This window comes from Amycolatopsis balhimycina FH 1894, from assembly GCF_000384295.1.
In the GTDB taxonomy this organism is placed as follows: Bacteria; Actinomycetota; Actinomycetes; order Mycobacteriales; family Pseudonocardiaceae; genus Amycolatopsis; species Amycolatopsis balhimycina.
In genome coordinates this window covers 8,076,537-8,537,909 of record NZ_KB913037.1, presented here as the reverse complement: position 1 = coordinate 8,537,909, position 461,373 = coordinate 8,076,537, and the positions used below count along the sequence as shown (strand labels likewise).

Sequence of the window (461,373 nt, the reverse complement as noted above, 5' to 3'; positions counted from 1 at the left end):
CCTGCAGCTGAAGAACACGCTGAACACGATGGTCGACCAGCTCTCCGCGTTCGCCGGCGAAGTCACCCGCGTGGCGCGCGAGGTCGGCAGCGAGGGCAAGCTCGGCGGGCAGGCCGAGGTGGCCGGCGCGGCCGGGACGTGGCGCAGCCTCACCGACTCGGTCAACGGGATGGCCGACAACCTCACCGACCAGGTCCGCAACATCTCGCACGTGACCACGGCCGTGGCGAAGGGCGACCTGACGCAGAAGATCACCGTCGACGCCCGCGGCGAGATCCTCGAGCTCAAGACGACCATGAACACCATGGTGGACCAGCTGTCCGCGTTCGCCGACGAAGTCACCCGGGTGGCCCGCGAGGTCGGCACCGAGGGTCAGCTGGGCGGGCAGGCGCAGGTCCCCGGCGTCGCCGGCACCTGGCGCGACCTCACCGGCTCGGTGAACTTCATGGCGAACAACCTGACCACCCAGGTGCGCAACATCGCCCAGGTCGCCACGGCCGTCGCACGCGGCGACCTGACGCAGAAGATCGCGGTCGACGCCCGGGGCGAGATCCTGGAACTCAAGAACACGCTGAACACGATGGTGGACCAGCTGTCGGCGTTCGCCGACGAGGTCACCCGCGTCGCCCGCGAAGTCGGTACCGAGGGGAAGCTCGGCGGCCAGGCCACCGTGCCCGGCGTCGCCGGGACCTGGAAGGACCTGACCGACAACGTCAACTCGATGGCGAACAACCTGACCGACCAGGTCCGGAACATCGCCCAGGTGACGGCGGCGGTCGCGCAGGGCGACCTGACGCAGAAGATCACTGTCGATGCCCGCGGCGAGATCCTCGAGCTCAAGACGACGCTGAACACGATGGTCGACCAGCTCTCGGCGTTCGCCGACGAGGTCACCCGCGTCGCCCGCGAAGTCGGCACCGAAGGCATCCTCGGCGGCCAGGCGCGCGTCCGCGGCGTCGCGGGCACGTGGAAGGACCTCACCGACAACGTCAACGTCATGGCCGACAACCTGACCGACCAGGTGCGCAACATCGCCACGGTGGCGAGCGCGGTGGCCAACGGCGACCTGTCGAAGAAGATCCGCATCGAGGCCCAGGGCGAGGTCGCGGCCCTGGCCGAGACGCTGAACGGCATGGTCGAGACGCTGCGCGCGTTCGCCGACGAGGTCACCCGCGTCGCCCGCGAAGTCGGCACCGAAGGCATCCTCGGCGGCCAGGCGCGGGTGCCCGGTGTCGCCGGGACCTGGAAGGACCTGACCGAGAACGTCAACTTCATGGCGCACAACCTGACCAGCCAGGTGCGCAACATCTCGCAGGTGACCACCGCGGTCGCGAAGGGCGATCTGACGAAGAAGATCGACGTCGACGCCCGCGGCGAAATCCTCGAGCTCAAGACGACCATGAACACGATGGTCGACCAGCTCTCGGCGTTCGCCTCCGAGGTCACGCGCGTGGCGCGCGAGGTCGGCACCGAGGGCAAGCTGGGTGGCCAGGCCGAGGTCGACGGCGTGTCCGGCACCTGGCAGCGGCTCACCGAGAGCGTGAACCAGCTGGCCGGGAACCTGACCACGCAGGTCCGCGCGATCGCGCAGGTCGCGACGGCGGTGACGGCGGGCGACCTGACCCGGCACATCACGGTCGACGCGTCCGGCGAGGTGGCCGACCTCAAGGACAACATCAACCAGATGATCGCGAACCTCAAGGAAACGACGAGGACCAACCGCGAACAGGACTGGCTGAAGACGAACCTCGCGCAGCTGTCGGGCCGGATGCAGGGGCACCGCGACCTGGCCTCGGTGGCGGCGCTGATCCTGTCCGAGCTGGCCCCGCTGGTGCGCGCGCAGCAGGGCGCGTTCTTCCTGGCCCGCGACGACGACCGCGACGGCACGGTGCTGGAGTGCATCGCGGCCTACGGGCTCGCGCAGTCGCGCGCGGGGCTCCGGTTCGCGATGGGCGAGTCGCTGATCGGCCAGGCCGCCGTCGACCAGCGCACGATCCTCGTCCACAACGCACCGCCGGAGTACGCGCTGATCTCGTCCGGGCTCGGCTCGGCGGCGCCGGTGAACCTCATCGTGCTGCCGGTGCTGTTCCAGGGCGAGGTGCTCGGCGTGCTGGAGCTGGCGTCGGTCAACGAGTTCAGCACGGTGCACCAAGACCTGCTGGAGCAGCTGCGGCACACGATCGGCGTCAACGTGAACACGATCCTGTCGAACTCGCGGACCGAGGCGCTGCTGACGGAGTCGCAGCGGCTGGCGCAGGAGCTGCGGGCCAGGTCGGAGCAGCTGCAGGCCCAGCAGGGCGAGCTACGGCGGTCCAACACCGAGCTGGCCGAGAAGGCCGCGCTGCTCGCGCAGCAGAACCGCGACATCGAGGTCAAGAACAGCGAGATCGAGCAGGCCCGCCAGGAACTGGAGGAACGCGCCGGGCAGCTGACGGTGGCGTCGCAGTACAAGACCGAGTTCATGGCGAACATGTCGCACGAGCTGCGGACGCCGCTGAACAGCGCGTTGATCCTGGCGAAGCTGCTGTCGGAGAACCCCGAGGGCAACCTCACGGAGAAGCAGATCCAGTTCGCGAAGACGATCTACGCGGCGGGTTCGGACCTGCAGCAGCTGATCAACGACATACTGGACCTGGCGAAGGTCGAGGCGGGCCGGCTGGACATGCAGATGTCCGACATCACGCTGCCGGAGCTGGTGGACTACGTGGAGTCGCTGTGCCGGCCGCTGACCGCGGACAAGGGCCTCGAGTTCGCCGTCCACATCGACCCCCCGGTGCCGGGCAGCGTCCACACCGACGAGCACCGCCTCCAGCAGATCTTGCGGAATCTGCTCTCGAACGCGGCGAAGTTCACCAACGAGGGCGGCGTCCGCCTGCACATCCGGGCGGCGGACCCGGCGGAGGTGGAGCAGGAATCGCTGCGGAACGCGCCCGGCATCATCGCGTTCGCCGTCGAGGACACCGGGATAGGGATCCCGGATGAGAAGCTGGCGGTCATCTTCGAGGCGTTCCGCCAGGCGGACGGCACGACGAGCCGCAAGTACGGCGGCACGGGCCTGGGGCTGAACATCAGCCAGCAGCTGACGGAACTGCTGGGCGGCGAGCTGCGCGTGGTGAGCGAACCGGGCGTGGGCAGCACGTTCACCCTGTACCTGCCGGTGGCGGCGGCCAACCTGGTCGACCCGGTGACGGCGTTGTCGACCCCCCGGCTGCCCCCGGTACCCAGCACGGTCCTGGTGGCGGCCCCGGACATCGCCCCGAAGCGCTTCCACGGCGAGAAGGTCCTCATCGTCGACGACGACCTGCGCAACGTGTTCGCCCTGGCAGCGGTCCTGGAGCAGGCGGGCCTGGACGTGATCTACGCGGAGACGGGCGTCGACGGAATCCGCGCCCTGGAGCGCAACGAGGACACGGCCCTGGTCCTGATGGACGTGATGATGCCGGAGCTGGACGGAAACGCAACGATCGCGGCAATCCGAGCCGAGGCAGCCAACGCCGACCTCCCGGTGATCGCGGTCACAGCCAAGGCAACGGCGGAGGACCGCGCCCGAACCCTGGCCAGCGGCGCGGACGACTACATCACGAAGCCGGTGGACACGGACAAGCTGCTGGACGTGATAGCGACGTCCCTGGAGGCGGACGCCGCTTCGCTGGATGGAGCGGGTGACGGGAATCGAACCCGCGTAGCTAGTTTGGAAGACTAGGGCTCTACCATTGAGCTACACCCGCGTGCCCCCGTCGGTACCCGGGTGCGAAGTCAGCTTAGCGTGACCCGCTAGGCTGATCGCACACCCCCCTGGGGGTGTACCGGGATGTGGCGCAGCTTGGTAGCGCATCCGCTTTGGGAGCGGAGGGTCGCAGGTTCAAATCCTGTCATCCCGACCAGATAGTCTTCTTTCACACCACTCCCGACGAGCAGACGCTCGCCGGGCGTGTTTGTGTATGTACGTTCCGTGGCCGTGAGGTGCTCGTCGAATGTCGCCGCGAGAACGTCAGACGGGCGGACGCGGTCGGCGGTGGGGTGGTCCGGATCGGCGGCGCACGCCTCGCCATGGGCGGTCTGAGACGCTAGATCGGCGGTTGACGGGGCACGGACAACTGGATCATCTGACCTGTCTCCAGCAGTGCAGCGAATGGCTCGGTGAGGTCAGCCCGTTCAACGGTGCCGTCCTGGCCGATGTAGAGCTTCTCGAAGAAACCTTGGTTGATCTGACGACGGATGCTGTTCGGCGCACCGAGGTACGCGGTCTCGCAGTGGCTGGCCGCAGCCAGTGCCCGGTCAAGGGTGGCTTCAACGTCGGCAGTGGCGATCTTGGCGGCCTTGATAGATTGTTTCAGAAGGGCAGCAGGCAGTTCCCGGTCCGACAGTGGAGTTTACCGGCACCCAACACTGCCTGAGGACATCCAAGGGGACGATTGGATGGGTCAATGTTAACGATGTTAAGATCTCCGGAGATGCAGGCTACATAGTACTCAACTACACGCTATTTCATTAGTGCGACGGGTTGTTGACCCCACCTTGCGGGTCTACTGCCGGAAGTTGCGCCCAGCCCGGCCGTATTGCACCGTCTTGAGAACTCCGGCCCGGTGCAACGCCGTCCGCACTGCCGTCTCCCCCGCTCCGAACTCGGTGAACCTCGAAACGGCGAGCCAACTCAGCCACCTTGGCGCCGTCTTCATACCTCGCTACCAGGTCATCCACCTCGCAGGCCTGGAGCTGACGAGCCGTTCGAGAACCTCGGACAGGCTGCCTCGTTTCGAGTTTGGCCAGGCCAGGCCAGGCGACAGCCGAATTCAGCAGACGTTGAATTCTGTGAGATGGGCTTGAAGGGCCTCATCATCCCGACCAGATTCCTTGGGTGAGTCGTGCTCGGGGAACGCCTGAGCCTCTCGCGGAATCCGGGTTGTATCGCGGGGGCACCAGCCCCACGGCGCCTCCGCCGCCGGTTGCGAACGCTGCCGTGGTTCGTTGTTCGCGGTGGCGACGTCGGCCTCGTCGCTCGTGGCCAGCCCGTGCACAACGATGGCCGCTCCCAGTCCTGCGCCGGCAGGTTGTCGAGGAGGTCCGCCTGCCGCGGCCGGGCGCGCTCCACTCCGGCCCACATCCGTGCTTCTTCCCTGCGGAGTCCCGCCTCGGCGGAAACCCGGCCGACACCGAACGTACGAGCGAGCCCGGGCGGCCGGTTGTCCCCGATTGCGGACCTCAGGGCAGCCAGGCAGCCAGCGTCCCCGCGAGCAGCTCCGGCTGGTCCTCCGGCGTGTGGTGGCCCGCCACCACCGGGTGGTGCACCACCTTCAGCGACGCGAACGTGCCGGACATCCACTCGACCATCGGCGGCGTCAGCATCGTGTCCGGGCCCGGGTCGAACGTGACCAGCAGCTTCGGGATCTCCGGGGTGGCGCCGAGCCACTTGCCGAACGCCTCGATCCGGGCCACCACCGACGCCGGCTCGCCGCCCAGGGGCAGTGAACGCGCCCACTGCAGCAGCGGGCGGCGGGACTCCGCCGTCGGGTACGGGCGTGCGTACTCCGGTGGGAGCCCCGACAGGAAGTCCCCGATGAGCGAGTCGCCGGAGGTCTTGATCGCGCGGAACACCTCCGCGCCCGCCGGCGGGAACTCCTCCCACGTCATCGGCTTCAGGACCGCTTCGGTGAACGCCAAGCCCCGGACGCGCGACGGGTGCCGCGACGCCCAGTCCGCCGCCAGCGCGCCGCCCCAGTCGTGGCCGACCAGGACGACGTCCTCCAGCTCCAGCGCGTCGAACCACTCGTCCAGGTATTGCGCGTGGTCCTCGAACGTGTACTCGATGCCGGGCTTGGGTGAGTCACCCATGCCGATCAGGTCCGGCGCGAGCCGCCGTCCCGGCAGGGACGGCATCACGTTGCGCCACAAATAAGACGACGACGGGTTGCCGTGCAGGAACACCACCGGTGCGCCGGTGCCCTCCTCGCGGTAGGCCAGGACGGTCACTTGAACGCTCCCGCGAACCGAGCCGCCCAGTCCGTGAACGGCTTCGGCGGGCGGCCGGTGACCCGTTCGACGTCCGGGCTCACCCGCTGTTCCTCGGGCGTCGGCGTGCCCAGGATGTCCAGCGTCGCGTCCGCCACGTGAGGCGGCATGAAGCCCAGCAGCACCGAATGCGCTTCTTCCCGCGTCTGCGGCACGAACCGCACCGGCTCTCCGACGGCCTCGGCGATGGCCGTCGCCTGGTCGCGCGGGGTCAGCGGGGACGGGCCGGTCAGCACGTACGTCTTGTCGTCGTGCGCCGCGTCGAGCAACGCGGCCGCCGCCACCGAAGCGATGTCCTCCGGGTCGATCACCGGCAACGCGACGTCGGCGAACGGCGCCGCGATCTCCCGGCGGGCGCGCACGCTTTCCGCCCACTGGAAGGCGTTCGACGCGAAGCCGGCCGGGCGCAGCACTGTCCACTTCAGACCGGACGCCCGCACCGCGTCCTCGAACACCGCCGGGTGCCGTCCGGTTCCGACGCCCTGCGTCGACAGCAGCACCACCCGCGTGACGCCGGCGGCGCGCGCCCGCTCCAACACCGGCTCCAGCGTCCCCCGGAAGTCTCCCGGCTCCATCAGGAAGACCGCCGACACACCTTCGAAAGACAGCGTCGAAGGGTCTGCCAGATCTCCTTGGCGGGCAAGGACTCCCGCCGGCACCTCCGCGATCCGGCGGGACACCGCCGTCACTTCTTCTCCCGCCGCGGCCAAGGCTCGCACCAGCGGCTGTCCGACGTTTCCCGTCGCTCCCATCACCATGATCATGGAACCGACGCTACCTTCGCCGGTATAGTAGGTACCTAGAGGAAAGTATTGGCTGGAGGCGCGAAAGTGACCGAGACCACACTCGGGCCGGTCATCCAACCTCGGCCGGGCCGAGGCGGCGCGCGCGGACTACGACACCCGTGAGCCGCGCGGCCGCCGCGGTTGAGCCGGCTAAGGCGAGACGTCCAGGTAGTCGAGGTTCGCCGGGCCGTCGGCCGTTGTCGCGGTCAGCCGGATCGCGTGCGTTCCCGCGGCCAGGCTCACGGACTTCGTGACCGTGCTCCACGTCGTCCAGGCGCCGGTCGCCGGGAACGGCACTCCGGTGGCCACCACCGTGCCGTCGACCGAGATGTCCACCGGGCGGGCCGCCGCCGTGCCGTTCGCGTAGCCGAACGCCAGCGACGACGCCGGCCCGCTCACCTGCCACTCGACGTAGCTGCCGACGGCGTTGGCGCCGTTCGCGAAGCCGGTTCCCGAGTATCCCGCGTGGTTCGTGTCGATCGTGCCGCCGGTCGAAACGGACGCGGATTCGGCTTCGTAGCGGGTCGCGCCGCTGCCGGCACGGGACACGCGGTACAGCACGGTCGCGTGCGAAGGCACCGACGCGCTGATCGTGCCCGTGGTCGTCCGGGTCGCCTTGCTCCAGAGGTCTTTCAGCGTGTACGAGGACGCGCTGCCGATCCCCGTCGCCGAAGCCGAAGTACTGATCGTCGCCGTGGCGCCGGTTTCGTTGGACAGCGCCACCGCGCGGTCGCCGTTGGAGAGGACCTTGCTGTAGACGACCAGGCCGGAGTTCGCGCTCAGCACGGTCGCCTGCTTGCCCAGCGTGTCCTGGTCGAGCGCGATCACGTCGGTGTTCTTGAGGATGTCGAAGTTCTCGGCGGAGACCTTCCGCAGGTCGCTGCCGATCAGCAGCGGCGCCGCCATCATCGCCCACAAGCTGAAGTGCGTGCGGTACTCCGCCGCGGTCATGCCGCCGTTGCCGACCTCGAGCATGTCCGGGTCGTTCCAGTGCCCGGGACCGGCGTACTGCGCGAGGCCGCGGTTGGTCTGCGCCTTGCCGATCATGCTCGACCACTTGTCGGAGATGTCGCCGGTGGTGCGCCACAGGTTGCCGACCGGCGCGGCCCAGGTCCACGGCTTGTTCTGGCCCCACTCGCAGATCGAGTACGCGATGGCGCGGCCGGACTTCGCCAGCGCGTCCCGCATCGCCTTGTACCGCTGCTGCGCGTCGACGCCCTGGTTGTTGCAGTTGTCGTACTTCAGGTAGTCGACGCCCCAGGAGGCGAACAGGTTCGCGTCCTGCTGCTCGTGGTCCAGCGCGCCGGGGAAGCCGGCCTTGTTGCAGGTCTTCGTGCCGGCACTGGTGTAGATGCCGAACTTCAGGCCCTTACCGTGCACGTAGTCGGCGAGCGCCTTGATGCCGTTGGGAAAGCGCGCCGGGTCGGGGACCAGGTTGCCCGCCGAGTTGCGCGACGGCAGCGCCCAGCAGTCGTCGATGTTGACGTAGGTGTAGCCGGCGTCCTTGAGGCCCTTCGAGACGAAGATGTCCGCGATGCCCTTGATCATCGTCTCGTTGAAGTCGGCTTTGCACTGCGTGGAGTTCCAGTTGTTGAAGCCCATGGGTGGCGTGCGCAGCAGCCCGTTTTCGAGGGCGAGCGCCTCGGACTGGCACACGACGAGACCACTTGCCGCGATCGCGAGCGTGGCGGCCGCGCTCGCGATGCGTCGAAATAAGGACATGCGTACTCCCGGAGGTGGAGACATCAGAGGTCTGCACCAGTTAGTAAAGGGTCTTACCTAACCGGGAGTCAAGAGATCATGTATCAGATACGAGATCGGGTTTCCGCTGGCCGGGACGCTATTCGGCCACTTGGCGCGCCGTCGCCATCGCGCGTTCGACCTCCCAGAACGCCCGCATCGACGTGACCAGGCCGTCTTCGCCGACGCGGTAGACGAACACGCCGTCGGTGTCGACGCGGTAGCCGCCCGGCAGGTACGTCGTGATCGTCCCGACGTTCGCCACCTCGTCGCCCGCCGCGTGCGAGTCCCGGATGACGAACTCGAAGCGCTCCACGTTCGCGATCGTCATGTCCCAGAACGCGCTGAGCCCCTCGCGGCCGTGGTGCCCCTTGCCCTCGGCGTCGAACATCGACGGCCCCACGGGGTCCTCCACCACGCCGTCGGGCGCGAACAGCGCCAGCCAGGCCTCTTTGTCCCCAGCCGTCGCCGCGGTCATCGAGGCGAACGCCGCGCGCCGCGCCGGCGGCTGCTCCGCCGTGGTGTCCCAGCAGACCTGCACGCCCATTGCCGTCACTCCTCGAACTTGGCGATGATCTCGGCCCCGAACTTGTGGATCGCTTCGAGCTTCGGCCCGACCGGCGCGTCGAACCCGACGCCGTCGAACACCCACGGCATGGTGATGACGTCCGTCACGCCCGCTTCGGCCTGCTCGCGGTAGCCGTCGAGACCGAACTTGTCGATGCAGACGGCCTGGTACTCGAACGGATCGTCCGCGCGGCCGCCCTCGGCCAGCAGCTCCTTGAGCCGGGCGATCGTGTCGCGCAGCTCGTCGAGCTTCATCATCGCCGACGACCAGCCGTCGGCGACGCGGGCCGCGCGCTTCAGCGCGACTTCGGTGTGGCCGCCGATGTAGAACGGCACCCGCGCCGGCGGCGCCGGGCTCATCTGGATCTTGTCGAAGTCGTAGAACTCGCCGTGATACTCGGCCATGCCGCCGTCGAGGATCAGCCGCAGCACCTCGATCGCCTCGTCGACGCGCTTGCCGCGCCGCTCGAACGGCACGCCGCAGTACTCGAACTCCTGCGGCAGCCAGCCGACGCCGAGCCCGAGGCCGAACCGGCCGCCGGTGAGCACCGCTGCCGAGCCGACCTGGCGCGCCAGCAGCACCGGGTTGCGCGAGCCGAGCTTGAGCACCGACGTGTAGAAGCGGATCCGGCTGGTGACCGCGCCCATCGCCGCGGTCGCGACGAGCGGGTCCACCCAGGGCGTCTCCGCGGTCCAGAACCGGCTGCCGTCGGGCGTGTACGGATAGTCCGTGTCCACCGTCTCGGCGTAGAAGAGCGAGTCGGGCAGGGCGATGGAGGCGAAGCCGGCCTCTTCGGCGGCCCGGGCGAGTTCGCCCAGCTGATCGAGGGGGGTCATCGCGATCGACAGGGTGAACTTCATGGGGACGAACTATAACGTGTTCTAGTTTTTTCGGCCAGCTCTTCCGGTGGGCCTGATCACCCGCCGGGAACCCACCGCGTAGCGTCCGCGTTGTCCGAATCAGAGGTGACTTCCCGTCACCGAGCCGCGAACTTCCTGGGAGTTGTCCATGGGCACCGCGATCTTCCTGATCGTGCTCGTCGTCGTGATCGTCGGTGGCGGCCTCTACTTCTCGCGGCAGCGCGCCGCGGCCCGGCAGCGTGAGCTCGACGACGCCAAGGCCGACGCCCGGCGCCTCGTCGAGCGGCTCGGCGGCCAGGTGCTCAACCTGAACGGCACGGACACCGCGTCGCAGCAGGCGATGGCCGACGCCGCCGAGCGGTACAACGCGGCCGGCTCGCAGATGGAGCAGGCCCGCACGATCGAGCAGGCCCGGCTGGTCAAGGAGACCGCCATCGAGGGCCTCTACTACGTCCGCGCCGCGCGCACCGCGATGGGCCTGGACCCCGGCCCGCAGCTGCCCGAGGAGGCCGAGCGCGAGCGCGCCGGCAAGGTCACCGAGCGCCGCGAAGTGGACGTCGAGGGCCAGCACTACGCCGCGTCCCCCGACGCCGGCCAGGACACGCCGTACTACTACCCCGGCGGCCGCGTCGCCGGCCGCCCGGTCCCGCAGGGCTGGTACAGCGAGCCGTGGTGGAAGCCCGCGCTCGTCGCCGGCGCCTGGGGCCTCGGATCGATGTTCCTGTTCAGCGCGATGTTCTCCGGCATGGGCGGCATCGCCAGCGCCTCGGCCTGGGAGTCCGGCTACGACGCGGGCCAGCAGGACGCGCTCGACTCCGGCGACATGGGCGGCGACGGTGGTGACGGCGGCGGCGACTGGGGCGGCGACGGAGGCGACGGCGGCGGCCAGGACTTCGGCGGCGGCGACTTCGGCGGCTTCGACGGGGGCGGGTTCGACGGCGGGGGCTTCGACGGGGGCGGCTTCGACTTCTGACCCACCCGGAACGTCATGAACGACTCTTTCCTGTCATCGGATGACAGGAAAGAGTCGTTCATGTCACTTCTGGCAGCTGGGGCACCAGTAGAGGTTGCGGCCCACCAGTTCCGAGTGCGCCACCGGCGTCCCGCACACCAGGCAGGGCTCGCCCGCGCGGCGGTAGACGTAGACCTCGCCGCCGTGGCGGTCCACGCGTGCCGCGCGGCCCATCGCTTCGGGCAGGTGTTCCGGGCGGACCGTGTCGATCCGGCCGACGCGGACGCCGTCCCGCATCAGGGTCACCAGGTCGGCCCAGATGGCCTCCCACAGCGCGCGGTCCAGTGCCCGTCCCGGCGTGAGCGGGGCGACGCCGTGGCGGAACAGCACCTCGGCGCGGTAGACGTTGCCGACCCCGGCGAGCACGGCCTGGTCCATCAGCAGGGCCGCGATCGACGTCTTGGATCGCGAGATGCGCGCCCAGGCCCGCTCGGGTTTCGCGTCGCGGCGCAGCGGGTCGGGACCGAGACGGGCCTTGATCGCGTCGGCCTGATCCGGGGACAGCAGCTCGCACCGGGTGGGCCCGCGCAGGTCCGTCCAATGTGTCCGGCCGGCCAGCCGCAGCCGGACCTGGCCCACCGGATCGGGCGCGGGCAGCGGGAATTCGCCGAACGTGCCGTAGAGGCCCAGGTGGATGTGCACGATCCCGTGCGGGCCGTAGTCGTGGAAGAGGTGCTTGCCGTGCGCCTCGGCGCCGACGAACACCTGACCGTCCAAACGGGACGCTTCGGCGGCGAACCGGCCCTGCGGGCTGCTCACCTCGACCGGGGCGCCGGCGAACCGGCGCTTGTGCAGCCGCGCGAGCCGATGGAGCGTGTGCCCCTCGGGCATCAGGCCTCCGGCAGCGCCGGCGGGGTGCCGGTGCGCTCGTAGTCCAGCAGCTGCTGGACCCGGCGCGCGTGCCGCTCCTCCGGCGAGACCTCCGTCGCCAGGAACGCTTCGACGATCTCGACGGCCTCGTCGGCGGTGTGCATCCGGGCGCCGACACCGATCAGCTGGGCGTGGTTGTGCTCCCGGCACAGCTTCGCGGTCTCGACGCTCCAGGCCAGGCCGGCGCGGGCGCCGGGGACCTTGTTCGCGGCGATCTGCTCGCCGTTGCCGGAGCCGCCGACGACGATGCCGCGGCTGCCTTCGTCGGCCACCACGCGCAGCGCCGTCTCGACGCAGAACGCCGGGTAGTCGTCGGCCGCGTCGTAGACGTGCGGACCGATGTCGGTCACCTCGTGGCCCTGCTTCTCCAGGTGAGCCACCAGGTGGTTCTTCAGCTCGAAACCGGCATGGTCGGATCCCAAATAGACACGCACGGCTGGGAGTCTGCCATCACGCCCGGTTTCGGGCATGCTCCGGGTGGGGATCCGGGCGGGTGCCCACCTCCCGGGGGTGACGGACGTCCCTGCACGAGCGAAGGAGTACGGACATGACCGGCCGCTGGATCGAGGTCGCCGACGGCGTGCACGCGCGCCGCTACGAGGAGCTGGACCTGACGGTCGGGCTGGTCGTGGGCACCGAGCGCTGCCTGGTCGTCGACACCCGCGGCGACGTCGAGCAGGGCGCCGAGCTGGCCGTGGCGGTCCGGGAGCGCACGCCGCTGCCGTGGGCCGTGGTGTACACGCACGCGCACTTCGACCACGCCTGGGGCACCGAGGCGTTCCTGCCGTGCGAGGTCTGGGCGCACGAGCGCTGCGCGGCCGAGGTGAGCGCGGATCCCGACGCCCGCCGCGCCACCTGGGTGGCCCACTACCGCAAGGAGGGCAAGCCGGAGGTCGCCGACGCGATTTCCCGCACGGCCATCACGGGCCCGGACCACACGTTCACCGGGCGCGTCGAGCTGGATCTCGGCGGCCGCACGGCGGTCCTGCTGCACCCCGGCCGCGCGCACACCGACCACGACGTGGTGGTGCACGTCCCGGACGCGGCGGTCGTCTTCGCCGGCGACGTCGTCGAGCACGCCGAAGCGGGCTTCAGCGCGTTCTCGTTCAGCAGCGAAACCGACCTGACGGCCTGGCCGGACGCGTTCGACGCGATCCTCGCGCTGGAACCCCGCGTCGTCGTGCCCGGCCACGGCGACCCGGTCGACGCGGAGTTCGTCCGCTACCACCGCGACGGCCTGCACGAGCTGATTTCGCTCAAGGCGGGCGTGGGCCGCGGCGAGACGACCGAGGTGGCCGCCGTGGCGGCCTCCCGCTACCCCAGCGACGTCACCCTGGCCGCCCTCGCGACCCCCTGAAACCGGCTCAGTCGAAGTTGAGCTCACCCGTCCGGGTGCGCTTGAGCTCGAAGAAGTCGGGATAGCTCGCCAGCGCCACCGCGCCGTCGAACACCTTCAGCGCGTCTTCGCCACGCGGGATCGAGGTCAGGACCGGACCGAAGAACGCCACGCCGTCGATGTGGATCGTCGGGGTGCCGACGTCCTGGCCGACCGGGTCCATGCCCTCGTGGTGGCTCTTCTTCAGCGCCTCGTCGTACTCGGTGGAGTCGGCGGCGTCGAACAGCTCGGCCGGCGCGCCGATCGCGGCCAGCGCCTCCTTGATGACGACGTCGCGGTCCTTGTTGCCCTGGTTGTGGAAGCGGGTGCCGAACTCCGTGTAGTAGTCGCGCAGCACCTCTTCGCCCTTGAGCTGCGACAGCGCGACGGCCACGCGCACCGGGCCCCAGCCCTGCGCCAGCAGCTCCTTGTACTGCTCGGGCAGCTCGTCCCGGCCCTCGTTCAGCACCGACAGGCTCATGATCCGGAAGTGCAGGTCCAGGTTGCGGTGCTTCTCCACCTCGAGGATCCAGCGGGAGGTGATCCACGCGAACGGGCAGATCGGGTCGAAGTAGAAATCGACCTTCGTGGGCTGCTCGGCAGCGGTCATCGGGGTACTCCTGAGTCACGTCTCGATGTGGGCGGACCCCCACACAGCGGGGCAACACCTCGGAACACGGGCTTGTTCCCTTATCGCCCGGCACCCCGTCCCCATGATTGGATGCGAGGAGTTGAAAACCGATACCAACGACCAGAGGTGCCTGTGCCCGCCCCCAACCTGACCCGCGACCAAGCCAAGCTGCGCGCGGATCTGCTCGACGTCACCGCTTACGACATCGAGCTCGATCTGACCGACGGCCACGGCGGACCCGGGGAGAAGACCTTCGCGTCGACGACGACCGTCCGGTTCTCCAGCGCCCGGGCCGGCCAATCGACGTGGGTCGACATCGTCGCCGATCGCGTGCACTCGGCCACCCTGAACGGCGCGGACGTCGACGTCACCGCGTACGTCGAGGACAAGGGCATCGCGCTGGCCGGGCTGGCCGAGGCCAACGAGCTCACGGTGACCGCCGACTGCCGGTACATGAACACCGGCGAAGGCCTGCACCGGTTCGTCGACCCGGTCGACGACGGCGTCTACCTGTACACGCAGTTCGAGACGGCGGACGCCAAGCGGATGTTCGCCTGCTTCGACCAGCCCGACCTGAAGTCGGTCTACCGGCTCACCGTCGTCGCGCCGAAGGACTGGAAAGTCGTCTCGAACACGATGGCGGAATCCACCGAGGAGACGCCGGAAGGCGCCGTCCGGACGGTGTTCAAGGAGTCCGAGCGGCTCTCCACCTACCTGGTCGCGCTGATCGCCGGGCCGTTCGCCGAGTGGCGCGACGAGTACGCCGACGACCACAAGACCATCCCGCTCGGCATCTACTGCCGCGCGTCGCTGGCCGAGCACATGGACGCCGACCGGCTGTTCACCGAGACCAAGCAGGGCTTCGGCTTCTACCACGAGACGTTCGGCACGCCCTACCCGTTCTCCAAGTACGACCAGCTGTTCGTGCCGGAGTTCAACGCGGGCGCGATGGAGAACGCCGGCGCGGTGACGTTCCTGGAGGACTACGTCTTCCGCAGCCGCGTCACCCGCTACGCCTACGAGCGGCGCGCCGAGACGCTGCTGCACGAGATGGCGCACATGTGGTTCGGCGACCTGGTCACCATGCGCTGGTGGGACGACCTGTGGCTGAACGAGTCGTTCGCGACCTTCGCGAGCGTGCTGGCCCAGGCCGAGGCCACCGAGTACAAGAACGCGTGGACCAGCTTCGCGAACATCGAGAAGTCGTGGGCCTACCGGCAGGACCAGCTGCCCTCGACGCACCCGATCGCGGCCGACATCGTCGACCTGCACGCGGTCGAGGTCAACTTCGACGGCATCACCTACGCCAAGGGCGCGAGCGTGCTCAAGCAGCTCGTCGCCTACGTCGGGCTGGACCACTTCCTCGACGGCCTGAAGGTGTACTTCGGCAAGCACGCCTGGGGCAACGCCACGCTGGCCGACCTGCTGGGCGCGCTGGAGGAGGCGTCCGGCCGCGACCTGTCGTGGTGGAGCGCGCAGTGGCTGGAGACGACCGGGCTGAACTCGCTGAGCCCGCGCTACGAGGTCGGCGCGGACGGCACGTTCACGTCGTTCGCCGTCGTGCAGTCCGGGGCGAAGCCGGGCGCCGGTGAGCTGCGTACGCACCGCGTCGCGGTCGGCGTCTACGACGAGGACGGCAGCGGCAAGATCGTCCGGAAGCACCGCGTCGAGCTGGACGTCGACGGCGAGCGCACCGCGGTGCCGGACCTGGTCGGGCTGCCCGCGGGCAAGCTCGTGCTGGTCAACGACGACGACCTGACGTACTGCACGATGCGCCTCGACCCGGCGTCGCTGACCACGCTGATCGACCGCGTCGCCGACATCACCGAGTCGCTGCCGCGGACGCTGTGCTGGTCGGCGGCGTGGGAGATGACCCGCGAAGCCGAGCTGAAGGCCCGCGACTTCGTCACGCTGGTGCAACGCGGCATCCACACCGAGAGCGAGGTCGGCGTCGTCCAGCGGCTGCTGCTGCAGGCCCAGACCGCGCTGAACTCCTACGCCGAGCAGGAGTGGGCGGCCGCGACCGGCTGGCCCGCGTTCACCGCGCGGCTGCTGGAGCTGGTCCGGGACGCCGAGCCGGGTTCGGACCACCAGCTGGCGTTCGTGAACTCGCTGGCCGGGTCGGTCCTGGACGCCGCGACCTTGGCGGTCGTCGCCGGCTGGCTGGACGGGTCGGCCCCGCTGCCCGGCCTCACGGTGGACACGGACCTGCGCTGGCGCCTGCTGCACGCGCTGGTGGCACACGGCAAGGCGGGCTCGGCGGAGATCGACGCCGAGCTGGCCCGCGACAACACGGCCACGGGCCGTCGCCAGGCGGAACGCGCCCGCGCGCTGCGCCCGACGCCGGAGGCGAAGGCCGACGCGTGGCAGCGCGCGGTGTACGACGACGAGCTGCCGAACGCGGTCAGCGACTCGCTCATCTCGGGCTTCTCGCACCCGGGCCAGAAGGCCCTGCTGGGCTCGTACGTGGCCAAGTACTTCGAGGTGATCGACGAGGTGTGGCAGCGGCGCTCGAGCGAGCGGGCGCAGCCGATCGCGATCGGGCTGTACCCGTCGTGGGCGGTGGCCCCGGAGACGGTGTCGGCGTCCGACGACTGGCTGGCGGGTGAGCACCGGCAGGCCTTGCGGCGGCTGGTCTCGGAGGGCCGCGCGGGCATCGTGCGCGCGCTGGCGGCCCGGGACTTCGACGCCCAGGCCTGACCACCCGGATGCAGTGAACGACTCTTTCCTGTCGTGGGACGACAGGAAAGAGTCGTTCATGTCGTTCCGGGGGTGAATGGCAAAGGGCCCCGCACCTCGAGCAGGTGCGGGGCCCTTGTCGTCAGCTACGTCAGCGGGGCGCGGGGCCCGCCTGGTCGGACAGCATGCGCAGCGCGTTCGCCAGGCCGTTGACCAGTCCGCGGACCAGGTCGCCCTCCTTGAACGACGCCACCATGCTGGCCACCGCCAGCTTGGCGCCACGGTCGGGGAGGCGCAGGTGCGCCGTCCGGCCCGTGACGATCTCGATCTTCCGCTCGCCGGGGGAAACCGCGATCAGGACCGCGTTCGCCGGGGCGGCCGTCGTCGAGTGCAGCTTCTCCGCCGTCGACCGGCTGTCCTCGCCGAGCTCGCCGAGGTACAGGCTGAAGTCCAGGCCGGTCTCTCGGCTCGCGAACGTCAGCGCCTCATCGAGGCGGGCCAGCTGCCGGGTGTTGAACGGCCCGGCCGGCGTGGCCGGCTCGTACATCTTCGCGGCCGACACGCGGCCGCTGTACGTGATGGCCTCGCCGTAGCCCAGCTCGGACTCGTCGACGCGCTTCGTCAGCTCACCAGTTGCCACGAGCGCCTCCTGCCGCGGTCGGGGCGCCCTCGGGCGCGCTGTTCTGAGCGGCGTTTTCGGCGCCGGCGAGCCGGTGCCCCTCGCCGACCCCATCGGGGTTGGCGCTCCACCACATGGCCGGATAGTCCCAGGCCTGGCCGGACCGGTACCGCGGGGCAGCGCCGGACCTGCGCCGGAGCGTCAGCAGCCCGGCGAGCCCGTAGATGGCCAGCGGGATCACGGCGAAGACCACGATCGTCTCGACAACGTTCACGGCGCTGAGCGTATCGGATGACCTCTGACGACACTGAAGCCACCGCGCGCGCACCGCACTCGACCGTTCGTCGTAAGCCGAGTGCCGTCCGCCGCTTGGCTTGCGGGCACTGGAACGTTGGGGCGAAGACCGTCGGGCCGAAAGGTTGCAACTCAACGTACAGGCGGCCGCACCCGCCGCTGTCGTCTTGTCGCCGCCTTGAAATCCTCGTAGCTTTTTCACCTATACGGGCCTTGCGCCCCGCTCCTCAGCCCCAGCAGGTAACGCATCGGTCCCAGGAGGCCTTGCCATGAACAGCGTCCAGACACCCGCACAGGCGATCACCGAGACCCTTTCGTCACCCAGCGAGATCGAATTCGTGCCCGGAACGCGTGTGACGGCGGGCACAAGGGTTACCCGCGGTACACGCGTCACTCGCGGTACACGCGTCACGGCGGGCACGCGAGTCACGGCGGGCACCCGGGTGACGGCGGGGACGCGGGTCACGCGCGGTACCCGGGTCACCCGGGGCACGCGGGTCACGATGGGCACGCGAGTGACGGCTGGGACGCGAGTCACCTGTGGCACCCGCGTCACGCGAGGCACTCGTGTCACCCGGGGCACACGAGTCACCATGGGCACCCGCGTCACCTGCCAGAGCGACTACTCGCTCGCTGCCTGACCCCGTCCTCCAGGGCCGCGCACACCACCTGGGAACATCGCGCAAGCACCCGGCTCGCCCCGGCCGCCGCAAAGGCAGCCGGGGCGCCGGCTTGTCCGGAGGTTGCCGTCCGGGGCTCCGCCACCCGGACGCCCGAAGGACCTAGGCGGCATTGCCCGGGGCTTCGCCCCGAGCCGGGGGCTCCGCCACCCGGCCCACTGAGGAACTAGGCGGCGGAGCCGAGATACGGCCGCCAGAGCGGATCGGCCTCCTTGGAGTGCGCGAGCAGCCGCCAATGCGGTCCGTGCGGGGCCCGCGGGACGACGCGTAGCCGCCAGCCGATCTCCGAGAGCAGCCGGTCCGCCTTGCGGTGGTTGCACTTGGCGCAGCAGGCGACGCAGTTCGTCCAGCTGTGGGGCCCACCCCGGCTGCGCGGGATGACGTGGTCGATCGTCTCGGCCCGCCCTCCGCAATAGGCGCAGCGGTACCGGTCGCGGTGCATGAGCCCGGCACGCGTGAGCGGCACCTTGGCCCGATAAGGTACCCGCACGTACGTGCTGAGGCGGATCACCGAAGGCACCGGCAGCGAAACCTTCGCCGAATGCAGTTCGATCCCGCCGGGGTCACCGTGCACCACTTCGGCCTTGCCACACATCACGAGCACGACAGCGCGCCGCAGCGGCAGCGCGGTCAGCGGCTCGAAAGTGGCGTTGAGCAGGAGCACGCGGCGCCTGCCCCAGGCCGGGGCGGCCGGATCCCGGCCTCTACTACGCTGTCCGGGCGGGCGGGTCACTCCCCCTGGGCGGGTCCCCGGCCCGGCCGGGACGGTTCCGCCGGATGCGGAACCCCCCGGATAGGCACGCAGAACCACCTCTGGCGCCTCGTCGGCCATGGCTTGGCCGGAGACGCCGCGGGGGCTGGGTTGTCGGTCTGGCACTCGACCACCTCCAGGGGCGTAGGCATAGTCGACCACAGAACAGCCCCCCAGCGCACGTGTGTTACATGACGTGTCACATCAGCGCGACCCAACATCCACTTGCGGTTGGGGTGACAGACCCGATTTGGAAGGACCAGCGAACCCCCGTGCTTCCCCTGCTCACGACCGACAAGACGCCGTGCACCGGCGACTCCAGCACGTTCTGTTACCAGGTGTACAAGGTGACGAACAACGAGTGGCTGGCGGGCTCGGCGAACTGGCTGCTGACCAAGCCGCTGAAGATCCTGATGATCGTCGTGATCGCGTTCGTCGCGCGGCTGCTGCTGAGGCGGCTGATCAACCGGGTCACCACGTTCCCGAAGACCGGCGGCAAGCTGCCGGCCTTGCTGCGCCCGCTGCGTGAGCGCGCCCCCGAGGTGCTCGGCTCGGCCGTCTTCGAACGGCGCCGCCAGCGCGCGCAGACCATCGGCTCGGTCATGAAGTCGGTGGCGACGTTCATGGTCTACGGCCTCGCGTGCATCCTCGTGCTGGGCGAGCTCGGCATCGACCTGGGCCCGATCATCGCGTCGGCGGGCATCATCGGCGTCGCGATCGGGTTCGGCGCGCAGAACCTGGTCAAGGACTTCCTGTCCGGCATCTTCATGATGGTCGAGGACCAGTACGGCGTCGGCGACATCGTCGACGTCGGCGCGGCGACCGGGACCGTCGAGGCCGTCGGCCTGCGGATCACCACGCTACGTGACCTCAAGGGCACGGTCTGGTACGTCCGCAACGGCGAGGTCCTCCGGGTCGGCAACTCGAGCCAGGGCTTCGCGGTCGCGGTGGTCGACGTCCCGCTCGGTTACACGGCCGACGTCGAACGCGCGACGATGGTGCTCGGCAAGGCGGCCTCGGCCGCCACGGAAAGCGAGGCTCTGAAGGATCACATCCTGGAGCCGCCGGAGATGCTGGGTGTGGAAAGTGTCACCCCGGAAGGCCTCGAGCTGCGCCTGACCGTGAAGGTGCGCCCGGGTAAGCAGTGGGCGGTCCAGCGCGCGCTGCGGGCCCAGCTACTGGCGGCGCTGGAGGAGGCGGGCTTCGACCCGCCGCTCGGCCGGCTGTTCCCGCCCTCGGCCCCGGCGGTCGAGAAGTAGCGGTCCACCACGTCGTTACGCTGGGAAACGGGTTCGCGACCGTCCGGCTGCGAGCGGGACCGGGCATCGGGAACCCGCACCCCCAGGGCAAAATGGAAGGCGTGTCTGCAGTGAGCGAACCGGCGAACCTCTACGAAGCGATCGGCGGCGAACCGACATTCCGCCGGATCGTCGGGCGGTTCTACGAAGAGGTCGCGCGTGACGAGATCCTCCGCCCGCTCTACCCCGAGGAAGACCTCGGCCCGGCCGAGGAGCGCTTCCGGCTGTTCCTCATGCAGTACTGGGGCGGCCCGCACACCTACTCCGACCAGCGCGGCCACCCACGGCTGCGGATGCGGCACGCGCCGTTCAAGATCGGGCCGATCGAGCGGGACGCCTGGCTGCGCTGCATCCGGATCGCGGTCGACGAGGAGAACCTCGAAGAGCCCTACCGGCAACAGCTCTGGGCCTACTTGGAGATGGCCGCGCACAGCATGATGAACAGCTTCGTCTGATGGGTGAGCGAGCCTGGTGGCAGGACGCCGTCTTCTACCAGGTCTACGTACGCTCGTTCGCCGATTCGGACGGCGACGGCGTCGGGGACCTGGAAGGCATCCACTCCCGGCTCGGCTACCTGGAGCTGCTGGGCGCCGACGCGCTGTGGCTGACGCCGTTCTACCGCTCCCCCATGGCCGACCACGGCTACGACATCGCCGACCCGCGCGACGTCGACCCGATGTTCGGCACCCTTGGTGACTTCGACGTGCTGCTCACCGAAGCGCACAAGCGCGGCATCAAGGTCACCGTGGACGTGGTGCCCAACCACACCAGCAACCAGCACGCCTGGTTCAAGTCGGCGATGGCGGCCGCGCCGGGCAGCCCGGAGCGCGACCGCTACATCTTCCGCGACGGCGTCGGGCCGAAGGGCGAGGACCCGCCGAACAACTGGGTCAGCGCGTTCGGCGGCCCGGCCTGGACGCGCGTGCCGGACGGCCAGTGGTACCTGCACCTGTTCGCGCCGCAGCAGCCGGACCTCAACTGGGCCAACCCGGAGGTCGCAGCCGACCTCGAACGCACCCTTCGCTTCTGGCTCGAACGCGGGGTCGACGGCTTCCGCATCGACGTCGCGCACGGCATGGCGAAGCCGCCCGGCCTGCCTGACATGGACCCGCGCGCGGACGCGCTGGGGCCGAGCCACTACTACGACCCGCGCTGGGACCACGACAACGTCCACGAGATCCACCAGATGATCCGCAAGGTGCTCGACGAGTTCCCGGACGCGATGGCGGTCGGCGAGATCTGGGTGACCGACGAGGAGCGGCTGTCGCGCTACCTGCGGCCCGACGAGCTGCACCTGGCGTTCAACTTCCGGCTGGTGCTGACCCACTTCGACGCCGACGCGATGCGCACGGCCATCGAGCGGTCCCTGGCGGTGCCGGCCGGCACGGGCGCCCCGGCGACGTGGACGCTGGGCAACCACGACGTCTGGCGGCAGGTCAGCCGCTACGGCGGCGGTTCTTCCGGGGTGCGCCGGGCGCGGGCGATGGCGCTGGTGGAACTGGCCCTGCCCGGTGCGGTGTACCTGTACAACGGCGAGGAACTGGGCTTGGCCAACGTCGAGCTGTCACCGTCGGACATGGCCGACCCGCGCGCGAAGACGAGCGGGGCGGAGTTCGGGCGGGACGTTTCGCGGGTGCCGCTGCCGTGGGAGGGCGACCTGCCGCCGTTCGGGTTCTCCCGGAACCCGCGCACCTGGCTGCCGATGCCGCCGGAGTGGGCCGGGCTGACGGTGGAGAAGCAGATCGAGGACCCGGATTCGACGCTCTCGCTGTACCGGCAGGCCATCGAGCTGCGGAAGACGCATCCGGCGTTCGGCGGCGACGAACTGGAGTGGTACGGGGCACCCGCGGGCTGTTTCGCGTTCCGGCGGCGCGGGGGCGGGCTGGTCTGTGCTTTGAACACGTCGGCTTCGCCCATCGCGCTGCCGCCGGGTGAGGTGCTTTTGTCGAGCAGTCCGCTGGTGGAGGGCAAGCTGCCCGCGGATTCGGCCGCGTGGCTGGTCTGAGGCGCGTTTTCAGCCGGACTGGTCGCCCGGACCGGAACCGTCGTCGAAGGCGCCGCTGGCCAGCCACGCCACCAAGGCCGCGGCCTGGAGGTAGGGCGCCGCCTGGGCGGCCGCCCGGCCCGCCGCACGCGTGCGGCCCCACCTCTCAGGTCTTTCGGCGCGCTCCGGCGCCTGCTCGCCCGCCGGACGGTCGCGCCGCCAGTGCGGCTCCGAAACGCGGACTTCCTCGAGGAAGTCCGCTGTCGGGTCTTCGTCCGGGGTCATGACTCCAGCGTGCCACCGTTCGGGGAAAACGGTGACCGCCGTAAGCACTTCGTCAGAACAGCAGGGGCAGCAGCGCGTGGCGGCGCCGGATGATCGCTCCGTAACGCGCGTCCAGGCGCAGCCACGAGTCCGTCGCCGTCACGCGGACCACGTCGCCGTCGACGTCCGAGTCCACGAAACCCATGCCGGACAGCGCGAACAGGCACCGCATCTGGACCTTGACCTCGACCGAGCCGCCGGTCACCGTCAGCACCGCCTGGTCCATCAGCGACGACGGCGGATTGCCGTGCGGGCCGGCGTTGTCCCTGGCCAGCGTCACGCCGCGGTCCGCCAGCTCGGACACCACCCGTGCCGGGAGCTCGTCGATCAGCGGCCAGCGGCCGGACGGCGGCAGCTCGCCGTGCCACAGCAGGTCGCGGGCCGGGCCCGGGTCCATCCGGGGCCCGCCCGCCACGGTCAGCGCCGCGAGCAGCTCGTTGCCGGACACCGTGACGTCGCCGGGGGTGACGTCACCGGCCACCGCGCGGGTGGCCAGGCACTCGAACGGCGTCGCCGTCCAGGCCTCGACCACGCCGTCGCCGCGCTGCCGCAGCCGGACGGCCGTCTGGCCGTCCAGCCGGACCGCGCGGGCGACGAACGCCCCGAGGGTCTCCCGGTCCGCCGCGTCCGGCACGAACAACTCAGGCATCCGCGAACCCCTGCTTCAGAAACTCCGACTCGGCCGGGCTGAGCCTACGCGGCCGCAGCGCGGCGGTGTCGTACGGCGCCAGCACCGTCTCCGCCGTCACTGCCACCGGGTCGTCCGCGGACGGGCCGCCGCGGACCCGGTAGGTCAGCGTGAAGCTCGCCGCGCGCAGCTCTGTCAGGTCGATGTCGACGCGCAGCTGCTGCCCGGACACCACGATCGGCGCCTTGTACGCCACCTCGAGCCGCACCACGACGATGCCCTTCGGCAACTGTTCCAGCCCCGCCTCGACGGCCGCACCGAACAGCAGCGGGATGCGTGCCTCTTCGAGCAGCGTCACCATCTTCGCGTGGTTGATGTGGCCGTAGACGTCCATGTCCGTCCACCGTGGACGGATCAGCGAAACGTAGGTCACCGCACCGTGCTCCGGATCTGGCGGGCCGCCACCGAAAGCGTCGCCAGGTCGAGCCGGCCGGACTTGGTGATCTCGTCGAGCGCGACGCGTGCCCGCTGCAGCCGGGACGCGTTCGTCTTCTCCCACTGGGCGATCTTGGCGTCACCGGACGAGCCGGGATCGCTGTGCCGCAGGGCGTCCAGCGTGATCGCCCGCAGCGAGCCGTAGACGTCGTCGCGCAGCGAAAGCCGGGCGAGGGCGTGCCAGCGGTTGCCGCGTTCGAGCTTGCTGATCTCGGTGAGCATCTTGTCGATGTCCAGGTGGTCCGAAAGCGCGTAGTACAGCTCCGCCGTCTCCGCTGGGCTGTGTGTGGCGTCCACGCCGATCTGCTGCTCGGCGAGCTCGGCCACCTCGGTGACGTCGAGCAGGCCGAAGGTGTGCAGCAGCAGCGACACGCGCCGGGCGAGCCCCTCGGGCACGTTCGCGGTGATCAGTTCGTCCACGTGCTTCTGCACCGACTCGGCCTCGCGGCCGCGGAGCAGATCGCCGATCTTCGGGACGAGGTCGTTCAGCACCCGGCCGAAGCGCTTGATCTCCGACAGCAGCGCGAGCGGCTGCGGCCGGTTGGTGAGGAACCAGCGCGCGGCCCGGTCGAGCAGCCGCCGCGTCTCCAGCACCATCTCGTCGGCGACGTCGGTGTGCACGACGTTGTCCAGCGCGTCGATCTCCTGCCACAGCGCAGGCAGGTCGAACACCTGCGTCACCACGGCGTACGCGCGCACGGCGTCGGTCGCCGTCGCGTTCATCTCCTCCATCAGCCGGTAGACGAACGAAATGCCGCCGCCGTCGACGACCTCGTTGGCGACCAGCGTGGTGATGATCTGGCGCTTCAGCGGGTGCTCCCCGATCGCCGAAGCGAACCGCTCGCGCAGTGGCTTCGGGAAGTACTCGGGCAGCCGTTCCGCGAACACCTTCGAGTCGGGCAGGTCGCTGGCCAGCAGCTCGTCCTTCAGCTCCAGCTTGACGTGCGCCAGCAGGGTCGCCAGCTCCGGCGAGGTGAGGCCCTTGCCCGCCTTCTCCAGCTCGCGGAACTCCGAGTTGCTCGGCAGTGCTTCGAGCCTGCGGTCGAAGGCGCCCGCCGACACCAGGGCCTGGACCTGCCGCGCGTGCACCGAGACCATCGGCGCGGCGTGCGCCCGGCTGACGCCGAGGACGGCGTTCTGCCGGTAGTTGTCCTTGAGCACGAGCGCGCCGACCTCGTCGGTCATCTCCTCCAGCAGCTCGTTGCGCTGTTCGCGCTCCAGCTTGCCGGTCTGGACGAGGTGGTCGAGCAGGATCTTGATGTTGACCTCGTGGTCGGAGCAGTCGACGCCGGCCGAGTTGTCCAGCGCGTCGGTGTTGATCTTGCCGCCGCCCCGCGCGAACTCGATCCGGCCTAGCTGGGTCAGGCCGAGGTTGCCACCCTCGCCGAACACCTTGACGCGCAGCTGCTTGCCGTCGACGCGGATGGCGTCGTTGGCCTTGTCGCCCGCGGCGCCGTGGCTTTCGGTCTCCGCCTTGACGTAGGTGCCGATGCCGCCGTTCCACAGCAGCTCGACCGGCGCCAGCAGGATGGCCTGGATGAGGTCCATCGGCGCCAGCGCGGTGACGCTCTCGTCGAGGCCGAGCGCTTCGCGGACCTGCGGGCTGATCGGGACCGACTTCGCCGCGCGCGGGTAGATCCCGCCGCCTTCGCTGATCAGCGACCGGTCGTAGTCGTCCCACGAAGAACGCGGCAGGTCGAACAGCCGTCGGCGCTCGGCGTACGTCACTGCGGCATCGGGGTCCGGGTCGAGGAAGACGTGCATGTGGTTGAACGCGGCGACCAGCCGGATGTGTTCGGACAGCAGCATGCCGTTGCCGAAGACGTCACCCATCATGTCGCCGATGCCGACCACGGTGAAGTCCTCGGTCTGGGTGTCCTTGCCCAGCTCGCGGAAGTGCCGCTTGACGCTCTCCCAGGCACCCTTCGCCGTGATGCCCATGGCCTTGTGGTCGTAGCCGACCGAGCCACCGGACGCGAAGGCGTCGCCGAGCCAGAAACCGTACTTCGCCGACATTTCGTTCGCGATGTCGGAGAACTTCGCGGTGCCCTTGTCGGCCGCGACGACCAGGTAGGAGTCGTCGGCGTCGTGCCGGACGACACCGGGCGCGGGGACGGTCTTGCCCTCGATGCGGTTGTCGGTCAGGTCGAGCAGGCCGGAGATGAACATCCGGTAGCAGGCGATGCCCTCGGTGAGCTGGGCGTCGCGGTCGATGCTCGCGTCACCGCTGGGGGCCGGCGGGCGCTTCACGACGAAGCCGCCCTTCGCGCCGACCGGCACGATCACCGCGTTCTTCACCGCCTGCGCCTTGACCAGGCCGAGGATCTCGGTGCGGAAGTCCTCCCGCCGGTCCGACCAGCGCAGGCCACCGCGCGCGACTTCGCCGAACCGCAGGTGCACGCCCTCGACGCGCGGCGAGTAGACGAAGATCTCGAACTTCGGCCGCGGCTCGGGCAGGTCGGGCACGCCGGCCGGGTCGAGCTTGATGGCCAGGTACGGCCGCGGCTTCCCGTCGGCGTCGGTGACGTGGTAGTTCGTCCGCAGGGTAGCCCGGATGACGGCCGTCAGGCGGCGCAGGATGCGGTCCTCGTCGAGGCTGGTGACCTCGTCGATCATCGCGTTCAGCTCGGCGGAGAGGGCCTCGGTCGCGGACTCGCGGTCGGCGCCGGACAGCTGCGGGTCGAACCGGGCTTCGAACAGGCGCAGGAGCTTGGTGGCGATCTGGGTGTGGTGCAGCAGCGTGTTCTGGATGTAGTCCTGGGAGAACGCGCTGCCGGCCTGGCGCAGGTACCGCGAGTACGCCCGCAGCACGGCGGCCTGGCGCCAGGTGAGGCCGGCCCGCAGGACGAGCCCGTTGAGGCCGTCGACCTCGGCGTCGCCCCGCCACGCGGCTTCGAAGGCGTCCTGGAACCGGCCGCGCAGCTCGGCGACGGCCTGGTCGTCCGACTCGTCGAGCAGCTTCTGGTCGACGTGCAGGCCGAAGTCGTAGATCCAGCAGGCGCCGCCGTCCTCGCGGTGCAGCTCGTACGGCCGCTCGTCGACCACCTCGACGCCCATCGCCTGCAGCACGGGGAGCACCTTCGACAGTGTCACGCCCTCGCCACGCAGGTAGAGCTTGAAGCGGCGCTCCGACGGCCCGGCGTCGGCGGGCTCGTAGAACGACAGCGCCAGGTCGCCTTCGTCGACCAGCGAGTCGAGCGAGCGGAGGTCCGCCAGCGCCTCTTCGGCGGTGAAGTCCTCCTTGTAGCCCTCGGGGAACACCATCGCGAAGCGCTGGCCCTGCTCGGTCGCCGACTCCTCGCCGACGATCCCGACCGCGACCCCGCCGTCGGCGCGCTCACGGCGTTCGTCGAGGACCGCTTCGACCATCCGGTCGTCCCAGGTGCGGACGGCGTCGTTCAGCCGGTCCTGGATCTTGAGCGTGTCCGGCTCGAGCCGGCGGGCCGGGTCGGTGTGGACGACGAAGTGCACCTGCGCCAGCACGGTCTCGCCGATCCGCGCGCTGTATTCGAGCTGGGTGCCTTCGAGCTCTTCGAGCAGGACTTCCTGCATCGCCAGCCGCGAACGCGTCGTGTAGCGGTCGCGCGGGAGGTAGACGAGGCAGGAGTAGAAGCGGCCGTACGGGTCGCGGCGCAGGAACAGCCGCAGCCGCCGGCGGTCCGACAGCGTGATCGCGCCGGTCGTCGTCGAGTACAGCGAGTCGGTGTCGGCGGAGAACAGGTCGGCGCGCGGCCAGTTCTGCAGGATCTCGAGCATCCGCTGGCCGGAGAACGACTCGATCGGGAAGCCGGCGCGGTGGATGACCTCGCGGACCCGCTTGCACACCACCGGGATTTCGAGGACGTTCTCGTGCAGCGCGGTCGTGGTGAACATGCCGAGGAAGCGGTGCTCGCCGGTGACGTGGCCTTCGCCGTCGAAGGTCTTGACGCCGACGTAGTACGGGTAGACCGGCCGGTGCACCGTCGAGGGCGCGCTCGCCTGGGTCAGCACCAGCAGCGTCGGCGCGAGCGCGGTGGCGGCGGTGTCCGGGCCCGCGGTCAGGCCGCGGGCGGCCAGGCTGTCCTGACGCAGCACGCCGAGGCCGGAGGCCAGGACCGCGCGCAGGACCGGCTCGTCCGAGTCCGGGTGCGGGTTGTCGATGAGCTCGTAGCGGCGGTAGCCGAGGAACGTGAAGTGGCCGTCGGCCAGCCAGCGCAGCAGGCGGGCGCCCTCGGCCACCTCTTCCTCGGACAGCCGCGGCGGGTCGGTCTCCAGTTCGCTCGCCAGCTGGCAGGCCGTCTGGGCCATCTTCTCGGCGTCCTCGACGACCTCGCGGACGTCGCCCAGCACGCTGGAGAGCCGGTTGTCGAGCTCACGGGCGCGGTTGCGGTCGGTGACGAAGTCGATCTCGATGTACATCCACGACTCGGCGGCCGCGCCGCCGGGCGGCTCGGCCGGGTCCGCTTCGGGGTGGACCTCGAGGAGCTCGCCGGTGAGGTCGCGGCTGACCACCACGATCGGGTGAACAATCCGCTGGACCTGCACACCGTCGCGGGCGAACTCCGCGGCGATCGAGTCGACCAGGTACGGCATGTCGTCGGTGACGACCTGCACGACGGTGGCTTCGCGGGCCCAGCCGTCTTCGGCGACGGTGGGGTTCAGCAGCCGCACGGCCGGGCGGCCGGGCATCCGGTGCTTGGCCAGCTGCAGGTGTGACCGGACGGCGCCGACCAGGTTGACCGCCTCGTCGCCGACGATCTCCTCGGGCGGGATGTGCCGGTAGTAGAGCCGGATGAGCTCACCGATCTCCGGCGCCAGCCCGGCGGCGGAGTCGATCAGGTCGTCCCTGATCTGCTCCGGGCTGGCCGAGGAGCGCGGGGTGCCGAACTCGGGTTCGGCGACGGCTCCGGTTCCGGGTAGGGACGAGACTCCGGTCGAGCTCATTTGAGGCAACTCTCCAGTTTGCGTGAGGTGGCACCGCGCCGGCTCGGCGTTGAACCGGACCACCCCACACTAATGCGCGGCACCGACATTCCACACGAAGCCCCGGAGGTTCCCCGAGGTACGAAAACCCTTTCCGGGCAGCGGATTCGCGTGATCGGTCAAGCTACTGACGGGTTCGGTTTCGCGGCTGCGCGCGGCGCTGACCAGCCGTGCCCGTCGGGCGTTACGCGACGTCGGGCCAACGTGATCGGTTCAGCTGACCGGGCCGCCGGAGGGCGGCGGGCCGTTCGGCGAGCGTTGTCGGCCGGTCGGCGACGTCGGAGTGCGACCGATCCCACTGCCGCGGGGCCGCGGCGAGTCGGCGACGAAACGGGTTGTCTCACCGACCGGACACCGATGGGGGTGAACCCCGCCGGTGCCCGCCCGGCCGGAGAAGGCTCGCCGAGTGGCCGGGCCGATGTCATGAACGACTCGTTCATGACATCGGACGAGGTGAACGACTCGTTCATGACGTCCGTCGGGCCCCGGTCCGGGCGCCGCTTCAGTCGGCCGAACCTCGGCGGCGCGAGTCCGGGACCTCCGCGCCGTGCCCGTTGCGGCCATGGCCGTTGCGGCGGCCCGTGTCCTGCGAGCCCAGCTGCTTGACCAGCGCGGCCGCGCTGGCCGTGCCCGCCTGGTGCTCGGCGAGGGCGCGGGCGAGCAGGTCCGCGAGGCCGGCGTCCGGCGGCGGCTCGTCCTCGGAGATCGCTCGCGCGTAGCTCTCCGGGAACGGTGCCGTCGCCGGCGTCCAGTGGCCGAAGTCCTCCATCGGCTCCAGCGTCGGCGGCATGCGCAGCCGGGGCAGCCAGGGCTCGACTTCGTCGCGGTAGTCCGGCACTGACGGCGGCTGGTCCTCCGGCCGCGGCGGCGGGGCGAGCTCCGGCTCGGGGCGGGCCGGTTCCTCGGCCCGCGGCCGCTCGGTGTCCTCCGCCCGGCGACGGCCCCCGCCCGCTCCGCCCGAAGCGGAGATGCCCAGGCGGTCCAGCACCGATCGGGCGGCCTCCGAGCCGTGCTCGGCGTCGTGCCGGGTCGAGGGCTGCGGCTCGCGGCGACGTCGCTCCTCCGGCGCCCACGGCTCGCGCTCGGCGGCGGGTTCGGGCGCGAGCGGCAGCGCCGGCGTGATGCGCGTGGGCGCCGACTCGCGTTCGGCGGCCGTCTCCCGCAGCCGCGCTTCGGCCAGCGCCGCCCAGGAGAACTTGGTCTTGCCGATCTCGCTGCCCGGCGCGGGCTCCGGCTCGGGACGGCGTTCCGGCGGGCGCACCTCGGCCGCGTCAGGACGGCGTTCGGGCGGCGCGGGCCGCGCGACGGGCTCGGGTGAGAACTCCGGCTCGCGGCTGCGCTTCCCCGTGGGCCGTACCTCGGCGGGCTCCGGCTTCGGCGCCGGCCGCACCTCGGGCTCCGGCTTGGGTGCCGGACGCTCCTCGACGGGCTGCCGGGCCTGAGGCGGCTCCGGACGGCGCCTCGCGACCGCCGGTTCCTGGCGCACCCGGGGCTCCGGGGGCCGGACCCACGGGGGCGCGGGTTCGTCCCGCACCGCCGGCATCAGCGTCGTCTCGGCCGCGTCGGCCGTCACGCGCGGCCGTTCGAACGACCACGCGGGCGCCGGCTGCGATCGCGACGGCGGCTCCTCGCGGCCGAACGACCAGGCGGGCGTCCGCGGCGCGGTTTCGGGTGCCGGCGCGGCGGCCGGCAGTGCGCTGGGCGGCAATGGGGCGGGTGGCAGTGGGGCGGGCGGCGGAGTGGGCGGCGGTGAGGCGGGCGGCGCGACCGGCTCGGCCGCGACGACCGGGACCGGCCGCGACGGCACGCTGCTTTCGGGGGTCCGGGTGGCGGAGCCCCCGGCTCGGGGCGAAGCCCCGGACGGCACCGCCTTCAGCACCTCGTCCAGGTCGACCGAGGCCGGTTCCCCGGTCCCGAACTCGCCGGCCAGCACATTGCACGCCTGCCGCCGGGCCCGCGTGTGCAGCTGCTCGGCCGCGCGCGACCGGTACAGGCACGCGATGGCCTCTTCGGCCTGCCCGAACCGCTCCTGCAGCTGCGCCAGCTCCAGCCACAACCGGGCGGTGATCGCGCACAGCCCGTGCCGGTCGGTGCTCGCCACGGCTTCGCGGACCAGCTCGATCGCCGCTTCACCGGCTCCGGCGGGCAGGTGGATCCGGGTCGCGACGGCCAGCCGCAGCCAGCCCATCGGCGCGACCCCGGCCGCCCGCACGGGCTCGGCCAGCACCGGCTCGGCGATTTCGTACGCCATTGCGGTGTCACCGCGGTCGAGCAGCGTGCTCACCAGCAACAGCACGAGCCGGATCCGGACGAGCCCGCCGTCGTCGGCCGGGTTGTCGAGCTTCTCCAGGAACCCGAGGCCGGTCCGGGCGGCGTCGGCCGCCGCGGTGAGGTCGCCGTGACGCCGCCGGTGCGCGGCCGTGCCGACGCGCAGCAGCGCCCGCACCAGCAGCTGGGTGTCGGCGCCCAGCGAGTCGTCGCCGAGGACGAGCTTGTCCGCCTCGACGAGCACCCGGTCCAGCTCCGCCTTCCGGCCGAGCTGGGCCAGGCAGCCGACCAGGTGGCACAGCGCGGCGGCGCGGTGCACCGGCGAGACGACGGGATCGGTGAGGACCGGCCGCAGCGCGGCCAGCCCGGTCAGCGGCACGCCCAGGCTGCGGGCGCACACGGCGAGGTCGATGCGCAGCCGGGCGGCGATGTCGCCGTAGCCGGCGTGCTCTGCCGCGCGCAACGCCGCGACCGCCCGACCGACCGTGCCCGGCCGGTCGCCCAGCCGGACGCGCGCGGACACGACCAGGCTCTCGGCCCGGATCCACTGCTCGTCCGCGCCGGCCGCTTCCGACAACGCGGCCGCGCGCTCGCCGAGGACCAGCGCGAGCTCGGGCGCCCGCAGGTGCAGGGCGTCCGCCCGCTCGATCAGCCGTCCGACTGCGGAGAGGGTTCCCCCGGCATTGACGGAGCGCCCGCCCTCCACTCGGGAAGGCGGGCCCGTCCGGTGCGCTTTGCTGGCTTCCACGGGGAAACCCGCCCCCTCAGTCGCGGGTCAGCTTGCGATGGGTGACACGGTGCGGGCGGGCAGCCTCGGCGCCCATCCGCTCCACCTTGTTCTTCTCGTACCCTTCGAAGTTGCCCTCGAACCAGAACCACTGAGCGGGGTTCTCGTCGGTGCCTTCCCAGGCCAGGATGTGCGTCGCGACCCGGTCGAGGAACCACCGGTCGTGGGAGATCACGACGGCGCAGCCGGGGAACTGCTCCAGCGCGTTCTCCAGCGAGCCCAGCGTCTCGACGTCCAGGTCGTTGGTCGGCTCGTCGAGCAGGATCAGGTTCCCGCCCTGCTTGAGCGTCAGCGCCAGGTTGAGCCGGTTGCGCTCACCACCGGAGAGCACGCCCGCCGGCTTCTGCTGGTCCGGGCCCTTGAAGCCGAACGCGCTGACGTACGCGCGCGACGGCATTTCGGTCTGGCCGACGTGGATGTAGTCCAGCTCGTCGGACACGACCTGCCACACGGTCTTCTTCGGGTCGATCCCGCCGCGGTTCTGGTCCACATAGGACAGTTTGACGGTCTCGCCGATCTTGACCACGCCGTCGTCCGGCTCCTCGAGCCCGACGATCGTCTTGAACAGCGTGGTCTTGCCGACGCCGTTCGGGCCGATCACGCCGACGATGCCGTTGCGCGGCAGGTCGAACGAGAGACCGTCGATGAGGACGCGCTCGTCGAACCCCTTCTTGAGCTTTTCGACCTCGACCACGACGCTGCCCAGCCGCGGGCCCGGCGGGATCTGGATCTCTTCGAAGTCGAGCTTGCGGTGCTTGTCCGCCTCCGCCGCCATCTCCTCGTAGCGGTCGAGGCGCGACCGGGACTTCGTCTGGCGGGCCTTGGCGTTGGACCGCACCCACTCGAGCTCGGTCTTCAGGCGCTTCGCGAGCTTCTGGTCCTTCTTGCCCTGGACCTCGAGGCGCTCGCGCTTCTTCTCCAGGTACGTCGAGTAGTTGCCCTCGTAGCCGACGACGCGGCCGCGGTCGATCTCCATGATCCACTCGGCCACGTTGTCCAGGAAGTACCGGTCGTGGGTGACGGCGAGGACGGCGCCGGCGTAGCGGGAGAGGAACTGCTCCAGCCACAGGACACTCTCGGCGTCCAGGTGGTTGGTGGGCTCGTCGAGCAGCAGCAGGTCGGGCGCGGACAGCAGGAGCTTGCACAGCGCGACGCGGCGACGCTCACCACCGGAAAGGTGGGAGACGCCTTCGTCCGGCGGCGGGCAGCGCAGCGCGTCCATCGCCTGCTCGACGGTCGAGTCGAGCTCCCAGGCGTCGGCGTGGTCCAGCTCCTCCTGGAGCTGCCCCATCTCCTCCAGCAGCTCTTCGCTGTACTCGGTCTCCATCAGCTTGAGGACCTCGTTGTAGCGGTCGAGCTTGGTCTTGATCTCGCCGAGTCCCTCCTCGACGTTCTCGCGAACCGTCTTGTCCTCGGTGAGCTCCGGCTCCTGCATCAGGATGCCGACGGTCGCACCGGGCTGGAGGAACGCTTCGCCGTTGCTGGCCTGCTCGATCCCCGCCATGATCTTGAGAACGGTGGACTTACCGGCACCGTTCGGCCCCACCACGCCGATCTTGGCGCCGGGGTAGAACGCGGTGCTGACGTCGTCGAGGATGACCTTGTCCCCGACGGTCTTGCGCACCTTCTTCATGGTGTAGATGAACTCGGCCATACCCACGATCGTAGAGCGCGTGTGATCGCGACTTGACGCCGGTCACCGTCGGACTACCGAATGTCAGCCCGAGATCACGGCGACAGTACCGAAACCGCCGTTTTCCGGTGATCCGGGGACCCGGTCTCAGCCTCAACCACAAGTCGAGACTCAGTCGGCTCGCTTGCCCTCGGCCAGGTTCTTCAGCATGGCGTTGTAGGCGTTCAGCTCTTCGTCGCCGGTCGCCGCCTCCCGCCGGTCCTGCCGCTTCGCGTCGCGCTCGTCCTGGCGCGCCCACTGCACCAGCAGCGCGACCAGCACGAGCAGCACCGGGAGCTCGCCGGCGGCCCAGGCGATGCCGCCGCCGAGCCGCTGGTCGGTGAGCAGGTCGGTGACCCACGGCAGGTGCAGCTGGCCGTAGAAGGCCTGGCCGATCACGGTCTGCTTGCTCATCAGGATGACGCCGAAGAACGCGTGGAACGGCATCGCGGCGAACATCATGCCGAGCCTGCCGAGGTACGGGATCCGCCGCGGCGCCGGGTCGACGCCGATCACCGGCCAGTAGAAGACGTACCCGGCGAGCAGGAAGTGCCCGTTCATCACCAGGTGCGCCCAGTGGTAGCTCAGCGCGTTGTCGAACAGGCCGGAGAAGTACAGCGCGTAGAACGAGCCGACGAACAGCAGCAGCGCGACGACCGGGTGCGTCAGGAACCTCGACACCGGCGAGTGCACGAAGGCGACGAGCCACTCGCGCGGCCCGGGCGGGGCGTCCTTGCCCACGGCAGGCAGCGCCCGCAGCGCCAGCGTCACCGGGCCGCCGAGCACGAACAGCACCGGCGCGACCATCGAAAGGAGCATGTGATTGCCCATGTGGACGCTGAACATCGCGGGCGCGTACCGGCCGATGCCCGACGACGTCGCGAGCAGCAGCACCACGCAGCCGACGATCCAGGCGACCGTGCGGCCCACCGGCCAGTCGTCACCGCGGCGCAGCAGCCGCCGGACCCCGGCCAGGTACAGCGCGCCCATGACGAGCGCGAGCGTCCCGTAGACCAGGTCGAAGCGGGTGTCGAAGAGCAGCCGCCACACCGTCGGCGCCCCGTCGAGGTCGTAGCCGATCAGCAGCTCGGTGGTGGAGGGCTGGGTGACCGCGTCGGCCGGTGGTGGCGTCCTCGCCAGCCCGGTGGCGACGCCGATCGTGACGAACATGATCAGGATCTCGACCGCGGCCAGGCGCAGCAGCTGCCCGCCGCCCTTGCCGTCGACGAGGTCGGCGACGCCCTTCCGGCGTTGCTGGTGGCCGAAGACCCCGAGCAGCAGCAACCCGACCGCCTTGGCGACGACGAGCAGGCCGTAGTCGGTGGTGAACAGGTCGTTCAGGCCGATCCGGACCAGCGCGTTGACCGCGCCGGAGAGCGCCATCACGATCCAGCAGACCAGCGCCAGCTTCGAAAACCGCTGCGCGGCCAGGCTGAGGTGGTTCCCGCGCCGGTAGCCGAGCGCCAGCAGCGCGATCAGCCCGCCGACCCACAGCGACGCGGCGACCAGGTGGAACAGCAGGCTGTTGGTGGCGACGTCGTGCGAGCCGCCGCTGGCGGAGTGCCCGGTCACCGCGACCGGCACGAGCCCCACGACGGCGAGGACGAACAGCACCGCCGTCCAGCCCCAGGACAGCGCGAGCCGGCAGCCGAGGGCGACGAGCATCGCGATCAGCGCCGTCCACAGCCAGGCCTTCGGCTGTTCGATGGCGCCGACGAGGTCGAGCAGCGTCTGCGGGTCCAGGACGTCGCCGAACGGCTTCCCGGCGGTGTCGGCGGCGGTGAAGGCGACCGACAGCAGGGCGGCGGCGAACCACACCCAGGCGGCGGTCCCGGCCGCGCGCAGGGCGCCGTAGCCCTCGGGCCCGAGCGTGCCGGACTTCTGCGGCGGCACCAGGAAGCCGGCCAGCAGCAGCGACCCGACGCAGATCACCGACGCGGCCTCGGACAGCACGCGCATGACGGTGATGCCGTACTTCGTGACCAGCCCCGGATCGGGCAGGCCGGCGATGACGTAGCCGGTCCCGCCGGTGAGCGCGATCAGGCCGATCGCGACGACGGCGGCCAGCAGGACCCCGACCGCGAGCAGGGGAAGCACACTGGCCCGGCGCTCGGCCCGGGCGTCGGATTTCGTCGCGGACACGCCACAGAGGGTATGCCCCGCCCCGGTCAGGTCCGCGTGACGGGCAGGATGGGGCCGTGAAGATGATCCTGCTGCGGCACGCCGAGTCGCTCGGCAACGTCGACGAGCTCGCCTACACGCGGATTCCGGACCACGCCCTGCCGCTGACCGGCAAAGGGCGGCAGGAGGCCCTCGCGGCGGCGCCGGAGATCGCGCGGCTGCTCGACGGCGCGCGGCCCGCCGTCTACGTCAGCCCGTATCTGCGCACCCGGGAGACGTTGCGGCTGCTGGACATCGAGGCCTCGTGCGAGCGGGTGGTGCCGGAACCGCGGCTGCGCGAGCAGGACTGGGGCAACCTGCAGGACCCGGCCGACCAGGAGGTGCAGAAGGCGCGGCGCAACGAGTTCGGGCACTTCTTCTACCGGCTGCCGTTCGGCGAGTCGGGCGCGGACGTCGACGACCGCGTCGCGGCGTTCCTCTCGGACCTGCGGCAGCGCGACGAAGGTCACCCCGAGACGGTGCTGGTCGTGTCCCACGGGCTCACGCTGCGGTTGCTCTGCCGCCGGCTCTTCGGCTGGAGCATCGAGCTGTTCGAGTCGCTGTCCAACCCGGCGACGTGCGAATACCGGGTCCTGGAAGAACACGACGGCAAGTGGTCGCTGGACCGCCCGTTCGCCCAGTGGCGGGACTCACCCGACGGGGAAACGCAGCTCTAGCGGCACGCTCAGCACGACGCGGGTGCCCTGTCCGGGCGCCGAGTCGATGCGCGCGGCACCGCCGGCCTCCGCCATGCGCGCGTGGATCGAGTTTTCGATGCCGAACCCCACGTGGCGCGCGCCGGGGTCGAAGCCCGTCCCGTGGTCGCGCACGGACACCGTGATGACGCCTTCGCGCTCTTCGAGGCACATCACGGCCTTCGCGGTCTTCGCGTGCTTCAAAGTGTTTCGGAGTGCTTCGCGGGCAGCGTCGTGCAGCGCGTTGACGACTCCTTCGGGCACGTCGGCAGGCTTCGCGAGCACGACGAAGTCGACCCGCAGGCCGTCGGCCGTCATCTCGACCGCCAGCGCGCCGAGCCGGTGTTCGAGGCCGCCCGGCTCGGCGGGCGCGTCGCCGTCGAGGCTCAGCCGCAGGCGCAGCGCGTGCGCGCGGGCGGTGCGGCGGACCTGGTCGAGGCTGCCCCGCGGGTCGAGCGCGTCCCCGGGGGCCGCCAGCGCGAGGGACTCCATCACTTGCAGCACGGTGTCGTGCACGTCCCGGCGGTGCCGCTCCCGCTCGGCGGCGCGGCCGCGCTGTTCGCCCAGCCCGAGCGCGAACCGCATCGACCCGGCGACCAGCAGCACGATGGCCAGCGCCGTCGCGGCGGCCGCGACCAGGGCCAGCAGGATCCACGTCGCGGGGGCCGAGGTGCCCGACACGGCGGCCATGCCGTACCGCAGGAGCACGGCGCCGAGGACCGCGACCGCGCCGGACGGCGCGCCGCGCAGCAGAGTCCAGACCATGACCGTGCCCATGATGTTGGGCCAGGTCAGGGTCAGCAGGCCGGGCGCGAACGCCGCCGCGGCCAGGCTCGTGACGAGCGTGTACGCGGTGTCGGCGGCCAGAACCGGCCGGATGCCGGTGGCGCGGCGGAAGACCCAGCCCACCTCCAGGAGGTTGGGCACGACGAAGAACACGACGGTGAGCCAAAGCCCGGGCGCGTCGAGCGCCCCGGTGGACCAGACCGCCTGCAGGAACAGCGCCAGCCGGAACGCGACCGGGACCAGCACGAGCCGCGGCACGGCGCTCTGCACGAGCGACAGCCCGCCCCACCGCCCGCTCCCGCCGGCGAGCGCCCCCGCTCCGCCGAACAGCACAACCCTCACGACGTCCTCCCGGACCAAGGCGCCCCCGCCTTGATCAGCCGACCTGAAATTGAAACGTCGCCGTATTCATTTCAGTTTACCGCCCCGATCAGCTTGCCCCGAGCGGTTCGGCGCTGTCAACGGGCTGCGGCGGGAGGTTCCGCCGGTGTCAGCCTGCCACCTGCTGGGTTTCCTCGCGACGGCGCGACCGCCGAGCGGCCAGCGCCGCGGGCAGGATCAGCGCGGCGATCAGCGCGACGAACAGGAACGCCACCCCGTAGCCCGCCGCCTGCGCGATCCCGCCGATCAGCGGCGGGCCGCCGAGGAACCCGGTGTACGCGATCGCCGTCACGAAGCCGATTTCGCGTTCCCCGCCGGTGCCGTCGGCGCGTTTCCCGGCGTCCCCGGCCAGGCTGAGCGCGAGCGGGAACGAGGCGGCGAGTCCCGCGCCGGCCAGCGCGAAGCCCGCGTAGCCGGCGGCGGCGACCGGGATCGTCGCCGTGGCGAGCAACCCCGCGGCGGCCAGTGCCGCACCCCCGACGAGGCAGCGGGTCGGCCCGAACCGCCGTTGCACCCATGGCCCGGCCAGCCGCACCAGCGTCATGACCAGCTGGAACCCGGCGAACGCCAGGGCCGCGGCACCCGGGCCGGCACCGCGTTCGGCCGTCATCAGCAGGGCGGACCAGTCCCCCGCCGCGCCCTCGGCGATGGCCGAGCACAACGCGACCGCGGCGAGCAGCCACAGCACCGGACGGCGGGCCGGCGCCCGGCGGCCGGTGGTCACGACGGGTTCGGTGGTGTGCCGGGGCCGGATCCCCGGGACCACGCGGAGCACCGACACCAGCACCACGACCGTCACGACGGCGGCGACCGTGAGGTGACGCGCCGGGGACCAGCCGTGCCCGGCGGCGAGGCCCGCGGCCAGCGAGCCGGCGAGCGCGCCGAAGCTGAACCCCGCGTGGAACACCGGCATGAGCGGGCGGCCGGACCGGCGTTCGACGGCCACCGCGGCGACGTTCATCGCGACGTCCAGCATCCCGATGCTCACGCCCATCACGAACAGGGCCCCGGCCAGGAACGGAACACCGGGCGCGAACCCGATCAGCACCAGCGAGACGGCGGCCAACCCGGTGCTCACCGCCACCGACGCCCCGGCACCGGACCGTTCGACGATCCGCCCGGACACCGACGCGGCGGCCAGCAAACCGATGCTGGCCCCGAGCAGGGCGAGCCCGAAAACGCCCGGTGAGGCGTGCACCTGCGCGGTCAGCGCGGGCGTCCGCGTCGCCCAGGAGCCCACCGCGAGGCCGTTGAGGGCGAACACGATGAACACCGCGACGCGATCCCGCATGACTCCCCCCTTCCGTCACCCCAGCTTGGCACGGCGCACATAACACCGGAACGCCCTGGCCGCAAGACCGTTCGCGGATCTGTGGACAACCCCGCCCGCTCCGGCGGCTTGTCCACAGAAACGAAATTGCGGGCTGACAACTCCCCGGCCACCCGCCAATCTGAAATCACACGTTCACCGCGGCCCGCGAGGCCGAGAATCCACAAAGGGGAAAACCACCATGTCTTCACGTCGTCTCCGCTTCCGGCTGCCGCACCTGCTGATCCTGGCCACCATCGGGCTTCTGACCAGCGCGGGAGTCGCCCAAGCCGCCCCCGCGCAGCCGGATCCGCCGTGCCGGAAGGGGGAGTTCTGCGTCTGGCCGGCGGACGGCTACGGCGGCGAGGCGCAGCGATTCGACCTGCGCACGGCCAATCCCGAAGAATGCATTCCCCTACCGGACGGATTCGAAGGATCGTCGTTCGCGAATCTGCTGAGCCGGGACGTCACGGTGTACCAGAGCGAGGAATGCTCGACCGAGGGAGATTTCGTCACCTACCCGGGTGGCGGCACGTTCGTGCCGGACGCACCCTTCCTGGTCCGCGGGATCCAGATCTGGGAGTGACGCCATGAGCTGGGCCCGCACCGCCGTCCGCTCCAGGGGGAGCCGGCTCGCGGCGGCGGACGGGCCCGTCCGGGGCCGCTTCCCCGACAGCGGCCCCACCCGTGGGCGCGCCTCCGCGGCAGAGGCGCGCCCACGGGCCCCCGCCCCCGGGCTGTCTCGTCGCCCGCCGTGACGGTGCCGCCACGGAACCCCGGAATTACGTCGAACGAGACCTGAAACGATTCGCCGGTGTCGAACGATCGAGAGGATGGCGACGACTAAGCTGCCGGTGCCGGGCGACCGGCATCGACCGGCAGCAGCCGTCGGCGCGGGCCCTCGTAGCTCAGCTGGATAGAGCAAGAGCCTTCTAATCTCTAGGTCGCAGGTTCGAGTCCTGCCGGGGGCGCCACCAGGGAAGACGTCGTGCGCGGTTGCGCACGACGCGCCCTGGCCACGTGACCGGCCCCACACCGGAACTCTTTTCCGCATCGTCGTGCTCCCACTGTGGACGGTGGCCGCCCACCATTCCCCGCCGGGCGCACAGGTCCAGACGACCCACCATGCGAGCGGCCAGGTGGCCCAACGATTCCGGGCCGAGTTGTTCCCGAGACAACCTTGTTACCCGGACGGCAAACCAGCCGGAGGCACTTCCCTGCAACCAGGTGATCACACCGAGCGATGACACTCGCCGGCGGCGAAACGACACGCCGACCCGATCGAGGGAGACACCCCACCCGTCAAGGAGGCGGAGACACCACCGTGAACCACAACGAAATCAGCGGACGGCACCGGCGCCGTCGCAGCAACAGCTTCACCCGCGCCGCCCTCGACGAAGCCCGGCGCGCGGGGCTCGTCCAGCGGCATCTGACAAAACTGCGACTCCTCACCACCCGGTCGGGCACAGCTCCCTCCACGCCGGCCGGAACGGGAGCGGTCGATGGCACGCAACCGTCCAATTCGGAGGCGGCCTGAACGAAAGTGACGCGATTCCGGCTCCCATTGCGGAAAAGGGCGCCTGGCCGCCGACAATGTGAGCAGACGGCTATGGACATCAGTGGCGTCCCGCGATCGCGACCGAACTCGGTTGCTTTGCCGGAGCCGGAGCCAATGCGGGAGCGTCCGATTCGGACGGCCGATCTCGGCAGGCGACGAGCCCCCACCGGGCGAGCGGGCGCCGGCCGTCATCCGGCCCGAGGAACGACCGGATCGGCACCGGCTACCTCTGTGCCCGGTAGGCGGCGATCCTGATCCGCAGTCCTCGCAGGTGGACCAGGTCGATGGCGAACGTCGAGACGGACCGGTACCCGGGTGCGGGCGCATCCGTGCGGCAGGGACCGGTGAGGTAGACGAACTCGTCGTCCGGGTCGTACCGCGGTGGCGACCAGACGGCCGCGTCCCCGGCCGCACGGTCCTCGCGCCGGGAGCGGGCCAGCCAGTAGACGGGCAGCTTCAACACCTCGCCCAGCGCCTTGTCCAGGGCAGGCAGGTCCGCGTCGGCGATCGCGAGACCCCGGCCGCTCCACACCCGCGGTGCCCAGTAGCCGCCGGCGGAGGCGTGCGTGAAGGTCGCGGCGTCGCCGGACGCGGTGATCGTCCAGTCGGCCACGGTCGTGATGGTCGGCATCAGGCCTCCCTGCGGTCGCGGCCCCCAGGTTCGGTCCACCGTAGTGGATCATTTCCGGACCGGGGCACCACCGGTGGCACGCGGGTGTTGCGCCGACCGGCCGGTGAGCACGGAAGTGCCAGGTCAGCGGGGCCCTGATCGACCCCAGGCCAGACGTTGTTCATCCGATATTCACCCATGAACCACCAAATCCGGGTAGCCGTGCGAGGCTGATCAGTGTGTACCGCGAACAGCCTGAAGAACTCGTTCCCCGGTCGGTGGCCGAGCTCACCGCGGATCCGGCCTGGATGGTCACCCGCACCGGCACGACCGGTCAGTGGCTCACGGCCGAGCGGGTCGTCGAGCGAAACGGGTGCCGCCGGCGCATCGGGCTGACCCCGATCCGGCCCGGCGCCGTCGCCCTCATGCTGTGGGCCGACGGCGAGGTCGTCGAACACCTCCGTGGCACCGAAGCCGAGGTCTGCGCGACCGCGCACCGCTGGGCCGCCGAGCTCCTGTCCGAACGACAGCCGTAGGCCGGCGGCAGGACGGGGCAGCACCGCCACGGTGCCGCCCCGCACCAGGTCCGCGTCAGGTCCGCGTCAGCGGACGAAGACCGCCTGGCTCGCGGCCGGGTGGAACTGGTCCGGCACCCCGGCGTAGACAGCCCGCCAGACACCTGCTCCGGGCAGCTGCGCGGAGGCCGAGAAACCGAAGGCGGTTCCGGTCCACTGCGCCTCGACCGTGGCCGCCGTCGTCCAGCACCGCGCTCCCGCGGTCAGGTATTCGATCCGGACCGGGATGGCCGGCGGGGTGAAACGGGGGAAGCCGAGGGTGCCGCTCGCCGTGATGGTGCCGTCCGCGGCCCGGGTGGCGGTGAACGACGTGAACTCGGCGGGCTGGATCACGACGATGCCGGCGGTGCTCGCGTCGGCCGGTGCGAGGGTCTCGTCGGCGGGCAGGAAGTCGGCCCGGTAGTGCCCCGACCGGACCGGGGTCACCGTGGCCCGGTAACGGCCGTTGGCGTCGGTCACCGGCTGGGCGTCGAACTCTCCGCAGAAGTCGTCGGTGCAGTAGGCGATACCGACGGTCACGCCGGCGACCGGCTTGGCCGCGCTGGTGAGCCGCCCGGTGATGGTGACCGGGGTGCCGGCGTCGACGCGGGTGCTGCTCGCCTGGGCGGTCAGCTTGGTCGCGGCCGGGTCGGTGGACGCGTCGGCGGACGCCGGGAGGGCGGTCAAGGTCAGGACGGCCGCCGCCGCGGCGAGACCGGCCGCGAACCGGGTGATCAAACGACTCATGGTTGTTCCCCAAGGGTTCTCGAGCGCCGGAACCGGCGCTGGCGCCTTGGCTGTCGGAGCGACCGGGACGCGCGTTTCCGCACGGCGCCGGTTTTCCCGCGGCGTTCAGGATCCGGCCGTCGGTGCTTCACGATGCGCCGGATTTTCGTCCCGCCGGAACAAAAGGCCCGCAGCCGTTCGGACCATCCCGTTGGGACGCGGGGTTTGTTCACCGGACGGCCGTCGCGCCTTAAGGCAAAACGGTAACCGCGCGGTGCGGCACCGACGATGAGTCCACTGTGACACGGGGGAAAACGGCGGGACGGCCGCGCACCGGCCCCAGGTTCCAGCTCGTCCTGACCGGACAGCGGACTTTGCGGTGGCGCCTGCTGGGCGGCAACAACGTCTCGCTGGGCGCCGGGGTCGCCGAGTGCCCCGGGACGCCGGAATGCCTGACGGCGATCACGCTGCTCAAAACCCGTTTGGACGTGGTGAGCGCCGATTTCCGGCACGTCAGCGGGGGCCGGTGGCGCTGGTTGCTCCGCTGGGACGGCGATCCGGTCGCGGAAGCCACGCACGCCTACGGGCGGCGGATCGAAGCGCAGCGTGGACTGGACCGGTTCCGCGTCGCCGCCGGCACCGCGGGCGTGGAAGACATCGAGACGGTCGTGGACTGGCGGCAGAAGTACCGCCGGAACGCGGACGGCGATTCCACACCGGACTACCGCCCCTAGGCCGGATGCGCGGTGAGTTTCCCGGACCTTAACCACCATGACGTCGGGCGGGAACGCGGAAACGCCTTGCCGGACAGCCTGTCGCGAGGAGATGAAGGTGCCGCGGGATCCTGCGGCGAAATGGGGACTAGAGAAAGAGTGCCAACACGATGCGTGCTCGTACCACTCGACTTCTCGGTGTGACGGCCATGGCTGCCGGGGCCGGCCTCGTCATGACCGGCACCGCCGCGGCCGTGCCGCCGGCGAACGGGAACCCGGAGGTCGTCGCGGCCGTCGGTTCCGACACGATCTTCGCGGTCACGGGGGCGATCTTCACCGACGCCAACAAGCTCCCGCGCACCTGGAACACCGACCCGGACAACTTCGTGAACGTCCCGCCGGTGCTGGCTTCCGGTGCCTCGTTCACCGTCCCGGCCGACATCTTCAACCCGGCCGTCACCTACACCAACCCGGGCGCCCTGCCGCCCGACGGCTCGGGCGCGGGCAAGGCGGCGCTGAAGGCTTCGGCGGACGCCGGCAACGGCTCGGTGGACATCGCACGCTCGTCCTCCGGCCGGGCCACTTCGGACCCGTCCACCTTCGAGTACTACGCCTTCGCCCGGGACGGCGTGACCTGGTCGTCCTCGGCCACCGGCGCCGGCGCGGGCCTGACGCTGTCGCTGACCCAGCTGCGCGACATCTACAACGGCACCATCACCAACTGGAACCAGGTCGGCGGCGCGAACGCGGCGATCCAGCTCTACCTGCCGCAGCTCGGCTCCGGCACGCTGAGCTTCTTCACCGGCACGGTCCTCGGCTTCGACCCGGCGACCATCCCGGGCCTGACGGTGAAGCGCTTCCAGGAGCACGACGCCACCTCCATCGCGGCGGCCGACCAGGCCACCGCGATCGCGCCGTTCTCGATCGCGCAGTGGGTTGCCCAGGGCAACGGCGTGATCACGAACAAGCGCAACGGCTACACCGTCAACAAGCTGACCGGCGCGGGCTCCGACGGTGCCCCGGTGTCCGGCTCGGCGGGCAGCTACACCCCGGCGTTCGCGGACACCTTCCTGGGTTCGCGGCTGGTCTACCACGTCCTCGACACCCGTAGCCGCTCGTACAGCGCGGCGAAGCGGGGCGTGGGCTTCGACCCGACCGACACCGCCACCACGGCCAGCCCGCTGTGCGGCGGCAAGCTCGCCGCGACGATCGTCAAGTACGGCTTCAAGACGATCACCGGCACCGGCACCCTCACCTGCACCAAGTCCTGACGCGGTAACGAAAAGGGGCCCGGCGCACCGCGCCGGGCCCCTTTTCGCGGTTCAGGCCCAGGCCGGGAACAACCGCCACAGGGCCGGCGCGGCCAGTGCCGCCAAGGTCAGCAGGATCGGCGCCGTGATGACGTACGTCGACACCGGGCGCCAGCGCCGGTACAGCAGCGTCGCCCCGGCCGCCGCCACCACGAAGCCGCCGAACGAGAGCGCCAGCGCCGCCCAGGCGCTCCCGTCGCCGGTGCGGCCGTCCTGGGCGTCCGCCCGGCCGTTCTGCGGGGTCGGGCGGAACGGGCGGCCTTCGAGCTTCGCCGTCACCACCGTGGCCTGCGTGGCCGACAGCGGCCACCACGACGTCGACGTCACCAGCGTCAGCCGGTCCTCCGGCGTCTTGCCGTAGTCACCGGCCTCGTCGAGCGCCCGGTTCGCCACGTCGGAAACCCGGTACACCGACACGCCTTGCGGGGTAGCGACGACGACCTCGTCCCCCGCCGCCAGCCCGGCCAGCGACGCGAACGGGTGGCCGTAGCCGGAGAAGCGGCCGACGACCGCCGAGTTGCCAGGCTGGCCGGGCCCGGACGTCCCCGGCACGTGCCCGGGACCCGACGCGGTCTCCGCACTCGAGACGCCTTCTAGGACCACCTGCCGCAGCTTCAGCTTCGGCACCTCGAGCACCGCGACCGGCGCACCGAACTCGGCGGGGGTCGCCGGCGGCGGCGCGCCGAGCAGGCTCTGGCTCGCCCCCAGCGCCCGGTCCATCTCACCGCGGATGCCGTCGAGCGCCGCGCGCTGGTCACCGGCCTGGACCATCGGTCCCAGCGCGTAGACCACGAGCGCTAGCGCGACGACCGTCGTCACCAGCCAGGCGAACACCGTCGCGGCGACCCACGCCGGGCTGAACTCGAGGAAGCTCGGCTCGTCCGGCGCCCGTTCTTCGGTCAGGGTGCTCATGCGGCACGTCCGAACCGGACGCGCTCGGCCAGGGCGACGACGGCGCGGGTTGTGCGGCCGAGCCACGGCGGCACCGGCCGTCCCGCTGTCGCGTACGCCGTCAAGGACGGCAACGTGACCAGCACCAGCAACGCCAGCAACGGAATCAGCGCCCCGAGCACCCCGGCCCCGGCGAACGGCGGGATCGCGGTCGCGTCGGCGAGGTTCTTGGCGGCCAGCACGCTGGCCGGAGTCGGCGCCGCCGCCGGCGCCGGACCGGTCGCCGCGGCCGGCGAACCGGCAGGCGCCGAAGTGTTCGAGACCGGCGTCGCGGTACCGCTGGTGCCCGTGGCCCCGGCCGCAGGCGGGTTCGTCGCCTCGTCGCGCTGCTTGCACGACTCCGCGGCCGTCCCGGTCCCGACCTTCGCCGCGCGGGCGTCGGCCTCCCCGGCCAGGGCCGGGGTCAGCGGCGCCAGACCGGGTGCCAGCGCACCCTGGCCGCCGTGGCGTGCCATCTTCAGCACCGTCGCGAGCTCGTCCTGCTTGGGCTTCACGGGTACGCAGTTCGCGTCGACGAGCGGGTTGACCGGCGCGGCCAGGTACTCCGCGAAGGTCAGCGGGTAGGCCGCCGGATCGGTGGCGGTACCCGGCGACAGGGTGCCGTCCGGGCCTTCCTTCATGCTGCCGGCCGCGGCCTGCAGGCTCGCCTCCGTCGGCTCGACGAACTTCCCGCTCGCGTTCGGCAGGGCGACGGGCTTCCAGCCGTAGGCGCGGGCCGTGGCGAGGTCGGTGACCACCCAGTTCAGGCACCCGCCGAAACAGGCCGCGCTGGTCCCGGTCATCACGCTGTCGACGGCCTTGCGGACGGCGAGCTGGCCGACCTTGCCGTCGACGTTGTGCTGGGAGTTGCCGGTCGGGTCGAGCGCCCCGAGGTCGGTGATCACGCCGGGCGACTTCCCGGCGGCCGCACCGTAGACGTCCTTGGAGTCCGGGAACTTCCATTCGGCCGTCTCGGCGAGCACGGTGCTCAGCACGACCGGGATCGTGCCCGGACCCGCTTCCCCGGTGGTGCCCCAGAACAACGCCGTCGGATCGGCACCCGCGCGGACGACCGGGTTCAGGAACTCGCTCGGCACCGGCGAAGCCTGCACCTTGGCGAGTGCCGGGTTCCGCGCGACGAACGCGGAGCCGTCGCGGAAGATGCCGCCACGGCCGGTCGTGTCGGGGTTCTGGCCACCCTGGCTCAGCATCAGGGCCAGTTCGCCGGACGTCATCGAGAACGTGTCGGTGAGCCGCGAGATCAACGGTGACCCGTTGTCGTCGGCGTCCGTGGGCGACCAGCCGGTCGTGGCGAGGACCGCCGCGTTCAACCCGACCGGGACGTACTCGCGCGACCGCACGGCCTGTTTCGCGAGCGCGCTGCCGGAGCCGGTGACGGCCAGGTCGGACGCCCCGGTGTCGAAGGCCTTCAGGCCGGCGTCCTCGGTTTCGCCGACGATCGTGGTCGGCTGCGAGCCGCCGGTCGGCGCGCACAGCAGCTGGTTCCACGCCACCGCGGTCCGCCCGAAGCGCTCCGGCATGCTGGCGTTGAGCGTCTCCGCGCCGATCCCGCCGCAGCCCTGCACCGCGAGGCCGGGCGCGGCCGGCCGGATGACGCGGGAGGTGTCGAAAACGTCGAAGGAGTTGCCGGCGGCGTCGGCGCCGACGATCTCCAGTGTCAGCGCGCACGGCGTGTTCTCGTCGCACGAGTAGGACCACGACCGCGTCCGGATCTGCCCGTCGGCGGACACCGCCGGGTTGTCGGCCCAGGGGAAGTTCTTTTCGTCCCAGTCGAAGTTCGTGTACTTCGGGTCGAAGCCGACGAAGCCGGGCTTGGCCTGTCCGCGCGGGACGGTCACGTCGAACACGACGTCGCCGCTGGTGTGGCTGCGGACCCGGGTGACGTTGTGCGCGCCCGCGCGCTGGCCGGTCAGCTCGTCGCTGAACTCCTGGCCGCAGTAGGCACGGACGCGGGACCCGAAGTCGTGGTCGGGCTGCCACTGCACGGTCCCGGTGGAGAAGTCGGGCTTGAGGAGGTTGTCGGGCAGCCGCGTCGGGCAGATCTTCAGCACCGCGACGCTGCCGGCGGGCAGGCCGGAGACGACGACCTGCAGCGGGTCGCCGTCCTGGACCCGGGACAGGTCGGCGGGCACCGTCTTCAGCGTGTACGCGGGTGGCGCGGGCGGGTTTTCCTGGGCGAGGGCCGGCGGGACAGCGCTTCCCAGCACCGCCAGGACACCGCAGGCGACGGCCAGGCCCACCCGCCTCAGCAGGACGATAGACACGGAGAACTCCCGGTTCCAGGGCAGGCGAACGGCACGGCGCGCGCCGTGCCTTCCCCAACCTCCCCGAGCCGCGCGCTGCCGTGCGAGGGGTCCGCGAGGTCCTTCACGAACGCCCCGTCGGGCGTTCCCGTTCCGTACACCTTCGGCCGGCGAAGCCCGCACATACTGGCCGAGGCAGGGGCACTGCCTGCTGCCCGCGAACCTGCCGGCTCACCAGGAAAGGCCACCCGTGACCGTCGCGCTCCCCCGGCCCGAGCCCCCGTCCCCGGTCCGGCGGACCGTCGCCGACCGGCCGTCCGGCGCCGACCTGGTGTTCCGGCGGGTGACCACCGGTGCCGGCCTCGCCATGCTCGCGATCCTCGTCGTGATCGGGTTCTTCCTCGTCTACCGCTCGGGTCCGGCGTTCGACGCGAGCGGCTTCGGCTTCTTCACCACCGTCAAGTTCGACGCCGCCAACGGCGTCCTCGGGGTGCTCGGCCTGCTCTACGGCACGGTCGTGGTGGCGCTGATCGCGATCTGCGTGGCCGTTCCGCTGTCGATCCTCGCCGCGCTCTTCATCACCGAGTACGCGAGCGGCCGGGTGCGCGGCTTCCTGACCGGCCTGGTCGACCTCCTGGCCGCGATCCCCAGCCTGCTCTACGGCCTGTGGGGCTTCAGCTTCCTCGGCCCGCAGGTCGTCCCCGTCTCGGCGTGGCTGACCGAAAACTTCGGCTGGTTCCCGCCGTTCGCGCACAAGGACAACACCCTGTTCCTCAACTCGATGTTCATCGCCGGGCTGATCGTGTCGCTGATGGTGCTGCCGATCACGACGTCGATCATCCGCGAAGTCTTCGCCCAGACCCCACCCGGGGAAAAGGAGGCCGCGCTCGCGCTCGGCAGCACCCGGTGGGGCATGGTCAAGACGGTGGTGCTGCCGTTCGGCCGCGGCGGGATCATCGGCGGGTCGATGCTCGGGATGGGCCGCGCGCTCGGCGAGACCATCGCGGTTTCCCTGCTGCTGCCCCAGGTTCCGGAGATCGCCACGCACGTCCTGCAGTTCGGCGGTGCGACGATCTCCGGGTTCATCGCGAACAACTCCGGCGCGTCCGGCCTGGCGCTGAGCGGGCTGATGGCGGCCGGGCTGGTGCTGTTCGTGTTCACCCTGGCCACCAACTTCACCGCGTCGGTGATCATCTCCCGCAGCCGGTCCGGAGCCGGGGTGGACGCCTGATGACGACCACGCTCCCCCGCCCGGCCGGCACCCGGCCGCGTGCGCTCGTGAAGCGCCGGACGTCGCAGGTCACCCGCCAGGACCAGCTGGCCGCGCTCGGCTGCGCGGTTTCGGCCGTCCTGCTGACGTGGTTCGTCCTGCACCTGCTGCTGACCTCGCCCGGCCGGCTCGCCGACCTCGTCGTCGCCTACGGGCTGTACCTCGCGATGCTCTACGTCGTCACCCGCGATCGGCTCGGCAAGCTCGCCGCCGCCGACCGGCTGGTCTCCACGATCGTCGTCACCGGGGCCGCGGGCCTGCTCGTGCCGCTGCTGTTCCTGCTCGGCTACATCGTCGTGAACGGCGCGCCCTTCCTGCGGTGGACCTTCTTCGACCACGACATGGGCGCGGTCGGGCCGACCGACCCGGTCACCGCCACCGGCGGCCTGCACGCCGTCGTCGGCACGCTGGAGCAGACCGCACTGACGCTGGTCCTGGTCGTCCCGCTCGGGCTGCTCACCGCGATCTTCCTCAACGAGACGCGCTCGCGGTTCCGCCGCCCGGTCCGGATCATGGTCGACGCGATGAGCGGGCTGCCCTCGATCGTCGCGGGCCTGTTCGTCTACGCCGCCCTGATCATCCCCGGCATCCAGGCCGGCGTCGGGTTCTTCAGCTACAGCGGGCTGATGGCGACGCTGGCGCTCACCATGGTGATGCTGCCGACGGTCACGCGCACGATCGACGTCGTGCTCCGGCTCGTCCCCGACGGGCTGCGGGAGGCGTCGCTGGCGCTGGGCGCGAGCCGCGCCCGGACGGTCTGGTCGGTCGTGCTGCCGACCGCGCGGACCGGCGTCACGACCGCGGTGATCCTCGGCGTCGCGCGGGTCGCGGGCGAAACGGCACCGCTGCTGTTCACCTCGTTCGGCGCCGTCTTCCTCAACGCGAACCCGTTGGCCGGGCCGCAGGAGAGCCTGCCGCTGTTCGTCTACCGCTACATCAAGGAACCGCTGGAGAACGTCCAGCAGCGCGGGTACGTCGGCGCGCTGGTCCTGATCCTGCTCATCTTCACCCTGTTCCTCCTCGCCCGCGTCGTCGGGCGGGACCGGTCGAAGCGCCGGGCGCGGCGGACCACGAAACGAACCCAGGAGACCCGGTGACCGACACCACCACCGAACTGTCCCTTCCGGACGGTGACTTCGCCCCGCCGGTCCGGCTGACCGGCGGCCCGCCGCCCGGCGCCGCCGAGCTCGAGTCGCGCGGGGTCGCCGCGTGGTTCGGCGACCGCCTGGTGCTCGAAGACGTCTCCCTGCACATGCCCGCCCGCGAAGTCACCGCGCTGATCGGGCCGTCCGGCTGCGGGAAGTCGACGTTCCTGCGGATCCTCAACCGGATGCACGAGCTCGTGCCGTCGGCGAGCCTGGCCGGCGAGGTGCTGCTGGACGGCACCGACATCTACGCCGACGGCACCCGCGCCCAGCACGTCCGGCTGCGGATCGGGATGGTGTTCCAGAAGCCGAACCCGTTCCCCGCGATGTCCATCCGCGACAACGTGCTCGCCGGGCTCAAGCTGGCCGGCGTCAAGTGCGGCGACAAGAACGCGCTCGTCGAGCAGAGCCTGCAGCGCGCCGGGCTCTGGCGCGAGGTCCGCGACCGGCTGGGCGCGCCGGGCGGCGCGCTGTCGGGCGGGCAGCAGCAGCGGCTCTGCATCGCGCGGTCGCTGGCCGTGCAGCCGAACGTGCTGCTGATGGACGAACCGTGCTCGGCGCTCGACCCGACGTCCACCCGCCGGATCGAGCAGACGATCGCCGAGATCGGCCACGAGGTCACCGTCGTGATCGTCACCCACAACATGCAGCAGGCACAGCGGGTCTCCGACCACTGCGCGTTCTTCCTGGCCGCCGAGAACGAGCCGGGCCGGGTGATCGAACACGGCCCGACGGCGAAGATCTTCGGCTCGCCCGAGGACGAGCGGACCCACGACTACGTCAACGGGCGGTTCGGATGACCGGCCGGCTCGCCGCGCTCGCCCTGACCGTGCTGAGCGTGCTGCTGCTCACCGCGCCGGAAGCGGCCGCGCTCGACAAGATCACCGGGTCCGGGTCGACCTACGTCGGCCCGGCCATGAACGACTGGCAGAACGGCGCGAACTCCCGCGGCATCCCGGTGAACTACGCGACCCGCGGGTCCCCCACCGGCGTCAACCAGTACGGCGACCGGACAGTGGACTTCGCCGGCACCGAAGCCGAGGTCTCGTCCCTCATCGCCGCGGGCGGCGGCGGCCAGTCCGCCCAGCAGCGGGGCTACCAGTACGTCCCGGACGTCGCCGGCGCCGTCGCGGTGATGTACAACGTGAAGGACGCGGGCGGGAAACAGGTGACCTACCTGCACCTGACCCGCGAGGTCATCGGCCGGGTCTTCACCCGCGACATCACCCGCTGGAGCGACCCGGCGATCACCGCCACCAACGGCGGCACGGCCCTGCCGGACCAGCCGATCACCCTGGTCGGGCGCACCGCCCAGTCCGGCACCACCGCGTTGTTCTACGACTTCATCGCGCACGCCGCGCCCGGGCCGTACAAGGCGTTCGTCAAGCGCAACGAGGGCACCGGCATCGGCCCGCTGCCCGACGGCGTCCGCCCGATCCAGCTGCCCTACAGCGGTCCCGACGCCGAGTACTACAAGCTGTTCGGCGACTCCGAGCAGATGGCGACGGCGGTCGGCAGCGGCAACGTGCCGTTTTCGATCGGCTACGACGAATTCAGCTACGCGCTGCGCTACCACGTGCCCACCGCGTGGGTGGAGAACGAGGCGCACCAGTACACCCAGCCGTTCGCGGAGAACATCGCCGCGGCGCTCACCAAGGCGGAACTGCGGCCGGACCTGAGCCAGAAGCTCGACGGCGTGTACACGAACCCGGACCCGAAGACGTACCCGATCTCGGCGTACTCCTACCTCATGATGCCGTGCACGACGGGCCGTGACACCTGCCGCGGCGGTTACGACGCGGCAGGCAAGACCGGCACCATCACCCGGTTCCTCGAGCACGTCGCCTGTGACGGCCAGGTGAACATGGCGCGGATCGGCTACTCACCGCTGCCGCCGAACCTGTCCCAGGAGATGATGAACTCCAGCGCGCGGCTGACCGGTCAGCCGCCGAAGCAGCTGAACGCGGGCAACTGCGCGAACCCGACGTTCCACGGCGGCTTGGGCGCGGGCGCGGGAAGCCCGCCCGACCCGTTCGAGCAGCTCGGCGGCGTCAAGAAGCTGACGGGCAACACGGGCGGCGGTCCCCCGGCGGCAACCTCGGGCCCGTCCTCTTCGGCGGGCACGGCGACCGCGACGGCGACGCCGGAGGAGGACCTGGCCAACGGCGGCTCGAAGAACTGGCGAGACGCCGCCCCGGCGGCCTACGACCACGGCGCCGACGGGGGCTTCGGAGGCTGGGCCGTGCTGGTGCTGGCGGTGGTCATCGTCGCCCCGCTGGTGGCCCGTGGAGTGGTGCGGCGGCTTCGACGCTCGTGATCAGGGGCAGCCGCTTCCGGCCACGGATGTCCGAGCGTGCAGCCGATAGCCTGGTTCTCCCCTGACCCGGACGGAGGCGCGGGCAGATGAGCGAGACCGATCCGGCATCCACGTCGAGCGGAAGGTGCCGGAAGGCGGACCCGCCGTCCGCAACCCACCTGCGCTTCGCCGAGCAGATCGACCGCCTGGACTTCGAAGAAGCCGCCCTGCGGGCCGAAGCCCCGGTTCCGGGGCGGTGAAACACCCGTGACCGGCTCGTTCTGGGGAGACCTGCTCATCGGCGTCGCCGCCGCGTTGCTGCTGGCCTGGCTGGTCCTGGTCGTGGCCCTGCTCGTGATCCGGCCGCGCGGCGGGCTCCTGCGGGAAGCGCTGCGACTCCTGCCCGACGTCCTCCGGCTCATCCGGCGCCTGGCCGCCGACAAGACGCTCCCCCGCGGCGTCCGCCTCCGGCTCGGGTTGCTGCTGGCCTACCTCGCGCTCCCCATCGACCTCGTCCCCGACTTCATCCCCGTCCTCGGCTACGCCGACGACGCCATCATCGTCACCGCCGTCCTGCGCGGTGTCGTCCGCCGCGCCGGAATCGACGCCGTCCGCGCCCGCTGGCCGGGCACCGACGACGGCTTCGCCGCACTGGCCCGCCTGACCGGACTCCACTGACCTTGCGGCGGCGTGGCTTGTCCGGGTGTTGATCTGTGGCAGCGCCGCCGCCACCCGGCTGGATGTGGCGTTGAAAGCCGCACCTTCGAGGAACTGACACCGGCGATCACCGGCCTGCCACCCGGGCTGGTAGCAGGCCATCCCGCGGCCGAGACGACTGGAGCGCTCGGACACCCCGCTGTCGAGCAGAGCGGGCCCCTGCGATCGCTCGTCCACACGTCGGCCGGAACCGGCTGACAGCGGGACCGGCCCCGGCCTTTCCGGATCGGGAAGTGTCAGGCCGTGGCCGGGACGACGACCACCTTGCCGTGCACCGCGCCGTCGGCGGCCCGTGCGTGCAGCGCCGGCAGCTCGGGCATCGGCACCCGTTCGGCGACGTCGACGCGCAGCTCGCCGCTGTCGACCAGGGCTACCAGCTGCGCCAGCTGTCCGGCGTCGCTGCGGACGAACAGGTTGACGCCGCGCACTCCGCGGTCCTCGTCGGCGGGCGCGGGCATCCACACCGTCGTGTTCACCACGACACCGCCCGGCCGGACCAGCGTGGCCAGCGCGCCCAAATCCGCCGGGTCGACCGGTGCGAGGTTGAGCACGACGTCGACCTGCTCGGTCACCGCCGCGGTCACCCCGCTGGTCGTGTGGTCGATGACTTCGTCGGCGCCGGCCGACTTGACCGCTTCGCCGCTGCGCGGGCTCGCCGTGGCGATGACGTGGGCGCCGGCGCCCTTGGCCAGCTGCACGGCGTAGCCGCCGACCGCGCCACCGGCGCCGTTGATCAGCACACGTTGCCCGGCCGTCAGCTTGGCGTGGTCGAACAGCGCCTGGTACGCGGTGAGCCCCACCAGTGGCAGCGCGGCCGCGTCGGACAGCGGGACGCTCTTGGGCGCCGTCGTCAGGACCTCGGCCGGTGCGAGGACGTACTCCGCCGCAGCGCCGGGCTTGTCCATCGGCAGGAAGCCGATGACCTCGTCGCCGACCTCGAGGCCGTCCACGCCTTCGCCCAGCGCGTCGACCGTGCCGGCGACGTCGATGCCGGGCGTGTGCGGCAGCACCACCGGGATCGGGCCCTGCATGAAGCCACCGCGGATGTTGCCGTCGACCGAGTTGAACGACGTCGCGGCGACCCGGATCCGGACCTGCCCGGCTCCGGGGACGGGCTGTTCCACGTCCTCGTAGCGCAGGACGCCGGGGCCGCCGTACTCGTGGAAACGCACTGCCTTCATCGGAGTTCTCACCTTCACTGAGTCCAGCTCGCTTCGAATTCGAAGCAACTGCGGATTACCGTACTGCTGCTTCGAATTCGGAGCAAGTGAGGTCGGTCACCACCGGCAGCGGTGCGGCGCCGCGGCCGCAAGCAGGAGGGCGCGCCGAAGGTTCCCTTGATCCACCTGGACTTCAGGATCGTGGTCGCGGGCCCGGTCAGCCTGGGCCGGTTTGGCCCACCCTGACCACAGCCGGCTGACCGGCGGCGCGGACGACCTCGCCGAGCCGGGCCGCGTCGGCCGAGTCCGGTGCCGCGGTGAGGACCACCGCCATCAGGTCGTCACCGGGAATCTCGAGCAGGGTGCCGTCGAGCGCGATGTCGCCACCGTCCGGATGGCGGAACACAGCACGGTTCTCGTAGGCGGAGACCGTTTTCGGGGTGCGCCACAGGGTGTCGAACGGGCGGCTGCTGCTCCGCAGCTCGTCGACCAGCTCGGCGAGCGACGCATCAGCCGGGTAGCGCAGGAACGTGTCACGCAGCCGGGCGGCGAGCACGGCCCGGAAACCGGCCTGGTGCTCCTCGGTTCGCTCGATTTCCCCGCGGGCGTCGCAGAACGTGCGCCACGCGATGTTCCAGTCACGGGCGGACCCGGTCGCCGCGCCGCCTCCGAGCGCCATCCACGCGCCGTTGACGGCGATGACGTTCCACGCCGCGTCGGCCAGGAAGGCGGGGGTGTCGTCGAACCGGTCCAGCAGCCGTATCGCCGCAGCCCCGGCTTCGCGCGGCACCTGCCCGTCGACCGCCGCATACCCGGCGAGGGCGCAGAGCCGCTCGTAGTCCGCCCGGCCGACCCGCAACGCGCGGGCGATGGCGGTCACCACACCGGCCGACGGGTGACGCCGTCCCTGCTCCAACCGCCGTATGTAGTCCGCGGACACCCCGGCGAGCTCGGCAAGCTCCTCCCGCCGCAGTCCACGGACCCGCCGCCCGGTGTTCCGAAGCCCGCCGGCCGGCAGCCCGGCGGCGGTGGGCTCGGTGTGTTCGCGCAACCAGCGGACCGCCGTGCCGAGATCGGACAAGGACATGGTGCAAGTCTGCACCAGCGAGGTGCCCGCTTTCGGCGACCCCTTCGAATTCAAAGCAGTAGACTCCGGTCATGACTGACGCACCGCCGTCGCTCGACCCCGTGCAGCTCGGCGCCTACTTCGACCTCATCGAGGTGACCAGCCTGCTCCGGCACGCGGTCGAGCGGCAGCTGCGCGAGGCCGGCGATCTCAGCTACGTGCAGTTCCAGCTGCTGGCCCGGCTCGGCGACTCCCCGACCGGCAGCCACCGCATGACCGACCTGGCCGACGGCGTCGTCTACAGCCGCAGCGGCCTGACCTACCAGGCGGGCCTGCTCGAGAACGCGGGTCTGGTGACGCGCGCCCCTTCCCCGGACGACGAGCGGAGCACCACGGTCACCATCACCGACGCCGGGCGCGCGCTCCTCGCGAGGGTGCTGCCCGGACACATCGAGGTGGTCAGCGGCCTGCTGTTCGAGCCACTCTCGCGCGACGACGTCAAGACCCTCGCCGGCCTGCTGGCGCCGGTACGCGACCACATGCGCTCGACGCCACCTCGCTCGGCGGCGCCCCGCCGCCGGGCATGACGAGGAGTGCCGCGGACTTCGACCGCTGGTATGCGGATCGGAGCGAGTCACCGGTCGCCGATGAGCTGGTCCGGCGCGTGCTCGATCTTCCGCCGGACCCGCAGTCCACGAGCCTGCTGAGCGGAGCCGGACTCGACGAGGTGGTGACGGCGCTCGGCCTGCGTGCCGGGCAGGTCGTGCTGGATCTGGCGTGCGGCCGTGGCGGGTACGGGCTGGAGATTGCGCGGCGCAGCGGTTCCCGGGTCGTCGGAGTGGACTTTTCGGCGGTGGCGATCGACCACGCTCAGCGTCGGGCACAGGCGCTCGGGCTGGCGGATCAAGCCGGCTTCCAAGTGGGTGAGCTGACCGCCACGGGACTGAGTACGGCGTCGGTCGACGCGGTGCTCATCGTCGACTCCATACAGTTCGCCGACTCGAAGCCGGACGCTTTGCGCGAATGCCGTCGAGTTCTGCGGCCCGGCGGACGTTTGGTCATCACCTGCTGGGAAGCCCTGGACGCCACCGACGAGCGGCTGTCACCACGGATGCGGCAAGTGGATCTGCTCAGGCAACTGCCGCGCGCCGGATTCGGGGACATCGAGGTCACCGGCAAACCGGAGTGGCATCGGGCCGAGGAAACGCTGTGGCGGGAGGCCCTCACCCTCGACGCCGGCGATGATCTTGCCCTGCAGTCGATGCAGGACGAGGCACGACGAGTCCTGGCGAACTTCGACGGATTGCGACGTGTCCTCGCCACGGCATCCGCGCCCCGCGCTCACCCGCCGTCGCCGTAGCGGCAGCCGGCTCCTCGGGGCCGCCGATCGGTCGCCGGCTTCGGCGGACGCGAGCGCCGCAGTTCGGATTCGACTGGACCAGGCCGCCAAAGAACGTTAAAGTCAATAACATTATGAACCGTAACGATCTGCCGCGAGAGGGTGTCCCGCCCGCCCGGCTGCGCCGATGGACGGGGTTCCTGCTCGCGTGGGTAGCCGCGAGCGGAGCCGAACACTACGGCCGGGCGCTGCTGTCGGTCGACCTCAAGGCCCACCATCTCGGCGTGCTCATCCTGTTGCAGGACGGGCCGATGGTGCAGTCGCGGCTCAGCGAACACCTCGGTGTCTTCAAGCCGGTCATGGTGTCGCTGATCAACGACCTCGAGACGATGGCATTGGCTCGGCGGATGCCGCATCCCACCGACCGTCGCGCGGTCGAGGTGCACCTCCTTCCCGCCGGCCGGAACCGGATCAGGGCCGCCGAGAAGGTCAGCCGAAGCGCCACTGACGAGTTCTTCGCCCCACTCACGTCGGCCGAGCGGCGTGTGTTCCACGAGTTGCTCGCCAAGCTGGTCGACCGGCCGCCCGCGCAGGAGTGACATGAAGACCTCACGGCAGCACCGCCTGACATTGGCGGCCCTGATCGGGATGGCCTACTGGCTGTTCGGCAACCTCTACGAGGCAGTGGTCTTCTCGCCGAACTGGGTCCGTGACAGCCCATCCCAGTTCACCAGGCTGCACGAGTTCTTCTCTGCCACCGGACCCACCCTCTACTTCGTGCCGGTCACCCAGATCGCCATCATGCTGGTCTGGGTGCTGTGGTGGCGCAACCGAGACGGCGAACTGGCGCGCGGCTACCGGCGCGCCGGGCAGTCCGCCGTGGCCCTGGCCGCGCTCACCGGCTACATCGTCGCAGCCGTGCTCCCGCACATGTTCAGCACGGACGCACTCGCGCAGCCGGGCAGTCTGCACTCCGCCGCCTGGCAGTGGAACATCCTCAACGTGTTCCGCATGCTCCTGACCGCGACGACCGTGTGCTATCTGTTCGGCGCCTTCCGGAAACTGGACCGAAGGATCAACCCCAGCTGAACGGGCCCCTACCGGGAACGCTACCGCCCCGGCGGCAGGTCGCCGCGGTAACGCGGCGTCCGTTCGGTACTCCTGTCTGTCACTTCACCCGCGGTGCGTCCACGGTCCTCGAGAGATCGGATCGTTACGCAACTCCGGGCCGGGTCGAACGTCTGATGATCGTGAGAGTGATCCGCATAGCCGGGCTCGGCCTGGTGGCCTTGGTGCTGGCAGCGTGTAGTGGACAGTCCGAGACCGTGGGGGCCGCGCTACCGGTCGGAGTGGCCGAAGCGGCCGGGACGGCGACAACCCCCGGTGTACCGGCCGCGACGGTGGCGTTCCTTCCCGCGGGTGGGGAGCAGCTGAGCCCGAAGGACCCGATCGTCGTCAAAGCGTCGGGTGGCACGTTGCAGGCGGTCGCGGTGACGAACCCGCAGACCGGCAACGGCGTCAAGGGCGATCTCTCGCCGGACAAGACGACCTGGACCAGCAAGGATCGGCTCCGGTACGGGTCCACCTACCAAGTGGTCGCCACCGCGGTGAACCAGGCGGGTGCGGCGAGTGAGCAGCGCGCGGAGGTGCACACGCTCAAGCCGTCCGGGGTCGCCACTCCGGCGCTGTTCCAGCCGGCGTCGAGCGATGTCGGCGTCGGCCTGATCATCGGACTGAAGTTCGATCATGACATCACCGACAAGGCCACCGCGGAGAAGTCCTTCAAGGTGACGTCCTCGCCGGACCAGGGCGGCAGCTGGTACTGGGTGAGCAAGCGCGAAGCGCACTTCCGGCCGAAGGACTACTGGAAGGCCGGCTCGACCGTGAAGCTCGAGACCACGACCTTCGGCATGCCGATCGGGGGCGAGGTCTACGGCGGGCAGGACGTCTCGGCCACCTACAAGGTGCACGACTCCTGGATCGCCAAGGCGGACGGCACTACGCACCAGATCAAGGCGTTCCACAACGGGCAGCTGGTGAAGACCGCGCCGACCAGCATGGGCAAGACCGCCGACACCCCGCCGCGGGGCCCGACGCCGACCTTCAACGGCACGCACACCGTGCTGGGGAAGGAAGAACACAAGATCATGGACTCCTGCACCTACGGCGTGTGCGAAGGCGACCCCGGCTACTACAGCGCGCCGGAGAACTGGAACGTCCGGATCTCCAACGACGGCGAATACCTGCACGAGAACCTGAAGACGGTCGGTGTGCAGGGCAGCGCCAACGTCTCCAACGGCTGCCTCAACATGAACACCGAGAACGCCAAGTGGTTCTTCGACAATTTCAACGTCGGTGACGTGGTCGAGGTCACCAACTCGGGCGGCCCGCAGCTGACCATCAACAACGGCCACGGCGACTGGGCCATCAGCTGGACCGCCTGGCAGGCCGGCAGCGCCCTGCACGGCTGATTCCCCCTTCCCTGTCAAAGAGGCCTCCGGCGCAGCGACTGCGCCGGAGGCCTCCTTCGTGCCGGCGCAGACGGGCGTCACGGGATGGTCCGTCGACGGACTGTCGACGGATTGTCGCCGGGCCCTGCGATGGTGACCCCATGGACGACGCCGGCCGCGTGACCTGCCGGGACACGGTGTGCGGCTCCTCCTTCGGTGATCCCTTTCAGGAACGGGAGTGCGCGTGAACCGGAGTAAACGGCGGGTGTTGCTGGTGACCATGGCGATCGCCACGGTGTCGATCGGGACGGCGGTCGCCGTCCACGCGGCCGGGTCCAAGGCCGGCTCGGGGGCCGGCGGCTGTTTCGATCCCGTGGCCTTCGGTGCCGTGCCGGACGACGGCGGGGACGACCGGGTGCCCGTCCAGGCCGCCATCGACGCGGCGAGCGCCGCGGGCGGCGGCACCGTGTGCCTGGGCAGCGGGCGCTGGCGGGTGACCCGCGCACCCGTGGGTTCCTACGACCGGTTCGCGGCGCTGTCCACGCACGGAGCGCACGTGACGGTCAGCGGCACCGGGCCGGGCACGGTGCTCGAACTGGCCGGAGACCAGCAGGCCGGTGCGGTCTCGGTGATATCGCTCGACCCGGGGGCGAGCGATATCACCGTGGAGCGGCTCAAGATCGACACCTCGGCGGCGACCAACACCGACGAGCAGACCCATGCGATCGCGATCGGCTCCGGCGTGTGCACGACCGCGAACGGAACCTGCTCGATGCCGGTCACGGACGTCACGGTGCGGGACGTCGTCTTCGCTCATCCGCCGACGCCGGGTGCGCGCAAGGGCGACTGTATCCGGCTGCTCGGCAACACGCCGGCCACGGCGGTCAAGCGCGTGACGATCTCGGGCGGCTCGTTCGTCAGCTGCGCGCGCTCCGGGGTCGGCGTGCAGCGCAACGTGTTCTCGCTGGCGGTAGTGGGAAACCACTTCGGCGAGCAGATCGGCGACACCGCCTTCGACGCGGAGGCCACCGGGGGCGACTGGGACGACGGCCTGCGCCTGGAGGGCAACTCCTTCGCCGATTCGACGGTGACGTCCAGTGCCGCGCTGTCGACCTACCGGCACGCGACGATCACCGGGAACACCTTCAGCGGCAAGGGACTCGCTCTCTACCGGACCGAGGATGTCGTCGTCGCCGGCAACACGTTCGACGTCACGGCGGGCACGGGCGGCGGGGTCATCGACTCGCAGAACGTCGCCACCCGCGACAAGATCACCGGCAACGTCATCCGGCGGCACGGCGTGTCCGGTCCGGGCATCCGGATCACGCCGCACAGCGGCGGGATCCCGGCCCAGGTGACGGTGACCGGCAACACGATCGTCGCGGACGGCAACGCGGACGGCATCTACGGCGATTCGGTGCACGAGATCGGCATTCGCGACAACGACATCACGTTCACCGAAGCCGCCCCCGACGGCTCCGGAATCACGCTGCAGGGCATCACCGGGCCGATCGAGGACGCGATGATCACGGGCAACACGGTGACCGGCGCGAGTCCGTACTTCGCGGCGGTCCGGCTCGACTCGCGGCCCGAGGCGTTCGGCGGGGTCACGGTCGCGCTCAACGCGTCGCGCGGCGCCACCCGCTCACTGCAGTGCTCACAACGCGCGCCGGGCGGCTTCCCGCCGTCGATCGTCTCGACCGGCAACCGCTGGAACGTCGCGCCGACCTGCCCGGTCGCCACGCTTCAGCCGGGTCAATAAGTGCCCTGGTGACAGGCGCGGTCAGCGGGCAAGAACCGGGGAAACCGGCCGTTTCCCTGTTGCGCGAACCGGAATTTCGTGTCCTCTGCGGCGACCGGATAGCTTCGGATTCATGGAGTGGAGCTTTCAGACCGCGGAAGAATTGGCGGCCGCCTTGCGCGCCGGTGAAGTGTCCTCAGTGGAGCTGACCGACGAGGCGATCGCCCGCATCGAGCGGGAAGACAAGGTGATCAACGCGATCTGCGTGCCGGACTTCGACCGTGCGCGGGCCGCCGCACGCCGGGCCGACCAGGCACGCGCCCGTGGTGAGGATCGGCCGCTGCTCGGGATTCCGGTGACGGTCAAGGAGTGCTACAACATCGCCGGGCTGCCCACGACCTGGGGCATGCCGCCGCACCGGGACTACGTGCCGGCCGAGGACGCGGTACAGGTGTCGCGGGTCAAGGCCGCGGGCGCGGTGGTGCTCGGCAAGACCAATGTGCCCTTGGGGCTGCAAGACATCCAGAGCTTCAACGAGATCTACGGCACCACCAGCAACCCGTGGGATCACGATCGCACGCCGGGCGGGTCCTCCGGCGGGTCGGCGGCGGCCCTGGCGTCCGGGTTCGGCGCGCTGTCCCTCGGCTCCGACATCGCCGGCTCGCTGCGCACCCCCGCGCACTTCTGCGGCGTCTACGCGCACAAGCCGACGCTCGGGCTGGCGGCCGGCCGCGGCATGGTCCCGCCGTCCGAGCCGGCCTTGCCGGTCGACCTCGACCTCGCCGTCGTCGGCCCGATGGCGCGCACCGCCCGCGACCTCACGCTCCTGCTCGACGTCATGGCCGGACCGGACCCGCTGACGCACGGCGTGGCGTACGACTTGGCCCTGCCGCCCGCTCGCCACGAGAAACTCGCCGACTTCCGGATCCTGGTCCTCGACGAACATCCGCTCATCCCGACCGGGTCCGCCGTGCGGGCGGGCGTGAACCGGGTGGCCGCCGCGCTCGTCGACGGCGGCGCCCGCGTCGAACGGCACAGTCCGCTGCTGCCCGACCTGACCGAAGCCGCGACGCTCTACACGCAGTTGCTGATGTCGGGCACCGTTGCGCGTTTTCCGATCGAATCGGACGAGCAGCTGCGGACCCGCGTCGCCGGAATGAGCGCGGACGACCAGAGCCTCGACGCCGCGCGGCTGCGCGCCATGGTGTTCAGCCACCACGACTGGATGGCGGCGAACAACCGCCGCGAGGTCCACCGCCACGGCTGGCGGCAGCTGTTCGCCGAGTTCGACGCCGTGGTGTCCCCGATCACGCCGACGCCCGCGTTCCGGCACGACCACCACCCCGATCCGCTGGTACGGCGGATCGACATCGACGGGGTCGAGTTCCCCTACTTCGACCAGCTCGTCTGGGCCGGCCTGGCCACCATGCCCGGCCTGCCCGCCACCGCCGTCCCCGCGGGCCGGTCCCCCGAGGGCCTGCCGGTCGGAGTGCAGCTGATCGGCCCGATGTTCGAGGACCGCACCCCGCTGGGCCTGGCCGAACTGCTCGAGCAGCAGATCGGCGGCTTCCAGGCACCGAAGTAGGGCGCACCGCACTGCCGGGGTACCGCAGTTTCCCTACGCCGTGCGCACGTGCCGGTGCCCACTGGCCGGGAAGACCTGCGGGCTTCCCCAGCCGGCCCGGTCCCGGGAGCGCTTTCGGGGCCGGGCCGGATGGCGGCGAACGCGCCGCTATGCCGAGTACGCGCCTGCGGCCAGGTCGTCGATGAGGGTCGGTCCGCTGGGTGTCCAGCCGAGCAGCTCCTGCGTCGCGGTGCTGGTCGCCGCGAGGTCCATCGCGAAGAACGTGCCGATCCACCCGAAGTGGGCCTGGACGTCGCCGGCGGGGATCGACGCGACGGGCAGGTCGAACGCGCGGCCGATCGCCTCCGCGATTTCGCGGGTCGCCACGCCTTCCTCGGCGATGGCGTGCAGACGGGTACCTGCCGGTGCCTTCGCGAGGCCGAGAGTGACCATCCGGGCCGCGTCGGTGCGGTGCACCGCGGCCCAGCGGTTGGTGCCGTCGCCGGGGTAACCGGACACGCCCTTCTCGCGGGCGATCGCGGCGAGGACCGCGATGAACCCGTGGTCGCCGGTGCCGTGCACGCTCGGCGCGAAGCGCAGGCTCACGGTGTGGACCCCCCGGTCGACGAACTCGAGCGCGAGGTTCTCGCTTCCGCCGCGTGGCGAGTCGGGGCCGTGGAAGGCGGACGCGTCGTCCTCGGTGGCGAGCCGGCCCGGGGTGAGGGCGGCGACACCGGAGGCAAGCAGGAACGGCCGTCCGGTGCCCGTGAGCGTGTCGCCGATGGTCTGGACGGCGGCCCGTTCGGCGGCGTTCGAGACGGCCGGGTGGGCGAAGTCGTGCTTGTTCGCCAGGTGGATGACGGCATCGGCGTCCTTGGCGCCGGCGCGGATGCCGGCCAAGTCGTCCAGGTGACCGCGGCGAACGTGGGAGCCCTTCGCCGCCAGCGCGGCGGCGGACGCTTCGGACCTGGCCAGCCCGGTGACCTCGTGGCCCGCGGCGAGCAGGTCGTCGACGACGGCCGAGCCGATCCAGCCGGAGGCTCCGGTGACGAAAACGTGCATGACGTGAACTCCCTCGACGGTTGATGTCTGCGACTGACGTCAGTCACAGACATCAACGTACACTTCAAGTCAGTCGCTGTCATCACTACACTCGACCGCATGGTGCGTTGGGAACCGGGAGCCGCCGAGCGGCTTCAGAAGGCCGCTCTCGAACTGTTCGCCACGCGCGGCTTCGAGCAGACGACCACGATGGAGATCGCCGAGTCCGTCGGCCTGACCGAGCGCACCTTCTTCCGTCACTTCAGCGACAAGCGCGAGGTCCTCTTCCACGGGCAGCAACTGCTCGCGGACGCGTTCCTGGCCGGCGTCGACTCGGCGCCGGCGGAGGCGTCCCCGCTCGAGCTCGTCGCGGCCGCGCTGCAGTCCTCGGCGTCCTTCTTCCCGGACGAGCGCCGGGCCCACTCCCGGACCCGGCAGTCGGTCATCGACCAGAACCCGGCGCTGCGGGAACGCGAGCGGCACAAGCTCGCCAGCATCGCCACCACGCTCGCCGACGCCCTGCGCCGGCGCGGCGTCGACGAAGTGGCCGCCACCCTGGCGGCGGAGTCGGGTGCCACCGTGTTCTCGATCGCGTTCACCCAGTGGATTCGCGAAGACGAGCAGCGTTCTCTCGCCGGCATCGCCGCGGAGGTGCTGCGCGAACTGCTGACCCTGACCGCCACGGCGGCGGAGAGGATTCCGCGGTGATCACCGCGGAATGACGGCGATCCCGACCCGCTCCTCGGCCGGGTCGAGGGCCCGCTGAGCGGGCCGTTCTCCGCGTCCGGCTCAGGCGTTCGGCAGCAGGCCGGCCAACCCCGCGTAGCCGCCCTCTTTCAACCGCTCGCCGGACGTCGTCGCGTAGCCCGCGTCGGCGCTGATCCCCAGGCCGTCGACCATCCGGTTCATGAAGTTGAACAACGCGCACACGAGCACGGCGTCGTGGAGGGCGCGCTCGTCCCAGCCCGCGGCGAACACGGCGTCGGCGTCCGCGTCGGTCATCCGGGAGGGCGTGCGGGTCAGCTTCCCCACGTAGGCGAGCACCGGCTTGAGCCGCTCGTCCACCGGCGCCGAACCCAGGTCTTCGAGTGCCGCGGCGAGCACGCCGCCTGGCACGCCGAACGCCTCCGCGGTGACCGTGTGGATGCCGTGGCAGTAGTCGCAGCTGTTGACGCCGGAGACGTAGGCGGCGATCAGCTCGCGCTCGCCCGGGCTGAACGGCGACTCGCCGCGCAGCAGCTCCTCGTGGAAGGCCAGCAGGTGCCGGGCCGGGCCGGGATAGGCCTGGAACACCTGCAGCAACGTGGTTTCAGCGGGCAGGGACCTCAGGTACGACATCGGCGGGTTCCTTTCCGTACGCCCGCCCGTCGGCGAGCCGGTCGACCTCGGCGCGGCGCAGCGCACAGGCCGTGAGGTAGGCGAGCGTGGCGGTGCCCGCGCCCGGGACGGCCTCGCCGACCCGGTCGAGCCGGGCGGCCCACTCCCGGCGCAGCGATCCCGGGGAGGACGTCGACGGCGCTTCCCCCAGCCCGCCGCGGACCGAACGCCAGTGTTCGGCGCCCGCCGCCACGAGCCCGGCCACGGAGAATCCCGCGACGCCGTGCCGCACCTGGTCGACCACCTGTGTCACCAGGGCCGGATCGTCCGCGAGCCGAGCCAGGCCCAACCCCGCCAGCAGGCGGTCGGCCTCGAGGCCGAGCAGGATCACCCCGGCTTCGGTGGTGGCGGGGTCGTCGACGGCGGGTAGCGCGAAACGCGAGTCGTGCGGCTCAGGCACCGGCGACCGCCTCGAGACCGGCCGCGACCGCCGCGCCGTCCCGCAGCCGCCGGGCGATCGCCGCGGCCGCGCGTGTCGTCGCGACCCGGTGCCCGTCGATGTTGCGCGCGGCCGGGCCGAGCACCATCCCGGCGGCGGCGCCGATGACCGAGACCTCTGGTGCCCGGGTGTAGGCCATCGTCCGCTCGTCCAGCTCCGGCCACCCGTCCCGCGCACCCACGAGCGCCGGCGGCAGCAGGCCGGTGCCGATCGACGGGGTGGTCCCCAGCGCCAGCACGGCGTGGTCGCCCCCGACGCGGCGGCCGTCGGCCAGCCGGACGGCCACGGTCCCGCCGACCCCGGCCGAGACCCGCCGCACCGGGGCGCCCCGGTGGACGACCAGCCTGCCCTCCGCTTCGGCGCGTTCCAGCAGCGGCTGGAACTCGAACATGATGGACGCCCGCCGGAAACGGCCCATCAGCCCGAGCCGCTGTTCCCAGCCGACGCGGTCGAACCGCTTCCGGCCTTCGGGCCGGAAGAAGGCCGAGTTGACGTCGGCACACTGGTAGCGCTCGCCCGGTTCCCGGATCACCCAGTGCACCTCGCGCCCGGCGTCGAGCGCGCCGGTGATCAGGTGGGCCGCGGTCAGGCCCGCGCCGACGACGACCTGGCGGCGGCCGCCGCCGACCGGCCCCGATTCGTCCCAATAGGACACTCCGGGCGGCGGCGCGCCGGCGCCCCACCACGAATCGGGCGCCGCACGGCGTTCTTCGCCCAGTGCCAGCACGACGTGCCGGGCGGTGAGGGAACCCCGCTCGGTCGTCACCGTGGCCGTGCCGCCGCCCGGGAGCACCTCGCGCACGGTCGCGCGCCAGGTCTTCGCGGCGATGTGGTGACTGGCGACCAGGTGGTCGCAGTACGCCTCGAACACGTCGACCGGGACGACCGACCGGTGGCCGGACTGGGCCATCCGGATCTCGCGCCGCTCGGTGCGAGTGAGCCGGCCCCAGTGCAGCCGCGCGAAGTCGAGCAGCTCGCAGTCGCGGAACCCCTCCACACCGGGGTGGTGCTCGTAGGGCGAGCGCAGGACGCGCTGGCCGAGCAGGTCGATCCGGTCGAAGAACCGGCCGCCCGGCCGCCCGTCGCGGTCCAGCAGCACGACGTCGTGGACGCCGTGGTGCCACAGCGCGGCGGCGACGGCGATCCCGGCCGGCCCGGCGCCGACGATGACGACGTCGGCTGTGCGGCCGTGCCCCGCGGGGAGCGCGCCGGCCGGTCCCGTGGCCGGCACGCGCGGCCAGTGCCGCCCGCGGGGGGAGTCGAGCAGGTGTGGCTCGGGCACGAACGTGATCACGGGCTCCCCCTGCGCACCGGCGGGACGATCAGACCACGGTGACCGGGACGATCAGCTCGATCACCGGCCGCTGGCTCAGCCCGTTGGCCACGAGCTCGCCGAGCGTCTGCTGCGACTGCTCGGCACTGTCGGTGGCGATGGGGCTGTACCGGGAGTAGAAGTACGTCGGCTTCCGGCCGGTCGTCTCCATCGAGTAGGTCTTGAGCACGGTTTCGCCGGGCCGGACCTCGCCGTCGTAGAACGTCAGCCGGCGCTGGTCCGGGGTCATGAAGCTCTTCGCGAACTGGGGCGACATCAGCATTTGGTCGTCGACGAAGGTGGAGTCCTCGTCCATGACCGCCTGCATGGCGACCCAGGTCCGGTCGGTCAGGTTGGTCTCGGCCTTGATCACCTGCCACCGGCCCGGCTCCGGGAGGTTGACGCTGACCGAGACGTCGTGGTCGGTGGTGTCGATCGCCCCGGTGATCATCAGGACGCGGCGCGCGAGGTCCGCCGTCCCGGTCATCTGCACGTCGCGGGCACGCACCCGGCTGGAAACGTCGAGTCCTGGCAATTCGGGTGACGACATGGTGCAGCCTCCTTGTATACCCACCCCAGAAATAAGGCCTGACCAGCGAACAATGCCAGGTTTTCACACGGCCGGAGACACTGTCAAGGTGAGGAATGCACGTTCTGGCCGACGTTCTCCGCAACGAACATCGGCGAATGCGGCACGGCGAAAGGCCGTTCGCCCTAAGGTGCCGTCCGTTCGGCTCAGTCGGAACCGGTGGCCTCCTGCTGCGCGGAGTCGTCGACGCTCTCGTCGAGCCCGCCGACGTACCGGATCTCGAACACCGACTCGGCGGGGCGGATCATGATCTTGAGAACAAGATCCGCTTTCACGAGAAGAATGAAATTACCCGGATCGCGCGAATCCCCGAAAACGTCGTAGACGAGGAAGGCCGAGCCGTCGCTCACGGAGAACAACGCTTCGTAAACGGCATTCCGCTCGACTTGCGACGCGGCCTCCGCCCAAGTGTCGAGCAGCTCGACGCCCTCGATGAGCTGGAGGCGCATTGCCATCCGCCGGCCTCCCAACCAACGTCCGCGGGCCGCCGCGGGGCGTGAGGCCCGCGCCTGCCGGAGATCCGGGCGGCGCTCCGGCTCGAACCACCTTCGAGTATCGAGCCGGCGCACCGGCCCCGGCATCTCCGATCTTGCCCAGCGGCTCAGTTGTAGCCCAGCACGATGTGCTCGGGCAGCGGGTCGTGCTCGGCGGGGGCTTCGCCGCCGCGCTGGAGGGGGATCCGGGGTTCCGGTTGGTCGGCGGCCCGCTGGTCCGGCCCGGCGCCGGCTCCGGTCGTGAGGTCCATGGCTGTCTCCGTTCTTCCGGGGATCGCTCCACGATGGGGGTTCGCGGTCGAGGACGGGCTGGGATCCGGTGGTGCCGGGCCGGTGCGCAGGCCACGAGTGGCCCGGGCCGCGGAAGCTGCGGTGCACTGGAGGGACGGTGTTCCCGTCCGAGGTCGTGCCGGAGGTCGTGCGGGAACCGGTTCACTCCGGCACCGATGCGAGGTCCCCATGTCCGACTCCTCACCCCGGAACCGCCGCCCGGGCGTCCCGGACGCGATGGCCGGTGCGGCGGTGCGCCAGCGGACCTGCGCGGTGTGCGGCGCGGAGTTCGCCCCCGGCGCGCGGACCGAGATGGAGGTCCTCCACGACGGGGAGGTCCGGTACGTGGCCGTGCACCCGGGCCACAGCACGTACGCGAGGGCCCGCGAGAACACGGTTGCGGACCGCCTCCGCCGGATCACCCGCCCCGCAGCCTGACGGAAAAAGCGAGCGGCGCGACCTCGCGCGCGGTGCGTCCAGCCCCGCCGCCGGCCCACGGCTCCCGAAGTCCGTGAATGGCACATCGAGGGACTTGAAGTCCCTCGATGTGCCATTCACGGACTTGGGCGAGCGGCGGCCAGAAGAGGGTGCTAAACCGGCAGACCGGACAGGCGCCACGCGCCCGGGCGCGGCCTGGGCCGCGGGATCGCGCCGGGCCGCCACGCCGGGTCCGACCACGCTCTCCCGGCCGGTTCGCCGCCCTCGCGGGCCGGTGCGGCGGCCGTGCACAGGGCCAGCGCCAGCACCAGCGCCGCCAGCTCGGCGGGATCCGGCTCGCCGCGCACCACCTTCACCACCCGGTCGTCGCCCGGCACGGGGTCCTCCTCAGATCGGCTGGTTGCCGTGCTTGCGGGCCGGGGCCGGTTTGCGCTTGTCGCGCAGCATCGCCAGGCCGCGCGCCAGTGCCGCGCGGGTCTCCGCCGGGTCGATGATGTCGTCCACCAGGCCGCGTTCCGCCGCGTACTGGGGGTTCAGGTACTCCTCGGTGTACTCGGCGACGAGCCGGGCCCGCAGGGCGGCCGGGTCGTCCGCCGCCGCCAGCTCGCGGCGGTGGAGCACGTTCACCGCGCCCTCCGCGCCCATCACCGCGATCTGGTTGGTCGGCCACGCCAGCGACAGGTCCGTCCCGATCGACCGGGAGTCCATCACGATGTACGCGCCGCCGTACGCCTTGCGCAGGATGACCTGGATCCGCGGCACCGTGGCCTCGCAGTAGGCGTGCAGCAGCTGGGCGCCCTGCCGGATGATCCCGCTCCGCTCCTGCTCGACGCCGGGCAGGAAGCCCGGCACGTCCACCAGGCTGACGAGCGGGATCCCGAACGCGTCGCAGAACCTGACGAACCGGGCCGCCTTCTGGGAAGCCGGCCCGTCCAGCACGCCGGCGAACACCATCGGCTGGTTGCCCACCAGCCCGGTCACCCGGCCGTCGATCCGGGCCAGCGCGCACAGCACGTTCCGCGCCCAGCCTTCGTGCAGCTCGAAGAACTCGCCGTCGTCGGCGATCTCGGCGAAGACCTCGCGCATGTCGTAGGGCTGGTTGGGCTCGGCCGGGACCAGCCGCGCGAGCTTCGGCCGGTAGTCGTCGACCGCGCCCGTCGGCGCGGTCTCCGGCGGTGGCTCGAGGTAGTTCACCGGCAGCAGCGACACGAGATAGCGGACGTCGGCGAGGCACTCCTCCTCGCTGTCGTGCACCACGGTGGCGACCCCCGAGCTGCTGCCGTGCACGTCCGCGCCGCCGAGTTCCTCGTGCGTCACCCGGTGCCCGCTGACGGCTTCGACGACGTCCGGCCCGGTCAGGTACATCCTCGCGGTGTCCCGGACCATGAAGGTGAAGTCGGCCAGCGCCGGCGAGTACGCGGCCCCGCCCGCGCACGGCCCGAGGATCACGCTGATCTGCGGGATGACGCCGGAGGCCTCGACCTGCCGCCGGAAGATCCCGCCGTAGCCGTCAAGGGCGAGCACGCCCTCCTGGATGCGGGCGCCGCCGCTGTCGTTGAGGCCGATCACCGGTGCGCCGTTGGCCGTGGCCAGGTCGAGCACCTTGTGGATCTTGGTCGCGTGGGCCTCGCCCAGCGAGCCGCCGAAGACGGTGAAGTCCTGTGCGTAGACGAAGACCCGACGGCCTTCGATGGTGCCCGAACCGGCGATCACCCCGTCGGTGTGCGGCCGGTTCCCGGTGAGCCCCGGCCCGCTCGCCTGGTGCCGCCGGTACGGTTCGAGCTCGATGAACGAGTCGTCGTCGAGCAGCAGGGCGAGCCGTTCGCGCGCGGTCAGCTTGCCCAGCGAGTGCTGACGGCGCACCGCGTCGAGCCGTCCTTCGAGGATGTGGCCGCGCAGTTCTTCGCGCCGCTTCCGCAGCAGGTCCATCCCCGGCGCGGGCCCGGCGGGCGCGGCGGCGGCCCGCGACAGCTCGATCACCTTCGCGTCGCGGGGCTCCTCCGACCGGTGCACCCGGCGGTGCCCCGGCCGGACCGCGTCGGGCACCGGCACGACCTCGGCGTCGTCGGAGCGTTCCGCGCCGGACACGTGGTTTCCGCTCACGCGGCATCCCTCATCGCGTCGCTTTCCGTCCGCAGGGCGTGGTCGCGCTCGATCTCCGCCGTGACGAGCGACCAGACGATGCCACGGCCCAGCCGTGGCATCGGGCGGGCCACGAGGGTCTCGGGATCCGGGCCGGGCTGCGGCACCGCGGTGCCGTGGGCGGGGCGGCCGGCTTCGTGCAGCGTCATTTCACGGTCTCCTCGATCCGGGCGGCCCCGGCACCACGGGGTCACTGTCCTCTTTGGACGTTTTGCGGGCCGCGCCCGCCTGGCGGCCGGTGACCAGGCCCGCCTCGTGCAGCCAGGCCACCGCGGCACGGACGGTCTCGGCGGACGGCCGCGCGGCGACACCCCCGCCGGGTGCCCCCGGCACCACCGGCGCGGCCACCGCGCAGACGTGGATCGCGCCGTACTCGGCCGGGATCGGCCACGGCCAGGCTCGCTGGAGCAGGTCCGCCAGCCGGCCGACCGGCGCCATCGCCGCCGCGGGCAGGAACAGCGCCGGGAGCCGGCGGCCGGTCACCGCGCGGACCACGGCCAGGTACTCGCGGGTGCGCAGGAAGTGGCCCGGGCCGAAGACGTCGGAACGGCCGGGCGGGCCGCTGAGCAGGACCGCGTGCTGCTCGGCCGCGTCGCGCACGTCCCCGACCGGCAGGCCGCCCGACGGCCAGAACGGCATCAGGCCCCGCAGCAGGTTCCGCAGCCGCGCGTTCTGGTCGCCCAGGTGCGGGTCGTGCGGGCCGAGCAGGGCGGGCGGATGGGTGACGGTCACCGGGAGCCCGGCGGCCCGGTGCCGCCGGGCGACGCGCTCGGCGGCCGCCTTCGAGGCGAGGTACGCCTCGCCCGTGCCGGTGAGCGGGCTGCCGGGACCGACGTGGCCGTCCGCCGCGGGGAAGAAGGTGCCCACCGTCGAGACGTGCACGACGTGGCCCACCCCGGCCCGGCGGGCCGCCTCGAGCACGACTTCGGTGCCGTGTTCGTTGACCCGGCCCAGTTCGCGGCGCCGCCTGCTGTCGAACGTGTAGACGCCGGCCGCGTGCAGGACCGCCTCGGCTCCCGACACGAGCCGGGTGGCCGCGCCCGCGTCGGTCACGTCACCGGCGACGACGTCCACTGCGGACCAATCCGGGCACAGCGGGCCGAGCGCGGCGGGCACGCGGGCGGGGTCCCTGGCCAGCAGCCGGACCCGGTGCCCGCCCGCCAGCAGCCGGGCGACGGTGTGGGCGCCGAGGAACCCGGTGCCGCCCGTCACGGCGATCAGCATCGTCGTTCACCTTTCACGCGGCGCGGACGCGCCCGTCGACCTCGTGGTAGCCGCCGTCGTAGAAGACGAGCGCGTGCTCGGCGTCGCCCCGGCTGCTGGCGACCACCCGGCCGAGGAAGATCGAGTGGTCACCGCCTTCCAGGACCTCGGCCAGCTCGCACTCCAGCCACGCGAGGGTGCCGGTCAGCAGCGGCGCGCCGGTCCGGGTACCCCGGGTCCAGCCCACCGCGTCGAACTGGGCCATCCCGTCGGGACGGCGCCAGTCGGCGAAGTACTTCGACAGGTCCTGCTGGCCGGCCGCGAGCATGTTCACGGCGAACGAGCCCGCCGTCACGATGGAGGTGTGCATGCGCGCCGCCTTCGACACGCAGCACAGCACCAGCGGCGGTTCCAGGGAAACCGACGAAAACGCGTTGGCCGTCATGCCGTGGGCGTCCTCGCCGCCTGCGGTGAGCACGGTGACGCCGGTCGCGAACCGGGCCATCACCTGCCGCAGGCCGGGCTGGTCCGAGAGCCCGCGGCGGGCGGGCGAGGCCGGCAGCCGCTTGAGCACACCCCGTTCCGGAGGCCTGCCTGGATCGTTGGCCACGTCAGACTCCCCTGCCGTTCACCGCGCCGGCCGCCGCGTACGGAGCCAGTGCCTCGCGCAGCTGCTCCGGGACGCGGGAAGGCACGGTCGCGGTGTTGGGGCCGCGCATGCACGCGATCCGCTGCCGGCCGCGGGCGACCAGCCGGTCACCGTCGGCGTGCAGGTGGACGTAGTCGAACGTGAACTGGATCTGGGTCTGCGTCAGCTCTTCCAGCCGCAGCCGGATGGACAGCTCGTCGAAGGCGGTGATCTCCGCGAAGAACTCGCAGTCGACCTTGAGCGTGAAGAGCTTGAGGTCGGCCCGGACCTCCTCGAGCACGGCCGGCGCCTTCTCCTTGAGGAACATCTCGCGGCAGCGGCCCTGCCAGCGCACGTAGTTGACGTAGTAGACGTTGCCCACCAGGTTGGTCTCTTCGAAGCCGACCGTGTGGCGGATCTCGTAGTAGTCGGACATCATCGGTTCCCCTCTGCCTGGAGTACGGCGAAGACGATCGGCTCCGGCCGGTCGTTCACGGTGGTCGACCAGGTGGCGATCCGCGCGTCGCCGCAGGCCAGCAGGGCCCAGCCGTCGGCGTCGACCTGCCGCACCGTGAGGGCCTGCGTCATCTCCCCGGTCTTGCGGATGCACTCGAGCGCGCTCCACACCCGGGTGTTGGCGACCGAGACCGGCTCCCGGGCGTCGGCGGCCAGCAGGCGGCCGACGGCGAGCAGCTCGTCGCCGAGCAACCCGGCCCAGTCCTCGTCGGTCCGTTCGACCGCCGTTTCGATGTCGCAGGCAACCTGGCCGGTGCCTGCCACCACGAGGGTGAGCTGCGCGGTGTGGGACGCGGTGACCTCGGCGCCGTCGAGTTCCGGCTTGCCGTCCGGCCGGTAGCGGATCTCCACGACCCGGTCGAGGGCGCGGCCGGCGGCCAGCGCGGTCTGCGACCGGCGTTCGGCGATGCCCTCGGCCGGGCGGTCCGCCGGGTCGGGCTCGACCACCACCGAGCGGCTCCCGCCGAGCAGCCGCTCGGTGGCACGCTCCACATAGGACCCGAGCATCGAGGGGACCCACGGGCCAGCGCCGTCCCGCTTGCGGACCGCCCGCAGCTTCAGCCCTTCCCACCGCTCGACCAGCGTCCCGTCGGGGTTGCGCACGTCGAGGTCGTAGACGTAGCTGTCGCCGTCCTGGGACCGTTCCCGCGCGTCGAGCAGGACGTAGTCCTCGTGCTGCGAACCGGGTTCCGCGAGGAAGAGCTTTTCGATGCCCTGCGGCAGCAGGGTCACGTCCGGGACGCAGCACTGGATGGCGTGCATCATCGCGTCACGGGTGCCCGGGTCGGCGAGCAGCTTCTCCTGCGGGAGGAACGGGGCGAACCAGTCCACGTTGGCGGCCGTCGCGATCTCGGCCACGGCGTGCCGGGCACTCGCCCGCCGGTAGCCCAGCACCCGCTGGAACCGCTTGCCCTGGAACAGGACCGACCCGTACAGCTCGCTGACCGGCTCGACCGGCACCACCGGCAGCCCGGCCTCGCGGCGGACCGGCTCGCCGAGCGTCTCCGGGCGCGCGAAGTTCAGCCGCGCCCGGAAGTGGTCGGCGCTGAACCCGGTTTCCTCGCTGCGGATCACGACGTCGACCGTGTCCACGTCCCTGGCCAGGGTGGCCAGCCGGACCGTGGTCGACCCGCCGGGCGAGACGATGATCGGCCGGAGGAACTCCACGTCCTCGAACACCGGCGCCCCGGTGCGGCCGAGGGTGGCCGCGGCGGCCTGCGTCATCGCCTCCATGCCGAGCACGGCCGGGAACAGCAGCTGGCCGTCGAGCAGGTGGTCGGTCAGGTACGGGTCGCTGCCCGCGGACAGGTCGGCCTCGGTGACGAGCTCGACCCCCGGGTAGTGCACGACCGCGCGGTCGACGAACCGGGTCAGCGGCAGCTCGCGCCGCTGGATCGGCAGCGTGGCCAGGCCGGAGGTCCGGCCGCAGACCACCAGGACCGGCGGCGCGGCCGGGTCGGCGAGCACCTGGCGGAGGATGGTGATGCCGTCCTCGGTGGGGATCGGCGTGATGCCGTCGCGCATCAGGGCGCTGACCACGCCGAGCTTTTCGCCCATGCCGGTGCCGGACCAGACCGACCACTCCAGGGCGATCGCCCGGGCCCGCGGGTGCTCCTGGCCGAAGCGCAGGGTGGCTTCGGTCATCCAGTCGTTCGCGGTCGCGTAGTGCGCCTCGCCGCGCAGGCCGGCCCGGCCGATGATGCTGCCGAAGGTGACCAGCAGCTTGATCCGGTCCTGGTCCACCGCGGCGAGGACGGCGTTCAGGCCGCCGATCTTCGGCGCGACCGTCTTGCGGAAGCTGTCCTCGGTGAGGCTGAACAGCGCGGCCGGCTCGTTGCGGCCGGCGCCGTGCAGGATCGCGGTCACCGGGCCCAGCTCCGCTTCGGCCCGCGCGACCGCCTCGGCGACCTGCGGCGCGCTGGTCACGTCCGCGCGTTCGTAGCGGAAGGTGATGCCCACCGCTGCCATCCGCGCGAGGTTTTCGGCCAGTTCGCTGTCGCTCTCCGGGTCGCTGCGCCCGAGGAGGGCGAGCTTCGCTCCGGAGTCCTTGGCCAATGCCAGTGCGCTCTCGGCGGTGATGCCCTTGCCGCCGCCGGTGACCAGCAGGACGTCGGTGCCGTCCAGCGAGTCGCGGATCGGGCCGGCCGGGGGCGCCGGCAACGCGATGAGCCGGGGCACGGTCCGGCCGCCATCGGCGCCGTACCGGGCTTCGGTGAAGTCCGTGGTCGCGGCGACCTCGGCCACCACGGTGGCCACGGCTTCCTCGACCTCGATCGGGACCGCCGGGGCCGGGTCGGCCAGGTCGACGATCGTCGTCTTCGTCGACGGGTCCTCCAGGCGCAGGGTCTTGGCCAGGCCGGAGGCGCCGTAGCCGTGGTGCACCACGACGAACCGGGTGCCGGTGGGCGCGGCCATCACCGCGCGCCCGGCGTCGAGGAACAGCCCGACGTGGTCGGTGCCGCAGTCCGCCGGCAGGCAGAGCAGCACGCCGTCGCCGGTCCCGGACGCCGCGAGCGCGGCCCGCAGCGGCTCGGCCAGCGGGTGCCCCGGAGTCGTGAAGACCTGCCACTGCGTGTGGCCCCCGGCGGCGAGGTCGGCAGCCGGGCGCGGCGCGGGGACGTACTCGACCGAGAACGGCCGGACCCACGGGCCGACGCCCGGCGCCTCGCCCTGGGCGCCGTCGGCCGGGCCCGCGGTCTGTGCCAGCTCGTCGATCATCTCGGCGAGCTCGCCCAGGCACACCGTCGCGAAGTTCGGCATCCCCTCCAGCGGCGGGCGGCCCAGCGCGCGGGTGACGTCGTTGACCAGCTGGCCCACCGTGATGGAGGACAGGTGCAGGTCGTCCAGCGGGTGGGTGTCGGCGGTGACCGTCTCCAGCGGCAGCTCGACGCGCTCGGCGGCGAGCCTGCGCAGCAGGTCCAAAGTGGAGCTGCCGCCGTCGCCGGACGTCGTTTCGGCGTCCGCGTCGGCCCGGCTCTTCTTCTCCACGGCCAGTTCCGCGGCGAGCTCGGCGTCGATCGACGGCGCGGCCTCGCACGGGCTGGCCAGGAAGTTGAACCGGCCGTCCGCCGGCAGCGGGCGCACGATCCGGCCCTCGAACAGCGCGTCCGTGGTGATGGCCGTGCCCAGCGCGTACGCCGCGCCGACGACCCGCAGGAGCGGGGCCAGCGATGTGCTGTCGGTGTCGATGGACAGCACCGGCGTGCGCGGCGCGATCTCCTCGAACAGCCCGGTGAGCACGCGCCCCGGGCCGACCTCGACCACCAGGTCGCTGCGTTCGGCCACCCGCGCCGCGGCTTCCCGGAACCGCACGGGCAGCACCATCTGCTCGCGCAGCAGCTCCGGCAGGTCCTCGGCGGCGTGCAGCACGTCGCCGGTGACCGTCGAGACGACCGGGTGTTCCAGGCGGGCGAAGGAGAACTCGCCCAGCCGCTCGGTCATGGCGCGGGCGGCCGGTTCGACGGCCGGTGAGTGGAACGCGTGCGAAACCTTGATCCGGGTCGCCCCGACGCCCTGGGCCTTGGCCCGCGCCACGATCCGGTCGACCGCCTCGGCCGGGCCGGAGATCACCGTCTGCTCCGGGGCGTTGTAGCCGGCGATCACGACGTCGTCGCCGAGCCCGAGGTCTTCGACGCGGCCGGGCGAGGCGGCGATGCCGGCCATGGCACCGGCGCCGTCACCGGACATCGTCCCCATGACCTTGCCGCGGACGGTGGCGAGCTTGATCAGCTCCCGTTCGCCGAGTGCGCCGCCCCAGTGCAGCGCGGTGAGCTCGCCGAGGCTGTGCCCGGTCGCCGACTCGGCTTCGACGCCGAAGGAGCGCAGCACGCGCAGGCCGGCGAGGGCCCCGGTGACGATCCGCGGCTGGGCGACCTCGGTGGCGACCTGGTCGCCGCCGTCCGGCAGCCCGGCCGCGCGGTGGATCTCGTCCGCCAGGGCGAACCGGCGGCGCAGGGCGCTTTCGCCGCCGCGGCCGGAGCCCTGGCCGGGGAACAGGTACCCGATCTTCGGCGCCGACGTGCGGGTGCCGGCGAAGACGCCGTCGGCCACCGAGAACACCGAGTCCTGCGACTCCAGGTCCTCGAGCAGCTTCGTCAGCTTGCGGTCGGCCTGCTCCGGGTCCGAGGCGACGACGGCGGCGCGGACGGGGCGGTCCGCCAGCTCGCCGGCCAGGTGACCGGCGAGGTCGGTCAGCTCGGCGAAGGACAGCTTCGGCACGTACTCCAGCACGGCGGCGATCCGGCCGCGGAGCGTGGCGACGTCCTCGGCGTCGAACAGCAGCAGCTCGGCGTCCTGGCGGCCGGCGACCAGCGCCAGGGACCGGTCGTCGAGTTCACGGCGCCGGGCGGCGCCGGGCGCTTCGGTGACGGTGACGTGCGAGTTGATCCCGCCGAAGCCCATCGCCGAGACGCCCGCGCGCACCGGCTGCTCCGGCGGCCACAGCAGCGGATCGCGCGGGACGTACATCCGCGCCGACGACCCGGTGAGCGACTCGTGCGGCTCGTAGTGCCCGGTGCCCGGCGGGATCACCTGGTGGTAGACGGCCAGGGTGGCCTTGATCAGGCCGGCGACCCCGGCGGCCGCCTTGGTGTGGCCGATGTTCCCCTTGATCGTCGACAGCGCGGCCGGCTTCGCGAGCGGGTCGGCGTCGCGGCGAGCGGTGGACAGCGCCTCGATCTCGGTGGCGTCGCCCAGCGCGGTGCCGGTCCCGTGGCCCTCGAAGTAGGAGACGGTCTCGACGCCGTACCCGGCGCGGGCGTAGGCCCGCGAGAGGGCGAGCCGGTGCCCGGCCGCCTCGGGCCGGGTGATGCCGCCCTTGCCGTCGGAGGAGACGCCCCAGCCGCCGATGGACGCGTAGATGCGCTTGCCCTGCTCGATCGCGTCGCTTTCGCGCATCAGCACGAGCATGCCCGAGCCCTCGCCGGGCCAGAAGCCGTTCGAGTCCGCGTCGTAGACCTTCATCTCGCGCTTGGCCAGCGCCCCGGTCTTCGCGAAGCCGATCACCTCGAACGGGTCGATGGAGAGGTCCACCCCGCCGGCGATGGCGACGTCGAGGTCGCCCTGGACCAGCGAGTTGGCCGCGCTCACCACGGACAGCAGCGAGGACGAGCAGGCGCCGTCGACGGTGTAGCCGCCACCGGCGAAGTCGAAGTAGTTGCAGACGCGGCCGGCGATCGTGTTCGCGAGGCCGCCCGCGAGGGAGTCCTCGTTGATCTCCGGGAAGGGTTCCTTGTACTGGACCTCGAGTTCGCGGAGGAAGTCCGCGGTCTCCTCGTCGCCCCAGCCGCGCTCGGACAGCGCCGCCGCCACCGTGCGGCGGACGTACGGCCAGCGCAGGCGCATGATGTTGGCGCGGGAGAACTCACCGGTGAGGCTGTTGCCGATGACGACACCGGTCGTCGTCTTCGGGGCACCTTCGCCGTCGTCGAACCCGGCGTCCGCCAACGCCTGCGCGGCCACATCGAGGGCCAGCCAGTGCGTCGTGTCGGTCGCCCGGAACGTGCTGCCGGCGACCTTGTGGGCGACCCGGTCGAACTCGTAGTCCCGCAGCACCGCCGCTTTCTGCGCGTAGAACCGGTCCGGCGCCTTCGGGTCGGGTGAGTAGTAGTCCGCCCGGTTCATCCGCTCGTCGGGCAGCCGGCGGAACGCGCGGCGACCCGCCAGCACGTTCTCCCAGAGCTCGTCCAGCGAACGGGCGTCCGGATACCGTAAGCCGATCCCGACGATCGCTATCCGTTCAACCCTCATTGCCACCGCTCTCCCATTAGCTCTCGAGCCCTTCGGTCGCCCCGCGGCGACCCCTCCGGCGCTGGTCGGCGTCGCCGCGCGCCCGCGTCACGCGGTCCGGTCCAGCATGGACCCGGTTCCCCCGCGAAGTCTTCTTTGTCGCTGCCACCGGCCACGAGTCCGCACGCGGGGACAAGTGCCGCCGCGACGGCGCCGCCCGGCCGGGCGGCGCCGTCCTTCTTCCGTTGTGCCACAAGCGATTCGCCGGCAATGCTGCTCACGGGGCGAACTGGCTCGGCCGTCGTCCTTCGCCGGCCGGCCCGCGGTAGGCCTGGGCGATGTCGAGCCACTGGTCGGCGAGCGTGCCCTTGGCGTGCACGTCGAGGTCGTACCGGTGCCGCCGCCGGGTCACCAGCAGGCAGAAGTCTTCGGCGCTGCCGCTGATCCGCTGCGTCGCGTCCTCCGGCCCGAAGGCCCACAGCCTGCCCGAGGGCGCGGTGAGCTCGAACCGGAACTCTTCCGCGGGCGGGGTCAGGTTGCGGGCTTCGTAACCGAAGTCGCGGACCCGGACGGCGAAGCCGGCCAGGTGCCCGATCCGGTCGGTCCGCACCGGACGCACGCCGAGCGCGTCGGCGACATCCTGGCCGTGCCCGAACAGCTCCATCATCCCGGCGCACGCCAGCACGTACGGCGGCAGCGGGTTGGCCAGCCACGGCACGAGCTGGTCGCCGGGAACCGCCGCCAGCGCCTTGATCCCGGCGTCGCGCTCGGCACGCCACCGCCCCAGCAGGACCTCGGCCGGGTCGTGGACGTAGTCCTCGAGCGCCGCGTTGACGGCGTTCTCGAAACCGCCGGCCAGCGACTTGGTCATTTCGCGGAAGGCCGCCGGCTGCGCGGCCGAAAGCCCCGCGATGCGGAAGATGAAGGCGAGGTGGCCGATCTGGTGCCGGATGCTCCAGCCTGGCGCCGGCGTCGGCCGGTCCCAGTCACGGTCGGCGAGGCCGGCGACGAGCGCGTCGACTTCGGCGGCCTCGGCGGTCAGGTCGGCGATCACTCCGGTGGTGTCAGTCACCCGTCTGTCCTCTCACCGTTTCGGCGGTTCTGTGGCCCGGTGGGGGCGGATCGGCCCGGCCCGGCCCTTCGATCATCACCCGCCACGGGCGGGGCGTCTTCTCTTCACGGGCGGTGCGGCGGAAACCGGCCGCCCAGTTCGGCCGCGGCGGCGAACGCCGCCCACGACGCCGCTTCCACCAGCCCGCGATCGTCAGTCCACAGGGGACGGACGTCGTCGACGACACCGGCGTCGACCTGGTAGGCGGATTTCGCCACCAGCAGGGCGAACCGGGCCACCGGACGCTCCCCGGCCGGCAGCTCGGCCGGCGCGGCCTCCGCCCAGGCCCGGCTCAGCCCGGGCGGTTCGCCGTCCCACGCCTTCAGTTCCCGCCGGACGAGGTCCCGTACCCGGGGCGGCAGCGAGCGTTCCCCGGCTTCTTCGATCACGGCCGCGGCGCGCGCGAAGGCGTCGGAGAGCGGCTGGACCGGTCGCGCCCAGTCCGGCCCTTCGCCGGGTGCCGCGGGCAACAGCCCGAGTGCTTCCCCGGCCGGGGGCGGGGTACCCGGCTTGAGCAGGAAACCCAGCACGGCCTTGGCTTTCGCCCGCGCCGCGGGCGGAACGGCCGGCGGCAGCGGCGACGGGCCGAGGAACACGCTCACCATCCGGTTGAGGTAGTGGAACGCGACGGCGACGCCGGTCAGCTCGGCCGCGGTGGCGCCGGATGTGTCCGCGGGCAGCGGGCCTTCGCCCCGCGCCCACGCCGCCAGCGCCCGCGTGTCCCGGTCCGGGATGACGTCACCGGTCTCGATGGCCGCGGCGGCGTCCGGCTCGCCCAGCGAGCCGAGCGCCATCCCGTGCACCTCGACGCAGTACGGGCACGAGTTCGCCGCCGAAACAGCGGCCGCGACGACCTCCTTGCCCGCCCGGCTCGCCGTCCCGCCCGCGACGAGCGACTCCCGCAGCACCAGCCACGCCGCGGCGAGCACGTCCGGCGCGGGCGAGTGCAGCGCGATCGGCGGAGCGAGCATCCCGAAATCCCGCTCCACCTGCCGGTAGACGTCCCGGACCAGCCCCCGCGCCCGCCGCGGCCGCACCGCCTCGACGTACTTCACCTCCCGCAGCGCCCGCCGCAAGGCAACCCGCACCACACCCGCCGCCATACTTCCTCCAGACCAAGGTGATCAGAACGCCGACACGCGTGATTGAAGGGTCAGCTCACGTGATTGAAGGGACGACACGGCCCGGCGCCCATCAGCTCCGGCGTGTCGTCCCTCCAATCACGCGTGTCGACCCGGCAATCACGCATGTCGACCTTTTAGTACGTCAGCTTCCGGCGACCAGGTCCAGTTTGGACACCGCACGACGGCCCGTGATCGAGCCGTCGGGCGCCGGAGCGCCGTACTTGACGTCGACGCCGCGGGCCTGCAGGGCCCGGACGATGCCCGGGACCGACCGCTCGGCGAGCGCCGCGACGGTCATCGCCGGGTTCACCGTCAGCGCGCCCGGCACCGACGCGCTGTCGGTGACGAAGATGCCCGGGTGGTTGCGCAGCTCGTGGTTCGGGTGCAGCGCGGACGTCGCCGCGTCGTCCCCGATCCGGCAGGACGCCAGCGGGTGCACGGTGTACGCGCCGACGACGTCGTTCGTCCAGGGGGCCACGCGAGCCAGGCCGTCCTTCTCGATGATCGCCTTGCAGTCCGCGTCCGCGAGCGCCCAGCCGTGACGCGTGTTCGGAGTCGGGTCGTAGCGCAGCGAACCACGGCCGAGCATCTGCTGCGAGATGCGGTACGCGTTGCCGGTGGGCGGCGGCGTGCCGAAGACGCCTTCGTTGTCGTCCTCGGTCATCAGGAAGATCGTGAGCCAGTTGGCCCACTGCTTCAGGATTTCCTTCTTCTCCGCCCCGAACCAGCGCGGTTCCTCGCCGCCGGGCACCTGGGCGAGGATGGTGCCCAGGCCCGGCGGGAAGTACAGCTGCTCCAGCGAGTACCGCTCGTACTCCGGCAGCGAGCCGTCGAGCTTGTCCCAGTTGGCGACGGTCGGGCCCTTGCCGATGTGGTTGGCCGAGTACACCGGACCGTCCTCACGGGACAGTCCGAGCACCTCGCGGACGCGGTCCTCGTCGATGATCGCGGTGTTGAGCCGCTCGCCGTTGCCGGAGAAGTACCGGCCGACGCCGTGCGGCATCTCGCCCAGCGCGGCCTCCGACCGCTGGAGGATCACGGGCGTGGCCCCGGCGCCGGCGGCGATGATGACGACCTTCGCCTCGATCACGCCGCCGCCGGTGTGGACCCGGTAGTCCTCCTCGTCGATCACGGCGAAGTGGACGCGGTAGCCGCCGTCTTCGGTCCGTTCCAGGCGCTGGACCTCGTGCAGCGGGCGGATCCGGGCGCCGTGCGCCAGCGCGGCAGGCAGGTAGTTCGTCAGCATCGACCGCTTGGCGTCGAACTTGCAGCCCGCCATCATGAAGTTGCAGTTGACGCAGGTGTCGTTGTCCACGGCGACCGGCGCCGGGTTCGCCGTCCGGCCGGAGTGGTTGCAGGCCGCGGCCCACAGGCCACCGGCGTAGGAGACGTCGGTCCAGTCCTGTGTGGACACCGGGAGCGCCTCGTCGACGCGGTCGTACCACGGCTCCAGCGCGTCGCGGGAAATGACCGAAGGCCACATCCGGCGCCCGATGCTGCCGTGGCGCTCGAAGACGAACCGCGGCGCCCGCGGCATCGCGGCGAAGTACACGACGCTGCCGCCGCCGACGCAGTTGCCACCCAGGATGCTCATCCCGTCGCCGACGACGAAGTCGAACGCCCGGGTGTAGGACGAGCCGAGCAGGTAGTCGTGCTCGAAGTCGTCCGCGGCCAGCCACGGCCCGCGCTCCAGCACGGTCACCTTCGCCCCGCCGGCGGCGAGGTGGTAGGCGGGGATGGACCCGCCGAACCCGCTGCCGACGATGACGACGTCGGTCTGCTCGATGGCGCTCATGCGGGGCTCCCGGAAGGCGTCGTGTCGGGGTGGAGTTCGGCCAGCTTGCGGCCGTAGCCGTACTTCGGGAACCGCCAGAAGCCGTCGGCGTCCGGGGCGGTGTACCCCAGCGCCAGCAGGCCGGGGTGCCCGTCGCGGATGGCGTCGGCGGTGTGCAGGTGGGCGGCGCTGTCGTAGGCCATGTTGCAGAACAGCGCGAGGCTGACCCAGCCGTCCTTCTCCGGGTGACCGGGGGTGGTCAGCCGCCGCACCAGCTCGCGGCGGTGCTCGTACGGCAGGGCGGCGAACGGCGGGACGTCGTGGTCGAGGTCCAGCTCCACCTCGCCCGCGTAGGACTTCGCGTGGTCGTTGAGCGACTGCGCGAGGTAGGGCAGGCCGGCCGTGACGCCGGTCGCGTCGAAGTTCAGCAGGTCGAGCGCGCCCGCCGCCACCGAGCCGGGGCCGGGCGCGGCCCCGGCGATCGCCCGGTCGTCGGCGAACCGCTTCTCCCCCGGCACGATCGTGTCCGCATAGGCCTCGAGGGTCATGTTCTTGAAGCGTTCTTCTTGGGTGGCCTCGGGTTGCACCGGCCTACCTCCTCGTCGAATGTCCACAGTAGAGATTCAGGCGGCGTCGCTCAGCCGCCGCTCCCGGGGGTGCACGGTCATCGGCAGCCCGCCACGCACCCGCAGCGAGAGCATCGCCTCGGGCTCGACGACCTTGCCCGGCACCTTGCGCAGCCGCAGGTCCCGCGCGGCCATCGCGAGCACGAACACCGCCTCCATCACCCCGAGGCTGTTGCCGATGCAGAACCTCGGCCCGGCGCCGAACGGGAGGTAGGCGTACCGCGGCGGCCGCTCGGCCCCGGCGAACCGGCCCGGGTCGAAGCGCTCGGCGTCGGCCCAGAACTCCGGGTGCCGGTGCAGCGTGTAGGGCACGACGACGACGTCGGACCCGGCCGGCACGTGGTACCCGCCGATCTCGTCGTCGGCCTGGGCGATCCGCGGCAGCAGCCACACCGGCGGGTACAGCCGCATGACCTCTTCCACGACCGACACCGTGTAGGTCAGCTTCCGGAGGTCCTCGTGTCCGGGCAGCCGGTCGCCGAGGACCTCGACGGCCTCGGCGTGCAGCCGCTCGCCGACCTCCGGATGCTCGTCGACCAGGTGGAACGCCCAGCCGAGCGTGCTCGCCGTCGTCTCGTGCCCGGCCAGCAGCAGGGTGATCAGCTCGTCCCGCATGCGCTCGCGCGACGAGCTTTCCGCCGACCCCGACGCGATCAACCGCGACAGCACGTCTTCGCCGTCCTCGACCGGGTTCGCCAGCCGCTGCTCGACGAGCTCGTCGGCGATCCGGCGCAGGTCCTCGCGCGCGGTCCGGAACTCCACCTGCTTCTTCAGCGGCACCCACTGCGGCACCATGCTCAGCGTGACCGCTTCGAACATAGCCTGGTCCTGCACGGCCTCGAACGAGTGACCCAGGGTCTCGTACCCGCCGAGCTCGGCGTCGAGCAGCGTCTTGCCGAGCACGCCGAGCGTCAGCCCGGTCATCTCGTGCAGGATCTCGACCGGCCCGTCGTGCGCGGCCAGCCGCTTGATCAGATCGTCCACTTCGGACGCGACGACCGCGGCCTGGCGCGAGATCCGCTTGGGCTGGAACACCGGCTGGATGGTCCGGCGCTGCGTCTTCCAGGTCTCGCCGTCGCTGGTGAGCAGGCCGTCGCCGAGGGCCCGGCGGGCCTCCTGCAGGCCGATGCCCTTGTGGTAGTTGGCCGCGTTGTCCGCGAGCACGTGCTTGGCCAGGTCGGGGTGGTTCACCAGGTACATCGCCTTCGGGCCGATGGCGATGCGGACGACGTCGCCGTAGGCCTCGGCGTTGTCGCCCATGAGCGCGAGCCGGTCGGTGAAGAGCTGCTTCAGCAACCGGAACGTCGCCCGGCGCGGCGGCCCGGGAGGCGCGGTGCGCGCCGCCCGGGCTTCGTCCGAGGAGATGGTCATGCCGCGACAGCCCCGGGCTTCTCGTCGCCCGCCGTCGCTGCCGACGCGAGCTCGAGCTTCGCCTTCAGCGCGGCCTGGTCGGCCTCGAACCTGATCCGCGCCTTGTTCGAGAAGTGCAGGCCCCACAGGAACATCCCGCGGATCAGGCACACGGTCGCGGTGGCCAGGAACAACCCGTAGGCGACGTGCACGGCGGTGTAGAAGCCGTACGCGAGCGCCACCCCGGCCCCGAACGCGAACTGCGAGCCCGGCTTCGACGGCGACGTGCCCGGGTCGGTGACCATGTAGTTGGTGTAGAGCACGAACGCGACGCCGGTGCCCATCGCCAGCGCGCCGGTGATCGACGTGCCGAAGAGCCAGCCGCGAGCGAAGGCCTGGACGACGAAGAAGCTCAGCCAGCCCGCGATGAGGAACATGCGGCCGGTCAGCATCGCGTTGAGCACCGTGCCCGACGCGAGGATGATGCCCACGATCAGCCAGCCGCCCCAGGTGGGGATCTGCTCGGTGAAGTGGTACGGCGGGGCGATGCTGGCCCACGGGAACACGAGCAGGATGATCGTGATGCCGAAGTTCGACGGGTTCATGTAGTGCCGCATCCGGCCGTACACCGGCGCCTGCAGGATCCACTTCGTGCCGACCGCGACGGCGACGCCGAACATCATCACGAGGATCCGGTCGTTGACGTAGGTCAGCATGTTGAGGGCGAGACCGGTGATGTGCGCCGGCAGGAGGAACTCCATCAGCCCCTTGAACCCGTTGCCCCGGAACCGGACGTCGCGGTGGGTCACCCGGGAGTTGATGATCTCGAGGACGATCTCCGTTGTGTACGCGGTCGCCAGCGCGACGAACGGGTACAGCCACGGCTGCTCGAAGCCGAGCACGGTGTAGCCGACGATGTTGAAGATCGTGATCGAGATCGCGAAGCGCCGCAGCGCGGTGATGACCTTGTTGGTCCGCTTCGGTGGCGCACTGTCCACCTTGGTCAGAGTCGGGCTGGTCATGTCACATCGCTTCCTTCGCCGTGGAGCCGAGCTGATACATGTGGCAGCCGGGTTCGAGCTTCAGGTTCTGTGTCCGCAGCTGCCCGGTCCGGTCGCGCCACTGCAGGTGCACGTCGAGCGGGCCGCTGACGTCGTGGCCGAGACCGATCTGGATGTCGAAGCTGCGCCGGCCGGCCTCCCCGCTGCTGCCGTCGACCCGGCCGAGGTACTTCTTGCCGTCCGAGGTGGTCACGGTGACCTGGGCGCCGATCGCGGGCACGCCGGCCGCGGGCAGCGGGCCGGGCGCCACCGGGGCGTCGGTGGTCAGCTTCAGCTGCAGGTACTTGCCGGGGTTCGGGCTGTCATTGTGGTAGAAGATCGGCTCTTCCCACTGCCGGGCCACGGCGAACTCGGGCAGGCCGTCGGAGTCGGTGTCGCCGACGGCGATGCCGCGGGTGGGCACCGGCACGGCCAGGCCCAGCTTCGGCGCGAGGTCGGCGTAGCGGCCGTCCGGGCTCTTCACGAAGAAGTGCAGCGTCTGGTCGCCACCGATGTCGTCACCGGCGCGGGCGTTCGGCCACCACAACGGGTTGGACAGCAGGCCGTCGTGGGCCGTGGCGATCTCCTGCAGGTTCGGCCAGCGGTTGATCTGCCCCTTGACGAACCCGGTCGCCTGGGCGATCTGGTTCTCACCGCTGTTGTTGAAGTCCTGGATCTTGACGTCCCAGCCCCAGCCGGACCACGCCGTGCCGTTCTTGCCGCTGTCGTCGTGGAACGGCGCGACGCCGTCCTTCAGCTGCCGGGTCAGGTCCGCGTTGTCCTTGGCCTCGTTCATGAACTGGAAGTTCGACTCCTCGATGCCCCACGACGTCGTGATGTTGCTGACGAAGAGGTCGTAGAGGCCGTCGTGGTTCAGGTCGCCGAAGTCGACGCCCATCCCCTTGAAGGAGTCGTGGCCCAGCACCTTCGACTTCGGGTCGGCGATCCCGCGGACCCCGGTGACCTCGCCGAAGGACACGTGCCCCGGCGTGGACTTGTTGTACAGGAAGTGGTCGTGCCCGAAGTCGTTGGCGATGTAGAGCTCCGGCAGGTTGTCGCCGTCGACGTCGGTCGCGCTGGAGGCCAGCGTCCAGCCGAGGCGTGCGTCCTCCGGGATGCCCGCCGAGGCGTCGGCGAACTGCGCGGCCGGGTTCGCCCCGGACGTCGCGCCGGTCCAGCGGAAGATGTACTTGGCGCCCGAGTTCACCGCGTGCGACATCGACTGGTTCAGCGTGATGCCGCCGTCGGCGTTCGGGTCGAGGACCTTGCTGTCCGGGAAGTAGTTCCCGACGAAGACGTCGATGTGCCCGTCGCCGTCGAAGTCGCCGATGGTCACGGAGTCGGTGTTCCACAGCGGACCGTTGTACTTGCCGTCCGGGCCGCGGTGGTTGCCCGGCAGCAGCTCGGTCGGCTGGAAGGCCGAGGCGTCGAACTTGGTGGCGGTGGCCTTCTGCAGGAACAGCACCGGGCTCCGGCCCCAGTAATAGGCCAGGACGTCGGTGCGGCCGTCCTCGTTGTAGTCACCGGGGACGCAGCCCATCGGCGCCATGTAGTCCCACGTCGGCAGCGCCGGCGCGGGGTCGAGCGCGAAGGGGGCGTAACGCGGGCCCGAGTCCGGCGCCGGCGTGATGACGACCTGGTCGCTGCGCGGGTCCACCAGGCAGAGGTCGTTCGGCTTGCCGCTGCCGCTGATGTCGTTGATCGCGATCGCGGCGCCCACCGAGGAGATCCAGGCCGCGATCTTCTCGTACTCCTTGTTCACCGTCCGGATCGACTGCGACTTCTTCGCCGCGGGCAGCGCGATCGTCATCGGGGTGAAGTGGAACTTGCCCGCCATCGAGTCCTGCTCGGCGGCGTCGACGCTGGGCAGCCGCGCGACCAGGAACAGGCCGAGGATCAGCACCAGCGCCACGATGCCCGCCAGCTGCTTGCGCAGCCAGCCGAAGGTCGCGGTCATTTCTTCTTCCCTCCGTGGGTCAGCACTTCTTCGGCAATGCGCTGCCGCCAGATTTCGAACGCCGGGACGTCGTCGCCGTCGACGACCACGTCCGGACGGACCTCTTGGGTGATGGCCGCCGCGCGCTCGGCCGGCAGGCCGCAGATCGCCCGGGCCGCCATCTCGGTCTCCGGGATCATCAGGCCCGAGCGCACCCGGCACTCGGCGGCGAAGGCGCTTCCCTGTGCCAGCTGCCCGTGGTGGATGCCGGCCCGCTCGACCAGTTCCGCCAGCTCTCCGGCCGTGACGCCGCACGCGTAGGTCGAGGCCAGCCCGACCCCGGCGTACAGGTCGCCGTGGCGGGACTCGGGGAACTCCTCGATCGTCTTGGTCACCAGGGCGACGTCGGTGCCGCAGATGAACCACAGCGCCCGGCCGATGCCCTGGTCGATGGCCCGCAGCGCGTACCGGTCGTAGCGCCGTTCCGGCCAGGAGAAGCCCTGCTCCTGGTACTGGTTCCGGATGTACTTGTCGGTCTTGAAGTACGCCTGGTGGAAGCCGTAGCCGTCGAGGACCAGCCAGCGCAGCAGCGGGTCGAAGGCCGACGCCTTCGGCCAGGCGAACCGCGGGAGCCGGCACATGGCCCAGCCCACCCCGACATAGATGATGTAGTCGTGCTTCTCGCCGGGGCCGGCCAGGAACTCGGCGATGTTCGTGCTCTTGCCGAACGGCAGCCCGTCGAGGACGCCGTACCCCATTCCCGCGCCTTCGTAGGCGAATCCGCGGTACTGCGGAGGAATGCGCTCGAGCCATTCTTCGGCTTGCTCGGCCGAACGCGCTTCGACCGCGTGCGCGTACCCGAGGAGGAATTTCTCCCCGACCGTCTCGAGTCGTTCTTGAGCGGCTGGGCTCTTTCGGTGGAAGCCACGCTTTTCCAGCGAAGTCTCCGAAACGTTCGGTGTCAGGATACGGCGCCTGAGCGCACGCCAGCCATTGCCCAACGCACTCTCCCCCTCACGGGTCGAATGGGATTTGTTTCTGCTCGTCGGTTCCACGGTCACAGATCCGCCGGCCGGCGGTCTACTCCACGGTTGCGTGCGATCACCGCTCAGCTCGCGCGGCGCGCGGCGGCCGGGCGGAGCTCTTCCCGGATCCGCTCCCGCCACAGTTCGTAGGGCGGCTCCGGCCCGTCGTCGCCGTCGGCCCGTTCGGTGCGGTCCGCCAGGTTCTGCGCCTCCCGCACGGTCAGGTCGACCAGGCCGCCGCACGCGAGGTGGGTGTGCGCCGGCACGTACCCGGAGTAGGTGCGCGCCTTCACCGCGAACACCGCGCCCAGCCCGAGCTCGTCCTGGTACCCGCCGGCCGCCCGGCGCAGCCGCGCCAGCCCGACCTGGTCACTGCCGCCCGCGAACGTCGCGGCGAGCCCGGCTCCGCTCCACAGGTCGGCCCGGCGGTGCTCGGCGAACCGGCCGACCGCGGCGGCGACCCCGTCCGGGTTCCCGCCGTGGATGAACCACAACGCGCGGCCGACCCCCTGGTCGAACGCCCGCGGGAAGTAGCCCGGCCGCTCGGCCCACGGGTACGGCTCCGGGGCAGCCTGCCGCTCCACCCACTTCCCGGTGTCGAAGTAGGCGCGGTCGAAGCCGTAGCCGTCGACGGCGAGCCAGCTCATCACCGGGTGGTAGGCCACCCCGGTCAGCTCGGGCAGGATCTTCTTCCACAGTGGACGCGGCAGCCGCGCCATCGCGAAGCCGATCCCGATGTAGGTCAGGAAGATGTGCGGGCGGCCCGGTCCTTCGAGCAGCTCGCGCGTCCGGTCCGAGCCGCCGCCGGGCATGGCGTCGAGGATCGAGTAGCCCATGGTCGCGCCCTCGTAGGCGAACCCGCGCTGTTCGGGCTCGATCAGCGCGAGGCGCCGTTCGATCTCCCACAGCGACGCGCCTTCGATGGCCCATTCGAACCCGCACACCACCGCTTGCGGCACCGCCTCCAGCCGGGCCGTGGCGTCGGTGTGCACCACCGGGAACCCGCGCTCGGCGAAGCCGACGGACGCGAGAGAGGGGGCGAGCACGCGCTTGCGCAGCACGCCGAGCAGAGTCGACATCCGGATCTTCCTGTCGGTCGGGGGAAAGGGGGCTCAGGCCACGGCGCGCAGGTGCGGCCGTTGCGTGGCGAACTGCTGCCGGCTCGACGGCGTCGGCCGGGACGCCAGGGTGATCGCGATCGGCGGGTCGGTCAGCGCGGGCCGCCGCAGCCGGACGGTGACGTCCGGCGGGTCGAACGGCGTCACGGCGGCCTCCGCGGTGCCGACCGTGAAGGCGGGGCCGCCGGTGAGGTGCCCGCCGTGGTCGGCGACCGCGATCACGGTCCAGTTGCCATCCGGCACGCCGTGGACGGTCAACCGCCCGGACCGGGTGTTCGCCGAACCGCCGAAGGCGACCGGGCCGCGTTGCGGCACGCTGTCGGCGAACACGCCGACGAGCACGGTGGCCGGCGGCGCGTCGTCCGGCAGGACGAGGTCGACGTCCAGGTGGCCGGTGCCCACTGGCTGCGAAGCGCAGTTGCGCCCGGCGTCCCGCAGCGACTGCAGCGACGGCAGCCGCTGGAAGTACGCCGAGTGCGCCACGAGCAGCTCGCCGACTTCCGGCTCGCGGTACTCGGTCGGCGTCATGCCGACGGCGCGGACGAACCGGCTCGTGAAGGTGCCGACACTGCTGTAGCCGACACTGCAGACGATGTCCGACACAGTCAGGGAAGTGGTCAGCAGCAACCGTTTCGCCTCGAACAGGCGCACGGCCGTCAGGAACCGGCCCGGCGTGACCCCGGTCGCCTTCGCGAAGATGCGGGAGAAGTGGAAGGGGCTCACGTACACCTCGGCGGCCAGCGCCGACAGGGTGATGGGCTCGAAGTAGCGTTCGAGCAGCAGTTCGATGGCCCGCAGGATCGCCGGCTGGACGGCGTGTTCACGCCTGAGCCGGTCCGCGTCCTCCGGTGGCTCGTCGACCTCCCGCTTCGCCCCCGTGGACGCAACCGATCGCAAGATCATCAGTCCAACCTCGAATTCCTCCGGCTTGAATTTCCCTCCTCGCCAGGTAAGACGCCGGATGTCGCAGGTCGGTGGACGGACGATCGAGCCTCGCCGGAGGCCGCGGGAAACCCGGTCGGCCGGGAACGCCCGACGTGTGCGGAATGCCCGGCTCCCGCCGTGAGCGGTGCACGGATCGGTGGTGAGAGCTGCCCCGACACGGCGAGTGAGCACGGGCCTTCCGCCGTGCGTCCGGCCCCGCGGCATGATCCGGATCGCGAATCCGGCCGGGTCGGGCGCCGCGGGACACCGCCGGGAAAGGTGCGGATTGCACGGGACCGGGCGGAGAAACACATTTCGACTCTGGTGGGCGGCTCACTGGCCGCACCCCGGCCGCTCTGTCACATTCAAACCTGGACAGCCGGGGGGATCGACGGCACATCGGTCCCGGCACGGCGCTGATCCGACATCACTGCAGCACTTACTGGGGAGCCGGCAACACGGCCGCACACTGGAGGCGTTCGGCAATGTACTCCGAATCAAGGCTACCGGCCGGGGTGACCCCGCGGCCACGGGAACCATCCGAAAGTGCCGTCCGGTTCACGGTTCTCGGTCCGCTCGGCGTCCTGCGCGACGGCGTCGACTACGCGCCGACGACACCGAAAGTCCTGCAACTGCTGGCCTTGCTCGTGGTCCGGCCGGGCCGGCTGGTCCACGCCGACTCGATCATGCGGGAGCTGTGGGCCAACGATCCGATCCGCACAGTGCGGACCACCCTGCACACCTACGTCTACCACCTGCGGCGGTGCATCCAGCAGAACGGGCTCGCCGAGAACGCCGACGACCTGCTCGTCACGAAGAACCCGGGTTACGTCTTCCGCATCGACCCCGCGCAGGTGGACGTCTTCCGCTTCGACCGGCTGCAGCACGAGGGCCAGGCGCTGCAGCGGCGGGGGCAGCACGACGACGCGGCGGGCCGGTTCCGCGAAGCGCTGGACCTCTGGGCGGGCCCGCCGCTCGCGAACGTCTCCTGTGGACCGGTGCTGCAGTCGTACGTCACCCAGCTGGTCGAGCAGCACCGCACCACTTTGCACCTGCTGGTCGAGGCGGAGATCGCCAGCGGACGCCACCGCGAGCTGATCGGCGAGCTGCGGTCGCTGACCGTGGGCAACCCGCTGGACGAGGCGCTGCACGGGCAGCTGATGCGAGTGCTCGGGCGCAGCGGCCGCCGGTCGGACGCGATGGCCGTGTACCGCGACCTGCGCCGCCGGCTGGCCGAAGAGCTCGGCGTCGAACCGTGCGACGACCTGCAGCTGCTGCACCGCGAACTCATCTCCGAGGGCGATCACAACCAGTTCCACCCCACCGCACGAAGTGAGGACCGATGACTGCACAAACCCGTACCTATGGCCAGTTCTGCGGAGTGGCCCGCGCGATGGAGCTCGTCGGTGAACGGTGGGCGCTGCTCATCGTGCGGGACCTCGTGCTCGGCTCGAAGCGGTACACCGAGTTGCAGGCCGGGCTCCCGAAGATCCCGCCCAGCATCCTCTCGGCCCGGCTCAACGAGCTGGAGAAGTCCGGGGTCGTCCGCCGTCGCGTGCGTCCCGACCTGGACGCGGGCGTGGTGTACGAGCTGACCGAGTACGGCAGCGAGCTGGACCACATCCTGCTGGACCTCGGGCTGTGGGGCGCCCGTTCGCTGAACGGCCGCGACCCGGACGACGTGTTCACGCTGGACGCGGCGATCCTTTCGCTCTACACGACCTTCCACAGCGAAGCGGCCGCCGGGGTGCAGGCGACGTTCGAGATCCGCTACCACGACACGATGACGGTGCACGCGATGGTCGACGACGGCGCCCTGAAGGTGGCCGAGGGCCGCCTCCCGGAAGCGGACCTGGTCATCAACGCCGATCGCGGCCGGGCCCTGCTGGACGTGATCGGCGGCCAGACGAGCCCGGCGGAGGCCGTCCGCACGGGCCGCGTCACGATCGAGGGAAGGCTGGCGGACCTGGAGCTGTTCGCCCGCCTCTTCCGGCTCACGGCGGCACCTTCGCCCCAGGAGGGCATCGTCGTCCGCTGAGGACGGCGCCGTGGCGGTCACCGGAGGGGTGGCCGCCACGAGCGCGCGCTGACGCGGCCGCGGGTCGGCCCGGTCCCGGCCGGCGGCAGCCCACGCGCGCGACCTACCCCAGCCGATCAGCCCGTTCCCGCAGATAACGCTGTTCCGGCCGGCTCGCGGTCGCCTCCGCGGCTCGGACGTAGTGGACACGGGCCGCTTCGCGGTCGCCGGCCAGTTCCAGCAGGTGGGCCCGGGTCGCGTCGAGGCGGTGGCTCTGCTTCATCCGGCTGTCGTCGGCCACCGTGGCCAGCAGCTCCAGCCCCTGTTCCGGGCCTTCCGCCATCGCGATCGCGATCGCCTGGTTCAGCGTGACCACCGGGCTCGGGGCGAGCTCCTGGAGCACCGCGTAGAGCTGGACGACCTGCGGCCAGTCCGTGGTTTCCGCGCTGGGCGCCTCGTCGTGCAGCGCGGCGATGGCCGCCTGCACCTGGTAGGGCCCGACCGGGTGGCGGCCCAGCGTGCGGCGGACCAGTCCGGCGCCCTCGGCGATCATCGACCGGTCCCAGCGCCCGCGGTCCTGCTCGGCGAGCGGGACCAGCTCGCCGCCGGGACCCACCCGCGCCGGCCGGCGCGCGTCCGTCAGCAGCATGAGCGCGAGCAGGCCCGCCACCTCGCCGTCGGCCGGGAGCAGCGCGCGCACCCCGCGGGTCAGCCGGATCGCCTCGCGCGCCAGCTCGGGTGCCTGCAGATCCGCCCCGGACGTGGCGGCGTAGCCCTCGTTGAAGATCAGGTACAGCACCTGAAGCACGACCCGGAGCCGCTCCGCCCGGTCGGCCGGGTCCGGTTCGCCGAACGTCGAGCCGGCCGCCGCGATGCTCTCCTTCGCCCGGGTGATGCGCCGGGTCATGGTGGCTTCGGGCACGAGGAAGGCCTTGGCGATCTGCGCCGTGGTCAGCCCGCCGACCGCGCGCAGCGTCAGCGCGACCTGCGACGGCGGGGAGACCGCCGGGTGGCAGCACAGGAAGAGCAGGGTGAGCGAATCGTCCTCGTCGGACGGCCGGTCGTCGTCCGGTCCGGGCGCCGCCGCCTCCTCGCGGAGCGCGACGGACTCCTCCCGCCGCCGCCGTGCGCTTTCGCTGCGCCAGTGGTCGGTGAGCCGGCGAGTCGCGACGGCGACGAGCCAGCCGTACGGATTGTCCGGCACCCCGTCGGCCGGCCACTGCTGCGACGCGGCGAGCAGCGCCTCCTGGACGGCGTCTTCGCACGCGTCGAACTGGCCGTACCGGCGCACGAGCGCCCCGAGCACCTGGGGCACCAGCGGCCGCAGGCGCTCGCCTGCTGCCGCAATACCTGCCGCATCCCCTGCCGCGTTCACCCGCCGGTGAACTCGGATTCGGTTTCGGCGTCGGCGAAGAACACCACCGGCCGGACCTCGATGCCGAGCCCCTTGATCTTCGCGTCCGGGATCATCGCGGCCACCTCGTACGCGCGTTCGAGCGAAGCGCACTCGACCAGGTAGTACCCCGCCAGGAACTCCTTCGATTCGATGAACGGCCCGTCGGTCACCGCCGGCACCCCGTCCGTCACCCGGACGACGGCGCTCCTGGCCGGCGCGTCGAGGGCCTGGGTGCTGATCATCTCCCCCGACTCGCGGATCCGGCGGATGAACTCGCCGTGGCCGCTCATCACGTCGTCCTTGTCCTGCTCGGACAGCCCCTCCCAGACGTCGGGGTTCATGTGCATCGCCAGCAGGTACTTCACGCGTCCTCCCCGGATCCGGCCTTACCGGTCCCGAACATAGCCGATCCGGGACCGCAACCCGCGAGTCGCCCGCGACGGCGGCCCGGGAGCAGCATCGACACCTCAGCGCCGATCACCCCCGGAGGCCGCCGCCATGCCCGACGTGTACGCCGACCTGGAGTCCGAGGCGGACGCCCTCGCGGATCTGGTGCACCGCCACGCGGGGTCGGTGCCGCTGCCGGCCGGCCGCGCGGTCACCGCTCACCTCGCCGAACTGACGGTCGTCGCGCGGCGGGTCATCCTGGCCGTGGAGGGCACCGGGTCGGAGCCCGCGCCGCGGATCACGAGCTCCGGCCTGCTCGGCGACGCAGTGCTCGCCTGGCGTTCGGAGCACCGCAAGGCCACCGAGCTGCTGGCCACCGCGGCCGGGGACGTCCCGTGGCCCGGTGGCCCGCTGCGGCCGTCCCTCCTGGCGGCGGCGCTGCAGACGGTGCTGTTCGCCCGCGGCCAGGACATCGCCGACGTGCTCGGCGCCCGGCTCTCGCGCGACGACGCCATCGGGCACGTCGCCTACTACGGCGTCCGCACGAGCGACGACGTCTACGCCGGGCACGGCGGGCCGCCCGCCGGACGGCTCCGGTTCGAGCTGACCGCGCCGTCGGGCACGCGGTGGGACTTCGGTCCCGCCGAAGCGGCGGACCGGATCACCGGCCGCGCCGAGGACTTCTGCCTGCTGTTCACCGGCCGTCGCCCGGCCGCCGGGCTCGCCGTCGAAGCCACCGGGCCGCACGCCCTCCGGTGGCTGGAACTGGTGCAGTGGCATCAAAATCCACTGTGGACGTCCGAACCGGACTGATCAGGCGAAGCGGTCAGGGTCGCCCGCACCGCGGCGGACGATCTCGGCCTCCCCCGAGGAGAAGTCGACGACCGTGGTCGGCTCGACCCCGCAGTCACCGGAGTCCACGACCGCGTCGAGCACGTGGTCGAGCTCGTCCTTGATCTCCCAGCCCTGCGTCAGCGGGTCCGGCACGTCCGGCAGCAGCAGCGTGCTGGACACCAGCGGTTCGCCCAGTTCGGCCAGCAGCGCCTGGGTGACGACGTGCGCGGGGATGCGGACGCCGACGGTCTTCTTCTTGTCGTGCATCAGCCGCCGCGGCACCTCCTTGGTGGCGGGCAGGATGAACGTGTAACTGCCCGGCGTCGCCGACTTGATCGCCCGGAACACGGCGTTGTCCACGTGCACGAACTGGCCCAGCTGACCGAAGTCCTGGCAGACCAGTGTGAAGTGGTGCCGCCGGTCGAGCTTGCGGATCGCGCGGATGCGGTCGAGGCCCTCCGGGTTGTCGAGCCGGCACCCGAGCGCGTAGCAGGAGTCGGTCGGGTAGGCGATCAGCCCGTCGCTCCGCACCAGGTCCGCGATCTGGCCGATGGCGCGCCGCTGGGGGTTGTCCGGGTGCACGTCGAAGTACTTCGCCATGGGCGCGAGCCTAGGGCCCGGCCCGCGCCCGCGCCCGGCGGCCCGGGCGCCGCGTCTCCCACCTTGCTCTGCTGCCTCGCGAACCGGTGACCGGATCCGGCGTCCGGGCGCACAATGCGCGGTGTGCACCGGCACACCGCACCCAGGAGGCGATCATGACCGAACTGGCCCTGCCCGGCCCGACCCGGCCGGCCCTGTCCAGGCCACGTCCGGTGCCTGCCGGGGCGTACCGGTTCGTCGGGCCCGCGGGCCCGGTCACCCTGGCCGGGCTGTTCGAGGGACGTCAACGGCTCGTGGTGCACCACACCGTCCCCGATCGCAGCCGGCCGTCCGCCGTCGCGTCGGCCGAAGAGCTTTCGGCCGCGCTGCACACACGGGACACCCGCCTGGTAATCGTTTCCCACGCCCCGTACGCGAAGATCGAGCAGTACCGCAAGCACTTCGGGTGGGACCTGCCGGTGTATTCGGCGCTGGACACCGGGTTCGCCGCGGACTTCCCGGCGACGCGCCGCCTCGAGGGCGCCGGCCTCGGCGAGCACGACGACGGTCCCGGCCTGAGTTTCCTCCGCCAGGACGGGCGATCCGTGCTGCACACCGGCTCGATCGCCGTGCCTTACCTGGATTTCCTCGCCCTGGCGGACGTCGCGCGGGCCCCGCGCCGCGGCTGAACTGACCGGAACGGACGGTCCGGCCGGAGCCGGATGCACTGCCGCGCGGCCACTCTTCGCCGACTGTGCCGATCGTCACCGATCCGACCACAGTCACGGCTCCGACCACAGTCACGGCCGAATGGCTCAGTAGCAACGGTTACGTGCCGCACGGGGTCGGCCTGCTTTTGGCCGGATCGGTCCTACCGAGCCGACGGGATGAGATAGGATTGGCCGGAAGCATGCAGACCGAGCTCAGCCCGGGTCACCGAACCCACTCCGTGCGACGCCACGACACCGGAGGATCGTTGCGCATGTCTCCGGTCGTCGGCTCGAACCGCACGGGCGCCCTTTCGGTGCCCCGGGGCACGAGCGCGGTCGACCGGCGGCCCAAGCTGGCGACCTACCTCGCCGGCTCGATCATCACCGTGGTCGTCGCCGGCTTCGGGGTCGCGCTGCTCGCCAGCCTCCTCCCCCTGTCGGTGAGCCCGATCGGAGCCGGTTACGCCATCCTCGCGGTCGCGCTGCTCCTCGCCATCCAGCTGCTCTACTTCAGCAGGCCGTCGGTCCGCCTCGACACGCGGGTCAGCCGGGTCCTGCTGGTCGTGCTGGCCCTGCTGGGATACGTGCCGGTCTTCACCTTCGACGCCATGTGGACGGCGATGCCGGCCTTCTTCGGCGGCGCGGTGCTGCTGGTGCTGCCCGCCCGGTTCGCGTGGCCCCTCTTCGGCCTCAACCTGGCCGCGGTGCTGTGGATCGAGCTGCGCTACGACGCCCCGCTGCTGTCGATCTGGACCGTCCTCGGCGTCGCCGTCTACAGCCTGGTCTTCGCCCAGCTCGCGTTGCTCGCCCGGATGATCCGCGAGCTGCACCTGGCCCGGACCGAGCTCGCCCGCCGCGCGGTCGCCGAGCAGCGCCTGGCCTTCGCCAGGGACCTGCACGACCTGCTCGGCCTGAGCCTCTCGGCCATCGCCCTCAAGGGTGAGCTGGTGCACCGCCTGATGCGCAAGTCGCGCGAGCAGGCGCAGGCCGAGCTCGCCGAGATCACCGCCACCGCGCAGCGCACGCTCTCCGACGTCCGCGCGGTGTCCCACGGCTACCGCGAGCTGTCGCTCGAGAAGGAGTTCCGCACCGCCCAGTCGCTGCTGACCGCCTCCGACATCGCCGTGCGGATCCACCTGGACCAGGGCGACCTGCCGGTCCAGGCGCGCACCCTGCTCGCCAAGGTGCTGCAGGAGGGCGTCACCGACGTCCTGCGCCACAGCGACGTCGAACACTGCGAGATCGCGGTCCACCAGCGGCACGGCCGGGTGTCCCTGGAGATCGTCAACGACGGCGTGGGCCCCGACGACCTGCCCGCGGAGTCCGAGTTGCTCGCCCGGCTGCCGGACGAGGTGGCCACGCTGGGCGGCACCGTGCGCAGCGGCATCGGCGAGGACGGCCGGTTCCGGCTGCTCGTCGAGCTGCCGCTGCCGGACCGGGTCGAGCCGCCGCCGGCCGACGACGGTTCCCAGCTGGCCCACGCGGAGTCGAGGCGGGTCCGGGTGCTCATGCCGGTCACCTTCACCCTGTTCGGCCTCGGGGCCTTCGTGCACGAGCTCCTGCTGACCACGGACGGCTGGCACATCGCGCTCGTCGCCGGGTCGCTGGTGGCGCTGCTGACCCTGCAGTTCGCCTACTTCAACCGCCCGTCCACCCGGCTGCGCTCGGGCCAGAGCGTCGCGATGCTGTTCGTCCAGGCCTGCCTGATCTACCTTCCGATGCTGCCGCTGCAGGGGGACTGGGTGAGCATGCCGTCGCTGCTCATGGGCTGCGCGCTGCTGGTCCTGCCCCCGGTCGCCGGCTGGCTGGTCTTCGCCGCGAACGCCGGCTTCTACCTCTGGCTCCAGTACGTCGCCGGGAAGGCAGGCGAAGACACCCTCTACGCGGTGCTGTTCTCCATCGGCACGGTGCTCGCCGGGCTCATCGTGTTCGGCATGCTGTGGCTGGTCCGGCTGGTCGCCGAGCTCAACCACAGCCGGCGGCGGCTGGCCGAGACCGCGGTCGCCGAGGAGCGCCTGCGCTTCGCCCGCGACCTGCACGACCTGCTCGGCATGAGCCTCTCGGCGATCGCGCTCAAGAGCGAGCTGACGGCGCGGGTGCTGCCGCTGGACCGTGACCGGGCGACCGAGGAGCTGGTCGAGATCCTGGGCCTGACCAGGCAGGCCCTCTCCGACGTGCGCTCGGTGGCCAGCGGCTACCGGGAACTGTCCCTCGACAGCGAGTCCCGCTCGGCCCGCTCGGTGCTCGCCTCCGCCGACGTCCGGGTCCGGATGGAGATGCTCCAGGACGAGCTGCCCGCGCCGGTCCGCACGGTGCTGGCGGTGGTGCTGCGGGAGGGCGTCACGAACGTGCTCCGGCACAGCCGGGTGAAGACCTGTGAGATCGCCCTGCACCGCATCGACGGCGGCGTCAGCCTCGAGATCGTCAACGACGGCGTCGAGCGGCCCGGCGCGCGCCCGGCCACCCCCGCCGCCCCGGCGGCCGACGGGTCCGCCCGGTCCGGCACCGCGTCGGGCAGCGGCATCGGCAACCTGTCCCACCGGGTGGCGGACCTCGGCGGAGAGCTGACCGCCGGCGTGGTGGACGACGGCCGGTTCCGGCTGCGCGCGGTGGTGCCCGTCTGAGGGCCGCCCTCAGATCCAGCCGGACTCCCTGGCCAGCCGGATCGCGTCCACCCGGTTGCGCGCCCCCAGCTTCGACACCACCGTCGTCAGGTAGTTCCGCACCGTGCCCGCCGACAGGTAGAGCCGGGCCGCCACTTCGACCGTCCCGTAGCCCTGTGAAGTCAGCCGCAGCACGTCGAGCTCACGGCCGGTCAGCGGGCAGTCGTCGCTGTCCCAGGCCGCCAGGGCCAGGTCGCCGTCCACCATCCGCCGTCCGGCCGCGACGCCGCGCACGGCGTTGGCGAGCTGATCCGGCGGCGCGTCCTTCAGCAGGAACCCGCGCACCTTGGCGTCCAGCGCGCGCCTGAGCGTGCCCGGGCGGCCCAGGCTGGTGAGGATGAGAGTGCGGCAACGCGGCAGCTGCTCGTGCAGCTCGCAGGCCGCGGTGAGGCCGTCCTTGCCCGGCAGGTCGATGTCGATGATCGCGACGTCTGCTTCGGTGGCCCGGGCAGCGGGGAGGATCTCGGTCCCGGACGCGACCTCGGCCACCACGTCGATGTCGGGCTCCAGGCGCAACAGCGCGACGAGCGCGCCGCGGACAATGTGCATGTCTTCGGCGACGAGAACTTTGATCACGAGGCGCCTCCGCCCTCACGAATCCCCAGGGCCTCAGTTAAACATTTCGACCGGACTCCCGGTTGGGCCGAGAGGGTTCACATCGGGAAATGCACGTGCGTCTCGAAGTAATTCGATACTTTCACAGCAGAACGCGCTCGACCGGCTACCGGAAGGTAGTAAAAGCAAATAGGCGAGTGGTGGGAAATTTTCCCATTGACTGTCGCCAGTGGACCGCCGGCACAAGAGAGGAGCCGGCCTCCGGGGCGAACGCACCCCCGGATGACCGGCTCCCTCAGGCCCGGACCAGTGCGGACGGCAGCCGGCACGGGCTCACGCGGCGAGTTCCACGTCGCGCAGCGCGTCGACGTTCGTCGGGCAGGTGGTGGCGCGCACCCCCGAACCGGTGCGGCCACCCCATTGTTCGAAACAGTCGATCACGAGACCGGTCTCGGCCGCATCGGTGTTTTCGACCTCGATCCCCAGATCGGCGAAAAGCGCGCGGACGTCAGCGGAAATGTGTGCGGACATTGAGGTCTCCCAGTGGCGAAGTTGAAATCTTCACGTGCCACAAATAGTCCGCCGACGGGCGATCGGGAGCCAGTGCCCACATCACCGGGCAAGTGTGTTTTATGTCTGCTCCGCGCAGTGTTGTACCTGCCCCCGAATGGAGTATCGAGGGCAGGCACGGCGACCGCGTAACGTCGTTTCGCTCACTTTTCGTGTTCATCCTGCCGCAAAACGCGACAGACCGGCTGGTCGCTCACCGGAGTGCATACCCGTCCGGGGACCGCCTGAAACCGCGGTACCGGGCCCATGTGCAAAACGCATGTCCGGCCCCTGCGAAACCCATCCGGAACGGTGCACTGAGCACTTAAGAAGTAGACAGCGTCCGACCTACAGTTCTTGCCGAGAAGCATTCCGCCGGCAGCGCCGCGTTTCACAGGGGAACGCGGCTCCGGCGGCAGGTGACGGGAGGAGGGCCACCATGGACGAGGTCGTACGACAGGCCATGGCGCGCGCCATCACGACCATGCGGGACCACCTGGGCGACCGGCTCACTGTCGACGACCTCGCCCGGGCCGCCATGTTCAGCAAGTTCCACTTCACCCGCGTATTCCTGCGGGCGACCGGGCTTTCCCCGGGACGGTTCCTGTCCGCGCTGCGGCTGGCCGAAGCGAAACGGCTGCTCGCGACGACGACCATCTCGGTCGCCGACATCAGCCACCAGGTGGGCTACAACAGCGTCGGCACCTTCAGCGCCCGCTTCAGCGGCAGCGTGGGGGTCTCGCCGAGCGGCTACCGGCAGAGCCGGGGCCTGCCGCCGCGGCTCCCCGAACACGCTGACCAGGCGCCTTCGGGCAGCACGGTGCGCGGGCACGTGCACTGTCCGCACGGGACGTCCGCCGGCACCGTCTTCGTCGGCCTGTTCCCGGCGAAGATCACCGAAGGCCGTCCCGTGCGGTACGCGATCCTGGCCGGGCCGGGACCGTACCGGCTGGCCGACGTGCCGCCCGGCTCCTGGTACGTCATCGCCCACACCTTCGGCACCGGCCACGACGACGAACGCGGGCCACGCCCCTACACCGGGCTCGCCGGCCCGGTGCCGGTGCACCGCGGGGTCACGGCCGTGCTGACCGACGTGCGGGTGCGGCCGCGGCACAGCTTCGACCCGCCGGTTTTGCTGGCCCTGCCGGATCTGCGGCCGGCGGCCGTCCGGCGGCCGGTGGCGGTCTGAACACGCCGGAGCAGGCACGGGAATGCGGTGCCGCCGGGCTTCCGGCCGTCGATCGGGCGTCGTGGGGACGGCGCCCGATCGACGGCCTTCCGGGTGGCGGGAATTGCCTTCCGGCGGGGCCCGGGAGCGCTCCCGCCCGGGCACCGAATGCGCTGTGCGCCGGATCCGGTGGCGTATCATTCTCACGGGGAGACGTCCGGCTGGGGGAAGTGAGGCCACACCGTGATCAGAGTTTTGCTGGCCGAGGACATGGATATGGTCCGCGGCGCACTCGTCGCGTTGCTCAACCTCGAATCCGACATCGAAGTGGTCGCGGAAGTCGATTCCGGTGACGAGATCCTGCCCGCGGCGAAGGCGGCCCATCCGGACGTCGCCGTCATCGACATCGACCTGCCCGGCAAGGACGGTCTGACGGCGGCGGCCGAAATCCACGAAAACCTGCCGCAATGCCACACCCTCATCCTCACCAGCCTCGGCCGTCCGGGCACCGTCCGCCGCGCGCTGGACGCCAAGGTCAACGGATTCCTGCTGAAGGACGCGCCTTCGGACAAGCTGGCGAACGCGGTCCGCTCGGTGGCCGTCGGCCGCCGGGTCATCGACAGCGAACTCGCCCTGTCCGCCTGGGAAGCCGACGACTGCCCGCTCACCCCCCGCGAGCTGGAGATCCTCTCGCTGGCCGCCCGCGGCCGCAACGTGGCCGACATCGCCGCGGACCTGTTCCTCTCCCCGGGAACGGTCCGCAACTACCTGGCCGCGTCGGTGACGAAGCTCAACGCGCGCAACCGGGTCCACGCGATCCGGATCGCCACCGAAGCCGAATGGCTGTGACCGCTCCGGGCAAGGTTCACCAGGCCGGCGCCTCCAGCGGGACGACCGCGCACAGCCGGTGCGTCCCGTCCGGCCGCACCCCCACCGCCGGCTCGCCGCCGAGGGCCTCCACGCGGTAGGCGAGGTTCCGCGGCCCCGCCGTATCCGCAGGCGGCCGGGCGCTCGCGCCACAGGCTCACCCAGGCAAGTTCAGCACGCATTCGCCGACGCTGACCTCGGCGGGCCACTCCAGCTTCAACGCCCGGTCGACGCGGTCGCCGGCGTCGACGGGCACGGCGTGCGCGGTCAGCCCCATGGCCTTCGCGGCCAGGGAGAACACCTGCTGGAGCGCTCCGACGTGGACCAGCGTCGTGGCGTACGCCGCCCCGCCGAGCGCCCAGGCGATCCGCGACATGCGGGCCGTCATCGTCAGCAGCGCCGACGGCCGGGCGTGCCCGCCCGCGGCGACCATCGCCATGTCCAGCAGGCTGTCGAGGACCGGGAGGTCGTCGCTGATCAGGGTGAGCGTGTGCCACATCGGATCGTAGTGGTAGATCCCGCGGGTCAGGTCGTCGCAGCGGTTGATGCCGACGTAGATCTCGAGTTCGTACAGGCAGGCGACGCTGAAGTACGGCCGCTGCGACGCTTCGTGCGCCGGGGCGCCGGGCAGGTGCGCCGGCCCCACCGAGCGGACGCGGGCCGCCCGGAACAGGAACTCGCCGAGCTGCCGCGCCGGCAGGACGCGCTCGCTGAACTCCGGGCAGGTGTGGTCGCGCTCGAGCAGGCTGGTCAGCGACGGGTCCCGCGCCGCCAGCACGGCCGGATCCGGCCGGTACAACGGGAACGTCGGCCCGGCGGTGACCTGCTTGACCACGGGCGGCTTGCGCACCCCGGGGGCCGCCTCCGGATCCGGCGCCGCCCCCTTCTGCCAGGTCCGGCTGCGGGTGTGGAACAGCAGGTCGTCCGGCGACCAGACGGTGACCTGGGAACCGCCGGACTCGGCGAACCCGCCGTCCGGCCGCGCGAGCAGCACCACCCCCGCGGCAACCAGGAAGGACACGACGTCGGCCACGACGGCCTGCGGCACGCCGGCCGTCGTGGCCAGCTCGTCGACGGTTTTCGGCGCGGCCAGCGACGACGCGATCACCACGGCCGGCGAGCTGGTCAAGGCGACCTTGTACCGCGCTCCCGGCGACTCGGCCAGCAGCGTGCCACCGTCGGCGCGCAGCGACGTGAACCGCGAGAGCCGGACGCGCCGCGCCGCCGGCAGCGGGCCGACCGGGAACGCGGGGTTCTGCGTCACCGGGATCGCCGAGAGCAGCGGCCCCTGGCCGTCGTTGAGCGCGAGGGAGTGCACCACCGAGCCGGAGAGCCGGTTGAGCACCTTCCGCAGCGACACCCGCGACTCGTCCCGGCCCGTCACGGCCAGGTTGGCCATGGTCACCGGGCCGAGCGCCATCCGGTCGAGGGACGCGCGGACGTCCTCGGGCGTGCCGGGGAACTCGTACTCCCCCCACCACGTGATGGCGACGAGCGACCCGTCGTCCCCGGCTTCGAGCAGGGTGTCCTCGGTCAGGGACAGCAACCGGATCGTTTCGGCGCGTCCGTCCGGGCTGTCGGCGGTCAACACGGGCTCCTACACAGGGGGTGAAGTGCTCTTCCGGTCACTCCAGGGTGCTAGAGGAAGATGGGGAACGGGTTGAGGCGCTCGTAGCGCGTCGGCTCGGCGAGCCTGCCGAGCCGCACCGGGACGTCGAACAGGCGCCCGGGCGCGTAGCGGGCCCAGAACGGCCGCAGGCCCGGCGCGAGCACCTTGACCACCGGGATCCCCACGTCGGGCCGGGTCTGGTCGAGCACGAGCAGCTCCGTGCCCGCTGCCGCCAGCGTGCGGCCCAGCGCCAGCACGTCGTCGCGCACGTCCGGGCGGTGGACGAACCGGAAGTCCGCCGGGACGCGCATCCGCACGCCCGCGGCGGGCCGGAGGTAGGGCTGGCCGGCCACCGTCGCGTACTCGAGCCAGCGGGCCCCGTCCGGGTCGTCGAGCTCGTGTCCGAAGTGGAGCACGTCCGGGATCATCTGGTTCAGCTCGGTGACCGCGCGGCGGAGCGCGATCCGCGGGTCGAGGTGGGCCCCGAAGCCGAAGATGATGTGCTCGTACGGCCCGTCGGTGCGCCGCGAGAGCGCCACGACCACCGGGACGCCGAGGTCCGACGTCACGTCGAGGGCCCACAGCTCGCGGCCGATTCCCGCGTAGCCGCCGATCATCTCCTCCAGCCACGGGTCGCCGAAGGAGGCGAGGTCCATCCCCGGCACGGGCGTCCGGTTGTACCACCACAACGCGACGGCGTCCCGTTCGACGAGCTCGAGAGCGCCTTGCAGGATCGCGTCCTCGAGGCTGCTGCCGGCCGCCGCGCCGTTGGAGTCCGGGCGCAGGCCCCGGATCCCGCAGCCGGTGGGCGCGCCGTAGTACAGGAACCCGGTCGGCAGGAGCCGTCGACGGCCCGCCAGCGTCCACACCGGGGTCCAGTCGATCACGGCCGAGGTGTCGAAGGGCTCCCCGACGTGCTGGAACAGTCCGTGTGCCGAGTTCCAGGCCGCGCGCTCCCGGTACTGCCGCCCGGCGAACAGCATGCAGTCGTTGGGGTGGACCGCCTCCGCGCCGAGCTCGTCGAACGACGCCCGGATCCGCAGTTCGTCACCCTGGAAGTTGCCGGAGAAGCGCTCCGCCGCCTCGCAGAGCGCACCGACCTCGGCGTCGAGGGGGCTGACGCCCTTGCCGCCGTTCTCGCCGCGCAGCCCGGCCTGCAGCCCGAGGACCCCGGTGACGGCACGGGCGATGTTCGTCCCCGACCGGTAGGCGTTGACGAACGGCGGCGCCGCCGGGTCGGGCCGGACCGCCTTCACGATCCCGGTGACCGGGCTGACGAGGTGCCGGTACCGCTCGAGCATCTGCGCCGGCGTCGCGGTGCGGTGTCCCCCGCCGGCCGAGGTGGCCTTGCGGGCCTCCCGCAGCTCGATCGGCCGGGCGGACCGCGTGGTCACGAGCGTGGCGTCCCCGCAGCCGGGGCACTGCGGGCGGCGGCGCAGCTCGTGCAGCTCGCCCTGCAGGTTCAGGGTGTCGAGCACCCAGACGCTGTCCTGGCCGCGATGCCGGTAGCCGGCCAGCCACTTGCTGGCCTCCAGCGCCACCAGGTGGGCCGCCGCCGCGGTGAGCGGCGGCAGCGCGGCGGCGGGGTGACGCGCGGGGCCGGCGTGGCCGAGGACCTCCTGGGCGCACGCCTCGGCGTGCCGGTGGGCCCACAGCCGGTTGGTCAGGCACTGCCAGCACGCCGACTCGGCCGGCCGCAGCACCGGCCCGATCCAGACCTGGGCACCGAACGGGCGCGCCAGCAGCCACGGCCGTCCGGTGCGGCGGTGCTCGGCGTCGACTTCGCCCAGCCGCGGGTCGAGGTAGTCGGTGCACAGCACCACGCTCAGGTCGGACCCGCCGGTCCCACCGACGACGTCGAGTGCCGCGCCCGTGAGCGCCTGCTCGACCGGCCGGGTGTCGACGTCCTCGCCGACCGCGACCAGCCGGACGGTGCCGCGGGTGTCGCCGGTCGCGACCCCGCCGGCGTCGATGCCGCACGCGTCCCAGTAGGCGAGCTCCCGCTCGTCGGCCTCGGGCCCGGCCGCGTCCCGCACGGCCACCAAGCCCGCCTCGACGAGCTGGGCCACCAGCGCCGCGACCTCCTCGGGCGCCATCCCGTCCGGCCGCGCGCCGAGCACGTCGGCCAGTTCCCACGTCCCGTCCAGCAGCGGCGCGAGCGATTCGATGCGGGCGCCCCGCATGGCGATGACCCCGCGTTCGGAGAACAGGTAGGCACCGTTCCCGTGACTGACTTCGGCGCGCAGGTGCCGCTTGAAGGCGAGCACCCGGCCCCGCGTGGCCGACGTCGAGGCCGGCGGGTGGAAGGCGGGCTGCACGGCCGATCCGCTCATGTCAACTCCTGCCGTCGGTGCGCGCGATCCGAGAAATCGGATTCTTCTCCGGCGGCGGGACCTGCGGCCAGTGCGCGGCACACCTGCCCGGGTATGCGAAACACACGGAATTTCCGGTGAAATCCACAGCGAAGGCATGCACACCGCACTGGCCCGGTGGCCGAGCGGGTCGTCAACCTGGAACCCGAGCGCGGCACCCCACGGGCGTGCGCGCCCGTCCGATGGCGACCCACAGTGAGGACCGAGTATGACGACCACACGCACCTACGGACAGTTCTGCGGCCTGGCGCGTGCTCTCGAGATCATCGGCGAGCGCTGGTCCATGCTCGTCATCCGGGACCTGATGCTCGGCCCGAAGCGGTTCACGGACCTCCAGCGCGGCTTGCCCCGCATCCCGGCGAGCATCCTGTCCTCCCGGCTCAACGAGCTGGAGCAGACCGGCGTCATCCGCCGCCGCGTGCTGCCGCAGCTCGACGCCGGCCTGGTCTACGAGCTCACCGAGTACGGCAGCGAGCTCGACCACATCATGCTGGACCTCGGGCTGTGGGGCGCGCGTTCGCTCGGCTACCCGAAGGACGACGACGTCTTCACCACCGACGCCGCCATCCTCTCGCTCTACACGACGTTCCAGGAGGAGGCGGCGCGCGGCGTGCACGTGACGTACGTGCTGCGCCACAGCGACTCGCTGATCATCCACGCCATGATCGACGACGGGACGCTGAAGGTGAGCAGCGGGGACCACCCGGCCGCCGACATCGTCATCGAGCCGCAGGGGCCGGAGCTGATCGACCTGGTCAACGGCAACCTGACCGCGGCCGAGGCGATGGCGTCGGGCCGGGTGCGGATCGAAGGCGCGTTCGCGCACCTGGAGCTGTTCACCAAGCTGTTCCGGATCCCGCCGAAGCCGGAGCTCTTCGACGGCCTCACCCTGCACTGAACCCGCCTCGGGCACCGGGCCGGCCGCGCCTGAAGGGCCGGCCGGCCCGGCGGTCGGCCCCGCTGAAATGGGCAATCCGGAGTAACGGATCACCTCGCCGGGGCCTTTATCGTCGAAAAGCCGAGATTCGGTCCTTCGAGAAGGGGCACTGCATGTCGACCTCCGAGTTCGTTCGGCCGGCCGGCTTCCTGGGGACGCTCAACGGGAAGTACCACAACCGGGCCCTCGCCGTGTTCATGGTGATCGTGCTCGCGCACTGGGCCGAGCACATCGTCCAGGCCATCCAGATCTACGGGCTCGGGTGGCCCACCTCCCGGGCGCGCGGAGTGCTCGGGGTGCCGTTCCCGTGGCTCATTTCGCAGGAGTGGCTGCACTACGGCTACGCGCTCGTGATGCTGGTGTTCCTGTGGATCCTGCGGCACGGCTTCGCCGGCCGGTCGCGGCAGTGGTGGAACCTGGCGCTGGCCATCCAGTTCTGGCACCACATCGAGCACCTGCTGCTGTTCATCCAGGCGCAGTCCGGCTGGCGGCTGGCCGGGCAGAAGGTGCCGACCAGCATCATCCAGCTGCTCGTGCCGCGGGTGGAGCTGCACCTGTTCTACAACACGATCGTCACCATCCCGATGATCGTCGCGGTGGTCCTGCACCGGCGCGCCTCGGTCGCCGAGCACGAGCTGACCGGCTGCGTCTGCGGGCTGCCGAAGGCCGCCCTCGCCGCGTCGTGAGGCGGGTGCCGGCCCTGCTGGCCTTCATCCTGGGCTGGCTGGTGCTCGGCGCCGTTCCGGCTTCGGCCCACGTCGAGATCGTCTCGTCGACCCCGGGGGACGGCGCCCGCCTGAGTGCGGCGCCGCCCCTGGTATCGGTCACCCTGTCGGAGAACATCGGTATCCAGCCCGGGTCGATCAAGGTCGTCGACCTCGCCGGCACGCAGGTCGACACCGGGCCGGTGTTCCAGCCCGGCGACGCCGCCGAGCAGCTCGCGGTGCGGCTGAAGCCGGACCTGCCGGCCGGCAGCTACCTGGTCGAATACGCCTTCGTCTCGGCCGACTCCCACCCGGTACGGGGCACCTTCGCGTTCGTGGTGGGCACCGGACCGCTGGTGACATCGGCGGGCGCGGTGTCAGCGGCGACCGGCACCGACGCGGCCGTCAACGCCGTGTCGACGGGGGTGCGCTGGCTGGCCTATCTCGGCGTCGTGCTGCTCGGCGGGCTGGCGTTCGTGGTGCTGTGCCGCCCGGCGGCGCGCACCGACCCCCGCGCCCGGCGGCTGCTGCGCTGGGGCGCCGGCCTCGTCGCGGCGACCGCCGTGGCGGCGTTCGTGCTGCAAGGCCCGTACGCGGCCGGGCGGAACCTCGAAGCGGTGTTCGACACCGGGCTGGTGGCGGACACGCTGCGCGTCGCCTACGGGAAACTGCTGCTGCTCCGGCTGGCCGCGGTGGCGGTACTGGCGCTGCTGGTGCCCCGGCTGCTGCGGCCGGAGCTGCCGGACCGGCTGCGTTCCCGCTACGAAAACCTGGCCATGGTCACCGGCTTCCTGGTGCTGCTGACGTTCTCGGCCACCGGCCACCCGGTCACCGACCCGATCATGTTCGTTTCGGTCTCGGCGGACCTGGTGCACTTCGGCGCGATCGCCGTCTGGGCGGGCGGCCTGGCCCAGCTGGCCCTCTGCCTGTACCGCCCGACGCCCGGCGAGGACCTGGCCCCGGTGGCGACGCGCTTTTCCCGCGTCGCGGCCGGAGCGGTGACGGCGATCGCGCTCAGCGGCGTCGTGCTGGCGCTGCGCATCATGCCGTCGCTGCCGACGCTCTGGACGACCCGGTTCGGCCTGCTGGTGCTGCTGAAGATCGCGGGCTTCGCAGTGCTGCTGGCGGTGGCGAGCCGCTCCCGCCGGGCGGTGCGCCGCAGCCTGACCGCGGCACCGGCGGAAGGGGCGACGAAGACGATGACGGCGGACCTGCGCCGCCTGCGCCAGGCCGTGGCGGTGGAGGTGCTGCTCAGCGTCGTGGTGCTCGCCCTGGCGGCGCTCCTCACGGTGACCCCGCCGGGCGGCTGAGCCCCGGCACGGGAAGTCCGTGAATGGCACATCGAGGGACTTGAAGTCCGTGAATGTGCCATTCACGGACTTGAAGCCCCGGTCACACGCCCGGCTGGGAGGGCGGTGTGAACGGCCCCCAGCTGAACGCGGGCAGCCACGGCTCGGGCGCCGCGCTCCAGTCCAGGGCCGCGAGCTGGGCCGGAGACCGGCGTCCGGCCAGTGCGCGGTACAGGTCGTGGGCGGGCGCCGTCACGGTTGCCGCCGGACGGCCATCGCCCGCCGCCCACTCCTCACCCGCCGTCGTGCGCAGCCGCAAGGCCGGCAGACCGTGGGCCGCGATCGACCCCGACAACCCGCGGACCAGCACTGCGAAGCTCGGCGCCCGGGCCGCGTGTGCCTCCGGCGGTGCGACGCCGAGAGCGGCGCACAGGTCCAGCTCGTGGGTGTAGGCGTCCATCACCATCACCGCGCCACTGCGCCCGCCCGCGACCTCGAGCCGCCGGTCGAGCTCCTCGCCGACGTCGTCCCAGTGATCGAGCAGCTCCGGCACCCCCGCGGTCCCGGCCGGCGCCGCCGGGTGACCGCCGTGGCGCTCCAGCACCCGCCCGGCGATCACCGTGAGGTGGCCGAGCAGGTCCGTGACGGTCCATTCCGGACACGCCGGAACCCGGCCGGCCCCCGCGCCGGGCCGTCCCCCGAGCAAGGCGCGGACGCCACGGCGCACGGCGCGGTAGGCCACGAAGTCCGGAACCGGCCCGCTCGCTGTCACGTGTCTCCCTCGCCTGGCACGATCGGTGCGTCCGGCCCAGTATGCCCAGGTGACGGCCCCGGCGGTTCTTCCCGCTTGCCCGCCGGGCTGCGCACGCACAGCCGAGCACGTCTCGCTCGACCCGTCGCGGATCGCCGCCCAGATCGTCTCCGGGATCGGCTTCATCGGCGGGCGGGCTGATCTTCGTGCGCCGGGAGCTGAGCTACCTCGACGGCCACGGCGTGCTGCGCGCGGCGCTGGCCGTGTGCACCGGCCGCAGGTGGGCGGTGCACCACGTGGAGGTCGACCGCGAGTCCCTTTCCGAGGAGGGACAACGAATCGCGGTCGTGACGCTGCGCCTCGACGGCCGCGGTGATCTTTACGACCTGGCCGCCGAACTCGCCGAGCTGACCGGCGTCCGGAGCACGTCCACCGGTCTCGGGGAACCGCTCGACGAATGATCGCCCGCCCGGGCAGCGCGCGGAGGCGGGTTTGCGGCACACTGGGGTGCACACGGAAATCCCCGGTGTCGCAAGGAAAACGCGCGGCCGAGGAGAAACCATCCAATTCGGAGGTGAGGCATGGCCCCCGGCGGTGGCGAGGACGTGGCGCTCGCGTTGCCCGGATTCGACCTGGCGTGGCGCGGTTTTCACCGCGCACAGGTCGCGGACTACGTCGCGTGGGCCGAGGCCGAGATCCGCAGACTCACCGACGAGCGGGACTCCGCCCGGCGGCGCGAGACCGCGCTCGCCGAGGAGAACCACGAGCTGCGCGCGAAGATCGACCGCATCAGCATGACCCCGATCCCGGCGGACGCGCTGCAGGAACGCTCGCGCCGGATGATCGAGCTCACCCGCGAGGAAGCGACCGAAATCACCACGCGGGCAACGGAAACCGCGGAGCGGATCCGCCGGGATGCCGAGGCGGAGGCCGTCCGGCTCACGGAGAAGGAACGCCGGCTCGTCGCCGAGGTGGAGGCCGAACGCGAGCGACAGCGCGCCGAGCACGAAGAATTCCTGCGTGCGGCCGAGCAGCGCCGCCGGCAGCTCGACGAGGCCGCGGCACACCGCCGTGCCCAGCTGGAAGAGGACCACACCCGCGCCATGACGGTGCGCCGCGCCGACGCGATGCGCGAACTGGCCGAGCAGGCAGCGGCCGCCCAGGCGAAGGCCGACCAGCTGGTCGCCGAGGCGAGGCAACGCGGCGAAACCCTGGTCACGACCGCGGAAACCGAGCTGGCCTCGGCCCGGGAGAAGGCCGGGCAGCTGGTCACCGACGCCACCCGGCACGGCGAATCCCTGGTCGAGGCGGCGCAACGCGAGGTCACGGCCCTCACGGAGGTCCGCGACAAGCTCCACGCGAGCCTGACCGGTTGCCGGGCCTTGCTGGCCGAGGCGGCCGTCGTCCTCGACGACCGCCCGGCACCCTTCGACCCGGAAGCCACCCTGCCGATGTCGAAAAGAGTGCCGATCCAGCGACGCTCACCCGCGGACGATCTCACCGACGCGGTAGGTTGACCCTGCCCAGCGCCACGGCATCGGCGCAGGTCACGATGTCGTGAACGACTCGTTCACCTCGTCCGGAGGCAGGAAAGAGTCGTTCATGACGTTCGGCGGCCCACGTGGTGACTGCGCCGGGGCCACGCGTTGACCGAGGCCGCGCTGTTCCCGCCGCGGCGGGTGTTCGCGCTGGTCGCCGCGGTCGTGACGCTCGCCGCGTCGACCACGCTGGCCAACCGCGTGTTGCCCGGCTGGGCGTACCCGGTGTGCGGGCTGGTGGCGGCACTCGTGCTGGTCATGCTGGGCCGGGCGGCCGGGTGCTCGTGGCCGGACCTGGGGCTGAGCCAGCTCCGGCGCCCCGCACTCGCCGGCTTGGCCGGCGCCGCTTCGGTGGCGGTCGTGTTCGGGATCGCGCTGGCCGTGCCGTCGCTGCGCACGGTCTACCAGGACGGCCGCGTCGGCGACCCGGACTTCGGGCAGCTGCTGTGGCTGACCTGCGGCCGGATCCTGTTCGGGACGGTGCTGATCGAGGAGGTCGCGTTCCGCGGGGTGCTGCCCGGCCTGTTCGGCGCGGACGACGAGCGGTGGCGCTGGCCGCCGATCCTGTGCTCGGCCGCCCTGTTCGGGCTCTGGCACGCGCTGCCGGCGCTCGCCATCGGCCGCAACGCCGCCGTGCACGCCGTGTTCGGCTCGACGCCGGCGGTGGTGCTGCAGGTGCTGGCGATGGCCGCGGCGGGCGTCGCCGGGATTTTCCTGCACTGGTGGCGCCACCTCGGCCGGGGTGTGCTCGCGTCGGTGATCGTGCACTTCACGACGAACGCGGGCGGCCTCACCCTGGCCGTGCTGGTCCGCTAGGAACGCACCAGCCGCGCGATCGCGTCCGAGGCTTCCCGGACCTTCAGGTCGGCTTCCTCGCCGCCCGCGGCGGCCGCCTGGACGACGCAGGTGGCCAGGTGCTCGTCGAGCAGTTCCAGCGAGAACGACTGCAGCGCCTTCGTCGCCGCGGAGACCTGGGTCAGGATGTCGATGCAGTACTTGTCCTGCTCGACCATGCGCTGCAGCCCGCGGATCTGGCCCTCGATCCGGCGCAGGCGCTTCAGATAGGCCTCCCGCTCACCGCCGTAACCCGTCATCGCCCACCTGTCCCCGTCATCGGCATCCTTGCGGCCGAGTATACCCACCCCACGTATCGGGAGGGCCGTCAGCGGAACCGGCGCAGCCGCAGGCTGTTGCTCACCACGAAGGCCGACGAGCACGCCATCGCCGCGCCCGCGATCATCGGGTCGAGCAGGCCGAGCGCCGCGAGTGGCAGCGCCGCCACGTTGTAGGCGAACGCCCAGAACAGGTTCCCCTTGATCGTGGCGAGGGTGCGGCGGGCCAGCCGGATCGCGTCGGCCGCGGCCCGCAGGTCGCCCCGCACCAGCGTCAGGTCGCCGGCTTCGATGGCCGCGTCGGCGCCCGTGCCCATCGCCAGGCCCAGGTCGGCCTGGGCGAGCGCGGCCGCGTCGTTGACGCCGTCGCCGACCATCGCCACCACGCGGCCCTGCGCCTGCAGCCGCTTGACGACGTCGACCTTGTCCTCGGGCAGCACCTCGGCGACGACCTCGTCGATCCCGGCTTCGGCGGCGATCGCCCGCGCCACGCCCGCGCTGTCGCCGGTCAGCAGGATCGGCTCCAGGCCGAGTTGCCGCAATTCGGCGACGGCCCGCGCGGACGTCGGCTTGATCGCGTCGGCGACGGCCAGCGTCCCGCGCAGCTCGCCGTCCCAGGTCACCCCGACCGTGGTCACGTCGGTGCCGGCGGCGTCCGCCCGGCCCACGCTCACGGTGCGGCCCTCGACCACCCCGGTGACTCCGCGCCCCGGAGTGCTGCGGAAGCCGGTGACGGCGGGCAACGCGCCGAAGCGCTCCCGGGCCGCGTCGGCGATCGCGCGGCCGATCGGGTGCTCGGAAGCGGCCTCGACGGCGCCCGCGAGCCGGAGCACCTCACCGTCGCCCTCGACGAGCGCCATCCGGCCGGTGGTGACGGTGCCCGTCTTGTCGAGCACGACGGTGTCGACGCGCCGGGTGGACTCGAGCACCTCGGGGCCCTTGATGAGGATGCCCAGCTGCGCGCCGCGGCCGGTGCCGACCAGCAGCGCCGTCGGCGTCGCGAGGCCGAGCGCGCACGGGCAGGCGATGATCAGCACGGCGACGGCCGCGGTGAACGCCGCGTCCGCCGTGCCACCGGTCGCCAGCCAGCCGGCGAGCGTCGCCAGCGCGGCGAAGACGACCGCCGGGACGAACACCGCCGAGACCCGGTCGGCGAGCCGCTGGACCTCGGCCTTGCCGTTCTGGGCGGCTTCGACGAGCCGCGCCATCTGCGCCAGCCGCGTGTCCGCGCCGACCCGCGTGGCGCGCACGAGCAGCCGCCCGCCGACGTTGACGGTGGCGCCGGTTACGGCGTCACCGGGTCCGACCTCGACCGGGACCGACTCGCCGGTGAGCAGGCTGGTGTCGACCGCGGAACCGCCGTCGGTGACCACGCCGTCGGTGGCGATCTTCTCGCCGGGCCGGGCCACGAAGACGGCGCCGACCTGCAGATCCTTGATCGGGACGAGGTGCTCTTCGCCGTCGCGGAGCACTGTGACGTCCTTCGCGCCGAGGTCCATGAGCGCGCGGAGGGCGGCGCCGGCCCGGCGCTTCGACCGCGTCTCGAAGTAGCGGCCGGCCAGGATGAACGTGGTGACCGCGGCGGCCACTTCGAAGTACAGGTCGTGGTGGCCGGCCATCCCGAAGAGGAGCGCGTACAGCGACCAGGCCACGGAAGCGACGACGCCGAGCGAGATCAGCGTGTCCATCGTGGCGGTGGCGTGGCGCAGGTTGACCGCGGCGGCGCGGTGGAACGGCCACGCGCCCCAGGTCACGACGGGGGCGGCGAGGGCGAGCGACACCCACGGCCAGGCCGCGAACTGCCAGGCCGGGACCATCGCGACGACGACGAGCGGCACCGTGAGGGCCGCGGAGACGAGCAAACGTTTGCGCAGCTCGCGCGTGTCATCCGGCGCTTCGGGCTCGGGCAGCCGTGCCGAGTAACCGGCGGCTTCGACGACGGCCTTGAGGTCGTCGACCGACAGCCCGCCCGGGTAGCTGACCTGCGCTTTTTCGGTGGCGTAGTTGACCGTCGCGGTCACGCCGTCGACCTTGTTGAGCTTCCGCTCGACACGGGCCGCGCAGGACGCGCACGTCATCCCGCCGATGGCGAGCTCGACGCGGGCCGCGGTGGCCACCTCGGCGGAGCTCACGCGACCAGGCGGTAGCCGGCCTCGGTGACGGCGGCGGCGACCGCGTCGGCAGTCAGCGGGGCGTCGCTGGTCACGGTCACGCGGCCGCTCTCGACGTCGACGTCCACCTGCCGGACACCGTCCAGTTCGGAGACCTCCTCGCGGACCGAGGTGGCGCAGTGCCCGCAGGTCATGCCCTCGACGGTGTAGGTCGCTTCGGCCATCTCCCGCTCCTTTCGCTCTCCCTCCTTTATACCCATCGGGGGTAGGGGTTCACGCATCGCCCCCGGCACACTCGCGGCATGCGGAAGATCTACGCGATCGGGATCGGTGCCGGCGACCCCGAGCACCTGACGGTGCAGGCCATCGACCGGCTCAACCACGTCGACGTGTTCTTCGTGCTCGACAAGGGGGCGGAGAAGAGCGACCTGGTCCGGTTGCGCCAGGAGATCCTCGACCGGTTCGTGACGCGCCCGGGGTACCGGGTGGTGCTGGCGGAGGACCCGCCCCGCGACCGGACCCCGGCGGACTACCGGGCCGCGGTCGCCGACTGGCACGCGGCACGCGCCGCCGTGTACGAGGAGCTGATCCGCTCGGAGCTGGGGTCTTCCGAAGCCGGCGCCTTCCTGGTGTGGGGCGACCCGTCGCTGTACGACAGCACGATCGCGCTGATCGAGGCGGTGCTGGCCCGGGGGAAAGTGGAGTTCGAGTACGAGGTCGTCCCGGGCATCAGCAGCATCTCGGCGCTGGTGGCCCGGCACCGGACGACGATGAACCAGATCGGCCGCGCGGTCCAGCTGACCACCGGCCGCCGGCTGGCGACGGGCTGGCCCGACGGTGTCGACGACGTGTTCGTGCTGCTCGACGCCCACACGACGTTCGACCGGTTCACGACGGACGGCCTGCACATCTTCTGGGGCGCCTACGTCGGCACGCCCGACGAGATCCTGCTTTCCGGCCCGCTCACCCCGGCGTTGGCGGCGCAGATCCGCGAGGTGCGGGCGGAGGCGCGGGAGCGGCACGGCTGGATCATGGACACGTACCTGCTCCGGCGGCCGGCCCGGGAATAGCGAAAGGCCCCGGGAGAACCGTGAGGTTCTCGACCGGGGCCTTTCGTAAAATAAGTTCGGCGGTGTCCTACTCTCCCACAACCCTTCGGTTGCAGTACCATCGGCGCTGTCAGGCTTAGCTTCCGGGTTCGGAATGGGACCGGGCGTTTCCCTGACGCTAAAACCACCGAAACACTCCGAAACAACACACCCTCTGGGGTGGTGTTTCAGAACCGTAGAGTGGATGCGCAACATCTTCGTAGGCAAGTCCTCGGCCTATTAGTACCAGTCAACTCGACAACACATTACTGTGCTTCCATTTCTGGCCTATCAACCCAATGGTCTGTTGGGGGCCTTAACCCACAAAGGGGTGGGATACCTCATCTTGGAACAGGCTTCCCGCTTAGATGCCTTCAGCGGTTATCCCTTCCGAACGTGGCCAACCAGCCATGCCCTTGGCAGAACAACTGGCACACCAGAGGTTCGTCCGTCCCGGTCCTCTCGTACTAGGGACAGCCTTCCTCAAGTATCCTACGCGCGCGGCGGATAGGGACCGAACTGTCTCACGACGTTCTAAACCCAGCTCGCGTGCCGCTTTAATGGGCGAACAGCCCAACCCTTGGGACCTACTCCGGCCCCAGGATGCGACGAGCCGACATCGAGGTGCCAAACCATGCCGTCGATATGGACTCTTGGGCAAGATCAGCCTGTTATCCCCGGGGTACCTTTTATCCGTTGAGCGACACCCCTTCCACCAGGAGGTGCCGGATCACTAGTCCCGACTTTCGTCCCTGCTCGACATGTCTGTCTCACAGTCAAGCTCCCTTGTGCACTTGCACTCAACACCTGATTGCCAACCAGGCTGAGGGAACCTTTGGGCGCCTCCGTTACTCTTTAGGAGGCAACCGCCCCAGTTAAACTACCCATCAGGCACTGTCCCTGAACCAGATCATGGCCCGAGGTTCAGATTCCCAATTCGACCAGAGTGGTATTTCAACAACGACTCCACAACAACTAGCGTTGCCGCTTCACAGTCTCCCACCTATCCTACACAAGCCGAACCGAAAACCAATACCAAACTATAGTAAAGGTCCCGGGGTCTTTCCGTCCTGCCGCGCGTAACGAGCATCTTTACTCGTAGTGCAATTTCGCCGGGCCTGTGGTTGAGACAGCCGGAAAGTCGTTACGCCATTCGTGCAGGTCGGAACTTACCCGACAAGGAATTTCGCTACCTTAGGATGGTTATAGTTACCACCGCCGTTTACTGGCGCTTAAATTCTCAGCTTCACCCCCGAAGGGATTAACCGGTCCTCTTAACGTTCCAGCACCGGGCAGGCGTCAGTCCATATACATCGTCTTGCGACTTCGCATGGACCTGTGTTTTTAGTAAACAGTCGCTTTCCGCTGGTCTCTGCGGCCACCCACCCCTAGCCCGTAAAGGACTTCAGGATGTTTGGCCCCCCTTCTCCCGAAGTTACGGGGGCATTTTGCCGAGTTCCTTAACCACAGTTCACCCGATCGCCTTGGTATTCTCTACCTGACCACCTGTGTTGGTTTGGGGTACGGGCCGTGCATGCACTCACTAGAGGCTTTTCTCGGCAGCATAGGATCACTCTACTTCACCTCAAACGGCTACGCATCACGTCTCAGCCTCATGAAACACGGATTTGCCTATGTTCCGGCCTACACGCTTACACCAGGACAACCATCGCCTGGCGGAGCTACCTTCCTGCGTCACCCCATCGCTTGACTACTACGAAATCAGATCCCACGCTCCACACACAAACCTCCATCCGAAGACTTCAGCTCATGGCTTTGGGTGGTTAGTATCAAACGCCTCGTCATGGGCGCACATGCTCGGGTACGGGAATATCAACCCGTTGTCCATCGACTACGCCTGTCGGCCTCGCCTTAGGTCCCGACTTACCCTGGGCGGATTAGCCTGGCCCAGGAACCCTTGGTCATCCGGCGGCAGAGTTTCTCACTCTGCATTCGCTACTCATGCCTGCATTCTCACTCCCACACCCTCCACGACTGGCTTCCGCCGCCGCTTCCCCGGATGCAGGACGCTCCCCTACCCATCCACACCACTAGACAAGGACTTCAAGAGTCCAAGCCGATGTATTGCATGAATGACACAGCTTCGGCGGTGTGCTTAAGCCCCGCTACATTGTCGGCGCAGGACCACTTGACCAGTGAGCTATTACGCACTCTTTCAAGGGTGGCTGCTTCTAAGCCAACCTCCTGGTTGTCTGGGCAATCCCACATCCTTTCCCACTGAGCACACACTTAGGGGCCTTAGCTGGTGTTCTGGGCTGTTTCCCTCTCGACGACGAAGCTTATCCCCCGCCGTCTCACTGCCGTACTCTAACACCACGGTATTCGGAGTTTGGTTGATTTCGGTAACCCGGTAAGGCCCCTAGACCATCCAGTAGCTCTACCCCCGTGGAGAAACATACGACGCTGCACCTAAATGCATTTCGGGGAGAACCAGCTATCACGGAGTTTGATTGGCCTTTCACCCCTACCCACAGCTCATCCCCTCAGTTTTCAACCTAAGTGGGTTCGGGCCTCCACGACGTCTTACCGTCGCTTCACCCTGGCCATGGGTAGATCACTCCGCTTCGGGTCTAGACCACGCGACTACAGACGCCCTATTCAGACTCGCTTTCGCTACGGCTACCCCACACGGGTTAACCTCGCCACGCAGCACTAACTCGCAGGCTCATTCTTCAAAAGGCACGCCATCACCCAACAAAGCAGGCTCTGACGGCTTGTAGGCACACGGTTTCAGGTACTCTTTCACTCCCCTCCCGGGGTACTTTTCATCTTTCCCTCACGGTACTAGTCCGCTATCGGTCTTCAGGAAGTATTTAGGCTTACCGGGTGGTCCCGGCAGATTCACAGCAAATTCCACGAGCTCGCTGCTACTCGGGAACACCACCAAGGTCCTTGAAACTGGTTTTCGCGTACGGGGCTCTCACCCACTCCGGCCCGCCATCCCAAGCGGTTCCACTAACCAGCACAACAACCCGAAGAGATGTCAGTCTCCTCAAGGCGGGTCCCACAACACCGACCACACAACCCCTGACAGGTATCACATGCAATCGGTTTAGCCTCTTCCGCTTTCGCTCGCCACTACTCACGGAATCACGGTTGTTTTCTCTTCCTGCGGGTACTGAGATGTTTCACTTCCCCGCGTTCCCTCCACACACCCTATATATTCAGGTGCGGGTAACACCACATCACTGGTGCTGGGTTTCCCCATTCGGAAATCCTCGGATCACAGCTCGGTTGACAGCTCCCCGAGGCTTATCGCAGCCTCCTACGTCCTTCATCGGCTCCTGAAGCCAAGACATCCACCATGTGCCCTTAACAACTTGACCACAAAGATGCTCGCATCCACTCTACAGTTCTCAAACACCACACCAGAAACAAACTACGTTTCAGGGCTGTGTAAGCCCTGAGGCGTGTTGCCTCAGGACCCAACAGTGTGCACAGCGAACAACCCACCACCCAGCTCCACGACCGGGGTTCCACGCGAAGCAAGCTCCGCAGTACTAGCCGGCGGTATCACAACCGCGGTGAGCCATAACCAGTAGTTCCACGATTCCTTGAGCAACCGGAACAAGCACACATTCGGCACTTGAGTCCCAGCCACCCCACCAGGTTGATCCGGGTATCCCGGCCTGATGGATGTGTTGTGCTCCTTAGAAAGGAGGTGATCCAGCCGCACCTTCCGGTACGGCTACCTTGTTACGACTTCGTCCCAATCGCCAGTCCCACCTTCGACCACTCCCTCCCCTTACGAGGTTGGGCCATGGGCTTCGGGTGTTACCGACTTTCATGACGTGACGGGCGGTGTGTACAAGGCCCGGGAACGTATTCACCGCAGCGTTGCTGATCTGCGATTACTAGCGACTCCGACTTCACGCAGTCGAGTTGCAGACTGCGATCCGAACTGAGACCGGCTTTAAGGGATTCGCTCCACCTCGCGGTATCGCAGCCCTCTGTACCAGCCATTGTAGCATGTGTGAAGCCCTGGACATAAGGGGCATGATGACTTGACGTCATCCCCACCTTCCTCCGAGTTGACCCCGGCAGTCTCCCACGAGTCCCCGCCATAACGCGCTGGCAACGTAGGATAAGGGTTGCGCTCGTTGCGGGACTTAACCCAACATCTCACGACACGAGCTGACGACAGCCATGCACCACCTGTACACCAACCACAAGGGAAGCCCCATCTCTGAGGATGTCTGGCGCATGTCAAGCCCAGGTAAGGTTCTTCGCGTTGCATCGAATTAATCCACATGCTCCGCCGCTTGTGCGGGCCCCCGTCAATTCCTTTGAGTTTTAGCCTTGCGGCCGTACTCCCCAGGCGGGGTGCTTAATGCGTTAGCTACGGCACGGACAACGTGGATGTCGCCCACACCTAGCACCCACCGTTTACAGCGTGGACTACCAGGGTATCTAATCCTGTTCGCTCCCCACGCTTTCGCTCCTCAGCGTCAGTATCGGCCCAGAGACCCGCCTTCGCCACCGGTGTTCCTCCTGATATCTGCGCATTTCACCGCTACACCAGGAATTCCAGTCTCCCCTACCGAACTCAAGTCTGCCCGTATCGACCGCACGCTCCACGTTAAGCGTGGAGATTTCACGGCCGACGCGACAAACCGCCTACGAGCTCTTTACGCCCAATAAATCCGGACAACGCTCGCACCCTACGTATTACCGCGGCTGCTGGCACGTAGTTAGCCGGTGCTTCTTATCCAGGTACCGTCACTTGCGCTTCGTCCCTGGCGAAAGAGGTTTACAACCCGAAGGCCGTCATCCCTCACGCGGCGTCGCTGCATCAGGCTTTCGCCCATTGTGCAATATTCCCCACTGCTGCCTCCCGTAGGAGTCTGGGTCGTGTCTCAGTCCCAGTGTGGCCGGTCACCCTCTCAGGCCGGCTACCCGTCGTCGCCTTGGTAGGCCACTACCCCACCAACAAGCTGATAGGCCGCGGGTTCATCCTGCACCGCCAGAACTTTCAACAACCCCCCATGCGAGAAGTTGTGATATCCGGTATTAGACCCCGTTTCCAAGGCTTATCCCAGAGTGCAGGGCAGATTACCCACGTGTTACTCACCCGTTCGCCACTCATCACCACCCGAAAGCGGATCAGCGTTCGACTTGCATGTGTTAAGCACGCCGCCAGCGTTCGTCCTGAGCCAGGATCAAACTCTCCAACAATGAACAGTTTAATCGAGGCAAATTAATGCTCTCAAAGGAACCTCATACGAGGTTTCAAAACATAAGCTCTACTGGCTTAGTTCACTAGCACACTGTTGAGTTCTCAAGCAACACACCACGACCAACCCCAGACCCAAGGCCCAGCGTCACCCGAAGCGGGTTATTCCTAGCAGTTTTTGGTGGGACACCCACTCAATCGCTGTCCGCGAGAGCTTGGTTCGTGTCCCGGCGGCCACCCGGTTTCCCTGGCGACTTGGAGAACTTTACACCCCTCGGAAGGGCCCGAAACAGGGGGGTACCTTAACCGCGTTCCCGCAGGTCAAGGCCCTGTTTCGGGCCTCGGGGCCGGTCAGCCGCCGAGCGCGACGCCGGCGACGTTCCGCTTGCCCTTGCGGACCACGAGCCACTTGCCGTGCAGGGCGTCGCCCGCCGACGGCGTCCACTCCTCGTCCGCGACCTTCACGTTGTTGACGTACGCGCCGCCCTCCTTGACCGCGCGGCGGGCGGCGGCCTTGCTGTCCACCAGCCCCCCGGCGAGCAGCAGGTCGACGATCGTCGGCGCGCCCGACGGGTCGACCTTGCCGTTCGGCACCTCGGCCATCGCCGCGTCGAGAGTGCGTTCGTCCAGGTCGCGGAGCTCTCCGCCACCGAACAGGGCCCGGCTGGCCGCGATCACCTGCCGGGTCTGCTCCTCCCCGTGCACGAGGGTGGTGAACTCCTCCGCCAGCCGGCGCTGGGCCGCACGCAGGTGGGGGCGCTGTTCGGTGTCGTCGGCCAGCGCGGCGATCTCCTCCTGGCCGAGGAACGTGAACATCCGCAGGTACCGGACGACGTCGGCGTCACCCACATTGACGAAGTACTGGTACCAGGCGTACGGCGACGTCATCTCCGGGTCGAGCCAGACGCTCCCGCCGCCCGTCGACTTGCCGAACTTGCGCCCCTCGGAGTCGGTCACCAGCGGCGCGGTCACCGCGTGCACGCTCGCGCCCTCGGTCCGGCGGATCAGGTCCACCCCGCCGACGAGGTTGACCCACTGGTCGGACCCGCCGACCTGCAGCGTGCAGCCGTACTCGCGGTACAGCCGCCGGTAGTCCTGCGACTGCAGGAGCAGGTAGCTGAACTCGGCGTAGGACATGCCGTCGCCCTCGAGCCGGCGCCGGACCGTGTCGCGGTTGAGCATGACGTTGACCGAGAAGTGCTTCCCGACGTCGCGCAGGAACTCCAGGACGTTCTGCTCGCCGGTCCAGTTGAGGTTGTTCTCGACGATCGCCCCGGTGGGCGAGCCGTCGAAGTCGACGAACTTCTCGAGCTGGCCGCGGATGCGTACCGCCCACTCGTCGATGACGTCGGCCTTGTTCAGCGAGCGCTCACCGGTGTCGCGCGGGTCGCCGATCATCGCGGTCGCGCTGCCGGCCAGCACGATCGGCCGGTGCCCGGCCCGCTGGAAGCGCTTGAGCATGAGCAGCGGGACCAGGTTGCCGGCGTGCAGGCTGGGGGCGGTCGGGTCGAAACCGCAATAGAGCGTGACGGGCCCCTGGTCGAGCTCGCGCCGGAGGGCGTCGATGTCGGTGGACTGCGCGATCAGGCCGCGCCAGGACAGCTCGTCGAGGATGTGTTCGCTCACGCCTGTAGATCCTCCCGCACCAGGTCAACCGACTAGATGGCGGGTCGGACCCGGCGCTTCCCGCCGCGGCGGTAGGTGGACACGGCCGGCGAGCCGTCGACCCAGAACCGCCACGGCGTGTCCATCGCCATCGCGACGCCGACGCGCGGGCCCGTCCGGATGTGCTCCGCCGGCACGCGTTCGCCCACGTGCAAGCGGACCGGGGAAGCCGGGTCGGTCAGGTCGGCGCCGTTCTGCTCGCGGTCGATGCGCAGCACCGAGGTGAGGATGGCCGGGCCCTTGGCGAGTTCGCCGGTCCCCCGCGCGTTCGGCCGCCGCCTGCGGACGACGTCGAGACCGGTGACGACCTCGCCCGCCCGCAGCAGCACCGCGCCGGCCACGCCGTCGTGGGAGCCGACGATGTTCGCGCAGAAGTGCATCCCGTAGACGAAGTACACGTACAGGTGCCCCGCCGGGCCCCACATGACGGCGTTGCGTGGGGTCCGGCCGCGGTAGCAGTGCGACGCCGGATCGTCCTCGCCGCGATAGGCCTCGACCTCGACCAGCCGGACGCCGACGGTGCCGTCGGGACCGTCGGCCTCCAGGACCGAGCCGAGCAGCAGGTGGGCCAGGTCGACCGGGTCCAGCGCCAGTTCGTCACGGGTGAACAACCGGCCTGCGTCGCCGCTCAAACGGGGTTCCTCTCCTCGGTTGCCTGGCGCGACCACCTTAGCCCTTGAGCGATCGCTCAAACTTCCCTACAGTCTGTTTGAGCAGTCGCTCAAACTCTGAGGGGAGCCGAGAGATGCGACCGAAAGCGCTCTACGTCGAGACCGTGATCCGCACGGACCTGGACACCCTGTGGCAGCACACGCAGGACCCCGCCCTGCACCGGCGCTGGGATCTCCGCTTCACCGAAATCAGCCCGCTCGAAGAGCCCGAGGGCCACTTCCGCTACGCCTCGCGGTTCCTCGGGATCACCGTCGCCGGCGTCGGGGTGAGCGCGGCCACCCGGGACTGGCCGGACGGTTCGCGCACCTCGGTGCTGCGGTTCGCTTCCGCCGACCCGCTTTCGCTGATCAGCACGGGAGCCGGGTTCTGGCGCTACACGCCGGTCCCGGGCGGCGTCCGCTTCGTCACGGGGTTCGACTACGGCACCCGCTGGGGACGCTTCGGGCGCTGGGCCGACCGGGTGTTCCGGCCGGTGTTCGGCTGGATGACGGCCTGGTCGTTCGACCGGCTCCGGCTCTGGCTGGAGACCGGGGTCTCGCCGGAGGACCAGCCCCTGACCTCGCCGTCGGCCGGCCGCTGTGGCCGGACGCGGCCCCGCGACCAGGTCACCGCCGGAGCGTCGTCGTGACCGGCGTCTTCGAACGCACGCTCGGTCCGGATTTCGCGAGACTGCACCCCCGGGTGCGGGAACGGCTCGCTCTGTCGGACGGGCGCGGGATGATCGGCCACGGCGCGATGGACCGGATCTGGCGCGGCCCCGGCTTCACCCTGCCGTTCCTGTGGCTCGGGTCGGCGCGGCACATCCTGTTCCCCGAGCGCGGGCGGAACGTGCCGTTCACCATCGAGAACTATCCGTACGTGGACGGGCACGGCCGCGAAACGGTGTCCTTCGTGCGGACCTTCGAGTTCCCGCGACGGCGCCGGCGCTTCGACGCCCAGATGGTGTTCAGCGCCGGGCGCGGGCTCGTCGACTACCTGGGGACGCACCAGCACCTGGCGGTGGACCTCGCGGTGTCGGTCCGGCCGGACGGCGGGTTCCGGATCCGCTCCGGCGAGTTCCGGTTCCGGGAGGGCCCGCTGCGAACGCGCCTGCCGCGGGGCGTCACCGGAACCGCCACCGTCGACGAATGGTTCGACGACGACAGCGGGCAGTTCCGGATCGAGGTCGCGGTGGTCCATCCCCGCTTCGGGCCGGTGTTCGGTTACGAGGGCAGCTTCAGCGCCCGATACGTCGACGTCGGCGGCGGGGTGAGCGGGGCGGTCAAGCCGCTTCGTGAGAAGGTCATGGACTGATGGGCACCGGCCGGAACTCCAGTTCGCAGGACACGAAGCAGCGGCTCGTGGACGGCGTGCTGGAAGTCGTCCGGCAGCAGGGCATCACCGCCGTCTCGGCACGGTCGGTCGCCACTGCCGCGGGCGCGAACCAGGCGCTGGTCTTCTACCACTTCGGCAGCGTCGAAGAGCTCGTCGCCCAGGCGTGCATCCTCGCGACGGAAGCCCGTGTCGCCCTCTACCGCGACCGCTTCGCCGCCGTGGCCACGGTCGGCGATCTGCTGGCGCTCGGCCGGGAAATCCGGACCGCGGAACGCGCGGAAGGCAACCTGGCCCTCCTGGCCCAGACGCTGGCCGGGGCGCAGGGCAGCGCACGGCTCGCCGAAGCGACCCGCGAGGGCCTGGACAAGTGGATCACCGAAGTCCGGACGGCCCTCGAGCGCGTGCTCGAGGGCTCGCCGCTGGCCGAGCTCGCGGACCCCGACGGACTGGCCCACGCCGTGTCCACCGGGTTCCTCGGGCTGACGCTGTTCGACACGGTCGATCCGGAGGGCGCCGAGCAGGCCGTCGCCGCGCTGGAGCAGCTGGCCGTGCTGGTCGACGTCCTCGACGGGCTCGGCCCGGTGGCCACGCGGGCCGTCCGGGCCAAGCTCCGCAAATCTCGCCTCAGTTGAGCCACTGACGGGCCGCGGTGACCCGCTCTTCCAGCCGCGCGCGCTGTTCGGCCACGCGTTCCGGTGCCGTGCCACCCCGGGCGTTGCGCGACTTCACCGAGCCTTCGACGGTGAGAACACCGCGGACGGCCGGGGTGAGCGCCGGGTTGATCTTCTCGAACTCCTCGTCGGTCAGCTCGTCCAGGCCGACGCCACGGGACTCGGCGACGCGGACGCTCTCCCCCGCCGCCTCGTGCGCGACGCGGAACGGGACGCCTTGGCGCACCAGCCACTCGGCGATGTCCGTGGCCAGGGTGAAGCCGGCCGGGGCCAGCTCGGCGAGCCGGTCGGTGTGGAAGGTGAGCGTTTCGAGCATCCCCGCGATCGCCGGGAACAGGAGCTCGAGCTGCTCGACCGAGTCGAACACCGGCTCCTTGTCCTCCTGCAGGTCGCGGTTGTAGGCCAGCGGCTGCGCCTTCAGGGTGGCCAGCAGGCCGGTGAGGTTGCCGATCAGCCGGCCCGCCTTGCCGCGGGTCAGCTCCGCGACGTCCGGGTTCTTCTTCTGCGGCATGATCGAGCTGCCGGTGGCCCAGGCGTCGTCCAGCGTCACGTAGCCGAACTCGGCGGTGTTCCAGATGATCACCTCTTCGGCAATCCGGGACAGGTTCACCGCGAGCATCGCGACGGCGAACGCGAACTCGGCGACGAAGTCGCGCGAAGCGGTGCCATCGATGGAGTTCTCGACGCTGGTCGCAAAGCCCAGTTCCTCCGCGACGGCCTCGGGGTCGAGCCCCAGGGACGAGCCGGCGAGGGCGCCGGAACCGTACGGCGACTCCGCCGTACGGGCGTCCCAGTCCTGCAGCCGCGAGACGTCGCGCAGCAGGGCCTGGCCGTGTGCCATCAGGTGGTGCGCGAGCAGCACCGGCTGGGCGTGCTGCAGGTGCGTGCGGCCGGGGAGGATCGCCTCCGGGTGCCGCTTCGCCTGCGACACCAGCGCGTCGATGACCTCGAGCGTGCCGGCGACGACCCGGCGGGACGCGTCGCGCAGCCACATCCGGAAGAGCGTGGCCACCTGGTCGTTGCGCGACCGGCCGGCCCGCAGCTTGCCGCCGAGGTCAGTACCCGCACGCTCGAGCAGGCCGCGTTCGAGGGCCGTGTGCACGTCCTCGTCGGCGATCGTGGGGGTGAACTCCCCCGAAGCGACGTCCTGGGCGAGCGTGTCCAGCGCGGCCAGCATGCCGGTCAGCTCGTCTTCGGTGAGCAGGCCTGCCTTGCACAGCACTCGCGCGTGCGCGCGGGACCCGGCGATGTCGTAGGGCGCCAAACGCCAGTCGAAGTGCGTCGACGCGCTCAACGCGGCCATGGCCTCCGCCGGACCGCTGGCGAACCGGCCGCCCCACAGCTGCACCGGCTGCTCGTTCCCGCTCACTGTTCTCGCTTCTCCTCGATGCGTTCGTTGGGTCTGTGTTCGTCGGTTCGGGCGAAGGTACCCGGTCAAGCCGTTCCTTCGTCTCCTGGTTCGTTCGCCGAACGGTCGGCGAGCGCGGCGAACCGCTCGGCCAGGCCCTTGCCGGTCAGGGGCTCCCGCGCGATCACGGCGACCGTGTCGTCGCCCGCGATCGAGCCGACGACCTCTTCGAGGGCGGCCCGGTCGATCGCGCTGGCCAGGAACTGCGCCGCGCCGGGCGGGGTCCGCAGCACCATCAGGTTGCCCGACGAGTCCGCCGAGACCATCAGCTCCGCCAGCAGCCGCGAGAGCCGTGACGTGCCGCCCTGCACCCCGCGGACCGGGCTGCCGTCCTCGGGGATGACGTAGACCGGCGCCCCCGAGTCCGGCCCCCGCAGCTTGACCGCGCCCAGCTCGTCGAGGTCGCGCGACAACGTCGCCTGCGTGACCTCGATGCCCTCGGCGGCCAGCAGCTTGGCCAGCTCGGTCTGGCTGCGGATCGTCATGGTGGACACCAGCTCGGTGATCCGCGCCTGCCGCCCCACCCGGCTGCTGGTCATCGCCGGCTCTCTTCGAACAGCCAGACCAGCAACGCCTTCTGGGCGTGCAGCCGGTTCTCGGCCTCGTCCCACACCGCGCTGGCCGGCCCGTCGATGACCTCGTCGGTGATCTCCCAGCCGCGGTGCGCCGGCAGGCAGTGCAGCACGATCGCCTCGTCCGCGGCCTTCTTCAGCAGCTCGGTGTTGACCTGGAGCGCGCGGAACGGGCCGACCCGGTCGAGCCCGTCGTTCTCCTGCCCCATCGACGTCCACGTGTCGGTGACCAGCACGTCCGCGCCGTCGACGGCCGCGTACGGGTCGGTGAAGACGGTGGCGGTGCCGCCGGTCTCGTTCGCCCGCTTCTTCGCGTCCAGCATCACGCCCTGGTCGGGCTGGAAGCCGACCGGCGAGACGACCCGGATGTGCATGCCGGCCGTGACCCCGCCGAGCAGGAGCGAGTGCGCCATGTTGTTGGCGCCGTCACCGAGGTAGACGAGGGTGAGTCCCTCGAGCTTCCCCTTGCGCTCGCGGATCGTCATCAGGTCGGTGAGCACCTGGCACGGGTGGAACTCGTCGGTGAGCGCGTTGACCACCGGGATCGACGCGGCCGAGGCCATCGCTTCGATGCGCTTCTGCGCGAAGGTGCGCCACACGATCCCGTCGACGTAACGCGACAGGACCCGCGAAGTGTCTTCGATGGTCTCTTCGCGGCCGAGCTGCATGGACCGGCCGTCGACGATCACCGGGTGCCCGCCGAGCTGGCTGATGCCGACCTCGAACGAGAACCGGGTGCGGGTCGAGTTCTTCTCGAAGATCGCCGTGATCGACTTGCCGGCCAGGGTCCTGGTGCCCAGCGGGTCGGCCTTGAGCGCGTCGGCGATGTCGAGGATGGCCTTCTGTTCGGCGGGACTGACGTCGTCGTCGCGGAGGAAGTGGCGGAGCATCAGTCGGAGTCCTTCGTGGTGGAGTCGAGCGCGTTCGGGAGGGCGGCGAGGAAGCCTTCGGCCTGCCCGCCGTCGAGCACGAGCGGCGGCGCGAGCCGGATCGTGTCCGGGGCGATCGGGTTGACGAGGTAGCCGGCGTCCTGGGCGGCCTTGGCGACCGCGGCCGAGACGGGCTGCTTGAGGGCGATGCCGAGCAGCAGCCCCGCGCCGCGCACCCCGGCGACGAGCGGGTGCCCCAGCGACTCGACCCCCGCCGCGATGTCCTTGCCCAGTGCGGAGACGTGGTCCAGGAGGTTGTCCGCGGCGATGGTCTTCAGCACGGCCAGCCCGGCCGCGCAGCACACCGGGTTGCCGCCGAAGGTGGTCCCGTGGTGGCCGGGCTCGAGCAGGTCGCCCGCCGCGCCGACGCCGATCACCGCACCCAGCGGCAGCCCGCCGCCGAGGCCCTTGGCCAGGGTGATCACGTCCGGCACGATGCCGGCCTGCTGGTAGCCGAACCAGGTGCCGAGCCTCCCGATGCCGGTCTGCACCTCGTCGAGCACCAGCAGCGTGCCGGTGGCCTTGGTGATCTCGCGAGCGGCCTGCAGGTAGCCGTCCGGCGCCGGGATCACGCCGGCCTCCCCGAGCACCGGCTCCAGGAACACGGCCGCGGTGTCGGTGTCGACAGCGGCCTTGAGCGCTTCGACGTCCCCGAACGGCACGTGCTCCACCCCGGGCACCAGCGGTTTGAAGGGGTCGCGCTTGCCGGGCTGGCCGGTGAGCGTCAGCGCGCCCATGGTCCGGCCGTGGAACGCCCCTTCGGCGGCGACCACCTTGGTGCGCCCGGTCAGGCGGCTGATCTTCAGCGCGGCTTCGTTGGCCTCGGCGCCGGAGTTGACGAACAGCACCTTGCCGTGGCCGGTGAGGCCGGCGACGTCGAGCAGCGCTTCGGCGAGCTCGACGGTCACCGGGTTGATGTACAGGTTCGAGGTGTGGCCGAGCTGCTTGATCTGCGCGGTGACGGCTTCGACGACCGCCGGGTGGGCGTGGCCGAGCGCGTTGACGGCGATACCGCCGACCAGGTCGACGTACCCCTGGCCGTCGGCGTCCCACACCTTCGCGCCCTCGCCGCGGACGAGCGTCAGCTTGGGCGTGCCGTAGTTGTCCATCAGGGCGGACTGCCAGTGCGCCTGGCCGTCCACATTGGACTTGAGGTCGGTCACGGGAGCTCCGTTTCGGGGAAGACCATGGTGCCGATGCCGCGGGAGGTGAAGACCTCCAGCAGCACGGAATGGGCGAGGCGGCCGTCGATCACGTGTGCCCGGCGCACGCCGCCGCGGATGGCGCGCACGCACGCCTCCATCTTCGGGATCATGCCGCTGGCCAGGGTGGGCAGCATGGTTTCGAGCCGGTCGACGCGGACGCGGTCGATCAGCGACGACCGGTCGGGCCAGTTCGCGTAGAGGCCTTCGACGTCGGTGAGCACGACGAGCTTTTCGGCCCCGAGGGCGGCCGCGAGCGCACCCGCGGCCGTGTCGGCGTTGACGTTGTGCACGACGCCGTCGACGTCCGGGGCGACCGTGGACACGACCGGGATGCGCCCGGCGTTGACGATGTCGAGCACCGCGTCCGGGTTGACCTCGGCGACCTCGCCGACGAGGCCGATGTCCACCTGCTCACCGTCCACAGTGGCCTGTTTGCGCTCGGCGGTGAACAGCCGGGCGTCCTCGCCGGAGATGCCGACCGCGTACGGCCCGTGGGCGTTGATCAGCCCGACGAGCTCGCGGCTGACCTGGCCGGTGAGCACCATCCGGACGATGTCCATCGTCTCCGGCGTGGTGACCCGCAGGCCGCCCTTGAACTCGCCCTCGACGCCGAGGCGCTTGAGCATCGCGGTGATCTGCGGACCACCCCCGTGCACGACCACCGGCCGCAGGCCGGCCAGCCGCAGGAACACCATGTCCTCGGCGAAGGCCGCCTTCAGCTGGTCGTCGATCATGGCGTTGCCGCCGTACTTCACCACCACGGTGGCACCGTGGAACCGCTGCAGCCAGGGCAGCGCTTCGATGAGCACACCGGCCTTCTCGGCCGCCGTCGCGAGTCTTTCGTCCGCGGAAATCAGAGCCTCCTGGTTCATGAGGAGTACGCGCTGTTCTCTTCCACGTAACCATGCGAAAGGTCGGTGGTGTAGACGGTCGCCGCGCTCGCGCCGACGCCGAGGTCGACGACGATCTCGATGGCCCGGCCGGTGAGGTCCGCCTCGGACCGGTCGGCGGCTGGCATCCCCTGCGCGAACAGGGTGACGCCGTTGATCGCGATCGACACGGTCTCCGGGTCGATGCGGGCCGGGACCCGGCCGAGCGCCATGGCGATCCGGCCCCAGTTCGGGTCCGACCCGAACAACGCCGTCTTGACCAGGTTGTCCTCGGCGATCGTGCGGGCCACGGCGATGGCGTCGGCTTCGGATTCCGCCCCCTGCACCGTGACGTCGACGTCCTTGGTGGCGCCCTCGGAGTCCGCGCGCAGCTGGAGCACCAGGTCGTGGCTCACCGCGGTGAGGAGCCCGGTGAGCTCCGCCTCGGTGGGCTCGACGCCGCTCGCGCCGGACGCCAGGACCAGGACGGTGTCGTTGGTGGAGGTGCCGCCGTCGACGTCGAGCCGGTCGAAGGTGACGTGGGTCGCCGCGCGCAGGGCACGGTCGAGGGTGGCCTTGTCCACGACGGCGTCGGTGGTCAGCACCGACAGCATGGTGGCGAGGTTCGGCGCGAGCATGCCCGCGCCCTTGGCGAAGCCGCCGACGCTCCAGCCGCTGTCGTGCTTCGCGAAGGCCTGCTTCGGCTTGCTGTCGGTGGTCATCACGCCCTTGGCGGCGTTCAAGCTCGCTTCGGCACTCGTGTCGAGGGCCTTGACCGCGGTGTCCACGCCGGCCAGCACGGCTTCCATCGGCAGCCGCTCGCCGATCAGTCCGGTGGAGCAGACGGCGACCTCGATCGCACCCGCTTCCAGGACTTCGGCGACCTTTTCGGCCGTGGCGTGGGTGTCCTGGAAGCCGCCGGGGCCGGTGGCCGCGTTGGCACCGCCCGAGTTGAGGACGACGGCCTTCAGCCGCTGCTGCTTGAGCACCTCCTGCGACCACAGCACCGGCGCGGCCTTGATCACGTTGCGGGTGAAGACGCCCGCCGCGACGTCGAGCGGGCCGTCGTTGACGACCAGGGTGAGGTCCAGCGCGCCGGAGGCCTTGATCCCGGCGGCGACGCCGGCGGCGCGGAAGCCCTGGGGGCCGGTGACGGTCACGGTGCGACTCCTACGGTGGAAAGGCCGGTCGTCTCGGGGAAGCCGAGGGCCAGGTTCATCGACTGGACGGCACCGCCGGCGGTGCCCTTGGTGAGGTTGTCGATCGCGGCGACGACGACCAGGCGCCGCGCGTCGGTGTCGACCGCGACCTGCAGCTGGACGTTGTTCGAGCCGAGCGTCGACGCGGTGGCCGGCCAGGCGCCCGCGGGCAGCAGCTGGACGAACGGCTCGGCGTCGTAGGCCTTTTCGTAGGCGGCGCGGGCGGACGCCTCGTCGACGCCGGCCTTGAGCGGGGCGCTCGCCGTGGTGAGGATGCCACGGGGCATCGGCGCGAGCACCGGGGTGAAGGACACGGTGACCTTCTCCCCCGCGACGGCCGAGAGGTTCTGGGCGAACTCCGGGGTGTGGCGGTGCGCGCCGCCGACGCCGTACGCGCTGGCCGAGCCCATCACCTCGGAGCCGAGCAGGTTCGGCTTGAGGCTCTTGCCGGCACCGGAGGTGCCGGTGACCGCCACGACCGTCACGTCGGGCTCGACGAGCCCGGCGGCCAACGCGGGCGCCAGCGCCAGCGACCCGCCGGTCGGGAAGCAGCCGGGCACGGCGACGCGCTTGGTGCCGGCGAGCTTCTCGCGGGCGCCGGGCAGTTCCGGCAGGCCGTACGGCCACTGGCCGGCGTGGTCACCGCCGTACCAGCGCTGCCAGTCACCCGCGTCGGCCAGGCGGTGGTCGGCGCCGAGGTCGACGACCAGGACGTCCGGGCCGAGCTGCGCCGCGATCCCGGCGGAGTGCCCGTGCGGCAGCGCCAGGAACACGACGTCGTGGCCGGCCAGCGTCTCCGGGGTCGTCTCGGCGAGGACACGGTCGGCGAGGGGGACCAGGTGGGGCTGGTGGACGCCCAGCTTCGTGCCCGCGCTGCTGGCGGCCGTGAGCGCACCGATCTCGACCTCGGGATGCGTCAGGAGCAGGCGCAGCAGCTCACCACCCGCGTACCCGCTGGCTCCGGCCACCGCGATGTTCACCGTCATACGCATGATTATGCACGCCCTTGCAAGGCTAAACAAACAGGTTTACCGGGAAGTGGTCCCGGCCACCTTGGGATGCTGGGTGGATGACGGACACCCCGGCGCGGCTGCTCGGCCTGCTTTCGCTGCTCCAGACGCCCCGGGAGTGGCCGGGCAGCGAGCTGGCCGACCGGCTCGGGGTCAGCCCGCGCACGATCCGCCGCGACGTCGAGCGGCTGCGCGACCTGGGCTACCCCGTCGAGGCCAGCCGCGGCGTCACGGGCGGATACCGGCTGGTCGCCGGCACCGCGATGCCACCGCTCGTGCTCGACGACGAAGAAGCCGTCGCGATCGCGGTGGGCCTGCGGACCGCGGCGGGGCAGACCGTCGACGGCATCGAGGAGGCGTCCGTGCGGGCGCTGGCGAAGCTCGAGCAGGTCCTGCCCGCCCGCCTGCGCCGCCGGGTGGCCACGATCGGCACGGCGACCGTCGCCGCGCCGGCCGGCGGACCCGTCGTCGACCCGGCGCAGCTGACGGTGTTCGCCGGCGCGATCACCAACCACGAGACGGCCCGGTTCCACTACCGCGCGAACGACGGGACCGAGACCCGGCGCCGGGCCGAGCCGCTCCGGCTGGTGGCCGCCGGCCGCCGCTGGTACCTGGTCGCCTACGACCTCGACCGGGCGGACTGGCGGATCTTCCGGGCCGACCGGGTCCGCGACGCCCAGGCGACCGGCGGCCGCGTCGCCCCACGGCAGCCGCCTGCCACCGATCTGGCGGCCTACGTCGTCGACCGGCTCCACGACCTCGCGCCGACGTTCCGGGCGGTGGCCGTGCTGGCGGAACCGGCGGCGCAGATCGCGCCCCGCCTCGGCGTGACCGCCGGCGAGCTGACCGACCTGGACGACGGCCGCTGCCGGTGGCGCAGTCACCCGGACACGCTGGACTGGCTCGCGTTCCGGCTGCTGGGGCTCGGCTGCGCGTTCACGGCCGAGGAACCGCGGGAACTGGTCGAACACCTGAAGGCGCTCGCGGCCCGCGCCGCAGCAGCAGCGGGTTCCGGCGCGCGGGACTGACCGGCGGTGTGTGAGCACGCCCTCGCCAACGACGGCCGGATCACAGCACCATGGACTGTTTGCGTGCTGCTCCATGGGCAGGGAGGACAAGGTGGATAGCGCGCGGTCAGCTCACGGTGGAACGCAACAGCCCGCGGATCCGCCGCGACCGCATCTGGTGCGCGGGTCACAAGTTGCTCGTACGTGCGGTCGGCTTCTTCCACGGTCGCGACCGTGGACGCATGCCACACGACGAGATCGAAGCTCATCGGAACAACTCCGTTCAGGAAGGAGAAAAGGGACGACGGCCGGTGGTGGGCCGGTCCACTGTGGACCGGCCCACCGCCGGCTCAGCTCGGCTCGCCCTCGTCCAGGTCCGTGCGCCTGCTCGGCGGGACGGGGAGGTAGCAGCCCGGGTTCTCCGGGTCGCAGCCCACGCGGGGCAGCCGGGCACGGATGCCGCCGGGGGTGCGCTCGAAGTGCGCCGCGATCTCCGCGACGCTCTCCCCCGCGATCCACCGGCTCTCCAGCTCCGCGTCCATCTCCTCGTTCCACGGGCGGCCCTGCTGGGCGGGACGCCCCGCGGATCTTCGCCGCGGCGCCCGGCCCGTGCCGGTCGCGGACAGCAATCCGTCCGCCACGAGGTCGGCCACCGCGTCCGCCAACTCGGCGTCCAGGTCCAGGCTGCCCTCGGCGACCGGTTCGCCGCCGGGTCCACCGGCTTCCAGGGTGATCATCACCCTGGGGGTGGGTTCGGCGCGGTCGACGTCCGTCCTGGTCGCGACCACGATCTGGTAGGTGATTCCGTTTGCCCGGATCTCGGTCCGGCGCTCTTCGGTGATCGACATGCCGTGAAGCTAGCGCGCACCCCCGACAATTTCCGGCCACGCCCTGCTCACGGGCGACTTCGCTCCGAAATTGTCGGACCCCTCCCCTAACGTCCCGGATGACCACGAACCGTCACGAGGAGGCGACGATGAGAGACCGGCGGACAAGACGGTGCCCCGGTCCGGGCGAACCGGACCGGGGCACCGTGGGGAGCTACTTCCGCTTCTTCCGCTCAGAAGTGCAGCAGCCGGTCCAGCTGCCTCTCCTGGGCAGCCTTCGCGGTGTTGTCCGACTTCTGTGCCGCCGCGCCGTCGGGCACCGGCGGCGGCACCGGGCTGCACTGGACGTCCGAGTGGTTACCCGGCCGGCGCTTCGGCAGCGTGCCGGTGGCCAGGTAGTCGGCGATCCTGTCGTCCACACAGGACACCCCGGACAGCGAACCCGCGTGGGTCGTGCCGCCCGGCGCGCTGATCAGGCTCGAGTTCGGGAACCGCTTCCGGACCTCGAGGCTGCCGGTGTACGGCGTGGCGGCGTCGAGCTCCTCGCTGATCAGCAGCGCACCGGCCACCTTGCTGCCGTCGATGTCGACCGGCTTGCCCGCCTTCGCCGGCCAGTACACGCACGGCGCGTTGAACCAGGCGTTGCCCCAGGTCTCGAACGGGGCCTTGAAGTAGGTCAGCCAGTTGTCGATCCGCCACCGGTTCCAGTCGGTCGGCCACTGCACGTCGGTGCACTGCACACCCAGGTAGACGGCGAACCCGTTGTCGTTGCCGGGCGGGTTCGAGTCGTCGTAGAGCGCCTTCAGCGTCTGCCAGTCACCCTGGTGCACGTAGCCGTCGAAGGCCTTCGCCATGTCGACCCAGCCGAAGACGTAGTAGCCGGCCTGGAGGAAGATGTCGGTCCACTCGTCGCCGCCGATGACCCCGCCCGCCGGGTTCTTGGCGAGCTTGCGCTGGGTGGCGTACCAGAGCTTCTCGACGGCGTCACCGGTCTTGCCCAGGTGGTAGACGTCGTCGTACTTGGCCAGCCAGTCGAAGTAGATCTTGATGTTCTTGTCGAACGCGACGTCCTGGTCGAGGTTGGCCTGGTACCAGACCTTCCGCGGGTCGACGTTGCCGTCGAGCACCATCCGGCGGACGTTCTTCGGGTACAGCGTGCTGTACACCTGGCCGAGGTAGGTGCCGTAGGAGAAGCCGTAGTAGTTGATCTGCTTCTCGCCCAGCGCCTTGCGCAGGCTGTCCATGTCCTGGGCGACATCGGTCGTCTTGACGTGGTCGAGGATCGCGCCGTTCTTGCGGCACGCGTCGGCGTAGCCCTTCGAGCGGGCGAGCCACGTCTTCTCCAGCCGCGGCGTGGTCGGCACGTACGCGGGCCGGTTGTAGCTGAAGTAGTTCCCGTCGCAGCTGATCGCGGGCTTGCTGGACCCGACGCCCCGCGGGTCGAAGCCGATCCAGTCGTAGTTGTCCCCGGCGTGGTTCGGCACGTACTTGCCGAGCACCGACAGGCCGAGGCCCGAGCCGCCGGGGCCGCCCGGGTTGACCAGCATGATCCCCTGGGACCGCGGGGTCTTGTGCTTGATCCGAGAGACCGCGACGGAGACCTTCGCCCCGCCCGGGTGCGCGTAGTCCATCGGCACTTCGAGGAAACCGCACTCGGCGCCGGCGGCCTTGAGGCTCGCCGACGTGCACGGACCCCAGGCGATCGGCGCCGGGGTGAACTGCGCCCCGGGATCCGCCGAGGCGGCGGGCGCGGCCATCAGCCCGGCCGCGAGCCCCGCGGCGGCGACGGCGGCAACGATTCTTTTCACAGTCATCCTTTTCGTCCGCGTTCGACAGAGTTCGCCGGATTCCGGCGAAACTACCGGCAACCCTGGACAATCTCGCTGACCGACGCGACTTCCGCCATCCGCCTTTCGTCGGTACCTGAGCCGCCCATCACGCAGCGGAACTGTCGGTGGCCGGCAGTACGCTGCGGCCCTCGGGAGCAGGTGGGGAGGACGGATGAACGCGGACGAAGAGCTGGTCAAGGCGGTTCGCGCCGGGTTGGCCGAGGCGGCCGACCCGGGGAAGGCACCGGCGATGCGGGCGTACATGAAGTCGGCCATGCCCTTCCGCGGCGTGGCGAAACCCCAGCGCAGCGCGCTCCTCAAGCGGGTGCTGGCCGAGCACATATTGCCCGATCGAGTGACGTATTCGGCGACCGTCCTCCAGTTGTGGCGGACCGCCGAATTCCGCGAGGAGCGCTACGCGGCCATCGATCTTTCCGGATATCGGGCATACCGGCAGTGGCAGGCCCCCGGGGCGATCCCGATGTACGAAGAGATGATCGTCAGCGGGGCGTGGTGGGACTACGTGGACGAGCTGGCCATCCGCAGGATCGGGCCGATCCTGCGATCCGCCCGTGCCCAGGTCACTCCGGTCATGCTGGACTGGGCGGCCGGCCGGAGCCTCTGGCGGCGGCGTACGGCGATCATCTGCCAGGTCGGCGCGAAAGAGGCCACCGACACCGACCTGCTCACCCGGGCGATCGAGCCCGCGATCGCCGAGCCGGAGTTCTTCCTGCGCAAGGGAATCGGCTGGGCCCTGCGGGAGTACGCGAAGACGGCACCGGACTGGGTGCGGTCATTCGTGGACGAGCACCCGGGCCTGTCCGGGCTGTCCCGCCGGGAGGCGCTCAAGCACATCGGGTGAAGTGCGGCTGCGGGCGGAGGTGTCCGGAGGGTCGGCTCGCGCGCTCGGCTGCTTCGCGGCATGGTCCTGAGACGCGAAGAGGGGCCGGTGCGCCGGCCCCTCTTCTTGTACGTCGTGTTCTTGTGCGTCGTGCGCGGTGGCTACGCGCGGAGAGTCGCGTCGTACCGCTCGCCCGCCGCGGCGACCGCCGCGTCGCGGGCCTTCGTCGCCTCGTCGATCGTCAGGGTGCGGTCCGCGGCGCGGAACCGCAGCTTGTAGGCCAGCGACCGGTTGCCCTCGCCGACCTGCTCACCGGCGTAGACGTCGAACAGCGTGATTTCCTCCAGCAGCTCGCCCGCTCCGGCGCGCAGCACCGCGGCGAGGTCCGCCGACGGCACGTCCGCCGCCGCCACCAGGGCGACGTCCAGCAGCACCGGCGGGTAGCCGGACACGCTGGGCGCCGGGCGCGAATCCGGCAGCGGGATCGCCTCCAGGTCCAGCTCCATCGCGACCGTCCGCGGCGGCAGGCCGAGGGCCTCCACCACCTTGGGGTGCAGCTCGCCGGCGTGGCCGACCGGCCAGTCGCCGACCCGCAGCTGGGCGCAGCGGCCCGGGTGCCACGGGGGCAGGTCGGTGGCCTGCACGGTCAGCTCGACCCCGGCGGCCTCGGCGACCGTCCGGGCGGCCTGCACCGCGTCGGCCCAGCTCGCCTGCTCGCCTTGGCCCCACCAGCCGGGGCGGTGCCGGTGACCGGCGAGCACCACGGCGACGTGCAGCGGCTGCTGCGGCACGGCCGCTTCGAGCAGTGCCAGCTCCTCGTCCGTCGGCCGCCGGTCGACGCCGAGGTCCGGCATCTTCAGCGGGTTCGGCGCGGGCAGAACCACCTGGCCGATGTGGAACAGCGAGACGTCCTTCATTCCGCGCGAAACGTTGCGCTGCAGCGTGTCGAGCAGGCCGGGCAGCAGCGTGGTGGCCATCCGGTTGCGGTCGGCCTCCAGCGGGTTGCGTACCACGACGGTGTTGCGGCGGACGTCGTCGGCAGGCAGGCCGAAGGCGTCCCACACCGCGTCGCCGACGAACGGGAACGGCCGCACCTCGACGTACCCGGCCTCGGCCAGGGCGCGGGCGACGTTGCGGCTGCGCCGCTGGGCGTCGGTCAGACCGCGGCCGGCCGGGGCGGCGGGCAACGTCGAGGGAATGCTGTCGTAGCCCTCCAGCCGCAGCACCTCTTCGACGAGGTCGGCCGGCTGGCGCAGGTCGCCTCGCCAGCTCGGCGGGATGGCGGTGACCAGGCCGGTGCCGTCGTCGCCGGTGCCGACCGAGACCTTGCAGCCGATCTGGGTGAGCCGGCGGACGGTCACCCCGCGCTGGTAGTCCACGCCCGCGACCTTGTCGGGCAGGTTGATCGGCATCACGACCGCCGGGTCCGGCTCGACCACGCCCTCGTCGGTGCGGCCGGGCTGGATGGCGGCGTCGCCGTACTGGCGCAGCAGCCGCGCGGCCAGCTCGACGGCGGCCGCGCACAGCTGCGGGTCGGTGAACCGCTCGAACCGCTTGGCGGCCTCGGAGAACAGCTTGTGCCGACGCGCCGTGCGGCTGATCGCGGCCGGGTTCCAGTGCGCCGCCTCGAGCAGGACGTCGGTGCTCTCCGTCGTGATCTCGGTGCTCGCGCCACCCATCGTGCCCGCCAGCGAGATGACCCCGCTGTCGTCGGCGATCACGATGTCGTCCGGGTCGAGCGCGCGCTCGACATCGTCCAAAGTGGTCAGTTTCTCGCCCGGCGCCGCCCGGCGCACCACCAGGTCGCCCTGGATGGCCTTGGTGGCGAACGCGTGCAGCGGGTGCCCGAGCTCGAGCATCACGTAGTTCGTGACGTCGACGGCCAGCGAAATCGACCGGATGCCGGCCAGCATCAGCCGCCGCCGCATCCACCACGGGGTCGGCGCGGTCGCGTCCAGGCCGGTGACCCGGCGCAGCACGAACCGCGGGCAGCCTTCCGGGTCCTCGACGCGGACCGGCCAGGCCTCGCCCTCGGCCGCCGGGACCTCCAGCAGGGCCGGGTCGCCGAAGGGCACGTCCAGCGCGTTCGACAGCTCGCGCGCCAGGCCGCGGATCGACAGCGCGTAGCCGCGGTCCGGGGTCGGGACGAGCTCGATCACCGAGTCGTTCAGGCCGAGCAGTTCCTGGGCGTCGTCGCCCGGGCTCGCGGTGCCCGAGGGCAGCACGAGGATGCCGGTGTGGTCGTCGCCGAGGCCGAGCTCCCGCGCCGAGCAGATCATGCCGTCGCTGATCCGGCCGTAGGTCTTGCGGGAGGCGATGGCGAAGTCGCCGGGCAGGACGGCGCCGGGCAGCGCGACGACGACCAGGTCGCCCTCGGCGAAGTTGCGCGCGCCGCAGATGATGCCGCGGGTCTTGATGCCGTGCGGGCCCTCGTCGAACTCGCCGGCTTCGTCGTCCTCGTCGTCGAGCTCTTCGTCCTCGTCGTCCAGGACCTCGGATTCGTCGGTGGGCTCGCCGACGTCGACGCGGCAGAACCGGACCGGCTTCTTGAACTCGGTGAGCTCCTCGACCTCGGCCACCCGGCCGACGACCAGCGGGCCGGTCACGGGCCCGAGCTCGCTGAGGTCGTCTACCTCGATCCCGATCCGCACGAACGCGTCGGCCAGGTCCTGCGGCGTGACCTCCTCAGCGAGATCGAGGTGTTCGGTCAGCCAGCTGACTGGGACTCGCACTACGCCTCCGTTCCGAAGGGAAGGGTGAAGCGGACGTCGCCTTCCACCATGTCGCGCATGTCCGGGATCCCGTTGCGGAACTGCAGGGTGCGCTCGATGCCCATGCCGAAAGCGAAGCCCGAGTACACCTCGGGGTCGACGCCGCAGGCGCGCAGCACGTTCGGGTTGACCATGCCGCAGCCGCCCCACTCGACCCAGCCGGGGCCGCCCTTCTTCTCCTCGAACCAGACGTCCACCTCGGCGGACGGCTCGGTGAAGGGGAAGAAGTGCGGGCGCAGCCGCGTCTTCGAGTTCTCTCCGAACATTGCGCGGGCGAAGGCGTCGAGCGTGCCCTTGAGGTGCGCCATGGTGATGCCCTTGTCCACCGCGAGGCCTTCGACCTGCGTGAACACCGGGGTGTGCGTCGAGTCCAGCTCGTCGGTGCGGTACGTCCGGCCCGGGCAGACGACGTACACCGGCAGGTCGCGGTGCAGCAGCGTGCGGGCCTGCACCGGCGAGGTGTGCGTGCGCAGCACCAGGCCGGAGTCCTCCTCGCCGACGTAGAAGGTGTCCTGCAGCTGGCGGGCCGGGTGGTCCTTGCCGAAGTTCAGCGCGTCGAAGTTGAACCACTCGGCTTCGAGCTCCGGGCCCTCGGCGACCTCGTAGCCCATCGCGACGAAGGCGTCCGCGACGCGTTCGGAGACGGTGCTGATCGGGTGCCGGGCACCCCGCGGGACGCGGTCCCACGGCAGGGTGACGTCGACGGCCTCTTCGCGCAGCACGCGCTCGTCGCGCTCCACCTGGAGCTCGGCGCGGCGCTTGTCGAAGGCCGACTGGACGGCCTGCCGGGCCTCGTTGACGCGCTTGCCCGCCTCGGCCTTCTCCTGCTTGGGCAGGGCGCCGATCTCGCGGCGGGCCAGCAGCAGCGGCGAGTGGTCGCCGAGGTGAGCCGGCTTGACCTCGGCCAGCGCTTCGAGCCCGGTCGCGGCGGCGAACGCCGCTTCGGCGGTCTTGACCGCCTCCTGCAGCGTTTCGGGGGCGAGCACCGCGCCCTGGGCTTCCTTCTCCGTGGCTCCGGACATAACTCCTCGGCGTCCGCTGGGACTGGTCGTTCGCGAGCCGTCGGACACGTGGCACGCGAGAGGTCAAAGGTGGGAAAAGTCTATGGGATCGGGTCGGCGCGGCCCCGGTCGCCCTCGGAGCCAGGCGGCGGCCCGGTCGGCGAGCCCGGAACGCTTCGGCGGAGCGAGCAGGCACGGCCGCACGACTGCCGCACGACACTGCCGGGCACGGAGGTGCCAGAACAAGAATCTCCGCTGGTCAGCGGCGTGCCGCCATCGCGCTCGTGTAGACGCAGACGGCCGCCGCCGTGGCGAGGTTCAGGCTCTCGGCCCGGCCGTACAGGGGGATCCGGACGGCGAGGTCGGTCCGGTCGAGGACGTCGGGCGGCAGGCCGTGGGCCTCGTTGCCGAACACCCACGCCGTCGACACGGCGAGGTCCACCCGATCGAGTTCGGCTTCGGCGTAGCCGTGGGCGGCGAACGTCCGCAGGCCGGCGGCCGAGCAGGCCGCCAGTGCCGCGGCGACGTCGCGGACGCGGGCGATCGGCAGGTGGAACAGGCTGCCGGCGGCCGCGCGAACGCACTTGCCGTTGTGGGGGTCGACCGTATCGCCCGCGAGGACCACGGCGTCGGCGCCCGCCGCGTCGGCGACGCGGATCACCGTGCCCGCGTTGCCGGGGTCGGCGACGTCCACCAGCATCACCACGAGCTTGGCGGCCGGCGTCACGGCTTCTTCGAGCGGGCGGTCCAGCAGCGCGCAGACGGCCACGATGCCTTGGGGCGTCACGGTTTCCGAAAGGCCGTCCGCGGCGCGGTCGGTGATCGGCGAGACGGCGACGCCGGCCTCACGGGCCGCGTCGAGCAGGCCGGCGTGCTGCGCCGCCGCGCGCTCGGTGACGAACAGCTCGTGCACGGTGCCGCCGGCCAGTGCGGCCTCGACGGCGTTGGCGCCCTCGGCCAGGAACCGGCCGGTCTTGTCGCGTTCCGCGCGCCGCGTCAGCTTGCGCGCAGCAACGACCCGGGGGGTCCGCTCGGTGAACGGATCCGCCCCGGGTCGGGAAAAGCCGCCGGTCAGGCCGACTTCGCTTCGCCGGTGTTGACGTTGGCCTTGGCGAGCTCGGCCAGCGCCGTGAAGGCGGCGGCGTCGTTGACGGCCAGGTCCGCGAGGATCTTGCGGTCGACCTCGACACCCGCGGCCTTGATGCCCTGGATGAACCGGTTGTAGGTCACCCCGTTGGCGCGGGCGGCCGCGTTGATGCGGGTGACCCACAGGCGGCGGAAGTCACCCTTGCGGGCACGGCGGTCCCGGTAGGCGTAGTTCAGCGAGTGAAGCGTCTGCTCCTTGGCCTTGCGGTACAGCCGCGAACGCTGGCCGCGGTAGCCGCTGGCCAGTTCGAGAGTTGCGCGACGCTTCTTCTGGGCGTTTACCGCCCGCTTGACGCGTGCCACGGGTCCATCCTGTCGATCTAGGGGGGCGAAGGGGGACGCCCCGGGTGGTCAGAGCAAGTTCTGCGGGATCAGATGCCGAGCAGGCGCTTGAGACGGCCGGCCTCGGTCTTCGACACCTCGGTGGTGCCCTCGAGACGGCGGGTCACGCGGCTGGACTTCTTCTCCATGCGGTGGCGCCGGCCGGTCATCTGGCGGCGCAGCTTGCCCGTACCCGTCTTGCGGATGCGCTTGGACGTCCCGCTGTGGGTCTTCATCTTCGGCATTTCGGTCCTCTTTCGTGCGGCGGCTCACCGGAGAACCGGTGAGCCGCTGACTCGTGCTGGTCGGCGCCTACGCGTCGGGGGTCGGCTCGGGAGCCGCCTCGGCCTTCGCCTTCGGCTTCACGTTCTTGTGCGGGGCCAGCACCATGATCATGTTGCGGCCGTCCTGCTTGGCCGACGATTCGACGAAGCCGAGCTCCGTGACGTCTTCGGCGAGCTTCTGCAGCAGCCGGTAGCCGAGCTCCGGCCGGGACTGCTCGCGACCGCGGAACATGATCGTGACCTTGACCTTGTTGCCCGCCGCCAGGAAGCGCGACACGTGACCCTTCTTGGTCTCGTAGTCGTGCTGGTCGATCTTGGGGCGCAGCTTCTGTTCCTTGATGACGGTCAGCTGCTGGTTGCGCCGCGACTCGCGGGCCTTCTGCGCGCTCTCGTACTTGAACTTGCCGAAGTCCATGAGCTTGCACACCGGCGGGCGGGCCTGCGGCGCGACCTCGACGAGGTCGAGGTCGTTCTCCTGCGCCAGGCGCAGCGCATCCTCGATCCGGACGATGCCGACCTGCTCGCCGGCGGGTCCGACGAGACGGACCTCCGGCACCCGGATTCGGTCGTTGATGCGTGTCTCGGAGCTGATGGGGCCTCCTTGGTCCGAGGAATGTTTCCTGTTCATCGACCTGGTGCCCACATAGCGAAGGCCCCGACACCATTCGGTGTGCGGGGCCCACTCTGTTTCCGATCGCACCCGGCTGCGAAGCCGGGCACTTCACCCTGGACTTCACGCCCGGGCGAGACCGGACCCGGACACCTGTACGGTGACGCGGGTGGGAGCGGGGCTCCACTTGCCGCCCCCGATCGCTCGGGGGCTGGTCGCTCGTGGAAGGGTACCAGACGTGCCGGAACAACCTTCGCAACAGCCCCCGTATTCCCCGGAAGCCCGCCACCTGGAGGACATCCCCAGCGTGGAGGTGATCAGCCGCGCCGCGGTCATGCTGCTGTCCGCGGGCGCCGAACGGCTCGGCCTCGCCGACGCCGACCCGGACACCTCCCCGCACCGCGACCTCGACGAAGCGCGCCGCCTGATCACCGCGCTGGCCGGGCTCGTGACGGCCTCCGCCGAGTACCTGGGCCTGCACGCCGGGCCGTTGCGGGACGGTCTGCAGTCGCTGCAGAAGGCGTTCCGGGAAGCTTCGGCCGTGCCGGACGAGCCCGGGCAGGGGCCCGGGGAAAAGTACACCGGCCCGGTCTACTGACCGCGGCCGCACCCCGCCCCGAACATCCCCCGCCCTCTCCGGGGGGCGTCCCCAGGTCCAGTGTATCGGGGGCGCCGGACGGAAAGCCGGAGAAGGCGGGGGCCGCGGGGCGGTTGTCCACATCACGGGCTGCCTGTGGACAACCGCGAGCCGACCCGCGAAGACCGCTGGATATGACCGGCCAGGCCAGGCCGCCTCATGTGACCGATCAGACCTGGCGAAGCACGGCTGCCGACATCTAACATGTTAGATGTGAGTCTCTCGAAGGTCACTCGCCCGTTGCTGCGCGACGAGGCGTACGACCGCATCCGCCAGGCCATCGTCGACGGGACGCTGCCGTCCGGTGCTTCGCTGCGCGACGGCGATCTCGCCGATCAACTCGGGCTCTCGAAAGCCCCCGTGAGGGAAGCTCTGCGCCGCCTGGCCGAAGAGGGGCTCGTCGACTCGAAGCCGCAGAGCTACACCCGGGTCTCCGATGTCATGTCGCGGGATGTGCTCGATGCCCGGGAGATCGTGCGGGTACTGCACGAGTTCGCCGTCCGGCAGGCCGTGCCGAAATGCCGTCCGGACGACCTCGCCGCCATGCGGGCGGCCAATGACCGCTTCGCCGCCGCGATCGAGGCCGGTGACGCCGCGGCCGCCGTGAAAGCGGACGACGACCTGCACGACATCCCCGTGCGCCTCGCCGGCAACGCCGCCGTCGCCGCGACCCTCGACCGCTACACGCCGCTGCTTCGCCGGCTTGAGCACGCCCGGTTCAGCTCCGCGCTCGCCTGGAACTCCGTCGAGCGCCACACACGGCTCATCGACGCGCTCGAGAAGCGCGACACCGACGAAGCCGTCTCCGTGATTTCCACGATCTGGACCGACCTCCTGGAGGACCGATGACCCTGGCCGACTTCCCGCGCTATCCCCTGCTCTTCGGCCCGTCGCCGGTGCACCCCCTCGAACGCCTCACCGAACACCTCGGCGGCGCCGAGATCTGGGCCAAGCGCGAAGACGTGAACTCCGGCCTCGCGTTCGGTGGGAACAAGACCCGCAAGCTGGAGTACCTCGTCGCCGACGCGCTCGCCCAGGGTGCCGACACCCTCGTTTCGATCGGCGGCGTCCAGTCCAACCACACCCGGCAGGTCGCGGCCGCCGCGGCGCGCGCCGGACTGAAAGCCGTGCTCGTGCAGGAAAGCTGGGTCGACTGGCACGACCCGCTCTACGACAAGGTCGGCAACATCCAGCTCTCGCGCATCCTCGGCGCCGACGTCCGGCTCGTCCAGGCCGGCTTCGGCATCGGGTTCAAGGAGGCGTGGGAGAACGCGGTCGCCGAGATCGAAGAGCAAGGCGGCAAGCCGTACGCCATCCCCGCCGGCGCCTCGGACCACCGGCTCGGCGGCCTCGGCTTCGCGAACTGGATCGTCGAGCTCGAAAAGCAGGAGGAAGAACTCGGTGTCTTCTTCGACACCGTGATCGTCTGCTCGGTCACCGGCAGCACCCAGGGCGGGATGATCGCCGGGACCACCCTCGGCAAGAAGCGACGCATCCTCGGCATCGACGCTTCCGCCAAACCGGACGAGACCCGCGAGCAGGTCACGCGCATCGCGCGCAACACCGCCGAACTGATCGGTTCCGGGGAGATCCCCGACGTCGAGCTCGACGACCGCTACCACGCCGGAATCTACGGCGTCCCCGACAAGTCCACTGTGGACGCGATCGAGACGTGCGCCCGGCTGGAAGGCATGATCACCGACCCCGTCTACGAGGGCAAGTCGATGGCCGGGCTCATCGACCTCGTCAAGAACGGCGAGATCTCGCGCGACGCGAACGTCCTCTACGCCCACCTCGGCGGGCAGCCAGCCCTGAACGGCTACACGAGCGTTCTGGGCTGACCGCCCGGCACCGGGTCAGTCCAGCACGCAGAGCACGTCGATCTCGACGAGCAGCTCACCCGGGAGGCCGACGTACACCGTCGTGCGCGCGGCGTGCGGGGCGTCGCCGATCAGTTCGTTGTAGACCTCGTTGAACGGCGCGAAGTGCGCCGTGTCGGTCAGGTACACCCGCACCATGATCGCGTCGGCGAGGCTCGAGCCCGCCTCGGCCAGCACGGCTTCGATGTTCCTGAACGTCTGCCGGGTCTGGCCCGCGACGTCGTCGCCGACGATCGCGCCGGTCGCCGGGTCGAACCCGACCTGGCCGGCGACCTGCAGCAGGTTCCCCTTGCGGACGGCCTGTGAGAACATCGCCGGCGGCTTCGGCGCGTTCTCGGTGGAAACTGCCGTCTTGCTCATCAGTGCCCCTTTCCGTTCCCCGTCCATCCACTGTGGACGGAAGCTTCGTGCGTCGCCGCCCGCAGGTCCGGGACCAGGGCGAGCAGGCCTTCGTAGTCGAGCAGCACCTTCGGCACCGACATCGACGCGGCGGCGAGGACTTCGCCACCCGTCCCTCGCACCGGCGCCGCGATGCAGTGGATGAAGTCCTCGTGCTCGGCGTTGTCGACGGCGTACCCGAGCTGGGCCACGCGTTCCAGCTCGGCGAGGTAGGCCTCGGGCGTGGTGATCGTGTTCGGCGTCCGCACCGGGTACTCGATCGACCGCGCGATCTCCTCGCGGCGGCCCGCGGGCATGGCCGCGACCAGCACCTTCCCCACCGCGGTGCAGTGCAGCGGCGCACGCTTGCCGATGCGCGAGTACATCCGCACCGAGTGCCTGCCTTCGAACTTGTCGATGTAGACGACTTCGCCGTCCTCGTAGCTGGCCAGGTGCACGGTGTGCCCGGTGCGCGCGTTGAGGGCGGCGAGCGCGGGCTGGGCGCTGCGCCGGACGTCGAAGGAATCGAGGGCCTGGTTGGCGAGGTCGAACATGGCGCTGCCCAGCCGGTAGTACCGGGCGCCCTCCCGCCGGACGAAGTGGTGCTGTTCGAGGGTGCGCAGCAGCCGCAGCACCGTCGACTTGTGCACGCCGATCTCGTCGGCGAGGTCGTCGAGGGTGCGCGCGTCCTTCGCGATCGACCCCAGCAACGTCAGCGCCCGGTCCAGGCTTTGACTCACGTCAGCACCACGCCCTCTCCGGTCAGCCGCGCCGAACGCCACTCGTCCGGGTCCGCGTGCAGCAGGGTAGCCACGACCGGGGGCGGCAGCGGCACGCCGACATCGTCGTGGGTGAGCAGGGTGACGGCGGCCTGGAGATGCCCCTGCCGCAGCCGTTCCAGGGGCGTGGCGCCGCGCAGCGTCGCGGCCAGGAACCCGGCGGCGAACGCGTCGCCCGCCCCGACCGGCTCGACGACGTCGACCTTCAGCGCGGGCGCGAACAACGGCTCGCCTTCGACCAGGGTGGCGCCGCGTTCGCCGTGCTTGACGACGAGCGTGCGCGGCCCCGGCAGCAGGGCCCGCAGCTTCGCCGGGTCGCCGGTCCCCCACACCTGCCGGGCTTCGTCGTCGCCGGTCAGGACGATGTCCGCCTGACCGGCCAGCTCGGCGAGCAGCCCCGGGTCACGGCCGGTCCAGAGCGCCGGGCGCAGGTTGACGTCGAATGAGATCAGCCGGTCGCCGCGGGGCATGTCCAAGAGCGCGCGCACCAGCGCGAGGCAGCTGTCCGACAGCGCGGGCGTGATCCCCGACAGGTGCAGCACGCGGACGCCGTCGAGGTCGAGCCGATCAAGCAGCGCCGGGCCCATCCCGGACGCGGCCGAGCCGGTCCGGTAGTAGCGCACGGGACTACCGCCGGCGCCGCTTTCCTTGACGTAGAGCCCGGTCGGGCGCAGCGGGTCGACGGAACACGCGCTGACGTCGACGCCGTGGGCAGCGACCTCCCGCAGCATCGCCCGGCCGAACGGGTCGTCACCGACCGCGCTCACCCAGCCGCTGCGGACCCCCAGCGTCGGCAGGTTGCAGGCCACGTTCGATTCGGCGCCACCGATCGTGCGCGTCCACTGCTTCACCTCGTCCGGCGGGCCGGGTTCGGCGGGCACGAACAGCGCCATCGACTCGCCCACACACAGCACCTCGGGCCCGCTCGTCACTGTCCGTCTCCCTGCCCTTCACCCCGTTGACCTGTGGCGACCCGGATGCTACACCTATGGCGCGCAGCATGCGCAACAGTCGTTGCAACATACGCAACAGAGGTCGCCGCCGATGAATCCTTGCCTGATCGACCCCGCCGCGCTCGACGCCCTCCGCCAGGAGCGGATCGACTGGCGTTTTCGCTCGGCCGCGCCCGCGCTGGGCGGCCTCACCCTGGACGAAGCCGCGGACCGCCGGCTCAACCTGTTCACCGACGGGTTCTTCGCCCCCTTCGTCGTCCTCGACGACGAAGCGCTCGAGCACAACCTGCGGACGATGGCCGAGTGGTGCCTCGCCCGCGGTGTGGTCCTCGCCCCGCACGGCAAGACGACCATGGCACCGCAGCTGTTCGCGCGCCAGATCGAGCACGGCGCGTGGGGTGTGACCTGCGCGAACGCCGGCCACCTCCGGATCTACCGCGCCTTCGGCGTCTCGCGGATCCTGCTGGCCAACCAGTTCCTCGACCCGTCGGGCCTGCGGTGGCTGGCCGCCGAGCTGGCGGCGGACCCGGCGTTCGAGTTCCTCTGCTGGGTCGACTCGGTCCGCGGCGTCGAGCTGATGACCGAAGCCCTGCGAGGAGCCGGACGCCCGGTCGACGTCCTGGTCGAGCTGGGCGCCGAGGGCGGCCGCACCGGCGTCCGCGACACCGCCACCGCGCTGGCGATCGCCGAAGCGGTGGACGCGAGCCCGGTGCTGCGCCTGCGCGGCACCGGCGGCTACGAGGGCGCGCTCTCGCACGACACCGACGAAGCCGCGCTCGCGAAGATCAGCTCCTATGTGGACGGCCTGCGTGAGCTCGCGATCTCGTTCGCGGACAAGGGACTCCTCGACGGGCAGATCATCGTCACCGCCGGTGGCAGCGCGTACTTCGACCAGGTCGCGAACGAACTCACGAAACCGTGGCCGGCGGGTCTCGACGTGCTGCCCGTGCTGCGCAGCGGCGCGTACCTCACCCACGACGACGGCTTCTACCGCGAGATCTCCCCGCTCGGCGACCACCCGCGCATCGACGGCGTCGACTCCTTCCGGCCCGCGCTCCGGGCGTGGGCGCAGGTGACGTCGAAGCCGTCGGACACCCTCGCCCTGCTGACCCTCGGCAAACGCGACGCGTCCTTCGACGAGGGCATGCCCGAGCCGCAGCTGCGCCGGACGCCGGCCGGGCCCGCGGAGCCGCTCGAAGGGCACGTCGTCGCGAAGATGAACGACCAGCACGCCTTCCTCACCCTTCCCCCGGGCTCCCCGGTCGAGGTCGGCGACTGGATCGGCCTCGGCCTGTCCCACCCCTGCACGGTGTTCGACAAGTGGCCGCTGCTGCCGGTGACCGCGGCCGACGGCGAAACCGTCGTCGGCTACGTCCGGACGTGGTTCTGATGGACGTCGTCTTCCGGGGCGCGCTGGTCGCCGACGGCACCGGCGACGCGCTCACCCGGCACGACGTCGGCGTCACCGGCGAGAAGATCGCGAGCGTCGCCGAAGCCGGTTCGCTCGCCGGGCGCCGGACGATCGACGCCGACGGGCTCGTGCTCGCGCCCGGGTTCATCGACATGCATTCGCACTCCGACCTGCAGCTGCTGGTCAACCCGGACCACCCGGCCAAGATCACCCAGGGCGTGACGACCGAGGTACTCGGCCAGGACGGGCTTTCGTACGCACCCGTCGACGACGTCGTGCTCGAAGCACTCCGGCAGCAGCTCGCGGGCTGGAACGACGACCCGCCGGGCTTCGACTGGAACTGGCGCTCGGTCGGCGAGTACCTCGACCGCCTCGACCAGGGCGTCGCCGTCAACGCGGCGTACCTGGTGCCACAGGGCACGGTCCGGATGCTCGCCGTCGGCTGGGACGACCGCCCCGCCACGGACGCCGAGCTGAACCGGATGAAGGAACTCGTCGCCACCGGGCTGGCCGAGGGCGCGATGGGGATGTCGTCCGGCCTCACCTACACGCCCGGGATGTACGCGGAGACGAGCGAGCTGGTCGAGCTGTGCCGGGTGGTCGGCGAGCGGGGCGGGTTCTACAGCCCGCACCACCGCAGCTACGGCAAGGGCGCGCTGGCGGCGTTCGCCGAAATGATCGACGTTTCGCGCCGGTCCGGCTGTCCCCTGCACCTGGCGCACGCGACGATGAACTTCTCGGTCAACAAGGGCAAGGCGCCCGACCTGCTGAAGCTCCTCGACGACGCCCTCGACGACGGCTGCGACATCTCCCTGGACACCTACCCGTACCTGCCGGGCGCGACCTACCTCTCGGCGCTGCTGCCGAGCTGGGCCGCCGAAGGCGGCCTCGACGCCACCCTGACCCGGCTGTCCGATGTGGACGAACGCGAGCGGATCCGCGCGGCGATCGAGGAGTCCGGTTCGGACGGTGCGCACGGCGTCCCGATCGACTGGGACGCCATCGAAATCAACGGCGTCCGCAACGAACGCAACGCCCACCTCGTCGGGCACAGCGTCGCCGCGTCCGCGCGAACGGCCGGAACCACCCCGGCGAACCTGTACTTCGACACGCTGCTCGACGAACGGCTCGGGACGTCGTGCCTGATGCACGTCGGGCACGAGGAGAACGTCCAGGCCATCATGCGGCACTCCACGCACACCGGCGGCAGCGACGGGCTGCTCGTCGGCGCGCGGCCGCACCCGCGAGCGTGGGGCACCTTCCCCCGCTACCTCGCCCGGTACGTCCGCGAACTGGGCGTGCTGGACCTCGCCGAGTGCGTCGCCCACCTGACCGGGCGGGCCGCGCGGCGGCTGCGGCTGGCCGACCGCGGGCTGGTCCGCGCCGGGTACGCCGCCGACCTCGTGCTGTTCGACCCCGAAACGATCACCGACACCGCCACCTTCGACGATCCCCGGCAGGCTGCCGCCGGGATCACCTCCGTCTTCGTCAACGGCGTCGCCGCCCTCGACGACGGCCGTCCCACCGGCGCCCTCGCCGGCCGTTCCCTGCGCAACCCCGGGAGAGCCCGATGATCCACTGGCTGCAACACACCACCGGCGGCCTGCTCACGCTCGCCGCCGTCTCGATCGCCGTCCTGCTGGCGCTGATCATCAAGCTGCGGCTCGAACCCTTCATCGCCCTCATCGTCGTCGGCCTGCTCACCGCGCTGGCCGCGGGCCTGCCCGTCGGGACGATCGTCGGGTCGGCCCAGAAGGCGTCGGACTCCCTGCTGGAAAAGGGGTTCGGCAGCATCCTCGGGCACATCACGGCGATCATCGGCCTCGGCACGATCCTCGGGTCGATCCTGGAACGCTCGGGCGGCGCGAAGGTGCTCACCGGCGCGCTGCTGCGGTCGTTCGGCGAGAAACGGGCACCGCTGGCGATGGGCGTGGCCGGGTTCGTCTTCGGCATCCCGGTGTTCTTCGACATCGGCATCTTCGTGCTCGCCCCGCTCGTCTACGTCGCCGCGAAGCAGGGTGGCAAGTCGCTGGTGCTGTACGCGATGCCGCTGCTGGCCGGCCTGTCGATCACGCACGCCTTCTTGCCGCCGCACCCGGGTCCGGTGGCCGCGGCCGGGCTGCTGCACGTCGAGCTCGGCTGGATCATCCTGATGGGCCTGGCCTGCGGGATCCCCGCGTTCCTCATCGGCGGCGTGCTGTACTCGACGTGGATCGGCAAGCGGATCGTCGTCGACGTGCCGGAGGACATGGTCTTCGCCGAAGAAGAGGGCGAGCAGGAAGAGAACCCGCCGTCGCTGGGCCTGGTCGCCGCGATCATCGCGGTGCCGCTGGTGCTGATCCTGGCCGGCACGTTCGGCAGCATCTGGCTGCCGAAGGGCTCGGCGCTCGCCGGGGTCGCCGCGTTCATCGGGACCCCGGCGGTCGCGCTGACCGTCGCCGTCCTGCTCGCGTCCTGGCTGCTCGGCCTGCGGCGCGGGTTCACCGGCAAGGACCTCAACGAGCTGGCCGCGAAGTCGCTGCGGCCGGTGGCGATGATCCTGCTGGTCGTCGGCGCGGGCGCGTTCTTCGGCGCGGTGCTCTCGGCGACCGGGATCGGCAAGGCCGTGGCCGACTCGCTGCACGACGCCGGGCTGCCCGTGCTGCTCGCGGCGTACGTCATCAGCTGCGGCATGCGCATCGCGCAGGGCTCGGCGACCGTCGCCATCGTGACCACGAGCGGGATCATCGCGCCGAGCGTGGCCCAGCTCGGCTACTCGCAGATCCAGCTGGCCCTGCTCGTGATGGCGATCTCGGCCGGGTCGATCATCGCCTCGCACGTCAACGACGGCGGGTTCTGGATCGTCTCGCGGTACTTCAACCTCACCGTGCCGCAGACCCTCAAGTCCTGGACTGCGCTGGAAACCGTGCTTTCCGTTTCGGGATTCGGGGTTTCGGCATTGCTCATGGCCGTGGTCTAAACCATACTGGGGCCTGTCGCCGCCGAAATCCGTTGGGAGACAATGACGATGACCGGACTTTCCCGTCGCACGTTCCTCGGCGCCGCCGGAGCCGCGGGTGCGGCAACCGTTCTCGGCACGCAGTTCGCCGACGCGGCCACCACGGAGAAGGGCTGCTTCGCCGGAACGACCGTGTACATCGGCAGCTACACCACCGGGGCGACCGGGCACGGCCTCGACGTCGCCACCCGTTCGGGCGCGGCGCTGTCCCTGCTCCGGACGATCCCGGGGATCACCGACACGTCGTGGTTCGACCGCGGCGCCGACGGCAAGACGCTGTACGTCACCAACGAAGGCGACCCGTCCGGTTACGTCTCGGCACTGAACATCGCCGACGTCACGAAACCGAAGCTGCTCAACAAGGTTTCGTCGAAGGGCGGCGCGCCGACGCACCTTTCGGTGCATTCGAGCGGGAAGTACGTGCTGGCCGCGAACTACAGCTCGGGCAGCGTCGTCGTGCTGCCGATCCTGGCCGGCGGCAAGCTCGGACCGGCCACGGACCTCGTCACCCACCACGGTGCCGAGCGGGACGCGCACGCCCACCAGGTCGTCAACGACCCGAGCGGCCGCTGGGTGCTGGCGGTCGACCTGGGTGCGGACTCGGTGTACGTCTACGGCTTCGCCGCCGGGAAGCTTTCGCTGCACCAGCAGCTGAAGCTGCCGTCGGGCGCCGGGCCGCGGCACCTCGCGTTCGACCGCACCGGGAAGTTCGCCTACATCCTGGGCGAACTGCGGGCGGAGGTGACGGTGGCGAGCTGGGACGCGGCGGCCGGGAAGCTGAAAGCGCTCTCCGTCGTCCCGGCCGTGCCCGCCGGGAGCACCGGCGACCGGTTCCCTGGCGAGATCCTCGTGTCGAACGACGGGAAGTTCGTCTACGCGACCGTCCGTGGTCCGAACACCCTGGCCACGTTCACGGCCTCCGGCGCCACGCTGAAGCTGGTGTCGAACGTGCCCACCGGCGGCAACTGGCCGCGGCACGTGGCCCTCGACCCGTCCGAAAGCCGGTTCTACGTCTCGAACCAGCGTTCCGGCACCGTCACCTGGCTGCCGCGTGACCCGGCCACCGGCTTGCCCGGCGCGGTCGCCGGCCAACTGGCCGTCGGCAGCGTCAACTCCGTCTACTTCGCCTGACCTCAGGTCCCCGCTGGAGGCATCCCATGACACTGCGCCGAACCCTGCCCGTTTTCGCTGCGGCGGCGTTGCTGGCCGGCTGCGCGCCCACCCAGTCCGCGCCCGCGGGCGCCGGCGGGGACGACAAGACCGGCACCGTCCGCGTCTGGCTGTTCGACGAAGCCAACCGCGCGCCGAAGGAGGCGGCGGTCAAGGACGCCATCACCGAATTCAAGGCCGCCCACCAGGGCGTCGAGGTCGACGTCCAGTGGGTGCCCGTCGAAGGCCGCGCGGACAAGTTCTCCGGCGCCTTCAACGACCCGGCCAACGCGCCGGACGTCGCCGAGTTCGGCAACACCGACGTCTCGAACTACGCCGCCACCGGCGCGCTGGCCGACCTGACCGGCGACCTCGCGTCGTGGAGCGAGGGCAAGGACCTCATCCCGACCGTGCTGGAGACGGCGAAGTCCGGCGGCAAGACCTACGGCCTGCCCTGGTACACCGGCATCCGCGCGCTGTACTACCGCACCGACGTCTTCACGGAGCTGGGGCTCAAGCCGCCCGCGACGCTCGCCGAGCTGACCGACACCGCCCGCCGGATCCGGGCCGCCAAGCCGGACCTCTACGGCATCGCCGTCGGCGGCAAGTACACCTACGCGATGCTGCCCTTCCTCTGGGCCAACGGCGGTGAGCTGGCGCGGCAGGACGGGGACAAGTGGAAGTCGGCGGTGACCGGTGACCAGGCCAAGGCCGGCGTGACGCAGTACGCGAGCCTGCTCAAGGACGACATCTGCCCGCCCGCGCAGTGCGCGAACCTGACCGGCACACAGAGCGTCACGGCGTTCGCGGGCGGCAAGGCCGGGATGACGATCGGCGGCGACTTCAACCGCAAGGCCGTCGAGCAGGGCGCGGTGAAGGGCAAGTACGCCGTCGTGCCGCTGCCGGGCACCACGGCGGGCAGCATCGCCCCGGCGTTCGCCGGCGGCAACCTGCTGGGCGTGTTCAAAGCGAGCAAGCACCGCGGCCTGGCGCTGGAGTTCACCGAACTGCTCGGCGGCGCGAAGCACCAGGAGAAGATGTACACCGCGATGGGCAACCTGCCGACGCTGAGCGGTGTGCAGCAGAAACTCGCGGCGAACGACCCGTTCCTGAAGCCGTTCGTCGACACGCTCAAGGCGGGCACGAAGTTCGTCCCGGCGACGCCGGCGTGGTCGAAGATCGACAGCCAGAACGTACTGCCGACGGCCGTCCAGCAGATCGCGACCGGCGGGAAGGACCCGGCGGCAGCCCTGGCCGACGCGGCCGCCGCGATGGACAAGGCCTTCGGGTAGTGGTCGCCCAGCAGATCCGGCCCGTCGCCGTGCCACGAAAGACACGGCGGCGGGGAGACGGCCGGGCCGCCGCGCTCTACCTCGCCCCGGCGAGTGTCCTGCTCGCCGCGCTGCTGGCCTACCCGATCTACCAGCTGGTCCTGATCTCGTTCTACGACTACGGCCAGCCGCAGGCCGCGGGCAACGCGCCGCTGGTGTTCCTCGGTTTCGCGAACTACACGGACCTGCTGTCCCAGGCGCAGTTCTGGACCGTGCTCGGCAAGACGATCGGGTTCGCCGCGGCCTGCGTCGCCGGTTCGCTCGCCGTCGGCACCGGGCTCGCCGTCCTGGCGAGCCGGGTGCGCTCGCTCCCCCGGATGCTGCTGTTCCTGGCCGCGCTGGGCGCGTGGTCGACCCCGGCGATCGCGGGTTCCTACGTCTGGCTGTTCCTCTTCGACACCGACTTCGGCCTGGTCAACGAGGTGCTGTCGGGCGTGGGCCTGCCGTTCGCGCACCACTCGTGGACCTTCGGCACGCTCGGCGCGTTCGGGTTGGTCGCGGCCGAGGTGATCTGGTGCTCGTTCCCGTTCGTGCTGGTCACGATGTACGCCGGGATCAAGGGCATCCCGGACGAGGTGCTCGAAGCGGCATCGCTCGACGGCGCGTCGACGTGGCGCACGACGTGGACGATCGTGCTGCCGATGGTGCGGCCGCTGCTCATGATCGCAGGAGTCCAGTCGATCATCTGGGACTTCAAGGTCTTCACCCAGATCTACGTGATGACCAACGGCGGCGGCGTCGCCGGGCGCAACCTCGTGCTCAACGTCTACGCCTACCAGCAGGCCTTCGCCGGGCAGGAGTACGGCCTCGGCTCGGCGATCGGAGTCGTCATGACACTGTTGCTGCTGTCGGTCACCGGGCTGTACGTCCGGACCCAGCGCCGGAGCGCGGCATGGCTGTGAACCGTCCTGGCCGGCTGGTCGCCGAGGTCGTCACGGTCGTGGTCGCCGGGATCGTCGCCTTCCCGCTGTACTGGATGCTGCTGTCGGCGGTGAAGCCGGCGGGCGAGATCCAGTCGGCGGACCCGAAGCCGTGGACGTTCCACCCGTCGTTCGACAGCTTCTCGCGTGTCCTCACGGTCTCGGGCTTCGGGCGGTTCTTCGTCAACAGCCTGGCGGTGGCGCTGGTCGTCGTCGTGTTGTCGCTGCTGCTGTCGTTCCTCTCCGCGGTGGCTTTGACGCGGTTTTCCTTCAAGGGCCGGACTGTGCTGCTGGTGATGACGCTGGTCGCCCAGATGGTGCCGGTGGAGGCGCTGACCATCCCGCTGTTCTTCCTGATGCGGTCCCTCGGCGGCGTGGTACCGGCGCTGGGCCTCAACGAGCTGGGTTCGCTGGTGCTGGTGCACCTGGCGTTCAGCCTGCCGTTCGCGATCTGGATGCTGCGCGGGTTCGTCGCCGCCGTGCCGGTGGAACTCGAAGAGGCAGCGAAGCTCGACGGCGCGTCACGGATGCGGTTCACCTGGCAGATCCTGTTCCCCTTGGTGGCACCCGGGTTGGTCGCGGTGAGCGTGCTCGCGTTCATCCACGCCTGGAACGACTTCCTCTTCGCGAAGACGTTCATCATCTCCAAGACCGAGAACCAGACGCTGCCGCAGGCGATCCTGGTGTTCTTCAAGCCGGAGGACACGGACTGGGGTGCGGTGATGGCCGCTTCGACGCTCATGACGATCCCGGTGCTGGTGTTCTTCGTCCTGGTCCAACGACGGCTGGTGTCGGGCATGGCCGGCGCCGTGAAGGGCTGACATGACTTTCGACACGCTCCTCCCCCGGCCGGTTTCGGTGACGCCCGCGGCAGGCACGTGCCCGTGGCCGTCCACTGTGGACGTACGGTCCGCTTCCCTGCCGCCGGAGGGCTACCGGCTCTCGATCTCCCCGTCCGGCGTGGTTTTGGAGGTGGCCGATTCCGCCGGGGAGGTCCACGGGCGGGAGACGTTGCGGCAGCTGGCGGGGCCGTCCGCGTTCCGGGTAGCCGGGTTCGCACCGGCGTCGCTGCCGTGCGGGGTCGTCGAGGACCACCCGCGGCTCGGCTGGCGCGGATGCCTCCTCGACGTCGCCCGGCACTTCCGGACGAAGGCGGAAGTCCTCCGGTTCGTCGACCTGCTGGCCGCGCACAAGCTGAACGTGCTCAACCTGCACCTCACCGACGACCAGGGCTGGCGCTTCGAGGTCCCTTCTTATCCCGAGCTGACCTCGGTGGGTGGGTGGCGGCCGTCGTCGATGGTGGGCAGCGGGGGCGAGCAGGACGGCCGTCCGCACGGCGGCTTCTACACGGGCGACGACCTGCGGGAGATCGTCGCCTACGCGGCCGCGCGGGCCATCACGGTGGTGCCGGAGATCGACGTCCCCGGCCACGCGCGGGCGGCCCTGGCCGCTTACCCTTCGCTGGGGACTTCGCCATCCTACGAAGTCTGGACTTCCTGGGGCATCAGCACTTCGCTGCTTTCGCCGGTCGCGTCCACTTTGGACTTCTTCCGGACGGTGTTCGACCACGTGCTGGAGATCTTCCCGTCCCCGGTGATCGCGCTGGGCGGCGACGAGACGCCGGGCGCGACCGGCGAGCACCGCGCGTTCGTCCGGCAGCTGGCCGAGTACCTGGTGGCGCGCGGCCGGACGCCGATGGGCTGGGACGAGGTCCTCGACATCGACGGCCTCCCCCCGATGGTGATCGCCGCGTGGCGCAACGAGGACGCGGGTCTCCGCGCGGCTTCGGTGGGGCACGACGTGGTGATGTGCCCGGAGCAGCACGTGTACCTGGACCACCGGCAGTCCACGCACCCCGACGAGCCGATCCCGGTCGGAGAGGTGCACACGCTGGAGGACGTCTACGCCTACGAGCCGGCGTTGAGCGGCCCGCGGCTGCGGGGTGTGCAGGCGCAGGTGTGGACCGAGCACCTGGACAGCGTCCGGCGGGTGGACTACATGGCCTTCCCGCGGCTGTCGGCGTTCGCCGAGGTGGCGTGGAGTACCGGGCCGCGGGACTACGCGGAGTTCCTGCCGCGCCTGCGTGACCACCACCTGCCACGGCTCGACGCGCTCGGCGTGGAGTACCGGCCGCTGGACGGGCCGCACCCCTGGCAGACGCGGCCGGGTGTGCCGGGCCGGCCGCGCTGATCACGGCAGCAGCGTCACCGTGACCGACTTCGTCGGACCCACGTTCCCGGCCGCGTCGATGGACCGGTACTCGATCCGGTGCTTGCCGTAGCCCGGTTTCCGCTCCGAGAACGGCGACACCGTCAGCCCGTCCGGGCCGAGGTTGCCGTACGCCAGCCCGTCGATCTCCGTGCCACGCGGGGTGAACAGGTACGGCGCGTCCGGGTCCGTCGGCCAGCCGTAGAACTTGTGCCAGCCGTCGCCGTCGACGCGGAACTCCGGCATTCCGTCCGAAGACTTCAGGCGCAGGGTGAAGGAGCCGTGATAGACGTTGCCTGGTGGCAGCTCCGCCGTGGTCTCCGGGGCCGTTGCGTCCACCGTCCAGCTCAAGGTCGTGCCGCCGGTCGTCGCGGTGAGCGTGTGCGAGCCGCGGGACGCGTCCAGGGCGAAGTCGGAGCCGGTTCCGGCGAACCGCCCGTCGAGCATCCAAAGAACCTCGGGGATCGAGCCGGTCGGCTCGCCGGGTTCGACGTAGACCACGTCGTGGGCGCCGACGGGCTGCGAGGTCGGCGTCGACGCCACCACCGCCGGACCGCCCGCGGGCGGCGTGACCATCGCCGTGTCGACCGTCCAGGTGCGGGTCGCGGATGGCCGGACCGCCGGGTCGCGGACGAACGGCGTCGGGTCGGTCACCGTCGCCGTCAGGGTGTGGTGACCGGGCCGCAAGTGCACGCGGCGCAGATCGACCGCGTCGCGGCCGGGCAGCCGGGTGCCGTCGAGCGTCCACGTAACGTCCAGGCGGTGGCTCATCGGGTGCAGCGTCCGCAGCCACACGACGCGGTCCGCGCCGATCGTCCCGGCCGGGGTACCGCCGCTGATCAGCGGGACCTTCGCCGCGATCCGCTGCGTCATCCGTTCGCGGCCGACCTGGTCGAACGCATAGCCGAGCGTCTTCATCATCGAGTGCTTGCTCGGCCGCCACACTCCCGTCTGGGTGTACAGCCCGCCTTCGAAACGGCCGATCGTGCCACCGGACTCGCTGGGCTCGCCCAGCCAGCGCCACCACTTCGCGTGCTGGGCACGCAGCTGCGGCTCGGTCAGCAGGGTGTGGTGGATCGAGTCCGGCTCGCCGCCTTCGTACGCGCCGCCCGGAACTCCGCGCGCGTAGTAGTCGTACTCGTCGTCGAGGCCACCGAGTGAGTGGCCCAGTTCGTGCGGCGAGATCAGCGCGGACAGGGCGTTCCCGCCGGACGCCGTCGCGTACGTGCCGCCCGCGCCGCCGTAGGTGGAGCTGTTGCCCAGCGCCAGGATCTGCCGGTTCGCCGGGGTCGTGCCGGGCACGAGATCGGCGTACCGCTGGGCGGCCGCGTCGTCGACGGTCAGCAGCCGTTGCACGCTCTGCGCGTTGCAGCCGCCCCAGAAACCCATGTCCAGCGGGGTGTTCCGCTTCGGCGCGGCCAGGCCGGGGTCACAGTCCACACCGGACTCCGGCGAGGCGATCGACACCGCGTAGACGTTGAAGTAGCTGCGGTAGGACTTGAACGGCTCGAGCGACCACAGGGTGCTGACGTGCCGCTCGACGTCGGCGAAGAACTTCGGCTGCTCGGCGGCGGTGTAGCCGTCCCCGAGGACGACGAGGTTGAACCGCTGCGCGACCGGCCCGGTGACCTGGACTTCGGTGACGGTGGCCACGGGCTCCGCGGCGTGCGCCGGTGCGACGACCCCGAGCGACAACAGCAAGGCGACGACTCCGGCCCACTTCCGCATGGCGGCACTCCCCTGGTCGGCGTTCCTTCCGGTCTACCGCACCGGCCGAAGCACCGGAACCCGCCGGAAGTCGGGGGAAGCCGGCGGTGGCTCAGGCCCGCGTCAGCCGGTACCAGACCTCGGGCCGCCCGACCTGGCCGTAGTGCGGCTCGCGGTGGGCCATTCCGTTGTCCGCCAAGTACTCCAGGTACCGCCGGGCCGTCACGCGGGACGCGCCGATCGCGCTCGCCGCCGCGCCCGCGGAGAGTCCTTCCGTCGCGCCGGAAAGCGCGTCCGTGATCGCTTCCAGCGTCTGGATGCTCATCCCCTTCGGCAGGGGCGGCTGCTCGGTCGTGCGCAGCGCGCCGAGGGCCCGGTCGATCTCCGCCTGGCCGGTGACCTCGCCGGACGCGTCGCGGAACTCGGCGTAGCGCTCGAGCTTCTCCCGCAACGTGGCGAAGGTGAACGGCTTGAGCAGGTACTGCACCACGCCGACCGAGACCGCGGCCTTGACCAGGCCGAGGTCACGCGCCGACGTCACGGCGATGACGTCGATCGGCAGCCCGGCCGCGCGCAGCGAACGGCACACCGCCAGCCCGTGCGTGTCGGGCAGGTAGAAGTCGAGCAGCACCAGGTCGACCGGCTCGCGTTCGCAGAACCGCAGGGCCTCGCCGCCCGAATGGACGACGCCCGCCACCGAGAAACCCGGGAGCCGTTCGACGTAGACGCGGTGCGCCTCGGCGGCCACCGGCTCGTCCTCCACCACCAGCACCCGGATCACCCGTCCGCCTCCTGCCGCGGCAGCCGGACGGTGAACACCGCGCCGCCGTCCCGTCCGACGTCGACCGTACCGCCGTAGCGGCGCACCGCCTGGCCGACGAGCGCGAGCCCGAGGCCGTGGCCGTCACCGGCCTTCGTCGACCAGCCGCGGCGGAAGACGTCGGCGTCCTCGGGGACACCGGGTCCGCTGTCGGTGACGCGCAACAGCAGCCCGCCCTCGTCGGAGCGGGCGGTGACGACGACCTTGGGGTGACCGGTGCCGCGCACGGCCGCGTCGAGGCCGTTGTCGATCAGGTTGCCGAGAATGGTCACCAGGTCGCGGGCGGCGATGCCGAGGGTCGCGTCGTCGATCACCGTGTCCGGCGTGACCGTCAGCTCGACGCCGCGTTCGCTCGCCTCGGCGGCCTTGCCCAGCAGCAGCGCGGCGAGCACCGGCTCGGCGACCGCGCCGACGACGCGGTCGGTCAGTTCCTGGGCCAGCGCGAGCTCGGCGGTCGCGAACTCGACGGCCTGCTCGGGTTTGCCGATCTCGACCAGCGAAACGACCGTGTGCAGCCGGTTCGCCGCCTCGTGCGCCTGCGATCGCAGCGCCTCGGCGAGGCCGCGGGCGGTGGTCAGCTCCCCGGTCAGCGTCTGCAGTTCGGTGTGGTCGCGCAGGACTACGACGGTGCCCTGCGAGCGGCCACCCGAGCGGACCGCGCTCGTGCTGACCAGCAGCACGCGCGAGTCCGTCAGGTGCAGCTCCTCGGCCCGGTTCTCGGCGGAGGTGAACGCCTCGGCCAGCCCGTCGGGCAGGCCCAACGTCGCCAAGTCGCGGCCGACCGGATCGCCGTCGAGCCCGAGGAGCGTCCGCGCGCCGTCGTTGCAGAGCCCGATCCGCCCGTCGCGGCCGACGAGCAGCACGCCTTCGCGGACCGAGTGCAGGACGGCCTCGTGGTACTCGAAGAGGTTGCTCAGCTCGTCCGGCGCGACACCCCGGGTCTGGCGCCGCAGCCGGGCGCTGATCAGCCAGCCACCGAGTGCGCCGACCACGAGCACCGCGCCGGCCACGCCGAACAACGGCCACAGCCGTTGGCGCAGCTCGGCCGAGATCGCCTCGACGGTGATGCCGACCGCGACCAGCGCGATCACCCGGTGCCCGGCGTCGAACACCGGCACGACCGTGCGCACCGACGGGCCGAGCGAGCCGGTGTAGGTCTCGGTGATCTCGCCGCCGCGCTGCGCCTTGTCGATGGTTCCGATGTAGTGCTGGCCGATCAGCGCCGGGGTCGGGTGCGTGTAGCGGATCCCGGCCGGGCTCATGATCGTGATGAAGGTGACGTGGGTGTCGAGCTGCACGCGGTCCGCGAACGGCTGCAGCGTCGCGCTCGGATTCGGCGAGGTCACCGCGGCGACGACGCTCGGCGCGTCGGCCACCGTCGCGGCGACCGCATGGACCTGGTCGACGGCGTTCTCGCGCACCGCCCGCTGCGCGTCGAGGTAGGCGAACGTGATCCCGGCGCCGGCCAGCACGCAGAGCATCGCGAGCTGCAGCACGAGCAGCTGACGCGCCAGGCTCCAGTGGGACCGCAACGTCGGGGGCACCTCCTCATACCAGCACACGCGCACGCCGGTGTCCGAACGGGACGGTCGATCATCACACGAACTCAATGAACACAAGTGAGCCGGATCACCGAACTGCGCCTACAGTGTGCCGCAACCTGGACATCCCCGAGCTGGAGGCAACGGTGCCTACACCGACCCCCGACGCGCCGCCGCGCCGCGACAAGACCCGCTACCTCTACCTGGCCGTGATCGTCGCGGTCGCCCTGGGCATCGCGGTCGGCTTTCTCTTCCCCGGCTTCGCCAAGGGCCTGAAGCCGCTGGGCGACGGCTTCGTCAACCTGATCAAGATGATGATCTCGCCGATCATCTTCTGCACCATCGTGATCGGCGTCGGCTCGGTCGCGAAGGCGGCGAAGGTCGGCAAGATCGGCCTGATGGCGCTCGTCTACTTCATCGCGATGTCGACGTTCGCGCTGGCGATCGGCCTGATCGTGGGCAACCTGCTGCACCCGGGCACCGGGCTGCACCTCAACCCGGGCGACGTGAAGAAGGCGCACGACTCGGCCACCGGCTCCGCGGGTCCGGTGGAGTTCGCGCTGGGCATCATCCCGAAGACGTTCGTCTCGGCGTTCACCGAAGGCCAGGTGCTGCAGACGCTGCTGGTCGCGCTGCTCGTCGGCTTCGCGCTGCAGAAGCTCGGCCCGAAGGGCGCGCCGATCCTGCGCGGCATCGAGCACATCCAGCGGCTGGTGTTCCGGATCCTGGCGATGATCATGTGGGCCGCCCCGGTCGGCGCGTTCGGCGCCATCGCCGCGGTGGTCGGCGCGACCGGGCTCAACGCGTTGAAGAGCCTCGCGGTGATCATGATCGGGTTCTACCTGACCTGCCTGGTGTTCGTCTTCGGCATCCTCGGCCTCGTGCTCTGGGCCGGCGCGCGGGTGAACATCCTGAAGCTGCTCAACTACCTGCGCCGCGAATTCCTGCTGATCCTGTCGACGTCGTCGTCGGAGTCGGCGCTGCCGCGGCTGATCGCGAAGATGGAGCACCTCGGCGTCGGCAAGTCGGTCGTCGGCATCACCGTGCCCACCGGGTACTCGTTCAACCTCGACGGCACCGCGATCTACCTGACCATGGCGACGCTGTTCATCGCCTCGGCCCAGGACCAGCCGCTGTCGATCGGCTCGCAGATCGTCCTGCTGCTGTTCATGATCATCGCGTCGAAGGGCGCCGCCGGCGTCAGCGGCTCCGGCATCGCGGTGCTCGCCAGCGGCCTGCAGTCGCACCGGCCCGAGCTGGTCAACGGCGTCGGCTTCATCCTCGGCATCGACCGGTTCATGTCGGAGGCCCGCGCGCTGACGAACTTCGCCGGCAACGCCGTCGCGACCGTCCTCATCGGAAACTGGACGAAGGAGTTCGACCGCGACCAGGCGGAGCGCGTCTTCGCCGGCGAGGAACCGTTCGACGAAGCGACCATGCTCGACGAGCACGAGCCGGTGAAATCCGAGCCGGAGGGCGAAAAGGTCCCGGCTTGACCCTCTGACGTTCGTGCTCACTGCCCCCGCTGAGCACGAACCACCGCGGGCCGCGGTGCGAGTCTCCCCGACCTCGCACCGCGGCCCGTTCCACGTTTTGGGCAAGCAGAGTTTGGACAAGCAGAGTTCAGCTTGCCTGGGCGTCGTAGACGACGCGTGCGACGGCGATGTCGTCGCGATGCCGTTCCGCCCAGCCGAGCAGGCCGTTCAGCGACTGGTACAGCTCCTTGGCCATCGGGGTCGCTTCGTATTCCACTCGCGGGGGGACCGTGGGGTAGATCGTGCGCTTCAGCAGGCCGTCACGCTCGAGGTTGCGCAGGGTCAGCGTCAGCATCCGGCGGCTGATGCCGGCGACCGAGCGCTCCAGCTCGGTGAACCGCACCGGGCCCCGCGTGGCCTCCAGGAGGATGCCGATCGCCCACTTGCCGCTGATCCGGTTGATGACCTCCAGCACCGTGCAGACGTCGAGTTTTTCCGGATCCACCTCGACTGCCTGGACAGGTACATCGATGTTCCCCTGGGACATGAAAGTGCCTCCTTCCCGGCGCAGCCATGGTCACACATGATGGGCACTGTTACAAGAAGTGCCCTGGCAACGACCAGGTGAATCTCGACTGGAGGGGCCTGACATGGCCGAGAACCACCCCACCCGCTCCCGCGGCCTCGCGCTGGCGGTGCTGTGCGCCGCTTCGCTGATGGTCGTGCTGGACAGCAGCATCGTCGCGGTGGCGCTGCCCGCCATCCAGGCCGGCCTCGGGTTCACGCCCGCGGGGCTTTCCTGGGTCTTCACCGCCTACCTGGTCGCGTTCGGCGGCCTGCTCCTGATCTCCGGCCGCCTGGGCGACCTGGCCGGCCGCCGCCGCGTCTTCCTCGGCGGGCTGGGCCTGTTCACCCTGGCCTCCCTGTTCGCGGGTCTGGCCTCGGACGCGGGTGTCCTGGTCGCGGCGCGGTTCGTCCAGGGCGTCGGCGGCGCGCTCGCGTCGGCGGTGGTGCTGGGCATGATCGTCACGATGTTCCCCGAGCCGCGAGCCCGGGCGAAGGCGATCGGCGTCTACAGCTTCACGCAGGCGGCGGGCGCGTCGATCGGGCTCATCGCGGGCGGCGCGCTCACCCAGGCGCTGAACTGGCACTGGACGTTCTACGTCAATCTGCCGATCGGCGTGGTCGCGCTGCTGCTGGCGGTCCGGGTGGTCGACGCGGACCGCGGCACCGGCCTGCGGGCGGGCCTGGACGTCCTGGGCGCGCTGCTGGTCACCGCGGCCGTGATGCTGGGCGTGTACGCGATTTCGTCCGCTGTATGGGGTGTGCTGGTCGCGGCGGTCGTCCTGCTGGCCGCGTTCGTGGTGCGGCAGGCGAAGGCGCGGACGCCGTTGCTGCCGCTGCGGCTGTTCCGGATCCGCGCGGTGGCGGGCGCGAACCTGGTGATGGTGCTGATGGTCGCCGGGCTGCTCGGCTTCCAGTTCGTCACGGCGTTGTACCTGCAGCAGGTGCTGGGCCTCGACGCGCTGCGCACGGGTGTCGCGTTCCTGCCGGTGCCGCTGGTGATCGCGGTGGCGTCGCTCGGTTTGGCGGGCAAGGTCACCGCGCGGTTCGGGCCGCGGGCGGTGCTGCTGACGGGTCTGGGGCTGGTGATCGCCGGCCTGCTGCTGCTCACCCGGGTGTCGGACTCCTACTTCACCGGCATCCTGCCGCCGCTGCTGCTGATGGGCCTCGGCGCCGGCGTGGCGATCCCGGCCCTGATGGGGCTGGCGATGGCGGACGTCCCGGCCGCGGACGCCGGTGTCGCGTCCGGCCTGATCAACACGACCCAGCAGGTCGGCGCGGCCGTCGGCACGGCGGTGCTGGCGGCGGTGGCCGCGTCCCGCACGGCGAGCCTCGGTCCGGTGGACCACCGCGAGGCACTGGCGGCCGGGTTCCGGCTGGCGTACGGCGTCAGCGCGGGCTTCCTGATCGCGGCGGTCACGCTGGGCGCCGTGGTCCTGGCCCGCCGCCCCCGCAAGATCTCCGCCACTGCTCCCGAGCCGGAGGTCTGTGTCGCCGGTCAGGCGTGACGGAGGGGCCGACACGCGTGATTGAAGGGACGACACTCGTGATTGAAGGGACGACACGGCCAGCCCGGCGTGTCGTCCCTTCAATCACGAGTGTCGGCTTCCTGATCACGTGAGGTAGGCCGAAAGCCCACGGTGGCCCCGCCGCATCATCAGCGCGTGGTTCGCGCGGAACAGCGGCCGGGCCACCGTGTCGAGGCGCTGCAGCAACTTCTTCCGGACCTGGACGTCCTGCGTGATCTCCAGCAGCGTGCCCGCGCCCGCCGCGCGGACCGCTCCCGCCAGGGTCCCGTCGAGGTCACCGCTGAGCCTGACCCGCATCAGGCCCGTGCGCTCGTCCTGGTGGTCCCGGTGCATCCGGACGACGAGCCGGAACGGCAGCCGGGACCGGCAGACCAGTTCGGCGGTGTCGTCGTCCACCCGGCGCACCGCGCGGACGTCCGACCACCACCTCGGGTAGCCGGCGAGGTCGGTGACCACGCCGAACACCCGCTCGGGCACGGTTCCGGGAAGCAGCCACGTGCTGCGGAACCGGTAGCTCGCGCCCGTCACGCCGGTCACACCTGGGCCGAGACCAGCTTCCGGCCGTCCACCGTGACGATGTCGACCGACTTCACGTCGTCGGGCGCGACCAGCGCGGACCCGTCGAGCTGGAAGCCCTGGTTCTCCCACTTCTCGGACACCTGCCAGCTGCCGGCCGTGACGGCCTGACCGCCCTTGGTCGTGACCTGGAGCAGGCACTTCTCCCCGGCTTGAACGCCCTTCACGGCCACGTTCACCCGGACCCAGCCCTGGAACGGGCTGACCGAGGCAGCCAGCTGCACGCCGGTCGTCGGATCCCGCCCTTCGACGTTCTTCGTGCCGGGCACGTCCGACGCAGGCGCCGCGACGCCCCCGCCGCCGTCCGGGGCCGTCTGGCGGCCCACGAGAACTCCGCCACCGAGCGCCGCCACGACCAGCACCGCCGCCGCGACCAGGGCCAGGCCCCGGCGTGGCGCACGGGCCGGTGCCACGTGCTCTTCCTCGTCGCGCACCCGGCGCAGGGTCTTCTGCAGCAGCAGATCCCCGCCTTCGGGCGGCCCGTCGAGGAACGCCTCGGGCGGTACCTCGTCGAGCGATTCGCGCAGGGCCACCAGCTCGTTCAGGTCGAACCGGCACTGCGCGCAGGTCTGCAGGTGCCGCCGCTCGAAGTCGGCCGCCTCCCCGGGATCGAGCGCGCCGAGGGCGTACGCGCCGAGCTGCGTGTGACTCTCGTCGACCGAGTTCATCGCGCCACCTCCGTTCCGCTCGAAATCATCGCTGCTCTGAGTGCTCGTAGTGCGTAGTAAGACCTTGATTTCACGGTACCCGGTGCGACGCCCAGTGTTCTCGCCGCTTCGGCCACCGTCCGTCCCCGGTAGTAGATCTCCACCAGGACCTCTCGGTGTTCGTTCGAAAGGCCGTCCATCGCGCCGAGCACCGTCATCGAGTCGACCACGCCCTGGGCGTGATCTCGCTCGACAGCCGGCGTCGGCACGCCTTCGGCCGGTTCGGCCACCTCCTGTGGCCTCGCCGCCCGGGCACGTGCCCGGTCGGTGACCAGGTTGCGCGCGACGGTCAGCAACCAGCCGCGCACCGAGCCTTTCCCGTCGTTCTGCAAGTCGTCCGCGTGTTTCCACGCTCGGACGAGCGTCTCCTGGACCACGTCCTCGGCTGCCGCCCGATCACCGGTCAGCCTCGTCGCGTAGGCCAGCAGGCTTCGCCCGTGTTCGGCGTACAGCTGCCGAATCAGATCTTCGCCCTTGGCCTTCTTAGGCCGCCTGCCTCCTATGGCCACCCTCGTCCTCCCGACGGTGTTCTGAGTCGTCGAGGACAGTAGTGCAACCCTCAGGTCCACCTGCGGTGCGTGCGTCGAGCGCAGCGCGACCATGGTGTTCATCGGCTGCCCGTCCTTCCTCGTTTGCCCGGAAAACCGTCGGTGATCAGTACCCGGAGCCGCCGGCCGCGGGGCCGCCCTGCTTACCCGCGGTGATCTTGCTGCCGTCGGGCGCCACGGCGAACCAGGTGCCGTTGGCGCCCTGGCCGTTCATGTCGCCGGCCGCCTGGTCGCCGGAGAACTCGTACAGCGGCCAGCCGTTGAGCGTGATCTGCTTGGTGCCGTCCTTGCGCGTCACCGTGCCGACCTGGGTGTCCTGGATGCCCTTGAGCATCGGCGTCGCCACCCCGGCGACCATCGGCGGCCACTTCGTCGCACACTCTCCGTCGCAGTTGGAGGCCGGCGGCTGGGAGAGGTCCTTGTCGAACCGGTAGAGCGTCTTGCCGTCGGCGTCGGTGACCACCGCGCCGACGCCGTTGACCGTGCCGACCTGGAGCATCTTGTGCCCCGGCTGGCCGTGTTGCGGCCCCTGGGCGCCGTCGGCCATGTCACTGCAGGCCGACAACGTGGCGACGGCGACCAGCGCGACGGCGCTGGCGACGACCGGCCCAATACGGTTCATGACGTTCTCTCCTCGGTGAGGGCGGCACCGCCGTCCGGCGGACCTCGACACCTCAGAACACGGCTGCCCGCGCGAAACGGTTCAGCCCGGTTTCGCGCGGTTCGGTGCCGCTTCGCCATCGGATTGGTGTGTCCCGGTGATCGGCACGATCTTGTCGCCGTGCGGGCGCGTTCCTAAGCTGATCACGTTCGCCCCGCCGCCTCCGCCCGTCCGGGAGGCCGTCGTGTCCGCGAAACCCCTCGTGCTCGTCGCGCTGCTGGTCGCGGGCTGTGCCACGGCACCCCAGCCGTCCTTCACCGCAACCCTTACATCGCCCACGGACGTGGTGCTCAGCTGGCCGGACGACTGGCCGGACAAGGAGGCCGGCCACCGCGTCGACTACGCCAACGACCCGGCCGGCCCCTGGACGACGCTGCGGTTCCTGCCCCCGCACACGACGAGCTACCACCACCCGGACCTGATCCCGGAGACGCCGTTCTACTACCGGGTGCAGCCGTACACCGGTCCGGTCTCGACGGAGCTGCGCGCGGTGGCCTCCGGCGACACCGTGACGTTCACGTGGGCCGACCGCTCGCCGGACGAAGCCGGGTTCCTCCTGGAGATCCGCCGCCCGGGCGCGCCGGACTTCGACCCGGTGGAGGTGACCGATCCGAACGTGACGACCTGCGCGCTCCCACTGCTCCCCGGCGAGGAGAAATCGGCCTTCCGGCTCCGGACGCTGTACTACGGCCCGCTCTCCCCGGTGGTCCACCAGACCACCGGCCCGGCTTCAAAGCCGTGAAGGCCACCTTGAGGAACTTGAAGTTCCTCAAGGTGGCCTTCACGGACTTGCTACTCGGCCGTGAGGACGTGGCGCAGGAACTCGCCCGTGTAGCTGTCCTCCATGGCCGCCACGTGCTCGGGCGTGCCCTCGGCGACGATCGTGCCGCCGCCCGAGCCGCCTTCGGGGCCCATGTCGATGATCCAGTCGGAGGTCTTGATCACGTCGAGGTTGTGCTCGATCACGATCACCGAGTTGCCCTTGTCGACCAGCCCGTTGATCACGCCGATCAGCTTGTTGATGTCCTCGAAGTGCAGGCCGGTGGTCGGCTCGTCGAGGATGTACACCGTCTTGCCGGTCGAGCGCTTCTGCAGTTCGCTGGCCAGCTTGACGCGCTGCGCCTCACCGCCGGACAGCGTCGGCGCCGGCTGGCCGAGCCGGACGTAGCCGAGGCCGACGTCCACCAGCGTCTGCAGGTGGCGGTGGATGGCCTTGATCGGCTCGAAGAACCCGGCCGCTTCTTCGATGGGCATGTCGAGCACGTCCGAGACGGTCTTGCCCTTGTAGTGCACCTCGAGGGTCTCCCGGTTGTACCGGGCGCCCTTGCAGACCTCGCACGGGACGTAGACGTCCGGCAGGAAGTTCATCTCGATCTTGATCGTGCCGTCGCCGGCGCACGCCTCGCAGCGGCCGCCCTTGACGTTGAACGAGAACCGGCCCTGCTGGTAGCCGCGGACCTTCGCCTCGGTCGTCGCCGCGAACAGCTTGCGCACGTGATCCCAGACACCCGTGTAGGTGGCCGGGTTGGACCGCGGGGTCCGCCCGATCGGCGACTGGTCGACGCGCACCAGCTTGTCGACGTTGTTCAGGCCGTTCACGCGGGTGTGGCGGCCCGGCACCTGGCGGGCGCCGTTGAGCTTGTTCGCCAGCACCGTCGCGAGGATGTCGTTCACCAGCGTCGACTTGCCCGAACCGGAGACGCCGGTCACCGAGACCAGGCAGCCCAGCGGGAACGAGACGTCCAGGCCGCGCAGGTTGTGCTCCCGCGCGCCGACGACGGTCAGCTGCCGCTTCTTGTCGATCGGCCGCCGGATCGCCGGCACCTCGATCTTCCGGCGGCCGGACAGGTACTGCCCGGTCAGCGACTCCTTGCTCTTCAGCAGCTTCTTGTACGGTCCACTGTGGACGATGTGACCGCCGTGCTCGCCCGCGCCCGGGCCGATGTCGACCACCCAGTCGCTGGAGCGGATGGTGTCCTCGTCGTGCTCGACGACGATCAGTGTGTTGCCCAGGTTCCGCAGCCGGGTCAGCGTCTCGATCAGCCGGTGGTTGTCGCGCTGGTGCAGGCCGATCGACGGCTCGTCGAGCACGTACAGCACGCCCACCAGGCCCGACCCGATCTGGGTCGCCAGCCGGATCCGCTGCGCCTCCCCGCCGGACAGCGTGGCCGACGCGCGGTCGAGCGAGAGGTACGTCAGGCCGACGTCGAGCAGGAAGCGCAGCCGGGCCTGGATCTCCTTGAGGACGGCGCCGGCGATCATCGTCTCGCGCTGCCCCAGCTCCAGCTCGTCGAGGAACTGCGACGCCTCCGCGATGGACAGCGCGCAGACCTCGGCGATCGACATGTCGCCGCGGGTCTGGTGCGCCAGCGTCACCGCGAGGATCTCCGGCTTGAGCCGGGTGCCCTGGCAGGCCGGGCACGGCACCTCGCGCATGTAGCCCTCGTACCGCTCGCGCATGTACTCGGACTCGGTCTGCTCCTGGCGCCGCTCGAGGAACGGGATGACGCCCTCGAACGCCGCGTAGTACGACCGCTGGCGGCCGTAGCGGTTCTTGTAGCGGACGTGCACCTGCTCGTCGACACCGTGCAGCACGGCCTTCTGAGCGCGCGCCGGCAGCCGCCGCCACGGCGTGTCCATCCGGAAGCCGATGGTCTCCGACAGCGACTCGAGCAGCCGGATGAAGTAGTCCGCGCTCTGCCCGCCCGACCACGGCGCGATCGCGCCTTCGGCCAGCGACAGCTCGTCGTCCGGCACCACCAGCTCCGGGTCGACCTCCTTGCGGATGCCGATGCCGGTGCACACGGGGCAGGCGCCGTAGGGCGAGTTGAAGGAGAACGAGCGGGGCTCGAGGTCCTCGATCGCGAGGGGGTGGCCGTTGGGGCAGGCCAGGTTCTCGGAAAAGCCGCGGATCCGGTGCGGGTCGTTGTCCGGCAGGTCGACGAACTCGAGCTCGATCAGCCCGTCGGCCAGCCGCAGCGCCGTCTCGACCGAGTCGGTGAGCCGCTGCCGCGAGCTCGACTTGACGCTCAGCCGGTCGATGACCACGGCGATCTGGTGCTTTTCCTGCTTCTTCAGCTTCGGCGGGTCGGTGAGCGCGTGGACCGTTCCGTCGACGACCACGCGCGCGTAGCCCTGCTGCTGCAGGTTCTCGAACAGGTCGATGTACTCGCCCTTGCGCCCGCGCACCACCGGCGCGAGCACCTGGAAGCGGACGCCTTCGTCCATCTCCAGCACCTGGTCGACGATCTGCTGCGGGGTCTGCTTGCTGATCGCCTCGCCGCACGTGGGGCAGTGCGCCTTGCCGGCGCGGGCGTAGAGCAGGCGCAGGTAGTCGTAGACCTCCGTGATCGTGCCCACGGTCGAACGCGGGTTGCGCGAGGTCGACTTCTGGTCGATCGACACCGCGGGCGAGAGGCCCTCGATGAAGTCGACGTCCGGCTTGTCCATCTGCCCCAGGAACTGGCGGGCGTACGCCGACAGCGACTCGACGTAGCGCCGCTGCCCTTCGGCGAAGATGGTGTCGAAGGCGAGGCTCGACTTCCCGGACCCGGACAGACCGGTGAACACGATCAGGCTGTCGCGGGGCAGGTCGAGATCCACGCCGCGGAGGTTGTGCTCGCGGGCACCGCGAACAACGAGGCGATCAGCCACGCCAGGGTCCTCTCAGGTCATTCTCAAGTCATTCCGCTGCGGTCGCCGACCCGGTCTGTGCTGTCTCAAGCCGGCTGCACGGGTGGCCGCGTCCATGCTACGAGCCACCACCGACAGAAACTGATTCCGCGTCTCTGACCTGCGGTTTTTCCGGCTTCCGTCGGGTGGTGAGCCACCGGTGGGCCGGGCGTTCGACCCCCGCGGTGACCGCCCAGCCGGCCAGCACCGCGGCGCCGATGACCACGGGGAGCCGCAGCCAGCCGGGGAGGCCGAGGTCGAGCAGCGCGCGGGCCAGGATGTAACCCAGTTCCTGGTGCACCAGATAAAGACCATACGAGATGCCCGCGAGCCAGGTGACGGCCGGGGCGATCCTGGCCGGCCCGGGGAACCGCCAGTCCGGGCCGCGGGCGGCCAGGCAGACCAGCAGGAGCAGCACGGCGAACCCGATCGTCGACGGCCAGCGCGCGGCGTCCTGCGGCAGTGCCCGGTGCAGCGGGAACACCTGCAGGTCCTGGGCGGCGACCCCGGCGACGACGAAGAGCGCGGCGTGCCAGTGCGCGAGCCGCCGCCGCGACCACAGCCAGACGGCGGCGCCGATGGCGAAGACGTGCAGCCGGTGCAGGCCCAGGCCGTAGTAGAACGTCTCGACGACCGGGCTCGCCGTCCCCGGCGCGAAGACGAGGAACCGGAGCACGAGCGGAACCAGGATCAGCGCCCACAGCAGGGCGACGGTCAGCCGGTGGGTGCGCCACGACCGCGGCCACAGCAGGGCCGCGCCGGTGAACGCCATCAGCTGCACCGGCAGCGTCCAGTAGGAGCCGTCGAGGTAGTAGAACGCGTCCGAGCGGATGCCCCACTCCTGCACCATGCCGAGGTTGGTGACCAGGTCCAGCCCGCTCGGGATGTACCACGGCGAGGGGTTCGCCGGCGGGCCAGCCGGCACGCCGAAGAGGAAGCCGGTGACGCCGGGCGGGTAGGGCAGGCCGCTGAAGGAGATGGCCGCCCACCGCGTCACGACGTAGGTCACGAGGACGGCGACGAGGTAGGCGGGCACGAGCCGCGCGACGCGGTTCCACAGCCACCGGCGCGGGTGCCCCTTGCGGAGGCTCGCGCACACGAAGAACGCGGAGATGACGAGCAGGATCGCCGCGCCGAACTGCGCTGTCACCCTTACGGGGTACCCCGTGAGTTCCGGGTGCAGCAGGGCGCCCTGGTGCGTGACGTGCCCGAGAATCACCGCGAAGACGGCGACGACGCGGAGGAGGTCCCAGCTGATCCGGCGCGGCGTCGGCGAGGTGGGCACGGTCGTCCTGGGGTCGGCTGGCGGGGTCGCCCGGAAGCCTACGTGGCGAGCCGGCCGGGCGCCTGTGCGGGTGGAACCGCTTGGGACGAAACGACTACCGTGTGCACGGTGAACATCGTGGAGACCTACACCGGGCACGTCGACCCGGGCGGCGACGCCACCCGGCGGACGCTGGAAGCGCTGACCATCACCAAGCTGTCCGTCGGCCCGATGGACAACAACACGTACCTGCTGGTGTGCCGGGAGTCGAACGAGGCCCTGCTCGTCGACGCGGCGAACGACCCGGACCGCATCTCCGACCTGATCGGCCACGGCCCGGACCGGCCTTCGTTGAAGACGGTCGTCACGACGCACCAGCACCAGGACCACTGGCAGGCACTGGGCGCGGTGGCCGGCGCGAACGGCGCGAACACCGCGGCCCACCCGCTGGACGCTTCACCGCTGCCGGTGCCGCCGGACTTCCTGGTGGAGCAAGGGGGCACGCTTTCGGTGGGCCGGGTCACCCTTTCCGTCATTCACCTGCGGGGGCACACGCCGGGATCGATCGCGCTGCTGTACCGCGATCCGGCCGGGATCCCGCACCTGTTCACCGGGGATTCGCTGTTCCCGGGCGGGGTGGGGAAGACCGCTTCGCCGGAGAACTTCACGTCGTTGCTCGACGACGTCGAATCGCGGATCTTCGCCGAGCTGCCGGACGAGACGTGGTTCTACCCGGGCCACGGCGACGATTCGACGCTGGGCGCCCAACGGCCGAACCTGAAGGAGTGGCGCGAGCGCGGCTGGTGAGCTGACGACGTACCCGAACGGGGCCGCCGAGACCCGCGGGCCCGGGTCGAGGCGGGCGCGCGAACCCCGTCCGGAGCAGCCGGGTAACGCTTGAGGTGTCAAAGCCCCACCTCAGGGCAACGCACCGGACGAACCGGACGTCCCCCGCATACCCAGCGCTGGGACTTCCACCGGTTCGCTCCGCCAGGAGGCCCACCATGTCCAAGACCCTCGGACGCGCGCTCGTCGCCGTCCTGCTGCTGCTCGCCGGGACGCTGGTCGCCGCGGCGCCGGCGCAGGCCGTCGCCACCACGCCCGCCCTGACGAACATCCGGACCGGGCTCAACCCCGGGTTCGACCGGATCGTGCTCGACCTGTCCGCCGGGACCGTGCCCGGGACCCTCAGCTACCAGCTCGTCGACGAGCTCACCGCCGACCCGAGCGGCGAGATCGTGTGGCTCACCGGGGAGTACTTCATCAACGTCTCCGCGTTCGCCCTCGTCGCGCACGACGCGAACGGGAACCCCACCTACACCGGGCCGCAGAAGTTCCGGACCCGGAACCTCGCCAACGTCATGGCCGTCGCCCTCACCGGGGACTTCGAGGCGCACACCTCGATCGGGATCGGGGTGCGGACGCGGACCGCGGTGAACGTCTTCACGCTCACCGCGCCCAACCGGGTCGTCATCGACGTCGCCCACTGAGGAAGCCGCCACTGAAGGACCGGCGCGGGTGGCCCGGCGGGTCACCCGCGCTCGTACGGCGTCTTCTCCCCCGCTTCGACCGCGAACGGCAGGTGGTTGCCCGCCGGCGGCAGCGGGCACGTCGCGAAGCCGGTGAACGCGCAGGGCAAGTTGGTGGCACGGTTGAAGTCCAAGGTCACCGACCCGTCCGGCGCGGGCGCGCCCACCGGCAGCGACCGGTTGGCCGCGTACGTCGTGTCCCCGCTCGTCTCGTCCGTGAACAGGATGCTGAGCCCGCCGTCCCGGCCGTTGAACGCGGTCAGCGAATGCGTCACTCCGTCGTGGGAGAAGTGGACGACGCCCGGTGCCGTGTAGACGTGGCTGAGACCCTCCACCACCGCACCCACCGTCGTGGGCCGCGGCGAAGCGAAGGGCTCGAACCGTCCACTCAGCACCCAGGACGGCGAGGGTTCGTACGCCGGGACGCCGTGGAAAGCCCGCAGCACCTCGGCCTTCGGGTCGTGGACTCGGATCAGGTACCCCGAGCGGCGGGCCACCTCGATCTCGACGTCGCCGGCCAGTACCCGGGTGCCCGCGCCGCTGTTGACCAGCTCGAACCGCCGGACCTCCGTGATCGCCTGTCCCTCGTGCGCCAGCGAGGCGCCGGCCGGGTCGACGTACGCCGCGTCCGCGTCCTGCCACCAGCGGCCGGGAATGCCGGGGTACTCGCGGGGCGAGTCGGTCAGCCAGTCCAGCGACACCAGCGCCAGCCAGCCGTGCGGCTCGGCCAGATCGGCCTCTCGCCGGGTCTTCCAGTCCTGCCACTCCTGCGTGAACGTGCTCATCGCGGGCCCCTTTCCGTCGGCTAAGGTGCCAACCCGCCGTCCGCGCCGGTATTCCGCGTCCCAGTATCCGGGCTTACCGCCAGCCAGGCGATTTCGCGCTCGCCGCCGGCCAGGACGACGACCCGCCGGAAGGCCGCGGGGTCCAGGTCGCCGGCCACGGCGGCGTGGAACCGGTCGGAGACGATCAGCAGCTGGTCCGCCTCCGGCGACGCCGTCAACGCCGCCTTCAGCGCTTCGGAATCGCACAACCACACCGACAGGGCCACCGCGGCGCCGCCGAAGTACGGCGGCCGCAGCACGACGTCGCCGTGGTCGGCCGCCAGCCTCAGCCGCAGCCTGCCGAACTCGTTGAGGTGGCGGTTGCGGCGGCCCAGCGCGTCGTCCAGCAGTGCGACGAGCGCCGTCGCGACCCATCGCCGCGGCACCGTCGGCGGGATGACCAGCGTCGTGTTGTCACCCTCGGGCCTGCGGTACCACGTCGGGGTGCGGTAGGGCACCGGGACGTGCTCGAACACCTCGTCCAGCACCGCGTCCAGGGTGACCCCGAGGTGCACCGCGCGGGCGGTGCGGCCGCGGCTCGGCGCGACGATCCCGATCCGGACGACGGTCGCGGCCACCGGGACGGTGCGCACGGCGCCTCACTCCTCCCGGGAGTCGAACGACCACTGGAGGCCGTAGCTCAGTCCCTGGTGCAGGTCGTGGAACTCGAGCCCCACCTCGCCGACCCGGTTGACGGTCAGCGCGTCGCCCGAGTCGACGCCGTCGTCGATCACCCGTCCGGGGACGCCGTTGAGCCGCCACACCCGCGACGGCGGGCCGGCGCGATCGAACCGGACCCGGACCGAGAACTCCTCGCAGCGGCGCAACGGCGTCATGACGTAGTACGGCCGCAGTGCCGTGCGCCGCGGCGCGAACCGGATGCCGTACTCGTGGCGCTGGCCGAGCCGCAACGGGTTCGGCAGCCGCATGACGAACTGCGCGTGGCTCGCCGAGACCTGGCGCGCTTCGACGATTTCGCCCCCGAAGAGGACGTCCGCGGTGATGTCCGGCACCGGGTCGCTGCCCGGCTCGGCCGGCACGCTGAAGGACAGGACGAGCTCGTCGAGTTCGTCGACCTCCGCGACGATCCGGCGTTCCTCCTGCAGTTCCGGCGGCTCGCGGTCGAGCCGGAGCATGGCCTTCATCGACTCGACGTACCAGCCGGCCAGCGGGTGCTTGTCCCGGCTGGGCGCGGGCGCCCCGAGCAGCTCGTCGAGCCGCCGGAACGCCAGGTCGATCCGGCGGCGCGCGGTGCGCGGGTCGCGGTCCAGGGCGCTCGCCAGCCACGAGATCCGCCGGTCGAGGAACTCGCCCGCGGCCTCTTCGTGCAGGCCGAGCGCGGCCAGCGCGGCCAGCCGCAGGTCGGCGGGCAGCCGTCCGCACAGCTCGGCGAGCCGCAGCACGAGCTTCTGCCGGGCGGCGGTGGGCTGGTCGGTGTCTTCGATTCCGCACGCCGCCTGCAGGCAGGGACCGATCCGCTGGTGCAGGTCGGCCGCGTCGAGACCGCGGCCGCGGCGCAGTTCGTTCAGTTCGCGCACGAACGGGAACGAGTTCTCCCGCGTCATCCCACCCCCTCCCGATCGTGTCGGCGGAAAGAGGTGCTCACATTACCAGTGGCAGTTCCGGCCGGGGATGACAGATGCGGGACACCCGTATTCGCGGAATGCCCGGCCGGCCGGCCCCCCACGAGCCGGTCGGCCGGGTCTCACCACGGTCAGTTGGCCCCGAAGATCAGGGCCCAGATCGAGTGGCTCTCCATCCCACGCACCTCCTCATCGCTGCACCCGGGGGCAGTGCGGGGCCGTGAACGCCGGCACGGCAGGTTTCGCCCGCGTTTCCGGTGACCGCGAAGAAACCCGCCGGCGGCACCGGTCACGAACGGGGCGAAGACCGAATTCACCGGGGTGGAAATGGCGCAATGACGTCCACGGCAAGCACTTCCCGTCCTCGCTTCGAAAATGAAATCCGGCCGGTGGCATCTGAGTGAATTCCGGCCGGGCTCCAGAATCGCCGGGTGGCGGCGTCCGTCAGATGCCTGTTGTCACGGGCCTTGTGTGCCGTTTGGCTCAGAACGGGCGAAGGCCCGAAGGACGCGCAGCTGGCGGATGAGGATCCGGCGACGACCGGTCTCGACGATCCCCCGCTGCCGCAGCACGGCCAGGGCCCGCGCGACGGTACGCCGGGCGGCGCCGATCTGCGCGGCGATGTCGGCCTGCGAGAGCGCGGCCTCGATGACCACGCCCTCCGGGACGCGCCGCCCGTGTTCCTCGGCCAGCCGCAGGAGGACCACCGCGACCCGCCGGCTGACGTCGAAGGCGGCCGAGTCGACCCGGGCGGACTCGGCGGCGCGGAGCCGGGCGGCGACGGTCTTGAGCGTCGCGATGGCAATTTCCGGCCGCGTCCGCAGGACGGCGAGGAACTGGGCGCCGGTCAGCTGAACGGTGGTGCACGGCTCGATCGCGCGGCACGACGCCGTCCGCGCCCAGCCGTTGATCGCCGCGAGGTCGCCCAGCACCTCGCCGGGACCGCGCAGCCCGAAGAGCACCTCGCGGCCGTCTTCGACGATCGTGGAGACCCGCACCCAGCCGGAGACCAGCACGTGGACGTGGTCGGACGGGTCGCCCTCCATGAGCACGAAGGCGTTCGCGCGGAACCGGCGACGGGTGCCCATGGCGAGCAGGTAGTCTCGATCGTCTTCGGAGAGATGGGCCAGGAGCGCCCCCTCCGCCGCCTCGTCGTGCCCGTTCATGGACCCCCCTCCGGATCACCACCGTAACCCGGCGTGGCGGCCGGGAGCGAGGATCGCGACCGGTAGGGTCTGCGCGTGGACGTGGAGATCTACACCGACGGCGCGTGCAGCGGGAACCCCGGACCGGGCGGCTGGGGCGCGGTGCTGCGCTACGGACGGCACGAGCGCGAGCTGTACGGCGGCGAAGCCACCCCGACGACGAACAACCGGATGGAGCTGACCGCGCCGATCCGGGCCCTGGAGAGCCTGACCCGGCCGTCGCAGGTCCGCGTCTACACGGACAGCACATACGTCCGCAACGGAATCACGCAGTGGCTGCCCCGCTGGAAGAACAACGGCTGGCAGACGGCGGCGCGTGAGCCGGTCAAGAACGCGGACCTGTGGCAGCGCCTCGACGCGGCGACCGGCGAGCACCAGGTCGAATGGCTGTGGGTCAAGGGCCACGCGGGCCACCCGGAGAACGAGCGCGCCGACCGGCTCGCGGTGCGCGGGGCGCAAGAGGCGCGGGAGACCGGGAAGCCGGTCAACGCCGGTTAGTCCGGAATGGACGGACACCACGCCTTGTCGGCCGCGCCGGGGTTTCGTGGCACAATTCCCCGATGCCTCCCGCCCCGTGCCCGTGCGGCCTCACCGAGTCCTACGCCGCCTGCTGTGGCCGGTTCCACGACGGCGGGCTCACCGCTCCCACCGCCGAGCTGCTGATGCGCTCGCGGTTCAGCGCCTTCGCCGTCGGCGACACCGAGTACCTGCTGCGCACCTGGCACCCGGACACCCGGCCGCGGCGGCTGACGCTCGACCCCGGCCAGGAGTGGACGCGGCTGGAGATCCTCGGCCGCACCGCGGGCGGGCTGCTGCACGCCGAGGGCACCGTCGAGTTCCGGGCGCACTACCGCCACCGCGGCCGGGACGGCTTCCTCGAGGAGAACAGCCGCTTCCGCCGCGAGGACGGCCACTGGGTCTACCTCGACGCCGAAGCGTGAACCCACCCCTGTCCCGCTGAGCGAGACACTTCCGCTACGCCCGTGGCAAGCGGCCCGGGTCTGACCGAAACGCCCCTGTTCTCCGGGTGACCGGGCCGCTACGATCGTCGCAATTGTTAGGAAAGTTCCCTAACGATTGGCCTGATGTCCCCTCGCCGCCGTGGTGCCTAGGAGGCGCGCTAGTGAGCTATCGGCAGAGAAGAATCCGGACCCTCCTGGCGGCGGTGGTGCTCGCCGCCGGCGTGAGCGGGACGACCGTCCCGGCCGCGACCGGGCAGGAACCGGCGAGAGCGGTGGTCGCCGCCGCGAGCCCGGCGACCGCGGTCCCCGGCTTCCTGATCCAGACGTCGGCGCAGGTCAGCGACGACTCCGCGGTCTCCAAACCCGGCTACAACACCGCCGGCTGGTACCCGGTCGGCCCGCGGTCGACCGTCTACGCCGGGCTGCTGGCCAACGGCAAGTACGCCGACCCGTTCTACTCGACGAACATGAAGAACGTGCCGGCCGCCGACTTCCAGGTCCCGTGGTGGTACCGCACCGACCTCACCGTCGCCGACCCCACCCAGCGCACGTACCTCGACTTCAGCGGCGTGCTGTCCAAGGCCGACGTCTGGGTCAACGGGACGCGGATCGCCGACAAGACGCAGGTCAACGGCGCCTACACCCGCCACGACCTCGACATCACCGCGCAGGTGAAGGCGGGGACGAACAGCATCGCGTTCAAGGTCTACCCGAACGACCCGAACAAGGACCTGTCGATGGGCTGGATCGACTGGGCGCAGACCCCGCCGGACCAGAACATGGGCATCGTGCGGGACGTCCTCGTCCGGCGCAGCGGCCCGGTGGCGCTGCGCGGCGGCCACGTCGTCACGAAGCTGACCGGGCTGACCCACGCCGACCTGACAGTGAAGGCCGACGTCCGCAACGACTCCGCGGCCGCCGTCTCCACGACGGTCTCCGGCACGGTCGCCGGCAAACCGATCAGCCAGACCGTGAGCCTGGCGGCGAAGGAGAAGAAGACCGTCACCTTCCCGGTGACCGGGATCGACAACCCGCAGATCTGGTGGCCGGCCGGGATGGGCGGGCAGCCGCTCTACGACCTCGACCTGACCGCGAGCGCCGGCGGCACGGCGTCGGATTCCTCGCACTCGAGCTTCGGTGTCCGCCAGGTGACGGCGACCAAGAACTCGAGCGGCGGCCGGGCGTACACGATCAACGGGCGCCCGCTGCTGATCAAGGGCGGCGGCTACTCGCCGGACCTGTTCCTGCGCTGGAACGAGCAGTACGCGGCCGACAAGCTCGCCTACGTCAAGGACCTCGGGCTCAACACCGTGCGCCTGGAGGGGCACATCGAGCCGGACGAGTTCTTCGACCTCGCCGACCGGATGGGCGTGCTGACCCTGCCCGGCTGGGAGTGCTGCGACAAGTGGGAGGGCCAGGTCAACGGCAGCGAGAAGGGTGACCCGTGGACCGCCGCGGACTACCCGGTCGCGAAGGCGTCGATGACCGCGGAGGCCGAGCGGCTGCGCGACCACCCGAGCGTCATCTCGTTCCTCATCGGCAGCGACTTCGCCCCCGACGCGACGATCGAGAAGAACTACCTCGACGCGCTGAACGCCGCGGACTGGCAGACGCCGGTCGTGCCGGCCGCGTCGGCGAAGTCGTCGCCGCAGCTGGGGTCGTCCGGGATGAAGATGAACGGGCCGTACGACTACGTCCCGCCGAACTACTGGTACGACAAGGCGCACAGCGACCTCGGCGGTGCGTGGGGCTTCAACTCCGAAACCAGCGCCGGGCCGGACATCCCGACCATGGACACGCTCAAGCGGATGATGTCGTCCGGTGAGCTGGACACGCTGTGGAAGAACCCGTCGGCCGCGCAGTACCACCGGTCCTCGTCGTCGACGTTCGCGAACCTGAAGCTGTTCGGCAACGCGCTGACCGGCCGCTACGGCAAGCCGGCGAGCCTCGACGACTTCGTCCGGAAGGCGCAGCTGGCGCAGTACGAGAACGTCCGCGCCGAGTTCGAGTCGCACTCGCGGAACTTCAGCGACAGCTCGAACCCGGCCACCGGGATCATCTACTGGATGCTCAACAGCGGCTGGACGTCGCTGCACTGGCAGCTGTTCGACACCTACCTCGACCAGAACGGCTCCTACTTCGGGGCCAAGAAGGCGAACGAACCACTGCACATCCAGTACTCGTACGACACCAAGTCGGTCGTGGTGGTCAACCACAACCACGACGCGGCGTCCGGCCTGACCGCGCGCATGCAGCTGTTCAACCTGGACGGCACGTCGAAGTTCGACCAGTCCAAGGCCGTTTCGGTGGGCGGTGACGGTGCGAAGACCACCGCGCTGACCATCGGCTCGGTGAGCGGGCTGTCGACGACGTACCTGGCGAAGCTGGTCCTGACCGATGCGTCGGGCAAGGAGGTCAGCCGGAACGTGTACTGGCTGTCCACCAAGGCCGACACGCTGGATTGGGGCAACAGCGACTGGTACTACACGCCGACGACGTCGTACGCCGACCTGTCCGGGCTGAACGGCCTGGCCCAGGTCGGGGTGGACACGACCGCGTCCTCGACGACGAACGGCGATGGCACCACGACGACCAAGGTGACGCTGAAGAACGGCTCCTCCGGCAAGGTGCCGGCGTTCTTCGTCGACGCGCACATGGTCGGCGCGGCGGGCGCGCCGGTGCTGCCGGTGCGCTGGACCGACAACCAGGTCAGCCTCTGGCCCGGCGAGTCGACGACGCTGACGGCGACCTACCGGACCGCGGACCTCAAGGGCGCCAAGCCGTCCGTGCGGGTCGCGGGCTGGAACACCGGGACGAAGACCGTGCCCGCCGACGGCACCGTCGACCCCGGCCCGGGTACCCCGGCCGACTACCAGGCCGAGGACGCGACGATCACCAACGGCGTCGTGGAGTCGAACCACACCGGCTTCACCGGCAGCGGGTTCGTCAACTACGACAACGCGACCGGCAGCGCGGTGGAGTTCTCCGTGACCGCGGCCGCGGCGGGCCCCGCGAACGTCGTCCTGCGGTTCGCCAACGGCACCACGGCGAACCGGCCGATGGACATCACGGTCAACGGCACGACCGTGGCGTCCGGGGTGGCGTTCGGCGGCACCGGGAACTGGGACACCTGGCAGACGGTCACGATCCCGGTCACCCTCACGGCCGGACCGAACAAGATCAAGGCGACCGCGACGACCGCCACCGGCGGCCCGAACGTCGACAAGATCACCGTCTAGCCCAAGTCCGTGAATGGCACATTGAGGGACTCTACGTCCCTCAATGTGCCATTCACGGCTTTCAGAGGGAGTCCCAGAGGAGGCGCTGGTCGCGGTCGGGGTCGGCGACCGTGGTGGAGACGTCGTCGAAGAGGCGCGTGACGCGGTCCGCCGGGGTGTAGCGCGGCCAGCCCGGGTCGCCGGTGGCGATGAACCGGACCCAGGCGCCGAACATCTCCGTCGCCACCGCCTGCATCCGCTCGGCCGGGAACGCGCGCCCGGCGAAGAGGAACCGCCAGTTCTTGTTGCGGATGTCGTCGAACATCAGCGGCAGGTCGAGCCCGTGTACCGCGCCCAGACCGCGGCCGCGGGGGGCGATCCGCCAGTCCAGGCGGTACATCCAGGCGTCCGGCTGTGCCTCGGCGAAGCGGATCGCCGGGATCCACCAGTCCCCCGCCGTCAGCGCGCGGTTGCGGACCTGGTCTTCCGGCCAATCGAGCAGCTCGGTGTAGGCCGCGACGGCCTTTTCGACCGCGGGGGCGTCCAGCATCGTCGAACCGACGCCGAGGAGCTTCGCGCCGCCCGACTGCAGCCAGCTGAACAGGTCTTCCTCGTCGGCTGTCGTCCCGATGAGCAGCGGGACGTCGCGGACGGCGTAGAGCGGCCGAGACGGCAGCAGCTCGTCGCCGACGACCACGCGGTAAGTCACCTTGGTGCCCGAGACCGCCGAAACCCGTTGCTGCGCCTCGAGAATCCGCGTCACCGGCAGTGTCGCCAGGTCCTCCGGCGAGGCGTCCAGTTCCGTCAACACCGCCGAAGCGACCGCCGCGCCTTCGGCCGGGGTGTGGACGACCGAGCCGACGCCGGTGCCGCTCTGCACGATCGCCTGGTGCACGAGCCCGCGCGTGGCCGGCACGGCCAGCAACGTCCCGACCGTGCGGCCGCCGTTGGACTGCCCGGCCAGCGTGACGCGGCCCGGATCGCCCCCGAACGCCCCGATGTCGTCCCGCACCCACTCGAGGGCAGCCACCTGGTCGCGCAGCGAGAGGTTCGAGTCGGCGACGCCGGGCAGGTGCAGCATCCCGAGCACGCCGAGCCGGTAGGCGACCGTCACGACGACCACGCCCCGCCGCGCGTACGCGGACGCGTCGAACTGGTGCGGCGCGCCGATCACGCCGCCTCCGCCGTGGATCCACACCAGCACCGGGTACGAGCCAGGCGAAGCCGGCGCGTAGACGTTCAGGTACAGGCAGTCCTCGTCGCCCGTGAACCCGCGCCCGGTCAGCTCGGGCTGCGGCGCGCGGGGCGCCCACTTCGTCGCGTCGCGCTCGCCGGACCACGGCGGCACCGGCCGGGGCGCTCGGAACCGCAGCTCCCCCACCGGCGGCTCGGCGTACGGCACCCCGAGGAACGTCCTGACCCCGTCCCGTCCGGACCCGCGCAGGGCACCGGCCGCGATCTCCACCGTCGTCACGAGTTCAGCCTAGGGACTTGCCCTGGAGCGCGCTCCAGCATGTTGACTGGGCGTACACACTGGGAGGGAATCTTGACCGCAGCAGAGAACAAGCAGCTCCTGAAGACCGCCTTCGACGCTTGGGCGACCGGCGACATCCGGCCGCTGATCGCCGCGATGGCCGACGACGTCACGTGGACGGTCGGCGGGCACAACAGCTGGGCGGGCCGCTTCGAAGGCAAGGACTCGGTCCGCCGCGACCTGCTCGGGCCGCTCGGCGAGCAGTTCGACGGCACCTACACGAGCACGGCGAGCCGCTTCGTCGCCGAGGACGACGTCGTCGTGGTCGAAACGCAGGGCAGCGTCGCCACCAAGTCCGGGGCGCGCTACGACAACAAGTACTGCTTCGTCTTCCGCGTCGAAGACGGCCGGATCCGCGAGATCACCGAGTACATGGACACCCAGCTGGTCGCCGAAGTGCTCCCCGAGCTGGCCAGGTGACACCCGCCACCGGCGGCGGGTAATGATTACCCCGTGCACATCGCGGCAGAGATAGTGGCGCTGGTCGTGGCGGTCCTCGTCGTCAGCGCGGTGGCGCGGCGGCTGGACTGGTCCGCCCCGCTGTGCCTGATCGTCGTCGGCGTCGCCGCCTCGTACGTCCCCGGCGTGCCGGAGGTCCACCTCGACCCCGAGGTCGTGCTGCTGGGCCTGCTGCCGCCGCTGCTGTACTCGGCGGCCATCCAGACGTCGCTGATCGACTTCCGGAAGAACCGCGGGGCGATCGGGCTGATGTCGGTGGGGCTCGTGGTGTTCACCGCCCTCGGCGTCGGCGTGGTCGCCTGGGCGGTGATCCCCGGGCTGCCGCTGGCCGGCGGCATCGCGCTCGGCGCGGTGGTGGCACCGCCGGACGCGGTCGCCGCGAGCGTCGTCGCCCGCCGGGTCGGCATGCCCCGCAAGCTGATCCGGCTCCTGGAAGGCGAGAGCCTCTTCAACGACGCCGCCGCGCTGGTCGCCCTCCGCACGGCCATCGCCGCGCTGGCCGGGTCGGTCAGCCTGTGGCAGGTCGGCGCCGACTTCTTCCGCGCGGCCATCGGCGGGGCCGTGGTCGGCCTGGTCATCGGCTTCGGGGCCGCGTTCATCCGCGCCCGGATGGACGAGCCCGTCCTCGACACCGCGCTGTCGTTCGCCGTGCCGTTCATCGCCTACATCCCGGCCGAGGCGATCCACGGCTCCGGCGTGCTCGCGGTGGTGATCGCCGGGCTCATCCTCGGGCACAAGGCCCCGCAGATCCTGTCCGGCTCGACCCGGCTGGCCAGCAGGCTGAACTGGCAGACCATCCAGTTCCTGCTGGAGAACATGGTCTTCCTGCTGATCGGCCTGCAGCTGCGGCGGATCCTCGCCGAGGTCGGCGAGAGCGGGGTTTCGCTGGCGATGCTCGTCTGGATCTGCGTCGCGGTGCTCGGCGCGACCATCCTCACCCGGGTGCTGTGGATGGCCGGGATCGGCACCGTGAAGCGCGTGAAACGGCGTCTCCTGCCCGGGAAGGTCAGGGCGAAGATCTGGCCGTGGCGCTACTCGGCCGTCATCGCGTGGGCGGGCATGCGCGGGGTGGTGACGCTCGCGGCCGCGTTCGTGCTGCCCGCGGACACCCCGCAGCGGGCCGTGCTGGTGCTCGCGGCGTTCGTCGTCGTGGCCGGCACCCTGGCCGTGCAGGGCATGACGCTGCCACCGCTGATCCGGAAGCTGCGCCTGCCGCGGCCGGACCCCGCGGAGGACGCGCTGCAGGAGGCGGCCGTCCTGCACGACATGACCCGCGCCGCGCTGACCCGGCTCGAGGAGATCCGGACGGACGACGACCCGCCGGAGATCATCCAGCGCCTGCGCGACCGGCTGCAGCACCGCGCCGACTCGGCGTGGGAGCAGCTCGGCCGGCAGAGCGCGCTGGCCGAGACACCGAGCGACGCCTACCGCCGGCTGCGGCTGGAGCTCCTCGACGTCGAACGCCGCCAGTTCCTGAAGGCCCGCGACAGCGGCAGCGCCGACGACGACGTCCTGCGCAAGCTCCTGGAGCGGCTCGACATCGAGGAATCCATGCTCGACCGCGACGAGGCGGAGCCCGCCGTGGAGGGCCGCGAACTGCGCACGCCGGCCGCGACGGCCGGTTCGTGCAAGCACCTGGCCCACGAGTGGGTGGAGAAGGACCCCAGCTCGGCCGACAGCTGCGCCGCGTGCGTCGCCGAGGGCACGACGTGGGTGCACCTGCGGATGTGCCTGAAGTGCGGCAACGTCGCCTGCTGCGACTCCTCGCCGCGCCGCCACGCCACCCGGCACTTCCACGAATCCCGCCACCCGGTGATGCGCAGCTACGAACCGGGCGAGACGTGGCGATGGTGTTTCGTGGACAAGCAGCTGGGTTAGCTCCGCCTTCCTCCCCACCACCGCCCTCAATGGAGGCGCTTCGCGCCGCTGTACCGTCGAAGCATGAGCACGCCCGAGCAGGAGATCGAATACCGCCAGCACCGGTTCAGCCCACCCCCGGGTTCGACCGAGATCTTCCTGGTCCGGCACGGCGAATCGGCTCCGGCCCGCGGCGACGCCCCGTTCGACCTGGTCGACGGCCAGGCCGACCCGGACCTCGCGCCGGAGGGCCGTGACCACGCCCAGCGCGTCGGCGTCCGGCTCGCCGGGGAGCGGATCGACGCGATTTACGTGACGACGCTGCGCCGCACGGTGCAGACCGCCGCGCCGCTGGCGGAGAAGCTGGGGCTGACCCCGGTCGTCGAGCCGGACCTGCGGGAGATCCACCTCGGCGACTGGGAGAACGGGCTGTTCCGGAAGTACACCACCGACGGCCACCCGATCGTCGACCGGCTGTGGACCGAGCAGCGCTGGGACGTCATCCCGGGCGCGGAGTCCGACGAGCGGTTCGGGGCCCGGCTGCGCGGCGCGCTCACCCGCATCGCGGCCGCGCACCCCGATCAGCGCGTCGCGGTGTTCACCCACGGCGGCGTGATCGGCGAGGTGTTCGCCCAGGCCAGCCGCTCGGTCGAGCGGTTCGCGTTCCTCGGCGCCGACAACGGCTCGATTTCGCACCTGGTGCTGCATGGCGACACCTGGATCGTGCGGCGCTTCAACGACACCGCGCACCTGGCTACTCCGCTCGGCTGAGCTTCCCGGCCGCGACGAACTGCACGGCCACCAGGATCGAGACGGCTTCCGCGGCCAGCAGCCCGATCAGCACGAGCACCTGCGTCATGCCGGCCTGCACCGGGCCGGCGCCGCCGAGCAGCACGCCGACGTAGGCGCCCGGGAGCGTCACCAGGCCGACCGTGCGGGTCTGGTCCAGCACCGGGATCAGCGCTTGCCCGGCCGACGGGCGGCAGATCTCGAGCGCGGCGGGGCGCGGCAGGAACCCCAGCGCCAGCGCGGCTTCGTACTCGCCGTGGCGGGACTTGAGCTCGTCGAGGGCGCGGCGGGCGGCCTGCGACGTCGCGGTCATGGCGCCGCCGATCACGATGCCCGCGATCGGGACGACGGCGATCGGCTTCAGCGGGACGACACCGGCGCCGAGGACCAGTGCGAGCACCGGCACCACGCCGGCGGCGATGGCCAGCGCCGTCCACGGCAGGTTCGCCCAGGTGCCGACGCGGCGCGCCGACGTCACCGCGGCGATGCCGAACATCATCAGCACGAACAGGCCGGTCAGCGGCGCCGAGCGCAGGACGGCGATGATCACCAGCGACACGACGGCCAGCTGGGCGGCGGCGCGGACGGCGGCGATCAGCACGGCTCGTCCCGGCCCGAGCCCGCCCAGCTGGACGACGGCGGCACCGGAGACGGCGAGCAGGACCAGTACCGCCACCAAGGCGGGCCCGAAGGTGATCGCGGCGTCGTTCACGCCGCCGATCCTGCCGCAGGGCCCTGCCGAGAGACTCAGCCGGCGCAGCTCACGAAGGCCTGCTCCGGGTCTTCCACGGCCTTCTCGGCGACGACGGCCCCGTCGACGACGATCCGGCAGCGCAGCTCGCCGGGGCCGGGGTTCCGGGCGGCGATGCTGCGGAACGGCGTGCGGCCGGCCGGGACGGACTCGGTGAACGACACCGACCAGGGCGTCGTCACCTCGGCGCGCTGGGTCAGAGCCGAGCCGGCGGCGGTGTAGGTGACGTTGCGGGCGCCGTGCTCGCCCAGCAGTTCGTAGACGACGGTGTGGCTGACCGCGAGGGCCGCGGCCGGGACGACCGGCGCGGCCACCGGCTGTTCCTTGGCCGGTCCGCGCGCGGACCTGGGCACGACGGACGACGTCACCGCGAAAGCCGCGGCGAGCACCCCCAGGACCACGACGACGCTTCCGGCCGACCGGGCCCGGGCAGCACAGTCGCGCTGGTCCTTCGAAGCGGACCTGATCACGGTGGGAACACCCATGGAGAGGTCTTCTCTCGTCGCGCGCACTTCCGCCGAGTGCGTCGACCTATATCTCGCCGTGACCTAACTCCGCGTTAGCCGCTCTTCGCAAGAAGTCGCACATTCACCCAAACGGGGGTCCGGGCCGGTTTCGCCGGACCCCCGGGGCATGATCGGGGTGTGTACGAGGAGGCGGCGCCACCAGGGCCGGTGCGGGACGTGGCGCGGTGCGTGTGGCGATCGGTTTCGGCGGTCCCGAAGCGGATCGTCCCCGACGGCTGCGTGGACCTGGTCGCCGGGGACGGCGAGGTGTTCGTGGCGGGCCCGGACACGTCGGCGTGGTTATCGGTGACCAGCCCCGGGGCGGTGCTGACCGGAGTGCGGTTCATCCCGGGCCGCGCGGCGGCGGTCCTCGGCGTGCCGGCCGACGAGCTGCGCGACCGCCGGGTGCCGTTGGGCGAGTTGTGGGGTCGCGAAGGGGAACTGGCCGCCGAGCGGCTGCTGGCGGGCGAGCTGTCGCCGGCGCAAGCGGTCGCGGCGCGGCTGCCGGAGGTGCCGCCGCCCGACCCGGCGGTGGCGGCGTTGATCGGCCGGTTGGCCGCGGGTGCGACGCGGGTCGCCGAGGCGGCCGCGGGGTTGGCTCGGGCCGGAACCGATGGGCTTGCCGCCGATCGAACCGATGCCGCCGCCATGCTTGCCCGGCGCGTCTCGAACCCGGCAGAGGTTGCGGCCGCGCGGATCGAGGACGCCGCCGCGTCCCTCGCGGTCGGCGAACGGCGGCTGCGGCGGCGGTTCGTCCAGGCGGTCGGCTACGGCCCGGCCACCTACCTCCGGGTCAGCCGGTTCCAGCGCGCCGTCACGCTGGCTCCGCGCGTCGCCGGCCTGGCCGCGCTGGCCGCCGCCGCGGGGTATGCCGACCAGGCTCACCTCAGCCGGGACTGCCGGGCCCTGACCGGCCTGACGCCCCGCGCGTACTTCCGCGGATCCTCCACTGTGGACGCAACCGGGCGTGACCGGCTCCGTTCGGCGTAACCCGCACGGACAACCGGAAGTGGGTGCTCGCCCAAAAAGGTAAGCGGACGGTAAACGACTACCAAGAGCGCTATTCTCCCCTCGACGAGTGATCAGGGAGGGCGTGTGGCCACCATCAGCGACGTCGCGGCGAGAGCCGGCGTCTCCACGGCGACCGTGTCGCGCGCGCTCAACGGAAAGTCCACTGTGGACCCCACGTTGGCCGCGCGGGTCCAGGAGGCGGCCGCCGAGCTCGGGTATCACCCGAACGGACTCGCCCGGAACCTGCGCCGGCAGGAGACGGCGGTGCTCGCGCTCATCATCTCCGACGTCGAGAACCCCTTCTTCACCGCCATCGCGCGCGGCGTCGAAGACCTCGCGCAACGGTCCGGGTACTCGGTGGTGCTCTGCAACTCCGACGAGAACGAGGACAAGGAGCGGCGCTACATCGAAGTCGCGCTGCAGGAACGGGTGGCCGGGGTGGTGCTGTCGCCCACCGGCCGGTCGACCAACGTCGAAGGCCTGCGCCGCCAGGGCACTCCCCTGGTCGCGGTGGACCGGCCGCTGCCCGCCGCGGCGGGCGACCAGGTGCTGGTCGACACGCGGCACGCGGCCGCGGTGGCCACGCGGCACCTGCTCGACGGCGGCTACCGGCGCGTCGGCTGCCTGACCGGGCCCGCGGGCGTCCGTACCGCCGACGACCGCCTGGCCGGTTACGCCGACGTCGTCGGCGAAGCGAACGCCGTGTCGCGACGAGCGGAGTACCGCGCCGAAGGGGCCCGGCTGGCCGCGCTGGAACTGCTCGACGAGCCGTCGCCACCGGACGCCCTGCTGGTCGCGAACAGCACGATGGCGATCGGGGTGCTGGAGGCACTGTCGGCGCGTGGCCTGCGTCCCGGACGGGACGTCGGCATCGTCTCGTTCGACGACGCGCCGTGGACGACGCTGATCGACCCGCCGCTCACGGTGGTCGCGCAGCCGGCGTACGAGGTCGGGCGCGTGGCGGCGCAGCTCCTGCTGGCCCGCATCACCGACAGCAGCCGCGACGCGACCACGACGACACTCGAAGCCCGGCTGATCGAACGGAAGAGCTCCCGCCGCTGACGGCCGGGAGCGACGTGCCCGGGGGGCCGGCTCGTGCCAGGCCCCCCAGGCACGCCCCACCCCCTGTGTCCCCCATGACCGGCACGCGGGCCGGATCCTGTGAGCACGGAGCGGAAATCGTTTTCTCCCCGGAACGTAGGTGCGCCGGGCCGCGGTGTCAAGCCGCGGAGGGTCTGGACAACTGCGGCCGATCCAGGGAAACTGACCGGAAGTTGCTTACTCAACGTGTTGATTGATGTGCCCAAAGTGTCGATCTCTGGTGAATTCACGCACAGACAGGGCAAGAAACCGCACGAACCCGCACAGGCGCGCTGTTTCGGGTTAACCTGAGCCACATGTCTGTAGCGCTGGAGAACATCCTCGCCAAGGCGGGCCTGAAAGTCGACGCGCACGAGTTCCTCACGCTCGTCGAAGACGCGGCGCGCAGACTGTCTCCACCGAATCCGGATCCCTCGCACTACTTCTCCGCCGACCAGCGGGCCGCGCTCGCCGACGTCGGCCTGGACCTGTCGCCGCGCCGCGAGGACGAACCCGACTTCAGGGCCCGCACCGTGGCCGCCCACGCGGTGCTCGCCGAAGGCGCGCTCAGCGTCAACGAGGCGGCCAAGACCCTCGGCGTCGACGACAGCCGGATCCGGCACCGCCTCAAGGAAGGCAGGCTGACCGGCTGGAAGGACGGCGGCTGGCGGCTCCCGGCGTGGCAGTTCGCCGGCTCGGGCGTGCTCCCCGGCCTCGAGGTCGTGCTCAAGGCGTTGCCCGACGACCAGCCCGCGCTCGTCGTCGCCGCCTTCATGAGCACCCCGCAGGCCGACCTGGTGATCAACGACCAGCCCGCGACCCCGCGCCAATGGCTCCTCTCCGGTGGTGACCCGGACCACGTCGCCCGCCTCATCGCCACGCTCGGCACGCCGCTCTAGGCTGGACCTTCCCGAGCAAGATCACCGACAAGGACGGACCACCCCCGACCCATGGCCCGGCTCCCGCTGCCGCCCGCCCGATCCGTCCTGGTCCGGCAGCTGAACCGTGCCAGTGACGTGGTGACGGTCCAGTCCACGACCAGGCTGGTGCGGATCTTCACCGCGCACGGCAACCACCCCCAGCAGTGGAACTCGTTCCGCTACACCGGCCCGCTCCCCCACGGCCGGTTCGACCAGCAGTCGCCCGGGCGCGGCGGCGTGCCGGTCACCGACCCCGCGAACGGGGTGCTCTACTTCGGCCTCACGGTGCGCACGTCGGTCGCCGAGGTCTTCCAGACCAGCTCGACGGTCGACCGCCGCACGCGCGGTCCCCGGCTGGTCGTCGTCCGCCCGGTGCGCACGCTGCGCCTGCTCGACCTGACCGGCCTGTGGCCGACGCGGGTGGGGGCGTCGCAGGAGATTTCGAGCGGGCCGAAGAAGCTCACGCAGGCGTGGGCCCGCGCGATCCGCGGCGCGTTCAGCGACCTCGACGGCCTCTGGTACCGCTCGTCGATGGACTCCGGTGACCCCGCGATCTGCCTGTGGGACCCGCCGGCGGGCGCCGCGCTGCCGATCGCGCCGGACGTGCTGCTGCCGCTGGACCACCCGGGCCTGGACGTCCCGCTGGGCCGCGTCTGCGAAGAGCTGAACTACACGCTGCTCAACTGAGGTGCCGCGCCCACCAGTCCAGGACCGCTTCGAAGCGCTGGACGCGGTGCCGCGGGCGCCCCGAGCGGGTCAGCTCGTGGCCTTCGCCCGGGAAGAGCAGGAACTCCGCGTCCGCTCCCGCGCGGCGCAGGGCCACGAACATCCGCTGCGCCTGCTCCAGCGGGCAGCGCCAGTCCTGCTCCGAATGCACTACGGCGAACGGGATGCGGATCTGCGCGGCGTACGTGAGCGGGCTGCGCTCGCGCAGCACCTCGGGGTCGGTGCCGATGTAGGCGTCGACGAACATGTAGCCGATGTCGGAGCTGCCGAGCATCGAGTCCCACGCGTTGACCGCGCGCTCGCTCCACGCCGCCTTGAAGCGCTCGCCGTGGTGGGCCGCCAGCCAGCTCGTCATGAAGCCGCCGTACGAGCCGCCCATGATGCCGACGCGGGAGGCGTCCAGGTCCGGGCGTTCGAGGGCCTTGTCCAGCAGCGCCAGGACGTCGTCGACATCGACCGTGCCGAAGCCGTGCGTGATCGCGTGGCCGTGCTCGCGCCCGTAACCCGCCGCGCCGCGCGGGTTGCCGAGCACCACCGCGTACCCGGCGGAGGCGTACACCTGCGCCTCGTCGAACACCGCCCACTCCTGCTGGGTGAACGGGCCGCCGTGCACCACGCGCAGCACCGGGTGCGGGCCTTCACCCTCGGGCAGCACCAGCCAGCCGTGCACCGGGTAGCCGTCCGGGGCGGTGGTCTCCAGCTCGAGCATCGGCCGGATGCCCTTGTCCCGCAACGGCTTCGAGTAGTCGGTGAGCACCCGCGCGTCGCCGTCGCCGAGCAGCACGACCTCACCGGAAGTCGACGGCGTTGCGACCACCGCGGCGATCACCGCGCCGTCGAGCGCGAAGGACCGCACCGCGGTGTGGTCGGCATACACGGCGGGCAGGTCGGCCAGCGTGGCGTTCGCGGCGTCGACGGGGACCGCGCGCAGCTCGACCGCGCCGCGGTTGCGGACGGCCACGAGCACGTCGCCTTCGCGCGGGGCCGGCGGCCCCGCCGCCGCCTCGCAGTCGACCGTCTCGGCGTCGGTGAGCCGCCGGGGCTTCACCGGGCCGGCGCCGAACTCGGGCGCCGCCGCGTACAGCCCGGTGGGCGCGGCTTCGTGGTGGTCCTCAAAGGACTGTCCGAAGTAGAACAACGTGCCGCCGGCGCCGAACGCCGGCCGCTCCGCGTAGCCCTCGCACCGCACGACGACTTCCGGGTCACCGCCGTCGGCGGAGACCGCGCAGATGTCGCGGTAGTCGCTTTCGGCCGCGTCCCAGTCCGGCGGCGCGGTGAAGACCACGCGGGTGCCGTCCGGCGTCCACACCGGGTGGGCCGCGTCGAACGCGTCCCCGGTCAGCGGTTCGGGCTCGGGCGGCTCGTCTTCGAGCGCGTCGAGGACGAACAGCCGCTGCATCCGGTCCCGCAGGAACCCGACGTCGTCGATCCGGTAGTCCATCCGCGTGATCCGGCGCGGGGCCTCGGCGGCCGGCTCCGAGGTCTCGCCGCCGGCGTCCTCGGTGCCGTACCGGCCGGCCTCGGGCACGCGGGCGGTGAAGGCGATCCGCCGCGAGTCCGGCGCCCATACCGGTTCCCCGGCCCCGAGGTGCAGGGACGTCAGCCGGCGCGCTTCGCCGCCGCCGGACGGCATGACGTGCAGCTGCGGGCTGCCGTCCGCGCCCTTGCCCTCCCCTGCGCGGAGGAACGCCACCCAGCGCCCGTCCGGGGAGATCGACGGCGAGGAGTCGCGGGGACCGTGCGTCCACGCGGTCTCGCCGCCGTCGAGTGACACGCGCCGCAGCGCGCTGTGCGCGGCGTTGGTCTTCAGCTCGGGCCGCTTCAGCGCGGTGAGCAGCAGGTTCCCGCGCAGGGCGGGACGGCCGGGGACGACGAGGTCTTCGATGTCGGCAGGACGCACATCCCCGACCGTACCGGAATTCCTTAGCGCTGCGAACGACTTACGCGGGGACTTGCTTCCGCTCGTCGCGCCGGGCCTTGGCCAGGCTGGCCACCGTCGTCACGGCGAGCACGACGACGATCACGCCGAGAGAGATCCAGTTGTTGATGTCCAGCCAGTCCGGCACGACGTGGTACTCGTGCAGCGCGTGCAGGAACAGCTTCGCCCCGATGAAGGCGAGGATCACCGCGAGGCCGTAGGTGAGGTAGACCAGCTTGGTCACCAGCCCGCCGAGCAGGAAGTACAGCTGCCGCAGGCCCATCAGCGCGAACGCGTTGGCGGTGAAGACGAGGAACGCCTCCTGCGTGATGCCGAAGATCGCCGGGATCGAGTCGACGGCGAAGAGCAGGTCCGCCGAGCCGATCGCCACGATGACCAGCAGCATCGGCGTGATCATCCGCTTGCCGTCGACCTTCACCGTGTACTGGTGGCCGTGGTAGTCGCCGGTCACCGGGGCGATCTTGCGGACCTGCCGGGTGACGGCGTTCTCGTGGTACTCCTCATCCGCGCCCTTGCTGCGCAGCATGCTGACCGCCGTCCAGACGAGCACCGCGCCGAACAGGAAGAAGACCCAGACGAACTGCTCGATCAGCGCCGCGCCGATCGCGATGAAGACGCTGCGCATGCCCAGCGCGAGCAGGATGCCGACCAGCAGCACGCGGTGCTGGTGGATGGCGGGCACCTTGAACGACGTCATGATGATCATGAAGATGAACAGGTTGTCGACGCTCAGCGAGTACTCGGTGATGTACCCGGTGAAGAACTCGACGCCCGGGTCGTGCCCGGCGAAGATCCACACGCCGATGCCGAAGAGGATCGCGCAGGAGACGTAGAAGATCACCCAGCGGGCGGCTTCCCCCGTGGTCACTTCGTGCGGCTTGCGATCGACGATGACCAGGTCCAGCGCGATCAGCGCGAGCAGGCCACCGATCGTGGCGATCCACAGCCACAGGGGGACAGTCATGGAACTCGAACCTCCGGATAGTGCGCATGAGCAACTAACCGGAGGTCTCTTCCGCCGGTGCGAACACCGGCCGACGGTGCCGGGGGGCGCAGGGCCACCGTGCTGACGACACCGCCGCGAAGGAATACTCCCCTCACAGCGCGTCCAGTGTGCCGGTTGCCGCCACCTGAGCGCCAGCCAGGATCGCGCACGTCACCGGGTTGGTCCTGTAATTCTGGTCACTTTGGTCCACCAGGTGGTCCCCGGCGAGTGATCGGCGTGTGATCACCGTGAGCCGGTGAGGACACTCTCAGGAAAGTTCACATACGGTCACGTCGTGCCCCGACTCCCGCTCCCGCGCACCCGCGGAGCCCGCCTCACCGCGCTCGCCGCCGTCGTCGTGGTCCTGGCCGCCGGCGCGGTCTTCTGGATCACGCGCCCGGCGGCGGCCCCGCCGGTGCCCGCGCAGGACGCGTTGATCGACCTGCCCGCCGCGCCCGGCTCGGCCACGCAGGTCAAGATCGACACGACGACCTACCTCCCGGCGACCGTGCCCGCGCCCGCGGTGCTGCTCGCGCACGGCTTCGGCGGGGACAAGAACAGCGTCGCCGACGACGCCCGTGAGCTCGCGCGGAAGGGCTTCGTCGTGATGACGTGGTCCGCGCGCGGGTTCGGCAAGAGCACCGGCAAGATCGGGCTCAACGACCCGGACGGCGAGGTCGCCGACGCGAGCCGCCTGATCGACCGGCTCGTCGCGCGGCACCAGGTGACGCTCGACGCCAAGGGGGACCCCGAGGTCGCCGTCACCGGCGCCTCCTACGGTGGCGCGCTCGCGCTGCTGCTGGCCGGCACGGACAAGCGCGTCGACGCGGTCGCCCCGGTGATCACCTACAACGACCTCGCGCAGGGCCTCATCCCGAACGCGGCGGCCCCCGCGCAGGCGGCCCCGGGCACCCCCGCCGCCGGCGCGTTCGCGCCCGGCGGCGTGTTCAAGAAGAGCTGGGCCGGCATCTTCTTCTCGGCCGGTTCCGGGGCCGCGGCGAGCGGCTCGCCGTCCGCCGAAGCGCCGGAGGCCGGACAGGAGACCGACACCGGTTCCACCGGCGCCGCCGGGGCCGGCGCGGCGGCCGCCGTCCCGGCGGTGCCGCCCGGCGGGGGCGGCCCGGCTGGGCGGCAGGGTGGTCCGGCCGACCCGTGCGGCCGGTTCACCGCCGCGGTCTGCCGCGCCTACACCGAGCTGGGCACCACCGGCCAGGCGAGCCCGGCGAGCATCGACCTGCTGCGCCGCGTCTCCCCGGCGTCCGTGACGGGCAAGATCACCGTGCCGGCCCTGCTGGTGCAGGGCGAGAGCGACACGCTGTTCGGTCTCGACCAGTCCGACGCGACCGCCCGCCAGATCACCGCGGCGGGCGGCAAGGTGCGGACGATCTGGTACACCGGCGGCCACGACGGCGGGAAGCCGGGACCGCAGCTGCGCGCGAAGATCGCCGACTTCCTGTGGACGGCCGTCGCCGGCGGCGATCCCGGCACCGGCTTCAGCTACGACGTCCAGGGCACCTTGCGCGCCAACGGAACCCCGTCGGTCCGGACCGTCAACGCCCCGGCCTATCCCGGGCTGACCGGCCCGGCCACCGAACGGCGGCTGCTGGCGCTGACCGGTCCCGCGCAGCCCGTCGTGCGCCCGGCCGGGGCGAACCCCTCCGCGGTGAGCGGCATCCCGGGCCTCAACGGCGTCGCGAGCAGCACGTCACGGCTGGGCGCGCTGTTCAGCAACGACCCGCCCGGCCAGGCCGCGCAGTTCACCACGGCGCCGGTGGACAGCCAGATCGTCGTCAGCGGCTCGTCGACCGTGCGGCTGCAGGTCGCCGCGGACCCGGCGCATCCGCAGCCGGACGCGGTGCTGTTCGCGAAGCTCTACGACGTCGGACAGGACGGCTCGCGGGTGCTGCCGGCCAACGCGATCGCCCCGTTCCGGGTGAGCGGGCTGCCCGCCGACGGCACGCCGGTCGACGTCACGGTGACGCTGCCCGGCATCGTCCGGCCGATCGAGGGCGGGCACTCGCTGCGACTGGTCGTCGGCACCACCGACCAGGCGTTCGCCGCCCCGGCCGCGCCCGCGGTGTTCCGGATCGGGTTGGCCGGCGGCGCCGCGCTGGCCGTGCCGATCGTGCCCGGCGCGTCCGTCGGCTCCCCGGCCCCGGCCGGGCAGCTCGCCGGCATCGGCGTGACGCTGGCGATCGGCGTGGCCGTGGTGCTCTTCGCGGCACTGCGCCGCCGCCGCGCCACCGACGTCGACCCGGAGCTCGCCACCACGCCGCTGGTCATCGAAGGGCTGCGCAAGCAGTACGCGGGCGGGTTCGTCGCGGTGAAGGACCTTTCCTTCCGCGTCGAGCCGGGCCAGGTGCTCGGCCTGCTCGGGCCGAACGGCGCGGGCAAGACGACCACGCTGCGGATGCTGATGGGCCTGATCACGCCGACCGAGGGCGGCATCCGCGTGTTCGGGCACAAGATCACCCCGGGCGCCCCGGTGCTGTCGCGGATCGGCTCGTTCGTCGAAGGGTCCGGCTTCCTGCCGCACCTGTCCGGCCGGGCGAACCTCGAGCTGTACTGGGCTTCGACCGGGCGGCCGGCCGAGAAGGCGCACTTCGCGGAGGCGCTGGAGATCGCCGGGCTCGGCACGGCCGTCGACCGGCGCGTCCGGACCTACAGCCAGGGCATGCGGCAGCGGCTGGCGATCGCCCAGGCGATGCTCGGCCTGCCGGAGCTGATGGTGCTCGACGAACCGACCAACGGGCTCGACCCGCCCCAGATCCACCAGATGCGCGAGGTGCTGAAGCGGTACGCCGCGACCGGCCGCACCGTGGTGGTGTCCAGCCACCTGCTGGCCGAGGTCGAGCAGACCTGCACGCACGTCGTGGTCATGCACCGCGGCTCGCTGGTCGCCTCGGGCGAGGTCGGCGAGCTGGCCGCGGCCGGCGGCGAGGCGACGTTCCGGGTCGGCGACCCGGCCGCGGCCGCGGCGGCGCTGAAGGCGGTCGGCGGGGTCACCAAGGTCGACGTCGACGGCGACCTCGTGCACGCCGACCTCGACGGGCTGCCACGCGCCGAAGCGGTGGCGGCGCTGGTCCGCGCCGGGGTCGCGGTGGAGCAGGCCGGCCCCCGGCGCCGGCTGGAAGACGCGTTCCTGCAACTGGTCGGAGAAGAGTCGTGAGTGAGGGTGTGCACACCGATCCGCACGCGCTGGACGAGCTGAGCGACGTCGCGTCGCACGAGCACGCGGGCGTCGGGCCGGACGGCGCGGTCGAGGGCTACTCGGCGCGGCGGACGCTGCGGCTCGGCGTCGAACTGCGGCGCCAGCTGCGGCGGCGGCGCACGCAGTTCCTGCTCGGGTTCGTCGCCGTCCTGCCGTTCATCCTGGTGATCGCGTTCCAGCTCGGGCAGTCGAGCCCGAACCGGCGCAGCGGCGGGTTCGTCGACCTGGCCACGGCGTCCGCGCCGAACTTCGTCGTGCTGGCGCTGTTCGTGTCCGGGACGTTCCTGCTGCCGATGATCGTCGCGCTGTTCTTCGGCGACACGATCGCGAGCGAGGCGTCGTGGTCGAGCCTGAAGTACCTGCTGGCCGTGCCGGTGCCGCGGCAGCGGGTGCTGCGGCAGAAGGCGATCGTGTCCGGGCTGCTGTCGGCGGCGGCGCTGGTGCTGCTGCCGCTGGTCTCGCTCGGGGTCGGCGTGCTCTGGTACGGCGCCGGCGCCGCGATCAGCCCGACCGGCGACGCGGTGTCCTTCGGCGACAGCCTGCTCGCCATCGGGCTGTCCACTGTGTACATCATCCTGCAGCTGGCCTGGGTGGCCGGGCTCGCGCTGGCGCTGAGCGTCTCGACCGACGCCCCGCTCGGCGCGGTCGGCGGCGCGGTGCTGGTGGCGATCCTGTCACAGATCCTCGACCAGATCACCGCGCTGGAGGGCCTGCGCAACTACCTGCCGACGCACTACGCGTTCTCGTGGATGGATCTCATCTCCACCGACGTCGACTGGACCAACCTGGCGAGCGGCATGCTGTCGGCGGTGATCTACGGGACGGTGTTCTTCCTGTACGCCGGGCGGCGGTTCGCCCGAAAAGACATCACCAGCTGAGGCCCGCGGCGGGCGTACGCCGCGGGAATGACCACCGTGGTGGAATGGCACCGGCTGGGCATGCGGCGGGCCGGGTCGTCGGTTCCCGGCCGGCCGGGAACCGACCCCGGCGGAGGTCACCGAGCCGGCGCACCGTGAGCACTTCGGCGTCGTCCGGTTGAGCGGTAAGACCTGACCGGCCCGCGGCACCGCGGTACGGTCGGCCCGTGCCGATCATCCTGGAGAGCCACCACGACGTCGCCGTGCTGCGGATCGACCACGGCAAGGGCAACACCCTCGACACGGATTCCTGCCGCGAGCTGGTGCTCCGGCTGGAAGACGCCGAGCGGGCCCGCGCGGTGGTGCTCACCGGCACCGGCGGCATCTTCTCCGCGGGCGTCGACCTCAAGCGGCTCGACGAGGGCGGCGCGCCGTACGTCTCGGAGTTCCTGCCGCTGCTGTCGGACGCGCTGCTGGCCGTGTTCGGCTGCCCGCGTCCGGTGGTCGCCGCGCTGAACGGGCACGCCGTGGCCGGGGGCGCGGTGCTCGCCGCGGCCTGCGACCACCGGGTGCTCGGCGCGGGCGCCATCGGAGTCACCGAGCTGCTCGTCGGCGTGCCGTTCCCGCTGGCCGCGATGGAGATCCTGCGCTGCGCGTACGGGACGGCGCCGCTGCCTTCGCTCACCTTCTCCGGCGAGGTCTTCGGCGGTGCGGACGCGCTCGCCCGCGGGCTGGCCGACGAGCTGGCGGCCCCGGAGGAAGTCCTCGAGCGCGCCCTCGGCGTCGCGACCCGGCTCGGCGAGCTGCCCGCCGAGCCGTTCGCCCACACCAAGGCCCAGATCCGGCAGCCGTTCCACGAGCGGATCGCCGAGTACCGGCACTCCGACGACCCGGAGGTCGAGCGGCTGTGGCGGTCGCCGGCGACGCTCGCCGCGGTCAAGTCCTATGTGGACAAGGTACTTCGCTAGGCGCGCACGCCGCTTTCGGCGAGCGCCTTGATGCCTTCGACCGTCTTCTGCATGTTGGCCTGCAGCTCGCCGAGCCGCATCGCGACGATCTCGTCCTCGTGCTCGGGCATCGAGCCGATGATCGTGGTCAGGTTGGACGGGCCGGGACCGATCTGGGCCCACTGGCGCAGGATCGTGCCGTCGCCGTCCGGGACGAGCTCGAACTTCCACGACGCCGCCGGGTTGGCCACGTCCATCACGGCCCACGCGAACAGGCGCCCGGGCTCGTACCCGGTCACGGTCGAGACCGTCTCCCACTCCCCGGCGACCGGGTGGGAGTTGCGGCCGCGGAACCGCGCGCCGAGGCCGGGCTCGGCGCCCTCGACCCAGCCGCCGCCCTGGAACTCGGTGGAGAACCGGGCCGGCAGGTCGACGTCCAGCAGCCAGGACCAGACCTCGGCCGGCCGCGCGTCGACGCGGACCTCGACCTCCGTCGTGGGACAGTCGGAAACCTTCATGGCGGACCCCCTCGCTCGATGCCGGTGCCTCCGGATTCGGACGGTAGCCCGGCGCCGATCACGCGGACAACTCGCAGATTGCGCGCGGCTGCGCACCCCTGAGGACGCCGCCTCGGGCGCCGCGCCACCCGCCGAAAGTCGGTCCCTGACCGATTCTGTGCCCGGACAGCCGATTGCCGACCGCCGCCGGTTCTGTGAGGGTCCCACGGAGGGTTCATGAGCCGGGTTCATGAACCGGGGAGGGTGTGCTCGATGCGCAGACTGTTCACCGCAGGCGCGGTCCTGCTCGCGATGGCCGGCCTGGCCCCGGCGGCCGCGGCGGCCCCCGACATCAAGGCCGAGCTGCGGAAGATCCCCGGGCTGACGATCGTGTCGGAGGACGCGGCGCCGTCCGGGTACCGGTTCTTCAAGCTGACCTACACCCAGCCCGCCGACCACCGGCACCCCGGCGCGGGCACGTTCCAGCAGCGGTTCACCCTGCTGCACCGCGACTTCGCCGCCCCGACGGTCGCGTTCACGAGCGGCTACAACGTCAGCGGCTCGCCGAACCGGTCCGAGCCGACGCAGATCGTCGACGGCAACCAGCTGTCGATGGAGTACCGCTACTTCACGCCTTCGCGGCCGGAGCCGGAGAACTGGGCGAAGCAGCTGACGATCTGGCAGGCCGCCGCCGACGAGCACCGCGCGGTGCAGGCGTTCAAGGCGATCTACCCGGGCAAATGGCTGGCGACGGGTGGCAGCAAGGGCGGGATGACCGCGACGTACTTCCGGCGCTTCTTCCCCGGCGACGTCGACGCGACCATCCCGTACGTCGCGCCGAACGACGTCATCGACCCGGTCGACGTCTACAACCGGTTCCTGTCCCGGGCCGGCGACGACCCGGCGTGCCGTGCCGCGCTGAAGGCCATCCAGCGCGACGCGCTGAAGCGGCGTGACGAGCTGGGCGCGATCGCCGCGGCGGACGCGGCGCAGCGCGGGCTGACGTTCTCGATCGTCGGCTCGGCCGACAAGTCCCTCGAGATCTCGGTGATCGACTCGTACTTCGCCTTCTGGCAGTACCAGAAGCAGGCGGACTGCGCGACGGTGCCGGCGCCGGGAGCACCGGCGGCGGACGTCTACGCCTGGTACGAGAAGGTGGAAAGCCTCAACACCTACTCCGACCAGGACCTGGCGCCCTACATCCCGTACTACTACCAGGCCGCGGCCCAGCTCGGCTCCCCCGAGGCGTACGACGGCTACCTCCGCGACCTGCTGCGCTACCCCGGCGCCGACCAGCCGAAGACGTTCGTGCCGAGCTCGATCCGGATCCCGCGCTTCGACTACCCGGCGATGCCCGACATCGACTTCTGGGTGAAGTCCCGCGGCACGCGGCTGCTGTTCGTGTACGGCTCGAACGACCCGTGGGGCGCCGAGCCGTTCGAACTCGGTTTCGGCAGCCGCGACTCGTACCGCTACTACGTGCCGGGCGGCAACCACGGATCGAAGATCGCGCAGCTGCCACCGGCCGACGCGGCCGCGGCCACGGCGACGGTCCGGCGCTGGGCCGGCCTGCCGCCGGCGTCATCACAGGCCTCGTCCCCGCTTGCCCTGCGCAGCGCCCCGGCCGGGTTCCCGGACTTCGACGCCGACCTCGCCCTTTCGGCGCGACCGCCACTTTGACAGGTTTGTGACCTCCCGGAGCCGGGCTGTCAGGCGTAGTCTCGCCACACCTGACGGCCCGGCCCGAGGAGGCCTGTATGCCTCGACCCGTCCACTTCGAGATCCACGCGGGTGACCCCGAACGCGCGGCTGCGTTCTACACGAAGGTGTTCGGCTGGAAGTTCGAACGCTGGGGCGATGTCCCCTATTGGGTGATCACGACCGGCGAAGGGGACGGCATCGACGGCGGGCTCGTCCCCCGCCAGGGCCCCGCCCCGGAGGCGTCCGCCCCGGTCCACGGTTTCGTCAACACGATCGACGTCGCCGACCTCGACCACACCCTCGGCGAGGTCAACCGCGCCGGCGGGACGCTGGCCCTGCCGAAGAGCCCGGTGCCGGGCGTCGGGTGGCTGGCGTACTGCAAGGACACCGAAGGCAACATCTTCGGCATGCTGCAGGCCGACGAGAACGCGCCCGCCCCCGGGTGAGCCGGCTTCACGACTCGAGCTTCACCAGCTCGAGATCGGTCTGCGAGAAGTCGTTCCCGATGCACAGCAACGGTTCACGCGCCAGCTTGGCCGTGGCGTAGCTGTAGCAGTCGCCCATGTTGAGCTTCGCCGGGTGATGGCCCTTCCCGTATTGGCTGAACGCGTCGATCGCCATCTCGGCGTGTTCCTCGGTGAAGGGAACCGTCTGGATATGGTTGTCCTGCAGAAACCGGGCCAGTACCAACCGGCCGCGTCCACCCAGCCGCGCGGTGAGAACAACGCCGACCTCGACAAGGGTGGGCGCCCCGATCCTGACTTCGTCCGCTTCCGCGAGACGTTCCTCGAGTAGTACGTGGTCCGGCTCCTGGCGGATGATCGCCACGACGGCCGAGCTGTCGATGATCACACGCCCTCCGGCCCGAACCCGAGGATGTCTTCCCACTCTTCCTTCGGGATCGGTTTCCCGAGCTCCTCCGGCGGTATCAACGGCCAGATCTCTTCTTCCAGGACCCGTCTCATCCGCTTCAGCCGCTGCTCGGCGTTCTCCTGCTTCTTGAGCTGGTCACGCCGGAGACGGAGCGCCTCACGGACGGCACCAGTCTTGGTGTCACCCGTCAACTCCGCGACCTCGGCCGCAAGGCGCTCCGTCTCCGGGTCCTTGATGTTCATCGCCATGGTGTAATCATACACTGAATGGTGTAATACTCGATCAGGTGAACGGCGTCACTTGATGCCGGCCGCGTCCATCCCCCTCAGCTCCTTCTTCAGGTCCGAGATCTCGTCACGCAGCCGGGCCGCCAGCTCGAACTGCAGGTCGCGCGCCGCCTGCATCATCTGGTCCGTCATCTGCTGGATCAGGTCCGCCAGCTGGGCGCGGGGCATCCCCGAGACGTCCTTGTCGACCAGCATCCCCGAGCTGCGCACCCGGTCGCCCTGCTCGGGCTTCTTGCCGCGCGAGGAGTTGCGGCCCGAGCCACCCACCGAGACCTGCTCGGTGTCTTCGGCCTCGCTGTAGACCCGGTCGAGGATGTCGGCGATCTTCTTCCGCAGCGGCTGCGGGTCGACCCCGCGTTCCTCGTTGTAGGCGACCTGCTTCTCGCGGCGCCGGTCCGTCTCCTCGATCGCGTGCCGCATCGAATCGGTGATCTTGTCCGCGTACATGTGCACTTCGCCGGAGACGTTTCGCGCCGCGCGGCCGATCGTCTGGATCAGCGATGTCCCGCTCCGGAGGAAGCCTTCCTTGTCCGCGTCGAGGATCGCCACCAGCGACACCTCCGGCAGGTCGAGACCCTCGCGCAGCAGGTTGATACCGACCAGCACGTCGAAGTCGCCCGACCGCAGCTGCCGCAGCAGCTCGACCCGCCGCAGCGTGTCGACCTCCGAGTGCAGGTAGCGCACCCGGATGCCCAGCTCCAGCAGGTAGTCGGTCAGGTCCTCGGACATCTTCTTCGTCAGCGTCGTGACCAGGACGCGCTCGTCCTTGTCCGCCCGCTCCCGGATTTCGTGCACCAGGTCGTCGATCTGGCCCTCGGTCGGCTTGACGACCACCTTCGGGTCGACCAGGCCGGTCGGCCGGATGACCTGCTCGACGAACTCGCCGCCGGCCTGGCCCATCTCGTACGGCCCCGGCGTCGCCGACAGGTACACCGTCTGGCCGATCCGGTCGGAGAACTCCTCCCAGGTCAGCGGCCGGTTGTCCACCGCGCTCGGCAGCCGGAAGCCGAACTCGACCAGGTTCCGCTTCCGCGACATGTCGCCTTCGTACATACCGCCGATCTGCGGGACCGTCTGGTGCGACTCGTCGATCACCAGCAGGAAGTCGTCCGGGAAGTAGTCGATCAGCGTCGCCGGCGCCGTGCCGGCCCCGCGGCCGTCGATGTGGCGCGAGTAGTTCTCGATACCGGAGCAGAACCCGACCTGGCGCATCATCTCGATGTCGTAGGCCGTGCGCATCCGCAGCCGCTGCGCCTCCAGGAGCTTGCCCTGCCGCTCGAGCTCGGCGAGCCGCTCCTCGAGCTCCTTCTCGATTCCCTGGATCGCCTTTTCCATCCGCTCCGGGCCGGCGACGTAGTGCGTTGCCGGGAAGATCCGGACCTCGTCGACCTCCTTGACGATGTCCCCGGTCAGCGGGTGCAGGTAGTACAGCTTCTCGACCTCGTCGCCGAAGAACTCGACCCGGATGGCCAGCTCCTCGTAGGCCGGGATGATCTCGACTGTGTCGCCCCGCGCGCGGAACGTCCCCCGCGCGAAGGCGATGTCGTTGCGCGTGTACTGGACGTCGACCAGTGCACGCAGGAACACGTCCCGGTCGAGCTGCATGCCGACCTTGAGCATCGACGACCGGTCGAGGTACGACTGCGGGGTGCCCAGGCCGTAGATGCACGAGACACTGGCGACCACGATGACGTCCCGCCGCGAGAGCAGGTTCATCGTCGCGGAGTGCCGCAGCCGCTCGACGTCGTCGTTGATCGACGAGTCCTTCTCGATGTACGTGTCCGTCTGCGCGATGTACGCCTCGGGCTGGTAGTAGTCGTAGTAGCTGACGAAGTATTCGACCGCGTTGTGCGGGAACAGCTCGCGCAGCTCGTTGGCCAGCTGCGCGGCCAGTGTCTTGTTCGGCGCCATCACCAGCGTCGGCCGCTGGACGCGCTCGATCAGCCACGCCGTCGTCGCCGACTTGCCGGTACCGGTGGCGCCCAGCAGCACGACGTCCTTCTCGCCCGCCCTGACCCGGCGTTCGAGCTCGTCGATGGCCGCCGGCTGGTCACCGGCGGGCTGGTAGTCACTGACCACCTGGAACCGGCCGCCGGTCCGGGGGATCTCCGAGACGGGCCGGAAGTCGGACTGGGCGAGCACGGGGTGTTCGGTTGCGAAAGCCACGGGGACCAGAGTAGGCCGACCCACCGACAATTTCTCGGGGGTTCGGGTGGCGGAGCCCCCGACCTGGGGCGAAGCCCCAGATGTCACCGACAATTTCCGTCGGCCCTGGTCAGCGGGGTCGGAACACCGTGACGGAAGCGACTTCGCCGCCATCGACCGAGCAGTGCAGGATAGCCCCGGGCGCGGGGTCGGCACCGAAGCACGAGACCAGCACCCGGTCGGGTCCGATCGCCTGCACCTCGGTGCGCGGGAACTCCGCGAGGACTTCGGCCACCTCGTCGGCGGGCGCGGCGAGGTGGGCCAGGACGACCTCGCGCGGGGACGGCGGCGGCGGGATCGGCAGGCCGTGGCCTTCGAAGAGGCGGTTCAGCTGGTCAGCCGCCGAAACCGCGCGCGGGAAGCCGGCGAACGCCGCCGTCTGGACGACCACTTCGCAGACCTCCGCCGGCGACAGCCCCGCGGCCAGCCCGGTCCGGAGGTGAACGCTCAGCGGCGGGCCGACCATCCCCGCCGCGACGATCGCCGCGAGCGTGGCGGCCTCCCGGGTCCGGGCGTCCAGCGCCGGACGTTCGTGCAGGTGGCCGTACACGGTGCCGACCGCCAGCTCGCCCAGCGCCGGGACGGTGGCGAACAGCGCGTCGAGCCGCTTCGCGCCGTCCTCGACCAGGTCGGCGAAGTTCTCGCGGCCACGTCGGTGCAGCTCCGCTATCGGGTCTGTCATTCCCGCTCCCCCTACTCAGCAGTTGCAGTCGCAGCAGGAGCAGCAGTCGCAACAACCGTCACAGCCGCCGCAATCGCATCCGCCGTCGCTGCAGGTACCGACCGGTTTCCCGCTCCACGGCCCAGGATAGGGATCGCGGCAGCAGAACTGGCAGGTGCAGCACATGTAGGGGGTGAGGGCGCAGCCGAGGAAGAGGTTGCGCTTCTTCGGCGGGACGGCGAATTTCGGGTACCAGAGGCCGCCGCCCTTGCCGTCGAGCGGCTCGGGGCCGGGGTCATCGGGGCCGCCCGGGTCTCCGGGACCACCCGGACCTCCCGGGCCTCCCGGGCCGCGGCCGCCGGGGCCTGGAGCGCCGGGCGGTGGAACCGGACCCGGCGGTGGAGATCCGTGGGGCTGGGGTGACCCGGCCCAGTCCGGCGGCACCTGGTGCGGGTGCTGCTGCGGTGCGGGCCCCGGGCCGATCCACCCGGGTGGCGGCTGCTGCGCGGCCGGCGCGCCGTGCCCGGGTGCCGAGCCGTGGCCGAACGCGCGGTGCACCGCCTGCCTCAGCTCGTGGACCAGCAGGGCGTGCACCAGGGCCGGGTTGACGAACTCGGCTTCGCGCAACGCCAGCTCGACGCCCAGCACGGCGTCGTCGCACAGGCGCCGTGCCTCCGCCCGTCCCGTCCCGGTGGCCAGGAGCGGGTTCCAGGCGCCGGTGGCGGCGTCGGCGGCGTGATCCTCGACCGCGTCCAGCAGGTGTGCCACCCGCCCGAACAAGCGACCCGCCTCGGCGAGCGGCGCGGCGTTGCCCGGTCGTCCGGCCAGTTCGGCCGTCCGTGCGAAGGCGGCCGCGGTGGCCAGTTCGGCGGGCTCGGTCGCGAGTAGGGCCGAGTCCCCGGGCCGGATCGCGCGTTCCAGTTCGCCCTGCCGGTCGACGGCCTCGGTGAGCACCGCCGTGTCGAACCCGACCCGGGAACCGGTGCGGCTGCCCTGCGCGGCCCACCGCGCCGCGACCCGGCGCGCGGCCGCGGCCACCGGACGTCGGCCGAAGGCACCGTCGCGGTCCTCGACGTGGTCACCGACCTTCGCGGCGGCCAGCACCAGCGACACCGCGGCGGCCAGCTGAGCGCCCTCGCCGCGCGCGACCGACGCCGTCCGCATGCCCCGCAGCGGGCACGGACCCGCGTCCCGCCGCCGGTCGGCACGCGTCGTCTGCGCGTCGACCAGCACGGAGATGATCAGGCCGTCGTAGTTGGTGACGACGCGGGCCAGCTGGCCGTGTTCGTCGCGCAGCGTGAGGCAGAGCCCGCACAGGTGCGCCAGCCAGTCGGCATGCAGGCCGGCGGACAGCCGGTGCCGGCACGGCCTGATGATCCCGAACATCCCCAGTTCCCCTCGGCTCCCGGACGGACGGCGCACCTTAGCCCGAACGTGTGGCGCGCGCGGCCGGTGTGTGCGATTCGTGACCGGTTCCGCCGCCGGTCCCGGCAGGATGGGCGGCATGGCCGCACTGCACCCGCCGAAGGTCGAGATCTTCGACCCCGCCGCGCGCGCGAACATCGATCCGAAGGGCATCCTGCGGGAGGTCGAGGAGTACCGCGAGGAGCCGTTCGGCCTGTACGTCGCCCGCCCGACACCGGGCCGCGCGCAGTTCCACTACCTCGAGTCATGGCTGGTGCCCGAGCTGGGTCTCCGCTTCACCGACTTCTGGTTCTCCCCCGGCCACGAGCGCGACCAGGACTTCTACCTCGACGTGGTCCGGGTCCGCCGCGACGGGCCGCGCTGGGTCGCCACCGACCTGTATGTCGACCTGGTGCTCAGGGACAAGCTGTCCCTGCGGGTGATCGACACCGACGAGCTGCTGGAAGCTCTCGCCGCGGGTCTTCTCACCGCCGAAGACGCGGAGTACGCGTTGAAGACGACGTACGCCGCGGTCGAAGGCCTCGCTGCGCACGGCTACGACCTTGCGGCGTGGTTGTCCACCCGGGACATCACGCTCACCTGGCGACGACATCCCTAGCCAGCTGCCTGAGGTTCGCCGGCAAAGGCAGCCACGCACCCACCGAAACCGGCGGGTGCGCAGCCGTCCGGCCGGGCCAAGAATCGGCCGGAACCCTGGACGCGGCAACGAAACCGCGTGATCAGGCCGGTGTGACGTCGAGGGGAAGGTGCCGGACGCTGACGATCACCTGCGGGTTCTGGAACTCGACCTGGTCGTCGGTGGCCACCGCCATGTCCCGGTAACGGTCGAAGAGGACCTCGAACGCGATCCGGCCCTCCAGCCTCGCCAGCGGAGCGCCGAAACAGAAGTGGATTCCGTGCCCGAACGTCAAGTGCGGGTTGGGGTTCCGTGCGACGTCGAACTCGTTCGGGCGGTCGAAGAACGCCGGGTCGCGGTTGGCCGCGGCCAGGTCGGCCATCACGATCGAGTTCTCCGGGATCGTGTGGCCGCCCAGCTCGACCGGCTTCGTCGTCCGGCGGCCCAGCTCGGGGAACGGCGGCAGCATCCGGAGCACCTCCTCCAGCGCGGCGGGCAAGCCGGCCGGGGAGGACCGCAAAGCGGCCGCCGCGAGTGGGTTCCGGTCGAACGTGACGACGGCGTTGCCGAGCAACGCCGTCGTCGTGATGTGGCCGGCTATCAGCAGCAGCGCCACGAACCCGACGATCTCCTGGTCCTCGAGCCGCTCGCCGTTGAACTCCGCCTCCACCAGCCTGCTGGTCAGCCCGGGCCCGGGGTGGGCGCGGTGGTGCCGGATGTGGTCGAGGATGTAGGCGTTCATCTCGCGGATGGTCGGCGCGATGGCGTCCAGCGCGCGCTGGATGTCCGCCATGTCGGCCGACTCCCCCAGCTGGTCGCCGCTGAAGAGCACCTGCGCCCAGCGGGTGAACAGCGGGCGATCCGCGACCGGGACGCCGAGCAGCTCGGCGATCACGATGATCGGCAGCGGGTAGGCCAGCGCGTCGACGATGTCGACGCGGGAAGCGCCGCCGGCCTCGTCGAGCAGTTCGCCGGCGATGGCCCGGATGCGGGGTTCGAGCCCGGCGACCACGCGCGGGGTGAACGCCTGGCTGACCAGGGTGCGCAGCTTGCGGTGGTCGGGCGGGTCCATTCCGACGAAGTTGCCCTTGCGGAACGTTTCGAAGTCCTCCTGGACCGGGGTGAGCCCGCTGAAGTCCGACGAGAACGTGGCCGGGTCGGACAGCACCCGCGAGACGGCCGGGTGGTCGAGCACCCGCCACGTCCCCGCCTCTTCGTCGTGGTGCACCGGCCCGCCGCGCTCGCGCAGCTCGGCGGACCGGGCCAGCAGGTCTTCGAAGGCGAACGCGACGGCGGGTTCCTGCGTGGTCATGGCTGGGTCTCCTCGGTCTTCGTCGGGACGGGCTCGGCGGTGGTGATGCGGGGGAACCGGCGCAGGGTGGGGCTGAAGGTGACGACGAGGGTGATCAGCGCGATACCCGCGGCGCACAGCAGGACGGCGTCCGTGCCGGGGAAGGCCTGCACCACCAGGCCACCGAAGGCGGGCCCGGTCGCCGCGGACACCCCGCCGATCACGGCCATCACGCTGGTCAGCCGTCCGCGCAGCCGGTCGGGGGTGAGCAGCAGCTGGTAGGTCCCGATCGTCGTGTTGGCGGTCGGCGGGAGCAGGGCCATGGCGACGAACAGCGCCCCCAGCAGGTAGCCGTCGTGGATGACGGCGGCGACCGGGGTCAGCAGCGTGAGCACCCAGAACACGCTCATGATCGACACGTACGGGCTGAGCCGCCGCTGCAGGTACGGCGCGATGAGCGAGCCCACCACCCCGCCGACGCCGAGCATCGCGGCCATCACGCCGATCTCGCCCGAGGTGACGCCCCGGTCCTTGGCCAGGACGATGATGACGATGTAGTACGCGCTGAAGAAGAAGTTCAGGCTCACCGCGCACGCCACGGTGACGCGCACGTGCCGTTCGCTCCACACCCAGCGCAGTCCCTCGGCCATCTCCCGGCCGAGGTGCCCGCCGTCAGTGGCCGCGGCCTCGCGCCGCGGCGCCCGGACGAAACACAGGGCCACCAGCGAAACCAGGTGGGCGAGCACGTCGAACGCGAACGGGACGGCCCGCCCGAGGCCGTAGAGGAACCCGCCGACCGCGGTGCCCGAGAGCTGGCCGAGCGCGCCGCGCGCGGAGTTCATCGCCACGGCGGTGGGCAGCTGGGCCGCCGGCACGACCCCCGCCAGCATCGCGCCTTCGGCCGGCCCGAACAGCGACCGGCAGCAGCCCATGACCGCGGCGACCGCGATCAGGTGCGGGATGCTCACGACGTCCCACCAGATCGCCGCCACCAGGCTCGCCGCCGCCAGCGCGTATACCGCTTCGCAGACGAGCAGGATCTTCTTGCGGTCCCAGCGGTCCGCCAGCGCGCCGGCGGGCAGCCCGGCGACCAGCTGGGCCATCGCGTCGACGCCCAGCACCAGCCCGGACAGCGCCGGCGAGCCGGTCACCGCCAGCACCAGCAGCGGCAACGCGATCATCGACGCGCTGAACCCGGCTTCCGACAGGGCCTGGCTGCCCCAGAGCAGCCGGTAGTTCCGGTTCCGGGAAAGCCGCGTGGTCACCGCCGCTCCCTCCGACTGTCGGCGGCGATCCGCCTCAGCGCGGCGGCGAAGTCACCCGCCACGGCTTCGACGGTCGCCCGGTCGTGCCGATCGGGTTGGTGGATCAGGGAAAACACCAGCTCGCCGTCCTGGACCGCGCCGACCAGGTCGAGCAGGTACGGGCGGTGCTCGGCCGGGTCGTGGTCGAGACCGAGCGATCCGTGGGCCGCCGCGTAGAGGCTTTCGGACGTCGCCGCCGCCCCGGGATCGTCCCACTGGCCGAGGTAGTTGAACGAGATCTGCGGCTGCGGCCCGGTTTCGGCGAGCTTCGCCCGGACGTCCGGGCTGCCGAGGTGGCGGAGCGCGCCGTAGCCGAACCCGTTGCCCGGCACGGCCCGCAGCTGCTTGCGGACCGACTTGACCAGCGTCCGCCAGTCCGGGTCAGCCGTGCCGCCTGCGTCGTCGATCGAGAGCGCCACCGGGTAGAGGGTGGTGAACCAGCCGACGGTCCGGTTGAGGTCGACGCCGTCGAGGACGTCTTCCCGGCCGTGCCCTTCCAGCGCGATCGACACGTCCGGGCGCCCGGTCCACCGGGCCAGCGCCCACGCCAGGGCGGCGAGCAGGACGTCGTTGACACGCGTGCGGTACGCCGACGGCGCCGAGCGCAGCAGGGCGTTGGTGTCCTCGGCGTCGAGCACCACGGTGACCTCCGCCGTGCCGGTGCCCGTGCCGTCGTGATCCACCGGCAGCTCGCCCGAGGCGGGCAGGCCGGTCCAGTACGCCACTTCGTCGTCGAACCCGCCGGCGCGGACGTGGTCGCGGAGCTGGTTTGCCCAGTCCCGGAACGACGTCGTGCGCGGGCCGAGGTCGATCGGGGTCTGCCGCGCGGCCTGCCGGTACGCGATATCGAGGTCGTCGAGCAGGATGCGCCAGGAGACGGCGTCGACCACGACGTGGTGCGCGGCCAGGAACAGCCGTGGCCGCCACTGTGATTCGGCGGTGACGAGGACGGCGGCCAGCAGCGGGCCCCGGGTGAGGTCGAACCCGGCGTGGACGTCGTCGGCGATCCGCTGCAGCGCCGCTGCCCGGTCTGCCTCGGGCACCGCGGTCAGGTCTTCGTGGCGCAGCCCGGGCACCGGCTCGACGTCGGCGTTGTGCTGTTGCCAGCCCTCGCCGGTGCGGGTGAACCGCATGCGCAGGGCGTCGTGGTGGGTCCAGACCGCGGCCAGTGCCCGCCTGAGCGCGCCGGCGTCGAAGCCGTCGGCGAGCTCGAGGAGCATCGACTGGTTGAAGTGGTGCGGGTTCACGGTGTGGATCCCGAAGAACCAGTCCTGGATCGGGGTCAGCGGCACGGGCCCGACGACCGGCCCGTCCGCCTCGGCCGCTTCGGAGACCGCGCCGGTCCGGGGCGCGAGGACGGCGATGGTCTGGTGCAGGAACATGTCCTTTGTGGACAGTTGCAGCCCGGCCTGCCGGGCCCGGGACACGACCTGCATGCTGAGGATGGAATCGCCGCCCAGCTCGAAGAAGTTGTCCTCGGTGCCGACCCGGTCCAGGCCGAGGACCTGGGCCCAGATGTCGCAGAGCACCCGTTCGGCCGGGGTGACCGGCTCGACGTGGCGGGTGGCGGGCTCGGCCGCGGCGGCGACCGCGGGCAGGGCGCGGCGGTCGACCTTGCCGCTCGGGCCGAGCGGCAGCGCGGGCAGTTCCAGGAACGCCGAGGGCACCAGGTGCCCAGGCAGCGACCGGCCCAGGAACTCGCGCAGGTCCGCGGCGCCGACCGGGCCGGCCCCCGGTTCGGTGACGAAACAGGCGACCAGGCGTTTGTGGCCGGAATCGTCCTGCTGGACGGCGGCGACGGCGGCGGTCACCCGGGGGTGCCGGGTCAGCGCCGCCTCCACCTCTCCGAGCTCGATCCGGAAGCCGCGCACCTTGACCTGGTCGTCGGCCCGGCCGGTGAACTCCAGGTGCCCGGACGCGGTCCAGCGGACGACGTCGCCGGTGCGGTACATCCGCTCGCCGGGCGCGCCGAAGGGGTTGGCGGTGAACCGGTCGGCGGTCAGGCCCGGGCGGTCGAGGTAGCCGCGGGCGAGGCTCGGCCCGGCGACGTAGAGCTCGCCCGCCACGCCGACGGGCACCGGCGCGAGCGCGGCGTCGAGCACGTAGACGCGGGTGTTCGGGATCGGACGGCCGATGGGCGGCGGCGTCCCGGGAACGAGCGGCTCGCTCCAGGTCGCGACGACCGTCGATTCGGTGGGGCCGTAGGCGTTGATCATCCGGCGGCCCGGTGCCCAGCGGTCCACCAGCTCCGGCGAGCAGGCGTCACCGCCGACGACGAGGGTGCGCAGGTCGGGCAGGTCGGTCGCCGGGACGGTGGTCAGCGCGGCCGGCGGGATCAGGGTGTGGGTGATCCGGTGGGCGGCGAGGAACTCGGCGAGGGGTTCGCCCAGCAGCGGTTCGGGCGGGACGACGACGAGTGCGGCGCCGAAGGGCAGTGCCAGGCACAGTTCCAGTACCGCGGCGTCGAAGCTCGGCGAGGAGTAGGCCAGGACGCGGTCGCCTTCGGTGACGCGGAAGTGTTCGGCTTCTGCCGCGGCGAAGCCGGCCAGGCCGGCGTGCGTGACGACCACGCCCTTCGGGCGGCCGGTCGAGCCGGACGTGTAGATGACGTAGGCGGGGTGCTCCGGGCGGACCGGGACCGCCTCGGCAGGCTCGGTGTCGAACAATCCCGGATCGTCCAGCGAGACCACCGGCACTCCCTCGGGTACCGGCGGTGCCAGGCCTTCCATCGTCAGGACCAGCGCCGGACGGGCATCGGCGAGCATGAACGTGATGCGCTCGATCGGGTAAGTCGGGTCGACCGGCAGGAACGCTCCGCCCGCCTTCCACACCGCCAGCTGCGCGACGATGATCTCCACCGATCGTGGCAGCGCGAGCGCCACGATCCGTTCCGGGCCGATGCCGTGCCCGGCCAGCACTCTGGCCAGCCGGGCCGCGCGGGCGTCCAGCTCGGCGTACGTGAGTGACTCATCCGAGACAAGAGCAACAGCGTCCGGCGTCCGCCGGGCCCGGGCCGCGATCAGCTCGGGCAACGTACGCGGGTCCACCGGGCGGGCCGTGTCGTTCCACGCACCCAGGACCAGGTCGCGTTCGGCCGCCCCGATCAGGGGGAGCCGGGCCAGTGGCCGGTCCGGGTCCTCGGCGACGCCCGCCAGCAGGACACCCAAATGCGCGGCCAGCCGGTCGATCGTGGCGGCGTCGAACAGGTCCGTGTTGTACGTCAGTGCCGCGCGCAGCACTTCGCCGTCCGGCTGGAATTCGAGCGTCAGGTCGAAGTTCGCCGCGGTCGCGGGCTGCGCGATCTCCTCGGTCTCGACGCCCGGCAGCCGGGTCGCTTCCCGCGGGCTGTTCTGCAGCACCACCATCACCTGGAACAGCGGGGTGCGGCTGGGGTCACGGCCCGGCTGCACCGCGTCGACGACCCGGTCGAACGGCAGGTCCTGGTGGTCGAACGCCTCGCGGACCCCCGCGGCGACGTCGTCGAGGAACGCCGTGAACGCCAGGTCCGGGCGGACCCGCGAACGCAGCACCAGGGTGTTGACGAAGAACCCGACGAGCCCCTCCAGCTCGGGCCGTTCGCGGCCGGAGGTGACCGTGCCGACCGCGACGTCGTCCTGGCCGGCCCAGCGGCCGAACAGCACCTGGCAAGCGGCGACGAGGGTGGTGAACAACGTCGTCTCGCGCTGCCGGCTCACCTGCTCGAGCCGGGCCGTCACCGCCGCCGGGACGACGATCTCGCACGTCGCGCCGCGCGTCGTGCGCACCGGCGGGCGCGGCCGGTCGGTGGGCAGCTGCAGCGGGGTCAGGTCGCGCAGGCGCTCGGTCCAGTAGGCGACCTGCCCGGACAGGACCCGCTCGGCGAGCCGGCCGCGTTGCCAGGCCGCGAAGTCCGCGTACTGCACCGGCAGCGGCGGCAGGTCCGCCGGTTCGCCGTGCAGCGCGGCCGCGTAGAACGCGCCGACCTCTTCGGCGATGAGCCCGTTCGACCAGCCGTCGGTGACGATGTGGTGCACGGCGACGGTGAGCACGTGTTCCCGCGGCGCGAGCCGGATCAGCTTCGCCCGCAGCAACGGCCCTTCGCTCAGGTCGAAGGGCTGTTCGCCGTCGGCGCGCAGGATCTCCGCGAGCTCCTCCTCCCGGGCGTCGACGACCGGCAGCGGCACCGGAGACGGCGGGTGCACGATCTGGACGCCGTGGCCGTCGGCCGAGCCGAACGTCGTGCGCAGCGGCTCGTGCCGGGCGACCAGCGCGGTGAACGCCCCGGCCAGCGCGTCGACGTCCAGTTCGCCGCGCAGGCGCACGGCCGAGCTGGTGACGTACTCGGTGCCGCCCGGCTCGAACTCGTCGAGGAACCACAGGCGCTGCTGGGCGAAGGACTGCGGCAGCTCGCCGTCGCGGGACACGACGGGAATCGGGTCCTTGGCGGTGGCCCCCACGGTTTCGATCGCGGCGGCGAGCCGCGACACCGTCGGGTGCGCGAACACCGCGCGCGGCGACAGCGACACACCGCATTCGGCCAGCAGCCGGGAAACCAGCCGGATGCTGAGGATCGAATCGCCGCCGAGTTCGAAGAAGTTGTCCTTCGCGCCGACCCGCTCGATCCCGAGCAGCCGCTGCCAGATCCCGGCGACGGCGCGCTGGGTCGCCGTGGCCGGCTCGACGTAGGGCCGCCCGGACGTCAGCGGGCCGTCCGGGACGGGCAGGGCGCGGCGGTCGACCTTTCCGTTGCGGTTCAACGGCAAGGCAGCCAGCACCATGACCACGGCGGGGACCATGTACTCGGGCAGCGCCGCGGCGGCGTGCGCGCGCAGCTCGTCGGGATCCGAGGCACGCTCGAGGACGACGTGGGCGATCAGCCGCCGTGTGCCGGCGGAGTCCGCGTGGACGGTCGCGACCGCCTGCGCGACCGCCGGGTGGGTGGCCAGCACGGCTTCGACCTCGGCCGGCTCGATGCGGAAGCCGCGCAGCTTGACCTGGTCGTCGGACCGGCCGAGGAACACGAGTTCGCCGTCGGGTCCGCGCCGGACGACGTCGCCGGTGCGGTACATCCGCTCCCCCGGCGCGCCGAACGGGTCGGGGACGAACCGCTCGGCCGTCAGGCCGGGACGGCCGAGGTAGCCGCGCGCCAGGCCGGCTCCGGCCAGGCACAGTTCACCGGGTGCGCCGGCAGGCAGCGGCCGCGATTCGGCGTCCAGCACGTACGCGCGCATGCCGTCGAGCGGACGGCCGATCGGCACCGGCTCGGGCACACCCGCCTCGCCGGTCATCCGGAAGGAGGTGGCGAAGGTGGTGGTTTCCGTCGGGCCGTAACCGTCGACGACGACCAGGCCGGGGCACGCGGCCTGGACCGCCCGCACCACGGCGGGCGGGACGACGTCGCCGCCGGTCCACACCTCGCGCAGGCCACGGAGGCAGTCCGGGGCGTCCTGGGCGAGCAGCCGGAAGAGCCCGGCGGTCAGCCACGCCGACGTCACGTCGTGCTCGGAAACCGCGCGCCGCAACGACTCGACGGTCAGGTCGGGCCCGTCGGGCAGGACCGTCGCGCCGCCGGTGAGCAGCGGGACCCACAGCTCGTAGGTGGACGCGTCGAAGGCCAGCGGCGAGTGCGCGAGCACCCGGGTGTGGGCGCCGCCGGTGAACCGGCCGTCCTGGGCCAGCGCCGTGATGTCGCGGTGGCGCACCGCGACGCCCTTGGGCACTCCGGTGGAACCGGAGGTGTACATCACGTACGCGAGATTTTCCGGACTCACCGAACATTCCGGTGCGGCAGGCGATCGATGTTCGCCGACGGTCAGCGACGGTCCATTGTGGACGGCTTCGGCGGTGGTCACCCAGGTGTCGCCGGCCACCACGACCGGCACCCCGGCCTCCGCGAGCACGGCACGCAGCCGCTCGTGCGGCGCCCGGGTGTCCAGCGGCACGTAGGCCGCCCCGGCCTTGAGCACGGCGAGCTCGGCGACGACGTGCTCAACCGACGGTTCGAGCAGCAGCCCGACCCGGTCTTCGGCGGCGATGCCGAGCCCGGCCAGCCGCCCGGCCAGGTGGTTCGCCCGCTCGTCCAGCTCGAGATAGGTCAGGGTCCGGTCGCCGGCGAGCACGGCGGGGTCATCCGGACGGCGCCGCACCTGGTCGGCGAACAGTGCCGGCACCGTGGACGGTGTTCCGGCGGCACCCGGGCCGTGGGCGTCGGCGAGCACCTGGGCGCGTTCGGCGGCGGCGACCCACGGGACCCGCGCCAGCGGCCGTTCGGCGTCCGCGGTGACGCCGTCGAGCAGCGTAACCAGGCGGTCGGTCAGCGCGGTGATGGTACCGGGGTCGAACAGCGCCGGGTCGTAGGCGAGGTCGAGCGCGAGGCCGTCGTCCAGGGACGCCCGCAGGCACAGCGGGAAGTTCGTGGCGTCGGCCGAGGCGACTTCGGCGACCCGGGGCGCGCCCGCGGTGGCGGGTTCGCTGATCGGGTAGTTCTCGAAGACCACCATGCTGTCGAACAGGTTCTGGCCGGCGGGGACGTCGCTGAGCGGGCGCAGCCGGGCCAGTGACACGAAGTCGTGGTCTCGGGCCTCGCTCTGGGCCGCCTGCAGCTGCCCGAGCCACCGCGCCACCGGCTGGGTGCCGTCGACGCGGACGCGGGTGGGGATGGTGTTGATGAACAGGCCGATCATCGATTCGACGCCGGCCAGGTCGCCCGGGCGCCCGGAGACGGTGGTGCCGAAGACGACGTCACGGTCGCCGGAGACCAGCGCCAGTGCCAGCGCCCAGACGCCTTGCACGACGGTGTTGACGGTCAGGCCGTGGGTCCTCGCGAACTCCCGCAGCCGCAGCGTCGCGGCCGGGGGCAGCTCGGTCCGGACCGAATCGGTGGAGCGGGACTGGTGGGCCTCGGCCGGCGGGCGGTCGTAGGGCAACGTGGTCGGGGCGTCGAAGCCGGCCAGGGTGGTCCGCCAGAACCCGTCGGCCGCGGCCTGGTCGCGATCGGCGAGCCAGCCGAGGTAGTCCCGGTACGGGCGGCGGGCGACGAGGGCGGGCCGGACGCCGGCGGTCGCGGCCGCGTAGTGCTCGCAGGCCTCGGCGAAGATCTGCGCGGCACTCCAGCCGTCGAACAGGACGTGGTGGGAGGTCCACACCAGGTCGACTTCGTCGCCGGGCAGGGCGGCGATCGTCAGCCGGGTCAGCGGGGCCCGGGTCAGGTCGAACGGAACCGCGCGGTCGGCTTCCAAGACCTCCCGCAGGGCGGTTTCGCGGTCCGCCGGGCCGAGATCGCGCCAGTCGTGGTGGGCGACCGGCAGGGTCGCGGTGCGGTCCACCACCTGCACGGGCTCTTCGACACCGGTCCAGACGAGCCGGGTGCGCAGCACCGGGGTCCGGTCGACGACCCGCTGCCAGGCGGCGGCGAGCCCCGCGGGGTCGGCGACCCCGGCGAGCCGGATGCGGACCTGCTCGAAGTAGGCCGGGGAACCGTCGTCGACCAGGGTGTGGAACACCATCCCGGCCTGCAGCGGAGTCAGCGGGTAGACGTCCTCGACCGCGCGGCCGTCGCCGGCCACGGTGTCCAGCTCGGCCGGGCTCAGCCGGACCAGGGGGAAGTCCGACGGCGTGCGGCCGCCGGCGCCGGGGGTGGCGCAGTGCTCGGCGATTTCCCGCAGCGCCGTGACGACCTGCTCGGCGAGCCCGCGCACGGTGTCCTCGCGGTGCACGTCGGGCGCGTAGGTCCAGGCCAGTTCGAGCCGGCCGCCGTCGACGATGCCGACGACGTCGAGCAGCGCGGTGCGCGGCCGCTCGGGGTCGATGTCGTCGCCGAGGTCGCCGCCCCAGCCGCGGTACAGCCCGGCGTCGTCGCCGCCGGCGGTCCATTGCCCGTGGTAGTTCAGGGAGATCTGCGGCACCGGACCGTCGCGCAGGGGCGAGTCCGGGGTCAGCCGGCGCAGCGCGCCGTAGCCGAGGCCCTTGCCGGGCACGGCCCGCAGCTGTTCCTTGACCGCTTTCAGCGTCGGTCCCCAGCCGCCGTCGGCCGGGAGGGTGAGCGCGACCGGGAACTCGGCGGTGAACCAGCCGGCCGTGCGGGAGAGGTCGAGGTCGTCGAAGATCTCTTCGCGTCCGTGTCCTTCCAGGGAGACCAGGACGCGCTCGCGGCCGGTCCAGCGGGCCAGCACCCGGCCGAGCGCGCTGAGCAGGACGTCGTTGATCTGCGTGCGGTAGACCTCGGGGACCTGGTGCAGCAGGGCGTCGGTCGTTTCGGCGTCCAGGCGGACGGTGACCGTGCGGGCGCGGCCGGCGGTGTTCTCCCCCGCCGCGTCCACGGGCAGATCCGGGACGACGCCGTCGAGCGCTTCCGTCCAGTACGGCAGTTCGGCGTCGAACGCGTGCCCGGCAAGGCGGTCCGCCCAGCGGAGGTAGCTGACCGGCGCCGGGCCGAGGTCGACCGGCCGGCCGGAAACCACCTGGCGGTAGGCGGTTTCCAGGTCGTCGAACAGGATCCGCCACGACACGCCGTCGACCACCAGGTGGTGGACGACCAGCAGCAGCCGCGGCGGCCGCCCGGGAGCCGTGATCAGCACGGCCGCGGCGAGCGGGCCGCCCTCGACCCGCAAGGTGGCACGGGCTTCGGCCGCGACCACGCTGGTGTCCACATCGGACACCTGCCGGAGCGCCGGGATTTCCGCGTCGGGCCGGAACTCCTGGCGCCACCCGTCGCCGGTGCGGGTGAACCGGGTGCGCAGGGCGTCGTGGCGGGCCAGTACCGCGTTCAGTGCGGTTTCGAGCGCGGAAATCGAGACGTCCGGGTCGAGTTCGGCGAGCGTGGACATCGTGAAGTGGTCGTGGTGGCCGGTTTCGAAGAACCACCGCTGGATCGGCGTGAGCGGCGCCGAGCCGGTGAACCCGGCTACGGGCTCGGCGGCTGCCTCGGCACCGGCGACCAAGGCCAGTTCGGCGATGCTCTGGTGGCGGAAGACGTCACGGGAGGTCAGGCGCAGGCCGTGCCGCCGGGCCCGGGAGACGACCTGGATGCTGAGGATCGAATCCCCGCCGAGGGCGAAGAAGTTGTCGTCCACCCCCGGGTCCGGGACGCCGAGGACTTCGGCCCAGATCTCCGCGAGCAGCCGTTCGGTGTCCGTGCGCGGCGCGGTCCGCCCCTCGGCCGGGGCGGGTCGGACGGCGGGCGCGGGCAGTGCGCGGCGGTCGACCTTTCCGCTGGTCGCCAGCGGCAGCCGCTCGAGCGGGACGAACACCGACGGCACGAGGTGGTCGGGCAGAGTCGCCTTCAGGGCGGTCCGCAGCTGCGCCGCGTCCGCCGGAGACCCGGCAACGGGGACGACGTAGGCGACCAGCCGGGCGTGGCCGTCGTCGTGGCGCGCGACGACCACCGCGTCGGCGACCTCGGGCAGCGCACGCAGCGCCGCCTCGACCTCGCCGGGCTCGATCCGGAAGCCGCGGATCTTGACCTGGTCGTCGACGCGGCCGAGGTACTCCAGGTGGCCCTCGGCGGTCCAGCGGACGCGGTCGCCGGTGGCGTACATCCGGCTGCCGGGCGGCCCGAAGGGGTTGGCGCGGAAGCGATCCGCCGTCAGCCCGGGCCGGTTGAGGTAGCCGCGGGCAAGCTGGACGCCGGCCAGGTGCAGTTCCCCGGGCACGCCGATCGGCGCCGGGCGCAGCCGGTCGTCGAGGACGTAGGTGCGCACGTTCCCGATCGGGCGGCCGATCACCTCGCGCGCGGTTTCGCCGATCCGGCAGAGGGTCGCGTCGACTGTGCACTCGGTCGGGCCGTAGAGGTTGAACGCGGTGACGCCGTCGACGTCGCTCAGGTCGCGCCACAGCGCTTCGCCGACGGCTTCTCCGCCGACCAGCAGCACCGAGGGCCGGTGTTCCCCGAACCCCGCGTCCAGCAGGTGCCGGACGAACGACGGCGTCGAGTTGACCAGATCGATCCGGTGCTCGGCGACATACCCGGCGAGCAGGGCTGGGTCGAGCCGCGTGTCGCCGTCGATCATGTGCAGTTCGTGCCCGGCCGTGAGCATCAGCAGCACGGCTTCCCAGGACGCGTCGAAGGAGAACGCGGCGGTCAGCGCCACCCGCAGCCGGTCCTTCCCGGCCGCGGCGGTGAACTGGCCAGCGTGGTCGACGGCGAAATTGGCCAGGGCGCGGTGGCCGACGAGTACGCCCTTCGGCGTTCCGGTGGAGCCGGAGGTGTAGATCGCGTAGGCGGCGTGGTCCGGGGTGAGCGGCGCCAGCCGGTCTGCGTCGGTGAGGTTCGTGTCCGTTTCCTCCGCGGCGACCGGCTCGGTGAGGACCAGTACAGGCCGCGCGTCCGCCAGCAGCGCCTCCCGGCGCCGGGCGGGCAGCTCGGGATCCAGCGGCAGGTGGACCGCACCGGCCTTGAGGACGGCGAGGATCGTGACCACGAGTTCCGCGGACCGGGGCAGCGCGACGGCGACGAGCCGTTCGGGCCCGGCACCTCCGGCGACGAGGACGCGCGCGATCCGGTTGGCCCGCGTGTTCAGCTCGGCGAAGGTCACCGTCGTGGCGCCGCAGACCAGCGCGGTCGCGTGCGGGGTCCGGGCGGCCTGGGCCTCGAACAGCTCGACGACGGTGGTGTCCGGCACCGGCCGGTCGGTCGCGTTCCACGTCTCGACGACGAGGTCGTGTTCGGTCGCGGGCAGCAGCGGCAGCGCGTCGACGGGCCGGTCGGGTTCGGCGACGACGGCGGTGAGCAGGACCGTGAGGTGCTCGGCGAACCGCCGCATCGTCGCCGCGTCGAACAGGTCGGTGTCGTAGTTGAGCAACCCCCGCAGCCCGTCCGGGCGCTCCTCGAACTCGACACTCAGGTCGAACCCGGCGGTGGTCATCGGCAGGGCCAGCTCGCTCGCCGTGAGCCCGGCGAGGGCGGGCAGGCGGTTCCCGGCGTTCTGCAGGGTCACCAGGACCTCGAACAGCGGGGTGCGGCTGGGGTCGCGGTCAGGGCTCAGCTCGTCGACGATGCGCTCGAACGGCACCTCCTGGTGGGCGAAGGCGTCGAGGACCGTCCGGCGGACGGCGCCGAGCAGCTCGCCGAAGCCCTGCCGTCCGTCCACAGGGGACCGGAGCACGACGGTGTTGACGAAGAGGCCGACGAGGTCCTGGACACCCGCGTGGTCCCGGCCGGACGTGATCGTCCCGACGGCGACGTCGTCCTGGCCGGCCCAGCGCCGCAGCACCAGCTGGCAGGCCGCGACGAGCGCCGTGAACAAGGTCGTGTCGCGGTCGCGGCTCAGCCGGCGCAGCCCGGCGAGGGCGTCGGCGCCGAGAGCGAACTCGTGTTCGGCGCCGTTCGACGTCCGGGTGGCCGGCCGCGGGCGGTCGGTCGGCAGGTCGAGCGGGCGCAGGCCCGCCAGCTCTTGCCGCCAGAAGCCGAGCTGCTCGGCCAGGAAGTCGCCGGTGAGACGGGTGCGCTGCCACGCGGCGAAGTCCACGTACTGGATCGGCAGCGCGGGCAGTTCGGCTCGCTCGTCACCGTAGAGGGTGGCCAGTTCGCCGGCGAGGACGCCCATCGACCAGCCATCGGTGATGATGTGGTGCAGGGACAGCACGAGCGCGTGGTCGTCGGCGGCCAGCCGGACGAGCCGGGCCCGCAGCAGCGGGCCGCGCGCCAGGTCGAACGGCCGGGCGAGGTCCTCGGCCAGCAGCCGCTGGAGGTCGGTCGCTTCCGTGACCGGCAGCGCGAGCTGCCACGGCTCCCCCACGACCTGGCGGGGCCGTCCGTCGACGGACGGGAACGTGGTGCGCAGCGACTCGTGCCGGGCGATCAGCGTGGTGAGCGCCCGGGAGAGGGCGTCGAGCCGCAGGTCTCCGCGCAGCCGCACGCCGAAGACCGTGACGTGGTCGGTGCTGCCGGGGGCGAATTCGTCGAGGAACCACAGACGCTGCTGGGCGAAGGACAGCGGCAGCTCGCCGTCTCGGTCCACCGGGGTGATCGCCGCGGTCAGCGGGGTCGCGGACGCGGTGGGCAGCGCGGCCGCCAGGCCGGCCACCGTCGGGTGGTCGAACACCGTCCGCGGCGACACTTCGACGCCGAAGGCCTCGCGCAGCGCGGAGGTGAACCGGATGCTGAGGATGGAATCCCCGCCCAGCTCGAAGAAGTGGCCCTCGGCCCCGACCCGCTCCAGGCCGAGCGTGGTGGCCAGGACCGCCGCGACCGTGCGTTCGGTTTCCGTGCGGGGTTCGACGAACGCGGTGTCCGCCGGGGCGGCCGCGTCAGGCGCGGGCAACGCACGCTGGTCGAGCTTTCCGTTGCGTGTCAACGGCAGTTCGTCGAGGGTGACGAACGCCGAGGGCACCATGTAGTCCGGCAGCGACCGGCCCAGGTGCTCGCGCAGCCGGGCCGCGCTCGGCGGCGCGTCCGGGGTCGCGGCGACGACGTAGGCGACGAGCCGCTTGCGGCCGGGTTCGTCCTCACGGGCCAGCACCGCCGCCGAACGGACCTCCGGCAGGGCGAGCAGGGTGGCTTCGATCTCGCCCGGTTCGATGCGGAAGCCGCGGATCTTGACTTGGTGGTCGGCGCGGCCGTGGTAGCGCAGGGCGCCGTCGCGGGTGCGGGACACCCGGTCGCCGGAGCGGTACATGCGGGAGCCGGGCGTGCCGAACGGGTCGGCGACGAACCGGGCGGCGGTCAGTCCCGGCCGGCCGAGGTAGCCGCGGGCCAGGCCGTCACCGGCCACGTAAAGCTCACCCGGCACCCCGGGCGGGACGGGGTTCAGGTCGGCGTCGAGGACGTGACCGCGCAGGTCGGGCAGGACGGTGCCGACGAGCCCTGGAGTGTCCACTGTGTCCCTGTCGGACACGAGGTCGTGGTGGGTGACGTGCACGGTGGTTTCGGTGATGCCGTACATGTTGACCAGCCGCGGGGCCTGGTCGCCGCGACGCCGGAACCAGCCGGCCAGCCGGCGCGTGTCGAGTGCCTCGCCGCCGAAGACCACGTACCGCAGGGCAAGCCGGGTGCCGGGATTGTCTTCGTCGGCCCGGACGAGCTGGTAGAACGCCGACGGCGTCTGGTTGAGCACGGTGACGCCTTCGCCGGCGAGCAGGCGCAGGAACTCCCGCGGCGAGCGGGACACGGCGTGCGGCACGACGACGAGCCGGCCGCCGTGCAGCAGCGGGCCCCAGATCTCCCAGACGGAAAAGTCGAACGCGTAGGAGTGGAACAGCGTCCAGACGTCGTCGCGGCCGAAGCCGAACCGAGCGGTCGCGGCGAACAGGCGGGTGACGTTGCGGTGCGGGATCACCACGCCCTTGGGCAGCCCGGTCGAGCCGGAGGTGTAGATGACGTAGGCGGGGTGGTCCGGGGTGCAGCGCGGCGGCGGGTCGGTTTCGGGACCCGATTCCCCGGCGACGTCTTCGGGCGTGAGGACGGCGACGGGATCGGTGTCGGCGAACATCCGGTCGACGCGTTCGGCCGGCGTGGCCGGGTCGATCGGCAGGTAGGCGGCCCCGGCCTTGAGCACGGCCAGGATCGCGACGACCTGCTCCGGCGAGCGCGGCAGGCGCAGCGCGACGAACCGTTCGGGGCCGGCGCCGAGCGCGATCAGCCGGTGCGCGAGCCGGTTGGCCCGCGCATTGAGCTCGGCGTAGGTCAGGGAGGTGCCGTCGGCGGTGAGCGCGACCGCGTCCGGGTGCGCCGTGACCTGGGCGGCGAACAGTTCGGTGATGGTCGGCGCGGGCAGCGGCACGGGCTGGTCCGCGACCAGCTGTGCGCGGTCGTCGGCCGACAGCCAGGGCAGCTTGGCGATCGGGCGGTCCGGGTTCTCGGCGATCCCGAGCAGCAGCGTCTCCAGCCGGGCGGCCAGCGCGGTGGCGGTGCTGTCGTCGAACAGGTCCGGGTCGGTGCCCAGCTCGAAGCCGAGGCGCCGGTCGACGTAGGCGCGCAAGGTGACCGGGAACGTCGTGGCGTCGAGGGCGGTGACTTCCCGCAGGGAGACACCCGCCCGGGCGGCGGCGTTCTCGTCGAAGGGGTAGTTCTCGAACGCGACCATGCTGTCGAACAGGTTCTCCCCCGACGGGACGTCGCTGAGGGCACGCAGCCGCCCGAGGGCGAGGAAGTCGTACCGCCGCGCCTGGTTCTGTTCGTCCTGCAGCCGCCGCAGCCACGCCAGCACCGGCTCGCCGCTGTCGATCCGCGTCCGCGTCGGGACGGTGTTGATGAACATCCCGATCATGTTCTCCACGCCCGGCAGGTCGTCGGGACGGCCGGAGACGGTGGTGCCGAACACGACGTCGGGCTCGCCGCTGGAGTGGGCCAGCAGCAGCGCCCACGCGCCTTGGACGAGCGTGTTGACGGTCAGGCTGTGGCGCCGGGCCACCGCCCGCAACCGGTCCGTGTCCTCGGTGGACAGTGCGACCCGGACGGACCGCGACGAGCGCGTCCGGTGCGCCTGGGCCGGGGGCCGGTCCCACGGCAGCGGGGTCGGGGCGGCGAACCCGGACAGCACCGCGCGCCAATGGTCTTCGGCCGCTGCGCTGTCCTGCGCGGCCAGCCAGCCGAGGTAGTCGCGGAACGGCCGGTGGGCCGGCACCCGCGGCACCCGGTGCTCGGTGATCGCGGCGTACTGCTCGCACACCTCGGTGAAGATCTGGGCCAGGCTCCAGCCGTCGAGCACGATGTGGTGGGACGTCCACATCAGCAGCACGCGGTCGTGGGTCAGCGCGATGACGGCGAGCCGCATCAGCGGCGCGGTGGTGAGATCAAGCCCGGCGGCGGCGTCCTCGGCCGAGAGCCGCTCCAGCTGGGCGGTCTGCTCGGCCTCGGACAAGCCGCGCCAGTCGTGGCGGGTGATGGGCACGACCGCGCGGTGCCGCACCACCTGCAGGGGTTCTTCGACGCCGTCCCAGACGAGCTGGGTGCGCAGGACCGGTGTCCGGTCGGCGACCTGCTGCCAGGCGAGCGCGAACGCGTCGGGGTCCCGAACCCCGTCCAGGAGCATCCGGGCCTGGTCGACGTAGGCGTCGGCCGTGGGGTCCAGGAGGCTGTGGAACAGCATGCCCGCCTGCAGCGGGGTCAGCGGGTAGACGTCGTCGACGTCGCGGCCGTCGCCAATGATCCTGTCCACAGTGGACTGTCCGAGGCGGGCCAACGGGAAGTCGGACGGCGTGCGGCCGCCGCTGCCGGGAAGCGCGCAGTGCGCGACGATCTCCCGCAGTCCTGTCACCATCGCCTCGGCCAGGTCCCGGACCGTCCCGTCGTCGTAGACCTGGTCCGAATAGGACCACGTCACCGCGAGCTCGCCGGACTCGACGACGCCGGTGACGTCCAGCTGGTAGGTGCTCGCCTCGCCGGGGGCGATGTCCGGGCCCGCGCTGTCGTGCCGGCCGCGGAACAGGCCGCCGGCACCGGCCTGGGCGTCCCAGCGGCCGTGGTAGTTGAAGCAGATCTGCGGCAGCGGGAACGCCTGCAGGGCGTGGCCCGGAGCGCCGGGCTCGCCGAGGTACCGCAGGGCCTCGTAGCTCAGGCCCCGGCGCGGGACGGCCCGCAGCTGTTCCTTGACCGCCTTGAGGGTCGCGCCCCACTCCCCCGACGGCGGCAGGTCGAGCGCCACCGGGAACTGCGTGGTGAACCAGCCGGCCGTGCGGGAGAGGTCGACGCCGTCGAAGACGTCCTCCCGGCCGTGCCCCTCCAGCGCGATCAGGACGCCGTCCTGCCGCGTGCGGTTCGCCAGTGCCCGCCCGAGCGCGCTCAGCAGCACGTCGTTGACCTGGGTCCGGTAGGTCGCGGGCACCTTGTGCAGCAACGCGTCGGTGTCCTCGGCGCCGAGGGACACGGTCAGCGTCCGGGTGGAGCCGGTGGTGCCCGCGCCGGCGTGGTCGGCCGCCAGCGCCGGCGGGACCCGGCGGGCCACGCGCGTCCAGTGCTCGATGTCGTCGTCGAACCCGCCGGCACGGACGTGCTCCTCCAGCAGGTGCGCCCACTGGGTGAACGGTGTGCCCGTGGCCGCGAGCCGGACCGGGGTCCCGGCGACGACCTGCTGGTAGGCGGTTTCGAGGTCGCCGAGCAGCAGCCGCAGCGAAACGCCGTCGGCCACGAGGTGGTGCACGGCCAGGAACAGCAGCGGCGGCCGGGTGCCGCGCAGGAGCAGCGCCGCGCCGGCGAGTTCGCCGGTGGTGACTTCCAGCCCGGCGCGCACCTGCGCGGCGGCGGCCTCGATGCCGGCGCGCTGCCCGGCGTCACCGAACGAGGACAGGTCCCGGATCCGCAGGATCCCGGTCGGCGCGGCCGGCGTGACTTCCTGCCGCCACCGGCCGTCGACGGTGAAGAACCGGGTCCGCAGTGCCTCGTGGTGGGCGACGACGGCGTCGAGGGCGGTCCGCAGTGCCTGCTGGTCGACGTCGGCGGGCAGTTCCAGCAGCTGCGACATCGTGAAGTGAGCCAGCGGCCCGTGGGTGGCGAAGAACCAGTGCTGGATCGGGGTGAGGGGCGCCGGGCCGGTGACCGGTCCCGCCGCCGGGGCGTGGACGGCGGCGGTCTGCACCGCGGTCGCGAGCCCGGCGATGGTCTGGTGCAGGAAGATGTCGCGTGAGGTGAGCCGCAGGCCTGCCTGGCGGGCCTGGGCGACCACCTGGATGCTGAGGATCGAGTCGCCGCCGAGGCCGAAGAAGTTGTCCTCGACGCCGATGCGGTCGTTGCCGAGCACCTCGGACCAGATCGCCACCAGCTGGTGCTCGACGGCGGTCCGCGCGGGCACGTAGGCCTGGCCGTCCGCCGGCGCGTCGGGTGCCGGGAGCGCCCGGCGGTCGACTTTTCCTTGCGGCGTCAGCGGGACGGCGTCGATCGGGACGAAGGCCGACGGCACCAGGTAGTCGGGCAGCGTGGCCCGCAGGGCGGCGCGCAGCTCGTCGGCCGTGGGTGGCACCGGGTCGGCGCCGACGACGTAGGCGACCAGCCGGGCGTGCCCGCCGTCCGGACGGTTGGCGACCACGACGGCCGCGGTGACCTCGGGCAGGCGGACCAGTGCGGCCTCGACCTCGCCCGGCTCGACGCGGAAGCCGCGGATCTTCACCTGGTCGTCGAGCCGGCCCAGGTACTCCAGCTGCCCGTCGGCCGTCCAGCGCACCCGGTCGCCGGTGCGGTACATCCGCTCGCCCGGCTCGCCGAACGGGTTCGCGACGAAGCTGCCGGCGGTCCGGCCCGGCCGGCCGAGGTAGCCGCGCGCGAGCTGCGCTCCGGCCAGGCAGAGCTCACCGGGCACGCCGGCGGGCACCGGCCGCAGGTCCTGGTCGACGACGTAGGCGCGGGTGTTGGCGAGTGGACGGCCCAGCACCGGACGGGCCGTTTCGCCGACCCGGCCCGAAACAGCGTCCACTGTGTACTCGGTGGGGCCGTAGAAGTTGTGCGCCACGGTGACTTCGGCGCCGGCGAGTTCGTGCCAGAGCGTGTCGTCCAGTGCTTCGCCGCCGAGCATGAGGATCTTCGGGCGGTGCCGCGGATCGGTCAGCAGCCCGGCGGGGATCAGCCGGCGCAGGTAGGTCGGGGTGAGGTCGAGGAAGTCGATCCGGTGCTCGGCGATGTGGTCGACGAGGGCGTGGGCGTCGAGCCGGACGTCGTCGCCGATCAGGTGCAGCTCGTGGCCGTCGGCCATCAGCAGCGGGCCTTCGAGGGACGTGTCGAACGACAGTGTCGCGGTCAGCGCGACCCGCAACCGCCGCCCCGGCGCGGCGAAGTCGTTGCGGTGGTTGAACAACAGATTCGTCAGATTGCGGTACGGGACGGCCACACCTTTCGGACGCCCCGTCGACCCGGAGGTGTAAATGACATAGGCCGTATTGTCCGGCCGAAGTGGCGCAACGCGGTCCGCGTCGGTGAGATCCGCGGCCGAGTATTCCCCCAGCGCGGCAACGATTTCCGGGGTGTCGAGGAGCACACTGGCCCCGGCGTCCCGTAACAGCAGATCCTTCCGGTCGGCGGGCAGCGCGGGATCGATCGGCAGGTACACCGCACCGGCCTTCAGCACGGCCAGGAAGGCGATGATCGCCTCCGCCGTACGCGGGAGCGCGAGCGCCACGACCCGTTCCGGACCGGCGCCCAGCGAGACGAGGTGCCGGGCCAGCCGGTTGGCGAGCGCGTTCAGCTCGGCGAAGCTCAGCGCGATGTCCCCGGCGACGAGCGCGGTCTCGTCCGGGCTGCGCTGGGCCTGCGACTCGAACAGCTCGGTGAGGGTGGTCGCGGGCACGTCCAGCTCGGGACCGTGCCCTTCGGTGAGCAGCCGGTGCCGCTCGGCCCCGGTCAGCAGCGGCAGCTCGCCGATCGGGCGGTGCGCGCCGTCGGCGATCGCGGTGAGCAGCACGGTGAGGTGCTCGCCCAGTGCGACGGCGGTCCGCTCGTCGAACAGGTCGGTGTTGTATTCGAGCGATCCTTCGAGCGCGTCGGTGGACGGCTGGAACTCGACGGTCAGGTCGAAGTTGGCCGCGCGGCGGGCCACCTCGACCGGCTCGGCCGTGAGCCCGGCGAAGTCCGGCTGCCCGCCCGGGCTCCCGTGCAGCAGCACCATCGTGTCGAACAACGGGGTGCGGCTGGGATCACGGTCGAGGCGCAGTGCTTCGACGAGCTTCTCGAACGGCGCTTCGGCGTGCTCGAAGGATTCGAGCACCGTCGTGCGGACGGCGTCGAGGAACGTCCCGAACGGCGTGGTACGGTCCACAGTGGACCGGATGACCACGGTGTCGACGAAGAAGCCGACCGTGCGCTGCAGTTCCGGCCGGTTCCGGCCGGAAACCACGGTACCCACCGCGATGTCGGTGCGGCCGGTGTAGCGGGCGAGCAGCACCTGGCAGGCGGCGACCAGCACGGTGTAGAGCGTGGTGTCGTGAAGGCGGGCCAGCTCGGCGAGCCCCGACGCGACCTCGGCCGGGACGCTGAAGCGGTGCACCGCACCGGCCGTCGTGCGCACGGCGGGCCGCGGCCGGTCGGACGGCAGGTCCAGGGGTTCGACGCCGGCCAGCTGGGTGGTCCAGTAGGCGAGGTGCCGGTCGAGAGCGGGCCCGGCGAGCCGGTTCCGCTGCCACACGGCGAAATCGGCGTACTGGACCGCCGGTTCGGGCAGCTCCGCGGGCTCGCCGCGGACGGCGGCCGCGTACAGCGTGCCGAGCTCGCCGACCAGGATGCCCATGGACTCGCCGTCGGTGACGACGTGGTGGGCGGTGATCAGCAGGACGTGGTGCTCCTCGGCGACCCGCACCAGCAGCAGCCGCACCAGCGGACCGCGGCGCAGGTCGAACGACCGGCCGTACTCGGTCTCCAGCACCTCGTCCAGATCGGCGGGCCGCAGTGCCGGGTCGGTGGTCAGGTCGACCGTCCGCACCGGGATCTCCGGAGCCGCGTGGACGACCTGGACGGGCGTGCCACCGGTGTCGTCGATCGTCGTGCGCAGGGATTCGTGCCGGGCCACCAATCGGGCCAGCGCGCCGGTCAGCGCGCCGGTGTCGAGCGGCCCGGTCAGCCGCAGCGCCACGGCGCTGTTGTACTCCGCGTCCCCCGGCCGGAACTCGTCGAGGAACCACAGGCGCCGCTGGGCGAACGACAGCGGCAGGGCGTGCTCGCGCGGCGCCTTGCCGATGACGTCGGTCCGCTCCGCCCGCCCGGCCAGCCGGCGCTTGAGCGTCTCCCGCAGCTCCGCGGGCAGCGCGTCGATGCGGCTCTTCCTCGAGGTGGTCATCGCTTCCGTTTCCTCACAACACGAGTCGGGGTGGTCCGGGGCAGGCGGAGATCAGGACGCCCGGCGGCGTCGCCGGGCGACGCGGCCCCCGGCCTGCATGGCGCTGACGGCCCCGGTGGCCGGGTCGGTCAGGAAGCGGCCGCCGATGATCCGGCGGCCGGTGCCGGGTTCGCGCACCGAGAACGACCCGTCGCGCAGCATCGCCAGCTCGGGGTAGACCTCGCCGTCGACCACGAGCACGGCGCCGCCGTCCGCGCGCACGTCGACCTGGTACTCCAGGTCGCCGTTGGTGTAGCGGCCCGACAGGTCGGCGGCCGGGCCGGCGGCCCGGCCGAGGCCGCTGGGCAGCTCGTAGTCGCCGACCGGCAGGCCGTCGGCGCGCAGGGCGGCGACCAGGTCCGTCCACAGCGCCGAGCCGGTGTTCGCGTTGGTGGTGAGCGCGACGACCCGGCCGTGGTCCGGGTCCACCCGCAGGTGGCACGAGGTGCCGTCGGCGGTGCCGTCGTGACCGGCCCAGTCGGCGTCGGCGCCCCGGTAGACCGCCAGGCCGAGACCCCAGCCGTCGGCCAGGCCGAACGGTTCCGCTCCCGGCACCGGACGGCGCATCAGCCCGAGCAGGTCCGCCGGCAGCGGGCCGTCCCCGCCGCAGAACATGAGCCCGAAGGCAGCGAGGTCTTCGGCGCTCAGCGCGAGCGCGCCGGCCGCGGCCTCGGCGGGGGTCAGGGTCTGCGCGACGGGCCGGGCTCGGCCGGTGGCGGCGTGCACGGCGTGCCCGCTGAGGTGGGCGCCGGCCCGGCGTCGCGTGCCCGGCTCGACGACGAACGCTGCGGCGATCCCGAGTTCGTCGAGCAGCAGCGTGTCCATCGCCTCCCACCAGCTCATCCCCGTGATGGCTTCGACCACGTACCCGGCGAGCACGTAGCCGGCGTTGGAATAGGAGAAGCCCTGTCCGGGCGGCTGGATGAGCCCGGCGTCGCGGCACGCCCGCAGGTACCGGCGGCCCGACCCGGCCCCGTCGGCAGCGGCCCCGAGCGCGGCGGGCAACCCGCCGGTGTGGCTCAGGACCTGCTCGACGGTGGGTCTGCCGACCTGCGGCCCGAGGCCGTCCAGGTGCTCGGAAAGGGGGTCGTCCGGGCTCAGGTCGCCGTCGGCGACGAGCAGCATCGCCAGCGCCGCGGTGAACGCCTTCGTGATGGAGCCGGCCGGGAACTTCGCTGTGACGCCGGCCCCGACGGCCACCGCGCTCGTCCGGTCGCCGTCGTGGACGACGAGCTGGGCGGCGGGCACGCCGTGCTTGTGACACAGGCCGGTGAGCAGCCGCTGCAGCCGCCCGTCGGCCGCGGACCGCGGGTCCCCGGCCGGAACCCGGAGAGTCTGGGAAAACGTCGAAGGAGAGGGCATGAAGGGGGACCTTCCGCGTCGATTCGGTGCGGGCCGGTTCGGTGGGAGCGGGACGTGCGGACGGCTCAGCCGTCGGCCGCCATCTGCCGCTGGAGACTGAGCGGCCGCATGTCGGTCCAGACCTCGTCGACGTGGTCCATGCACTCCTGGCGGCCGCCGCGGAACCCGTCGGCGCGCCAGCCCGCGGGGATCTCGTTCGCCACCGGCCACAGCGAGTACTGGCCTTCGTCGTTGACCAGTACCTGGAATTCGGCGTCTTCCGGCATGTGCTTCACCTTTCCTGTAAGGGGTTTGCTCAGTGGTCCTGTCCGGCGGCGAGCCGCTCGAGGTCCTGCAGGACCCGTTCTTCGACGAGCTCCGCCAGCGCCAGCACGGTGCCGGTGGTGAGCACGTCCCTGGGAGTGATTTCGACGTCGAAGGCGGACTTCGTCATCGACGTGATCTGCAGGCTGCGCAGCGAATCGCCGCCGAGGGCGTAGAAGTTGTCCTCGACACCGACCCGGTCGAGCCCGAGTGCTTCGGCCCAGATGGCGGCGAGGACCTCTTCGGTCTCGGTTTCCGGTGCCGCGTACGCGGCGCTCTCTTCCGGCGCGGCCGGCGCGGGCAGCGCCCGCCGGTCCAGCTTTCCGCTGGCGGTAAGGGGAAGCGCGGCCAGCCGGACGAACACGGCGGGCACGAAGTGGGCCGGCAGGGCCGCGGCGACGTGCTCCCGCAGCCCGGTGCCCGCGTCGCCCACGACGTAGGCGATCAGCCGCTGGTCGATCGCGACGACGGCGGCGTCGCGGACGTCCGGGTGCCCGCGCAGGACCGCCTCGATCTCGCCGGGCTCGATCCGGAAGCCGCGGATCTTGACCTGGTCGTCGGCGCGGCCGAGGAACTCGCACGTGCCGTCGTCCCGCCAGCGCACCAGGTCGCCGGTGCGGTACATCCGCGTCCCCGGCGCCCCGAAGGGATCGGCGAGGAACCGCGACGCGGTGAGCCCCGGCCGGTCGAGGTACCCGCGGGCAAGACCGGCGCCGGCGACGTACAGCTCCCCCGGGACACCGATCGGCACCGGGCGCAGGGCGGCGTCGAGGACGCGGACGCGGGTGTTGCGGATCGGGCGGCCGATCGGCGGGGTGGCCCCGGGTTCGAGGGGGTCGCTCCAGGTCGCCACCACGGTGGTTTCGGTGGGCCCGTAAGCGTTGATCATCCGGCGGCCCGGTGCCCAGCGGGCCACCAGGTCGGCCGGGCAGGCTTCGCCGCCGACCACCAGGGTGCGGAATCCGGGCAGGGCGACGTCCGGCACGCTCGCCATGGCCACCGGCGGGATCAGCGCGTGGGTGACGCCTTCGTCGCGCAGCACGGCGGCCAGGTGGTCGCCGAGCAGCGGTCCGGGCGGCGGCACGACCAGCGCGGCTCCCGCCGGGAGCGCCATGCACAGTTCCAGCACCGAAGCGTCGAAACTCGGCGAGGAGAACTGCAGTACACGGTCGCCCGGCCGGACGTCGAAGTGCGCGATCTCGGCGCCGGAGAAGCTCGCCAGGCCGGCGTGGGTGACGACGACGCCCTTCGGGGTGCCGGTCGAGCCGGAGGTGTAGATGACGTACGCGGGCGCGGTCGGTGCCACGGACCGGGCCAGTGGGGTGGCCGGGCCGTGGGCCTCCGAGCCGTCGAGGACGAGCACGTCTTCCACCGGCAACGGCGTTCCCGGCTTGGTCACCACGACGACCGGGTTCGCGTCGGCGAGCATGAACGCGATCCGCTCGGCGGGGTAGTCCGGGTCGACCGGCAGGTAGGCGGCGCCGGTCTTCAGCACGGCCAGCTGCGCGACGACGATCTCCACCGAGCGCGGCAGGGCGAGCGCGACGATCCGCTCCGGACCGGCGCCGCGCGCGGCGAGCAGCCTCGCGAGCCGGTCGGCCCGGGTATCGAGTTCGGCGAAGGTGAGCCGTTCGTCGCGCGAAACCACCGCGACGGCGTCGGGTGTGCCGGCCACCTGGGCCTCGATCAGGTCGGTCAGGGTGACCTGCGGGACCTCGTGGCCGGTGTCGTTGAATGCGACGAGGACCTGGTCGCGTTCCGCGGCAGTCAGGACGTCGAGCTCCCGCAGCGGCCGGGCCGGGTCTTCGGCCAGCGTTTCGAGGACGTGTCCGAGCTGCCCGGCGAGCCGCTGAGCGGTCGCCTCGTCGAACAGCGCCGGGTCGTAGCCGACGCCGAGCGACAGGCGCGGGCCCGGCGCGGCGACGACGCTGAGCGGGTAGTTGGTCGTCTCCATCGCCTGCAGTTCCCGCAGCCGCACGCCGTGCGCGGCGACGTCGTCGGCGGTGACCGGGTAGTTCTCGAAGACCACGAGGCTGTCGAACAGGTTCCGGCCGCCCTCGACGCCGCTCCAGCCCTGCACGGCGGTCAGCGGGACGTGCTCGAACCGGCGCGACTCGGCCTGGGTGGCCTGGAGGGTGCGCAGCCACTCGGCGACCGGGGCCGCCGGGTCGGCGGTCACCCGCACCGGCAGGGTGTTGATGAAGATGCCGGTGATGTCGTCGACCCCGGCCAGCCCGGCCGGGCGACCGGACACGGTGGCCCCGAAGCAGACGTCGTCCTCGCCGCTGAGCCGGGACAGCAGGAGCGCCCAAGCGCCCTGCACGACGGCGTTGACGGTGAGCCGCTCACGCCGGGCGAACGCCGCCAGCCGACTGGTCGCTTCCTCGTCGAGGTCACGGCCGACCCACGTCGACGAGCTCGATTCGTGCGCGGCCGCCGGAACCCGGTCGTAGGGCAACGGCGTCGGCTCGGTGACGTCGCCGAGTTCGCGGCGCCAGTACTCCTCGGCGCCTTCGGCGTTCTGGCCACTCAGCCACGTCACGTAGTCCGCGAACGGACGGCGGTGCGGCAGGGCCGGCGGAGTTCCGTCGCGCAGGGCCGCATACGCGGTGCAGACGTCGGAGAGCACCTGGAAGACGCTCCAGCCGTCCAGCAGGACGTGGTGGAAGGTCCAGACGAGCTGGACGGCGTCGTCCGGCAGCCGGGCCAGGGTGACCCACAGCAGCGGCGCCGTCGCCAGGTCGAACGGCTTGGCCCGGTCATGGGCGAGCAGCTCGCGCAAGGCCTCTTCGCGATCGCGGTGCCGCCAGTCGAGTTCGGTGACCGGGACCCGTGCTTCGCGGTGGACCACGAGCAGCGGGTCGGGGACGTCCTCCCAGACGACGCTGCCGCGCAGCACCGGCGTCCGGTCGACGACGTGCTGCCAGGCTTCGGCCAGCGCCCGCGGCTCGGTGACGCCGTCGAGGACGGCGGTGACCTGCTCGAAGTAGACGCCCTGGGATTCCTGGGAAAGCCCGTGGAAGACCATGCCGGCCTGCATCGGCGTCAGCGGGTGGAGGTCGGCCACGCCGCGGCCGTCGCCGGCGATCCGGTCGACCTGCCGCTGGTCGAGCTTGGCCAGCGGGAAGTCCGACGGCGTGCGGCCGCCCGTCCCGGGCTCGGCGCAGTGCGCGACGATTTCGCCCAGCGCGGCCACCAGTTCGGCGGCCAGCTTCTCCACCGTGGCGGGAGTGTGCGTGTCCCGCCAGTAGGACCAGGTCAGCTCCAGCGTCTCCCGGTCCACCCGGCCGACGACGTCGAGCAGGTGCCCCCGGCCCGTGCCCTCGCCGGTAGAGGAGTCCAGGCTGCCGGCCGAGCCGTCGAGGCGGCCCAGGTAGTTGAAGCTGATTTCGGGTTCGAGTTCCGGCGCGGTTCCGGTCAGGTACCGCAGCGCGCCGAAGCCCACGCCACGGCGGGGCACGGCTCGCAGCTGTTCCTTGACGGACTTGAGCAGGGCGGCCCAGTCGTCCTCGATCCGCAGCGCGACCGGGTACAGCGAGGTGAACCAGCCGACCGTGCGGGACAGGTCGACGTCGTCGAACAGGTCCTCGCGGCCGTGGCCCTCCAGGTCGATCAGCACGCGGTCGCGCCCGGTCCAGCGGGCCAGGACGCGGCCCAGCGCGGCCAGCAGCACGTCGTTGACCTGCGTCCGGTAGACGCCCGGGACGTCCTGCAGGAGTGCCCGCGTCAGCTCGGCGTCCAGCCGCGTGGTGACCGTGGCGGTGCCCTCGGCCGCCGCGTCACCGTCGACGGGCAGAGGCGCCTCGACGGCGAGAGTGTCGCGCCAGTACGGCAGTTCGTCGTCGAAGCCGCCGGCCTCGGCGTGGGTGGCGAGCCGGTTGGCCCAGTCGCGGAACGACGTCGTCTTCGGCGGCAGCGGGCCGCCGCGGTAGGCGGTTTCCAGGTCCTCCAGGAGGATCCGCCACGAGACGCCGTCGACGACGAGGTGGTCGACCGTCAGCCGCAGGGTCGCCGGGTCGGGCAGTTCGGCGGTGAGCAGCGGCCCGTGCGCCACGTCGATCTCGGCGCCGAGGATCTCCGCCGGTTCGGCCGGGGCGTTTTCCTGGCCGCCGATGGTGAACCGCATCCGCAGCGCGTCGTGGTGTTCGACCAGGGCGGCCAGGGCCGCGCGCAGGGCGTCGACGTCGAACGGCTCGGCCCGCTCGATCCGAACCGACTGGGTGAACTCGCCGGGGTCGCCGAAGTGCCCGGCGAAGAACCAGAGCTGGATCGGGGTCAGCGCGGCGCGGCCGGCGACCGGTCCCTGCTCGGCCACGGTCACCGCGGCCGAGCCCGCCGCGACGGCCAGCGCGGCGACCGTCTGGTGGGCGAACAGGTCCCGCGGGGTCAGCGCGAGGCCGTGCCGGCGGGCGCGGGAGACGACCTGGATGCTGAGGATCGAGTCGCCGCCGAGTTCGAAGAAGTTGTCCTCGACGCCGACGCCGGGCACGCCGAGCACGCCGGCCCAGACTTCGGCGAGCACGCGCTCGGTGTCCGTGCGCGGCGGCAGGTATCCGGTCGCCGGCTCTCCGGCCGGGGCGGGCAGGGCGTTCCGGTCGACCTTTCCGTTGGTGCTCAAGGGAAGCGCGTCGAGCGTCACGAAGGCCGACGGCACCATGTAGTCGGGCAGGTCCCGCTGCAGCCACGCCCGCAGGTCCGGCTTTCCGGCCGTGACGACATAGGCGACCAGCCGCCGGTCGCGGGTGACGACGACGGCCTCGGTGACGTCCGGGTGGGCCCCCAGCGCCGTCTCGATCTCGCCCAGCTCGATGCGGAAGCCGCGGATCTTCACCTGGTCGTCGGCGCGGCCGACGAACTCCAGGACGCCGTCCGCGGACCAGCGGACCACGTCGCCGGTGCGGTACATGCGCTCGCCCGCTGCCCCGAACGGGTTGGCGACAAAGCGTTCCGCGGTCAGCCCGGGCCGGCCGAGGTAGCCGCGGGACACGCCGGTCCCGGCGACGAACAGTTCGCCCGTCACGCCCGGCGGTACCGGGCGCAGCCCCTCGTCGAGGACGTAGGCGGCCATGTTGTCCAGCGGCCGTCCGATCGGCATCGCGTCCGGCACGACATCTTCGGGCGCCAAGAAGAACCGGCTGGCGAAGGTCGTCGTCTCGGTGGGGCCGTAGCCGTCGACGACGGTCAGGCCCGGGCACGCGTCCCGCACCTGGCGGACCGCGGCGGCGGGCACGACGTCACCGCCGGTCCACACCTCGCCGACGCCCCGCAGGCAGGCGGGATCTTCCTGCGCCAGGAGCCGGAACAGCCCGGCGGTCAGCCAGAGCGCACGCACTCCCTGCCGGGTGACGACATCACGCAACACCTCGGCATCCACGTCCCCCGGCGGCGCGACGACGACCCGCCCGCCGTTCAGCAACGGAACCCACACCTCATACGTCGAGGCGTCGAACGCCTGCGGCGAGTGCAGCAGCACGGTCCGGTGCGCCTCGCTCGTGAACGACCGGTCGGAAGCCAGGCCCACGATGTCGCGGTGGGTCACCGCCACGCCCTTCGGCGTCCCGGTCGACCCCGACGTGTACATCACGTACGCCAGGTTTCCCGGCCTTACCACCACATCCGACATGTCCGCCGAACCGGTCTCATCCACCCGAGCGACGAGTCCACTGTGGACGTCCGAACAAGACCGGTCGGCGATGACCACGGACACGGCCGCTTCGGCCAGGACCAGGCGCATCCGGCTCGCCGGGGCGCGCAGGTCGACCGGCACGTACGCGGCACCGGCCTTGAGCACCGCCAGTTCGGCGACGACGACGTCGGCGGAACGCTCGAGCAGCAGCCCGATCCGATCCTCGATCCCGACGCCCAGCTCGATCAGCCGGTGTGCGAGCCCGTCGGCGCGGGCGTCCAGCTCGGCGTAGGTCAGGTCGTCAACCGCCAGGGCGTCCGGGGTCCGGCGAACCTGGTCGGCGAACCGGCTCACCACCGTGGCCTCGGCCACCGGGTGCGCCGTGGTGTTGAACCTCCGCAGCACCTGCTCGCGGTCGCCGTCGGTCAGGAGGTCCAGCTCACCCACCCGCTGTTCCGGGTTGGCGGTGATGCGCTCCAGGACCAGGAGCAGCTGCGCGGCCAGCCGGTCGATCGTGGCCCGGTCGAACAGGTCCGGGTCGTGGTCGAACGACACCGACAGCCGCTCGCCCGGCGTGACGACCACGCTGAGCGGGTAGTTGGTCGGCTGCAGCTCGCCTTCCTCGTGCAGGCCGATCCCGTGCTCGGCCACGGCCTCGGCGTCGAACGGGTAGTTCTCGAAGACCAGGATGCTGTCGAACAGCGTGGTGCCCGCCCAGCTCTGCAGCTGGGCCAGGGACACGTAGTCGTACCGGCGCGACCGGGCCTGGGCCGCCTGCAGGTCCCGCAGCCAACCGGCCACGGCGAGTCCATCGTGGACGGACACCGGGGCGGGAAGCGTGTTGATGAACAGCCCGACCATCGACTCGACGCCCGGCAGGTCGGCGGGCCGCCCGGACACGGTGGTGCCGAAGACGACGCCGGATTCCCCGCTGTAGCGGGAAAGCACCAGCCCCCACGCGCCCTGGAGGATCGTGTTGAGCGTCAGGCCGGCGCGCCGGGCCAGCTCCCGCAGCCCCTCGGCCGGCGCCGACACCCGGACCGACGCGGCGGACCGCGTGCGGTGGGCCTCCACCGGACGGCGGTCGTAAGGCAGCGGTGTCGGCGTCCGCAGCCCGGAAAGCTGCTCGTGCCAATGCTGTTCGGCGGCCGCGGTGTCCTGTTCGCCGAGCCAGCGCAGGTACTCGCGGAACGGCGGGCGGCGGCCCGGCCCGGCGGCGCCCGCGTACCGGGCGCAGACCTCGCCGAACGCCTGCGCGGCGCTCCAGCCGTCGAGCAGCACGTGGTGGAACGTCCACACCAGCAGCACGTCACCGCCGGGCAGCCGGGCGAACGCCAGGCGCAGCAGCGGTGCGGCGGTCAGGTCGAACCCCTGCGCTCGGTCGGCGTCGAGGAACCGCTCCTGCTCGCGGGCGCGCTCCTGCTCGTCCAGGGCCGTCCAGTCGAGGTGGACGACCGGGACCGTGACGGACCGCTCGACGACCTGCACGGGCTCGTCGAGGCCGTCCCAGACGACGCGGCTGCGCAGCACCGGCGTGTCCGCCACGACCCGCTGCCACGCCCGGGCGAGACGCTCGGGGTCGGTGACGCCGGACAGCCGCAGCCGCACCTGGTTGAGGTAGGTCCCGGCCGCGCCGTCGACGAGGCTGTGGAAGACCATGCCCGACTGCATCGGGGTGAGCGGGTAGATGTCCTCGACCGTCCGGCCGGTGCCGGCGAGGCGGTCCACCGCGGCCTGGTCGAGGCGGGCCAGGGGGAAGTCGGACGGCGTGCGGCCGCCCGCGTCCGGCCGGGCGCAGTGGCCGACGATCCCGGTGAGGGCTTCCAGGAGGGCGTCGGCCAGCCCGCCCACGGTCGCCTCGGTGTGGACGCCCGTGGAGTAGTGCCAGGTCAGTTCGAGTTCGTCGCCGACGACCGCGCCGACGACGTCGAGCTGGTGCACGCGGGTCTGCTCGGGGTGCGCGGCGCCGCCCAGGCCACCGCCGTGGTCGAAGCGACCCAGGTAGTTGAAGCTGATCCGCGGTTCCAGGCGCGGGGCGGTGCCGGCGAGGTATCGCAGGGCGCCGTAGCCGATCCCCCGGCGGGGAATCGCGCGGAGCCGCTCCTTGGTCGTCTTCAGGGCTTCGCCCCAGTCCTCGCCGGACGAGGTCAGCTCGACCGGGAAGATCGAGGTGAACCAGCCGACGGTCCGGGACAGGTCGATCCCGGGGAACAGGTCCTCGCGCCCGTGGCCTTCGAGGTCGACGAGGACGCGGTCGCGGCCCGTCCAGTCCCGCAGGACACGGCCAAGGGCGGTCAGCAGGACGTCGTTGACCTGCGTCCGGTACGCCCCCGGCACGTCGTGCAGCACCGCCCGGGTCGGTCCGGCGGGCAGCCGCACGACCACCGAGCGGGCCGAGCCGTAGGTGTTTTCGCCCGACGCGTCGACCGGGAGGGCCGGGTCGGCGTCGATCGCCGCCCAGTGGGCGAGTTCCTCGTCGAAGAAGCCTTCGGCCGTGTGGCGGGTCAGGGTGCGCGACCAGTCGCGGAAGGACGTCGTCCTCGCCGGAAGCTCGCCGCCGTCGAGGAGAGTTTCCAGGTCCTCCAGCAGGATCCGCCACGAAACGCCGTCGACGACCAGGTGGTGTGCGGCGAGCGTCAGCGTCGAGCCGGACAGCTCGGCGCGCAGCAGCGGCCCCTTTTCGAGGTCGATGGCGGCGTCGAGGACGTCCGTCGCGTCGGGCGCGTGGTGCTGGCCCTCGGGGGTGAACCGCAGTCGCAGCGCGTCGTGGTGCAGCTGGAGATCGCGCAGGGCGCGGCGCAGCACTGCCCGGTCCGGCACGGCGGGCAGCTCGACCGAGACGGACTGGACGAACTGCCCGGCGTGCACCGGCCGCGGGTCGAGGTACCAGTGCTGCACCGGCGTCAGCGGCATCTCGCCGGTCACCGGCTCCGCGTCGGCGACAGCCGCGGCGGGAGTGGCCGGGGTCGCGGCGAGGGCGAGCGCGGCGACGGTCGGGTGGTCGAACACCTGGCCCGGCATCAGGTCGAGACCCGCGCGGCGGGCCCGGGAAACCACCTGAATGCTGAGGATCGAGTCGCCGCCGAGCTCGAAGAAGTTGTCGTCGGCGCCGACGCGGTCCACCCGCAGCACCTCGGCCCAGATGCCGGCGAGCAGCCGTTCGGCGTCCGTCGCCGGTGCGCGGTACCCGGGCCCGGAGACGAAGTCCGGCTCCGGCAGCGCCCGCCGGTCCACCTTGCCGTTTTCGTTGAGCGGCAGGGCTTCGAGCGGGACGAACACTGCCGGCACGAGGTAGTCCGGCAGGGAGCGCAAGAGAAATTCGCGCAGGTCCGGCGTCCCGGTCGCGACGACGTAGGCGACGAGCCGCTTGCTCCCGCCGGACTCCCTCGCGACGACGACGGCCTCGGTGACGTCCGGGTGGGCGGTCAGCGCGGTCTCGATCTCCCCCAGTTCGACGCGGAAGCCGCGGATCTTCACCTGGTCGTCGGCGCGGCCGACGAACTCCAGCACACCGGCGTGACTACCGGGGCTTCGCCCCGGGCCGGGGGCTTCGCCACCCGGACCCCCTGAAAGCCGGCCGTGAGTCCACCGGACGAGGTCGCCGGTGCGGTACATCCGCGCGCCCGGCGCGCCGAAGGGGTCGGCCAGGAACCGTTCCGCAGTCAGTCCCGGCTGCCCGAGGTAGCCGCGGGCCAGCCCGGTGCCGGCCAGGTACAGCTCGCCGACGGCACCCGGCGCGGCCGGGCGCAGCCCGTGGTCGAGGACGTAGGCCGCCGTGTCGTCCAGCGGCCGCCCGATCGGCAGCACGTCCGGCACCGGCTCGCCCGGCGGCAGGGGGAACCGGGTGGCGAACGTCGTCGCCTCGGTGGGCCCGTAGACGTCCACCACGGTGAGGCCCGGGCACGCGTCCGACACCTGGTGCACCGCGGCGGGGCGGACCACCTCGCCACCGGTCCACACCTCGCGGACGCCGCGCAGGCAGCCGGGATCCTCCTGCGCCAGCACGCGGAACAGCCCCGCGGTGATGAACAGCCCGGTCACCCCGTGCGTGGTGATCACGCGGCGCAGCACGTCGGCGTCGATGTCCCCCGGCGGCGCGACGACCACGCGGCCGCCGCTGAGCAACGGCACCCACAGCTCGTACGTCGACGCGTCGAACGCCAGCGCGGAGTGCATGAGCACCGTTTGGTGGGCAGGGACGGCGAAGGAGCGCTCCCGGGCCAGTGCGACGATGGCCCGGTGGCTGACGGCCACGCCCTTGGGCGTCCCCGTCGACCCCGAGGTGTACATGACGTACGCCAGGTTTTCGGGCCGGAGCAGGACATCCGGCGCCTCGGACGGCTCGTCGCCCGGTTCGTCGATCGACACCACCGGTCCACTGTGGACGTCGTGGGCGAGCGCCCGGCCGGCGTCGTCGGTCACCAGCACGCGGACGCCGTCGAGCAGCGCCGTCAGCCGGCTCCGCGGCGCGCGGGCGTCGAGCGGCAGGTACGCGCCGCCGGCCTTGAGCACCGCCAGTTCGGCGACGACGACGTCGGCCGAGCGGCCGAGCAGCAGCCCGACCAGGGCGTCCCGCCGGGCGCCGAGGCCGAGCAGCCGGTGGGCCAGCCGGTTCGCGCGGGCGTCCAGTTCGGCGTAGGTCAGGGTTTCCTCGCCGGTGACGGCGACCGCGCCGGGGGTGCGCCGCACCTGCTCGGCGAACAGTTCCGGCACGGTCGTGTCCGGGAGGTCCTGCGAGGCGCCGTTCCCCTGGGCCAGGACGTCGTGCTGGTCGGCGTCGGTGAGCATGCGCAGCCGGGCGAGCGGCTCGTGCGGCCGGGTGGCGAGCTCGGAAAGCAGGGTCTCCAGGTGCCCGGCGAACCCGGCGATCGTCTCCGGCTCGAAGAGTGCCGGGTCGTAGCCGAAGAGCAGTTCCAGGCGTTCCTCGCCGGGGTAGGCGACGACGCTGAGCGGGTAGTTGGTGGTCTCCACGCCGCGCAGTTCGCGCAGCCCCAGCTCCGCGGTGACCGGGTAGTTCTCGAAGACGAGGAGGGTGTCGAACTCCCCGCCCCAGCTCTGCAGGCGCGCCAGGGAAAGGTGGTCGAAGCGCCGTGCTTCGGCTTGGGCTTCCTGAAGACCGCGCAACCAGTCGACGGCGCCGGCCCGCTCGTCGACGTCGGCGACGACCGGCAGCGTGGTGATGAACATGCCGGTGATCTCGTCGGCGCCGGGCAGGTCGGCGGGCCGCCCGGCGACCGTGGTGCCGAAGCAGACCTCCGGCCGTCCGGTGTGGCGGGCCAGCAGCACCGCCCAGGCGCCCTGGACGAGCGTGTTGAGGGTCAGTCCGTGACGTTGCGCGGCCGTGCGCAGCGGAGCCGCGGGCAGCTCGATCCGCAGCGCGGCCGTCGACTCGACCGGGTGGCCGTCGGGCGCGTGGTCGGTGCGCAGCCGGACCGGCTCGGGCCGTCCGGAAAGCTGCTCGCGCCAGAACCGTTCCGCCGCCGGCTGGTCCTGTTCGGCCAGCCACCGGACGTGGTCGCGGAACGGGCGGCGGGTGGGCAGGGGCCGCCCGGCGTGCGCGGCCGAGACGTCGGAGAGGACCTGGAAGAGGCTCCAGCCGTCGAGCAGGAGGTGGTGGAACGTCCAGACCACGCGGACTTCGGTCGCCGAGACGCGGGCGAGCAGCAGCCGCATCAGCGGAACGGCGCCCAGGTCCAGGCCCGCGTCGCGGTCGGCCGCCAGGACGGCGTCCAGGTCTTCGGGTTCGGTCGTCCAGTCCCGGTGGTCGACGGGCAGGGTGACCTGCCGGTGGACCACCTGCACGGGCGAGTCGAGCCCGTCCCAGACCACCTGCGTGCGCAGGACCGGCGTCCGGTCCACGACCCGCTGCCAGGCGCCGGCCAGCGCGGCCGGGTCGGGGACGTCGCCCAGCACGAACGTCACCTGCTGGAGGTAGGCCTGACGGCCGCCGCCGGTGAGCCGGTGGAACAGCATGCCGGCCTGGGCCGGGGTGAGCGGGTAGATGTCCTCGACGTCGCGGCCGTCGCCGGCCAACCGGTCCACTCCTGCCTGGTCGAGGCCGGCCAGCGGGAAGTCCGACGGCGTGCGGCCGCCGGCGCCGGGTTCGGTGCAGTGCGCGACGATCGCGGCCAGCCCGCGGACGAGGTCGTCGGCGACCGTGCGGATCGTGGCTTCCTCGTGGAGCTGTCCGGAGTAGAACCAGGTGATCTCCAGGCGGCCTTCGGTGACCCGCGCGACGACGTCGACAGCGTGCCCGCGGACGTCCGCGGGGTTCTGGGAGAGTTCGAGTTCCCGCTCGAGGCCCCGGTAGAGCTCGCCCTCGACCTCGAACCGGCCGAGGTAGTTGAAGCTGAGCCGGGGTGCCACGGCGGGCGCGGTCCCGGCGAGGTGGCGCAGCACGCCGTAGGACAGGCCGCGGGCCGGGATCGCGCGCAGCTGCTCCTTGACGGACTTGAGCAGGGAAGCGAGGCCGTCGCCGCGCACGTCGAGCGCGACGGGGAACATCGACGTGAACCAGCCGACCGTGCGGGACAGGTCGACGTCGTCGAACAGGTCTTCCCGCCCGTGGCCTTCCATGTCGACCAGCACGCGCTCGGCGCCGGTCCACTGGCGCAGGGCTTCGCCGAGCGCGGCCAGCAGCACGTCGTTGACCTGGGTGCGGTAGACGCCCGGGACGTCCTGCAGCAGCGCCCGGGTCAGCTCGGCGTCCAGCCGGGTGGTGACCGTGCGGGTGCTCGCCACGGTGTTGACGCCGTCGGTGTCCAGGGGGATCTGGGCGCCTTCGACCGCCTGCCAGTGGGCGAGGTCGTCGGCGAAGGAATGCGCGGCGAGCCGGGCGGCCCAGTCCTGGAACGACGTCGTCCGGGCGCCGAGGGCCCGCCCGTGGTAGGCGTGATCGAGGTCCTCCAGGAGGATCCGCCACGAGACGCCGTCCACGACGAGGTGGTGCACGGCCAGGCGCAGTGTCGTGCCGGTGAGTTCCGCGCTCACCAGCGGGCCGTGCTCGATGTCGATCTTCGCGCCGAAGACGTCCACCTCGGCGGGCTCGGCGTGCTCCTGCGTCCAGCCGCCGGCGGTGCGGCGGAACCGCAGCCGGAACGCGTCGTGGTGGGCGACGACGGCGTTCACCGCGGTCCGCAGCCGGTCTTCGTCGACGTCGCCGGCGAGCCGGACGCTCAGCTGCTGGGCGAAGTGGTCCGGGTCGGCGGGGTCGGTGTCGAGGAACCAGTGCTGGATCGGGGTGACGACGGCCGCTCCGGTCGCGGGCGGCCGCTCGGCCACGGGCGCGGCCACCCTGGCCGCCCCGGCCGCCGCGGCGAGCGCGGCGATCGTCTGGTGCCGGAAGATGTCCTTGGTGGTGATCCGCAGGCCCGCCTTCGCGGCCTCGGACACCAGCCGGATGCCGAGGATGGAGTCGCCGCCGAGTTCGAAGAAGTTGTCCTCGACGCCGACCTCGGGCAGCCCGAGGGCGTCGGCCCAGATGTCCGCGAGCAGCCGTTCGGTTTCGGTGCGCGGCGCGACGCGGGTGGTACCGCCGGCCCAGTCCGGGGCCGGCAGGGCGCGCCGGTCGAGTTTGCCGCTGGGGTTGAGCGGCAGCCGCTCGAGCGGTACGAACGCCGAGGGCACGAGGTGGGCGGGCAGCGACGCGCCGAGGAACTCCCGCAGGTCCGCGGGCGCGTCCGGGACGACGTAGGCGACCAGCCGCTGGTGCCCGGCGTCGGTGCGGGCGACGACCACCGCCTCGGTCACGTCCGGGTGCTGCCGCAGCGCGGCCTCGATCTCGCCGGGCTCGATCCGGAAGCCGCGGATCTTGACCTGGTCGTCGGCGCGGCCCAGGTACTCCAGCTCGCCGCGGGTGGTCCAGCGCACGACGTCGCCGGTGCGGTACATCCGGGCGCCCGGCTCGCCGAAGGGGTCGGCCACGAACCGGCCGGCGGTCAGGCCCGGCCGGCCGAGGTAACCCCGGGCCACGCCGGCGCCGCCGAGGTGCAGTTCGCCGGGTACGCCGACGGGCACGGGCCGCATGCCGCGGTCGAGCACGTACGCGCGGATCCCGGCGATCGGACGGCCGATCGGCGGGGTGCGGTCGGTGTCGTGGTACCACGCCGTGGCGTACACAGTGGACTCGGTGGGCCCGTAGATGTTGGCGATCCGGCTGTCCGGCAAGGCTTTCCGGATGTCGTGCAGCGCGTGCAGCGTCAGTGCCTCGCCCGCCAGGACCACAGTGGACGGCCGCACCGACACCGCGCCCTGTGCCAGCAGCTGGGCGAACGCCGACGGCACGCCGCTGACCAGGCCGACCGGCCGGCCGTCGTGCTCGCCTTCGCCGAGGGCCAGCACGTCACGGACGATTTCGACGGTGGCACCGGTCATCAGCGGCCCGAAGATCTCGAACACCGAGACGTCGAAGTTCAGCGACGTCGAAGCGACCACTGTGGACCCGGGCCGGAAGACGTCCCGGAAGTCGGTTCCGGCCCAGGCCATCAGGTTCGCGGCGCTGCGGTGGGCGACCACGACGCCCTTGGGGCGGCCGGTCGAGCCGGACGTGTGGATCACGTAGGCCGGGTGGTCCGGGTTCGTGGCGCGGACGAGCGGCGCGGCGGACCGGCCGGCGAGCAGGCCGGGGCCGTCGAACGCGAGGGCGGGAACGGATCCGGGGCCCCGGCCGTCGGGCGTGAGCAGCAGAGCCGGGGCGGCGTCGTCGAGGATCAGTTCCTTCCGGTCGGCCGGGTAGGCCGGATCGACCGGGAGGTAAGCGGCACCTGACTTCAGCACGCCGAGCAGCGCCACCAGAATCCGTTCGGTGCGTGGCAGGGAGACGGCGACGAACCGCTCGGGTCCGGCGCCCCGTTCGACGAGGATCCGGGCCAGCCGGTTGGCCTGCTCGTCGAGCTCGGAGTAGGTGAGCGAGCGGTCCTCGCAGACGACGGCGACCGCGTCCGGCGTGCGGGCCGCCTGGGCCTCGAACAGCTGCGGCAGCGTGGTTTCCGGCGCTTCGAGCACCGGCCCGCGGGCGAGGTCGTCCAGGTGGGCCAGCTCGGCGCCGGCCATGAGCGGCAGCTCGGCCACCGGACGGCGCGGATCGGCGACCACCGCCTCCGCGAGCACCCGCAGGTGCCCGGCGAAACGGTCGATCGTCTCGGCGTCGAAGAGCGCGGTGTCGTACTCGATCGCGACGCTGCGGCCCTGCGGCTGGAACTCCAGCACGAGGTCGAACCGGGCCCGGGGGCGGGGCAGGTCGTGCTCGCCCAGGCGGAGGGCGCCCGCCTCCCGGGGCCGGACGAGGTCCTGCTGCAGCACCAGCAGGACCTGCACCAGCGGGGTCCGGCTCGGGTCACGGGCCGGCCGCAGGTCGTCGACGACCTGGTCGAAGGGCACTTCGGCGGCGGCGAAGGCCGCCAGCGTCGTTTCCCTGACCCGGTCGAGGAACTCGTCGAACGGCTGCGCGGGGTCGAGGGCGGACCGCAGGACGAGGGTGTTGACGAAGAACCCGGCGAGCCGTTCGAGCTGGTCGTGGTCGCGGCCGGACACCGCGGTGCCGACGGCGACGTCGTCCTGCCCGGTGTAGCGGGCCAGCAGCACCTGGACGAGCGCGGTCAGCGTCGTGAACAGCGTCGTGCCGGTGTCGTGACTCAATTCGGTGAGGCCGGCGGGCAGTTCGTACCGGCGGATCGCGCCTTCGGTGGCGCGGACCGGCGGACGCGGCCGGTCGGTCGGCAGGTCCAGGGGTTCGAGGCCGGCGAGCTGCTCGCGCCAGTACGCCAGCTGCCGCTCGCGCAGCGGCCCGGCCAGCCGGTCGCGGTGCCAGCGGGAGTAGTCGCGGTAGCCGATCTCCAGCGGGGCGAGCTTCTCCCCCGCGTAGAGCGCGGCCAGCTCGTCGACCAGCAGGCCGACCGACCAGCCGTCGGTGACGATGTGGTGCTGGCACAGCAGAAGCAGGTGTTCGTCCGGGCCGCGCCGGATCAGCGTGGCCCGGGTGAGCGGGCCGGTGGTCAGGTCGAAGGGGCGGTCCAGTTCGGCCGCGAGCTGCGCGTCCAGGCCGGCCTCGGCGACGGCTTCCCGCAGCGGGATCGTCCCCGTCCCGGCGACGACCTGGACGCCTTCGCCGTCGACGGTCCGGAACGTCGTCCGCAGCGACTCGTGCCGCGCGGCCAGCGCGTCCAGTGCGGTGCGCAGGGCCTCGCGGTCCAGCGGGCCGGACAGGGTGAGGCCGACGCCGGCGTTGTATTCGGTGTTGCCGGGGTTCTGCCGGTCGAGCACCCACAGGCGACGCTGGACCGGCGACAGCGGCACCACGGCGTCGTGCGCCACCGGCTCGATCCGGCCGGCCGGGGCGCCGTCGTCGGGCAGCAGCTCGGCGAGTTTCGCGATGGTGCGGGCGTCGAACACCACCCGCGGGGACAGGTCGGACCCGAACCGGGCGCGGATCCGGGCGAGCGCCCGCGCCCCGAGGATCGAGTCCCCGCCGAGTTCGAAGAAGTCCGCATCCACGCCGATGTCCACGCCGACCTCGGGCACGCCGAGCACGTCGGCCCAGATCTCGGCCAGGGCCTGCTCGACCGGGGTCCGGGGCGCGGTGTGGGTGGCGCGGACCTGGGCCCGCCAGTCGGGTTCGGGCAGCGCGTCGCGGTCGAGCTTGCCGTGGTGCGTCAGCGGCATCGCCTTGAGCGGGACGAACGCGGCCGGGACCATGTACGGCGGCAGCCGGTCGGCCGCGGCCGACCGCAGGGCCGCCGGATCGGCGTCCCCGGCGAAGTAGGCGACCAGGCGTTTGACGCCGGGCTGGTCCTCGCGGGCGACGACGACCGCCTCCCGGACGTCCTGGCGGCTCAGCAGCAGCGCTTCGATCTCGCCGGGTTCGATCCGGAAGCCGCGGATCTTGACCTGGTGGTCGGTCCGCCCGACGAACTCCAGCTCGCCGGCGGCGGTCCGGCGGACGACGTCGCCGGTCCGGTACATCCGGGCACCGGGCCCGCCGAACGGATCGGCCACGAACCGGCTCGCGGTCAGCCCCGGCCGGTCGAGGTACCCGCGGGCCAGCTTCGGGCCGGCGAGGTAGAGCTCCCCGGTGGTCGCCGGGCGCAGTGCCTCGTCGAGCACGTACGCGGTCGCGTCCGGCAGCGCCCGGCCGATCGGGGGCGTGCCGCCGGGCACGAGCGGGTCGCTCCAGGTCGCCACGACGGTGAACTCGGTGGGGCCGTAGGAGTTGATCATCCGGCGCCCGGGTGCCCAGGTCCGGACGAGTTCGGGCGGGCAGGCGTCCCCGCCGACGATCACCGTGCGGAAGTCCGGCAGCGCGGCGGCGTGCGCCTGCGACAGCGTGGCCAGCGCGACCGGCGGGATCAGCGCGTGGGTCACCTCGTGCTCGGCCAGGACCCCGGCGAGCCGGTCGCCCAGCAGCGGGCCGGCCGGGGGCACGACCAGCGCCGCACCCGTCGGCAACGCCATGCAGAGTTCCAGGATCGACGCGTCGAAGCTGGGTGAAGCGAATTCCAGGACGCGGTCGCCGGGCCGCACGTCGTAGCGCTCCCGCATCGCGGCGGCGAAGCCGGCGAGGCCGCGGTGGGTGACGAGCACGCCCTTGGGGACGCCGGTCGAGCCGGACGTGTAGATGAGGTAGGCCGGGTTGTCGACGTGCAGCGGGCGCGTCTGGCCGGGGTCGTCGCCGGGCAGGCCGTCGAGCAGCCCGGGGTCGTCGAGGTCGAGGGTGGTGTCCGCCGGGCCGGCGCCGGCCCGGTTCGCGGACGAGCGGGTCACGACGAGCACCGGCCGTGCGTCGGCGAGCATGAAGGCGATCCGCTCGGCGGGCTGGTCGGGGTCGACGGGCAGGAACGCGGCGCCGGCCTTGGCCACCGCCAGCTGCGCGACGATCAGGTCGGCCGACCTGGGCAGGACCAGCGCGACGACGCGTTCCGGCCCGGCACCGCGGCGCACCAGCAAGCGCGACAACCGGTTCGCCCGCGCGTTCAACGCCGCGTAGGTCATCGTGCCGTCGGCACCGGTCAACGCAAGCGCTTCCGGGGTCCGGGCGGTTTGGTCGCCGATCAGTTCGGAGAGGGTCGAACTGTCGTCGTCTCCCGGCACAACGGCGGCAGGAACCGAGACGTCGTATCGCGGCATTGCGGGAACCTTTCGAGCATGAGGGGGCGTCAGCGGGGGGTCGACGGCACTTCTTGCCACTCGTTCAACAAATCGTCCCGGCACTCGGAACGCCAGGTGAACACGGTGGAACAAGTGCGCGACACAATGATCCTTTCCGCCGTGAAGCCGCGCAGCGAAGCTCGGAAACAGTTCCGTTTTCGACGCCCGTCACCGCGGCGCCGATTTGGCGCCAGCGGCAGTCGAACGCTCGCGACAACCGGTGTTCTAGTGCGACAGGTCAGTCATCCGGCGGTCTAGAGGCCCCCCAAGACCAGCCGGATTGGCCTCACGCTACCCAGTGGACGCCATGCTCGTACCGCCGAACGGAGGATTAAGCGAAAGCCCGAAAAAACGCGGATGACCGCCCGGACGGGGAGTAGTACACCAGGTGTTTTTGTTCACTCTTCTGCCGGAAAATGTTACCTCGATTGGGAGGTTTGACTTTTTGACAACGTGCCCACCTGCGAAGACTCGCCGTCACCGGACGCCCTGAGTCGCCACCGGAGAACGGACGGGATACCAGCCAGTATGCAAGGATCGAAAGTCGCGGCCCACCGGGCGTCACCCGAATGGCCCGTAACAAGTGCGGCGAGGACACTTCGAGGGGTCCCGTCAATCGGGATCAATCCGGGAAGTGAAGCCGTCGAATGACGCGCTCACCGCGACGGCGTCGCGATCATGGCCGATACGCGAGCGGGCAGGACGATTCCCAAGATCGGCTCACCCCGTGCGCCCGGCCGTCATTCCGGTGGTTTCGGGCGGACGGCGTCGACAACAAGATCGAGCTGCCGCCCGATCCGCTCCGCGTCCCGATCCGCGGCGGCGAGGAAAATCCCGAGAAGCATCAGGACGACGTCCTCGGCGTCGACGTCGGCCCGCAACGTGCCCGCGCGCGCCCCGCGCTCCAGAATCGACCCGACCGCGGCCGTGAGGCGACGGCGCGTCGCCGGGGTCGCGATGCGCCCCGAAGCCACGCTCGCGCGGAAGAGGTCGCCCATTCCCCGCTTCGTCTCGACGAACGCCGCGTAGCGATCCATCCACGCGCGCAACGCGACCTCGGGCGGGAATTCGGCCAGCAGCGCCGGCGCGCCGGCCGTGACGTCGTCGAGTTCGGCCGCGTACACCGCCTCGACCAGCGCCTCGCGCGTCGGGAAGTGGCGGTAGAGCGTGCCGATCCCGACCCCCGCGTCGCGGGCGATCGCTTCGAGGGCGACGGTGCCGTCGGCGGCCGCGAAGGCGCGCCGCGCGACCGCGATGAGCTTCTCGCGGTTGCGGCGCGCGTCGGAGCGGGCCGGGCGGTCCGGGGATTCGGGCGAAGACAAAGCGGAGGCACCTCCGGTTGTGCTACCTTCGGGTTAGCGGAGGCTCCTCCGCTTCGCCATCATCGCACGAAAGCGGGACAACCATGCCTTCTCCCCTGGCCGGCCGCACCGTCTCCCGTGTCGGGTACGGCGCCATGCGGCTCGAGAGCCTGCACAGCGACCCCGGCGCGGCCGTCGCGCTCCTGCGCCGCGCGTTCGAGCTCGGCGTCGACCACGTCGACACCGCCCAGTTCTACGGCAACGGCTTCGTCAACGAGGTCATCCGCCAGGCGATCCGGCCGGGGGACGACGTCCTCGTCGCGAGCAAGGTCGGCGCGGACCCCGACCCCGGCGGCCCGATCCCGCTCCGCCTCGCGCAACGGCCCGAAGAGCTCCGCGCGAGCGTCGAGGACAACCTCCGGGCACTCGGCCTCGACCGGATCCCGCTGGTGAACCTGCGCCGCGCCGACCGGCGGCCCGGCGTGCTCGCCGAGGGCGACCAGCTCGTCGGCCTCGACGACCAGCTCGCGGTGATGACGGCCCTGCGCGACGAGGGCAAGATCGGCGCGATCGGGCTCAGCAGCGTCACCCTCGACGTCCTGCGCCGGGCCCTCCCGGCCGGCATCGCCTGCGTGCAGAACGCCTACAACCTCATCGGGCGCGACGACGAGGACATGCTGGAGCTCTGCGTCGCGGAGGACATCGCCTGGGTCCCGTTCTTCCCACTGGGCGGCGCCTTCCGCGGTCTGCCGGTGGTGACCGACGAGCCGGCGGTCCGGCACGCCGCGCGGGCCCTCGGCCGCACGCCGGCCCAGATCGGCCTCGCCTGGCTGCTGCACCACGCCCCGAACACCCACCTCATCCCGGGCACCGCGAGCGCGGAGCATCTCGAGGAGAACATCGCGGCCGGCGACATCGTGCTCGACGCGGCCACGCTCGCCGCGCTCGACGCCGTCCCGTCCCGTTCGATGGACGTCGCGCTCCGCTGAGCCGATGGTCCCCTCAGGCACGACCGGCTGCGCTCCCCGAGTCCGCCAGTTAGTAATAGATACTTGACTACATAGTTTCCACTTACGTGCCCCCGCAACACTGGACGATCGAGGTAATACTAAGTACATTACTAATCATGGATGATGATCTCGCCACGGCCCGGGCGGTGCGCTCCGGCGTCCTGCGGCTGGCGCGGCGGCTGCGCGGTGCCCGCTCGGCGCACGCACTGAGCCCGGCCAAGGTCGGCGTGCTGGGGTACCTGTTCCGGCACGGCACCGGCAGTCCCGGCGAAATCGCCGCCGCCGACGGGCAACGGCCTCAGGCACTGACCAAAGTGTTCGCCGAACTCGAGGCCGAAGAGCTGATCACCCGGGCTCCCAACGAGAACGACGGGCGCGGCGCCGTGCTCGCCCTCACCGGCCGGGGCAGGACGGCACTGCTGGCCGACATGCGTGAGCGCGACGAATGGCTGGCCACGGCGCTCGACGAGCTCACCGAAACCGAGGCCGGGCTCCTGCGGCTGGCCGCTCCCCTGCTCGAACGCCTCGCCGACCAGACGGCCCCGCGCCCGTCGGAGCGCGAACATGCCGAGGAGGACGCATGACCGAGCCGTTCCCGTTCCCCCGTGACTGCCCGTACGACCCGCCGCCGCGGCTCGCACAGGTGCAGCGCGACGCGCCGATCAGCCGGGTCCGGATCTGGGACGGCAGCACCCCGTGGCTGCTCACCCGCTACGACGACGTCCGCGCCGTGCTCGCCGACCGGCGCTTCTCCGTCGACCCCACGCGGACCGGCTACCCCGCGCGCGGCCCGGCCGGCCGCGCGCGGCGGCGGGGGGCCGGCTCGTTCATCAGCATGGACGCCCCGGAGCACACCCGCCTGCGCCGCATGCTGATCACCGAGTTCACCCCGCGCCGCATCGCCGCGCTCCGGCCCGCCGTCGAGCGCACCGCGACCGGGCTGCTCGACCGGCTCACCGCCGGGCGCGGACCCGCCGACCTGGTCCAGGCCTACGCCCTGCCGCTGGCGTCGACGGTCATCGCCGATCTGCTCGGCGTGCCCTACGGCGACCACGAGTTCTTCGAAGAACGCGCCCGCGTGATGGTCGACGATTCCGCGTCCGGCGAAGCCAATCGCGCCGCGACGGCCGACCTCGCCCGCTACCTCGGCGGCCTCCTCCAGCGCCGGCGCGCCCATCCCGCCGACGACCTGCTCGGCAGGCTGAGCGCACAGCAGGTCGAACCCGGCCGGCTCGACCGGGCCGGGGCGGTGTCGATGGCCGTCCTGCTGCTCGTCGCCGGGCACGAGACCACCGCCAACCAGATCGCGCTGTCGGTGGCCTTCCTGCTCCGGAACCCGCGGCACGCCGAGGCGTTCCGGCACCCGGACGGGCCGCCCGCCACCGCCGTCGACGAGCTCCTGCGACTGCTGACGATCACCCACACCGGACGGCGCCGGGTCGCGACGGCCGACGTGCCGATCGGCGGGGTGACCATCCGCGCCGGCGAGGGTGTCATCGCCGCGGCGGACATCGCCAACCGCGACCCCGGCCGGTTCCCGGCTCCCGACGACCCCGACCTCGGCCGCACTCCCAACCACCACCTGGCCTTCGGCCACGGCGAGCACCTCTGCCTCGGCCACCACCTGGCCCGCCTCGAACTCGAGGTCGCGCTCACGACGGTGCTGCGGCGGCTACCGGCGCTCAGGCTCGCCGTGGCGGAGGAGGACTTGCCGTTCCGCCACGCCCATCCGATCTACGGCATCGACCGCCTGCCGGTGGCGTGGAACTGACCGGCCGGGCGCGGATCACCGCGGCGGCGAACCGGCGCTGCCCCGGCCCCAAGGTCTTGAATGACTCATTCAAGACCTCCGAGGTCCTGAATGAGTCATTCAGGACGTTCGCCCGCGCCGCCGGCCGCCGGCGCGGACACAGGTCACCACGGCGGGCCGGTACTGCCCCGCACGACCAATGTCACCGGCACCGGATCGACGGCCGCGGCCCGGATTCCCGTCGCCGTCTCGTCGAGCAGCGTCCGCACCACCCGGCGCCCCAGCTCGGAGAACGACTGCCGGACCGTCGTCAGTGGCGGCCAGAAGCTCGCCGCTTCGGGCATGTCGTCGAAACCGGCCACGCTGACCTCGCCCGGGACCGAACGGCCGGCTTCGTGGAGTGCGCGCAGCAGGCCCAGCGCCATCTGGTCGTTCGCCGCGAACACCGCCGTAACCGCGGGGTCGTGGCACAGCATCCGCCCCACGGTGTACCCGGATTCGGTCGACCAGTCCCCCACCACCGGCAGCGGGACCGGGCGGTCGAACCGGTTCAGCGTCGCGCGCCAGGCCTGTTCCCGGCCTTCGGCCGCGAACGAATCCGTAGGCCCAGCGATGTGCCAGACGGTTTCGTGGCCCAAGCGCAAGAGGTGCTCGGTCGCCAGCGTGGCACCCTGCGCCTGGTCGGTGTCGACGGCCGGGTAGCCGGCGCGGGGATTCGAACCGACCACCACCACCGGCACGTCCGCCGGGAACTCGATGCCGGGCCAGTCCAGGTCGTATTCCTCGACGAGGACGACCAAGCCTTCGACGGCCTGCGTCTCGAGCTGCCGGAACGCCCGCGTCACCGCGGACCGGGTCGGCTTGCCGAGCGACATCAGCTTGACCGTGTGCCCCTCGGCGGCGGCCGCCTGCGCGATCGCGTCGAGCGTCCGGCTGTTGCCGAGCGTGGCCAGCGTCGAGGTGAGCACGCCGATCGCGCGCGCCGGGTCCGGCAGCACGGCGGCGCGGCCACCCGGCAGGGCCTCCCCTGTCGTCCACTCTCGCATTCGCCCCACCCCTCACCGGCCACAACGGCTTCCAGTCGACGTCGAGGTGAACACACGGGTGCTGATTGTTCATCTCGATGTCGACAACACCACTACGGTGTAACGAACGGCGAAGAGTCGAAATGATTACGAGAGATCGGCGCTGACCTGCGGCGGAACGAGGGCGCCCCGGTTCGCCGGTGAACAACGTCACTGGTCGCCCGCGCGGCGGGCGGTGGCGCGCGGAACGCCACCGCCCGGTCATCGCTAGCGCTGGGTGTAGACGAACCCGGCCTTGTCGAGCTCGTCGCCGGAGCGGCCGTGGAAGCCCGCGATCTGCCAGCCGGCCGGGGCCGTGCGCGTCACGCAGTCCGACGTCGCCGAGCCACCCGCGAGCACCCGCCCGAGGTTGGTGGTGAAACGGGCCGAGAAGATCCGCGTGGTGCCGCTGTACTTGCCCTGGCACAAGGTCGCCGTCGTGACGTACTCGCCGCTGCCCATCGTCAGCGACGAGGCCGTCCCGCCGGATCCGCCGTGCGCGAGGGTCGTGCCGTTCTCCAGCGTCACGCCGACCTGGTCGATCCGGTTACCGGCGCGCAGCGACCACGTCCGGACGCGCGCACCGGCCGGCACGGCGTCGACGTCGGTGTAGTAGTCACCGTGCGGGCCGCCGTACTGGTCCGACAGCCGCAGCGCCGGGTTGCGCGTCCAGTCGAACCGGACCGTGATCGGGTCGTGGTCCGACAGCATCCGGCCGGCGTCGTCGAGGAACTTCGCGTGTTCGTTGTTGTACGCCGTCGCATTGAGCGAAACGAGCTTGCTGCCGCGGTAAAGGACCTTGTCGACGATCTCGCAGTCGTTCGTGACCTGCGTGTCGCAGAGCAGCGGGGGGCTGCCGGGCGCGGGCGCCACCCCGCCGCGCACGAGCTTCACCCAGGCGTCGGTGAGGCCGTTGTCCCCGGCGAACTGGGCGATCGTGTCGGCCGCGCGGGTGTAGCGCGTGTTGGTGTCGCCCATGACGATGACCGCGTTCCCGGCCGAGTGCGTCCGGATGAAGTCCGTCAGCTGCGCCAGGTTCGACGCCCGGGACGCCTCGTCGCCGTCGTTGGTCCCGGCGTTGGTGTGCAGGTTGTAGACGTCGGTGTAGACGCCTTCGGCGAGCCGGAGCCGCATGAACGTGAAGCCCTTGGGGGTCAGGCAGTCCCCCGAGTCGAGCTGGCAGGACTTCCAGTGCGCGCGCTCGAAGTCGTCGGTGTCGTAGGGCAGCGAAGAAAGCGTGTTCAGCCCGCTGCCGATCCCCGCGCCCCCGCTGGTCGGCGTGCGGTACGGGTGGTTGTCGGCGGCGTAGAGCGCGGCGTGGTAGTTGAAGTCCTCCTCGACGTGCACCAGGTCGTACGCGCCGATCCGCTGCCCGATCGCCGTCGTGGCCGGCTCCCGCGGCTTCGGCGCACTGTTGATGGCCTCCGGCAGGCCGGCGACGTTGTAGCTCAGCACGGAGAAGCTGCCGCCGTCGGTGGCGTCGGCGTGCGCGACGGCCGGGGCCAGCGCGCACGCCGCGACCACGGCGGCCAGGACGGCAAGGCTTTTCTTCACGAGAACTCCCGCAGGATTCGGAGGGACAGGCCGGTCGGGGTGTAACGGGGAACCACCCGGAAGCCCGGGCGGTCGGCCTTGACGACGGCGAAGCGCCCCTGGATTCGGCGGGCGCTCAGCACCGGGATCTCCCAGACGGGGCACGAGCCGTCCAGGTGGATCTCCAGTGTGCTGCCCGGGTCCAGGGTGACCGTGCCGGAAACCGCCAGCGCCGGGCCCGCGCCCGGTCGCACGGACAGCGTGCCGCCCGCTTGGCGGTAGCCGCCCACGCGCAGGCCGGACACCCGCAGGACCCCGCCCGTCACCTCGACGGCCCCGGTGCCGAGCGCGCACGGCGACGCCGCGACCAGCGTGCCCGCCGTCAGCCGCGTGCCGCCGCGGTAGCTGTTGTTGCCGTGCAGCGTCAGCGTCCCGCTGCCCGCCTTGACGAGCCCGCCGTCGCCGCCGATGTCGTTGCGCCAGCTGTCGTTGGCGTGGAACCCGCCACGGGCCGCGTCCAGCTCGGCGCGGACGCCGGCGTCGAAGGCCCCGTAGCCGTCGGCGGCGGCGAACAGGTTCAGCCGTCCCCACTGCTCCGGGCCGTCGAGCAGCGGGTTGCCCGCGGGGAACGCGGTCGTCCGCAGCACCTCGCGCCGCTGCCCGGCGGTCAGGTACGGGAGCCGGGTCTCCAGCAGCACTTCCGCGCCCTTCGGCACGGTCATCGGGAGGTTCCGGCCACGGCGCGGGAGCCCGTACGTCGCCCGCCGGGCGACCATCTCGGCGTTGGCGCAGCGGTCGGTGTACTCGTCCGGGCCGGCGTGCGCGCGGGCGAACAGCGTGTCGGCCGTGGTCCCGGTCTTCGCGGTGAAGTACGCCAGGGCCTGTTCGCGCGCGCTCGCCTTGAGCGTCGCGTTCTCCGGGTCCGCGAGCGTCGCGGCGGTCAGCGCCGTGGCCAGGATCCGCCCGCCGATGACGTCGACCGGGGAGTGCATCCCGGCGACGATCCGGGTGTCGGCCAGGTCGTAGGCCCGCGCCACCAGCTCCTGGAACCGCTCGGGCACGGCGTAGGCGAGCGCGAGGCACGCCAGGTGGAAGGCGTTGGTGTGGCCGCTCGGGTACCCGGCGTCGTCGACCGGGCTCGTGTTGCGCTGCCGCAGCAGCTGCGGGGCGACGATCACGTCGGACCGGTAGACCGGGAAGCCCAGGGAGTCGACCCGGCCGGTGTCGGCGACCCGGCTGTCCGCGGTCAGCCGCCACGGGCGGGGGTACTGGTAGGCGTACTTGCTGGGGTTGCCCGACGCGAAGGTGCCACGCACCGTGTCGACCAGCTTGGCCACCAGGCCGAGTTCGGAGTCGTAGGAGCCGGCACCGAGCGCCGAGCCCGCGGGGGCGTCCGCCGGGACGGCGTCGTCGATCTTGGCCGCGGGGGTGCCGTCGGGCGCGCTGGTGATGCTCGTGACGGCCTTGGCGCCGGTGCGGTAGAGGTCGGACAGGGGCCCGAGGCCGCCGATGGCGGCGTAGGACTGGTGCTGCCGGTCGTAGACGAAGGCCCGCTTCGCCTCGGCGGCGCTCCGCGTCCGGGTGACGGCGACGACGTGGCGGACGTTCGCCCGCAGCACCTCGGCGTCGAGCACGGTCCCGGTGTCCCACGACGGCCCGGTGCGCCAGAGCCGCTGCATCCCGCTCAGCGCCCGGACCGCGGCGTTGGTCTCCGGCGTCCGGTTGGCCGGGACGTTGGTGCGGTAGGTGTCGACGAACGCCGTCGCCTCCTCCGCCCAGGCGGGGACGCCCAGCAACGCGGGCGCGGCGATGACGGCGGGGACCAGCGCGCTCCGGCGCAGGAAGCTCCGTCTGTCCAATGTGTCCGGTGTCAACTCGTTCTCCTGGGGACGCCTGTACGGCGGATCGTCGAGGGGCGGCTCGCCCACCCTCGCGTCGGAACGCCGGGCGGGCGGGCATGCGAAAGCCAGGTCGGCCGTCGGGAATGATCAGCGCCTTGATCACCGGCGTCAAGGGCCGTCAGCAGGAATTCGGCCAGGGGTAACCGGCTGTCCGCGCGAGCGTTTCGTGAAATCGTCGAATTCGACCCTTTCGGCAGGTCCGGCCGGGCCGGTCGGCGTAACCACGGCTGGGCCGATCGCGCTCAGTCCACTGTGGACTGTCAGGCTCTCGCCCGCCGGACCGGGCCGGCGGGGGACGACGTCGCCGGGTCTGCACAGGCTCGACCGGACGGCGAAGCCGGCCGGATGTCGTGAACGACTCGTTCATGGCGTCCGACGACAGGAAAGAGTCATTCACGACGTCGCGGATCCGCCCGGAGGCGAACTTTGCCGGACGCCGCCCCGCCCGCTACTCCGAACAGACCACAAACCGGCCACCCGGGTGCAACTTGCAGATCCGCGTTGCCCGCTGTCGCCATTTCCGGGCTTGCGGTGACTTCCCCTCCCGCAGATCCTCCCGCAGATCAAGGATTCGTCAAGGCACCCTGTCGCGAGTGCGCATTTGATACGGGCAACACGGCGGGAGGAAATTTCCCTGAAGGAGGAGATGTGTATAGACTCCACAGTGGAGCAGTGAATTCTCACCCTCGGTCACAATAGCGTCACACTGGATGTGCCCCGCGTTCTTCAAGGAGCAGGAATGGCCCAGAAAGTCCTCGTCGAGACGCTCGACGACATCGACGGCACGCCCGCCGCCCGCACCATCCCGTTCGCCCTCGACGGCGTCACCTACGAAATCGACCTGTCCGAGGTAAACGCCGCCGCGCTGCGCGACGAACTGGCCCGGTACATCAGCGCCGGCCGCCGCACCGGCGGCCGCAAGGTCCGCGTCGCGACCGGCCAGCCGGCCACGACCGCGTCCGACCGCGAACGCAACCAGCAGATCCGGGCGTGGGCCAACGCGAACGGCTACGAAGTTTCCGAGCGGGGACGCCTGGCCTCCGAGGTCATCGCCGCCTTCGAGCAGGCGGAGATCGCCGAAGCGGAGGAGCCGGTCAAGGCCGCGCGCAAGCGGGCTCCGCGCAAGAAGGTCGCCGTCGCGAAGAAGTGACCACGCCATCGTCGTAGTCACACTCCTTCGCGGCGTCGCCGCACCGGGCGCCGCGCCGGCCCGGGCCTGAGGTCCGCCGGCGCGGACCCGCCGCATCCCGGATGTCTTGCGTCGCAACGGGGAATCGCCGGGCAGGCCGGTCCGGACAGGTGCACCGGCCGCCGGAAAGGGCTGCCACAGCTTCGGTCGCGCTCGCTCCCTGTGATCACGCCGCGCCAAACTCCGACCATCGGGCGAACTTCCCCCGCTCCCGTATACACCATGTGAAGTCCGGAACGGACCCATCGAACCCACTCCGGTGATCATGTAACGGTTTCCCCCCGTGTCGTCTCGGTACTTCCCAAGAAGCTCCGAGACCGTGTTTGGGGGAAGCTCCATGTTCGTAGACGGCACATCGGCCCGTTCCTTCCCGCCCGCCGTGGGAATCCGCCCACCGGCGTCGCGGCGTCCATTCAGTACTCCCGTCGCACCCGCTCCCGACGCCGGTTCCCGGGAGCCGGCCGGCGAACTGACCGTCCTCGGTGGTTTCCGGCTCGTGCTGGACGGCGAACCGGTCGACGTGAGCGTGACCGGGCAGCGCCTGGTGGCCGCCCTCGTCTGCCACTCCGGTTCGGTGGCCCGCCGCCGGATCGCGCACCTGCTCTGGCCCGACACCACCAGCGCGCGAGCGCACGGAAACCTGCGTACGGTGATCTACCGGCTGGAGCGCACCTGCCCCGGCCTTGTCGAAACGTCCGGTTCGTCCCTGCGGCTCGCCGGCGGGCTGCGCGTCGACCTGGAGTCGAGCACCGCGCTGGCCAACCGGATCCTCACCAACGCGGGCCCGCTCCCGGCCGCGCTGCGCACCGACGCGCTCGAAGCCGACTTCTACCACGACCTGCTGCCCGAGCTCGACGACGAGTGGCTGTTCGAGTACCAGGACCGCTACCACCAGCTCCGGCTGACCACCTTGGAAACGCTGTCGAGCCGCCTGGCGGGCACCGGTCTGCACGGTGCGGCCGTCAACACGGCACTGGCGGTCGTGCACGCGGACTCCCTCCGCGACAGTGCTCACCAGACACTCATCCGCGCGTGCCTCGTCCAGGGAAACCGGCAGGAAGCGCTCTCTTACTTCGCCGACTACCAGCGGATCTTCCGCGACGAGCTGGGCGTCGAGCCCGCCACGACGATGGGTCAGCTCCTTCGTGGACCGTCGCGTGATGTCGAGGCCGGGGTCGAGGTGTGACGCTTCGGCGACGGTGCCGCGACCACTCTTCCGAGTGAACGTTTCCGGAGCGACCAGGACAGGGAACCGGTGAGTGAAAGTGACTGACACGACCGATACCGCCCTCCCCCGGGAGGTGCCCGCGACCAAGGCCGTCCCGCCGCTGCTCGACGCGAGTGACGTCTGGAGCGACCAGATGGTCGCCACGACGGGCATCCCGGTGTACGACGTCCCGTTCGTCAGCGTCGGCGGGGGCATGGGTTCGTTCGTCACGGTCGACTACCTCCGCGTCGCCGGCAACGTCCCGGCCGAAGACATCCGCGTGCTGTCGAACCTGGACCACCCGTGGCAGACCTACGAGTACCTGACCCGGGTTTCCCAGCTGCCGCGCAGCCGCCGGATCCGCTCGGACTCGGCGTCCCGCCCGGACAACCTCTGGGGGTTCCCCTCCTACGCGCTGCAGGAAGCGTGGCGCACCCGGAGTCTCAAGCCGCTGACGCAGGTGTTCCTGGAGCCCGACTTCGCGGACTTCTACACCCCGCTGCTCGGCACGGTGCTCGACGGCATCGCGCGGGAGGCCGACCGCATCCGGTACCGCGAAATGCTGGTGCGGGGCGAAGTCCAGGTCGTCCGGCGGCGCGACGGCGGCGGCTACTTCACCCTGCTCTCGCCCGCCGGCGAGGCGACGGCCGGGCACGTCGCGTTCCGCTCCCGGGACGTGCACCTCGCGGTCGGCTATCCGGGCCTGCGGTTCCTGCCCGACATGCAGGCGTTCCGCGAGCGGATGAACGACTTCCACCACGTGGTCAACGGCTACGAAGACCACGAGCACGTCTACCAGGCGCTGCTCCACCGGCCCGGCACCGTCCTCGTGCGCGGCGGCGGCGTGGTCGCCTCCGCCGTCCTGCACCGGCTGATCACCGACCGGCTGGAGCACGGCGCGGAGACCAGGATCGTGCACCTGTTCCGGACCTACTTCGCCGGCAGCCACGGGCCGCACCCGTGGGCCCGCCGCCGGGGCCGCGACGGCTGGGCGTTCCAGGGGTTCAACTACCCGAAATCGGCGTGGGGCGGCCAGCTGCGGGCCCGGATGCGGCGGCTCGAGGGGGCCGAGCGGGTCCGGATGTACGAGCAGATCGGCGGGACCACGACCCCGTCGCGGCGGCACTGGCGCGCCGCGCTGCGGGTCGCCCGGGAAGCCGGCTGGTACCAGCAGCTCACCGGCAAGATCGCCGACCTGCGCCTCGACGCGGCCGGCATGACGGCCACCATCGGGCGCGCCGACGGCCTGACGAACGCCCGCGTCGACTACGTCATCGACTGCACCGGCCTCAACGGGGACATCACCGAGCACCGCGTCCTGGGCGACCTGCTGCGGCACAGCGGCGCCGGGCGCAACGTGCTCGGCCGGCTCGACGTCGGCCGCGCCTTCGACGTGCGGGGCACCGAAAGCGGCGCCGGCCGGCTCTACGCCACCGGGGCGGCCGCGTTCGGCGGCTACTTCCCGGGGGTGGACACGTTCCTCGGGCTCCAGCTGGCCGCGCAGGACGTCATCGACGACATCGCCCGCCGCGGCCACTGCGACCACATGGGACCGGCGAGCTCGGTCGGCCGGTGGCTCAAGTGGGCCACCGGACGGCAGATCTGACCACACGCACGAAAGAGGTCGAACATGGTGCCGACGCTGCTCGGCCGGCTCGAAACCCGGCTGTTCCTGCTCGTCTTCGTCGGCGGGGTGGTCACCGCCCTGCTCACCCCGGTCCTGCCGGTGGACGGCCCGCTCGCCGACCGGTACCAGGCCACCTTCGTGGTGCTGGGCACGGTCACGGTGTTCGGGATCGGCTGGGAACTGCTCTACCACCTGGTCATGCAATGGCGCTGGGAGAAGGACTGGCCCACGCTCTTCGGCCTCCTCACCGCCGTGCCGGAAGGAATCCTCGTGTGGGTCTTCGCCGGGCGGGGGGCACTGCCCTGGCTGCCCGGTCCGGTGCCCTGGGAAGCCTTCCTGATCCATTTCGGGATCGTCTGGCTGGCGGTCTGGTTGTTCGCGAACGGGCCGATGAGGGTGCTGTTCGTCCGATGGCGGTTCTACGGCGGGAGAATAGTATGAGCACGGTTCTGGAAAACGGGCCGCAGCCGGCCGCGACGGTCCCCGACGGGGTGCACCCGTTGCGCGGGAACGCCGTCCTGGCCCGCTACGGGGACCTGACCCTGGTGTGCGAAGCGGTACCCGGCCGGCAGCACCGCATCGGCGCGCTGCTCGACGCCGTCGCGGAGGTCGCGGCGGGCGAGGCCGGTGGCAGGCGGCTCAGCCACCAGGTCGCCGGGCTGGTCAGCTCGGCCGGCCCGGACGAGGACTTCCCGGCGCTGTGCGCGTTCGGGCCGACCCGGGACGGCATGGCCGTCGTCGTGCACGGCGGCGCCGAGCTGATCGTCACGGTCAACGGCGAGCAGGTGCACCTCGACGGCCGGGACGCGGTGACCGTGCTCGACCGGGTGATCACCGACCCGGTGGAGGCCGTCCAGGCCGTCGTCGGCGGCACGGACCTGGGCCCGGTGGAGGAAGCGCCATCGGTGCCGCGGGAGGCACCCGGCGAAGCCACGCCGGAGCCGGCGGACGGTGCGATCCCCACCGGCGAGACCACCGCGGAGGAGACGGCCACGCGGGTGCCGGGCGTGCAGTGCGCCCGCAACCACTTCAACGACCCGGCCGTTTCGTACTGCTCGGTGTGCGGCATCTCGATGGCCCAGTCCCGCCGCGCGCCGGACTGGGGGCCGCGGCCGCAGCTGGGCGTGCTGGTCCTCGACGACGGGACGACGGTGCCGCTGCTGCGGGACCTCGTGATCGGCCGGATGCCCGAGGCCGACGACGCGGTGGCCGCGGGCGAAGCGGAGCCGGTCACGCTGGCCGACCCGCTCGTTTCCCGGCGGCACGCCCGGATCGCCCTGCGCGAGTGGCAGGTCGTCGTCACCGACCTGGGGTCCGCGAACGGCACGTTCGTGCTGGCCCGCGACTCGGCGACGTGGACCCGGCTGGAACCTGGCGCGGAGACCGTGCTCGAGCCCGGCTCCACGGTGGCGGCCGGCATGCGGCAGTTCCACTACTACTCCCACCGCCACCGCTGATCCACCCGGGCACGACCGAGCGGCACTGAAGCAAAAGGAGCCAGCCATGCCGTCGACGTCCTTCCTCAGCCGGTTCTCGGCGTGGGCGGGCCGGACCCCGTCCGCCCCCGCGCTGTCCTGCGCCGACCGGACCGTCTCCTACGCGGAACTGACGGCCATGGCGGCGAAGTTCGCCCCGGCGGTGAGCCACGCCGGGGGCACGGTGTGCGTGCCGCCCCGGAAGACCCCCGAAACCGTCGCCCTGGTCCTGGCCTGCCTCTCCGGGGGCAAGCGGATCCTGCTGCCGCCGGCCGAGCTCGGTTCGGACGCGCTGGTCGAGCTGTGCGCCCAGGCGGGCTGCTCGCACCTGCTCGGCCCCGACGGCGACGTCGTCCGGCTGGCCGGTGCGGACGCGCGCCCGGTGGACGAGCCGGGCCTGCTGCTGACGACGTCCGGGACGACCGGGCCGGCCAAGACCGTGGTGCTCGACGCCGCCGGGGTGGACCGGTTCCTCGGCTGGGCCGCGGACCGGTTCGGCATCGGCCCCGGCACCACGACGCTGAGCTGCGTGCCGCTCAACTTCGATCTGTCCCTGTTGGACGTCTGGGCCGCGCTGGCCGCCGGGGCGTGCGCCGGGCTCGCCGGGCCCGAAGCCGCCGCCGACGGCAGCCACCTCACCGGCGCCTGCCGGCACGCCGGCGTCGTCCAGGCGTCGCCGATGCACTTGCGGATGCTGACCGAGTCGGCGAAGCGGCCGCTGCCCGCCGTCCGGCACGTGATCTCCACCGGTGACACCTTGCCGGCCGGCCTCGTCGCCGGGCTGGCGGAGCTGTTCCCCGGCGCCCGGCTCTGGAACCTCTACGGCAGCACGGAAACCAACGACAGCTTCCTGCACGAGGTGGACCCCGGCGAAGCCCGCGCCCGGGGCGCGGTGCCGCTGGGCAAGCCGATTCCCGGTGTCGACGCCGTCATCGTCGACGAGCGGGGCGGGCGCGTCACCGGCGCGGGCCGGGGCGAGCTGCTGGTGTCCACGCCGTTCCAGGCCAGGGGGTACCTCGACCGGGGCCGGGGCGGGCTCACCCCGATCGGCCGGCCCTTCCGCACCGGCGACCTCGTCGAGCGGACCGCGGACGGGCTGCTGTTCGCCCGCGGACGACGGGACGACCTGGTGAAGGTGCGGGGCGCGCGCACGAACCTGCACGAAGTCCAGGAGGTCATCCTCCGGCACAGCGAGGTGCTCGACGCGCGGGTCACCGCCACCGCCGATCCCGCCGCCGGTCACCGGATCCGCGCGTCGGTCCGGCTGCGGCCGCGGGCCCGGCTCACCGGCCTGCAGCTGCGCGTGTACTGCCGCGCCAAGCTGCCCGCCACCGCCGTGCCGAGCACCGTCGAGATCGTCGGCCACGGCATCACCCGGACCCCGAACGGGAAGAACCCGAAGGAAGGAATCCTGTCATGATCGTGCGTTCCAAGTCCGAAGTGGACTGCGTCGACTGGGGAAACGGGCTGAGCTACCGGTTTCTCACCCAGCGCGACAACATGGGCTTCACCGTGGCCCACACGCTGGTCAAGGCCGGCTCGAAGTCGCCGCTGCAGTACCGCAGGCACCTCGAGGCGTGCTACTGCATCGCCGGCCGGGGCCAGGTCGTCACCACCGACGGCACCACCTTCAACCTCTCCCCCGGCGTCATCTACGCCCTCGACGACCACGACGAGCACTTCCTCATCGCCTGCAGCGAAGGCGACATGGAGCTCATCAGCGTGTTCAACCCGCCGCTGCGCGGAGACGAGCGGCATTCGTTCGACCAGACCGAGTTCTCGCACTACTGAGCCGCGAGACAGGCCGGCGGCGGGCCCTGATCCGCCGTTCCAGCAAAGGAGTACCGATGACCAACCCCACCCACGGCCCGCGGACACAGGGCTTCCCCACCCAGGCACCGGCGGGCCAGGCGCCACCGCCGCCGGGCTTCGCCCAGCGACAGGACCTCAGCTTCGCCCCGCCCGCCCGGCCGCCGCGCCGGCGCCGGGGCCCCCTCGTGATACTTTCCGTGCTCGCCGCGGTGATCGTGCTCGCGCTCGGCTTCGTCGTCGGGTACCTGATCTACCGGCCGGCCGACGGGCCGGCCGCGTCACCGCTGGCCGCCCAGGACGGAACGGCCGCCGGGGACGCCGGGAACTCCTTCTCGGCGGCCGGCAACCCCGCCGCGGGCGCCGGCGGGGTGTTCGACCTCCGCCGCGGCGCGGTGTTCGTCCAGACGAACGACCCGACCACCAACGAGGTCATCGCGTTCGCCCGCAGCGACGACGGGCGGCTGCACGAGGTCGGCCGGTACAAGACCGGCGGGGTCGGCAGCGGCAGCTTCGAGGATTCCGCACACGGCATCGTGCTCGGGACCACGGCGGGCGAGTCGTCACCGCAGCACAACATCGACAGCGCGCAGCTGCTGTACGTCGCCAATGCCGGCAGTGACACCATCAGCGTCTTCCGCGTCGCGGCCGACGGCCTGCAGCTGGTCTCGAACGTCCCGTCCGGCGGCACCAAGCCGGTGAGCCTGACGGTGAACCACGGCCTGCTCTACGCGCTCAACAGCGGCGAGCTCGACGACCGGTTCGTGCTGAAGTTCCCCGACGAGTTCCTGGACAACTGCACGCACGGCGACCAGCCGTCGGTGTCGGGCTTCCGGATCGACGTCGAGGGCAGGCTGGCCCCGATCCCCGCCTCCACCCGCCCGCTGAGCGGCGGCGGCCGGTCCGGCTGCTCGCAGGTGTCGTTCACGCCGGACGGCACGCAGCTGGTGGTGTCCGAGCGACTCGCCACGCTGCCCCAGCAGCCGCCGGAGAACGGCGCCATCGACACCTTCACCGTCAACCCCGACGGCACGCTGGGCGCCAAGGCCGTGCAGAACACCTCCGGCGCGGGGCCGTTCGGCTTCTCCTTCACCAAGGACGGCACGGCCCTGTTCAGCGAGCAGAACCACGCCGACAAGGGCAAGGGCACCGCGAGCAGCTACACCATGCTGGGCAACGGAACCCTGAAGGCGATCAGCAAGGGCGTGCCCAACAGCGGCACCGACTCGTGCTGGATCGTCCCGACGAACGACGGGAAGCTGGCGTTCACCTCGAACGCGCTGGGCGGGGGCTCGATCTCGACCTACCGCATCGAAGACACCGGGGCGCTGACGCTGCTGCACCCGCAGGCCGCTGACGGCCACACCCGCGACGGCACCTTCGACGTCGCGCTCAGCCACGACAGCCGGTGGCTCTACCAGCTCAACTCGCACTTCGGGCTGCTGCAGGTGTTCCAGGTGAACTCCGACGGCACGCTGAAGTTCATCGAAGAGCACAAGGCTTTCGACATCACGCTTCCGGAGAACGGCGGGCAGCTGCCGCCGTTCGGGATCGCCGCGTTCTGACCGTCCACAGTGGCCGGTCCAGTGGCGCTGTGACGCCGTGGTGACGGCGTCCCGCGCACACTTCCTCCCAACTCCCCCTCAGGCGCACGAGCAACGAAAGTGGGCACCGTGAACAGGGAAACCGCTCTCACCCGGTCCCAGCTTCGCATGTGGTTCATGCAGGCGATGAACCCCCGGCGCACGGACCTGACGATCGCCTGCGCCGCCCGGCTCACCGCACCGATCGGGGTCGAGGAGCTGCAGCGGCGGCTCCTGCCCGTCGTCGAGGCGAACCCGCTGCTGTCGGCGACCGTCGACGCGGCGGGCGAGCCGGTGTGGCGGTCACTCCCGCCCCACGACGCCGTGCGCGACGCGGTGCGGCCCGGCCTGCGGGCCGCGAACGACGGGCAGCTGCGCTCGCTGTATGCGGAGTTCACCGGCCAGGCCTGGGATCTCGGCCGCGAGCTGCCGTGGTCGGTCTGCCTGGTGACCACCCCCGAAGCGACGTACCTGTGCTGCCGGTTCCACCACCTGGTGTGCGACGGCGACCGGTCGCTGGAACTGTTCCTCGCCGGCCTCGACGACGGCGGTCAACCCGCCGCCGCGCCGGAACTCGGCGAGCTGCTGGCCGAGCCGCCGTTGCCGCCGGACGCCGCCGCGGAGGTCACGCGCCTGACGTCGGCCATCACCAAGGCGGGCAACCTGCGGCGGCGGGTCGTCGAGCCGGAGTCGGGCGGCCACCGCTGGAGCGGCACGCTCGAGCCGGACCCGCACGGCGAGCCGGACGCGGTCACGCTGCTCAAGCGGCTGCGGACGGCCACCGCGCCCCTGGTGCCGGACGAGCAGCTGCTCGTCGCGATCCCGTTCGACGGCTGCACGCCCGGGCAGGACCGGCGGATCGGCTACTTCGGCAACCCGGGGATCGCCGTGCTCGGATCGGACGACGGACCGGACGACGAATCAGGCGACGGACCGGACGGCGGGACGGCGCGGCCGTGGGCGGACGGCGAGTACGAACGGGCGCAGGCGCTGTCGGGGGTGCCCTTCCAGCTGGTCATGGCCGACGAGGGGTTCCGGAAGGTGGCCGACCCGGACCACCCGTTCGACGTGCTGCTCGTGCCGAGGACGCTGTTCACCCTCCGCGGCGACCTCGTCGGCGCGGTGTCGGAGCCGGCCGTCAGCCGCACGCCGTACGCCCTGGTGGTCAACCACTGGCGGGACCGCGACGGCAGGCTGCGCGTCGCCCTGGAGTCCACTGTGGTCGGTCCCGAGGTGCTCGCCCACCTCGGCGCGCAACTGCTCGGCACGCCGGGAGAACCCGCCGCCGAGGCGCCCGCCGCCCGGCCGGACGACACCGACGTCCTCGCCCGGTTCGCCGCCGTCGCCGGGGCCCGGCCCGACGCCGTGGCGATCGACGTGCCCGGCACCGGCACGGTGTCCTACGGGCAGTTGTGGTCGCACGCCTCGGCGCTCGCCCACTTCCTCGGCCGCCGGCTGCCGCCCGGGCACCGGGTGGTCGCGGTGACCGGCGCCAAGCACCCCGCCGAGATCGCCTGCGTGCTGGGGGTGCACCTGGCCGGCGCCACCGTGCTGCGGCTGGACCGCGGCCGGGCCGCCGCCCGGCGCGCACTGTCCGGTGTGGACGGTGTCGGGGCGGTCATCCGCCTGCCGGGCGAGGCGTTGCAGAGCGTCCGGCGGCGCGAGGACGAGGAGCTGATCGAGGGACCGTTCGGGGCGTACCGGGTCGTCGTCGGCGCCCACGGGACGGCGCCGGAGCCCGAGCCGGAGGCCCCGCTGTACATCACGCTGACCTCCGGCACCACCGGGCAGCCGAAGCCGATCCCCTTCCCCCGCGCGGAGTTCAACGCGCTGATCGCGTGGCACCTGCGGACGTTCCCCGCGCCCCGGCGGATGCTGCAGTTCTCGAAGCTCTCCTTCGACATCGCCTACCACGTCATCTACGCGACGCTGTGCGGCGGCGGCACCCTCGTGGCGGGCGACGAGGGAGCCCGCGAAGACCCGCGGCGGCTGCTCGAACTGCTCGGCTCGGCCGCGGTCGAGAAGGTGTACCTGCCGACCGTGCTCCTGCGTCCCGTGGCGGAATCGGCGCTGGCCGCCGGCCTCCCGACGCCCGAGCTCAAGGAAGTCTTCGTCGCCGGGGGCGCCCTGCAGATCACGCCCGAGATCCGCGCGTGGTTCGGCCGGACCCGGGCCCGGCTGGTCAACCTCTACGGCATGTCCGAGACCCAGGACGTCACCAGCCACCAGCTGACCGGGCCGCCGGAGGACTGGCCGGACCGGCCGCCGGTCGGCCTGCCCGTCGACGGCGTCCGGGTCCGGGTGGTCGGCGGGCACGACACGGACCTGCCCGCGACGCTCAGCGGCGCGGTGGTGGTCCGGCTCGGCTCGCGCGAAATCGTCACCGGCGACGTCGGCTACACCGACCGGGACGGCCGGCTGCACATCCTCGGCCGCGACAGCCGGGTGATCAAGCAGCGTGGCTTTCGCGTGAACCTCGAGGCACTCGAAGCGGAGACGTCCGCCGCCGCCGGAGTGGCCGACGCCGTCGCCGTGCACTACCCGCTGGCCGCCGGCTCGGCGAAGATCGCCGTCCTCGCCACGAAACAGGACCCCAGCGCCGAACTCGACCCCGGCCCGATCCGGGACCGGGTCGCCGGAACCCTCGGCGACGGCTACGAGTTCGAGCTGTTCTTCGTGCCCTCGCTCCCCCGGCTGGCGAACTTCAAGCCCGACCTGCGCGAGATCACGAAGCTGGCCAAGCGGCTCGGCGCGGCCCCGGCGGACGGTACGCCCGCCGGCGGCGGAGACACGACCGGTTCGGCCGTGCTGGCCGCCGTGCGCGAGCTGACCGGAAACCCCGACGTGACCGCGGAATCGCGGTTCCTCGACGCCGGGCTGGACTCGATCAGCCTGATGTCGCTGGCGGCCCGCCTCGGCCGGGACCACCCCGGCCTGTCGGTCGCCGACTTCTTCCGCCACCCGGTCATCGGGGACCTGCAGCGGGCGCTGGACGGGCCGACCCGCAGCGGTAACACCGTCGTCCGGCGCGCACCGGACAGCGAAGACGACGTCGCCGTCGTCGGGCTGGCGGCCCGGTTCCCCGGAGCGCCGGACGCCGCCACCTTCTGGCGGAACCTGCTCGACGGGACGTCCGCGGTGGCGGCGCCGGAGCCGGACGGAACGTTCGTCCGGGCGCAAGGGCACCTGGCCGACGTGGACCGGTTCGACCGCCGGTTCTTCGGGATCAGCCCGGCCGAGGCCCGCCGGATGGACCCGCAGCTGCGGGTGTTCCTCGAGCTCTGCTGGACCGCGCTGGAGGACGCGGGCGAAGTGGAGGGGCTCGAAGGCAAGCACGTCGGCGTCTTCGCGGGCGCCGGGCTGAGCACCTACCTGCTCAACGAGGTCGAGCCGAGGCGGCTGGCCGGCGACGAAACCCCGTTCCTGGAGCACAACACGCTGCCGGAGCGGCTCGGCACCGACCGCAACTACCTCACCTCGACCGTGTCCTACCGGCTCGGCCTGACCGGGCCCAGCGTCGTCGTGCAGGCCGCCTGCGCGACGTCGCTCACTGCCGTGCACGTCGCCCGCCGGGCGCTGCTGGCCGGGGAGTGTGACCTCGCGCTGGCGGGCGGCGTGTCGATCATCTATCCGCAGCCGGAGGGGTACGAGTACGTCGACGGCTCGGTCCGCAGCCGCCACGGCGTGTGCCGCCCCTTCGACAAGGACGCGGACGGGACCGTCTTCGGCAACGGCGCGGGGGTCGTCGTCCTCAAACGCGCCACCGACGCCCGTACCGGCGAGAACACGGTGTACGCCGAGATCGCCGGCAGTGCCACCAACCACGACGGCTCGGTCAAGGGCAGTTTCAGCGCACCCAACCCCGAGTCGCAGACCCGGCTCATCGACACCGCGCTCGGCACCTCGGACCCGGCCGTCGACTTCGTCGAGGCGCACGGGACGGGCACCGCGATCGGGGACGTCATCGAGTGGAACGGCCTCCTGGCGTCGCGGCTCAGCGGTCCCGGCGAGGCGCCGTGCCTGGTCGGGTCGGTCAAGGGCCACGTCGGCCACCTCGACGAGGCGGCGGGCGTCGCCGGGTTCATCAAGGCGTGCCTGGCCGTGCGGTACCGGCTCTTCCCCGGCACCTACGGCTTTTCCGGGCTGCACCCGGACCTGGCGGGCTCCGGCCGGTTCACGGTGACGGGCGAAAGCCACAAGCTGCCCGACGACCGGCCCGTCCGCGGTGGCGTCAGCTCGTTCGGCATGGGTGGCGCGAACTGCCACGTCGTCGTCCGCTCCCCCGCGCCGGTCCGGGACACCGCGGCGGCGGAGACCCTCGATGACCGGACCGGACCGCTGTACCTGCCGGTCAGCGGCCGGAGCCGGGATTCCTTCGACGAACTGGCGCGGCGGCTGGGTGAGCGGCTCGGCCACGAAGCCGGGCAGCTGCCCGCCGCGGGCGTCGTCCGCACGCTCACCGAGGGACGCCGGCACTTCGCCGAGCACCGGGGCGTGCTCGTCCACGGCGACGGGACGCCGCGGGTGTGCGAAGTCCCGGCCGCGAGCGTGGCGGGCGAGACCGTGTGGGCGTTCCCGGGACAGGGCAGCGGATTCTCCTGGGACGTCGTCGCCGAGCTCGGCGGCTGGCCGGTGTTCGCGACGCGGTTCCCGGCCCTGCTCGACGCGTTCGCCGAGCGGCTCGGGCCGGACGTGTTCGACCGGCACGTCGGCAGGCGCGCCGGCGACCCGGCGCGGCCGGTGGATCCCGCCGGCGGCGCCTGCGGCGACCCCTGCACGATCCGGGAACAGGTCCTGCAGTTCTCCTTCCAGCTGGCCCTGGCCGGCCTGCTGCGGTCGTTCGGCTGCGCCCCCGACGTCGTCACCGGGCACAGCCTCGGCGAGATCACCGCCGCCGTGTGCGCGGACCTGCTGACCGAGCCGGACGCGGTCGCGCTGGTCGCGGCCCGCTGCGTGCTGATGGACTCCGCGTCCGGCGGGTTCATGGCCCAGGCCCGCTGCACCCCGGACCGCGCCCGGGAGCTGGCGGCGGAGCTGGATCTCGACGTCGCGGCGGTCAACGGGCCGGCGCAGGTCGTCCTGGCCGGCGACGAGTCGCAGCTGGCCGCCCTGCGCCGGGCCGCGGCGGCGGCGGACATCCACCTGACGCCGCTGCCCGTCGGCAAGCCGTTCCACAGCCGCCTGATGGCCGAGGCCGCCGACCGGCTCGGCCGCGCCGTGCCCCCGCTCGAAGCCCGCTCACCCGCGGTGGCGTTCGTCGGCTCGAACGCGGCGTACGCCACCGCACCCCAGCCGCCCGACCTGCGGTACTGGACGACCCAGCTGACCTCCCCGGTCGACTTCCACGCCGCCGCCGGGACCATCCTCCGCCGCTCGGAGCACCCGCCGCTCGTCGTCGAGATCGGGTTCTCCTCGACGCTCTCGCGGCTGGTGCGCGCCGCGGCAGCCGCCGGGACGGCGCCGGAGCAGGTGGCCGAGCTGAAGAAGTCCGTCCCCGGCTACCTCGGGAAGCTCGCCGCGGCCCGGTACCGGGCCGGCCGCCCGCTCGACTGGGGCGCGCTCGACCGTGTGCCGGCCGGCGGACTGATCCCGTTGCCGTCCTACCCCTTCGACCGTGAGGAAATCCGGCCGCAGGGCCCCGTCGCGCGTCGCGGACCGCTCGCGGAGACGTTGTCCGCCGACGTGCCGTTCACCCTTTCACCGTCCGAAGAGGACTGGATCCGCGGACACCGGGTCGGCGCCCGCTGGGTCGTTCCGGCCGCGGGCATCCTGCGCCTCTTCGCGAAGATCGGCCGGAGTGTCCGTCCGGAAGCGACGGACGTCCTGCTGGCGGACGTCTCGTTCGAGCGGCCCGTCACCTTCGAGACGGAGACCGAGGTCGTCGAGGCCCGGGTTTCGGTGGACTCGCGCTCGCCCGCCGAGTGCGTCCTCTGGACGCGACGCCCCGGCCAGGACTGGACGCGCAACGCCGCCGCCCTGCTCACCGACGAGACCCGCACGGTCGAGACGCCGGACGAGCCCGGCGAACCGGCGGACCCCGAAGGGTTCTACCGGCGGTTCGAGCGGCAAGGCCTCTCCTACGGCCCCGCCTACCACGGCCTCGCGGAGATCACCGTCGGCGAAACGGCGGCGTCGGCGGCCTGGCGGCCGGCCGGGCCGGGCGGCCCGCACACCCGGCTCGGGATCGGCGCCGGCGAGGTGGCCGCCGTCGACGGCGTGCTCCAGCTCGCGGACGTGCTCGACGGCGGCGGGGACGCCGACATCCGGATGCCCGCCCACGTCGCCTGGGCCCGGCTGCGCGCGGTCCCGGACCCGGCGACCCGCGTGACTGTCGCGAAAGGACGGACGACGGCGGCCGGCACGTTGACGGGCGAAACCGGGGACGTGCTCGCCGAGCTCGACGGCGTCCGCTTCCAGACCGTGCGGCCGGACGGCGAAGTGGCTTACCGGCTCGGCTGGCGCGCCCACGTGCCCGTCGGCGGCGAACTGCCGGACGCGGTCGCCGCGGCACTCGACGAGACCCGCACGGCGCTGTCCGCGCCGGACGAGGAAGTCGTGCGGTACCAGGAACGGATCCGGGAGCTGGAAAACCACGCCGTGCGCGTGCTCGACACGGCGGGCGGGCGGGACTACCTGACCCGCGCGGGCGGGGACACCACGGTCGCGGCCCGGCGGCTGAAGGCGTTCGAGCGGCTGCTCGACCGGCCGGCGGCGGAAGTCGAGAAGACCGGCGCGACCGAAGCCGTGGACGCCGAATGGTCCATCGTGCGCAACTGCGCCGGCCTGCTGCCCCGGTTCTTCGACGGCTCGCTCGACGGCGAAAACATCCTGTTCGGCGGATCCGGCCCGGACCTGCTGCGGACGTACTACCAGCGGTCGTTCCTGCTGAACCGGCTCAACACCGCGCTGGCGGGCGTGCTCGCCTCCCTGGCGTCCGCCCAGTCACCCCGGCCGCTGAAGGTCCTCGAGGTGGGTGGCGGGACCGGTGCCTCCACCGAAGGCGTCCTCGCCGCGCTGGACGAGCTCGGCGCGTCAGCCGACTACACCTTCACCGACCTCAGCGAAGGGCTGACCCGGCTCGCCGGCGAGCGGTTCGGGCACCGGCCCGGGTTCCGCACGGCGACCGCCGACCTCGACTCGGACGAGTCGGTCGCCGCGCTGGGCGACGGCTACGACGTCGTGGTGGCGGTGGACGTCATCCACGCCACCCGGGACGTCGGACGCACCCTGGACCGGCTCGCCGGGCGGCTCGCGCCGCACGGGACGCTCCTGCTCGTCGAAGACCTCAAGGCGCTGGCCTGGGTCGACCTGACCTTCGGGCTGCTCGACAGCTGGTGGTCGTTCGACGACGACATCCGGACGGACCACCCGCTGCTCACCGGGGAACGCTGGGACGCCGTGCTGCGCGACCGGTTCGCGCGGGTCGACCTGCTGCGCGCCTGCGGCGGACTGTCCATGGAGGACGTCGCGGCGGACGAAGGGCTGTTCGTCTGCGCCAATCCCCTGGCCGCCGGACAGTCCGAGCCGGCCGTCGTGGACGTGGCGCCCGGGGTGGACGTCGCCGACCGGCTGTCCCACGCGGACGACGCGGCGACGGTCGTGCTGCGGTTCGGGCTCGGCGACCTGGACGCCGACACGGCCGAGTGGTACGCCGCCGCGCTGCTCCAGGCGGTCCGGCGGGCCGAAGAGGTCCCCGGCCTGGCCACCCTCGTGCTCGCCACGCCGGACGGGGCCGGCGACCTGACACCCGCGGGCTCGATGGCCGCGGCACTGGCCCGGATCGCGGCGTCGGAGGACCGCCGCGTCCGGACGGTGTCCCTGGCCGTGGACGGCCCTGTGCCCGCCGAGGAGACGGCCCGGCAGGTGCGGACGCTGCTGACGCACCGCGCGTCCCACGTCAACGCCAGGATCTCCGGAGGCAGGCTGCTGCTGCCCGCGGTCGAAGCCGTCCCGCCTGCTGCGGCGGACGAGCCGCCGGACCACGACGCTCTGGTGGTGTTCGGGGCCCGGAGCGACCTCGCCCACGCCGTCACGGACTGGTTCGTCACCCGGCACGGTGTCCGGCGGGTGTGGCTGGTGAGCCGGTCCGCGCCCGACGAGGCGACCGGCCGGTTCGCCGCCCGGCTCGCGGACTCCGGCGCCGACGTGGCTTGCCTGACCGCCGACGTCGGCGACTTCGACGACGTCCGCGCGGTGGCCGAGCGGGTGCGGACCGGCTCGGCGAAGCCCCTGGTCCTCAACCTCGCGGCGGTCCTGCGCGACGGCACGATCGACGGCGTCGGCGACGACGACCTCGCGGCCGTGCTGCGCCCGAAGGTCCGCGGCAGCCACCACATCCGCGAGGCCTTCGCCGGCACCGGTGCCCGGCTCGTGCTGTTCAGCTCGACCAGTGTGCTGCTCGGCAACGCCGGCCAGGCCGCGCACGGCATGGCGTGCGCCTACCTGGACGGCCTGGCCGCCGGCCCGGGTGTCTCGTCGGTGCAGTGGGGCCCGTGGGACGGCGTGGGCATCACCGCGCGGCTCGGGCTGAACGACGACCTGCGCCGGGCGGGCGAGCGGCCGGCGCCCCCGGCGGTGCTCCTGCCCGAGCTGGACCGGGCCTGCCGGACCGGCGGGGTCGCCATCGCCGCCGACCTGGGCGCGCCGGCGCTGCGCCGGCACCCGTTCCGCACCGCGATGCTCCCGGCCCGGCCCGACGACGTGCCGGCACCGGACGCCGCGCCGCGGCCGGCCGAGGCCATCGCGCCCGGCCGGCCCGGCCCCGGCGACGACGTCGTGCGCTGGGCGGTGGCCTCCGTGCTCGGGGTGGCGGCCGGCGAGCTGGCAGCGGACCGGTCGCTGGCCGACAACGGCGTCGACTCCCTCGACCTCATCGAGGTCCGCGCGGCCATCGAGCGCGAGAGCGGCCTGCGGGTGCCGCTGAACGACCTGTCCGACGCACCGACGCTGGCCGAAGCCGCCGAAGCGCTCGGTCCGCGCGCCACCCCGGCGGCCACGGGCACCGGCACGGTGTTCTACGTCGCCGGCATCTTCGGGCGGCTCGACGGCGCACCCGACCTGGAAAGCGCGCTGCCGGGCGGGCTCGTCACACTCGCGTCGCCGACCCGCGCGGCGGGCGAAGCGGGCCGGACCGACGTGGTCGAAGTGGCCCTCGACCTCGCCGGCCAGGTCGAGCGGGCCCAGCCGGAAGGCGATCTGACCCTCGTCGGGCACTCGTTCGGCGCCATGGTCGCCTATTCGCTCGCCGTCGAGCTCCGGCGCCGCGGGCGCACCCTGCGGCGGCTCGTGCTCGTCGACGGCGAGCCCGTCGGCGGCCCCGCCGCCGACACCTCGGGCGAAGCCGAGTTCACGACCCTGCTGGACCTGGGCGGCGGCGCCGGGCGCCTGTCCGGGGAAAGCCGCGCGAGCGCGTACGAGACCTACCTCGCCAACTGCGAGATCGCCCGCTCGCCCCAGGTCGTCGAGGACCTCGGCTGCCCCGTCGTCATCGCCGTGCCGGAGACCGCCACCGGCGTCGGTCTTCCGGCCGCCCGGGCGGCCGAACTCGCCGCCGAGGCCCGGGAAAAGTTGGGAGGTACCTCCGTTGACCTAGTCCGGATTCCCGGTGACCACTTCTCGATGCTGCGGTCACCGCACGCGACCCGGCTCGCCGAACTCATCCAGTGAGAAGAACCGAAGGAGACAGAAGATGACATCCATCGCCACTCCGGCGGTCACCACCGACCGGTTGCTCACCGCCGAGGAGGCCGCGCAGTTCCACGAGGACGGCTACGTCGTGAAGCGCGGGCTCTTCTCCCCCGAAGAGCTGCGCCCCCTGCAGAACGAACTCGACAGTCACCCGGACATCCGCGGCTCGCAGTCCAGCATCCCCGACCTCGACGGGAAACTGTGGAAGGTCACCATCTGGTGCGAGCAGAACGACACCTACGCCGGCAAGCTGCCGCGGCTGGCCCGGATGGTCGACAACACTTCACTCCTGCTGGGCGAAGAGAGCTACTTCTGGCACATCAAGCTCGTCCGCAAGAGCAACGACATCCCCGGGGCGGTCGACTGGCACCAGGGCTACGCCTACTGGTACGACGACTGCGTCTACCCCGACACGGTGACCTGCTCGATCGCGCTCGACGCCAACACCCTCGAGAACGGCTGCCTGAAGGTGGTCAAGGGCTCGCACAAGCTCGGCCGGATCGACATGGTCGACGTCGGCGGCGCGCACGTGGCCGACCCGGTGCGGACGGCGGAGATCCTGGACCGGCTGGAGGTCGTCCCGTGCGAGATGCAGGCGGGCGACGCGGTTTTCTTCCACGCCAACATGCTCCACGGGTCGCTGCCCAACACCACCGATCAGCCGCGCACACTGATGCATTGTGTCTACAACGCCCGGTCGAACGAGCCGGTGGACCCGGCGAAGGCCCCGCACCGCGCGTACCGCCCGACCGAAAAGCTGCCCGACGACACGCTCGCGCGCGGCGACTTCGACACCGTGTTCGAGAAGCACACCTTCTTCGCGCCGGAGCAGCTCAACAGCGTGGGCGGGACCCAGGTCTTCTGACCACGCGGCCGTCCCGGCCGCAAGTCCACAATGGACGGTTCAGGCGGCCGGGACGGCCGGGGACGGCGTAGGTTGGTCCGGTGGACGACGAGAGGTCAGACGTGGAACCGGTGGTGCGGGACAAGACGGACGCCGCGCACGCGCGGCGGGAACGGGTGGTCGGGACCCTGCTGATGCTGGGCTCGGCGACGTCGTTCAGCACGATCGGGCTGTTCACCCGGGCGACCACGCAGCCGCTGGGCGACGTGCTGTTCCTGCGCGGGGTGTTCGGCGCGCTGGCGATCTGGGTGGTGGCCAGGGTGTTCACCAAGCAGCGGATGACCGACCGGGCCAACTTCCGCTGGCCGGCGCTGACCGTGGCGGGGCTGTTCACCATCGGGATGACCAGCCTCGTCGGCGCCTACCGGCTCGGCGGCGTGGTCAACGTGTCGGTCATCTACGCCACCATCCCGATCGTCGTCGGCCTGGCCCAGCTGCTCTTCTTCCGGCGGCGGCCGTCGCCGGTGTTCTGGGTCTCCGGCGCCGGGGTGGTCGTCGGCGTGGCGGTGATGGCCGGCGGCGGGCTGACCGGCGGCGACCTCATCGGCATGGCGCTGGCGTTCGTGATGACGGTGTGCGTGGCCGGGGTCATCCTGATCTCCCGGCAGCACCGCGACACGCCCATGCTCGCCGCGTCCGCGCTGGCCTGCCTGCTCTCCAGCCTGCTCGCGGCCCCGTTCCTGACCAGCGACCTGTTCGACCCGAAGGGGTTCGCCATCGCCGCCCTGTTCGGGATCGTCACCCTCGGTCTGGGCCGCGTCTTCCTGGTCGTCGGCTCCGGCCGGGTGCCCTCCAGGGACGCGGCGCTGATCGACGTCCTCGACGCGCCCATGACTCCGGTGTGGACCTGGCTCGTCCTGGGCGAAGTCCCCGCCGTCAACGGCATCGCCGGTGGCTGCGTCGTGATCCTCGCCGTCCTGCTCGGCGTCCGGTACGACCGGGAGTGATGTCCCGGCCGCAGTGACGCCGAAGACGGCTTCCCCCGAAGGTGGTCGTATTCCGTGACTCCACACTTCCAAGCCGGCGCGCACACCGGCGGTGAAGCGGTCGCCGGCATCGTCCTGGCCGATCTCGGGCTGCTGCTCGTCACCGCTTTCGCCTTCGCCGTGCTCGCGAAACGACTGCGGCAGCCCGCCGTGCTCGGCGAGATCGTCGCCGGGATCGCGCTCGGTCCCAGCCTGCTCGGGCTGCTGCCCGGCCACCTGACCGAGGTGCTGTTCCCGATGGCCGCCCGGCCGTACCTGCAGGTGCTTTCGCAGCTGGGCCTGGTGCTGTTCATGTTCGGCGTCGGCTACGAACTGCGCCTGTCCCGGCTGCGCGGCGTCGGCAGGCAGGTGACGGCGGTGTCGCTCGCGTCGGTCGCGCTGCCGTTCGCGCTCGGCGCCGGCCTGGCCCTGCTGCTGTACCCGTGGCTCGACCGGCACGAGCTCAAGATGGGCGGCCCGCTCGGGCCCGCGCTGTTCCTCGGCGCGGCGATGTCGATCACCGCGTTCCCCGTGCTGGCCCGGATCGTCGCCGAACGCGGCATCCAGCACAGCCGGCTCGGCACGATCGCCCTCGCCAGCGCCGCCGTGCAGGACTTCCTGGCGTGGTGCGTGCTGGCCGTGGTGGTCGCCGTGGTCACGGTGGGCGGCCCGTGGCCGCTCGGCCGGATCGTCATCGGGTCCGCGGTGTTCGTCCTCGTGCTGGTGTACCTCGTGCGGCCGGCGCTGAAGTGGCTGCTGGCGCCGGAGCGCCGCTGGGCGGGCAGCAAGCTCGTGGTGCACACCGTGCTGCTGAGCGGGCTGCTGGCCTGCGCGTGGACGACCGACCTGATCGGCCTGCACGTGGTGTTCGGCGCATTCCTCTTCGGCGCCGTCGTGCCCCGGCGGCCGGTCGCGGCGAGCACCCCGGAGGCACCCGACCGGATCCAGCAGATGAGCCTGCTGCTGCTGCCGGTGTTCTTCACCGTCACCGGGCTTTCGGTCGATCTCGGGACGCTCGGGATGCGCGGCGTCGTGATCGTCCTCGCGGTGGTCGCCGTGGCCTGCCTGAGCAAGTTCGCCGGTGCCGCGGGCGCGGCGCGCCTGACCGGCGTGAGCGGGCGCCGGTCGGTCGCGCTCGGCATCCTGCTCAACACCCGTGGCCTGACCGAGCTGGTGATCCTGAACGTCGGGCTGAGCCTCGGCGTGCTCGACACGCGGCTGTTCACCGCGATGGTGATCATGGCCGTGCTGACCACGATGATGACCGGGCCGCTGCTGACACTGGCCCGGCGGCGGGCAGCCGCCGGGACGGCGACCCCGGAGGCGGAGGAAGCGGTCCGCACCGGATGATCGCCCGATGAGCGAGACCAGCCGGCTCCGGCGCCTCCGCGCGACGGCGGTGCACGCGACCCTCGGCGCCGCGGGCCCGCTCGCGGACGTCGTCGCGGCCCTCGAGTTCGTGCAGTACGACCCGATCCGCAGCCCGGCCCGGGCCCAGGACCTGATCCTGCGCCAGCGGGTCCGCGGCTACCGCGAAGGCGACCTCGACCGGGCCTACCCGGAGTTCGGCCTGGAGGAGGGGTACCTGCACGTCTACGGCGCGATGACGCGGCGGCTGGCCGCGCTGGCCGACCCCCGCGCCCACCCGGGCTTCCCGTACCGGCCGTCGGGCGTGGCGGCCGAGGTCCTCGCGCTCGTCGGCGAACACGGCGTCGTCCATCCGCGGGAGGTCGCCACGCGCCTGGGCGACGCGCGGGTGGAGAACCTCTGGGGCGGCACGTCCACCGCGAGCACGCAGGCGCTCGACGAGCTGCACCGGCACTGGCTCGTCCGGGTCGCCGGGCGCCGCAACGGCGTGAAGCTCTACGGCCCGGCGGAACCGCCGACCGTCCCGGCCGGCCGGGACGAGTGCGCACACCGGCTGGTGCTGCACCTGGCCCGGCTGCTGATGCCGGTTCCCTTGTCCAGCTTGCGAAGCGTGCTCGTTCAGCTTCGCCGCCGAGGCGGCATCGACGCGTCGAAGGCGGTCGACGCCCTGCTGGAGTCAGGCGAGCTCGTCCGCGAACCGGCGGCCGGCCTGGACTGGCTCCGCCCCGCCGGCGCCGACGTCCCCGACGGCGCGGCGACGGGCCGCGTCCGGTTCCTCGCCCCGTTCGACCCGGTCGTCTGGGACCGCCGCCGGTTCGAGGCCCTGTGGGGCTGGCCGTACCGGTTCGAGGCGTACACCCCGGCCGCGAAACGGGTGTTCGGGTACTACGCCCTGCCGTTGCTGGCCGGGCACCAGGTCGTGGGCTGGGTGTGCAGCACCGCTTCGGACGACGGCCTGGTCCTGGAGGGCCGGTTCGCCGGCCGCCCGCTGACGGGCAAGGCGTTCCGCGCGGGCTTCGACCGCGAAGCGGAACAGCTGGCGGCCACCCTCGGCCGCCGCCTGCGTTCCGCCACACTCACCCCCTGACACTCCAGGCCCGCCGGAGGTCTTGAATGACTCATTCAGGACCTCCGAAGACCTGAATGAGTCATTCAAGACACCGCCCCGCCACTCCTCGACGTCACCCGCGCGGGTCGGGCAGCTTCCGGCCGGTGAACACGATCGCCAGTGCGACCAGGACCTGGACGGCCATGACACCCACGAAGGCGTCGAGGACGCCGAGCACCCCGGGTTCGGCCAGCCACAGGTACGCGCTGCCGAGCGTGGCCACGCCCGCGGCCACCGACACCTGCTGCACGGTCACCAGGACGCCGCTCGCCGAGCCCGCCTGGGCCGCCGGGACCTTCGAGAGCACGACGCGGAACATCGTGGTCATCGTCAGTCCCTGCCCGAAGCCCGCCACGGCCATGCCCGGGATCAGCGCCGGGAGCGGCACCTGCGGCCACTCGAGCAGGACCGTGCCGATGAGCACGGCGATCCCCACCGCCTGCAGCGCCGCGCCCGCGGTCACCACCCGCTGTCCGAAGTGGACGGTCAACCGGCTGCTCAGCAGGGACGCGACGAGGAACCCGGCGGCCATCGGGGTGATCGCGAGCCCGGCGGCCGCGGCGTCGAGGCGCAGCCCGTCCTGCAGGGTCAGCGCGTAGACGAACAGGAAGGCGCCGAAGCCGAGGAAGAACGGCACGCTCAGCAGCAGGCCGCGCCGCATGCTGGGCAAGGCCAGCAGGGACGGCGGCAGCAACGGGGTCCGGCCCTCGTGTTCCCCGCGCTTCTGCGAGAAGGCGAACAGCACGGCGAGGATCGGGGCCACCGCCAGCGACAGCCAGGTCCACCACGGCCAGCCCAGCACCCGGCCGGCCATCAGGGGCAGCAGCACGGCCAGGACCAGCGCCCCGAACAGGGGTGTCCCGGCGCGGTCGAGGCCCAGCGGGCGCTCCGCGCGGTTTTCGGGCACCGTCCGGCGGACGGCGAGCAGGCAGACGATGCCGATCGGCACGTTCACCAGGAAGATCGGCCGCCACGCCAGGCCACCGAGGTCGGCGGTCACCAGCACGCCACCGACCAGCTGGCCGATGATCATCGCCAGCCCCGAGGTGGCGCCCCACCAGCCGAGAGCCTTCGACCGCCGCTCGCCGGTGGTCGTGGCCTGGATGATCGAGAGCACCTGCGGCACCATCAGCGCCGCCGCGGCGCCCTGCGCCGCCCGGGCCGCCACCAGCAGGCCCGCGGTCGGCGCGAGACCGCACGCGAGCGAGGTGAGCGTGAACAGCCCGAGGCCGGTGGTGAACAGCCGACGGCGGCCGAAGTGGTCGCCGAGCCGGCCGCCGAGCACCAGCAGCGTGGCGTAGGCGATGCCGTAGGCCGCCACGACGAGCTGGAGGACGACCGGGGAGGCGTGCAGGGTGCGGTCGATGGTGGGCAGGGCCACGTTCACGATGAAGAAGTCGACGATCGACAGGCCTGCGCCCACGAGCACGGTCAGCAGACCCGCAGCGCCGAGACCGGCCGGCCCGGCGGGAGTCCGGGCCTCGGTCGACGAATGCGTTCCGGTTGCTGTTTTCATGCCATCACTGTCCGCAGCGAGCCGTCACACGGGCGTCACTCCCCGTCCCGAGCAGTGCCTCGAGCGCGCGTTCTTCGAGCCGGTCGGCGTGCCCGGCGTCGAGGCCGACGACCATCCAGCCGATTTCGCCGTGACACACCGTGGCATCGGCCGTGACGGCCACGCCGGTGCGGGACGGGTGGTCGTAGGCCACCTCGGCGGCTTCGAGGACGGCGACGGCCGCGGCGAAGTCGCGGACCCCGATCCCGGTGCGGGTCAGCACCACGCGGTCACGGGCGTACCCCGGCCCCGCCAGCGCCCGGGCGAGGTGGTCGACCGGGACGCCGGGAGCGGTGCCTTCGCGCACTTCGCGGACGAGCAACGCGCCGCCGCCGGTCGTTCCCGACTCGACGTGCAGGATGCCGGAGAACCCCCGGCGGCCCGCCTCGGCGGCGATGTTCACGCTGTGCGCGGTCAGCCCGGCGAGCACCGGCGCGGCGAGGTGCCCGCCGGGGAGCCGCAGGCCCGCGACGCCGGGGCGCCGTTCCGCGACGGAGAGCAGGCGCGGCGGGCCTTCGGCGCCGGGCACCCAGAATTCCGCGACGTACGAGCACAGGACGCGCTGGTGCACCTCGACCAGCACCGGTGCGCCGCTGTGCCCGCTCAGCAGCGGCCACAGCTCGGCGGCGAGGAAGTCGACGTCGCAGTCGTCGGCAGGCACCCGCACCACCGCGCTGCGCTCGTCCCGGATCTCGTCGTGCACGGTCACCACCAGCGCCTCGCCGCGGGCCGAGTCCTGCCGGACGAGCACACGGCCCACGACCGGCAGCAGCGTCCGCACCGCCGTGGCCAGTGCGTGTTCGGTGCCGGCGAGCCGGCCCGGGGCCAGCGGGGCACCCACCGTGCTCGCCAGCAGGCGCGTCCCGATCCGCCCGCGGAACGCCTCGGCGCCCCCGAAGCGGAGGAACTCGCGGGCCGCGGCGCCGGCGGTTCCGTCCATGCCGGACAGCGGCACGCCGAGGTCCTCGGCCAGGGCGAGCACGGCCCGCCCCGGCCGATACGCCGTCACGCACCAGTCCGCCAGGTCGCCGGCGCGAGCGCGGATTTCGGCCGCGGCCCGGCCGTCGTCGGCCGCGCGGCCGACGACGACGTTGGCCCCGCTCAGCCGGCGCCCGAGCAGGCCGCCCAGATAGCCCAGGAAGGCGTCCCCGACACCGTGCGGCACCAGGACCAGGTCCTCGTCCCGGGCCGTGGCGAGCAGCGCACACCCGCACAGCACGCCGTCCGGGCCACCCGGGGGCCCGGCTTCCGGTTCGGCGACTACGACCTTGGGCATCGTGGCTTCCTCGTTCGGCGGGAACACACGGTCGGCGAGACCCTGCGCCCGCCGCCGTGTCCGCACAGTCACATCGGCGTCACGCCGCGACTCGGCGTGACACAGCGGCCGAGTTCCGGCCGTTCCGGTGGCCGTGGCGACAGTTTTCGAATACGCTCTGTTCGTTGATCAGGAGCCATCCGTTATTATCTGCGACCTCTCATGGCTTGAGCTACCCTCGGCCCGTGGGAGGAATTACTGGAGGACGAGCAACACCGCTCCCGTCGGACACCGAACTCCTCGAGCGACTGCGGAGCGGTGATGAAAGCGCGTACGCACTGCTCCTGGACGCATGGTCCGGAAAACTGATGCGCGTGGCGAGGTACTTCGTCACCACCAACGATTCGGCACGCGAGCTGGTGCAGGAGACCTGGCTGGCCGTGCTGCGCGGAATAACCGGCTTCGAGGGCCGCTCGTCGCTGAAGACCTGGGTCTTCCGGATCCTGGTGAACGCCGCCAAACGGCGTAGCGCGCAAGAAAGCCGCACCATTCCCTGGAGCAGCGTCGTCCAGGCCGAGGACGCCGGTCCCACCATCGACCCGAGCCGTTTCCGCGGCCCCGGTGATCCGTACCCCGGAGATTGGTGGGCCTATCCGGCCGCGTGGCCGACCCCGGAACAGGAGGCAATGGCCGCGGAAATCAGGAATCAGGTCGCCTCGGCCCTCACGGAATTGCCCGAACGACAGCAGATCGTGCTCACGCTGCGCGATGTCGAAGGCCACACCTCCGAAGAGGTCTGCGCGATCTTGGAGATCTCCGCCGCGAATCAACGCGTATTGCTGCATCGCGCGCGAGCAGCCGTCCGAAAGCGGCTCGAAGACTATTTCGCGGCCGCATCCCCCGCCGAAGACCCGGACGCGGTCGCGCCGTGAGCCGGACACCCGGCCGGCGGTCGGGCGCGCCGGTGTAACGCTGCGCGACTTCCCGACACTGTATGGGCGTGAACATCTGTCCGCCTGGGCGGTGCCGGGAAGGTACAACGAGTAGTCTAAACGGGTGGTCGACATGCGGAACATGACGTGTCAGGAGCTGGTGGAACTCGTCTCGGCATTCATCGACGGGGAGCTCGACCCGGTCACCGAACGGCGGCTGGTCGACCACGTCGCCATCTGTGACGGCTGCGGCAACTACGTCGACCAGTTCAAGCAGACCATCGGCGCGCTCGGGGCACTCCCCGACGACACCGACGGCACGCTCTCGGCCGGACAACGCGACACGCTCATGGCGGAGTTCCACAAGCGCTACCCGCCGCTGGACCGCGGCACGACCGGCGACGAAACTCGCCCCTGACGGCCGGCTTTCCCAGCCAGGCAAGGACTTTTTCGTTGAGCAGCATCCCGGACCCAGGTCCCCGGCCCGAGCGCGTCACCGTCCACACCGGACAGGTGCGCCGCCTCATCGGCGACCAGTTCCCGCAGTGGGCCGGTCTCCCGGTCCGGCCCGTGACCCAGGGCGGGTGGGACAACTTCACCTTCCACCTCGGCGACACGATGGTGACGCGGCTGCCCAGCGCGGCCGAGTACGCCCTTGCGGTCGGCAAGGAACAGCGGTGGCTTCCCATACTCGCTCCCCAGTTGCCGCTCCCCGTCCCCGTGCCACTGGCCGAAGGGCGTCCAGGCCTGGATTACCCGTTCCCGTGGTCGGTCAACCCTTGGCTTCCCGGTGAACCCGCGAGCACCGAGCGGACGGCCGGCAGGCCGCCGGGCAGCCAGCCGTCGGCCTGGGCCGCCGAGACGTCCGAGACGTCCGAGACGTCCGAGACGTCCGAGACGGAACTCGCCGTGCCACTGTGCGCCAGCACCAGGTTCGCTTCCGGCGGCCCGCCGCCACACCCGTTCTGGTCGTGCCAGTGCTGGGCTACCGCGTACTCGATGGCCGTGGGCATCCCGGGTACCTCCTCGTGCCGAGCCAACGCTCCAGAACCCCGCACCAGTGTGACGTGGACGGGCCTTCGAGGGCGAGTGTTCAGCGGCGGGTGGCCACCCGGACCAGTTCGGCGAGTGCCCGGGAGCGGCTGTGCGGCGGCCAGGCGATGACCGTCGTCACCGGCGGTGCGTCCAGGACCGGCACGGCGGCCAGGCCTTCGAGCAGGTTGGCGCGGCTGGATTCGGGCATGACCACCGTGGTGCGGCCGAGCGCGATCAGCTGGAAGAGCTGCGTCTGGTTGCGCATTTCCGCGCCGGGCCCATCGGGGTAGCGGCCGCCGGGGCCGGGCCAGCGGGCCAACGGGAGGTCCGGCAGGGAGCTGACCTCCGCGAGCCGGACGCCGGACCGGACAACGAGCGGGTGCCAGCTGGGCAGGATCGCGATCTGCCCCTCGGTGTGCAGGACTTCGGTGTCGAGCCCGGCCGTCGCGTCGAAGGGCAGGTGCAGCAGCGCCACGTCGGCCCGGCCGTCGTGCAGTGTCTGCTGGGGCTGGGATTCGCAGAGCAGCAGGTCGACGGCGACCGCACCCGGCTCGGCGGCGTACGCGTCGAGCAGCTTCGTCAGCAGTTCACGGGAGGCACCGGCCTTCGTGGCCAGAACGAGCGAGGGCCGGTTCGTGGCGGCCCGCTGGGTGCGCCGCTCGGCGGTGGCCAGCGCACCGAGGATCGCCCGGCCCTCGGCCAGCAGCACCGCCCCGGCTTCGGTGAGCGAGACCTTGCGGCTGGTGCGTTCCAGCAAGGCGACGCCGAGCCGTCGCTCGAGCCGGGCGATCGTCCGCGACAGCGGCGGCTGGGCGATACCCAGCCGTTCGGCGGCCCGGCCGAAGTGCAGCTCCTCGGCGACCGAGACGAAGTACCGCAGCTCCCGTGTCTCCACCCGGTCAGGGTACCGCCCGATCCATGTCGACCGGGTATCGATGGGTGGCTCGGGTGGTGTTGGTTCCCGGCCGGTGCCCGGCCACGATCGACGGCATGAACGAACAGACGATCGCGCTGGTCACCGGCGCGAACAAGGGAATCGGGTACGAGATCGCGGCCGGGCTCGGCGCGCGGGGCTGGAGCGTCGGAATCGGCGCCCGGGACGAACAGCGCCGCGAGGAGGCCGTGGCCAAGCTGCGCGCGGCCGGCGTCGACGCGTTCGGGGTGCCGCTGGACGTGACCGACGACGCGAGCGTCGCGGCGGCCGCCGCCCTGATCGGGGAACGCGCCGGACGGCTCGACGTACTGGTCAACAACGCCGGTATCGCCGGAGCCTGGCCCGAAGAGCCTTCGACGGTCACGCCGGAGAGCATGCGGGCCGTGGTGGAGACCAATGTGATCGGCGTCGTCCGGGTCATCAACGCCATGCTGCCGCTGCTGCGCCGCTCCGAGCACCCGCGCATCGTCAACCAGTCCAGCCACGTCGCGTCCCTGACCTTGCAGACCACGCCGGACGTCGACCTCGGCGGGGTCAGCGGGTCGTACTCGCCGTCGAAGACGTTCCTCAACGCGGTCACCATCCAGTACGCCAAGGAGCTGAGCGGCACCGCCATCAAGATCAACACCGCCTGCCCCGGCTACGTCGCGACCGACCTCAACGGCTTCCACGGAACCAGCACGCCCGCGGAAGGCGCCGAGATCGCCATCCGGCTCGCCACCCTGCCGGACGACGGCCCGACCGGCGGGCTGTTCGACACCGCCGGGACCGTGCCCTGGTAAGACGACGGCGAGGTCTCCCGGCGCGGGCAATCTCCCCGGATATGCCGGCTTAGCGGGCGCTTACCTGCGGTTTCGGGGTGGTTGAAAGAACGCTACTGACCGGACCCGCTCGGATCACCCCGACCGTGCGCTATACCACGTCACCCTCTGGTCGGCACCGTCGACTGCCGCAGAGACAGCGCTCTCTGTGCCCCAAAAAAAGAATTTGATTCGGATACCAACATCTGTGCCCTGTCGGCTACGTCGGTCACCCGATGCTGTAGATTTCCCGGCGAGCCTGACCCGACCTCCGAGCGCACGGTGGTCAGGTCAGGCTTTCACCTGGACGAACTGCGCTGTCGTCCTCCCCTTGAAACACGAAGGAGATTCCTGGTGTCGAAATTTGCTACCGGCGGCGATGGCGATGGCGGCTCAACAGGCAATAACTGACTAGGCCACCGACTCGCCTAGTCCGGATGGGAGTCAGCTGATTCGCCTCGCTTGGCTCCCATCCGACGAATCATAGCACACCATGACCGCGCGCAATTCATCACGCCGACGGCCACCGAAAGGCGATTCCGTAGTTCTCGCGCGGCTGGCAGAGCGCCCGGAAAGTGTGCTGCACGAATCCGTCCCCGACGGCCAGCAAGTGCCGGTCGCCCGCCGGAGGCCGGCGCAACCGCTCGTGGTCGGTTTGCTCCGCGTACCACCAGCAGGACTCGGGCCGGTCGTCGAAGTTGACGCGGATGGTCAGTCCCACCGCCGGGTCGCCATCGACGTCGAGGGCCCCGGGAGCGATACCGTGGTGATCGACGTCGACATTGACCCAACGGTGTTCTTTGTCCACGCGTTCCTCGATCGCCTCCGAACCGAAGGTCAGTCGCTGCCCGCGCGCCAGCGGCTTGCCGAACCGCAGTTTCGCCAGCACCGGATCGCCCGGATGTTCCCCCGGCAGCGCCTCGACCCGGCAGTTCCACAACGCCTTGACCGGAACCGTGGCGAGCCGGTCGGTCCAGCCGTTCAGCGCGCGAACGACGTAGCCGTCCACACCGTCCTCGCACGCGGTCACTTTGCGCTCGGTGATCCGACAGAAGATCGCCCGCCGATGCATTTCCACCGTGACGAGCATGCGTTCCAGGAAAACCGGTTGCGCACCTTTCGACGGGGCCTTGAACCCCGGAGTGCGAACGTGCGAGAGAGTGCCATCCACCGCCCGGCCGATTTCGACATAAGGTCGCCACGACTCACCCCGCGAACAGAGCGACTCGAAGCGCCGCATCAGGCATGGGACGAGTTTTTCGCCAAGAGCACGTTTCCAGGCTTTGTGCATGGGTGTCGTCGTAGTGGGTGACGGATGACGAAACGCGCCACAGCCCTTCAGCTGCTCGAAGCGGTCATCGAGCGTCGCCCGCCACGGCCCTTCGACACCAGGCCCCGGCGACAGCCGGAAGGCAGCGGTCAAAGTCGTCCGGCGCCGCGAGTCACCGGCTGAGCCGACCTTGCGGACTTCGTCGGCGATCAGGCCCCAGAGGGCGAGCGCTCGCGTTTCCGGCGTCGCCGCGGGCACGGAAGCCGTCGGCTCGAGCAGACCACCGAGCACGATGGCCGACTCACTCGAAGGATCCTCCAGCGCGTAGCGCAAGAACCTCAGCGGGCCGCCGTCTCGCCGGGTCGCGAGCCAGCGCAACGCCGCTTCGACCACGGCGGAGGACGGCCCGCCCACCTCTTGCCGGCACATTTCGACGCTCACAGACCTACCTCCCACCTCGGCAACCACCGACGATGACCGGCACTCCGCGACAAGATCGAACAACATCCGGTTTCCCGGACCCGGTCTTCGACGACGGGAAACTCTTCCCGACCGCGGAAGACGAGCTCTGGCCACGAGTTGCCTGGTCACGTCACCCTATTGTGTACTAGTACACCAACGAGGAGGCGTAATTCAATGGACGACAGGATCCTCACCGAACTGCCCGCCTATCGCGCCGTCCTGGCCGTGGACACCCAGGGCTTCGGGAACAACTCCGATCTCGGCCAGGCTCTGTTGTCCGGCGACATCCTCGAAGTCCTCGCGGTCGCCTTCACGCGAGCCGGGCTCGCCCACGTGTGGCGAAACGCCCTCTTCCCGCACACCACCGGCGACGGCGTCTGCATCGGTTTCGAGCCTCGCCACCTACCGGCTGTCGTCACGCGGTTTTTCGACACGCTCCAAGATGTCCTGGCCGACCGGGAACTCCGGCGGCGGACCCCAGGCCGGCACGCGCGGTTGCGGATGCGCGCAGGTCTTCACGTCGGCCCGGTCCTGGCGGCGGATCCGCAACGCGGTTCGGCCGCGGCGATCGGAAGCGCCGTCGTCGCGACCCACCGGATCCTCGACGCCCCGGCGGTGCGCACCCTTCTCGACCGCTCGGACCCCGAGCAGACCTTTCTTTCCGTCGCGTTTTCGGAGCGGGTGTTCGACGACGTCGTCGCCACCGGATACGCCCGACTGCCGTCGTCGAGCCTCGTTCCGAGCCGCGTCCGGATCAAGGAGTACGCCGCCTCGGTATACCTCTACGTTCCGCGCCCGAGCGGCGACCTGCTCCGCCACGGATTCGGCGCCGTGCACGAGGCGGGACACCGGAAGTAGCGCAGTCGCAGCCCGCCTCGCCGTCGACCGGCGCGTCTTCGCCGATGCGTCACCCGCGGGTTCGGCTCGCCGCGGCATCCGTTCCGCGTCACGCTCACGGCGCCGATCGTGCTTGACAGGTTAGCGGGCGCTTACACTGGACACGATCGGCCCGGCCCGCGGGCGGTGCGATCTGGGAGGATCACCGGATGACGATGTCGCTGTCGGCCGAACTGTGGCCGGACGTGCAGCCGGAAACCGCGCGCCGGCTGATGCTGGCCGGGGTGGAGGCTTTCGCCCAGCGCGGCTACCACGCCACCACCACGCGGGACATCGCCGGCGCCGCGGGGATGTCCCCGGCCGCGCTCTACGTGCACTTCCCCTCCAAAGCCGCGCTGCTGTTCGCGATCAGCCGGTACGGCCACGAGCAGACCCTCGCGCTGGTCGAGAACGTCGTCGCGAAGGAAGCCGATCCCGTCGAGCGGATCCGGCTGATCGTCGAGGACTTCGTGGCCTGGCACGCGCGGCGCCACACCGTGGCGCGCGTCGTCCAGTACGAGCTGCAGGCGCTGCCCGAAGAGGAGTTCGAGGTGGTCGCGCAGCTGCGACGCCGGATCGAGCGGATCGTGCGCGAAGTGATCGCCGAGGGGGCAGCGAGCGGCGTGTTCGCGGTGTCCGACCCGCACATCTCGGCCCGGGCCGTGCTCTCGCTCGGCGTCGACGTCGCCCGCTGGTACAGCGACCGCGCGCGGCAGACGCCGACGGCGCTGGGCAAGGAGTACGGCGGGCTGGTGCTGCGCATGCTCGGCGTCACGCCTGAGACACCCGTCACAGACTAAGCAGTCGTTCAAAACCGCCTGCAATAGCGGACACTTACTGTCCGCTACTCCTGGCACGCTGGTCCGCATGCGGAACGACTCCGAACGGCGGAAGCCGGCGTGACCGTCCTGAGCACGCGGGCGCTGAACCGCGCGACGCTCGCCCGGCAGCTCCTGCTCGACCGCGCCGATCTGGACGTGCACGACGCCGTCGCCCACCTGTGCGGTCTGCAGGCGCAGGAACCGCAGGAACCCTTCACCGGACTGTGGTCGCGGTTGCGCGGGTTCGACCCGGCGGCGTTGTCGGACCTGCTGACCGGGCGGCGCGTGGTGCGGACCCACCTCATGCGCCGGACCGTCCACCTGCTCACCGCGGACGACGTCCTGGCGTGGCGGGCGCGCTTCGACACCATGCTGCGCCAGCGGGTCCTCGGCACCTACCGCCGTGAGCTCGACGGAGTGGATCTCGACGCGCTCGCGGCGGCGGGCCGGGCGGTGCTGACCGACGGCGAGCCGCGCTCGATGGGCGAAGTCGCGCGGGCGGTCGCCGGGCGCTGGCCCGAGCCGGGACCGCGGGCGCTCGGCGAGATGCTGATCGCCGCGCTGATCCCGTCGGTCCAGCTCCCGCCGCGCGGGCTGTGGCGCACCAAGGCGGGGGTGCGCAACCTCCCCCTCGCCGCGTGGCTGGGCCGCGACGCCGGCCCGCTCGACCCGGACGACCGGCCGCTCGTGCGGCGCTACCTGGCCGCGTTCGGTCCGGCGGCCTCGGCCGACCTCCGGGCGTGGTGCGGGCTGACCGGGCTGCCGGCGGCGGTGAAGGCACTGCGCGATGAGCTGGCAGTCTTCCGCGACGAGCGCGGCCGCGAGCTCCTCGATCTGCCGGACGCGCCGCGGCCCGATCCGGACACCTCGGTGCCGGTGCGGTTCCTGCCGGCGTTCGACAACGCGATCCTCGGCTACGACGACCGCAGCCGCATCATCGACGACACCCACCGCGGGCTCTCGGTGGCGGGCGAACGGGTCGTGCTGGTGGACGGCCGCGTCTCCGCCACCTGGACGGTGGACGCCGGAACCGTGGCCGTCACACCGTTGCGACGCCTGTCGCGGACCGAACGGGCCGGTGTCGCCGAGGAGGGACAGGCGCTGGCGTCGTTCCTCTCCGACGGCGAAAGCGATCAGCTGCGAATCGACGGCTAACCGACGGCCCGGGCGAACCGGTCGGCGACCTCCCGCAGCCGCTCGACCAGCCCGGGCGGCGCTTCCTCGATGACGAAGTCGAAACCCCACTGGGCCAGGTAGTACGGCACGGTGTCGAGGGTGTTCGCCCCGGTCCGCACCCGGCAGCTGTGCTCGTCGACGGCCTCGACCACCCCGGCGGTGGGCGGGACGCGCCGCGCCACCGCTTCCGCCGGGGCGGCCACCCGCAGCACGAACCGGTGCGGGTAGGGCGCCGTCGAAATCTGGCGCGAGACGTACGCCGCGAGGTCTTCGGCCGGGGGCTCGCGCGGGGTGAACCGGAAGCTCGTCACCGGCACGTCCGCGATCCGGTCGACGCGGAAGGTGCGCCAGTCGGCGCGATCGAGGTCGAAGGCGACCAGGTACCAGCGCCGCCCGGTGTGGACCAGCCGCAACGGCTCGACCGACCGCTGCGTCCGCGTGCCGTCGCGGTCGCCGTAGCCGAACCGCAGCCGCTCGTGGTCACGGCAGGCCGACGCGATCGTGGTGAGCACCTCCGCGTCGACCGTCGGGCCGGCGCCGGGCAGTGAGAGCGTCGCCGCGTGCAGCGCGCCGACCCGCGGCCGCAGCCGGGCGGGCAGCACCTGCTCCAGCTTCGCCAGCGCGCGCACCGACGTCTCCTCGATGCCGCTGACCGTGCCGCTCGCCGCTGTGCGCAGGCCGACCGCGACCGCTACGGCCTCGTCGTCGTCGAGCAGCAGCGGCGGCAGCGCGGCGCCCGCGCCGAGCCGGTAGCCGCCCGCCACGCCCGGGGTCGCGTGCACCGGGTAGCCGAGGGAGCGCAGCCGCTCGACGTCCCGGCGGATCGTGCGGACGTCGACCTCGAGCCGCGACGCGAGGTCGGCGCCGGGCCAGTCGCGCCGCGCCTGCAGCAGGGAGAGCAGCCTGAGCAGGCGTTCCGAAGTCCCGTACATGCCACGCAGTGTGGCAGACATCGCGGACAGATCCGGTCCGCGATCCGCCGGATGGTATGCCGCGGGTGTCAAACACTTGCCAGGCACCGCCCCGGGCGAAAGAGTGACGCATGCCGTTCGATCCGCACACCCTGCTCGCCGTCGCCCGTGAAGAAGCCGAGCTGGGCAAGGCCGAGGGCGGCGTGCCGATCGGGGCCGCGCTGTTCGACTCCGCGGGTACCCTGCTCGGCCGCGGGCACAACCGGCGCGTGCAGGACGGCGACCCGTCTACGCACGCCGAGACCGCGGCGTTCCGCAACGCGGGCCGCCGCCCGCACTACCGCGATACGATCATGGTCACCACGCTCTCGCCATGCTGGTACTGCTCCGGGCTCGTCCGTCAGTTCGGGATCGGGCACGTCGTCATCGGCGAGGCGGAGACGTTCCACGGCGGGCACGACTGGCTCGCCGGGCTCGGCGTGGAGATCACCCTGCTCGACGATCCCGCCTGCACCGCGCTGATGACGGAGTTCATCGCCGCGCGCCCGGACCTGTGGTTCGAGGACATCGGGGTCGAGAAGTCCGAATAGGACACCTGCTTTTCGGGGAGGAGCCGGGATGCCGTCATCAGTTCCGCTCGTGGACCTTTCGCCGTGGTTCGCGGGCACGTCCGAGGGCCGCGCCGAGGTGGCGGCTCGCATCGACGTCGCGCTGCAGGAGTCCGGCTTCCTGCTGGTCACCGGGCACGGCGTCCCGGACGACCTGCGCAGCCGGACGCGTGAGCTGGCACGGGAGTTCTTCGCGCTGCCCGAGGACGTCAAGCAGCGTTACGCCGTCACCGTCGGCGGCCGCGGCTGGCTGCCGCCGGGCGTGGAGGCCAACGGCTACGCCGAGGGCACCGAGACCCCGCCGGACCTGAAGGAGTCCTACTCGGCGGGGGCGGACACCCACACCGGCGTCGCCGACATCGACGGGTTCTGGTTCCAGCCCAACGTCTGGCCGGACGAGGTACCCGGCTTGGGCGAGACGGTGACGGAGTACATGCGCCGCATGCGGGCGCTGTCGGACCACGTGCTGGAGATCTTCGCCGCGGCGCTGGGTCTCGCGGAAAGCCACTTCACGCGGCACACCGCGCACCCGACGTACACGTTCAACATCAACTGGTACCCGCCGATGAGCCGGGTCGGCACCCCGGAGCCGGACCAGTTCCGGATCGGCCCGCACACCGACTTCGGCACGGTGACGGTCCTCGACCGCCAGGCAGGCGTCGGCGGCCTGCAGGTCTGCACGGCCGAGGGCGAGTGGCAGGACGCACCGTTCCACCCGGAGGCGTTCACGGTGAACATCGGCGACCTGATGGCCCGCTGGACGGGCGACCGCTGGCGCTCGACCCGCCACCGCGTCCTCCCGCCGTCCGAGACGGCCCCGGACGAGGACCTGGTGTCCCTGATCTTCTTCTACGAGACGGACCACGACGCGCGGATCACGTCACTGGCGCCACCACTGGGCAACCGGGTCTACCCCGAGGTGATCGCGGCGGACTACCTGCGGGAAAAGCTCGACGCCATCACGATGAGCTGACGCCCGGCACCGACTTCGCGCCCTCCCACCCCGAAAGGCCGTGAATGGCACATTGAGGGACTTGAAGTCCCTCAATGTGCCATTCACGGCCTTGAGCTGACATCGCACGCGGCCCTCACGACTCCGGTTCCGCGCACACCGTCCGGTTGCGCCCCGCCGCTTTCGCGCGCAGCAACGCCGCCTCCGCGGCCACCAGCGCGTCCGCGAGCAGCCCATCAGTGCAGCCCGCGACGCCGATCGACACCGTCACACCGACGAACTGGGGCCCGTCGCCCGAGGCCTTCAACGCCACCAGCGTCGACGCGATCCGCAGCCGGATCCGCTCGGCGATCGCCATCGCGTCGAACGGGCCGGTGCCGGGCAGCAGCACCGCGAACTCTTCGCCGCCGGAGCGGCCCACGAGATCCGCGGCGCGGACCTCGTCGCGCAGGGTGCCGGCGACCGCGCGCAGGACGGCGTCGCCGACGCGGGCGCCGTAGCGGTCGTTGAGCTGGTGGAAGTGGTCGAGGTCGAGCAGCAGCACGGCCGGGCCGGTACCGTGCCTGCCGAGCCGGTCCAGCTGGGCCTCGGCGGCGCCGCGCCACGACGCGGCGGTCAGCACGCCGGTGCCGGGGTCGAGGGTGACGTGGTCGCGGCGCCCGGCACCCAGGCCGCCGCGGTGCAGCACGACGGTGGCGCCGGCCAGCAGCGGCACGAGCAGCGGCGCGGCTCCGGCGGCCCAGGCGAGCGGCAGGCCGAGCGCGGTCATGGCGGCGTCGAAGGCGTATCCCGCCGCGGCTTCGCGCGGACGGCGGGGGCCGTCGGCGGCGGTCACCAGCGCGGCGTTCACCGCGAGGAACACCACCCCGGCGGCGGCGAGCAGGGCGACGGTGCGGGCGTCGAGGACTTCGCCGAGCGGCCGGACGCCGGTCGCGGTGAGGAAGGCGCCGGCGACGAGACCGGCCAGCGCCGTGGCCGCGGCTCCGAACACCTGCCGGTACACGGGTTTTCTGCGGACCCGGAACCACTGGTGCAGCGCGGAGAGCACGACCAGCGTGACGGCGAGCCCCGGCCGGAGCACGAGCACCCCCGCGAAGATCCACGGGGTGTCGACGCCGGGGCCGAGGAGGGTGTCCTCGCGGTGGCGCTCCACCGGCCGCGCGAGCTCGGCCGACAGCAGCATCCCGCCCAGGAGCAGCGCGAACGGCACCAGCATCGCGGTGAGCGGCGGGTACCGGAGGGCGGCGAGCACGACGGCGGAGACGGCGAGGACGTCGACCAGGACGAGGTAGCAGACCTGGCCGCGGCGCGGCAGCCGCCACAGCGCCCAGCGCGACAGGACGACGGCGGGCAGGAACCGGCCCGGGCGGCGTTCCCCGCCGGCGGCGACCGTGGAATCCCCCACCATTTCGGCAAAGTAGCCGGTATACGGGTTCCTGTCACTCCGCCTTCAGGGGAATTTCACATCGGGCCGCCGTGGGTCATTTTCCGACCGAAGAAGGGTTGACACACAATATTGGTCTAGTCCATTGTGTGGTGGCACACAGCACTCCTCCCGGGTTGATCCCGCCGCCTCAAACCGGAGGTGCTCCACCCTGCGCGTTTGGAGGACCCCCCATGAAATCTGTGCGCCGTCTGCTCACCCTCGCGGTCGCGGCTTCGGCCGCGATGGCGACGGCGATCGGTCTCGCTCCGCAGGCCATGGCCGCGACGGACCCGGTGCTCGCGTCCCCGTACCTGTACCAGTGGGGCGGGCAGACCAGCCCGACCGCGGCGATGTCCGCGACCGGCGTGAAAGCGTTTACGCTCGCGTTCGTGCTGTCGGACGGCGGCTGCAACCCGAAGTGGGACGGCAGCCGCTCGCTGACCGGCTCGGACAAGACGATGATCCAGAACATCCGCAACGCGGGCGGGGACGTGATCCCCTCCTTCGGCGGCTGGTCCGGCACGAAGCTGGGCTCGAAGTGCACGTCGGCTTCGGCGCTGGCCGGTGCCTACCAGAAGGTGATCGACGCCTACGGCCTCAAGGCGATCGACCTCGACATCGAGAACACCGACGAGTTCGAGAACGCGACAGTCCAGGACCGGATCCTCAACGCCGTCAAGCTCACCAAGCAGAAGAACCCGAACCTGCGCGTGGTGATCACCATCGGCACCGAGACCACCGGCCCGAACACCTACGGCAAGCGGCTGATCAACCAGGCCAAGGCGATCGGCGCGAACGTCGACGTCTGGTCGGTCATGCCGTTCGACTTCTCCAGCGGCGGCGACATGGCCGCGCACACGAAGTCCGCGGTCGACGGGCTGAAGAACCAGCTCAAGACCACGTTCGGCTGGAGCGACGACACCGCCTACCGGCACAGCGGCCTCTCCTCGATGAACGGCAAGACCGACAACGCGGGCGAGACGGTCACCGTCGCGAACTTCACCTCCATCCGCAGCTACGCGACGAGCCACCACCTGGCCCGGTTCACCTTCTGGGCCACGAACCGCGACTGCAGCGGCGGCGGCGAATGCAGCGGCATCAGCCAGGCCAAGTACGCGTTCACCAAGATCGTCGCCGGCTACACCGGCTGACACAGACCCGTAGTGGGGCTGTCGGAGGCCCTCTCACCGGCATCGGGGCCGGTGAGGGGGCCTTCGCGGGTCCGCTCGCCGGGAAGCCGTTCCATTGACCGGGAACGTCAGCGCACCGGCTGCCCGTTGGCGTACCCGGGGCAGCCGTACGGATAGCACCCGTAGCCGGGATAGCCCGGATAGGGCGGATAAGACGGGTAGCGCGGCGGCGTGCTCTTCGGCGTCGTGCTCGGCGGGGGTGGCAGCTCCACCGTCACCGTGGGCGTCGGGGTCGGCGTCTTGCGCGCGTGCATCACCACCGGGGACGGCGTCGTCGTCTCCGTGGGCGCGGCGACCGCGGTCGACGACACGACGGCCGTGGCCGGCTGCAACTGCGGGAACTGCGTCGGCCCGGGCACCGGATCCGGCCGCGTCGCCAGGACGAGCACCAGCCCGCCCAGCACCACGACCACCGCCGACGCCAAGACGAACCGGACCGCCGACCCGCGCGGCTCCGGCTCGGGCCCCCGGCGGGCCGCCCCCTCCGCCGAGCGTGAGCCGGGTTTGCGCGGCCGCGCCCCCGCCTCCCGCAGCAGTTCGTCGACCGTGACCCGGTCCCGCCGGCTACGCGCTTTGCGCGCCATGAACGACCTCCACCACCCCAGTACTGATTCGGGTGGATATTAGGAACCGGAGCCGGAATTGTAAACGCGCTGATCGCAGCGGTCTTGTTATCGTTCCGAGACAACCGGATCGCGTTCTCGGCCGTAGAGGTCAACGAGCCGCGAATCGCCTTCGCAGGCCGGCCACCCGGCGGGTCACCGGCGTGAACTCCGGGAGCTTCAGCAGCGCCAGCAACCCGAACGGCACGGCCATCCCGAGCAGCCCCTGGACCGGCAGTTTCACCCAGGCTGCGGGGATCGCGCCGAGCGACGCGGGCACGGCGTAGCCGGCGAGCACGGCGGCCGCCACGCCGAGCGCGCTCACCGACAGGGTGATCAGGCCGACCCGCAGGGACCGCTTGCTGCGCAGGTGCCCGAGCCGCACCCACAGCCAGACCTGGCCGAGCACGGCGCCGACCACGAACCCGGCGCCGTTCACGAGCATCACGCCGTAGACGACGTGCTCGCCGTCGAGCAGCCCGCGGCAGAGCAGCAGCAGCGGGATCTTCACCGCGGTCATCACGACCATGATCAGCGTGGGCGTGCGGGCGTCCTTCATCGCGTAGAACACCCGCAGCTGCAGCATGACCAGCGCGAAGGGCAGCAGCCCGACGGCGGAGACGGCCAGGGTCTGGCCGAGCCGCTCGGCGTCGTCCAGGGTGCCGCGGCCCCAGGTGAAGATCGCGATGCCGATCGGCGTGCCGACCACGGCCAGCACCGCCGAGATGGGTACGAAGAGCACCGTCGACATGCGGGAGGCGAGCGAGAGGTCGCCGACGAGCGACACCGTGTCGCCGTCCGCGGCGGCGCGGCTCATCCGCGGCATCAGCGCGGTCAGCAGCGAGACGCCGAGGATGCCGTACGGCAGCTGGAAGAGCAGGGACGCGTAGCTGTAGGCCGTGACGCCGCCGCTGGTGCCGCCGGTCAGCACGCGGGTGGTGATGACGAACCCGACGTGGCTGACCACGACGTAGCCGAGGATCCACGCGGCGAGCCCGCCGAACTCCTTGATCCGCGGGTCGAAGCCCCAGCGCCAGCGGAACCGGAACCCCGTGCGCAGCAACGCCGGGATCAGCACGAGCGCCTGCGCGACGATGCCGAGCGTGGTGCCGAGGCCGAGCACGAGCAGTTTCGGGTCGCTCATCCGGGCCGGGTCGAGGGTCAGCTCGCCCGGCACGACCGCGAACACGACCAGCGTGCCGGTGACGACGACGTTGTTGAGCACCGGCGCCCAGGCCGGCGGGCCGAAGACGTTCTGGGCGTTGAGGATGGCCGAAAGCAGCGCGAACAGGCCGTAGAACAGGATCTGCGGCAGCAGCAGGTAGGCCAGCGCCGTGGTCAGCCCGGGGTTGGCCGTCGGAGACGATTTGTCGACGTAGAGCGCGGTGAACACCGGGGCGATCGCCACCGCGACGGCCGTGCCGACCACGAGCAGCACGAGCCCCATCGTGATGAGCCGCTGCGTGTAGGCGCGGCCGCCGTCCGGGTCGTCCTGGGAGCGGACCAGCAGCGGCACCACCACGCTGGCGAGGACGCCGCCGAAGAGCAGTTCGAACACGATGTTGGGCAGCGTGTTCGCGACGGTGAAGGAGTCGTTGACGACCTTGGTCCCGACCACCGCGGCCAGCAGCAGCTTCGCCACGAAGCCGGTGACCCGGCTGACGGCCGAGGCGACCGCCATCCGGCCGCTGGAGCGGGCCAGCGACGAACCGGCGCCCTCACCGCGGCCGGCGCTGACCGGCGAGGCGGGCGGCCGCGCGACGATCTGGGTGGCGATCTCGTCGTACGGCCGCCGGGAGACGTCGAGGTCGCGAGTCGGCCAATGCGGGCCGCGCAGCTCGCTGAGGAAGACCGTCGCCTCGTCGTCAACCGGTGGTGGGTGCTCCGCCATGGGGACAAGACTGCCAGCTCAGGGGCTCGCGCGGGACTACTTTCGCGCTCGAACGAGCGAGCGAGGGCCGCGGCACCGGATGACGCTGGGTAACGCGCCTCAGGCGGCGGCGCTGACGGCGAGGGCGGCCCGGCCGGCCTCGGTCAGTTCGGCGGTGACGCGCCCGGTGGCGTTTTCGGCGGCGGGCCGCAGGTAGCCGCCCCGGGCGAGGTCGTGCGCGGTCATCTGATCGCAGCAGGCGAATCCGTCGATGAAGAGGTCGGGCTCGCAGCTGCACGACATCTGCGCACGACCCGCGGCCACCGCCCTCAGCATCGCCATCGCGCGGTGGGTGAGCTCGACTCCTGAACCGGACACCGGACTGCCTTCCTCTGCAAAATCACTACTGATAGTCATTCGCCCGTTGGGCCGATTGTGTTACTTACGGCACTATGACGTTTCGGACCCGGTGGAGGTTCCGTCGCGGAAGGCAGCGTTCTGCGGCGCGGCGGGGTCTCCGGCGCCGCTACTGTGGGGTCCGCGGGTGTGTCGTGGTCGATGCCCTGCCGATGCGGTCCGGACCAAGGTCTTGAATGACTCATTCAGGACCTCCGAAGACCTGAATGAGTCATTCAGGACGTTCGACCTCGCCGCTGCACTGTCAACGAACCTCGGACGCGCGACGCTAGCCGGCCAGCCGCAGCTCCAGCGTCCGCGCCCACTCCCGCACGATCTGCCGCCGCCTCCGGGTGTCGTCCGTCAGGAGGTTCGCCAGGCCCAGGCCGCGGCCCAGGTCGAGAGTCGCCTGGACCAGCTCGCGCACCCCCGGCCGGGACTCGTCGACGCCGAGCAGCTCCACCGTCACCCGGTGGGCCTCCCGCCCGACCCGGGCTTCCAGGGGCACCAGCACGTCCCGCAGCGCGTCGTCGGTCGCCGCGAACGCCCACAGCTGCAGGGCCGCCCGGAACAGCGGTCCCGTGTAGAGGTTCAGCACCATCTCCACGACGCGCTCGATGCGGGACGCTCCGCTCGGCAGGTCGGCGGCCTGGGCCCGCAGCTCCTCGATCTGGGCCTCCCCGAGCAGGTCGACCGCCGCGACCACGAGGTCCTCCCGGGCCGGGAAGTGGTGCTGCGCCGCGCCGCGCGAGACGCCCGCTCGCTCGGCGATCCCGGCCACCGTGACGCCGTGCCAGCCGCGCTCGCCGAAACTGTCGAGCGCGGCTTCGATCAGCCGCCGCCGCGTCGTGCGGCTGCGTTCCTGCTGGGGTTCGCGGACGCCGGTCAAGCCAGCTCCAAAGTGGACACAGCGAGCATCCTAATAGGACTTGGGCAGGCCGAGACTGTGCTGGCCGACGAAGTTGAGCACCATCTCGCGGCTGACCGGGGCGATCCGGCCGAGCCGCACCGCCGTCACCAAGGTCCCGAGGCCGTACTCCGTGGCCAGGCCGTTGCCGCCGTGGGTCTGCACAGCCTGGTCGGTCGCGCGGATCGCGACCTCCGCGGCCGCGTACTTGGCCATGTTGGCCGACTCCCCCGCGGCGAAGTCGTCGCCGGCGTCGTAGAGCGACGCCGCCTTCTGCGTCATCAGCTTCGCCAGCTCCAGCTCGATCTTGATCTCGGCGAGCGGGTGGGCGAGACCCTGGTGCGTGCCGATCGGGACACCCCAGACCTGCCGCTCGTTGGCGTAGCCGACGGCCTTGGCCAGCGCGTACCGGGCGATGCCGAGCGAGAACGACGCGCCCATGACGCGTTCCGGGTTGAGGCCGGCGAACAGCTGCGCGATCGCCGCGTCCTCCTCGCCCACCAGCGCTTCGGCGGGCAGGTGGACGTCGTCGAGGAACAGCGAGAACTGGTTCTCCGGCGCGACGACGTCCATCGGGATCTTGGTGTACTCGAAGCCGGGGGTGCCCGTCGGCAGGATGAACAGCGCGGGCTTGAGCTTGCCGGTCTTCGCGTCCTCGGTACGACCGACGACGAGCACGGCGTCAGCCTCGTCGACGCCCGATATGTACACCTTGCGTCCATTGAGGACCCAGCCGCCGGCGTCCCGGCGCGCGGTCGTCGTGATCCGGTGCGAGTTCGACCCGGCGTCCGGCTCGGTGATCGCGAAGACCATCCGCCTGCTGCCGTCGGCGATGCCGGGCAGCCACTGCTTCTTCTGCTCCTCCGTGCCGAACCGCGAGATCACCGTGCCACAGATCGCCGGCGAGACGACCATCAGCAGCAGCGGCGTGCCCGCGGCGGCCAGCTCTTCGAGCACCGCCGCCAGGTCGGCGATGCCCGCGCCCCCGCCGCCGTACTCCTCGGGGATGTTGACGCCGAGGTAGCCCAGCCGGCCGGCCTCGTCCCAGAGTTCGTGGGTCTTCTCGTCCGCACGGGCCTTGCGGGCGTAGTACTCGTGGCCGTACTTCGCGCCCAGTTCGGCGACGGCCTTCCGGAGCGCGATCCGCTCCTCCGGCTCGATGAAGTTCATCGCGTTCATGCTTCGTCTCCCACCACAGTGTCCGATTGCGCGTCTCCGACGACGGCGAGAATTGTGCCCACTTCGACCTGCTGCCCCACCGTCACCGGCAGTTCCGCCACCACGCCGTCGGCGGGGGCGACGATCCGGTGCTCCATCTTCATCGCCTCGAGCCACAGCAGCGGGTCGCCCGCTTTGACGGGGTCCCCGGCCTGGACGGCGAGCCGCACGACCGTGCCCGGCATCGGCGCGACCAGCGACCCGGCGGCCAGCGCGGCGTCCGGGTCGGCGAACCGCGGCTCGGCCTTCAGTGCCACCGACCCCAGCGCGGAGTCCACGTAGGACACCTCGTCGTGGCGGGCGACTTCGAACTTGCGCCGCACCCCGTTCACATCGAGCACAACCCGCCCCGGCTCCACGCTGACCAGCTCGGCGTCGAACCCTTCCGCTTTCAGGCCGTCGCGCGTGAGCGAGTAAACGATCTCGTACTCACGGTCGGCAACTGTGAAGACCTTGCGCTGCCCGGCCGAGCGGACGTTGCGCCAGCCGCTGGGCAGCCTGCTCTGAGTGGTCGCCGACGCCCGGTTGCCCGCCGCGTCCGCCAAGGCCGCCACGAGCGCGGAGAGGCGTTCGGTGTCCACAGTGGCCAGTGGCGCGGCCAGGGTGTCCAGGCCGTGCCGGTCGAAGAACGCGGTGTCCGTCTCCCCGGCCAGGAAAGCTTCGTGGCGAAGGACGTTCACCAGCAGATCACGGTTCGTGACGATGCCGTGGATCTTCGCGCCGGCCAGCGCTTTGGCGAGCCGCCGCGCGGCTTCGGCACGGGTCGGGGCCCAGGTGATCACCTTGGCGAGCATCGGGTCGTAGTGGACGCCCACCACGGACCCCGTCTCGAAACCGGAGTCGAGCCGCAGGCCAGGGCCGTGCGTGAACGAACGGTCCACATCGGGCACTTCGAACGTGTGCAGCGTGCCGCTCTGCGGCTGCCACCCGGCCGCCGGGTCTTCGGCGTAGAGCCGGACCTCGATGGAGTGGCCCGCCGTGGGCGGCGGGTCGGCGGGGAGGCGCGCGCCCTCGGCGATGCGCAGCTGCAGGGCGACCAGGTCGAGCCCGGTGACGTTCTCGGTGACCGGGTGCTCGACCTGCAGCCGGGTGTTCATCTCCAGGAAGTAGAACCGGCCGTCGGGCCCGGCGAGGAACTCGACCGTGCCCGCGCCGACGTAGTCGATCGCCTTGGCGGCCTTGCGCGCGGCTTCGAACAGCTCCTCGCGCATGGCCGCCTCGACGAACGGCGACGGCGCTTCTTCGACGACCTTCTGGTGGCGGCGCTGGATCGAGCACTCCCGCTCCCCCACCGCCCACACCGTGCCGTGCCGATCGGCGAGCACCTGGACCTCGATGTGACGTCCGGTCTCCAGGTAGCGCTCGCAGAAGACGGTCGGGTCGCCGAACGCGGACCCGGCCTCGGCACTGGCGCCTTCCACCGCCTCCGCCAGCTCGTCGAGCGAGCGGACCACGCGCATCCCGCGCCCGCCACCGCCGGCGGACGCCTTGACCAGCAACGGCAAGTCTTCCGAGGTCACCGAAGCCGGGTCCAGTTCGGACAGCACGGGCACCCCGGCCGCGGCCATCAGCCGCTTGGACTCCACTTTGGAGCCCATCGTCTCGATGGCCGCCGGCGGCGGCCCGACCCAGGTGAGCCCGGCGTGGAGGACGGCCCGCGCGAACGCGGCGTTCTCGGACAGGAAGCCGTAGCCGGGGTGGACGGCGTCCGCGCCGGTTTCGGCCGCGGCCTTGACCAGCAGTTCGGCCCGCAGGTACGTCTCGGACGGTGCATTGCCCGGCAGGCGGACGGCCGCGTCGGCTTCGAGCACGTGCGGGGCGGCGGCATCGGCGTCGGAGAACACCGCGACCGTGCCGATCCCGGCATCGCGGCAGGTCCGGAAGACGCGGCGGGCGATCTCGCCGCGGTTGGCGACCAGCAGGTTCTGGATCACAGCGCCCTCACATCCGGAAGACGCCGAAGCCATCGGCGCCCTTCACTGGTCCATTGTGGATCGCGGACAGGCTCAGCCCGAGCACGGTTCGCGTGTCGCGCGGGTCGATGATGCCGTCGTCGTAAAGCATGCCGGAGAGGAACATCGGCATCGACTCGGCCTCGATCTGGCCCTCCACCATGGCCCGCATGGCCTTGTCGTGCTCCTCGTTGTACTCCTGGCCACGGCTCTCGGCCGCCGCGCGGGCCACGATGGACAGCACGCCGGCCAGCTGCGCCGGGCCCATCACCGCGGACTTCGCGCTGGGCCAGGCGAACAGGAACCGCGGATCGAAGGCGCGGCCGCACATCCCGTAGTGCCCGGCGCCGTAGGACGCTCCCATCAGGACGGACAGGTGCGGCACCTTCGAGTTCGAGACGGCGTTGATCATCATCGCGCCGTGCTTGATGATGCCGCTCTGCTCGTACTCCTTGCCGACCATGTAGCCGGTCGTGTTGTGCAGGAAGACGAGCGGCGTGTGGATCTGGTTGGCCAGCTGGATGAACTGCGCGGCCTTCTGCGACTCCTCGCCGAACAGCACGCCCTGGGCGTTGGCCAGCACGCCGACCGGGTAGCCGTGGATGCTCGCCCAGCCGGTGACCAGCGACGAGCCGTAGAGCGGCTTGAACTCGTCGAAGTCGGAGCCGTCGACGACGCGGGCGATGACCTCACGCGGGTCGAAGGGCACCTTCAGATCGGTCGGGACGATGCCGAGCAGGTCCTCGGCGTCGTACCGCGGTTCGTCGTAGTCCGGCTTCGGTGACGGCCCCTGTTTGGTCCAGTTCAGCCGCTTGACGATGGTGCGGCCCAGCCGGATCGCGTCCTGCTCGTCGGCGGCCAGGTAGTCGGCCAGGCCCGAGGTGCGCGCGTGCATCTCGGCGCCGCCGAGCGACTCGTCGTCCGACTCCTCGCCGGTGGCCATCTTGACCAGCGGCGGCCCGCCGAGGAACACCTTCGCGCGTTCCTTCACCATCACGACGTAGTCCGACATGCCCGGCAGGTACGCGCCACCGGCGGTCGAGTTGCCGAAGACCAGGGCGATCGTCGGGCAGCCCGCGGCAGACGCCCGCGTGATGTCGCGGAAGATCCGGCCGCCCGGGATGAAGATCTCCTTCTGCGTCGGCAGGTCCGCGCCGCCGGATTCGACGAGGTTGATTGACGGCAGCCGGTTCTGCGCGGCGATGTCCGCAGCCCGGAAGCTCTTCTTGGTCGTCCACGGGTTGCTCGCGCCGCCCTTGACGGTCGGGTCGCTGGCCGAGATCAGGCACTCGACGCCTTCGACGACACCGATCCCGGTCACCAGGCTCGCCCCGACGCGGTAGTCGGTGCCCCAGGCCGCCAACGGCGACAGCTCCAGGAACGGCGAGTCCTCGTCGAGCAGCAGCTCGATCCGTTCCCGTGCGAGGAGCTTGCCGCGCTTGCGGTGCCGCTCGACGTACTTCTCACCACCGCCGGCGACGGCCTTGGCGTGCTCGGCGTCGATCTCGGCGAGCTTCTCCAGCATCGCTTCGCGGTTCGCGCCGAATTCGGCGGCCCGCGTGTCCACTGTGGACCTCAGAGCAGTCACGAGGTGTATCCCAATCGCTTCGCGGCCAGGCCGGTGAGGATCTCGGTGGTGCCGCCGCCGATGCCGAGGATCCGGACGTCGCGGTAGTGGCGTTCCACTTCGGACTCGCGCATGTAGCCGAGCCCGCCGTGCAGCTGGACGGCCTCGTTGACCACCCACTCGGCGGCCTCGACGGCGGTGTTCTTGGCGAAACAGGCTTCGGCGATGACCTCTTCGCCGGACACGTGCCGGATCGCGGCGTGCCGGGTGTAGGTGCGGGCCACGTCCACGCGCCGCGCCATCTCCGTCAGCTTGTGCTGGACGACCTGGCGCGAGATGAGCGGGCGGCCGAACGTCTCGCGCAGCCGGCACCAGTCCAGCGTCAGGTCCAGGGCCCGCTGCGCGTGCGCGTAGGCCTGCACGGCCAGCGAAAGCCGTTCGGTGACGAACTGGGTGGCCACCTGCGCGAAGCCGCTGTTCTCGGCGCCCACGAGGTGTTCCACCGGCACCCGGACGTCCACGTAGGACAGTTCGGCCGTGTCGGAGCAGAGCCAGCCCATCTTCTCCAGCTTGCGGGACACGGTGAAGCCCGGCGTCCCGCGCTCGACGACGAGCAACGACAGCCCGTGCGCGCCGTCGCCGCCGGTGCGCACCACCGTCGTGACGAAGTCCGCGCGGCAGCCCGAGGTGATGAACGTCTTGGCGCCGTTGACGACGTACTCGTCGCCCTCGCGGACCGCGGTGGTCCGGATCCCGGCGACGTCCGAGCCGCCGTCCGGCTCGGTCACGGCCAGAGAGCCGATCTTGTCACCGGCCAGCGTCGGCCGCACCCAGCGCTCGATCTGCACCGGGTCACCCGCTTCGGCGATGTGCGGGACGGCGATGCCGCAGGTGAACAGCGACGCGAAGAGCCCGCCGGAGCCGCCCGCGTAGTGCATCTCCTCGGCGACGACCAAAGCATCCAGGTAGTTGCCGTCTCCGCCGCCGATCTCCTCGGGGAAGGCGACGCCGAGCAGGCCCAGTTCCCCGGCCTTGCGGTGCAGGTCCCGGGGCAGCTCTCCGGCGCGCTCCCAGTCGTCGAGGTGCGGCAGGACCTCCCGCTCGACGAACTTCCGCACGGTCTCGCGCAGCTCGGTTCGCTCGGACGTGCGGAAGGGGTCGGTCACAGGAGAACCTCCGGGACGTCGATCTCCCGCGACCGCAGCCATTCGCCCAGGGCCTTGGCCTGCGGGTCGAACCGCGCCTGCGACGCGACGCCCTCGCCGAGGATGCCTTCGACGACGAAGTTCATCGCCCACAGGTTCGGCAGCAGGTACCGGGTCACCGGCAGGTCCGCGGTTTCGGGCAGTAGCAGCTTGAACTCGGCGACGGTCAGCCGGTGCACGAGCCACCGCCAGGCCTCTTCGGAGCGAACCCAGACGCCGAGGTTGGCGTTACCGCCCTTGTCGCCGCTGCGGGCCCCGGCGACCGTGCCGAGGGGTACCCGCCGCACCGGACCGTGGTCGAGCGGCTCGAGCAACGCGGGCTCGTCCACTTCGGACAACTCCCGAGTGGACAACGAGGGCGCTATGTCGACACGCATGCCGTCGGGCAGCACGGCGACGTGCGGGACCTGTCCGGCATCCACATAGGCCGCGGTGTAGACACCGTATGGCGAGGCGTCCGACGGCGGCGCGGTGACGTGGAAGCCGGGGTAGCTCGCCAGCGCGAGTTCGACGGCCGCGCCGGTGAACGCGCGGCCCGCGACTTTGGGGTCGGCGTCTTTGACGGCGACGTGCAGCAGTGCACTCGCGGTCTGCTCGGTTCCGGCGTCCGGGTGGTCGGTGCGGGCGAGGGTCCAGCGGACGTCGGCGGGCGTCCGGTCCTTCATGGACGCCTCGAGTTGTTGGCGCACCAGCGCGGCTTTCGCCTCGATGTCGAGTCCGGTGAGGACGAACGTCGTCTCGTTGCGAAACCCGCCGAGGGTGTTCAGGGCGACCTTCAGCGTCGGCGGCGGGGCTTCGCCGCGCACGCCGGAGATGCGGACGCGGTCCGGACCGTCTTCGGAGAGCGACAGCGTGTCGAACCGGGTCGTCACATCCGGCCCGGCGTACCGCGCGCCGGTGATCTCGTACAGCAGCTGGGCGGTGACCGTGCCGACGGTGACCACGCCGCCGGTGCCCGGGTGCTTGGTGATGACGCTGGAGCCGTCGGCCTCGATCTCGGCGATCGGGAAGCCCGGAACGCCGAGGGTGTGCTCGATGAAGAAGGCGTAGTTGCCGCCGGTGGCCTGGGCACCGCACTCGATGACGTGCCCCGCGGCGACCGCGCCGGCCAGGGCGTCGAAGTCGTCACGAGCCCAGCCGTAGTGCGCGGCGGCCGGGCCGACGATCACCGAGGCGTCGGTGACCCGCCCGGTGACGACGACGTCCGCACCGGCGTTCAGGCATTCGGCGATGCCCCACGCACCGAGATAAGCGTTGGCGGTCAACGGGCTGTGTCCCTGCGGGACACCCGCACCCGGGCGAAGCTTCAGCTCCCCGGCGCGCGCCACCAGGTCGTCGCCCTCGACGTGCGCGATCTTGACGTCGAGGCCGAGCTTGGCCGCCAGCTCCCGCAAGGCATCGGCGAGCCCGGCCGGGTTGAGGCCGCCCGCGTTGGCGACGATCTTGACGCCCTTTTCCCGAGCCAGCCCGAGGTTCTCCTCCATCTGCCGGAGGAACGTCTTGGCGTAGCCGCGGGCAGGGTCCTTCATCCGGTCGCGGCCGAGGATGAGCATGGTCAGCTCGGCCAGGTAGTCGCCGGTCAGGACGTCGAGGGGCCCGCCGGTGAGCATCTCGCGCACCGCGGAGAACCGGTCGCCGTAGAACCCGGACGCGTTGCCGACGCGATAGGTCATGCGAACTGCCCCGGCTTCCGGCCGCTCCCGGGCGGCCCGGCGAAGGCCTGCGCGATGCCGAGCCACTCCTCGACGTCGGCGCCGTGGGCAACCAGATCGGTGTCGGCCGGGTGCCGCCGCTGGGTGACGACGAGGCAGAAGTCCAGCGCGCTGCCGGTGAGCTTCTGCTCGGCGTCCTCGGAGCCGAACGCCCAGGTGGAGCCGTCCGGCGCGGTCAGCTCGACGCGGAACTCCTCGACCGGCGGCGCGAGCGAGTGGACCTTGTAGGCGAAGTCGCGAGTGCGGACGCCGAAGCGGGCGATGTGCCACAGGCGCGCGGTGGGCTCGCGGGTCAGGCCGAGGGTGTCGACGATGTCCTGGCCGTGGGCCCAGGTCTCCATCATCCGCGCGGTCGCCATCGAAGCGGCGCTCATCGGCGGGCCGTACCAGGGCAGTTTCCGCCCGTCAGGCACCGCGGCGAGTGCTTCGGCCAGCGCCGCACGCCCGGAACGCCAGTCTTCGAGGATCTCCCGCGGCGGCCGCCGGGCTCCGGCCGCGGCGCCGTCGTCGACGTGGGTCTCCCCCGCCTTGAGCAGCTCCTCGATCTCGGCCTGCCAGTCTTCCGGGTGCGCCGCGGCGATCAGGGCCTTGCGGTCGGTCCAGGCCAGGTGCGCGATCTGGTGCGCGATGGTCCACCCCGCGGCCGGTGTTTCCCGCGCCCAGCCGGACGCGGGCAGGTCCGCCACCACGTCGTCGATCGTCCGTGTCTCCGCGTCGAGATCCCCGAGGATCACGCCGAGGTCCGCCATGCGCCGCCTCCTTGCGTCCGGCTTCCCAGCGTCGCACCGGGCGGGAGAAAAATCAAGCACGCCTGATTGTTTTGTCCCGGACGCTGCGGACACACTATTGACATCTTGCCAGTAGCACCGGCCTGCAATAGTTTCGTCGCATGGCCGACTACGCCGAGATCACCTACGCCGTCGCGGACCGGGTTGCCACCGTGACGCTCAACCGCCCGGAGGCGCGCAACGGCTACACGATCCGGATGGCCGACGAGCTCGGCGCCGCGATGGACCGCGCCGACCGCGACGAGGACGTCCGCGTCGTCGTGCTGACCGGCGCCGGCAAGGACTTCTGCGTCGGCGCGGACCTTTCGCAAGGCGGCTTCGACTTCGATCCCGCGACCGGGCCGGACGCGGCGTGGCAGGAACCCGCCGGCCGGTGCTCGAAGCGGATCTTCACGATGAACAAGCCGGTGATCGCGGCCCTGCACGGCGCGGCCGTCGGTGGCGGCGTCACCATCACGCTGTCGTGCGACTACCGGCTCGCCTCGGCGGACTCCCGGTTCGGGTTCGTCTTCACCCGCCGCGGTATCTACCCCGAAGGCGCCTCCGCGTGGTTCCTCCCCCGGCTCGTCGGGATGGGCACCGCGCTCGACTGGATGATCAGCGGACGGGTCTTCGGGGCGCTCGAAGCACTCGAAAAAGGCTTGGTGCACCAGATTGTCGGCACTGGGACCGTCCTCGACGCGGCGTACGAGCTCGCGCGGGAGATCGTCGAGACGACCGCGCCGGTGTCCGTCGCGGTCACCCGGCAGCTGCTCTACCGGATGGCGAGCGCCGAGTCGCCGTTCCCGGTCCACGAACTCGACTCGAAGCTGATCGGCGGCCTCGGCACGAGCCCCGACGCCGTCGAAGGGGTCATGTCGTTCCTGCAGAAACGGCCGCCCGCCTTCGGCATGCGCGTCGAAAAGGACCTGCCCGGCTACCTCCCGTGGCTGGAGAAATGACGTCGTACCCGCCGCCGCCCTGGCACCTGACCGCCGACGCCTGCCTCTCGCTCTGGCGCGTCCCCACGCGTGACGTGCACCCGGCCGCCCTGTCCGTCGCCGGGCACACCACCGTGTTCACCGCCTGGATCGCCTACCGCGAGCCCGGGCAGCTCAGCTACCACGAGCTGCTCGCCGCCGTCCCGGTCCGCGGGAAGCGCACCACGTGCACGATCACGCAGATCTGGGTCGACTCCGAAGTCTCCCTCGCCGGCGGCCGCGAGCTGTGGGCGATCCCGAAGGATCTCGCCGACCTCCGGTTCACCGGCCGGACCTTCACCGCGGCGACCGGCGACGACTGGATAGCCACCGCGGCCTTCACCCCGAGACCGGGCCCGCGGCTCACGCTCCCCACCCGGTTCGACGTGCTCCAGGACCGCGACGGCGCGCCCGTGCGCACCCCGGTCGGTGCGAAGATCCGCCCCCGGCTCGCCGCGGCGGACTGGACGATCAACGCCGGCGGTCCGCTCGGTTACCTGTCAAGCCGACGCCCGTTCGTGAGCCTCACGCTGCCCGGCGCGGAGCTGGAATTCGGCGTTTGAGCAGCACCTCTGGGTGATCACGCAACCCCGCCAGAGTGAACTCGCGACACGCCATCTGGGGTCCCGCGCGCATCTCGACCCCAACATGTAGTCTCTGAGAACCGGCAGCCCCCAGCGACGGGGAGACCGCTGCAGAGGGCGGCCGGGCAGCTTTGAAGAACCTGCAGCGCACGGCCTTGGGTGGCCGCGCGGCGATCCAACGCGCCCGAAAACTTGGAGACACGCATGTCAGTCGAAACCGGTCAGCGGCCCTCCGCTGCCGACACCCCCACCGCGATCCGGGTCATCCGGCGGGACGGCAGCGTGTCGCCGTTCGACGCCGGCAAGATCTCGGTCGCGCTGACGAAAGCGTTCCTCGCGGTCGAGGGCGGCGACGCCGCCGCGTCCTCCCGCGTGCACCACGTCGTCGCCGAGCTGACCCAGCAGGTGGAGACCACCCTGCTGCGCCACGCCGGCCCCGAGACCGCCCTGCACATCGAGCAGATCCAGGACATCGTCGAGCTCGCCCTCATGCGCGGCGAGCACCACAAGGTCGCCCGCGCCTACGTCCTCTACCGCGAGGAGCGCGCGAAGGCCCGCGAGGCCGCCAAGCCGGCCGCGGCCGAGGTCTCGCTGAACGTCAAGGGCACCGACGGCGTCCTGCGCCCGCTCGACTGGGCCCGCGTGTCCCACGTCGTGGGCGAGGCCGTCGCCGGCCTCGACGACGTCACGGCCGAGCCGGTGCTGGCCGAGACCAAGCGCAACCTCTACGACGGCATCAGCGCCGACGAGCTGGCCCTGGCCCAGATCATGGCCGCCCGCGTGCTCGTCGAGCAGGAGCCGAACTACTCCTACGTCTCCGCGCGGCTGCTGCTGGACAAGCTCCGCGGTGAGGCCCTGAGCTACCTCGCCGGCACCCCGCGCCTGGCCAGCCAGGACGAGATGGCCGCCGAGTACCCCGCGTACTTCCGCGCCTACCTGCGCCGCGCGATCGAGCTGGAGCTGGTCGACGCCGAGCTTCAGCGCTTCGACCTGGACAAGGTCACCGCCGCGATCCGCCCCGAGCGCGACCTCGACTTCGGCTTCCTCGGCCTCCAGACGCTCTACGACCGGTACTTCCAGCACCACGACGGCACCCGCTTCGAGCTGCCGCAGGCGTTCTTCATGCGCGTCGCCATGGGTCTGGCCATCCGCGAAGACGACCGCGAAGCCCGCGCGATCGAGTTCTACGAGCTGCTGTCCAGCTTCCACTTCATGGCCTCGACCCCGACGCTGTTCAACTCGGGCACCACGCGCCCGCAGCTGTCGTCCTGCTTCCTGACCACGGTGGACGACGACCTGGACTCGATCTTCCAGGCGTACAAGAACAACGCGCTGCTGGCGAAGTACTCCGGCGGCCTCGGCAACGACTGGACCCCGGTCCGCGGCCTCGGCGCGCACATCAAGGGCACCAACGGCCAGTCGCAGGGCGTCGTGCCGTTCCTCAAGATCGCCAACGACACCGCCGTCGCGGTCAACCAGGGCGGCAAGCGCAAGGGCGCGGCCTGCGCGTACCTCGAGACGTGGCACGTGGACATCGAGGAGTTCCTCGACCTGCGCAAGAACACCGGTGACGACCGGCGCCGCACCCACGACATGAACACCGCGAACTGGGTGCCGGACGAGTTCCTCCGCCGCGTCGAGGCCGACGCGCAGTGGACGTTGTTCTCGCCGAACGAGACGCCGGACCTGCACGACCTCTACGGCAACGAGTTCTCCGCCCGCTACCGCGAGTACGAGGCGATGGCCGAGCGCGGCGAGATCAAGGTGTTCCGGCGCGTCCGCGCGGTCGACCTGTGGCGCCGCATGCTGACCATGCTGTTCGAGACCGGCCACCCGTGGATCACGTTCAAGGACCCGTGCAACCTGCGCTCGCCGCAGCAGCACGTCGGCGTCGTGCACTCGTCCAACCTGTGCACCGAGATCACGCTGAACACCAACAGCGAAGAGGTCGCGGTCTGCAACCTCGGCTCGGTGAACCTGCTCAAGCACGTCACACCGTCCGGTTTGGACACCAAGCGCCTCGAGAAGACCGTCCGCACCGCCGTCCGCATGCTGGACAACGTGATCGACATCAACTTCTACACGATCCCGGAGGCGCGCCGCTCCAACCTGCGTCACCGCCCGGTCGGCCTGGGCATCATGGGCTTCCAGGACGCGCTGTTCGAGATCGGCGTCCCGTTCGCCTCCGAAGAGGCCGTGAAGTTCGCCGACGTCTCCATGGAGCACCTTTCCTACTACGCGATCTCGGCGTCGACCGATCTGGCCGAGGAGCGCGGGCAGTACCAGTCGTTCGAGGGTTCGCTGTGGAGCAAGGGCATCCTGCCGATCGACTCGCTGCAGCTGCTCATCGACGCCCGCCAGGGTGACGGCCTCGACGTCGACACCTCGTCCACTTTGGACTGGGCGCCGCTGCGCGAGCGCGTCAAGACCGTCGGGATGCGCAACTCCAACGTGATGGCGATCGCGCCGACCGCGACGATCTCCAACATTTCCGGCGTCGGGCAGTCGATCGAGCCGCTGTTCCAGAACCTGTTCGTCAAGTCGAACATGTCCGGCGACTTCACCGTCGTCAACCCGCACCTGGTCAAGAGCCTCAAGGCCCGCGGCCTGTGGGACGAGGTCATGGTCAGCGACCTCAAGTACTTCGACGGCAGCCTCGGCCAGATCGACCGCGTCCCGGACGACCTGAAGGCGCTGTACGCGACGGCGTTCGAGATCGAGTCGAAGTGGATCGTCGACGCCGGTTCGGTGCGCCAGAAGTGGATCGACCAGGCGCAGTCGCTGAACCTGTACATCGCCGCGCCGAGCGGCCGCAAGCTCGACCAGCTCTACCGCTACGCGTGGCACAAGGGCCTCAAGACCACGTACTACCTGCGGGCGCAGTCCGCGACGCACGTGGAGAAGAGCACCCTGCGCGGCACGGACGGCAAGCTGAACGCCGTCTCGGCCACCCCCGCCCCGGCGGCTCCCGCCGCGGCCACCCCGGCCCCTGCGCCGACGCCGACGCCTGCGCCCGCTCCCTCGCCCAAGCCGGAGCCCGACGTCGACTTCGTCGCCACCGAAGGCGCCGCCTGCCGCATCGACGACCCCGACTGCGAAGCCTGCCAGTAAAGGAACCCCGCACAGATGACCAACGTGGAGACGACGGACGCGACCGGCCTCGGGGAGATCGAGGTCGGCGCCGCCCGGATCGACGTCGACGACAAGCGCATGATCAACGCGCGCGCCGACGTCAACCAGCTGCTGCCCATGAAGTACAAGTGGGCGTGGGAGAAGTACCTGGCCGGCTGCAACAACCACTGGATGCCGACCGAGGTCGCCATGCAGGCCGACATCGCGCTGTGGAAGTCGCCGGACGGCCTCACCGAGGACGAGCGGCAGATGCTCAAGCGCAACCTCGGCTTCTTCGCGACCGCGGAGTCGTTGGTGGCCAACAACATCGTGCTCGCGGTGTACCGGCAGATCACCAACCCCGAGTGCCGCCAGTACCTGCTGCGCCAGGCGTTCGAGGAGGCCGTGCACACGCACACCTTCCAGTACATCTGCGAGAGCCTCGGCCTGGTCGAGGGCGAGCTGTTCAACATGTACCGCGAGGTCCCGTCGATCTCGGCGAAGGACGCGTGGGCGCTGAAGTACACGCAGAACCTGGAGAACCCGGAGTTCGAGACCGGCACGCCGGAGGCCGACCAGGCGTTCCTGCGTGACCTCGTCGCGTTCTACGTGATCTTCGAGGGCATGTGGTTCTACACCGGCTTCGCGCAGATCCTGTCGCTGGGCCGCCGGAACAAGATGGTCGGCATCGCCGAGCAGTACCAGTACATCCTGCGCGACGAGTCGATCCACCTGAACTTCGGCATCGACTGCATCAACCAGATCAAGATCGAGAACCCGCACCTGTGGACCGAGGAGTTCCAGGCCGAGGTCCGCGGGATGCTGAAGGAGGCGTGCGAGCTCGAGGTCAAGTACGCGCGTGACACCATGCCGCGCGGCATGCTCGGCCTGTCGGCGCAGCTGTGCGAGCAGTACATGCACTTCATCACCGACCGGCGCGCGCAGCAGATCGGCCTCCAGCCGATCTTCGGCGAGACCGAGAACCCGTTCCCGTGGATGTCCGAGGCGATGGACCTGAAGAAGGAGAAGAACTTCTTCGAGACCCGCGTCATCGAATACCAGTCGGGCGGCGCCCTCGACTGGGACTGACCCGCTGTTCGTGAAGGCCACCTTGCGGAACTTGAAGTTCCGCAAGGTGGCCTTCACGTCAGTAGGCGTAGCGGCGCACGGTCTCCGGGTGGATCACCAGGCGCACCTGGTCCGTCGCCAAAATCGCTTTCAGGTCGGCAGCGCGGGCCGGGTCGTCGAGGTCCCAGTACCGAGCGGCGAGGCGCGCGGCCAAGTCGTGGGCGCCGTCGGGTTCCAGCGAAACCCGGCCGGACACCGAGACCCAGCGCTCGCGCTCCCCCACCGGCGCCGCGACCACGATCGACGCCCGCGGGTCGCGGCGGGCGCGGCGGACTTTGAGCGCGTCCGGTTCGGTGAACAGCTGGATCGTGCCGTCGGCGGCCGCCTCGAACCAGACCGGGCGGGGCTCACCGGTGGACACGGTCAAGAAGCCGTGCAGGGGACGTCGAAGGAACTCGAGGTCATCGGGATTCATGAGGTCCAGTGAACCCGAGGCAATCGGACGATCCCATGGGTGAAACCCCGGAATCCCTGTCCATTCGTCTAACCTCGGGACCGTGGATGACCTCTTCCGCGGCGTGCGGGCCCACGGCTCGCTGTTCGGCAGTTCGGCCCTGTCGCCGCCGTTTTCCCTGCACTTCGTCGACGGCGCACCGCTGACCCTGTGCACCGTGCTCTCCGGCGGCGGCTGGATCGTCCCCGAACACGGCGAGCCCGAGCCGCTGCGCGCCTACGAGACGATCGTCGTGCGCGGGCCGGGGACGTTCACCTTCGTCGACGAGCTCGGCACCGGCGCCGAACCCGTCGCGTGCGGCGAGTACTGCGCCGCTCCCGAACTGGGCGGGACGCGGCACCGGCGCGGCTGGCGCGACGACGGCGAGGGTCCGACGACGCTGATCGTCGGCGCCTACCCGGCCGCCGGCGAGGTCAGCCGTCCGCTGCTGGACGCTCTGCCCGTCGTGCTGCGCGTCGGCGGCGGGGGTACCGGCGACGCCGTCCTGGACCACCTCGCCGCCGAGGTCGCCGCCGACACGCCCGGACAGCAGGTCGTGCTCGACCGGCTGCTGGACTGGATGCTCGTCTGCACGCTGCGCGAGTGGTTCGACCGGCCCGGTGGCGAGCCTCCGGCGTGGTGGACGGCCCAGCGCGACCCGGTGGCCGGCCCCGCGCTGCGCCTGTTGCACGACGAACCCGCGGCGCCCTGGACCGTCGCGGCGCTGGCCGCCCGCGTCGGCGTGTCGCGGTCCACGCTGGCCAAGCGATTCGCCGAACTGGTCGGCGAACCGCCGCTGACCTACCTCACCCGCCGCCGCATGGCGCTCGCCGCGGACCTCCTGGTCGAACGGCCGGGCGCGACCGTCGCGGAGGTGGCCCGTGCCGTGGGGTACGCCGACCCGTTCGGCTTCAGCGCGGCGTTCAAACGGGTCCGCGGCGCCACCCCGAGCGAGTTCCGGCGCAGACCACCCGAAAGGACGGCCGCCGAGGTGTTGTCAGAGCGTCAACAAGGGTGCATCGTGGAGGGGTAGCCGATCTCGACGGGGAGATGGTCCCTTTGCCGCGCACCATGAGCCGGGCCGCCGAAGCACTGCGCGAACGCGTGCCGCCGCTGACCGCGCTCCCCCTGCCGCACAAAGTCGACGAGCGCTGGCTGCGGTCGCGCTGGCCCGTCAAGGAGCTCGCGACGCCGCCCGCGGGCAGCGGCCTCAAGCCCGTGCTCGGCGACGAAGGACCGCCGCTGGTCGGGCACATGCTGGAGATGATGCGGTTCGGCCCGGCGTTCGGCCTCCGCCGCCACGAGCTCTACGGCCCGGTGTCGTGGACCGGCGGGTTCGGCCGCCGGATCGTCGCGCTGTCCGGGCCCGAAGCCACGCAGATCGCGCTCGTCAACAAGGACAAGGCGTTCTCGCAGGAGGGCTGGAAGTTCTTCATCGAGAAGTTCTTCGAACGCGGCCTGATGCTGATGGACTTCGGCGAGCACCACCTGCACCGCCGGATCATGCAGGAGGCCTTCACGCGGCCAAGGCTGGCCGGCTACGTCGGCGAGATGGGCCCCGCGCTGCGCGAAGGCGTCGCCGCTTGGCGCGGCAGCGAGCGGCCCCGGCTGTACTGGGCGCTCAAGCAGCTGACCCTCGACGTCGCGACCCGCGTGTTCATGGGCATGCCCAGCGGCGGCGAGGCGGCCCGGATCAACCGCGCGTTCGTCAGCTCCGTGCGGGCCGGCACCGCCTTCGTGCGCTTCCCGGTGCCGGGTGGGCGCTGGTCGGCCGGGCTGCACGGCCGGAAGGTCCTCGAGCGCTACTTCGGCGAATCCCTGCCCGCGAAACGGCGTTCGAGCGGGGATGACCTGTTCGCCGCGCTGTGCCAGGCCACCACCGAGGAGGGCGACCGGTTCTCCGACGCCGACATCGTCAACCACATGATCTTCCTGATGATGGCCGCGCACGACACGACGACCATCACCAGCAGCGCCATGGCGTACTACTTCGCCAAGTACCCGGAGTGGCAGGAGCGCGCCCGCGAGGAGTCCCTGGCCCTCGGCGACGACGTCCTCGACATCGACGCCGTCGAAAAGCTCGAAACGCTCGACCTCGTGATGAAGGAGGCGCTGCGGCTGGTGGCGCCGGTGCCGTCGCTGACCCGCCAGACCGTCAAGGACACCGAAGTGCTCGGCCACTACATCCCGGCGGGCACCCTGGTCGGCGTCTCGCCCACCGTCAACCACTTCACGCCGGAGTGCTGGACGAACCCCTTCTCGTTCGACCCGGAGCGGTTCGCCGAGCCGCGCCGCGAGGACAAGTCGCACCGGATGGCGTGGATGCCCTTCGGCGGCGGCGCGCACAAGTGCATCGGGCTGCACTTCGGGAGTCTCGAGGTGAAGTTGCTTTTGCACGAAATGCTGCGGGCCTACCGCTGGTCGGTTCCGGAGAGTTACACCGCGCGCTGGGACTACGTCTCGCTGCCGGTGCCGGCGGACGGTCTTCCGGTCCGCCTGACCCCGCGCTGACCCCGGCGCTGTCCACCCCGGCATACAACCGGTGACGAAAAGTTACCGCATGTGGAGATTCGTTCACTCGTTCAGCCGGTAGACACCCCGTTACGCGCATGATGGCGTGGCATCGGTCATGGGGGAGGGGTGCTTAGTGTGGCTTCATGATCCCCGACACCGTGTCCGACCTGGCCTGACCTGTGCATGAAGAGGTGGAGTGTGCCTGAGCCCGGTGCCGCGTCAGGACTGCTGGACGTGGCGCGCCGGTGGGCGGCGACGTTGGCCGACACCAAAGGAGTAACGCTTCCCCCGGAGGAGCTCGAACCGCTCCTGCTGGAGGTCGCGCACGATGCGGTCGGCCAAGCCGGCTCGAGGCACGACGGCGCGCTGCTGCGGTTCACCGCGCTGTACGCCGCGTCGCCGATGGGGATCGCGCTGGCCGACCCGGACGGCGGCATCGTCGAGGCCAACCTGGCACTGGGGCAGCTGCTCGGCTGTTCACCGGAGCGGTTGCGGGGCAAGCACATCACCGACCTCGGCTCGACCGACCACGACATCTCGCGGCTCAAGGCGGGCCTGGAGCAGGTGCGTTCGGGGCGCGAGCGCTACCAGGAGCGGATGCTGCTCGACCACACCGAGGACGGGCAGCTCTGGACCGACGTCACCCTCGCCCGGCTGCCCGGCGACCGGCCGGGCTCGGTCTACCCCGTGCTGATGGTCTCCGACGCGAACGAGCTGCACCTGCTGCAGGAACGGCTGCTGCACCAGAACGTGCACGACCCGCTGACCGGGCTGCCGAACGCGTCGTCGTTCACCACCAAGCTCGAAGCCGCGCTCGGCGCCGGTGCCCGCGACGACATCGCGCTGATCTACCTCGACGTCGACGGCTTCAAGGTGATCAACGACGGCCTCGGCGCCGGCGTCGGCGACCAGGTGCTGCGCGGGGTCGCGAACAAGCTGTCGGCGGTGTTCACCGGCCACCACGACGGGTTCGTCGCCCGGCTGTCCGGTGACGGCTTCGCGGTGCTGCTGCGGGGCGAGCTGGCGGCCACCGAGGTCGTCGGGCTGGTCGAACGCGCGCTGGAGGACCTCAACGAGCCGATCTACCTCGGCGGGCACGGCATCGGCGTCAGCGCGAGCGCGGGCATCGTGGTGCGCGCGGCCGTCGAGGGCGGCGCCGCGGAACTGCTGCGGGCGGCGGAGATCGCGCTGCACCGGGCCAAGGAGGCCGGCAAGGCGCAGTGGATGCTGTTCGACCCGGAGCTGGACGCCCGCGACCGGGGCCGCTACCAGCTGGGCGCGGTGATCGCCGGCGCGCTGGAGAACGGCGAGTTCTCGCTCGTCTACCAGCCGACGGTGAAGCTGGCCAACCCCGACGAGCTCGCCGCGGTCAACGCCGGGCTGCGGTGGAACCACCCGGAGAAGGGCGAGCTCGGCGCCGACGAGTTCTACCCGCTGGCCCAGACCACGGGGATGACGGTGCCGCTGGGCCGCTGGCTCCTCGCCGAGTCGCTGGCGGCGACCGCCCGCTGGCGATCGCAGCTGGGCGACGCCGCCCCGGACGTCTGCGTCCGGCTGCCGGCGCGGCTGGCCATCGACCCGGACCTGGTGCTGCTGGTGAAGGAGCAGCTGGACAAGCACCAGCTGCCGGCGAGGGCGCTGCGGCTGTGCGCCGACCGCGACACCCTGCTGGACCCGCGCGGCGAGGTCCTGGACTCCCTCGCCGTACTGGCCGACCTCGGGGCGCAGCTGGTGCTGACGATCTCCGGCTCGGCGGACCTGGAGCTGATCCCGCAGCACCGCCTCCCGGTGCGCCACGTGATCTTGTCGGGCCCGGTGGTCGACGCGCTCGACACGGACGCCCCGACCGAAGCGGCGATCCGCCACCTGACGCAGCTGATCACCCGAGCCCGCGAGCTGCACCTCCGCGTGGGGGCGGAAGGCGTCCGCACGCACGACCAGGCGGCCCGCCTGCGCCAGCTGGGCGTGGTGGCGGCCCGCGGCCCGTTCGTGAACGACTCGGCCACCGGCGACGAGGTCGACGAGCTGATCAACCGCCACCCGCGCGGCTGATGACCAAGCCGGTGCGACGGCGGCTCCGAAGACCCGGCAAGATGGGTTCTGCCGCCGACGAGAAGGGACGTCCATGGACGCCGGAGACCTCGCCCCCGACTTCACCCTGCCCGACGACCAGGGGGTCGACCGCAAGCTGTCGGACTTCCTGGCCACCGGTCCGGTCGTGCTGTTCTTCTACCCCGCCGCGATGACCGGCGGCTGCACCGCGGAGAGCTGCCACTTCCGCGACCTGGCGGCGGAGTTCGCCGAGGTCGGCGCGCACCGCGTCGGCATCAGCCCGGACGCGATCACGAAACAGCGCGCCTTCTCCGAAGCGAACGGCTTCGACTACCCGCTGCTGTCCGATGTGGAGGGTGAGGTCGCGAAGCAGTTCGGGGTGTGGCGGAAACTCGTGCCCCTGCACGCCAAGCGCGTCACGTTCGTGATCGGCGAGGACCGGAAGGTCCTCGAAAAGATCAAGAGCGAGCTGAACTTCACGGTCCACGCCGATCAGGCGCTCAAGGTGCTGCGGGAGCGGAACAAGGTGGCGTGAGCCGCCAGACGTGGTAGGTGCCGGCGCACGACGGCGCCCATGGCGGCTCCATCGGCGCCTCGGCCACTTTCGTGAACCCGAGCCGCGCCGGCACCGCTCCACTTCGGACGTTCCGCTCGTCGTTCTTGATCTCGACGTACCCGGCGCCGAGGCGGAACGCCTCCGCCGTCAGCAGTTCGACGGCCCGGGTGATCAGGCCCCGGCCGGTGAAACCGTCGGCGAGCCAGTAGCCGATCTCGACGCCGCCGTCGCGGGCCAGCACGCCGATGCCGCCCGCGATCGAGCCGGCGACGCGGATCGCGTACTCCCACGCTTCCCCGCTCTCCCAGCGCTTTCCGGTGAGCCGGAAGAACTCCGCGGCGTCCGCGGCCGAGTAGCCGCCGGTTGCCCAGATCAGCCAGGTACCGATGTGCTCGAGGGACCCGGTGACCGTCGCGACGAGCTCCGGCGCGTCGGCGGGCCGCCAGCGGGCCAGCTCGAACTCGTCGCGGGCGAAGGTCTCGGCCGGAATCTCCATGCGTCCCATGGTGCTCCGGCCGAGACCCCGGCGCGCGCGAATTAGTTCACGATGACGCTGTCCGGCACCGGGGAGTCGTTCCTCAGCGCGTCGAACAGCTGCTTCGACTTGTTCTTGTCCCAGTTCTCCGCCGACGCGCTCGTGACCGGAACCGTCGTCGTCACCACGCCGCCCGAAGAAATCCCGCGCATCGCGATCGCCAGCCCGGCGAGGTTGTGGACGTGGTCGCCGGAATCCATGGTCAGCGCGTCCGGTCCCGAGGACAGCAGCGGGAAGAAGTGGAACGGGTTGAGGAGCGTGCCGGGGCTCGCGATCTGGCTGACCAGCGCGCCGATGAACTTGCGCTGGTTGACGACGCGGTCGAGGTCCGAGCGCGGGGTCGCGTCGCTGTGCCGCATCCGGACGAAGCCCAGCGCCGACCGGCCGTCGAGCGACTGGCAGCCCGCCTTGATGGAGATGTTCGTGTAGGTGTCGCTCATGTCCTTGTCGACGCACATGTCGACCCCGCCGATCGCGTCGACGATCTTGGCGAAGCCGCCGAAGCCGATCTCCGCGTAGTGGTCGATGTGCAGCCCGGTGGCGCCTTCGACGGTCTGCGTGAGCAGGGCCGGCCCGCCGAGCGAGAACGCCGCGTTGATCTTGTTGGTGCCGTGGCCGGGGATCTTGACCTGCGAGTCGCGCGGCAGGGACAGCAGGGTCGGCTTGGTGCTGTTGTCCGGGAGGTGCGCGACCATGATCGTGTCGGTGCGCTGCCCGCCGCCCGCCGCGGCGACGTCGCCGGTGGCGAGCCGTTCCTCGTCCTCCGCCGTCAGGCCCTCACGGCTGTCCGAGCCGACGATCAGCCAGTTGGTGCCGGACGCGGCGACCGGGCGGCCGGAGTAGTCGGCGAGCGCCTCGACGCGCTTGATCGAGAACTCCAGGTAGACCCAGATCCCGGCGAGGAACACGACGAAGGCCAGCGCCAGGACACCCAGCACGCGGCCGGCGCGCCACCGGCGGCGTGGGGGCCGGGACGGCGGGTAGTCGTCCTCGGCCGGACGGCGGGGCGGGTCCTGCCGCGGCGGCGGGGGCGGGGCGTGCTGCGGTTCGGGCTCGCCCATCGGGCGGGTGCGCTCGTCGTACGGGCTGCGCCCGCGCCCCGGCAGCGGCATCATCTGCGCGCGCTGGTGGTCGCGGGGGCGCGCGGGAGGCCGGGGCGGCATGCGGCGCCCGCCGTCGTCGCCACGGTACGTCATCTCCATCACCCAATCCCGATCCGGACAAAAGTGTCGCCGTCAGTCAACCGCACGTCCTCGACAGAGGGACGTCCGGCATCGGGGTCGGGTTGCGGTTACCGGCTGGTTGCCTCGTAGCCGAACTGGTGGACCTTGAGGTACCCGGACCGGAACCCGGCCTCGGAGTAGGCCAGGTAGAACTCCCACATCCGGCGGAAGACGTCGTCGAACCCGAACCCGGCGATGTCGGCCCAGCGGTGCAGGAACCGTTCGCGCCACCACCGTAGCGTGCGCGCGTAGTCCTGGCCGAACTCGCGCATGCCGGCCAGCTTCAGCCGGGTGTTCGCCTTGACGCCTTCCTCGATCGAGCGCACCGACGGGATGATGCCGCCCGGGAAGATGTACTTGTGGATCCACGTGTAGGCGCGCGACGCCGCCAGCATCCGGTCGTGGTCCATGGTGATGGCCTGCAGGCCGAACCGGCCGCCCGGGCGCAGCCGCTGCCCGATCGTGGCGTAGAACGCCGGCCAGTAGGACGCGCCGACGGCCTCGATCATCTCGACGCTGACCACGGCGTCGTACTGGCCGCTCGACTCACGGTAGTCGCACAGCTTCACCTCGACGCGGTCGGAGAACCCGGCCTCGGCGATCCGTTCGGTGGCCAGCGCGCGCTGCTCCTCCGAAATGGTCAGTGACGTCACGCGGGCGCCGCGGGCGGCGGCGCGGATGGCGAGCTCACCCCATCCGGTGCCGATTTCCAGGACTTCGCTGCCTTCGCGGACCCCGGCGTAGTCGAGGACGCTGTCGATCTTGCGGTGCTGGGCTTCGGTGAGGTCGTCGCCGGGGCCGAACAGCGCCGAGGAGTACATCATCGACTCGTCGAGGAAGGCACCGAACAGGTCGTTGGACAGGTCGTAGTGCCGGTGGATGTTGGCCCGCGCGCCCTGGAGGGTGTTCTCCTCCGACGGCGGCTGGGTGCGTTCGGCGATCCGCCGGAACTTCTGCAGCACCGGAGGCACCAGCGTGGCCATCCGCCCGGCGAACGGCGTGAGCACCTCGGCCAGGTCGGACGCCGTCCAGTCGCCGGCCATGTAGGACTCGCCGAAGCCGATCTTGGCGTCGACGCCGAGGCGGTGGAAGAACGCCTCGGGACGCAGAACGCGCATTTCGGGCGATCCGGGACCGCCGGCGCCGAGCACGGTGCCGTCGGGGAACGTCACCCGCAGCTCCAGCGGGCGGACCGCGCGGCGGAACAGCGCGGCGGCGATCCGCGCGCGCAGGGGGGAGTGCGGCGGGGCGGCCAGGCCCGGCCAGCGGGACTCGTCCGGGACGCCGCCGGCCGGCGCCTGGTCAACGCTCGAAGTGGTCACGGTTCTCCCTCCGGCCGGCCACGTACTCCGGTGGTCGATCCTAGGCGCCGCACCCCCGGGGCGCGTTTCCGCGAATGCCCTGTTCGGGGCGGTTTCACACGGGTATCCGCAGCCGCTCGGGCCCGGCCGCGGCCCACGCCCCGCGGAGGGCGCCGCCGTCGTTCCCGGCGAGCAGATCCAGTGTGAAAGCAATCGTCAGCCGGGTCCAGACGGACGACCGGCGCAGCATCGCGTGCCCTTCGCCGGCGATCTCGAACCGGGCGACGCGGGCGGCGACGCCCTCGGCCCGCTGCGCGAAGGCGTGCGACTCCGCCGGGCTGGTCATCCGGTCGCGGGTGCCGTGCACGATGAGCACCGACCGCCCGGCGACGGCCTCGACCGGCTCGCCCCGAGGCGTCCACGGCGCCAGCGCGCAGACCCCGCGCACGGCCGGGTCGTCGGCCACGCGCAGGGCGACCCGGGCCCCCATGGAGTGACCGACCAGCACCACCGGCAGGCCGGGGTGGTCGGCGTGGATGCGCTCGAGCGCCCAGCGGGCGTCGTCGATCGGGTCTTCGGCCGGCCCGTTCCAGCCGTAGCGACGGTTGCGCAGCAGCCGCACCTCGACGCCGTCCTTCCGGCCGGCCCGGTGCAAGGCGCGCGCGATCGGGACCATCCTGAGGTAGGCCAGCTTCCAGGGCGGCACGCTGCCGATGCCGTGCTCCGCACCGCCGTGCAGCACGAGCCCGACCGCTTCGGTCCGCCCGCGCGCCGGCCACACCGACACCGCCGGTTCTGCCTCGCTCACCCGTGTCCTCCTGTCCCGCCTCCGGGTCAACCCTGCCCGGCCTCCCGGCTATTCCACCGCGCCCGGTGGTCCGCACGGTAGATTCGGCGCCCTATTCCCGAAGGAAGGGTGGGTGTGGTGGGCGCCACGGACATCGCGGGCAGCGTCGCCAAGCAGCTGGCGGACGTCGAGCAGGCCAACGCCGAGGCAGTACGCGCGGCGGCGGAGCTGGTGCTGGGGGTGATCCGGGCGGACGCGCTGGTCTACACCGCGGGCGCCGGGCACTCGCTGGCGGCGGTCGCCGAGACGTTCTACCGGGCGGGTGGCCTGGCCTGCGTCTACCCGCTCTACCACCCGGAGCTGCTGCCGCTGCACGGCGCGGTGCACAGCACGAAGACCGAGCGCCGCAGCGGCCTGGCCGCGGAAGTGCTGGCCGAACGCGCCCCGGGGCCGGACGACGTGCTGGTGGTGTTCTCGACGTCCGGGGTGAACCCGTACCCGGTCGAGCTGTGCATCGCCGCGCGCGAGCGGAGCTCGGCGGTGATCGCGGTGACGTCGCGGGCGTCCGTGGCGGCGGCGCCGCGGCGGTCGTCGAGCACGCTGGTCGAGCAGGGCACGGTGGTGCTGGACTCGCTGGTCGTCCCCGGCGACGCGAGCTACCCGCCGGACGCCCCGCGCACCGCGCCACTGTCCACTGTAGTCAATGCCTTCCTGTGGAACCTGGTGCTCGCGGAGGTTTACGACCGCGGCACCGCGGAAGGCCTCGAGCTACCGCTGTGGCGCAGCTCCAACGTGGCAGGCGGCGACGAGGCCAACGCGGCCCTGCTGGCCAAGTACGGCGAAATCGTCCCGCAGCTGCGGTAGTTTCGCCGGTAGTTCGTCAAAAAGCACCGGCCGGGCACGCCTTGACGGACGTGCCCGAGCCGCTTTAGCGTCAACATACCGACTGGTCGGTGTGGACCGGTCGCTCCCGGAGGAGGTCCCATGGACAGTGCCACGGCGACGGTGCACGGCGAGTGCGCGCCGGGGTTCGAGCCGGTTCGCGAAGCGTTCGAGGAGAACTTCCGCAGCCGCGGTGAGCTGGGCGCGGCGTTCACCGCCACCCGGCACGGCGAAGTCGTGGCAGACCTGTGGGGCGGCTGGTCCGGTCCGGACCGCGCCCGGCCGTGGCAGGCCGGCACCCTGGCCAACGTCTGGTCGACGACCAAGGGCATGACCGCGATCTGCGCGCACAAGCTCGCCGACGCGGGCGAACTCGACGTCGACGCGCCGGTCGCGAAGTACTGGCCGGAGTTCGCCGCGGCCGGGAAGTCCGCAATCCCGGTGCGCTGGCTGCTTTCGCACCGCGCCGGCCTGCCCGGGATCGGCCTGGACCGGCCGGTGCAGGTCGAGGAGCTCTACGACTGGGACTTGATGACGTCGTTGCTCGCGGCGCAGGAACCGTTGTACGAACCGGGATCCGCGGGTGGCTACCACGCGCTGACCTACGGCTGGCTCGTCGGCGAAGTCGTGCGGCGGGTCGCCGGGCAGGGCATCCGCGAGTTCTTCGCCGAGCAGGTCGCCGGGCCGCTCGGCGCGGATTTCTCGATCGGGCTTGCCTCCGACGCCGACCTCGACCGCTGCGCGACCCTGGTCGACCCGGTCATGACGGAGGAGATGGCGAACGCGCTGGCCACGGCGTTCGCGGCCGCCGGTCCGGTCGCCCAGGCCGCGCTGATGAACCCGCGCGTCCAGGGCCACGACGCCAACGAACCGGCGTGGCGCCGCGCGGTCATGCCGGCGTTGAACGGCCACGGCACGGCCCGCGCGATCGCGACGATCTACACCGCGCTCGCCGACGGCTCACTCCTGTCTCCCCTGGCACTGGCCCGCGCACGGGAGAGCCAGGGCAAGGAGACCGACGTGATCCTCGGCCTGCCGAACGAGTGGGGCCTGGGCTTCTACCTCGGCAGCGACGCCCGCGGCTTCGGCCCGAACCCCGCGGCCTTCGGCCACGACGGCCTCGGCGGCTCCACCGGCGGCGCGGACCCGGAAAACGGCATCGCCTTCGGCTACACGCTCAACCAGCTCGGCCCCCTGATCCGCGACGACCCCCGCAAAATGGCCCTGGTCACCGCCCTCTACACGTGCTTGGAAGGTCGACACGCGTGATTCAGAGGTCGCCACGCGTGATTGGAGGGTCGACACGGCGCTGACACCGTGTCGACCCTTCAATCACGAGAGTCGACTCTCCAATCACGGGTGATGACCCTTCAATCACGCCACGGCGGGTTCTTCGTCGGCGAACTGGGTGGCGTGGAGGGTTGCGTAGCGGCCGTTCCGGGCCAGGAGTTCGTCGTGTGTGCCGCGTTCGACGATCTCGCCGTGTTCCAGGACCAGGATCTGGTCGGCCGCGCGTACCGTCGACAACCGGTGCGCGATGACCAGGGCCGTACGGCCCGCGAGAGCGTGGGTCAAGGCTTCGCCGACCGCGGCCTCGGACTCGGAGTCCAGGTGCGCGGTCGCCTCGTCGAGGATGACGACCTTGGGCTGGGCCAGCAGCAGCCGCGCGATGGTCAGCCGCTGGCGTTCGCCGCCGGACAGGCGGTAGCCGCGCTCCCCGACCGTCGTGTCGAGGCCGTCCGGCAGCGTCCTTACCAGGTCGCCGAGCCGCGCGCGGTCCAGCGCTTCCCAGATCTCGTCGTCGGTGACGTCCGGGCGGGCGTACGCCAGGTTGGCGCGGATCGTCTCGTGGAAGAGGTGCCCGTCCTGGGTCACGACGCCGACGGTTTCCCGCAGGGAAGCGAAAGTCAGGTCCCGGACGTCCACATCGGACAGCCGGACCGAGCCGGAGTCGACGTCGTAGAGCCGCGGCAGCAGCGACGCGATCGTCGACTTCCCCGCCCCTGACGACCCGACCAGCGCCACCATCTGTCCCGGTTCGGCGCGGAACGAGATCCCGTGCAGCACCTCTTCGCCCCCGCGGTGATCGAGCGTGACGACGTCCTCGAGCGAAGCAAGCGAGTACTTGTCCGCCGCCGGGTACCCGAACCGGACGTCGGAGAACTCGACCGAAACGCCACCCGAGGACACCAAAGAACGAGCGGCCGGCTTCTCCTCGATCATCGGCTTGAGGTCCAGCACCTCGAAGACCCGCTCGAACGACACCAAAGCCGTCATGACGTCGACGCGGACGTTGGCCAGCGCGGTCAGCGGCGCGTAGAGCCGGGTCAGCAGCAGCGCCAGCGCGACGACGGTGCCCGGCGCGAGCTTGCCGGTCAGCGCGAGGTAGCCGCCGAGGCCGTAGACGAGTGCCTGCGCCAGCGCCGAAACCAGGGTCAGGCTCGTCATGAACCAGCGGGTCAGCATCGCGGTCCGGACGCCGATGTCGCGCACGCGCCCCGCGCGCACCCCGAAGTCGTCGGCCTCCTGCACCGGACGGCCGAAGAGCTTCACCAGCGTCGCGCCCGGCGCGGAGAACCGCTCGGTCATCTGCGTGGTCATCCCGGCGTTGAGGTTCGCGGCTTCCCGCTGCAGCCCGGCCATCCGGCGGCCGAGCCGGCGCGCGGGGATGACGAAGATCGGCAGCAGCACCAGCGCGAGCAGCGTGACCTGCCAGGACAGCGTGAGCATGACGGCCAGCGACAGCGCCAGCTGGATGACGTTGGTGACGAGCCCGGACAGCGTCGCGGTGAACGTCCGCTGCGCGCCGATGACGTCGTTGTTGAGCCGCGAGACCAGCGCGCCGGTGCGGGTGCGCGTGAAGAACGCGATCGGCATGCGTTGCACGTGCTCGAACACCGCGCGCCGCAGGTCGTAGATGATGCCCTCGCCGATGCGCGCGGACTGCCACCGCTCGATCAGCCCGAACCCGGCGTCGGCGATCGCCAGCGCGGCGATCACCACGGCGAGCCAGACGACCAGCGGAAGATCACGGCCGCCGACGATCGCGTCGACCACCTTGCCCGCCAGCACGGGCGTCGACACGGCGAGGACGGCCGAGACGACGGTCAGGACGAGGAAAGCCAGCAGGCGCCGCCAATGCGGCCGGGCGAAGCGCGCGACGCGGTTGAGCGTGCCTCGGGTGAGTGCCTTGGGTGTGTCGCCGGCGCGCATCGCCGAGCTCCACAGCCCCCACATGTTGTCCACGGGAAACCCCCAGTGTCAGAAACCTCTACCATGACTGAGGTTTTCGCCGGATATGACCTGGACAACGCCCTCGTTGCCCGTTTGCTTCCCGATGCCGTTCACTCGGCGCGAACGACCTGGTGCAGGGCCGCGCGCAGCCGCTCGGCGTCCTCGGCCGAGAGCGGTTCCAGCAGGAGCGCCTCGGCTTTCCGCGTGACTTCCGCTCCCGCCTCGCGGAGGCGCTCCCCCTCGGGAGTCAGCATCACGAGCCGCTTGCGCCGGTCCCCCGGCGCGACCTCGCGCCGGACCAGGCCCTTGGCCTCCAGCTCGTCGACGAGGGCGACCATCGTCGTCCGGTCGACGCCGAGGCGCGCCGCGCCGTCCTGCTGCGACTGCGCCGGCCCCTCGCCGAAGAGCGTGAGCAGTGCGAGCTGCCGCCCGGTGACGCCAAGGGGCGCGTACAGCGGTTCGGCCAGCTCGGCGAGCCGCAGCTGGGCGTGCTTGAGCAGGTAGCCGAGCCGCTGGGTGACGGCGAGGGGCGCGCTGGACATGCGCAGACCCTACACCTACGCTGATCGTCAGCTTGACTGATGATTCCTATAACTGACGATCAGGAGATCCCCGTGACCACCGTCGGACTCAAACCACCCCAGCAGCACATCGGCATCGGCGCGCTCCGCGAGATCTGGACGATCGCCGACGACGCCGGCTTCGACGGCTGCTGGGTGTTCGACCACCTCGCCCCGATGGGACCCGACCGCACCGGTGACGTCTTCGACGGCTGGAGCCTGCTGGCCGCGATGGCCGAAGCGACGCGGCGGGTGCGGATCGGCTGCCTGGTCTCCGGCAACACGAACCGGCACCCGGGCACGTTCGCGAAGATCGCCGCGACCGTCGACCACCTCTCCGGCGGCCGGCTCGACGTCGGGCTCGGTGCGGGCGGCGACCCGCTGACGGACGCGATGATGGGCACGCCGGCGCCGTCCGCGGCGGAACGCGTGGAACGGCTCGCCGAGACCTGCGAAATCCTCCGTCTCCTGTGGACCCGGCCGGTCACCGGCCACCACGGCCGCCACTACACCCTGACCGGCGCGATCAGCGACCCGAAGCCGGTGCAACAGCCGAAACCCCCGCTGTGGCTGGGCAGCAGCGGCGAAAAGCGCGGTCTGCGCGTCGTCGCCGAACATGCCGACGTCTGGCTCAACGCGGCCCTGCCGGGGACGGAAATCCCCGAGCTGCAACGGCTTTCGCGCGTCCTCGACGCGCATTGCGCGGCAGCGGGCCGCGATCCGGCGACCCTCCGCCGGGCCGTGCAGTTCCGGCTGCCGTCCGATGCGGACCGCGCCCTGCGGCTCGCGCAGAACTACGTCGAAGCCGGGTTCACCGAGCTGGTACTGATGCCTGCCGGCCGCGATGACGTCGTCGCGGCCTCCGAAGCGGCCGCGAAGCTGCTTCCCCGCCTGCGAGACGTCGGCTGAACCGGGCGGCGGCCGCCTCGGTAGCCTGGCGACGTGGGAACGGAGGTGGGCCAGGCGCCCGCATGGCGGCGCGCGGCCCGGCTCTTCACCGCTCCGGCGCACACCGGAGAGGCCGCCCCCCTGCGCTGGGATCTGGGCTTCTACCTGGCCTGCTTGGCTTTCGCGCTGCCGACGGCGCTCGTCTCCGAGTTCTACGGCTACCGCGTCTGGGGCAACTTCGCGACGGTGGCGTACGGCCTCGGCGCGGCGCACAGCGGGTATCTGCTGCTCTCCGCCCGCAAGGGACGGACTCCGCGTGGCGTGCCCGGCTCACGGTGGTGCGGAATCGCCGCGGTCGCCCTGTTGGCCATGATCCTTCCACTGGCGCTTCTCGTGATTCGCCGGCTTACCGGAGTGGACTGGCTGATCACGCCGTTCTCGTGGGCCGCGCAGCCCGAGGTCTGGGTGATCGAACGGTCCGCCGGCCTGCTGCTGCACCACGGAACCCCGTACGTCGACGTCACCGCGCTGAGCCGGGCGCCCGTGGTGAACGATTACACCCCTTACGGCCCGGTGATGGCGGTCTTCGGCCTGCCGCGGGCGCTGTTCGGCGGCACCCCGCTGACCGACGCGCTCACCGACGCCCGCTGGATGTTCGCCCTGGCCGCCTGCGCGTGCGTGCTGGGTTCGCTCAAGCTGCTGAAGTGGCCGAAGGTGCCGGTCGGCGCCGCGCAGCTCGCGCTGGCCTGCCCGCTCACCGCGCTCACCTGGGCCGTGGCCGGCCCTGACCTGGCGATCGTCGGCCTGCTGGTGCTGGCGTGCGCGCTCGCGGCCACCGGGCGGGTCGCCTGGTCGGGCCTGGTGCTGGCGCTGGTGATCAGCGCGAAGCTCATCGTCGCGCCCGCGGCCGCCGTCCTGGCGGTGCTCGTGCTGGTACGCCGGGGCTCGGTTGGCCACGAGAAAGGTCTCGACTGGACGGCACTGACCCGGTTCGCGACGGCGCTGGTGGCGACGACGGCCGCCGTGCACCTGCCGGTGTACCTGGTGGATCCGGCGGCGTTCGTCGAGCACGTCTTCCGGTTCCCGCTCGGGATGGGCGTCGTGCGGTCGCCCGCGGCCAGCCCGCTGCCGGGCCACCTGATCGCCGAGACCGGCGCGTTCGGCCGGGTGGCGGCGTTCGCGCTGGTCGGCGCCGCGGCCGTGGCCATGGTGGTCTGGCTGGTGCGCCGGCCCCCCGCGAACGGCTCCGGCGCACTGCTGCGCATCGCCGTCGGACTCGGCGCGTTGATCCTGCTGACCCCGGCCACCCGGTACGGCTACCTGGTGTACCCGCTGATCCTGCTCGGGGCCCACCTGGCGTTCCGCGTGGCCGAAGATCCCACTGCGCCCCCCGCGCAGCAGTCCGCGACTTCTCCTGCCTGACTACTTCTTCTTGACCCTGGTGGCCCCGCCGCGCCCCCGCAGCTGGACGCCGGACTCCGAGAGCACCCGGTGGACGAAGCCGTAGGACCGCCCCGTGGACTCCGCGAGGGCCCGGATGCTCGAGCCCTTCTCGTATTTCTTCTTCAGGTCAGCGGCCAGCTTGTCGCGCGTGTTGCCGGTGATCCGCGCGCCTTTCTTGAGATCAGCCACGTCGATCGCCTTCCCGCCGAGAGTGTTCTGGGCCACATAACGGCCCCTGCCGGGGCAATGATCGAACACTGAGCGCCGGAATGCCAGACGACAGACGTGAAACAGCCGAAATTGCGATCACATTGGGCCATTCCAGTGCCTCGCGGTGAGCGATCTTGCACCCGAATGGACGCACGGGTCACGCAAGCTGGACAAGTTCCAGATAGTCGGCCGACCAATGGTCCTCGGTGCCGTCGGGCAGCAGGATCACCCGCTCCGGCTCCAGCGCCTCGACGGCACCCGGGTCGTGGGTGACCAGGACGACGGCGCCGGCGAAGCTGCGCAGGGCGTCCAGGACCTGCGCACGGCTGGCCGGGTCGAGGTTGTTGGTCGGTTCGTCGAGCAGCAACACGTTGGCAGCGCTGGAGACCAGGCCGGCCAGCGCGAGCCGGGTCTTCTCGCCGCCGGAAAGCGTGCCGGCCGGCTGGTCGAGTTGTTCGCCGGTGAAGAGGAACGAGCCGAGCAGGTTCCGCAACTCCTGCGCGCCGGTGTCCGGAGCGAGGTGTCGGATGTTTTCCCACACCGACGCTTCATGATCAAGAGTTTCGTGTTCCTGTGCGTAATAGCCCAAACGCAATCCGTGACCCGGAACGACGGAACCGGTGTCCATGGTTTCCATTCCCCCGAGGAGCCGGAGCAATGTCGTCTTTCCCGCGCCGTTCAAGCCGAGTACGACGACCTTCGAACCGCGGTCGATCGCGAGGTCGACGCCGGTGAAGATTTCCAGCGAGCCGTAGGACTTGGAGAGTCCCTCGGCGGTGAGCGGGGTCCGGCCGCAGGGCGCGGGCTCGGGGAACTTGATCCGGGCGACCTTGTCGGCGTGCCGGGTGTCCTCGAGGGACGACAGCATCTGCTCGGCGCGGCGGGCCATGTTCTTGGCCGCCACGGCCTTCGTCGCCTTCGCACCGAGCTTCGCGGCCTGCTGCTGCAGCGCCGACGCCTTCTTCTCGGCGTTGGCGCGCTCGCGGCGGCGGCGCTTCTCGTCGGTGGCGCGCGCGTCGAGGTAGCGCTGCCAGCCCATGTTGTACAGGTCGAGCTCGCCGCGGGTGGCGTCGAGGAACCACACCTTGTTGACCACGTCGGCCAGCAGCTCGACGTCGTGGCTGATCACGACCAGGCCGCCGTCGTGCTGCTTGAGGAAGCCGCGCAGCCAGTTGATGGAGTCGGCGTCGAGGTGGTTGGTCGGCTCGTCGAGCAGCAGGATCGTCTCGGACTTGCCGCCGGCACCGGCTTCGGCCGCGGCGAACAGGATCCGCGCCAGCTCGACGCGGCGGCGCTGGCCACCGGACAGCGTCCCCAGCGTCTGGGCGAGGACGCGGTCGGCCAGGCCGAGGTTGGAGCAGATCCGCGCCGCTTCGCTCTCCGCGGCGTACCCGCCCAGGGAGGCGAAGCGCTCTTCGAGCCGGGCGTAGCGGTCGATGGCCTTGTCGCGCGCGGCGTCGTCGACGAGCTCGGCCATGGAGGCCTGCGCCTTTTCCATGTCGCGCATCAGCTTGTCCAGACCACGCGCGGAGAGCACGCGGTCCTTCGCCGTGACCGACAGGTCGCCTTCGCGCGGGTCCTGCGGCAGGTAGCCGAGCGCGCCGGTGCGACGCACGTCACCCGCGTGCGGCTCGCCTTCGCCGGCGAGGACCTTCAGCGAGGTGGTCTTGCCCGCGCCGTTGCGGCCGACGAGGCCGATGCGGTCGCCGGGCTGGATGCGGAGGGTGGCGCCGTCGAGCAGGATGCGCGAACCCGCGCGCAGCTCAAGGCCGGTGGCCGTGATCAAGGGAAACTCCCGTGGACGGGGGTGAACGGAGGACTGTGTCTGCCAAAAGACAGCGTCAGGCGCGAGCCGCGGCGTCACTCCAGCTGGATATCCACGAGACCAGTGTACGGGTCGGTGTCGAAGGGTTTTCCCGGACGTGGGCGGTCTCACCCGTCGCGCAGGGTGATCTCGACGTTTCGCGCGCGCCCGGCCGCCTCTTCGAGGACGGCCCGGCTCGGCTCGCCGATCTCCAGGACACGCGGTTCCGCCCGGGCGAACAGCGCGGCCAGCCGGCGGTCTTCGCGCAGCTCGTCGAGGGCACGCCGGTCACCGCCGAGCACCACAGCGTCCACTTCGGACAGCCGGGGCGCGAGCACCTCGAAGGCGTCCCGCGCAGCGGCTTGGAGCGCGTGCCGCGCTTGTCCGGCGCGACGCCGGGCGAAGCGCTGCTGCGACCAGCCACCGGCCGCGGACCGGCCGTGCACGAGGTGCCGGTCGGTCCGGGAGATCTCGACCTTGCCGTCGCGGGCGACGCCGACGCTGTGCCCGCCGAGCCGCACCAGCAGCAACGCGACCCGGCGCGGCCGCAGGACGTGCGCGACGAGAGCCTCGACGGACGGCTCTTCGAGGGCACCGAACGGGACGGCGGCGGTCGCGGTGGTGCCGTCGACGGCGGTCACCCGGACCACGTCCGGAGTTCCCGAGGTCGTCGCGATCCCGCCGTGCCGCTCGGCGAACCGGGCGAAGAAGCCCTCGAGCCGGTCGGGCGGTACCTCGACCGCGCGGCCGCCACCCGCGACCTCCCGTGGCTTCATTCCGGGAAGGGTACGGGGCCGGAAACGGTACGGGGCCGCCGCGAAATCGCGACGGCCCCGTACTGGTGATGGTTCGTTACAGCGGGTGCACCGGCCCGTTGTTCGTGTAACCCCGCACGTTCGACGGCGCGCCGGCCGCCGGGGGCTGCGCGAACCCGTTGATGTGCAGGGCGACCGAGCGGATCGAGCCGACGTCGCCGCCGGCCGCGTCCACCACGCCGAACGTCCACGTGCCGTCGACAGCCGCGCCGGTCAGGTTGCCGGTCAGGGCCTGCGTCGGCCGCCAGGTGCCGGTGAACGGCGCGTTGGCCGAGGTCACCGTGCTGAACGCGGTCGCCGCGTTGTCGGCGAAGACGACCTGGCACAGGTTCTTGCCCGAGCCGCCGTTGCGCTGGAACACCGTGGCCTTCGCCCCGGACGGCGCGGTCAGCGTGCCGACCAGGTCACCGACGTAGGTGTGGTCCAGACCCACGGTGGTCGAGGCGGGGTCGGTGCTGCAGGTGGTGCCGTCCACGGAGAACGACACCTTGGACGCGCGGCCGACCCCGCTGACCGGGATGGTCACCGACGCCCCGACCGGGCTGTTGTCCGGGATCGCCACCGGCGCGCCGGTGTAGGCGAAGTTCTGCGTGACCGGCGACGGGGTGCCGACCGGGAGCAAGAACGACGTCGTCGTCGGCGAATGCGCCCCCGCGAAGGTGACGCGGGCGTTCAGCACCACCGGCACACCCAGCTGCTGGGTCGCCGGGACGGTGATGGTGAAGTCGTTGACACCGGTCTGTCCCGGGCTGATGGTGCCGTAGGACTTGGCCCGCGGCGCCACGGTGACTCCCGGGGTCGAGCTGGTGAGCACGACGCTGGTGGACACCGCGGTGCCGTCGCCGTCGTTGGTCACCGGCAGCGTCACCTTGGCGGTGTCGCCCGGGTCGAGCGCCGAACCGCCGTCGGCCGGGGTGACCGTCGGCTGCTTGGCGACCGCCAGCGGCTGCGGGCTGGCGCCGGTGTAGGCGAGCACCTTGTCCGCGAGGATGACGCCGGCGCCGGTGAAGTTGTCCGGACCCGGCTTTTCGATGTCGACCGCGGTGTTGATCAGCGCTTCGCGCACCTCCGCGGGCGGCAGGCCGGGGTTGCCGGACAGCACGAGCGCGGCGATCGCGGCCGCGTGCGGGGCGGCGGCCGAGGTGCCGAAGAACGGGTTGAACCCGCTCACGCTGGTCTGCACGCCGTCGGCGGCGGTGATCTCCGGCTTGTTCCGGACCTCGCCGCCGGTCGACGACACGTTGCCCGGGGTGATCGGCGTGCCGTTGGCCTCGTAGAACACGCGGCGCGGGCCGTCCGAAGTGAACCGCTCGGCCTTGGTGGCACCGCTGAACGAGCCCGGGTACGGGCCCGCCGGGTTGGCCGGGTCACCCGGCTCGAGCGGCCGGCCGAACGCCTTGGCCGCCGGGGCGGCCGCGACGCTGAAGGCGTCGCGGGCGGCCGAGTGGCCGACCGTCACGCCCGGCGTGTTGTACGCCTTGAGGCCGTCCACCGAGTCGGAGAACCGGCCGCGCAGTGCGGACAGCGACAGGTAGCGGTTCTGGCCGGAGAACTTCACGACGGCCAGGCGCAGCCCGGTGCCGCCGAAGCCCGGCGTCTGCAGGATCTCGAACGGGTCCTGCGTGCCGTCCTGGACGTTCTGGCTGAAGCTGACCACGGCACCCGCGGAGTTGAGCAGGTAGAGGTCGTAGTCGTTCGCGGACGCGCCGGTCGGGTCCGACCAGTGCAGCGTCACCGGGACGCCGGCCGAGGACGCGTCCGAGATCGGCTCGTAGATCTGGGTGCCCGCCGTGCCGGCGAAGTTGTGCGCGGTGCCGGCGAACTTGCCGACCGACTTGCCGGAGTCGACGAAGTCGCCTTCCCAGTGCCCGGCGGTGCCGCTGGCGACGTTGCCCTCGTTGCCCGCCGACGAGAAGTACAGCGCGCCGTCCGCGGTCACGTCGTTCACGGCCTGGGCGATGATCCAGTCCTGGAACGGCGATTCCTTGAAGTAGATGACATCGTCGACGATGACGTCGCAGTGCGACTCGAAGCGCAGCTTGCGGATGTTGTCCGCGAAGCTGGCGTCCGAGTTGAACGCCGACGCGAAGCCGAGCGCGGCGCGGGGCGCGAGGTCGTGGATGATCTCGAGCATCGCGGTGCCCTCGTCGCCGTCACCCTCCTGGCCGGGGATGACGTCGACGGTCGGCGGGAGCTCGCCCTTGGCCTGCGAGGCCGCCAGGGAGTCGACGCCGTCGGACAGCGCGCACGCCTTGACCCCGACACCGGTGACGCCGAACTGCTGGCGCGCGATGTCGGCGTTGTGCGCGCGGTCGCCTTCGCTGACCAGCGGCGCGGCCGCGACGGCACTGCGCTGCGCCTTGGCACTGACGGCCTTCTGCAGCTCGCCGGCGATGCGGTCGGCCTTCTGCTGCTTGGTTTCGGTCTTGGCCGGCGCCGTCGCCGGAGTGGCCAGCTCGTGGGCTGTCATCGCCTGGTCGGCCTGCTCGACGCGTTTGACGTCGCCGCGCGCGGCGATCTCGCCGACCTTGGCCACCGGGATCTCGGCCCGGACGCTGGCGTAGCGGTCGGACACCGCGCGGATGCCCGCCCCGGCCTTGGTGAGCCCGGCGATGAGGTCCGGCGAGACCTTGCTCACGCGGATGTCGACCACGACGGTGCCGGTGGCGCTCACCCCGGACTGGAGCGCGTTCAGCTGCTTCCCCACGCCCTTTTCGGCGACCAGCAGCTTACTGTCTATTTTGGACTCGGTGGCGGTGCGGCCCGCCTTGACCGCCTGCAGGGCGGCGATCTGCTGTTGCGCGGTTTCGGTGAAGGCGTCCGGTCCGGACGCGGTGGCGGCCCCCGCGGCGGGCGGGGACACCAGGCCGAGGGCGGCGAGCAGCGCCGCGGCCCCGGCTGTGAGCACAGTGGATCTCGATCTCGTGGAACGGGTACGACGCACGTGCGCCCTCCGATTCTCCAGGCGCGTGCCCCGACTCACGCTGACCTACACCGGTGATCACCGGTTGGAACCAGCTAAGTACCGTTAGTTCTCCGTAAACATCAGCCGTTCGAGTGACAAAGGACGGATAATTTCCCGAATAGGCCGGAAGACGTAGGCCGTTCAGCGCAGCAGAGAACCGGTCACCGGACACCGACCGGACAACGGGACCGCGCGTGCAACGGGCGTCCCACACAGTGAAACCCGTTACCGTCGAAGCGCCTCAGAGCACAGCCTCATAGCACAAAGGAGTCCGACCAGGGCTGGGCCGCGCGGCCCGACAGCGCGTCCAAAAGGGTCACTGCCTGCTTGTCGGTCAGCGAAGCCACGAAGTCCACCACCGCCCGCCCGCGGGCGAGGCCGCGCACCGCGTCCGCTCCCGTCACGGGCTCGCCCGTCGCCCCGACGAGCAGCTCCGGCGCCGACCGCGCGAGCTCGGTGTACTCGGCGCGGGCCAGCTCGACGAGGTCGTGCAGCCGGCGCGGCAGGCGGGACACCTCGTCGCGGTCGAGCAGCCACGCGTCGAGCGCGTCGACCAAGCTTGTGACGAGCCCGGCCTGGCCGCGCTGGTGCAGCGCGAGGTCCGGGCGCAGCAGCACGAACCGCCGGTGCACGAACTTGAGCACCTGGACCTCGTGCCACTGGGCGGGACGCAGCGAGACGTGACCGCTGCGGGTGGACGGCGAAGCGAGCACGAACACGCCGTCGACCAGCCGGGCGGTCCAGTTCGCGGAGAACGCGGCCGTCGCCTGCTCGGCCTCGATCGAGCCGTCGAACTCCCCGGCGAGCAGGCCGTCGACCAGCTCCGCGTGCACCCGCGCGACGGCGGCGGCGAACGCGTCGTCGTCGACGATCCACGCGTCCTTGGCGTTCAGGCGACGGCGGAGGCGCTCCAGCGAACGGCCGGGGCGGCGCAGGCCCGCGTACAGCGTTTCGTCGTCCAGCGCGGCCAATTCGCGCGCGTGCTCCAGCCACTCCCCCAGCTCCGCCGCGACCGGCGCGTGCTGCAGCACGCCGATGCGGTGGAAGTCCTGCAGGTCGTGGATGGCGTACGCGATGTCGTCGGCAGTGTCCATCACGGACGCTTCGACCGTCTGCTGCCAGCCTTCGACGCGGCCGGCGAACGCCGCGCGGGCCTGCTCGAAGTCGTCGAGTTCGGTGGCGTAGGCGGAGAACTTGGCCGCGCCGGTGCCGGGCACCTCCCCCGGTTCGGCGGCGCCACGCGGCGGCACGGCCATCGCCGACGGGTGCGGCGCGGGGTGGTGCAGCCGCAGCCACGGGTACTTGAGGACCGCGGCCCGCACGGCGGCGGTGAGGTCGAGCCCGATCGCCGACGGCCCGCGCACGTCGGTCGTGGTCAGGATGCGGAACGTCTGCGCGTTGCCCTCGAAGCCGTCGGCGAGGCCGAAGCGGTGCCGGGCGATCCGGTCGAGCGTCTGCTCCCCGAGGTGCCCGAACGGCGGGTGCCCGAGGTCGTGGGCGAGCGCGGCGGCTTCGGCGACGTCCGGGTCGCAGCCGCCCAGCTTGGCGACGATGTCGGCGTCGTCCCCGCCGGCGACCCGCTCGGCGATGGCGCGCGCGACCTGCGCGACCTTCAGGCTGTGCGTGAGCCGGTTGTGCAGCAGGCCCGCACCGCCGGCGCTGACCACCTGCGTCACCCCGCCGAGCCGCGCGAAGAAGGGCGACGCGGCGATCCGGTCGCGGTCGATCCGGAACGGGCTGGTCGCCAGGTCGGTGAACCCGCCGACGTTCGCCACGGGGTCGCGCCGGGCCGCCCGCGGGTCGGTGTGCTCGCTGCCCTGATCCATGCGCCCGACCTTATCCGGCCGGGTTTGTTTCACCCGATCGATGGGCAACATGCCGGGTCCGCGGATCGATTGAAGGGGTGTCCACCGACGGAGGAGCCACCATGAACCGCCCGATCCGCCTCGCCGCCGCCCTCGTGCTCGGCATCGGGCTCGCCGCTTGCGGCGCCGGACCGGGCGGCGGCCCCGCGGCGACCGGCACCCCGACCACACCCCGCGCCGAAACCACGGCCACGCCGCCGGCCACGACCTCCGCCGCGCTGATCAAGGTCCCGGACGTCTCCGGGATGAACCACCAGGATGCCCAGGACACGATGCAGCGGGCCGGGCTCTACAACCTGCGCGAGGTCGACGGCACCGGCCAAGGCCGGATGCTGGTCCTCGACCGCAACTGGGTCCAAACGGGCCAGGACCCGGCTCCCGGCACCGAAGTCACGCCCGACACGGTGATCACCCTGACGGCGGTCAAGTACACCGACCGCTGAGCCGTGTCGTCCCCTCAATCACGCGAGTCGACCTCCCAATCACGCGAGCCGACCCTTCAATCACGTCCGCCGAGGGCCACATCCGTGGTCCGGGAAGCAGCTCGCGTGATTGAAGGGGCATCACGCGTGATTGGAGGGTCGACTCGCGTGATTGGAGGGTCGACACGCGGGTCAGGACTCGGGCGGGGTCGTGTACGCCCGCAAGGTGTTGTCGGCTGCCGCGCGGGCCTTGGCCGGGTCCGCGCCGGCGGCGACGTCGGCTTCGTACCAAGCCTCGTTCGAAGCCGTCATGAACCGGATGCCCTCCGGTGACATCATCCAGGCCATCGCCGCCTCCGGGTCGACGGTCGTGCCCGGCGTGGCCAGGTGCAGGACCAGGCCGACCAGTGCGCCGTCCCAGCCGATGCCGACCGCGCCCGGGCCGAACTGGTCCCAGTGGTCGTCGACGTGCGCGACGTGCTCCAGCTCGAACCGCGTGCCGTCGCCCTCCGGCGTCAGCCGGACCTCGATCCAGCTGACGCCGCCGTGCATCTCCCACGTCGCCGCGAAGCTCTTCGGCGGGTCGCAGCGCTCGACCGTGCCTCCGGCGTTGCCCTCCAGCTGGTACTTCCCGCCGAGCTTCAGTTCGCCGCTGACCGGCAGGAACCAGCGCGGGATCCGCTCGGGGTTCGTGCAGGCGTCCCACAGGTCGTCGACGTCGGTGTCGTAGACCTGGCTGATGGTCAGGACGCGGGCCTCCTTCTCCTCGATCACCCGGTCGCCGAGCGTCCGGCGGACGGCGCTGATCTGGTGGCTGACGTCGATCACTTGCCTTCTCCTTCGCTGAGTCGCCGGGCACGCTTGCCGCGGGCGATTTCGGTGGCCAGCGCGTCCAGCGGCGGGGTCCAGTACCGGCGGAACCGGTCGAGCCAGACGTCGACGTCCCGCAGCGGGGCGTGCCCGACCGCGTACAGCCGCCGCGTCCCGTCCTGGCGGACGACGGCGAAGCCGCTCTCCCGCAGCACCTTCAGGTGCTGGGACACCGCGGGCTGCGAGATGCCGAACTCGGCCCGGATCACCTCGGTCACCGCGCCGGCGGCCCGTTCGCCATCGGCCAGCAGCTCGAGGATCCGGCGGCGGACGGGGTCGCCGAGGACGTCGAACGCGTGCACCCGGCCAAGCTACAAGCAGCCACTTATATAAGTCAAGGCTGAACAAGTGGCAGATGCCACTGTGTGTTGGTCCGATGTGGGGAACGGCGGTGAACATCAGTCGACATCCGTTTCGTTTCGCCACCCGACCCGCGACGATCGGCTCGTGAAGTCGCCACGCGCGGTCCGCTTCGCCTTCCAGCCGCTGTACAGCCTCCACACGGGAGGCGTCGTGGCCCACGAAGCGCTGGCCAGGCCCGAGCAGGGCACGGTCCCGGAACTCCTCGCGCACGCACGCCGCGAAGGCAGGCTCGCCGCGGTCGACCTCGGGCTCGCGGCCGCCGCCGTCCGGCAGGACGCCGAAGACCCGACGGCGCTCCCCCTGCACCTCAACCTCTCCGCGCGCACCCTCGCGGCGCCGCCGTCGATGTTCGACGGCCTCCTGGAAGAGCTCGGTGCCGCCGGCCGCCGCACCCGCGACGTCGTCCTCGAAATCGGCCCGCCCTTCGCGGCGCTACCCGGCGAGCGCGCGATCGCCGGGATGCGGGCGCTCACCGAACTCGGCTTCCGGCTCGCGCTCGACGGCCTCGGCCGCGGCGACCTGCCGCTGGGCCTGCTCGTCGAGGCGCCGGTCGATCTGGTGAAGCTCGACCGCACGGTGTTGCGCGGGCTGCCGGACGGCCAGGCCTCGGCCGCCGTCGTCGAGGCGCTGCTGCACTACACGAACCGCACCGGCACCCGGCTCGTCGCGACCGGCGTGGAGACCGACACCCAGCTCGACGCCGTCCGCGGCCTCGGCGTCCGGATCGCGCAGGGGAACCTCCTCGCCCCGCCCACCGCCGCCGGTCCCGCGCCTGCCCTGCTCGCGCGGCCCCGCACCGCTGTCGCACCGGGCGCGGCGAAGTGCGTCGGCGACTTCCTCCGCCCGGCCACGACGCTGCCGGAAACCGCGACGTGCGATGAAGTCCGCGAAGTGCTCGCGGCGGCCGACGCGCCTTCGGGCGTCATCGGGGTGGACGAGCTGAACCGGCCGCGCTGGTCGGTCGACCGGACCCGGTTCCTGGTCGCCGTCACCGGCCCGTACGGGCACGCGCTGCACGCCAAGCGCCCCGCGGCGCGGCTCGCCGACACCCCGCACACGATCGAGTCCCGCGCCGGGGCGATGGAGTTCCTCGAGCTGGTCACCGACGCCGACTGGGGCCGGACCGGCGACGACGTCGTCGTGGTCGACGAGGTCGGCCGCTGCCTCGGCGTGGTGCTGGTGACCGAGGTGGTGCGCGGCGTGGCCGAGGCGAAGGTCGAGGCCGCGGCGGCGCTGAACCCGCTCACGCGGCTGCCGGGCAGCGACACGGTCGCCCGCGACGTCGCCCGCCGGATCACCATCGGCGAGCCGTTCGTGGCGGCGTGGCTGGACATCGACGCGTTCAAGGCGGTCAACGACACGGCCGGCTTCGCCGCGGGCGACAACCTGATCCGCGAGCTGGGCTCGGCCCTCACCGACCTGGCCGGCGGACTGCGCCGGATGCGGGTCAGCCACGTCGGTGGCGACGACTTCCTGGTCGTCTGCGACGTCGACGAGATCGGCACGGTGGCGGGCGCCCTGCTGGACCGCCGCTGGTCGGCCGACGGCATGCCGGTGACGGTGTCACTGGCGACGCTGGTCTGCGCGAGCGGCGCGATCGGGTCGTACCAGGAGGTTTCGCGGCTGCTGGCGCCGCTGAAGAAGCGCGCGAAGGCGGTGCCCGGGTCGAGCTGGGTGCTCGGCCGCCCGGGCTCGGACCGGGTGGAAGTGTTGCGCGGCATCGGAACCCGAGGCCTACAGGCCGCAGCGGGCTAGCTTGTCGTGAGTGTTTAGGCGGGTTCTAACCCGCCTAAACACTCACGACCCCCAGTCGAGGGTGAGCTGGGCATTGATCGCCGCGGCGGCCCAGGTCACGTACTCCTCGTGTCCCCAGCCGCACACACCCGTCAGATGGTCGTAAGCCTCGTGCGAGGCGATCAGGCCGATCGCGTCCGCAAGCCGGTCGGACGCAGCCATTCCCGCCGCCTCGAGCCGCTCGACGATCTCCGCGCGGCGGGCCAGCGCCAGCTCCGCGCGGACCGCCGCCACCGCCGGGTCGGCCGCCGCCGCGGTCGTGAACGCGCGCCAGATCGGCAACGACCCGCGCACCCCCGATGCCACCCGCGACACCACCGCCGGCAGGTCCGCGGGTCCGGCCGGGCCTGCCAGCGCATCCAGGTTCACCGCGTCCGGGTCGCCCGCGAAGCCGTCCCGGAACGCGGCGAGCAGCAGCTCCGGCTTGCGGCCCGTCTGCGTCACCGTCTCCAGGCTCACCCCGGCCGCCGCGGCGATCTGCCGCATGCTCGTGCCCGCGTAGCCGCGCTCGGCGAACAGCCGCCCCGCCGTCGCGATCACCTGCGCCCGGGTGCGCCGGGCACGGGCTTCCCGCACCGGTGAGTCGTAGCGCCGCCGTTCCGGTATCGTCATCAATTGGATGGTACAGCGTATCGGTCAATCAAGGGGGAACCATGGCCTCGGTACTCGTCTGCGTGCACCCCGCTCGCGGCCACGTCGGGCCGACCAAGCCGATCGTCGAAGCCCTGCTCACCGCCGGGCACGAGGTCGCGGTCGTCACGGGCGCGCGCTACCGGGAGACGTTCGAGAAGCTGGGCGCCGAGGTCAAGGCGCTCCCGAAGGAGGCCGACTTCGACGAGACCGACCTGGACGGCTCGATCCCGGGCCGGGCCGGCAAACGCGGCCTGAAGCTCGCGCGCTTCGAGCTGACCCACTTCGTCCGCGCGATGCCCCACCAGCTGAGCGTCATCGACGAGCGGCAAGCCGACGTAGTGCTGTGCGATCCGCTGATGATGGCCGGGCTGGCGCTGGTCCGGCGGGAGCGACGGCCGCGCGTGCTCACCCTCGGGTTCCTGCCGTTCATGCCGCCCGTCCCGACCGGCCCGCCCGGCCGTCTGCGCGGGGTGCCCCTGAAAGCGCTCGCGCCGTGGGTGCTCGGGCCAGCGCAGAGGCTGGCGAAAGACCTGCTGGGCGAGGACCCCGGCATGCTGTTCACGGACTGGCCGTTGCACAGCGACGGCGTGCTGCAGATGACCTGCCCGGGCTTCGAATATCCGCGCGCCGGAGCTCCGCTGCACTTCATCGGGCCGACGACGGTCAGCGCGGCGAGCGAGCACCCGCTGCCGCCGTGGTGGGACGACCTGGACCGCTCGCGGCCGGTGGTGCACGTGACCCAGGGGACGGTGGCGAACGACGACCTGGGCCGGCTCGTCGAACCCGCGATCGCCGGGCTGGCCGGCGAAGACGTGCTGGTGGTCGTGACGACGTGCGGCACTCCGCTGCGGCCCGGCCCGCTGCCCGCCAACGTCCGGGTGGCCGATTTCCTGCCCTACGACGAACTGCTCCCCCGCTGCGCCGCGATGGTCACCAACGGCGGGTACGGCGGGGTCAACCACGCCCTCCGGTACGGGGTACCGCTGGTCGTCGTCGGGGCCAGCGAGGACAAGCGCGAGGTGGCCGCCCGGGTCACCTGGTCCGGCGCCGGGATCGGCCGCGCCCGCGCCACGGCCTCGCCGCGGCTGCTGCGCCGCGCGGTCCGCGCCGTCCTGGACGACCCGCGCTACCGGAACCGCGCGCGGGCGCTGGCCGCCGAGATGGCGGCCGGGCCGTCGATGGACGACGTCGTCAAACTGGTCACCGCGAGCTGAGCGGCGGCGGGTAAGCCGCCAGGTAGGCCGCGAAGCGCTCGTCGACCTCCTCGGCTGTCAGGCCGAAGTCCGCCAGGCTGTAGCGGTGGACCGGTTTCCGCTCCCCGGTCCGGCTCGCCTCGTGGACCGCCGTCATCGCCGCGCGCGCCTCGCCGGTGAAGGTCAGTCCGAAGTGGTCGTACACAGTGGACACCGTGCCGATCGGGTCCGCCACGAAGTCCTCGTACCGCACGTCGTGGAACTGCGCCGGATTGTGCCGCGCGCGGGCCCAGCTGAATTCGTCGGCCCCCCGGGCCCACAGGTCGAGCTGCGACCGGCCGATCACGTCGCCGCGGAACTTCGACGACCAGCCGTCCGCCGCCTTCTCGGCCAGGCTGCACATCGAAGCCATGATCGTGCGCGGCGCCCGGTGCGTCTGGATCACCAGCGCGTCCGGGTAGTTCGCCATCAGCGCGTCGAGGGCGAAGAGGTGGCTCGGGTTCTTGAGCACCCAGCGCTTGCCGGCGTCCGGCAGCCCGATCAGCTGCAGGTTGCGCTTGTGCCGGGCGTAGGCGTCCGTCCAGTCCTGCTTCGCCAGCCAGCGCGAGTAGCGCGGCAGGTGCGCCAGGCACTCGAACGACACCGACCGCATCGACTGGCGCAGCAGCTGCCAGCACTCCTCGACCTGGTCCGCGGACATGTGGTGCACGCCCATGAACTCCGGGTGCTCGACGTGGTGGCGTTCGTAGCCGGCCTGAATCCCTTGGAAGATCGGATTGCCGGCCCACGTCTCACGCGGCGGCCGCGGCTGCGGGACCTCGGCGAGCCACACCTCGAGCCCCTGGTGCGCGGGGTCCTCGACGAGCAGCCGGTGCAGCGCGGTCGTGCCGGTGCGAGGCAGGCCGGTGACGAAGATCGGCCGCTTGACGCGGACGTCCGCATAGGCCGGGTTCTGCTTCCACGACGCTTGGCTGAGCAGCCGCGCCACCAGCGCGCCGCGCAGGAACGCCCGGTGCACCTTGTTGCCGAACGGCGTGAGGTCCTCGTCGGCCTCGTACGACTCCAGCAGCACGCGCAGGCCTTCGACGTGCTCGTCGTCGCCGAAGTCGCCGAGCCCGGTGAGCTTCGACGCCGAAGCGTGCAGGTCCTCGACGGTACCGACGTCTTCCCGGCCGGGGAGCATGGATCCTCCTAGTGGTGGTACTCGCCGCCGTTGACGTCGAGGCACTGCCCGGTGATCGCGCGCGCCATCGGCGAGGCGAGGAACACCACGGCGTCGGCGATCTCGTCGGGTTCCGGCAGCTTGCGCAGGTCTATTGTGGACGCTGTCTCCGCGTAGACCTCTTCCGGCGTGATGCCGCGTTCCTTGGCCAGGTAGGCGAAGTACCATTTGAGGTTGGGTGCCCAGATGTAGCCCGGCGCCACGGTGTTGACGCGCACGCCGTCCGGCCCCAGCTCGCTCGCGAGGCTCTGGGCGAGCGACAGCAGCGCGGACTTCGCGATCTTGTACGCGCCGAACGTGCGCCGGGAGTGCCGCAGCACCGCGGAGTTGATCATCACCAGCGAGCCCTTGCTCTCCTTGAGCGCGGGCAGGAACAGCCGCGTCAGCCGGAGCACGGAGATCGCCGCGGTCTCGAAGCCGGCGCGGACGGCGTCGAAGTCCACAGTGGCCAGATCGGTCAGTGGCGGGACGGCGAAGGCGTTGTGCACCACCGCGTCCACCCGGCCGAAGGCTTCGACCGCCTCGCTCACCAGGTTCGCCGCCGAGTCCGCGTCGTCGATGTCGGTGCGGATCGCGACCGCCCGGCGGCCGAGGTCGGTGACCTCCTTCGCGACCTCGGTGAGCCGCGACTCGGTGCGCGCGGCGAGCACGACGTCCGCGCCGGCCAGCGCGCTGCGCACGGCGATCGACCGGCCGAGCCCCGGGCCGATGCCCGAGACCACGACCACCTTGTCCCGCAACAGATCCGACACACTCACCCCAGCATCCGGGCGGCGACGGCGTCCTGCCGGGCCGCGATCCTCGCCGCCCACTGCTCCGGCGTCACCCGCGCTTCGGCGTGGTAAGGCAGCCGGTCGGGCAGTTCGTCCACCTTGACCACCTCGACGACCGGGCCGTCGTCCGGGCCGAGGTCGCGGGCGAGCCGCTGCCAGCGGATCTGCACGTACCCGCGGTCGTGGCCGGTGCGTTCCAGCCAGTTCGCGACGCCGGGGTCGCGCTCGCTGATCACGAACCGGATCTTCCCATCCGCGTCGACGCGGGCCTGGTCGGCGGTGAGGCTCGTCTGGTGGTTGATGTAGTCGAGCGAGACGTACCAGAGGCTGCCGAGCTGGATGCCCTGGTACGGCGCGTCCGCGCAGCGCGGCACGGTGACGACCATCGCCTCTTCGTCGCCGAGCTCGTAGTGCCCGGCCGAGGAGAACTGCGTGGTCAGCCCGCCCGGCGTCGACCGCGGCTCGGTCATCGTGTTCACCGGCAGGTCGTCGTAGAACCACTTCGGGAAGGCCAGGAACGTCTTGAGTCTGCTCAGCAGGATCTTGCCGGTGACGCCGTAGCGCTTGGTCAGCGCCGCGCGGTCCGGCACCGGCGGCGCCTGGCCCGCGGTGTCGACGCACTGGATGCGGATCTCGCCGCGCTTCTCCGTCGCCCAGTCGCTGTGGACCTCGCGGACGACGAGCATCGACGAGCCCTCGCCGAGGACGAAGTAATTCGGCCCCTGGTTCTCGCGTGCCGGGCCGAACCGCAGCTCGAAGCGGCCGTCCTCGCCGATTTCGATGGCCCGGTCGTCGAACGCGGCGAGGCTGTCGGGCACCACGACCGGCGAGTAGTCGCCGTTGAGGATCTGGAAGCTCAGGTCGGCGGTGGTCCCACGGACGCCGGTGACCAGGTATTCGCGGTCGTCGCGGATGTTCGCGTTGAAGTACAGCGTGTCCGGGTTGTCCAGGCCCATCTTCGTGTACGGCCCGGTCGACGCGGTGAAGTACGGGAAGTCGCGCTGGTAGGCCCAGGCCATCTGCAGCGACGCCCGGATGCTCCCGGCGAGGTAGTCGTACCCCTCCAGGAGGTCCTGCTCGGTCTTCACGTGCGGCGCCCCGGCGAGCAGCTTCTCGGCCTCGACGATGGCGTCGGCGAACGGCCGGGTCAACGAGAACTCGTTCTCGATCATGCCGGGACGGCCCAGCGGTTGGCGATGATCTTGAAGCCCGGCATGCTGTCGAACGACGTCATCGTTTCGTAGGTCCGGACGTACCCGATGTGCGATATCCGCCAGACGCCGTCGCTCTCGCGGCGGTAGGTGTCTTCGTAGAACGCGGCACCTTCGATGATCACCTTGTGCTCGGGCACGATCACCCGGTCGGTGAACGACCACCGCCCGGTCGCGGTGTCGCCGTCGACGTCGATCTCCGGCTGAGCTGCGTGATGCACGGTGATGATGCCGTTGCCGAGGCTCTGGGTGAGGAATTCGAGGATGGCGTCGCGGCCTTCGAACTGCTTCCCGTCCCCGCCCACGGCGTGCGTCCCGTAGTCGACCGTGGCGTCGGCGGTGAAGGTGTCGGCCACCTCGTCCCACAGCTTCAGGTCCACCCCGCGCAGGTACCGGTACTTCAGCCGCTTGATCTCTTCGAGTACGACCAGGTCCATGCCCCTAGCGTCCCGCACCGCTTGACCAAAGACAAGAACATGTTCTACTTTTTTCGGGTGTCCGTGACCTCGTACGAACTTTCGCACCTGGCCGCGCTCGAGGCGGAGGCCGTGCACGTCTTCCGCGAGGTCGCGGCGACCTTCGAGCGCCCGGTCCTGCTCTTCTCCGGCGGCAAGGACTCGGTGGTGATGCTGCACGCCGCGGCGAAGGCGTTCTGGCCGGCGCCGCTGCCGTTCCCCGTGCTGCACGTCGACACCGGCCACAACTTCGACGAGGTGCTGCGGTTCCGCGACGAGGCCGTTGCCGCGCTCGGCCTCCGCCTCGAGGTCGCGAGCGTGCAGGACGACATCGACGCCGGCCGCGTCGTCGAGGAGACCGGACCGGGGACCAGCCGCAACCGGCTGCAGACGGTGACGCTGCTGCGGGCGATCCGCGATGGCGGCTTCGACGCCGTGTTCGGCGGGGCCCGCCGCGACGAGGAGAAGGCCCGCGCGAAGGAGCGCGTGTTCAGCTTCCGCGACGAGCACGGCCAGTGGGACCCTCGGGCGCAGCGGCCCGAACTGTGGAACCTGTACAACGGGCGGCACCGGCGCGGCGAGCACATCCGCGTCTTCCCGCTGTCGAACTGGACCGAGCTGGACATCTGGCAGTACATCCGCGACGAGCGGATCGCGCTGCCGCCGCTGTACTACGCGCACCGGCGTCCGGTGGTCCAGCGCGACGGCATGTTGCTGGCGGCGACCCGCTTCTTGTCCCTTGTGGACGGAGAGCAGCCGTACGAGGCGACCGTGCGCTTCCGGACGGTCGGCGACGCCACGTGCACCGGTTGCGTCGAGTCTTCGGCGTCGACACCGTCCGAAGTGGTCGACGAGGTGGCCGCGACGCGTGTCACCGAACGCGGCGCGACCCGGGCCGACGACCGGATTTCCGAGGCAGGCATGGAAGACCGCAAGCGAGAGGGCTACTTCTGATGCAGCTGCTGAGGATCGCCACGGCGGGAAGCGTGGACGACGGCAAGTCCACTTTGATCGGCCGGCTGCTGTTCGACTCGAAGGCGATCTTCACCGACCAGCTCGCCGCCGTCGAACGCGCCAGCCGCGACCGCGGCGAGGACTACCCGGACCTCGCGCTGCTCACCGACGGCCTGCGCGCCGAACGCGAGCAGGGCATCACCATCGACGTCGCCCACCGCTACTTCGCCACGCCCAGGCGCAAGTTCATCATCGCGGACACGCCGGGGCACCTGCAGTACACGCGGAACATGGTGACCGGCGCGTCGACGGCCGACCTGGCGCTGGTCCTCGTCGACGCGCGCAAGGGCGTGCTGGAGCAGTCGCGGCGGCACGCGTTCCTCGCGTCGCTGCTCGGGATCGGGCACCTCGTGGTGTGCGTGAACAAGATGGACCTCGTCGGCTGGTCGCAGGAGCGCTTCGACGAGATCCGCGAGGACTTCCGCCGGTTCGCGATGAAACTCGACGTCGCCGACCTGACGTTCGTGCCGGTTTCGGCGCTGCACGGCGACAACGTCGTCCACCGCAGCGCGAGCATGCCCTGGTACGAAGGCACTTCGCTGCTGCACCAGCTGGAAGAGGTGCACGTCGCCTCCGACCGCAACCTGATCGACGCGCGGTTCCCGGTGCAGTACGTGATCCGCCGGTCCGACTTCCGCGGCTACGCGGGCACCGTCGCGGGCGGGGTGTTCAAGCCGGGCGACGAGGTCGTGGCCCTGCCGTCGGGGTTCACGTCGAAGGTGCGCGCGGTGTGGGGCCCGGGCGGGCAACCCCTGGCGGAGGCGTTCACCGGCCAGGCGGTCGCGGTGGAGCTGGCCGACGACCTCGACCTGGGCCGCGGGGCCATGCTGTGCCGCCCGGGCAACCGCGCGGAGTCGGCCCGCGAGGTCGACGCGCTCGTGTGCTGGTTCTCCGAACGCGCCGCCCTGACACCGGGCGCGACCTACGCGGTACGGCACACGACCACCGAGACGCGGGGCACGGTCGACCGCCTCGAATACCGCCTCGACGTCACCACCCTGCACCGCGACGAGACAGCGGAGTCGTTGCAGCTCAACGACATCGGCCGGATCCGGCTGCGCACGCGGGCGCCACTGCTGTTCGACCCGTACCGCCGCAACCGCGCCACCGGCGGGCTCCTGCTGGTCGACGAGCACACGGGCGACACGGTCGCGGCCGGCATGATCACCGGCGCGGTCGCTTCCCCGGTCGTCTGGCACACCGCGGCGGTGCGTCGCGAAGACCGCCCGACCCGGGGCGCGACGGTGTGGCTCACCGGGCTTTCGGCGTCGGGGAAGTCGTCGGTGGCGGTCGAGCTGGAACGGCGGCTGGTCGCGGCCGGGCGTCCGGCCTACCTCCTCGACGGCGACAACCTGCGCCACGGGCTCAACAAGGGCCTCGGCTTCAGCCCGGAGGACCGGGCGGAGAACGTCCGGCGGGTGGCGGAGGTGGCCCGCCTGTTCGCGGACGCGGGCGTGGTGGCGATCGCGTCGCTGATCAGCCCGTACGAGGCCGACCGGGCCCAGGCGCGTTCTCTTCACAACGGGCTGCCGTTCGTCGAGGTCTTCGTCGACACGCCGCTGGAGGTGTGCGAGGCCCGCGACCCGAAGGGGATGTACGCGAAGGCACGCGCCGGGGAGATCACCGGCTTCACCGGCATCGACGCGCCCTACGAGCGGCCTTCGTCGCCCGATCTGGTGCTGCGCCCGGGCGACGGCGACCCGGCGGCGATGGCGGCCGCGATCCAGGCTGTCCTCGACGATCTCGGCTGAAATTCTCTTGCTCGCACCCCTAAGGTAGGCCTCATGACGTCGGTCAGGCAGGTCCAGGTCACCTTCGACTGCGCGGAACCCGAACGCGTCGCCCGGTTCTGGTGCGAGGTGCTCGGGTACGTCGTCCCGCCACCGCCGGAGGGGTTCGCCACCTGGGCCGACTACGGCAGCTCGCTGCCGCCCGAGCGTCAGGGAGCCGGATTCGTCTGCCACGACCCCGAGGGGGTGGGCCCGCGGCTGTACTTCCAGCGCGTGCCCGAAGGCAAGGTCGTCAAGAACCGGGTGCACCTCGACGTGCGGGTCGGCACCGGGCTCGTCGGTGAAGAGCGGCTCGCCGCCCTCGAGGCCGAGTGCGCACGGCTGGAGACGCTCGGGGCGAAACGCCTGTGGCTCCAGAAGGCGGACGAGTACAACGAGTCGTGCCTGACGATGCAGGACATCGAGGGCAACGAGTTCTGCCTGGACTGAGCCCTGGCCGGCGTCCAGGATCCGCCGTCCGGCCACGTCGACGGCGAGCGCCAGGGCGCCCGAACTATCCCGCGGGCGTCACGAAGCCCGAGTCGTACGCGCGGACCACCGCCTGGGTCCGGTCGCGTGCCCCGAGTTTCGCCAGCACGTTGCCGACGTGCGTCTTCACCGTCTGGACGCCCAGGTACAGCTCGCCCGCGATCTCCACATTGGACAGTCCGCCGGCCATCAGCCGCAGCACTTCGCGCTCGCGCTCGGTGAGCCCGGCGCCGGCCAGGCCGTCGCCGGGGGACGCCGGCGCGTGCCGGGCGGCCAGCCTGCGGATCGCCGCCGGGAACAGCAGCGACTCCCCCGCCACCACGGTCCGGATCGCCGCCACGATCTCCTCCGGCCGGGTCCGCTTGAGCAGGAACCCGCTGGCTCCCGCGACGAGCGCGTCGTAGACGTAGTCGTCGTTCTCGAACGTGGTCACCACGATGACCTTGGGCGGGTTGTCCACAGTGGACATCAGGTGCGTGGTGGCCCGGATCCCGTCCACCGCGGGCATCCGCACGTCCATCAGCACGACGTCCGGGCGCAGCCGGGCCACCAGCCCGGGCACCTCGGCGCCGTCGACGGCCTCCCCGACCACCGAAAGGCCGTCTTCGCTGTCGACGATCGCCCGCAGCCCGGCGCGGATCAGCGGCTCGTCGTCGGCCAGCAGCACGCGCACGCTCATCGCCCGCTCCCCCACGGCACCCGCACCACGACCTCCCACCGGTCGTCCACCCGGCCCGCCGTGAGCTCGCCGCCGAGCACCGCCACCCGCTCGGTCATCCCGCGCAGGCCACGGCCACCGCCGGCCCGGCCCGCACCGCTCCCCAGCGGGTTGGCGACTCGCGCGAGGAGCTCATCCGCCGACACGTCGACGACCACCGTCACCGGGACCCTGCCGGCGTGGCGGACCACGTTCGTCAGGCATTCCTGCAGGATCCGGTACACCTCGCGCGACACGACCGGCGGCACGGCGGCCAGGTCGCCGCGGATCTCGGCCGTGACGTCGGTGCCGGTCGTTTTCAGCAAGGTCTCCAGGTCGGCCAGCGCCGGCTGCGGCGCCCGGCCCGCCGCCTCCTCCCGCAGCAGCCCGAGCACGTGGTCGAGGTCGTCGAGCGCGGTGCGGGCCGACTCCTCGATAGCGCCCAGCGCCCGTTCGGTGAAGTCGGGATCGGTGCGCAACGTCCGCCGCGCGGCGCCCGCCTGGAGGGTGACGACGCTCAGCGCGTGCCCGACCGAATCGTGCAGCTCCCTGGCCAGCCGGTTGCGTTCGGCGAGCTGTTCGGTCCGCCGTTCCAGCCGGGCGATCCGGTCGGCGGCGGTCGTCCCGAGCAGCCCGGCCGCCGCCCGGCGCAGCAGCCCGCCGACCGCCCAGACGGCGTAGATCAGCAGCACCACACCGAACGCGAAGACCACCGGGAGCCACGCCGAAGCCCAGCCCTTCGGCACGGTGATGTCTTGCCCCTCGGTGGTCCGCATGAGGTACCCGGTGAACACGGCGCTGATCGACACCCCGATCGCGACGGGCGCGGCGAGGCTGAAGAAGCTGACGCTGAGCCCGGCGACGACGTGCAGCAGGAACATCGTCGCGGCGTGCAGCCGTCCCTGGCGGGTGTGCGGCTTCGCGGGCGCGTCCGGCACCGGGTCGTCCAGCAGCTCGCGGATCGCGGTGGACTCCAGCACGTGCACGGCGGGCAGGAACGCGGTCCCGGCCAGCACGGCGAGGGTGAGGAGGCCGCCGGCGACCATGGCCTGTTCCAGCGTGGTGACGAACGGCAGCACCGACGGCACGGCGACCACGGCGAACAGCAGGTAGGGCACGCTGATCGCGCCGCCGAGGACGAGGTAGACCCAGCGGCGGTAGGTGGCCTTGCTCGTCAGGGGCCGCAGTACGCGCACCGGCCGATCTTCGCAGCCCGGCCCGCCGGGCGCCTCCCTCTCGCGGTGGAGGCAGCCCGCCCGCCCCGACGGCGTTTCCGCAAGGCCGCACCCGGTTCGCCGGAGGTCCTGAATGACTCATTCAGGACCTCCGAAGACCTGAATGAGTCATTCAAGACGCCGCGGCCGCGCGCGCCGGCGAGCCGCCGTCAGGCCTGCGCGTTTGGGCCGGGCTAGAAGGCGACCTTGCGCGCGGTGGTCTCCGCCGCGAAACCGTTCACCCACAAGGATTGCACCTTCGCCGCCTCCGCCGCGGACGGCTTCGCGTTCTTGCAGGCCGTGCCGGGGCCGTGGCCGGACATCAGCTCGGTGCACGGACCAGTGTAGTGGTCGGGCAGGCCGAGGTTGTGGCCCAGCTCGTGCGCGGCGATCCGGGTCGGGTCGAAGCCTTCGGCGACCTGGCTCGTGTCCAGGTAGATCTGGCCGCGCCCGTGCCCGTTCGTGTTCGTGTAGGAGCCGCCGCTGTGCACTTCGTGGAACACGATCGTGGCGCCCGTGCTCCGCTTGACCAGCTTCACGTCGGTGACCGCGGCGTTCCAGTTGGCCGCGCCCTGGTCGATCTGGGCGAGGTAGTCCGGCGCGCCCGAGGAGCTGTAGTAGAGCGTCGTGACAGCCGCCGCCGAGGCAGCCGGGGCGATGGCGAGCCCCAGGCCCAGCGGGGCGGCGACAGCCGTGGCCAGCGCCACGATCCGGCCGATCACGCGTCCGTTCATCGTGTCTCCTTCGTCCGATTCAGAGAGCACTTCACCGTGGTTCGAGCGATCAGGTTAGAAGGCAACCGCAGTCGCAGCCACGGCCGAAAGTAGTTCCCCTCGCGCTGCGCCGCCACCCCCGCCGCGTCGACCGGATCGGCGCCGCCAGGCGGAGCTCACCCTGCACCACGTCTTCGGCTACAACCTGCTCGTGATCAGCGCGCTGATGGGACTGCGCTGCTCTTCGTCGTCTTCCGCCGTTCCGGGCGGTGCTCAGTCCGTTGACCCGGACTCGGTCCCGGACCCGACCAGGAACAGGTAGTTACGCTCCGTCTTGTACCCACCGGTGCCGTACCGGTGCGAAACCGTCAGGAAGTAGAACCCGGATTCCTTCGGGGTCCAGCTCAGCGTCGCCGTGCCGTCCGGACCGGCCGCGACGGTGCCGCTCTCGTCCTCCGACGGGCCCGAGAAGGTGTAGTCGTAGCTCGTCACCGAGTCCGACTCCGTGGCGAAGCGGAACGTCCCGGCGACGCCGGGCGCCCCGCTCATCTCGCCCTCCGGGTACTCGGCCGAAGTGACGATCGGCTGGCTGAACACGGAGAACGAGTACGTCTCCGACCCCGAGAGCTCGCCGGCGGCGTTCCGCGTCCGGACGGTGAGCTGGTAGCTGTCGAAGCCCGGCGGATTCCACGAGAAGGAAGCGCGGCCGTCCGGGCCGACCGGAAGGCTCTTCTCCTCCCCGGCCAGCTGGTAGACGAACTCGACCGCGCCCGGCTGGTGCGCCACGAGGTCGAACCGGCCGGGATGCCCGGGGACGGACCCGAACTCCGGGAAGTCCGGCGAAGTGATGTCGGGCTGGTCGTGGACGTAGACGGCCCCCGAGCCCTGGCCGGAGGTGATCCCCGTGGCGGTCGACGCCTCGACCCAGACCGACTGCCAGCCGGCTTCCTTCGGCGTCCAGGAGACGACCGCGGTGCCGTCGGCGCGGGCGGGCACGGTGTACGGCCCCTCGTTGCCGGAGAACCAGTAGCGGTACTGCACCACCCCCGGGAGCCGGGTGCTGAACGTGGCTTCGGCCGCGTCGCCGAGGTATGCGCCCCCGGTGACGGTCACCTTCGGCGCCGCGTCGTCGATGGACAGGTGCACGGTCCGCTCGAGGGTCGGCGCGGCCGTACCGCTGTGGCTGCGGATCCGCATCTGGAAGTAGTCCCTGCGGTCCGGCGTCCAGGTGATGGCGGCCGTGCCGTCCGGCCCGGCCTGCAGCGGCTTGAACTGGCCCGCCGAGCCCGCGTTGATGTCGAACGCGTAGTCGTACGAAGTGACGCCCGCGGCACGCGGCACGAGGGTCATGGTCCGCGGCGCGCCGAGCAGGATCAAGCCGTCCGCGCCGGTGACCGTCGGCATGTCGTCGACCTGGAACTGGTACACCCGCTCCGCCCCGACGTACCCCGAAGCGGTCTTGCTGCGCACGTACAGCTTGTGGAACCCGCCGCTCTGCGGCGTGACGGTCGCGGCGCCCTTGCCTTCGGAGTCCGCGGGCACGTTCAGCGTCGGCCCGTCGTCGAGCCGGTACCGGTACTCGACGACGTCGGGCAGCGTCATCGGCGAGAAGGTGAAGACGCCCGGGACGCCGACGCCGCCGTCGAGATTGGTCCAGCCCTGCGGGTACAGCACCGACCAGACGTCGGGCCGCGACTCGCGGACAGAGAAGCCCGCCGACAGGTACGGCGAACGGTTGCCCGCGCGGTCGATCGCGACGGCGTAGAGGTAGGTCCACCCCGACTGCTCGGGCGCCCAGGTGACCGTCACCGGGCCGCCCGGGTGCTCCGGCGCCACGGTCTTCGTCCCCACCGAACCGAACGGCGAGATCGAGTACTCGTAGGCGACGACGTCGCCGGATCCGTTGGCACTGAAGGTGAACTGCCCGGGGACGCCCACGTCACCCTGCTCGCCGGGCACGTCGGTCCGGTAGACGTCGGAGGTCACGGCAGGCGCGTTCGGCACGGCACGGTCGACCGTGAAGTAGCACTTCTGGCTCCACGGCGAGACGTCGGTGCCGTCGTTCCCCCTGGCGTGCCAGGCGTAGGTCGTGCCTTCGGTGAGGTCCTCGCTCTTCACCAGCGCTTCGGAGGAACCACCCGAGTAGACGGGGACGTCGAGCACGCGGCGCGCCGAGGGGTCCTGGACCGGCCACAGCTCGTAGCGGGCGGTCAGCTCGTCACCGGCGTCCGGGTCGGTGAAGTTCCCGGCCATGACGACCGACGGGGTGAAGTCGACGCGGTTCGGGTTGAGGTACCGCCCCGGCGACCGGGGGTCGCAGTCGAACTTGTTGTTCTTGAGGGCGGTGGGCGCGGCCGGCGCGGAGTTGTAGGAGACCAGCAGGCCGACGTCGTTGGCGAAGTCCCGGGCGTAGCGCGGGTCGAACTCGCGCCCGGCCGGGACCCGCAGCTCCAGCGTCAGCCGGGCGTCGCCGCGCGTGGCCGCCGCGGCCAGTGCGGCGGTGACGTCGAACCGGGTGTCCTCGACGAGGCAGCCGGACGCCGGCTTCCCGGCGGTGGCGAGGCGCTCCAGCTCCGCGGGCGGCTTCAGCCACGACGATCCGGACGTGAACGGCGCGGTGCGCCACAGCTCGAGCGACCGGTACCCGCAGTCACCGGCGCGCGTCTCCTTCGCCGTCACGGCCGCCGAAACGACGTGCGTGCCCTTGAACCGGGCGACGTCGAAGGTGAAGAACGACCGGGCGCCCTTCGCACCACGCAGGGTCGTGCCGACCGGCGCGTCGCCGGCGCCGCCGGCGTGCGCGGTGGTCGGCGTCGCCGCCTCGACGTACCCCCAGGACGCCCTGGCTACGGTGGTGGACGGCACGAACCCGTCGGCGGCCGAGGCCGCCGGTGCCGTGAGGACGGAAATCGATCCGGCGATCAGCACAGCCGGAAGCAGGATGACTTTGCGCATACATTCCCCCAAGATGCTCGCACCGGTCTATCGGCGCGGCCCGGGAGACGTTACGGCCGTCAGGAACGGGGCGCGTACATGATCACCGCGACCCCGGCCAGGCAGAGGAGCGCGCCGATGACGTCGTAGCGGTCGGGACGGTAACCGTCCGCGATCACGCCCCACGCCAGCGAACCCGCCACGAACACGCCGCCGTACGCGGCGAGGATGCGGCCGAAGTGGGCGTCCGGCTGGAGCGTCGCGACGAAGCCGTACAGGCCGAGCGCGATCACTCCCCCACCGATCCACAGGAGACCACGGTTTTCGCGCACCCCTTGCCAGACCAGCCAGGCCCCGCCGATCTCGAGGACGGCCGCGGCCAGGAACAGCAGGATCGAGCGCAGAACCACTCCGCGATACTAGGCCGGTGCCGTTCACACTGAGTCATCCGGCCGCCGTGCTCCCGCTGGCGAGACACCCCCTGGTTCCGTCGGCGCTCGTCGCCGGTTCCGTCGCGCCGGACCTCTTCTGGTTCGCGCCCGCGCCGGAGGGACTGAACCTCTCGCAGACCCACGAGTTCACGGCGGTCCTCTGGCTCGACCCGCTGATCGCGCTGGCCCTGCTCGCCGTGTTCCACCTGCTGCTGAAGCGGCCGCTCCTGGCGCTGGCGCCGAAGCGGCTGGCCGAGCGGCTTCCCCGCGGCTTCTCGTGGCGGCGGCCGGGATGGATCGCGCTGTCGCTGGTCGTCGGCGCGGCCACGCACGTCGGCTGGGACGCCTTCACGCACGAAAGCGGCGGGCCGGCGTTCCTGCGGACTCCGATCGTCACGGGTGTCGACGTCGGACGGCTGATCCAGCTGGTCAGCACCCTCGCCGGGGCCGCGGTGCTCGTCTGGTGGCTGTGGCGCTGGTACCGCGCCGCGCCGGTGGCGCCGGCGCCGCCGGGCGTCCGCCACCGGAAGTCCGTGGTCGCTTTTCTGGCCGCCGGGACACTCACCGGCGTCCTGGCTTCCGTGGTGCCCTTTCTGGCCCAGCACGACCCGATGACCCGCGCGGGCGTGGTCGGCAACGCGACGTACCTCCTGGCGACCGGCGCCTGCAGCGGCTTCGCCGTCGCACTCGGCCTGTACGCACTGGCCTGGCACACGCGGTATAGGTCGTTATACGCCGGCCAAAAGCCGTGAATGGCACATTGAGGGACTTAGAGTCCCTCAATGTGCCATTCACGGCTTTGCAATGGTCAGACGGTGAAGCCGAGGGCGCGCAGCTGCTCGCGGCCGTCCTCGGTGATCTTCTCCGGGCCCCACGGCGGCATCCAGACCCAGTTGATCCGGAAGTCCTTGACCAGGCCGCCTGACGTCAGCGCGGCCGACGTCTGGTCCTCGATGACGTCGGTCAGCGGGCACGCCGCAGACGTCAGCGTCATGTCGATGGTCGCCGTGTTGTCCGGCTCGACGCGGATGTCGTACACCAGGCCGAGGTCGACGACGTTGATGCCGAGCTCCGGGTCGACGACGTCGCGCATGGCTTCCTCGACGTCCTCGAGCTTGGCGAGGTCGAGGTCCTGCGTCGCCGTGGTCTCGGCGTCGAGGTCGGCGGCGGTGCGGCCTTCACGGGCGGCCGTGGCGGTTTCTTCGGTCATGCTTTCTCAGCTCCACTGGTGGTCCGGGCGACGGCGTCCTTGAAAGCCATCCAGCCGAGGAGGGCGCACTTGACGCGGGCGGGGTACTTGGCGACGCCCGCGAAGGCGATCCCGTCCTCCAGCACGTCCTCGTCCGGCTCGACCTTTCCCTTGCCCTGCATCAGTTCCACGAAGGCGTCCATGGTGGTGAACGCTTCTTCGAGCGTGTGGCCGACGACGAGATCCGTCATGACCGACGTCGAGGCCTGGCTGATCGAGCAGCCCTGGCCGTCGTAGGAGACGTCGGCGACCTTCCCGTCGTCGAGCTTCACCCGCAGCGTCACCTCGTCGCCGCAGGTCGGGTTGACCTGGAACGACTCGGCGTCGAAGGGGTCGCGCAGGCCGCGCCCGTGCGGGTGCTTGTAGTGGTCCAGGATGATCTCCTGGTACATGCTCTCGAGGTTCACTGCGCCACCCCGAAGAACTTCTGCGCCTCGCGGACGCCCGCGACGAGAGCGTCCACTTCGGACAGATCGTTGTAGAGGTAGAACGACGCCCGCACGGTCGCCTGCGCGTTGCAAGCCCGGTGCAGCGGCCACGCGCAGTGGTGGCCGACGCGGACCGCGATGCCGAGGCTGTCGAGCACCTGTCCGGCGTCGTGCGGGTGCACGCCGTCGATCACGAACGACACCGTCGCGCCGCGGTCCTTCAGGTCGGTCGGCCCGATGATCCGGACGCCGGGGATGGCGCCGATGCCCTCGATGGCCGCCGCGGCGAGCTCGTGCTCGTGCGCCGCGATGCGGTCCATGCCGATGGCCGAGAGGTAGTCGACGGCCGCGCCGAGGCCGATGGCCTGCGACGTCATCGGCACGCCGGCCTCGAACCGCTGCGGCGGCGGCGCGAAGGTCGAACCCTCCATGCGGACCATCTCGATCATCGAGCCGCCGGTGAGGAACGGTGGCATGGCCGACAGCAGCTCGGTGCGCCCGTAGAGGACGCCGATGCCGGACGGGCCGAGCATCTTGTGGCCGGAGAAGGCGGCGAAGTCGACGCCGAGTTCGTGGAAGTTCACCGCGAAGTGCGGCACCGACTGGCAGGCGTCGAGCACGGTGAACGCGCCGACGGCCTTGGCCTTCTCGACCAGCAGCGAGACCGGGTTGACCGTGCCGAGCACGTTGGACTGGTGCGCGAACGCGACCACCTTGGTGCGCGGCGTGATCAGATCGTCCACATCGGACAGATCAAGGCGGCCGTCGGGAGTCACCTTGAACCATTTCAGCGTCGCCCCGGTGCGCTGGCACAGCTGCTGCCACGGCACGAGGTTCGCGTGGTGCTCCATCTCGGTGACGACGATCTCGTCACCGGGCCCGACCACGAACCGCGCGGCTTCCGGCCCGGCCGTGGCCGCGTTGCCGAACGAGTAGGCGACCAGGTTGATGCCCTCGGTGGCGTTCTTGGTGAACACCAGCTCCTCGGCGTCGGCGCCGACGAACTCGGCGATCTTCGCCCGCGCGGACTCGTAGGCGTCAGTCGCCTCTTCCGACAGCTGGTGCGCGCCGCGGTGGACGGCGGAGTTCGACGTGAACACGTAGTCGCGTTCGGCGTCGAACACCGCGGTCGGGCGTTGCGACGTCGCCCCGGAGTCCAGGTACACCAAGGGTTTCCCGTCGCGAACCGTGCGCGACAGGATGGGGAAGTCGGCCTTCAGGGCCGCCACGTCGAGTGGCAGAGAGCTGGCCGAGGTGGTGGTCATCGGGCCGACTCCTCTCATTCTCGGTGTGTACTGGCGAAAGTCAGAGCGCAGCGGGCTCGGGCTTGCCCACGTACTTGACGTAGCCGTTCTCCTCGAGCTCGTCAGCCAGCTCGCGACCGCCCGACTCGACGATCTTGCCGCCGGCGAAGACGTGCACGAAGTCCGGCGTGATGTGCCGCAGGATCCGGGTGTAGTGCGTGATCAGCATGACGCCGACCTCGCTGTTCGCCTTGTACTGGTTGACGCCCTCGGACACGACGCGCAGGGCGTCGACGTCCAGACCGGAGTCGGTCTCGTCGAGGATGGCGAATTTCGGCTTGAGCAGCGCCAGCTGCAGGATCTCGTGGCGCTTCTTCTCGCCGCCGGAGAAGCCCTCGTTGACCGAGCGCTCGGCGAACTCCTGCGAGATCTCGAGCTTGCCCATCTCCTCCTTGACCTCCTTGACCCAGTGGCGCAGCTTGGGAGCCTCGCCACGGACCGCGGTGGCCGCGGTGCGGAGGAAGTTGGACATGGACACGCCCGGCACCTCGACGGGGTACTGCATGGCCAAGAACAGACCGGCCCGCGCGCGCTCGTCGACGCTCATCTCGAGGACGTTCTCGCCGTCGAGCAGCACCTCGCCGGAGGTCACCTGGTACTTCGGGTGACCGGCGATCGCGTAGGACAGGGTGGACTTGCCGGAGCCGTTGGGGCCCATGATCGCGTGCGTCTCGCCCGACTTGATCGTCAGGTTGACGCCCTTGAGGATCTCCTTGGCGCCTTCGTCGGTGTTGACCGAGGCGTGCAGGTCCTTGATTTCCAGGGTAGCCATTTCTTCGTTTCCTAAGTCAGAGAGCGGTCAGGCGCCAACGGCTTCGAGCTCGGCCTCGATCGCGGCTTCGAGGCGCTCGCGCACCTCGGGGACGTCGATCTTCACCAGGATCTCGTGGAAGAACCCGCGCACGACCAAGCGTCGAGCGGCTTCTTCGGCGATCCCGCGCGACTGGAGGTAGAACAACTGCTCGTCGTCGAACCTTCCCGTCGCGCTCGCGTGGCCGGCGCCTTCGATCTCGCCGGTCTCGATCTCCAGGTTCGGCACGGAGTCCGCGCGGGCGCCGGGCGTGAGCACCAGGTTGCGGTTGAACTCGTAGGTGTCGGTGGCCTCGGCCGCGGCCCGGATCAGCACGTCGCCGATCCACACCGTGTGCGCGCCTTCGCCCTGCAGCGCGCCCTTGTACCCGACGCGCGACTTGCAGTGCGGCACCGCGTGGTCGACGAAGAGGCGGTGCTCCTGGTGCTGGCCGCCGTCGGCGAAGTAGACGCCGAGCATGTCGACGTCGCCGCCCTTGTCGGTGAAGGTCGCCGTCGGCGAGACGCGGACCAGGTCACCGCCGAGGGTGATCACGGTGTGCCGCAGCGCGGCGTCGCGGCCCAGCTTCAGGTGCTGCTCGGAGACGTGCACCGCGTCGTCGGCCCAGTCCTGGACGCTGACCACGGTGACCTTGGCGCCGTCGCCGATGACGAACTCGACGTTGTCGGCGTAGGTACCGGAGCCGACGTGGTCGAGCACGACGACGGCCTCGGCGAACGCCTCGGCGCGGACCTGCAGGTGCCCGTAGGCGACCTGGTCCACACCCGGGCCGTGGATGCGCAGCACGGACGGCTTGGACGCCTTCGTCTCCTTGGGCACCGTCACGACGGTGGCCTGGGTGAACGAGGAGTACGCCTGCGCGGCGATCCGGTCGCTCGGGACGCCGGCCTGGCCCAGCCGCGAGTCGTCGCGGCCGACGGTCTCGATGGTGAGTTCGGGGGCGGCGTCGGCTTCGAGGGTGATCTCTCCGGTGGCGGGCGCGCTGCCGTCGTGCAGGCCGCGCAGCCGCTTCATCGGCGTGAAGCGCCAGTTCTCCTCACGGCCGCCCGGGACCTCGAAGGCCTCGACGTCGTAGGAGGTGAAGCGCTCCGCGCGAGACGCCGCCGGCACTGTCGTGCCTCCAGAGCCGGCGGGCTCGCGTGCGCCTTCGCGGAGAGCCTCGGAAACGTTGTTCTCGGTAACCGACATGACTAGCCGACGGACCCTTCCATCTGGAGCTCGATCAGGCGGTTCAGCTCGAGCGCGTACTCCATCGGCAGCTCACGGGCGATCGGCTCGACAAAGCCGCGCACGATCATCGCCATCGCCTCGGCCTCGTCGAGACCGCGCGACATCAGGTAGAACAGCTGCTCTTCGCTGACCTTCGACACCGTGGCCTCGTGGCCCATGGACACCTCGTCGTTGCGGATGTCCACGTACGGGTACGTGTCCGAGCGCGAGATCGTGTCCACCAGCAGCGCGTCGCAGACGACGCTGGAGCGCGAGTGGTGCGCGCGCTTCGCGACGCGGACCAAGCCGCGGTAGGAGGTGCGGCCGCCGCCGCGCGCCACCGACTTCGACACGATGGTCGAGGAGGTGTACGGCGCGAGGTGCTCCATCTTGGCGCCCGCGTCCTGGTGCTGGCCCTCGCCCGCGAACGCGACCGAGAGGACCTCACCCTTGGCGTGCTCGCCCATGAGGAAGACCGACGGGTACTTCATCGTCACCTTGGAACCGATGTTGCCGTCGATCCATTCCATGGTCGCGCCCGCTTCGCACTTGGCGCGCTTGGTGACCAGGTTGTAGACGTTGTTCGACCAGTTCTGGATGGTCGTGTAGCGGCAGCGGGCGCCCTTCTTGACGATGATCTCCACGACCGCCGAGTGCAGCGAGTCGGACTGGTAGATCGGCGCCGTGCAACCCTCGACGTAGTGCACGTAGGCGTCTTCGTCGACGATGATCAGGGTGCGCTCGAACTGGCCCATGTTCTCGGTGTTGATCCGGAAGTAGGCCTGCAGCGGGATGTCCACCTTGACGCCCTTGGGCACGTAGATGAACGAGCCGCCGGACCAGACCGCCGTGTTCAGCGCGGAGAACTTGTTGTCGCCGGCCGGGATGACCGAGCCGAAGTACTCCTCGAACAGCTCCGGGTGCGTCTTGAGCGCGGTGTCGGTGTCCAGGAAGAGGACGCCCTGCTTCTCGAGGTCCTCGCGGATCGAGTGGTAGACGACCTCGGACTCGTACTGCGCCGCGACACCGGCGACGAGGCGCTGCTTCTCCGCCTCGGGGATGCCCAGCCGGTCGTAGGTGTTCTTGATGTCCTCGGGAAGGTCTTCCCAGCTCGCAGCCTGCTTCTCGCTGGAGCGGACGAAGTACTTGATGTTGTCGAAGTCGATCCCGGAGAGGTCGGCCCCCCAGTTGGGCATGGGCTTCTTCTCGAAGAGCTTGAGCGCCTTCAGTCGCGCTTCGCGCATCCACTCCGGCTCGGACTTCTTCCCGGAGATGTCGGTGACGACATCTTCGTTCAGCCCGCGACGGGCGCTGGCGCCCGCCTCGTCGGAGTCGGCCCAGCCGAACGCGTACTTGCCAAGGGACTCGATGGTCTCTTCCTGGCTCAGTGGCGCGGTGGTGGGAGTGCGCTGCTCGGCAGCGGCAGTCATGCGGGTTTCCCTCCATTCGGGATCCGTGCTTCGCGCCCGGTGAGCTGCCCTTGGGCCGCCCTCGGACGCTTTGTGCTTCCCGGCTCGGGATGGGCCGGGTGACCCGCCGAAGCGGGTACGTGGGTGGTGCACGCGGAATCACCGCGTGCGATGGTCGCCAGCCGCTGGACGTGGGTGCCCAGCAGCTGCGCGAACGCCTCGGTCTCGGCCTCGCACAGCTGCGGGAACTCCGCGGCCACGTGGGCGACCGGACAGTGGTGCTGGCAGAGCTGCGCGCCGACATTTTGGCCAGGGGCCGGGACGTTCTGACCAGGAGCCGGGGCGCCGATCTGGCGGGTCGACGCAGCGTAGCCTTCCCTGCTCAGCGCGGTCGCGAGGGCCTCCGCGCGCGCCGCCGGATCACCCGGCTCGGTGATCGCGGAGCGGTGCGGACCGACCAGCTTCTCGATGCGTTGCTCGGCGAAGGCGCGGACAGCGCCTTCGCCGGCGTGCTCAGCGAGGAAGCGGATCGCGGAGACGGCCAGGTCGTCGTAGGCGTGGCCGAAGCGGGCGCGGCCGGGCTCGGTCAGCAGGAAGAGCTTCGCCGGGCGGCCCCGGCCCCGGGGCCCGCGGCGCGGCGCGTCCCGCGTCTCGGCTTCGCCATCCGCGAGAAGCGCGTCCAGGTGCCGGCGGACCGCGGTAGGGCTGATCCCGAGCTGCTCGGCGACCACGACGGCGGTCATGGGACCCTGTTCCAGCAGCAGCCGGGCGACCTCCTGGCGGGTCTTGCCCTCGGCGCTGACCTGCGACGGGACGTGCGGATGCAGGGCACGCGGCATGTCGCCGCCCGCCGGATCCCCTGCCTCCGTCTTTTTCACAACACAAGTGTGTCTTATTTCCCCGCGGTCGGCAAAGGCGGGGTGTCCGGCAGTGACCCGACTCACGCCGGGGCGGCACCGATACCCTGCAGACGTGGCCGTGGGTGAACAGGAACAGCAAGTGGCACAGCTCACCACCGAGCGTGCCCACGCGGTGACGCTGTCTCCCATCCGCCCCCGCGACCCGCTCCCCCTGGAGGCCGACGAGCAGCGTGGGTTGAACGTCGTCCGCCGCTTCGGCACGGTCGGGTCGCTCTTCCTCGCGGTCGGCTCGCTCGGCGCCGGCGCCGCCCCGGTGATCAACCCGGTGCAGGAGATCCCGGTGCTGCGGCTGTTCGCCCGGATCCCGACGGTGTCGCTGGCCATCGCCATCTCCGGGATGGGCATCCTGGTGCTGAGCTGGCTGATGCTCGGCCGGTTCGCCCAGCCGAGCCGCACCCGGCTCGCGTCCCAGGGGCAGCTCGCCCGCACGATCGCCCTGTGGGTGCTGCCGCTGCTGGTGATCCCGCCCCTGTTCTCCCGCGACGTCTACAGCTACCTGGCGCAGAGCGAGATCGTGCACCGCGGGATGGACCCCTACACCCTCGGGCCCGCGCAGGCCCTCGGCGTCGCGGACAAGTTCACCGCCGGCGTGTCGAACATGTGGCGCGAGACGCCGGCCCCGTACGGGCCCGTGGTGCTGCGCCTCGGCGGCTGGCTCGCGCCGCTGTCGGGCAACAGCATCGCCATGGGCGTGCTGCTGCAGCGCGCGCTCGCCCTGGTCGGCGTGGTCCTGATCGTCTGGGCGCTGCCCCGGCTGGCGCGCCGCTTCGGCGTCCAGCCCGCGACGGCGCTGTGGCTCGGCGCCGCCAACCCGCTGCTGATCTTCCACTTCGTCGCCGGCGCCCACAACGACGCGCTCGCGATCGGCCTGATGCTCGCCGGGCTGGAGGCCGGCCTCTCCCGGATGCCGATCCGGGTGAAGGGCGACACGCCCCCGCCACTGGCCCGCGGCGAGCTGCTGTACATCGGGATCGGCGTCGCGATCATCACCCTCGGCGTCGCGGTGAAGATGCCCGCGGTGTTCGCGCTGCCGTTCTTCGCCGTGATGGTGGCGCGGCGGTGGCACGGCAGGCTCAAGGACCTCTTCCTGACCGGCGCGCCGATGGCACTGTGGTTCGGCGTGGTCCTGGTCGCCGTCTGCTTCGGCACCGGGCTGGGCTTCGGCTGGTTCGGGGCGACGTTCAACACCCCCGGCCTGGTCCGCTCCTGGATCTCCCCCACCGCCGAGCTGGCCAACCTCTCCGGCGTCCTCGGCATCGCGCTCGGGCTCGGCAACCACACCAACGGCCTGGTGCCGATCCTCGGCGCGCTCGGCTACCTGGTCGCGGTCGCGATCACGGTCAAGTTCCTGTGGGACAGCTTCAAGTGGCGCTACCGGCCGATCATCGGCCTCGGCGTCTCCCTGGGCGCGGTGATGATCCTGCAGATCAACCTGCAGCCCTGGTACGTGCTGTGGGCGGTGATCCCGCTCGCCGCCGCGGCGGGGACGTCCCGGTTCCGCGTGGCGGCGGCGGTGCTGTCGGCCGCTCTGCCGTTCCTGCTCCCGCCGACGGGCAGCACCTTCGACGGCCGCCCGTACGTGCTGCCGTTCGCCTACGGCGCGGCGATCGTCGTCTGCGGCGCGGGGATGCTGGTCGTGCGACGGCTGGCTCCCGTGTTGCTCACCCGGGCGTCCCCGCCGGTGAGCGTGCGTGCCGACGCCGTATCGTGACCCGATGTGAGTGTCCCTGCCGTCGAGATCAGCGGGCTGGTCAAAAGCTACGGCTCCACCCGCGCGGTCGACGGTCTCGACCTGCGGATGGAGCGCGGCAGCCTGCTGGCCCTGCTCGGCCCGAACGGGGCCGGCAAGACCACGACCGTCGAGGTCTGCGAAGGCTTCCTGAGGCCTGACGCCGGCACGGTGCGCGTGCTCGGCCTCGACCCGGTGCGCGAGTCCGCGGCGCTGCGCCCCCGCATCGGGATCATGCCCCAGGGCGGCGGCGCCTACCCGGGCGTGCGGGCGGACGAGATGCTGCGGCTGGTGGCGTCGTGCGCGGCGTCGCCGCTGGACCAGGACTGGCTGCTGGACGTCCTCGGGCTGGCTCCGGTGCGCCGGACGCCGTTCAAGCGCCTCTCCGGCGGCCAGCAGCAGCGGCTTTCGCTGGCCTGCGCCCTGATCGGGCGGCCGGAGCTGGTGTTCCTCGACGAGCCGACCGCGGGCATGGACCCCCAGGCCCGCCGCCTGGTGTGGGACCTGCTGGGGGCGTTGCGCCGCGACGGCGTCTCGGTGCTGCTGACCACGCACCTGATGGAGGAGGCCGAGGCGCTGGCCGACACGGTGGTGATCGTGGACCACGGCAAGGTGGTCGTCTCGGGCGCGCCCCAGTCGTTGACAGTGGACGAAAGCGGCAACGCCGGACTGCGGTTCAAGGCCCGCACCCGGCTCGACACGGCGCTGCTGACGGCGGCGCTTCCGGAGGGCTACGCGGTGCACGAGTCGGCGCCCGGCACCTACGTGGTGGCCGGCTCGGTGGACCCGCAGGTGGTGTCGACGGTCACGGCGTGGTGCGCGCAGCAGGGCGTCCTGGCGGAGGAGCTGCAGGTCGGCAAGCGGACGCTCGAAGAGGTCTTCCTCGAGCTGACCGGACGGGAGCTGCGGGCATGAGCGTTTTCGAGCCGGGGGTCTTCACCCCGGCGCCCGGGCGCGGATCGCTGGGCCGGATGCTGCGCACACACGCGCGGGTCGAGGCGAGCCTGACCCTGCGCCACGGCGAGCAGGTGCTGCTGACGCTGCTGATCCCGCTGGCGCTGCTGATCGGATTGTCCCTTTTGGACATCCTGCCGGCGTCTTCGCTGGGCTCGTCCTCCAAAGTGGACTGGATCACGCCGAGGATCCTGGCGCTGGCGGTGATGTCGTCGGCGTTCACGGGCCAGGCGATCGCCCTGGGCTTCGACCGGCGTTATGGCGTGCTGAAGCGTCTCTCGGCGACGGCGTTGCCGCGGTGGCTGCTGGTGGCCGGACGCCTGTCGGCGGCGCTGCTGGTCGTCGCGCTCCAGTCGGTGATCATCGGCGTGGTGGCGGCGTTCCTCGGCTGGTCGCCGTCGGTTTCCGGGCTTTTCTCGGCCGTTCTTCTGCTCGTGCTGGGAACTTTGGCGTTCGGGGCTCTGGGGGTCCTGCTGGGCGGGGCGCTGCGGGCCGAAGCGGTGCTGGCCTTGGCGAACATCGTCTGGTTCGTCCTGCTCTTGGCCGGCGGGATCCTGCTGGCGCCGTCTTCGCTGCCTTCGGGCCTCGCGAGGGTCGTCGAGCTGCTGCCCTCGGGCGCGCTGGCGGAGGGAATGCGGACGGCTTTGGTGGACGGTGCGTTCGCTCCCGGCCCTCTCGCGGTGCTCGCGGTTTGGGCGGTTTTGGCGGGTGCGGTGGCTTCGCGGACGACCAAGCTCACCTGAGCGTCCTGTTTGGACGGTAAAACTGACCTCACGGCCGCCCGGCACTCCTGAGAAGCTCCTCCGGTTCGGTTCCGCACCCGAGGGGGCAGTCACATGGTTTCGAAAACACGCGTGGTCTTGATCATGCTTCTCCTGCTGGCCGTGGCGATCGGGGTGATCGTCGTCCTCGCGAAAGCCGGCGCGGGCGCCTTCTGGGTCCAGACCGCAGCCATCGCCGTGCTGCTGATCGGCGGCCTCGGCGCGCAGTCGATGGGGCTCTTCCAGAAGAAGGCCAAGAAAAAAACGGAGTGACCTTGGTCCCTTGCGCCGGCTGAGCCGTTCTGGGCGCCGGGACCTGCCGAAAGGCGGATTCCGGCGCGCTCTACCATCGAAGCCGTGCCGTTCACCAGCCTCGTCGCCCGTCTGCCGTTTCCCTCCGCCGCTGTGCAGCGGGCCGTCGGGATCGCCGCCGTCCTCGCGCAGGCGCTGATCGGCGTCACCGGCTCGATCGTGCGCGTCACCGGGTCCGGGCTCGGCTGCCCGACCTGGCCGGAGTGCGTCGCCGGGAGCCTGGTGCCGGTGAACCACCCCGGCATCCACGCGCTCAACCAGTGGATCGAATTCGGCAACCGGATGCTGACCGGTGCGGTCATCCTCGTGGCCGCCGTCGCCGTCGTCACCGCGTGGCGCGTGCAGATCGACCACCCGTCCCGCACGCGCCTGGTCAAGCTGGCCTGGACGATGCCCGGCGGCGTCGTGCTGCAAGCCGTCGTCGGCGGCCTCACCGTGCTCGCGAAGCTGGAGTGGTGGACGGTCGCGATCCACTTCCTCGCGACGACCCCGCTCGTCTGGCTCGCCGTCCTGCTGCTGCGCGCGTTCCGCGAAGGCGACGAGCCCGCCCGCCCGCTGGTCCCGGCGGCCGGCCGCGGCATCCTGGTCGCGCTCGCCGTCGTGATGTGGCTCGTCCTCGCGGCCGGCACCACGGTGACCGGCGCCGGCCCGCACAGCGGCGACCTCAACACCCACCGCCTCGCCGTCCCGGTCGAGGCGCTCGCCCAGGTCCACGGCGGACTCCTCGTGCTCTACCTGCTGCTGCTCGCGGTGTTCGGCCTCCACCTGATGCGCATCGGCGCGCCGAAGAGCCTGTGGCGGCACTACACCGTGGTCTGGGTGGTCGCGCTGGCGCAGGGCGCTCTCGGTTCTCTGCAGTACGCGCTGGGCGTGCCGGAGGCGATGGTGTCGTTCCACGTCCTCGGCGCGATGACGGTCATCGTCGCGACGGCGTCACTGTGGACGGCCGGCCGCGACCGCGGCCCGGTGACATCGCTGACGGCCGCGCCCCGGGAACTCACCGCCGCCTGACGGCAACGCGGGCTTAACTCCGCGTCGGCGTGCACGTCCGGCACGTGGGTTACTGTTCGCCCCATGACGTCGCGCACCGCGCCCAAGCCGCTCATCTCCCACCGCCGGGGGACCGGCGAGATGATCGTGCTCAAGACCTTCCTGCTGGTGCCGTTCGCGGCACTCCTCGTCGCCGTCCCACTGGTCTGGGGCTGGGGCATGACCTGGGTGGATCTGATCCTCGCGGCGGTGTTCTACGTCTTCGCGACGCTCGGGGTGACGGTCGGCTACCACCGCTACTTCACCCACGGCGCGTTCAAGGCGTCGCGTCCCCTGCGGGTGGTGCTGGCCATCGCGGGCAGCATGGCGGTGCAGGGTTCGGTGATCTTCTGGGTGGCCAGCCACCGCCGCCACCACGCGTTCGCCGACCGCGAGGGCGACCCGCACTCGCCGTGGCTGTTCGGCACGTCGCCGTCGGCGCTGCTGCGGGGGTTCTGGCACGCGCACATGGGCTGGATGTTCGGCCGCGAGGTGACCAACGCGGACCGGTTCGCCCCGGACCTGGTGGCCGACCCGGACCTGCGCTGGGTGAGCCGCTACTTCTGGCTGTGGATCACGTTGAGCCTGGCCCTCCCGGCGGCGCTGGGCGGCCTGCTGACCTGGTCGTGGTGGGGCGTGGTGACGGCGTTCTTCTGGGCGGGACTGGTGCGGATCGCGTTCCTGCACCACGTGTCGTGGTCGGTCAACTCGGTGTGCCACCTGATCGGCGAGCGCCCGTTCGCGAGCCGCGACAAGGCGGCGAACTTCTGGCCGCTGGCGGTGCTTTCGATGGGCGAGTCCTGGCACAACTCCCACCACGCCGACCCGACGTGCGCGCGGCACGGGGTGCTGCGCGGCCAGGTGGACATCTCGGCGCGGCTCATCTGGGCGTTCGAGAGGCTGGGCTGGGCGACGGACGTGCGGTGGCCGAGAGCTGACCGGCTGGCCGCAAAGCGAGCCTGACTACAACCTGACAGTCTAGACTACTGCTCCAATTGGCCTAACAACCAGTGGGCTGATCGATCCTACATATGCGCGGTAATCTTCTCTCGCAGACATTGGTCTGAAGCTGAATTACATAGAGGGAGAGAGCGTGGAGCACCACAACCACGCTGGCGGCGGCGAAGGCGGCGGGAACACCGGCAACTGATCAAGCCCGACACCAGCTCTCTCCAGGGAAGAGCCCCCGGGAAGGGACCGAGCACCATTGGCGCTTGGCTCCTCGATCCCTTTCCGGTCAAGGCCATCTGATCGCGATCCCGTACTCCTCCCGCGGGTGGCAGCACCCCTCGAAGGTGTGCTCCACGAACCCGTCTCTCACGTCGAGCAGGCGCGGATCGCCCGGCCGCGGCCGGCGCAACCTCTCGACTTCGAGCTGCTCGGCGTACCACCAGCAGGCTTCAGGCAGGCATTCCGCGTCGAAGCTCACGCGTACCGTGAGTCCGCCCGGTGCCACACCGTGGTGATCGACTTTGACATTGATCCACCTGCGTTCCTCGTCGAGGTTCCCGTCGACCGCCTCGGAGACGAAGGTGTACGTCTCGTTCATCCGCAGCTTCCGCCGGAACCGCAGCCTGGCCAGAACGGGGTCGCCCGAGTACTCGCCGCGCACCGCGGCGACGCGGCAGTTCCACAGGGCTTTGACGGGGATTTCGGCGAGGTTCCCGGTCCAGCCGGTCCCCGCGTAAACGTCATAACCGTCGACACCGTCCTCGCGGGCTACGACGTCCCGCTCGGTGATGCGACGCAACGCCATCCGCCGGTGCATGACGACGGTGACGTTCATCCGCTCCACCAACACCGGCTGCGCGCCTTCGGACGGGGCTCGGCACCCTTCCGGACATCCGTCGCCGGGAACCGTGCCCGCCGTAGCCGATCGTCCGATGTCCACGTAGGGCAACCAGCCTTCACCCTCGAGGTGTTCGAGCTTCCGCGCCACGGCGGTACTGAGCATCTCCAGCGCGCCGGCCCAGGCCTTGTTCATCGGCGTGTTCGACAGCGGTTTCCGCTCTCCGAAAAGACCACGGACTTCGGCCAATTGGCCGAATCGGTCGCCGAGGTTCGACGCCCAGCCGGCACTGCCGTCCGGTACCGGCGGGAGCCGGAACGCGGCCAGCAGGACGTAGTGCTCACGCGGCTCCACGACCGAACCCAGTTTGCCGATCTCGTCGACGACGAGGCCCCAGATCGCCGACGCACGCAATTCCGGTGTTGCCGCCGGCAGTGAAGCAGTCGGATCGACGAGACAGCCGAGTATGGTGCCGGAACCGCTCAACGACGATTCCACCGCGCGCCGAAGAGCACCGAGCGGGTCTCCGTCCCGGCGTCTGGCCAGTGCGGCCAGCGCGGCCTTCTCGGGCGACTCTCCGAGGCGTTCGCTGTCCAGTTGCGCCGTCACGACTCCCCCTCTGCCCGGAAACAGTTCCGGAAAAAGATCGACAATTCGCGAAACAGTCCGACAAGCAGAAACACCTTCGCACCACCAAAGATCATTTCCGGTCCTGGCCCTCGCGAGACATCCTGAAAGTCAGCGCGTACTAGTACACCATAGTGAGGGGTAGTACAGTGGGCAACGAAAATCGCCACCGGCCTTCGCCGAGGCAGGACGATTCCCGGGGCATGGGGAAATTGATCAAAGCGGGCTTGACCGGAATCGGCGGGCTCTACCTGATCACCGGTTCGCTGGCCGTCACCACGATCGGCGCGATCGTCGCCCTGGTGCTCGCCGCCGTGCAGGAGGCCGTCCGGTGACTACGCCAGCTGCTGCCGCACCGCCGAGGCGAACCGGGTCGCCGCGGCCGGATCCGCCTGGCGGAAGCCCAGTGATGGCTCCGTCAGCTCCAGCTCCAGCAGCAACGGCTTGCCGTCCGCGCCCGGGACCAGGTCCACCCTGGCGTACAGCAGCTCGGCCCGTAGGATTCCCAGCAACGCCGAAGCCGTGTCCAGGACGTCCTCGGCCAGCGCCAGGGCCTCCGCGGAGGGCTCCGCCGGAGCCAGCTTCTCCGTCAGGTACAGCCCCGATTCGTCCATTGTGGACCCGAGCATCGCACCCTTCGTGAAGGTGTGGGAGTAGATCCCGCCCAGGTACACCAGGGCCAGCTCGCCCTCGCTGTCCACACCGGACTGGTACGGCTGGATCATCGCCGTGTGGCCTTCGGCGTGGAGCGCGGCCACGTGGGCGGACGCGTCGGCACCGGCCGCGAAGCGGGCCGCTCCACGGGAACCCGCGCCCACCGAGGGCTTGACCACGTACTCCGACGACGGGAACCGGGCCGGGGAGCCGGGCTCGACGAGCGCGGTCGGGACCACCGGCAGGCCCGCGTCGAGCAGCTCGACCAGGTACGCCTTGTTCGTGTTCCAGCGGACCACCTCCGCCGAGTTGAGCAGCGACGGCACCGCCTCGCACCACGCGAGAAACTCGGGACGCCGGGCCGGGTAATCCCAGGTCGCGCGCAGGATCACGGCGTCGGCCGAGGCGAAGTCGGCAGCCGAGTCCCACGCCGCCCATGACACCGAGAACCCCAGCGACGCCAGGGCGGGCACCACGGCGTCGTCGTCGCCGTCGCCTTCCGGCAGGTGCGCGCAGCTGACCAGGATCGCGGTGCGGTTCACCGGCCCGCCATCTTGCGGCGGTGCTCCGCGCCGATCTTCGCCTGGTTGACCGTCTCCGCGTCCCACGTTGCCGGCGAGAGGTCCTCGACCGCCTCGACCAGCGCTTCGCCGGTCGCCACCGAGGACACCACGACGTCGCCCAGTGCGCCGTCCGCGCCCACGAGCACGACCCGGGCGCCCGCCCGGCCGATGTTCTCCACCACCGCGCGGGACGGCTTGCCGTGCGCCTTCACGAACTTGCGCGCCGCACCCAGCTGCGCACTGGTCGGCGAAACAGTCTCTTCCACGTTCCGGAGCCTAACCAAAGAGCGGCTGGAACGCGGAACAGCGTGGCGTCGGCCATAGTTGCACCGGGAGAACCCGATCCGAGGAGGACCCATGCCCACCGCAGTACAGGTGACGAAGACCGGCGGCCCGGAAGTGCTCGAGCCGGCCGAAGTGGACGTCCGCGCCCCGCAGGCCGGCGAACTCCTGGTCGACGTCGCCGCGGCCGGGGTCAACTACATCGACACCTACCAGCGCCAGGGCGTCTACCCGATGGAGCTGCCGGTCGTGCTCGGCCTCGAGGGCGCCGGCACGGTCGTGGAGGCGGGCGCCGGCACGGGCTTCGAGCCCGGCGACCGCGTCGCCTGGCAGGGGTCGATCGGCAGCTACGCGGCCCGCAAGCTCGTGCCGGCGTCGGTCGCGGTGAAGGTCCCTGAAGGCATCTCCCTCGAGACCGCCGCCGCGACGATGCTGCAGGGCATCACCGCCCACTACCTGGTCGCCTCGACCTTCGAGGTCAAGCCGGGTCACGATGTGCTGGTGCACGCGGCCGCCGGTGGCGTCGGCCTGCTCCTGGTGCAGCTGGCGAAGGCACGCGGCGCGCGCGTGATCGGCACGGTGTCGACCGAGGAGAAGGAGAAGCTCGCCCGCGAAGCCGGCGCCGACGAGGTGATCCGCTACGACCGCGAGGACTTCGCGAAGATCACCCGCGAACTGACCGGCGGCGAAGGCGTCGACGTCGTCTACGACGGCGTCGGCAAGGACACCGTCGACGGCAGTCTGGCCAGCCTGAAGGTGCGCGGCCTGCTGGCGCTGTTCGGCGCGTCCAGCGGCCCCGTGCCGCCGCTCGACCCGCAGCGCCTCAACGCCGGCGGCTCGCTCTACCTGACGCGCCCGACGTCCGTGCACTACACGCGCACGCGCGAGGAGATCGACTGGCGTTCGAAGGAGCTGTTCGACGCCATCCTGGCGGGCAAGCTGAACATCCGCATCGGCGGCAAGTACCCGCTCGCCGACGCCCGCAAGGCCCACGAAGACCTCCAGGCCCGCCGCACCACCGGCAAGCTCCTGCTCATCCCGTGAAAGCCGTGAATGGCACATTGAGAGACTTCAAGTCCTTCAATGTGCCATTCACGGACTTGGGAGTCAGGCGGCGGCGACCGACACGGCGTCGGTGACGAACACCAGGGTCTCGTTCGGCTTCATGCGCCCGCCGCCGTCGCCGTAGGCGAGGTCCGGCGGGATGATCAGCAGGCGGCGGCCGCCCTGCTTGATGCCCGCCAGGCCCTGGTCCCAGCCCGGGATGACGTCACCGGCGCCGAGGTTGAGGTCGAACGTCTTGCCGCGGTCGAAGGAGCTGTCCAGCTTCTGCTTGTCCGACCACGTCACCAGCAGGTAGTTCATCTGGAGCTTCTGCCCGGCCTTGGCGGGGTCACCGGTGCCCTCGGACAGGTCCTTGGTGATCAGCTTCTTCGGCGGGTCGCAGTCGTCCGGGATGGTGATTTCGGGCTGTTCGCCGAACTTCCCCGTCGTCTTGATGTCGTCCGCCGTGCACTCGCGGCCCTTGCTCTGGGGCGCCTGCGCGGCACTCGACGACGAGACGGCCGACCCCGGCGGAGCGGCCGCCGTCCCGGTCTTGGCGGCCTGGCCGCACGCGGCCAGCGACAGCGCCGCCGCGGCGACGACCACGATCTTCCCGATCTTCTGCATGCGGGGCACCCTAGCCAAGCACGGAGAGTGCCGGAACATCGTCACCGGTCCGGACCACGCCGAGCCGCCGGGTCGCCCGCGTCAGGGCCACGTACAGGTCGTTGAGCCCGCGCGGCGACCCCGCGACGACCTCGTCCGGCGCGACCAGCACCACCGAGTCGAACTCCAGGCCCTTCGAACGCTCCACCGTCAGCACGCTCAGCCGCTCGTCGTACGAGCCGAGCAGCGCCGAGACCGCGTCGAGCCGGCCCGGCGGCACCAGGACCGCCACCGTGCCACCGTCCACTTCGGACAGTTCGGCCGCCACCAGCCCGGGCAGCTCCTCGGTGAGCGAAGCCGGCCGCACCGACCACGGCGGGACGCCGGTCTCCCGCACCGAGGACGGCGCCGACAGCGACGCGTCGACCTCGGAAAGCACCCGCGCCGCGACGGCCATGATCTCCGCCGGCGTGCGGTAGTTCACGGTCAGCTCTTGCAGCCGCCACCGGTCCTCGACGTACGGCGAGAGCACTTCGCCCCACGACCGCGCGCCGCCCGCCGCGCCGGTCTGGGCGACGTCGCCGACCAGCGTCATCGAGCGGTTCGGCGTGCGCCGCATGAGCAGCCGCCAGTCCATCGCCGACAGTTCCTGTGCCTCGTCGACGATCACGTGCCCGAACGTCCAGGTCCGGTCCTGCGCGGCCCGCTGGGCGGCGGTCAGCTCGCTGCGCTCCTGCTGGCGCTCGGCGAACAGCTCGGCGTCGAGGACGTCCGAGACGCGCAGCAGCTCCTCGTCGACGATCTCTTCGTCCTGCTCGAGGATGTCGAGCACGCCCTCGGCGTACGCGCGGTTCTCGCGCTCACGGCGTTTGCGCTCGACGCGGGCCTCGGTGTCGTCGACGCCGATCAGCTCGGCCAGCTCGTCGAGCAGCGGCACGTCGGCCGGGGTCCAGCGAGCGTCGCGGCCGCTCTCCAGGAGGGCCTGGTCCGAAGCGGGCAGCAGCTTCCCGGCCGCCCGTGAGAGGCGTTCGCGGTCGGCGAACAGGTCGTCGAGCACGCCTTCCGGCGTCAACACCGGCCACAGCTCGTTCAGCGCGGCGGCGATGTTTTCGTCCGCGGCCAGCTCGGCCCGGATGTCGGCGAGGTCCTGCCCGTCGAGAAGGTCCTCCCCGAGTTTCCGCGCGGCCTGGCGGGTCAGCGCGTCGAGGACGTCGGAGACGAACAGGCGCCGCGCCGGGTTGTGCGGGCGCCTCGACCGGCGGGCGCGGGTCCGGGCGTCGGTGCAGGTCTTGCGATCCAGCCGCAGCACGTCGTGCTCGTACTCGATCTCCATGACCGGCTCGGGCACGCGCTGGCGGTCGCGGACGGCGTTGGCGAGCACGTCGGCCATCACCAGCCGCCCCTTGACCTCGGTGGTCTCCCGCGGCTCGACGCCGTCGGCGGTGAGGCCGGGGTAGAGCTGCCCGACGGTGGCGAGCAGGACACCGGTCTCGCCGAGGGACGGCAGGACCTGGCCGATGTAGCGCAGGAACGTGCTGTTCGGCCCGACGACGAGCACGCCGCGGGTGGTGAGCTGCTGGCGGTGCGTGTAGAGCAGGTAGGCCGCGCGGTGCAGCGCGACGGCGGTCTTGCCGGTGCCCGGCCCGCCCTGGACGACCATGACGCCGCCCAGCGGGGCCCGGATGATGCGGTCCTGCTCGGCCTGGATGGTCGCGACGATGTCGCTCATCTCGCCCGTGCGCCGCTGCTCCAGCGCGGCCAGCAGCGCGGCTTCGCCGGCCAGCCCGAGGTCCTGGCCCTGGTCGGCGGCGGTGAGGTCGAGGATCTCGTCGTCGAAGCCGGTGACCTTGCGGGTCAGCGACCGCAGGTGACGGCGCCGGCGCACCCCGTCAGGCGACGCGGCGGTGGCGAGGTAGAACGGCCGCGCGACCGGCGCCCGCCAGTCGACGAGCAGCGGCTTGTAGTCGTCGTCCTCGTCGAAGAGCCCGAGCCGGCCGACGTAGGTCGTCTCTTCGGCGCTTTCGGGGACGAAGTCGAGCCGCCCGAAGGCCAGGCCCTGCTCGACCGAGCCGAGCTGGGCGAGCCGGTCGGTGTAGAGGGTCGTGGCGACGTCGCGCTCGGTGCGGGCCTGCGGGGTGCCGCCGGTCTGGCGCAGGGTCTCGTCGAGGCGGCGCTGGGCTTCGAGGCGCTCGGCGTCGAGCTTCGTGTAGAGGGTGGTGACGTACGCCTGCTCGCGGGCGAGCTCGGCGGAGAAGTCGTCCGAGGAGACGGACAAGAGCATCCTGCTTTCGCCTCAAGGGAAAAGAGCCGAACCAGTCTAACGACGCCGGTGGCGCGATCATTCCGGCCGCAGGTCGCAGTACGGGTGGACCTCGCTGCCGGGAGCGACGGCGGCCGGCAGTTCCTTCTCCCCCACCGCGCACGACACGCTCGCCGGGGGCAGCTGTTCACCGCCGGTTATCCGCCCGGAAGCGTCGCGGTGGAGCACCGCGGCACCGCGGCTGGTCAGCGCCCGGCAGTTGCCGGAGCGGTAGCGGACGCCGCCCGGCACGACGGTGGCGGTCACGGGGGTGAACCCGCCCAAAGCCTCGGGCGCGAGCCAGCTCACCGGGCCGACCGCGGGCCGGTCGAGCACGACGCCGATCCGCTGTCCCGGCATGAGCACCGGCACCTCCACGGTCCGGGTGCCGGACGTCACGGGAATCCGGTAGGCGGCCAGGGTGCTCGTGTTTTCCAGCACCGCGGCGCCCGTCCCCTGTTCGGCGACCCGCACGCCACCACCGTCAGGAGCCGGTCCGGGAACCGCGGTGATCCGTTTCGGGATGGCGCAGCCGCCGGTGAGCAGGCTCTCGTCCAGGGCCGGGAGCTTCCCGTGGCCGAGGAGGACCAGCAGGCCGAGGACGACGACGGCGGTGACCGCGGTCCCGATCCGTCGCAGAGCCGGATTCAGAACGGCAGGCCGAGGGTCGGCAGCCCGATCGCCGAGTCGACGGCCAGGGCCACGAACACGATCATCAGGTACGTGTTCGAGCGGTGGAACAACGCCATCGGCTTGGTCTCTTCACCGCGCCGCACCGCGGCCTGCAGGCTGTGCGCGTAGAAGAGGAACCAGCCGCCGGCGAGGATCGCGAACGTGCCGTACAGCCAGGACGTCACCGGGAGCAGCAGCAGCGTCCACGCCACCATCACCCACGAGTAGATGACGATCTGGCGGGCGACGTGCTGGGCGGTGGCGACCACCGGCAGCATCGGGACGCCGGCGCGCTCGTAGTCGTCGCGGTACTTCATGCCCAGCGCCCAGGTGTGCGGCGGCGTCCAGAAGAAGATCACGCCGAACATCACGAACGCCGGCCACTGGACGGTGCCGGTGACGGCCGCCCAGCCGATCACGACCGGCATGCAGCCCGCGGCGCCGCCCCAGACCACGTTCTGTGACGTACGCCGCTTCAGGCCCAGCGTGTAGACGAAGATGTAGAAGAGGATCGTCGCGATCGCGAGGATCGCCGAGAGCAGGTTCACCGTGAGGTAGAGCACGATGGCCGAGGCGACGCCCATGACGAGGCCGAAGATCAGCGCGCCGCGCCGCGGCACCGAGTCCTTCACCAGCGGACGGCGCTTCGTGCGGTTCATCACCTTGTCGATGTCCGCGTCGATCACGCAGTTGAGCGCGTTCGCGCTGCCCGCGGCCATCGTCCCGCCGGCCAGCGTGGCCAGGACCAGCCACGGCGAGGGGATCTGACGACCGGCGAGGAACATCGCCGGAATGGTGGTCACCAGGAGGAGCTCGATCACCCGCGGCTTCGCCAGCGCGGCGTAGGCGCCGACGACCTGGCGGAGGCTTCGCCGGTCACCGTGCGGTCGCTCACCGGTCGGGTGCACGGCGCTGGTGTCGTCACTGCGTCCGTGCGCAGCGTTCACCGGCGACATTTCACTCCCTGCGTCAAGTTCGGGCGGGTCCTGCCGGAAGGCCGTGGTGGAGCGCCGGTCTGAACCCTCGAACGATGTTAGACGTGGTGAATCCCGTGGGTGATCGCGGGTCCTCGACCGGTCCAAGCACTAGGCTGGCCGCGACGGGCCGCGATTGCCCCTGCGCAGGGTCCCGAGCAGGAATATCGTCCCTTCGGGATCGATTGAGATAGATGACCCCGCGCACGGGTAACCGGAACGAGGAAGACCAGCCGCAACCATCATGACCGGGAGTTGGAGTTCAGTGTCCGATACTGCCCCTACCAGCGAGAACAACCCACTCCTCCGGCGTAACGTCCCCGCCGACTGGACCGACACCGACACCCGCGCCGTGGACACCGTCCGGGTGCTCGCCGCGGACGCGGTCGAGAACTGTGGCAGCGGCCACCCCGGCACCGCGATGAGCCTGGCGCCGCTGGCCTACACGCTGTTCCAGCGCACCATGCGGCACGATCCGAACGACCAGCACTGGCCGGCCCGTGACCGGTTCATCCTGTCGGCCGGCCACTCCAGCCTGACCCTCTACATCCAGCTGTTCCTCGCCGGCTACGGCCTCGAGCTCGAGGACCTCAAGCAGCTGCGCAAGTGGGGCTCGAAGACCCCCGGCCACCCCGAGTACCGCCACACCGACGGTGTCGAGACCACCACCGGCCCGCTCGGCCAGGGCCTGGCGAACGGCGTGGGCATGGCGATGGCCGCCCGCCGCGAGCGCGGGCTGCTCGACCCGGACGCGGCGCCCGGCGAGAGCATCTTCGACCACCACATCTACGTGATCGCCTCCGACGGCGACATCGAAGAGGGCGTCACCTCCGAGGCCTCGTCCATCGCGGGCCGCCAGGAGCTCGGCAACCTGATCGTCTTCTACGACGACAACAAGATCTCGATCGAGGACGACACCAACATCGCGCTGTCCGAGGACACCGTCGCGCGCTACGAGGCCTACGGGTGGCACACCCAGGTCGTCGAGGGCGGCGAGGACGTCGTCGCGATCGAGGAGGCCATCAAGAACGCCAAGGCCGAGACGCAGCGGCCGTCGTTCATCGCGGTGCGGACCGTGATCGGCTACCCGGCCCCCAAGAAGATGGGCACCGGCAAGGCCCACGGCGCCGCGCTGGGCGGCGAAGAGGTCGCCGCGGTCAAGGAGATCCTCGGCTTCGACCCGGAGCAGTCGTTCCAGGTCGACGACGACGTGCTCAAGCACACCCGCCAGGCGCTCGAGCGCGGCAGGACCGCGCACGCCGAGTGGCAGGAGAAGTACGAGTCGTGGGCTCAGGCCAACCCGGAGCGCAAGAAGCTCGGCGACCGGCTGGCCACCCGTACGCTGCCGGAGGGCTTCGCCGACAACCTGCCGAAGTGGGAGCCGGACGCCAAGGGCGTCGCGACCCGCAAGGCCTCCGGTGAGGTGCTCAACGCCCTCGCCGGGCCGCTGCCGGAGCTGTGGGGCGGCTCGGCCGACCTGGCCGAGAGCAACAACACGACGATGAAGGGCGCCGACTCGTTCGGTCCCGAGAAGGCCGCCACCGACATGTGGCAGGCCACCCCGTACGGCCGGACGCTGCACTTCGGCGTCCGCGAGCACGCCATGGGCTCGATCCTCAACGGGATCGCGCTGCACGGCGGCACCCGCCCGTACGGCGCGACGTTCCTCATCTTCTCCGACTACATGCGCCCGCCGGTCCGGCTGGCCGCGCTGATGAAGGCGCCGGTCACCTACGTGTGGACGCACGACTCGATCGGCCTCGGCGAGGACGGCCCGACGCACCAGCCGATCGAGCAGCTCTCCGCGCTGCGCGCGATCCCGGGCCTCAACGTCGTCCGCCCGGCGGACGCCAACGAGACCGCGTACGCCTGGAAGGCCGTGCTGGAGGACACCGAGCACCCGTCCGGCCTGGCGCTGACCCGCCAGAACGTGCCGGTGCTCGAGGGCACCAGCGCCGAGGGCGTCAAGAAGGGCGGGTACGTCCTGGCCGACAGCGACGGCACTCCGGACGTCGTGCTGATCGGCACCGGCTCCGAGGTCCAGCTCGCCGTCGAGGCGAAGAAGACCCTCGAGGCCGACGGCGTCAAGGCGCGCGTCGTCTCGATGCCGTGCGTCGAGTGGTTCGACGCGCAGGACGCGGCCTACCGCGAATCCGTCATCCCGGCCGGTGTGAAGGCCCGCGTGTCCGTCGAGGCGGGCATCGCCCAGTCGTGGCACCGCTTCACCGGTGACGCCGGGGTGAACGTTTCGATCGAGCACTTCGGCGCCTCCGCCGATGCCGCCACACTGTTCCGTGAGTTCGGGTTCACCGCGGAAGCAGTCGTCGAGGCGGCCCGCCGCTCGATCCAGAACACCAAGAATTCCTGAAGGGGATGACAGTAATGAGCAACGACAAGCTCGCGGCACTGTCCGAGGCCGGTGTATCCATCTGGCTCGACGACCTTTCGCGTGAACGCCTCGACACCGGCAACCTGGCCGGCCTGATCCGCGACAGGCACGTCGTGGGTGTGACGACCAACCCGACGATCTTCGCCAACGCGATGTCCAAGGGCGACGCCTACGACGAGCGGACGCGGGAGCTGGCCGCCCAGGGCGCCGACGTCGAGGCGACCATCCGCGACCTGACGACGACCGACGTGCGCAACGCCGCGGACCTGTTCCGCGACGTCTACAACGCCACGAACGGCGTCGACGGCCGCGTCTCGATCGAGGTCGACCCGCGCCTGGCCAAGGACTCCGACCGGACGGTGGCCGAGGCGCAGGACCTGTGGAAGACCGTCGACCGGCCGAACGTGCTGATCAAGATCCCGGCCACCGAAGAGGGCCTGCCTGCCATCACCAAGACCCTGGCCGAGGGCATCAGCGTCAACGTCACGCTGATCTTCTCCGTCGAGCGCTACAAGGCGGTCATCGAGGCCTTCTTCGCGGGCCTGGAGCAGGCGAAGGCCAACGGTCACGACCTGCGCGGCATCCACTCGGTGGCGTCGTTCTTCGTGTCCCGTGTGGACACCGAGATCGACAAGCGCCTGGACGCGATCGGCACCGACGAGGCCAAGGCCCTGCGCGGCAAGGCCGCCGTCGCCAACGCGCGCCTCGCCTACGCGGCCTTCGAGGAGCTGTCCGCCACCGACCGCTGGAAGGCCCTCGCGGCCGACGGCGCCAACGCGCAGCGCCCGCTGTGGGCGTCGACCGGCGTGAAGAACCCGGACTACTCCCCCACGCTCTACGTCGACGACCTGGTCGTGAAGGACACGGTCAACACGATGCCGGAGAAGACCCTCGACGCGGTCGCCGAAGGCTCCGAGCTCAAGGGCGACCAGGTGACCGGGCGCGGCGCCGAGGCGCAGGAGGTCTTCGACAAGCTCGAGGCCGTGGGCATCGACATCACGGACGTCTTCCTCACGCTGGAGAACGAAGGCGTCGAGAAGTTCGAGAAGTCGTGGACCGAGCTTCTGGAGACCGTGAACGGCCAGCTCGAGAAGGCGAAGGGCTGAAGCAAGACATGACGACAGGGGAAAAGACCGGCGTCGAGATCGTGGACGTCGCACTGGCGGAGCGCGCCGCGCCGCTGGCCGAGGAGCTGGTCGCCGGCCAGGCCGCGTCGAAGCTGGCGGCGCAGGACGCGACGCTCTGGGGGCCGGATGCCGAAGCCGAGGCGTCGATCCGGCTGTCGTGGACGTCGCTGCACAAGTCGTCCCGGCCGCTGATCGGCGAGATCGAGGCCCTGCGGACCGAGCTGCGGTCCGAGGGCGTCGACCGCGTCGTGCTGGCCGGCATGGGCGGCTCGTCGCTGGCGCCGGAGGTGATCACCGCGACCGATGGCGTCGCGCTGACCGTGCTCGACACCACCGACCCCGGCCAGGTCGCCGACGCGCTCGCCGGCGACCTCGACCGCACGGTGATCGTGGTGTCGTCGAAGTCCGGCGGCACCGTCGAGACCGACAGCCACCGGCGGATCTTCGCGAAGGCTTTCGCCGACGCGGGGATCGACGCGGCGCGGCGGATCGTGGTCGTCACCGACCCGGGTTCGCCGTTCCAGGAACTGTCCGAAAAGGAGGGATACCGCAAGGTCTTCCTCGCCGACCCGCACGTCGGCGGCCGTTACTCGGCGCTGACCGCGTTCGGGCTCGTCCCGGCCGGCCTGGCCGGGGCGGACGTCGCCCGGCTGCTCGACCAGGCCGCTTCGGTGGCCGAGGAGCTCGCCGCGGACTCCGCGGACAACCCGGCGGTCAAGCTGGCCGCCGCGTGGGCCGCCGCGCACGAGACGGGCGCGGAGAAGGTCGTCCTCGCGGACACCGGCTCCGGCATCAAGGGCTTCCCGGACTGGGCGGAGCAGCTGATCGCCGAGTCCACCGGCAAGCAGGGCACCGGCCTGCTGCCGGTCGCGGTCGAGGGTGCGGAGGCGGCCGGCTTCGCCGACGCCAAGTCCGACGCCACGCCCACCGCTGTCGGCAGCCCGCAGGGGGCGGCGAAGATCGCTGTCACCGGCTCGCTCGGCGCGCAGTTCCTGCTGTGGGAGTTCGCCACGGCGCTGGCCGGCCGGCTGCTCGGGATCAACCCGTTCGACCAGCCCGACGTCGAGACCGCGAAGAAGGCGGCGCGGGCCCTGCTGGACGACCCGGGGAAGCTGAAGGGCGGTGAAGAGCCGTCCAATGTGGACGGACCGGTCGAGATCTTCGGCTCCGAAGGCGTTTCCACCGAGGGAAGCCTGACCGACGTGCTGCGCGCGTTCTTCGCTTCGGCGCCGGACGCGGGCTACATCGCGGTGCAGGCCTACCTCGACCGGCTCGACGACGCGTCGACGGTGGTGCTGCGCGGCGAGATCGCCAAGCGCACCGGCAAGCAGACGACGTTCGGCTGGGGCCCGCGGTTCCTGCACTCCACCGGCCAGTACCACAAGGGCGGGCACCAGAACGGCGTCTTCCTGCAGCTGACCGGCGCTGTCGAGCGGGATCTCGACGTGCCGGACCGGCCGTACACCCTCGGGCAGCTGCAGCATGCCCAGGCCCTCGGCGACGGGCAGGTGCTCGCCGAGCACGGCCGCCCGGTGCTGCGCCTGCACCTGACCGACCGGGCCGCGGGTCTCGCGGCCGTCGTCCGCGCGGTACAGGAGGTCACCGCATGACGTGGAGCAACCCGCTGCGCGATCCGCGGGACAAGCGGCTCCCGCGGATCGCCGGGCCGTCCAGCCTGGTGATCTTCGGCGTGACCGGCGACCTGGCCCGCAAGAAGCTGATGCCCGCCATCTACGACCTGGCCAACCGCGGGCTGCTGCCCGCGGGCTTCTCGCTCGTCGGGTTCGCCCGCCGCGACTGGGAGCACCAGGACTTCGGCGAGCTCGTGCACGACTCGGTCAAGGAGCACGCGCGGACGCCGTTCAAGGAGTCGGTGTGGAACCGGCTCGCCGAAGGCATCCGGTTCGTCCAAGGCACCTTCGACGACGACGACGCCTTCGACCGGCTCGCGCAGACGGTCAAGGACCTCGACGAGGAACGCGGCACCGGCGGCAACACGGCGTTCTACCTGTCGATCCCGCCGGGCGCGTTCCCGGTGGTGACCAAGCAGCTGGCCCGCTCCGGGCTGGCGAACGCCGACGAGAAGACCTGGCGGCGGGTCGTCATCGAGAAGCCCTTCGGGCACGACCTGAAGAGCGCCGAAGAGCTGAACGCGATCGTCAACGACGTCTTCCCCGAGGAGTCGGTGTTCCGCATCGACCACTACCTCGGCAAGGAGACGGTGCAGAACATCCTGGCGCTGCGCTTCGCGAACCAGCTGTTCGAGCCGATCTGGAACGCCAACTACGTCGACCACGTGCAGATCACCATGGCCGAGGACATCGGCCTCGGCGGCCGCGCGGGGTACTACGACGGCATCGGCGCGGCCCGCGACGTCATCCAGAACCACCTGCTGCAGCTGCTCGCCTTCACCGCGATGGAGGAGCCGCTGTCGTTCGATCCGCGGGCCCTGCGCGCGGAGAAGATCAAGGTGCTCTCGGGCACCAAGCCCCTCGGGCCGGTGAGCAAGACCACCGCGCGCGGCCAGTACGCGGGCGGCTGGCAGGGCGGCACGAAGGTGCCCGGCCTGCTGCAGGAAGAGGGCTTCGCGAAGGACTCGAAGACCGAGACCTACGCCGCGGTGACCCTGGAGGTGCAGAGCCGCCGCTGGGCCGGGGTGCCGTTCTACCTGCGCACCGGCAAGCGGCTCGGCCGCCGCGTCACCGAGATCGCCGTCGTGTTCAAGCGGGCGCCGCACCTGCCGTTCGACTCGACGTCGACCGAGGAGCTGGGGCAGAACGCCCTGGTCATCCGGGTCCAGCCGGACGAGGGCATCACGCTGCGGTTCGGCTCGAAGGTGCCGGGGACCACGATGGAGGTCCGCGACGTCACGATGGACTTCGGGTACGGGCACGCGTTCACCGAGTCCTCCCCCGAGGCCTACGAGCGCCTGATCCTCGACGTCCTGCTGGGCGAGCCGTCGCTGTTCCCGGTGAACGAAGAGGTCGAGCTCTCCTGGAAGATCCTCGACCCGATCCTCGAGCACTGGGCGAAGGAAGGCGCGCCCGAGCAGTACGCGCCGGGCACGTGGGGTCCGCCGTCCGCCGACGAAATGCTGGAGCGCACCGGCCGGAAATGGAGGCGCCCGTGATCATCGACCTGCCGTCCACCACGACGTCGGCACTCAACAAGAAGCTGGTGGAGATCCGCGAACAGGGCGGGCAAGTCGCGCTCGGACGGGTCCTGACGCTGGTGATCGTGGCCGACGACGACGCCCATCTCGAAGAGGCGATCGAAGCGGCCAACGGCGCGAGCCGCGAACACCCGTCGCGGGTGATCGTGGTGGCCAAGGGCGCGCGCACGGCGGCTCCGCGCATCGACGGCCAGATCCGGGTCGGCGGCGACGCCGGCGCGAGCGAGGTCATCGTGCTGCGGCTCTACGGCCAGCTGGCCGCGCAGGGCCAGAGCGCGGTGGTGCCGCTGCTGCTGCCGGACGCGCCGATCGTGTGCTGGTGGCCCGGCGCCGGTCCGAAGGACCCGGACAAGGACCCGCTCGGCGAGCTGGCCCAGCGCCGGATCACCGACTCGGCCGCGGAGAAGAACCCGGTCAAGGCGCTGACCACGCGGGCGAAGGCGTACGCCGAGGGCGACACGGACCTGGCCTGGACCCGGCTCACGCACTGGCGGGCCCAGCTCGTCTCGGCGCTGGACCTGCCGCCGTACGAGAAGATCACCGGCGCGACGGTGACCGGCGAGGCCGACTCGCCGTCGACCGAGCTGCTGGCGGCCTGGCTGGCCGAGTACCTGAAGGTGCCGGTCAAGCGGGTCAAGAGCTCGGGCGCGGCCGGGATCATCTCGGTGACGCTCGACCGCCGGTCGGGCCCGGTGGAGCTGCACCGCCCGGACGGCCGCGTGGGCACGCTGACCCAGCCGGGCCAGCCGACCCGCCGGATCGCGTTGCAGCGGCGCAGCACGCAGGACTGCCTGATCGAGGAGCTGCGCCGGCTCGACCCGGACGAGGTCTACGAGGCTTCGCTGCACGGGCTGGGCAAGATCACGTCGGGCACGAACGGCAAGACCGGCGCCCCGGCGAAGGCCGACGTGACGTCTCCCGCCGCGGCGGCCGCGGCCGCCGCGGCACCGAAGAAGAGCGCTTCATGAGCAAGACCGAAGTCGTCGTCTACGCGAACCAGGACCTGCTGGCGGCCGCGGCGGCCGCCCGGCTGGTCACGCGGCTGGTGGACGTCCAGGCGGCCAAGGGGTCGGCGTCGCTGGTGCTCACCGGCGGCGGCACCGGCATCGCGGTGCTGGCGGAGCTGCAGGCGTCGTCGGCCCGGGACGCGATCGACTGGTCGCGCCTGGACATCTACTGGGGCGACGAGCGGTTCGTCCCGGCCGATTCGGACGAGCGGAACGAGAAGCAGGCCCACGAGGCCCTGCTGGACCACGTCCCGCTCGACCCGAAGCGCATCCACGCGATGGCACCGTCGGACGGCGAGTTCGGCAACGACGTCGACGCGGCGGCAGCGGCGTACGCCGACGTTTTGGCGGCCAACGCGGGCCCGGAGGACCACGGCGACGTGCCGTCGTTCGACATCATGCTGCTCGGCCTGGGCGGCGAGGGCCACACGGCGTCGGTGTTCCCGGAGTCGCCGGCGGTGTACGAAACGGAGCGTTCGGTGGTGGCGGTCCGCAACTGCCCCAAGCCGCCACCGACCCGCATTTCGCTGACGCTGCCGGCGATCCGCCGGGCCCGCGACATCTGGCTGATGACGGCGGGCGAGGCGAAGGCGGACGCGGTGGCACTGGCCCTGGCGGGAGCGGGCGAGGTCCAGCTCCCGGTGTCAGGCGCCCGCGGCCACCGGCGGACGCTGTGGCTCCTGGACCGCTCGGCGGCGGGCAAGCTGACCAAGGTGTACCAACCGCCGACGGCTTAGGTTTCGGTGGTTCGTGAAGGCCACCTTGAGGAACTTCAAGTTCCTCAAGGTGGCCTTCACGGCTTTGGGGCCGCCGGACCTGCCGGAACTGTCGGTGCTCGCCGGTAGCGTGAAAAACGGGGGCTGCTCAGGTCAGGCCGGGAGCCAGCCACGCTCCAAGCGGCCGAAGATCTCCTCCGCCGCGCGTCGCGGATGCTCGTGGCCCACGATCAGCTCCCGCGAAGCCAGCGCGAACCTCGCCAAGGCCGCGCAGGCGACGTCATCGCTCGGCGCGCCGGATTCCTCGGCGATCGCCCGCGCCAGTGCCGTCTCGTGGCGCATCCACATCCGCCGGCCGTAGTCGCGCAGCGCCGGCGTGCTCTCGACCAGCCGCAGGAACTCTTCGCCCGGGCCGGCGTCGGAGACGTCACGCAGCATGTGCTCGCGCAGCGCGTCCACGACCGTGTGCCCCGGTGGCCGCTCGCGCACCGCGCCGGCCAGCGCCGCCTCGATGTCCTCCTCCAGGTCGAACACCAGGGCTTCCTTGCTGGGGAAGTGCTTGAACAACGTCGTCACCGAGACGTCGGCGGCCTCCGCGATCTCCTTCACGCCGACCTCGTCGTAGCCCCGTTCGAGGAACAGCGCGAGGGCGGCGTCGGCCAGCGCCTTCCGGGTCTGTGCCTTCTTGCGCTCGCGGCGTCCGATCACTTCGGTCATGGCCTCAGCATACGCAACGGTGAATTCACTACAAAAGTGTAGTGGTTGCACTTAGTGAGTCACTGTGCTTTTCTGGGGACATGACTTCCTCACGCATAGCCATCGCCGGCGCCGGCCTCGGCGGGCTTGCCTGCGCCCGCGTCCTGCAACTCCACGGCCTCGACGTCACCGTCTTCGAACAGGAACCCTCCGCCGGTGCGCGGCCCCAGGGCGGCACGCTCGACATGCACGCCGACACCGGCCAGGTCGCCCTCCGCACGGCCGGGCTGCACGAGCGGTTCCGCGAACTCGCCCGCCCCGAAGGCCAGCAGATGCGTGCCCTCGATGCCCGCACCGCCGCCGTCGTCCGCGACGAGCTCCCCGCCGAGGACGACGAATTCCGCCCGGAGATCGACCGCGGCCAGCTCCGCGGGATCCTCCTGGACTCGCTCTCCCCCGGCACCGTCCGCTGGGGACGGCCGGTCGAGGAGGTCACCACGACCGGCGACGGCGCACGGCTGTCCTTCGCCGAGGGCGTCACCGCGGACTACGACCTGGTCGTCGGCGCGGACGGCGCGTGGTCACGCGTCCGCCGCGCGCTCACCGGCGTCTTGCCCGAGTACAGCGGGGTCACGTTCGTCGAGTTCGGGCTCGACGACGCCGACCGCCGCCACCCGGCGCTGGCGACGTTGACCGGCCAAGGAACGGCGATGGCGAAGATCGGCGGCCAGGCGCTCTTCGCGCAGCGAAACAGCAACGGGCACATCCGCTGCTACGCGATCTTCTACGCCCCTGAGGAGTGGCACGCCGACCTCGGCTTCGCCGACACCGACGCAGTGCGCGCGAACCTGCTGGAGCGCTACGCCGGGTGGCACCCGGACCTGCTGCGCTTCCTGACCGACCACGACGGCGGGTTCACGCACCGGCCGTTGTACGTCCTGCCGGTCCCCCACGCGTGGACGCACACGCCGGGCCTGACCCTCCTCGGCGACGCGGCGCACCTGATGCCGCCGCTCGGGGTCGGCGCGAACCTCGCCCTGCTGGACGGCACGGAACTCGGCACCGCCCTCGCCACGGCTCGCAGCCTCGGCGAAGCGGTCCGGAAGTACGAGACGAGCATGCTGCCACGCTCGATCGAGACCGCGAAGGCGTGCGCCGAAGGCCTCGGCCACCTCCTCGGCGACGACGTCCACCCTGTCGCCGCGTGACAAAACTTCCGCCGGGCGACCACACGTGGGTAACATGATTCCCACGATGTGGTCGTCTACGCGTACGTTGGGAAACGGCACGCCCACTGCTGGTAGCAGCCCTCCCCGACGATCCCCCGGACAGACCAGCCGCTTGCGGAATTCGGACGCCACGGCGTGGAGAGCGGGTGAAACTTACCGTCTTCGTACGCCACCTCGTTAGCATCCGCACATTTGTCTGCGGCTGCGCGTCCCGATCGGGCCCTGAGCACCTCTCACCACCAAGTCCACAAGACGAATGGGGTCGCCAGCGATGAGTACAGAGGGACTCTCGATTCCAGGCATCTCGGTCACCGGTACGGGACCATCGGCCGCCGAGCGTGTCCGAAAGCGTGGCCTGAGCTTGTTCGGCTCGGTGCCCCGCCCCGCCGTGGTCACGTTCGCCATCGACGCGGCCGCGGTCATCCTGGCCGTGCTCGACGTCTGGTTGGTGATCCCCGAGAAGGCCCAGCCGTACTCGATCTACCTGTCCGGCGCCGCGTGTCTCGCCGTGGTGTTCCGCCGGAAGTTCCCGTTCCTCGCCGTGCTCGTCGCGGTCCCCGGCTTCCTGGCCGGCTGGGCCCAGCTCGCGTCGATGATCACGCTCGGCATGCTCGCCACCCGCCGCCAGCTGCACTGGCAGACCTGGGTCGGCGCCGCGCTGGTGTGGATGTGCCGGTTCGTGCAGTGGCCGCTGGAGGACTTCGCCCAGCTCAGCTGGCGCGAACACATCCTCGACGGAATCTACGGCGTCCTCGTCGCGGGCATGCCGATCGCGATCGGCCTGCTCATCGGCGCGCGGACCGAGGTCGCGAACAAGCTCGCCGAGCTGGCCACGAGCCGCGACCGCGAGCGCCGCTTCCACGCCGACGCCGTCCGCGCCGAGGAACGCGCGCGGCTGGCCCGCGAAATGCACGACGTCGTCTCGCACCAGATCACCCTGATCGCCATGCAGGCCGGCGCGCTGCAGGTCCAGACCACCGACGACCGGGCGCTGGAGACCGCGCAGGTCATCCGCACGCTGTCGAAGCGGACCCTGGAGGAGCTGCGTTCGCTGGTCAGCGTGCTGCGGGCGGGTTCGGACGACGACGGCCCGCGCCCCGGCATCAACGAGCTCGACCGGCTGATCCGCACCTCCGACGTGCCGGTGCACCTGACGGTGGAGCACCTGCCGGAGGTGCTGCCGAACCAGGTCTCCGCGGCGGCCTACCGGACGGTGCAGGAGTGCCTGACCAACGTCCACAAGCACGCCCCGGGCGCGACGGCGACCATCCGCATCCAGGGTGAGCACGGAGCGCTCAAGATCGAGGTCCGCAACGAGCGGGCCAGCCGCATCGGCGAGTCTCTGCCGTCGGGTGGCCACGGTCTCACGGGCCTGGCCGAGCGGGCCCGCTTGCTGGGCGGCAGCTTCGAGACGTCCGGCACCGAGGACGGCGGTTTCCGCGTCCGGGCCCGGTATCCGCTGGACCGCTGACCTCCGGCCCCCGGTATCCAGCCTGGCGGCGAGGACTGACCGTCCCAGCTGACCCGCTCGCCCCGTGACCAAAGAGCCGACACGCGTGATTGAGGAGTCGACTCACGTGATTGAAGGGTCGACACGATGCCCGGCGCCGTGTCGACCCTTCAATCACACGTGTCGACCGCCTGATCACGCGTGTCGACCGTTCGCGCACGCCCGGTTGAGCGCGCGAAAAACCACCCCGAGGTGTCCCGGGGTGGTTGCCGCTGCGAAAAGCTAGAGGATTTCCCGGCGCTTGCGCAGGCGGTCGAGCGCCTCCGCCAGGATGGCCTCGCCGTCGGCGTCGCTGCGCCGCTCCTTCACGTAGGCCAGGTGCGTCTTGTACGGCTCGGTCCGCGGCGCGGCCGGCGGGTTCTTCTCGTCCTGCCCGCCCGGGAGCCCGCAGCGGGGGCAGTCCCACTCGTCGGGGATCTCCGCCTCGAGCGCGAACGACGGCCGAGCCTCGTGCCCGTTGGCGCACCAGTACCCGACCCGCCGCCGTGGCGCCGATTCACCTCGTTCCGATTCGCCCGTAGGACCGGCACCCACCCGGGTGCCCCGAATCGCGTTACCGCCAACCATGAACCCTCACACCTAGGAATCGGCGGCGCGCCCCCCAATAGGCACGCCGAATCGCTGCGCCCCGCCGTCCGGACCCGGTCTCGGCCGACGGACGGAACGCCGGACGCCTCACACCTTGAGCAGCAGACCCAGGCCCACGATGCTGATCAGCCAGACCGCGCCCAGCCCCAGGGTGATCCGGTCGAGGTTCTTCTCGGCCACGCTCGACCCGGCCAGGCTCGACTGCATCCCGCCGCCGAACAGCGACGACAGGCCACCGCCCCGGCCCCGGTGCAGCAGCACCGCGACCACCAGGAAGACACTGGTGACGATCAACAGGATTTGCAGGAACAGCTTCATGTCATCCTCTGGGCTCTAGGAGAATGCAGGGGTACGGCATGGTCGTTTCCGACCTCCACCGTACCCCTGGACTCGTCCACTGCTGTGTGACGGACCGGATACACAGGCTACCCGGTCGTGGCCTCGATCAGGGCAGCGGCCCGCCCGCGGCGAGTGCGCAGAGTTTCGTGAACTCCTCGCCATCGAGGCTCGCTCCGCCGACCAGGGCACCGTCGATGTTCTCGCAGCCCACCAGTTCGCTGATGTTGCCCGACTTCACCGATCCCCCGTAGAGCACCCGGACGGACGAAGCGACCTCGTCGCCGTACTTCTCCTGGAGGGTGGCGCGGATGGCCTTGCAGACCTCTTCGGCGTCGGACGACGACGCGACCTTGCCGGTGCCGATCGCCCAGACCGGCTCGTACGCGACCACCACGTCCTTGACCTGTTCGGCCTTGAGGCCCTTCAGGCCGTCGATCAGCTGCGTCGTGGTGTGGTGGATGTGCTCGCCGGCCTCGCGGACCTCGAGCTTCTCCCCGATGCAGAGGATCGGCGTGATGCCGTGCTTGAGCGCGGCCTTGACCTTCTTGTTGACCAGCTCGTCGGTCTCGGCGTGGTACTCGCGCCGCTCCGAGTGCCCGACGGCAACGAACTTGCAGCCCAGCTTCGCCAGCATCAGGCCCGAGATGTCGCCGGTGTAGGCCCCGGAGTCCTGCGGCGCGATGTCCTGCGCGCCGTAGGTGAGCGACAGCTTGTCGCCGTCGACCAGGGTCTGCACGCTGCGGATGTCGGTGAACGGCGGCAGCACCGCCACGTCGACCTTCGCGTAGTACTTCTCCGGCAGCGCGAAGGCGATCTTCTGCACCAGCGCGATCGCCTCGAGGTGGTTCTGGTTCATCTTCCAGTTGCCGGCGATGAACGGCTTGCGTGCCACTAGTTCTTCTCCTCCAAAGCGGTCACGCCCGGCAGTTCCTTGCCTTCGAGGTACTCCAGCGAGGCACCGCCGCCGGTGGAGATGTGCGAGAAGCCGTCCTCGGGCAGGCCCAGCTGCCGCACCGCGGCCGCCGAGTCGCCGCCGCCGACCACAGTGAACGCGTCGCTCTTCACGAGCGCCTCGGCCACGGCACGCGTGCCGCCGGAGAACGCCTCGAACTCGAACACGCCCATCGGGCCGTTCCAGAACACGGTCTTGGCGTCGGCCAGCTTGCCCGCGAACAGCTCACGGGTCGCCGGGCCGATGTCGAGGCCTTCGCGGTCGGCCGGGATCGCGGTGGCGGCGACGACCTCGTGCTCGGCGTCGGCCGCGAACCCCGTCGCGGCCAGGACGTCCACCGGCAGCACCAGTTCGACGCCGCGCTTCTCGGCCTCGGCGAGGAAGCCCTTCACCTGGTCGAGCTGGTCGGCCTGGAGCAGCGAGTTGCCGACCTCGTGGCCCTGGGCCTTGAGGAAGGTGTACGCCATGCCGCCGCCGATGAGCAGCCGGTCGACCTTGGTCAGCAGGTTCGCGATGACGCCGAGCTTGTCGGACACCTTCGCGCCGCCGAGCACGACCACGTAGGGCCCTTGGAGGTCGTCGGTCAGCTTCTTCAGCACGTCCAGCTCGGCCAGCACCAGGCCGCCCGCGTACGCCGGGAGCACCGACGCGACCTCGTAGACCGAGGCCTGCTTGCGGTGCACGACGCCGAAGCCGTCGGAGACGAACGCGCCGCCCGGGACGAGCGCGCCCAGCTCGGCGGCCAGCTCGGACCGGTCCACGGCGTCCTTGCTGGTCTCGCGCGCGTCGAAGCGCACGTTCTCCAGCAGGACGACGCCGCCGTCGGCCAGGCCGCCGGTGAGCGCCTTCGCGGACTCGCCGACCAGGTCACCGGCCAGCGCGACCTCGGCGCCGAGCAGCTCCGAGAGCCGCTTCGCGACGGGCGCGAGGGTGTACTTGGGGTCCGGCTCGCCCTTCGGGCGGCCGAGGTGCGCGGTGACGACGACCTTCGCGCCCGCGTCGGCGAGCTTCTTGATCGTCGGCAGCGCGGCGCGGACCCGGCCGTCGTCGGTGATGCGATCCCCGTCGAGCGGGACGTTCAGGTCGCTCCGCACGAGTACGTAGCGGCCCTGGACACCAACACCGTCCTCGCTGAGCAGGTCGTCGAGGTTCTTGACGCTCATGGGGTTCAGGACAGCTTCGAACCGACGAGCTTGACCAGGTCGGCGAGGCGGTTGGAGTAGCCCCACTCGTTGTCGTACCAGCCGACGACCTTGACCTGGTTGCCGATGACCTTGGTCAGCGGCGCGTCGTAGATGCAGGACGCCGGGTCGGTGACGATGTCCGAGGAGACGATCGGGTCCTCGTTGTAGCGCAGGTAGCCCGAGAGCGGGCCCTCGGCGGCGGCCTTGTACGCGGCGTTGACCTCTTCGAGGGTCGCGGCCTTGGTCAGGGTGACCGTGAGGTCGGTGGCCGAGCCTGTCGGCACCGGGACGCGCAGCGCGTAGCCGTCCAGCTTGCCCTGCAGCTCCGGCAGGACCAGGCCGATCGCCTTGGCGGCGCCGGTCGAGGTCGGCACGATGTTCAGCGCGGCGGCGCGGGCGCGGCGCATGTCCTTGTGCGGCGCGTCCTGCAGGTTCTGGTCCTGCGTGTACGCGTGGATCGTGGTCATCAGGCCCTGCTCGATGCCGAAGGCGTCCTGCAGGACCTTGGCCAGCGGGCCGAGGCAGTTGGTGGTGCAGGAGGCGTTCGAGATGATGTTCTGCGAGCCGTCGTACTTGTCGTCGTTGACGCCGAGCACGATGGTGAGGTCCTCGCCCTTGGCGGGCGCGGAGATGATGACCTTCTTGGCACCGCCGGCGATGTGCGCCTTGGCGGCGTCGGCGTTGGTGAAGAAGCCGGTCGACTCGACGACGACGTCCACGCCCAGGTCGCCCCAGGGCAGGTTGGCCGGGTCGCGCTCGGCGAGGGCCTTGATGGTCTTGCCGTCGACGACGATGCCCTCGTCGCTGACGCTGACCTCACCCGGGAACCGGCCCAGGATGGAGTCGTACTTCAGCAGGTGGGCCATGGTGGCGACGTCGCCGAGGTCGTTGAAGGCGACGACCTCGATGTCGTGGCCGCTGGCCTGCACGGCGCGGAAGAAGTTGCGGCCGATGCGGCCGAAGCCGTTGACACCTACGCGAACGGTCACTGCTGCCACTCCTCTGAGGATCGGCCGGAGTCCCGGCCGTGACTTGCGGGCTCGCGGCCACCCTAGCGTGCGGGCATGCGCGTCCCTGACTGCCCTGACGAGACTTCCACCACTTGGCGAACGGGTCAAGAATCGATTAAGAAAGCGAACCGCCACGGCGGGTTCCCGGGGCGGGCCGGACGGGTGGCGAGACTCGGGCGCCGGGACCGGTTCCGGCTGGGAGCGCCGGGTGTGACGAGCGGGCCGGCGGCGGTCCGCGGAGCATCTCGAACGATTCAGCCCGCAGCGGGCTCCGGCCGGTTGGGAAGGCGCTGCGGAAGGAGGCTCCACAGCGGGACGTGAGGTCGATGACTCGACCGATCCAGCGACCCCCGGCGCAGCCCTCCGCGGCCGGCCTGCGGCCTCCTCGGGCCGGAACCGCATCAGCGGCTCCCGAGCGCGCGAGCGGCCACGGCCCCCGCTCTCCTCCGCGCGTCGTCATCCGGACAGCTCGCGTTCCAGCGGGGTGCGGAAGCGGGGCACCGCCCGGACCTCGCCGAACCAGCCGGCGCACTTCTCCGCCTCCGTCTCCACCATCGCGCGGGTCTCCGCGCCCACGTCCTCCAGCAGGCGGTACGCGATCTCGCCCGACGGGCGCTGGGCCCAGCCGCCCACGACCCGCCCGGACGCCCAGATCGTCGGGCCGACGTTGCCGCTGCGGTCGAACAGGGCCGCGCGGTGGGGGCCGAGGAACCAGTCGCGCTCCTGCCAGCCCATCGGTGTCGGGTCCAGGGCCGGCAGGAACGCCACCCACGGCGCCGGCGAGGGCACCGGGCCGAGGTCGTCCACCAGGGCCAGGCCGGGCCCGTCGTCCAGGTCGACCTCCACCGGCGCCACCGCGGCCAGCGCCTTCTTCGTCTGGCCCGCCGTCCAGCCCGTCCACCAGCGCAGGTCCGTCACCGGGGCCGGGCCGTACGACCGCAGCCACCTCCGCGCCAGCTCGGCCCGGGCCTCGTCCGGCTCCCACTCGGGCAGCCCGCCCGGCACCCACTCGTCGAGCGGGTGCCAGACGTACTGGGTGCTGAGCCAGCTTCCGCGCGGACGGCCGCGGGCGATCCGGCCGCCCGCCGCCAGCAGGAACAGCACCCGGCTCGTCACGTTGCCGATCGCCTCGTACGGCTTGCCCGCGGCCATCAGCAGCTGCTGGCGCAGGCGGGGCTCGTCTTCACTCAGCTGCTGCGCGGTCGCCGAGCCACGGGCCCGCAGCGCGGCCTCGGCCGACGCCTCGACGTCGGCCAGCCACTTCCCCGGCTCCGGCACGTTCTCCGGGTGCCCCTGCTGCCCGAGGTGCTGTTCCAGCAGCTTCCGCTGCTTGACGACGATGTCCGCGGCGCAGCCGGCCTGCACCAGCGCCGCGGTGTCCAGGCTCGTCACGAACACCGTGCGGCGCATTCCCAGCAGCCGCAGCAAAGTCCGGTCTTCGTACAGCGCCTGCTCCACCGAAGCCACCGCCGGGCCGGCGAGCCGGGCGCACGCGGACAGGTGGACGGTCGCCGGGTCGGTGGCGTGCAGCGCGACGACCCCGGCCACGGCGTCCGCCACCGTGGCCGCGGGCGCGGCCAGGGAGTGACGGACGGCGAGGCGGGCCCGGCGCTGGTCGGTACTGATCTTCGGAGGCACCCGTTTTTCCTACCACCCGGCACCGACAAAAACGCCTGGTCGTCCGGTGCGGCCAGGCGATAGCCTCGCGAAATGGTCTCCGGTACGCACCTCGCGGCCTTCGCCGCGCTGACGTTCCTCCTGGTCGTGGTCCCCGGGCCGAGCGTGCTGTTCACGATCAGCCGCGCGCTCACGGCCGGGCGGCGCGACGCGCTGCTCACCGTCGTGGGCAACGCCGCCGGGGTGTACACGCAGGTCGTCGCGGTCGCGTTCGGCCTCGGCACGCTCGTGACGACATCGGCGGCGGTGTTCACCGCGATCAAGGTCGCCGGCGCGGTCTACCTGGTGTACCTGGGGATCCAAGCCGTGCGGCACCGCCGGAAGCTGACCGAAGCGATGGCGGCGACGGTGCGCGCCACGCGCGGCCGGGTGCCGGCCGTGCTGCGCGACGGCTTCGTCGTCGGCTTCGCGAACCCGAAGTCGATCGTGTTCCTGGCGGCGCTGCTGCCGCAGTTCGCCGACCCGGCCGCCGGGTCCGTGCCCGCCCAGATGCTGGTCCTCGGGCTCTGCCTGCCCGCGATCGCCCTGGCCACCGACAGCGCGTGGGCCCTGGTCGCGGGCACCGCGCGCACCTGGTTCGCCCGCTCGCCGCGACGCCTGGAGCTGGTCGGCGGCACCGGCGGCCTGGTCATGATCGGCCTCGGCACCAGCCTCGCCTTCACCGGCCGGGGCGACTGACCGAAGTCCGTGAATGGCACATTGAGGGACTTCAAGTCTCTCAATGTGCCATTCACGGACTTGAGCCCGGTTCGCGCAGCACCAGGTCGAGGAGGCCCGGGAAGGCGGCGTCGAATTCGGGACGGCGCAAGCGGTTCAGGCGCCGGGGGCCTTCGTCGCGCTGCTCGATCAGGCCCGCCGCGCGCAGCACGGCGAAGTGGTGGCTGCGGGTCGCCTTCGCCACCGGCAGGTCGAACGTGCCGCACGCCTTCGTCCACTCCGGCACGGCGGCCAGCTCACGCAGGATGCTGCGGCGTACCGGGTCGGCGACCGCGGAGAGGGCGTCCTGCAGGGCGACCTCGCCCGGTGGCACGTGGCTCAGCCCGCGCGCTCGCGCAGTGTTCGATGACTGTCGTACACTCATCTGGTCGACCTCCATCGAACACTCTAGAAGGAGCAGACATGCCCCGGCACCTCGACGCCGCCTTCGGTCCCGGCGCGCGCAACCGGCTCGACGACGCCGCCCGACCCGGCCGCGAGGGTGCGCTGGCCGCTCTCGAATCCTTCTACTACGCCTTCAACCAGCGCGATCTCGACGTGTTCCGCCGCATCTGGACGAGCGATCCGCTGGCCCAGCTGAACAACCCGCTCGGCGGCATCCTCCGCGGCGGCGAAGCGATCACCGAGCTGTACGAACGCGTCTTCCACGGTCCGGCCCGCGTCACCGTCACCTTCGATGACATCGTCGAGTACTCCGGCGAAGGCCACGCGGTGTTCGCCGGCCGCGAGACCGGCGAGTACCGCGTGACCGAAACCGTCCCCCTGAGCATCCGCACGACGCGGTTCTTCGCCTACGAAGACGGTCGCTGGGTGCAGGTCCACCACCACGGCAGCATCGACGACGCCGACGCGCTCGCCGCGTACCAGACGGCGATCCGCGGCTAGGCCAGCGCCTTCACCAGGTCCGGCCACCACTCGCGCGGCAGGCCGTCGAGCGGGACGACGACCTGGTCGGCGCCCGCGGCCCGGTACTCCCGCAGCCGCGCCACGACGCCGTCGAAGTCACCCCACACGGTGAGGCCGTCGACCAGCCGGTCGGACAGGTCCGCGATGTCCGCGTCGGTGAAGCCCATCCGCCGGAAGCTGGCCGCGTAGCCGGGTATCCCGGCCAGGAACTTCAGCGAGCCACCTCGCACGACCTCGCGCACCTTGGCCTGATCGGTCTCCGCGACGATGTTCAGCAGCACCGCGAGCTGCGGCCCGGCGCCGAGGATCTCCCGCGCCGAGGCGACGTAGTCCGTCGTCACCAGGTACGGGTACGCGCCCGAGGCGCGGTCGCGTGCCAGCTCGAGCATCCGCGGTCCGAGCGCCGAGAGGATCCGCGCGGACGGCGGGACGGCCTCCTCGATCTCGTCGAGGTAGTCGTTCAGCGCCGCCAGCGGACGCGCCCCGTGCGCCCCGCCGAGGCCGACGACGAACCGCCCGGCGGGCAGGTCCGCGTAGGCCGAAGCAACGGAAGCCGACGGCACCCGGTCGACCGACAGGATCCCGCTCGCCACCTGGATCCGCGATGTCCCGCGGACGACCTCGGCGATCCGCGGCAGGTTGTTCCCCTGGCCGCCGGCCAGCCAGAGCGTGCCGTACCCCTGCTCTTCCAGCTCCGCCGCGGTCGCCACGGCGGCATCGGTGTCCAACGAGCTGTGCGTGGCCCCCAGCGGCCCGAGTTTCGTCATGCGCCCGGCAACCCCGGACCACGCCGCGTTGTTCCCGTCACGCCGTTTGTTCGTCCTCAGCGGAATCGGCGGGATCTTCGGCGGTCCGCGTGAACATCCGGGTCGCCGACAGCCGCGCGACACCGTCCGGCTCGCCCAGGTCCTCGAGGGAGTTCCGGATCGTCGAATCGACCGAGAGGTACTTCCGGCCCGCGCGCAGGTCGGCGTCGTTGCGCAGCCGCACGATGAGCGGGAACTCCGACAACGCGCCCGCGTCGAACAGGCCCGTCGTGTAGATCAGCTGCACGCCCAGCGCCTCGGCCACCGCCCGCTGCAGTTCCAGCAGGTACCCGGCCGACGCGCGGCCGATCGGGTTGTCCAGGAACAGCACGCCCGAGTGCCGGTTGCGGACCTTGCCGCGGTTGTTGGCCCGCAGCGCCGCCAGGGTGCAGTAGAGGATGATCGCGGCGGTCAGCTGCTGGCCGCCGGAGAAGACGTCGCGGATCTCCGAGACGCGCTGGCGTTCGGTCCGCAGCACCGAGTCCGGCTTGAGCATGTCGACGCGGAACCCCTTGGGCGCCGCGGCCCGGACCCCGCGCAGGACCAGGGAAAGCCCGTCGCGCTTGACGTCGCGGCCGTCCGCCGTCTTGCCCACGGCGGCTTCGTCGACGACCTCGCCGAGCTTCTCGGTGAGCGCGTTGTCCTCCAGCTCGGTGAAGCGGATGCGGAGGAACTCCTGCCCGGACCAGTCGCCGAGGCCGTCCGGCAGCCGCGAGACGCGCTGGGCCGAACGCAGCGTCCGGAGTGCGCCGTCGACCATGCCCTGCAGGCGCGTGATGATGCCGCCGCGGTGCCGGTCGATCTGGGCGAGGTCGTCGGTCAGCGATCGCAGCCGCGGCCGCAGCGCCTCGGCCCACTCGGCGGCGTGCGCCGGGAGCTGGTCGCGCTTGACCGAGATGACCTGCTGCCGCACCGGCGTGCTGAGCTTCTCGAACCGCTTCTCCGTCGCGTACTGCGCGAGCTGGTCGGCGGCCGCGCGCACCCGCCGGTCACCCGCGTCGGCGGCTTCCTGGGCCGTGGTGAAGGTGGCGTTCAACCGGGCGTGCTGGGCGCGCGCGGTGTCGACGTCGCCGTCGTAGGCTGCGGCGTCCGTGTCGGTCACCAGGTGGCCCATCGACTCGGCGAGCAGCGCGAACCCCGAGGCCGAAGTACGCGCCGACTCCAGCGTCGCTTCCGCCGCCGCCCGGCGTTCCTGCAGCTCTTCCCACTTCCGCGCGGCCGCGGACGCCTCCAGACCGGCCGCGTCGATCAGCTCCAGGCCGTGCTCGATGTCGCGCGGCTTCTCGCCGTTGACGCCGTTCTGCAGCGGCAGCGCGTCCAGTTCCGCGCGCCGCGTCGAAACGAGCCCGATCGCTTCGGTGCGCTCGTCCTCGAGGCCGTCGACGACACGGCGGGCGCGCGCCAACGCGGCCGCCCGGGCCGAGGCGTCGGAGCCATCGGGGGTCTCCAGCAGTTCGGCCGCGCGGGCGCGAACGGCCTCGTCCAGGGACTCGACGGCCGAGCCCGCGGCCGCTTCGGCCGACTCGGCCTGTTCCAGCTCGCTCCGCAGGTCGCTGCCGACCTCGACCTTCGCGTACGACTCGGACGCCGACAGGTAGGTCCGGCGCAGGGCGTCGACCGGTTCGCTGGGCGCCGGGCCCTCCGCGGCGTCGGCCGCCCCGGGCACCTCGGCCAGTTCGGCGCCCGCGGTGGTCGCGGTTCGGCGGTGGCCGTCCGCCGTGCGCTGCTCCTCCCCCGCCTGCTCGCGCAGCCGCGCGGCCTTGCCCGCCGCGTCGGACGCCTGGAGGTCGGCGCGTTCGGCGATCTCGGTCGCCCGCTCGGCTTCTTCGGTCCACTCCGCGATCCGGGCACTGCGGACGCCCAGCTCACCGAGCCGCCGGGCCCTCTCCTCGGCCTCGGCGGCGGCCGCCCGCAGTTCCGGGACGCGCTCCCGCAGCGACCCGGCTTTTTCGCTCAACCGCGAGAACTCCGCCTCGGCCTGCGCCAGCGCGGTGCGGGCGGTCTCCCGCGCGGTCCGGGCGGCCTGGGCCTGCTCGGCGAGGGTCGCGATGGCGCCGGGCGGGTAGTCCTCGCGCCACGTCGTGAGCTTCCACGTCAAGGCACCGTCCGCGGACAGCTTGGCCGACAAAGCTTCGAGGCGCCGCTGCCGCTCGGTGTGCCGCCGCGCCACGGCTTCCCGCTCGGCGTCGGCGGCTTCTTCGTCGTACATCGCGGGGTTCGGCGGCACGAGGAACTCGACGCCGGGCGCGGACGGCACCTCGGCCAGCAACGCTTCGGTCGTGCCGACGGCGATGATCGCGCTCGGCAGCAGCCGTCGCGTCGTCAGCACCTCACGGGCGCGATCGGCGTGCGCGGCCTCGTTGAGCAGGACCCCGGACACCAGCTGCGGCAGGCTTTCCAGCACTTCGGCACGCCGGGAAGCGTCCAGTTTGGACAGATAACGCCAGCCGGACCACGCGGTGATCCCGGCCTCTTCGAGAGCGTCCAGCGCCGCCTGGACGTCTTCCGGCGGCGGCAGCAGCCCGCCGGACCCCAGCGCGGCCAGGGCCCGCTCGTCGGCGGACTCCTCCATCCGCAGCGCGGTCTGCTCCTTCTCGACGGCCGCGCTCGCCTCGCGCAGCCGTTCCAGCAGCACCGGGAGGTCGCTTTCCAGCGCGACGTCGTCCGCGCCGAGCAGCTCGACCAGGCGGCCTTCGGCGGCGAGCGCGTCGGTACGGCGGTGGGCGCGGTCGAGGTCTTCCGTGGCGCGCTCGAAGCGGTCCTGGGTGGTGCCCGCGAGCTGGTGCGCCTCGTTCACGGCCCGTTGTGCCGCTTGGAGATCCGTGGCGACGCGGTCGAGTTCCTGTTCGCGCCGGGTCAGCTCGGCGGCCGCCGACTCGGCGGCCGAACGCGCGGCCCGCGAGGCGTCGGCGACGTCGGCGCCCGAAGGCAGCAACCCCGCGCGGACGGCGGCCTGGACCTCTTCGCGCAGCTCGGTGATCCGCGTGGTCAGCCCGCGTGCTTCGGCCCGCCGGGCGGCCGCGAGGTTCGCGGCTTCGTCGCGTTCGGTCTGCGCCTTCTCGGCTTCGGCGCGCAACGCGCCCGCGTGCGCTTCGGCCTTGTCGGCCTGCCGCTGGGCGTCCTGCGCCAGCGCGTGCAACCCACGTGCGAGCGCCGAAGCGGCGTCGTTGCGTGCCTGCAGCGCCGGACGTGCCTTCTCCTCACGGCTGCCGACGAGTTCCCGCAGGTCCTTCGCCTTGCGACCCGCATTCAAAGAGTTGAGGACGGTCGCCGTCTCGCGCCAGGCCTCCGCCTCGGTCTTCGCCTCAGCGAGCTCCGCGTCGACGCGCTTGCGGACCTCCTGGGCCTCGTCCAGGCGCAGCACCGCGACGAGACGGCGTAGCTCGGTGACGGCCGCGGCGAGCCGCCGGTGGTCGCCCTCGGCGAGCTTCTCCGCGGACTTGACCTCGGTGACGTGGTCCTCGAGCCCGGACAGCCGGGCGTTCTCCAGCTCGTTGCGCGCGGCGACGCGGCCGGCCAGCTCGGCCATGTCGGCCTTCGCGGACTCCGCGATCTTCCGCGACTCCGCGGCGACGCCTTCTTCGGCGGCCAGCGGACCCAGCAGCTCCAGGGCACCGGCGACGAAGTCGCGTTCCGACAGGAGATCGCCGCGCTGGGCGAGGTTGTGCGCGTAGGTCGCGACGACCTCGGCGAGGTCTTTCGGCTCGTCCTCGGAGATGACCGCGCGCAGCAGGAACTCGACGAACGCGTCGTCGGTGCCGAACGCGAACGCGTCCGCCGCTTCGCCTTCGCCGGCGTTCATCGCGCGCTGGTAGCGGAACAGCTCGGTGTCGAGGCCAAGGCTGTCGAGGCGGCCGGTCCACTCGTGGTGACGGCGGGTCCAGGACAGTTCCAGCTCGGGTTCGGCCAGCTGGGCCGCGGTGAGCTTGTCGTGGAAGCCGGACATGGTGAGCAGCCGGCCGTCCTGGGTCATCGGCAAGGAATCGAGCCCCAGCGCGGACGTCGGGCGGAAGCAGTACCAGGAGTCGACGAGGTTCTCGGAGTCGGCGGACACGACGTGCCCGCGCCATTCCGACACCTTGCCGGTGATGATCCGGTGCCCGCTTTCGACGTGCAGCCACTCCAGCACGACGTGCGAGACGTCCTTGGCGGCGACGAACTTCTCGAGCACCTTCGTGCTGGTGGTGCCTACGACCTGGCGGCGGCCGGGCAGCATCACCGAGAAGATGAGCTTGATGAGCACGGACTTGCCGCCGCCGTTCTCGAGGAACAGCACGCTCGCCGGGGACGGGCGGCGCAGCTCGGCCGGGCCGGTCGCGTGGATGCCCGCGCTGAACAGCGCGTCCTGCTTCGGCGCGGTGATCTTGGCGCCGACGCCGCTGAAGTCGAGCACGACGTCCTGGTAGCGGGCACCCGCCGGACCCACCGAATGCAGGCGGACCCGCGAAAGCTCGTACATCGATTCCCCTCTACAGCGTGTCGGAGGCGGCCGCGCGCAGCGTGCCCCCGGCGGTCGCGACGGCCACGACGTCGAGCGCGAGCAAGTCGTCGAAGGCGGCGTCGGCGGCGAGTTCGCGGACCTGGATCTGGTAGCGCGGCGTGGTCCGGTAGGTGCCGCCCTGCTCGTCGCTCACCGGGACCAGGAAGCCCTGGTCGGCGAGGAACCGCAGGGCGCGGCTGACCATGCCGCGGGTGGTGTCGGCGGCGAGGCGGCCGTCCTTGGTGGCGGCCGCGGCGGGACGGCGGGCGTAGGCGCGCCAGGCCTGTTCCAGCTCGGGGGCGTCGGCCAGCGGGTCGTTGTTGGCCTCGGCCGCCGCGGCGCGTTCGTCGAGCATCCGGGCGGCTTCGCGGACCATCGCGTCGACCTGCTCGACGCTGACGCGGCCGATGTAGGTGTCGTTGGCGAGGTCGTCGGGGCGCGGGTAGCCGAGGGCGGCGGTGGCGAGGTGGATCAGGCCGTGCAGCACCTTCTCGGTCTCGCGGCGCTCGCGGATCTTGGCCTGGCGGGCGTAGGAGTCCATCTTGATCTCGAAGACGGACTCGTCGGTGGCCGCGAGGACCGCGCCGGCCTGCTGGTTGACCTCGAGGACCATGAGCCCGAGCCCGGCGGCGACGGCGTGGGTGAGGGCCTTGAACGCGTTGTCCTCGCCGTAGCGGCGGACGAGGTCGCCGTAGACGACGTCACGCGCCGGCAGCTGCTTCGGCCGCATGCCGAAGGCGACCAGCCGGGCCGCGGCCTCGGCGTCCACGCTGCTGTGGGACAGCGCCATCAGGCGACCTCCTCGTTCTCTTCTTCGTCGGCGCGCTCGACGGCGGCCGTGGACAGCAGCAGGTCGGCGCCGCCGAAGTCCGGGTCGTCCAGGAGCGTGCCGTCGTCGACGGCGAGCAGCACGTGCCGGTCGCCTTGGCGCCGGGCCGCGCCGACCCCGGGACTGTAGGCGTGGACGGCACGCAGCGCGACCAGGGCGGCGAGGCCGGGCTGGCGGCTGCGGCGCGCTTCTTCGAGCAGGCCGGACAGCCGTCGCGGCACCTCGGCGAGGTCGAGGAGTTCGTCGGCGGCGCGCCAGACGTCGTCGCCGAACTTGTCCGTGACCTCCGCGGGCATCAGCTCCGGCTCGGGGATCTCCCCGACCAGCTGGTCGCGTTCCGGCGCGGGGCGCAGCAGCAGCGAGACGAGCGCCGACAGCGACGGCACGACCGGGGCGGAGATGCCCGCGACGGCGTGGAAGAAGTGCTCGGCCGGGGCGACGGCGTCGGCCAGCGGCAGGCCCAAGGTGGGCACGAGGAGCTGGCCGAACAGGTCGATCGTGGCGCGCTGGGGCGGGCCGGAGAACTGCTGGCGGTCCTGTTCGGCGCGGAAGACCGCGCCCGCGTCGGCCAGCCGGGACTGCAGGCGCGTGTGCCGGCGGATGCAGTCGCCGACGATGTCGACGAGCTCGGCGGCGCGGCGCTTGCGGTCGAGGTCCTCGGTGTCGTCGCGGGCGATGGTGATGTTCTTGAGGATGGCGTTCTCGGCTCGGAAGCGGGCCTCGATGTGGCTGAGCGCGCTGTCGAGCAGTTCCGGGACCTCGCGTTCCCAGTCGACCGAACGGACGTCGCGGCGGGTCGCGTCGAGCTTCGCGCGCAGCGTCTCGCCGTACTGGACGGTCCGGTAGCGGGCCTGCTCGGCGGCGAGCTTGGCGTCGGCGAGGCGACCGCGGTTGATCAGGTTCTCGAGCTTGACCTCGGCGGCGATCTGCGCGGATTCGACGTCGGTGTCGAGGGCGCCGACGAGGACGTTGATCGCCTCGTCGGTGGCACGCAGGTAGACCTCGCCGTCCGGCGCGGCCAGCTCGACGAGCAGCTTGAAGTCGAACTGACGCCGCTGGTAGCCGCCCGGCCCGATCGAGCCGTAGACGCGCCGGAAGCCGCGGTCGGTGGTGCCGACGTTGATCAGGTTGTCCAGGACCCACTTGGCCACCCGGACGTGCTCGTCGGGCATCCGCGAGGGCGCCTGCTGGGCGATGAACGGCAGCAGCCGGTCGATGACCTCGTCGTGGCCGGCGCCGGTGTCGAAGTCCATCGCGATGGTGACCTGGTCGATCGTGTGCAGCGCGATCTCGGCCATCTGGTAGATCGTGGCGTCGGCCCAGTCGAGCTTCGCCTTCCGCGCGTCCAGGTCGTGCAGCGGCGCGGTGCAGGCCAGCGCCTTGAGGCGGCGGGTCAGCCCCTCGTCGGCCAAGCCCATCGCGGCCCTGTCGTCGTCTCGCACAGCAGGCCAGGCTAGTCGGCCACCCTCTGCGCACGCGCGGGTGACGGGCTAACGTCCCTCCTATGCGTGAGATGAGCCGCGAAGAGTGGTGGAAGTTCGCTTCGGAGGGCACCCGGACGGGCATGCTCGGCCTGGTCAGGGCCAACGGCGCCCCGATCGTGACGCCGGTGTGGTTCCTGCTGAACGAAGGCCCGGACGGTGACGAGCTGATCTTCACCACGGGCACCGAGACGCTCAAGGGCAAGGCCATCGCCCGCGACGGCCGGATCTCCCTGGCCGTCGACGACCAGAAGCCGCCGTTCTCCTACGTCCAGTTCACCGCCGAGGCCCGGCTGACCTACGACTACGACGACATGCTCGAGTGGGCGACGAAGCTGGGCGGCCGGTACATGGGTGCCGAGCAGGCCGAGGAGTACGGCAAGCGCAACGCCGTCCCCGAAGAATCCCTCGTCCGGGCGAAGATCACGAAGGTGATCGCGCGAGCGGACATCGCCGGCTGACCCCGGTTCGCTGGTAATCTGCCTCCGGGGGTGGGGGCATGCCTTCAGGGGACAGACGCGACGCCGTCAGGGCGATCGTCAGCGCGGGCCAGCGGGAGCTGGTGGCCGAGCTGGAACGCCTCGACGGCGGCGGCCGCTTCGGCCGGTCCGGCCGCACGCGGCTGCTGGAGAACGGTGACGTCTTCGAACGCGCCGTCGTCAGCGCGGCCTTCTCGGACGAGTTCTTCGCGGCCGGGCTTTCGGTCGTGCTCCACCCGCGCAACCCGTACGTCCCGGCGTTCCAGGCGCACTTCCGCTACCGCGAAGCCGCGGACGCGTGGTGGTTCGGCGGCAGCGTCGACCTCCTCCCGTGCTACGGCTTCGCCTCGGACGCGACGCACTTCCACCGCGTCCTGAAGAGCCATTGCGACACGCTCGACCCGGCGTTCCACGCGCAGGCGAAACGGGCGTGCGACGACCGCTTCCGGCTCCCGCACCGCGACGAGGCCCGCGGCATCGGCGGCATCCTCTTCGACCACCTGAGCCTGCCCGGCCCGGACGGCTGGCGGCGATCGGCGGCGTTCACGGCGGCGGGCATCGCCGCAATTGCGCCGGCGTACTTCCCGATCGTGCGGCGACGGAAAGACTTGCCGCACGGCGAGCGCGAGCGGCAGTGGCAGCTCTACCGCCGCGGCCGGTACGTGGAGTTCACGCTCGTCCACGACGCGGCGACGGCGGTGCAGGCCGACGCCGAAGCGATCCTCTCGGCGCTGCCGCCGCTGGCGCGCTGGGAGTCCGAGTTCACGCCCGAGCCGGGGAGCGCGGAGGCCGACCTGGCATCGTTCCTCGTCCCGCGCGACTGGGCGGCCGAAACGCCGGTGACAGCGGGCTGACCCGACGTCATGAACGAGTCGTTCACCGCGTCGGACGACAGGAACGAGTCGTTCATGGCGTGGCCGCGCTGGGCCGTCCGGGCGCATGCGCCCCGCTGAGCGGGAAACCGTTGGCAAGCAGGGTGAGGCGTCATGTCGAGTATTGACAGGGCCCGCTCGAAGGGTGTGTGATCTGTCCCATAGATAGGAAAGTTTCCTAACTATTGTCGCCGGTGGTCCGCCGACCAGATCCGCCCCGGTCACCCCCTGTCCCCCGACCCACGCAGGAGGCTCCCAGTGGCACCCCGTCCACCGTGGCGCGCGGTACTGGCCGGTACCGCCGTCGCGGCGCTCGGCCTCACCGCGCTCAGCCCGGTAAGCGCTTTCGCTGTGTCTTCTGGGGCCGAGCCCCAGACCCCAGCCGGGGAGCAAGCCCCCCTGGACCCCCCAAAGACGGCAGCGGATCCCGACTACGAAGCCGAGAACGCCACCATCTCCCAGGGCGCCGTCGAGTCGAACCACGCCGGGTACTCCGGCACCGGGTTCGTCAACTTCGACAACGTCGTCGGCAGCTATGTCGAATACTCCGTGAACGCCGCCCAGGCGGGCACGCACACGCTGACCTTCCGCTACGCCAACGGCACTGCCGACAACCGCCCGGTGAAGCTCACCGTGGACGGCGGTGACAAGGGCACCGTCGACTTCCCCGCCACCGGCGCGTGGACGACGTGGAAGACCGTCACCGCGACCGTGCAGCTGACCGCCGGCGTCAACAAGGTCCGCACCACCTCGACCACCGCCAACGGCGGCCCGAACGCCGACAAGCTCACCGACACCTTCACCGCGCCGGTCGACCCCGAACCGCCGACGCCGCCGACGAACCTCAAGGCGAGCAACATCCTGCCCACCGCGGCGACCTTCACCTGGACCGCCGCGACGGACAACGTCGGCGTCGTCCGCTACGAGATCAACCGCGGCGGCAACACCCTCAAGACCGTCGACGGGAACACGACGAGCGCGACCGTCGACAACCTGACCCCGAACACCGCCTACGACATCTCGGTCGGCGCGTTCGACGCCGCGGGCAACCCGTCGCAGCAGAGCAACGTGGTCACCTTCACCACGCCGCCGAGCGACGACACCACCCCGCCGAGCGTGCCGGGCAACCTGCGCACCACCGGCGTCACCGCGAACAGCGTCTCCCTGGCGTGGAACGCCTCCACCGACAACGGCGGCACCATCACCGGTTACGACGTCTACCAGGGCGCCACGAAGGTCGCGACCACGACGTCACTCGCCACGACGGTCACCGACCTCAGCCCGAACACCTCCTACACGTTCACCGTGAAGGCCCGCGACCCCAACGGCAACAGCTCCGCGGCGAGCAACGCGGTCACCGCGAAGACCGGCGCCCCCGGCGGCGCGGGCGGCATTCCGGAGTACGACCGGGACATCGCGAAGGTCGACCTCGGCTGGGCGGTGGACTTCCTGCCGAACGGCAACGCGCTGGTGACCGAGCGGGACCGGTTCGAGGTCCTGCTGGTGACGCCCTCGGGCCAGAAGACCACGCTGGGCAAGGTGCCGGGCGCGGTCGGCACCAACGGCGAAGGCGGCCTGCTCGGCCTCGCGATCTCGCCGAACTGGGCGAGCGACCACGCGATCTACCTCTACCACACCGCTTCCGGCGACAACCGGATCGTGAAGATGACCTACGACGGCACCACGCTGTCGTCGACGTCGACACCGGTGCTGACCGGGATCGCGAAGAACCGCTACCACAACGGCGGCCGCCTCCGGTTCGGCCCGGACGGCAAGCTGTACGCCACCGTGGGCGACGCGAAGAACAGCGACAACGCGCAGAACAAGAGCTCGCTCAACGGGAAGATCCTGCGGCTCGACCCGGACGGCTCCGCGCCGAGCGACAACCCCTTCTACGCCACCGGCGGCAATGCCCGGTACGTCTGGAGCTACGGTCACCGCAACCCGCAGGGCCTGGCCTGGGACTCCCGCGGCCAGCTGTGGGCGGCGGAGTTCGGCGAGAGCAGCCAGGACGAGCTCAACCTGATCCAGAAGGGCGGCAACTACGGCTGGCCGAGCTGCGAAGGCACGCAGGGCAGCTGCAGCGGCTTCATCGCCCCGAAGAAGACCTGGCCGACCTCGCAGGCGGGCCCGTCCGGGATCGAGATCGTCAACGACTGGATCTACATCGCCGGCGTCACCGGTGAGCAGATGTTCGCCACCCAGATCAACTCCGCCGGCACCGGCGTCGGCACGGTGTCGACCCTGTTCTCCGGACGGTGGGGCCGGCTGCGCTCGGTCACGAAGACCCCGGACGGCGGACTCTGGCTGACGTCGACCAACAACGACAAGAACGGCGGCACGCCTTCGGCGCTGGACAACGTGATCGTGCGCCTGAAGTTCCCCGGCGGCACGCCGGGCGGCTTCAAGCTGACCAGCTCCGCTTTCGCCGACAACGCCACCATCCCGGACAAGTACACCTGCGCCGGCGACGGCACGGCGGGCCAGGACCCGTCGCCGCCGCTCACGTGGGGCGCGTCCGAAGGCGCGAAGGGCTACGCCGTCGTGTTCGCCGACATCGCCAACGACGGCAACAAGCTGCACTGGGCGATCTGGGACGTCCCGGCCGCCACGAAGTCGCTGCCGGAAGGCCTCGGCGCGGGGTACACGGTGCCGAACCAGGGCGGCGCCAAGCAGAAGGCCATGGGCAGCGGGGCGAACGCGCAGAAGTTCTTCGGCCCCTGCCCGGGCGGCTCCAGCCACCCGTACACGTTCACGCTCTACGCCCTGAACACCGCCACGGTCCCCGGCCTGACGTCGTCTTCGACGATGGCCCAGATCGAAACGGCGATCAAGGGCGCCTCGACGGCCAACGTCAAGCTGCGCGGCAAGTCCAGCGCGTCGGCCGGCTAGCTAGTGCGGCAAGAGCCGCGGCAGGGGTGACCGGAGCGGCGCCGGTCACCCCTGCCGCCCTTTACCCGTCAGCTCGGTTCGGCGATGCGGCGCAGGTGCGCGTCGACGTCGAAGCCGTGTTCCTCCAGCCGCCGCCGGGCCAGCAGGAGCTCGTCGGGGGTGAACAGCTCCGCGTACTCCTCGCGGAGCATCGTCGCCTCGGAGCTGCGGCCCAGCTGGTTCTTCTCCCAGAGGACCGTGAACCCGCCCGCCGTGCCCGCCCCGCGGAGCAGCAGGCGGGCCGCCTCGACGCCGCCGTGCTCGAGCACCATCCGTTCGAACTGGGCGGGCCGGTAGCCGTAATCCTTGGCCAGGACCCGGCAGCCGTCGAGCAGATCCTCGGTGAACCGCGCGGCGAGCCGGGGATCGGCCGGGACGGATGCGGCTGGTTCGGGCATGGGACACCTCTCGACGGGACGGCTTCCCAGATTAATCGCGATCCGGCCCCGTTTTGCTACGCCATTCGTGCAACGAATCGGCGAAGAGCACTCTCCGTGGCGCGAATATCGGGCAAAACCGGCGAATCGCACCGTTGTCCGCGCCCACGACTACGCGGACTGTGGCGTACAGCGACGCCCGTGTCCACTATGGACAGACGGCTCACCAGCCGAACAGGCCGCCCATGATCCGGGCGCAGCGGGCCGTCATCGCCCCGGCGTCCTCGTCCGGGCGGTCGATCCACCAGCTGATCAGCGAGTCGACCACGCCCGTCCAGACCTGCGCGACGGCGTCGATGTCCACCGGGTCCCCCAGGCCACGCGACGTCAGCAGCTGCGTCGCGCCGAGCACGGCGAAGGCGTCCAGGCGGCGCCGGTAGTCCGCGGCCGCGGCGGCGATCTCGCCGGTGGACGGCACCGTCGGGTCGCGCAGCAGGCGCCACGCGTAGCGGTCGTGGTCGAACGTCGTGAAGATCGCGGCCAGCACCTTGAGCGGCATCTGGTCGGGCTCGCCGCCGGCCGCCATGGTCGTCGCGACGCCTTCGGTGAGCCGGTCGCCCGCCCGGTGCAGGCAGGCCAGGTAGAGCCCCTCCTTCGAGCCGAAGTACTGGTACAGCAGCGGCTTCGTGACGCCGACCCGGCGCGCGATCTCGACCATGGACGCGCCCGAGTACCCCGCCCGGCCGAACTCCTCGGTGCCGGCCACGACGAGCTGGGCCACGCGCTCTTCGCGGGGCATGCCCTTGGTCCCGACCGCCCTTGACTCCGTCACGCGCGAGAGCCTACCGTGCGTAAAGTGACCCTAGGGTAAGTTACCTTCGGGTCAGATTGAGGAGGCGACGTGGCCGAGTTCCTGGCGCACCTGCGCGACCCCGTGCTGTTCGCGATCCCGGTGTTCGTGCTGTTCGTGGCGATCGAAATCGTCGCCGTGCACGCGCTCGGCCACGACGACAACGTGGTGGGCTACAGCGTCGCCGACACGCGCACGAGCATGCTGATGGGCACGGTCGCGGTCGGGGTCAACGCGCTGTTCCGGCTGGTGATGCTGGTCGTGTTCGCGGCGCTGTTCGAGCTGGCGCCGGTGAAGTTCGACCCGCGCGACTGGTGGACGTGGGTGCTCATGCTGCTCGGCCAGGAACTGGTGTTCTACGCCTACCACCGCGCCAGCCACCGCGTGCGGCTGCTGTGGGCCGGGCACCAGGTGCACCACTCCAGCGAGCACTACAACTTCTCGACCGCGCTGCGCCAGAAGTGGACCCCGTACTTCCAGCTGCCGTTCTGGTCGGTGCTCGCGCTGTGCGGGATCCCGCCGTGGATGATCCTGACCGGCCTGTCGATCGACCTGGTCTACCAGTTCTTCGTGCACACCGAGAAGGTCGGCAAGCTGCCGCGCTGGTTCGAGTACGTCTTCAACACCCCGTCGCACCACCGCGTCCACCACGGCAGCGACGCCGAATACCTGGACGCCAACTACGGCGGCATCCTCATCGTCTGGGATCGCCTGTTCGGCAGCTTCGTGCCCGAAGGCAAGCGGCCGACCTACGGGCTGACGAAGAACATCGGGACGTACAACCTGCTCAAGGTCGGCTTCCACGAGTACGGCTCGATCCTGCGCGACCTCCGCGCGGCCCGGACGTGGCGCGAGCGCGCGGGGTACGTGTTCGGGCCGCCGGGGTGGCAGCCCGAACACGTACCCGCCTGACTACGCCGTTTCCTGGAGCGCGTTCTCCGGCCTGATCGCCGCGGGCAGGCTGTCCAGGGGCGGCCGCTGCGGGGACGACAGGTCGGTCAGGACCAGTTCGCGTTCGACGCCGTCCGCCGAGGCGCCGCGCTGGAACTGTGCCAGCATCGTGGCCGGGGGGATCGCCGTGACCAGGCGGTCGTAGCGTTGCAGGCGGTCGAAGAGCGTCTGCATGATCTGGCCGGACATCCGGCCCAGCGCCTGCGTGCTCTGGTGCCGGTGCACGCGGTGGCCGAGGTCGACCTGGGCGAGCGCGTCGAGGCCGCGCAGTTCCAGCAGGTCGATGAGGTGCCCGATCTCGACGCCGTAGTTGACGACGAACGGGATGCTTTCCAGCACTTCGCGGCGCCCGGCGTACTCGCCGGCCAGTGGCTGGACGAAGCCGGACAGCTCCGGCCAGAACATGTTGAGCAGCGGCCGCGCGACGAGTTCGGTGACCCGGCCGCCGCCTTCCGGCTCGCTGCCCGCCGCGCCGTTCAGCGGGCGGTGGTAGAAGCCCTTCACGTAGGCCACCGACGGGTCGGTGAGCAGCGGGCCGAGCAGCCCGGTGACGTAGTCGGTGGTGAAGTCGTACAGGTCGCCGTCGACGAAGACGACGAGGTCGCCGGTGGTCGCGGCGACACCCTTCCAGAGCGCTTCGCCCTTGCCCGCCAAGCTTTCGAGGGCGGGGAAGACGGCGTCCTGCGCGACGACGGCCGCCCCCGCCGCCGCGGCCACCTCCGCGGTGGCGTCGGTCGAGTGGCTGTCGACGACGAGGATCTCGTCGACCAGCAGACCGTGCAGCTCTTCGCGGATGGCCGTGACGATCGCGCCGACGGTCGCTTCCTCGTTCCGGGCCGGGATGACGACGGAGACCGTGGTGCCGCGCTTGGCCGCGACCAGGTCTTCCAGCGTCCAGTCCCCCGCTTTGCTGCTGCGCCGGGCGAGCCAGGTGCCGACCTCCGGCGACACCTGCAGCCGCGCGCCGTTCCTGCTCGTGCGCATGCGTACCCCTTCCCTCGTTCGGCCTATCCCTCACCGAGGTTCGATGTGCCGCGTTTCCGCCACGACTTCGCAGTGCTACCGGGGTGTTACGAAGTGGCGGTTCCCGTTAACGCGGCGGGCGGAAAACCGGCTGACCGGCGCGGGCCGCGCCCCTAGGCTCACCGCCGATGAGCCAGTACTTCAGCATCGACGGCCAGGACGTCTGGAACCCTTCGAACGGGCCCGGGCGGCTGTTCGCGCGCTTGGCGGAGGCGCTGGTGCCGTGGGCCGGGCGGCCGTCCGGGATCGGCGTGACCCCCGGCGACCCGGACGACCACCCGATCGACGGCGCCGTCTTCGCGGAGTTCGCCGACGCGCTGGTCGCCGAGTACCGCGCGACTTCGCACCCGATCAAGCGCGGGTTGCTCGAAGGGTTCGTGGTGACGGCGGCCGTCCTGGCCCGTCGCGGCGGCTGCGCGCTGCCCGCGCTCGACGGCCCGGCCGAGACCTCCTCGCACGACGTCTCGGGCGCCCCCGCCGGACCGGACCGACTGGCGGAGCTGACGGCCGAGTACGCACGGGCGATGCCGGAATGATCGAACCGAACCGGCCGTTCCGCTGGGACCTGGTGCGCCCGGACGCTATCTCGCCAACGACCAGCCGAAGCTCGCCCCGTCGTTCCGCCGTGACCGGTGGGCCGCCGAAGACATCCGCTCCCCGGCCCACGACGACCGCACGCGCCGGGCGCTGGCCGAAGCCGTGGCCGTCGTCGAAGCCGGCCGCTCTCCCGCGGTGCGGAAGAGGCTCGTCCGCGGGCTGACGCGCGAGCCGGCGATCGCCGAACCGTGGCTGCGCGACCTCGTCAGGCGTCTTCCTCTTCGAGCATCTCTGGGGTGACCGCGGACTCGGTGTCCGGGATGTTCAGGTCCTTGGCCCGCTTGTCCGCCATCGCCAGCAGGCGGCGGATCCGGCCGGCCACCGCGTCCTTCGTCATCTGCGGGTCCGACAGCTGGCCCAGTTCCTCCAGCGACGCCTGCCGGTTCGACAGCCGCAGCTTGCCCGCCGCCAGGAGGTGGTCCGGGGCCGTGTCGCCGAGGATCTCCAGTGCCCGCTCCACCCGGGCCGCCGCCGCCACCGCCGCGCGGGCCGAACGGCGCAGGTTCGCGTCGTCGAAGTTGGCCAGGCGGTTCGCCGTCGCGCGGACTTCGCGGCGCATGCGGCGTTCCTCCCACTGCAGCACACTCGCGTGCGCGCCCAGGCGCGTCAGCAGGGCGCCGATCGCGTCGCCGTCGCGGACCACCACGCGGTCGGCTCCGCGGACCTCGCGGGACTTCGCCTGGATGCCCATCCGGCGCGCCGCGCCCACCAAGGCCAGCGCCGCTTCCGGGCCCGGGCACGTCACCTCGAGTGACGACGAGCGGCCCGGTTCGGTCAGCGACCCGTGCGCGAGGAACGCGCCCCGCCACGCCGCTTCCGCGTCGGCCACTCCCCCGGACACCACGGCTGCCGGCAGCCCGCGCACCGGGCGGCCGCGCTGGTCGATCAGGCCGGTCTGCCGGGCCAGGCCCTCACCGTCCTTCACCACGCGCACGACGTAGCGGGTGCCCTTGCGCAGCCCGCCGCTGGCCGTGATGACGTGGACGTCCGAATGGTGGCCGTACAGCTCGTGGATCTCCTTGCGCAGCCGCCGCGCGACGGAGCCCGTGTCCAGCTCCGCCTCCACGACCACCCGGCCGGCCACGATGTGCAGGCCGCCGGCGAAGCGAAGCAGCGACGCGACCTCCGCCCGGCGCGGCCCGATCTTCGTGATCTCCAGCCGGCTCAGTTCGTCCTTCACCGAAGCGGTCATCGCCATTACTGCCCCTCCCTGCCTTTCGCTCCTCCCCCGTGCTCCCCGCCCTTGCCGAGACCGAGAGCCTCCCGCATGGTCCGCGCGAGCGCATCAGGATCATGCCGTCCCGCCACTTCCGGGTCGGCCACCGCCCCCAGGTGCGCCCGGCCGCCCAGCCGTTCCGCCGCGCGCCGGAGATTCGCCGGGTCGGGCACGGAATCGCGGTCCGCGATCACGGCGTCGACCCGCAGATCGGGCGCGTGCTCGAAGAGTACGTCGAGATGCCGCTCCGGAGAGAATCCCGCGGTTTCCCCCGGCTGGGGGACAAGGTTGAGCACGATCACCTTCGTCGCGGCCGTCCGCACGAGCGCGTCGTGCAACCCCGGCACGAGCAGGTGCGGGAGAACACTGGTGAACCACGAGCCCGGACCGAGGAACACGACGTCGGCGTTCAGCACCGCTTCCACCGCTTCGTCGCACGCCAGCGGCGGCCGCCCGGACCGGCCCGGCGAGCGCAGGCTGACCCGCCGCACCTGCCCCGGTGTCGTCGCCACCGCGACCTGGCCGCGGATCGTGCGCAGCGCCGACGGGTCCTCGCTGTCGAGGCCGCTGACCTCCCCTTCGATGTCCAGGGGCTCCGGCGACATCGGCAGCACCCGGCCCGAGACGCCCATCAGCCGGCAGGCCTCGTCGAGCGCGGCGACCGGGTCGCCGAGCACCTCGAACAGCCCGGCCAGCAGCAGGTTCCCCACCGCGTGGCCGGCCAGCGCGCCGTCGCCGCCGAAGCGGTGCTGGAAGACTTCGGCCCACAGCGTGCCGCCGTCCTCCGCCGCGAAGGCGGCGAACGCCTGCCGCAGGTCGCCCGGCGGCAGCAGCCCGAGTTCGCGCCGCAGCCTGCCGGACGATCCGCCGTCGTCGGCCACGGTCACGATCGCGGTGACGTCGGGGGTCACCCGCCGCACCGCGGACAACGTGGCGTGCAGCCCGTGGCCGCCCCCGAGGGCGACCGCGCGCACGTTATTCACGACCAAGGTCGCGGTGCACCACCTTCACGGCCATTCCGTCCTCTTTGGACAGACGCTGGGCGAGCTCGACGGACAGCGCCACGCTGCGGTGCTTGCCGCCGGTGCAGCCGACGGCCAGCGTCAGGTACCGCTTGCCCTCGCGCTTGTAGCCGGCGCCGATCAGCCGCAGCAGCTGGTGGTAGCGGTCGAGGAACTCCTCGGCGCCCTCCTGCGAGAGGACGTAGTTGCGGACCTCGCCGTCGAGGCCCGTGTGCTCGCGCAGCTCCGGGATCCAGAACGGGTTCGGCAGGAACCGGACGTCCATCACCAGGTCGGCGTCCATCGGCAGGCCGTACTTGTAGCCGAACGACAGCACGGTGACCCGGGTCTGGGTGCTTGCCTCCGAGCCGAACGCGTCCTCGATCTTGGCCCGCAGGTCGTGCACCGACAGCGACGACGTGTCGAGCACCAGGTCGGCCTCTTCGCGCAGCGGCTCCAGCAGCGTCCGCTCCGCGGTGATGCCGTCGGCGAGCCGGCCGTCGCCCTGCATCGGGTGGCCCCGGCGGACGGCCTCGAAGCGCCGCACCAGCACGGCGTCGGTCGCCTCCAGGAACAGCACCCGCGGCTTGTAGCCGCGGGCGTCGAGGTCCTTGATCACCGAAGCCAGGTCGTCGGTGAACGCGCGCGAACGCACGTCCATCACCACCGCCACCTTCGTGATCGCGCCGCGCGCCTGCGCGCCCAGCTCCACCATGGTGGCGATCAGCTCCGGCGGCAGGTTGTCGACGACGAACCAGCCCAGGTCCTCCAGGCACTTGGCCGCCGTGCTGCGGCCCGCGCCCGACAACCCGGACACGACCGCGACCTCCATGCCGGAGCCGCGGATCTCCTCTTGCGCACTCACTGTGTTTCCCTACTCCCCTGCTCCTGTGCCGTTGCTCGCGCCGGACTCCCCGGCCAGCGCGGCGACCACGGCCTCCGCGGTGCGCCTGCCGAAGCCGGGCACCGCCTCGATCTCTTCGACCCTGGCCTGCTTGAGCTTCTTCACCGAGCCGAAATGCTTGATCAGCGCGGTGCGGCGAGCCTGCCCCAGCCCGGGCACACTGTCCAATTCGGACGTCTGCAGCCGCTTGGAGCGCTTTTCGCGGTGGTAGGCGATGGCGAAGCGGTGGGCCTCGTCACGGAGCCGTTGCAGCAGGTACAGCCCCTCCGACGTCCGCGGCAGGATCACCGGATCGGGGTCGGCGGGCAGCCAGACCTCTTCGAGCCGCTTGGCCAGCCCGATCACGGCGATGTCGGTGATGCCGAGCTCGGCCAGCACGTCCGCGGCCGCGGTGGCCTGCGGGCCCGCGCCGTCGACGACCAGCAGGTTCGGCGGGTAGGCGAACTTCTTCGGCCGGCCGGTCTCCGGGTCGAGACCGGGCTTGCTCGACTCCTCGGCGGTTTCCTTGAGATAGCGGTAGAACCGGCGCCGCACGACCTCGGCGATCGACGCGACGTCACCCTCCGTGGCCGCCTCCCGCAGCGCGAAGCGGCGGTACTCGGACTTGCGCGCGAGCCCGTCCTCGAACACCACGAGCGACGCGACGACGTCGCTGCCCTGGATGTGGCTGATGTCGATGCACTCGATGCGCAGCGGCGCGGTGTCGAGGGCCAGGAACTCCTGCAGTTCGGTGAGCGCCGCCGAGCGGGCCGTGAGGTCACCGGCGCGGCGCAGCTTGTGCTGGGTGAACGCCTCGCCCGCGTTCCGCTGCACGGTCTCGGCGAGGGCCTTCTTGTCGCCGCGCTGCGGCACCCGCAGCTGCACCCGCGAGCCGCGCAGCCCGGTCAGCCACTCCGCGACCGCGTCGGCGTCCGCCGGCAGCTCCGGCACGAGGACCTCGCGCGGCACGACCGGGCCGGCGTCGACGTCGTCGCGGGCGTCGAGGTCGGCCTCGTCGCCGTAGAACTGGGTGAGGAAGTGGTCGACCAGCGCCGGGACGTCCATCTCCTCGGCCTTGTCGATCACCCAGCCGCGCTGGCCGCGGACCCGGCCGCCCCGCACGTGGAAGACCTGGACCGCGGCTTCGAGGTCGTCGTGCGCGAACGCGACGACGTCGGCGTCCGTGCCGTCGCCGAGCACTACGGCCTGCTTCTCCATGGCACGGCGCAGCGCGCCGAGGTCGTCGCGCAGCCGGGCGGCGCGCTCGAACTCGAGGTCTCCGGACGCGGCCGCCATCTCGTTTTCCAGCCGCTTGATCATCGCGTCGGTCTTGCCGGCGAGGAAGTCACAGAAGTCCTCGACGATGGCGCGGTGCTCGTCGGCCGAGACGCGGCCCACGCACGGTGCCGAGCACTTGTCGATGTAGCCGAGCAGGCAGGGCCGGCCGATCTGGCCGTGCCGCCGGAACACCCCGGCCGAGCAGGTGCGCGCCGGGAAGACGCGCAGCAGCAGGTCGAGCGTCTCGCGGATGGCCCACGCGTGCGCGTACGGGCCGAAGTACCGGACGCCCTTCTTGCGCGCGCCGCGGTAGACGTGCAGGCGCGGGAACTCCTCGGTCAGCGTCACCGCGAGCATCGGGTAGCTCTTGTCGTCGCGGTAGCGGACGTTGAACCGGGGGTCGAACTCCTTGATCCAGTTGTACTCGAGCTGGAGCGCCTCGACCTCGGTGGCGACGACGGTCCACTCGACGCTCGCGGCCGTCGTCACCATCTGGCGGGTGCGCGGGTGCAGGCCGGAGAGGTCGGCGAAGTAGGAGTTCAGCCTGCTGCGCAGGCTTTTCGCCTTGCCGACGTAGATGACCCGCCTGGTCGCGTCACGGAACTTGTACACGCCAGGGGCCTCCGGGATGCTTCCCGGAGCGGGTCGGTAGGTGGTCGGGTCAGCCACACCCCAAGACTATGGGGCGGCACCGACAGTTTCCGCGCGCCCCCGGCGGGCCGGCCGGAAGTAGGGTGTTCGTCCGATTCCGACCTTCGTCGGTGTCCGCACCTGTGACGCGGTGGTTACTTTCCGACCGGCCGCTCCGGTCCCCGTCCGAAAGGATCACCGCCGTGACCTCTCTTCGTCTCCTCGGTGCCGCTTCCGCGGCTGCCGTCGCGCTGACCCTGGCCGGCGGCGCGGTCGCCGCCGCGGGCGTCCAGCCGAACATCGTCGGCGGCACCACCGCCCCGACGGTTTCCTGGGGTGCTCAGGTGTACGTCAACACCGCTGGCCGTGACTACCAGGGCTTCAACTGCTCGGGCACGGTCATCGCGTCGCGCTGGGTGCTGACCGCGGTGCACTGCCTCGACCAGGACGGCTCGGGGATGTACGTCCGGGTCGGCAGCAACACGCTGCTCTCGGGCACGAAGATCGCCGTCGACGGCGAGTACGAGTCCCCGAACGGCGACATCGCGCTGCTGCACCTGGCCTCGGCGACGAGCGCCTCGCCGATCTCGCTGGGCAGCTCGGACCCGGCGACCGGCAGCACCAACCAGATCTACGGCTGGGGCCGCACGACCCCGACCGGCCCGCCGGCGACGTCGCTGAAGACGGCGAACGTCCAGGTGACCGGCCGGTCCACGGACGCCTACGGCGGCCGCGCGATCCAGAGCGTCGGCATCAACGGCTCGGCGTGGAAGGGCGACTCGGGCGGCCCCGAGGTCTCCGGTGGCGTGCAGGTCGGTGTCGCGTCGACGGTCCAGAACCAGAGCGGCAGCACCACGCGCGGCACGAACAACTACGCGAGCGTGGCGGCGAGCCGGTCCTGGATCCGGACGACCGCCGGCGTCTGAGTTCCGTTGAGTTCCGTTGTTCGTGAAGGCCACCTTGAGGAACTTGTAGTTCCTGAAGGTGGCCTTCACGGCTTTTTCCGTCGGTGGGGTGTGGGATGCTCGCGGGCATGCGGATCGCCACCTGGAACGTGAACTCCATCGTCCCCCGCCTGCCGCGTGTGCTGGGTTTCCTGGAGGAGACGGCGCCGGACGTGCTGTGCCTGCAGGAGCTGAAGACCACGACGGAGAAGTTCCCGTTGACCGAGGTCGAGGCACTCGGGTACGAGGTGGCGGCGTACGGGCTGGGGCGCTGGAACGGCGTGGGGATCGTGTCGCGCGTGGGCCTGGCCGACGTGGTCCGCGGGCTGCCGGGCGAGCCGCAGTTCGACGGGGCCGCGGAGGCCCGCGCGATCGGCGCCACGTGTGGTGGGGTGCGGGTCTGGTCGGTGTACGTGCCCAACGGGCGTGAGCCGGACAACCCGCACTACGCGTACAAGCTGGAGTGGCTGGAAGCTTTGCGGTCGCTGGTGGCTTCGGAGCTTTCGGACGGGCCTTTCGCGGTCCTGGGCGACTTCAACGTGGCCCCGACGGACGCGGACGTCTGGGACATCGCGCTGTTCGCGGAGTCGACGCACGTGACGAAGCCGGAGCGGGACGCGTTGGCGCGGCTGCGGGACCTGGGGTTGTCGGACGTGTTCCCGCGGCCGCTGAAGTACGACCACCCGTTCACGTACTGGGACTACCGGGCCGGGAACTTCCCGAACAACAAGGGCATGCGGATCGACCTGGTGTACGGCAACGCGGCGTTCTCCGGCGCGGTCAAGGATTCCTATGTGGACCGTGAAGCCCGGAAGGGCAAGGGCCCGTCGGACCACGCGCCGATCGTGGTCGACCTGGACCTCTGACGCCCGGCCCCCGACCTTGCGTCAGCCGCCGGTGGCGGCGCGGTGCAGTTTGCGCAGCGCCCGGACCGCTTCCACCGCGCGGTCCCGGTCCACCGCCTGGATCGCCATCACCGCGTGGTACTCGTCGTCCGGCAGCTCCAGCCGCGCCCACGAAGCCCCGTCGGGAAAACTCACCGACAGCACCTCGCTCCAGGCGAACCGCCGGGTGATCAGCACGTTCCGGACCTCGATGCCCTCGGCGTCGGCCCGCACGCGCGCGATCGAGAACAGCATCACGCCCGCCGACAGCAGGATTCCGATGCCGACCATCGCCGCCTGGTCGGAACGCTGGAAGCGGACTCCCGTGTCGCCGTTGCGCAGCAGCACCGCCACGACCACGAACGCCGCCAGCAGCGCCACCGCCAGCACGCTGCACATGATCATCGCCCGCCGGGGGCGGACGATCAGAACCGTCTTCACGCTCACACGAAACCCCGCTCGGTCCACGGCTGGCGCAGGCTCCGCAGCACGTGCGCGGAGTCCAGGGCCGCCACCGTCGCCTCGTAGCCCTTGTCCTCCTTCGAGCCCGGACGGCCTGACCGGTCGACCGCCTGCTCGTGCGTGTCGCACGTCAGGACGCCGTTGCCGACCGGGGTGCTCTCGTCGAGCGCCACCCGGGTGAGGCCCGCCGTCACCGCGTCGCACACGTACTCGAAGTGCGGGGTGCCACCGCGGATGACCACCCCCAGCGCGACCACCGCGTCGTGGTTGCGGGCCAGCGCCTGCGCCACCACCGGGAGCTCGACCGCGCCCGCGACGTGGACGACCGTCGGGTCTTCCTCCAGCTCGGCTTCACGAGCCGCGACCAAGGCCCGCTCCAGCAGGACGTCGGTGATGTCCGCGTTCCAGCGGGTGGCGACGATGCCGAGCTTCAGCGACTTGCAGCCGGAGAGGTCCAGCTCGACATCCGGACGGCCTTCGCCGCTCACAGCGCTCCTCCGTCGGGGTGCTCGGTGCCCGCGCCGACCTGGTCGTAGTGCTCCAGCTGGGCCAGGTCGTGGCCCATCCGGTCCCGCTTGGTCCGCAGGTAGCGCAGGTTTTCCGGGTTCGGCGAGATCGGCAGCGGGACACGGCCGGTGACGCGCAGGCCGTAGCCCTCGAGGCCGATCCGCTTGGCCGGGTTGTTCGACAGCAGCCGCATGGTGCGGACGCCGAGGTCGCACAGGATCTGCGCGCCGGTGCCGTAGTCGCGGGCGTCGGCCGGGACGCCGAGGGCGAGGTTCGCGTCCACCGTGTCGGCGCCGTCGTCCTGCAGCTGGTAGGCCTGCAGCTTGTGCAGCAGGCCGATGCCGCGGCCCTCGTGGCCGCGGATGTAGAGCACGACGCCGCGGCCCTCGGTGGCCACCGCTTCCAGCGCCGCCTCCAGCTGCGGGCCGCAGTCGCAGCGCAGCGAGCCGAAGACGTCGCCGGTCAGGCACTCGGAGTGCACCCGCACGAGGATGTCCTGGCCGTCGCCGATTTCGCCGTAGACGAACGCGACGTGCTCGATGCCGTCCAGCAGCGAGTCGTAGCCGACCGCGCGGAACGTGCCCGCGGCCAGCGGGATGCGTGCCTCGGCGACGCGCTCGACCTGCTTCTCGGTCCGGCGGCGGTAGGCGATGAGGTCGGCGATGGTGATGATCGCGAGGTCGTGGTCGGCGGCGAACACCTCGAGCTCGTCGCGGCGCGCCATGTCGCCTTCGTCCTTTTGCGACACGATTTCGCAGAGCACACCCGCGGGCGCGAGCCCGGCCATCCGCGCCAGGTCGACCGAGGCCTCGGTGTGCCCGGGGCGCCGCAGCACGCCACCCTCTTTGGCGCGCAACGGGACGACGTGCCCGGGACGGCGAAAGTCCTTCGCCGTGGACTTCGGGTGCGCGAGCAGCCGGATCGTGTGCGCGCGGTCGGCGGCGGAGATGCCGGTGCTGATGCCCTCGGCGGCGTCGACCGTGACGCTGTACGCGGTGCCCCGGGCGTCCTGGTTCGTGTGGTACATCGGCGGCAGGTCCAGCCGGTCGGCCTCGGCCTCGGTCAGCGCCACGCAGACGTACCCCGAGGTGTAGCGGACCATGAAGGCCAGCAGCTCCGGCGTCGCCTTCTCGGCGGCGAAGATGAGGTCACCCTCGTTCTCGCGGTCCTCGTCGTCGACCACGACGACCGGACGGCCCGCCGCGATGTCCGCGATCGCCCGCTCGATGGCGTCGGCGTCGAAGACCGCCCCGGCGCCGCACGGGGTCCAGCCCGCTTCGGGCTCTGCCGCACTAGTTTCGCTCATGACCGCTCCTCCGTGCCGCCGTCCCGATTGTGCACCTGGTCGCGGATATGTGCCTCGGCCAGCTTTTCCACGTACTTCGCGACCACGTCGACCTCGAGGTTGACCAGGTCGCCCACTTCCCGGCCGCCGAGCGTGGTCGCTTCGAGAGTGGTCGGGATCAGCGCCACCTTGAACCGGTCGGCGGTCACCGCGGCCACCGTCAGGGAGATCCCGTCGACCGCGATCGAGCCCTTCTCGACCACGTACCGCGCCAGGTGCGCGGGCAGCGCGAACGTCGTGACGCCGTTCTCGTCGCGGCCGAGGAACACGCCGGTCCCGTCCACGTGCCCCTGCATGATGTGCCCGCCGAGCCGGCCGCCGGCCGGGGTGGCGCGTTCGAGGTTGACCCGGTCACCGACCGCGACCTTGGCCAGGCTGGACCGCTGCAGCGTCTCGTCGACGACGTCGACGGTGAACTCACCGCCCGCCACCTCGACGACCGTGAGGCAGACGCCGCTGACCGCGATCGAGTCGCCGTGCCCGGCGTCGCCGGTGACCAGCGGGCCGCGCACGCGCAGCCGGGCCGCGTTGGTCAGCTGCTCGACGGCGGTGACTTCGCCGATCTCCTCGACTATGCCGGTGAACACGTGCGCTGCCTCCTTGTGAGCCGGTCTGTGAACCGGTCCTTCCATCCAACACCCGCCGCGGCCCGGTGGCTTCTCCGGTGCCGCCGCACGTGTCAGCCGGCCCGGCCGCGGGCCGCCTGCTCGCGCAGCGCGGCGATCGCCTTGCCCGGGTCCGCGGCGCCGTAGACGGCGGATCCGGCGACGAAGCAGTCGACACCGGCCTCGGCGGCCTGTTCGATGGTCTCGTTGTTGATCCCGCCGTCGATCTCGACGACCAGCTTCAGGTGCCCGGTGTCGACCAGCCGCCGCGCGGTGCGGACCTTCTCCAGGACGTCCGCGATGAACGACTGCCCGCCGAAGCCCGGCTCGACCGACATCACCAGCAGCGTGTCGTAGTGCTTGAGCGCGTCGAGCCACGGTTCGAGCGCGGTGCCCGGCTTGAGGGACAGGCCGGCCTTCGCCCCCGCGGCGCGCAGGTTCTTCGCCAGCGCGACCGGGTCCTTCGCGGCCTCGGCGTGCACGGTGACGTTGTAGGCGCCGGCCTCGGCGTAGCCGATCGCCCAGCGGTCCGGGTCGTCGATCATCAGGTGGCAGTCGATCGGCACGTCGGTGCTCTTGAGCAGCGCCTGGACGACGGGCAGGCCGAGGGTCAGGTTGGGCACGAAGTGCGCGTCCATGACGTCGACGTGGACCCAGTCGGCGCGGGTCTCCGAACCGGCGGCCACGGCGGCGATCTCCTCGCCGAGCCGGGCGAAGTCCGCCGCGAGGATGCTGGGTGCGATCAAAGGTCGGTCTGCCACGTCCCGAGTGTAGGAGGACGGCGCTAACGCTCGCTAACCGGTTGTGACCAGGATCTGGCTCCGGAGAGGGAGGTCACGGGCACGGGTGCCGCCTTACGCTCGGCGGCATGCCCGGTTTCCTCCAGTCCTTGCCGCGGATCGGCAGCTACCGCAGCCTTCCGTACGCCGTCGCGAGCCTCGCGATGGCCGCGCCGATGTCCCTCTTCGCCTTCGCCGTCGCGGTGTCGTTCGAAGCCGACTCCCGGGTCCGCGCCGTCATCGCCGTGGTCGCGCTCGCGGTGCTGATGGGGCTGCTGGGCCTGCTGGGACCGGTCCGGCGCCTGGGCATCGGCCTCGCCAACGGCCTGCTCGGCATCGGCCTGCCCACTCCGGCCCGGCGCCCGGACGCCGGCTCGCGGCTGCGGTCGGGCCTGTGGTTCGCGCTGCACACGGCGGTGAGCGGGGTCCTGGTCACCGTTCTGGGGTTCCTCGCGATCACGATGTTCGTGCCGCTGGCGTGGCTGACCGGCGGCCAGGACCGGATCAGCTTCTTCTGGAACGACGTCCCGCTCGGCGCCTGGACGATCCCGTTCGGCCTCGCGATGCTCTTCGTGGCGCTCGTCGTCGCCGCGGCCGCCACCACCGGTTTCCGGGTCGGCGCCACGACGCTGCTGGGCCCGTCCGCGGCCGAGCTCGCGGCGGCCGCCGAGCAGCGCGCGGCCGTCCTCGCCCAGCGCAACCGCCTGGCGCGCGAGCTGCACGACTCCATCGGGCACACGCTCACGACGTCGACCATCCAGGCGGCGGCCGCGGCCGAGCTGGTCGAGGCCGACCCGGCCCAGGTCCGGAGGGCGCTCGGCACGATCGAAGAAGCCTCCCGCAGCGCACTCGAAGATCTCGACCACGTCCTGGGCCTGCTTCGCGAGGAGCCGGCCGCGAAAGAGCCGACGCGCACACTGGCCGAAGTGGACGTCCTCGCCGTGCGGGCCCGCGAAGCCGGGCTCGACGTCCGCCTGACCGTCACCGGGCCGGTCGCCGCGCTGCCCGCCGCGGTGTCGCGCGAGGGCTACCGGATCGTCCAGGAGGGCCTGACCAACGCGCTGCGCCACGCCGGCCCCGGCGAGGTGGACGTGCGGGTCGAGGCCGGGCCGGACCGGCTGGCCATCGCCGTCGTCAACGCGCTGCCCGGCGAGCGGCCGCGGACCGGGCGGCACGGGCTGGCCGGGCTCGCCGAGCGCGTCGAGGCCCTGCGCGGCGAGCTCGACGCCGGCCCGGACGACGGCCGCTGGCGGCTGAGCGCGACCATCCCGCTGCGGGCGGGCGCGTGACCCCCACCGTGCTGCTCGCCGACGACGAACCGCTGGTCCGCACCGGGCTGCGGGCCCTGCTGGAGCAGCAGGGCCTCCCGGTGGCCGGCGAGGCGGCCGACGGCGGCGAGGTGCTGCCCGAAGTGCGGCGGACCCGGCCGGACGTCGTGCTGATGGACGTCCGGATGCCCGGCACCGACGGCATCGAGGCCACCCGGCAGGTGCTCGCGGCGCTCGCGGAACCGCCGAAGATCCTGGTCGTCACGACGTTCGACAACGACGACTACGTGCACGAGGCGCTGCTGGCCGGGGCGAGCGGGTTCCTGCTGAAGCGGGCGCGCAAGGAGGAGATCGCCCACGCCGTGCGGACCGTCGCCGCCGGCGAGTCGCTGCTGTTCCCGGAGGCGATCCGGCGCCTGGTCAGCGGGCGCCGCCCGGACGGGAAGCACACGCGCGCGGCGAAGACGCTCACCCGCCGCGAAGCCGAGGTGCTCCGGCTGATCGCCACCGGGCTGTCCAATCAGGACATCGCGGCGGCGCTGGTGATCAGCCTCGAGACGGTGAAGACCCACGTGGGCAACATCTTCGCGAAGCTCGGCGCCGGAAACCGCAGCCAGGCGGTGGTCATCGCGTACGAAGCCGGGGTGGTCCGGCCGGGGCACGCCGCCGATCGCTGACCGGCGTGGTGGGGTATACCCCAGGAAGATCCGGCGGTCTGCCCCATCCCGCCGCCTGTCCCGGCCCCCTAGCGTGGAGAGATCGACACAGCAGGGGGTTCATCCATGCGAAAGTCCTTACGTGGCAGGCGGATCGTCGCCGTCGGCACGCTCGTCGCGCTGCTCGCCGCCACCACGGCGGCACCCGCGCTCGCCGCCACGGCGGATCCGGTGCGGCACGGCCTCGACGTCCTCACGACGCAGGACGGCGTGCCCGGCGCCGAAGCCGTCATCCAGGACGGCCACCGGACGCGGGTCGTGCGCAGCGGCACCGGCGACGTCACCACCGGGAAGCCGTTCCCGCGCAACGGTTCCTTCCGCGCGGGCAGCGTCACGAAGTCGTTCGTCGCCACCGTCGTGCTGCAGCTCGTCGCGGAAGGCCGGGTGAAACTGGACGCGCCGGTCGAGCGGTACCTGCCGGGCCTGCTCCCGGACCGGCGGATCACCGTGCGGCAGCTGCTCCAGCACACCAGCGGGCTGTACAACTACACCGACGACCTGGCACTGAACGATCCGGAGACACTGCGCCACCGCGGCGCGGACCCGGCCGAGCTGGTGGCGATGGCGCTGAAGCACCCGGCGCTGTTCCCGCCCGGCACGAAGTGGTCGTACTCCAACACCGGCTACATCGTCGCGGGGATGATCGTCTCGCGCGTGACCGGGCACGATCCGGACGTCGAGATCGCCCGCCGGATCACCCGGCCGCTGGGGCTGCGTGACACCTACCTGCCCCGCCGCGGCGACGAGAAGCTGCCCGCGCCGCACGCCGTCGGCTACGCGCCGATCGGCGGCAAGCTGGTCGACTTCAGCGACTACGACGCGACGATCGCGGGCGCGGCGGGCGGGCTGGTCTCGACGCCGTCCGACCTCGACCGGTTCTACGGCGCGCTCCTGGGCGGGCGGCTGCTGCGCCCGGCCGAGCTGGCGGAGATGCAGCGCACGGTCCCGGCCGACGAGCTGGGCATCCCGGGCGCTCGCTACGGCCTCGGGCTGGGCAGCATCCCCGTGTCCTGCGGCCTCTTCTGGGGCCACGAAGGCGGGATCCCCGGCTTCACGAACCTCGCCGGGGCCGGCCCGGACGGCCGCCGCGTGTCGGTGGTGCTGAACCAGCAGCCGGTGCCGCCCGCGGCGAACCAGCACCTGCTCGCCGCCACCGACACCGCGGTCTGTCCTGGCCAGTAGGCCCGGAACTGTCGGTGCCTGCCGGTAGCGTGGAAAACGGGGGGGGGCACCCCCGCGGGCTTGCTCAGGGCAGCAGGTCGAGGACCTCGGTCCACGGGCGCCGGACGTCGAGCCGGTGCAGCGTCACCCCGGCGCCCGCGAGGGTGTCGAGGTGGCGCTGCCACGCCGGGTGGTGCACCCGGGTGTCGTGGATCTGGTAGGCCACGACGATCGTGATCCCGGGCGCGCCGAGCACGTCGCCGAGAACGGTCAGGGCCTGGTTGTCGGCGATGCCGAGGGCGAGCTTGGCGACCGAGTTCGCCGACGCCGGGGCGAAGAGGAACACGTCCGGGTCCGGGTGCGGCCGCGGTTCCCCCGGCAGCCGGGAGACGCTGCGGACCGGCAGGTCGGTGCCCGCGGCGACGGCGTCGAGCCCGCCGGCCGCCTCGAGCCAGCGGTACGCGGCCGGCGTCAGCGTGACCGCCGGCCGCCAGCCGCGCGCCGCGGCGGGTGCCACCAGCTCGGCGGCGAACCGGACGTCCAGCCCGCCGCACGAGCTGCCGACCAGCCCGAGGTCCCTCACGGTTTGCGCAGGACCGCGCAGAACATCGCGTCCGTGCCGTGGCGGTGCGGCCACAGCTGCACGTACGGACCGTCGCCGAGCTCCGGCACGCCCGGGAAGAGTTCGCGGGAGTCCAGGATCTCGGCCTTGAGCCGCCGGGCCGTCTCCGCGAAGACGCCTTCGGTCTCGGCCAGGTGCGGCGAGCAGACGACGTAGGTGAGCGCGCCGCCGGGCCGCAGCAGGTCGTAGGCCGCGGTGAGCAGCTCGCCCTGCAGCTTCGTGAGGTCCGCGACGTCGGACGGCTGACGGCGCCAGCGCGCCTCCGGCCGCCGCCGCAGCGCGCCGAGCCCGCTGCACGGCGCGTCGACCAGAATGCGGTCGTACCCCGGCTCCAGGCCACTTTCGCGGCCGTCGGCGACGTGGACAGTGACGGGCAGGCCGCTCGTGGCCTTCTCGACGAGCTTCGCGCGGTGCGGCGCCTTCTCGACGGCGTCCACGGTGGCCCCGCTCATCGCGGCCAGCGCGCCGAGCAGCGCGGCCTTGCCGCCGGGACCGGCGCACAGGTCGAGCCAGCGCTCGTCGGAGCCTTCGAGGGGCACCTTCGTCGCGGCGATCGCGCAGAGCTGGCTGCCCTCGTCCTGCACCGCGGCGAGCCGTTCGCGGACCGGTTCGACGTCGGCCGGGTCGCCGGCCCCGGCGGGCAGGCGCACGCCGTAGGGCGAATAGGGCGCCGGGTCGCCGCCGGTGATCGCGGCGAGCTCGTCGGCGCTGATCTCACCCGGGCGGCCGACGAGGTGCACCTCGGGACGCGCGTCGTCGGCTTCCAGGGCGGCCTTGAGGCCGGCACCCTTGTCGCCCAGCGCTTCGGCGAACGACCGCGCGATCCAGCGCGGGTGCGCGGTCCGCAGCGCGTAGGCCCCGATCGGGTCGGCGACTTCGTCCGGCGCCACCTCGTCCAGCCAGGTCGATTCGTCCTTTTCGGACACCTTACGCAGGATGGCGTTCGCGAAACCCGTGGCCCACGAACCGGCTTCCGCGCGCACGAGGTCCACAGTGGACGTCACGGCGGCGTGCTCGGGGATGCGTGTGCGCAGCAGCTGGTAGACGCCGAGGCGCAGCGCGTCGAGCACCGCGGGATCGGTCTTGGCCAGCGGGCGCTCGGCGCACGACTCGATGATCGCGTCGAGCAGGCCCTGCGCCCGCGCCGTGCCGTACGTCAGCTCGGTGGCCAGCGCCGCGTCCCGGCCGGTGATCCGCCGCTCGCGCAGCAGGTCCGGCAGGACCAGGTTGGCGTAGGCGTCCTTCGTCCGGACAGCCGCGAGGACGTCGTAGGCGGCCTGCCGGGCGGGGTCCACCTCCGGCGGGCGGCGCGGCCCCTCCTTGCGCGGTGCCGGGCGGCCCCGCTGCGGCCGTGACGGGCGTCGTTCCCTGTTGTCGTTCACCGGAGGCGCTCTCCTTGGTCGATCCTCGTACCGCGCGCCCAGTCGGTGGCCGCCATCCGTTTCTTGCCGGGTGCCTGGACTTCGCCGAGCCGCAGCGGCTTCGTCGCCGTCCCGACCAGCACCCGTTTGCGTTCGACCACGATCTCGCCCGGCGGCGGGCCGGGTTCGTCGAGCACCGTGACCGGGCCGAGCTTGAACCGTTCCCCGCGGAACTCGGCCCACGCGCCCGGCTCCGGGGTGACCGACCGGATCTGCCGGTCGACCGCCGACGCCGGGTCGGCGAAGGACACCCGCGCGTCCTCGACCGTCACCTTCGGCGCGTAGCTGACCCCTTCGGCGGGCTGTTCCCGCGCGACCAGGCTGCCGTCGGCCAGACCGTCCATCGTGGACAGCAGCAGCTTGGCCCCGGACTCGGCGAGCCGCCCGAGCAGCACACCCGCCGTGTCGGTGCCCCCGATGGTCTCGGTGACGACACCGTAGACCGGGCCCGCGTCCAGCTCCTTGACGATCCGGAAGGTCGACGCGCCGGTGATCTCGTCCCCGGCCCGGATGGCGGCCTGCACCGGGGCGGCGCCCCGCCACGCCGGCAGCAGCGAGAAGTGCAGGTTGACCCAGCCCAGCCGCGGAATGTCGAGCGCGGCCTGCGGCAGCAGCGCCCCGTAGGCGACGACCGGGCAGGCGTCCGGCGCGAGCTCGGTGAGCCGGGCGAGGAAGGCGGGGTCACCGGCCCGAGCGGGAGTGAGGACTTCGATGCCGTGGTCATCGGCGAGCGCCCCGACGGGCGACCGGACGACCCGCCGGCCGCGCCCGGCCTGCGCATCGGGCCGGGTGACAACGGCAACGACCTCGTGCCGGCCGGAGTCGAGCAGGGCGCGCAGGGCGGGAACCGCCGGTTCGGGGGTGCCGGCGAAGACGAGCTTCATCGGCCCACCCCCGGCGGGAGCAGGGTTTCAGGTGGCTGGAACATCGAGGCTGAGTCTAGAAGGCCCCGGTGCGCCGGGCGCGCCAGTGCCCCGATGCGCCGGTCCGCAGGTCAGGCCGGGTGCCCACGCCCGGGCCGGGACGTGGACTCGGCACGCTCATCGCGGGTTGTCCACAGCCCGGCCGTGATGTGGACAACCCGCCCCCGGCGGCGGCCGTTCCCGGCTTTCGTCGGGGGCCGACGATAGACTGGACAAGGGCACGCCCCCCAGGGCGGGTGGGGGCCGCGTTGGGCCTCCGCTACCAGTTCGCCGGGTACACCACCTGGGCCGCCCCTTGACCACGCCGGACCGGTTCCGCCGCCGCCAGCCAGCGGCCGTCGCGCAGGCGCTCCACTCCCGTTGCCGCGCCGATCTCCGCGGGCGCTGTCGAGAAGCCCTGGCCGCGGGCCTTCAGCACCGCCGTCTCGGGCTGGTCGAGGAACGCCTGCTCCACCTGGGCCGCCGCCGAGTTGCGCTGCGACGCGCGTGGTGCCGCGATGGCGTCCTCCAGCGACAGGCCGCGGTCGATCCGGCCGAGCAGCACCTGCAGCGTGGTCGTGATGATCGACGCGCCGCCCGGCGAGCCGGTGGCGAAGAACGGCCGTCCGTCCTTGAGCACGATCGTCGGCGCCATCGACGAGCGCGGCCGCTTGCCCGGGCCGGGCAGGTTCGGGTCGGGCACGCCCGGCGTCACCGGCGTGAACGAGAAGTCGGTCAGCTCGTTGTTGAGCAGGAACCCGCGGCCCGGCACGACGATGCCGCTGCCGCCCTCCTGCTCGATCGTCAGCGTGTAGGCGACGACGTTGCCCCACTTGTCGGCGACCGTGAGGTGCGTGGTGTTCTCACCCTCGTACGGCGTCGGCGCGGCGGTCGCGCCCGCAGCGCACGGAGCCGGCCGCCGGGGGTCGGCCGGGGCGACCGGGCTGGTCGCGGCCTTGTCCTTCGAGATCAGGCACGCCCGCGTGTCGGCGAAGCGCTGGCTCAGGAGCTCCCTGGCGGGCACGTCGATGAAGGCCGGGTCGCCGATCCAGCGGTTGCGGTCGGCGAAGGCGAACCGCGTCGACTCCAGGAAGTACTGCAGGTAGTCGGCCTTGCTCGCGTTCTTGAGGTCGAAGTTCTCGAGGATGTTGAGCGCCTCGCCGACGGTGAGCCCGCCCGAGGACGGCGCCGGCATGCCGTAGACGTCGAGCCCCTGGTAGGTCGCGTGGGTCGGGCGGCGCTCGATCACGTCGTAGGCGGCGAGGTCGGCGGTGGTGAGCTTGCCGGGCCGCACGTTCAGCGGCGAGGCCGGGTCCTTCGGCGGCTGCTGGACCGTCTTCGCGATGTCCGCGCCGATCGGGCCGTCGTAGAGCGCGCCGACGCCGCGGCGTTCGAGCTGCGCGTACGTCGCGGCCAGGTCGGGGTTCTTGAAGACGGTCCCGGGCGCCGGGGGCGCGCCGTCCGGCAGGTACAGCGACCGCGTCGACGGGAACGCCGAGAACCGCGCGGCGTTGTTCGCGATCTGCGTCTGGAACGTCTTGTCGACGACGAACCCGGTGCGGGCCAGGTTCTCCGCGGGCTTCAGCGTCTTCGCCAGCGACCGCGTCCCCCACTTGCGCAGGGCTTCGGCCCACGTCGCGGGCGTGCCGGGCACGCCGACGCTGAGGCCGCTGGTGACCGCGTCGCTGAACGGCAGCGGCTGGCCGTTCTCGACGAACAGGTTCGCGTCGGCGGTCTTCGGCGCGGTCTCGCGGCCGTCCAGGGTGTGCACCTGGTGGGTCTTCGCGTCGTAGTAGACGAAGAACCCGCCGCCGCCGACGCCGGCGGAGAACGGATCGGTGACCCCGAGCGTGGCGGCGACCGCGACGGCCGCGTCGACGGCGTTCCCGCCGTCGCGCAGGACCTGGGTGCCGATCGCGGTGGCGTCGGCGTCGATGCTGGCCACGGCACCGCCGAAACCGGCGGCGACCGGCGACTTCGGCGTGGGGGTGGCGGCTGAAGCGGGTCCGGCCGCGACGGTCGTGACGAGCGCGGCCGTGGCGGCGATGACGAGGGTGCGACTCCGGTGCGCGGACATGCGGGCGAGTCTGCCCTTTGCCCCAAGCGGCTTCAAGTCGCCAACCGACTAATGCCCCTACGCGGATCGCGGGCGAACCGGAAGACTCGGCGCCGGAGGTCGTCCACGACGTGGAGGGAAACCCGTGCGCTTTTCCGCCCTGCTCCCGCTGCTCGCCGCCGTGCCGGTGTTCGCGTTCCCCGGGGTCGCCGCGGCCACGCCACCGCGGGCCTGCTTCGACACAGCCGTTCCGCTGACCGTGGAGGAACAGCGGCTGACCGCGACGATGCCGGCCGGCGGACCCGCCGTCGGCCCCGAACTCGTCCGGCTCGCCGGGCTCGCCCCGTTCGTCGCCGAGGTGAAGCACGATCTCTGCGCGGCGCGCACCCCGAGGCGGGCCGAACGCGTCGTCACGCAGGCCGGTGACCGCCTGTGGCGGACGGCCGTCGACCGCGCCCAGGGCCGCCGTCCCGACCTCGGCACGCTCGACCGCTTCGACGACCGGCCGCTGTACTGGGCGAGGCTGCAGCTCAGCAGCGCGGTGCGGCAGTGGGCGCCGTCCTTCTCGTTGCCAGACCGCCATTCAATGCTGTCGGCGTTCGACCGCGGCTCGCGCGGCCTCGACGACGTCCGCTTCCCGGCCGGCAAGACGCGGCGGGTCATGGTGAGCGGGTTCGACCCCTTCCAGCTCGACGGCACCGGCGTCCGGATCTCGAACCCGGCCGGGGCGTCGGCGCTGCAGCTCGACGGGCGGGTCCTCGACACGCCGTCCGGCCCGGCCGTGGTGCAGGCGGTGAGCTTTCCGGTCGTGTGGGGGTATTTCGACGAGGGCATCGTGGAAGCGGCGTACGGCTCGGCACTGCGCGACCGCGCGCGGCGCCCGGACGTACTGATGACGATCAGCCAGGGCCGTCCCGGCCGGTTCGACGTCGAACGCTGGGCCGGCGCCTGGCGCGGCGGCTTCCCGGACAACAACAACGTCTCGGTGACCGGTGGCGTGCCGCCGGCCGCGGGCTGGCCGCAGCCGGACGTCCAGTTCATCGAGACGACGCTGCCGTACTCGCGGATGCTCGGAGTGACCGGCGCTTACCCGGTGAACTTCAACCAGGCGTTCTGCGTGTGGCCGGATCCGGCGCACCCGGGCCAGGGAACGACGGTGTGCCGCTCGGACGCCCCGGCTCCGGGCGAGATCGCGGCCTCCGGCGGCGGTGGGAACTACCTGTCGAACGAGTCCATGTTCCGCAGCAACCGCGTCCGCCTCGGCCTGGGGCTGACGTCGGTGGCGGGCGGGCACCTGCACACCCCGGTGCTGGGCCAGCCCACGGACCCGGCGGCGCTGACGGACGCGGACTTCGAGGCCCGCCGCCAGGCGATCACCGCCCAGGTGATCACCCTGGCAACAGCCGCGGCCGCCGGCCCGGACTCCGGAACTCCACGCCAGGCAACGGAATCCCCGCGGGCGGCGGTGGAGTCCCTGCCGGGCACGGTCCTGCCCCGCTGACGCCGTGTCGTCCCTTCAATCACGAGTGATGCCCCTCCAATCACGCCAGTTCCGTCTTCCGTCACGCGAATTCGGGGTTCCCGCACACGAGATCCGGGTGCGGGAACGGGAATCACCCGTGATCGAGCGGGCATCACGTGTGATTGAAGGGGGATCACTCGTGATTCGGGGGTCGACACGCGTGATTGAAGGGACGACACGACTCCGTTAGATGAGGTCGAGGGGGTCGAGCTGGATGCGGATCGGTTCCGTGGCCTTCTTCGCGTCGCGGCGGGCCGCCGCCGCGTGGATCGAGGCCGCCAGGGCCTTGCCTTCCGCCCGGGAGACGCGGACCAGCGCTCGCTCGCGCTCCGCGTTGCCCTCCTCGTCCGGCTCGCCCAGCGGGACCGGGCCCAGGACCTCGCCGGAGTCCGGGAGCGGCAGGTCGTCGAGGAAGCCCGCCACCGCGGCCGGGCTGCCCTCCACGCTCGCCATGCGCATCGCCGGCGGGAAGCCCAGCTCGCGGCGCTCCGCCAGCTCCTGGCCCGCGTGCCACGCCGGGTCCCAGCGGACCAGGGCCTGCACCACCGCCATCCCCGCCTCGGCGCCGACGATCACGCGTCCGCCGGAGGATGCCGGGCGGACCAGGGCCGCCGCCGCCATCCAGCGGCGCAGGGTCTCTTCGCCCGCCCGCAGGTCCTGACGTCCCAGCAGGGCCCAGCCGTCGAGCAGCAGCGCCGCACCGTAGCCGCCCTCCGCCACCGGTTCCGCGCCCGGGGTGCACACCACCAGCGCCGGTTTGCCCGGGACCGATTCCAGGACCTCCGCCGCCCCGGACGTGCGGACCGGGATGCCCGGGAACGCGCGGCCCAGCTCTTCCGCCGTCCGCTTCGCGCCGACGATCACCGCGCGCAGCCGGACCGAACCGCACGCCGTGCAGCGGAACGCTGTTTCCGGGACGCCGCACCAGTGGCACGCCGGAGGTTTCGGCTGCCCGTCGATCGTGCCGCCCGGCAGGGAGAGGGGCCCCGCGCACCGACGGCAGTGCGCCGGGGTGCGGCAGTTCCCGCAGGCCAGACCGGGCACGTACCCGCGCCGCGGCACCTGGACCAGTGTCGGGAAGCCGGCCGAGAACGCCTGCCGCGCGGCCTCGAACGCCACCGCCGGCAGGCGCGCCACCCGGGCGGCCTCGTCGCGGGCGACGTCGAAGTCCTCGCCGACCGGCGTGACGCGGGGAGCCGAAGACCGCAGCGTCGCGCGGTCCGCGAGCACCGGTGCGGCCCAGCCCGACTCGACCAGCAGCTGGGCTTCGGCCGTCCGGGCGAACCCGCCGGCCAGCAGTGACGCCTTCGCCGCGTGTGCGCGGTCCATCAGCACGTCCCGGACGTGCGGGTACGGCGCGTGCTGGTCGAGGTGCAGGTCGTCGCCGTCGTCCCAGACGGCGAACAGGCCCGGGTCGTGGACCGGCGCGAACATCGCCGCCCGCGTCCCGACGACCACCCGCACCGAACCACGCAGCACGGCCAGCCAGCGCCGGTACCGCTCGGCGGGCCCGAGCCCGGCGATGAGCGCCACCACGCCGTCTTCGCCCACCAAAGCCGCGCACGCGTCGTACACCCGGGTCAGGTCACGGTGGTCCGGCACCACCAGCACGGCCCCGCGGCCCGAAGCGGCCACGGTCGCCGCCGCTTCGGCCAGCCGGCGCGGCCAGTCCTCGCCCGGCAGGGCCTGCCAGACGGCGTTGGCGGGCTTGCCCTCGGCGAGGGCCTCCAGGAACGCCGGGCCACGCTGGTACCGCGCCCACGCCGTCGTGTCCGGTGCGGAAGGGGCCGCCGCGGGGGCGAGCGGCGGTTCGCCCTCGGCCTTGGCGTGCCGGGGCGGGATCGCCAGGCGCAGGACGTCCGACAGCGTGCCGCCGTAGCGGTCGGCGACCGCCCGGCAGACCGCGTGCAGCGACGGCGGCAGCACCGGCTCGGGCGAGGTCACGCGGTCGAGGAACGCCAGCTTGCTGCCGTAGTCGCTGGTCTCGCCGCGTTCGATCAGGTAGCCGTCGACCAGCTGCCCGGCGAACCGGACGCGCACCCGGCAGCCGGGCACGGCCGTCTCGTGCAGTTTCTCCGGCACCAGGTAGTCGAAGGTGCGGTCGAGGTGGGCCAGCGGGATGTCGACGACGATCCGCGCGACCGGCCGCTCGGGCGCGGGCTGCTGGGCGCCCTTCGCCTTCTCCCCCGGCTTCGGCGCCTTCTTCCGGGCACGCGAGGGGGCCGCCTTCGGCGAAGACGGCTTCTCCGGGAGGTCCCAGAGGGCAGCGGGCTCGGAGCTACTCACCCCGTGATCTCTACCAGACCCCTCCGACAACCCCGACGCCAGAACGCCGTGAAGGCCACCTTGAGGAACTTGGAGTTCCTCAAGGTGGCCTTCACGAACTTGCGGATCAGGCTCCCGCGGCCGCCTTCAGGGCCTCGGCGCGGGCCGTGCTCTCCCAGGGGAGGTCCAGCTCGGGACGGCCGAAGTGGCCGTAGGCGGCGGTGGGGGCGTAGATCGGGCGCAGCAGGTCGAGGTCGCGGATGATCGCGGCCGGCCGCAGGTCGAAGACCTCGTTGATGGCCTGCTGGATCTTCGACGGGTCGACGTTCTCGGTGCCGAAGGTCTCGACGAACAGGCCGACCGGAGCCGCCTTGCCGATGGCGTACGCGACCTGCACCTCGACGCGGCCGGCGAGCCCCGCGGCGACGACGTTCTTCGCCACCCAGCGCATCGCGTACGCCGCGGAACGGTCGACCTTGGACGGGTCCTTGCCGGAGAACGCGCCACCACCGTGGCGGGCCATGCCGCCGTAGGTGTCGACGATGATCTTGCGGCCGGTCAGCCCGGCGTCGCCCATCGGGCCGCCGATGACGAACCGGCCGGTCGGGTTGACCAGCAGGCGCGCCTTCGCGGTGTCGATGCCCAGGCTCTCGATCTCCGGGCCGACGACGTGCTCCTTGACGTCGACGCTGAGCATCTTCTCCAGGTCGATGCCGTCGGCGTGCTGGGAGGACACCACGACGGTGTCGAGGCGCACCGGCTGGTCGCCGGCGTACTCGATGGTCACCTGGGTCTTGCCGTCCGGGCGCAGGTACGGCAGCACGCCGTCCTTGCGGACCGCGGTCAGCCGCTTCGAGAGCCGGTGGGCCAGCGCGATCGGCAGCGGCATCAGCTCGGGCGTGTCCGAGCAGGCGTAGCCGAACATCAGGCCCTGGTCGCCGGCGCCCTGGCGGTTGATCTCGTCTTCGTCCGATTCGACGCGCGATTCGTACGCGGTGTCGACACCCTGCGCGATGTCGGGCGACTGCGAGCCGATCGCGACGTTGACGCCGCAGGAGTTGCCGTCGAAACCCTTGGCCGAGGAGTCGTAGCCGATCTTGAGGATGACGTCGCGGACGATCGTCGGGATGTCGGCGTACGCCTCGGTGGTCACCTCGCCCGCCACGTGTACCTGGCCGGTGGTGATCAGGGTTTCGACAGCGACGCGGCTGCGCGGGTCCTTCGACAGCAGGCCGTCGAGGATCGAGTCGCTGATGGCGTCGCAGATCTTGTCGGGGTGCCCTTCGGTCACCGACTCCGAGGTGAACAATCTGCTGGTAGACGCGGTCACGGTGGCCGTCACTTCCTCACCTAGTCGTCGGATGCCCTGCAAGTTAGGGACCCCTTACCTGTGCAAGCGTACTGACTATCGCTCGGGAGGCGGTCAACGCTTCATGAACCTCACAACAGCGTCCCACAATGTGGACGCCAGTTCGGCCTTCGCGCCGAGCGGGATGGCGATTTCGGTCCCGTCGGAGCCGAGCAGCCAGCCCGAGTTGTCCTCCGTGCCGAACGCCTTGCCGTCACCGACCGCGTTGACCACCAGCAGGTCGGCACCCTTGCGCTTGAGCTTGACGCGGGCGTGGTCGAGGACGCTGCCGTGCTCGTCCCCGGTCTCCGCGGCGAAGCCGACGACGACCTGGCCCGGCCGCCGGTTCCGCACCAGCTCGGCGAGGATGTCGGCGTTGCGGTCCAGGGTGATCACGGGGTCCGGCTGGTCGTCGGACTTCTTGATCTTGTGCTCGGCCCGGTTCGCCGGCCGGAAGTCGGCGACGGCGGCGGCCATCACGACGACGTCGGCGGCTTCGGACGCGGCGTGCACCGCCTGGCGCAGCTCCTCGGCGGTCGAAACGTGCTCGACGGCCGCGCCCGCCGGGTCCGGCAGCGCGACCGTGTGCGCGGTGACCAGGGTGACCTCGGCGCCGCGCTGGGCGGCGACGCGGGCCAGCGCGTAGCCCTGCTTGCCGGACGAGCGGTTGCCCAGGTAGCGGACGGGGTCCAGCGGCTCGCGCGTGCCGCCCGCGGACACGACCACGCGGACACCCTCGAGGTCGCGCGGCAGGGCTTCCGGGCGGGCCAGCAGCAGCCGGGCGAGGTCGACGATTTCGGCCGGGTTCGCGAGACGCCCCTTGCCGGTGTCGGCGCCGGTCAACCGGCCCGAATCGGGCTCGGTGACGATCAGGCCGCGCGAGCGCAGCAGGGCCACGTTGTCGCGGGTCGCCGGGTGCTCCCACATCTCCGTGTGCATCGCCGGGAAGAAGGCGACCGGGCACCGGGCAGTGAGCAGGGTGGTGGTCAGCAGGTCGTCGGCGAGGCCGTGGGCGGCCTTCGCGAGGAGGTTCGCCGTGGCCGGGACGACCAGGACGAGGTCCGCCTCCTTGCCGACGCGGACGTGCTGCACCTCGGGTACCTCGGTGAACACGCCCGTGTGCACGGGATGCCCGGAAAGGGCTTCGAAGGTCGCCGCGCCGACGAAGTTCAACGCGGCTTCGGTGGGGACCACGCGGACGTCGTGACCGGACTCGGTCAGCCCGCGCAGCACCTCACAGGCCTTGTAGGCGGCGATGCCGCCGCCCACGCCCAGGACAACGCGGGGTTTACTCACCCTCGGTGTGCTCGAGCAGGCCGCCGTGGATCTCGCGCAGCGCGATCGAGAGCGGCTTCTCGCGCGGGCCCGGCTCGACGAGCGGGCCGACGTACTCGAGCAGGCCCTCGCCCAGCTGGGCGTAGTAGTCGTTGATCTGGCGGGCACGCTTGGCCGAGTAGATCACCAGCGCGTACTTCGAGCTGACCTTCTCGAGCAGGTCGTCGATCGGCGGGTTGGTGATGCCCTCGAGCTCTTCGTGCAGGGTCGCCTGAGTCGTCACTCGTGGTGCTCCGAATCATTGGGATTACCGGCGGCAAGCTGCGCACCGGTAATCAAGTTTAGCAAGTGCTCGGCGGCCTCCCGCACGTCGGCGTTGACGAGGCGGTGGTCGAACTCGCCCGCCGCGGCCAGCTCACGCTCCGCTTCGGCCAGCCGGGCCTTCACCGCGGCCTCGTTTTCGGTGCCGCGCCCGGTGAGCCTGCCCACCAGTTCGTCCCAGGACGGCGGCATCAGCATCACCAGCCGGGCCTCGGGCATCGCCACGCGGACCTGGCGGGCGCCCTGCAGTTCGATCTCCAGGACGGCCGGGCGGCCCTCGGCGAGGGCCTTCTCGACCGGCTCGCGCGGGGTGCCGTAGCGGTTGCCGGCGAACTCGGCCCATTCCAGCAGCCGGCCGTCGGCGACCATCGCGTCGAACTCCGCGCGGTCGACGAAGTGGTAGTGCGCCCCGTCGACTTCGCCGGGGCGCGGCTTACGCGTGGTGACCGAGACGCTGAAGTAGATCTCCGGCTCCAGCTTCCGCAGTACGCCCACCACGCTCGACTTCCCGACCCCCGAAGGCCCCGAGACGACGGTGAGCCGGTGCCGGGAGAGATCCCCCGCCACCGGCTCACTGCCGCGGTCGGCGCCCCGGCTTGCCGGGTAGTCCTGACCGACGCCGCTCACTCGCCGCTGAACTCGGCCAGCAGCGCCTTGCGCTGCCGGTCGCCGAGGCCGCGCAGCCGTCGGCTGGGGGCGATCTCCAGTCGTTCCATGGTCTGCTGGGCGCGGACCTTGCCGACGCCCGGAAGCGCCTCGAGCAGAGCCGAGACCTTCATCTTGCCGAGGACTTCGTTCTCCTCGGCCTGCTTCAGCACGTCGACCAGAGTGGTACCGCCCCGCTTCAGCCGCTCCTTCAGCTCAGCACGGATGCGGCGGGCGGCGGCGGCCTTCTCCAGCGCCGCAGCGCGCTGTTCCTCTGTCAGCTGGGGAAGTGCCACGTTTTCCTCCGGTAGTTCTCAAAACTGGGTGGGTGACGCGACGGTACCCACCCGTGAGCACCGGCCACAATGCGGGGGTGCCTGGTGGGGGCCCGTTCCGGCCCCTGCTATTGGCCGTTTTCCTGCGGGTCGGCCAGCACTTCGGCGACTCGTTCGACCGCTTGGCGCAAAGCCGGTTGCTCCGGACCGTGCTTCAGGATGTCCCGGGACGAGGCGGGCAGCACGCCCGGCAAGGACGCGCCGAACAGGGCCCGCAAATCGGCAGCAGTGGCTCCCTGGGCCCCGAACCCGGGCGCCAGCACCGGACCGTTCAACCGCGAGAGATCGAGCTCTCCCGGCGGCATGGTGGCCCCGACGACGACACCCACATCGCCGAGCGGTTCCGCGCCTGCGTTGAGTGCCGCCGCGGAGTCGACGATCGCCTGCGCCACGGTGCGCCCGTCGGGCAGCTTCGCGTTCTGCACCTCGCCCGCTTCGGGGTTCGAAGTCCGGGCGAGCACGAAGATGCCGCGTCCCGCCGAGCCGGCCGTGGCGGCGCACTGCTCCAGTGAGCCGAACCCGAGGTACGGCGAGACGGTGATGGCGTCGGCCGCGATCGCCGCGCCGCCGGCGACGTACGCGGCGGTGTAGGCCGCCATCGTGGAGCCGATGTCGCCGCGCTTGACGTCCAGCAGCACCAGCGCGCCCGCCTCGCGGGCGGTCTCGACCACCCGCTCCAGCACCCGGATCCCGGCCGCTCCGAAACTCTCGAAGAACGCCGACTGCGGCTTCACGATCGCCGTGTGCGCCGCCAGGACCTCCGTGGCGGACAGCGCGAACCGTTCCAGGCCCGAGACGTCCACCGGGAGCCCCCATGCCTCGATGAGGCCCGGGTGGGGGTCGATCCCGGCGCACAGCGGGCCCCGGGCCGCGACGGCTTTCGCCAGCCGCGCCCCGAACCGCTCCGGCGCCGAAGACACCGAAGACGCCGTCACGACTTCGCCTTCAGCGCCGCCTGGAGCTCCTGCAGCGACTTGACGCCGATGTCGCCCCGGATGAGCGCTTCGATGCCGTGCACGGCCGCCGCGGCGCCCTGGACGGTCGTCACGCACGGGATGTCGCGCGACACCGCGGCGGTGCGGATTTCGTAGCCGTCGATGCGCGGACCGCTGTTCCCGTAGGGCGTGTTGATCACCATGTCGACATCGCCGTTCAGGATGACGTCCACGATGTTCGGTTCGGCTTCGGTCGAGCCCTCGTAGTGCTTGCGCACCACGGTGCACGCGATCCCGTTGCGCCGCAGCACTTCCGCGGTGCCGGACGTGGCGAGGATCTCGAACCCGAGGTCCGCCAGCCGCTTCACCGGGAACACCAGCGAGCGCTTGTCGCGGTTGGCCACCGAGACGAACACCCGCCCGGACGTCGGCAGCGAGCCGTACGCGCCGCTCTGGGACTTCGCGAACGCCTTGCCGAAGGAGACGTCGACACCCATCACCTCGCCGGTGGACTTCATCTCCGGGCCCAGCAGCGAATCCACGCCATGGCCTTCGGGGGTGCGGAAGCGGTGGAAGGGCAGCACGGCCTCCTTGACCGCCACCGGCGAGTCGGCCGGCATCTGACCGCCGTCGCCGTCGGCCGGGAGGACGCCGCTCTCGCGCAGGTCCTTGATCGTCGAGCCGGTCATGATCAGCGCGGCGGCCTTGGCCAGCGGCACCGCCGTCGCCTTCGACACGAACGGCACCGTGCGCGACGCGCGCGGGTTGGCCTCCAGGACGTACAGGACGTCGTCCTTGAGCGCGTACTGGACGTTCAGCAGCCCGCGCACGCCGACGCCGCGGGCGATCGCCTCGGTGGAGCGGCGGACGGCCTGCAGGTCGGTGTGGCCGAGCGTGATCGGCGGCAGCGCGCACGAGGAGTCACCGGAGTGGATGCCGGCCTCCTCGATGTGCTCCATGACGCCGCCGAGGTAGAGCTCGTCACCGTCGAACAGCGCGTCGACGTCGATCTCGATGGCGTCGTCGAGGAACCGGTCGACCAGCACCGGGTGCTCCGGCGTGACCTCGGTGGCGCGGCGGATGTAGCCGGCCAGGGACTCCTCGTCGTAGACGATCTCCATGCCGCGCCCGCCGAGCACGTACGACGGCCGGACCAGCACCGGGTAGCCGATCTCGTCGGCGATCCGCTTCGCGCCCTCGAACGACGTCGCCGTGCCGTAGCGCGGCGCGGGCAGCCCGGCGTGGGCGAGCACCTCGCCGAACGCGCCGCGGTCCTCGGCCAGGTGGATCGCCTCCGGCGGCGTCCCGACCACCGGGACACCGGCGTCGGCGAGCTTCTTCGCCAGGCCCAGCGGGGTCTGGCCGCCGAGCTGGACGATCACGCCGGCGACCGTGCCGGACGTCTGCTCGGCGTGCACCACCTCGAGGACGTCCTCGAAGGACAGCGGCTCGAAGTACAGCCGGTCGGAGGTGTCGTAGTCGGTGGACACGGTTTCCGGGTTGCAGTTGACCATGACGGCCTCGAACCCGGCCTCCCGCAACGCGATCGCCGCGTGCACGCAGGAGTAGTCGAACTCGATGCCCTGGCCGATCCGGTTCGGGCCGGAACCGAGGATGAGCACCTTCGGCTTCTCCGCCTGCACGGCCACTTCGGACTGTGCCTCGGGGTCGGACTCGTAGGCCGAGTAGTGGTACGGCGTCTTGGCCGCGAACTCGGCCGCGCAGGTGTCGACGGTCTTGAACACCGGCCGCACGCCGAGGCGGTGGCGCAGCGCGCGCACGCCGTCCTCGCCGGCCAGTTCCGGCCGCAGCGCGGCGATCTGGCGGTCGGACAGCCCGGTGCGCTTGGCGCGCCGCAGCAGGTCGCCGTCCAGGACCGGTGCGTCGCGGACTTCGGCGCCGACCTCGCCGATCAGGGCGATCTGGTCGATGAACCACGGGTCGATGCCGGAGGCCTCGTGCACCTGCCCGACGGTGGCGCCCAGGCGCAGCGCGCGTTCCACTTCGTACAGCCGGCCCTCGTGCGGCGTGCGCAGCGCGTCCAAAGTGGACTCGAGCGTCACGCCATCGGGGTCGGGCAGCGTCCAGAACCCGGTCGCCTTGGTCTCGATCGACCGCATCGCCTTGCCGAGGGCCTCGGGGAAGCTGCGGCCGAACGACATCGCCTCGCCGACGCTCTTCATCGTCGTGGTCAGCGTCGGGTCCGCGCCCGGGAACTTCTCGAAGGCGAACCGCGGCATCTTCACGACGACGTAGTCCAAAGTGGGCTCGAACGCCGCCGGCGTCTCGCCGGTGATGTCGTTCTGGATCTCGTCGAGGGTGTAGCCGATGGCGAGCTTCGCGGCGATCTTGGCGATCGGGAAGCCGGTGGCCTTGCTCGCCAGGGCACTGCTTCGCGAAACGCGCGGGTTCATCTCGATGACGACCATCCGGCCGTCGGCCGGGTTGATCGCGAACTGGATGTTGCAGCCGCCGGTGTCGACGCCGACCTCGCGCAGCACGGCGATGCCGACGTCGCGCATCACCTGGTATTCGCGGTCGGTCAGGGTCATCGTCGGCGCGACGGTGACCGAGTCGCCGGTGTGCACGCCCATCGCGTCGATGTTCTCGATCGAGCAGACGACCACGACGTTGTCGTGCTTGTCGCGCATCAGCTCGAGCTCGTACTCCTTCCAGCCGAGCACGCTCTCCTCGATGAGCACCTCGGTGACGGGAGACTCGGTGAGCCCGGTGGACGCCAGCCGCTCGAGGTCCTGGGGCGTGTGCGCCATGCCCGAGCCGAGCCCGCCCATGGTGAAGCTCGGCCGGATCACCACGGGCAAGCCCAGCTCGGCGACGGTCTCGCGGACCTCGGCCATGTCGTGGCAGACGCGGGAGCGCGGGACCTCGGCGCCGATGGTGCGCACGATGTCCTTGAACTTCTGCCGGTCCTCACCGCGCTGGATGGCGTCGATGTCGGCGCCGATCAGCTCGACGCCGTACTTGTCGAGCACGCCACGCTCGTGCAGGGCGACCGCGCAGTTCAGCGCGGTCTGCCCACCGAGGGTCGCCAGCAGCGCATCGACGGGCTGCCCGCGTTCACTCTCGGCGGCGATGACCTTCTCGACGAAGTCCGGCGTCACCGGCTCGATGTAGGTCGCGTCGGCGAACTCGGGGTCGGTCATGATGGTGGCCGGGTTCGAGTTCACCAGGGACACGCGCAGGCCTTCGCTGCGCAGCACCCGGCAGGCCTGGGTGCCGGAGTAGTCGAACTCCGCGGCCTGCCCGATCACGATCGGCCCGGAGCCGATCACCAGCACGTGCTGGATGTCCGTCCTCTTCGGCATCAGTTTCCTTCTTTCACCAGGCGCCGCAAGCCGTCGCGGAAGACCTGAAAGCTTTTCGATCGGTTGTTCTCGATGTCCGTTTCCACCCAAGGCGGAGTGCAGCGCGGGGCGGGAGCCAAGCCGTCATGCACCCAATGCGGCGTTGGTTGCGTTGAACGCACCGAACGCCACATTGGGTGCGTTAGCCCTACGGCAGGCTCGGTCACATTTGCCTCGCCAGCGGATCGCCGATGCCGAAGTACCCTTCGGACCACAGGTCACCGAGCAGTGCGCCCGGCCCTGCCATCGCGACCAGTCGTGGCAGGTCGGCAGCGCGTCTGGCCTGCGTGTGCCCGTGGTCGTCGCGGTACATCATCCAGACTTCGTCCAGCCGCGAGGCATTCACGATCCAGGAGGAATGAGTGGCGGCAATGACTTGGCCGGTCTGGGAGAACGCTCGGATGTCCTCGGCCAATGAAGTGTGCAACAACGGGTAGAGGCCCGTCTCCGGCACATCGGTCAGCAGGGCAGCCACCGGGCTCTGCGCCGCGGATGACCGCAGCCGGCCGACACCGTCCGCAAGCCGGACCTGAGCGGCGAAACGGCGGAAGGCAGCGACCTGGCTGTTGACTCCGAGGCGTCCGAACGTATCGGCACCCAGAATGTCCGCCGTGACAAATTGCTCATCCACCGCACCAACGCCCGGTCGACGGACCGTCCCGCTACCGTACGCGAAGTCGAGCAGCTCGAACGCTTCGCTTTCTTCTTCGTGCCGCCACGACAGCTTCTCTCCCTCGACTTCCGGGAAGCCTTGCCGTTCCCCGACGACCAGTCGATAGGTGAACAGTCCCGCCCAGGACCGGCAGTCAAGCTCGATCTCAACGGGCCCGCCGGCACCTTTGCTCCGGACACCGGCCAAGCCACCTCGCCGACCCCAGGCGTCGGCCAATCCGGCGCTCACTGCCTCGAACACGAACTCGATTGCGTCCAGGACGGTGGATTTGCCAGTGCCGTTGGCACCGATCAGCAACGTGACCGGGGTCAGGCCGTCCAGCTCGATGTCCCGGAGCACCCGGTAGTTCCGGATCCGGATCCGTTCGATGCCGGTCGTGAGCGTCACGACCGCTTCTCCATGAGCGAAACGAAATCGTCGAACAGGGGCGCCGCGTCGTGCGGTCCGGCCGCGGCTTCGGGGTGGTACTGCACCGAGAACGCCGGGACGTCGAGCGCGCGCACGCCCTCGACCGTGTCGTCGTTCGGGCAGTAGTGGCTGATCTGCGCGGCACCGAACGGCGACTCGAACCGCTGCCCCGGCTCACCTTCGAGGGCGAAGCCATGGTTCTGGGCCGTGATGGCCACTGACCTGGTCGCCACGTCGATCACCGGGATGTTGATGCCGCGGTGGCCGTAGCGCATCTTGTACGTGCCCAGGCCGAGCGCGCGGCCGAGGACCTGGTTGCCGAAGCAGATGCCGAACAGCGGGATCTCACGGCCGAGGATCTGCTTGGTCAGCTCGGTCGCGTGCGTCGTGGTGGCCGGGTCGCCCGGGCCGTTGGAAAGGAACACGCCGTCCGGCTCGATCGCCAGCAGTTCGTCGACCGTCGTGGTCGACGGCAGCACGTGCACCTCGATGCCGCGCTTGACCATCTGCCGCGGGGTGTTGGACTTGATGCCCAGATCCAGTGCGGCCACCCGGAAGCGCGTCTCACCGGAAGGCGAGACCACGTACGGCTTCGGCGTCGAAACCTGGCCGGCCAGGTCGGCACCCTCCATCTTCGGGCTGGCCAGCACCTCAGCGACCATGTCGTCAAGCGTGCCCAGCGCGTCACCGGAGAACACCCCGGCCCGCATCGCGCCGAGTTCGCGCAGGTGCCGGGTCAGCGACCGGGTGTCGACCTCGGCGATGCCGACGATCCCCTGGCGCACCAGCTCTTCGTCGAGCGAGCGCTTCGAGCGCCAGTTGGACGGCGTGCGGGCGGGGTCGCGCACCACATAGCCGTTGACCCAGATCTTCGACGACTCGTCGTCCTCGTCGTTCCAGCCGGTGTTGCCGATCTGCGGTGCCGTCTGGACCACGATCTGGCCGTGGTAGGACGGGTCCGTCAGCGTCTCCTGGTAGCCGGTCATGCCGGTGCAGAACACCGCTTCGCCGAGGGTTCGCCCCTGCGCGCCGTAGGCAGCGCCGCGGAACACCCGGCCGTCTTCGAGTACCAGTGCGGCCTGAGCGCGCGCGTTCACTGGGCACCTCCCTTGATCTTGAGCTGTTCGATCCACTGTGGATAGTCGTCGAGGTCGTCGCCGCGGAATCCGGTGTCGAGCTCGGCGTCGCCGAGCCGCCAGGTGAGCACCAGCAGCGCGTCGGTGCCCATCACCTTCCCGGCGATCTTCGTGTCGCGCCGGACGCCGGTGACGGCCTCCCGCGGGATCCAGAAGTCCGGCGCCCCGCCGCGTTCGACGGCGATCCCGCCGTCGTGCAGCCGCCAGACCGCGCCGGTGCGCAGTCCCGCGCCGCGGGTGACGATCCGGTTCTGCCACTCCCCCGCGACCGTCGTCGCCAGGTAGACGCCGGTCGATTCCAGCAGCACCTCGCCGGCGTCTTCAGGGATGGCGGGGAACGGCGGCACCTGCACGCTCTGCGAGCGCGCCTTGCGCCGCCAGCCCACGTACATGCCCCAGAGGCAGAGCAGGAAGAAGGCGACGATCGCCAGCACCAGCCAGAGGCGTTCCATCAGCAGATCTTCCCGTCCCGCGCGGTGGTCCGCCCGCGCAGCAGCGTCGCGGTCACCACGCCGGGCAGCCGCATTCCCTCGTACGGGGTGTTGGCCGCGATGCTGGCCAGCTCCGCGCCCCGGACCGTCCACTCGGCGTCCGGGTCGACCAGCGTCAGGTTCGCCGGCTCGCCGACCGCGATCGGGCGGCCCTGGTCGGCCAGGTTGCCGATCTCGGCGGGCCGCTCGCTCATCACGCGGGCGACGCCGCGCCAGTCGAGCAGCCCGGTGCGGACCATCGTCTCGGTGACGATCGAGAGCGCCGTCTGCAGGCCGAGCATGCCCGGCCGGGCGGCGGCCCACTCGGTGTCCTTGTCCTGCACCGCGTGCGGCGCGTGGTCGGTGGCGACGCAGTCGATGGTGCCGTCGGCCAGCGCGGTCCGGAGCTTCTCCGCGTCGGACTCGGTGCGCAGCGGCGGGTTCACCTTGTTGACCGGGTCGTAGGTGGCCAGGCGCTCGTCGGTCAGCAGCAGGTGGTGGGGCGTGACCTCGGCCGACACCTGGGTGCCGCGGTCCTTCGCCCAGCGCAGCACGTCCGCCGTCCCCGACGTCGAGACGTGGCAGACGTGCAGCCGGGCGTTGGCGTGCAGCGCCAGCAGGCAGTCGCGGGCCACGATGGACTCTTCGGCGGCGGCCGGCCAGCCGGTGTAGCCGAGCCGGGCCGCGCGCTCGCCCTCGTGCGCCTGGGCGCCGACGGTCAGCCGCGGCTCCTCCGCATGCTGCGCGATGACGACGTCGAGCGCGGTCGAGTACTCCAGCGCGCGGCGCATCAGCAGCGGGTCGGCGACGCAGAGTCCGTCGTCGGAGAACACCTTCACCCGGGCCTGGGAGTTCGCCATCGTGCCCAGCTCGGCGAGCTTCTCGCCCTTGAGCCCGACGGTGACCGCGCCGACCGGGTGGACGTCGACCAGGCCGGCCTCCTGCCCGCGCCGCCAGACGTGCTCGACGATCACGGCGTTGTCGGCGACCGGGTCGGTGTTGGCCATGGCGAACACCGCGGTGTAGCCGCCGAGCGCCGCCGCGGCCGAGCCGGTGTCGATCGTCTCGGTGTCCTCGCGACCGGGTTCGCGCAGGTGGGTGTGCAGGTCGACGAATCCCGGCAGCAGCACCTGGCCGCTCGCGTCGATCAGTTCGGCGTCTTCCGGGACGTCGACGGCGCCGATCGCGGTGATCACGCCGTCCTCGATCAGGATGTCGACCGGGTCGCCCTCGCCGTACGGGCGGGCGCCCTGGATCACGGTGCTCAAGCGCGCACCTCGCTGACGCTCGGTGCCTGCTGAGCACAAAGCGCTGTGTTGAATGGTTCACTCGCAAGCTCGCTCACGCGGCGGCTCCTTCGCTGGCCAGGAGGTGGTAGAGGACCGCCATGCGCACGTGGACGCCGTTGCGGACCTGTTCGGTGATGGCCGAGGCCGGGGAGTCGGCGACCGCGCTCGCGATCTCCATCCCGCGCAGCATCGGGCCGGGGTGCAGGACGACCGCGTGGTCCGGCAGCAGCTTCTGCCGCTTTTCCGAGAGTCCGTAAGCGATCGAGTACTCGCGTGCGCTCGGGAAAAACCCGCCGTGCATGCGCTCAGCCTGGACTCGCAGCATCATCACCGCGTCGACCGCGGGCAGCTCGGCGTCGAGGTCGTGCGAAACGGTCACCGGAAGGCTTTCGACGCCGTAAGGCAGCAACGTCGGCGGCCCGACGAGGACCACCTCGGCGCCCAGGGCCGAGAGCAGGTGGATGTTCGAGCGGGCGACCCGGCTGTGCAGGACGTCCCCGACGATCGCGATCCGGCGGTCCTTGAGCGACCCGAGCCGCTCCCGCAGCGTCGCCGCGTCGAGCAGCGCCTGTGTCGGGTGCTCGTGGGTGCCGTCGCCGGCGTTGACCACCGAGGTACCGGGCTCGGCGAGCCACTCCGAGAGCCGCTGGGCGGCGCCGCTGGCGGGGTGCCGGACGATCACGCAGTCGGCGCCCGCGGCGGCCAGCGTCAGCGCGGTGTCGCGCAGGGACTCCCCCTTGTTGACCGAGGAGCTGGACGCGGACACGTTGATCACGTCCGCGCTCATCCACTTGCCGGCGATCTCGAACGAGACCCGGGTGCGGGTCGAGTTCTCGTAGAACAGGGTGATCACCGTGCGGCCGCGCAGCGTCGGCAGCTTCTTGACCTCCCGGCCGAGCAGGGTGTGCTTGAGCTCGTCGGCGGTGTCGAGCACGGCGGTGGCGACCACCGGGTCCAGGCCGTCGGTGGCGAGCAGGTGCTTCACGAGTCCTCTCCAGGCGTTTCGGCGGCTTCCGCGGCCCGCAGCAGGACCGCGTCGCGGCCGTCGATCTCGGCCAGCAGGACGACCACGTCCTCGGCACGGGCGGTCGGCACGTTCTTGCCCACGTAGTCGGCGCGGATCGGCAGCTCGCGGTGACCGCGGTCGACCAGCACGGCCAGCTGCACCGCGCGGGGGCGGCCGTGATCACGGAGGGCATCGAGCGCGGCCCGGATCGTCCGGCCGGAGAAGAGCACGTCGTCGACCAGGATCACCACCCGGTCGTCGATGCCGTCGGCGGGCAGCTGCGTCTGTTCGAGCGCGCGCGGCGGGCGGCGGCGGAGGTCGTCCCGGTAGAGGGTGACGTCGAGGGCGCCGGCCGGCGGGCGGACCCCGGAGAACTCACCGATCTTGCCGGCGAGACGGACCGCGAGGGGCGTGCCCCGGGACGGGATGCCGAGCAACACGGGCGGGGTAGTGCTCTCCGCACCGTTCGCGGTCTTTTCGATGACCTGATGGGCCATTCGGGCGATCGTGCGCGCGACATCGCCGGCCGACAGGAGCTCGCGCTCCCCGGCCGAACCAGCCGCGCCACGCGGACGTGACGACAAACCGGACTCCTTCCCCGCCTCACCGGACGGGTCCTTAAAGGACGTCTGTGCCCCTGCTGGTCAGGGCTTTCGCACCGACAGTAGCAGGGACTTTGCTCAGCCTTACGGGTGGTGTGGCGTGATTCGCGGCAAGCTGCTGCTTGACCTGGTGACAACAATGCGTAACCATTACTCTGAGTATTCGACTCGAAGAGTCCCCGACCGGTCACCCCGACCGGCCGGGGGTGAAGAACGGAGAACGACCAGATGGGCGATTACGCCAAGGCGCTCGGGGCCAAGCTCCGCGGGATCCGCCAGCAGCAGGGCCTGTCCCTGCACGGGGTCGAGCAGAAGTCCGGTGGGCGCTGGAAGGCCGTCGTCGTCGGCTCGTACGAGCGTGGCGACCGTGCCGTCACCGTGCAGAAGCTGGCCGAGCTGGCCGACTTCTACGGTGTGCCGGTGGTCGAGCTGCTGCCCGAGGGCCGGGTCCCCTCCGGTGCCGAGCCCGCCACCAAGATCGTGATCAACCTGGAGCGCCTGCAGCAGCTGCCTGCCGAAAAGGTGGGCCCGCTGGCCCGCTACGCCGCGACGATCCAGAGCCAGCGCGGCGACTACAACGGCAAGGTGCTCTCGATCCGCACCGAGGACCTGCGGTCCCTGGCGATCATCTACGACATGACCCCGGGCGAGCTGACCGAGCAGCTCATCGACTGGGGCGTTCTGCCGCCGGAGGCTCGTCCTTCCAAGGAGGACTGATCCGAGAGTGTGCGAAACCGACGGGGCTCGTTCGGGGGCGAGCCCTGCTCGCGGACAGCGCGAGCCACACCTCGCTCGCCGTGTCTTCCGGGGGCGCAGCCCCCAGACCCCGCCCGGGGGCGAGCCCCCGGTCCCCCGGTCGTGGTCACCTTGACCGGAACCGCCTGACCGGGGGGCCAGGCGGGCTCTACAGAACGGCGCGGAGGCGGTCGGCGATCGTGCCGATCCGGCCCAGCACGCCGTTGACGAACCGCGGCGAATCGTCCGTGGACAGCTCCTTCGCCAGGCCGACGGCCTCGTCGATCGCGACCGGGTCCGGCACGTCCTCGGCCCAGAGCAGCTCGTAGACCCCGACCCGCAGCACCGCGAGGTCGACCTTCGGCATCCGGTCCAGGGTCCAGCCCTGCGCGTGCTCGGCCAGCAGCTCGTCGATCTGCGTCTTCCGGCCCGTCACGCCCTCGACCAGGCTGATCGTGTAGTCCGCGATCGGGTCGACTTCGGTCGCGCCGACGCGGTCGGCCAGCAGCGTCACCGCGTCGGCGTCACGCTGCGAGGCCTCGTACAGCATCTCCACCGCCCGGCGGCGTGCCTGACGGCGGCTGATCGCGCCGCCGCGGTTCGGGTGGGGTTTCGAAGTCGGCATCAGCTGGAGACGCGGCCCAGGTAACGGCCGTCACGGGTGTCGACCTTGATCTTCTCGCCGGTGGACAGGAACAGCGGGACCTGGATCTCCGCGCCGGTCTCCAGCGTCGCCGGCTTGGTGCCGCCGGTCGAGCGGTCGCCCTGCAGGCCAGGGTCGGTGTGCTGGATGACGATCTCGACCGAGGTCGGGAGCTCGACGTACAGCGCCTCGTTCTCGTGCACCGCGACCTGGACCTCGGTGTTCTCCAGCATGTAGTTGGCGTTGTCGCCGACGACCGCGGCCTGGACCGTGATCTGGTCGTAGGTGTCGCCGTCCATGAAGACGAAGTCGGCGCCGTCCTTGTACAGGTAAGTCATGTTCCGGCGGTCCACCGTGGCCGTGTCGACCTTCGTGCCCGCGTTGAACGTCTTGTCGACCACCTTGCCGGTGAGCACGTGCTTGAGCGTCGTGCGCACGAAGGCGCCGCCCTTGCCCGGCTTGACGTGCTGGAACGCGGTGACGGTCCACAGCTGGCCCTCGAGGTTGAGGACGAGCCCGTTCTTCAGGTCGTTGGTCGTGGCCACGAGCTTGCAGTCTCCTGTGTCGAATCTTCGGGTTCGGGGCCGCTGTCAGACGACCACGAGGTTCTTGGTGCTCAGGGTGAGGAGTTCGGGCTCCCCAGCCCGCACGACGAGCGTGTCCTCGATGCGCACGCCACCGCGCCCCGCGAGGTACACGCCGGGCTCGACGGTGACCGCCATACCGGCGGTCAGTGTACCGACGCCCGTGGCGGCGAAGCTGGGCGCCTCGTGAATCTGCAGGCCGACGCCGTGCCCGAGGCCGTGCGCGAAGTGCTCGCCGTGCCCGGCGTCCGCGATCACGGTCCGCGCCGCGGCGTCCACATCGGACACTTCGGTGCCCGGCAGGACGGCGCCGACCCCGGCCGCCTGCGCGGCGTGCACGAGGCCGTACACCTCGCGCTGCCAGTCCGCGGGCTCGCCGAGGACGAAGGTGCGCGTCATGTCGGAGTGGTAGCCGTCGACGGTCGCGCCGAAGTCCATCTTCACGAAGTCGCCACGCTTCAGCTCAGCGTGCGTCGGCCGGTGGTGCGGGATGGCCGAGTGCGCGCCGGCGGCGATGATGGAGGCGAAGCTGGGCTCGCTCGAGCCGTGCTCCAGCATGCGGTTCTCCAGGTCACGGGCGATTTCCAGCTCGGTCCGCCCGGGCCGCAGCCCACCGGCCGCGACGAGGTCGTCCAGCGCCCGGTCCGCGGCGGCGCACGCCTGGCGCAGCGCCTCGATCTCCGCTTCGTCCTTCACCTCCCGCAGCCGTTCGACCAGCCCCGGGGTCCTCCGCAGCGGCACGTCCTTGCGGAGGGCCTCGTACTCCTCCACGCTCACGTGGTGGCTCTCGAAGCCGACGAGACCGTAGGTCTTCGTGTCCTTCGCGGCCTTCGCGACCAGGGCGGCGGCACTGGCCCGGTCGACGACCTTGTCCAGGTCGGGCACCTCGGCGGCCGACTGGGTGGTGTAGCGGCCGTCGGTGCAGAAAAGCGTCTTCCCGTCGCCTTCGACGTGCAGCAGCACGGCGGCGTTCGAGCCGGTGAACCCGGTGAGGTAGCGGATGTTCAGCAGATCGGTGACCAGCAGCGCGTCGACACCGGCTTCGGTCAGAAGCCCGCGCAGCGCGGCACGACGTCGTCCATGGGTTTCAGGCACGGGTTCCACCCTAGTGCGGGCGGGGCCGGACGTTCGTCGCGTTCCGCGCACCCCCGCTCGCCGGCCGAGCGACTCGCCAGTAGGCCGCCTACACTCCGCAGGATGAGCGCCTGGGTGATTCGCGGGCTCGGGATGGCGGTGCTGCACGGCGCGGCCATCACCCTCCTCGCCAAGTACGCCGTCTACCACCCGACCGACCAGACCCCGGTGGTGGCACTGGCGCTGGCGGTGCTCGTCGGGACGGCGGCGCTCTGGAGCGCGATCGACGCCTGGCGCGGCCTGCCGGACCGCGGCCGCGTGTGGTTCATCTCGGCGCTGATCGCCGGCCCGGTGGCCGGGATCCTGTACGTCATCGGCCGCGCGGTCTTCGTCGACCAGACGGGAGTGTCCGAACTCGGCGGCGCGCTCACCGGCGGGGCGGCGTTCTCGGCCCTCCTGGTGCTGATCCCGGCCGGGCTCGGGTTGTTCGTCGGCGGGCGGATCGGGCGGTCCCAGCCGCCGGAGTCCCCGCTCGACGGTCCCGCCGACCCGCCTCGGCCTCGTCCCCAGCCTCGTCCCCGGCCCCGCCCGCGCCCGGCTCGTCGCGGTCAGCCGGCCGGCGAAGAACCCCGCGGGTAGCTCGTCCTCGGCCGTGCGGGGAGTCTCGCGAGAAACGCCCCGCCGGCCGGCCGCTCGTTCCCGCGGCTGACTGCTCCACGCTGCCGCCGCCGAACAACTCCACCGGCGGGCCCCCGCCCGGCGCGGCCCGCCACGGAAACCCCGCCGATGACCACTCCACGCCGCCGCTCGACACCGATCACCTCGGCCGGACTCAGCCCAGCAAGGATCCCCGCGGATAAGCGTTCCACTGCTCGGTCGTCACGGCGTGCGCCGCCGAGCCGTTGGCCGCCACGATTCCGGCGTCCGGTACCCGCCACAGCCGCCGGTCGTCGAGGAGCAGCCCGATCCCGCCGCCCGGTGCCTGGGCCGCCTCCGCGCCCGGCCGCAGCCGCGCCGCCACCGGGAGCACCGCCACCGCGGGCGGTGCCTTCTCCAGCAGCTCGCCGGCCAGCACCGACGCGACCGAGCGCCGGTCGATCCGCACCCGCCGCCCGGCGCGGACCAGGTCCATCGTCCGCTCCGGCGACGGCATCGTCACCCCGTCGAACGTCGCGGCGACCCGGCCGGGGTTCCCGCACGCCTGGCTGCCCAGCAGGTCCAGCCCGAAGTGCCGCAGATCGGTCGGCGCGCCGGCCCCGCCGAGCGTGGTCGCGCGCACGACGTCGAACGGCACCCGGTCGCACGGATCGGCCGACGACAGCGGTGCGTGCCCGTCGGCCCGGCGCACCAGCCCCGGCCCTTCCTTCCACGGCCCCGGGATCACCACCGGCTGGAACGGGTGCTCGGTGAAGTCCGCCGTCCAGAACGTGAGCGTCGTCCCGCCGTCGGTCTCGTGCGCGACGACGAACGCGGCGAGCGCCCCGACCCACATCAGGTCCGCGCTGAAGCCGTCGACGATCGACCGGGCGCGCGGCGCCGACGTCGACACCGCCGGGACGAAGCCGCCGACGTCCAGCGCCTGCACCCCGGACCCGAACGCCGGGTCGCGCGAGCGGAGCAGGAACTGCCCCGCGCCGTTCCAGCCCGCGGCGCGGCCGGTGGTGTCGGTGAACATCAGGTAGAACCAGCCGTCGAGGTACACCACGGACGGCTGGCCCGCGCCGTAGACGTTCGCGCGGTGCACGTCGTGCGACGGCCCCAGGATCGGCCGCCCGCCGGCCGCGCGGGTCCAGTGCACCCCGTCGGGGCTGGTCGCGAGCCCGATGGCGTTGCCGAGCGCGTGGTCACCGGCCGCACCGGTGTAGTACAGGTAGTACGTCGAGCCGACCCGCAGCACGGACGGGTCACAGGTGTGCATGCCGTCGAACTGCCCGGGCGCGCCGGAGAACACGGCCGCCGGGATCCCGCCACCCGGCCCGGTGAAGGGCCCGTCGATGGACTGCGCCTGGGCGTAGAGGATGTCGTCGCCCGCCGGCCCGGCGCCGCCGTACTGGCTGCACCACCACATCCGGGTCTGCCCGTGATCGAGCATCACCGACGGCCCGTAGTTGTAGACGGCGTCCGCCCCACCGGCGGCGATCACGCCACCACTCTGCCGGGGGTCACCCGAAGCGAGCTTGACGTCGGTGGGCCGCGGCGGCTCGGCGATCTTCCCGCCGGCGATCGCCGGCTGGTCCCCCGCCGCCTGCGGCTGGGCGTACCCCTGGGTGCAGCCCGCGACCAGCAGCCCCGCCAGGACACTGGCGAACAAGGTACGAGCGGGTCGCCGACCCCCACGACGAAACGGGCGCACGACATCGCAGTGTAGCGAGCGACCCCCTGCCCGGGTGGCGACGCTCCTGTTCGACGGTCGCCCGATCGTGCTCCCTCGACAGCCGGCGCCGGCCCGCCGAGGCTTCACCGGCGTCGCGCGGCTTACTCGGCCGGGGCGTTCTCCTGCCGGGGGCCTTCCACCGCGACCAGCTCGACCTCGAAGCCGGCTTCGTTCTCGAGGTAGGCCGCGTAGTGGGCGGGGCCGCCCGCGTGGGGGTAACGGTCGGTGAACAGCGGCCGCCAGCCGTGCTCGGCCGCCCGGGCGGCCAGGTCGTCCACCTGGGCGCGGGTCGCCACGTGCAATGCCAGGTGGTTCAGGCCCGGCCGCATGCGGTCGTGCTCCGGCACGCTCAGCGCGGGCGAAGCTTCGACGACGACGTACGTCCCGCCGAGGCGCCAGCTGACTCCGGCGGCCCAGCGCTGGAACTCGCTCCAGCCGAGCTCGCCGAGCAGCCAGCCCCAGCTCCGCTCGGCTTCGGCGAGGTCCGGCACCCACAGCTCGACGTGGTGCGGCCGCCCGTGGACGGCCGGCAGCGCGACCAGCACCCGGTGCAGGTCGCCGTAGTGGATCCCGCTGCCGACGTCGAGGAACCCCAAGCGCGTGGCCACTTTCCGGCTCGCCGCGTTGTTCTCGTGCACCAGCGCCCAGACCGCGGGCAGGCCGAGCGCGTGGAGCCCGTGGTCCAGCACCGCCCGGGCGGCCTCCGTGGCCAGGCCCTGCCCGGCGTGCGCGGACGCGACGTAGTAGCCCAGTTCCGGCACCCCGCCCGGCAGCTCCCCCGACGGCCGCAGGTGCGCGACGCCGACGACCTCGCCGTCGCGCTCGATCACCCAGTGGCCCTGGCCGGCCGGGCCGCGGGAGGAGAGGCGCCGGTCGACCATCGCGCTCGCCGCCGCCGGGTCGGAAAAGTCCGCCGCGAAGAACCGGCTCATCTCCGGGTCGGAGAAGACCTTCACGACGGCTTCGCGGTCGGCCTCGACCAGCTGCCGCAGCACCAGCCGCGCCGTGGTCAGCGCAGGCAGGGTCATCCCGGGTGCGTGGCGAGCCAGCGCAGGGCGAGCGGGTAGCCGTCGACGCCGAGGCCCGCGATCACCGCCGTCGCGATGTCCGAAAGCACGCTGTAGTGCCGGAACTCCTCCCGCTTGTGCACGTTCGAGATGTGCAGCTCGATCAGCGGCGCGGACAGCTGCGCCGCGGCGTCGCGCACTGCGATCGAGTAGTGCGTCCACGCGCCGGCGTTGAGGACGACCGGGTGGCCGCCGTCGGCGGCTTCGTGCAGCCAGCCGACCATTTCGCCTTCGTGGTCGGTCTGCCGGACCTCGACCTCGATCCCCAGGTCGTCGCCGGCCTTGACGCACAGCGCCGCGAGGTCGTCGTGGGTGGTCGAGCCGTAGACCGACGGTTCGCGCTTGCCGAGCCGCCCGAGGTTGGGGCCGTTGAACACGAACGCCTTCACAGCAGCACGCTCCCGCCGCCCGACGGGGCGTCCGCCGCGACCGCCGAGTACGCGGCCGCGAGCAGCGACGGGTCCGGGCCCTCGAGCCGGCCCGGCTTGCCGAGACCGTCGAGGACGACGAACCGCAGCACGCCGGAGCGGGTTTTCTTGTCGCCCTTCATGGTTTCCAGCAGCTGAGGCAGCGCTTCGGCGTCGTAGGTCGTCGGCAGGCCGAGGAGCTTCAACACGGCGGCGTGGCGTTCGGCGGTGGCGTCGTCGAGCCGCCCGGCCAGCCGCGCCAGCTCGGCGGCGAACACCAGCCCGACGCTCACCGCGGCGCCGTGGCGCCACCGGTAGCGCTCCCGGCGCTCGATCGCGTGGCCGAGGGTGTGCCCGTAGTTGAGGATCTCCCGCAGGTCGGACTCGCGCAGGTCGGCGGCCACGACGTCGGCCTTCACCTGGATCGACCGCCGGACCAGCTCGGCGAGCACGTCGCCGGTCGCGTCGAGCGCCGCGGTGGGGCCGGCCTCGATCAGCTCGAGGATCCGCGGATCGGCGATGAAGCCCGTCTTGACGACCTCGGCCATCCCGGCGACGAGCTCGTTCGGCGGCAGCGTCTCCAGCGTCGCGAGGTCGGCGAACACCGCGCTCGGCTCGTGGAACACGCCGACCAGGTTCTTGCCCGCCTCGGTGTTGATGCCGGTCTTGCCGCCGACCGCGGCGTCGACCATACCGAGCAGCGTGGTCGGGACGTTGACCAGCCGGACCCCGCGCATCCAGGTGCCCGCGACGAACCCGGCGAGGTCGGTGACGGCGCCGCCGCCGAGGCCGACCACGACACCGCGGCGGTCGAGCCCGATCCGGCCGAGCACCTCCCAGCAGAAGCTCGCGACGGTCAGCGCCTTGCCGTCCTCGGCGTCCGGGATCTCGACGCGGTGGGCGTCGAGCCCGGCCGCGTTCAGCTCGTCGCGGATGGCCTCGGCCGTGGTGGTCAGCGTGGGCGGGTGGATCAACGCGATCTTCGAGGCGTCGGCCAGCTGCGCGGTGAGGTCGCCGAGCAGGCCGCGCCCGATCACGACGTCGTAGGGATGGGCGGTGGCGACCGGGATGCGCACCGGGTCGGACATCAGGGAGTCACTCCTTGGCTTCGGCGGGGGCGAGCCGCGCGGCGAGGTCCGCGACGATCTCGGCGGGCATCCGGTCGTCGGTGACGACCTCGACGGTGGCGACCTCGCGGTAGACGGGCGCGCGTTCGTCGAGCAGTTTCTTGAAGGTGGCGCGGGGATTGACGCCGGCCAGCAGCGGCCGCGCACTCGAAAGGCCGGTGCGCTGCACGCCGGCGGCCAGGCCGACGTTGAGGAACACCACGGTGTGTTCGGCCAGCCGGGCGCGGGTGCCGGGGGTGAGCGGCGCGCCACCGCCGAGGGACAGCACGCCGTCGTGCTCCGCCAGCGCGGTCGCGACCGCTTCCGCCTCCAGCGCACGGAAGGCGGGTTCACCGTCCTCGGCGAAGATGTCGGAGATGCTGCGCCCGGTGCGCGCGACGATGTCGTCGTCGCTGTCCCGGAACGCGACGCCGAGCGCCGCGGCCAGCAGCGGCCCGACCGTGCTCTTGCCCGAGCCCGGCGGGCCGACGATCACCGCGCGAGGGCTCACCACCGCTCCTCGAGGGCCTTGAGGTAGGCCTCGGCGTTGCGCTTGCTCTCGGCCAGGGAGTCGCCGCCGAACTTCTCCAGCGCGGCGTCGGCGAGGACGAGCGCCACGACCGACTCCAGGACGACACCGGCGCGCGGCACCGCGCAGACGTCGGAGCGCTGGTGGATGGCCACCGCGGGCTCGCCGGTCTTGACGTCTACTGTGGACAGTGCTTTGGGGACGGTCGAGATCGGCTTCATCGCCACGCGCACCCGCAGCGGCTCACCGTTGGTGATGCCGCCTTCGAGGCCGCCCGCGCGGTTGGACCGGCGGGTGACGCCGACCGGGCCGGAGCCACGGTCGATCTCGTCGTGCGCCTGGCTGCCCCAGCGGCGGGCGGTGGTGAAGCCGTCACCGACTTCGACGCCCTTCATCGCCTGGACGCCCATCAGCGCGCCGGCCAGCCGCGCGTCGAGCCGGCGGTCCCAGTGGACGTGGGAGCCGAGGCCCGGCGGGAGGCCGTAGACGAGGACCTCGATCACGCCGCCGACGGTGTCGCCCGCCTTCCGCACGGCGTCGACCTCGGCGACCATCGCCTCGGTGCCTTCCTTGCCGAAGGCGCGGACCGGGCTTTCGTCGATGGCGGCCAGGTCGGCGGCGACCGGCAGCGGACCTTCGGGGGCGTCCGCGCCGCCGATCGAGACGACGTGGCTGAGGATCTCGACGTCGAGCAGCTGCTTCAGGAAGTTCCGGGCGACGGTGCCCAGTGCGGTCCGCGACGCGGTCTCCCGCGCGCTGGCCCGCTCCAGGACCGGGCGCGCCTCCTCGAAGCCGTACTTCTGCATGCCCGGCAGGTCCGCGTGGCCCGGGCGGGGCCGGGTGAGCGGTTCGTTGCGCGCGAGGCCCTCGAGGATCTGCGGGTCGACCGGGTCGGCCGCCATGACCTGCTCCCACTTGGGCCACTCGGCGTTCTCGATCTGCACCGCGACAGGGCCGCCCTGGGTGAGGCCGTGACGCACGCCGCCGAGGAACTCGATGTGGTCGGTCTCGAAGCCCATCCGGGGGCTGCGGCCGAAGCCGAGGCGGCGCCGGGCCAGCTGTTCGGTGACGTCGGCGGTGGTGACGGCGACCCCGGCGGGCATGCCTTCGAGCACGGCGGCCAGCGCGGGTCCGTGCGATTCACCTGCGGTGATCCAGCGCAACATGGGCTCAATCCTGTCACGGGGGCCGTCCGGGGCGGAAAGGTGTTCCGGTCACGGTGCGCCCGGGAAGATCGCGCACAGCCAGGTGGCCGTGAGCAGCGCGGGACCGTGCGGCACGCGGCCGGAGTGCCGCCGCGCGGCCGCGACGGCGAGGGTGAAGAGCGCGGCCAGCGCCGCCGCGGCCGCGAGCGCGGCCCAGCCGGCCGCGCCCAGCACCGCGCCGAGGCTGCCGGACAGCTTCACGTCACCGGCGCCGAGACTGCCCGGCGTCGCGAGGCGGACCAGCGCTCCGGCGGCCGCCGCGGTGCCGAGGATCAGGGTCTTCGGGGTCATGAACCCAGCCTGCTGCGGCCGGGTTGAGCAGGGCAAACTCCGGGCGTCGTGAATGGACCGTTCGCGACGTTCCAGCCCCGGTTTCACTCCTGTGGGCGACAGGGCGGACGGGCTTTCGAGTCGCGGAAGAGCGGCCGGTGGCATCACCCCCGTGATGGGACGGGCATCACGTGTGATCAGAGGGCCATCACGCGTGATTGGAGGGACGACACGGCGAGAGGCGGAGTCCATGAGGGTGCCCCTCATGAACTTAGCCGCCATGAGGGGCACCCTCATGACGGTTCGGCCGGGCTTGGGGCGGGTGGTGGCTCATCCGGAACCCCCTGCGGCCCGGATGAGCCACCTCCCTCAGAACGTCAGCCTGAGCAGGGGAAGTCCGTTGCCCAGGCGGACTTCGAGCGCCGCCAGGTCCGACTGCCGCATGGCCGTGCCGATCGAGAGGCGGGCCGTGTTGTCCGGGACCGCCTTCCACGTCGCCAGCTGCGTCTCCTCCCCGGACCGCGAGATCGCGACCAGGGCGTACTCGCCGCCGCTGCGGCCGCCCGTGTAGCTGCACGTCATGTCGACCTGCGTGCCCCAGGAGAACGCCGCCAGGCGGGCGTCCGCGCGGACCGGGAACCGGCCCAGCGCCGTCATCGTGGTCGACGGCGGCGCAGCGGGCTGGGGCCACGCCACGACGCCGAGTGCCACGCACGCCGACACCGCCACCGCGGCCGAGACCGCCGTCACCGCGGTGCGGATCCGGCGGCCGCGCCGCACCCGCTTGATCACCGTGGGCAGCAGGTCCGGGGGCGGCTGGTCGGTCGGCGGCAGGCCGGCGCCGGGGACGACCGCGGGTGCGTCGACCCTGGCCAGCAGGCCGGGCAGGCCGGCCAGCTCGCGGACCGAGGCCGCGCACCGGTCGCAGGTGCGGAGGTGCTGCTCGAAGCGCTGCCGGTCCTCGGGGGCGAGCGCCCCGAGGACGTACGCGGCGTCGAACGTCGCGAACGGGTCCTCGCTCACTGGGTCACCCCCCTTTCCTCGAGTACCAGCCGCAGTGCGCGCAACGCGTAGTGCGTGCGCGACTTGACGGTCCCTTCGGCCACGCCCAGCCGCAGCGCGGCGTCCGCCACGGAATAGCCCTGGAAGTAACACAGCAGCAGCACCTCGCGGTGCCGCTCCGACAGCTCGGCCAGTGCCTCGGCGACCAGCCAG

At 71.5% G+C, this 461,373-nt stretch carries 381 protein-coding genes, 3 tRNA genes, 3 rRNA genes and 1 pseudogene (2 of these 388 running past the window's edge); 159 read left to right on the top strand and 229 right to left on the bottom strand.

The annotated features are described in order from the left end of the window. Positions 1 to 3,703: the 3' portion of a HAMP domain-containing protein gene (locus tag A3CE_RS52245; protein WP_051183966.1), read on the top strand. 959 nt of this gene lie to the left of the window's left edge; the window shows 3,703 of its 4,662 coding nt (coding positions 960-4,662); its start codon lies off the left edge, out of view; its stop codon occupies positions 3,701 to 3,703. Here the strand turns inward: A3CE_RS52245 and A3CE_RS0139225 are convergent. Beyond that, positions 3,655 to 3,728: transfer RNA gene (locus tag A3CE_RS0139225), tRNA-Gly, on the bottom strand. The two genes, A3CE_RS52245 and A3CE_RS0139225, sit on opposite strands and share 49 nt — an antisense overlap. A gap of 79 nt (positions 3,729 to 3,807) precedes the next feature. Here A3CE_RS0139225 and A3CE_RS0139220 point away from each other — a divergent pair. Both A3CE_RS0139220 and A3CE_RS56910 read left to right on the top strand, forming a co-directional pair. Next, positions 3,808 to 3,884 (top strand) — tRNA-Pro (locus tag A3CE_RS0139220). Positions 3,885 to 4,079: 195 nt separating this feature from the next. Next, positions 4,080 to 4,397 (top strand): hypothetical protein, encoded by a 318-nt coding sequence (locus A3CE_RS56910; protein ID WP_125592129.1) that lies wholly within the window; start codon positions 4,080 to 4,082, stop codon positions 4,395 to 4,397. 805 nt (positions 4,398 to 5,202) lie between these two features. Here A3CE_RS56910 and A3CE_RS0139215 read toward each other — a convergent pair. From A3CE_RS0139215 to A3CE_RS0139195, 5 genes are all read right to left on the bottom strand, one after another. Continuing rightward, positions 5,203 to 5,970 (bottom strand): alpha/beta fold hydrolase, encoded by a 768-nt coding sequence (locus A3CE_RS0139215; RefSeq protein ID WP_020645576.1) that lies wholly within the window; start codon positions 5,968 to 5,970, stop codon positions 5,203 to 5,205. After that, on the bottom strand, positions 5,967 to 6,773 hold the full coding sequence (locus A3CE_RS0139210; protein ID WP_020645575.1) for an NAD(P)H-binding protein: 807 nt from the start codon (positions 6,771 to 6,773) through the stop codon (positions 5,967 to 5,969). The genes A3CE_RS0139215 and A3CE_RS0139210 overlap by 4 nt, the downstream gene beginning before the upstream one ends. A 171-nt stretch (positions 6,774 to 6,944) precedes the next feature. Beyond that, positions 6,945 to 8,516, bottom strand: coding sequence for a carbohydrate-binding protein (locus A3CE_RS0139205; protein WP_026469296.1), 1,572 nt, complete (start codon positions 8,514 to 8,516; stop codon positions 6,945 to 6,947). Positions 8,517 to 8,634: 118 nt separating this feature from the next. Then, positions 8,635 to 9,081 (bottom strand): nuclear transport factor 2 family protein, encoded by a 447-nt coding sequence (locus A3CE_RS0139200; RefSeq protein ID WP_020645573.1) that lies wholly within the window; start codon positions 9,079 to 9,081, stop codon positions 8,635 to 8,637. A 5-nt stretch (positions 9,082 to 9,086) separates the two neighbouring features. Further along, positions 9,087 to 9,962: an LLM class F420-dependent oxidoreductase gene (locus A3CE_RS0139195; RefSeq protein WP_020645572.1), complete on the bottom strand. Its 876-nt coding sequence runs from the start codon at positions 9,960 to 9,962 to the stop codon at positions 9,087 to 9,089. A 148-nt stretch (positions 9,963 to 10,110) separates the two neighbouring features. On the opposite strand from A3CE_RS0139195, the gene A3CE_RS0139190 reads away from it, so the two are divergent. After that, entirely contained in the window at positions 10,111 to 10,935 is an 825-nt protein-coding gene (locus A3CE_RS0139190) for a hypothetical protein (RefSeq protein WP_020645571.1), read from the top strand. 63 nt (positions 10,936 to 10,998) lie between these two features. On the opposite strand, the gene A3CE_RS0139185 is transcribed toward A3CE_RS0139190, so the two are convergent. Together A3CE_RS0139185 and A3CE_RS0139180 are read right to left on the bottom strand one after the other, a co-directional pair. Then, positions 10,999 to 11,805 (bottom strand): Fpg/Nei family DNA glycosylase, encoded by an 807-nt coding sequence (locus A3CE_RS0139185; protein ID WP_020645570.1) that lies wholly within the window; start codon positions 11,803 to 11,805, stop codon positions 10,999 to 11,001. Then, positions 11,805 to 12,278, bottom strand: coding sequence for a ribose-5-phosphate isomerase (locus tag A3CE_RS0139180; RefSeq protein ID WP_020645569.1), 474 nt, complete (start codon positions 12,276 to 12,278; stop codon positions 11,805 to 11,807). Before A3CE_RS0139180 ends, A3CE_RS0139185 begins: the two co-directional genes overlap by 1 nt. 113 nt (positions 12,279 to 12,391) lie before the next feature. On the opposite strand from A3CE_RS0139180, the gene A3CE_RS0139175 reads away from it, so the two are divergent. Next, entirely contained in the window at positions 12,392 to 13,201 is an 810-nt protein-coding gene (locus A3CE_RS0139175; RefSeq protein ID WP_020645568.1) for an MBL fold metallo-hydrolase, read from the top strand. A 7-nt stretch (positions 13,202 to 13,208) separates the two neighbouring features. Here A3CE_RS0139175 and A3CE_RS0139170 read toward each other — a convergent pair whose 3' ends face one another. Then, on the bottom strand, positions 13,209 to 13,829 hold the full coding sequence (locus A3CE_RS0139170) for a mycothiol-dependent nitroreductase Rv2466c family protein (protein ID WP_020645567.1): 621 nt from the start codon (positions 13,827 to 13,829) through the stop codon (positions 13,209 to 13,211). Positions 13,830 to 13,982: 153 nt separating this feature from the next. On the opposite strand from A3CE_RS0139170, the gene pepN reads away from it, so the two are divergent. Beyond that, complete coding sequence (gene pepN, locus A3CE_RS0139165) at positions 13,983 to 16,550, top strand: aminopeptidase N (RefSeq protein WP_020645566.1); 2,568 nt, start codon at positions 13,983 to 13,985, stop codon at positions 16,548 to 16,550. Between the two features lie 130 nt (positions 16,551 to 16,680). Here pepN and A3CE_RS0139160 read toward each other — a convergent pair whose 3' ends face one another. Both A3CE_RS0139160 and ctaJ read right to left on the bottom strand, forming a co-directional pair. Continuing rightward, complete coding sequence (locus A3CE_RS0139160) at positions 16,681 to 17,169, bottom strand: DUF5130 family protein (RefSeq protein ID WP_020645565.1); 489 nt, start codon at positions 17,167 to 17,169, stop codon at positions 16,681 to 16,683. Continuing rightward, the gene (gene ctaJ / locus A3CE_RS0139155; RefSeq protein ID WP_020645564.1) at positions 17,156 to 17,422 is read right to left on the bottom strand and encodes an aa3-type cytochrome oxidase subunit CtaJ; all 267 of its coding nucleotides are present in this window, start codon (positions 17,420 to 17,422) and stop codon (positions 17,156 to 17,158) included. Before ctaJ ends, A3CE_RS0139160 begins: the two co-directional genes overlap by 14 nt. 289 nt (positions 17,423 to 17,711) lie before the next feature. Here ctaJ and A3CE_RS58925 point away from each other — a divergent pair, with 289 nt between their 5' ends. After that, entirely contained in the window at positions 17,712 to 18,083 is a 372-nt protein-coding gene (locus A3CE_RS58925; protein WP_043791325.1) for a hypothetical protein, read from the top strand. Positions 18,084 to 18,288: 205 nt separating this feature from the next. On the opposite strand, the gene A3CE_RS0139150 is transcribed toward A3CE_RS58925, so the two are convergent. Beyond that, a complete protein-coding gene (locus tag A3CE_RS0139150) occupies positions 18,289 to 18,786 on the bottom strand; it encodes an HNH endonuclease (protein WP_020645563.1) in 498 nt (165 codons plus the stop codon). Between the two features lie 359 nt (positions 18,787 to 19,145). Here A3CE_RS0139150 and A3CE_RS0139145 point away from each other — a divergent pair, with 359 nt between their 5' ends. The 3 genes from A3CE_RS0139145 (at position 19,146) to A3CE_RS0139135 (ending at position 22,176) form a co-directional block, all read left to right on the top strand. Continuing rightward, complete coding sequence (locus tag A3CE_RS0139145) at positions 19,146 to 20,132, top strand: mechanosensitive ion channel family protein (RefSeq protein WP_020645562.1); 987 nt, start codon at positions 19,146 to 19,148, stop codon at positions 20,130 to 20,132. A gap of 110 nt (positions 20,133 to 20,242) precedes the next feature. After that, positions 20,243 to 20,626: a globin gene (locus tag A3CE_RS0139140; protein WP_020645561.1), complete on the top strand. Its 384-nt coding sequence runs from the start codon at positions 20,243 to 20,245 to the stop codon at positions 20,624 to 20,626. Then, positions 20,626 to 22,176: a glycoside hydrolase family 13 protein gene (locus A3CE_RS0139135; RefSeq protein ID WP_020645560.1), complete on the top strand. Its 1,551-nt coding sequence runs from the start codon at positions 20,626 to 20,628 to the stop codon at positions 22,174 to 22,176. Before A3CE_RS0139140 ends, A3CE_RS0139135 begins: the two co-directional genes overlap by 1 nt. A 9-nt stretch (positions 22,177 to 22,185) precedes the next feature. Here A3CE_RS0139135 and A3CE_RS0139130 read toward each other — a convergent pair whose 3' ends face one another. The 7 genes from A3CE_RS0139130 to A3CE_RS0139100 form a co-directional block, all read right to left on the bottom strand. Then, positions 22,186 to 22,440, bottom strand: coding sequence for a hypothetical protein (locus A3CE_RS0139130; protein ID WP_020645559.1), 255 nt, complete (start codon positions 22,438 to 22,440; stop codon positions 22,186 to 22,188). Between the two features lie 52 nt (positions 22,441 to 22,492). Next, positions 22,493 to 23,128, bottom strand: coding sequence for a DUF8010 domain-containing protein (locus tag A3CE_RS0139125; RefSeq protein ID WP_026469294.1), 636 nt, complete (start codon positions 23,126 to 23,128; stop codon positions 22,493 to 22,495). Further along, the gene (locus A3CE_RS0139120) at positions 23,121 to 23,540 is read right to left on the bottom strand and encodes an acyl-CoA thioesterase (protein ID WP_020645557.1); all 420 of its coding nucleotides are present in this window, start codon (positions 23,538 to 23,540) and stop codon (positions 23,121 to 23,123) included. The genes A3CE_RS0139125 and A3CE_RS0139120 overlap by 8 nt, the downstream gene beginning before the upstream one ends. Further along, entirely contained in the window at positions 23,537 to 28,525 is a 4,989-nt protein-coding gene (locus A3CE_RS0139115; protein ID WP_020645556.1) for an NAD-glutamate dehydrogenase, read from the bottom strand. The genes A3CE_RS0139120 and A3CE_RS0139115 overlap by 4 nt, the downstream gene beginning before the upstream one ends. Before the next feature lie 541 nt (positions 28,526 to 29,066). Further along, positions 29,067 to 31,580: a hypothetical protein gene (locus tag A3CE_RS0139110; RefSeq protein ID WP_026469293.1), complete on the bottom strand. Its 2,514-nt coding sequence runs from the start codon at positions 31,578 to 31,580 to the stop codon at positions 29,067 to 29,069. Positions 31,581 to 31,596: 16 nt separating this feature from the next. Next, positions 31,597 to 33,273, bottom strand: a complete 1,677-nt coding sequence (gene ettA, locus A3CE_RS0139105) for an energy-dependent translational throttle protein EttA (RefSeq protein ID WP_020645554.1) — start codon at positions 33,271 to 33,273, stop codon at positions 31,597 to 31,599. 150 nt (positions 33,274 to 33,423) lie between these two features. Beyond that, positions 33,424 to 35,433, bottom strand: a complete 2,010-nt coding sequence (locus tag A3CE_RS0139100; protein ID WP_020645553.1) for a bifunctional copper resistance protein CopD/cytochrome c oxidase assembly protein — start codon at positions 35,431 to 35,433, stop codon at positions 33,424 to 33,426. Between the two features lie 56 nt (positions 35,434 to 35,489). On the opposite strand from A3CE_RS0139100, the gene A3CE_RS0139095 reads away from it, so the two are divergent. Then, the gene (locus A3CE_RS0139095) at positions 35,490 to 36,128 is read left to right on the top strand and encodes a histidine phosphatase family protein (protein ID WP_020645552.1); all 639 of its coding nucleotides are present in this window, start codon (positions 35,490 to 35,492) and stop codon (positions 36,126 to 36,128) included. On the opposite strand, the gene A3CE_RS0139090 is transcribed toward A3CE_RS0139095, so the two are convergent. Together A3CE_RS0139090 and A3CE_RS0139085 are read right to left on the bottom strand one after the other, a co-directional pair. Further along, entirely contained in the window at positions 36,102 to 37,265 is a 1,164-nt protein-coding gene (locus A3CE_RS0139090) for a sensor histidine kinase (protein WP_020645551.1), read from the bottom strand. The genes A3CE_RS0139095 and A3CE_RS0139090 overlap by 27 nt on opposite strands. Positions 37,266 to 37,422: 157 nt before the next feature. Then, entirely contained in the window at positions 37,423 to 38,604 is a 1,182-nt protein-coding gene (locus A3CE_RS0139085) for an MFS transporter (protein ID WP_020645550.1), read from the bottom strand. Positions 38,605 to 38,824: 220 nt separating this feature from the next. Here A3CE_RS0139085 and A3CE_RS0139080 point away from each other — a divergent pair, with 220 nt between their 5' ends. The 3 genes from A3CE_RS0139080 to A3CE_RS56905 all read left to right on the top strand — a co-directional run bounded on the left by A3CE_RS0139080 (position 38,825) and on the right by A3CE_RS56905 (position 40,159). Then, positions 38,825 to 39,208 carry a peptidase inhibitor family I36 protein gene (locus tag A3CE_RS0139080; RefSeq protein ID WP_020645549.1) on the top strand — a complete coding sequence of 128 codons (384 nt, stop codon included), beginning with the start codon at positions 38,825 to 38,827 and terminating at the stop codon, positions 39,206 to 39,208. 311 nt (positions 39,209 to 39,519) lie between these two features. After that, positions 39,520 to 39,596, top strand: a tRNA-Arg gene (locus tag A3CE_RS0139075). 350 nt (positions 39,597 to 39,946) lie between these two features. Then, positions 39,947 to 40,159, top strand: a complete 213-nt coding sequence (locus tag A3CE_RS56905; protein ID WP_125592116.1) for a hypothetical protein — start codon at positions 39,947 to 39,949, stop codon at positions 40,157 to 40,159. Positions 40,160 to 40,403: 244 nt separating this feature from the next. On the opposite strand, the gene A3CE_RS0139070 is transcribed toward A3CE_RS56905, so the two are convergent. After that, positions 40,404 to 40,811, bottom strand: coding sequence for a hypothetical protein (locus A3CE_RS0139070; RefSeq protein WP_020645548.1), 408 nt, complete (start codon positions 40,809 to 40,811; stop codon positions 40,404 to 40,406). 218 nt (positions 40,812 to 41,029) lie between these two features. Here A3CE_RS0139070 and A3CE_RS0139065 point away from each other — a divergent pair, with 218 nt between their 5' ends. Further along, positions 41,030 to 41,326 carry a hypothetical protein gene (locus A3CE_RS0139065; RefSeq protein WP_020645547.1) on the top strand — a complete coding sequence of 99 codons (297 nt, stop codon included), beginning with the start codon at positions 41,030 to 41,032 and terminating at the stop codon, positions 41,324 to 41,326. Between the two features lie 66 nt (positions 41,327 to 41,392). Here the strand turns inward: A3CE_RS0139065 and A3CE_RS0139060 are convergent, their stop codons facing one another. Continuing rightward, positions 41,393 to 42,091 carry a peptidase associated/transthyretin-like domain-containing protein gene (locus A3CE_RS0139060; protein ID WP_051183817.1) on the bottom strand — a complete coding sequence of 233 codons (699 nt, stop codon included), beginning with the start codon at positions 42,089 to 42,091 and terminating at the stop codon, positions 41,393 to 41,395. Positions 42,092 to 42,369: 278 nt separating this feature from the next. Here A3CE_RS0139060 and A3CE_RS0139055 point away from each other — a divergent pair, with 278 nt between their 5' ends. Both A3CE_RS0139055 and A3CE_RS0139050 read left to right on the top strand, forming a co-directional pair. After that, the gene (locus tag A3CE_RS0139055) at positions 42,370 to 42,804 is read left to right on the top strand and encodes a hypothetical protein (protein WP_051183816.1); all 435 of its coding nucleotides are present in this window, start codon (positions 42,370 to 42,372) and stop codon (positions 42,802 to 42,804) included. A 179-nt stretch (positions 42,805 to 42,983) separates the two neighbouring features. Then, entirely contained in the window at positions 42,984 to 44,054 is a 1,071-nt protein-coding gene (locus A3CE_RS0139050) for a PstS family phosphate ABC transporter substrate-binding protein (protein ID WP_020645544.1), read from the top strand. Between the two features lie 51 nt (positions 44,055 to 44,105). On the opposite strand, the gene A3CE_RS0139045 is transcribed toward A3CE_RS0139050, so the two are convergent. Together A3CE_RS0139045 and A3CE_RS0139040 are read right to left on the bottom strand one after the other, a co-directional pair. Next, positions 44,106 to 45,005, bottom strand: coding sequence for a sortase (locus A3CE_RS0139045; RefSeq protein ID WP_020645543.1), 900 nt, complete (start codon positions 45,003 to 45,005; stop codon positions 44,106 to 44,108). Beyond that, positions 45,002 to 47,308 (bottom strand): hypothetical protein, encoded by a 2,307-nt coding sequence (locus A3CE_RS0139040; protein WP_125592114.1) that lies wholly within the window; start codon positions 47,306 to 47,308, stop codon positions 45,002 to 45,004. The genes A3CE_RS0139045 and A3CE_RS0139040 overlap by 4 nt, the downstream gene beginning before the upstream one ends. A 229-nt stretch (positions 47,309 to 47,537) precedes the next feature. On the opposite strand from A3CE_RS0139040, the gene pstC reads away from it, so the two are divergent. The 6 genes from pstC (at position 47,538) to A3CE_RS0139010 (ending at position 52,676) form a co-directional block, all read left to right on the top strand. Further along, positions 47,538 to 48,518, top strand: a complete 981-nt coding sequence (gene pstC / locus A3CE_RS0139035; RefSeq protein ID WP_020645541.1) for a phosphate ABC transporter permease subunit PstC — start codon at positions 47,538 to 47,540, stop codon at positions 48,516 to 48,518. Then, complete coding sequence (gene pstA, locus A3CE_RS0139030) at positions 48,518 to 49,654, top strand: phosphate ABC transporter permease PstA (protein ID WP_020645540.1); 1,137 nt, start codon at positions 48,518 to 48,520, stop codon at positions 49,652 to 49,654. The genes pstC and pstA overlap by 1 nt, the downstream gene beginning before the upstream one ends. A 56-nt stretch (positions 49,655 to 49,710) precedes the next feature. Continuing rightward, positions 49,711 to 50,502 carry a phosphate ABC transporter ATP-binding protein gene (locus A3CE_RS0139025; protein ID WP_043792938.1) on the top strand — a complete coding sequence of 264 codons (792 nt, stop codon included), beginning with the start codon at positions 49,711 to 49,713 and terminating at the stop codon, positions 50,500 to 50,502. After that, positions 50,499 to 52,019, top strand: a complete 1,521-nt coding sequence (locus tag A3CE_RS0139020; protein ID WP_020645538.1) for a substrate-binding domain-containing protein — start codon at positions 50,499 to 50,501, stop codon at positions 52,017 to 52,019. The genes A3CE_RS0139025 and A3CE_RS0139020 overlap by 4 nt, the downstream gene beginning before the upstream one ends. 86 nt (positions 52,020 to 52,105) lie before the next feature. After that, positions 52,106 to 52,258, top strand: coding sequence for a hypothetical protein (locus A3CE_RS56900; RefSeq protein ID WP_020645537.1), 153 nt, complete (start codon positions 52,106 to 52,108; stop codon positions 52,256 to 52,258). Positions 52,259 to 52,265: 7 nt separating this feature from the next. After that, on the top strand, positions 52,266 to 52,676 hold the full coding sequence (locus tag A3CE_RS0139010) for a YkvA family protein (RefSeq protein ID WP_020645536.1): 411 nt from the start codon (positions 52,266 to 52,268) through the stop codon (positions 52,674 to 52,676). Between the two features lie 275 nt (positions 52,677 to 52,951). On the opposite strand, the gene A3CE_RS0139005 is transcribed toward A3CE_RS0139010, so the two are convergent. Together A3CE_RS0139005 and A3CE_RS0139000 are read right to left on the bottom strand one after the other, a co-directional pair. Beyond that, entirely contained in the window at positions 52,952 to 53,896 is a 945-nt protein-coding gene (locus A3CE_RS0139005) for an NADP-dependent oxidoreductase (RefSeq protein WP_020645535.1), read from the bottom strand. Positions 53,897 to 54,092: 196 nt separating this feature from the next. Next, the gene (locus A3CE_RS0139000; RefSeq protein WP_020645534.1) at positions 54,093 to 54,962 is read right to left on the bottom strand and encodes a helix-turn-helix domain-containing protein; all 870 of its coding nucleotides are present in this window, start codon (positions 54,960 to 54,962) and stop codon (positions 54,093 to 54,095) included. 71 nt (positions 54,963 to 55,033) lie between these two features. Between A3CE_RS0139000 and A3CE_RS0138995 the strand changes: the two genes are divergently transcribed. The 7 genes from A3CE_RS0138995 to A3CE_RS0138965 all read left to right on the top strand — a co-directional run bounded on the left by A3CE_RS0138995 (position 55,034) and on the right by A3CE_RS0138965 (position 62,056). Next, a complete protein-coding gene (locus A3CE_RS0138995) occupies positions 55,034 to 55,528 on the top strand; it encodes a MarR family winged helix-turn-helix transcriptional regulator (RefSeq protein ID WP_020645533.1) in 495 nt (164 codons plus the stop codon). Further along, on the top strand, positions 55,525 to 56,301 hold the full coding sequence (locus tag A3CE_RS53720; RefSeq protein WP_020645532.1) for a class I SAM-dependent methyltransferase: 777 nt from the start codon (positions 55,525 to 55,527) through the stop codon (positions 56,299 to 56,301). Before A3CE_RS0138995 ends, A3CE_RS53720 begins: the two co-directional genes overlap by 4 nt. A gap of 113 nt (positions 56,302 to 56,414) precedes the next feature. Next, positions 56,415 to 56,879 carry a MarR family winged helix-turn-helix transcriptional regulator gene (locus A3CE_RS52230; protein ID WP_020645531.1) on the top strand — a complete coding sequence of 155 codons (465 nt, stop codon included), beginning with the start codon at positions 56,415 to 56,417 and terminating at the stop codon, positions 56,877 to 56,879. A gap of 1 nt (position 56,880) precedes the next feature. Then, a complete protein-coding gene (locus tag A3CE_RS0138980) occupies positions 56,881 to 57,369 on the top strand; it encodes a hypothetical protein (RefSeq protein ID WP_020645530.1) in 489 nt (162 codons plus the stop codon). 167 nt (positions 57,370 to 57,536) lie between these two features. Further along, positions 57,537 to 58,751: a L,D-transpeptidase gene (locus A3CE_RS0138975; RefSeq protein WP_026469289.1), complete on the top strand. Its 1,215-nt coding sequence runs from the start codon at positions 57,537 to 57,539 to the stop codon at positions 58,749 to 58,751. Between the two features lie 223 nt (positions 58,752 to 58,974). Continuing rightward, positions 58,975 to 60,492 (top strand): right-handed parallel beta-helix repeat-containing protein, encoded by a 1,518-nt coding sequence (locus A3CE_RS0138970; RefSeq protein ID WP_063714264.1) that lies wholly within the window; start codon positions 58,975 to 58,977, stop codon positions 60,490 to 60,492. Positions 60,493 to 60,604: 112 nt separating this feature from the next. Beyond that, complete coding sequence (locus tag A3CE_RS0138965; protein WP_020645527.1) at positions 60,605 to 62,056, top strand: amidase; 1,452 nt, start codon at positions 60,605 to 60,607, stop codon at positions 62,054 to 62,056. Positions 62,057 to 62,203: 147 nt separating this feature from the next. Here A3CE_RS0138965 and A3CE_RS0138960 read toward each other — a convergent pair whose 3' ends face one another. Continuing rightward, positions 62,204 to 63,097 (bottom strand): SDR family oxidoreductase, encoded by an 894-nt coding sequence (locus A3CE_RS0138960; RefSeq protein ID WP_020645526.1) that lies wholly within the window; start codon positions 63,095 to 63,097, stop codon positions 62,204 to 62,206. Between the two features lie 99 nt (positions 63,098 to 63,196). On the opposite strand from A3CE_RS0138960, the gene A3CE_RS0138955 reads away from it, so the two are divergent. Next, a complete protein-coding gene (locus tag A3CE_RS0138955) occupies positions 63,197 to 63,784 on the top strand; it encodes a TetR family transcriptional regulator (RefSeq protein WP_020645525.1) in 588 nt (195 codons plus the stop codon). An 81-nt stretch (positions 63,785 to 63,865) separates the two neighbouring features. On the opposite strand, the gene A3CE_RS0138950 is transcribed toward A3CE_RS0138955, so the two are convergent. From A3CE_RS0138950 to A3CE_RS56895, 6 genes are all read right to left on the bottom strand, one after another. Next, complete coding sequence (locus A3CE_RS0138950) at positions 63,866 to 64,414, bottom strand: carboxymuconolactone decarboxylase family protein (RefSeq protein WP_026469288.1); 549 nt, start codon at positions 64,412 to 64,414, stop codon at positions 63,866 to 63,868. Further along, entirely contained in the window at positions 64,386 to 64,853 is a 468-nt protein-coding gene (locus A3CE_RS0138945; protein WP_020645523.1) for a DUF6187 family protein, read from the bottom strand. Before A3CE_RS0138945 ends, A3CE_RS0138950 begins: the two co-directional genes overlap by 29 nt. Continuing rightward, the gene (locus A3CE_RS0138940; RefSeq protein ID WP_020645522.1) at positions 64,846 to 66,186 is read right to left on the bottom strand and encodes an FAD-dependent oxidoreductase; all 1,341 of its coding nucleotides are present in this window, start codon (positions 66,184 to 66,186) and stop codon (positions 64,846 to 64,848) included. The genes A3CE_RS0138945 and A3CE_RS0138940 overlap by 8 nt, the downstream gene beginning before the upstream one ends. Before the next feature lie 28 nt (positions 66,187 to 66,214). Next, positions 66,215 to 66,691: a DUF6423 family protein gene (locus A3CE_RS0138935; protein ID WP_043792933.1), complete on the bottom strand. Its 477-nt coding sequence runs from the start codon at positions 66,689 to 66,691 to the stop codon at positions 66,215 to 66,217. A gap of 248 nt (positions 66,692 to 66,939) precedes the next feature. After that, on the bottom strand, positions 66,940 to 67,374 hold the full coding sequence (locus tag A3CE_RS52225; protein ID WP_245589655.1) for a DUF6235 family protein: 435 nt from the start codon (positions 67,372 to 67,374) through the stop codon (positions 66,940 to 66,942). Positions 67,375 to 67,394: 20 nt separating this feature from the next. Further along, a complete protein-coding gene (locus tag A3CE_RS56895) occupies positions 67,395 to 67,538 on the bottom strand; it encodes a hypothetical protein (RefSeq protein ID WP_020645519.1) in 144 nt (47 codons plus the stop codon). A 208-nt stretch (positions 67,539 to 67,746) separates the two neighbouring features. Here A3CE_RS56895 and A3CE_RS0138920 point away from each other — a divergent pair, with 208 nt between their 5' ends. Further along, positions 67,747 to 67,995, top strand: coding sequence for a hypothetical protein (locus A3CE_RS0138920; RefSeq protein ID WP_245589654.1), 249 nt, complete (start codon positions 67,747 to 67,749; stop codon positions 67,993 to 67,995). Between the two features lie 152 nt (positions 67,996 to 68,147). Here the strand turns inward: A3CE_RS0138920 and A3CE_RS0138915 are convergent, their stop codons facing one another. From A3CE_RS0138915 to A3CE_RS0138835, 17 genes are all read right to left on the bottom strand, one after another. Further along, a complete protein-coding gene (locus A3CE_RS0138915) occupies positions 68,148 to 68,372 on the bottom strand; it encodes an acyl-CoA carboxylase epsilon subunit (protein ID WP_020645517.1) in 225 nt (74 codons plus the stop codon). A gap of 10 nt (positions 68,373 to 68,382) precedes the next feature. Beyond that, positions 68,383 to 70,098, bottom strand: coding sequence for an acyl-CoA carboxylase subunit beta (locus A3CE_RS0138910; protein WP_020645516.1), 1,716 nt, complete (start codon positions 70,096 to 70,098; stop codon positions 68,383 to 68,385). Continuing rightward, the gene (locus A3CE_RS0138905) at positions 70,095 to 70,286 is read right to left on the bottom strand and encodes a DUF6222 family protein (RefSeq protein WP_020645515.1); all 192 of its coding nucleotides are present in this window, start codon (positions 70,284 to 70,286) and stop codon (positions 70,095 to 70,097) included. The genes A3CE_RS0138910 and A3CE_RS0138905 overlap by 4 nt, the downstream gene beginning before the upstream one ends. 1 nt (position 70,287) lies before the next feature. Next, entirely contained in the window at positions 70,288 to 71,361 is a 1,074-nt protein-coding gene (locus A3CE_RS0138900) for an NAD-dependent epimerase/dehydratase family protein (RefSeq protein ID WP_020645514.1), read from the bottom strand. A 13-nt stretch (positions 71,362 to 71,374) separates the two neighbouring features. Then, positions 71,375 to 71,914 carry a flavin reductase family protein gene (locus A3CE_RS0138895; RefSeq protein ID WP_020645513.1) on the bottom strand — a complete coding sequence of 180 codons (540 nt, stop codon included), beginning with the start codon at positions 71,912 to 71,914 and terminating at the stop codon, positions 71,375 to 71,377. Between the two features lie 37 nt (positions 71,915 to 71,951). Then, on the bottom strand, positions 71,952 to 72,404 hold the full coding sequence (locus A3CE_RS0138890; RefSeq protein WP_020645512.1) for an acyl-CoA thioesterase: 453 nt from the start codon (positions 72,402 to 72,404) through the stop codon (positions 71,952 to 71,954). After that, positions 72,404 to 78,232 carry a type I polyketide synthase gene (locus A3CE_RS0138885; RefSeq protein ID WP_020645511.1) on the bottom strand — a complete coding sequence of 1,943 codons (5,829 nt, stop codon included), beginning with the start codon at positions 78,230 to 78,232 and terminating at the stop codon, positions 72,404 to 72,406. The genes A3CE_RS0138890 and A3CE_RS0138885 overlap by 1 nt, the downstream gene beginning before the upstream one ends. 256 nt (positions 78,233 to 78,488) lie before the next feature. Then, positions 78,489 to 79,283 carry a TIGR03084 family metal-binding protein gene (locus tag A3CE_RS0138880; RefSeq protein WP_020645510.1) on the bottom strand — a complete coding sequence of 265 codons (795 nt, stop codon included), beginning with the start codon at positions 79,281 to 79,283 and terminating at the stop codon, positions 78,489 to 78,491. 104 nt (positions 79,284 to 79,387) lie between these two features. Beyond that, positions 79,388 to 80,425: a carboxymuconolactone decarboxylase family protein gene (locus A3CE_RS0138875; protein ID WP_020645509.1), complete on the bottom strand. Its 1,038-nt coding sequence runs from the start codon at positions 80,423 to 80,425 to the stop codon at positions 79,388 to 79,390. A gap of 163 nt (positions 80,426 to 80,588) precedes the next feature. Continuing rightward, entirely contained in the window at positions 80,589 to 82,241 is a 1,653-nt protein-coding gene (locus tag A3CE_RS0138870) for a GMC family oxidoreductase (protein ID WP_020645508.1), read from the bottom strand. Further along, positions 82,238 to 82,807, bottom strand: a complete 570-nt coding sequence (locus A3CE_RS0138865; RefSeq protein WP_020645507.1) for a DUF5987 family protein — start codon at positions 82,805 to 82,807, stop codon at positions 82,238 to 82,240. Before A3CE_RS0138865 ends, A3CE_RS0138870 begins: the two co-directional genes overlap by 4 nt. Before the next feature lie 36 nt (positions 82,808 to 82,843). Then, positions 82,844 to 84,217 (bottom strand): cytochrome P450, encoded by a 1,374-nt coding sequence (locus A3CE_RS0138860; RefSeq protein WP_020645506.1) that lies wholly within the window; start codon positions 84,215 to 84,217, stop codon positions 82,844 to 82,846. Continuing rightward, positions 84,214 to 85,218 (bottom strand): hypothetical protein, encoded by a 1,005-nt coding sequence (locus A3CE_RS0138855; protein WP_020645505.1) that lies wholly within the window; start codon positions 85,216 to 85,218, stop codon positions 84,214 to 84,216. Before A3CE_RS0138855 ends, A3CE_RS0138860 begins: the two co-directional genes overlap by 4 nt. Before the next feature lies 1 nt (position 85,219). Further along, positions 85,220 to 87,193: a CRTAC1 family protein gene (locus A3CE_RS0138850; RefSeq protein WP_020645504.1), complete on the bottom strand. Its 1,974-nt coding sequence runs from the start codon at positions 87,191 to 87,193 to the stop codon at positions 85,220 to 85,222. Beyond that, complete coding sequence (locus A3CE_RS0138845) at positions 87,190 to 88,173, bottom strand: DUF1702 family protein (protein ID WP_020645503.1); 984 nt, start codon at positions 88,171 to 88,173, stop codon at positions 87,190 to 87,192. The genes A3CE_RS0138850 and A3CE_RS0138845 overlap by 4 nt, the downstream gene beginning before the upstream one ends. 107 nt (positions 88,174 to 88,280) lie before the next feature. Next, on the bottom strand, positions 88,281 to 89,276 hold the full coding sequence (locus A3CE_RS0138840; protein WP_020645502.1) for a DUF1702 family protein: 996 nt from the start codon (positions 89,274 to 89,276) through the stop codon (positions 88,281 to 88,283). A gap of 33 nt (positions 89,277 to 89,309) precedes the next feature. Next, positions 89,310 to 90,218, bottom strand: coding sequence for a helix-turn-helix transcriptional regulator (locus A3CE_RS0138835; protein WP_020645501.1), 909 nt, complete (start codon positions 90,216 to 90,218; stop codon positions 89,310 to 89,312). Between the two features lie 506 nt (positions 90,219 to 90,724). Here A3CE_RS0138835 and A3CE_RS0138830 point away from each other — a divergent pair. After that, on the top strand, positions 90,725 to 91,585 hold the full coding sequence (locus A3CE_RS0138830; RefSeq protein ID WP_051183814.1) for an AfsR/SARP family transcriptional regulator: 861 nt from the start codon (positions 90,725 to 90,727) through the stop codon (positions 91,583 to 91,585). After that, on the top strand, positions 91,582 to 92,277 hold the full coding sequence (locus A3CE_RS0138825; protein ID WP_026469285.1) for a winged helix-turn-helix transcriptional regulator: 696 nt from the start codon (positions 91,582 to 91,584) through the stop codon (positions 92,275 to 92,277). The genes A3CE_RS0138830 and A3CE_RS0138825 overlap by 4 nt, the downstream gene beginning before the upstream one ends. Positions 92,278 to 92,380: 103 nt before the next feature. Here the strand turns inward: A3CE_RS0138825 and A3CE_RS0138820 are convergent, their stop codons facing one another. Both A3CE_RS0138820 and A3CE_RS0138815 read right to left on the bottom strand, forming a co-directional pair. Beyond that, entirely contained in the window at positions 92,381 to 93,562 is a 1,182-nt protein-coding gene (locus A3CE_RS0138820; RefSeq protein ID WP_245589653.1) for an RNA polymerase sigma factor, read from the bottom strand. Positions 93,563 to 93,627: 65 nt separating this feature from the next. Further along, entirely contained in the window at positions 93,628 to 94,017 is a 390-nt protein-coding gene (locus tag A3CE_RS0138815; RefSeq protein ID WP_020645497.1) for a YciI family protein, read from the bottom strand. A gap of 133 nt (positions 94,018 to 94,150) precedes the next feature. On the opposite strand from A3CE_RS0138815, the gene A3CE_RS52220 reads away from it, so the two are divergent. Further along, the gene (locus tag A3CE_RS52220; RefSeq protein WP_020645496.1) at positions 94,151 to 94,852 is read left to right on the top strand and encodes a hypothetical protein; all 702 of its coding nucleotides are present in this window, start codon (positions 94,151 to 94,153) and stop codon (positions 94,850 to 94,852) included. Here A3CE_RS52220 and A3CE_RS0138805 read toward each other — a convergent pair whose 3' ends face one another. After that, entirely contained in the window at positions 94,853 to 95,473 is a 621-nt protein-coding gene (locus A3CE_RS0138805) for an L-threonylcarbamoyladenylate synthase (RefSeq protein ID WP_020645495.1), read from the bottom strand. It abuts the gene before it with no gap. 155 nt (positions 95,474 to 95,628) lie between these two features. Here A3CE_RS0138805 and A3CE_RS0138800 point away from each other — a divergent pair, with 155 nt between their 5' ends. Beyond that, on the top strand, positions 95,629 to 96,141 hold the full coding sequence (locus tag A3CE_RS0138800; RefSeq protein ID WP_020645494.1) for a DUF899 family protein: 513 nt from the start codon (positions 95,629 to 95,631) through the stop codon (positions 96,139 to 96,141). 293 nt (positions 96,142 to 96,434) lie between these two features. After that, positions 96,435 to 98,786 (top strand): sensor histidine kinase, encoded by a 2,352-nt coding sequence (locus tag A3CE_RS0138795; RefSeq protein WP_020645493.1) that lies wholly within the window; start codon positions 96,435 to 96,437, stop codon positions 98,784 to 98,786. A gap of 9 nt (positions 98,787 to 98,795) precedes the next feature. Here the strand turns inward: A3CE_RS0138795 and A3CE_RS0138790 are convergent, their stop codons facing one another. Then, positions 98,796 to 99,401, bottom strand: coding sequence for a response regulator transcription factor (locus A3CE_RS0138790; RefSeq protein ID WP_020645492.1), 606 nt, complete (start codon positions 99,399 to 99,401; stop codon positions 98,796 to 98,798). A 312-nt stretch (positions 99,402 to 99,713) separates the two neighbouring features. Continuing rightward, positions 99,714 to 99,911, bottom strand: a complete 198-nt coding sequence (locus A3CE_RS52215) for a hypothetical protein (RefSeq protein WP_020645491.1) — start codon at positions 99,909 to 99,911, stop codon at positions 99,714 to 99,716. A gap of 457 nt (positions 99,912 to 100,368) precedes the next feature. On the opposite strand from A3CE_RS52215, the gene A3CE_RS0138780 reads away from it, so the two are divergent. After that, positions 100,369 to 101,118 carry a helix-turn-helix domain-containing protein gene (locus A3CE_RS0138780; protein WP_020645490.1) on the top strand — a complete coding sequence of 250 codons (750 nt, stop codon included), beginning with the start codon at positions 100,369 to 100,371 and terminating at the stop codon, positions 101,116 to 101,118. Positions 101,119 to 101,340: 222 nt separating this feature from the next. Beyond that, positions 101,341 to 101,946 (top strand): response regulator transcription factor, encoded by a 606-nt coding sequence (locus A3CE_RS0138775; RefSeq protein WP_026469283.1) that lies wholly within the window; start codon positions 101,341 to 101,343, stop codon positions 101,944 to 101,946. 175 nt (positions 101,947 to 102,121) lie between these two features. On the opposite strand, the gene A3CE_RS0138765 is transcribed toward A3CE_RS0138775, so the two are convergent. Further along, positions 102,122 to 103,552, bottom strand: a complete 1,431-nt coding sequence (locus A3CE_RS0138765) for a SagB/ThcOx family dehydrogenase (protein ID WP_020645487.1) — start codon at positions 103,550 to 103,552, stop codon at positions 102,122 to 102,124. 50 nt (positions 103,553 to 103,602) lie between these two features. Next, a complete protein-coding gene (locus A3CE_RS0138760) occupies positions 103,603 to 105,906 on the bottom strand; it encodes a TOMM precursor leader peptide-binding protein (protein WP_020645486.1) in 2,304 nt (767 codons plus the stop codon). Between the two features lie 247 nt (positions 105,907 to 106,153). Here A3CE_RS0138760 and A3CE_RS0138755 point away from each other — a divergent pair, with 247 nt between their 5' ends. From A3CE_RS0138755 to A3CE_RS0138745, 3 genes are all read left to right on the top strand, one after another. Then, positions 106,154 to 106,843 (top strand): winged helix-turn-helix transcriptional regulator, encoded by a 690-nt coding sequence (locus A3CE_RS0138755; RefSeq protein WP_020645485.1) that lies wholly within the window; start codon positions 106,154 to 106,156, stop codon positions 106,841 to 106,843. 152 nt (positions 106,844 to 106,995) lie between these two features. After that, positions 106,996 to 107,568 carry a hypothetical protein gene (locus tag A3CE_RS0138750; RefSeq protein ID WP_020645484.1) on the top strand — a complete coding sequence of 191 codons (573 nt, stop codon included), beginning with the start codon at positions 106,996 to 106,998 and terminating at the stop codon, positions 107,566 to 107,568. A gap of 5 nt (positions 107,569 to 107,573) precedes the next feature. After that, complete coding sequence (locus A3CE_RS0138745; RefSeq protein WP_020645483.1) at positions 107,574 to 108,896, top strand: copper resistance CopC/CopD family protein; 1,323 nt, start codon at positions 107,574 to 107,576, stop codon at positions 108,894 to 108,896. Between the two features lie 82 nt (positions 108,897 to 108,978). On the opposite strand, the gene A3CE_RS0138740 is transcribed toward A3CE_RS0138745, so the two are convergent. Beyond that, positions 108,979 to 109,647, bottom strand: coding sequence for a maleylpyruvate isomerase family mycothiol-dependent enzyme (locus A3CE_RS0138740; RefSeq protein WP_020645482.1), 669 nt, complete (start codon positions 109,645 to 109,647; stop codon positions 108,979 to 108,981). Between the two features lie 185 nt (positions 109,648 to 109,832). Here A3CE_RS0138740 and A3CE_RS0138735 point away from each other — a divergent pair, with 185 nt between their 5' ends. From A3CE_RS0138735 to A3CE_RS0138725, 3 genes are all read left to right on the top strand, one after another. Continuing rightward, the gene (locus A3CE_RS0138735) at positions 109,833 to 110,087 is read left to right on the top strand and encodes a hypothetical protein (protein WP_020645481.1); all 255 of its coding nucleotides are present in this window, start codon (positions 109,833 to 109,835) and stop codon (positions 110,085 to 110,087) included. Positions 110,088 to 110,207: 120 nt separating this feature from the next. Then, a complete protein-coding gene (locus A3CE_RS0138730; protein ID WP_020645480.1) occupies positions 110,208 to 111,143 on the top strand; it encodes a coiled-coil domain-containing protein in 936 nt (311 codons plus the stop codon). A 129-nt stretch (positions 111,144 to 111,272) separates the two neighbouring features. Then, complete coding sequence (locus A3CE_RS0138725) at positions 111,273 to 111,980, top strand: CPBP family intramembrane glutamic endopeptidase (RefSeq protein ID WP_020645479.1); 708 nt, start codon at positions 111,273 to 111,275, stop codon at positions 111,978 to 111,980. Here A3CE_RS0138725 and A3CE_RS0138720 read toward each other — a convergent pair. The 3 genes from A3CE_RS0138720 to A3CE_RS0138710 form a co-directional block, all read right to left on the bottom strand. Continuing rightward, complete coding sequence (locus A3CE_RS0138720) at positions 111,977 to 112,258, bottom strand: metal-sensitive transcriptional regulator (RefSeq protein ID WP_013228661.1); 282 nt, start codon at positions 112,256 to 112,258, stop codon at positions 111,977 to 111,979. The genes A3CE_RS0138725 and A3CE_RS0138720 overlap by 4 nt on opposite strands. Positions 112,259 to 112,326: 68 nt before the next feature. After that, complete coding sequence (locus tag A3CE_RS0138715; RefSeq protein WP_020645478.1) at positions 112,327 to 114,408, bottom strand: heavy metal translocating P-type ATPase; 2,082 nt, start codon at positions 114,406 to 114,408, stop codon at positions 112,327 to 112,329. Further along, complete coding sequence (locus A3CE_RS0138710; RefSeq protein ID WP_020645477.1) at positions 114,405 to 114,611, bottom strand: heavy-metal-associated domain-containing protein; 207 nt, start codon at positions 114,609 to 114,611, stop codon at positions 114,405 to 114,407. The genes A3CE_RS0138715 and A3CE_RS0138710 overlap by 4 nt, the downstream gene beginning before the upstream one ends. A 78-nt stretch (positions 114,612 to 114,689) precedes the next feature. Here A3CE_RS0138710 and cobF point away from each other — a divergent pair, with 78 nt between their 5' ends. Continuing rightward, on the top strand, positions 114,690 to 115,457 hold the full coding sequence (gene cobF, locus A3CE_RS0138705; RefSeq protein ID WP_020645476.1) for a precorrin-6A synthase (deacetylating): 768 nt from the start codon (positions 114,690 to 114,692) through the stop codon (positions 115,455 to 115,457). A 54-nt stretch (positions 115,458 to 115,511) separates the two neighbouring features. Here cobF and rrf read toward each other — a convergent pair. The 5 genes from rrf to A3CE_RS0138680 all read right to left on the bottom strand — a co-directional run bounded on the left by rrf (position 115,512) and on the right by A3CE_RS0138680 (position 122,966). Beyond that, a 5S ribosomal RNA gene (gene rrf / locus A3CE_RS0138700) occupies positions 115,512 to 115,628 on the bottom strand. A 67-nt stretch (positions 115,629 to 115,695) separates the two neighbouring features. After that, positions 115,696 to 118,822 (bottom strand): 23S ribosomal RNA (locus A3CE_RS0138695). 328 nt (positions 118,823 to 119,150) lie between these two features. Further along, positions 119,151 to 120,671, bottom strand: a 16S ribosomal RNA gene (locus A3CE_RS0138690). The 16S, 23S and 5S rRNA genes sit together here, the layout of an rRNA operon. Before the next feature lie 349 nt (positions 120,672 to 121,020). After that, on the bottom strand, positions 121,021 to 122,295 hold the full coding sequence (tyrS, locus tag A3CE_RS0138685; protein WP_020645475.1) for a tyrosine--tRNA ligase: 1,275 nt from the start codon (positions 122,293 to 122,295) through the stop codon (positions 121,021 to 121,023). Positions 122,296 to 122,327: 32 nt separating this feature from the next. Beyond that, the gene (locus tag A3CE_RS0138680) at positions 122,328 to 122,966 is read right to left on the bottom strand and encodes a DNA-3-methyladenine glycosylase (protein ID WP_020645474.1); all 639 of its coding nucleotides are present in this window, start codon (positions 122,964 to 122,966) and stop codon (positions 122,328 to 122,330) included. 113 nt (positions 122,967 to 123,079) lie between these two features. On the opposite strand from A3CE_RS0138680, the gene A3CE_RS0138675 reads away from it, so the two are divergent. The 3 genes from A3CE_RS0138675 to A3CE_RS0138665 are packed head-to-tail and all read left to right on the top strand — an operon-like array spanning position 123,080 to position 124,952. After that, the gene (locus A3CE_RS0138675) at positions 123,080 to 123,634 is read left to right on the top strand and encodes a hypothetical protein (protein ID WP_020645473.1); all 555 of its coding nucleotides are present in this window, start codon (positions 123,080 to 123,082) and stop codon (positions 123,632 to 123,634) included. After that, positions 123,631 to 124,299, top strand: a complete 669-nt coding sequence (locus tag A3CE_RS0138670) for a DUF4166 domain-containing protein (RefSeq protein WP_020645472.1) — start codon at positions 123,631 to 123,633, stop codon at positions 124,297 to 124,299. Before A3CE_RS0138675 ends, A3CE_RS0138670 begins: the two co-directional genes overlap by 4 nt. Beyond that, positions 124,299 to 124,952, top strand: coding sequence for a TetR/AcrR family transcriptional regulator (locus A3CE_RS0138665; protein ID WP_020645471.1), 654 nt, complete (start codon positions 124,299 to 124,301; stop codon positions 124,950 to 124,952). Before A3CE_RS0138670 ends, A3CE_RS0138665 begins: the two co-directional genes overlap by 1 nt. Here the strand turns inward: A3CE_RS0138665 and argH are convergent. The 7 genes from argH to argC form a co-directional block, all read right to left on the bottom strand. Beyond that, positions 124,945 to 126,360: an argininosuccinate lyase gene (gene argH, locus A3CE_RS0138660; protein ID WP_020645470.1), complete on the bottom strand. Its 1,416-nt coding sequence runs from the start codon at positions 126,358 to 126,360 to the stop codon at positions 124,945 to 124,947. The two genes, A3CE_RS0138665 and argH, sit on opposite strands and share 8 nt — an antisense overlap. Before the next feature lie 65 nt (positions 126,361 to 126,425). Then, positions 126,426 to 126,938, bottom strand: coding sequence for an arginine repressor (locus tag A3CE_RS0138655; protein WP_020645469.1), 513 nt, complete (start codon positions 126,936 to 126,938; stop codon positions 126,426 to 126,428). Then, a complete protein-coding gene (argF, locus tag A3CE_RS0138650; protein ID WP_020645468.1) occupies positions 126,935 to 127,861 on the bottom strand; it encodes an ornithine carbamoyltransferase in 927 nt (308 codons plus the stop codon). The genes A3CE_RS0138655 and argF overlap by 4 nt, the downstream gene beginning before the upstream one ends. Next, entirely contained in the window at positions 127,861 to 129,063 is a 1,203-nt protein-coding gene (locus A3CE_RS0138645) for an acetylornithine transaminase (protein WP_020645467.1), read from the bottom strand. The genes argF and A3CE_RS0138645 overlap by 1 nt, the downstream gene beginning before the upstream one ends. After that, complete coding sequence (gene argB, locus A3CE_RS0138640) at positions 129,060 to 129,977, bottom strand: acetylglutamate kinase (protein ID WP_020645466.1); 918 nt, start codon at positions 129,975 to 129,977, stop codon at positions 129,060 to 129,062. Before argB ends, A3CE_RS0138645 begins: the two co-directional genes overlap by 4 nt. Continuing rightward, a complete protein-coding gene (argJ, locus tag A3CE_RS0138635; RefSeq protein WP_020645465.1) occupies positions 129,974 to 131,134 on the bottom strand; it encodes a bifunctional glutamate N-acetyltransferase/amino-acid acetyltransferase ArgJ in 1,161 nt (386 codons plus the stop codon). Before argJ ends, argB begins: the two co-directional genes overlap by 4 nt. Beyond that, positions 131,131 to 132,159, bottom strand: coding sequence for an N-acetyl-gamma-glutamyl-phosphate reductase (gene argC / locus A3CE_RS0138630; protein ID WP_020645464.1), 1,029 nt, complete (start codon positions 132,157 to 132,159; stop codon positions 131,131 to 131,133). Before argC ends, argJ begins: the two co-directional genes overlap by 4 nt. An 83-nt stretch (positions 132,160 to 132,242) precedes the next feature. On the opposite strand from argC, the gene A3CE_RS0138625 reads away from it, so the two are divergent. Continuing rightward, the gene (locus tag A3CE_RS0138625) at positions 132,243 to 133,211 is read left to right on the top strand and encodes a helix-turn-helix transcriptional regulator (RefSeq protein ID WP_020645463.1); all 969 of its coding nucleotides are present in this window, start codon (positions 132,243 to 132,245) and stop codon (positions 133,209 to 133,211) included. Between the two features lie 329 nt (positions 133,212 to 133,540). On the opposite strand, the gene A3CE_RS0138620 is transcribed toward A3CE_RS0138625, so the two are convergent. After that, complete coding sequence (locus tag A3CE_RS0138620; RefSeq protein WP_020645462.1) at positions 133,541 to 134,038, bottom strand: hypothetical protein; 498 nt, start codon at positions 134,036 to 134,038, stop codon at positions 133,541 to 133,543. Between the two features lie 212 nt (positions 134,039 to 134,250). Further along, positions 134,251 to 135,825 carry an alpha/beta hydrolase gene (locus tag A3CE_RS0138615; RefSeq protein WP_020645461.1) on the bottom strand — a complete coding sequence of 525 codons (1,575 nt, stop codon included), beginning with the start codon at positions 135,823 to 135,825 and terminating at the stop codon, positions 134,251 to 134,253. A gap of 193 nt (positions 135,826 to 136,018) precedes the next feature. On the opposite strand from A3CE_RS0138615, the gene A3CE_RS0138610 reads away from it, so the two are divergent. Next, on the top strand, positions 136,019 to 136,708 hold the full coding sequence (locus tag A3CE_RS0138610) for a DNA alkylation repair protein (RefSeq protein ID WP_020645460.1): 690 nt from the start codon (positions 136,019 to 136,021) through the stop codon (positions 136,706 to 136,708). A gap of 140 nt (positions 136,709 to 136,848) precedes the next feature. On the opposite strand, the gene pheT is transcribed toward A3CE_RS0138610, so the two are convergent. The 6 genes from pheT to infC form a co-directional block, all read right to left on the bottom strand. After that, positions 136,849 to 139,419, bottom strand: coding sequence for a phenylalanine--tRNA ligase subunit beta (pheT, locus tag A3CE_RS0138605; RefSeq protein WP_020645459.1), 2,571 nt, complete (start codon positions 139,417 to 139,419; stop codon positions 136,849 to 136,851). After that, positions 139,419 to 140,480 carry a phenylalanine--tRNA ligase subunit alpha gene (gene pheS / locus A3CE_RS0138600; RefSeq protein ID WP_020645458.1) on the bottom strand — a complete coding sequence of 354 codons (1,062 nt, stop codon included), beginning with the start codon at positions 140,478 to 140,480 and terminating at the stop codon, positions 139,419 to 139,421. Before pheS ends, pheT begins: the two co-directional genes overlap by 1 nt. A gap of 238 nt (positions 140,481 to 140,718) precedes the next feature. Then, positions 140,719 to 141,534 (bottom strand): TrmH family RNA methyltransferase, encoded by an 816-nt coding sequence (locus A3CE_RS0138595; protein WP_260473741.1) that lies wholly within the window; start codon positions 141,532 to 141,534, stop codon positions 140,719 to 140,721. Then, a complete protein-coding gene (rplT, locus tag A3CE_RS0138590) occupies positions 141,531 to 141,908 on the bottom strand; it encodes a 50S ribosomal protein L20 (protein WP_020645456.1) in 378 nt (125 codons plus the stop codon). The genes A3CE_RS0138595 and rplT overlap by 4 nt, the downstream gene beginning before the upstream one ends. Before the next feature lie 68 nt (positions 141,909 to 141,976). Beyond that, positions 141,977 to 142,171, bottom strand: a complete 195-nt coding sequence (gene rpmI / locus A3CE_RS0138585) for a 50S ribosomal protein L35 (RefSeq protein ID WP_013227847.1) — start codon at positions 142,169 to 142,171, stop codon at positions 141,977 to 141,979. Positions 142,172 to 142,238: 67 nt separating this feature from the next. Further along, positions 142,239 to 142,838 (bottom strand): translation initiation factor IF-3, encoded by a 600-nt coding sequence (gene infC / locus A3CE_RS0138580; RefSeq protein ID WP_245589652.1) that lies wholly within the window; start codon positions 142,836 to 142,838, stop codon positions 142,239 to 142,241. A 220-nt stretch (positions 142,839 to 143,058) separates the two neighbouring features. Here infC and A3CE_RS0138575 point away from each other — a divergent pair, with 220 nt between their 5' ends. From A3CE_RS0138575 to A3CE_RS0138565, 3 genes are all read left to right on the top strand, one after another. After that, entirely contained in the window at positions 143,059 to 143,418 is a 360-nt protein-coding gene (locus tag A3CE_RS0138575) for a DUF1844 domain-containing protein (protein ID WP_125591546.1), read from the top strand. Positions 143,419 to 143,670: 252 nt separating this feature from the next. Further along, positions 143,671 to 144,306 (top strand): GntR family transcriptional regulator, encoded by a 636-nt coding sequence (locus A3CE_RS0138570; RefSeq protein WP_376741596.1) that lies wholly within the window; start codon positions 143,671 to 143,673, stop codon positions 144,304 to 144,306. After that, entirely contained in the window at positions 144,303 to 145,298 is a 996-nt protein-coding gene (locus A3CE_RS0138565) for a 1-aminocyclopropane-1-carboxylate deaminase (RefSeq protein ID WP_020645452.1), read from the top strand. Before A3CE_RS0138570 ends, A3CE_RS0138565 begins: the two co-directional genes overlap by 4 nt. A 15-nt stretch (positions 145,299 to 145,313) precedes the next feature. Here the strand turns inward: A3CE_RS0138565 and A3CE_RS0138560 are convergent, their stop codons facing one another. From A3CE_RS0138560 to A3CE_RS0138550, 3 genes are read right to left on the bottom strand one after another with little or no spacing between them, the layout of a single operon-like run. Further along, positions 145,314 to 145,697 carry a RidA family protein gene (locus tag A3CE_RS0138560; protein ID WP_020645451.1) on the bottom strand — a complete coding sequence of 128 codons (384 nt, stop codon included), beginning with the start codon at positions 145,695 to 145,697 and terminating at the stop codon, positions 145,314 to 145,316. Beyond that, complete coding sequence (locus A3CE_RS0138555; protein ID WP_020645450.1) at positions 145,697 to 146,455, bottom strand: IclR family transcriptional regulator; 759 nt, start codon at positions 146,453 to 146,455, stop codon at positions 145,697 to 145,699. The genes A3CE_RS0138560 and A3CE_RS0138555 overlap by 1 nt, the downstream gene beginning before the upstream one ends. Then, entirely contained in the window at positions 146,452 to 147,387 is a 936-nt protein-coding gene (locus A3CE_RS0138550; protein ID WP_245589836.1) for a sugar kinase, read from the bottom strand. The genes A3CE_RS0138555 and A3CE_RS0138550 overlap by 4 nt, the downstream gene beginning before the upstream one ends. Positions 147,388 to 147,538: 151 nt before the next feature. Between A3CE_RS0138550 and A3CE_RS0138545 the strand changes: the two genes are divergently transcribed. From A3CE_RS0138545 to A3CE_RS0138510, 8 genes are read left to right on the top strand one after another with little or no spacing between them, the layout of a single operon-like run. Beyond that, complete coding sequence (locus A3CE_RS0138545) at positions 147,539 to 148,837, top strand: amino acid deaminase (RefSeq protein ID WP_020645448.1); 1,299 nt, start codon at positions 147,539 to 147,541, stop codon at positions 148,835 to 148,837. Beyond that, complete coding sequence (locus A3CE_RS0138540; protein ID WP_020645447.1) at positions 148,837 to 150,432, top strand: N-acyl-D-amino-acid deacylase family protein; 1,596 nt, start codon at positions 148,837 to 148,839, stop codon at positions 150,430 to 150,432. The genes A3CE_RS0138545 and A3CE_RS0138540 overlap by 1 nt, the downstream gene beginning before the upstream one ends. Then, positions 150,429 to 151,817 (top strand): GntP family permease, encoded by a 1,389-nt coding sequence (locus A3CE_RS0138535; protein ID WP_020645446.1) that lies wholly within the window; start codon positions 150,429 to 150,431, stop codon positions 151,815 to 151,817. The genes A3CE_RS0138540 and A3CE_RS0138535 overlap by 4 nt, the downstream gene beginning before the upstream one ends. Positions 151,818 to 151,859: 42 nt before the next feature. Next, positions 151,860 to 152,987 carry a lactonase family protein gene (locus tag A3CE_RS0138530; protein WP_020645445.1) on the top strand — a complete coding sequence of 376 codons (1,128 nt, stop codon included), beginning with the start codon at positions 151,860 to 151,862 and terminating at the stop codon, positions 152,985 to 152,987. 26 nt (positions 152,988 to 153,013) lie between these two features. Further along, positions 153,014 to 154,297, top strand: coding sequence for an extracellular solute-binding protein (locus tag A3CE_RS0138525; RefSeq protein ID WP_020645444.1), 1,284 nt, complete (start codon positions 153,014 to 153,016; stop codon positions 154,295 to 154,297). Next, positions 154,297 to 155,238, top strand: coding sequence for a carbohydrate ABC transporter permease (locus tag A3CE_RS0138520; protein WP_020645443.1), 942 nt, complete (start codon positions 154,297 to 154,299; stop codon positions 155,236 to 155,238). The genes A3CE_RS0138525 and A3CE_RS0138520 overlap by 1 nt, the downstream gene beginning before the upstream one ends. Further along, positions 155,229 to 156,077 (top strand): carbohydrate ABC transporter permease, encoded by an 849-nt coding sequence (locus A3CE_RS0138515; RefSeq protein WP_026469276.1) that lies wholly within the window; start codon positions 155,229 to 155,231, stop codon positions 156,075 to 156,077. The genes A3CE_RS0138520 and A3CE_RS0138515 overlap by 10 nt, the downstream gene beginning before the upstream one ends. A 1-nt stretch (position 156,078) precedes the next feature. Next, entirely contained in the window at positions 156,079 to 157,446 is a 1,368-nt protein-coding gene (locus tag A3CE_RS0138510) for a beta-N-acetylhexosaminidase (RefSeq protein WP_026469275.1), read from the top strand. Here the strand turns inward: A3CE_RS0138510 and A3CE_RS0138505 are convergent, their stop codons facing one another. The 3 genes from A3CE_RS0138505 to A3CE_RS0138495 all read right to left on the bottom strand — a co-directional run bounded on the left by A3CE_RS0138505 (position 157,447) and on the right by A3CE_RS0138495 (position 161,523). After that, positions 157,447 to 159,192, bottom strand: a complete 1,746-nt coding sequence (locus A3CE_RS0138505; RefSeq protein ID WP_020645440.1) for a M64 family metallopeptidase — start codon at positions 159,190 to 159,192, stop codon at positions 157,447 to 157,449. It abuts the gene before it with no gap. Positions 159,193 to 159,283: 91 nt separating this feature from the next. Then, positions 159,284 to 159,952 (bottom strand): response regulator, encoded by a 669-nt coding sequence (locus A3CE_RS0138500; RefSeq protein ID WP_020645439.1) that lies wholly within the window; start codon positions 159,950 to 159,952, stop codon positions 159,284 to 159,286. Continuing rightward, entirely contained in the window at positions 159,949 to 161,523 is a 1,575-nt protein-coding gene (locus A3CE_RS0138495; protein ID WP_026469274.1) for an ATP-binding protein, read from the bottom strand. The genes A3CE_RS0138500 and A3CE_RS0138495 overlap by 4 nt, the downstream gene beginning before the upstream one ends. A 155-nt stretch (positions 161,524 to 161,678) precedes the next feature. Here A3CE_RS0138495 and A3CE_RS0138490 point away from each other — a divergent pair, with 155 nt between their 5' ends. Beyond that, on the top strand, positions 161,679 to 163,028 hold the full coding sequence (locus A3CE_RS0138490) for a cation:dicarboxylate symporter family transporter (RefSeq protein ID WP_026469273.1): 1,350 nt from the start codon (positions 161,679 to 161,681) through the stop codon (positions 163,026 to 163,028). 127 nt (positions 163,029 to 163,155) lie between these two features. Here the strand turns inward: A3CE_RS0138490 and A3CE_RS0138485 are convergent, their stop codons facing one another. Beyond that, a complete protein-coding gene (locus A3CE_RS0138485) occupies positions 163,156 to 163,554 on the bottom strand; it encodes a winged helix-turn-helix transcriptional regulator (protein ID WP_026469272.1) in 399 nt (132 codons plus the stop codon). A 103-nt stretch (positions 163,555 to 163,657) separates the two neighbouring features. Between A3CE_RS0138485 and A3CE_RS0138480 the strand changes: the two genes are divergently transcribed. After that, complete coding sequence (locus A3CE_RS0138480) at positions 163,658 to 165,079, top strand: DHA2 family efflux MFS transporter permease subunit (RefSeq protein ID WP_020645435.1); 1,422 nt, start codon at positions 163,658 to 163,660, stop codon at positions 165,077 to 165,079. A gap of 105 nt (positions 165,080 to 165,184) precedes the next feature. On the opposite strand, the gene A3CE_RS0138475 is transcribed toward A3CE_RS0138480, so the two are convergent. From A3CE_RS0138475 to A3CE_RS0138460, 4 genes are all read right to left on the bottom strand, one after another. Beyond that, positions 165,185 to 165,628: an SRPBCC family protein gene (locus tag A3CE_RS0138475; RefSeq protein WP_026469271.1), complete on the bottom strand. Its 444-nt coding sequence runs from the start codon at positions 165,626 to 165,628 to the stop codon at positions 165,185 to 165,187. 5 nt (positions 165,629 to 165,633) lie between these two features. Further along, positions 165,634 to 166,344 carry an anti-sigma factor family protein gene (locus tag A3CE_RS0138470; RefSeq protein WP_020645433.1) on the bottom strand — a complete coding sequence of 237 codons (711 nt, stop codon included), beginning with the start codon at positions 166,342 to 166,344 and terminating at the stop codon, positions 165,634 to 165,636. Next, the gene (locus A3CE_RS0138465) at positions 166,341 to 166,892 is read right to left on the bottom strand and encodes a sigma-70 family RNA polymerase sigma factor (RefSeq protein WP_026469270.1); all 552 of its coding nucleotides are present in this window, start codon (positions 166,890 to 166,892) and stop codon (positions 166,341 to 166,343) included. Before A3CE_RS0138465 ends, A3CE_RS0138470 begins: the two co-directional genes overlap by 4 nt. 145 nt (positions 166,893 to 167,037) lie before the next feature. Beyond that, entirely contained in the window at positions 167,038 to 167,553 is a 516-nt protein-coding gene (locus A3CE_RS0138460; protein WP_020645431.1) for a hypothetical protein, read from the bottom strand. Positions 167,554 to 167,776: 223 nt separating this feature from the next. Here A3CE_RS0138460 and A3CE_RS0138455 point away from each other — a divergent pair, with 223 nt between their 5' ends. Next, positions 167,777 to 168,334: a fibronectin type III domain-containing protein gene (locus tag A3CE_RS0138455; protein WP_026469269.1), complete on the top strand. Its 558-nt coding sequence runs from the start codon at positions 167,777 to 167,779 to the stop codon at positions 168,332 to 168,334. Between the two features lie 50 nt (positions 168,335 to 168,384). Here A3CE_RS0138455 and uvrA read toward each other — a convergent pair whose 3' ends face one another. Together uvrA and A3CE_RS0138445 are read right to left on the bottom strand one after the other, a co-directional pair. After that, complete coding sequence (gene uvrA / locus A3CE_RS0138450; RefSeq protein ID WP_026469268.1) at positions 168,385 to 171,246, bottom strand: excinuclease ABC subunit UvrA; 2,862 nt, start codon at positions 171,244 to 171,246, stop codon at positions 168,385 to 168,387. Positions 171,247 to 171,343: 97 nt separating this feature from the next. Next, positions 171,344 to 172,549: an acyltransferase family protein gene (locus A3CE_RS0138445; protein WP_020645428.1), complete on the bottom strand. Its 1,206-nt coding sequence runs from the start codon at positions 172,547 to 172,549 to the stop codon at positions 171,344 to 171,346. A gap of 108 nt (positions 172,550 to 172,657) precedes the next feature. On the opposite strand from A3CE_RS0138445, the gene A3CE_RS0138440 reads away from it, so the two are divergent. Continuing rightward, positions 172,658 to 173,335, top strand: coding sequence for an MBL fold metallo-hydrolase (locus A3CE_RS0138440; RefSeq protein WP_026469267.1), 678 nt, complete (start codon positions 172,658 to 172,660; stop codon positions 173,333 to 173,335). Positions 173,336 to 173,532: 197 nt separating this feature from the next. Further along, complete coding sequence (locus A3CE_RS0138435; RefSeq protein ID WP_020645426.1) at positions 173,533 to 174,018, top strand: AMIN-like domain-containing (lipo)protein; 486 nt, start codon at positions 173,533 to 173,535, stop codon at positions 174,016 to 174,018. 41 nt (positions 174,019 to 174,059) lie between these two features. On the opposite strand, the gene A3CE_RS0138430 is transcribed toward A3CE_RS0138435, so the two are convergent. The 4 genes from A3CE_RS0138430 to A3CE_RS0138415 form a co-directional block, all read right to left on the bottom strand. Further along, positions 174,060 to 174,842: a DUF1684 domain-containing protein gene (locus A3CE_RS0138430; RefSeq protein ID WP_020645425.1), complete on the bottom strand. Its 783-nt coding sequence runs from the start codon at positions 174,840 to 174,842 to the stop codon at positions 174,060 to 174,062. 20 nt (positions 174,843 to 174,862) lie between these two features. Further along, a complete protein-coding gene (locus tag A3CE_RS0138425; RefSeq protein ID WP_020645424.1) occupies positions 174,863 to 175,474 on the bottom strand; it encodes a hypothetical protein in 612 nt (203 codons plus the stop codon). Between the two features lie 6 nt (positions 175,475 to 175,480). Beyond that, a complete protein-coding gene (locus A3CE_RS0138420) occupies positions 175,481 to 176,446 on the bottom strand; it encodes a hypothetical protein (RefSeq protein WP_020645423.1) in 966 nt (321 codons plus the stop codon). 476 nt (positions 176,447 to 176,922) lie between these two features. Further along, positions 176,923 to 177,630: a Crp/Fnr family transcriptional regulator gene (locus A3CE_RS0138415; protein WP_020645422.1), complete on the bottom strand. Its 708-nt coding sequence runs from the start codon at positions 177,628 to 177,630 to the stop codon at positions 176,923 to 176,925. 75 nt (positions 177,631 to 177,705) lie between these two features. Between A3CE_RS0138415 and rnhA the strand changes: the two genes are divergently transcribed. From rnhA to A3CE_RS0138400, 3 genes are all read left to right on the top strand, one after another. Beyond that, positions 177,706 to 178,167 (top strand): ribonuclease HI, encoded by a 462-nt coding sequence (gene rnhA, locus A3CE_RS0138410; protein WP_020645421.1) that lies wholly within the window; start codon positions 177,706 to 177,708, stop codon positions 178,165 to 178,167. Positions 178,168 to 178,229: 62 nt separating this feature from the next. Continuing rightward, on the top strand, positions 178,230 to 178,610 hold the full coding sequence (locus A3CE_RS0138405; RefSeq protein WP_020645420.1) for a YchJ family protein: 381 nt from the start codon (positions 178,230 to 178,232) through the stop codon (positions 178,608 to 178,610). Between the two features lie 182 nt (positions 178,611 to 178,792). Beyond that, positions 178,793 to 181,870 carry a glycosyl hydrolase 2 galactose-binding domain-containing protein gene (locus tag A3CE_RS0138400; RefSeq protein ID WP_026469265.1) on the top strand — a complete coding sequence of 1,026 codons (3,078 nt, stop codon included), beginning with the start codon at positions 178,793 to 178,795 and terminating at the stop codon, positions 181,868 to 181,870. 61 nt (positions 181,871 to 181,931) lie between these two features. On the opposite strand, the gene A3CE_RS0138395 is transcribed toward A3CE_RS0138400, so the two are convergent. Next, entirely contained in the window at positions 181,932 to 183,323 is a 1,392-nt protein-coding gene (locus tag A3CE_RS0138395; protein ID WP_020645418.1) for a carboxylesterase/lipase family protein, read from the bottom strand. A 72-nt stretch (positions 183,324 to 183,395) separates the two neighbouring features. On the opposite strand from A3CE_RS0138395, the gene A3CE_RS0138390 reads away from it, so the two are divergent. The 3 genes from A3CE_RS0138390 (at position 183,396) to A3CE_RS0138380 (ending at position 186,470) form a co-directional block, all read left to right on the top strand. Further along, positions 183,396 to 183,803, top strand: a complete 408-nt coding sequence (locus A3CE_RS0138390) for a nuclear transport factor 2 family protein (RefSeq protein ID WP_020645417.1) — start codon at positions 183,396 to 183,398, stop codon at positions 183,801 to 183,803. Positions 183,804 to 183,836: 33 nt separating this feature from the next. Next, positions 183,837 to 185,720, top strand: coding sequence for a Na+/H+ antiporter (locus A3CE_RS0138385; RefSeq protein ID WP_026469264.1), 1,884 nt, complete (start codon positions 183,837 to 183,839; stop codon positions 185,718 to 185,720). A gap of 63 nt (positions 185,721 to 185,783) precedes the next feature. After that, positions 185,784 to 186,470: a histidine phosphatase family protein gene (locus A3CE_RS0138380; protein ID WP_020645415.1), complete on the top strand. Its 687-nt coding sequence runs from the start codon at positions 185,784 to 185,786 to the stop codon at positions 186,468 to 186,470. On the opposite strand, the gene A3CE_RS0138375 is transcribed toward A3CE_RS0138380, so the two are convergent. Together A3CE_RS0138375 and A3CE_RS0138370 are read right to left on the bottom strand one after the other, a co-directional pair. Continuing rightward, positions 186,454 to 187,200: an ABC transporter permease gene (locus A3CE_RS0138375; protein ID WP_020645414.1), complete on the bottom strand. Its 747-nt coding sequence runs from the start codon at positions 187,198 to 187,200 to the stop codon at positions 186,454 to 186,456. The genes A3CE_RS0138380 and A3CE_RS0138375 overlap by 17 nt on opposite strands. Before the next feature lie 35 nt (positions 187,201 to 187,235). Continuing rightward, on the bottom strand, positions 187,236 to 187,724 hold the full coding sequence (locus A3CE_RS0138370) for an MmpS family transport accessory protein (protein ID WP_020645413.1): 489 nt from the start codon (positions 187,722 to 187,724) through the stop codon (positions 187,236 to 187,238). Positions 187,725 to 187,883: 159 nt separating this feature from the next. Here A3CE_RS0138370 and A3CE_RS0138365 point away from each other — a divergent pair, with 159 nt between their 5' ends. From A3CE_RS0138365 to A3CE_RS0138350, 4 genes are all read left to right on the top strand, one after another. Continuing rightward, positions 187,884 to 188,735 carry a helix-turn-helix domain-containing protein gene (locus A3CE_RS0138365; protein ID WP_026469263.1) on the top strand — a complete coding sequence of 284 codons (852 nt, stop codon included), beginning with the start codon at positions 187,884 to 187,886 and terminating at the stop codon, positions 188,733 to 188,735. A 105-nt stretch (positions 188,736 to 188,840) separates the two neighbouring features. Continuing rightward, the gene (locus A3CE_RS0138360) at positions 188,841 to 189,818 is read left to right on the top strand and encodes a LacI family DNA-binding transcriptional regulator (RefSeq protein ID WP_020645411.1); all 978 of its coding nucleotides are present in this window, start codon (positions 188,841 to 188,843) and stop codon (positions 189,816 to 189,818) included. Positions 189,819 to 190,153: 335 nt separating this feature from the next. Beyond that, positions 190,154 to 190,735, top strand: a complete 582-nt coding sequence (locus A3CE_RS0138355; RefSeq protein ID WP_020645410.1) for a MerR family transcriptional regulator — start codon at positions 190,154 to 190,156, stop codon at positions 190,733 to 190,735. A gap of 51 nt (positions 190,736 to 190,786) precedes the next feature. Next, positions 190,787 to 191,443 (top strand): RES family NAD+ phosphorylase, encoded by a 657-nt coding sequence (locus A3CE_RS0138350; RefSeq protein ID WP_020645409.1) that lies wholly within the window; start codon positions 190,787 to 190,789, stop codon positions 191,441 to 191,443. Here A3CE_RS0138350 and A3CE_RS0138345 read toward each other — a convergent pair. Together A3CE_RS0138345 and A3CE_RS0138340 are read right to left on the bottom strand one after the other, a co-directional pair. Next, positions 191,436 to 193,382: a S9 family peptidase gene (locus A3CE_RS0138345; RefSeq protein ID WP_020645408.1), complete on the bottom strand. Its 1,947-nt coding sequence runs from the start codon at positions 193,380 to 193,382 to the stop codon at positions 191,436 to 191,438. The two genes, A3CE_RS0138350 and A3CE_RS0138345, sit on opposite strands and share 8 nt — an antisense overlap. A 40-nt stretch (positions 193,383 to 193,422) precedes the next feature. Then, positions 193,423 to 194,385 carry a TerC family protein gene (locus A3CE_RS0138340; RefSeq protein WP_020645407.1) on the bottom strand — a complete coding sequence of 321 codons (963 nt, stop codon included), beginning with the start codon at positions 194,383 to 194,385 and terminating at the stop codon, positions 193,423 to 193,425. 316 nt (positions 194,386 to 194,701) lie between these two features. On the opposite strand from A3CE_RS0138340, the gene A3CE_RS0138335 reads away from it, so the two are divergent. The 3 genes from A3CE_RS0138335 to A3CE_RS0138325 all read left to right on the top strand — a co-directional run bounded on the left by A3CE_RS0138335 (position 194,702) and on the right by A3CE_RS0138325 (position 199,442). Continuing rightward, the gene (locus A3CE_RS0138335; RefSeq protein ID WP_020645406.1) at positions 194,702 to 197,575 is read left to right on the top strand and encodes an alpha/beta fold hydrolase; all 2,874 of its coding nucleotides are present in this window, start codon (positions 194,702 to 194,704) and stop codon (positions 197,573 to 197,575) included. After that, complete coding sequence (locus A3CE_RS0138330; protein ID WP_020645405.1) at positions 197,572 to 198,495, top strand: ABC transporter permease; 924 nt, start codon at positions 197,572 to 197,574, stop codon at positions 198,493 to 198,495. The genes A3CE_RS0138335 and A3CE_RS0138330 overlap by 4 nt, the downstream gene beginning before the upstream one ends. 206 nt (positions 198,496 to 198,701) lie before the next feature. Then, on the top strand, positions 198,702 to 199,442 hold the full coding sequence (locus tag A3CE_RS0138325) for an enoyl-CoA hydratase/isomerase family protein (protein ID WP_020645404.1): 741 nt from the start codon (positions 198,702 to 198,704) through the stop codon (positions 199,440 to 199,442). Here the strand turns inward: A3CE_RS0138325 and A3CE_RS0138320 are convergent. Next, entirely contained in the window at positions 199,439 to 199,939 is a 501-nt protein-coding gene (locus A3CE_RS0138320; RefSeq protein ID WP_020645403.1) for an SRPBCC family protein, read from the bottom strand. The two genes, A3CE_RS0138325 and A3CE_RS0138320, sit on opposite strands and share 4 nt — an antisense overlap. Before the next feature lie 252 nt (positions 199,940 to 200,191). Here A3CE_RS0138320 and A3CE_RS0138315 point away from each other — a divergent pair, with 252 nt between their 5' ends. Both A3CE_RS0138315 and A3CE_RS0138310 read left to right on the top strand, forming a co-directional pair. After that, positions 200,192 to 201,598, top strand: coding sequence for a S28 family serine protease (locus A3CE_RS0138315; RefSeq protein ID WP_020645402.1), 1,407 nt, complete (start codon positions 200,192 to 200,194; stop codon positions 201,596 to 201,598). A 77-nt stretch (positions 201,599 to 201,675) separates the two neighbouring features. Then, positions 201,676 to 202,065, top strand: coding sequence for a VOC family protein (locus tag A3CE_RS0138310; RefSeq protein WP_020645401.1), 390 nt, complete (start codon positions 201,676 to 201,678; stop codon positions 202,063 to 202,065). A 7-nt stretch (positions 202,066 to 202,072) separates the two neighbouring features. Here A3CE_RS0138310 and A3CE_RS0138305 read toward each other — a convergent pair whose 3' ends face one another. The 5 genes from A3CE_RS0138305 to A3CE_RS0138285 all read right to left on the bottom strand — a co-directional run bounded on the left by A3CE_RS0138305 (position 202,073) and on the right by A3CE_RS0138285 (position 207,031). After that, positions 202,073 to 202,471, bottom strand: a complete 399-nt coding sequence (locus A3CE_RS0138305; RefSeq protein WP_020645400.1) for a type II toxin-antitoxin system VapC family toxin — start codon at positions 202,469 to 202,471, stop codon at positions 202,073 to 202,075. Continuing rightward, on the bottom strand, positions 202,468 to 202,740 hold the full coding sequence (locus A3CE_RS0138300; protein ID WP_020645399.1) for a type II toxin-antitoxin system VapB family antitoxin: 273 nt from the start codon (positions 202,738 to 202,740) through the stop codon (positions 202,468 to 202,470). The genes A3CE_RS0138305 and A3CE_RS0138300 overlap by 4 nt, the downstream gene beginning before the upstream one ends. Before the next feature lie 48 nt (positions 202,741 to 202,788). Next, the gene (uvrB, locus tag A3CE_RS0138295) at positions 202,789 to 204,945 is read right to left on the bottom strand and encodes an excinuclease ABC subunit UvrB (RefSeq protein ID WP_026469262.1); all 2,157 of its coding nucleotides are present in this window, start codon (positions 204,943 to 204,945) and stop codon (positions 202,789 to 202,791) included. A gap of 109 nt (positions 204,946 to 205,054) precedes the next feature. Continuing rightward, the gene (locus A3CE_RS0138290; RefSeq protein ID WP_020645397.1) at positions 205,055 to 205,666 is read right to left on the bottom strand and encodes a carboxymuconolactone decarboxylase family protein; all 612 of its coding nucleotides are present in this window, start codon (positions 205,664 to 205,666) and stop codon (positions 205,055 to 205,057) included. Positions 205,667 to 205,681: 15 nt separating this feature from the next. Next, a complete protein-coding gene (locus A3CE_RS0138285) occupies positions 205,682 to 207,031 on the bottom strand; it encodes a DUF5685 family protein (RefSeq protein WP_020645396.1) in 1,350 nt (449 codons plus the stop codon). A 118-nt stretch (positions 207,032 to 207,149) separates the two neighbouring features. On the opposite strand from A3CE_RS0138285, the gene A3CE_RS0138280 reads away from it, so the two are divergent. Then, positions 207,150 to 207,668 carry a ribonuclease FAU-1 family protein gene (locus A3CE_RS0138280; RefSeq protein WP_020645395.1) on the top strand — a complete coding sequence of 173 codons (519 nt, stop codon included), beginning with the start codon at positions 207,150 to 207,152 and terminating at the stop codon, positions 207,666 to 207,668. Between the two features lie 121 nt (positions 207,669 to 207,789). Here A3CE_RS0138280 and A3CE_RS0138275 read toward each other — a convergent pair whose 3' ends face one another. From A3CE_RS0138275 to A3CE_RS0138245, 7 genes are all read right to left on the bottom strand, one after another. Further along, on the bottom strand, positions 207,790 to 208,998 hold the full coding sequence (locus tag A3CE_RS0138275) for a cytochrome P450 (RefSeq protein WP_020645394.1): 1,209 nt from the start codon (positions 208,996 to 208,998) through the stop codon (positions 207,790 to 207,792). After that, entirely contained in the window at positions 208,995 to 210,242 is a 1,248-nt protein-coding gene (locus A3CE_RS0138270) for an MFS transporter (protein ID WP_020645393.1), read from the bottom strand. The genes A3CE_RS0138275 and A3CE_RS0138270 overlap by 4 nt, the downstream gene beginning before the upstream one ends. After that, entirely contained in the window at positions 210,239 to 229,951 is a 19,713-nt protein-coding gene (locus A3CE_RS0138265; RefSeq protein ID WP_020645392.1) for a non-ribosomal peptide synthase/polyketide synthase, read from the bottom strand. The genes A3CE_RS0138270 and A3CE_RS0138265 overlap by 4 nt, the downstream gene beginning before the upstream one ends. Before the next feature lie 51 nt (positions 229,952 to 230,002). Beyond that, a complete protein-coding gene (locus A3CE_RS0138260; RefSeq protein WP_020645391.1) occupies positions 230,003 to 231,352 on the bottom strand; it encodes a serine hydrolase domain-containing protein in 1,350 nt (449 codons plus the stop codon). A gap of 65 nt (positions 231,353 to 231,417) precedes the next feature. Then, positions 231,418 to 231,618 (bottom strand): MbtH family protein, encoded by a 201-nt coding sequence (locus tag A3CE_RS0138255; RefSeq protein WP_020645390.1) that lies wholly within the window; start codon positions 231,616 to 231,618, stop codon positions 231,418 to 231,420. A gap of 29 nt (positions 231,619 to 231,647) precedes the next feature. After that, complete coding sequence (locus A3CE_RS0138250) at positions 231,648 to 249,401, bottom strand: non-ribosomal peptide synthase/polyketide synthase (RefSeq protein WP_020645389.1); 17,754 nt, start codon at positions 249,399 to 249,401, stop codon at positions 231,648 to 231,650. A gap of 761 nt (positions 249,402 to 250,162) precedes the next feature. Then, positions 250,163 to 250,744 carry a TetR/AcrR family transcriptional regulator gene (locus A3CE_RS0138245; protein WP_020645388.1) on the bottom strand — a complete coding sequence of 194 codons (582 nt, stop codon included), beginning with the start codon at positions 250,742 to 250,744 and terminating at the stop codon, positions 250,163 to 250,165. 83 nt (positions 250,745 to 250,827) lie between these two features. On the opposite strand from A3CE_RS0138245, the gene A3CE_RS0138240 reads away from it, so the two are divergent. The 3 genes from A3CE_RS0138240 to A3CE_RS0138230 all read left to right on the top strand — a co-directional run bounded on the left by A3CE_RS0138240 (position 250,828) and on the right by A3CE_RS0138230 (position 253,504). Continuing rightward, complete coding sequence (locus tag A3CE_RS0138240; protein ID WP_020645387.1) at positions 250,828 to 251,712, top strand: aldo/keto reductase; 885 nt, start codon at positions 250,828 to 250,830, stop codon at positions 251,710 to 251,712. Positions 251,713 to 251,849: 137 nt separating this feature from the next. After that, entirely contained in the window at positions 251,850 to 252,317 is a 468-nt protein-coding gene (locus A3CE_RS0138235) for a MarR family winged helix-turn-helix transcriptional regulator (protein WP_020645386.1), read from the top strand. After that, positions 252,314 to 253,504: a cytochrome P450 gene (locus A3CE_RS0138230; RefSeq protein ID WP_020645385.1), complete on the top strand. Its 1,191-nt coding sequence runs from the start codon at positions 252,314 to 252,316 to the stop codon at positions 253,502 to 253,504. The genes A3CE_RS0138235 and A3CE_RS0138230 overlap by 4 nt, the downstream gene beginning before the upstream one ends. Before the next feature lie 143 nt (positions 253,505 to 253,647). On the opposite strand, the gene A3CE_RS0138225 is transcribed toward A3CE_RS0138230, so the two are convergent. The 3 genes from A3CE_RS0138225 to A3CE_RS59420 form a co-directional block, all read right to left on the bottom strand. Next, positions 253,648 to 254,529 (bottom strand): substrate-binding domain-containing protein, encoded by an 882-nt coding sequence (locus A3CE_RS0138225; RefSeq protein ID WP_043791308.1) that lies wholly within the window; start codon positions 254,527 to 254,529, stop codon positions 253,648 to 253,650. Positions 254,530 to 254,775: 246 nt separating this feature from the next. After that, positions 254,776 to 256,101: a jacalin-like lectin gene (locus A3CE_RS0138220; RefSeq protein ID WP_020645383.1), complete on the bottom strand. Its 1,326-nt coding sequence runs from the start codon at positions 256,099 to 256,101 to the stop codon at positions 254,776 to 254,778. Continuing rightward, positions 256,098 to 257,939, bottom strand: coding sequence for a phosphatase PAP2 family protein (locus tag A3CE_RS59420; protein ID WP_020645382.1), 1,842 nt, complete (start codon positions 257,937 to 257,939; stop codon positions 256,098 to 256,100). The genes A3CE_RS0138220 and A3CE_RS59420 overlap by 4 nt, the downstream gene beginning before the upstream one ends. Before the next feature lie 781 nt (positions 257,940 to 258,720). Here A3CE_RS59420 and A3CE_RS0138210 point away from each other — a divergent pair. The 13 genes from A3CE_RS0138210 (at position 258,721) to A3CE_RS0138150 (ending at position 280,882) form a co-directional block, all read left to right on the top strand. After that, positions 258,721 to 259,131: a histone-like nucleoid-structuring protein Lsr2 gene (locus tag A3CE_RS0138210; RefSeq protein ID WP_020645381.1), complete on the top strand. Its 411-nt coding sequence runs from the start codon at positions 258,721 to 258,723 to the stop codon at positions 259,129 to 259,131. Positions 259,132 to 259,507: 376 nt separating this feature from the next. Beyond that, positions 259,508 to 260,356 (top strand): AfsR/SARP family transcriptional regulator, encoded by an 849-nt coding sequence (locus tag A3CE_RS52210; RefSeq protein ID WP_020645380.1) that lies wholly within the window; start codon positions 259,508 to 259,510, stop codon positions 260,354 to 260,356. Positions 260,357 to 260,435: 79 nt separating this feature from the next. Then, the gene (locus A3CE_RS0138200) at positions 260,436 to 261,983 is read left to right on the top strand and encodes an FAD/NAD(P)-binding protein (protein ID WP_211231868.1); all 1,548 of its coding nucleotides are present in this window, start codon (positions 260,436 to 260,438) and stop codon (positions 261,981 to 261,983) included. Positions 261,984 to 262,007: 24 nt separating this feature from the next. Continuing rightward, a complete protein-coding gene (locus tag A3CE_RS0138195) occupies positions 262,008 to 262,445 on the top strand; it encodes a hypothetical protein (protein ID WP_020645378.1) in 438 nt (145 codons plus the stop codon). Further along, complete coding sequence (locus tag A3CE_RS0138190; RefSeq protein ID WP_020645377.1) at positions 262,442 to 263,461, top strand: FHA domain-containing protein; 1,020 nt, start codon at positions 262,442 to 262,444, stop codon at positions 263,459 to 263,461. Before A3CE_RS0138195 ends, A3CE_RS0138190 begins: the two co-directional genes overlap by 4 nt. Before the next feature lie 46 nt (positions 263,462 to 263,507). After that, the gene (locus tag A3CE_RS52205; protein ID WP_020645376.1) at positions 263,508 to 264,899 is read left to right on the top strand and encodes an AMP-binding protein; all 1,392 of its coding nucleotides are present in this window, start codon (positions 263,508 to 263,510) and stop codon (positions 264,897 to 264,899) included. After that, on the top strand, positions 264,896 to 265,270 hold the full coding sequence (locus A3CE_RS0138180) for an ectoine synthase (RefSeq protein WP_020645375.1): 375 nt from the start codon (positions 264,896 to 264,898) through the stop codon (positions 265,268 to 265,270). Before A3CE_RS52205 ends, A3CE_RS0138180 begins: the two co-directional genes overlap by 4 nt. Before the next feature lie 56 nt (positions 265,271 to 265,326). Further along, complete coding sequence (locus A3CE_RS0138175; protein ID WP_020645374.1) at positions 265,327 to 266,853, top strand: lactonase family protein; 1,527 nt, start codon at positions 265,327 to 265,329, stop codon at positions 266,851 to 266,853. A gap of 108 nt (positions 266,854 to 266,961) precedes the next feature. Beyond that, on the top strand, positions 266,962 to 276,537 hold the full coding sequence (locus tag A3CE_RS0138170; RefSeq protein ID WP_125591542.1) for a type I polyketide synthase: 9,576 nt from the start codon (positions 266,962 to 266,964) through the stop codon (positions 276,535 to 276,537). A gap of 22 nt (positions 276,538 to 276,559) precedes the next feature. Next, positions 276,560 to 277,423: a phytanoyl-CoA dioxygenase family protein gene (locus A3CE_RS0138165; RefSeq protein WP_020645372.1), complete on the top strand. Its 864-nt coding sequence runs from the start codon at positions 276,560 to 276,562 to the stop codon at positions 277,421 to 277,423. A gap of 80 nt (positions 277,424 to 277,503) precedes the next feature. Continuing rightward, positions 277,504 to 278,409: a DMT family transporter gene (locus tag A3CE_RS0138160; protein WP_125591540.1), complete on the top strand. Its 906-nt coding sequence runs from the start codon at positions 277,504 to 277,506 to the stop codon at positions 278,407 to 278,409. Positions 278,410 to 278,463: 54 nt separating this feature from the next. Further along, positions 278,464 to 279,777: a cation:proton antiporter gene (locus tag A3CE_RS0138155; RefSeq protein ID WP_020645370.1), complete on the top strand. Its 1,314-nt coding sequence runs from the start codon at positions 278,464 to 278,466 to the stop codon at positions 279,775 to 279,777. Positions 279,778 to 279,784: 7 nt separating this feature from the next. Beyond that, positions 279,785 to 280,882 carry a DNA glycosylase AlkZ-like family protein gene (locus tag A3CE_RS0138150; protein WP_020645369.1) on the top strand — a complete coding sequence of 366 codons (1,098 nt, stop codon included), beginning with the start codon at positions 279,785 to 279,787 and terminating at the stop codon, positions 280,880 to 280,882. Between the two features lie 94 nt (positions 280,883 to 280,976). On the opposite strand, the gene A3CE_RS0138145 is transcribed toward A3CE_RS0138150, so the two are convergent. Beyond that, positions 280,977 to 282,419 carry an MFS transporter gene (locus tag A3CE_RS0138145; RefSeq protein WP_020645368.1) on the bottom strand — a complete coding sequence of 481 codons (1,443 nt, stop codon included), beginning with the start codon at positions 282,417 to 282,419 and terminating at the stop codon, positions 280,977 to 280,979. Positions 282,420 to 282,423: 4 nt separating this feature from the next. After that, the gene (locus A3CE_RS0138140; RefSeq protein WP_125591538.1) at positions 282,424 to 283,734 is read right to left on the bottom strand and encodes a preATP grasp domain-containing protein; all 1,311 of its coding nucleotides are present in this window, start codon (positions 283,732 to 283,734) and stop codon (positions 282,424 to 282,426) included. A gap of 224 nt (positions 283,735 to 283,958) precedes the next feature. On the opposite strand from A3CE_RS0138140, the gene A3CE_RS0138135 reads away from it, so the two are divergent. The 3 genes and pseudogenes from A3CE_RS0138135 to A3CE_RS59975 all read left to right on the top strand — a co-directional run. Further along, complete coding sequence (locus A3CE_RS0138135; protein ID WP_043791304.1) at positions 283,959 to 284,645, top strand: RNA polymerase sigma factor; 687 nt, start codon at positions 283,959 to 283,961, stop codon at positions 284,643 to 284,645. Positions 284,646 to 284,778: 133 nt separating this feature from the next. Continuing rightward, positions 284,779 to 285,063, top strand: coding sequence for an anti-sigma factor family protein (locus A3CE_RS0138130; RefSeq protein ID WP_245589835.1), 285 nt, complete (start codon positions 284,779 to 284,781; stop codon positions 285,061 to 285,063). 200 nt (positions 285,064 to 285,263) lie between these two features. Continuing rightward, positions 285,264 to 285,392, top strand: a pseudogene (locus A3CE_RS59975) (aminoglycoside phosphotransferase); the annotation flags it as partial. Between the two features lie 5 nt (positions 285,393 to 285,397). On the opposite strand, the gene A3CE_RS58905 reads toward A3CE_RS59975, so the two are convergent. Together A3CE_RS58905 and A3CE_RS0138120 are read right to left on the bottom strand one after the other, a co-directional pair. After that, positions 285,398 to 285,658 carry a hypothetical protein gene (locus A3CE_RS58905; RefSeq protein ID WP_020645364.1) on the bottom strand — a complete coding sequence of 87 codons (261 nt, stop codon included), beginning with the start codon at positions 285,656 to 285,658 and terminating at the stop codon, positions 285,398 to 285,400. Positions 285,659 to 285,738: 80 nt separating this feature from the next. Beyond that, positions 285,739 to 286,575: a LysR family transcriptional regulator gene (locus A3CE_RS0138120; protein ID WP_020645363.1), complete on the bottom strand. Its 837-nt coding sequence runs from the start codon at positions 286,573 to 286,575 to the stop codon at positions 285,739 to 285,741. A gap of 95 nt (positions 286,576 to 286,670) precedes the next feature. On the opposite strand from A3CE_RS0138120, the gene A3CE_RS0138115 reads away from it, so the two are divergent. Beyond that, positions 286,671 to 287,396 carry an SDR family oxidoreductase gene (locus A3CE_RS0138115; RefSeq protein WP_026469260.1) on the top strand — a complete coding sequence of 242 codons (726 nt, stop codon included), beginning with the start codon at positions 286,671 to 286,673 and terminating at the stop codon, positions 287,394 to 287,396. Positions 287,397 to 287,925: 529 nt separating this feature from the next. Here the strand turns inward: A3CE_RS0138115 and A3CE_RS0138110 are convergent. After that, the gene (locus A3CE_RS0138110) at positions 287,926 to 289,125 is read right to left on the bottom strand and encodes a hypothetical protein (RefSeq protein ID WP_245589650.1); all 1,200 of its coding nucleotides are present in this window, start codon (positions 289,123 to 289,125) and stop codon (positions 287,926 to 287,928) included. 195 nt (positions 289,126 to 289,320) lie between these two features. On the opposite strand from A3CE_RS0138110, the gene A3CE_RS0138105 reads away from it, so the two are divergent. The 3 genes from A3CE_RS0138105 to A3CE_RS0138095 all read left to right on the top strand — a co-directional run bounded on the left by A3CE_RS0138105 (position 289,321) and on the right by A3CE_RS0138095 (position 291,998). Next, entirely contained in the window at positions 289,321 to 290,004 is a 684-nt protein-coding gene (locus A3CE_RS0138105) for a nucleotidyl cyclase domain-containing protein (RefSeq protein ID WP_020645360.1), read from the top strand. A gap of 188 nt (positions 290,005 to 290,192) precedes the next feature. Then, positions 290,193 to 290,822 carry a TetR/AcrR family transcriptional regulator gene (locus A3CE_RS0138100; RefSeq protein WP_020645359.1) on the top strand — a complete coding sequence of 210 codons (630 nt, stop codon included), beginning with the start codon at positions 290,193 to 290,195 and terminating at the stop codon, positions 290,820 to 290,822. Between the two features lie 99 nt (positions 290,823 to 290,921). Then, a complete protein-coding gene (locus A3CE_RS0138095; RefSeq protein WP_020645358.1) occupies positions 290,922 to 291,998 on the top strand; it encodes a winged helix DNA-binding domain-containing protein in 1,077 nt (358 codons plus the stop codon). Here A3CE_RS0138095 and A3CE_RS0138090 read toward each other — a convergent pair. Continuing rightward, on the bottom strand, positions 291,995 to 292,951 hold the full coding sequence (locus A3CE_RS0138090; protein ID WP_020645357.1) for a helix-turn-helix transcriptional regulator: 957 nt from the start codon (positions 292,949 to 292,951) through the stop codon (positions 291,995 to 291,997). The genes A3CE_RS0138095 and A3CE_RS0138090 overlap by 4 nt on opposite strands. 110 nt (positions 292,952 to 293,061) lie before the next feature. Between A3CE_RS0138090 and A3CE_RS0138085 the strand changes: the two genes are divergently transcribed. Continuing rightward, positions 293,062 to 293,520 carry a nucleoside deaminase gene (locus A3CE_RS0138085; protein WP_020645356.1) on the top strand — a complete coding sequence of 153 codons (459 nt, stop codon included), beginning with the start codon at positions 293,062 to 293,064 and terminating at the stop codon, positions 293,518 to 293,520. A gap of 28 nt (positions 293,521 to 293,548) precedes the next feature. After that, entirely contained in the window at positions 293,549 to 294,511 is a 963-nt protein-coding gene (locus tag A3CE_RS0138080) for an isopenicillin N synthase family dioxygenase (protein ID WP_026469258.1), read from the top strand. 115 nt (positions 294,512 to 294,626) lie between these two features. On the opposite strand, the gene A3CE_RS0138075 is transcribed toward A3CE_RS0138080, so the two are convergent. Then, positions 294,627 to 295,898, bottom strand: coding sequence for a GGDEF domain-containing protein (locus tag A3CE_RS0138075; protein WP_020645354.1), 1,272 nt, complete (start codon positions 295,896 to 295,898; stop codon positions 294,627 to 294,629). 209 nt (positions 295,899 to 296,107) lie between these two features. Here A3CE_RS0138075 and A3CE_RS0138070 point away from each other — a divergent pair, with 209 nt between their 5' ends. Beyond that, positions 296,108 to 297,067 (top strand): chitinase, encoded by a 960-nt coding sequence (locus A3CE_RS0138070; RefSeq protein ID WP_026469257.1) that lies wholly within the window; start codon positions 296,108 to 296,110, stop codon positions 297,065 to 297,067. Between the two features lie 107 nt (positions 297,068 to 297,174). Here the strand turns inward: A3CE_RS0138070 and A3CE_RS0138065 are convergent, their stop codons facing one another. The 10 genes from A3CE_RS0138065 to A3CE_RS0138020 form a co-directional block, all read right to left on the bottom strand. Then, the gene (locus A3CE_RS0138065; RefSeq protein WP_026469256.1) at positions 297,175 to 297,690 is read right to left on the bottom strand and encodes a hypothetical protein; all 516 of its coding nucleotides are present in this window, start codon (positions 297,688 to 297,690) and stop codon (positions 297,175 to 297,177) included. Between the two features lie 130 nt (positions 297,691 to 297,820). Then, on the bottom strand, positions 297,821 to 299,599 hold the full coding sequence (gene murJ, locus A3CE_RS0138060) for a murein biosynthesis integral membrane protein MurJ (RefSeq protein WP_020645352.1): 1,779 nt from the start codon (positions 299,597 to 299,599) through the stop codon (positions 297,821 to 297,823). Positions 299,600 to 299,698: 99 nt separating this feature from the next. Further along, positions 299,699 to 299,956 carry a hypothetical protein gene (locus A3CE_RS0138055; RefSeq protein WP_020645351.1) on the bottom strand — a complete coding sequence of 86 codons (258 nt, stop codon included), beginning with the start codon at positions 299,954 to 299,956 and terminating at the stop codon, positions 299,699 to 299,701. A gap of 307 nt (positions 299,957 to 300,263) precedes the next feature. Then, a complete protein-coding gene (locus tag A3CE_RS0138050) occupies positions 300,264 to 300,863 on the bottom strand; it encodes a TetR/AcrR family transcriptional regulator (protein ID WP_020645350.1) in 600 nt (199 codons plus the stop codon). A gap of 30 nt (positions 300,864 to 300,893) precedes the next feature. Next, positions 300,894 to 302,060 carry an acyl-CoA dehydrogenase family protein gene (locus tag A3CE_RS0138045; protein WP_020645349.1) on the bottom strand — a complete coding sequence of 389 codons (1,167 nt, stop codon included), beginning with the start codon at positions 302,058 to 302,060 and terminating at the stop codon, positions 300,894 to 300,896. Beyond that, on the bottom strand, positions 302,057 to 304,033 hold the full coding sequence (locus A3CE_RS0138040) for an acetyl/propionyl/methylcrotonyl-CoA carboxylase subunit alpha (protein ID WP_020645348.1): 1,977 nt from the start codon (positions 304,031 to 304,033) through the stop codon (positions 302,057 to 302,059). Before A3CE_RS0138040 ends, A3CE_RS0138045 begins: the two co-directional genes overlap by 4 nt. A 7-nt stretch (positions 304,034 to 304,040) precedes the next feature. Then, positions 304,041 to 305,639 carry an acyl-CoA carboxylase subunit beta gene (locus A3CE_RS0138035; protein ID WP_026469254.1) on the bottom strand — a complete coding sequence of 533 codons (1,599 nt, stop codon included), beginning with the start codon at positions 305,637 to 305,639 and terminating at the stop codon, positions 304,041 to 304,043. Beyond that, positions 305,636 to 306,784 (bottom strand): acyl-CoA dehydrogenase family protein, encoded by a 1,149-nt coding sequence (locus tag A3CE_RS0138030; RefSeq protein WP_020645346.1) that lies wholly within the window; start codon positions 306,782 to 306,784, stop codon positions 305,636 to 305,638. Before A3CE_RS0138030 ends, A3CE_RS0138035 begins: the two co-directional genes overlap by 4 nt. Further along, the gene (locus tag A3CE_RS0138025; RefSeq protein WP_020645345.1) at positions 306,781 to 308,496 is read right to left on the bottom strand and encodes an acyclic terpene utilization AtuA family protein; all 1,716 of its coding nucleotides are present in this window, start codon (positions 308,494 to 308,496) and stop codon (positions 306,781 to 306,783) included. The genes A3CE_RS0138030 and A3CE_RS0138025 overlap by 4 nt, the downstream gene beginning before the upstream one ends. Beyond that, a complete protein-coding gene (locus A3CE_RS0138020; RefSeq protein WP_020645344.1) occupies positions 308,493 to 309,284 on the bottom strand; it encodes a TIGR03084 family metal-binding protein in 792 nt (263 codons plus the stop codon). Before A3CE_RS0138020 ends, A3CE_RS0138025 begins: the two co-directional genes overlap by 4 nt. A gap of 140 nt (positions 309,285 to 309,424) precedes the next feature. Here A3CE_RS0138020 and A3CE_RS0138015 point away from each other — a divergent pair, with 140 nt between their 5' ends. The 4 genes from A3CE_RS0138015 (at position 309,425) to A3CE_RS0138000 (ending at position 315,066) form a co-directional block, all read left to right on the top strand. Further along, entirely contained in the window at positions 309,425 to 310,264 is an 840-nt protein-coding gene (locus tag A3CE_RS0138015) for an enoyl-CoA hydratase-related protein (RefSeq protein WP_020645343.1), read from the top strand. Then, a complete protein-coding gene (locus A3CE_RS0138010) occupies positions 310,261 to 310,845 on the top strand; it encodes an acetoacetate decarboxylase family protein (RefSeq protein WP_020645342.1) in 585 nt (194 codons plus the stop codon). Before A3CE_RS0138015 ends, A3CE_RS0138010 begins: the two co-directional genes overlap by 4 nt. A 225-nt stretch (positions 310,846 to 311,070) precedes the next feature. Further along, complete coding sequence (locus A3CE_RS0138005; protein WP_020645341.1) at positions 311,071 to 313,977, top strand: ribonucleoside-diphosphate reductase subunit alpha; 2,907 nt, start codon at positions 311,071 to 311,073, stop codon at positions 313,975 to 313,977. Positions 313,978 to 313,992: 15 nt separating this feature from the next. Next, positions 313,993 to 315,066, top strand: coding sequence for a ribonucleotide-diphosphate reductase subunit beta (locus tag A3CE_RS0138000; protein WP_020645340.1), 1,074 nt, complete (start codon positions 313,993 to 313,995; stop codon positions 315,064 to 315,066). A 58-nt stretch (positions 315,067 to 315,124) separates the two neighbouring features. Here A3CE_RS0138000 and A3CE_RS0137995 read toward each other — a convergent pair whose 3' ends face one another. After that, the gene (locus A3CE_RS0137995) at positions 315,125 to 315,520 is read right to left on the bottom strand and encodes a pyridoxamine 5'-phosphate oxidase family protein (protein ID WP_020645339.1); all 396 of its coding nucleotides are present in this window, start codon (positions 315,518 to 315,520) and stop codon (positions 315,125 to 315,127) included. Between the two features lie 82 nt (positions 315,521 to 315,602). On the opposite strand from A3CE_RS0137995, the gene A3CE_RS0137990 reads away from it, so the two are divergent. The 4 genes from A3CE_RS0137990 (at position 315,603) to A3CE_RS0137975 (ending at position 320,639) form a co-directional block, all read left to right on the top strand. After that, the gene (locus tag A3CE_RS0137990; RefSeq protein ID WP_020645338.1) at positions 315,603 to 316,571 is read left to right on the top strand and encodes an AraC family transcriptional regulator; all 969 of its coding nucleotides are present in this window, start codon (positions 315,603 to 315,605) and stop codon (positions 316,569 to 316,571) included. A gap of 17 nt (positions 316,572 to 316,588) precedes the next feature. Then, positions 316,589 to 318,049, top strand: a complete 1,461-nt coding sequence (locus tag A3CE_RS0137985; protein WP_026469253.1) for a cytochrome P450 — start codon at positions 316,589 to 316,591, stop codon at positions 318,047 to 318,049. Between the two features lie 237 nt (positions 318,050 to 318,286). Next, on the top strand, positions 318,287 to 320,104 hold the full coding sequence (locus A3CE_RS0137980; protein ID WP_020645336.1) for a putative bifunctional diguanylate cyclase/phosphodiesterase: 1,818 nt from the start codon (positions 318,287 to 318,289) through the stop codon (positions 320,102 to 320,104). 73 nt (positions 320,105 to 320,177) lie between these two features. Further along, complete coding sequence (locus A3CE_RS0137975; RefSeq protein ID WP_020645335.1) at positions 320,178 to 320,639, top strand: peroxiredoxin; 462 nt, start codon at positions 320,178 to 320,180, stop codon at positions 320,637 to 320,639. Here A3CE_RS0137975 and A3CE_RS0137970 read toward each other — a convergent pair. The 4 genes from A3CE_RS0137970 to A3CE_RS0137955 form a co-directional block, all read right to left on the bottom strand. Next, positions 320,605 to 321,156: a GNAT family N-acetyltransferase gene (locus A3CE_RS0137970; RefSeq protein ID WP_020645334.1), complete on the bottom strand. Its 552-nt coding sequence runs from the start codon at positions 321,154 to 321,156 to the stop codon at positions 320,605 to 320,607. The genes A3CE_RS0137975 and A3CE_RS0137970 overlap by 35 nt on opposite strands. A 41-nt stretch (positions 321,157 to 321,197) precedes the next feature. Continuing rightward, a complete protein-coding gene (locus A3CE_RS0137965) occupies positions 321,198 to 322,397 on the bottom strand; it encodes an LCP family protein (RefSeq protein ID WP_020645333.1) in 1,200 nt (399 codons plus the stop codon). An 89-nt stretch (positions 322,398 to 322,486) separates the two neighbouring features. Beyond that, complete coding sequence (locus A3CE_RS0137960; protein WP_020645332.1) at positions 322,487 to 323,740, bottom strand: SAM-dependent methyltransferase; 1,254 nt, start codon at positions 323,738 to 323,740, stop codon at positions 322,487 to 322,489. A gap of 94 nt (positions 323,741 to 323,834) precedes the next feature. Further along, positions 323,835 to 324,527: an alpha/beta hydrolase gene (locus A3CE_RS0137955; protein ID WP_020645331.1), complete on the bottom strand. Its 693-nt coding sequence runs from the start codon at positions 324,525 to 324,527 to the stop codon at positions 323,835 to 323,837. A gap of 114 nt (positions 324,528 to 324,641) precedes the next feature. Here A3CE_RS0137955 and A3CE_RS0137950 point away from each other — a divergent pair, with 114 nt between their 5' ends. Continuing rightward, a complete protein-coding gene (locus tag A3CE_RS0137950) occupies positions 324,642 to 325,370 on the top strand; it encodes an SIS domain-containing protein (protein ID WP_026469252.1) in 729 nt (242 codons plus the stop codon). Between the two features lie 120 nt (positions 325,371 to 325,490). Beyond that, a complete protein-coding gene (locus A3CE_RS0137945) occupies positions 325,491 to 326,657 on the top strand; it encodes an EstA family serine hydrolase (RefSeq protein WP_020645329.1) in 1,167 nt (388 codons plus the stop codon). Positions 326,658 to 326,762: 105 nt separating this feature from the next. On the opposite strand, the gene A3CE_RS0137940 is transcribed toward A3CE_RS0137945, so the two are convergent. Together A3CE_RS0137940 and A3CE_RS0137935 are read right to left on the bottom strand one after the other, a co-directional pair. After that, positions 326,763 to 328,634 (bottom strand): ABC transporter ATP-binding protein, encoded by a 1,872-nt coding sequence (locus tag A3CE_RS0137940; protein ID WP_020645328.1) that lies wholly within the window; start codon positions 328,632 to 328,634, stop codon positions 326,763 to 326,765. 98 nt (positions 328,635 to 328,732) lie between these two features. Beyond that, on the bottom strand, positions 328,733 to 329,164 hold the full coding sequence (locus A3CE_RS0137935; protein ID WP_020645327.1) for a MarR family winged helix-turn-helix transcriptional regulator: 432 nt from the start codon (positions 329,162 to 329,164) through the stop codon (positions 328,733 to 328,735). A gap of 72 nt (positions 329,165 to 329,236) precedes the next feature. On the opposite strand from A3CE_RS0137935, the gene A3CE_RS0137930 reads away from it, so the two are divergent. Both A3CE_RS0137930 and A3CE_RS0137925 read left to right on the top strand, forming a co-directional pair. Next, complete coding sequence (locus tag A3CE_RS0137930; RefSeq protein WP_020645326.1) at positions 329,237 to 330,091, top strand: LLM class flavin-dependent oxidoreductase; 855 nt, start codon at positions 329,237 to 329,239, stop codon at positions 330,089 to 330,091. Positions 330,092 to 330,124: 33 nt separating this feature from the next. Continuing rightward, complete coding sequence (locus A3CE_RS0137925) at positions 330,125 to 331,492, top strand: glycosyltransferase 87 family protein (protein ID WP_026469251.1); 1,368 nt, start codon at positions 330,125 to 330,127, stop codon at positions 331,490 to 331,492. Here A3CE_RS0137925 and A3CE_RS0137920 read toward each other — a convergent pair whose 3' ends face one another. The 5 genes from A3CE_RS0137920 to A3CE_RS0137900 all read right to left on the bottom strand — a co-directional run bounded on the left by A3CE_RS0137920 (position 331,493) and on the right by A3CE_RS0137900 (position 339,133). Next, on the bottom strand, positions 331,493 to 331,702 hold the full coding sequence (locus A3CE_RS0137920; protein WP_003071237.1) for a helix-turn-helix domain-containing protein: 210 nt from the start codon (positions 331,700 to 331,702) through the stop codon (positions 331,493 to 331,495). A 178-nt stretch (positions 331,703 to 331,880) separates the two neighbouring features. Beyond that, on the bottom strand, positions 331,881 to 333,509 hold the full coding sequence (locus tag A3CE_RS0137915) for an ABC-F family ATP-binding cassette domain-containing protein (protein WP_020645324.1): 1,629 nt from the start codon (positions 333,507 to 333,509) through the stop codon (positions 331,881 to 331,883). 146 nt (positions 333,510 to 333,655) lie between these two features. Beyond that, entirely contained in the window at positions 333,656 to 334,303 is a 648-nt protein-coding gene (locus A3CE_RS0137910; protein WP_020645323.1) for an acVLRF1 family peptidyl-tRNA hydrolase, read from the bottom strand. 76 nt (positions 334,304 to 334,379) lie between these two features. Further along, complete coding sequence (locus tag A3CE_RS0137905; protein ID WP_020645322.1) at positions 334,380 to 337,250, bottom strand: S8 family serine peptidase; 2,871 nt, start codon at positions 337,248 to 337,250, stop codon at positions 334,380 to 334,382. 311 nt (positions 337,251 to 337,561) lie between these two features. Continuing rightward, positions 337,562 to 339,133: a deoxyguanosinetriphosphate triphosphohydrolase family protein gene (locus A3CE_RS0137900; RefSeq protein WP_020645321.1), complete on the bottom strand. Its 1,572-nt coding sequence runs from the start codon at positions 339,131 to 339,133 to the stop codon at positions 337,562 to 337,564. Between the two features lie 101 nt (positions 339,134 to 339,234). Between A3CE_RS0137900 and A3CE_RS58900 the strand changes: the two genes are divergently transcribed. Continuing rightward, entirely contained in the window at positions 339,235 to 339,615 is a 381-nt protein-coding gene (locus A3CE_RS58900; protein ID WP_020645320.1) for a PASTA domain-containing protein, read from the top strand. Positions 339,616 to 339,786: 171 nt separating this feature from the next. Here A3CE_RS58900 and A3CE_RS0137890 read toward each other — a convergent pair whose 3' ends face one another. Both A3CE_RS0137890 and A3CE_RS0137885 read right to left on the bottom strand, forming a co-directional pair. Continuing rightward, on the bottom strand, positions 339,787 to 340,422 hold the full coding sequence (locus tag A3CE_RS0137890; protein ID WP_020645319.1) for an SRPBCC family protein: 636 nt from the start codon (positions 340,420 to 340,422) through the stop codon (positions 339,787 to 339,789). Next, a complete protein-coding gene (locus A3CE_RS0137885) occupies positions 340,419 to 340,766 on the bottom strand; it encodes an ArsR/SmtB family transcription factor (RefSeq protein WP_020645318.1) in 348 nt (115 codons plus the stop codon). Before A3CE_RS0137885 ends, A3CE_RS0137890 begins: the two co-directional genes overlap by 4 nt. A gap of 145 nt (positions 340,767 to 340,911) precedes the next feature. Here A3CE_RS0137885 and A3CE_RS0137880 point away from each other — a divergent pair, with 145 nt between their 5' ends. Beyond that, on the top strand, positions 340,912 to 342,582 hold the full coding sequence (locus A3CE_RS0137880; RefSeq protein ID WP_020645317.1) for a GGDEF domain-containing protein: 1,671 nt from the start codon (positions 340,912 to 340,914) through the stop codon (positions 342,580 to 342,582). A gap of 42 nt (positions 342,583 to 342,624) precedes the next feature. On the opposite strand, the gene A3CE_RS0137875 is transcribed toward A3CE_RS0137880, so the two are convergent. After that, entirely contained in the window at positions 342,625 to 343,233 is a 609-nt protein-coding gene (locus A3CE_RS0137875; RefSeq protein ID WP_020645316.1) for a TetR/AcrR family transcriptional regulator, read from the bottom strand. A 41-nt stretch (positions 343,234 to 343,274) separates the two neighbouring features. On the opposite strand from A3CE_RS0137875, the gene A3CE_RS0137870 reads away from it, so the two are divergent. Next, positions 343,275 to 344,468 (top strand): glycosyltransferase, encoded by a 1,194-nt coding sequence (locus A3CE_RS0137870; protein ID WP_020645315.1) that lies wholly within the window; start codon positions 343,275 to 343,277, stop codon positions 344,466 to 344,468. On the opposite strand, the gene A3CE_RS0137865 is transcribed toward A3CE_RS0137870, so the two are convergent. The 4 genes from A3CE_RS0137865 to A3CE_RS0137850 are packed head-to-tail and all read right to left on the bottom strand — an operon-like array spanning position 344,455 to position 348,090. Continuing rightward, on the bottom strand, positions 344,455 to 345,630 hold the full coding sequence (locus A3CE_RS0137865; RefSeq protein WP_020645314.1) for a sulfotransferase family protein: 1,176 nt from the start codon (positions 345,628 to 345,630) through the stop codon (positions 344,455 to 344,457). The genes A3CE_RS0137870 and A3CE_RS0137865 overlap by 14 nt on opposite strands. A gap of 8 nt (positions 345,631 to 345,638) precedes the next feature. After that, on the bottom strand, positions 345,639 to 346,421 hold the full coding sequence (locus A3CE_RS0137860; RefSeq protein WP_376741639.1) for an SDR family oxidoreductase: 783 nt from the start codon (positions 346,419 to 346,421) through the stop codon (positions 345,639 to 345,641). A 2-nt stretch (positions 346,422 to 346,423) separates the two neighbouring features. Continuing rightward, positions 346,424 to 347,614: a hypothetical protein gene (locus A3CE_RS0137855; protein ID WP_020645312.1), complete on the bottom strand. Its 1,191-nt coding sequence runs from the start codon at positions 347,612 to 347,614 to the stop codon at positions 346,424 to 346,426. Then, entirely contained in the window at positions 347,611 to 348,090 is a 480-nt protein-coding gene (locus A3CE_RS0137850) for a nuclear transport factor 2 family protein (protein ID WP_020645311.1), read from the bottom strand. The genes A3CE_RS0137855 and A3CE_RS0137850 overlap by 4 nt, the downstream gene beginning before the upstream one ends. Before the next feature lie 39 nt (positions 348,091 to 348,129). Between A3CE_RS0137850 and cysD the strand changes: the two genes are divergently transcribed. The 3 genes from cysD to A3CE_RS0137835 are packed head-to-tail and all read left to right on the top strand — an operon-like array spanning position 348,130 to position 351,341. Beyond that, positions 348,130 to 349,062 carry a sulfate adenylyltransferase subunit CysD gene (cysD, locus tag A3CE_RS0137845; RefSeq protein ID WP_026469249.1) on the top strand — a complete coding sequence of 311 codons (933 nt, stop codon included), beginning with the start codon at positions 348,130 to 348,132 and terminating at the stop codon, positions 349,060 to 349,062. Further along, a complete protein-coding gene (cysC, locus tag A3CE_RS0137840; protein ID WP_020645309.1) occupies positions 349,062 to 350,873 on the top strand; it encodes an adenylyl-sulfate kinase in 1,812 nt (603 codons plus the stop codon). The genes cysD and cysC overlap by 1 nt, the downstream gene beginning before the upstream one ends. A gap of 33 nt (positions 350,874 to 350,906) precedes the next feature. Further along, complete coding sequence (locus tag A3CE_RS0137835) at positions 350,907 to 351,341, top strand: VOC family protein (RefSeq protein WP_020645308.1); 435 nt, start codon at positions 350,907 to 350,909, stop codon at positions 351,339 to 351,341. A 64-nt stretch (positions 351,342 to 351,405) separates the two neighbouring features. Here A3CE_RS0137835 and A3CE_RS0137830 read toward each other — a convergent pair whose 3' ends face one another. From A3CE_RS0137830 to A3CE_RS0137810, 5 genes are all read right to left on the bottom strand, one after another. After that, complete coding sequence (locus A3CE_RS0137830; RefSeq protein WP_026469248.1) at positions 351,406 to 352,059, bottom strand: response regulator; 654 nt, start codon at positions 352,057 to 352,059, stop codon at positions 351,406 to 351,408. Continuing rightward, positions 352,056 to 353,273: a sensor histidine kinase gene (locus A3CE_RS0137825; protein ID WP_020645306.1), complete on the bottom strand. Its 1,218-nt coding sequence runs from the start codon at positions 353,271 to 353,273 to the stop codon at positions 352,056 to 352,058. Before A3CE_RS0137825 ends, A3CE_RS0137830 begins: the two co-directional genes overlap by 4 nt. A gap of 212 nt (positions 353,274 to 353,485) precedes the next feature. After that, positions 353,486 to 354,025, bottom strand: a complete 540-nt coding sequence (locus A3CE_RS0137820; protein ID WP_020645305.1) for a snapalysin family zinc-dependent metalloprotease — start codon at positions 354,023 to 354,025, stop codon at positions 353,486 to 353,488. A gap of 252 nt (positions 354,026 to 354,277) precedes the next feature. Then, positions 354,278 to 356,959: a hypothetical protein gene (locus A3CE_RS0137815; RefSeq protein ID WP_020645304.1), complete on the bottom strand. Its 2,682-nt coding sequence runs from the start codon at positions 356,957 to 356,959 to the stop codon at positions 354,278 to 354,280. Positions 356,960 to 357,018: 59 nt separating this feature from the next. Next, positions 357,019 to 357,348 carry a YnfA family protein gene (locus tag A3CE_RS0137810; protein ID WP_020645303.1) on the bottom strand — a complete coding sequence of 110 codons (330 nt, stop codon included), beginning with the start codon at positions 357,346 to 357,348 and terminating at the stop codon, positions 357,019 to 357,021. A gap of 17 nt (positions 357,349 to 357,365) precedes the next feature. Between A3CE_RS0137810 and A3CE_RS0137805 the strand changes: the two genes are divergently transcribed. Further along, complete coding sequence (locus A3CE_RS0137805; protein WP_020645302.1) at positions 357,366 to 358,121, top strand: DUF4184 family protein; 756 nt, start codon at positions 357,366 to 357,368, stop codon at positions 358,119 to 358,121. A 56-nt stretch (positions 358,122 to 358,177) separates the two neighbouring features. On the opposite strand, the gene A3CE_RS0137800 is transcribed toward A3CE_RS0137805, so the two are convergent. The 7 genes from A3CE_RS0137800 to A3CE_RS0137770 are packed head-to-tail and all read right to left on the bottom strand — an operon-like array spanning position 358,178 to position 364,618. Then, a complete protein-coding gene (locus tag A3CE_RS0137800) occupies positions 358,178 to 358,579 on the bottom strand; it encodes a metal-sulfur cluster assembly factor (protein WP_020645301.1) in 402 nt (133 codons plus the stop codon). Then, positions 358,576 to 359,025 carry a Fe-S cluster assembly sulfur transfer protein SufU gene (gene sufU / locus A3CE_RS0137795; RefSeq protein WP_020645300.1) on the bottom strand — a complete coding sequence of 150 codons (450 nt, stop codon included), beginning with the start codon at positions 359,023 to 359,025 and terminating at the stop codon, positions 358,576 to 358,578. Before sufU ends, A3CE_RS0137800 begins: the two co-directional genes overlap by 4 nt. After that, positions 359,022 to 360,311: a cysteine desulfurase gene (locus A3CE_RS0137790; RefSeq protein ID WP_020645299.1), complete on the bottom strand. Its 1,290-nt coding sequence runs from the start codon at positions 360,309 to 360,311 to the stop codon at positions 359,022 to 359,024. Before A3CE_RS0137790 ends, sufU begins: the two co-directional genes overlap by 4 nt. A gap of 40 nt (positions 360,312 to 360,351) precedes the next feature. Next, complete coding sequence (sufC, locus tag A3CE_RS0137785) at positions 360,352 to 361,122, bottom strand: Fe-S cluster assembly ATPase SufC (protein WP_020645298.1); 771 nt, start codon at positions 361,120 to 361,122, stop codon at positions 360,352 to 360,354. A 27-nt stretch (positions 361,123 to 361,149) separates the two neighbouring features. Beyond that, positions 361,150 to 362,349, bottom strand: coding sequence for a Fe-S cluster assembly protein SufD (gene sufD / locus A3CE_RS0137780; RefSeq protein ID WP_026469247.1), 1,200 nt, complete (start codon positions 362,347 to 362,349; stop codon positions 361,150 to 361,152). Positions 362,350 to 362,351: 2 nt separating this feature from the next. Beyond that, on the bottom strand, positions 362,352 to 363,800 hold the full coding sequence (gene sufB / locus A3CE_RS0137775) for a Fe-S cluster assembly protein SufB (RefSeq protein WP_020645296.1): 1,449 nt from the start codon (positions 363,798 to 363,800) through the stop codon (positions 362,352 to 362,354). Beyond that, positions 363,797 to 364,618 (bottom strand): helix-turn-helix transcriptional regulator, encoded by an 822-nt coding sequence (locus A3CE_RS0137770; protein WP_020645295.1) that lies wholly within the window; start codon positions 364,616 to 364,618, stop codon positions 363,797 to 363,799. The genes sufB and A3CE_RS0137770 overlap by 4 nt, the downstream gene beginning before the upstream one ends. A 160-nt stretch (positions 364,619 to 364,778) precedes the next feature. On the opposite strand from A3CE_RS0137770, the gene mptB reads away from it, so the two are divergent. From mptB to A3CE_RS0137740, 6 genes are all read left to right on the top strand, one after another. Beyond that, positions 364,779 to 366,410: a polyprenol phosphomannose-dependent alpha 1,6 mannosyltransferase MptB gene (mptB, locus tag A3CE_RS0137765; protein ID WP_020645294.1), complete on the top strand. Its 1,632-nt coding sequence runs from the start codon at positions 364,779 to 364,781 to the stop codon at positions 366,408 to 366,410. 6 nt (positions 366,411 to 366,416) lie between these two features. Beyond that, positions 366,417 to 367,343 (top strand): ABC transporter ATP-binding protein, encoded by a 927-nt coding sequence (locus A3CE_RS0137760; RefSeq protein ID WP_020645293.1) that lies wholly within the window; start codon positions 366,417 to 366,419, stop codon positions 367,341 to 367,343. Next, positions 367,340 to 368,125: an ABC transporter permease gene (locus A3CE_RS0137755; protein WP_020645292.1), complete on the top strand. Its 786-nt coding sequence runs from the start codon at positions 367,340 to 367,342 to the stop codon at positions 368,123 to 368,125. The genes A3CE_RS0137760 and A3CE_RS0137755 overlap by 4 nt, the downstream gene beginning before the upstream one ends. Before the next feature lie 123 nt (positions 368,126 to 368,248). Next, entirely contained in the window at positions 368,249 to 368,416 is a 168-nt protein-coding gene (locus A3CE_RS0137750) for a hypothetical protein (RefSeq protein ID WP_245589649.1), read from the top strand. A gap of 84 nt (positions 368,417 to 368,500) precedes the next feature. Continuing rightward, positions 368,501 to 369,466, top strand: coding sequence for a COX15/CtaA family protein (locus A3CE_RS0137745; protein WP_020645290.1), 966 nt, complete (start codon positions 368,501 to 368,503; stop codon positions 369,464 to 369,466). Positions 369,467 to 369,529: 63 nt separating this feature from the next. Then, a complete protein-coding gene (locus A3CE_RS0137740; RefSeq protein ID WP_020645289.1) occupies positions 369,530 to 370,447 on the top strand; it encodes an acyl-CoA desaturase in 918 nt (305 codons plus the stop codon). Positions 370,448 to 370,721: 274 nt separating this feature from the next. On the opposite strand, the gene A3CE_RS0137735 is transcribed toward A3CE_RS0137740, so the two are convergent. Next, the gene (locus A3CE_RS0137735; RefSeq protein ID WP_245589648.1) at positions 370,722 to 371,882 is read right to left on the bottom strand and encodes a hypothetical protein; all 1,161 of its coding nucleotides are present in this window, start codon (positions 371,880 to 371,882) and stop codon (positions 370,722 to 370,724) included. Positions 371,883 to 372,103: 221 nt separating this feature from the next. On the opposite strand from A3CE_RS0137735, the gene A3CE_RS59415 reads away from it, so the two are divergent. After that, positions 372,104 to 372,235 carry a hypothetical protein gene (locus A3CE_RS59415; protein ID WP_020645287.1) on the top strand — a complete coding sequence of 44 codons (132 nt, stop codon included), beginning with the start codon at positions 372,104 to 372,106 and terminating at the stop codon, positions 372,233 to 372,235. Here the strand turns inward: A3CE_RS59415 and A3CE_RS0137725 are convergent, their stop codons facing one another. Then, on the bottom strand, positions 372,236 to 373,096 hold the full coding sequence (locus A3CE_RS0137725; protein ID WP_020645286.1) for an ATP-grasp domain-containing protein: 861 nt from the start codon (positions 373,094 to 373,096) through the stop codon (positions 372,236 to 372,238). Continuing rightward, the gene (locus tag A3CE_RS0137720; RefSeq protein WP_020645285.1) at positions 373,093 to 373,383 is read right to left on the bottom strand and encodes a hypothetical protein; all 291 of its coding nucleotides are present in this window, start codon (positions 373,381 to 373,383) and stop codon (positions 373,093 to 373,095) included. Before A3CE_RS0137720 ends, A3CE_RS0137725 begins: the two co-directional genes overlap by 4 nt. Positions 373,384 to 373,474: 91 nt before the next feature. On the opposite strand from A3CE_RS0137720, the gene A3CE_RS0137715 reads away from it, so the two are divergent. Further along, a complete protein-coding gene (locus tag A3CE_RS0137715) occupies positions 373,475 to 374,443 on the top strand; it encodes a quinone oxidoreductase family protein (RefSeq protein ID WP_026469244.1) in 969 nt (322 codons plus the stop codon). A gap of 63 nt (positions 374,444 to 374,506) precedes the next feature. Here the strand turns inward: A3CE_RS0137715 and A3CE_RS0137710 are convergent, their stop codons facing one another. From A3CE_RS0137710 to A3CE_RS0137695, 4 genes are all read right to left on the bottom strand, one after another. Continuing rightward, positions 374,507 to 375,070, bottom strand: coding sequence for an FKBP-type peptidyl-prolyl cis-trans isomerase (locus A3CE_RS0137710; RefSeq protein WP_020645283.1), 564 nt, complete (start codon positions 375,068 to 375,070; stop codon positions 374,507 to 374,509). Between the two features lie 10 nt (positions 375,071 to 375,080). Next, a complete protein-coding gene (locus A3CE_RS0137705) occupies positions 375,081 to 377,330 on the bottom strand; it encodes a HelD family protein (RefSeq protein WP_020645282.1) in 2,250 nt (749 codons plus the stop codon). Positions 377,331 to 377,387: 57 nt separating this feature from the next. Next, entirely contained in the window at positions 377,388 to 377,822 is a 435-nt protein-coding gene (locus tag A3CE_RS0137700; RefSeq protein ID WP_020645281.1) for a hypothetical protein, read from the bottom strand. Positions 377,823 to 377,995: 173 nt separating this feature from the next. Continuing rightward, the gene (locus tag A3CE_RS0137695; protein ID WP_020645280.1) at positions 377,996 to 378,976 is read right to left on the bottom strand and encodes a heme o synthase; all 981 of its coding nucleotides are present in this window, start codon (positions 378,974 to 378,976) and stop codon (positions 377,996 to 377,998) included. Between the two features lie 283 nt (positions 378,977 to 379,259). Here A3CE_RS0137695 and tkt point away from each other — a divergent pair, with 283 nt between their 5' ends. From tkt to pgl, 6 genes are read left to right on the top strand one after another with little or no spacing between them, the layout of a single operon-like run. Next, positions 379,260 to 381,362, top strand: a complete 2,103-nt coding sequence (tkt, locus tag A3CE_RS0137690) for a transketolase (RefSeq protein WP_026469241.1) — start codon at positions 379,260 to 379,262, stop codon at positions 381,360 to 381,362. A 14-nt stretch (positions 381,363 to 381,376) separates the two neighbouring features. Further along, a complete protein-coding gene (gene tal / locus A3CE_RS0137685) occupies positions 381,377 to 382,489 on the top strand; it encodes a transaldolase (RefSeq protein ID WP_020645278.1) in 1,113 nt (370 codons plus the stop codon). Positions 382,490 to 382,497: 8 nt separating this feature from the next. Continuing rightward, positions 382,498 to 384,120 carry a glucose-6-phosphate isomerase gene (locus A3CE_RS0137680; protein ID WP_020645277.1) on the top strand — a complete coding sequence of 541 codons (1,623 nt, stop codon included), beginning with the start codon at positions 382,498 to 382,500 and terminating at the stop codon, positions 384,118 to 384,120. Further along, positions 384,117 to 385,640 (top strand): glucose-6-phosphate dehydrogenase, encoded by a 1,524-nt coding sequence (gene zwf / locus A3CE_RS0137675; protein WP_020645276.1) that lies wholly within the window; start codon positions 384,117 to 384,119, stop codon positions 385,638 to 385,640. The genes A3CE_RS0137680 and zwf overlap by 4 nt, the downstream gene beginning before the upstream one ends. Beyond that, positions 385,637 to 386,650, top strand: coding sequence for a glucose-6-phosphate dehydrogenase assembly protein OpcA (gene opcA / locus A3CE_RS0137670; protein WP_026469240.1), 1,014 nt, complete (start codon positions 385,637 to 385,639; stop codon positions 386,648 to 386,650). The genes zwf and opcA overlap by 4 nt, the downstream gene beginning before the upstream one ends. Continuing rightward, complete coding sequence (gene pgl, locus A3CE_RS0137665; protein WP_020645274.1) at positions 386,647 to 387,426, top strand: 6-phosphogluconolactonase; 780 nt, start codon at positions 386,647 to 386,649, stop codon at positions 387,424 to 387,426. Before opcA ends, pgl begins: the two co-directional genes overlap by 4 nt. A gap of 132 nt (positions 387,427 to 387,558) precedes the next feature. Here the strand turns inward: pgl and A3CE_RS0137660 are convergent, their stop codons facing one another. Beyond that, entirely contained in the window at positions 387,559 to 388,122 is a 564-nt protein-coding gene (locus tag A3CE_RS0137660) for a TetR/AcrR family transcriptional regulator (protein ID WP_020645273.1), read from the bottom strand. Positions 388,123 to 388,202: 80 nt separating this feature from the next. On the opposite strand from A3CE_RS0137660, the gene A3CE_RS0137655 reads away from it, so the two are divergent. Both A3CE_RS0137655 and A3CE_RS0137650 read left to right on the top strand, forming a co-directional pair. Continuing rightward, positions 388,203 to 389,309 carry an FAD-dependent oxidoreductase gene (locus A3CE_RS0137655; protein WP_026469239.1) on the top strand — a complete coding sequence of 369 codons (1,107 nt, stop codon included), beginning with the start codon at positions 388,203 to 388,205 and terminating at the stop codon, positions 389,307 to 389,309. Positions 389,310 to 389,601: 292 nt separating this feature from the next. Beyond that, a complete protein-coding gene (locus A3CE_RS0137650) occupies positions 389,602 to 390,801 on the top strand; it encodes a sensor histidine kinase (protein ID WP_026469238.1) in 1,200 nt (399 codons plus the stop codon). A gap of 261 nt (positions 390,802 to 391,062) precedes the next feature. Here the strand turns inward: A3CE_RS0137650 and A3CE_RS0137645 are convergent, their stop codons facing one another. The 6 genes from A3CE_RS0137645 to A3CE_RS0137620 form a co-directional block, all read right to left on the bottom strand. Further along, entirely contained in the window at positions 391,063 to 391,407 is a 345-nt protein-coding gene (locus tag A3CE_RS0137645; RefSeq protein ID WP_026469237.1) for an RNA polymerase-binding protein RbpA, read from the bottom strand. Positions 391,408 to 391,515: 108 nt separating this feature from the next. Beyond that, on the bottom strand, positions 391,516 to 391,746 hold the full coding sequence (secG, locus tag A3CE_RS0137640; RefSeq protein ID WP_013224669.1) for a preprotein translocase subunit SecG: 231 nt from the start codon (positions 391,744 to 391,746) through the stop codon (positions 391,516 to 391,518). A gap of 127 nt (positions 391,747 to 391,873) precedes the next feature. Continuing rightward, on the bottom strand, positions 391,874 to 392,659 hold the full coding sequence (gene tpiA / locus A3CE_RS0137635) for a triose-phosphate isomerase (protein WP_020645268.1): 786 nt from the start codon (positions 392,657 to 392,659) through the stop codon (positions 391,874 to 391,876). Next, on the bottom strand, positions 392,659 to 393,882 hold the full coding sequence (locus A3CE_RS0137630; RefSeq protein WP_020645267.1) for a phosphoglycerate kinase: 1,224 nt from the start codon (positions 393,880 to 393,882) through the stop codon (positions 392,659 to 392,661). The genes tpiA and A3CE_RS0137630 overlap by 1 nt, the downstream gene beginning before the upstream one ends. A 5-nt stretch (positions 393,883 to 393,887) precedes the next feature. Next, the gene (gap, locus tag A3CE_RS0137625; protein ID WP_020645266.1) at positions 393,888 to 394,892 is read right to left on the bottom strand and encodes a type I glyceraldehyde-3-phosphate dehydrogenase; all 1,005 of its coding nucleotides are present in this window, start codon (positions 394,890 to 394,892) and stop codon (positions 393,888 to 393,890) included. Positions 394,893 to 395,369: 477 nt separating this feature from the next. Next, positions 395,370 to 396,551: a winged helix DNA-binding domain-containing protein gene (locus A3CE_RS0137620; protein WP_020645265.1), complete on the bottom strand. Its 1,182-nt coding sequence runs from the start codon at positions 396,549 to 396,551 to the stop codon at positions 395,370 to 395,372. A 72-nt stretch (positions 396,552 to 396,623) separates the two neighbouring features. On the opposite strand from A3CE_RS0137620, the gene A3CE_RS0137615 reads away from it, so the two are divergent. Then, complete coding sequence (locus A3CE_RS0137615) at positions 396,624 to 397,268, top strand: LysE family translocator (RefSeq protein WP_020645264.1); 645 nt, start codon at positions 396,624 to 396,626, stop codon at positions 397,266 to 397,268. 52 nt (positions 397,269 to 397,320) lie between these two features. On the opposite strand, the gene A3CE_RS0137610 is transcribed toward A3CE_RS0137615, so the two are convergent. Beyond that, positions 397,321 to 397,671: an ArsR/SmtB family transcription factor gene (locus tag A3CE_RS0137610; protein WP_026469236.1), complete on the bottom strand. Its 351-nt coding sequence runs from the start codon at positions 397,669 to 397,671 to the stop codon at positions 397,321 to 397,323. A gap of 38 nt (positions 397,672 to 397,709) precedes the next feature. On the opposite strand from A3CE_RS0137610, the gene A3CE_RS0137605 reads away from it, so the two are divergent. Beyond that, a complete protein-coding gene (locus tag A3CE_RS0137605) occupies positions 397,710 to 398,192 on the top strand; it encodes a YybH family protein (RefSeq protein ID WP_020645262.1) in 483 nt (160 codons plus the stop codon). Here A3CE_RS0137605 and A3CE_RS0137600 read toward each other — a convergent pair. The 4 genes from A3CE_RS0137600 to A3CE_RS0137585 are packed head-to-tail and all read right to left on the bottom strand — an operon-like array spanning position 398,189 to position 405,746. Next, positions 398,189 to 398,980, bottom strand: coding sequence for a TIGR03620 family F420-dependent LLM class oxidoreductase (locus tag A3CE_RS0137600; RefSeq protein ID WP_020645261.1), 792 nt, complete (start codon positions 398,978 to 398,980; stop codon positions 398,189 to 398,191). The two genes, A3CE_RS0137605 and A3CE_RS0137600, sit on opposite strands and share 4 nt — an antisense overlap. 37 nt (positions 398,981 to 399,017) lie before the next feature. Continuing rightward, positions 399,018 to 403,478 (bottom strand): coiled-coil domain-containing protein, encoded by a 4,461-nt coding sequence (locus A3CE_RS0137595; RefSeq protein ID WP_020645260.1) that lies wholly within the window; start codon positions 403,476 to 403,478, stop codon positions 399,018 to 399,020. 10 nt (positions 403,479 to 403,488) lie between these two features. Continuing rightward, a complete protein-coding gene (locus A3CE_RS0137590) occupies positions 403,489 to 404,289 on the bottom strand; it encodes a hypothetical protein (protein ID WP_020645259.1) in 801 nt (266 codons plus the stop codon). Further along, the gene (locus A3CE_RS0137585; RefSeq protein WP_020645258.1) at positions 404,289 to 405,746 is read right to left on the bottom strand and encodes a hypothetical protein; all 1,458 of its coding nucleotides are present in this window, start codon (positions 405,744 to 405,746) and stop codon (positions 404,289 to 404,291) included. Before A3CE_RS0137585 ends, A3CE_RS0137590 begins: the two co-directional genes overlap by 1 nt. 86 nt (positions 405,747 to 405,832) lie before the next feature. Between A3CE_RS0137585 and A3CE_RS0137580 the strand changes: the two genes are divergently transcribed. The 3 genes from A3CE_RS0137580 (at position 405,833) to A3CE_RS0137565 (ending at position 410,052) form a co-directional block, all read left to right on the top strand. After that, on the top strand, positions 405,833 to 406,270 hold the full coding sequence (locus A3CE_RS0137580; RefSeq protein ID WP_020645257.1) for a PPOX class F420-dependent oxidoreductase: 438 nt from the start codon (positions 405,833 to 405,835) through the stop codon (positions 406,268 to 406,270). Positions 406,271 to 406,308: 38 nt separating this feature from the next. Continuing rightward, positions 406,309 to 407,142, top strand: a complete 834-nt coding sequence (locus A3CE_RS0137575; protein ID WP_026469235.1) for a coproporphyrinogen III oxidase — start codon at positions 406,309 to 406,311, stop codon at positions 407,140 to 407,142. A 276-nt stretch (positions 407,143 to 407,418) separates the two neighbouring features. After that, positions 407,419 to 410,052: a PQQ-dependent sugar dehydrogenase gene (locus tag A3CE_RS0137565; protein WP_020645254.1), complete on the top strand. Its 2,634-nt coding sequence runs from the start codon at positions 407,419 to 407,421 to the stop codon at positions 410,050 to 410,052. A gap of 68 nt (positions 410,053 to 410,120) precedes the next feature. On the opposite strand, the gene A3CE_RS0137560 is transcribed toward A3CE_RS0137565, so the two are convergent. Further along, the gene (locus A3CE_RS0137560) at positions 410,121 to 410,489 is read right to left on the bottom strand and encodes a hypothetical protein (protein ID WP_020645253.1); all 369 of its coding nucleotides are present in this window, start codon (positions 410,487 to 410,489) and stop codon (positions 410,121 to 410,123) included. A 202-nt stretch (positions 410,490 to 410,691) separates the two neighbouring features. Then, positions 410,692 to 411,300, bottom strand: coding sequence for a TetR/AcrR family transcriptional regulator (locus A3CE_RS0137555; protein ID WP_245589647.1), 609 nt, complete (start codon positions 411,298 to 411,300; stop codon positions 410,692 to 410,694). 69 nt (positions 411,301 to 411,369) lie between these two features. Here A3CE_RS0137555 and A3CE_RS0137550 point away from each other — a divergent pair, with 69 nt between their 5' ends. After that, entirely contained in the window at positions 411,370 to 412,230 is an 861-nt protein-coding gene (locus A3CE_RS0137550; RefSeq protein WP_020645251.1) for a sterol desaturase family protein, read from the top strand. Here A3CE_RS0137550 and A3CE_RS0137545 read toward each other — a convergent pair whose 3' ends face one another. Further along, on the bottom strand, positions 412,231 to 413,253 hold the full coding sequence (locus tag A3CE_RS0137545; RefSeq protein ID WP_020645250.1) for a glucosyl-3-phosphoglycerate synthase: 1,023 nt from the start codon (positions 413,251 to 413,253) through the stop codon (positions 412,231 to 412,233). Between the two features lie 167 nt (positions 413,254 to 413,420). Here A3CE_RS0137545 and A3CE_RS0137540 point away from each other — a divergent pair, with 167 nt between their 5' ends. Further along, the gene (locus A3CE_RS0137540; RefSeq protein WP_020645249.1) at positions 413,421 to 413,828 is read left to right on the top strand and encodes a DUF6086 family protein; all 408 of its coding nucleotides are present in this window, start codon (positions 413,421 to 413,423) and stop codon (positions 413,826 to 413,828) included. A 266-nt stretch (positions 413,829 to 414,094) separates the two neighbouring features. Here the strand turns inward: A3CE_RS0137540 and whiA are convergent, their stop codons facing one another. From whiA to uvrC, 4 genes are read right to left on the bottom strand one after another with little or no spacing between them, the layout of a single operon-like run. After that, the gene (gene whiA, locus A3CE_RS0137535; RefSeq protein WP_020645248.1) at positions 414,095 to 415,087 is read right to left on the bottom strand and encodes a DNA-binding protein WhiA; all 993 of its coding nucleotides are present in this window, start codon (positions 415,085 to 415,087) and stop codon (positions 414,095 to 414,097) included. Next, the gene (locus A3CE_RS0137530) at positions 415,087 to 416,079 is read right to left on the bottom strand and encodes a gluconeogenesis factor YvcK family protein (RefSeq protein WP_020645247.1); all 993 of its coding nucleotides are present in this window, start codon (positions 416,077 to 416,079) and stop codon (positions 415,087 to 415,089) included. The genes whiA and A3CE_RS0137530 overlap by 1 nt, the downstream gene beginning before the upstream one ends. Before the next feature lies 1 nt (position 416,080). Beyond that, positions 416,081 to 416,938, bottom strand: coding sequence for an RNase adapter RapZ (rapZ, locus tag A3CE_RS0137525; RefSeq protein ID WP_003101350.1), 858 nt, complete (start codon positions 416,936 to 416,938; stop codon positions 416,081 to 416,083). 42 nt (positions 416,939 to 416,980) lie between these two features. Further along, positions 416,981 to 418,936 (bottom strand): excinuclease ABC subunit UvrC, encoded by a 1,956-nt coding sequence (uvrC, locus tag A3CE_RS0137520; RefSeq protein WP_084641908.1) that lies wholly within the window; start codon positions 418,934 to 418,936, stop codon positions 416,981 to 416,983. A gap of 164 nt (positions 418,937 to 419,100) precedes the next feature. Here uvrC and A3CE_RS0137515 point away from each other — a divergent pair, with 164 nt between their 5' ends. After that, positions 419,101 to 419,823, top strand: a complete 723-nt coding sequence (locus A3CE_RS0137515; RefSeq protein WP_020645245.1) for a S1 family peptidase — start codon at positions 419,101 to 419,103, stop codon at positions 419,821 to 419,823. A gap of 107 nt (positions 419,824 to 419,930) precedes the next feature. Next, entirely contained in the window at positions 419,931 to 420,707 is a 777-nt protein-coding gene (locus A3CE_RS0137510; RefSeq protein ID WP_026469233.1) for an exodeoxyribonuclease III, read from the top strand. A 21-nt stretch (positions 420,708 to 420,728) separates the two neighbouring features. On the opposite strand, the gene A3CE_RS0137505 is transcribed toward A3CE_RS0137510, so the two are convergent. The 5 genes from A3CE_RS0137505 to rpe form a co-directional block, all read right to left on the bottom strand. Further along, complete coding sequence (locus tag A3CE_RS0137505; protein ID WP_020645243.1) at positions 420,729 to 421,172, bottom strand: PH domain-containing protein; 444 nt, start codon at positions 421,170 to 421,172, stop codon at positions 420,729 to 420,731. After that, entirely contained in the window at positions 421,169 to 421,675 is a 507-nt protein-coding gene (ribH, locus tag A3CE_RS0137500) for a 6,7-dimethyl-8-ribityllumazine synthase (protein ID WP_020645242.1), read from the bottom strand. Before ribH ends, A3CE_RS0137505 begins: the two co-directional genes overlap by 4 nt. Continuing rightward, positions 421,672 to 423,000: a bifunctional 3,4-dihydroxy-2-butanone-4-phosphate synthase/GTP cyclohydrolase II gene (locus A3CE_RS0137495; RefSeq protein WP_020645241.1), complete on the bottom strand. Its 1,329-nt coding sequence runs from the start codon at positions 422,998 to 423,000 to the stop codon at positions 421,672 to 421,674. Before A3CE_RS0137495 ends, ribH begins: the two co-directional genes overlap by 4 nt. Then, entirely contained in the window at positions 422,997 to 423,626 is a 630-nt protein-coding gene (locus A3CE_RS0137490) for a riboflavin synthase (RefSeq protein ID WP_020645240.1), read from the bottom strand. The genes A3CE_RS0137495 and A3CE_RS0137490 overlap by 4 nt, the downstream gene beginning before the upstream one ends. 92 nt (positions 423,627 to 423,718) lie before the next feature. Further along, on the bottom strand, positions 423,719 to 424,390 hold the full coding sequence (gene rpe / locus A3CE_RS0137485; protein ID WP_020645239.1) for a ribulose-phosphate 3-epimerase: 672 nt from the start codon (positions 424,388 to 424,390) through the stop codon (positions 423,719 to 423,721). 122 nt (positions 424,391 to 424,512) lie between these two features. On the opposite strand from rpe, the gene A3CE_RS0137480 reads away from it, so the two are divergent. The 3 genes from A3CE_RS0137480 (at position 424,513) to A3CE_RS0137470 (ending at position 427,589) form a co-directional block, all read left to right on the top strand. Then, entirely contained in the window at positions 424,513 to 425,712 is a 1,200-nt protein-coding gene (locus tag A3CE_RS0137480) for a sensor histidine kinase (RefSeq protein ID WP_020645238.1), read from the top strand. After that, complete coding sequence (locus A3CE_RS0137475; RefSeq protein WP_020645237.1) at positions 425,709 to 426,368, top strand: response regulator transcription factor; 660 nt, start codon at positions 425,709 to 425,711, stop codon at positions 426,366 to 426,368. Before A3CE_RS0137480 ends, A3CE_RS0137475 begins: the two co-directional genes overlap by 4 nt. Positions 426,369 to 426,473: 105 nt before the next feature. Then, entirely contained in the window at positions 426,474 to 427,589 is a 1,116-nt protein-coding gene (locus A3CE_RS0137470) for a serine hydrolase domain-containing protein (RefSeq protein ID WP_020645236.1), read from the top strand. A 64-nt stretch (positions 427,590 to 427,653) separates the two neighbouring features. On the opposite strand, the gene A3CE_RS0137465 is transcribed toward A3CE_RS0137470, so the two are convergent. The 4 genes from A3CE_RS0137465 to ggt form a co-directional block, all read right to left on the bottom strand. Beyond that, on the bottom strand, positions 427,654 to 428,151 hold the full coding sequence (locus A3CE_RS0137465; protein ID WP_020645235.1) for a flavoprotein: 498 nt from the start codon (positions 428,149 to 428,151) through the stop codon (positions 427,654 to 427,656). Continuing rightward, the gene (locus A3CE_RS0137460; protein WP_026469232.1) at positions 428,148 to 429,572 is read right to left on the bottom strand and encodes an RsmB/NOP family class I SAM-dependent RNA methyltransferase; all 1,425 of its coding nucleotides are present in this window, start codon (positions 429,570 to 429,572) and stop codon (positions 428,148 to 428,150) included. Before A3CE_RS0137460 ends, A3CE_RS0137465 begins: the two co-directional genes overlap by 4 nt. Beyond that, on the bottom strand, positions 429,569 to 430,495 hold the full coding sequence (fmt, locus tag A3CE_RS0137455) for a methionyl-tRNA formyltransferase (RefSeq protein ID WP_020645233.1): 927 nt from the start codon (positions 430,493 to 430,495) through the stop codon (positions 429,569 to 429,571). Before fmt ends, A3CE_RS0137460 begins: the two co-directional genes overlap by 4 nt. A 298-nt stretch (positions 430,496 to 430,793) precedes the next feature. After that, the gene (gene ggt / locus A3CE_RS0137450; RefSeq protein ID WP_020645232.1) at positions 430,794 to 432,590 is read right to left on the bottom strand and encodes a gamma-glutamyltransferase; all 1,797 of its coding nucleotides are present in this window, start codon (positions 432,588 to 432,590) and stop codon (positions 430,794 to 430,796) included. Between the two features lie 124 nt (positions 432,591 to 432,714). Between ggt and A3CE_RS0137445 the strand changes: the two genes are divergently transcribed. Beyond that, a complete protein-coding gene (locus tag A3CE_RS0137445) occupies positions 432,715 to 434,070 on the top strand; it encodes a C15 family peptidase (RefSeq protein ID WP_020645231.1) in 1,356 nt (451 codons plus the stop codon). Positions 434,071 to 434,277: 207 nt separating this feature from the next. Here A3CE_RS0137445 and A3CE_RS0137440 read toward each other — a convergent pair whose 3' ends face one another. From A3CE_RS0137440 to pyrR, 14 genes are all read right to left on the bottom strand, one after another. Next, positions 434,278 to 436,377 (bottom strand): primosomal protein N', encoded by a 2,100-nt coding sequence (locus A3CE_RS0137440; protein WP_020645230.1) that lies wholly within the window; start codon positions 436,375 to 436,377, stop codon positions 434,278 to 434,280. A gap of 106 nt (positions 436,378 to 436,483) precedes the next feature. After that, positions 436,484 to 437,686, bottom strand: a complete 1,203-nt coding sequence (gene metK / locus A3CE_RS0137435) for a methionine adenosyltransferase (RefSeq protein WP_026469231.1) — start codon at positions 437,684 to 437,686, stop codon at positions 436,484 to 436,486. Between the two features lie 93 nt (positions 437,687 to 437,779). Continuing rightward, positions 437,780 to 439,000, bottom strand: coding sequence for a bifunctional phosphopantothenoylcysteine decarboxylase/phosphopantothenate--cysteine ligase CoaBC (gene coaBC, locus A3CE_RS0137430; protein ID WP_169524039.1), 1,221 nt, complete (start codon positions 438,998 to 439,000; stop codon positions 437,780 to 437,782). Next, entirely contained in the window at positions 438,993 to 439,262 is a 270-nt protein-coding gene (gene rpoZ, locus A3CE_RS0137425) for a DNA-directed RNA polymerase subunit omega (RefSeq protein ID WP_005152353.1), read from the bottom strand. The genes coaBC and rpoZ overlap by 8 nt, the downstream gene beginning before the upstream one ends. Next, the gene (gene gmk, locus A3CE_RS0137420) at positions 439,259 to 439,927 is read right to left on the bottom strand and encodes a guanylate kinase (RefSeq protein ID WP_020645227.1); all 669 of its coding nucleotides are present in this window, start codon (positions 439,925 to 439,927) and stop codon (positions 439,259 to 439,261) included. The genes rpoZ and gmk overlap by 4 nt, the downstream gene beginning before the upstream one ends. Next, complete coding sequence (mihF, locus tag A3CE_RS0137415; RefSeq protein ID WP_003096398.1) at positions 439,924 to 440,241, bottom strand: integration host factor, actinobacterial type; 318 nt, start codon at positions 440,239 to 440,241, stop codon at positions 439,924 to 439,926. The genes gmk and mihF overlap by 4 nt, the downstream gene beginning before the upstream one ends. Positions 440,242 to 440,348: 107 nt before the next feature. Further along, entirely contained in the window at positions 440,349 to 441,215 is an 867-nt protein-coding gene (gene pyrF / locus A3CE_RS0137410; protein WP_020645226.1) for an orotidine-5'-phosphate decarboxylase, read from the bottom strand. After that, complete coding sequence (gene carB / locus A3CE_RS0137405; protein WP_020645225.1) at positions 441,212 to 444,541, bottom strand: carbamoyl-phosphate synthase large subunit; 3,330 nt, start codon at positions 444,539 to 444,541, stop codon at positions 441,212 to 441,214. Before carB ends, pyrF begins: the two co-directional genes overlap by 4 nt. Before the next feature lie 202 nt (positions 444,542 to 444,743). Beyond that, entirely contained in the window at positions 444,744 to 445,640 is an 897-nt protein-coding gene (locus A3CE_RS0137400; RefSeq protein WP_020645224.1) for an AAA family ATPase, read from the bottom strand. Next, entirely contained in the window at positions 445,637 to 446,758 is a 1,122-nt protein-coding gene (gene carA, locus A3CE_RS0137395; protein WP_020645223.1) for a glutamine-hydrolyzing carbamoyl-phosphate synthase small subunit, read from the bottom strand. Before carA ends, A3CE_RS0137400 begins: the two co-directional genes overlap by 4 nt. Then, positions 446,755 to 447,249 carry a PH-like domain-containing protein gene (locus tag A3CE_RS0137390; protein WP_020645222.1) on the bottom strand — a complete coding sequence of 165 codons (495 nt, stop codon included), beginning with the start codon at positions 447,247 to 447,249 and terminating at the stop codon, positions 446,755 to 446,757. Before A3CE_RS0137390 ends, carA begins: the two co-directional genes overlap by 4 nt. Beyond that, positions 447,249 to 448,535, bottom strand: coding sequence for a dihydroorotase (locus tag A3CE_RS0137385; protein WP_020645221.1), 1,287 nt, complete (start codon positions 448,533 to 448,535; stop codon positions 447,249 to 447,251). Before A3CE_RS0137385 ends, A3CE_RS0137390 begins: the two co-directional genes overlap by 1 nt. Before the next feature lie 73 nt (positions 448,536 to 448,608). Further along, positions 448,609 to 449,541 (bottom strand): aspartate carbamoyltransferase catalytic subunit, encoded by a 933-nt coding sequence (locus A3CE_RS0137380; RefSeq protein ID WP_020645220.1) that lies wholly within the window; start codon positions 449,539 to 449,541, stop codon positions 448,609 to 448,611. Then, positions 449,538 to 450,146 carry a bifunctional pyr operon transcriptional regulator/uracil phosphoribosyltransferase PyrR gene (pyrR, locus tag A3CE_RS0137375; RefSeq protein ID WP_026469229.1) on the bottom strand — a complete coding sequence of 203 codons (609 nt, stop codon included), beginning with the start codon at positions 450,144 to 450,146 and terminating at the stop codon, positions 449,538 to 449,540. The genes A3CE_RS0137380 and pyrR overlap by 4 nt, the downstream gene beginning before the upstream one ends. Before the next feature lie 246 nt (positions 450,147 to 450,392). On the opposite strand from pyrR, the gene bldD reads away from it, so the two are divergent. Beyond that, positions 450,393 to 450,881: a transcriptional regulator BldD gene (gene bldD / locus A3CE_RS0137370; protein WP_003096372.1), complete on the top strand. Its 489-nt coding sequence runs from the start codon at positions 450,393 to 450,395 to the stop codon at positions 450,879 to 450,881. Positions 450,882 to 451,068: 187 nt separating this feature from the next. Here the strand turns inward: bldD and nusB are convergent, their stop codons facing one another. Genes nusB through A3CE_RS0137355 form a run of 3 tightly spaced genes read right to left on the bottom strand, consistent with a single transcriptional unit; the run spans position 451,069 to position 453,221 of the window. Continuing rightward, positions 451,069 to 451,524: a transcription antitermination factor NusB gene (gene nusB, locus A3CE_RS0137365; protein WP_020645218.1), complete on the bottom strand. Its 456-nt coding sequence runs from the start codon at positions 451,522 to 451,524 to the stop codon at positions 451,069 to 451,071. Then, positions 451,524 to 452,087 (bottom strand): elongation factor P, encoded by a 564-nt coding sequence (gene efp / locus A3CE_RS0137360; RefSeq protein WP_020645217.1) that lies wholly within the window; start codon positions 452,085 to 452,087, stop codon positions 451,524 to 451,526. The genes nusB and efp overlap by 1 nt, the downstream gene beginning before the upstream one ends. 45 nt (positions 452,088 to 452,132) lie before the next feature. Next, positions 452,133 to 453,221: a M24 family metallopeptidase gene (locus A3CE_RS0137355; protein ID WP_026469228.1), complete on the bottom strand. Its 1,089-nt coding sequence runs from the start codon at positions 453,219 to 453,221 to the stop codon at positions 452,133 to 452,135. Between the two features lie 102 nt (positions 453,222 to 453,323). On the opposite strand from A3CE_RS0137355, the gene A3CE_RS0137350 reads away from it, so the two are divergent. Then, positions 453,324 to 453,839, top strand: a complete 516-nt coding sequence (locus tag A3CE_RS0137350; protein ID WP_125592263.1) for a B-4DMT family transporter — start codon at positions 453,324 to 453,326, stop codon at positions 453,837 to 453,839. A gap of 193 nt (positions 453,840 to 454,032) precedes the next feature. On the opposite strand, the gene A3CE_RS0137345 is transcribed toward A3CE_RS0137350, so the two are convergent. The 9 genes from A3CE_RS0137345 to A3CE_RS0137305 form a co-directional block, all read right to left on the bottom strand. Next, positions 454,033 to 455,511, bottom strand: coding sequence for a glycoside hydrolase family protein (locus A3CE_RS0137345; RefSeq protein WP_020645214.1), 1,479 nt, complete (start codon positions 455,509 to 455,511; stop codon positions 454,033 to 454,035). Between the two features lie 164 nt (positions 455,512 to 455,675). After that, complete coding sequence (locus A3CE_RS0137340; protein WP_020645213.1) at positions 455,676 to 456,602, bottom strand: GNAT family N-acetyltransferase; 927 nt, start codon at positions 456,600 to 456,602, stop codon at positions 455,676 to 455,678. After that, positions 456,599 to 457,030 (bottom strand): type II 3-dehydroquinate dehydratase, encoded by a 432-nt coding sequence (gene aroQ, locus A3CE_RS0137335; protein WP_020645212.1) that lies wholly within the window; start codon positions 457,028 to 457,030, stop codon positions 456,599 to 456,601. Before aroQ ends, A3CE_RS0137340 begins: the two co-directional genes overlap by 4 nt. Then, positions 457,027 to 458,136 (bottom strand): 3-dehydroquinate synthase, encoded by a 1,110-nt coding sequence (gene aroB, locus A3CE_RS0137330; RefSeq protein WP_020645211.1) that lies wholly within the window; start codon positions 458,134 to 458,136, stop codon positions 457,027 to 457,029. The genes aroQ and aroB overlap by 4 nt, the downstream gene beginning before the upstream one ends. 7 nt (positions 458,137 to 458,143) lie before the next feature. After that, positions 458,144 to 458,665: a shikimate kinase gene (locus tag A3CE_RS0137325; protein ID WP_026469226.1), complete on the bottom strand. Its 522-nt coding sequence runs from the start codon at positions 458,663 to 458,665 to the stop codon at positions 458,144 to 458,146. After that, positions 458,662 to 459,849 (bottom strand): chorismate synthase, encoded by a 1,188-nt coding sequence (gene aroC / locus A3CE_RS0137320; protein ID WP_020645209.1) that lies wholly within the window; start codon positions 459,847 to 459,849, stop codon positions 458,662 to 458,664. The genes A3CE_RS0137325 and aroC overlap by 4 nt, the downstream gene beginning before the upstream one ends. Positions 459,850 to 459,897: 48 nt before the next feature. Continuing rightward, the gene (locus tag A3CE_RS52195; protein ID WP_020645208.1) at positions 459,898 to 460,179 is read right to left on the bottom strand and encodes a hypothetical protein; all 282 of its coding nucleotides are present in this window, start codon (positions 460,177 to 460,179) and stop codon (positions 459,898 to 459,900) included. A 348-nt stretch (positions 460,180 to 460,527) separates the two neighbouring features. Further along, positions 460,528 to 461,181 carry an anti-sigma factor family protein gene (locus tag A3CE_RS0137310; protein ID WP_020645207.1) on the bottom strand — a complete coding sequence of 218 codons (654 nt, stop codon included), beginning with the start codon at positions 461,179 to 461,181 and terminating at the stop codon, positions 460,528 to 460,530. Further along, positions 461,178 to 461,373: the end of a sigma-70 family RNA polymerase sigma factor gene (locus tag A3CE_RS0137305; protein WP_020645206.1), read on the bottom strand. The gene runs 317 nt beyond the window's last position; the window shows 196 of its 513 coding nt (coding positions 318-513); its start codon lies beyond the right edge, outside the window; it ends in the stop codon at positions 461,178 to 461,180. The genes A3CE_RS0137310 and A3CE_RS0137305 overlap by 4 nt, the downstream gene beginning before the upstream one ends.

Excerpts from the sequence above, each read along its gene's own strand:
- A3CE_RS0139200 (WP_020645573.1), bottom strand. The coding sequence starts at position 9,081 with ATGGGCGTGCAGGTCTGCTGGGACACCACGGCGGAGCAGCCGCCGGCG.
- A3CE_RS0138420 (WP_020645423.1), bottom strand. The coding sequence starts at position 176,446 with ATGACGCGGGAGAACTCGTTCCCGTTCGTGCGCGAACTGAACGAACTG.
- A3CE_RS0137350 (WP_125592263.1), top strand. The coding sequence starts at position 453,324 with ATGAGCGCCTGGGTGATTCGCGGGCTCGGGATGGCGGTGCTGCACGGC.
- A3CE_RS0137595 (WP_020645260.1), bottom strand. The coding sequence starts at position 403,478 with ATGTACGAGCTTTCGCGGGTCCGCCTGCATTCGGTGGGTCCGGCGGGT.
- zwf (WP_020645276.1), top strand. The coding sequence starts at position 384,117 with ATGACGTGGAGCAACCCGCTGCGCGATCCGCGGGACAAGCGGCTCCCG.
- carB (WP_020645225.1), bottom strand. The coding sequence starts at position 444,541 with ATGCCGAAGAGGACGGACATCCAGCACGTGCTGGTGATCGGCTCCGGG.
- A3CE_RS0138760 (WP_020645486.1), bottom strand. The coding sequence starts at position 105,906 with ATGAGCGGATCGGCCGTGCAGCCCGCCTTCCACCCGCCGGCCTCGACG.
- A3CE_RS0138980 (WP_020645530.1), top strand. The coding sequence starts at position 56,881 with ATGAAGACCTCACGGCAGCACCGCCTGACATTGGCGGCCCTGATCGGG.
- A3CE_RS0138995 (WP_020645533.1), top strand. The coding sequence starts at position 55,034 with ATGACTGACGCACCGCCGTCGCTCGACCCCGTGCAGCTCGGCGCCTAC.
- A3CE_RS0137790 (WP_020645299.1), bottom strand. The coding sequence starts at position 360,311 with ATGACCACCACCTCGGCCAGCTCTCTGCCACTCGACGTGGCGGCCCTG.
- nusB (WP_020645218.1), bottom strand. The coding sequence starts at position 451,524 with ATGCCGACTTCGAAACCCCACCCGAACCGCGGCGGCGCGATCAGCCGC.
- A3CE_RS58900 (WP_020645320.1), top strand. The coding sequence starts at position 339,235 with ATGAACCGCCCGATCCGCCTCGCCGCCGCCCTCGTGCTCGGCATCGGG.
- A3CE_RS0138540 (WP_020645447.1), top strand. The coding sequence starts at position 148,837 with ATGGACGTCGTCTTCCGGGGCGCGCTGGTCGCCGACGGCACCGGCGAC.
- A3CE_RS0138890 (WP_020645512.1), bottom strand. The coding sequence starts at position 72,404 with ATGTCCGACTACTACGAGATCCGCCACACGGTCGGCTTCGAAGAGACC.
- A3CE_RS0138545 (WP_020645448.1), top strand. The coding sequence starts at position 147,539 with ATGAATCCTTGCCTGATCGACCCCGCCGCGCTCGACGCCCTCCGCCAG.
- A3CE_RS0138515 (WP_026469276.1), top strand. The coding sequence starts at position 155,229 with ATGGCTGTGAACCGTCCTGGCCGGCTGGTCGCCGAGGTCGTCACGGTC.
- A3CE_RS0139005 (WP_020645535.1), bottom strand. The coding sequence starts at position 53,896 with ATGAAGGCAGTGCGTTTCCACGAGTACGGCGGCCCCGGCGTCCTGCGC.
- A3CE_RS0137655 (WP_026469239.1), top strand. The coding sequence starts at position 388,203 with ATGACTTCCTCACGCATAGCCATCGCCGGCGCCGGCCTCGGCGGGCTT.
- A3CE_RS0138250 (WP_020645389.1), bottom strand. The coding sequence starts at position 249,401 with ATGCCGCGATACGACGTCTCGGTTCCTGCCGCCGTTGTGCCGGGAGAC.
- A3CE_RS0139190 (WP_020645571.1), top strand. The coding sequence starts at position 10,111 with ATGGGCACCGCGATCTTCCTGATCGTGCTCGTCGTCGTGATCGTCGGT.
- argF (WP_020645468.1), bottom strand. The coding sequence starts at position 127,861 with ATGCTCCGCCACTTCCTCCGCGACGACGACGTCAGTCCCGCCGAACAG.
- A3CE_RS0138045 (WP_020645349.1), bottom strand. The coding sequence starts at position 302,060 with ATGAACGCGATGAACTTCATCGAGCCGGAGGAGCGGATCGCGCTCCGG.
- A3CE_RS0138255 (WP_020645390.1), bottom strand. The coding sequence starts at position 231,618 with ATGCCGGAAGACGCCGAATTCCAGGTACTGGTCAACGACGAAGGCCAG.
- A3CE_RS0137870 (WP_020645315.1), top strand. The coding sequence starts at position 343,275 with ATGGCCTCGGTACTCGTCTGCGTGCACCCCGCTCGCGGCCACGTCGGG.
- A3CE_RS0138710 (WP_020645477.1), bottom strand. The coding sequence starts at position 114,611 with ATGGCCGAAGCGACCTACACCGTCGAGGGCATGACCTGCGGGCACTGC.
- A3CE_RS0138130 (WP_245589835.1), top strand. The coding sequence starts at position 284,779 with ATGCGGAACATGACGTGTCAGGAGCTGGTGGAACTCGTCTCGGCATTC.
- A3CE_RS0138565 (WP_020645452.1), top strand. The coding sequence starts at position 144,303 with ATGACCCTGGCCGACTTCCCGCGCTATCCCCTGCTCTTCGGCCCGTCG.
- A3CE_RS0138920 (WP_245589654.1), top strand. The coding sequence starts at position 67,747 with ATGTCCGACTCCTCACCCCGGAACCGCCGCCCGGGCGTCCCGGACGCG.
- A3CE_RS0139115 (WP_020645556.1), bottom strand. The coding sequence starts at position 28,525 with ATGAGCTCGACCGGAGTCTCGTCCCTACCCGGAACCGGAGCCGTCGCC.
- A3CE_RS0138020 (WP_020645344.1), bottom strand. The coding sequence starts at position 309,284 with ATGGCGGACCTCGGCGTGATCCTCGGGGATCTCGACGCGGAGACACGG.
- A3CE_RS0138235 (WP_020645386.1), top strand. The coding sequence starts at position 251,850 with ATGGATGATGATCTCGCCACGGCCCGGGCGGTGCGCTCCGGCGTCCTG.
- A3CE_RS0137470 (WP_020645236.1), top strand. The coding sequence starts at position 426,474 with ATGCGAAAGTCCTTACGTGGCAGGCGGATCGTCGCCGTCGGCACGCTC.
- sufB (WP_020645296.1), bottom strand. The coding sequence starts at position 363,800 with ATGACTGCCGCTGCCGAGCAGCGCACTCCCACCACCGCGCCACTGAGC.
- A3CE_RS0137800 (WP_020645301.1), bottom strand. The coding sequence starts at position 358,579 with ATGACCGAAGAAACCGCCACGGCCGCCCGTGAAGGCCGCACCGCCGCC.
- A3CE_RS0137875 (WP_020645316.1), bottom strand. The coding sequence starts at position 343,233 with ATGACGATACCGGAACGGCGGCGCTACGACTCACCGGTGCGGGAAGCC.
- A3CE_RS0137340 (WP_020645213.1), bottom strand. The coding sequence starts at position 456,602 with ATGACCCTGCCTGCGCTGACCACGGCGCGGCTGGTGCTGCGGCAGCTG.
- A3CE_RS56900 (WP_020645537.1), top strand. The coding sequence starts at position 52,106 with ATGAGCGAGACCGATCCGGCATCCACGTCGAGCGGAAGGTGCCGGAAG.
- A3CE_RS0138265 (WP_020645392.1), bottom strand. The coding sequence starts at position 229,951 with ATGACCACCTCGAGGAAGAGCCGCATCGACGCGCTGCCCGCGGAGCTG.
- A3CE_RS0137740 (WP_020645289.1), top strand. The coding sequence starts at position 369,530 with ATGACGTCGCGCACCGCGCCCAAGCCGCTCATCTCCCACCGCCGGGGG.
- A3CE_RS0138075 (WP_020645354.1), bottom strand. The coding sequence starts at position 295,898 with ATGGTGGGGGATTCCACGGTCGCCGCCGGCGGGGAACGCCGCCCGGGC.
- A3CE_RS0138875 (WP_020645509.1), bottom strand. The coding sequence starts at position 80,425 with ATGGCGGCGGGTGTGGTGCGGGTTGCCTTGCGGCGGGCGCTGCGGGAG.
- pgl (WP_020645274.1), top strand. The coding sequence starts at position 386,647 with ATGAGCAAGACCGAAGTCGTCGTCTACGCGAACCAGGACCTGCTGGCG.
- A3CE_RS0138955 (WP_020645525.1), top strand. The coding sequence starts at position 63,197 with ATGGTGCGTTGGGAACCGGGAGCCGCCGAGCGGCTTCAGAAGGCCGCT.
- A3CE_RS0138795 (WP_020645493.1), top strand. The coding sequence starts at position 96,435 with ATGTCTCCGGTCGTCGGCTCGAACCGCACGGGCGCCCTTTCGGTGCCC.
- A3CE_RS0137540 (WP_020645249.1), top strand. The coding sequence starts at position 413,421 with ATGAGCCAGTACTTCAGCATCGACGGCCAGGACGTCTGGAACCCTTCG.
- A3CE_RS0138260 (WP_020645391.1), bottom strand. The coding sequence starts at position 231,352 with ATGCCCTCTCCTTCGACGTTTTCCCAGACTCTCCGGGTTCCGGCCGGG.
- bldD (WP_003096372.1), top strand. The coding sequence starts at position 450,393 with ATGGGCGATTACGCCAAGGCGCTCGGGGCCAAGCTCCGCGGGATCCGC.
- A3CE_RS0138015 (WP_020645343.1), top strand. The coding sequence starts at position 309,425 with ATGGCCGACTACGCCGAGATCACCTACGCCGTCGCGGACCGGGTTGCC.
- A3CE_RS0138525 (WP_020645444.1), top strand. The coding sequence starts at position 153,014 with ATGACACTGCGCCGAACCCTGCCCGTTTTCGCTGCGGCGGCGTTGCTG.
- pheS (WP_020645458.1), bottom strand. The coding sequence starts at position 140,480 with ATGTCCGGAGCCACGGAGAAGGAAGCCCAGGGCGCGGTGCTCGCCCCC.
- A3CE_RS0139185 (WP_020645570.1), bottom strand. The coding sequence starts at position 11,805 with ATGCCCGAGGGGCACACGCTCCATCGGCTCGCGCGGCTGCACAAGCGC.
- A3CE_RS52205 (WP_020645376.1), top strand. The coding sequence starts at position 263,508 with ATGCCGTCGACGTCCTTCCTCAGCCGGTTCTCGGCGTGGGCGGGCCGG.
- A3CE_RS0137910 (WP_020645323.1), bottom strand. The coding sequence starts at position 334,303 with ATGAAGCCACGGGAGGTCGCGGGTGGCGGCCGCGCGGTCGAGGTACCG.
- A3CE_RS0138620 (WP_020645462.1), bottom strand. The coding sequence starts at position 134,038 with ATGTCGATCACCGAAGAGCGCCGGACCGAGATCCGGGCAAACGGAATC.
- A3CE_RS0138165 (WP_020645372.1), top strand. The coding sequence starts at position 276,560 with ATGACATCCATCGCCACTCCGGCGGTCACCACCGACCGGTTGCTCACC.
- cysC (WP_020645309.1), top strand. The coding sequence starts at position 349,062 with ATGCAGCTGCTGAGGATCGCCACGGCGGGAAGCGTGGACGACGGCAAG.
- A3CE_RS0138090 (WP_020645357.1), bottom strand. The coding sequence starts at position 292,951 with ATGTACGGGACTTCGGAACGCCTGCTCAGGCTGCTCTCCCTGCTGCAG.
- A3CE_RS0139070 (WP_020645548.1), bottom strand. The coding sequence starts at position 40,811 with ATGCCGACCATCACGACCGTGGCCGACTGGACGATCACCGCGTCCGGC.
- A3CE_RS0138070 (WP_026469257.1), top strand. The coding sequence starts at position 296,108 with ATGAAATCTGTGCGCCGTCTGCTCACCCTCGCGGTCGCGGCTTCGGCC.
- A3CE_RS0137770 (WP_020645295.1), bottom strand. The coding sequence starts at position 364,618 with ATGCCGCGTGCCCTGCATCCGCACGTCCCGTCGCAGGTCAGCGCCGAG.
- A3CE_RS0138380 (WP_020645415.1), top strand. The coding sequence starts at position 185,784 with ATGAGCACGCCCGAGCAGGAGATCGAATACCGCCAGCACCGGTTCAGC.
- A3CE_RS0138350 (WP_020645409.1), top strand. The coding sequence starts at position 190,787 with ATGGCCCGGCTCCCGCTGCCGCCCGCCCGATCCGTCCTGGTCCGGCAG.
- A3CE_RS0138560 (WP_020645451.1), bottom strand. The coding sequence starts at position 145,697 with ATGAGCAAGACGGCAGTTTCCACCGAGAACGCGCCGAAGCCGCCGGCG.
- A3CE_RS52220 (WP_020645496.1), top strand. The coding sequence starts at position 94,151 with ATGCCCGACGTGTACGCCGACCTGGAGTCCGAGGCGGACGCCCTCGCG.
- A3CE_RS0138470 (WP_020645433.1), bottom strand. The coding sequence starts at position 166,344 with ATGAACTCGGTCGACGAGAGTCACACGCAGCTCGGCGCGTACGCCCTC.
- argB (WP_020645466.1), bottom strand. The coding sequence starts at position 129,977 with ATGAACCAGGAGGCTCTGATTTCCGCGGACGAAAGACTCGCGACGGCG.
- A3CE_RS0138145 (WP_020645368.1), bottom strand. The coding sequence starts at position 282,419 with ATGAAAACAGCAACCGGAACGCATTCGTCGACCGAGGCCCGGACTCCC.
- secG (WP_013224669.1), bottom strand. The coding sequence starts at position 391,746 with ATGAAGCTGTTCCTGCAAATCCTGTTGATCGTCACCAGTGTCTTCCTG.
- A3CE_RS0137835 (WP_020645308.1), top strand. The coding sequence starts at position 350,907 with ATGACGTCGGTCAGGCAGGTCCAGGTCACCTTCGACTGCGCGGAACCC.
- A3CE_RS0138460 (WP_020645431.1), bottom strand. The coding sequence starts at position 167,553 with ATGAACCGTATTGGGCCGGTCGTCGCCAGCGCCGTCGCGCTGGTCGCC.
- A3CE_RS0138885 (WP_020645511.1), bottom strand. The coding sequence starts at position 78,232 with ATGAGGGTTGAACGGATAGCGATCGTCGGGATCGGCTTACGGTATCCG.
- A3CE_RS0138405 (WP_020645420.1), top strand. The coding sequence starts at position 178,230 with ATGCCTCCCGCCCCGTGCCCGTGCGGCCTCACCGAGTCCTACGCCGCC.
- argC (WP_020645464.1), bottom strand. The coding sequence starts at position 132,159 with ATGACGGTGAACATCGCGGTGGCCGGAGCCAGCGGGTACGCGGGTGGT.
- A3CE_RS0138530 (WP_020645445.1), top strand. The coding sequence starts at position 151,860 with ATGACGATGACCGGACTTTCCCGTCGCACGTTCCTCGGCGCCGCCGGA.
- A3CE_RS0138175 (WP_020645374.1), top strand. The coding sequence starts at position 265,327 with ATGACCAACCCCACCCACGGCCCGCGGACACAGGGCTTCCCCACCCAG.
- A3CE_RS0137560 (WP_020645253.1), bottom strand. The coding sequence starts at position 410,489 with ATGCCCGAACCAGCCGCATCCGTCCCGGCCGATCCCCGGCTCGCCGCG.
- A3CE_RS0138905 (WP_020645515.1), bottom strand. The coding sequence starts at position 70,286 with ATGACGCTGCACGAAGCCGGCCGCCCCGCCCACGGCACCGCGGTGCCG.
- A3CE_RS0138850 (WP_020645504.1), bottom strand. The coding sequence starts at position 87,193 with ATGACCGCGACCTTCGGCTGGCTGCGCAAGCAGCTGGCGGGCATCGTG.
- A3CE_RS0138315 (WP_020645402.1), top strand. The coding sequence starts at position 200,192 with ATGCGCAGACTGTTCACCGCAGGCGCGGTCCTGCTCGCGATGGCCGGC.
- A3CE_RS0138730 (WP_020645480.1), top strand. The coding sequence starts at position 110,208 with ATGGCCCCCGGCGGTGGCGAGGACGTGGCGCTCGCGTTGCCCGGATTC.
- A3CE_RS0138340 (WP_020645407.1), bottom strand. The coding sequence starts at position 194,385 with ATGACTGTCCCCCTGTGGCTGTGGATCGCCACGATCGGTGGCCTGCTC.
- cysD (WP_026469249.1), top strand. The coding sequence starts at position 348,130 with ATGTTCTACTTTTTTCGGGTGTCCGTGACCTCGTACGAACTTTCGCAC.
- A3CE_RS0139135 (WP_020645560.1), top strand. The coding sequence starts at position 20,626 with ATGGGTGAGCGAGCCTGGTGGCAGGACGCCGTCTTCTACCAGGTCTAC.
- fmt (WP_020645233.1), bottom strand. The coding sequence starts at position 430,495 with ATGAAGCTCGTCTTCGCCGGCACCCCCGAACCGGCGGTTCCCGCCCTG.
- A3CE_RS0138140 (WP_125591538.1), bottom strand. The coding sequence starts at position 283,734 with ATGCCCAAGGTCGTAGTCGCCGAACCGGAAGCCGGGCCCCCGGGTGGC.
- murJ (WP_020645352.1), bottom strand. The coding sequence starts at position 299,599 with ATGGCGGAGCACCCACCACCGGTTGACGACGAGGCGACGGTCTTCCTC.
- A3CE_RS0138830 (WP_051183814.1), top strand. The coding sequence starts at position 90,725 with ATGTACTCCGAATCAAGGCTACCGGCCGGGGTGACCCCGCGGCCACGG.
- A3CE_RS0137590 (WP_020645259.1), bottom strand. The coding sequence starts at position 404,289 with ATGGCGCTGTCCCACAGCAGCGTGGACGCCGAGGCCGCGGCCCGGCTG.
- A3CE_RS0138310 (WP_020645401.1), top strand. The coding sequence starts at position 201,676 with ATGCCTCGACCCGTCCACTTCGAGATCCACGCGGGTGACCCCGAACGC.
- A3CE_RS0137970 (WP_020645334.1), bottom strand. The coding sequence starts at position 321,156 with ATGGAGATTCCGGCCGAGACCTTCGCCCGCGACGAGTTCGAGCTGGCC.
- A3CE_RS0137865 (WP_020645314.1), bottom strand. The coding sequence starts at position 345,630 with ATGCTCCCCGGCCGGGAAGACGTCGGTACCGTCGAGGACCTGCACGCT.
- A3CE_RS0137855 (WP_020645312.1), bottom strand. The coding sequence starts at position 347,614 with ATGATCGAGAACGAGTTCTCGTTGACCCGGCCGTTCGCCGACGCCATC.
- A3CE_RS0138065 (WP_026469256.1), bottom strand. The coding sequence starts at position 297,690 with ATGGCGCGCAAAGCGCGTAGCCGGCGGGACCGGGTCACGGTCGACGAA.
- A3CE_RS0138780 (WP_020645490.1), top strand. The coding sequence starts at position 100,369 with ATGGACGAGGTCGTACGACAGGCCATGGCGCGCGCCATCACGACCATG.
- A3CE_RS0138900 (WP_020645514.1), bottom strand. The coding sequence starts at position 71,361 with ATGCTGATCGCCGTGACGGGCGGCACCGGGTTCCTCGGCGCCCACACC.
- A3CE_RS0138870 (WP_020645508.1), bottom strand. The coding sequence starts at position 82,241 with ATGAGCGCCATCGAGCAGACCGACGTCGTCATCGTCGGCAGCGGGTTC.
- A3CE_RS0137390 (WP_020645222.1), bottom strand. The coding sequence starts at position 447,249 with ATGGAACGCCTCTGGCTGGTGCTGGCGATCGTCGCCTTCTTCCTGCTC.
- A3CE_RS59415 (WP_020645287.1), top strand. The coding sequence starts at position 372,104 with ATGGGGAAATTGATCAAAGCGGGCTTGACCGGAATCGGCGGGCTCTAC.
- A3CE_RS0138435 (WP_020645426.1), top strand. The coding sequence starts at position 173,533 with ATGTCCAAGACCCTCGGACGCGCGCTCGTCGCCGTCCTGCTGCTGCTC.
- A3CE_RS0139205 (WP_026469296.1), bottom strand. The coding sequence starts at position 8,516 with ATGTCCTTATTTCGACGCATCGCGAGCGCGGCCGCCACGCTCGCGATC.
- A3CE_RS0138100 (WP_020645359.1), top strand. The coding sequence starts at position 290,193 with ATGACGATGTCGCTGTCGGCCGAACTGTGGCCGGACGTGCAGCCGGAA.
- A3CE_RS0137695 (WP_020645280.1), bottom strand. The coding sequence starts at position 378,976 with ATGTCGCCGGTGAACGCTGCGCACGGACGCAGTGACGACACCAGCGCC.
- A3CE_RS0138240 (WP_020645387.1), top strand. The coding sequence starts at position 250,828 with ATGCCTTCTCCCCTGGCCGGCCGCACCGTCTCCCGTGTCGGGTACGGC.
- A3CE_RS0138285 (WP_020645396.1), bottom strand. The coding sequence starts at position 207,031 with ATGTTCGGGATCATCAGGCCGTGCCGGCACCGGCTGTCCGCCGGCCTG.
- A3CE_RS0137750 (WP_245589649.1), top strand. The coding sequence starts at position 368,249 with ATGCTTCTCCTGCTGGCCGTGGCGATCGGGGTGATCGTCGTCCTCGCG.
- A3CE_RS0137715 (WP_026469244.1), top strand. The coding sequence starts at position 373,475 with ATGCCCACCGCAGTACAGGTGACGAAGACCGGCGGCCCGGAAGTGCTC.
- A3CE_RS0137480 (WP_020645238.1), top strand. The coding sequence starts at position 424,513 with ATGCCCGGTTTCCTCCAGTCCTTGCCGCGGATCGGCAGCTACCGCAGC.
- tal (WP_020645278.1), top strand. The coding sequence starts at position 381,377 with ATGAGCAACGACAAGCTCGCGGCACTGTCCGAGGCCGGTGTATCCATC.
- rapZ (WP_003101350.1), bottom strand. The coding sequence starts at position 416,938 with ATGGAGGTCGCGGTCGTGTCCGGGTTGTCGGGCGCGGGCCGCAGCACG.
- A3CE_RS0137630 (WP_020645267.1), bottom strand. The coding sequence starts at position 393,882 with ATGAGCGTCAAGAACCTCGACGACCTGCTCAGCGAGGACGGTGTTGGT.
- A3CE_RS0137645 (WP_026469237.1), bottom strand. The coding sequence starts at position 391,407 with ATGGTTGGCGGTAACGCGATTCGGGGCACCCGGGTGGGTGCCGGTCCT.
- A3CE_RS0138290 (WP_020645397.1), bottom strand. The coding sequence starts at position 205,666 with ATGACAGACCCGATAGCGGAGCTGCACCGACGTGGCCGCGAGAACTTC.
- A3CE_RS0138610 (WP_020645460.1), top strand. The coding sequence starts at position 136,019 with ATGAACGCGGACGAAGAGCTGGTCAAGGCGGTTCGCGCCGGGTTGGCC.
- A3CE_RS0138480 (WP_020645435.1), top strand. The coding sequence starts at position 163,658 with ATGGCCGAGAACCACCCCACCCGCTCCCGCGGCCTCGCGCTGGCGGTG.
- A3CE_RS0138965 (WP_020645527.1), top strand. The coding sequence starts at position 60,605 with ATGGAGTGGAGCTTTCAGACCGCGGAAGAATTGGCGGCCGCCTTGCGC.
- A3CE_RS0138655 (WP_020645469.1), bottom strand. The coding sequence starts at position 126,938 with ATGACCAGCAGCCGGGTGGGGCGGCAGGCGCGGATCACCGAGCTGGTG.
- A3CE_RS0138750 (WP_020645484.1), top strand. The coding sequence starts at position 106,996 with ATGTCGACCTCCGAGTTCGTTCGGCCGGCCGGCTTCCTGGGGACGCTC.
- pstA (WP_020645540.1), top strand. The coding sequence starts at position 48,518 with ATGACGACCACGCTCCCCCGCCCGGCCGGCACCCGGCCGCGTGCGCTC.
- A3CE_RS0138025 (WP_020645345.1), bottom strand. The coding sequence starts at position 308,496 with ATGACCTATCGCGTCGGCAACGCGTCCGGGTTCTACGGCGACCGGTTC.
- A3CE_RS0138625 (WP_020645463.1), top strand. The coding sequence starts at position 132,243 with ATGACGGACACCCCGGCGCGGCTGCTCGGCCTGCTTTCGCTGCTCCAG.
- A3CE_RS0137605 (WP_020645262.1), top strand. The coding sequence starts at position 397,710 with ATGCCCCGGCACCTCGACGCCGCCTTCGGTCCCGGCGCGCGCAACCGG.
- A3CE_RS0137585 (WP_020645258.1), bottom strand. The coding sequence starts at position 405,746 with ATGGGCTTGGCCGACGAGGGGCTGACCCGCCGCCTCAAGGCGCTGGCC.
- A3CE_RS0138430 (WP_020645425.1), bottom strand. The coding sequence starts at position 174,842 with ATGAGCACGTTCACGCAGGAGTGGCAGGACTGGAAGACCCGGCGAGAG.
- A3CE_RS0139020 (WP_020645538.1), top strand. The coding sequence starts at position 50,499 with ATGACCGGCCGGCTCGCCGCGCTCGCCCTGACCGTGCTGAGCGTGCTG.
- A3CE_RS0137935 (WP_020645327.1), bottom strand. The coding sequence starts at position 329,164 with ATGTCCAGCGCGCCCCTCGCCGTCACCCAGCGGCTCGGCTACCTGCTC.
- A3CE_RS0137660 (WP_020645273.1), bottom strand. The coding sequence starts at position 388,122 with ATGACCGAAGTGATCGGACGCCGCGAGCGCAAGAAGGCACAGACCCGG.
- A3CE_RS52225 (WP_245589655.1), bottom strand. The coding sequence starts at position 67,374 with ATGCCGGGGCCGGTGCGCCGGCTCGATACTCGAAGGTGGTTCGAGCCG.
- A3CE_RS0137965 (WP_020645333.1), bottom strand. The coding sequence starts at position 322,397 with ATGGAGATGACGTACCGTGGCGACGACGGCGGGCGCCGCATGCCGCCC.
- A3CE_RS52215 (WP_020645491.1), bottom strand. The coding sequence starts at position 99,911 with ATGTCCGCACACATTTCCGCTGACGTCCGCGCGCTTTTCGCCGATCTG.
- A3CE_RS52210 (WP_020645380.1), top strand. The coding sequence starts at position 259,508 with ATGTTCGTAGACGGCACATCGGCCCGTTCCTTCCCGCCCGCCGTGGGA.
- A3CE_RS0138105 (WP_020645360.1), top strand. The coding sequence starts at position 289,321 with ATGGACGACAGGATCCTCACCGAACTGCCCGCCTATCGCGCCGTCCTG.
- A3CE_RS0139045 (WP_020645543.1), bottom strand. The coding sequence starts at position 45,005 with ATGAGCACCCTGACCGAAGAACGGGCGCCGGACGAGCCGAGCTTCCTC.
- A3CE_RS0138370 (WP_020645413.1), bottom strand. The coding sequence starts at position 187,724 with ATGGGTGTTCCCACCGTGATCAGGTCCGCTTCGAAGGACCAGCGCGAC.
- A3CE_RS52230 (WP_020645531.1), top strand. The coding sequence starts at position 56,415 with ATGAACCGTAACGATCTGCCGCGAGAGGGTGTCCCGCCCGCCCGGCTG.
- A3CE_RS0138510 (WP_026469275.1), top strand. The coding sequence starts at position 156,079 with ATGACTTTCGACACGCTCCTCCCCCGGCCGGTTTCGGTGACGCCCGCG.
- A3CE_RS0138840 (WP_020645502.1), bottom strand. The coding sequence starts at position 89,276 with ATGTCGACTCTGCTCGGCGTGCTGCGCAAGCGCGTGCTCGCCCCCTCT.
- A3CE_RS58925 (WP_043791325.1), top strand. The coding sequence starts at position 17,712 with ATGAACAGCGTCCAGACACCCGCACAGGCGATCACCGAGACCCTTTCG.
- A3CE_RS0138085 (WP_020645356.1), top strand. The coding sequence starts at position 293,062 with ATGCCGTTCGATCCGCACACCCTGCTCGCCGTCGCCCGTGAAGAAGCC.
- A3CE_RS0139060 (WP_051183817.1), bottom strand. The coding sequence starts at position 42,091 with ATGAGTCGTTTGATCACCCGGTTCGCGGCCGGTCTCGCCGCGGCGGCG.
- A3CE_RS0139000 (WP_020645534.1), bottom strand. The coding sequence starts at position 54,962 with ATGTCCTTGTCCGATCTCGGCACGGCGGTCCGCTGGTTGCGCGAACAC.
- A3CE_RS0138320 (WP_020645403.1), bottom strand. The coding sequence starts at position 199,939 with ATGAAGGTTTCCGACTGTCCCACGACGGAGGTCGAGGTCCGCGTCGAC.
- A3CE_RS0138960 (WP_020645526.1), bottom strand. The coding sequence starts at position 63,097 with ATGCACGTTTTCGTCACCGGAGCCTCCGGCTGGATCGGCTCGGCCGTC.
- A3CE_RS0139175 (WP_020645568.1), top strand. The coding sequence starts at position 12,392 with ATGACCGGCCGCTGGATCGAGGTCGCCGACGGCGTGCACGCGCGCCGC.
- A3CE_RS0137830 (WP_026469248.1), bottom strand. The coding sequence starts at position 352,059 with ATGAGCGTGCGCGTGCTGCTGGCCGACGACGAGCCGCTGATCCGCGCC.
- A3CE_RS0138355 (WP_020645410.1), top strand. The coding sequence starts at position 190,154 with ATGTCTGTAGCGCTGGAGAACATCCTCGCCAAGGCGGGCCTGAAAGTC.
- A3CE_RS0139085 (WP_020645550.1), bottom strand. The coding sequence starts at position 38,604 with ATGCGGGATCGCGTCGCGGTGTTCATCGTGTTCGCCCTCAACGGCCTC.
- A3CE_RS0138280 (WP_020645395.1), top strand. The coding sequence starts at position 207,150 with ATGGCCGCACTGCACCCGCCGAAGGTCGAGATCTTCGACCCCGCCGCG.
- aroC (WP_020645209.1), bottom strand. The coding sequence starts at position 459,849 with ATGTTGCGCTGGATCACCGCAGGTGAATCGCACGGACCCGCGCTGGCC.
- A3CE_RS0138080 (WP_026469258.1), top strand. The coding sequence starts at position 293,549 with ATGCCGTCATCAGTTCCGCTCGTGGACCTTTCGCCGTGGTTCGCGGGC.
- cobF (WP_020645476.1), top strand. The coding sequence starts at position 114,690 with ATGCGGAAGATCTACGCGATCGGGATCGGTGCCGGCGACCCCGAGCAC.
- sufD (WP_026469247.1), bottom strand. The coding sequence starts at position 362,349 with ATGTCGGTTACCGAGAACAACGTTTCCGAGGCTCTCCGCGAAGGCGCA.
- A3CE_RS0138190 (WP_020645377.1), top strand. The coding sequence starts at position 262,442 with ATGAGCACGGTTCTGGAAAACGGGCCGCAGCCGGCCGCGACGGTCCCC.
- A3CE_RS0138935 (WP_043792933.1), bottom strand. The coding sequence starts at position 66,691 with ATGACCGGGACGGCGGACCTCGCGCGCCGCGTCCTGATGATCACCGGG.
- A3CE_RS0138505 (WP_020645440.1), bottom strand. The coding sequence starts at position 159,192 with ATGCGGAAGTGGGCCGGAGTCGTCGCCTTGCTGTTGTCGCTCGGGGTC.
- A3CE_RS0137820 (WP_020645305.1), bottom strand. The coding sequence starts at position 354,025 with ATGAACGGACGCGTGATCGGCCGGATCGTGGCGCTGGCCACGGCTGTC.
- A3CE_RS0137495 (WP_020645241.1), bottom strand. The coding sequence starts at position 423,000 with ATGAGCGAAACTAGTGCGGCAGAGCCCGAAGCGGGCTGGACCCCGTGC.
- A3CE_RS0138485 (WP_026469272.1), bottom strand. The coding sequence starts at position 163,554 with ATGTCCCAGGGGAACATCGATGTACCTGTCCAGGCAGTCGAGGTGGAT.
- A3CE_RS0139125 (WP_026469294.1), bottom strand. The coding sequence starts at position 23,128 with ATGCCTGAGTTGTTCGTGCCGGACGCGGCGGACCGGGAGACCCTCGGG.
- A3CE_RS0137900 (WP_020645321.1), bottom strand. The coding sequence starts at position 339,133 with ATGGATCAGGGCAGCGAGCACACCGACCCGCGGGCGGCCCGGCGCGAC.
- A3CE_RS0139210 (WP_020645575.1), bottom strand. The coding sequence starts at position 6,773 with ATGATCATGGTGATGGGAGCGACGGGAAACGTCGGACAGCCGCTGGTG.
- A3CE_RS0138665 (WP_020645471.1), top strand. The coding sequence starts at position 124,299 with ATGGGCACCGGCCGGAACTCCAGTTCGCAGGACACGAAGCAGCGGCTC.
- A3CE_RS0137985 (WP_026469253.1), top strand. The coding sequence starts at position 316,589 with ATGGTCCCTTTGCCGCGCACCATGAGCCGGGCCGCCGAAGCACTGCGC.
- A3CE_RS0138115 (WP_026469260.1), top strand. The coding sequence starts at position 286,671 with ATGAACGAACAGACGATCGCGCTGGTCACCGGCGCGAACAAGGGAATC.
- A3CE_RS0138210 (WP_020645381.1), top strand. The coding sequence starts at position 258,721 with ATGGCCCAGAAAGTCCTCGTCGAGACGCTCGACGACATCGACGGCACG.
- A3CE_RS0137850 (WP_020645311.1), bottom strand. The coding sequence starts at position 348,090 with ATGGACCTGGTCGTACTCGAAGAGATCAAGCGGCTGAAGTACCGGTAC.
- A3CE_RS0137755 (WP_020645292.1), top strand. The coding sequence starts at position 367,340 with ATGAGCGTTTTCGAGCCGGGGGTCTTCACCCCGGCGCCCGGGCGCGGA.
- ettA (WP_020645554.1), bottom strand. The coding sequence starts at position 33,273 with ATGGCCGAGTTCATCTACACCATGAAGAAGGTGCGCAAGACCGTCGGG.
- A3CE_RS0138000 (WP_020645340.1), top strand. The coding sequence starts at position 313,993 with ATGACCAACGTGGAGACGACGGACGCGACCGGCCTCGGGGAGATCGAG.
- A3CE_RS0138860 (WP_020645506.1), bottom strand. The coding sequence starts at position 84,217 with ATGACCATCTCCTCGGACGAAGCCCGGGCGGCGCGCACCGCGCCTCCC.
- A3CE_RS56895 (WP_020645519.1), bottom strand. The coding sequence starts at position 67,538 with ATGGACCTCACGACCGGAGCCGGCGCCGGGCCGGACCAGCGGGCCGCC.
- A3CE_RS0138415 (WP_020645422.1), bottom strand. The coding sequence starts at position 177,630 with ATGAACGGGCACGACGAGGCGGCGGAGGGGGCGCTCCTGGCCCATCTC.
- A3CE_RS0137815 (WP_020645304.1), bottom strand. The coding sequence starts at position 356,959 with ATGCGCAAAGTCATCCTGCTTCCGGCTGTGCTGATCGCCGGATCGATT.
- A3CE_RS0138835 (WP_020645501.1), bottom strand. The coding sequence starts at position 90,218 with ATGATCTTGCGATCGGTTGCGTCCACGGGGGCGAAGCGGGAGGTCGAC.
- A3CE_RS0137680 (WP_020645277.1), top strand. The coding sequence starts at position 382,498 with ATGACGACAGGGGAAAAGACCGGCGTCGAGATCGTGGACGTCGCACTG.
- A3CE_RS0137545 (WP_020645250.1), bottom strand. The coding sequence starts at position 413,253 with ATGCGCACGAGCAGGAACGGCGCGCGGCTGCAGGTGTCGCCGGAGGTC.
- aroB (WP_020645211.1), bottom strand. The coding sequence starts at position 458,136 with ATGTCCGACCCGGTGCGCATCCCGGTCGCCACCGCCCATCCCTACGAC.
- A3CE_RS0138180 (WP_020645375.1), top strand. The coding sequence starts at position 264,896 with ATGATCGTGCGTTCCAAGTCCGAAGTGGACTGCGTCGACTGGGGAAAC.
- A3CE_RS0138230 (WP_020645385.1), top strand. The coding sequence starts at position 252,314 with ATGACCGAGCCGTTCCCGTTCCCCCGTGACTGCCCGTACGACCCGCCG.
- A3CE_RS0138275 (WP_020645394.1), bottom strand. The coding sequence starts at position 208,998 with ATGACCACGCAGGAACCCGCCGTCGCGTTCGCCTTCGAAGACCTGCTG.
- A3CE_RS0137650 (WP_026469238.1), top strand. The coding sequence starts at position 389,602 with ATGAGTACAGAGGGACTCTCGATTCCAGGCATCTCGGTCACCGGTACG.
- A3CE_RS0138300 (WP_020645399.1), bottom strand. The coding sequence starts at position 202,740 with ATGGCGATGAACATCAAGGACCCGGAGACGGAGCGCCTTGCGGCCGAG.
- A3CE_RS0138855 (WP_020645505.1), bottom strand. The coding sequence starts at position 85,218 with ATGACCAGCCCGACTCTGACCAAGGTGGACAGTGCGCCACCGAAGCGG.
- rpmI (WP_013227847.1), bottom strand. The coding sequence starts at position 142,171 with ATGCCGAAGATGAAGACCCACAGCGGGACGTCCAAGCGCATCCGCAAG.
- A3CE_RS0138150 (WP_020645369.1), top strand. The coding sequence starts at position 279,785 with ATGAGCGAGACCAGCCGGCTCCGGCGCCTCCGCGCGACGGCGGTGCAC.
- infC (WP_245589652.1), bottom strand. The coding sequence starts at position 142,838 with ATGAACAGGAAACATTCCTCGGACCAAGGAGGCCCCATCAGCTCCGAG.
- A3CE_RS0137705 (WP_020645282.1), bottom strand. The coding sequence starts at position 377,330 with ATGCTCTTGTCCGTCTCCTCGGACGACTTCTCCGCCGAGCTCGCCCGC.
- A3CE_RS0137945 (WP_020645329.1), top strand. The coding sequence starts at position 325,491 with ATGGACAGTGCCACGGCGACGGTGCACGGCGAGTGCGCGCCGGGGTTC.
- A3CE_RS0139130 (WP_020645559.1), bottom strand. The coding sequence starts at position 22,440 with ATGACCCCGGACGAAGACCCGACAGCGGACTTCCTCGAGGAAGTCCGC.
- A3CE_RS0137995 (WP_020645339.1), bottom strand. The coding sequence starts at position 315,520 with ATGAATCCCGATGACCTCGAGTTCCTTCGACGTCCCCTGCACGGCTTC.
- A3CE_RS0138825 (WP_026469285.1), top strand. The coding sequence starts at position 91,582 with ATGACTGCACAAACCCGTACCTATGGCCAGTTCTGCGGAGTGGCCCGC.
- A3CE_RS0137575 (WP_026469235.1), top strand. The coding sequence starts at position 406,309 with ATGCCTTCAGGGGACAGACGCGACGCCGTCAGGGCGATCGTCAGCGCG.
- sufC (WP_020645298.1), bottom strand. The coding sequence starts at position 361,122 with ATGGCTACCCTGGAAATCAAGGACCTGCACGCCTCGGTCAACACCGAC.
- A3CE_RS0138005 (WP_020645341.1), top strand. The coding sequence starts at position 311,071 with ATGTCAGTCGAAACCGGTCAGCGGCCCTCCGCTGCCGACACCCCCACC.
- A3CE_RS0137610 (WP_026469236.1), bottom strand. The coding sequence starts at position 397,671 with ATGAGTGTACGACAGTCATCGAACACTGCGCGAGCGCGCGGGCTGAGC.
- A3CE_RS0137975 (WP_020645335.1), top strand. The coding sequence starts at position 320,178 with ATGGACGCCGGAGACCTCGCCCCCGACTTCACCCTGCCCGACGACCAG.
- A3CE_RS0138010 (WP_020645342.1), top strand. The coding sequence starts at position 310,261 with ATGACGTCGTACCCGCCGCCGCCCTGGCACCTGACCGCCGACGCCTGC.
- A3CE_RS0138720 (WP_013228661.1), bottom strand. The coding sequence starts at position 112,258 with ATGACGGGTTACGGCGGTGAGCGGGAGGCCTATCTGAAGCGCCTGCGC.
- A3CE_RS58905 (WP_020645364.1), bottom strand. The coding sequence starts at position 285,658 with ATGCCCACGGCCATCGAGTACGCGGTAGCCCAGCACTGGCACGACCAG.
- A3CE_RS0139170 (WP_020645567.1), bottom strand. The coding sequence starts at position 13,829 with ATGACCGCTGCCGAGCAGCCCACGAAGGTCGATTTCTACTTCGACCCG.
- A3CE_RS0137615 (WP_020645264.1), top strand. The coding sequence starts at position 396,624 with ATGGTCTCCGGTACGCACCTCGCGGCCTTCGCCGCGCTGACGTTCCTC.
- A3CE_RS0137510 (WP_026469233.1), top strand. The coding sequence starts at position 419,931 with ATGCGGATCGCCACCTGGAACGTGAACTCCATCGTCCCCCGCCTGCCG.
- A3CE_RS0138675 (WP_020645473.1), top strand. The coding sequence starts at position 123,080 with ATGCGACCGAAAGCGCTCTACGTCGAGACCGTGATCCGCACGGACCTG.
- A3CE_RS0138195 (WP_020645378.1), top strand. The coding sequence starts at position 262,008 with ATGGTGCCGACGCTGCTCGGCCGGCTCGAAACCCGGCTGTTCCTGCTC.
- whiA (WP_020645248.1), bottom strand. The coding sequence starts at position 415,087 with ATGGCGATGACCGCTTCGGTGAAGGACGAACTGAGCCGGCTGGAGATC.
- A3CE_RS0139195 (WP_020645572.1), bottom strand. The coding sequence starts at position 9,962 with ATGAAGTTCACCCTGTCGATCGCGATGACCCCCCTCGATCAGCTGGGC.
- A3CE_RS0138755 (WP_020645485.1), top strand. The coding sequence starts at position 106,154 with ATGACGACCACACGCACCTACGGACAGTTCTGCGGCCTGGCGCGTGCT.
- A3CE_RS0137710 (WP_020645283.1), bottom strand. The coding sequence starts at position 375,070 with ATGCAGAAGATCGGGAAGATCGTGGTCGTCGCCGCGGCGGCGCTGTCG.
- A3CE_RS0138950 (WP_026469288.1), bottom strand. The coding sequence starts at position 64,414 with ATGTCGTACCTGAGGTCCCTGCCCGCTGAAACCACGTTGCTGCAGGTG.
- A3CE_RS0138550 (WP_245589836.1), bottom strand. The coding sequence starts at position 147,387 with ATGGCGCTGTTCGTGCCCGCCGAACCCGGCCCGCCGGACGAGGTGAAG.
- A3CE_RS53720 (WP_020645532.1), top strand. The coding sequence starts at position 55,525 with ATGACGAGGAGTGCCGCGGACTTCGACCGCTGGTATGCGGATCGGAGC.
- A3CE_RS0138535 (WP_020645446.1), top strand. The coding sequence starts at position 150,429 with ATGATCCACTGGCTGCAACACACCACCGGCGGCCTGCTCACGCTCGCC.
- A3CE_RS0139080 (WP_020645549.1), top strand. The coding sequence starts at position 38,825 with ATGTCTTCACGTCGTCTCCGCTTCCGGCTGCCGCACCTGCTGATCCTG.
- A3CE_RS0137580 (WP_020645257.1), top strand. The coding sequence starts at position 405,833 with ATGCGTGAGATGAGCCGCGAAGAGTGGTGGAAGTTCGCTTCGGAGGGC.
- A3CE_RS0137600 (WP_020645261.1), bottom strand. The coding sequence starts at position 398,980 with ATGACGAAACTCGGGCCGCTGGGGGCCACGCACAGCTCGTTGGACACC.
- A3CE_RS52195 (WP_020645208.1), bottom strand. The coding sequence starts at position 460,179 with ATGACCCCGAAGACCCTGATCCTCGGCACCGCGGCGGCCGCCGGAGCG.
- A3CE_RS0138225 (WP_043791308.1), bottom strand. The coding sequence starts at position 254,529 with ATGCGAGAGTGGACGACAGGGGAGGCCCTGCCGGGTGGCCGCGCCGCC.
- A3CE_RS0138805 (WP_020645495.1), bottom strand. The coding sequence starts at position 95,473 with ATGGCGAAGTACTTCGACGTGCACCCGGACAACCCCCAGCGGCGCGCC.
- ggt (WP_020645232.1), bottom strand. The coding sequence starts at position 432,590 with ATGTCCGCGCACCGGAGTCGCACCCTCGTCATCGCCGCCACGGCCGCG.
- A3CE_RS0138800 (WP_020645494.1), top strand. The coding sequence starts at position 95,629 with ATGACCGAACTGGCCCTGCCCGGCCCGACCCGGCCGGCCCTGTCCAGG.